Origin of the sequence: Lentzea cavernae, from assembly GCF_014653695.1 — a bacterium.
Taxonomy (GTDB): Bacteria; Actinomycetota; Actinomycetes; order Mycobacteriales; family Pseudonocardiaceae; genus Lentzea; species Lentzea cavernae.
Window position 1 is genome coordinate 569,192 of record NZ_BNAR01000001.1, and the last position, 458,308, is coordinate 1,027,499.

A 458,308-nucleotide genomic window follows, 5' to 3' on the forward strand; every position below is an offset into this window, starting at 1 on the left:
GTGGTGTCCTGGCCCACCGTCGGACTCCCGTTCCCGGTCTTGCACCCGGCCGTGCCGCCGGAGACTCTGCGCACCATCGTGGAGCAGGTGCCGGGCGCGCCGGTGCTGAACCGGCTCACAGGTGCGGTCTGCGGGATCCAGACCTCGGCCGGGCCGGTCTTCGTGCCGGAGCTCGACCTTCCGGTGGATCAGCGGTGGCTGGACCTGTTGAGCCCCTCGCAACTGGCGGCGGGCGGCTGGCGGCACCTGTCGCCGGACCTGCGGGAGTACCTGAGGGCAGTGCGGGAACAGGGGAACGAGCACGAGTACCGGTTCGACGGTCACTCCGCACCTGACCTGCGGTCAGTCTTCCTCACCCGCTGGGTGACTCCAGAGTCTGAGAGCAGCGGCACAGAGCCACCGGAACGCGTCAACGCCGAGGAACTGCTGACCGCCTCCAACGGTGCGCAGGTCTTGGGCGAGGCGGGAATGGGCAAGACCAGCCTGGTCCGCTACTTCGCCGCGGTCAGCGCTGAGGCGTGGCTCAACCGCGGCGCCGGGCGGGCGGTGCCGGTGCCGGTCACGGCCAAGGCACTCGCCCGCGAGGGAGGTCTGCCCGACCTGCTCGCTCGCGGCGTCCGGTCGACCACGCTCGCCGAGCAGCGACTGGTGGACCTGTTCGGCGACGCGCCTCTTCCCGGCGTGCCGTGGCTGGTTCTGGTGGACGGGTTGGACGAGCTGATCGATACCGCAGCCCAGTACGACTTCGTCCGCGAGATCAACCGCTACCGCAGGGACGAGCGCTACCGGTTCGTACTTACCAGCCGGCACTTCGGTTTTGGATGGTTCGATCAGCGCACTTACCCGACATACGTCCTGTCCCGGTTCGGGCATCAGGATCTGCGGCAGTTCATCTCGACCTGGTTCCGCGAAGAGGAACGCTCTGACGATGAGGCAGCCGAGCTGTTCAGCCGGTTGCGCAGCACGGAGTTGTACGAGTTGGCACGCGTGCCGCTCATCGCGACCATGTTGTGCGTCCTGTCGTGTGCGGGCGTGGCCGCTGAACTGCCGAGTGACCAGACCGAGTTGTACGAGCGGTATGTGCACTGGCAGTTGCAGAAGATCGAATACAGCGACGTGCGCGCCAAGCTGCTCCGGTGGCAGGCCCGCGCAGGCGCGTCTGCCGAGCAGGCCGCGGACGCCCTCCTCGGCAAGCTCCGGCCCATTTTGCAGGAGTTGGCGCACGCGTCGCTCGACGACGACGGCACCGGCCTGCTCGACCTCGCGACCGCTCGTTGTCCCGGCCTGGCACCGAACGCCGTTCGCGAAGCGCTACTCGCGAGCGGCCTCGTGGTGTCCGGCGGGCGAGACCTGGCGTTCCGGCACGAGACGATCCGGGAGTTCTTGGCCGCCTGCCACCTGCTCGCCGCCACGGCGAGACCAAAGCAGCTGCTCGCGCCCCGGTTGTCGCGGCGGGAGTGGCCAGATCTCAAGGTAAAGCTCTTCCTGGCAGCCATGGTGGCCAAGGACACGGATCTGAGCGGAACCCTCCGCCGGGCGATGTGGCTGCCCTACCGCCGCAACCACATGGAGTTCATCGTCGGGCTGGTACTGCACGGCGTTCCGATCGGTGCACGGCTTCGGGCCGACCTCGTACGACTGCTGACCGCGGAGGTGCGGTCGACGTGGTCCACCGACGACGTCTGGCGCCGGTACGTCGACTGGCTGCGGCAAATCGACCAAGACGCCACCACCTGGCTGCTGCGCGACCTGGTGGAGCAGTCGAACGCCGTCGACGAGTTCCGGCGGTTCGGCGCCGTCGTTCACCTCATCGAGTTCGACGCGCGCGCCAACGAGGCGACCCTGCTCGCATACCTGCGGTCCCCGCGGACCGCCATGATCGCCTTCAACAGCGTGCGCGACCTGCTCGCCGAGGTCGACCCCGAGCTGGGGCTCCGCATCTTCAGCGATCTGGCCACCACCGCCGCGAGCGGCCGGTTGCGCAGCCACGCCGCGATGGTCGTGTCCCAGGAGGACCAGACAACCGGGTCGCGCCTGCTGGCAGACCTCGCGCGGAACCTCGAGGAGCCGGACGCGATCAGGCAGGAGGCGATCGAGTACCTCGACGACCGCGGCAGCGATCTCGGACTCCCACTATGGTGTGATTTCGTGCTCACGGCGCGCGCGAAGCCGAGTCGCGCTCACGCCGCGAACGTCTGCTTCCAGCGTGACAGCGAGGCGACCGCCCGCTTCTTCACCGCCCGGCTGCACGACAGCACAACTCCGACGCTCAAGTTCGAAATCGCACAGGTCCTGGTGCAGAGGGAACTCGAGGATCCGGTCGTCCTCTTCGACCTCGCCGACGCGGGCCTGCCCGTTGAGGACCGGCTGCACCTCGCAATGCAGTTCGGGCCGCAACACCGGGACCGAGCCACGGCGATGCTGATCTCCCTGCTGTCCGAATCAGCCGCTCGCAACCAGGTGCTGGAGATCATCAAAGCTCTGCAGGAGCTGAGTCCCGAGCGCGCGGTGAAAGCAAGTCGAGACGTGGCGATGGACTACAGATACCGGCCGAGCGTTCGGCTCAGCGCGGCCGAGGAACTGCCCAAGGGCATGCAACTGGGAGTGTACGAGCAACTGGCGATGATCCGGTCGTTCAGCGAGGACGTCCGGATGAAGGTGGCCAAGAACGCGTTCCGCATCGAAGCCGCTGTGGGGCTCAGAATCTACGAACAGCTCGTCCACACGGCACCGGACGACGCAGCCAAGTCACGGATCGCGGTCGAAGCCAAGCGGGTGACCGGGGCGCAGGGGACACGATTCCTCCAAGCCCTGCCGGCCAGCGCGCAGTTCGACCTGGTCCCGCAGCTCAACCGCTCGGACGCCATCCGGTTGTTGCACCGGCTCGCGGCGAGTGGCCCGACGGCTCAGCGGATGAACGCGGCCAGGAAGCTGGTCTCGGTCGGCGGGAAGTGGGAGGCGGCCAGGGCGTACCAGAGGATCGCCGACTCCCGCGGCATGTCCAGCACCACGCGGAAGGACGCGCAGACGGAAGCGAACCGTCTCAGCGGAAAGTGACTCGGCTCTCGAACTGAAGCGCCGGCCGCCAAGAGCGAGTGGGTCTCCAAACGTGCGGGTCAGGCCTGTAATCGGTGGTGCCCTCCCAGGTGGGCATTTCGAACCCCTGCGGGTGTCCGTGACCGCGGCGAGCCCCGCGACAGTCGCCGTGCCGCCGTCGGGAGTAATAGCGTGATGAAGACAAAAACTGGGAACGGCCCGGACCACGTCGATTGCTCCATGCGCAATGACCTGGGGGCTCCGGTGATTGGCCTATCAGTTCCACGAACAGTAATTCCTGATGGCAGCAGACGGGTGAATCTTCTCGACAGCGATTCTGGCGGCCTTGGACAGTTCCATTGTGCGAGGTTCCCTGCAGCCACTCACCACATGCATTCCGTTCCCACCACGCACAGCGAACGGCATGCCCGAAAGGAACGTTCCATGCACGACGATGATGAGCCGGTAGGCCGCGTTCTCGGCCGACGGCAGGCGCTGATCCTGCTCGGCGCGGCAGGCGCGACACTCACGGTCGCGGGATCTCCCGTGGCCGGCGCCACCCCGACCACCGAGGGCCCCGAGGTCTGCGCACCGGCGCTGAACTGCGTGGTCAAGCCGGAGCAGATGGAAGGTCCTTACTTCGTCGACAGGATGCTCAACCGGTCCGACATCCGAACCGACCCGGCCACCGGTAGGCCGTCGCCTGGAACGGCGCTGACGCTCAACTTCACCGTCCAGTCGGTCCGCCCAGGACAGTGCGCACCCCTGCCCAACGCCGTAGTGGACATCTGGCAGTGCGACGCGCTCGGGCTCTACTCGGACATCCCGTCACAGGGAAGTTCCGGTCGCCGTTTCCTGCGCGGCTACCAGAACGCCAATGCGGAAGGAAAGGCCCAGTTCATCACCATCCTGCCGGGCTGGTACACCGGCAGAACCCTCCACATCCACATCAAGATCCGGACAACCGGCACCAACGGCCGTCCGTACGAGTTCACGTCGCAGCTGTACTTCACAACCGCGTTCGGCGCGGCCTACCTCCGGGCCCAGCCGTACGCGCGCAAAGGCCCCGCGGACACCACCAACGACAGGGACTCCATCTACCTGAGAGGTGGTGCCCAGATGCTGCTGAACCCAACCAGCACCGGGGCCGGCTACAGCGCGGACTTCGCGATCGGTCTCGATCTGTCCAACACCCAGGTCGGCCGCCCCGACTGATCGGGACGTCCGCTCAATGATCGGCGCCCCTGCGGGAACTGCTGCGGCGCCGATCGTTCGGCCGTTGTGCTGAGCGAAGACGGCCTCCGTCGTGCTTGACGTACCGCTCGGGAATCTGCGGCCGAAACAACATCAGCCGGATTTCCCACTTCGTGCTCCCAGAGTCATCGACGCTGTCTGGAGTGAGGCTGGTTCGCGCGATCAGCGGCATGAGAGTGCGTTAGACAGCCAGAGCCGTGCACGGCCCCGTTTCGGCTACGGTTGGTTGTTTTCGGCTGCGTCGAGAGCGTCAGTCAGACAGGCACCGCGCAAAAGGGCGAGGGTGCTGCGGGTGGGGCATGTCGCCCAGCCGCGGGGCCTCGGTTCGCCTCAGGTCCAGTGTGCGGGGTGCGCGTGGCGATCCCGGCACCCAGGGCAGGCCGGTCATCAGCGCATCGCCGGCCCTGGGCTGGGGTGGTCGGTCGTGGCGTCGCCGAACCGCAGGGCCGGGAGGATTCCGTCAGTCACGGGCACCCCCACCGTGCGGGCTGTCGGCTGAATCCGGGTTGTGTTCCGTGTGGCTCGTAGGTGGGCATGCGGGCCGTCGAGACGACGTAGTTACGGGATCGGTCCCGGATGGGGTGTTCGCGCAGCAACATCAAGGCCTACCCGGAGATCGTCCTGCAGGACGGCACCGAGGTGAAGGACTACACCGCCCGCGAGGTCGACGGCACCGAGCGCGCGCAGTGGTGGGAGCGGGCCGTCGCGGCCTTCCCGAACTACGCCGAGTACCAGGAGAAGACCGACCGGGAGATCCCGGTGTTCGTGCTCGACCCCAGGTAGTCCTCACCACCCCAAGGCAGCCATCACCACCGCAGGGGAAGCGCGGCGAGGTAGTCGCTGAGCTTCCCCGCGATCAGCCGGTGGTCGTGCGCCGAGAAGTGCCAGTCGCAGCCCAGCCGGTCGAGCGCCGGGTCGTCGTGGTTCCAGTGGACGACCCGGCGGTCACCGCGCTCCTGCACGACCTGGCGGGCGGCGTCGGCGAACCTGCCGGAGGCCTCGGGTACGCCCACCACGATCGTCGTGCGCGGGCCGTAGCGGGTGCGCAGCTTGTCGAGGAATCCCTGGTACGCGGTCTTGTACGCGCTGACCAGGTCTTCGGGGGTGGCCCACGGCTCACCGGGGTTGAGCGGGGTGGAGAAGTCGTTGGTGCCCAGCCCGACGACGACCACCTGGGGCCGCCACCCGGCAGGCACGCGCCACACGTCGCCGTCCACGTTCAGCAACGCCCTGTCGTAGTAGGTGCGGTAGCTGGTGCCGGTGGAGTGACCGTTGTAGTTGCGCACCATGCCCAGCCCGGAGAACGCGTTGACCTGGTAGTCCGCGTTCAGCGCACGGGCGGTGAGCGCCCCGAAGCTCAGGTCGGTGTTGGTGTTGCGGGTGACTCCGCCGTTCGCGGAGCAGTCGCGGGTGGTCGAGAGGTTGCCGTAGCCCGCGGTCAGGGAGTCGCCGATGAACTCGATCTGCCGGGCGCGCGGCACGGGTTTGGCGAGCACGGCACCGCCGTCCGCGGCCACGAACCCGCCGAACTGCCCTGCGGCCCAAGGACTCTCGGTGCGTTTGACCAGGCGCACGCGGTGTGTGGTGTCGCTCAGGCCCCGCACCCAGTGCGTGGTGCGGCCGGGCATGACGAGCGTCGCCGCGGTCGTGCCGTCGACCTGCACGTCGTAGTCGTTCACCGAGTCGTCGAGGACGATCCCGATCCCGGTGCCCCGGAAGCGGCCCTCGAAGTAGACGCCGGGCCAGGTGTACTGGCCGGAGGCGGTGACGCGGCCCGCCGTGTGCGCCTGGGAGGCGACGCCCGCTGTCGCCGGCGCGACCGTCACGGTCAGCGCCAGCACGGCGACGAGAACTGCTGTCCTGCGTGATCCGTTCATGAATCCTCGCAATCCGTCGAGTACTCGAACCAGTCGAAGAGGACCGTGCCCCGTGCGGCGTACATGCCGATGACGCGGCCGGTGAAGCCGCCGGCCACCTCGGTGGACAGGTACTTGCCGTCGAGCGCGGCGAGGGCCGTGAAGGTGCCGCCGGGTTCCTCGACGCCGAACGTCAGCGTGTCAGGCCCGGAACGCGCGTCAAGCGGCGTCTGGTCCTCCTGCACGCGCACCGCCAGGACGAGCGGTCCGCCCGGTGCGGGACGGGAGGCGACGACGCTGCTCAGCGGGCCGATGCGGGCGAGGACGCGCACCTCGCCGGACGCCACCTCGATCTCGTAGTGGTGGTCCTCGTCCAACCGGACCGCGAGACCACCGCTGCCGTCCGCCGGGTCCATCAGCGTGCGGACGACGCAGGACAGGTGCTGCTGGCGCCTGCCCACGAACGCGACGGCGGGATCGTCCATTCCGGACCCGCGGGCGTGCAACGTGAGCCAGCCGGGGCGTTCGCCGGTCGTGGGGCGGGTGCGCGGGGAGATCCAGCACGGCGCGAGCTCGTCAAGGTCGAAGTCGTCGCGCTCGGACACGGCGTGTGCGGGGCCGGGCACGAGGTCGCCGACGACCGGCCACCCGTCGACCCAGGTCACGGGTGCCAGGAAGGTCTCGCGGCCGAGCACGTGCCAGCCGGGGGTGCCTCCCCTCGGCCGGACACCGAGCAGCACCATCCACCACGCCCCGTCCGGTGCCTGCACCAGATCGGCGTGACCGGTGTTCTGCACGGGCTCGTCGGTGCCCCGGTGCGACAGGACCGGGTTGGCGGGGCAGGGCTCGAACGGGCCGGTGGGCGAGGTGCCGCGGGCGATCGAGACGGCGTGGCCCCGTTCGGTGCCGCCTTCGGCGATCAGCAGGTACCAGTGGTCGCCGATCCGGTGCAGGTGCGGTGCCTCCGGGGCCTTCGCGCCGGGTGTGCCCGACCAGAGCCGTTGAGGCGCACCGAACGTCTCGCCGGTGACGGGGTCGATCTGGTACTGGTGCACGCCCGCGACCGTGCACCAGCAGTTGCCTTCGTCGTCCCACGCGAGGTCGGGGTCGATGCCGTGCACGTCCGGCAGCGGCACGGGATCCGACCACGGCCCGGCCGGATCGGTGGCGGTGAGCACCACGTTCCCGCCGCCGTGGCTCACACTCGTGACGACCAGCCAGAACCGGCCGTCGTGGAAGCGGAGCGTCGGCGCGTAGATCCCCGCGGACGACGGTGTCGCGGCGGTCAGCGACAGCTGGCCCGGCCGGTCCAGCGCGTTGCCGATTTGCTTCCACCGCACCAGGTCCCGGCTGTGGAAGACCGGGATGCCGGGGAAGTACTCGAAGCTGGAGCACACCAGGTAGTAGTCGTCGCCGACGCGGCACACGCTCGGGTCCGGGTGCATCCCCGGGAGCACGGGGTTCATCGTTCCTCCCGCAGCACAACGCATCCGCCGGCCGGGAGTTCCGCGACGGTTCCGCCCGTGAGCAGGTCGTGGCCGCGCAACGGCACCGGTTCGGCGCGGTGGTTGAGGACGAAGTGCCAGCGGCACTCCTCGCTCTCGCGCGTCACGGCTTCGACGCCGCTCGGCAGGCCCGGAAGCACGGGGCCGGCACCGGCGACGTCCAGCAGTTCGGCGACCAGAGCCTTGTAGTCCACGGGATCGAGGCGGGTCGAGAGGTACCAGGCCGTGCCCTTCCTCGTCAGCGCGGGCGAACCGGCGAGCATGCCGTGGGTGTACACGGCGACCGTCTTGGCGCCTTCTGTCCGCACCGACTCGCTCCACGCCGTGGCGTGCGACCCGTCCGACAACGTGATCCGCTCTCCGCTGCGCAAAGGCCGGTACTCCTCGACCCGGATGCCGAGCGCCTCGCGCAGCGGTGCCGCCGGGTAGCCGCCGAGGCGCGCGTGCAGGCGGCCGTCGGCGACTCCGCTGAAGTGCTGCACCAGCAACGTCCCGCCGTCCGCGGCGTACCGGCGGAGGTTCTCCGCGCCCGCGTCGGTCAGCAGGTGCAGTGCCGGGGCCAGCACGACCCGGTAGTGGCTCAGGTCCGCCTCCGGGTGGGCGAAGTCGGCCACGACGCCGGCGTCCCAGACCGCTCGGTGCGCGGCGCGCAGCGCGGAGTGGTAGCCGAGGTCGGCCGACGGCAGGCCGTCCGAGTTCAACGCCCACCAGGCGTCGGAGTCGTGCAGCACGGCCACCTGCGCCGGCACGACCGACCCGGCCACCTCCGCCAGCCGGGCGACGGCCGCGCCGGTCTCGCGCACCTCGCGGAAGACGCGGCTGTCCGGTCCGGCGTGCGGGACCATCCCCGAGTGCCACTGCTCGGCACCGGCCTTCGACTGCCGCCACTGGAAGAACAGCGCTCCCTCCGACCCTCGTGCGATGTGGCCGAGCGAATGGCGCAGCACCTCCCCCGGTTCCTTGGCCAGCACGCGATCACCCGCGTACACGGTGCTGGTGCCCTGTTCCATCAGCAACCAGGGCCTGCCCGCCGCGAACGAACGGGCGCGGTCGGCGGCGAACGCGACGTCCGCGGCCGCGTCGAGACCGGGCGCGTCCGGGTAGTGGTCGATCGCCACGACGTCGACTTCGCGGCCGAGCGCCCACAGGTCGACGTTCTGGTAGCCGGGCATCATGAGGTTGGTCGTCACCGGGCGGTCGCTGTGCGCCCGGATCGCGTCGCGCTGCTCGAGGTAGGCGGCGATCACCTCGTCGGAGAAGAACCGGCTGAAGTCCAGTCCCTGCCCGGGGTTGCGGTGCCACTGGGTCGCGCGGGGCGGCAGGACCTGGTCCCACGCCGTGTACCGCTGGCTCCAGAACGCCGTCCCCCACGCCTCGTTGAGCGCGTCGAGCGAGCCGTGCCGGGCCTGCAGCCAGACGCGGAACGCGGCGGCGGTGTGCTCGCACCAGCACAGCGTCGCGTACTCGTTGTGCACGTGCCACAACGCGACCGCCGGATGGTGGCCGTAGCGTTCCGCGAGAGCCGAGGCGATGGCGCGAGCAGCCGTGCGGTAGGCGGGGGCGGTGAGGCAGTAGGTGTCACGACTGCCGTGGACGAGCCTGGTGCCGTCGGGGGTGACCGGCAGGGCGTCGGGGTGCGCGAGCGTGAACCACGGCGGCGGCGACGCGGTCGGGGTGGCGAGGTCGACGTGCACACCGTTGGCGTGCAAGCGGTCGAGGTGCGCGTCGAGCCAGGCGAAGTCGTAGCGGCCTTCCTCGGGTTCGAGCAGCGCCCAGGAGAAGACACCGACCGTGGCGAGGTTGACCCCGGCCTCCCGCATCAGCGCGTCGTCCTCCTTCCACACCTCCTCGTCCCACTGCTCGGGGTTGTAGTCACCGCCGAAGGCCAGCGCTCCCAACCGTTCCGTGATCACGACTCCCTCACCGGCAGCCGGGCGTCGTCGCGCAGGAACAACGGGATGCGCTCGATCGGCGCGGCGACCGTCACGGCCCGCCCGCCCTCGTGCTCGTCACCGGTCCACGCGTCGGTCCACCGCGCACCGGCGGGCAACCAGACCTCGCGCTCGCGGGCGCCCGCCTCCGTCACCGGGGCGACGAGCAGGTCCGGGCCGAGCAGGAACGCGTCCTCGACCCGCCACGCCTCCGGGTCGTCCGGGAACTCGAGGAACACCGGCCGCATCGGCGGCAGACCGGTCTCGGAGGCCGTGCGCATCTGCTCCATCACGTAGGGGCGCAACCGTTCCCGGAGGTGCAGGTGTGCGGCGAGGATCTCGTAAGCCTCTTCACCGTAGGACCAGACCTCGTTGGGCAGTCCGGTCATCCCGGGCTCGAGCACCTGCTCGGCGCCGCGGAAACCGTGCAGGCGGAACAAGGGGCAGAACGTGCCGTACTGGAACCAGCGCACGAGGACCTCGCGGTAGGCGGGGTCGCCGGGATCGCCGCCGTGGAAACCGCCGATGTCCGTCGTCCACCAGGGGATGCCGGACAGCATCACGTTGAGCCCGGCCTTGATCTGCGCCCGCAGCGTGGCGAAGTCCGTGCCGATGTCACCGGACCACAGGGCGGCGCCGTACCGCTGCGCGCCCGCCCACGAGGAGCGGTTGAGCGAGATGACCTCGGTCTCCCCCGCCGCGCGGAGTCCGTCGTGGACGGTGCGGGCGTTCTCGCGCGGGTAGAGGTTGCCGACCTCCAGACCGGGACCGGCGTGGTAGCGCAGGTTGTACTGGTGGCCGGGCTTGAGCTCGGGTTCACCGGCGTCCAGCCAGAACACCTTGATGCCGAGGTCGTGGTAGTTGCGGCGCAGGCGTTCCCAGACGTACTCGCGCGCCTCGGGGTTCGTGGTGTCGTAGAAGGCGACCTGCGCGGAGTAGGCGCCGAGCCCCTTGTCCGGCCAGTCGGCGTGGGCCATCGGGCCGAACTCGGTGCCGACGAACAGGCCCTGGTTCAGCATCGGGTGGTAGTTCTCACTGGCGGGGCTCACCGACGGCCAGACCGACACCATCAGCTTGACGCCCATGTCGTCGAGCTCGCGGACCATCGCCGCGGGATCGGGCCACTCGGCGGGGTCGAATCGCCAGTCGCCCAGGTGGGTCCAGTGGAAGAAGTCGCAGACGATGACGGACAACGGCAGCCCGCGCCGCTTGTGCTCGCGGGCGACCTCCAACAGCTCGTCCTGGGTGCGGTAGCGCAGCTTGCACTGCCAGAAACCCGACGCCCACTCGGGAAGCTCCGGCGAGTGGCCCGTGACGGCGGCGTAGCGGCGCAGCACGTCGGCCGGGGTGCCCGCCGTGATCCAGTAGTCGATCTGACGGGCGCTGTCGGCCACCCAGCGGGTGCCGGTCTCGGCCAGCTCGACCCTGCCGACGGCGGGCGAGTTCCACAGCAGCCCGTAGCCGCGGTCGGAGATCAGCAGCGGGATGGTGACCTCGGCGTTGCGCTGCACCAGGTCGAGGACCGCGCCCTTCTGGTCCAGCAGGCCGTGGGTGTGCTGGCCCAGGCCGTAGAGCCGTTCCCCCTGGTACGCACGGAAACGCTGCTCCAGCCGGTGGTGGCCGTTGCCGGTGGCGGTGGCGAGACGCGGTCCCGGCCACCAGAAGTGCGCGGGCTCCTCGGCCAGCAGTTCGGTGCCGTCCCCGGTCCTGCCGAACGTCAGCGTGCCCGCGGACGAGGGCAGGTCCGGTGTCAGCCCAGCGGTGCCCGCGTCGATCCGCACGGTCAGCCCGCCGGTCACGAGCGTCGCGTGGTCCTCGGCGACCTTGATCTGCACCTGGCTGTCAGGTGGCACGTCGAGCAGGGCGCCGGGGAGGTCGTCGAGCAACGGGCCCGCGGGGGTGGCGCGGACGCGGACGGCGTCGGGCCCCCAGGCCTCGACGCGCAGCGTCTCACCCCTGGCACGCCATTCCAGCGCGGTACCGAGGTCTCGGAAGTACGGGGACATGCGGGACTCCTCGGGTCAGTGCGGGGCGGGTCAGTGCGGTGAGGGTCGGTTCGGGGCGGGTCCGGTGCTGTCGCGCACGGTCAGGGCGGGGGTGAGCAGGACCCGGTCGTCCGCCGGGCGGCCGCCGTCGTTCGCCACCGCCAGCCGGTGCACGATCTGCTCGACGGCGACCCGGCCGAGGTCCTGCGCCGACCCGGTCACCGCCGTGAGCCTCGGCGCGAACTGCTCGGCGAGCTGGTCCTGGCAGAGCGCGACGACGGAGACGTCCTCGGGGACGGTCCGCCCGCTGGTGCGCAGCAGGCTGAGCAACGGGCCGATCGCGCCCTCGTTCTGCACCACGAAACCGGTGGTGCCGGGACGGTCCGCGAGGACGCGGGCGAGCGTGCCGGCCGTGCTCTCGTAGGTGCCCTCGCAGGTGCGATGCAGGAAGCGCAGGCCGCGCTCCTCCGCACGGCCGCGGAAGCCCGCGATCGTGCGCTCGGCGTACCCCGCGTGCCGGTGGTAGACGCCCGAGCCGTAGCCGATGAACGCGATCTCGCGGTGCCCGAGGTCGGCGAGGTGATCGGCGCACAACGCCCCGGCCGCCGCGAAGTCGTGGTCCACACAGGACAGTTCGCGGCCGTCGTCGGCCAGTCCGATGAGCGCGGCCTGGGTTCCCTGTGCCCGCAGCACCGGGATGCGTTCGTCGTCCAGCTCGACGTCCATCAGCACCACGCCGTCCGCGAGGCCGCTGGCGGCGATCCTGCGGACCCCGTCCGGTCCCTCGTCGTTGGTGATCAGCAGGACGTCGTAGCCGTGCCGGCGGGCCGCCGTGGTCACCGCGATGGCGATCTCCATCATCACCGGCACGTAGACGTCCGTGCGCAACGGCACCATCAACGCGATGATGTGCGACCGCCGGGCGGCCAGCGACCGCGCCCCGGCGTGCGGGTGGTACCCGAGCTCCCGCACGGAGCTCTGCACCCGCAGCCGGGTCTGCTCCGAGATCGCGCGCTTGCCGCTGAGCACGTAGCTGACCGTGCTGGACGACACGCCCGCGTGCCTCGCGACGTCGGCGATGGTCACCACGGCGTCAGCCCTTGATCGCGCCGGTCAGGACGCCCGTGCGGAAGTGCTTCTGCACGAACGGGTAGACGACGAGCAGCGGCACGAGCGTCAGCACCACCACGGCCATCTGCAACGACAGCGGCGCGGTCTGCGAGAGCGCGTCGCCGAAGCCCTGGTTGACCGAGCCCGGCATCCCGTTGCCCCGGCTGACGTAGGTGTAGAGCACGTACTGCAACGGCCACTTCTCGCTTTCCGTCGGCATGTACACCAACACGTTGAAGAACGAGTTCCAGTAGCCGACGCCGTAGAAGAGGGCCATCACCGCGGTGACGGCGCGCGACGTCGGCAGCACGATCGACCAGAGGATCCGCCACTCCCCCGCGCCGTCGATCCGCGCGGCCTCGACCAGGTCGGCCGAGGTGCTCGAGTAGAACGCCCGCAGGATCAGGATGTTGAACACCGACACCGCGCTCGGCAGGATCAGCGCCCACCACTGGCCGTACCCGCCGAGCCCGGTGACGACGAGGAACGTCGGGATCAGGCCGCCGTTGACGAACATCGTGATGATGAGCAACGTCAACAGGAAGCGGTGACCGAACGAGCGCGACCGGGACAGGCCGTAGGCGCACAGCACCGACACGACCATCGACACGAGCGTGCCGACCGCCGTGATCCCGAAGCTCACCAGCAACGCGGTGCGCACGGTCGAGTCCTCGAGCATCACGCGGTAGGCGTCGAAGGTCAGGCCGTCGGGCCAGAGCACGAGACCACCGGCGCGGTTGACGGCGCCCTGGGTGGACAGGCTGGTCACGACGATGATCCACAGCGGCACCAGCACCACCAGCAGCACCCCGCCGAGGGTCACGCCCTTGGCGGCCTCCCCCGCGGCGGTCGGCGGTTCCTCCCACGGCGGTCGCGCGTGCCGCCGCTTCCGCCGGAACGCCTGCGGCGCGACAGTCTTCTCGTCTTCGCCCGTGCGGACGACGGTGAGTGTCATTTGCGGTACAACCCGTCTTCACCGAAGGCGTGCGCGAGCTTGTTCGCACCCCAGATGAGCAGCAGGGAGATGACGCCCTTGAACAGGCCCGCGGCCGCGCCGTAGCTGTAGTCGTTGGTGGCGATGCCGAAGTAGAACGAGAACGTGTCGAGCACGTCCGCCGTGTCGTGGCCGACGGCGTCCCGCTGGATCAGGAACTGCTCGAAGCCGACGGTCAGCGAGTTCCCCAGGCGCAGCACCAGCAGCAGCACGATCACACCGCGCAGCCCGGGCAGCGTGATGTGCCACAGCCGCCTCCACCGGCCGGCGCCGTCCGCCGCGGCCGCCTCGTAGAGGTCGGTGTTGATGGCGGCGAGCGCGGCCAGGAACACGATGATCCCCCAGCCCGCCTCCTTCCAGACGAGCTGCGAGGTGACCAGGAGCGCGAAGGTGTCCGGGTTCGTCATGACGGCCCAGGTGCCGATGTCGTTGGCGCGCAGGAACTGGTTGAGCGCGCCGGCGCCGCCGAGCATCTGCTGGAAGATCGTGACCGCCAGCACCCACGAGAAGAAGTGCGGCAGGTAGACGACGGACTGGACGAAGTTGCGCACCCGTTCGCTCAGCACGGTGTTGAGCAGCAACGCCAACGCGATCGGCACCGGGAAGAACAGCACCAGCTGCACGAAGCTCAGGTACAGCGTGTTGCGCACCGCGCCCCAGAACAGCGGGTCACCGAACAGCCGCTCGAACTGGTACAGGCCCGCCCACGGGCTGCCCGAGACACCGGACAGCGGGTCGTACTCCTGGAAGGCCGTGACGAGCCCGAACAACGGCACGTAGTTGAACAGCAGCAACAGGACGACGGCGGGCACCGTCATCAGCAGCAGCGAGCGGTCGCGCCGCAGCCTCACCCGCCAGTTCCGCCGCGCCGGGCGCAGCGCGCTGGTCACTGGCCCGTGCCGTACTTCTGCAGCACGTTGTCGGTCATCCACTGGATCAGCCGGTCCCCGCCACCGCTGCCCTTCCAGGTCGCGACGGCGTCCTTGACCTCCTGCACCTTCTTCTTGCCCCGGTAGCAGTCCTTGATCGTGTCCGTGACGGCCTGCGCGGCCTCGGCGGTGGCCTGCGCCTGCGGCATGCTGACGTTCATGCCCCAGAAGACGGGCTTCGCGAGCGCCTTGGCGTTCGCGGCCTGCCAGGCGGCGAGATCCCGGGTGACGCCCTGCGCGGTCTGGTTGCTGATCACCTGGGCCGGTGAGGCGAGGAACGGGTAGGTCTGCGCCTGGACCTCCTTGCGGCCCGCGTCGGTGGGCGTCGGCACACCGCCCGAGGTGGTGAAGTGCGTGCCCTCGACACCGAAGTTGACCGCGGTGTACTCGGCGGAGCCGAAGGGCGCGGCCAGGTAGTTGGCGACGGCCAGGAGCTCCTCGATCTGCTCCGGCTTCAGGCTCGCGTTGAGGTAGCTGACGATGCTGGTGGCCGGCCCCATGTCGACGCGCGGCGCGCTCTTGCCGTCGGCGGCGAAGAAGTCGAACGCGCCGCGCCGGTAGTTCGGGTTCGCCGCCACGCCGTTCTGGTGGTCGGCGAGGTTCCACGCGCCCGTGCCGCCGCCCGCGATCAGCACCTTGCCCGCGTAGAACCGGGTGGTGCCCGCCTGGTCGCCCGCGAGCGCGTCGGGGTGCACGTACCCGGCCGTGGCGAGGCGGTGGTGCCAGTCGAGGGCCTCGTAGAACTGGTCGGTCTCGTAGAGGTGGACGAGCTTCCCGTTGTCCACCTTCCACTTCAGCGGAGCGCCGAAGGCCGTGTACAGGTAGGTGTAGACGTCGTCGAACGCCCAGACGCCGGCTTTGGCGTCGGTCAGCTCCTTGCCCAGGTTCATCAGGTCCTCGGCGGACCTCACCTGGTCCGCGGTGATGCCCTTGGCCTCGAGGACGTCACGCCGGTAGAACGTCGTGCCGGCGACCACGAAACCCGAGGAGAAGCTGGGGATCCCGTAGAGCTTGTCGCCCCAGGCACCCGCCCGCCAGGCGGCGGTCGGGATGGCCGCGAGGTTGGGGTACTTCTTCACGTTGTCACCGGACAGGAACGGCGTGAGGTCCGCGAGCTGGTTGCCGACCAGGCCGCCGGTGTTGAAGTTCGGGTTCCACCAGGACGGCAGGTTGATCCAGTCCGGCAGCCTCTTCGCCGCGGTCATCGTCGAGACGATCGTGTTGTAGGTGTTGCCGTCGGCCGGCTTCATCTCCAGCTCGACGCCCAGGGCCTTGTTCATGGCCTGGTAGAAGGCGTTGTCGGCGGGCGGGATGGTGCCCCACAGCGGCACGACCGCGGAGTACTTGCCGCCCCTGCCCGGTATCGCCGGCACGGTGGCGACGCGGTTCGCCGGGTAGCTCAGGAAGCCGGGATCGGTGAGGACGTCCGGGCCGCCCGCCACGGACGGGATGTCCGGCTTGATCGAGGTGAGCGGCACGTGGGCGGGCAGGACGGCCTTCAGCCCCGCCTCGGAGTTCACCCCGGCCCGCTGCGCCGCGCTGCCGCCGCACGCGGACAGCAGCGGTCCCGCCGCGACGAGCCCCGCGGCGGCGATGGAGGCGTTCAGGAAGCTTCTGCGGTTCAACTCGATGCCCATGGCGGAACCGATCCTTCGTCGTCGAAGTGTCGAAGCGCTTAAACAGATGTCGGCGAGGCTAGTGATGCAGGTCTCGTCAGACAAGGCCGTTGACAGCAGAAACCTGGTCGTGCCAACGTCGAAACGCTTCGCTTCCAGCGCCGACCCGAGGGGTGACCACGTGGGTACCGAGTCCGTCCCCGTCGTTGATCGGCTGCCTTTCCGCGATCCGGCGCTGCCGACGCGCAAGCGCATCGACGACCTGCTCGCGCGGCTCACGCCCGACGAACGGCTCGCGATGCTGCACCAGTACTCGCCGGCGGTGCCGCGGCTCGGCCTCGGCGCGTTCCGCACCGGGACGGAGGCGCTGCACGGCGTCGCCTGGCTCGGCCCGGCCACGGTCTTCCCGCAGGCGGTCGGCCTCGGCGCGACCTGGGACGAGGAGCTCGTGCGCCGCGTCGCCGAGGCCACGTCGATCGAGCTGCGGGCGTTCCACCACCACCGCCCGCCCCCCGTCGGCACGGGCGCGACGAGCCTGCAGGCCTGGGCGCCGGTGCTGAACCTGCTGCGCGACCCGCGCTGGGGCCGCAACGAGGAGGGCTACTCCGAGGACCCGGTGCACACCGCGCGACTCGGCACGGCGTTCTGCCGGGGACTCGCGGGCGAGCACCACCGGTTCCTGCGCACCGCCCCGGTGCTCAAGCACTTCCTGGCCTACAACAACGAGAACGACCGTTGCGTCACCTCGTCCGGACTGCGCCCGCGGGTGCTGCAGGAGTACGACCTCGCCGCTTTCCGCCCGGTCGTGGCCTCCGGTGCCGTCACCGGCGCGATGGCCGCCTACAACCTCGTCAACGGGCGGCCGTGCCACGTCACCCCGCTCATCGAGACCGAGCTGCGCCGCTGGACCGACCAGGAGCTCTTCGTCGTCAGCGACGCCGAGGCACCCTCCAACCTGGTCGACCCCGAGCACTACTTCGAAGACCACGCCGAGTCGCACGCCGCCGCGCTCAGGGCGGGCATCGACAGCTTCACCGACCACGGGCAGGACAGCGCGACGCCGGTCGGCAGGCTGCGGGAGGCGCTCGACCGCGGGCTGATCGACCAGTCCGATGTGGACCGCGCGGTGCGCAGGCAGCTGAAGATCCGCTTCCGGCTCGGCGAGTTCGACCCCGAACTCGACCCCTACGCGACCATCGGACCGGAGGTCGTCGACTGCCCCGAACACCGGGCGCTCGCGCTGAGGGCGGCGACCGAGTCGGTGGTGTTGTTGCGCAACAACGGGCTTCTCCCGTTGCGGTCGAGGAGGATCGCGCTGATCGGCCCGCTCGCGGACGCGGTGTGCGAGGACTGGTACAGCGGCACCCTGCCGTACGAGGTCTCTGTCGCGGATGGACTCGGTGTGGCCGTTGTGGACGGATCCGACCGGGTGGCGCTGCGCTCGCGCACCAGCGGGGAGTTGCTGGGCAAGACGGCGTTCGACGTCCACGACTGGGGCGACGGCGTGCTGACGTTGCGGTCCGCGGAGACCGGCCGGTACCTGAGCCTGCACGACACCTCGCTGGCCGCGGACCAGGAGCTGATCAAGAGCTGGGAGGTCCGCGAGACGTTCCGGCTGGTGCCCGCCGGGGATTCGGTGCTGCTGCAGAACGTGCTGACGGGCCGGTACGCCGTCGTCGACCCGGTCACCGGCAGGGTGGGCGTCACGGCAGAGACCGCGGACGCCGCCGAGCACTGGGAACGGGAACTGCTGCGGGACGGCACCGCGGAGGCGCTCGCGGCCGCCGCGTCGGCCGACGTCGCGGTGGTCGTCCTGGGCAACCACCCGCTCATCCACGGCCGCGAGACCGAGGACCGCGAGGGCATCGCGCTGCCGTCCTCCCAGGACGCTCTGCTGCGCGCGGTCGCCGGAGTTCGCGAGGACACCGTTCTCGTCGTGATGAGCAGCTACCCCTACGCCGTCGACTGGGCGGACGAGCACCTTCCCGCCGTGGTGTGGACGTCGCACGGCGGGCAGGAGACGGGCACCGCGCTCGCCGCCGTCCTGCTCGGCGAGGCCGACCCCGGCGGACGGCTGCCGCAGACCTGGTACCGCGGCGGCGACGCGCTGCCGCACCCGCTCGACTACGACGTCATCAAGGCGGGCTGGACCTACCAATACCACCGGGCCGCGCCGCTCTACCCGTTCGGACACGGGCTCTCCTACGCGGAGTTCGCCTTCCGCGACTTGGTCCTGTCCTCCGGCACCCTCACGCCGAACAGCGCGGTGGACGTCTCGGTGACCCTGGCGAACACCGGCACGCGGGCGGGCAGCGAGGTCGTCCAGCTCTACGTCCGCGCCTTGAACGCCCGCTACGAGGCACCGCTGGTGCGGCTCGCCGACTTCCGCAAGGTCGCGCTCGCCCCCGGCGAGGTCCGGGTGCTGCACTTCCGCGTGGCGACCGGTCAGCTCGCGCACTGGGACGTCGCGACCGGGGCGTTCACCACCGATCCGGGCGACTACGAGCTGCTCGTCGCCCGTTCCGCGCAGGACGTCGTGCTCACGGCCCCGCTCACCGTCGCCGGACCGGCACCCGTCCCGCGCGACGGTGCCGACCGGCGGCTCCTGGCCGTCGACTTCGACGACCACGACGGCGCGACGATCACCGACGCCACCCGCGCCAGCGGTGACGCGATCACACCCGCCGGTGCTGCCGCCACGCTGTGCTTCCGCACCGTCGACCTCTGCGGCGCGGTCTCGGTGGACGTCGAAGTCGCTTGCGCCACAAGCGATCCCGGTGGCCGGGTCGAGTTCTGGTCGGGATCGGCACCGCTGGCGGAGATCCCCGTTCCGGCCACCGGTGACCGCTACTCCTGGACCACCGTGACGGCAGCGCTGCCCGCGCCGCTGGAAGGTGTGCACGACCTGCGGGTGGTGCTGCACGGTGATGTCCGGCTCGCCGCCTTCACGTTCACCACGGCCGGCTGATCAGTCCTTCGTCACCCGCAGCAGTGGTTCCCGCGTGCGCACGCCGGTGCGGCTGGCGAGCTTGGGCGGCAGCAACGTCAACGCCGGTGGCTGGTGGCCGTTCAGCTTGGCCACCAGCAGGTCGACCGCGCGCCTGCCCAGCACCTCGACCGGCAGCTGGACCGAGGTGAGCCGCAACCGCTCGGCGAGCTCGTCCGGGCAGATCGCGACCACCGCGACGTCGTCGGGCACCCGCCTGCCCTCGGCCCGCAGGCAGTCGACGACCTTGCCGAGCACCGCCTCGTTCTGCACGACGAGCGCCGACATCCGCGGCAGTTCCCGCAACAGCGTGGTGACGACGGCGAGCACGGACTCCTGCCGTTGTTCGGCGGGCAGCGCGGTCGACGTGACGCCCCGGCGCATGGCCGCGGCGCTGAACCCGGCGAGGGTTCGTTGCGCGAAACCGGTGTTGCGCTCGTAGACGACGCTCGGCGCGCCGAGGAACCCGATGCTGCGGTGCCCCAGTTCGGCCAGGTGGTCGACGCAGCGCGCGCCGGCCGCCTCGAAGTCCAGGTCGACGCAGGTGAGGCCCTTGACCGCGGCGGGGTGGCCGAGGAGCACGGACGGACTGCCCAGCTGCCGCAGCACCGGCACCCGCTCGTCGTCGAGTTCCACGTCCATCACCAGGAACCCGTCCACCCTGCCGCCCTCCGCGAGCGCGCGCAGTCCCGCCGCGCCCTGGTCCGCGGTCACCAGCAGCACGTCCATGTCGTGTGCGCGGGCGGCCGTGACGACGGCGGTCACGAACCGCATGACGACCGGCAGGTGCACGCCCTCCCGCAACGGCAGAACCAGCGCCAGCACGTTGGTCCTGCTCCTCGCCGCCGCCGGCAGACCGCTCTGCGGCCGGTACCCGAGCAGCTGGATGCTCTCCCGCACCCGCACGCGGGTGTGCGCCGAAACCGGGCGTTTGCCCGTCAGCACGTACGAAACAGTGCTGGGAGCGACCCCCGCATGCTTCGCCACGTCCACCATGGTGACCACGCCGACACCTCCGGACCGCGCCGAATCGAAGCGCTTCGATCGGCCTCAGAATGTGACACGGGCGAAACTGGCCCGTCAAGGAATCGCGCCCCGTTCGACTGTTTCGACCACGGGCTCGTCGATGGCGGCCAGCGGGTTCGACGTCGTGCCGCGCACCCCGCACTACGATGATCGCCACCACCCACGAGCAGGAGACGGGCATGATCACGATCAAGGAGGTCGCCCGTCACGCCGGCGTGTCGATCAGCACGGTCTCCTACGTGCTCAGCGGGAAGCGCAGCATCTCCGAGGAGACCAAGCGCCGCGTCGAGCAGAGCATCGCCGCCCTCGGCTACCACCCGAACGCCGGTGCCCGCGCTCTCGCCTCGAACCGCTCGCGCGTGCTCGGTCTCGTCGTGCCGCTGCACTCCGACCAGAACCTGCCCGTCGTCATGCAGTTCGTGTCGTCGATCGTGGCCTCGGCCCGCGACCACGACTACGACGTGCTGCTGCTGACCAAGGAGGCGGGTCCCGGCGAGGCCCACCGGGTGATCGCCAGGTCCATGGCGGACGCGATCATCGTGATGGACGTGGAGAGCGCCGACCCGCGGGTGCCCGAACTGCGCACCGTCGACGCGCCGGTGGTCCTGCTGGGCATGCCCGACGACCACGAGGGCCTGAGCTGCGTCGACCTCGACTTCGCCGCCGCGGGACGGCGGATGGTCGGGCACCTCGCCGACCTCGGGCACCGGTCGATCGCGCTGATCGGCTCACCGCCCGCGGTGTACGAGCGCGGCACGAGCTACGCCGCCCGCCTGCTGGCCGGGTTCCAGCGCGAGAGCACGAGGCGGGACCTGACCGCCACGGTGCACTCGTGCGCCCCCGGTTACGACTCGGTCGCCGCCTGCCTCGACGACGTGCTGCACGCAGGTCACGGCATCACCGGCCTGGTCGTGCACAACGAGGCGGTCCTCGGCCAGCTCCTGCTCGAACTGCGGCGGCGCTCGCTGGACGTGCCGGCCGACCTGTCGGTGATCGCGCTGTGCCCCGACGACGTGGCGGTGAGCCTGCCCGTGCGGCTCACGTCGATCTCCGTGCCGGCGCAGGAGCTGGGGGCCATCGCCGTGGAGATGGTGGTGACGCGGCTCGCGCAGGACCACGCGCCGGAGGTCAGGCTGCTCCAGCCCCGCCTCACCGAGCGCGGCAGCACGTCCGCCCGCTGACGCGACTCTTCTCAAAGGACGTTCGCGTCACCCGGTCCACTGAGGACCACCGCCGCTCTCCGTTCGGTCCTAAACGGACTCGTTCGGACCTGATGTTGCTCCGAACGGACTTGTCCCAGGCGTGACGCAGCGACGTAGGGTGATCAGATCACGCGGTCTTCCAGCGAATTCCCGGTGAGTTCGGGGGAATCAGTCGCCGTGTGTGACCAGGCGCGCACGAGGAGACGAATCAGGATGAACATCGAAACGGCGTTGAAAGAGGCGATGAACATCGCCGGTGCGGTGGGGGCCGCGCTCGTCGACTACGACAGCGGGATGTCGCTCGGCACGATCGGCGGTGGCGACTGGCTGAACCTGGAGGTCGCCGCGGCCGGCAACACCGAGGTCGTGCGGTCCAAGCAGCGCGTGATGTCGGCGCTCAAGCTGAACGACGAGATCGAGGACATCCTGATCACCCTGCACCGCCAGTACCACCTGATCCGCCTGCTGACGCCGAGCGCGCGGGGCGAGTCGAAGCTGTTCCTCTACCTGGTGCTGGACCGGGAACGGGCCAACCTCGCGCTGGCGAGGCACAGCCTCAGGGCCATCGAAGCCGACCTGACGGTGTGACCTGGATGGGCGAGTTCTCCCTTCACACGGCGACAAGTGCGGACGCGCTGCCCCTGCGCAGGCGCGGATCGGCGGCACCGGAGGCCGTGCCGTCCGCGGCGCGGCCCGCTCAGGGCTCCAACGCGAGATTGATGACCGAGGCGCTGCGCGAGGTCCACGCCGACTTCGACTCGGTCTCGATCAACGGCGTGCTGGTCGCGACGCGGGACGGCCTGGTGCTGTGCGGTGTCACGCGCGGCATCGAGGACGACGGGGTCGCGGCGATGGCGGCGGCGGCGGCCGGGCTCGCGACGCAGTTCACCTCCCAGGCCGGTGTCGGCAGTCCCCGGGCGGTGTTCTTCGAGGGCGACTCCGGTCAGGTCGGGGTGTTCGGGGTCGACGCCGACACGCTGCTGGTCGTGCTCGGCGAGCGCGACACCACCATGGGCATGTTCAACGTCGTCGCCAAGCAGGCGCTGGCGAAGCTGCAGCAGGCGGTCGCCGCTCGCCGGTGACGACCGGACTTCGACGGTGGAGGTGGCCCCGCGCCCGAGGTCACCTCCACCGGAGCGGTCAGTCCTTCAGACCGCGGTAGGTGAAACTGCCGAAGTCGGCCCAGGACGTGCTCGGCGCACCGTCACTGGTCGCGTACAGTCCGATGTGGACACCGGTGAACCCGCCCGCGGCCTGGGTGCTGAGCATCCGGCCGTCAAACGGGTCCCCCAGCGGCTGCCAGTCCTCCGCACCGGAGGCGACGAGTGCCCGGTGTTCCTGGCCGGTGGCCTCGAAGCACAGCCGCACCACGCCCTGCGCCACCCGCGTCCGCGCCAGCACGTCCTCCCGTCCGGCGGCACGGCGCACGAGCGCGACCTCGCGGCCGGCGCCGAGCAGGAGCCGGACGTGGTGGTCGTCGTTCTGCAGCAGCACGAGTCCCGCCGCCTCGGTCGGTCCGGCCGGCGTGAAGTCGAGGTCGCAGGACGCGTGGAAGCTCTGGTGCTGCTGGCGACGCAGGACGGCGCTCGGCGTGACCGGTTCGGCGATCGACTCCGGGCGCACCCGCAGCCGGAGGTGGCCGGGGCGGTCCGTCACCGACCAGAACACCTCATCCGGCGTGCGCAGGAACATCCACGCCGGGTCGAACGAGTCGAAGTCGTCGGTCGGACCGGTCTCCGGCCAGGGGTGGGCGGGCAGGCCGGGAACGTCGTACGCCGGCTCGACGCGGCCGGTGCCGGGGCTGAACACCGGGCCGCCCGCCTCCCACGTCACCGGCACGAGGAACGTCTCGCGGCCGAGGTTGTAGACGTAACCGCCGTACGGCCTGGTGGCGAGCAGCACGGCGAACCACTGGCCGTGCTGCGTGCGCACGAGGTCCGCGTGACCGGTCGCCGCGATCGGGTGGTCGCGGCCGAGGTGGCGGTGGGTCAGCACCGGGTTGAGCAGGGAGCCGCGATAGGGACCCGTGACCGAGTCCGCCGCCGCCACTACCACCGAGTGCTCGAAGTCGGTGCCGCCCTCCGCGCACAGCAACAGGTAGCGTTCGTCCACTTTGTACAGATGTGGTGCTTCGAGCCAGACGGAGTCGTGCGACGTGCCGCTCCACAGCACGTGCTCGTCACCGATGAGCTCCAGCTTCTCGGGGTCGAACTCGCGCAGGTACACCTCGGTCTGCCCGGGACGGCCGCCCGGCACCTCGCGGGTCGCCGTCCACCACGCCCGGCCGTCGTCGTCGAAGAACAGCGACGGGTCGAACCCGTCCGCCTCCGGCAGCCACCGCGGCTCCGACCACGCACCGGCCGGATCCTCGGCGGTCACGACGAAGTTGCCGCTCTTCTCCAGGCCGTCGACCAGCGTGCACACCACGTAGAACACGCCGTCGTGGTGGCGGATCGTCGGCGCGTACAGGCCGCCGGACGCCCGCACCCCCCGCAACGGCAGCTGGGAGGGCCGGTCCAGCACGTGGCCGAGCAGCCGCCAGTGCACGAGGTCCCGGCTGTGGTGGATCGGCAGACCCGGGAAGTACTCGAACGTCGAGGTGACCAGGTAGTAGTCCGATCCCGCCCGGCACACCGACGGATCGGGGTGCGAGCCGGGCAGGACCGGGTTCTCGAACTGTGCCAAGTGGACGCTCCCGCTAGGGGTTGAGCCGGGCGTACGCGGGCTTCGGCCTCAGGTTCTCGTCGAACAGGCAGGCCGCGCCCTCACCGGGGAACACGTCCGGCACCCACGAGTGCCGGTCGGTGAAGCCCCAGGTGGTGAACTCGACGCACTTGCGCACGGCGTGGCAGGCGTCCCACACCTGGCCGAAGTAGCTCGCCTGCGCGTCCAGCTTCTCGGGCGTGACGGGCAACGGGATCCGCACGTCGGCCTCGGTGATCGCGACGTCCAGGCCGAGCGCGGCGAACCGGGCGATGTTCTCCTTCATGCCCGACGGGAACCCGTACATCAGCGAGAGGTGCCCCTGGATGCCGACGCCGTGGATCGGAACGCCCTGCCGCTTCAGCGACTTCACCAGCTCGTACGTCGCGTCGCTCTTGGGGTTGAGACCCTCGATGTTGTAGTCGTTGATGTACAGCTTGGCCTTCGGGTCGGCGGCGTGCGCCCAGCGGAACGCGTCGGCGATGTAGCGGTCGCCGAGCTTCTCCTGGAACACCGTCGGCCTGCGCGTGCCGTCCTCGTTGAACGCCTCGTTGACGACGTCCCACGCCCGGATCTTGCCGCGGTACCGGCCCGCCTCTGTCTTGATGTGGTCCTTGACGACACCGCGCAGCTCGGCGGCCTCGAGCCCGGCCACCCAGTCGGGCAGCTGGCTGTGCCACACCAGGGTGTGACCGCGGACGGTCTTGCCGGTCTTCTTGGCGTACTGGACGATCGCGTCCGCGCCGGACCAGTCGTACTGGCCGCGGACGGCTTCGACGACGCCCCACTTCATCTCGTTCTCGGGCGTGACGCTGTCGAACTCGCGCGTCAGCACCTTCTTGTAGTCCGCTTCGGCGTTCAGGTGCTGGACGGCCACCGCGCTGCCCACGTACCTGTTCGTGCTGTTCTTCAAGGGTCCTGCGGCGGAAGCGGGAACTGTCTGCGTCAGCAGCAACAGCGCGGCGATGCCGGCCGTCAATCGGGTGCGCACGATTCACTCCTTTGTGAAGTCAGCCCTTCACCGAACCGGTGAGGCCTCCGACCATGCGGCGTTCGGCGAGCACGAAGAACGTGAGCGCGGGGATCATGGACAGCGCGGTGAAGGCGAGGATCTTCGCGGTGTCCTGGCTGTGCTCGGACTGGAACATCGCCACGCCGAGCGGGAGCGTGAAGTTGGTGGAGTCGTTGAAGACCAGCAACGGCAACAGGTAGAAGTTCCAGCTGGTGACGAACGCGAGCACCGACACCGTGATCAGCGCCGGGCGCGAGAGCGGCAGCAGGATCCGCCAGAAGAACCCGAGCTTGGCGGCGCCGTCGAGCAACGCCGCGTCCTCCAGCTCGCCGGGGATGGCGTTCATGAACGGCCGCAGGATCACGATCGTGACGGGCAGCGAGAACGCGGCCTCCGGGATCGCGACGCCGAGCGGGTTCTCCAGCAGTCCCAGCTGGCGCAGCCACAGGTACAGCGGCAGCGTCGCCACGCCGAGCGGGAACAGCAGCCCGAGCGTGAAGAACGCGTAGAACGCCTCGCGGCCCTTGAACGCGTAGCGGGACAACGCGAACGCCGCCATCGCGCCGAGCACGACCGCCAGCGTCGTCGCGATCACGGCGATCAGCGCGCTGTTGCCGAGCAGCCGCCAGAACTGCGGCGAGCCCACCACCTCGGCGTAGTTGCTCCACACGAACGGGCCCGGCAGGCCCGCCGGCGAGGAGTTGATCTGCGCAGTGGTCCGGAAACCGCCCAGCACCACGAACAGCAGCGGTACCACCGTCATCCCGATGACGGCGAACGCGGCCAGGTAGCCGACGGTGTTGCGACGTGCCATCTCAGCGCACTCCCGTCAACGCGCCGGCGGTGTCGCGACGCAGGGCGAACCGTTGGTAGAACAACGCGAACACGAAGCAGATGACGAAGAGGATCACCGCGACCGCGCTGCCGAACCCGAACTCGTACCGCTTGAACCCGTGGTCGAACAGGTAGGTCGCCATCGTCGAGGACGCGTCGGCGGGACCGCCGAGCGTCATGATCCAGACCAGGTCGAACAGCTGCAGCGACCCGATCACCGACAGGAACACCCAGATCCTGATCGTCGGTCCCAGCAACGGGAGCACGACGTGCCGGGTGGTCTGCCAGGCGCCCGCGCCGTCCAGCGCGGCCGCCTCCCGCAGCTCGGGCGGAACGCCCTGCAGGCCTGCCAGCAGCAGGATCACGCCGAACCCGATGTACTTCCACGTGATCACCACGAAGAGCGTGTAGAGCACGACCGACGGGTCGGCGAGCCACAGCTTCACGACCCCGCCGAGACCGACGCCGCGCAGGATCTCGTCGACGAAACCGCCCGGCTGCAACATGAGCAGCCAGATCACCGCGGTCACGGCCTCGGACAGCACGTACGGCGCGAAGACCACCATGCGCAGGACGCTCCGGCCGCGCAGCTTCCGGTTGAGCAGCAACGCGAGGCCGATGCTCAGGGGCAGCTGCACGACGATGGACAGCGTGGCGATGATCAAGTTGTGCCCGATGGCGCCCTGGAAGACGTCACCGGAGAAGGCGTCGACGTAGTTGTCGAGGCCGACGAAGTCCGTGAGCGGGCCGAAGCCGTTCCACGAGTAGAGGCTGTAGTACGCGGCCACGCCGATCGGCACGAGCACGAACCCCACGAACAACAGCAGAGCCGGTGTCAGAAGGAACGCGAGTTCGAGGCGGGTGCGGACTCTGGACCGCCGCCGGGTGCCCCCGGCCGCTGGCGCGTGCGGCACGGGGGCGGTCGGCGGCCGCGTGGTGATCGCGGCACTCATCATTTGTTCCCGGCTGCTGCTTCGCTCACCGACTTGACGATGGTGTCGGGCCCGCCCTGCCCCGCGAAGAAGTTCGCGATGGCGTCGTTGAGGGCCTGGCCGACCTTGGTCGGGAAGGCGGTGTCGAAGTAGAGCTGCACGTGCGACGCCTTGGTCATGTTCGCGGCGATCACCTTGTGCGGCTCGCTCTTGAGCGCTGCCACGCCGGCAGGGGTCACCGGCAGACCGGAGTTGGTCTCGGCGAGGATCTTCTGGACGTCGTCGCCGACCAGGTGGCCCAGGAACTCGGCGCACGCGGTGGCCGCGCGAGTGGTGCAGGAGAACCCGTCACCGCCGCCGACCATCACGCTCGGATCGCCCTGTCCGCCCGGCACGCTCGGGAACGGGAACCAGCCGATCTTCGAGCCGATCTCCTTGTCCTCGGTGAGCGCCTGCATGACGTCGGGGTTCCAGTCGCCCTGCAGCTCCATGGCCGCCTTGCCGTTGGCCACCAGGCCCGCCGAGCTGCCCGCCCCCTGCTGAGCGGGCGTCCCGACGAACCCGTCCTGGAACGGTTTCGTGTCCAGGAAGCTCTTGAGGTTCTCGCCCGCCTTCAGGAAGCACGGGTCGGTGAGCTCGGTCTTCTCGACCGCCTTCTTCAGCGTGTCGACCGAGCACTGGCGCACCGCGAAGTACGCCCAGTAGAACGCGTCGGGCCAGCGGTCCTTGCCACCGATCGCGATCGGTGTCACGCCCGCGGTCTTCAACTTGGCGACGGCCGCGTTCAGCTCGTCCAGGGTGGTCGGCGGCGTGGTGATGCCCGCGCCGGCGAACACGTCCTTGCGGTACCAGAACCCGACCGCGTGCATCAGGTACGGCGCGCCGTACTGCTTGCCGCCGACCTTCCAGCCGTCGGCGTTCTTGGCCAGCGGGCCGATCCAGCCGGACGAGGCCTGGGTGATGTCCGCGATCTTGCCGGACTTCAGCTGGTCGGCGAGCGCACCGCCACCCCACTGCTGGAACAGGTCCGGCGGGGTGTTGCCCTGCAGGGCGAGCGGCACCTTGGTCTGGAACTGCTCGTTCTGCAGCGGTTCGATCGTGAACGAGGTGTTCGGGTGGGTCTTGTGGAAGTCGTCGGCGATCTGCTGCCACTTCGACTTCATCGGCTCGGTGGTCCGGTTGTGCCACCACGTGAGGGTCACGGGGCCTTCGGTGGAGGCGTCTGAGGCGCCACCACTACTGCACCCGGCCAGCACCATCGCCGCGGCGGCGAAGAGAGCAAGGGGCTTTCTGGAACGCATTGGGGTCCACTCCTGACGACGTCGGCCGAGTTGGACTGCCTGTGTTGGGGCCAGAGACTCTCGCGGAAACCGGTCTCGTGTCAATCGTTGTCGATAACGTTTTACACGGCTAGCCTGACCCGGTGCCCCCACGCTCTCGCGTCACGATCAAGGACGTCGCCGCTCAGGCCGGCGTCTCGGTAGCCACCGTGTCCAAGGTCCTCAACAACCGCTACGGCGTCTCCGCCGACACGTTCGCGCGGGTCACCGCCGTGATCAAGGACCTGGGGTACGAGGCGAGCCTCGTCGCTCAGAGCCTGCGCAACCACCGCACCAACGTCATCGGCATCCTCGTCGCCGACATCGAGCCGTTCAGCACCGAACTGCTCAAGGGCGCGGCGGACGCGATCCGCGGCACCGGGTTCGAACTGGTCGTGTACTCGGCAGGGGGTCGCACGGGCGATCCCCAGGGCTGGGAGCAGCGGTACCTCACGCGGCTGAGCGGCACTCTCGTCGACGGCGCCGTGCTGGTCACGCCGGCCGTCGACCTCGAAGGCCTGCCCGGAACCCCCGTCGTGGCCGTCGACCCGCACACCGGGCGCGCGGCGCTGCCCACGGTCGACTCCGACAACCTGCACGGCGGCCGGCTGGCCACCGAGCACCTGCTCGAGCTCGGCCACCGCAGGATCGCGATGCTGACCGGCCGCGAGGACCTGAAGTCCGCGCAGCAGCGCGAAACCGGCTACCGCGGAGCACTCGCCAGCGCCGGTGTCACGGTCGACGAGAACCTGGTCCGCCGCGGTGACTACGACGCGGACGTGGCCGCCGCGTCGGCCCGCGACCTGCTGACCGGGCCCGACCGCCCGACCGCGATCTTCGCCGCCAACGACACCACCGCCATCGCTGCCATCGAGGCCGCCCTCGAGCTCGGCCTGCGCGTGCCGGAGGACCTCTCGGTGGTCGGCTTCGACAACATCCCAGAGTCCGCGCTGTGCACTCCGCCGCTCACCACGGTGGAACAGCCGATCCGCGAGATGGGCCACCGCGCACTCGAGTTGCTGGTGCGGCTCATCAACGGCGACGAGCCCGCCGACACCCACATCACCCTGGGCACCGACCTGGTCGTCCGGCAGTCGACCCGCCCACTGACCTCGTGAGGTTGTTCTCGTGACGACAGAAGCCACCACGCCGGAAGAGGTCTGGCGCGACCCGCACGCACCTGTGGCCGACCGTGTGCGCGACCTCGTCGCCCGCATGACGCCGCAGGAGAAGATCGCGCAGCTGCAGGGGATCTGGGCCGGCATCGACGCCGCCGGCGAGATGGCCCCGCACCAGCACGAGTTCGCCGTGGCACCGCAGGACTTCGACGAGCTGACCCGCCACGGCATCGGCCAGCTCACCCGCGTCTTCGGCACCCGCCCGATCGCACCGGAGGTCGGCGCGCGCACGCTCGCCCGCACCCAGCGGCAGATCATCGAGGCGAGCCGCTTCGGGATTCCCGCCGTGGCGCACGAGGAGTGCCTGACCGGGCTGGCCGCGTGGCAGGCGACGGTGTACCCGTCCCCGCTGTGCTGGGGCGCCACCTTCGAACCGGACCTGGTGCGGCGCATGGCCGCGCGGATCGGCGATTCGATGCGCCGCCTCGGGATCCACCAGGGCCTGGCCCCCGTCCTCGACGTCACGCGCGACCTGCGGTGGGGCCGGGTCGAGGAGACCATCGGAGAGGACCCGCACCTCGTCGGCACGACCGGCGCGGCCTACGTCGAGGGTCTCGAGTCGGCGGGGATCGTGGCCACGCTCAAGCACTTCGCCGGCTACTCCGCCTCCCGCGCCGGGCGCAACCACGCCCCGGTGTCGATGGGGCCGCGCGAGTTCGCCGACGTGGTCCTGCCGCCGTTCGAGATGGCGCTGAAGGCCGGTGCCAGGTCGGTGATGAACTCCTACGCCGACAACGACGGCGTCCCCGCGGCCGCGGACCCGACGCTGCTCACCGACCGGCTGCGCGACGAGTACGGCTTCACCGGCACGGTGGTCGCCGACTACTTCTCGGTGGCGTTCCTGCACAAGCTGCACGCGGTCGCCGCCGGTCGCGAGGACGCGGCCGCACAGGCCCTGTCTGCCGGGATCGACGTCGAACTGCCCACTGTGGACTGCTTCGGCGAACCCCTGCTCGAAGGGCTCTACTTCAACCGGGTGGACGTCGCGGTCGTCGACAGGGCGCTGACCCGCGTGCTGACGCAGAAGATCGAGCTGGGACTGCTCGACCCGGACTACTCCCCCGCGCCCGACGCGAACCTCGACCTGGACGACGCGGAGTCCCGCGACCTCGCCCGCGAGGTGGCCGAGCGCTCGATCGTGTTGCTGCACAACGACGGCGTGCTGCCGCTGGCCGGCAGGCGACTGGCCGTCCTGGGGCCGCGGGCCGACGAGCCCGGCGCGATGATGGGCTGCTACTCGTTCCCGCTGCACGTCGGTGTGCACCACCCGGACGTCGAGATGGGCGTCGAGGTCACCACGGTGCTGGAGGCGTTGCGCGAGGACCACGACGTGGTGTTCGCGCGCGGATGTCCCGTGGTCGGCGGGACCGACGACGAGATCGCCGAGGCCGTCGAGGCCGCGCGGCAGGCGGACGTCTGCGTCGTCGTGCTGGGCGACAAGGCGGGGTTGTTCGGCAACGGCACGTCCGGCGAGGGCTGCGACGTCGCGGACCTGAAGCTGCCCGGCCGGCAGGAGGAACTGCTGGAGGCGGTGCTCGGCACCGGCATGCCGGTGGTGCTCGTGCTGCTGTCGGGCCGGCCCTACGACCTGTCCCGGCAGGCCGACCGGCTCGCCGCCGTCGTGTGCGGTTTCTACCCCGGCCAGGAAGGCGGGGCCGCGCTCGCGGCCGTGCTCGGCGGACGCGTCAACCCGTCCGGCAGGCTCCCGGTCAGCTTCCCGGGCGCCGGTTCGAGCCAGCCCTCGACCTATCTGAGCCCCCAGCTCGGCAGGCGCACCGAGGTCAGCACCGTCGACCCGACGCCGTTGTACCCGTTCGGGCACGGGCTTTCCTACGCGCCCGCCACGTGGGTGACGGCGGGGTGCGAGGAGCGCGAGTGGCCGACCGACGGCGACTGCCGGGTGCACGTGGTCGTGCGCAACGACATGGAGATCCCGACCGCCGAGGTCGTCCAGATCTACCTGCACGACCCGGTCGCGGAGGTCGCCCGGCCCGTCCGGCAGCTCATCGGCGCGGTGAAGGTCGACCTCGCCCCCGGCGAGACCCGCACCGTCACCGCGCGGCTGCACGCGGACCTCACCTCCTACACCGGTCGCGCCGGCCACCGCCAGGTCGACCCCGGCGACGTCGAGCTGCACGTCGGCACGTCCAGCGCGAACATCCACACCGCGCTGAAGCTCACGCTGACCGGGCCCGCCCGGCGGGTCGGGTTCGGCCGCACGACGACACCGGAGTTCACCACGAGTCCTTGACGGCTCTCCCGCCGCCCGCCCGGTAACGTCCACTGCGGACGGACCTGGGCGGGCGGAGGGTGTTGCGGTGCTGGAGATCAGCGGACTGACGTGGGCGGCGACGATCGGGGTGATCGTCGCGCTGCTGGCGGTCGACCTGGTGCTGGCGGCGTGGCGGCCGCACCGGATCGGCTTCCGCGAGGCCAGTCTCTGGTCGGTGTTCTACATCCTCGTCGCCGTCGGCTTCGGCGTGTGGTTCATGAGCACCTACGGCGGCGGGTTCGGCGCGGAGTACTTCGCCGGCTACATCGTCGAGAAGAGCCTGTCGGTCGACAACCTCTTCGTCTTCGTGATCATCATGACGACGTTCCTGGTGCCGGAGGAGCACCAGCACAAGGTGCTGACGTTCGGCATCGTGCTGGCGCTGATCATGCGCGGCATCTTCATCGCCGTCGGCGCGACGCTGTTGTCGTTGTTCTCGTTCATGTTCCTGCTGTTCGGCCTGCTGCTGATCTTCACGGCCGTGCAGCTGTTCCGGCACCGCGACGAGGACCCCGACGTCGAGAACAACGTCGTCGTCAAGACCGCGCGCAAGCTCCTGCCCGTCACGGACGACTACGTCGGCGGCAAGATCTTCACGAAGGTCGACGGCAAGAGGCTCGCCACTCCCCTGTTCGTCGTGCTGGTCGCGATCGGCGGCGTCGACCTGCTCTTCGCGCTCGACTCGATCCCCGCGGTGTTCGGCGTGACCGAGGAGCCCTACATCGTCTTCACCGCCAACGCGTTCGCGCTGCTCGGCCTGCGCGCGTTGTTCTTCCTCGTCAAGGGCCTGCTCGACCGGCTGGTCTACCTCTCGGCCGGGCTCGCGGTCATCCTCGCGTTCATCGGCGTGAAGCTGATCCTGCACTGGGCCCACGTGGACATCTCGGAGAGCGTGCCCGAGGTGCCGACGCCGCTCAGCCTCATCGTGATCATCGCGATCCTGGTCGTCGTCACGGTCGCCAGCCTGATCAAGACCCGCAACGACCCCGCGGCCAAGGCGCACCCCGGCTCGTTGCGCGGGCACCGCGACGAGGAGAAGAAGTAACGGTCAGCCGTGGCCGTGCTTGCCCTTGCCCGGGTTGGCCTTCCCAGGACCGGCCTTCGCGGGTCCGGCCTTGTCCTTGCCGGGCTCGCCCTTGCCGCTGTTGTCCTCGACCGGTCGCACCACGGCCTGCGGAGCCCTGTCCACGGCCTGGACCTGCGGCGGCGCGTCGGCGGGAGTGGTCACCTGCGCCACGACGGGCGTGGGGACGAACTCCCCCGTGCGCGACGGGGTCTGCGTCGAAGCGGGTGCGGTGGTCTCCGGCTGGTCCGCCCCCGTCGCGGTGACGCTGTTCCACGCGCTGAGCCCGGTGCCGATGGCCGAGATCAGCACCACGGCGGACGCGGCCGCGAGCAGTCCGCGGGAACGGGGCTTGGGGACGAGCACGGTCGGCGCGTCGGTCACGGGCGTGCGCAGGGCCTCGGCGCACTCCGCGGCGGACGGGCGGCGGGGCACGCTCAGCGCCGTCATCCTCGACAGCAACCGGACCAGGTCGAACGGCAGGTCGCGCGGCACCGCGGGCGGGCGGTGCAGCCGGGCGACGGCGGCCTCGACCTCCGCGCCCTCGTACTCCCGGCGCCCGGTCAGGCACTCCAGCAGCACCAGGCCCAGCGCGTAGACGTCCACCGCCGCGGTGATCTCCTCACCGCGCACCTGCTCCGGAGAGAGGTAGGCGGCCGTCCCGACGACGTGGCCGGTCCGGGTGAGGCAGGCGTCGTCCGCCATCCGCACGAGGCCGAAGTCGGCGAGGCGCGGGAGGCCGTCGTCGTCGAGGAGGATGTTGGACGGCTTGACGTCGCGGTGCACGAAGCCGCGGGCGTGGACGTGGGCCAGCGCGTCGGCCAGTGCCGCACCGATCCGGCGCACGTCCACGACGGCCATCGGCCCGTTCGAGACGCGGTCGCGCAGGGTCTTGCCCTCGATCAGCTCCAGCACCAGGTACGGCGTCTCCCCGCCAGGATCGGCGTCGTACACCTTGACCAGGCCGGGGTGGGACATCCCCGCGAGCGCGCAGATCTCGTTCTCGATGCGGCGCGAGTCCGAGAGGTCGTCGCCCGGCCGGAACAGCTTGACCGCGACGTCGCGCGCCAGCAACACGTCCGTGGCCCGGCGCACCTCAGCGACACCGCCGGTGCCGAGCACCTCGCCCAGCCGGTACCGGTCGGCGAGCAGAACACTGTCCGACGGCATGAGCAAGGCCTTTCCGTTCGGGCTCGGGACAACCTGTGGGTGCCCACCGGACGGGTGATCCAATCGTGGAGCCTGATCCACCTCGGGTCACCCTGCTGCCCGCATCGGTCGTTTCGCGCCGCCCGGCCGGTCTGAGCAGGACAGATGTAGGACCATCGAGAGAGGACCGTGCGCAGATCGCACCTCGCCGTGCTTGCAGGTGCCCCGGCTGCACGGACCTGTCGTGCGCGAACGGTCCGGGCCGTCACACGAACGTGCCCGCACACGCGGAATGGATTCGCACGACGATCAATGGCCCCTCGCAGCGTTGAACTCCTCGTGGCTAATGTCGGCTTGCGGCCGCATTCCGCTCTTCCACGAGAACGAGGTGAAGAATCGTGCGTGCAATTTCTGCGTTCGTGCTGACCGCGGCGGCGATACTGGCCACCGCATTGCCGGCTTCGGCCGCGCAGGTCGAAGCGGCGGTGGCGGTCCAGCCGCAGGCACGGCTGGAGGCGCGCGGTGCCGCTGTGGTCGTGCCGACGCAGGTGATGTGCCAGAACGGCGCCACCGGGTCGTTGTGGGTGCAGGTCACGCAGAACGTGCGCGGCGAGCTCGCGGTCGGTGACAAGTACACGCCGAGCGTTCCGTGCACCGGCGAACTGCACAAGGTGGACGTGACCGTGGTGTCGCGCACGAAAGCGTTCCGGCAGGGGGTCGCGTTCACTTCCGCCTCGCTGAACGCCTACCTCCCGCCGGACAGTTCCGGCATTGCCGAGGACAACAGGGAAATGCGAATCGTCCGGTAGTCAATTCCGCCGTTTGACCGCGGTGGAAGCGCGGACCACGAGCTCCGGCTGGAACTTCACGTGCCGGTGCTCGTGGTCCGGCTCGTTCTCCGCGAGCAGGAGCTGGGCGGCGGTGCGGCCGAGCTGCTCGCGCGGCTGGCGCACCGACGTCAGCGGCACGGCGGCGGCCGCGGCGAACTCGATGTCGTCGTAGCCGACCACGGCCAGGTCGTCCGGCACGCGCAGGCCCTGCTGCGTCATCGACTGCAGCAGGCCGAGCGCGACCAGGTCGTTGCCGCAGAACGCGGCGGTGGGCCGGCGCGAGGCGGGCAGGCCGACGAGCCTCTCCCCCGCGCCCCGGCCCTCCGCCACCTGCAGGCTCTTCGTCTCCAGGAACGTCAGTGCCTCGGGCGGCAGACCGGCGTTCGCCACCGCCTTCACCGCGCCCTCGCGGCGGTCGCGCACCTGCTGGATGGACAGCGGACCGCCGATCATCGCGATGCGGGTGTGGCCGTTCTCGATCAGGTGCGTCACCGCGAGCTCACCGCCGAGCACGTCGTCCACGGCCACCGAGCAGTGCGCGCCGTCCGTCGCCTCGCGGTCGACCAGCACGACGGGCGTGCCGCGTTCGGCGAGCTGCGCGCTCTCGGCGTCGACCGGGGTGATCAGGATGCCCTCGACGCGCTGCTCGTGCAGCAGCTCCAGGTACTCGCGTTCGCGGCCGCCGTCCGAGGCGCTGTTGCAGAGGAACAGGGCGAGGCCCGCCTCCCGTGCCGCGTCCTCGACACCGCGTGCCACGTCCGTGAAGAACGGGTTCGCCGCGTCGAGCACGACGTAGGCGAGCACCCGGCTGCGGCCCGCCCGCAGCTGGCGCGCGGACTCGTTGCGCACGAAGCCGAGTTCCTCGATCGCGGCCAGGACCCGTTGGCGCGTGGCGGGAGCGACGACGTCGGGCCGGTTCAGCACGTTCGAGACGGTCGCGTTGGACACGCCGGCGTGCTGCGCGACGTCGCGGATGCCCACTGACGGCTTCACCGGCGGCTCCTTTGTTGAAACGTGACAACGAATCGTACCCCGCAAGTCTTGACATGGTGACGCAGCGCACCCAGAGTGCTCGTAACTCAGGCGTTAAAACGTTTCAACATCGAGGAGACGGACGTGGACCGACCTCCGGTGGTGGCACTGGACGAGGTGAGCAAGTCCTTCGGCGCCGTCCGCGCGTTGTCCGGGGTGTCGCTGCGACTGCTGCCCGGCGAGGCCCACGCGCTGCTCGGGGAGAACGGCGCCGGCAAGTCGACGCTGATCAAGACGCTCGCCGGGGTCCACCGCCCGGACGCGGGCCAGGTGCTCCTCGACGAGGTGCCGCAGCGGTTCTCCGGTCCCGCCGACGCCCTGGCCGCGGGCATCGCGATCATCTACCAGGAACCCACGCTGTTCGGCGACCTGTCGGTGGCCGAGAACGTGTTCATGGGCCGTCAGCCGCTCGGGTTCGGCCGCCGCATCGACGTCGCCTCGATGCACGCCCGCACCTCGGAGTTGTTCTCCCGCCTGGGAGTGCGGCTCGACCCGGCCCGTCCCGCACGCGGACTGTCCATTGCGGACCAGCAACTCGTGGAGATCGCCAAGGCGCTGTCGTTCGACGCCCGCGTGATCGTCATGGACGAGCCGACCGCCGCCCTGTCCGCGCACGAGGTGCGACGGCTTTTCGGTGTGGTGCAGGCGTTGCGTGCGCAGGACGCGGCCGTGCTGTTCGTCTCGCACCGGTTGAACGAGGTCTTCGAACTGTGTCAGCGCGCCACGGTGTTGCGCGACGGCGAGTTCGTCTGGTCCGGCCCGCTGGACGACGAGACACCGGACTCGTTGGTGCGCAGGATGGTCGGCCGTGAACTCTCGCAGCTCTTCCCCAAGGAGGACACGACCGCGGGCGAGGTGTTGCTGTCCGTGCAACGACTCACCCGTGAAGGCGTGTTCACCGACGTGTCGTTCGACGTCCGCGCGGGCGAGATCGTGGCTCTGTCAGGACTTGTGGGTGCCGGACGCAGCGAGGTCGCGCGAGCCGTGTTCGGCATCGACCGCCCGGACGGCGGATTCGCCTCCGTGCGGGGCAAGCGGCTGAAGCACGGCTCCCCCACCGCCGCGATGGCCGCGGGCATCGGCTTCGTGCCGGAGGACCGCCGCCAGCAGGGACTGGTGATGGACGCGTCGATCGAACGCAACACCGCGCTCGCCTCACTGGGCCGGCTGTCGAAGTTCGGATTGTTGCGGCGCAGTTCGGAACGCGCCCTGGCGCAGGACTGGGCGGTGCGGCTGCGGCTCAAGTTCTCGCGGCTGAGCGACCCCGTCGGCGTGCTGTCCGGCGGCAACCAGCAGAAGGTCGTGCTGGCGAAGTGGCTGGCGCGCAAGCCGTCCGTGCTCATCGTCGACGAACCGACGCGCGGCATCGACGTCGGCACGAAGGCCGAGGTGCACCGGCTGCTGTCGGAGCTGGCCGGGCAGGGCGTGGCGGTGCTGATGATCTCGTCGGAGCTGCCGGAGGTGCTCGGCATGGCCGACCGCGTCCTGGTGATGCACGAAGGGCGGCTGGTGCGGGAACTGTCCCGCGCCGAGGCGACCGAGGAACGGGTGGCCCTGGCCGCCGCGGGACAGGTGGACTCATGACCGCTGTGACGTCCTCCCGCCGCACCGCCGCCCGCCGCCTCTCCACCCGCGTCGGCCGGGTCCGCGAACTCGGCATCGTCGTGGCCCTCGCCCTGGTCGTCATCCCCACGGCGATCGTCAACCCGCGGTTCATCCAGCCCCAAAGCCTCCGCGACCTGCTCCTCAACGCCTCGATCGTCGCCCTTCTCGCGGTGGGTCAGACGCTCGTCGTCGTCACCCGCAACGTCGACCTGTCCGTCGGCTCGGTCCTGGGCCTGTCCGCGTTCCTCACCGCCCAGCACTTCGCCGACAACCCCGGCACACCGCTCGTGCTGGGCATCGGCTTCGGCGTCGCCGTCGGACTGGCGTGCGGACTGCTCAACGGCCTGCTGGTGGCGCTGGGCAACGTTCCCAGCCTCGTGGTCACGCTCGGCACGCTGTACGTGTTCCGCGGTGTCGACTTCGCGCTCGCACAGGGCAAGCAGGTCAACGCCTCCAACCTCCCCGACGCCCTGCTGGACCTCGGCAGCGCCCGCGTCCTCGGCGTCCCGGTCCTCGTGCTGATCACCCTCGTCGTCATCGTGGTGGCGGCCGTCTACCTGAAGTCGTACCGGTCCGGCCGCGAGCTGTACGCGATCGGCTCGAACCCGGAGGCCGCGACCCTCGCGGGCATCCCGGTCGCGAAGCGGACGCTGACCACGTTCGTCCTCTCCGGACTGGTCGCCGGTCTGGCCGGTGCGCTGTGGGTGGCCCGGTACGGCACGGTCGACGCGGCCGCGGGCACCGGGCTCGAACTCCAGGTCGTCGCGGCGGTCGTCGTCGGCGGCGTCGCGATCTTCGGTGGTTCCGGCACGGTGACCGGTGCCGCTCTCGGCGCGCTGCTGCTCGGCACGATCACGAGTTGCCTGGTGGTGCTGCAGATCCCCGCGTTCTGGCAGCAGGCGATCGCGGGCGCGTTGCTGCTCAGCGCGATCACCGTCGACCGGCTCCTCGCACTGCGACTGGCGAAAGCGCTGCGCACCTCCGAAGGGACCAGCCATGCGTAACCTCCTGCGGTGGGAGACCGCGCTGGTGTTCCTGCTGGTCGTCGTCGCGCTGACCGGCCAGGTCAGCACGGACGGCTCGTTCCTGTCCGGCGGCAACCTCTTCTACCTCGGCCTCGACATCGGCGAGATCGCGCTGATCGCCCTGCCGCTCACCCTCGTGATCGTGGCGGGCGAGATCGACCTGTCCGTCGCGTCGGTGCTCGGCCTGTCCAGCGCGTTGATCGGCTGGCTGTGGAACGCCGGGTGGTCGCTCGAGACGATCATCCCGACCGTCATCGTGGCCGGCGCGGTGTGCGGGGCGGTCAACGGGCTGCTGGTCACGCGCCTGGGACTGCCCTCGCTGGCCGTCACCATCGGCACCTTGGCGCTCTACCGGGGTCTCGCGCTGGTCGTCCTGGGCGACACCGCGGTCGCCGACTTCCCGGCGAGCTACACGTCGTTCGGCACGACCCCGGTGCCCGGCACGGACATCCCGTACCCCATCGTGCTGGCCGCCGTGCTCGCCGTGCTGTTCGGTGTCGCGCTGCACGCCAGTTCGTTCGGCCGGTCCGTCTACGCGATCGGCGCCAACGAGGAGGGTGCGCGCTTCTCCGGCATTCGGGTCAAGCGCGTGAAGCTCTCGCTGTTCGTGCTCGCCGGAGCCGTGGCCGCGATCGCCGGCATCGTCTACACGTTCCGCTTCTCGAGCGCCCGCGCGGACAACGGCCTCGGGCTCGAACTGGCCGTCGTCGCCGCCGTGCTGCTCGGCGGTGTGTCCATCTTCGGCGGCAAGGGCACGTTGTTCGGCGTGCTCGCGGGCGTGCTGCTGCTGGGCGGCCTGCGCAACCTCCTGATCCTGCAGGACACCTCGACCGAGGTCCTCACCATCGTCACCGGCCTGCTCCTGCTGGTGAGCGTGCTCGCCCCGTCCGTCACCCGTCGCGTCGCAAGTCTCAGAAAGGCAGCGCCATGAACACACGCTTAGCGCTCACCCTGGTGATGTCCGGGGTCCTCGCGCTCACCGCCTGCGGTGGTGGCACCACGAAGGACAGCGCCGGTGACCAGACCGGCGGCGCCACGAACGCCGCGAAGGGCGACCCGAACGCGGCGCTCAAGGAAGGTCTGAAGATCACCTTCCTGCCCAAGCAGGTCAACAACCCGTACTTCACGGTGGCTCAGAAGGGTGCTGAGCAGGCGGGCACGGCGATCAAGGCCGAGGTCAAGCCGACCGGGCCGTCCGACGCCGCGGCGAGTTCGCAGGTCACCTACATCAACACCGCCGCGCAGCAGAAACAGGACGCGCTGGTGATCTCGGCGAACGACGCCAACGCCGTCGCGCCGGCGTTGAAGAGCGCCCGGCAGCAGGGTCTGAAGGTCGTCACGTTCGACTCGGACGCCGCTCCGGACGCGCGGGACGTGTTCATCAACCAGGCCACGTCGAACGAGATCGCGGCCGGCCAGGTGAAGCTGATCAGCGAGGCGGTCGGCGGGTCCGGTGAGATCGCGATCCTGTCCGCGACTCCCAACGCCACCAACCAGAACGCGTGGATCGAGGTCATGAAGACCGAGCTCGCGAAGCCCGAGTACTCGGGCCTCAAACTCGTGGAGACCGCGTACGGCAACGACGACGACCAGACGTCGTTCCAGAAGACCCAGGGCCTCCTGCAGGCGCACCCGAACCTCAAGGGCATCATCTCGCCGACCACCGTCGGTGTCGCGGCCGCCGCCCGGTACCTCAGCTCGTCCGAGTACAAGGGCAAGGTCCAGCTGACCGGTCTCGGCACGCCGAACCAGATGCGCAAGTTCGTGCAGGACGACACCGTGAAGTCGTTCGCGCTGTGGGACCCGAGCAAGCTCGGCTACCTCGCCACCTACACCGCGGCCGCGCTCGCGTCCGGGCAGATCACCGGTGCGGAGGGCGAGAAGTACAAGGCCGGTGAGCTCGGCGACTACACGATCGGCGCCAAGGGCGAGGTCGTGCTCGGCCCGCCGACGGTGTTCACCAAGGACAACATCGACAAGTTCGACTTCTGACGTGCGCGTCTGCTTCACCTTGCGGGTCCGCCCCGATCGTCTCGACGAGTACCGGGCGCGGCACCGCGAGGTGTGGCCGGAGATGCGGGCCGCCCTCAGCGACGCGGGATGGCGCAACTACAGCCTCTTCCTCGCCGGGGACGGTCTGCTCATCGGCTACCTCGAGTGCGACGACTTCGACGCGGCGCTCGCCGAGATGGCGCGCACCGAGGTGAACGCGCGGTGGCAGGACGAGATGGCGGAGTTCTTCGTCGGCGACGGCAACGCCGACGAGCGGATGACGCCGCTCGACGAGGTCTTCCACCTCGACTGAGTTTGTGGGGAGAACAATGAGTGTCAAGGACGCGTTGCGCGAGCAGCGGATCGAGACGCCGTCGTGGGCGTACGGCAACTCCGGCACCCGGTTCAAGGTGTTCGCGCAGCAGGGAGTTCCGCGCACGCCGTACGAGAAGATCGACGACGCCGCGGTCGTGCACCGCCTCACCGGCGTCGCGCCGACCGTCGCGTTGCACATCCCGTGGGACAAGGTCGACGACTACGGCAAGCTGGCGGAGTACGCACGGGATCGCGGTGTCGCGCTCGGGGCCATCAACTCCAACGTGTTCCAGGACGACGACTACAAGCTCGGCAGCGTCTGCCACCCGGACGCGGCGGTGCGGCGCAAGGCCCTCGGGCACCTGCTCGAGTGCGTGGACATCATGGACGCCACGGGGTCGCGCGATCTGAAGCTGTGGTTCGCGGACGGCCTGAACTACCCCGGCCAGGACAACATCCGGGAGCGGCAGGACCGGCTCGCCGAGGCGTTGCGGGAGACGTACTCGCGGCTCGGCGCGGACCAGCGGATGTTGCTGGAGTACAAGCTCTTCGAGCCCGCGTTCTACGTGACCGACGTGCCGGACTGGGGCACGGCGTTCGCGCACTGCCAGCAGCTGGGCGACCGGGCGCAGGTCGTGATCGACACCGGGCACCACGCCCCCGGCACGAACATCGAGTTCATCGTGTCGTTCCTGCTGCGGGCCGGGAAGCTCGGCGCGTTCGACTTCAACTCGCGCTTCTACGCCGACGACGACCTGATGGTCGGGGCGGCCGACCCGTTCCAGCTGTTCCGGATCATGCACGAGATCGTGCTCGCCGACGCGCTCAAGCCGGCGGCCGGCATCGCGTTCATGCTCGACCAGTGCCACAACCTGGAACCGAAGATCCCGGCGATCATCCGGTCGGTGCTCAACGTCCAGGAGGCCACGGCGAAGGCCCTCCTGGTCGACCAGGAGGCGTTGTCCGCCGCCCAGCAGGCCGGTGACGTGCTGGAGGCCAACGCCGCGTTGATGGACGCCTACAACACCGACGTGCGGCCGCTTCTGCGCGAGCTGCGCGAGGACATGGGGCTCGACCCCGACCCGATGGCCGCGTACCGGCGGTCCGGGTACGCCGAGCAGATCGTCCGCGAACGAGTCGGTGGCGAGGCCGCCGGGTGGGGTGCGTGATGGAGCAGGTCGAAGCGCTGCTGGGCCGGAGCAACCGGCTCGGCGCCGATCCGCGCAACACCAACTACGCGGGTGGCAACACCTCGGCCAAGGGGGCCGTGACCGACCCCGTCACCGGACAGCCCGTGGACCTGATGTGGGTCAAGGGATCCGGTGGGGACCTGGGCACCCTGCGGGAGTCCGGGCTGGCCGTCCTGCGGCTCGACCGGCTGCGCGCGCTCACCGGGGTCTACCCGGGAGTGGAGCACGAGGACGAGATGGTCGCCGCGTTCGACTTCTGCCTGCACGGCAAGGGAGGCGCGGCACCGTCGATCGACACGGCCATGCACGGTCTCGTGGACGCGGCGCACGTCGACCACCTGCACCCGGACGCCGGCATCGCGTTCGCGACGGCCGCCGACGGTGAGGCGCTGGTCAAGGCGTGCTTCGGCGACCGCGTGGCGTGGGTGCCGTGGCGGCGGCCCGGTTTCCAGCTGGGACTGGACATCGCGGCGATCAGGCGCGACCACCCGCAGGCGATCGGCGTGGTCCTGGGCGGGCACGGCATCACCGCGTGGGGCGCGACGAGCGAGGAGTGCGAGGCCCACTCGCTGGAGATCATCAAGACCGCCCAGCGCTACCTCGACGACAACGGCCGCGCCGAGCCGTTCGGCCCGGTGGTGCACGAAGCGCTGTCGTCGGAGGATCGACGGCTCCGGGCTGCCGAGCTGGCGCCGGTGATCCGCGGCCTGGCCTCGACGGACAGCCCGCAGGTCGGTCACTTCACCGACTCCGGGGTGGTGCTGGACTTCCTGTCTCGGGAACGGCATCCCGAACTGGCCGCGCTCGGCACGTCGTGCCCCGACCACTTCCTGCGTACCAAGGTCCGCCCGCTGGTGGTCGACCTGCCTCCGAGTGCGCCCCTGGAAGACGTCGTGGAGCGCTTGGCGCAGCTGCACGCCGCCTACCGCGAGGACTACCGGGCTTACTACGAGCGGCACGCCGAGCCGGACAGCCCGCCGATGCGCGGAGCGGACCCGGCCGTCGTGCTGGTGCCGGGCGTCGGCATGTTCAGCTTCGGCCGCGACAAGCAGACCGCGCGGGTCGCCGGAGAGTTCTACGTGAACGCGATCAACGTGATGCGGGGGGCCGAATCGGTCTCGCGGTACGCGCCGATCGAGGAGCGCGAGAAGTTCCGCATCGAGTACTGGGCGCTCGAGGAGGCCAAGCTGCGGCGAATGCCGAAGCCCAAGCCGCTCGCCACCCGCGTCGCGCTCGTCACCGGCGGCGGATCGGGCATCGGCAGGGCCGTGGCCGTCCGACTGGCTGCGGAGGGCGCGTGCGTCGTGGTCGCCGACCGCGACGGTGACGCGGCACGTGAGGTCGCCGCGCAGATCGGTTCCGCAGACGTGGCCGTGGCGGTGACCGTCGACGTCACCGACGCTTCCGGCATCGCCGAGGCGTTCCGCGCGGCGTCGCTCGCGTTCGGCGGCGTGGACCTCGTCGTCAACAACGCGGGCCTGTCGATCTCCAAGCCTCTCGCGGAGACCACCGAGGCCGACTGGGACCTGCAGCACGACGTGATGGCCAAGGGCTCGTTCCTGGTGTCGCAGCAGGCGGCCAAGGTCATGCGCGCACAGGGCATGGGCGGCGACGTCGTCTACATCTCCAGCAAGAACGCGGTGTTCGCCGGCCCGAACAACGTGGCGTACGGGGCGGCCAAGGCCGACCAGGCGCACCAGGTGCGGTTGCTGGCAGCTGAACTCGGCGAGGACGGCATCCGCGTCAACGGCATCAACCCCGACGGCGTGGTCCGCGGCTCCGGCATCTTCGCCGGCGGCTGGGGAGCACAGCGCGCCGCCGTCTACGGCGTGCCCGAGGAGGAACTCGGCGCGTTCTACGCCCAGCGCACCCTGCTCAAGCGCGAGGTGCTGCCCGAACACGTGGCCGCCGCGGTGTTCGCGCTGACAGCAGGCGACCTGTCGCTCACGACCGGCCTGCACGTGCCCGTCGACGCGGGCGTAGCAGCGGCCTTCCTGCGATGACAGCGGTCGCGGCGGTCGACCTCGGTGCGTCCAGCGGCCGGGTGGTGCGCGGGGTCGTCACCGACGGCGGCGTGCACGTCGAGGAGGTGCACCGGTTCGCCAACGGACCGGTGCACGTGGGCGACCGGCTGCACTGGGACGTCCGCCGGCTCCACCGGGAGGTGCTGACCGGGCTGGGGCTCGCCGGTGAGATCGCCGGCATCGGCATCGACAGCTGGGCGGTCGACTACGGCCTGCTCGACGCCTCGGGCGAACTGCTCGCCGATCCCGTGCACTACCGCGACTCCCGCACCGACGGCATCAAGCCCGCCGACGGGCTCTACGAGGTCAACGGGCTGCAGTTCCAGCCGTTCAACACCATGTTCCAGCTCATGGCCGAACCGCTGCTCCCCCAGGCCTCCCAGCTCCTGCTCATCCCGGACCTGATCTCCTACTGGCTCACCGGCGAGCGCGGCGCCGAGTACACCAACGCGACCACGACCGGGCTGATCGACGTCCGAACAGGACAGTGGTCGCCCGAGCTCACCCGTGACCTGCCGGGCATTCTGCCCGCGCTGCGCCACCCCGGTGATCCGGCCGGTGTCTTCGGGGGTGTTCCCGTCACGGCCGTCGGCTCGCACGACACCGCGTCCGCCGTGGTCGCCGTGCCTGCCTCGTCCGAGCACTTCGCCTACATCTCCTGCGGCACCTGGTCTTTGGTGGGTGTCGAGCTGGACTCCCCGGTGGTGACCGAGGAGAGCAGGGCCGCCAACTTCACCAACGAGGGCGGTGTCGACGGCACGATCCGCTACCTCCGCAACGTGATGGGCCTGTGGTTGTTGCAGGAATGCCTGCGAACGTGGAACGCCGACCTGGGACCGCTGCTGCGGGAGGCCGCTACAGCCACGGGATCGGTCTTCGACCCCAACGACCCGGTGTTCCTCCCGCCCGGCGACATGCCCGCCCGGATCGAGCGGTGGTGCGGGAAGAGCATGTCCAGGCCGGAGATCGTGCGGTCCGTCCTGGACAGTCTCGCGTTCGCCCACCGTGACGCCATCGCGGACGCACAACGGTTGTCGGGCAAGGAAGTCGACGTCGTGCACGTGGTCGGCGGCGGTTCGCACAACGAGTTGTTGTGCCAGCTCACCGCCGACGCGTGCGGTCTGCCCGTGGTGGCGGGGCCGGCGGAGGCCACGGCGTTGGGGAACGTTCTGGTGCAGGCACGTGCGGCGGGCGCGGTGCACGGCACGCTGGCGGACCTGAGGAAGCTGGTCCGGCAGTCGCAGCCGCTGCGGCGCTACTCGCCCCGCTGAACCCTCGGCTGGATCTGCCCGGCGCGGGCAGCCCGGCGCAGCATCAGCACGGTGGCCGCCGAGCAGACCAGTAGCGCCAGCAAGCTGGCCTCCGGGCCGAACGTCCCGCCGGTGAGCACCGTCGGACCGGACAGGGTGGTGCGCAGCAGTCCGTCGGGCACGTCGTTCGACCCGGACACCGCGATGCCGAAGAGGCCGGCGTGGGTGAAGTTCCAGGCGAAGTGCAGCCCGATCGGGAACCACAGCGACCTGGTCAGCACGTACGCCGCGGCCAGCATCGCGCCGCCGGTGAGCCCGATCGCGAGCGCTCCCCACAGCGTGGCGTTGACGTTGACCAGGTGCGTCGCGCCGAACAGCAACGAGGACAGGACCAGCGAGATCACCGTTCCGGCCCGCTCCTCCAGGATGCGGAAGAGCACACCGCGGAACAGAACCTCCTCCATGGTCGCAACGCTCAACATCATCCCGACGAGCCCCAGGGCACCGAAGAAGGAGTTCCACGACAGCGCGTCCAGGCCGCCGAACACCGCGATCAGCAGCATCATGGCGCAGAACAGCCCGAAGCCGAGCAACGCGCCCCTGCTCAGCCCCGGCCACCGGTCCCGCGCCGCGAGCTCCGGCACGTCGTCCCGCTCCTCGACCTTCCGCGAGAGCCGGCGGTAACAGGCGATCCCCGCGACGGCGAGTCCGACGCCGACGGGCAGTGCCAGCAGGGGAACCGGCGCGACGAGGGTGTCGATGCCGACCACCGCCAGCATCACCGCGAACAGCGAGACGAAGAGGACCGGGAACCTGAACCGGCGCAACGACCTGACGGGGGAACGGCTGTCCTCGGGGCTTGGCTTCATGTCTCCGGCTTCCTGAGTCGTTTGCGGGGCAACGCAAACGCTAGACATCAGGTCAGCCGGGCGAATCCCACCGGAGAGGACGTTCGCGGGTAGCTCTCACGGGGGACAGCGTCACCGCTCCCCCGCCGGCATGGCCACCAGGCTCACCACCCGGCGCGTGCGCCCGTCCCCCGGCTCACCACCGGCCCGGGCGGTGACCGCCGCACGCAGTTCGGCCAGCAGCTCCTCGTGCTCCTGATCCGTCAGCCACAGCGCGGCCTGCTGGTACGTCACACCATCCGCTGCGGGATCGGCCGGTTCCCGTTCCAGGTACTGACCGAAGTCCGCCAGCAGGCCACCGGTGAACGCGGTGAAGGCGTTGCGGTGGTCGTCCGGTGTCATGGCGGCGCGGTCGGCCTCGCCCAGCTCGACGCGGTCGCGGCGCAGCCGGTAGGTGCGTTCCATGATGCCCCGCACCCGCTTCTCCTCCAGCACCTCGAGGACTCCCGCGTCGGCGAGCACGGCGACGTGCCGGTACATCGTGGCCGGGGCGATCTCGGGCAGGCGCTGGCGCAGTTGCGTGGTCGTGCTGGGGCGCCCGTCCAGCATCGCCTGGACGACGCGCATCCGGACGGGGTGCAGCAGGAGGTCCGAGGTCGCCATGTCCCCACGATCTCATCAGTGATACTGTTCTCAAAACTGATAACGGAAGGACCGGCCATGAACGGCACCACCCACGCGGGCCACGACGTCGAGATCACCCTGGACTCCGGCGGCCACACCCTGCACGGCACCCTCACCCTTCCGCCAGGGCCGGGTCCGCACCCGGCGGCGCTGTGCTTACCCGGCTCGGGCAAGGTCGACCGCGACTCCAACGCCGGGCGGGTGCGGATGGACCTGGGCGTTCCACTGGCGCAAGCCCTTGCGCGGCAGGGCATCGCGTCGTTGCGGTACGACCGGCGCGGGGTGGGCGCCTCCCCCGGCGACTGGCGTGCCGCGGGGTTCCTGGACAACCGCGCCGACGCGGCCCTGGCACTGCGCACGCTCCGGGCGCGGCCGGAGATCCGGCCGGACGCGGTCGGCGTGCTCGGGCACAGCGAAGGTGCCGTCCACGCCATGGGGCTCGGTGCCCACGAACGTCCCGCGGCCGTGGTGCTGCTCGCCGGGTACGCGCGTACCGGCAAAGAAGCCCTTCTGTGGCAGGCAGGACGGGTCGCGGGCACGCTGCCGCGGCCGATCCGCCCGTTGCTGCCCCTCCTCGGCCGGATCGGCCTGAGGCAGCTCGCCGCGCTGGAGGCCACCACCACCGACGTGGCCAGGGTCGGCGGGGCGCGGGTCAACGCCCGGTGGTGGCGTGAGCAGCTGGCGTACGACCCCCGCGCCGACCTGTCCGGCATCACCGCGCCGGTCCTCGCGATCACCGGCGACAAGGACCTCCAGGTCGACCCCGGTGACCTGGATGTCGTCGCGTCACTCGTGCCCGGCGCCGAGATCCGGCTCGTGCCCGACCTGACCCACGTCCTGCGGCGCGACGCCAAGGCGCCCGCGCTGACGTCCTACAGCCGGTTGTTGCGTCAGCCGGTGGACTCCGAGCTGCTCGCCGAGGTCGCGCTCTGGCTGGCTCAACGGCTTCGCTGACGTCAGGAGGCCGCGATCGCGGTCGCGCTGCCGTTGAACTTCCACCGCCCGTGCGGCACCTTCACCACACCGGCGCCCGGCACGTGCACCTCGGCGGTGGCGCCCACCGGCACCTCGACGGTCAGCTTCACCACGCCGTCGACCTTGGCCCACGCCACGCTGATCCGCCCGCGCACGCTCTCGAACTCGAAACTGGCCCACGACAGGGCACCGGTGACCGGCCGGACCGTGAACGTCCGGTAGCCCGCGTCGCCCGGTCGCAACCCGGTGACGTGCTCGTACAGCCACTGCACGAGGGTTCCCTTGAAGTAGTGGTTGCGCGAACGGGTGCCGGTGTCCCACATCTCCCACATGGTGTCGGCGCCGTTCGAGAACCAGTGGCCCCAGCTCGGGTACGACCGCTCGGTCGCCATGGCGTGGGCGGCGTCGGCGTGGCCGTTGTCGCTCAACGCCTGCAGCAGCACGCTGGCGCCGAGGCAGCCGACGTCGACGTGGTTGCCGTTGGCCCTGACCTCGGCGGCCAGCTTGTCGGCCACGGTCTGGACCGACCCGGCCGGCACCATGCCGAACGCCAGCGGGATCGCGTTGGACGTCTGCCGGTAGCCGGTGTCGCGCGCGGTGCGGTAGTAGCCGTCGAGGAACGTCTTGTTGAACGTTGCCAACAGCTCGGCCGCGACCTGGCGGTAGCGCGGTACCGGCTTGCCGATCACGTCGCCGAGTTCGGCGGTGTGCAGCAGCGCGCGGTAGAGGTACGCGGTCGCGGTGAGCCGGGTGTCCTCGGGCGGGATGCCGCCGGAGTCCGGCGGCAGGAAGTCGCCGAGCGCGGTGACGGCGAGGCCGTCGCGCAGCCTGCCGATCTCCCAGTCCAGGTACCGGGTGAGCACCGGCCAGTGTTGTGCGGGCAGGCGGTCGTCACCGTAGGTGCGGTACATCTCCCGCAGCACGAACGGGTACACGGTCGTCCACTCGGGAGCCGGTGCCAGCTCGCGGTAGCCCCAGCCGCCGCTCGGCACGATCACCGGGAGCTGGCCCGCGGTGTCCTGGCTGTCCGCGAGGTCGCCGAGCCACTTGGTGAAGAACTTCGCCATGCCGAACTCGGCGAGCATCGACGGCGCGCCGACCTGCGCGTCGCCCGTCCAGCCGTTCTTCTCGTAGGTCGGGGTGTCGGTGGGGATGCCGTGCAGGTTGTTCGCGACCGTGCGGCGCATCGCGGCGTCGTACTGCTCGAACAACGGCTCGGAGCAGCGGAACGTGCTGACCTTCGGCACGTCCGAGTGCACCAGGCGGCCGACGAGCTTCGGGGCGGCGCTCAGGCCGGTCACCTCGACGTAGCGGAAGCCCTTGTAGGAGAACTTCGGCTCCCACGTCTCCTCCCCGCCGGCGCAGACGTACTCGTCGAGCTGGATTCGGCCGCCGCTGACGTGGCCGTTCTCCATGCGAACGCTGCCATCGGAGTTCAGCGTCTCGCCGTGCTTGAGCCGCACCACCGTGCCCGCGGGCGCGTTCACCGCGAGCTGCGTCCAGCCCGACATCGTGCGGCCCATGTCGGCGACGAACACGCCCGGCCGGAGAACGCTCACAGCCGGCGTGACCGACTCGATCACGCGGATCGGTTCGTGCTCCTGGGCTTTCAGCGCGCCCTTCGGGGCGGGCCTGGCCGTGGTGCGGTGCCACGAGCTGTCGTCGAAGCCCGGCCTCGTCCAGTCGCGCGGCGCGAGGCGGGCGTCGTAGGTCTCGCCGGTGTACTGCGAGTTCGAGATCGTCGGGCCGTCGGTGAGGCGCCACTGCTCGTCGGACGCGATGGTGGTCCGCGTGCCGTCGGGGTGGTCGATCTCCAGCTGTGCCAGCAGTTTGGGCTCGTCGTGCCACGGCGGGCGCTCCCACCGCCACACGTTCGGCGTCTTCATCCCGTAGAAGCCGCGGCCCAGCGTCACGCCGATCGCGTTGCGGCCGCCGCGGACCAGGCTCGTGACGTCGTGCGTCGCGTAGAGGACGGTGTTGTCGTAGTCGGTGAAACCGGGGTCGAGCACGCGGTCGCCGACGCGGCGGCCGTTGATCTCGGTCTCGTGGTAGGCGAGGCCGCTGACGTACAGCCGGGCGCGCTTCACCGGTTTGGTGAGCGCGAACTCCCTGCGCAGCAACGGCGCGGGCTGCTCCTTCACCGTGACGTTCGCGCCCCACGGGCCCTGGCCGTACGGGTCGAGCACGGTCGCCGGAGCCCACGCCGAGTCGTCGAAGTCCGGCGTCTGCCAGCCGGGCTGCTCGGTCTCGGAGACCTTCCAGCCGGGACCGGTGACGAGCTCGCGCTGACCATCTGGCAGGTCCACTAGCAGCCTCAGCAGGAGTCCGGCGGGGCCGGCCGACCTGTTGGTGGCGCGGGCGGCCACCACGATCCGCCTGCCCGCCAGGCGGGTCACGTCGGCGCGTTGCCCGACCTTCCAGATGTCGACCTGTTCGGAGACGTGCACGACCTCGGACCCGTTGACGTACAACGTGAAATCGTCGTCCGCGGTCGCGACGAGCCTGGCGCGCACGGCGTCCGCGGGCAGGTCGAGCGAGGCGCGGAACCACCGGCTCTCGACCGGTGTCGTGGCGGACCAGATCCACCGGGCACCGGTGAAGTCGATCGCCGTGTCCGCGGCGCCGATCCACCGCGCCTGCCACGGCGTGCCGAGCAGCGCCGTCTCCCACCAGCCTGTCGTGCTCCACGCCGACGGCCGGTTCGCCCCGTCCCACACCCGGACGCGCCAGTGGTAGCGGGTGCGGGGCTCGAGCTCCTCGCCGCCGAACGCGATCCCCGTGGTGCGGTCCGAGCCGACCTTGCCGGACTGCCACACGTCCGCGCGGCCGGGCGCGGTGCCGACCTCGACCTGGTAGGCGGTCTGCCGGGCGCCGGTACCGCCCGCCTCCAGCACCCAGCCGAGCCGGGGTGCGGTGACGTCCGTGCCCAGCAGGGTCTCCGCGTACTCGACGGTCGTGCGCGCGACGCGCATGCCGCCGGCCTTCTCCTGCGGTCCGGCGTGCGCCACCCCGATCGGGAGCGCCGTCGCGGACAGCCCGACGGCCGATGTCCTGAGGAACTCACGTCTGCGCACGTCGTCTCCACCTTCGTCGCTGGATGAAACGTTTCAATCGCGGCGGCGGGGCCCAGCGTGGTGCGGTGCGCGGAGGCGTGTCAAGGCAGACGACAACAGGCTGTCCGCAATCGGACAGCCTGTTGAATCGTTTAAATGTCAACCGATGGTGCAGGTGCTCCCGTTCAGCGTGAACGACGACGGCGCCGGGTTGGACCCGCTGAACGTGCCGTTGAACCCGATGTTCGTCGACGCGTTCGGCGCCAGGGTGCCGTTCCAGCTCAGGTTGATCGCGGTGACGGCCGCCCCGGACTGGGCGAACGTCGCGCCCCACCCCGGCAGGGTCACCTTCTGGCCGTTCGCGTAGCTGAAGGCCAGCGTCCAGCCGTTGAGCGCGCTGGTGCCCGTGTTGGTGATGGTGACGCTCGCCGTGAAGCCGTTGCCACCGCCCCAGTTCTGGCCGGAGTACCCGACCTTGCAGGCGCCGGTGCCGCCACCCGCGCCGGTCGTCGCCGACACGATGCCGGAACTCGCCGACACGTTGCCGGCGGCGTCCTTCGCCCGCACCTGGTAGCGGTAGGTGGTCGACGGGGTCAGGCCGCTGTCGGAGAACGAGTTCGACGCCGCCGAGCCGACGGTCGTGAACGAGCCGCTGCCCACGGCGCGCAGCACGTCGTACCCGGTGACACCGACGTTGTCCGTCGAGGCCGTCCAGCTCAGCGCCAGGCCGGTCGACGTCACGCCCGAGGCCGTCGGGGTGCCCGGCGTGGAGGGCGCCTGGGTGTCCACCGGACCACCGCCGCCGTAGATGGTGGCCTCCTTCGAAGTCTGCCGGACACCGTTGGCACCGTTGAGGAAGCGCTCACCCCACGACGTCAGGCTCGCCGGGTTGAACGAATTCACCATGTCGAGGTAGCCAACGTCGCTGCTGTTGCCGCTCCACGACCAGCCGAGGTACCCGAGGCCGCGCGACTGCGCCTGGGCCATGATCGTGTCCTCGTCCGGGTCGCCGTCGCTGTGGTTGTGCCCGAACTCCCCCACCACCAGCGGCAGGCCCGCGGTGCGGAACGCGTCGAAGTACGCGTTGACCTTGTCCGCGGTGTTGTAGACGCCGTACATGTGGATGGAGAACACCGTGTTGCGCTGCGGATCGGCGCTGAGCACCGAGGCCGCGTTGTCGCGCATGATGTTGCCCCAGTCCTGGCCCCACATCGGGGCGTCGGCCATCAGCAGGTGCTGCAGCCCCGCGCCGCGCAGGCGGCTGATCGCGCTGCTCGTGGCGCTCGCCCACGTGGCGCTCACCTGGGCGTTGTTGCCGAACGGCTCGTTGCCCAGGTTGATGACGACGTAGTTCTCCTGGCCCTTCAACGCACTCGCCACGCTGATCCAGTAGGAAGCCGCCTGGTCGAGGGTCGCGGCCCCGCTCTGCTCGCCGTACCCCGTGGTGTCGTGCACCTCCAGCACGCAGATCAGCTTGGACTGCTTGCACAGCGAGATGACGCTCGACACCTCGGACGCCGGAGTCGGTCCCCAGCGCTGACCGCTGCCGAGCACGACGCGCACGGTGTTGGCGCCGAAGGACTTGATGTCCGCGAACGCTCGCGTCTGCGACTGGTACCAGACGTGCGCGTGGTTCACCCCGCGCATCACGAACGGCGTGCCGTTGGCCTCGACGACCCGAGTGCCGTCGACGCGCAGGCCCACCGCGGCCGGTTGCGAGCCCAGGGCCGTGACGACGGCCGGGTACCAGCGGCTCTCGATCTTCTGGATGCCGGTGGTGCCGGTCGGGTGCACGCCGTCGGTCGTGTCGGCCGCGGTGTCGAACCCGGTCCACTGGTCCACCACGGTGATCGGTGACGCCGTGGTGCTGTTGGCCCGCGCCCAGCCGGGGATCGCGGCGTTGAGGTCGACGACCCGTTGCGCGCAGGCAGAGCAGTTGGCGGGGGTCATCGGGATGATCTGCGCCACGACCAGCTTGATCGCCGGGTTGCTCGCCCGCATCTGGCCGAGCATCGTGGTGTAGGCGTTCAGGATCGTGCTCGCGGGGATGTTGTTCCACACGTCGTTGGTGCCGAGGTGCATCAGGACGACGTCGGGCCGTGCCGACGACAGCCAGCCGGGCAGCTGGTTGTCCCGCACGATGTTCGTGGCCAGGATGCCGCCATGGCCCTCGTTCTCGCCGTCGTAGGCGAAACCGCAGCCGGGCGCGGACAGGGAACCGACGAAGTCGACGCTGTGCCCGGTGTCCTGCAGGTGCTTCGCCAGCAACGCCCGCCAGCACCCCGGCGAGCCGGTGATGGAGTCGCCGAGCGTCATTATCCGCGTGGGTGCGGCGTTCGCCGCGGTGGGAGCGATGACCACGCAGGCCGCCAGCAGCAGGCCGGTCACCACCGCTCGAAGAAATCGCAAGGTCACGACGACCTCCTGGGAAAGGTTCGGCTGGACATTCTGGGAGCGCTCCCAGAATCGGACCCTAACCAGCCGATGACCCGACGACACCGCCGACTGGCCCACCGCTCTCGGCTGTCCGGTGCGGACAACCGGCTGACGTCGGAATGTCCTGCCGGACAAGCCTCACACGTTCGCGCGGGCGTCGACGGACCGTTCGACCCGTTCGACACCTCAACGTCGAACGTTCGATGGGAAAACGCTTTCCACACTGCGCGGCAATAACTCTTGCGCGACACGGCACCGTCGGGTCATCGTAGCCGCGTGGATCTGCGACGAAGCGTTCTGCTCCCGTTGGTCGTCATCGTCCTCCTCGCCGGGCAGCCGCCTGCCTCCGCGCGGCCGCGGGCCGAACGCCTCCACCGGGGACTCGTCGCGGTCACGACGAGCGACGGCGCGTACCTGAGCTGGCGGTTGCTCGGCCACGAGGCCACCGGCGCGACCCCGACCGGCCTCAAGGGCCCCGACTTCGCGGTCTACCGCGACGGGAAGCGCATCGCGACCGTCACCGACAGCACCACGTACGCCGATCCGGCCCCGACACCCGGCGCGCGGTACCAGGTGGCGCCGGTCGTGCGCGGTGTGCCGCTGGGCCGGAGCGGGGTGGCGACGGCCTGGGCGGCGAACCACCACGACCTCCCGCTCAGCAAGCCCGCGGACGGCGTGACACCTGCCGGCGAGAGCTACACCTACTCCGCCAACGACGTCAGCGTCGGCGACGTGGACGGTGACGGCCGGTACGAGTACGTCGTGAAGTGGGATCCCAGCAACTCCAAGGACGTGTCGCAGGTCGGCTACACCGGACCGGTGTACCTCGACACGTACCGCTTCGACGGCACGCTGCTGCACCGGATCGACCTCGGCGTGAACATCAGGGCGGGCGCGCACTACACCCAGTTCCTGGTCCACGACTTCGACGGTGACGGCCGGGCCGAGCTGATGACGAAGACCGCGCCGGGCACCCGTGACGGGCGCGCCCGGTACGTCACCATGCCGCGCGAGGACGTTCGTGCGGGCTACGCGCACACCGACGACTACCGGCTCAGCGCCGAGGGCTATCGCGAGCACCTGATCAGCGTGTTCCGCGGCTGGCACGCCCATCCCGAGGTCGTCGCGGGGAGGTGGCCCGCGACGCTGGAGCAGGCACTCGGCCTGGAGCCGCGGTACGCCTACCCGCTGTCCGAAGTGGACGCGAGCGCGCTGGTGAACCACTTCGTCGACGTCTACGCGCCCTCCCGCAGCGCCAACAACCGGCTGCGCCAGTTCGCCGGGTTCATCGTCGACGGTCCCGAGTACCTGACGGTGTTCGACGGCGCGACGGGACGCGAGCTGCAGACCGTGCGCTACGAACCGGGGCGCACCGACGACGGGCTGATGTGGGGCGACTACGCCATGAGCCGCATCGAGCCGGGCAACCGGGTGGACCGGTTCCTCTCCGGAGTGGCCTACCTGGACGGACAACACCCCAGCGCGATCTTCGCCCGCGGCTACTACACCCGCTCGACGGTCGCCGCGTACGACTGGAACGGCCGCAGGCTCACGAAGAGGTGGCTCGCCGACAGCGGCTGGGTGCCGATGACCAACCCGTTCCGCGACACCCCGCACGGCCGTGACGGCACCAGCCCGACCCACGCGAAGCTCACCACGCAGGGCGCGCACTCGTTGAGCGTGGCCGACGTCGACGGCGACGGCCGGCAGGAGATCGTCTACGGCGGCGCCACACTCGACGACGACGGATCGCTGAAGTACAGCTCCACCGGTGTGCTGCCACCGGGCAGCGCTGATCCCGGCGCCACGGCCAGGATCGGCCACGGCGACGCCCTGCACGTCACGGACGTCGACCCGGACCGTCCCGGCCTCGAGATCCACATGGTGCACGAGGGAGCGCGCTCGGCCCCGTTCGGCTACACGCTGCGGGACGCGCGGACCGGCGAGGTTCTCTACGGCGCCTACTCCGGCCTGGACACCGGCCGCGGCATGATCGGCGACGTCCGGCCGGACGTGCGCGGCCTCGAGACGTGGGCGTCCATGCCGAGCGGATCGGATTCCGCGGGCATCTGGAGCGCGGACGGCCGCCAGCTCGAGACCCGTTCCCCCGGCACGAACGCGAGCATCCGCTGGGCGGGCGACCTGACCACGCAGATCGTCAACGGCGCCCAGGACGTGACGCCGACCGTCGACGACTGGCGGCGGGGCACGCTGCTCACGGCCACCGGCACGCGCACCAACAACGGCACCAAGGGAAATCCGTCCCTGGTGGCCGACGTCCTCGGCGACTGGCGCGAGGAACTGGTGGTGCGCACGCAGGACAGCTCCGCGCTGCGCTTCTACCTCAGCACCGAGCCGACCAGGCACAAGATGTACACGCTCATGCACGACCGCCAGTACCGCGTCGAGGTCGCCCGCCAGCAGACCACCTACAACCAGCCGTCCTACCCGGGCTTCTACCTCGCCTCGGACACCGACTGGTCGCGCGTGCCCCTGCCGTCACGCCGCTGAGTCGTGTGAAGATCGCACGGACCGCCCGAGTGAGGAGACCGCGTGCCCGTCGTCGACATGTCCGAGGAAGACCTGCTCCTGCACCGCGTCACGACGCCGGAACCGGACGACCTCGACGAGTGGTGGGCGGCCCGCCTCGCCGAGACCACCGCCGCCGCGACCCCCGCGGTGCTGACGCCGCACGAGCCGGACCTCTACCGGCCGCTGTCGGTCTACGACGTGGAGTTCTCCGGCGCCCACGGCCACCGCGTGCGCGGCTGGTACCTGCGGCCGGCGGGCGACGAGCCGCTGCCCGTGGTCGTGACGTACATCGGCTACGGCGGCGGCCGCGGCCTGCCGGCCCAGCACACCCTGCTGCCGAGCCTGGGTTACGCGAACTTCGTGATGGACAGCAGGGCCCAGGGCGGCCGGTGGTCCGTCGGCGCCACCGCCGACGCGGGCGCCGGAACGGGTCCCGAGCACCCCGGCGTGATGACCAGGGGCATCTCCAGCCCGGAGGGTTACTACTACACCCGGCTGTTCCTGGACGCCGCACGAGCGGTGGACGTCGCCGCCGGCCTGCCCGGCGTCGACCCCGGCCGCATCGGCGTGACCGGGGGCAGCCAGGGTGGCGCCCTAGCGCTGGCAGCGGCGGCGCTGCGGCCGGAGCAGGTGAAGGTCTGCCACTCCGACGTGCCGTTCCTCTGCGACCTGCACCGCGCGATCCGCATCGGCGGCACCCCGCCGTACACGGAGATCAGCGACTTCCTGGCGCAGCAGGACGCGCTCGTGCCCGCCGCGCTGAACACGTTGCGGTACGTCGACTGCGCGTTGCTGGCCAGGCGCATCACCGCGCCGACGCTGTTCAGCGTCGGGCTGATGGACGAGACGTGCCCACCGTCCACCGTGTACGCCGCGTACCACGAGGTCCGCGCGCCCAAGGAGATCACGGTGTCGCCGTTCGGCAAGCACACCACGCCCACCAGCCACGTCGAGACGCAACTGCGCCACTTCCGCCAGTACCTCTAGCGCGGTGACCACGATCTTCACCGCGGTTCCCGACGCTCAGCAGGGCACCTCGCGGTGTCGGCCCCACGCCCCCATACGTCCAGTATGAGGACGTGGGGCCGACACCACGATGCACCCGTCTGACCGCCGGGAAACGCGGCAAAGGTTCGCGGTCACCGCGCTAAGGAGTCGCGAAACTCGCGTGCGGCGGCTGGTTGTAGGCGGTGTTCTGGAACGCCACGGCCAGCCGGTACTGCCGGTCCTGCAGCAGCGACACCCGCCGGATGTCCGTCGGTTCGGTGGTCGAGTAGATCCGCAACGCCCGGTTGTCCGAGGTCCGCCAGATGACCTCCTCGCGCCAGTCGCCGTAGATGTCCGCGGACAGCGCCGGAGTGGACTTGGTGCCGTTGTTGGACGCCACGCCGGAGCCGGTGAGCAGCCGCGTGTCACCGTTGGGGCCGTACTTGTCGATCGTGGTGCCGTTCAGCAGCTCGCGCTGGGCGTCGCCGTCCCACCAGATCACGAAGTTCGTCGAGCCAGGCTTGCGCGCGTTCACCTGGGCGCCCGTGGTGGCGCTGCGCAGGCCGCCCACCGACGACGACCACGCCTCGGCGCCGGGGTTGCCGGCCCAGATGTCGGCGGCCACTCCTCTGCCGTTGTCGCAGCCGCACGACGGCGCGCTCCAGATGATCTGACCGGTCCGCGCGTCGCCCATCCAGTGCGTGAGGTCGGTGGTGGACTCCGACGGCTTGAAGACCTCGAGGCCCGCGCGGGACGGGATGAAGTCGCCGACGTGCAGCGCGTCGCCGTGGCGGGTGCCGTTCTGCCACAGGCCGCGGCCGTTGTCGTCGATCGCCATCGAGCCGTAGACGATCTCGTCGCGGCCGTCGGCGTCCACGTCGGCCACCGAGAGCTGGTGGTTGCCCTTGCCCTCCCAGGCCGAGCGGTTGGACTGGGTGGCGGAGTCGAACGTCCACCGCTGCGTGAGCTGTCCGTTGCGGAAGTCCCACACCGAGATCACGCTGCGGGTGTAGTACCCGCGCGCCATGACGATGCTCGGACGGGAACCGTCCACATAGGCCGTCCCCGCCAGGAACCTGTCGACGCGGTTGCCGTAGTTGTCACCCCACGACGACACGGTTCCGCGCGGGGGCACGTAGTTCTCCGTGTCGAGCACCGCGCCGTCGGTGCCGCGGAACACCGACAGGTACTCGGGTCCCGCCAGGACGTACCCGCTGCTGTTGCGGTGGTCGGCGTTCGCGGTGCCGATCACCTGCCCGGTGCCCGACCGCGTGCCGTCGGCGGTCTTGACAGCGACCTCGGCGCGGCCGTCACCGTCGTAGTCGAACACCTGGAACTGCGTGTAGTGCGCGCCGGCCCGGATGTTGCGGCCGAGGTCGATCCGCCACAACCTGGTGCCGTTGAGCTTGTACGCGTCCAGGTACACGTTGCCCGTGTAGCCGGACTGGGAGTTGTCCTTGGCGTTGGTGGGATCCCACTTGAGCACCAGGTCCTGCTCGCCGTCACCGTCGAGGTCGCCGACCGACACGTCGTTCGCCACGTAGGTGTACGCCTCGCCCGACGGGGTCGTGCCGCCGGAGGGGATCTGCAGGGGAACGTCCCTGCTCGTCGCGAGGGTGCCGACGGACCGCGTGGCCGCCGCCGGTTCCACGCCTCCGGACACCGGTCGCACCGAGTAGGACGCGGTCGCCGGGGCGCCCTCGTCGAGGAAGCTGGTGGCCGTCGTCAGCGGAGCGCGGTTGACCCGCGCGCCGTCGCGGTAGACGTTGAACGCCACGTCCGCCGCGTCCGAGCCGAGCAGCCGCCACGACACGAAGTTGCCGTTGCCGTGCACCGACCGGGTGCTGACGAGCCCGCGTTCCGGTGGTTCGTCCGCCAGGGCCGGGACACCGCTCGCGAGCAGAGCCGCCGCGAGCAACACAGACACTGAATTGAAACGTTTCATACGAAGAACGCTAGCGTCGAACGGGTCGAATGCCGCCCCAGCGAATTCTTTCGACTCGAATTCGATCAGTAGGCGTCGAGCCGGCCGCACATGCCGAACCGTTGCGGACCTTCCGCCTGCTTCACGTGGACGTCCGCCTCGTCGAGATGCCCGATGTCGCCTTCCCGCAACCGGTTCAGGTGCTCACCGGTGCGTTCGGCCGACGCCAGCGCTCCTCCCCGCCACCGCTTCTCCCAGGCGTCCAACGCATCCCGCTTCAACCGTGCCGCGGCGCGGTAGAAGTCCTCCAGCCCATCGGGGTGCCGCCGCAGTTCCAGGAAGCCTTCGAGAGCGAGATCTCTGCGCTGCCGAGCGGATTCCTCGTCCGAGGCCTGCGCGCGCGACTGGTAGAGGCCGTCGTCGGCCAGCACCTCGGCGGGGAAGGTGAAGACGGCGTCACCCGCCTCGGGCAGGCCGCTGTTCTGCATCACGACGATGATCCGCAGGTCGCCGTCGTTGACCAGGCGGTGGATCGTGCCGGGTGTGAACCAGGCGACGGTGCCCTCGCGCAGCGGGGTCTCGGTGAACCCGCGCCGGGTCAGGGTCTGGACGCTGCCCTGCCCGGCGATCACGTAGTAGCACTCCGAGCAGGCCAGGTGGACGTGCGGCGAGCCACCGCAGACCCCGTCCACCGACGGCCAGTCGTACACGCGCAGGCCGGAGATGCCGACCCCGCCGGGGAACGGCGCTACCACGGATGTTCCTCCACATAGGATTCCAGTTGGTCTCTGGACCACTCGCCGTTGCCGACGACGAGCCGGTAGCGCAGGGTCAACGACTCCCCTGCGGGCAGTTCCACCGTGTCGTGGAAGGCGAAAGAGGGGTTGACCGCGGCGAACGGGGTGCTGCGCACGAACCAGTGCGTGCCCTTGTTGTCCGGTTGGTCCAGGAACAGCAGGGTCGACGAGCGGTCCACTTCGTCGTGGTGACCGGTGAACGCGAGCCACCGCGCGGCCTTCCCCATCATCTCCTGCCCCGAGCCCCCGTCCGCGGCCAGGACGGTACCGTCGGTGAACGACCTCGGGCCGCGCCAGAAGAACCCGGTGTACCCCGCGAGCTCACGCCCGTTGGTCGTCGGGCTGCCGAAGACCAGCGGCTCCGCGCGCAGGTTCGTCAGGACCGTCGAGAACTCCAGCGTCCACGAGTCGTCCCCGACGTCCCGCACGGTGAGCGACCGCGTCTCGCCCACCCAGCGCTCGCCCGCCTCGGTGAACCAGGACAGCCGCTCGCCGATCCGGGTCCCGTCGACCTCGAACTCCTCGTGCCGCATGGTGCCGACGTTCGGCAGCACCACGTACCCCTGGTCCCGCACGTACGTCACGCCGCCCCAGAAGTTCTGCCCCGACACGTCGGTCGCCGTCATCTGCACGCCCTTGTGCCAGCGGTGGTCGTGCGGGCGGAAGGCCGTGACGACGTCACCGGCGAGCGAGCGCACCGGGTGCAGGTAGGGCTTCGGCCCCTCGAACGCGGGTGTGGACGGCCGGTGGACGTACCGGAAGAGCTCGACATCACCCGCGGACACGGCGAGCGAGTCGTCTTGCCGCGTGATCACCGGGCGTTCCCCCACGGGGCACCGATCCCTTCCATCGAGGCGTAGAACGGGCTGTCCGGGCCGATCTGACCCGCCTTGACGACGGTTCCGGTGAACGCGGAGGCGTACAGGGCCGCGATGAACTCCATGGTGTTCCTCGTGTCCTCGAGGGACACCGGGGGCACTGAGCCGTCGTCGAGCGCGTCCAGGAACGCCGCCACCTGGCACCGGTGTCCGCTCACGATCCCGGAGCGCTCCTCCCGCCAGCGCAGGACGACGTCCTCGTGACCGGGTGCGGGCGTGACCGTCCAATGCGCGTCCGTGTAGCCGTAGAGGTGCTCGACCTCGACCGTCGCCCGCTCGAAGTCGAACCGCAGTTCCGAGGTCTCCCGTGGGGACAACAGAGAGTTCACCACCGAGGCGACCGTGCCGTCGGCGAAGGTCACCAGCGCCATCGAGACGTCCTCGGTCTGCACGTCCCGCGCCTGCCGGACGGCCACGGCCCGGATCTCCTGCCACGGCCCCAGGACCGACAGCAGCAGGTCGAACTGGTGGATGCCGTGGCCCATCGTCGGCCCGCCGCCCTCGCTCTCCCAGGTCCCCCGCCACGGCACGTCGAAGTAGGCGTCGCCGCGGTACCAGAGCGTGTCGCACTTCGCGACGAACGACCGCCCGAACACCCCCTCGGAGGCCAGGCGCCGCAACCGGACCGCGGCGGGCCCGAAGCGGTGCTGGAACACCGTCGCGACGCGGCCGGTCGAGCCGCGCTCGGCCGCGATCAGCGCGTCGACCTCGCTCAACGACAACGCGGGCGGCTTCTCCACCAGCACGTCGACGTTCGCGGCGAGGCACTCGAGTGCGATCGGGACGTGATGGCGCGGTGGTGTGCACACGTGCACGAAGTCCAGTTCCTCCGCCTCCAGCAAGGCGGCGGAAGTGGGGTGCGCGCGCGGCACACCCCACTCCTTGGCGAACGCCGAGGCGCGATCGGCGTCCACGTCCACCACCGCCACCAGTTCGACGCGGTCGGCGGCCGTGCGCAGCGCCTCGGCGTGCGCCGCCGCGATCGCGCCCGTGCCGACGATGGCCGCGCGCCTCACTTCGCGGCGTCCACTTCGGACTGGACTTCCTTGATGAACGACGCGGCGGCCGCGTCCGGGGTGGTCCGGCCGAACAGCACGTCCTCGGTGTGCCGCTTGAGGATCGTGTCGAGCGTGCTGGCGCCGTTCGGGGTGATCCTGGGCGGGTCGCTGACCGGAACGGTGTCGAGGTACTCCTTGGCGGCCTTGTCGGTGTCCTTGAGCTGCCCGGCGATCGCCTCGCGGATCTTCTGGTTGGCGGGCACACCGCGTTCGGTCAGCAGGACCTTGGCCGCCTCCTCGTCGTTGGCGAGGAAGCTCACGAACGCCGCGGCCTCGGCCGGGTACTTCGAGCGCGCCGACACCGACCAAAACATCGACGGCTTGTAGTAGGCGCCGGGCGACGCGCCCTGGGTCTCCCCCGGCAGCCGCAGGAGCTTCAGCTTAGCGCCACTGGCCGCGGTGAGCGCGGTGAGCTGGGTGTTCCACCACAGGCCGAACGCGGCGGTGCCGGTCGCGGTGGCGGACTGGTTCAGCCCGGCGGAGGCCTTCTCGATCGTGACCGACGGCGAGGCCGCGACACCCGACTTCGACAGGTCCAGGATGTACTGCCAGTAGTCGCGCGCGATCTCCTGCGGCAGCACGACCTTGGCGTCGGCGTCGAAGATCGCCTTGCCCTGCTGCCGCGCCCGGATGCTCAGGCCGGCCGCGTCGTTGATTCCCGGCGACTGCACGCCGAACACCTGGCCGCCACCGGCCTTGGACACCTGGTCGCCGATCGCCTTCAGGTCGTCCCACGACCACTTCGTGTCGTCGGGCACGGGGATGTTGTACTTCGCCAGCAGGTCGAGGTTGACCATGATCGAGTACATGCCGAGGCCCACCGGCAGCCCGTACTGCTTGCCGGCGATCGCACCGGTCGCGAGCGCCTTCTGGTCGAAGTTCGCGGTGTCGAGGTGCTTCTTGGCCTCGTTCAGGTCGAGCAACGCGCCGCGCTCGGCGTAGGAGGCGATGTAGAGCTCGTCCATCTGCATGACGTCCGGCGCGTCGTTGGCCGCCATGGTCGTGGCGAGGCTGTCCCAGTAGCCGTTCCACTCCTTGAACTCGCCCTTGACGGTGATGTTCGGGTGCTTGCGCTGGAACATCTCGATGACCTGCTGGGTCCGCTTGTGCCGGTCGTCGGCGCCCCACCAGGTGAAGCGCAGCGTGACCTTCTCCGTCGTCAGGTCGCCACCCGCGTCGGAACCGGACCCGCACGCCACCAGGGACGCGGTCAGCGACAGCAGCACCGCCCAGACGGCACCGCGGCGAACACCTCTGCTCATGAGCTGTCCTTTCGGCTACTTGCCCCCGGTCGTGGCGATCCCCTTGACGAGGTACCGCTGACCGATCAGGAAGGCGAGGAAGATCGGGAGGAGCGACACCACGCTCATCGCGAACTGCGAGCCCCACGACGTGGCGACCGTCGAGTCGACGAACGAGCGCAGGGCGACGGGGACCGTGTACATGTCCGGGTCCGTCAGGTAGATCAGCTGGCTGAAGAAGTCGTTCCACGTCCAGATGAACGTGAAGATCGTGGTGGTCGCGAGCGCGGGCGTCATGAGCGGCAGGATGATCCGCAGGAAGATGCGCGGGTGCCCGCAACCGTCGATGCGCGCCGCCTCGTCGAGCTCCCGGGGCAGCCCGCGGATGAACTGCACCATCAGGAACACGAAGAACGCGTCGGTGGCGAGGATCTTCGGCACGATCAGCGGCAGGAACGTGTTGACCCAGCCGATGTTCGAGAACAGCACGTACTGCGGCACGATGATCACGTGGATCGGCAGCATGATCGTGCCGAGCATGATCCCGAACCACCAGCGCTTGCCCGTGAACTGCAGCCGCGCGAACGCGTAGGCCGCCATGGAGCACGAGACGAGGTTGCCGACGATGCAGCCGAGCACCAGCACCGCCGAGTTCAGCAGGTAGGTGCCGAACGACGGCGTCAGCGCGTTCCAGCCCTCGGTGTAGTTCTCGGTCTGCAGGCCGTCGAGGATCAGCCCGGAGCTGCGGAAGATCTCGTCGCCCGGCCGCAGCGAGCTCGCGACCATCCACAGCACCGGGTACAGCATCACGAACCCGATGAGGACCAGGCCGACGTGTTTGGCCGGGACGATCAGCCTTCTAGTCGTCATAGAACACCCAGAACCTGGCCGCCCAGAAGTTGATCGCGGTGAACGCCGCGATGATCAGCAGCAGGAACCACGCCAGCGCCGACGCGTAACCCATGTCGAACCGGCTGAAACCCTGCTGGTACAGGTAGAGCGTGTAGAACATCGTCGAGTCGGACGGTCCGCCCGTGCCACCGGAGACCACGAACGCCTGCGTGAACGACTGGAACGCGTGGATGATCTGCAGCACCAGGTTGAAGAACAGGATCGGCGAGAGCAACGGCAACGTGATCCGCCGGAACCGCGCCCACCTGCTCGCCCCGTCAATCGCGGCGGCCTCGTAGTAGACCTCCGGGATCTGCCGCAGCCCGGCCAGAAAGATGATCATCGGCGAGCCGAACGTCCACACGTTCAGCACGATCAGCGTCGACAGCGCCGTGTCCGGGTCGGAGATCCACCCCCGCCCCTCCACGCCGAAGAACCCCAGCACCCGGTTCACCAGCCCGTCGGTGCCGAAGACCTGCGTCCACAGCACCGCGATCGCCACGCTCGACCCGAGCAGCGACGGCAGGTAGAACGCCGACCGGTAGAACGCGAGCCCGCGCAACCCCCGGTTCAGCAGGATGGCCACCCCCAGCGCGCACGCCAGCTGCAGCGGCACGGACACGAGCACGTAGGTGAATGTCACGCGCAACGCGTTGTGCAGGCGCGAGTCGCTCAGGATGCGGGCGAAGTTGTCGAACCCGATGAGCTTCGGCGGCTGGATCAGGTTGTACTTGGTGAAGCCCAGGGCGAAGGACGCGAGCACCGGGCCGACCGTGATGAGGAGCAGTCCGGCGAACCAGGGCGCCAGGAACCAGAACGCGGCCCGGTTGTCGCCTTTGCGCACCTGAGCGCCGCCTTTGCGCAGCTGGCGCAGTTCGTCTAACGCGCTCATCGACCCCCGGCCCCGTCGCTGGAAAACGCTTTCCGGAGTCTGCATCGGTGCACCACGAGCGTCAAGCAGGACTGTCGATCGTTGTCGAATACCGTCGAACGCGAGAGTCGAATGAGGCGGGGGTGTTCGACTGAGGTCCTTTGTGGAGGGCGGCTGGGGCTGGCTTCGGGCGCGGGGCGTCGCGCCTGTCAGGCGGACGCGAGGGGCGCCTGTTTCACAGCAGAAGGGCGGCGAGCGGTGGCGGTCGCGGCGTCTCGGTCCTTCGCACCACGCAGCGGCGCCGTTCGCGGTGTCTCCGGCCTCACGAACCCGAGAACCACCGCGGACAGCAGAAGGGCGGCGGCCCCGGGCAGGGGGCCACCGCCCTTCCTCGTGCGACGAACCCTTACGCGTACGGGTTGCGCCCGGACAACCCGCCCACCTTGCACGGGCCGTCCGCCGCGTCACGGCAGACGACCACGCCCATGTAGGTGATCGAGTCGCCGCTGATCGACCACGTCAGGTCGTTGTACGCGGTGTGGTCCTCCTTGTCGCAGCCGGAGTAGTCGTACCGGCGCGTCGGCGTCGTGTCCGGAACCAGCGAGCCGTTGTAGAACAGGAAGTACGCGTACACCGGCTTGGCGTCGCAGCCCCAGTCGGACACGAGCAGGTCGATGTTCCTCACCGAGCTGCGGCCGGCCCAGTCGAACGTCGCCCCGGCGTAGCCGTAGCTCGGCCCGGAGTAGATGAACTCCTGCGCGGCGGCGCTGGCCGAGGGCGCCTGGACGACGACGGCCGAGAGCGCTACCACGGCGGCGGCCGCGACGCGGCCGGCGATCTTGCTGAACGAAACCATGGCGGCAGTTAACAGCGCTCCCCCGCAGTTGGAGTAGCTATTGCGCGACAGCGCAAAGCCTCAGCGGACGAGCTGCTGGAACACCGGCGGTTCCTCCGCCGCCAGGTCTTCCGGCAGCCGCAGCCCTTGCCGCCGTGGCACCAGTTCCGACTGCAGGACGATCGCCGCGGCGCCGATCGCGGGCGCCGACGCGGCCGAGGGCGAGAGGCGCACGGAGATCGGGTGGGCGTCGCGGGCGATGAACGCGCTGTCGAGCTCGGCGCGCAGCACGGGGAGGTAGACCGAGCCCGCGATCGCGAAGCTCGGGCCGGTGAGCACCAGCACCTCCAGGTCCAGCACGTTCGCGAGGGTGCGGGCCGCGGCGGCGACGTAGCGGGCGGAGCGTTCCAGCAACGCGACCGCGCGGGTGTTGCCCTGCCGGGCGGCCCTGCTGATCGCCGCGAAGTCCGCCGCCACCGGGGTGGCCGCGCGGGTGCGGCCGCCCACCAGGCCCGCGGCCCGGCTGAGGGATCGGTCCGCCCGTGCCTGTTCGACGACGGCGGCGGGGCCGGCCAGCATCTCCAGGCAGCCGCGGGCGCCGCACCAGCAGCGCGGGCCGTCGAGGTCGAGGCAGGTGTGGCCGATCTCGCCGGTGTGGCCGCTCGGGCCGCGGTAGGTCGTGCCGCCGAGCACGATGCCCGCGCCGATGCCGGTGCCCATGAACAGCGCCGCGAACGTGGAGGTGGCGCCGACGCCGCCGGACCAGTGCTCTCCTATCGCCGCCGCGGTCGCGTCGTGGTCGAGCACGACGGGCAGCGCCGTGGCGCGTTCGAGCGCGCGGCCGAACTCGTGGTGCTCCGACGGGCGCGCGGCGACCAGTCCGAGGCCCAGGATTCGATCGCGTTCGACGCCCACGCTGTCGATGAGCGCGTCGACCTCGCGGGCCACCCTCGCGACCACGGCCGCCTGCTCGTCGGCACCGGCGCCGGCGCGCGAGATCCTGGCGACGACCGCGCCGCCGAGGTTGGTCAGCACGTAGGTGATGCGCGCGTCGTCGAGGTGCACGCCGACGGCGTAGCGGGCGAAGTGGTTGAGCTGCAGCATCACCCGGCGCTTGCCACCGGTCGACTCGGCGTGCCCGGTCTCGGCGACCAGGCCCTCGTCGATCAGGCCGCGCACCACCGTGGAGATCGTTCCCCCGGTCAGGCCGGTGGCGTTGACCAGGCCGACGCGGCTGATCATGCCCGCCGCCCTGACCAGGTCCAGCACGGCCGCCCTGGTGCTGGCGTGGGTCACCCGCGCCGGTCCGCTCACTGCACTCCTCCGTCGAACGACGAACTTGGCCCGTCGACAAGTTCGGGATCAGTAAAGCATCCCGAGGCGTTGACTTTCTTTGTTTAGTAACTGAAGAATCCTCGCCGCGCACCACCCAGCGTCGGGAGGATCAACGATGTTCCTGCACAAGCGGCTCTTACTGATCGGTCTCTCGGTGGTCGTCGCGGCCACGACCGCCTGCTCCAGCTCGGGCGGCGCGGCCAGGGCCCGCGACACGCTCGTCGTCTACACCGGGCAGGCCGGCGACTACCAGCTGAACTTCAACCCGTACGCCCCCACCCAGATCGAGGGGCCGGGCACGATCTACGAACCCCTGTTCTTCTACAACATCGCGAAGGACGGGCCGCCGAAGCCGATGCTCGGCACCGAGTTCGGCTGGAACGCGGACGGCACCGAGCTGTCCGTGACGCTCCGGGACGGCGTGACCTGGTCCGACGGCGAGAAGTTCACCGCCGAGGACGTGAAGTTCACGCTCGACATGGTCGCGAAGACCCCCGCCGTCAACAAGACGGGCTTCAAGGGCACGACCACCGCGGTCGACGACACGCACGTCGTCGTCAAGTTCCCCGAACCGTCCTACATGGACGGACCGCAGGTGCTGGGCCAGCTGTGGATCGTGCCCGAGCACGTCTGGAAGAACTACGCCACACCCGCGACCGAGGTGAACGCGACCCCCGTCGGCACCGGCCCGTTCCAGCTCGGCGAGTTCAAGGCGCAGTCGTTCACCCTCAAGGCGAACCCGAAGTACTGGGGCGGTGAGCCCGCGCTCAAGCAGGTCCGCTACCTGTCGCTGTCCGGCAACCAGGCGGGCGTCGACGCGCTCAAGGCCGGGTCGATCGACTGGCAGACCGGCCCGGTCCCGGACATCAAGGACGTCGAGAAGAACTACCCCGGCTACAAGGTGATCACGCTGCCGCTCAACCAGGTCGCGCTGTTCACCTGCTCCAACGCGCAGCTCGGCTGCCAGGGCGCGCAGACGGATCCCGCCGTGCGCCAGGCGATCTACCACGGCATGAACCGCACGCAGATCAACTCGCTGGCGTTCCAGAACACCGCGAGCGAGATGTCCCCCGGCTACACCCTCCAGCCGCGCGACGCGTCGCTGATCTCGGGCAAGCTCGCCGACCGCATGGCGCCGATGAACGCCGACACCGCCGAGTCCGACAAGATCCTCACCGCCGCCGGGTACGCCAAGGGCGCGGACGGCATCTACGCCAAGGACGGCAAGCCGCTGGCGCTGTCCGTGAAGGTGGTCGCCGGCTGGACCGACTACATCACCGCGCTGGAGACGCTGGCCCAGCAGCTGCTCAAGATCGGCATCAAGATCACGCCCCAGCAGCTGTCGTGGAACGAGTGGGCGGACGCGCGCGGCCGCGGCCAGTTCGAGCTGCTCATCGACTCGGTGGAGCAGGGCCCGGCGCCGGACCCGTACTACACCTACAGCTACTTCTTCTCGACCGCGACGACCGCGCCCGTCGGGCAGGCCGCGAACCCGAACTTCTCCCGGTACAGCAACGCGACCGTGGACGCGGCACTGGCCGAGCTCAAGAAGACCGACAAGGGCGACCCGTCGCGGCAGCAGCACTACGACGCCATCCAGGTCGAGCTCGAGAAGTCCATGCCGTACATCCCCATGCTGACCGGCGGTGTCCCGACCGAGTACAACGACAAGGCGTTCACCGGCTGGCCGACGAAGGACGACCTCTACGCGTTCCCCGCCGTGTGGAAGCGGCCGGACGCCTCGCAGGTGTACGCCAAGCTCAAGCCCGCCGGGTCCTGACGATGGGCTACCACCTGCGCAAGGTCGCCTTCTACCTGGCGGCGCTGTGGGCGGCGGTGACGCTGAACTTCGTCATCCCGCGGCTGTTGCCGGGCAACCCGGTGGACATCCTGATGGCCAAGCTCCAGCAGCGCGGCGGCTCCGTCGACCCCGCCGCCCGCCAGGCCTACGAGACGCTGCTCGGCACGGGCGGGCGCGAGTCGTTCGCCGTGGAGTACCTCGCGTACCTGGGCAACCTGGCGCGCGGCGACCTCGGGGTGTCGGTCAGCGCCTTCCCGGCGAAGGTCTCCGACGTGATCGGCGACTCGCTGCCGTGGACGGTCGTGCTGGTCGGGCTCGCGACGCTGATCTCGTTCGTGCTCGGCGTGGGACTCGGCGCGCTCGTGGGCTGGAAGCGCGGCACCTGGCTCGACTCGCTGGTGCCCGCGACCACCATGTTGTCCGCGGTGCCGTACTTCTGGCTGGCGCTCATCCTCGTCGCGCTGCTCTCGTCGGGCCTGGGCTGGTTCCCGCTCAACGGCGGCTACGACGTGGTCCTGGACCCGGGCTGGAGTCCGGAGTTCCTCGGCTCGGCGCTCTACCACGGCACGTTGCCGGCGCTGACGATCGTCATCTCCTCGGTCGGCGGTTGGCTGCTCGGGATGCGCAACATGATGGTCTCGGCCATGTCCGAGGACTACGTGCTGACCGCGCGCGCCAAGGGCCTGACCGGCAGCAGGGTCATGGTCCGGTACGCGGCCCGCAACGCCGTGCTGCCGTCCGTGGCCGGGTTCGCGATCTCACTGGGCTTCGTGGTCTCCGGGTCGATCGTCACCGAGCAGGTGTTCTCCTACCCCGGCATCGGCTCGAAGCTGCTGCAGGCCGTGCAGAACAACGACTACGCGCTGATGCAGGGGATCTTCCTGGTGATCACGATCGCGGTGCTCGGCGCGAACCTGCTCGTCGACCTGCTGTACGGGTTGATCGACGCCCGCACGAGGGATCGGAGCACGGTGTCATGACGAAGAAGCTCACCGCTGGCCTCGCACTGGCCGGGCTCATCGTCCTGTTCGGACTGATCGGCCCCCTGCTCACCGGCGATCCGGCCACGATCAGGGACATCGGCCTCACCTCCCCCGGCGGCGACCACCTGCTGGGCACCACGATCACCGGCCAGGACGTGCTCGCCCAGCTCACCCACGCCACCCGCGGGTCGCTGTGGATCGGCCTGCTCGTCGGCGTCATGGCGACCGTGCTGTCCGGTGTCTTCGGCATCGTCGGCGCGTACGCCGGCGGGGTCGTCGACGAGGTGTTCTCGTTGTTCTCCAACGTCATGCTGGTGATCCCCGGGCTACCGCTGGTCATCGTGGTCGCCGGGTTCGTGCCCGCCGACCAGCGCGGCACGTGGACGATCTCGCTGGTGCTCGCGATCACCGGGTGGGCCGCGGCGGCACGGGTGCTGCGCGCGCAAACGCTGTCGTTGCGCAACAGGGACTACGTGGCCGCGGCACGGGTCTCCGGCGAGAAGACCTGGCGGGTGATCTGCGTGGAGATCCTGCCGAACCTGCTGCCGATCCTCGCCTCCCAGTTCGTGTTCGCCGTCGTGCTGGCGATCCTGAGCGAGGCGGGCCTGTCGTTCCTCGGACTCGGGGCGGCCGACTCCTCGACGCTCGGCACGATGCTCTACTACGCGCAGAACGGGTTCGCGCTGCAACGGGAAGCGTGGTGGTGGTTCGTCCCGCCGGGGTTGATCATCGCGGTGTTCGGCGGTGCTCTCTCGCTCATCAACTTCAGCATCGACGAGATCATCAACCCCGAGTTGCGCAACAAGGTCAAGCGCAGGCGCGACGTCGTGGCCACCACGCCCGTGGTGGCTCCCGCGGACGACGCCGTGCTGACGGTCAGCGACCTCAACGTCGTCTACCGCAGCGCCACACCCGTGCACGCCGTCAAGGACGTGTCGCTGACGTTGCGGCGGGGCGAGATCCTCGGTCTGGCCGGGGAATCGGGCTGCGGCAAGACCACGCTCGCCTACGCGATCAACCGACTGCACCGGCCACCGGCGGAGGTCACCTCCGGGTCCGTCGTCTTCGACGGTGCCGACGTGCTGGCGCTGAGCCCGGAGGAGCTCCGCGAGTTCCGGTGGGTGAAGCTGTCCATGGTGTTCCAGGGCGCCATGAACTCGCTGAACCCGGTCACCCCGATCCGCGCGCAGCTGCAGGACGTCCTGCGCACGCACCGGCCGTCGATGTCCTCTTCGGACCGCGAGGACCGGTGCGCGGAGGTGCTGCGGCTCGTCGGCGTCGACCCGGCGAGGCTCGGCTCGTTCCCGCACGAGCTGTCCGGTGGCATGCGGCAGCGCGTCATGATCGCCATGGCGTTGCTGCTCGAACCGCAGGTCATGATCATGGACGAGCCCACCACCGCGCTCGACGTGCTGGTGCAGCGGGAGATCCTGAACGAGATCAAGCGGTTGCGCGACGAGCTGCGGTTCGCGGTCGTGTTCATCACGCACGACCTGCCGCTGCTGCTGGAGCTGAGCGACAGCATCGCCGTGATGCGCGACGGCGAGGTGGTCGAGTACGCCTCGGCCGAGGAGATCTACCTGCGGCCGCAGCACCCGTACACGCGTCAGCTGCTGGCGTCGTTCCCGAGCCTGACCGGCGAGCGAGGAGCCCTGATCCGATGACCGCGCTCGAAGTCCGCGACCTCACCAAGACGTTCCACCGGCACCGCGCCGTCGACGGCGTCTCGTTCACGCTCACCGCCGGCCGGACCGTCGCACTCGTCGGCGCCTCCGGCTCGGGGAAGTCGACGGTCGCCAGGATGATCGCCCGCCTGGTCCGCCCGACGTCCGGGACGATCTCCCTGACCTCGGACGGCGCACCGGTGCCTCAGCGCGCCTACCGGGACCACGTGCAGATGATCTTCCAGGACCCGTTCGCGTCGCTCAACCCGTTCCACACCGTCGAACACCACCTCGCCAGGCCGTTGCAACTGCACGGGCGGTCCCGCGACGAGGTGCCCCACCTGCTCGAACGCGTCAGTCTCACGCCGGACCTCGCCCGCAGGCGGCCGCACGAGCTGTCCGGCGGGCAGCGGCAACGGGTCGCGATCGCCCGCGCGCTCGCACCGGGCGCCAAGGTGATCGTCGCGGACGAACCGGTGTCCATGCTGGACGTCTCGATCCGCCTGGGCGTGCTCAAGCTGCTCGACCGCCTGCAACGCGAGGAGGACCTCGCCGTCCTCTACATCACGCACGACCTGGCCACCGCCCGGCACTTCTCCGACGAGGTCCTCGTGATGCACCAGGGCCGCATCGTCGAACGCGGGCCGAGCGACGACGTGCTCCTGCGCCCGGAAGACCCGTACACCCGCCGCCTGGCCGCCGCCGCGCCCAACCCCGACACCCGTTTCCGCCTGGGAGGTTCGTCTTGATCCGGCAGTTCCTGCACGACGGCTGGCAGCTGACCGCGACCACCAACGAGGTGCCGGACAACGTCCGGGGCAGGACCGTGCCCGCGGCCGTGCCCGGCAGCACGCACCTCGACCTGCTCGCGTCCGGGCTGATCACCGACCCGTTCCTCGACCGGGCGGAGGAGGAGCTGACCTGGATGCACCGCGCGGACTGGCGCTACGGCACCACGTTCCTCGCCGCCGCCGTGGCGTCCGGCCAGCGGGCCGACCTCGTCTTCGACGGCCTGGACACCATCGCCGCCGTGGAGCTGAACGGCGCGGTGCTCGGGCACACCGCGAACATGCACCGCGGGTACCGCTTCGACGTCCGCGAGCTCCTGGTGGACGGCGCCAACGACCTGACGGTGTCGTTCTCGTCGGCGCTGACCCACGCGGAGAAGGTCGAGGCCGCGCTGGGCCGGCGCGAGCACGTCAACGCGCACCCGTTCAACATGGTCCGCAAGATGGCGTGCAGCTTCGGCTGGGACTGGGGACCGGACCTGCAGACCGCGGGGATCTGGCGGCCCGTGCGGCTGGAGCGCTGGCACACCGCCCGCCTCGCGCGGGTCCGTCCGATCGTGACGGTCGCCGCGGACGGCACCGGCCAGGTGGAGCTGCACGTCGACCTCGAGTGGGCGGCGGACGCGGATCTCACGCTGCAGATCACCGTGGGCGCGCACAAGCGCACCGTCGCGGTCCCGCCCGGCCAGCGGACCGTGGTCGCCCGCGTGGACGTGCCCGGCGCCGATCTCTGGTGGCCCGCCGGGTACGGCGACCAGCCGCTCTACAACCTGGACGTCGTGCTGCTCAGGGAGTCCGAGCGGCTCGACGCCACCGCGAAGCGGATCGGGTTCCGCACGATCACCGTCGACACGACCCCCGACGAGCACGGCACCCCGTTCACCGTGGTCGTCAACGACACGCCCCTCTTCGTCAAGGGCGCCAACTGGATCCCCGACGACCACTTCCTCACCCGGATCACCCGCGACCGGCTGGTGCGGCGCGTCGACCAGGCCGTGGGGGCGCACGTCAACCTCCTGCGGGTGTGGGGAGGCGGGATCTACGAGTCCGACGACTTCTACGACGTCTGCGACGAACGCGGTGTGCTGGTGTGGCAGGACTTCCCGCTCGCGTGCGCCGCGTACCCGGAGGAGGAGCCGGTGCGCGGCGAGCTGGAGGCCGAGGCACGGGAGAACGTCGCACGCCTGATGTCCCACCCGTCGCTTGCCTTGTGGAACGGGAGCAACGAGAACGTGTGGGGGTTCGCCGACTGGGGCTGGCCCGAGCAGCTCGGCGGGCGCACGTGGGGTCTCGGCTACTACGACGAGCTGCTGCCGTCGATCGTGGCCGAGCTCGACCCGACTCGGTTCTACTGCCCCAGCAGCCCGTACAGCCCCGTCGAAGGCGTGCACCCCAACGACGAGGCCCACGGCACGCGCCACGACTGGCAGGTCTGGAACGAGGTCGACTACCAGCACTACCGCGATCACGTGCCGCGGTTCTGCTCGGAGTTCGGGTTCCAGGGCCCGCCGGCGTGGTCCACGCTCACGCGCTGGATCCACGACCGGCCGCTGACCTCGGAGTCGCCGAGCTTCCTGCTGCACCAGAAGGCGGAGGACGGCAACGGCAAGCTCGTGCGCGGACTGGCAGGACATCTGCCCGTGCCCGACCGGTTCGAGGACTGGCACTGGGCGACGCAGCTCAACCAGGCACGCGCGGTGAGCTTCGGCATCGAGCACTTCCGCTCGTGGTGGCCGCGCACGGCCGGGGCGATCGTCTGGCAGCTCAACGACTGCTGGCCCGTCACGTCCTGGGCGGCGATCGACGGCGAGGAACGGCTCAAGCCGCTCTGGTACGGGCTGCGGCACGCGTTCGCGCCCCGGCTGCTGACCTTCCAGCCGCGCGGCGACCGGACGGTGCTCATCGCCGTCAACGACCACGACGAGCCGTGGGACGCGCACCTGACCCTCGACCGGCAGACGTTCCGGGGTGTCACGCTGCACCTGACTAGACTGCGCCGGACGGTGCCGCCCCGCTCGGTCCTCGCCGTGGACCTGGAGGAGGCGTTGCTGCGACCGGCGAACGAGGACGCGGAGGTGGTGGTGGCGACGACCGCCGAAGCCCGCGCGATCCTGCGGTTCCGGGAGGACGTCGAGCTGGCCTACGACCCGCGACCCCTTGCCGCGCAGGCGGAAGCGGTGCGCGGCGGGTACGAGGTCGAGGTGCGCGCCGGCTCGTTCGCCCGTGACGTGGCGGTGCTGGCCGACAGGGTCGCCCCGGACGCGGTCGTGGACGACTCGCTCGTGCCGATGCTGGCCGGGGAGGCGCGCGTGTTCCACGTCCGCACGGACGCCGTCGTCGATCCCGCGGCCTTCACCGGCCCGCTGGTCCTGCGCTGTGCCAACGACCTCCGCGCGGTGCCCGATGTCCGCTGAGCCGACGGGCGCCGTCGGACTGGTGCTCGCCCGTCCCGCGCGCCTGCTCGGGGTCGAGCCGTTCTTCATGGAGTTCATCGCGGGCATCGAGGAACGGCTGGCCGAGCGCGACCTGTCCGTGCTGCTGCACGTCGTGGCGGACCACGATGCCGAGATCGCCGCCTACCGCCGGTGGGCGCACCGCGGCCTGGTCGACGCCGTCGTGGTCGTCAACCCGGTCGCGGACGACCCGCGCCCCGCCGTGCTCACGGAGATCGCGCTGCCCGCGGTCGTCGTCGGCGACGTCCCCGGCCTGCCCTCGGTCCGCACCGACCACGCGGGCCCGGTCACCGAGGCGCTCGGGCACCTGCTCGAGCTGGGGCACCGGCGGATCGCCAGGGTCACCGGCCCGTCGGCGCTGCTGCACACGCGGGCCCGCACGGACGCGTTGCTCGCCGGGTGCGCGGCGGCCGGGGTGGACCCGGTGCTCGTCGAGGGCGACTACTCCGAGGAGGCGGGCGCCAAGCTCACCACCGCACTCCTGACCGGGCCGGAACCGCCCACGGCGATCCTCTACGACAACGACGTGATGGCGGTCGCCGGACTCGCCGCGGCCGCCGAGCTCGGGGTCGCGGTGCCGGACCGGCTGAGCCTGGTCGCGTGGGACGACTCGACGTTGTGCCGGCTCGCCTCCCCCGCTCTCACGACGATGAGCGTCGACGTGCACCAGTTCGGCGTGTCGGTGGCGGAGTCGGTGCTGGAGCGGATCAGCGGCGGGCCGGTCGAGGCGCGCTGGTCGCCGACGGCGAGGTTTGTACCGCGTGGGACGACGGCGGCCGCGTCCTCTTAGATGGCCGGGTGGCCTTTGACGCGGATGCCCGCTCGATCGTCCTGCGCCGCTACTGGCAGCACGTCATCGAGTTCGCCCTGCTGTGCGTCGCCGCCGTCCTGAGCATGGTCCTCGGCGTGCTGCTGTCGGTGCTGCTGATCAAGCTCGGCGCGCCGAGGGAGTCGTTCACGGTGACGCCGGCGGTGGTGGTCGTCGCCGTGTCGTTGCTCGGGGTGGTGTGGGCGGAGATCTGGTACCCCTACCGGCACGGCGGCTCGACACCGGCGATGCGGTGGCTCGGGCTGAAGATCACCACGCTGCGCGGCGGCGAGCCGTCCTTGCGCGACTACTTCGTGCGGTGGCTGCTGATGGCCGTGGACGGACTGCTGCTGGGCGTGGTCGGTGCCGTGCTGATCGCCGTGACGCCGCGCAACCAGAGGCTCGGGGACATGGTCGCGGGCACGGTGGTGCGGCGCGTCACCTGAGCAGTCCGTTGCGCCACGCCCAGATCGCGATCTCGGTGCGGTTGCGCGCGCCGATCTTGCCCCCGGCGTTGGTGACGTGCGACTTCACCGTGGACAGCGAGATGGTGAGGTGCTCGGCGATCTCGGCGTTGGTCAGGCCCCGGGCCACCGCCAGCACGACGTCCAGTTCACGGCCGGTCAGCGGGGTGCCCGCGCCGCGGTCGCCCCCGGCGGTGAAGTGGGCCAGCAGCCGGACCGTCACGGCGGGCGAGACCAGTGCCTCTCCCCTGACCGCCGCGTGCACCGCCTCCACCAGCAACCGCGGCCGGGCGTCCTTCACCAGGAACCCGCAGGCACCGGCGAGCAGCGCGGCGTAGACGTTCGCGTCGACGTCGTAGGTGGTGACGACCAGCACCCGCAACGGGTCCTCGACGCCCGGTCCCGCCAGCAGTTCGGTCGCGCGCAGGCCGTCGAGCTTCGGCATGCGGATGTCCATCAGCGTCACGTCCGGGCGGAGCTGCCGGGCCAGCCGCACCGCCGCCTCGCCGTCGGCGGCCTCGCTGATCACCTCGATGCCCGGTTCGGCGTCGAGGACCAGCCGGAAGCCGGTGCGCACGAGGGTCTGGTCGTCGGCGATCAGCACGCGGATCGTCATCAGATCCCCCTCGGCAGGTCGTCGAAGTCGTCCGGGATGCGGGCGGTCACCCGCCAGCCGCCGTCCCCGTGCGGGCCCGCGGTGAGCGCCCCTCCCAGTGCGGCCACCCGTTCGGTCATGCCGATCAGGCCGTGCCCGTCCTCACCGGGCTCGCCCGGCGGCACGCCGTCGTTGTCGACCTCCAGCACCAGTTCCCCCTCCTCGGACCGCGCCGCGACCCGCACGACCGCAGCGCGCGAGTGGCGCCGGGCGTTCGTCAGCGCCTCCATCAGCACCCTGTGCAGCGCGACGGAGACCTGTGGTGGCAGGGGAAGTGCTTCGACTTCGGCAGCGACGTGCACCGACGCGTCCCCTGCCGCCGCTCGCACCACGTCGCCCAGCACGAGGCTCGGGGACGGCAGCGGGTCGTCGCTGCGCAGCACGCCCACGAGTCCGCGCGTGGCGGTCAGGGCCTCGGCCGCAGCCTGTTCGATCTCGTCGTAGACCTCGGCCGGGTCCTGGGACGGCACCGCCTGGGCCGCGCGGGTCCGCACCACGATGCCGGTGACGTGGTGCGCCACCAGGTCGTGGAGGTCGCGGGCGAGCTGCAGCCGGTCCTCGTTGCGGACGCGGTCCAGTTCGCGGCGGTGCCGGGCGTCGGCGTCGCGCAGGATCAGGCCCAGTGCCATCGCGGCGCCCCAGGCCAGTGCGGCGACGACCGGGAACAGCGAGTCGAGGCCGTACCGCACGATCGGGGCGAGCACGACGGTGACGCAGGCGGCGATGGCGAGCACCGCCGCCCGCGCCGGAGGGAGCCGGCGGCATCCGGCGGCGGCCAGCAACAGCACCGCCAGCACCTCCGTCACCGGCGGCCGCACGGGAACCCGTTCCACGAGCCCCGCGGCCGCTGTCCCGGCGAGCGAGAGCGCGATCACCGCGCCCGCCAGCAGTTCGACCCTGCGGGGGAACCGGCGCCGCAGCACGGCGAGGACCGCGGTCGCCTCGCCCGCGTACGGCACGACCACCGACAGCAGCGGTCCCAGCACGCCCCGAGGGGGTTCCCCGCCGGCCGAGAGCACCGCGTCCACGACCACCGCCACGACGAGCGCGGCGACCTCGGCCACGAACACGCTCCGCCGCGCCGGCGTTCCCCCTGCGGTCACACCGGCATTCTCGCCCCCGTCCCGGCGGACGATTACCCCGCCCTCTTGACGGTCTCGAAGTAGGTGTTGGACGCGGGCAGGTAGCTCGCCACCACCGCCAGCGCCGCCACCAGCGCGCCCCCGTACGCCGGAAGCGTCGCCGACCCCTCGCCGACGAACAGCGACGCCACCTGGAACACCGTGAACACGGTCAGCAGCACCCTGGCCCAGTTGCGTCCCGACCGGAGCTTGAACGCGAGCCACAGCTGCACCAGCGCGATCACCAGGGCGAAGCTCGCGAAGGTCACCTGGGTGATGGTGGCCGCGCTCTGCAACTGCTCCTCGGTCATCGTGGTCCCCGACGCCCTCAGCGCCTCGACGAGGTCGTCGTGCGTGCCCACCAAGACGCCCACGGAGGTCGCCGCGAAAACGCACGACACGAGAAATCCGGTGAACGCCGCGATGATGGTGCTCGGCGGCGTGGTCCTGCCCGTTGCGGTAGTCATGATCACGACCGTAGGACGCCGCTGAAGTGGTTGCAGCACAACGAGTTGCGATCTAGTACTTTCGGACGAGAGCCCGGTTGCGGCGGTGTGGCACGACCGCCAGCATGCCGGGCCCGTCCGTCGCGTCAGCGGGTCAGGGCGACGCGGGTGAAGTCGACCGGGACGTCCAGGGCGACGTTGATGTAGTTGGTGAACACGTTCAGCGCCACGTGCGCCACCGTCTCGACGATCTCCTCCTGGCTCAGGCCGGCGTCACGCGCGGCCTGGACGTCGGAGTCGGCGATCTGGCCGCGCTTCTCGACCAGGGTGGTGGCCAGCGCCAGCACGGCCGCGGTGCGCGGGTCGTCGGACTTGCCGCCCTGGGCGTTCGCCATCTCCTCGGCGGTGGCGCCCGCCTTCTTGCCGAGCATGGTGTGCGCGGAAAGGCAGTAGTCGCAGCGGTTCTGGTCGGCGACGGCCACGGCGATCATCTCACCGAGCTTGGCTCCGAGCGCGCCCTTGCCCAGTGCGCCGAACTGCGCCCACATGCTGTTCAGCGCTGCGGGCGAGTTGGCGACGGCCTTGAACATGTTGGGCACGATGCCGAAGGCGCCCTTGATCTGCGCGAGGGTCTCGGCGCGCTCGTCGGTGACCTGGTCGGGGTTGGTGAGTTCGACGCGGGACATGGTGGTTCTCCTCCTGGTGTGAAGTGGGGGTGGATCAGGTGCAGGTGCCGTCGACGGAGCAGACTCCGGGCGGCGCGCCGCCGTCGAGCAACCTGGTGACGGCCGAGGCGAGCGACATGTCGTCGACCTGGCCGAGTTTCTGGGCGCGCAGCGCGCCGTCGCGGTCGATGAGGACCGTGGTGGGCGTGCCCTGCATGCGGTAACGGCTGAAGGTGACCGGCGCCGGGTGCGTGCCGTTCGGCGCGTCGACGCCGACGGGGAACGGGATGCGGTACTCGTGCAGGAACGCCTCGAGGCTCGTCGGCGTCATGGCCTGGTGGTGTTCGAACACGGTGTGCAGGCCGATGACGGCCACTTCGTCGCCGAAGAGCCGGGACAGCCGCACGGCCTGTGGGAGAGCGTGGCTCACGCAACCGGGGCAGAGCATCTGAAACGCCTCGAGCACGACCACGCGGCCGCGCAACCGGGCGAGGTCGAGCGGCTCGCTGTTGAACCACTCGGTCGTCTCCCAGGGCGGCGCCGGTGCGAGCAGCCCGCTCGACGGGGACAGCAGGAGGCTCACCGCCGTCACCAGCCCCGGCCGGCGTAGGGCTGCGACCAGAGCGCGACCTGCAGGGTGACGGCCTTGAACCACGCCTGGAACATGGCGTCGACCTGCTCGTCGTCGTGACCACCCGCGGCGAGGAACGGCTTGATCGTCGCGGTGATCGGGTAGATGAACGCGATGATGTGGCGCAACGGGATGTGCGACACGGAATCGGCGTGGTCGGTCTGGTTCTTCTTCGGCTCGGTGTGCCGCAGCGCGATCTCCTGCTGGTAGGCGAGCCAGCGCTCGTCGTACGGGCGGGTGCAGGTGTCGATGATCCAGCGCGCGAACCGGGCCCTCACCCGCGCCAGGTAGTCGTCGATCGGCGTGCCGTCCGGCGTGGAGAAGTAGGCCACGAGGTGCGGGTGGGAGCCGACGAACCCGTACCAGACGTCGAGCACCTGGTCGATCTGTCCACTGAGGACCTCACCGGCCAGTCGCAACGCCTGCTCGTCCGCCGGTCCGAAGAGGACGCTGGCCTTCAGCAGGTCGAGGTCCGCCGCGGTGACCGGCGAGGGCGCGAGACCGGGGTCGTCGTGGGTGTAGCCGGGGACGGGATCGGGAGACGTCATGTCGCTTCCTTCGTGATGTCGAAGCTCCGCGGTGGGATGAGCACAGCTTGCCACAAACTAGGTAGGAGTCCTACCAACTTCTGCCGACAGGTGATCCAGGTCTCAACGGGGAATGCACGTACCATCGCCGTGGAAAGTCCTACAGGCGAGGCGGAACGCATGACTGACACCGACGGCACGGCCGGGCTCGACCGGCGGCTGGCCGACGCGCTCGAGCGGCTCGGGCACGGCATGCGTTCACTGGCGCAGCGCACCGCACGGGAGCACGGGCTGTCGCCGCTGCAACAGCAGGTGGTGCTGGCACTGGCCAAGCACACGCAGGCCCGCGGCGAGGTGGCCGCGCTCGCCGCGGAGTTCGACGTCTCCACCCCGACGATGTCCGACGCGGTGACGGCGTTGGAGCGCAAGGAACTCGTGGTCCGCTCCCCCGGCACGGACGGGCGGCGCCGGACGCTGGCGCTGACCGGCACCGGCGAGGAGGTCGCACGTGGACTGTCCTCCTGGGACGATCCACTGACGACCGCACTGGCGGGGATTTCCGAGCAGGACAAGGCCGTCGCACTGCACACGCTCCTGCGCGCGATCGCGGACCTGCAGCGCGCGGGCGTGGTGAGCGTGACGCGCATGTGCACGACATGCCGGTTCTTCGGCCGCGACGAGCACCCCGAACCGGACGCACCGCACCACTGCCACCTGCTGCACATCCCGTTGCCGTTGACGGGCCTGCGCACCGACTGCCCGGAGCACGAACCGGTGGACGCGCCGGCCCGGCGCAAGCGCGGCTGAGGCTCAGCCCTTCAGGCGCGCGGCCTGGTCCTGCTGGGCCTGTGCCGAAGTCTGGTTCACCAGGAGCCGCGGTCGAGGTGGTTCTTGGCGGCGCGGCCGGATGGCCCGCGCACCGACTGCCCGGGAACACGAGCCAGCGGACACGCCAGCCCGGCGCAAGCGCGGCTGAGACTCAGCCCTTCAAGCGCGCGGCCTGACCCTCCCGGCCTGCGCCGAAGTCTGGTCCCACACGAACCGGCGGACGCGCCGGACCGCGTCCGAAGGTCCGAGACTCAGCCTCCCAAACGCGCGGCCTGGTCCTCCAGATCGCCGTCGACCCTCCGCCGCAACAACTTCGCCCAGGACTCGGGCAACACGTACGCGTGCCGGAGCAGCCGGCGCACGGCGATCTCGTCGCCGCGGTCGACGTTGAGCACGCGGTGCACCTCGGCCGCGGTGATCCCGTGCGACGGCCTGGTCGTGAGCTCCAGGGCGTCGCCCGCCGCGAGGCTTCCCGGCTGCAGCACCCGGCAGTAGAACCCCGTGCGGCCGGTGCTCTGCGTGCGCACCGCCATGTCCTTGATGCCGTGGTGCGCGGCGAGCTTGTAGCAGGGCCGGCGCGGCTGGGTGACCTGCAGCAGCACGGACCCGACCGAGTAGACCGAGCCGAGCACGACGTCGCTCTCCAGCAGGCCGGACGTGGTGAGGTTCTCGCCGAACGCGGGTGTCGCCAGTTCGCCGACCTCCTGCGCCCAGGCCGCGTAGTGCTCGCCCGGGTAGAGCAGGACCGCCTTGTCGGGCCCGCCGTGGTTCTCGCGGTCGCCCTGCTCGTCGCCCGCCAGTCCGGGCGCGCCCACCTCGACCGGTCCGGACACGGGCCTCTTCGCGATGGCCGAGCTCACCGGACGGCCTCGCCAGGGCAACACCCGCGCCGCACCGGTGGACACGACCGACACGTGTGGACCGCTCATGGACGACCTCGTTCCTGGAACCGTTCTTGTCTTCGGGGCGCCCAGCATGCCACAGTGTAGCTAGGAGTCCTAACTACCTGGAGTGCACGTGTCCGCAGAAGACCCGGTCACAGCCCTGCGCGGAGCCTCGCTGAGGGTCACGAAGCAACGGATCGCTGTGCTGGCCGCCCTCGGGCGTCACCCGCACGCCGACGCCGACCACCTGGTCCGGGCCGTCCGCGAGGAACTCGGATCCGTCTCGACGCAGGCCGTCTACGACGTGCTGACGGCGTTGTCGGAGGCACTGCTGGTGCGGCGGATCGAGACGGGGCCGCGGGCCCTGTTCGAACTGCGCGCCCACGCCCACGACCACGTGCTGTGCCGGGAGTGCGGTGCGCTGGCCGACGTCGAGCCGGGCGGCACGACTCCCCCGGCGCTCCCGCAGGCGCACGGGTTCCGCGTCGACGAGACCGAGGTCCTGCACCGGGGGCTGTGCCCCTCGTGCCGGCCCGGCGAACAGATCCCCTGAACGGAGAAGGTCCACCTGATGTCGTTCGAAGACAACACCAACCCCCTCACCACGGCCGCCGGCGCCCCGGTGGCCGACAACCAGAACAGCCTGACCGCCGGAGCGCGCGGGCCTGTGCTGCTGCAGGACCTGTGGCTGCTGGAGAAGCTCGCCCACTTCGACCGCGAGGTCATCCCCGAGCGCAGGATGCACGCCAAGGGCTCCGGCGCGTTCGGCACGTTCACCGTCACCGGTGACCTCACGCCCTACACGAGCGCCGCGTTGTTCAGCGAGATCGGCAACCAGTGCGAGATGTTCGTGCGGTTCTCCACGGTGGCGGGCGAGCGCGGCGCGGCCGACGCCGAACGCGACATCCGCGGCTTCGCGACCCGGTTCTACACCAGCGAGGGCAACTGGGACGTGGTCGGCAACAACACGCCGGTCTTCTTCTTCCGCGACCCGCTGAAGTTCCCCGACCTGGCGCGCGCCGTGAAGCGCGACCCGAGGACCAACCTGCGGAACCCGGAGAACAACTGGGGCTTCTGGACGAACCTGCCCGAGGCGCTGCACCAGGTGACGATCGTCATGAGCGACAGGGGGATCCCGCGCTCGTACCGGCACATGCACGGGTTCGGCTCCCACACCTACAGCATGATCAACGCCGAGGGCGTCCGGCACTGGGTCAAGTTCCACTTCCGCACGCAGCAGGGCATCGAGAACCTCACCGACGAGCAGGCGGGCCAGCTCATCGGCCGCGACCGCGAGTCGCACCAGCGCGACCTCTTCGACGCCATCGAGCGCGGTGACTTCCCGGCCTGGAAGCTCTACGTGCAGGTGATGCCGGAGGCCGACGCCGCCGACTACCGCTTCCACCCGTTCGACCTCACGAAGGTGTGGAGCAAGAAGGACTACCCGCTGATCGAGGCGGGCGAGATGCGCCTGGACCGCAACCCCGGCAACTACTTCGCCGACGTCGAGCAGGCCGCGTTCACGCCGGCCAACGTCGTCCCCGGCATCTCGCTGAGCCCCGACAAGATGTTGCAGGGCAGGCTGTTCTCCTACGGCGACGCCGCCCGGTACCGGCTGGGCGTCAACCACCACCAGATCCCGGTGAACCACCCGAACGGCGCGCGGCTCGTGAACACCTACCACCGCGACGGCGCCATGAGGGTCGACGGCAACCAGGGCGGGGTGCCCGGCATCGAGCCGAACAACTTCGGCCGCTGGGCCGAGCAACCGGCCTACGCCGAGCCGGGTCAGGCCGTCGGCGCGGTGGCCGACCGGTTCGACTTCCGCGAGGACGACTCGAACTACTACGAGCAGCCGGGAGACCTCTTCCGGCTGATGACCGGCGAGCAGCAGCAGGCGTTGTTCGACAACACCGCGCGGGCCATCAAGGGCGCCCGCAGGGAGACCGTCGAGAAGCACGTCTCGAACTGCGCCAAGGCCGATCCGGCGTACGGCGAGGGCGTGCGCAAGGCCTGTGAGGTGATCGGCGCGTTGTGACGTGGCGGCGCGTGCTCCGGCGGCCACCGGAGCACGCGCCTGCCTCCTAACCGAAGTTCACGTCACTGCACCACATGTACGTCTGGTCGGTGTGCGATGCCTGCCAGATCGTGAACACCACGTGGTGGCCCCGGTAGGCGCCCGACGTCTGGACGTTGAACCTGATGTCCTTGGCCGGGGCGAACCTGCCGGTCTGCGCGACCTGGTCCAGGTTGCCCCAGCCCAGGCGTTGGGTCTTCGGGTCGAACCCGTTCTTGCTGACGTAGACCCGCAGGTAGTCGGCTCCGTGACTGGCCTGGTCGTACAGGTGCATCTCGAAACTGCTGCCCAGGTTGGTGGTCTTCCACTGGCCCGGGGTGTTGAGGGAGTTGTTGCGCGCCAGGCCGTTGCTGCACAGCTGGCCGTCCGGAGTGGACCCCTGGAAGTTGCCGCGCAGGCCGTCCCGCAACGCGCTCATCCAGTTCCACATGGTGTCGGAGTTGGCCTGGAAAGCCTGGTAGCACATGGGATCCTGCTGCTGCATGGCCGGATTCGTGTGCTGGCTCCCCCACGTCTGCCAGCACTGGTAGGCGCGCGTGGCCGGGCCGACGATCGTGCCGTGGGCCGAGGCCGTGGGCGTCCACAGGAACGTGCAGACGAGCGCGCCGACGATCACGGCGATGAGGCCGCGCCGTCTGGCGAACGACCCGAAGGTGCTGCGTGTGCGCATGATGAGCCTCCGTTTCGATGGTCGAGCGGCGGCGGATTCGGGGAGCGCTCCCAGATCATTCACGCTAGCCGTGACTCTTCGAGATCACAAGGACACGCGGAGTGATAGCGAGGCCGGACGCGGCCCTCCGGACAGCTCGGACCGGCACTGTCCTGCGGTTCTTCCCGCCGAGAGGACGTTCTCAGATCCCCGCCGCGAGGTGTCGAACGTGTCGAACGGAATCGGCCTGCCATCAAGCGAACCGCGCGGGACGCACTTAGCGTGGGGTCATGTCCCTGATCTTCTCCAGCGTCGTGGACGCTCCCGTCGACGAGGTGTTCGCCTGGCACGCGCGGCCGGGCGCCATCCACCGGCTCACCCCGCCGTGGCAGCCCGTCGGCGTCGTGCGCGAGGCGGACACCCTCGACGGTGGCCGCGCGGTGCTGGGGTTGCCGCTGGGACTGCGCTGGGGTGCCAAGCACACCGGCTTCGCGCCACCGCACCGGTTCGTCGACGAGCTGGACTCCGCGCCGCTGAGCTGGGCGCTGAAGTGGCGGCACAGCCACGAGTTCGCCGCGGAGGGCGACGGGACGCGGATGACCGACCACGTGGAGACGCCGGTCCCCGGTGCGCTGCTGCGGTCGATGTTCGCCTATCGGCACCGCCAGCTCGCCGCCGACCTGGCCGCCCAGGCGTCCGCGCGGAAGGCGGGCGACCGGCCGATCACGGTGGCGATCACCGGCGCCGGCGGGTTCGTGGGAACGGCCCTGTGGTCGTTCCTGAGCACCGCCGGGCATCAGATCGTGAAGCTGGTCCGCCACTCCCCCGGTGGTCCTGGTGAACGGCGCTGGGACCCCGACCGCCCGGCACCCGACCTGCTGTCCGGTGTGGACGCTGTCGTGCACCTCGCCGGCGCGTCGATCGCGGGCAGGTTCACCGACGCGCACCGGCGGGCCGTCCGGTCCTCCCGGATCGGCCCGACCAGGGCGCTCGCCGACCTGGCCGCGGCCAGTGGCGTGCCGGTGTTCGTCAGCGCGTCCGCGATCGGCTTCTACGGCGCCGACCGGGGCGACGAGGAGCTCACCGAGGACAGCGAACGCGGTGAGGGCTTCCTCGCGGACGTCGTCGCCGACTGGGAGGCCGCCACCGCACCGGCCGCGGCGGCCGGCGTGCGGGTGGTCACCGTGCGCACCGGACTGGTGCAGTCACCCGACGGCGGCACGTTGCGGCTCTTCCACCCGCTGTTCGCCGCGGGGCTGGGCGGGAGGCTCGGCGACGGCCGGATGTGGCAGTCGTGGATCGGGATGGACGACCTGGTCGACGTCTACCACCGCGCGCTCTACGACAACTCGCTTCACGGACCGGTCAACGCCGTCGCCCCGCACGCCGTGCGCAACAGCGACTACGCCGCCACGCTCGCGAAGGTGCTGCGACGGCCCGCGCTGCTGCCGGTGCCGTCGTTCGGGCCGCGGCTCCTGCTGGGCGAGCAGGGCGCCCGCGAACTGGCCGGGGCGAGCCAGCTCGTCAGGCCCGCCGTGCTGACCGGGGCCGGGCACGCGTTCCGGCACCCGGACCTGGAGTCCGCACTGCGCCACGTGCTCGGGCGTTAGGCGGAGCGGGCGCGCACGAAGACCTCGTCCGCGCCCAGCCTGGTGAACAGGTCCTGGTTGGCCGAGTCGCGGACCGCCGCGACCACGGTCGCCGCCGGGGTGAGGCCGCGCACGACCATGGTGATCAGCAGGCCGTCCAGGTCGTCGGGCACGGCGACGACGACCCGTGACGCGAACTGCGCCTCCGCCTGTCGCAGCGCGCACATGTCCCGCCCGTCGCCCCGCACGACCCCGGCGCCGTTGGCGAGCGCGCCGATCAGCGCGACCTCGTCGAGGTCCAGCACCACGACCTCAGCGTGCTCGCGGTCGGGCGGGAGGTGCCTCAGGACGTCCAGAGCCGCGTCCCCGTACCCCACCACCACCGTGAGCCCGATCATCGTGGCTCCTTTCTGGTTGACTCGGCGGCTTCGCCGACCTGTCGAAGGGGATGCCCAGTGCGGCTGGAGTTGAACAGCTTCATCGACCCGGACCTCGCGCAACACGTCGAGGAGGCCCGGTCCGAGAACGCGAGGAGAGGCGTCCGGCGAGGTCCTGCCGGCCCCGAGGAACTGCGGGAACTCCGCGCCGCGTTCACGCCTTCGGAGAACTCCACGCCGGTCGAGTCCGGCGGCAGGCGGGCGCACGTCAGGATCTTCCGGCCGGAGGGCCCGCCGCGCGGCGTCTACCTGCACTTCCCCGGCGGCGGCTTCTACCTGGGCGCGCCGGTGCAGGACGACGAGCGCCACCAGCGGCTCGCGGACGCGCTCGGCATCGCGGTCGTGAGCGTCGACTACCGGCTCGCCCCGGAACACCCCTGGCCGGCCGCGCCCGACGACGCGGAGACCGCCGCGCGCTGGTTGATCGAGCACGCCGAGGAGCAGTTCGGCACGGCGAAGCTCGCCATCGGCGGGTTCTCGGCGGGCTCCACCCTCGCCGTGACGACGTTGCTCAGGCTGCGCGACCACCCGTTCACCGGCGCGGTGCTCCAGGCCGGCACGTACGACCTGAGCGGGCAGACCCCCGCGGGCCGGTTGATCGCCGGCGAGTACTTCATCGAGCTCTACGCGGGGCAGGCGCCGGACAGGACGAACCCGGACATCTCCCCCGTCTACGGCGACCAGCGCGGCCTGCCACCGCTGTTGGTGGTCGTCGGCGCGCTGGACGTCGTGCTGGAGGACAACCTGGCCATGGCGGCCCGCGTCCTCGCGGCGGGCGGCGAGGTGGACCTCAGGATCTACCCCGAGTCGCAGCACGGTTTCACCAACCGCCGCACCGAGATGGCCCAGGAGGCACGCCTGCACATCGAGCGGTGGCTCGCGGAACGCCTCTCCTAGACTTCCGTCACCCGAGAGATCAACTGAGGTGGCGACATGAAGCTGGGCGATGTCACGCGGACCACTCTGGCCTGCGTCCGGATCTTCAACGGCGCGCTGGGCCTCCTCGCCGCCGACAGGATGGCGAAGAGCCTCGGCGACGAACTGGGCGACGACAAGCGGTTCGTCTACCCGGCGCGCATGTTCGGCATCCGCACGCTCGTCCTCGGCGTCGACCTGCTGACGTTGAAGAGCAGTGACGCGAACGCCGGCAGGGTGCTGCGCCAGGCCGTTCTCATCCACGCCACCGACACCGCCGCCGCCGTCTACGCGGGCAGGCGCGGCGAGCTGCCGGCCAGGGCGGCGAGGCTCACCACGATCATCTCCGCCGTCAACACCGGGCTGGCCGTCGTGTCCCTGATCGCCGCCGGGAAGGACAGCCGGGGCTGACCACCGCGGGAGGGCTGGAGGCGCCGGTCGACATGACCTGCACCTCCAGCTTCGGCCGGACGCGCCGCCGTCCTCTCAGATGCTCTTGATCGAACCCGCGTGCACGGCCCAGTTCGACCCGATGGCGCTGGGCATCGTCGGCGACGCCAGCAGCACCACCGCGCGGGCGATCTCGTCCGGGTCGATCAGGTCACCGGTGAGCAGTCCGGTCTGCTCGGGCAGCGCCGCCAGCAGGTCGCCGTGCGCGATGCCCATGTTCGCCGCGACGCCCGCCATGTACCCGTCCGGGCCCACCAGCAGGTCGGTGCGCGTGCCACCAGGGGTCACGGCGTTCACGCGGACACCCTTGCGGCCGACCGCTTCGGCGAGCCCGCGGGTGAAGGCGTTCAGCGCCGCCTTGGCCGACGCGTAGGGCAACGGCGAGGTGTGCGGGTCGCGGGCGCTGCTGGAGCTGATGTTCACCACCGCACCTCTGGCCTCGACCAGCGCGGGAAGCGCGGCGCGAGTGGTGCGCACCGCACTGCTCAGGTTCAACGCGAACACGTTCGCCCAGGTGTCGTCGTCTCCGCTCAAGGGATCCTCGAAGATCCCGTCCGGCACCTCACCACCGCCGGCGTTGTTGACCAGCACGTCGAGCCGCGGGTCCACCGCCAGCGCCGCCTCGACCACCTCGCGCGGACCGTCCGAAGTGGACAGGTCGGCCGAGATGAAGTGCGCGCCGGTCTCCTTGAGCTCAGCGGTGTTGCGGCGCGCGGTCGCGATGACGGACGCGCCCTCGGCGACGAACGTTCGGACGATGGCAAGTCCGATGCCCTTGCTCGCCCCGGTGACGAGTACGCGCTTGCCTTCGAGTTGCAGGTCCACGGGTTGTTCCTCTCCACGTCGTCTCTCCTCTTAAGTGATACACATCTGTCGCAGATACCGCAACAGATGCGACAGCCATGTATCATTTACGGGTGGCGGAGACGACAGGGCGACGACTGCGGGCAGACGCAGAGCACAACACCGCGCTCATCCTCGTGGCCGCGGAGAAGGTGCTGGCGGACGATCCGTCGGCATCTCTGGAACGCATCGGCGAGGCGGCAGGCCTGACCAGGGCCACCGTCCACCGCCGCTTCAGCTCGCGCTCCGCGCTGCTGGAGGCCCTGACCGAGCAGCTCAACCAGCGGTACCTCACCGCACTGGAACAGGCGCGAGCGGACCTGGGCCGCCCGCTGGTGGCGTTCCGGCGGTTGACCGATGTGGTGTTCGAGCTCAAGGCCAGTCACCGGTTCGCGATGGAGCTGTCCGATGAGCAGCACGGTTGCCAGTCGGGCCTGAGCCCCGAAGTGGCCGCCGGGCTGGAGCAGGTCTTCGCCTGCATGAGAGAAGCCGGGGAGATCACCGCCACCGGCGCGGACTGGTGCCGCCACGTCTACCTCGCGGTGCTGCACCAGGTCCACCAGCTGCCCGAGGACGCTCCGGATCTGGTCGCATGTGGATCGTCACGAGCCGATCTGGTGGTCCGGACGGTGGTCGGCGCTCTCGGAGGCGTGCCTCGTCGACCTTGACCGCAACCCCAGCGGGTTCGTCTCGGCAGAGCTGTGACACCGCAGGCGTTCCGCCCCGATCTTGTCCATTGTGGAGCGGGATGGCCCCCTTCGCGCCCGGTAGCATCGCGACCATGTCCTCGGCCAACCCCCTCGGTGAGTTCCTCCGCGCGAACCGGGCCCGGCTGGACCCCGCCGACGCGGGGCTGCCCGGCGCCGGCGGCAGCCGCCGGGTCACGGGGCTGCGCCGGGAGGAGGTGGCGGTGCTCGCCGGCGTGAGCGCCGACTACTACGCCCGCCTCGAGCAAGGTCGGGAGCGCAATCCGTCGGCGCAGGTACTGGCAGCCATCGGACAGGCGTTGCGGCTGAGCGCGGACGGGAGGGAACACCTCTTCCGGCTCGCCGGGCTCACCCCCCGGATGGGACCGGACAGCGCGCGCGACCTCGTCCACCCCTCGCTGTTGCACCTGCTCGAGTCGTTTCCCGCCTCGGCGGCCTACGTTCTCGGTCCCTCGTTCGACGTGCTGGCGGCGAACACCCTCGCGACCGCGCTGCTGTCCCCGTTCGGCGACATGCGGAACATGGTGCGGATCCTGTTCACCCATCCCGAGGCCCGCACCGTGTTCGTCGACTGGCCCGCCGTCGTGCGCGCCACCGTGTACGCGCTGCGGCTGAACGCCGGCCGGTTCCCGCAGGACGGGGAGATCAGCGCACTCGTCGACGGGTTGTCCGAGTCCTCTCCGGAGTTCCGAGCACTGTGGAACGACCAGTCCGTCGGCGGTCTCACCCGTGCGTTCAAGGTGTTCGTCCACCCCGGCGCGGGACGGGTCGAACTGACCTACCAGACCTTCGACGTGCACGACGCGCCCGGTCAGCAGCTGCTCGTCGGCACGGCCGAACCCGGTAGCCGCAGTGCCGAGGCGTTGTCCTACCTGGCTTCTCTGCAGCCCGCGTCCCCTCCCGGCGGCCGCTGACGCCCGGTCTCCGAGGGTGGGTGTGCCACACCTGGGCTACGGCGTCCTTCTTCGTGTGCGCTCTGACGAGTTGACTCGTTCTCGTCGGTCACGTCGAGGGAATGAGTTCTATGAAGATCGTTGTCATCACCGGTGGGAGTCGGGGCCTGGGCGCCGCCGCGGCGCGAGCGTGTGCGAACCGGGGCATGGGCGTCGTCTTGACGTACAAGGCGAATCCCGAGTCGGCGGCCCGCGTGGTCGACGACATCGCCGGGGGTGGCGGCACCGCTGTCGCGCTGCCCCTGGACGTCTCCGACGTGTCGTCGTTCGGTGGGTTCCGCGAGGCGGTTCAGGTCGCGGTGCGCGAGAAGTGGGGGCGGGAGGGGATCGACGGGCTGGTGAACAACGCCGGGTACGGGGTGTACACCCCGATCGCGTCCGTGTCGGAGGAGGTGTTCGACGCACTGTTCGCCGTGCACCTGAAGGGACCGTTCTTCCTCACGCAGGCACTGCTTCCGCTGATCGCGGACGGCGGTGCCGTGGTGAACATGACGAGTGCGACCTCACGGGTGGCGACGCCGGGAGTGGCCCCCTACGCGAGTTTCAAGGGAGGCCTCGAGGTGCTGACCCGGTACATGGCCAAGGAGTTCGGCGAGCGGAGGATCCGGGCGAACGCGATCGCGCCGGGCGCCATCCGCACGGAGCTCGGCGGTGGGCTGACGCCGGAGTTCGAGGCGGCACTGGCGGCCCAGACTGCCCTGGGACGTGTCGGTGAGCCCGAGGAGGTCGGCTCGGTGGTCGCCACCCTGCTGTCGGACGACGGGGGCTGGATCAACGCCCAGACCATCGAGGTCGCCGGTGGGTACAGCATCTGAGCTGTCATCGGCGATGCCGGCCGGACCAGTTCGGAGGCGCGGCACGCAGCCCGGGGACGCGCCGGCGGGCTCCCCTGGGGACCAGGGACACTCACGGGCGCGAACGACACCCTGGCACGGGAAGTCTGGCTCCTGCACACAGCACCACGAGGAGCGGACGACATGCCCACGATCACCCTGACCCAGCAGACCACCGCGACGCCCGAGCAGTTCGTCGCCGGACTCACCGACTTCGGCCCCGGCCGCGCCGGGCTCTTCCCCAACAGCGCCGACGCCGACCTGCGGGTGCACGACCGCGGTGACACGTTCGCCGACGTCACCGAGGGCTCGGGCGGCATCTGGGAACGCCTGCACTACGACTGGTCGGACCTCAGCCGCGTCGTGCTCACCACGGTCGACTCCAACGTGTGGGGCGGGCGTTCCGGCCACACATACACGTTCACGAAGCAGGCCGACGGGACGACGCTCGTGCGAGCGGAAGTGGTGCGGGAGGGCAAGAACCTCAAGGGCAAGCTGCTCGGCCTCTCGCTCGGCCTGCTCGGCAAGAAGGTGCTCGGCGGCGCGCTGGAGAAGACCGTGCGGGCCATCGAGACCAGGGGTTAGGTAAGGGTGCCCTGGGTCAACGGGCCGGGCGGCGGCTAACGTAGCCCGTCGTGAGCATGGTCGTGGAGCAACGCGGGCCCGAACCCGCACCGGCGCCGGAGGGCCCGCACCGCAGGCGGCGCCTCGGGCTGGCGGGCCTGCTGGTGTTGCTGGCCGCGGCGTCGGTGTTGTCCCTGGTGGTCGGCGCGCGGTCGCTCACCCCGGCCGAGGTGTGGCAGGGGTTGTTCGGCGATCCCGGCGGCGACCAGCGGCTCGTCGAGATCACGCTGATCGTGCAGACGCTGCGGGTGCCGCGGACCGTGCTCGCCGTCGTGGCGGGCATCGGGCTCGGCGTCGCGGGCGCGTTGATCCAGGGCCACACCCGCAACCCCATCGCCGACACCGGACTGCTCGGCGTCAACTCCGGGGCGTCGTTCGCGGTGGTGCTGTCGGTCTACCTGTTCGGGCTGTCGAGCCCGTTGCAGTACATGTGGTTCGCGTTCCTCGGCGCCGCCGTGGCGGGCGTGCTGGTGTTCGGGCTGTCGAGCCTCGGCCGCGGCGCGGGCAACCCGCTGACCCTCGCGCTCGCCGGGCAGGGCGTCACCGTGTTCCTGGCCGCGATGACGACGGCGGTCGCTCTCGGCAGCACCCAGGCGCTCGACGTGCTGCGGTTCTGGAACGCGGGCTCGGTGCAGGGCGTCGGGTTCGACGTGATCTGGCCCGCGGCGGTCTTCATCGGCGTCGGCGTCTTCCTGGCCCTGCTCAACCTCCCGGCGATCAACCTGCTCAACCTCGGTGACGACGTCGCGCGCGGTCTCGGCGTGAACATCGCGGCGAACCGCACCATCGGCGTCGTGGCCATCACGCTGCTCGCGGGCGCGGCCACGGCGGCGTGCGGGCCCATCGCGTTCCTCGGCCTGATGGTCGCGCACGTCGCGCGGTGGTTCACCGGACCGGACTACCGCTGGCTCGTGCCGTACGCGGGGCTGCTCGGCGCGGCCGTGCTGCTGCTCGGCGACATCGCGGGCCGGCTCGTCGCACGGCCCGCCGAACTGCAGGCGGGCATCGTCATCGCTCTCATCGGCGCCCCGTTCTTCGCGGTGCTGGTCTGGCTCGGGAAGTTCAGGCAGGCATGATCGAGACACCCGAAATGCACCGCGGCGTCCGCGTCGGCGGCTGGTCCTGGGTGTGGCGCCCGTGGATCGTGCTCGTCACCGTCGTGCTGACCGCGCTGACGTTCCTGATCTTCTCCGTGTCGATCGCCATCGGCGACTTCACCATCGAGCTCCCCGCCGTGTTCAGGACGCTGATCGGCCAGGGCGAGCGGGTCGACGAGTTCGTGATCATGGACCTGCGGATGCCGCGCGCCCTCGTCGGTCTCATCGCCGGCGTCGCGCTCGGGATCTCCGGCGCGCTGACCCAGTCGATCGCGCGCAACCCCCTCGCGAGCCCCGACGTCCTCGGCATCACCGGCGGCGCCAGCGCCACGGCGGTCTTCGTCGTGACGGCGAGCGGCGGCACGGCGATCGCGAACTCGATCGGCCTGTCCACGGCCGCGCTCGCCGGCGGCCTGCTGACCGGGTTCCTCGTGTACTTCATGGCGTGGAAGAAGGGCATCGACGGCTTCCGCCTGATCCTCATCGGCGTCTCGGTCAGCGCCGTGACGCAGGCGCTCACGACGTGGCTGCTGGTCCTCGCGGACCTCCGCGACGTCGCCCGCGCCCAGCGGTGGCTCGTCGGGTCGCTCGACTCGCGGTCGTGGTCCGAGGTGTGGGCGTCGGTCTGGATCATGGCCGCGCTGGTCCTCGTCGTGCTGGTGGCCGCCTTCCAGATGAGGCCCATGCACTTCGGTGACGACGTGGCCGCCGGTCTCGGCGTCCGCTACTCGGCCGTGCGCGCGATCTTGCTGCTGTGCGCGGTGCTGCTGGCCGGTGTCGCGGTCTCGGCCGCCGGGCCGGTGCCGTTCGTGGCGCTGGTCGCGCCGCAGATCACCATGCGGCTGATGCGCACGCCCGTGCCGCCGCTGATCGCCTCCGGGCTCTTCGGGGCGTTGCTGTTGATCGGCTCGGACCTGATCGCGCGGACGGTGCTGCCCAACGACCTGCCCGTCGGCATCGTGACGGCGATCATCGGCGGGCCGTTCCTCGTCTACCTGCTCGTGCGGGCGAACCTGAAGCGCGCTGCCTGAGGCCGGCCTTCGTCAGCGGCGTTCGGGCCGAGCACTCGCCGCCGCGCCTGCGCGTCAACGCACGAGTCCGGTTGCGTTGACGCACGGGGGACGGCGGGCCGCTCGGCACCACGATCACGCTCGCCCACCGGCCCCCATCGCCTCAACCTGAAGCGCGCTGCCTGAGGCCAGCCTTCGTTAAGTAAGGTTGCCCTATGACCGCGCTGCGCAACGATGCCGCCCGACTGGGGGCCGAGGGCGTCACGGTCGGGTACGCCGACAGGGTCGTGCTCGACAACCTCGACGTCGCCATCCCCACCGGGGTGATCACCACGGTCATCGGCCCCAACGGCTGCGGCAAGTCGACGTTGCTGCGCACGCTGTCGCGGTTGCTCAAACCGCGCCAGGGCACGGTGCTGCTCGACGGCCACGACATCGCGCGGCTCAGGACCAAGGACGTGGCGAAGCGGATGGGGCTGCTGCCGCAGACGCCGATCGCGCCGGAGGGCCTGACGGTCGCCGACCTGGTGGCGCGGGGGCGGCACCCGCACCAGAGCTGGGTGCGGCAGTGGTCCAGCGACGACGCGGACGTGGTCGCCAAGGCGTTGCGCATGACCGGTGTCGCCGATCTGGCGCACCGGCCCGTCGACTCGCTCTCGGGCGGTCAGCGGCAGCGGGTGTGGATCTCCATGACGCTCGCGCAGGGCACCGACCTGCTGTTGCTGGACGAGCCGACGACGTACCTCGACCTCGCGCACGCGATCGACGTGATCGACCTGGTCGACGACCTGCACGAGAGCGGCTGCACGATCGTGATGGTCCTGCACGACCTGAACCTGGCGGTGCGCTACAGCGACAACCTGATCGTGATGAAGTCCGGGGCGATCGTGGCGCAGGGTCATCCGAGCGACGTGATCACGAGCGACCTGCTGCTGGACACGTTCGGGCTGCAGGCGAAGGTCATCGACGACCCCGTGAGCGAGCGGCCGCTGATCGTGCCGATCGGCCGGACCCACGTGGTATCGAAGAGTGACCAAGACCTTGGTTAGCCTGCCCTAACTGGGTGATAAGGTTCGGCTGTCCTAAATTTCCCCCGCCGCGTGGGCAGCGAAGAAGAGGTGCCGAATGGGCCAGAGAACGACCATGACCTGGAAGCGGCTGACCGCCGTGGCAGCAGCCGCACTGGTCGGTGCCAGCGTCCTCGCCGGGTGCGGTTCTTCCACGCCTGAAACGACTCCCGGCGCGGACAACGCCGCCGGCGGCACGTTCCCGACCAAGGTCGAGCACTTCTTCGGCACGACGGAGGTCAAGGAGGCGCCCAAGCGCGTCGTCTCCCTCGGCTACACCGACGACCAGACGCTGCTCGCGCTCGGTGTCGTCCCGGTCGGCATGGTCGACCAGTACCCGAACCCGGAGGGCACCAAGCCCGACATCAACACCCAGTGGGCCTGGGTGAAGGACAAGTGGGGTTCGACCACTCCCGAGGTCATCATGCGCAACGGTGACACCGAGCCCAACTACGAGAAGATCGCGCAGCTGCGCCCCGACCTGATCGTCGCGGTCTACTCCGAGGCCGACCAGGCCTGGTACGACAAGCTGACCAAGATCGCACCGGTGGTCGGCCGCACCAAGGAGGAGAAGGAGCCCTTCAGCGCCAAGTGGCAGGACAACGCGCTGCAGATCGCCAAGGCGGTCGGCAAGGGTGACGAGGGCGCGAAGCTGATCAAGGGCATCGACGACAAGATGGCCGAGGCCAAGAAGGCCAACCCGGACTTCGCGAACCAGACCGCCACCGTGACCACGTGGTACAAGGACGCGGTCTCGCCGTTCGCCACGACCGACGTGCGCGGCCAGCTCGTCAGCGGCATCGGCTTCAAGGGCAACACGAAGGTCGACGAGATCGCGGCCGGCAAGTTCTTCACCTCGCTGTCCCCCGAGCGCGTCGACGTGATCAACACCGACCGCATCTTCGTCATCGCCGACAAGGCGGACCAGGACTCGCTGAAGAACTTCCAGCTGTTCGCGAACCTGCCCGCCGTCAAGGCCGGCAAGGTCTCCTGGGTGCTCGACAGCGAGGGCCCGGCGGTCGGCGCCGCGATCTCGCAGGCCACCCTCGCGTCCCTGCCGTACGCGATCGACGAACTGGTGAAGTCGGCCAAGTCCGCCGGCTGATCACGCACAACTCCAGCGAAAGGCCTCCCCTCGTGACCACGAGTCTCACCGGCGCGCCCGCGAAGATCCTGCGCACGGCGTCCGGGCGGGAGGCCTCCCGCTGGCTGCTCGACCACTGCCGCTCCGCCCCCGCCCTGCCGATCGCCACCGTGCTGGCGACGGTGGTGGGGGCGGTGCTGCAGATCGTCCCGGTCTTCCTGCTGGGCACCGTCGTGGACGGGATCACGCAGGGCCGCGACGCGTCGATCCTCTGGACCATCGGCATCGCGACCGTCGTCTCGGCACTGGCCGGCGCGGCCATGACCGCGGTGTCGACCTACCTCGTCGGCCGCGTGGGCGCGGAAATGCTGGCGCGTCTGAGGGAAGGCGCCGTCCGCGCGGTGCTCGGGATGCCGAGCGCGCGGATCGAGGAGGTCGGCCGAGGCGACGTGCTCTCGCGCGTCGGTGACGACGTCGCCGTCATCTCCAAGGGTTTTCGCACGGCCATCCCGACGATCTTCTCGGCGGTCGTGCTGGTCGTGATCGCGACCGCGGGCATGTTCGGCCTCGACTGGCGGCTCGGTCTCGCGGGCGCGTGCGCGCTGCCCGCCTACTGGCTGGCGCTGCGCTGGTACCTGCCGCGCTCACAACCGCTCTACCGCGCCCGTTCCGAAGCGCAGGCCGACCGCGCGCAGGCGTTGATCAGCGGCCTCGACGGCATCGAGACCGTTCGCGCCTACCGCCTGGAGAACGCGTTCCGGGACAAGGTGACCGCGGAGTCGTGGCGGGTGCGCAACATCGGCATCGACGTCTTCCGGTTCTTCGGCCGGTTCATCGGCCGGGAGAACCGCGCCGAGTTCATCGGCCTCGGGCTGATCATCGTCGTCGGCTACTTCCTGGTGAGCAACGGGGAGTCGTCGCTGGGCCAGGTCTCCGTCGCGGCACTGCTGTTCCACAAGCTGTTCGTGCCGCTCGGCCTGATCATGGCGTTCTTCGACGAGGCGCAGAAGTCGGGCGCCGGCCTGACGCGCCTGGTGGGCGTGCTCACCGAATCCGACGGCGACGAGCTCGTGCGCAGCGCGGTGGCCGTCGACGCTGACGCACGACCACTTCCGGTCTCGGTGCGCGGGCTTTCCTTCCGCTACCCCGAATCCGAGTACGACGTGCTGCGGGACATCGACCTGGAGATCCCCGCCGGCACCTCGCTCGCGCTGGTGGGCGCGACGGGTGCGGGCAAGACGACGCTGGCGGCACTGGTCGCGGGCACCGGCACCCCACTGACCGGATCGGTGCACATCGGTTCGTCGGACCTCGCGGAGCTGGACGAGGCGGGCGCCCGCGCTCTGGTGAGCATCCTGACCCAGGAGGCCCACGTCTTCGCCGGTCCCCTGGCCGAGGACCTGCGGCTCGCGGCACCGGACGCGACCGACGACGAGCTGATGGACGCGCTGCGGACCGTGGGCGCGGAGAAGTGGGTCGAGGCGTTGCCGTCCGGGCTGCGGACCGACGTCGGCGAGGGCGGCGAACGCCTCGACGTGACCAAGATCGCCCAGATCGCGCTGGCCCGCCTGGTGCTCGGCCGCTCCCCCGTCGTCGTGCTGGACGAGTCGACGGCCGAGGCGGGCAGTCAGGGCGCCGCCGCGCTGGAACGGGCCGCGCTCGCCGCGTGCAGGGGCCGCACGACCCTGCTGGTGGCGCACCGGCTGACCCAGGCCATCGCCGCCGACCGGATCGCCGTCCTCGACGCGGGCCGTGTGCTGGAACAGGGAACGCACGAGGAGCTCGTGGCGCGTGACGGGCGTTACGCGGCACTTTGGGCCGCTTGGCGATTCGGATCGACAACTACTTAGGTTAGGCTACCTTCACCGAGAGTGAAGGGATGGCTGAGTCGTCAATGGAACAGATGGCCGACCGTGACGTACTTCTTTCGACCGCCCGGATCGCCTCCGTTCGGCGCCGTGCCGGTGAGTACCCGCAGCGGACCATCGCCGTGGCGAGCGCCGTCGCACTGCACCACTGGGCGGACCCCTCCCTCGTGGTCGAAGGGTTCGACCTCACGCCCTCGACGCTGTTCACCGACCTGCTCGTCTGGGCGGACAAGGGCCAGAACTCCGCTGTGGCCGAACGGCCCGGCGGCTGGTCCGTTCCCGTTCCCGGCGGCGTCGACCCGGCCGAGGCGCAACGGGTGCTCGACGACCTGGCCGAGTTCCCGAACCGCGCGCTCGGCACGCTGACCCCGCAGACCGCGCAGCAGCGGCTCGCGGAGCTGACCCGCTGGAACGACAACGAGTTCGCGCGCGAGCGGCCGGGCATCGTGGAGCTGTTCCGCGAGCAGGCCCGGCAACGCCCGGACGCCGTCGCGATCAACGACGGCGACCGCGCCGTCACCTACGGCGAGGCGCTGTCCCGTTCCAACCAGCTCGCCCGCCACCTGATCGACCGCGGCGTCACCGCGGAACAGGTGGTCGGGATCTCGCTCCCCCGCTCGGCCGAGATGGTCGTCAGCCTGCTCGCCGTGCTGCAGGCCGGGGCCGCGTTCGTGCCGCTCGACCCGCAGTGGCCGGCGTCGCGCCGCGAGTCCGTGATCACCGACGCACAGGTCGTGCTGGTCCTCGGCTCCGGCCAGGAGGGCGAGCCCGCGGCCGTCGCGGTCGACCTCTCCGAGTGGGACTTCTCGGAGTACTCGGGCGATCCCACCGACGTCACCATCAGCGGCGCGCAGCTCGCGTACGTCATGTTCACGTCCGGCTCGACCGGCCGCCCCAAGGGCGCGATGATCCGGCACGAGGCGATCAGCGAACGCCTGCAGTGGCAGGTGGACCAGATCCTCCACTTCGGACACTCCGACGCGTCGCTGTTCAAGGCGCCGCTGTCGTTCGACATCTCCATCAACGAGATCTTCCTGCCCCTGGTGTGCGGCGGGCGGACCGTCGTCGTGCGGTCCGGCGGCGAGCGCGACCCGCACCACCTGCTGCACACGATCGACCGCCACCGCGTGACGTTCGTGTACCTGGTGTCGTCGATGCTGGACGTGCTGCTGAACATCGCGGGCGACGGCGAGCTGGCCAGCCTGCGGCACGTGTGGTGCGGCGGCGAGGTGCTGACGCCCGAGCTGTACGACCGGTTCCGCACGCGGCTCGACATCCCGATGTACCACGGCTACGGCCCGGCCGAAGCCACGATCGGCGTCTCGCACGTGATCTACCGCGGTGAGGCCGAGCGCCTGTCGACGTCGATCGGCAAGGCCAACCCGAACACCGACCTCTACGTGCTCGACGACACGCTGCGGCCGTGCCCGGTCGGCGTCGGCGGTGAGCTGTACATCGGCGGTTTCCTGCTGGGGCGCGGTTATGTGAACGCCCCTGGCCTGACGGCGTCGCGGTTCGTCGCGAACCCGTTCGCCACCGACGGTTCGCGCCTCTACCGCACCGGTGACCTGGCCCGGTTCGCGCCGGACGGGTCGCTCGACTTCCTCGGCCGCGTCGACAACCAGGTCAAGATCCGCGGCATGCGGCTGGAGCTCGAGGACGTCGAGCTCGCGCTGGCCGAGCACCCGCGGGTGCGCCACACCTGTGTCGTGGTGCGGAAGAACTCGGCGGGCGGCAACTACCTCGTCGGCTACGTCGTGCCGTCGGACGAGAGCCTGACCGCGGACGTCGTGAAGCAGTGGGCGACCGAGAACCTCGTCGAGTACATGGTGCCGGCGCACGTCGTGGTGATGAGCGAGTTCCCGTTGACGCCCAACGGGAAGCTCGACCGCCGCGCACTGCCGGAGCCCGTCGTCGAGACCGGTCCGGTGACGGCCGCGGCCAACGACGCGGAGGCCGTGATCTGCGCCGCCGTCGCGTCCGTGCTGCGGGTCGAGCAGGTCGGCGCCGACCAGGACTTCTTCGAACTGGGCGGGGACAGCATCCTGGCGATCTCGCTGCTGTCCGCGTTGCGGGCGGAGGGCGTGTTCGTCACCGCCACCCAGATCTTCGTGAACCGCACCCCGCGTGCTCTGGCCGCCGTCGCCTCCCGTGACGGCGCCTCGGCGGTCGACCGCGACGACGTCGCGACCGGTCCGGTGGCGGGCCTGCCGATCGTGCAGTGGCTCGGCGAGACCACGGACGCGATCGACGGGTTCGTGCAGTCGGTCGTGCTCAACACGCCTGCCGATCTCACCGCGGACGCTCTGACGCAGATCCTCGACGCCGTGGTCGCGCGGCACGACATGTTGCGCGCCAAGCTGGTCCGCGGCGAGCGCTGGTCGTTCGACATCCCCTCGGACGGGAAGGCGTTGTGGGACGAGAGCGATGCTTCTCTGGAGGAGTGCGTCGCGGCGGCGACCGCGGGGCTGGACCCGGACGCGGGCGTCATGCTGCGTGCCGTGTGGCGTTCCGGGGCGCGGCAGCTCGTGATCGTGATCCACCACGTGGTGATCGACGGCGTCTCGTGGCGCATCCTGTTCGACGACCTCGCCCAGGCGTGGCAGCAAGTCTCCTCCGGTGCCGCCGTGGAGTTACGACCGGTGGGAACGTCGTTCCGGCGCTGGACGCAGCTGCTGGAGCAGGCGGACTTCTCGGCTGACCGCCCGTTCTACCAGCGTGCGCTGCCCGGTGTGGACCAGCTGCTCGGCCGACGCGAGCTGACCGACGCCGACGTCGTCGCGAACGAACGGGTTCGCACCGTGACGGTCGGTTCCCGCGCCACCGCCGCATTGTTGGGTGACGTACCGGCGTTGTTCCACGCCAAGGTCAATGACGTGCTGCTGACCGGTCTTGCCGTCGCTCTCGCCCGCTGGCGGCGCGACAACGGCCAGGACCAGACGTTCGCGCACGTCGAGCTGGAGGGTCACGGCCGTGAGGGCCGGTTCGTGCCGCTCGACCCGGACCTGTCGCGCACGGTCGGCTGGTTCACGACGCTGTTCCCGGTGACGGTCGACCCGGTCGACGTCGACGACTTGGCGTCGGCGTTGAAGCGGGTCAAGGAAGATCTCGCCGGCGTGCCGAGCAACGGCGTCTCGTACGGCGCGATGAGGTACCTGGGGCAGGAGAGCTTCGACACCTCCCGGCCGCAGGTGCTGTTCAACTACCTCGGCCGGTTCGCCGGGGGCACGACCGGGGACTGGCAGCTCGCGGAGAACGCCGGTCAGCTCGGCGAGAAGCGCGACCCGGCGATGCGGCTGCCGCGCGCCCTGGAGTTCAACGCCTCCGCCGAACCCGGTGCGGACGGCGAGCTGGAGCTCGTCACCGTCCTCTCGTGGCCGTCGGGCGTGTTCACCGACGAGGACACCGCGAGGATCGGCGAGTACTTCGTGGCCGCGCTGGAAGGTCTGGCGCAGCTCACGACGGGTGGCCACTCCCCCAGCGACTTCCCCCTGCTGCCGCTGACGCAGGACGACGTCGACGCGCTGGACTCCGCGGCGTTGCGGGACGTCCTGCCGCTGACGCCGTTGCAGGAGGGTCTGTACTTCCACTCGGTCTTCGACGACGAGTCCGCTCACCGGTACGTCGAGCAGCAGCTGCTCACGCTGACCGGCGCCGTCGACGCCAAACGGCTCGAAGCGGCGGCGGCACGGGTGCTGGAGCTCTTCCCGAACCTCGCGGCGCGGTTCACGAGCCTGTCCGACGGCCGTGTCGTGTCGGTGCTGGAGTCGGGTGTCCGGCCCGTGTTCGCCACGGTGAACGGCCAGGGCATGACCGACGAGGAGATCCGCGAGCTCGCCGAGCGGGACCGCGTCGCCGGGTTCGACCTCTCCAGCGGCCCGCTGATGCGCTTCACGCTGGTCCTCACCGCGCCACAGCGCTATGTCCTGGTGCAGACCGTGCACCACATCATCGCCGACGGCTGGTCGGTGCCGCCGATGTTGCGCGCGTTGCTGGCCGAGTACGACGCACCGGGTTCGGTGCACGTGCGGGGCAGTTACGCCGACTACGTGCGGTGGCTCGTCGAGAGTGACGCGAACGAGAGCGACCGCGTCTGGGCACGGGAGCTCGACGGTCTGGCAGGGCCCTCGATCACCGTTCCCGGCCACTCGCCGTCGGAGCGGTTCGCCGACATGATCCTCGACGCACCGTCCGATGTGGACGAACGCGTGCGCGCCGCCGGGGTGTCGCTCAGCGTCGCCGTGCACAGCGCGTGGGCCGTGACGCTCGGCGGGATCCTGGACAGCCAGGACGTCGTGTTCGGCTCGACGGTCTCCGGCCGCGACGCCGACGTGCCCGGCATCGACGAGCTCGTCGGTCTGTTCATCAACACCATCCCGGTGCGCGCCAGGTGGTCCGGCGACACGTCGGCGCGGGAGCTGCTGGACGCGATGCGCGAGCACCAGACCGCCGTGCTGCCGCACCAGCACGTGTCGCTCACCAGGATCGGCCGGCTCGCGAACGCCGGGTCGTTGTTCGACACGCTCGTGGTCTTCGACGTCGCCACGGACGTCACCTCGTTGCGCAGCGACTCGTTCGGCATCGCCGACGTCGTGAACGAGGGCGCGCCGCACTACCCGTTGACGCTGGTGGTCGAGCGCGGGCACGACGGCTCGCTCAAGTTCAACCTCGTGCACGACACCGTGGTGATCCGCGCCGAGGGCGCGCGCCGCATCGTGCGGAAGTTCTCCGACGCGCTCACCGCCCTGCTGGCCGGTGAGCGCGTTCCGCAGCCGAGGACCAGCGACCCCGCTGCCGTCGAGGAAGCGACGCTCGCCGAGCTGTTCGACGCAGCCGCAGCCCGGACGCCGCAGTCCCGCGCCGTCACCCTGTGCCGGCTGGACGGCAGCTCGGAAACCCTGTCGTACCAGGAGCTTGCCGACGCGAAGAACAAGCTGGCGCGCACGCTCGCGAACGCCGGCGTGCGGCCGCACCAGCGGGTCGCGGTCGCCGTTCCCCGTTCGCTGGACCAGGTCATCGCGCTCGTCGCGGTCGTGTCGGCCGGTGGCGCGTACGTGCCGCTGGACGTCGCGTACCCGGACGAGCGGCTCGAGTACCTGCTCTCCGACACCGCGCCGCAGGTCGTGCTGGTCGCTCCCGAACAGCGCGAGCGCTTCGAGGCGATCTCGGCCCGGATCGGTTCCACCGCCAGGGTTCTCACGATCGGCGACGAGGTGCCGGGCGACGGCGTGATCACCACGGCGAGCTGGCACCACCCGGCGTACGTGATCTACACGTCCGGGTCGACCGGCAAGCCCAAGGGCGCGGTCGTGGCGCACCGCGGCGTCGTGACGTTGCTGGCGAACGTCCAGCCGGACATGGTCATCGGGCCGGACGACGTCCTGACGCAGTTCCACTCGTTCTCGTTCGACTTCGCGGTCCTGGAGCTGTGGGGCTCGCTGACCAACGGCGCCGAGCTGCTGGTGCCCGACCACGGCCTGACCCGGTCGCCGGTCGACTTCCACCAGGTGGTCCGCGACCGCGGCGTCACCGTGATGAGCCAGACCCCGTCGGCGTTCTACCAGTTCATCGAAGCCGACAAGCACAGCGACCCGATCACGTCGGTGCGCCGGATCGTCATCGGCGGCGAGGCGCTGGAGCTCGGCCGGTTGCGCGAGTGGGTCCAGCGCTACGGCACCCAGGTGCCGGACATGATCAACATCTACGGCCCGACCGAGTCCACCGTGTACACCACGCGGCACGTGCTCGACGACGCCGACTTCGCACCGGGCCGCGCCGACGTCTGCCCGATCGGCCCGCCGGTGCCCGGTCAGCGGACCTACGTCCTCGACGACGGCCTGCGGCCCGTCGGACCGGGCGTGGCCGGCACGCTCTACCTGGCGGGCCACCAGCTCTCGCTCGGGTACTCGAACCGGCCGGAGCTGACCGCGAGCAGGTTCGTCGCCGACCCGTTCGCGGGCGACGGGTCCCGGATGTACCACACCGGTGACCTGGCGAAGTGGAACCTCGACGGCGAGATCGAGTTCATCGGCCGCGCCGACGGCCAGATCCAGCTGCGGGGCTTCCGCATCGAGCTCGGCGAGGTCGAGGCCGCCGTCCGCGAGGTCGCCGGTGTCGTCGACGTGGCCGTGACCGTGGCGGACACCGCCGACCACCTCGTCGCGCACGTCGTGGGCACGCCGTCCACCGACATCACCGCGGCGCTCTCGGGGAAGCTGCCCTCGCACATGGTGCCGCAGCGGGTCATCCCGCTGGAGAAGCTGCCGATGACCGTCAACGGCAAGCTGGACCGCGCCGCGCTGGAGGCACGCGCCCGCCAGGACGACGCACCTCTCGCCGAGGCGAGCGGCTCGGCGCTGGACTCGCTCGTCGGGATCTTCCGCGACGCCCTGCCGGTGTCCGACGTGGACGCCGACACGGACTACTTCGTGGCCGGTGGCGACAGCATCATGGCGATCGGCGTGGTGAACCGGGCACGAGCGCTCGGCTTCTCGATCTCGCCGCGGGACATGTTCCTGTACAAGACCCCGCGGGCGCTCGCGGAGCAGTTCGCCACGCGGCAGCCGGTCGTGCAGGCGGCCCCGGTCGTCGAGGAGGCGCCGGACGGCCCGGTCGTGCCGACGCCGATCGTGTTGAGGCAGCGGGAACTCGGCGGGTCGCTCGACCTGTTCGCACAGGCCAGGCAGCTCGGCTGCGCGAGCCTCGCCGACGCGCGGCGAGCGGCCGGCGCGGTCGTCTCCGCGCACGCCGCGCTGCGGTTGCGCCTGAACACCGACCAGGGCGTGTGGTCGTTGCGGACCGAACCGGCGGGTGAGGTCGACGTCGTCGTGTCCGCGGACGACCCGCAGGCGGCAGCGGAGGAGGCGGCACGCAGGCTCGACGCCGAAGCCGGTGTCATGGCGGCGTTCACGTGGCTGGAGGACAGCCGGACGCTCGTCGTCGTGGTGCACCACTTCGCCGTGGACGCGGTGTCGTGGCTGATCCTGCTCGAAGACCTCGCCGCCGCGATGCGCGGGGAGGACCTCGCGCCGGCGACGACGTCGTTCGCCACGTACGCCGAGACGCTGACGCTGGACGCCCAGTCCGGCGGCGACCTGCGCCGGTGGATCGAGACCCTCGACGCCCCGGTGCTCACACCGCAGATCGGTGAGCGGCGCGAGGTCACCGTCACGCTGGCCGCCGACATCACCGCCGAGGTCGTGCAGACCGCGCCGTCCGCGCTGGGCGCCGGGCTGACCGAACTGCTGCTCGGCGCGCTGCGGACGGCGCTGACCGACATCCAGAGCACCCCGACGGACCTGGTGGTGGAGCTGGAGAGGCACGGCCGCGTGCCCGCTGCCGGGCACCACGACTACACCCGCACGGTCGGCTGGTTCACCGCGATCGCGCCGGTGAGGCTCAGCCCCTCCAGCGATCCGGTCGCGGCCGCGCTGGAGGTCGTCGCGCGGCAGCCGGACGAGGTGGCGCACGTCGGCTTCGGCCAGCTGCGGTACCTCAACCCGCAGACGGCGCCGGTGCTGGCCGCGTTGCCGCGCCCGCAGGTGCTGTTCAACTACCTCGGCCGCGGCAGCGAGTCGCAGGCTTTGCACGTCGATCCCGAGAACCGGCCGAGCCCGTACGCGGTCGAGGTCAACTCGTGGGTCGACACGTCCACCGGCAGCCTGCGCGCCACGTTCGCGCTGACCGAGGACGTGTCGGACGAGATCGGCGCCCGGTGGCTGCTGGCGCTCGAACGGATCGCGGACGCCTCGGCGACCGTGCGCCGCACCGCGCCGGTGTCCCCGCTGCAGCGGGGCCTGTACTTCCAGGCCGAGCTGGCCGGGAAGTCCGGTCAGTACGTGGCGCAGAGCTTCTTCACGTTCGACCGCCGCCTCGACCCCGGCGCCCTGGGCAAGGCGCTCGAGCACGTGATCGCACGGCACCCCGTCGTGGGCGCGGGCTTCGAGTCCGACGAGAACGGGTCCCCGGTGCAGGTGCTCGGGTCCGCCGGCCGGGTGCCGGTGCGGACCGTGGACGTGCTGAACTCCGACACCGTCGAGGCGTTGCGGGTCGAGGACCGCGCCACGGGCTTCGACCTGACCGCGCCGCCGCTCGTGCGACTGACCGTGCTGCGGCTGCCGGACGGCACGGACACGTTGCTGTTCACCAACCACCTGCTGCTGTGGGACGGCTGGTCGCGCGCGATCGTGCTGGACGAGATGTTCGGCGCCTACCAGGCGTTCCTGGCGGGCGAGCCGGTCGACTCGACGCCGGCCGCGCCGAGCTACGAGAGCTACACCCGTGCGCTGGCCGGGAAGGACGTCGAGGCGGCGCGGCGGTTCTGGGCGGACTACCTCTCCGGCCTGTCCGGTCCGACGCTCCTCGGCGACCAGTCCACTTCGGACTCGCTGCCGACCAAGATCGTGCGGACGTTGCCGGTCGAGACCTCGAACAGGGTCCGGGAGGCCGCGCGCCGGCACGGCGTCACGCTGAACTCGGTGGTCACCGGCGCGCTCGGGCTGGTGCTCGGTCGCGAGACCGGCCGGGGCGACGCGGTGTTCGGCGTGACGGTGTCCGGTCGTGAGCAGGAGGGCACCGAGGGCATCGTCGGCGTTCTGCTCAACACCGTGCCGATGCGGGTGAACGCCCGGCCGCACGACTCCGTCGGCGAGTTCCTGGCCGGTGTCCAGGCCTCGCGGGTCGCGACGATGGAGCACGAGCACTTCGGGCTCGGTGAGATCCAGCGCGCCAGCGGTCACGACCAGCTGTTCGACAGCCTGTTCGTGCTGCAGAACTTCCTGGACGACGACACGTTCACCGAGTTCAACACCCGCAACGGGATCACGGGCCACGAGTCGGAGGACTCGACGCACTACCCGTTCACGTGGGTCGTGACGCCGGGCGAGGAGCTCACGGTCAAGGTCGAGTACCGGCCGGAGGTCACCGATCCCGCGTTCGCCCAGCGGTTGTTCGACTCCTACCTCCAGGTGCTCGACGAGCTCGCCGGCGCCGAAGGCCTCGTCGGCTCGATCGCTTCCGGTCCGACGCCGGAGCTCAACCCCGCCAACGACTTCGGCGACCTGACCGTGGTCGACCTGTTCGACCAGGCCGCCGACCGCAACCCGGATCGGGTCGCGCTGGTCGCGCACGGCGCGACGATGACGTTCGCGGAGCTCAGGGACCGCAGCCGCCACCTCGCGGGAGTCCTGGCGGGCAACGGGATCGGCGTGGAGACGTCGGTCGCCATCGCCGTGCCGCGCTCGCTCGACTGGGTCGTGGCGCTGTTCGGGATCCTGCGCTGCGGCGCGGCGTACGTGCCACTGGAGCTGGACCACCCGGACGAGCGGATCGCCGCGATCATCGACGACGCACAGCCGGCGTTGGTGGTCACGACCAGCGTGGTGGCGCCGCGGATCCAGGGCACCACGTTCAAGCTCGACGAGCCGTGGCCGGACGCCGAACCGGTGGTCACGTTCGCCCCCGGCGACCCGGACAGGCTCAAGCACGCGGCCTACACGATCTACACCTCCGGTTCGACCGGCAAGCCCAAGGGCGTCGTGACCGAGTACGCCGGTCTGACGAACATGCTGGTCAACCACCAGCGCCGGATCTTCGAGCCGGTGCTGGCCGAGCACGGGCACCGGACGTTCCGGATCGCGCACACGGTGTCGTTCGCGTTCGACATGTCGTGGGAGGAGCTGCTCTGGCTCGCCGACGGCCACGAGGTGCACATCTGCGACGAGGAACTGCGCCGCGACGCGACGGGACTGGTCGAGTACTGCCTCGGGCACGAGATCGACGTCATCAACGTGACGCCGACCTACGCGCAGCAGCTGGTGGCCGAGGGACTGCTGGCCGCAGAGCACAAGCCCGCGCTGGTGCTCCTGGGCGGTGAGGCCGTCACGCCGACGTTGTGGCAGCAGCTCGCGGACACCCCGGGCACCATCGGCTACAACCTCTACGGGCCGACGGAGTACACGATCAACACGCTGGGCGTCGGCACGTTCGACTGCGTCGACCCGGTGGTCGGCGTGGCGATCGACAACACCGACGTCTACGTGCTCGACCCGTGGCTGCGGCACGTGCCGGACGGCGTCGCCGGCGAGCTGTACGTGTCTGGAGTGGGCATCGCGCGGGGTTACCTCGGGCAGCCGGGGCAGTCCGCGGAACGGTTCGTGGCGTGCCCGTGGGTGCCCGGTGAGCGGATGTACCGGACCGGTGACCTGGTGATCCGGCGCCCCGACGGCAACCTGCTCTACCTGGGCCGCACGGACAAGCAGGTCAAGATCCGCGGCCACCGCGTGGAGCTGGGCGAGGTCGAGGCGCGGTTCGCCGCCCACGACGGCGTGCGGTTCGTCGCGGCCGTCGCGCAGGCGGACCCACAGGTCGACGGCGCGTACCGGCTCGCGGCCTACCTGGTCCTCGCGGACGGCGCCGACATCCCGTCGATCGCGGCGGAGGTCGGTGCGGGCCTGCCGGACTACCTGCGGCCCTCGCACTACGCCGCCGTGGACGCGATTCCGCTCACGGTCAACGGCAAGGCGGACACGTCGGCCTTGCCCGAGGCGCGTCCGCTCGGCACGCTGATGACCAAGGTCTCCGACCGGGAGCTGACCGAGACCGAGACGGTCGTCCGCGAGATGTTCGCGGAGGCGCTCGATCTCGACGAGGACGAGGTGGGCATGACGAACGGCTTCACCGACCTGGGCGGGCACTCGATGCTCGCGGTGCGGCTCATCGGCCTGCTCCGCCGCGAGTTCGGTCCCGTCGTCACGATTCGCGACCTGCTGTCCCTCTCCACCCCCGAAGCGATTGCGCGCCACGTTGACGAACACTGAAGTCCGCACCGGCAGGGAGATCCTCCGCCTCGCCCTGCGCCGCAACCGCGGAGCCATGACGGCCGGCACCCTGCTCATGGGGTGCTACCAGGCCGCCGAGACCGCCGTGCCGATCCTGCTCGGCGTGATCGTCGAGTACGCGCTGCGCGGCGGGCAGCTGAGCTCGCTGGGGCTCGCGCTGCTCGCGCTCGGCCTCGTGATGGCCACCGTCTCGTACTCGTGGCGGTTCGGCATGCGGATCCTGCAGAAGGCGAACACGACCGAGGCGCACCGGTGGCGGGTCGAGGTCGCCGACCGCGGCCTGCAACCGGTGGGGCGCGAGGTCGACCTGAAGTCCGGCGAGGTGCTCACCATCGCCACCGAGGACGCCGACCAGACCGCGGACATCATCGAGGTGGTGCCGCTGCTGATCAGCTCGCTGGTCTCGGTGGTGATCACCGGTGTCGTGCTGGCGGTGATCAGCGTTCCGCTCGGTGTGCTGGTGTTCGCCGGCACCGCCACGATCCTGAGCGTGCTGAGCGTGATGTCGCGGCGGATCGGCACGAACACCCAGGTGCAGCAGGCGAAGGTCGCGCGGGCCGGGGCGAAGGTGTCCGACCTGATCGCGGGACTGCGGCCGTTGCACGGCTTCGGCGGCAGCTACGCCGCCTTCCAGGCCTACCGCAAGGTCAGCACCGAGGCGAAGCAGCAGTCGATCGTCGTCGCGCGGGTGAACGGCGTCTACGCCGGGCTGGGGCTGGCGCTCAACTCCGTGCTGGCGGCGGCGGTGACGTTGTGGGCGGGCCTGCTGACGTTCCGCGGCGAGATCACCATCGGTGAGCTCGTCGTGGTGGTCGGCCTGGCGCAGTTCCTGATCGAGCCGCTGAAGCTGTTCTCGGAGATGCCCAAGTACGTGATGATCGCGCGGGCCTCCGCCGACCGGATGGCGTTGATCCTCGCGGCGCCGCCCCGCATGACGCCCGGCGTCGAGGAACCCGGTCCGGAGAGCGGGCTCGAGGTCTCGGGCGTGACCCACGGGTCGTTGCGGGACTTGACGTTCGCGGTGGAGCCCGGTGAGTTCGTGGCGATCGCGGTCTACCAGCCGCAGGCGGCGGCCGAGCTCGCGTCGCTGCTGTCCGTCGACGTGCCACCGGATTCCTACTCGGGTGTCGTGCGGGTGGGCAAGCGGGACGTCGCGTCTCTGACGATCGAGAGCGTCCGCACGCACCTGCTGGTCAACCCCTCGCACCACGAGGTGTTCGCGGGGACGTTGCGGGAGAACGTGGATCCGGCCGGTACCAGCACGTTGGTGGACGAGGCCGTGTCCGCCGCGATGCTGACCGACGTCGTGGCACTGCACTCCGACGGCCTGGACTACGCGGTGCGCGACCGCGGCGCGAACCTGTCCGGCGGGCAGCGGCAGCGGTTGTCGCTGGCACGCGCATTGGCCGCGAACCCGGAGATCCTGGTGCTGCACGACCCGACCACGGCCGTCGACGCGGTGACCGAGCAGCTCATCGCCCGCAACATCACCGCGTTGCGGCGCGGACGCACGACGGTCGTGATCACCAGCAGCCCGGCGTTGCTCGACGTGGCCGACCGGGTGATCGTGCTCGACGGCGGCGCGGTGACCTCCGAGGGCACGCACCGGGACCTGCTCGGCCGCGACTCCTCCTACCAGCTGGCGGTGGCCCGATGACCAGGTTCGAGTGGCGTGGAGGCCCGGCCTCGGTCCGGTTCGAGGACGTGCTGGACCCGGTCGAGCTGCGGCACGAGGGCGGCGACCTCTGGGCCGCCGAGGTCGAGGTGCCGCCCCGGTTGCGCGTGACGTACCACTTCGCTTCCGACGGCGAGGAGCACGCCGATCCGTCGAACCCGGCCGGGGCGGGACCGAACCGGTCGATCTTCGCGACGCCGGACCTGGAGCCGCAGCCGCACTGGCCCGTCGTCGGGCCGGACGAGGTGCTGGACGTCCCGTCGCTGCGCATCCGGTGGAACGGGGCGTTGGGGCGCAAGACAGTTCGCGTGCACAAGGGCGGCGAACCGGTCGTGCTGCTGCTCGACGGTGACGACTGGATGTACGCGCATCCTCTGACGACCGCGTTCGAGTCGGCGGTGAAGAGCGGCGAGATGCCCGCCGCCACGCTCGTCTTCCTTCCCACGCCCCGTGATCGCGGCGCCGAGTACAGCTCGCCCGAGCTGTGGCAGGCGATCCGCGACGAGCTGCTGCCGTTGCTCGCGGAGAACGGCGTGACGGTCGACCTGTCGCGGTTCGTGGTGGCGGGCCAGAGCCTCGGCGGGCTCAGCGCTTTCCGGGCGGCACTGGACTTCCCGGACCTGGTGACGCGGGTGGCGTGCCAGTCGGGTTCGTTCTGGTGGAAGCACGACCTGCCGGAGCACGGGCTGTCGCTCGACGGCCCTGCCGGCGGGGACACGGCCGAACGCCTGAGTGCTCTTCCGGACCTGTCCGGCCTGCGCGTGGCGTTCGACGTCGGCGAGCACGAGCCGCGGATGCACCGGCACTGCTCGGCGGTGGAAGAGTTCGCCGCACGGGCGGGTGCGACCGTGCGGACCTGCCGGTCCCCCTCCGGGCACGACCGGGTGGGATGGCGGCACGCGCTAGTGCGCGACGTCGCTTGGCTGCTCGGTTAGCTGCCAGCTGGCCAGGAGGCGCAGGTTCTGCTCGGACGCCGAACCCGGCTCGACGGTGTGCAGCGCGAGCGACATCTCCGGGTCGGCGTCCACCGTCAGCGACTCGTAGGCGAACGTGATGTCGCCGACCACCGGGTGGTGCAGCGTCTTCGAGCCGTGCGCGTGCTGGTAGACGTCGTTGTCCGCCCACCAGCGGCGGAAGTCGGTGTCCCGGACGGACAGTTCCCCGACCAGCGCGGCCAGCCGCGGGTCGTGCGGGCGCCGTCCGGCGTACACGTGCAGGGCGGCGACGGCGAGGCGGGCGTTGCCCTCCCAGTCGTCGTAGAGCTCGCGGGCCGCCGGGTCGAGGAAGATGAAGCGGATCATGTTCCGCTCGTGCGGCGGTGCGGCGTCGAAGTCCTTGTACAGCGCGCGGGCCAGGGCGTTCGTGCCCAGCACGTCGGTGCGGCGGCCCAGCAGCATCGCCGGGACGTCGGAGATCGAGTCCAGGACCCTGCGCAGACCCGGCCGGAGGCGTTGTGGTGGCATCGCCTGGGTCTTGCGCGTCGGTTTGGCCACTGTGTACAGATGAGCGCGCTCGGTCTCGTTGAGGCGCAACGCTCTCGCCAACGCGTCCAGAACGGACTCGGAGACGTTGACGTTCCTCCCCCGTTCCAGCCGCACGTAGTAGTCGACGCTCACGCCGGCGAGCTGCGCGACCTCTTCGCGGCGCAGGCCCGGCACACGGCGACCGCCCGGGAACACGGGCAGCCCGGCTTCCTCGGGCGTGACCTTCGCCCGGCGTGAGCGGAGGAACTCGCGCAGTTCGGTGTTCACGTCCTCAGGGTAGGGCGGTTCGCCCGGCCGTGCGGGGTACTGGCAGGTCCTGTCACGCGCCCCTCCCCACGGGTTCTGTGGGAGGCATGGAATACAGGGTTCTGGGCACGACCGGCATCACGGTCAGCGAGTTCGCGCTCGGCGCGATGATGTTCGGCAGCTACTCGAACGGCGACCACGACGAGTCGGTCAAGATGATCCACTCCGCGCTCGACGCGGGCGTCAACTTCATCGACACGGCGGACGTGTACTCGCAGGGCGAGTCGGAGGTGATCGTCGGCAAGGCGATCAAGGGCCGCCGCGACGACGTGGTGGTCGCGACGAAGTTCTACTTCCCGATGGGCGACGACCCCAACCGCGGCGGGGGTTCGGCGCGGTGGATCAAGCGGGCCGTCGAGGACAGCCTGCGCCGCCTGGACACCGACCACATCGACCTCTACCAGATGCACCGCCCCGATCAGAACACCGACATCGACGACTCGCTGGGGGCGCTCTCCGACCTCGTTCGCGCCGGCAAGGTGCGCACGATCGGCTCGTCGACGTTCCCCGCGAGCGAGATCGTCGAGGCGCAGTGGGTCGCCGAGAAGCGCGGCCACCAGCGGTTCCGCACCGAGCAGCCGCAGTACTCCCTGCTGGTGCGCGGGATCGAGGCCGACGTGCTGCCCACGTTGCAACGGCACGGCATGGGCGCGCTGACGTGGAGCCCGCTGTCCGGCGGCTGGCTGTCCGGCCGGGCCGACCCGACCGCGAGCAGCGCACTGCGCGCCTCGTGGGGCGGGATGTACGACATGTCCGATCCCGCCAACCAGGCGAAGCTCGCCGCCGTCGAGAAGTTCGCCGCGCTCGCCGCCGAGACCGGCCTCTCGCTGCCGACCCTCGCGACGGCGTTCGTGCTCGCGCATCCCGGCGTGACGTCGGTGATCCTCGGCGGCAGCAAGCCCCACCACCTGACCGACCTGTTCGCGAACGCGGGCGTGCGGTTGAACGAGGACGTGCTGGACAGGATCGACGAGATCGTCCCGCCCGGCACCAACGTGCGGCAGAACGACGCGTTCGCGACGACGCCCTCCGTGCAGGACAAGCGGTTGCGGCGGCGCTGACGCTTCCGCGCGGCGATCAGCGAGCCGATCCGGCAGGCTGTGCGGCATGCCAACACCTCCGGTGATCTCGGTGATGCTGATCGTTCCGGACGCCGACGCGGCGGTCGCCTGGTACAGGGCCGCGCTGGGCGCCACGGAGCTGTGGAACCTCGGCGGTGTCGCAGGTCTGGAGATCGGCGGGGCGCCGTTCTTCGTCCACCAGGTCACCCCCGGCAACGCGGCGGAGTCCAGCCCCGATGGCGTCACCAGCGTCCGGGTCGAACTGTTCGCCGACGACCCGGACGGCATCGTCGCCCGCGCCGTTGCGGCGGGAGCCACCGGTTCCGCGGTCGTGGACCACGAGATGCCGTGGGGCACGCACCGGCAGGGCGGCTTCACCGATCCGTTCGGCCACAGGTGGTCCGTGGGCGACCGGTCACCCCTGGGCTGACTGGAGCGGCCACACCTCGACGACTCCGTGCGCCACCGCGCACGGAGTCCCCGCCACCATCCGGACGGCCTCCTCCAGCGACTCGGCCTCGACGATCGCGAACCCCGCGATCGGCAGGGCGGAGGTCATGAACGCTCCCTCCTGCACCTCCGTTCCGGTGCCGCCGGGGTTGCGCACCCGCACGGGCGTCCCCGCGACACCCATCTCCACCCCGGCCGCCAGCAGACGTGCGTCGTGGGCGTGCGCCTCGTCGCGGACGGCCTGGTCCGTGCGGTCGTAGCCCTCGCGGTCGCCGTAGCCGATCGTCACGAACTTCATCGTCGAACCTCCTCGTTCCGGACTCTTCAGCCATACCGACCCGGGACGCGCCCGAAACTCATCGGTCCGTTCATTTAGAGTTCACCTGCCGCTTGCCACGCACCACCGGGAAAACCCGTCGAAGTGACGAAGGATCCAGTCCTCGACGGGGTTTCGCAGCAGAGGTGGACAGTGAAGAGAACGCTCGGCATCGGCCTGGCGGTGGTGCTCCTGGTGGGTGTGGTGACCGCGATCGTCCTGGGACAGGGCGGCGAACCGGCCCGGCTCCAGACCGTGCGCGGCGTGATCGGCTCGGAGAAGCTCGCCTTCTTCGCCGACCAGCGCGTCAAGGACGTGTTCGCGAAGCACGGACTCGTGGTCGAGACCGACCCGGCCGGGTCGCGGCAGATCGCGACCGCCACCGACCTGGACTCGTACGACTTCGCGTTCCCCTCCTCGGCGCCCGCCGCCGAGAAGATCCAGCGCGACCGCAAGGCCGCGCGCACGTACGCGCCGTTCTCGTCACCGATGGTGGTCGCCACGTTCGACCCGATCGCCGACCTGCTGACGAAGGCCGGCGTCGTGAAGCCGGGGCCGGGCTACCAGACGTTCGACGTGCAGGCGTACCTGGAGCTCGCGGCCAAGGGCACGCGGTGGGACCAGCTGCCGGGCAACACCTCCTACCCCGCGCGCAAGAACCTGCTCGTCACCACGACCGACCCGCGCGACTCGAACTCGGCGGCGATGTACCTGGCGATCACGTCGTTCGTCGCCAACGGCGGTGTGGTGTCGTCGGCCGACGCCGAGGCTCGCGTGTTGCCTGCGGTGTCGAAGTTGTTCCTGGACCAGGGGTACACGCAGAGCAGCACCGAGGGGCCGTTCGAGGACTACCTGTCCGCGGGCATGGGCAAGACGCCGCTGGTGCTCGCCTACGAGGCCCAGTTCGTGGACAGGGTGGTGCGGGGCGACTCCTCGATCCGCCCGGACATGAAGCTGCTCTACCCGGCGCCGACCGTGCTGTCCAAGCACACGCTCGTTCCGTTGCGCCCCAACGGTGACCGCGTCGGAGAGCTCTTGCAGGGTGACGCCGAACTGGGAAAGCTCGCGGCGACGTTCGGGTTCCGCACCTCCGACCCCCAGCACTTCGCCACCGTCGTGAAGGAGAAGAACCTGACCGTGCCGCAGACGATCGTGGACGTGGTCGAACCGCCCGCGCACGAGACCCTCGAGCGGATGCTCGAGGCCATCGCGAAGCAGTACTGACCATGACCGACTTCGTCCTGACGCCACCGGACCCCGTCGAGCCCGTCCCGGTCGACCGCGCCGCCGGACTGATCCCCGTCGACGACAGGGCTCTCCTGTCCTCCCGCGCCGAGGAGTTCGTCTCCGCGCTGAGCGCCGCCGACCCGCAGTCGCCCGACTTCAGCCGCATCGTGGACGAGGCGCTGGTGCTCGGCGAGGCCGAGATGCGCGTCGCGGCCCAGATCGCGGGCCGCATGCTGGACCGCACCCTGGCAGCCGTCTCCTCGCCTCTCGACGTCTCGACCAGCCTCGCGGACCTGCGGCGGTCGGTGCGCGAACTCGACCCGCAGGACCTCGGCAAGCTCACCGGACGCAAGATCCTGGGCCTGTTCCCCGGCGGCAACGCGGCACGCGGCCTGCTGGCCCGCCTGCGCGCCGCCGACGAGCCGGTCAACCGGATCGTGCTGAAGCTCCGCTCCGGCCAGGACGCGCTGAAGCGCGACAACGCCGCCATCAAGGGCGAGCGCCAGCGCCTGTGGGACCTGATGACCAAGCTGTCCCAGGACGCCGCCCTGGCCGCCGAGATGGACGAGGCCGTCGAACGCCAGGTGGCGATCCTCGACCTCGCCGAACCCGCCCGCGCCCAGGCCCTGCGCGCCGACGTCCTCTTCGGCCTGCGCCAGCGGCACCAGGACCTCCTGACCCAGCTCGCCGTGTGCGCGCAGGGCTACATGGCACTGGACGTGGTGCGCCGCAACAACGACGAACTGATCAAGGGCGTCGAACGCGCCGTCACCACGACCGTCACGGCCCTGCGGATCGGTGTGGCCGTCGCCGCGGCCCTGGCAGGACAACGCGAGGTGATCGACCAGGTCGACGCCGTGCGCGGCCTCACCGACTCGATCCTCCGGTCCAACGCGGCGCTCATGTCGTTGCAGGGCCAGGACATCCAGCGCATCGCCTCCACCCCGGCCGTCGGCATCGAGGCGGTGCGCACCTCGTTCGACCAGATCTACGCGGCCATCGACGCGATCGACACGTTCAAGGCTCGGGCGGCGGACTCCATGTCGAGCACGGTGTCGGCGCTGGACACCGAGATCCGGCGGGCGCACGAGCACCTGAGCCGGGTGCGGGAGACCGGGGACCGACCGTGATCCACCCACGCACTCGTGCGTCTGCGGTCCGGAGCGTGCGCGCCGCGGGCCGCATGCCCGCGCCCACCACCTCCCACGTGCTCAGCACGCCCTCCCTGCTGCCGGCCAAGCCCGCAACAACCACACGGCGGCACCAAAACCCGCACCGCCGGCGTCCCCGGCTCCTCAGCCACGCGCCCGCGCGGACCACCCGCGCCTCCACGTGCAGCGCGCCCTCCAGACCCGTCTCCTCTCCAAGGAGCCCCGCATGATCCGCCGCCTCCTCCCCGCAGCCGCCGCCCTGGCGCTGCTGGCAGGCTGTTCCGACTCCCCCGACCCGGCCAGACCGGTGGGCGACCCCACCCCGGGCACCCTCCGCGTCCTGGCGGGCAGCGAACTGGCCGACCTCCAGCCGATCCTCGACGAAGCCGCCAACGCCACCGGCGTCAGCGTGAAGTTCGACTTCACCGGCACCATCGAAGGCGCCGAGAAGGTGGCGAGCGGTGAAGCCGAGCAGGGCTTCGACGCCGTCTGGTTCTCCTCCAACCGCTACCTCGAACTGGTGCCGGACGCCCAGAAACGGCTCGGCACCCCCACCAAGGTCATGTCCTCCCCGGTCGTGCTGGGTCTGCCCGCGGCAAAGGTCACAGAATTGGGCTGGGACAGCAAACGCGTCGGCTGGGCGGAGATCGCCGAAGCGGCCGGGGCGCAGAAGTTCACCTACGGCATGACCGACCCGTCCGCATCCAACTCCGGGTTCTCGGCGCTGGTCGGTGTCGCGGCCGCGCTGTCCGGGTCGGGCTCGGCGCTGGACGCGGCGAAGGTGAACGCGGTCGCGCCGCAGCTCAAGCAGTTCTTCTCCGCCCAGAAGCTGTCGGCGGGCTCGTCGGGCTGGCTGACGGAGGCGTTCCAGCGCAGGGCCAGGGGTGAGGATCCCGGCGCCCGAGTGGACGGTCTGATCAACTACGAGTCGGTCCTGCTGTCCTCGCCCGAGCCGTTGACCCTGGTCTACCCGAGCGACGGCGTGGTGACCGCGGACTACCCCCTGACGCTGCTGACGTCGGCGTCGGGTGAAGCCCGCGAGGCGCACCAGAAGCTCTCCGAGCACCTGAAGAGCCCGGACGTCCAGCGCAAGATCATGGAGACCACGCACCGGCGGCCCGTCGTGCCGCAGGTGCAGCTGGACGGGAAGTTCGCGGCCAAGGACCTGGTCGAACTCCCGTTCCCCGGCAGCCAGTCCGCTGTGGACGGTCTGATCACCACGTACTTCGACCAGTTGCGGCGCCCGTCCCGCACGCTCTACGTGCTCGACACGTCCGGCTCGATGCAGGGCGACCGCATCGACGGCCTGCGGCAGGCCGTGACGGGGCTGACCGGCGCCGACCAGTCGCTGGCCGGCAGGTTCAGCCGGTTCCACGGGCGTGAGCAGGTGACGTTGCTGCCGTTCAGCAGCAGCGCGCGGCCGGCGTTGAAGTACGAGGTGCCGCAGGACGATCCGCAGCCGGTTCTGGACCAGATCCGCACGACCGCCACGAACCTCGACGCGTCCGGTGGCACGGCGATCTACAGCAGTCTGCGCGGCGGGTACGACGTGTTGCGCCAGCAGATCGACGCCGACCCCGACCGGTTCACGTCCATCGTGCTGATGACCGACGGCGAGAACACGGGCAGCGAGGACGTCACCGACTTCCAGCTGTTCCACCAGGGCCTGCCGCAGGACCTCAAGGGCATCCCGATCTTCCCGGTGCTGTTCGGCGAGAGCGCGACCGCCGAGATGGAGCAGGTGGCGAAGATGAGCGGTGGCAAGGTGTTCGACGCCCGCAGCCGTTCGCTGTCGGCCGCCTTCAAGGAGATCCGTGGCTATCAGTAGGTATCTCGCCTCCTGGAAGAACCTGGCCGGGTGCACGGGCGGGTTGATCGGTCTCGGGCTGCACTTCGCCGGACTCGCCGGTTCCTACTGGGTCCTGGTCGTCCTCGGCCTCTACGGCGCCGGGGCCCTGATCGCGCCGCCCGAGCGCATCACCCTGGTGACCGACCCGGAGGAGGAAGCCGGCGCGCTGCGGTCCGAACTGGACGCGCTGGTGCAGAGGGTGCAGGGCCTGAAGGTGCCGGGAGAGGCGAAGATCGGGGAGATCGCCGAGGTGCTGCGCGGCATGCTCGACCGGCCGCGCGAGCTGCGCGCCGATCCGGACGCCCTGCACGCCGTCACCCGGCTCGTCGGCACCGACCTGCCGCTGTCCGTGCAGACCTACCTGAACCTGCCGTGGTGGTACGCCGCCGCACGGGGCTCCGGCGCGGAACTGGTGCGGCAGCTCGACTTGCTGCACGCCGACGCGACGAGAACCGCGGAACGGTTCCACGCGGCCGACGCGCAACGGCAGGCCGACCACACCCGCTACCTGGAAGACCGCGGGTGAGAAGTCAGGCGGAGTACCCGAGAGCGGCCGACAGGTCGCGCGCGGCACCCGACACGATCCGCCCCAGCTTGTCGAGCTGCCCGCCGATCCGCTCCTTCGGCGCCGAGACGTTCAACGCCGCCACGACCCGGGACGTGAAGTCGTGCACCGGGGCCGAGGCCGCGACCACTCCCCGTTCCAGCTCCTCGTCCGAGGTCGCGTAACCGCGTTCCCGCACCCGCAGCAGCTCGGCGGTCAGCGACTCCAGGTCCGTGATCGAGTTCGGCCTCGGTGACGGCTGTTCCAGCACCGCGAACGTCGAGTCGGCCCGCTCCCCCGCCTCCAGCACGCCCTCGTCGTGGCCGTGCTCGGCGTACCAGACGGCGAGCGAGCCCGCGTCCCAGTCGCTCAGCAACGCGCGGCCGGACGGGGTGCGCCACGCGGCGGTCGTCACGCCCTCCCACCCGGTGGTGTGGAAGCGGTTCGGGCTCAGCTCGCTCATCAACGTCAGCACGTTCCCGCCGCGCAGCACGCACAGGTGCGCGGTCTCCCTGGTCACCTGCGCCAGGTGCTTGAGGCGGCCGCGGGCGTTCCACGCCAGGGCGCCCTCGGACGTCCGGGCGGCCAGCGCGTAGAGCCGTGATCCCAGGCGGTAGGCCTGCGTGTCCGGGTCGCGGTCGACGAGCCCGCTTTCGGCCAGCGTCGCCAACGTCCGCGACACGACCGTCTTGTCCCTGCCGACGAGGGCCGCGATGCGGACGACACCGAGGCCGCCGGACTGCACGGCTTCGGGCCGGCCGAGCGCCTCCAGCACTTCGATGTCGCGCGCCAGGCCAGCGGAGTTGCGTCGAGATCCCTGCATGGAGCGGCACCCTACGAGGGACGTTGCCATATTGCCAACAGCAGTTGTGCATAAGACCACGCCAAATCTACCGTTCCCGGCCATCGGCACCGACGCCGAAAGGAGGCCCCTTGTCCGGTTCTCTCGACGTGTTCCTGGCCCGCCGCTGGGAAGATCTCGTCACGCTGACGCTGCAACACCTCGCCGTGGTGGCCCTGAGCCTCGCCATCGCCACCGTTCTCGGAGTTCTGCTCGGTCTGCTGGTGTGGGACAGGAACGTCCCGCGCTCGGCGGTGCTCACCGCCGCCGGCATCGCGATCACCATCCCGTCGCTGGCGCTGCTCGCGCTGCTCAGCCCGGTGCTCGGGCTCGGGTGGGCGCCCACGGTGGTGTCGCTGGTCTTCTACTCGCTGCTGCCGATCGTGCGGAACACCGTCGTCGGACTGCGCGAGGTGCCCGCCCACCTCGTCGAGTCGGCGCGCGGCATGGGCATGACCCCGGTGAGGACGCTGCTGAGCATCCAGCTGCCGCTCGCCTGGCCGGTCATCGTCACCGGCATCCGGGTCGCGGCGCAGCTCACCGTCGGCATCGCGGCGATCGCGGCCTACGTCGCGGGCCCCGGTCTCGGCCTCTACATCTTCAAGGGCCTGTCCTCGCTCGGCTCGGTGAACGCGCTCAACTTCACGCTCACCGGCACGATCTGCGTCGTGCTGCTGGCCCTCGTCATCGACGGCGCCTTCGTCCTGATCGCCCGCTACAGCACCTCGAGGGGTCTCCGTGTCTGAGCCTGGAGTCGGCATCGAACTGAGCCACGTCACCAAGCGGTACGCGGGCCAGCAGCAGTCCGCGGTCGAGGACTTCTCGTTGAGCGTCGACCCCGGCGAGCTGGTCATGTTCGTCGGCCCCTCGGGCTGCGGCAAGACCACGACGATGAAGATGATCAACCGCATCATCGAGCCGTCGAGCGGGTCGATCACGATCGACGGCCAGGACGTGCTCTCGCTGAACCCGAACGAACTGCGCCGCCACATCGGGTACGTGATCCAGCAGATCGGCCTGTTCCCGCACATGACCATCGCGGAGAACATCGCGACCGTGCCGAAGCTCCTGGGCTGGTCCAAGGAGCGCACGAGCAGCCGCGTCGACGAGTTGCTGCAGACCGTGCAGCTCGACCCGAAGACGTTCGCCCACCGCTACCCCAAGCAGCTCTCGGGCGGCCAGCAGCAACGGGTCGGCGTGGCCCGCGCCCTGGCCGCCGACCCGCCCGTGATGCTGATGGACGAGCCGTTCGGCGCCACCGACCCGATCACGCGCCAGAAGCTGCAGGCCGAGTTCCTCAAGCTGCAGGCCGACATCGGCAAGACGATCATCTTCGTCACGCACGACTTCGACGAGGCCGTCCGGCTCGGCGACCGCATCGCGGTGCTGAGCGAACGCAGCCAGATCGAGCAGTTCGACACGCCCGCGAACATCCTCGCCACCCCGGCCAACGACTACGTGTCGAGCTTCATCGGCCACGGCGCCGGCCTGATGCGCCTCGCCCTGATCCCGATTTCCGACGTCGAGCTCGACGCACCCGACGCGAACGCACCGGCCGTCGACGCGGACGCCTCACTGCGGGACGCACTGGACCTGCTGGTGGTCACGGGCGCGGAGCGGGTCAACGTGTCGGGTGCGAACGGGTCGCTGACCCACGCCAGGATCTCGGCCGCGTTGAACAGGGCCAAGCAGCCGGTGGAGGCGTCATGACCGTCCACACCGGACAACGGCAGGGGCTGGGGCTCAAGCGGTTCGGGACACCGCTGGCGGTCGTGGTCGTGCTCGCGGCGTTGTTCGCCTGGCTCGGCACCCTCACCCTCGACTCCATCGAGCAGCGCACGCTCAACGCGAGCTACCTGCTCGACCGCACGAGGGAGCACCTCGTCCTGACCGTGGTCTCGTCCGCGCTCGTGGCCCTCCTCGCCATCCCGGCGGGCATCGCCGCGTACCGGGTCCGCTCCAAGGCGGTCCGCGCGTTCGTCATCGGGCTCGGCAACATCGGCCAGGCGACGCCCGCGGTCGGTGTGGTGATCCTGCTGGCGATCGTGTGGCAGACGGGCTTCTACACCGCGCTGATCTCGCTCGTCGCCTACTGCTTCCTGCCCGTGCTGCGCAACACCCTGACCGGCCTCGAACAGGTCGACCACGCGACCCGCGAGGCCGCCAGGGGCATGGGCATGACCCCGCGCCAGGTCCTGTGGCGCATCGAGCTCCCGCTGGCCTCACCGGTGATCCTGGCCGGGCTGCGGACGGCTCTCGTGTTCTCCGTCGGTGTCGCGACCATCGCGACGTTCATCAACGCAGGCGGTCTCGGCGACATGATCGTCAACGGCCTGAAGCTCCAGCGCTACCCCGTGATCGTCGTCGGCGCCGTGCTCGTCGCCTCGATCGCCGTCCTCATCGACTGGGCCGCCGGTCTCGTCGAGGACCTCGTCCGCCCCCGCGGTCTGTAACCACACCCTCCTCCGCCAAAAGGACCCTCCATGTACAAGCGCGCCCTCATCGGCGTGCTGGCCCTCGGGCTGGCCGCCTGTTCGAGTTCCCCGTCCGCCGACACCGCCGCGAAGACCAGCGACCTCCAGGGCCTGCAGGGCCAGATCGGCTCGAAGGACTTCGCCGAGCAGTACATCCTCGCCCACCTGACCACCAAGCTGCTCAACGCCCACGGCGCGACGCTGGAGGCCAACACCAAGCTGGTCGGATCCGCGAACGTGCGGCAGGCGTTGGAGAACAAGCAGTTCCTGGGCTACTGGGAGTACACCGGCACGTCCTGGATCACCTACAACAAGCAGACGCAGCCGATCAAGACCGAGCAGGAGCAGTTCGACGCGGTGAAGAAGGCCGACGAGGCCAAGAACATCGCGTGGGTCGCGCCCGCGCCGTTCAACAACACCTACACCTTCGCGATCCGCAACGAGAAGGCGAAGGAACTGAACGTCACGAAGATGAGCGACATCGCCAAGCTGCCCGCGAACGAGCGGACGTTCTGCATCGAGAGCGAGTTCTCCACCCGTGACGACGGCTGGCCCGGCGTCTCGACGACCTACGGCTTCGACGCGCCCAAGGACAACGTGAAGCTGCTCGACACCGGCGTCATCTACACCGCCACCAAGGACGGCAAGGACTGCAACTTCGGCGAGGTGTTCGCGACCGACGGCCGCATCGCCGCGCTCGGCCTGACCGTGCTGCAGGACGACAAGGCGTTCTTCCCGATCTACCAGGGCGGCTTCACGCTGCAGGCCGACGTGCTCAAGAGCCACCCGAAGATCGCGGACGTGCTCAAGCCCATGGCGGACAAGCTGACCACGGAAGAGATGCAGAAGCTCAACGCCAAGGTCGACGTCGACGGGGACGAGCCGGACGAGGTCGCGCAGGAGTGGCTGACCGCGCAGGGGCTGATCTGATCATGCAGATCGGAGAGAGCTTCGTCGGCGACGGCGTCAACGCCGCCCACGTCAACACCGTGCTCGGCCACCGCGACGGACCGGCCGGCACCGCCTGGGCCACCGCGCTGGCCACCCCTTCTGAGGGGCACGTCCCGTTCGTCGCCGTGCTGCGGCCTTCGCTGCCGGTCAAGCCGATGACGTTGTTCGTCACCAAGGCCGCGCCCGCTTCCGACGACCACGGACTGCTGATCTGGGGTCCCGCCCAGGCCGGTGTGGCCGCCGGGGTCGCCGACGCGGTGGCCGAGGGCAGCATCGCGGAGCCCGACACCTCGACGCACGTGCTGATCGCGGCGGTCTGGGTCAACCCCGGCGCCGACGACGCGGACACCGTGTACCGCAACAACCGCGAGGCCACGCGCACCGCGCTGGCCAACGGCGCCAAGGACCTGCCCGCCGTCTCGGACGTGCTGGCGGCGAGGGGAACGCCCCGCAACCCCTTCTACACGCCGCCCGAGGAGTCCGAGCACCCCTTCCCCCACGCACCCCAGGAGCACGCGTGAGCACTCCCACCGTCGGTTTCATCGGACTCGGCAGCATGGGTTCCGGCATGACCCGGAACCTGCGGAAGGCCGGGTTCTCGTTGGTGGTCAACGACATCCGCCGCGAGTTGGCGGACGAACTGGTCGCCGGCGGCGCCAAGTGGGCGGACACGCCCGCCGAGGTCGCCGCCGGCAGCGACCTCGTGATCACCATGCTGCCCACGCCGAAGCACGTCCACGAGGTCATGAACGGCCAGGCGGGCGTGCTCGCCGGGATGGTCCCGACCGGAACGTGGATCGACATGTCCACCTCGGTGCCCGAGGTCGCGGACGAGATCCGCAAGCGCAACCCCGGCCTGCACGTGCTGGACGCGCCGGTCAGCGGCATGTCGGTGGGCGCGGCGAACGGCACGTTGCAGATCTTCATCGGCGGTGACACCGATGACGTGAACCGCCTGCGACCGGTGTTTGACGCCATGGGCGACCGGGAACGCATCCTGCACGTCGGCGTGCACGGTGCGGGCTACACCGTGAAGCTGATGCTGAACCAACTGTGGTTCTCGCACCTGGTCGCCACGGCCGAGGTGCTGGCGATCGGCGTCAAGGCGGGTGTGGAGCTGGGTGTGCTGCGCAACGCTCTGGTCAACAGCCCGGCCCGGAGCAACTTCGTCGAGCACGACGTGCTGTCCGTCCTGGAGCACGGCGACTACGACGAGGGTTTCGCGATCGCGCTGGCCTGCAAGGACCTGGGTCTGTCGACCGATCTCGCGGCGTCCGTCGGGGTGCCGGCCGAGCTGTCCGCGCTGGTCGAGCAGATCTTCCGCCGCGCCCGCGCCTCGTACGGCGACAAGGCCGGCGAGATGACCCCGGTGAAGCTCTACGAGGACCTCATCGGGGTCGACCTGAGGCTGTGAGGGGACAAGCCATGCTCACCAAGTTGTACATCGACGGCAAGTGGCTCGATTCGAGTGACGGCCGCACGTTCGAGGTGCTCGATCCGTCCACAGAGGAGGTTCTGGCTGCTGTGGCGGAAGCCACCCCTCGGGACGGGAGGAAAGCGCTCGACGCCGCCGTCGCCGCCCAGTCCGCGTGGGGCAAGACCGCGCCGCGGGTGCGCGCCGAGATCCTGCGCAAGGCCTTCGAGCTGGTGACCGCGCGGACCGAGGAGTTCGCGAAGCTCATCACCTCGGAGATGGGCAAGCCGCTCGCCGAGTCGCGGGCCGAGGTCGCGTACGGCGCGGAGTTCCTGCGGTGGTTCTCGGAGGAGGCGCCGCGGATCTCCGGCCGGTTCACGACAGCACCGGACGGCAAGAACCGCCTGGTCACGGTCAAGCGGCCGGTCGGTCCGTGCCTGTTCGTGACGCCGTGGAACTTCCCGCTGGCCATGGCGACCCGCAAGATCGCCCCGGCCATCGCGGCGGGCTGCACGATGGTGCTCAAGCCCGCCGAGCTCACGCCGCTGACGGCGTTGCTGTTCGCCGAGGTGCTGACCGAGGCCGGACTGCCGGCAGGCGTGCTGAACGTGATCACCACGACCGATCCGGGCGCGGTCACCGGCCCGTTGCTGACCGACCCGCGGCTGCGCAAGCTGTCGTTCACCGGGTCGACCGCGGTGGGCAAGAAGCTCATCGCGCAGTCCGCCGACCAGGTGCTGCGGGTGTCCATGGAACTGGGCGGCAACGCGCCGTTCCTGGTCTTCGAGGACGCCGACGTGGACGCGGCCGCCGACGGCGCGGTGCTGGCCAAGCTGCGCAACGGTGGCGAGGCGTGTGTTGCCGCGAACCGGTTCCTGGTTCACCGCTCGGTCGCCGCGGAGTTCACGGCGAAGCTCGCCGAGCGCATGAAGAACTACCCGCTCGGCCCGCTGGTCGACGCCAAGACCAGGGCGAAGGTCACCGAACTGGTGGACGACGCACTGGACCGCGGCGCCGAGGTCGCGTTGGGCGGGGCCGCGTTGGAGGGCAAGGGCTTCTTCTTCGAGGCGACCGTGCTCACCGGCGTGTCCGCCGACGCCCGGTTGCTCAGCGAGGAGATCTTCGGGCCGGTCGCGCCGATCGTCACCTTCGAGACCGAGGAGGAGGCCGTCCGGCTGGCCAACTCCACCGAGTACGGCCTGGTTTGCTTCGCCTACACCCGTGACCTCAACCGGGGTCTGCGGCTCGCGGAGTCCCTGGAGACCGGGATGCTCGGCCTCAACACGGGAATCGTGTCGAACCCCGCCGCGCCGTTCGGCGGCGTCAAGCACTCGGGCATCGGCCGCGAAGGCGGCGCCGAGGGCATCGAGGAGTACCTCGAGACCACGTACGTGGCCGTATCTGACCCGTTCGGGAGCAACTGATGGACTTCGGGTTGGACCTGTTCTCCCTCAAGGGGAAGAACGCGATCGTCACCGGTGGCAACACGGGGCTGGGCCAGGCGTTCGCGCTCGGCCTGGCCGCCGCCGGGGCGGACGTGTTCGTGCCGAGCCTCGTCTCCGACGACGGTGAGACGCAGAAACTGGTCGAGGCGCAGGGACAGCGGTTCGCGGAGATGACCGCGGACATCACGGAGCCGGGCGCCTGCGCGTCCGTTGTGGACGCTTGTTTCGACCAGCTCGGCTCGGTGGACATCGTCGTCAACTCGGCCGGCATCAGCCTGCTCGACGACGTGGAGAGCTTCGACCGCGCCAAGTGGGACCCGATGATCGCGGTCAACCTGACCGCGGCCTTCGAGCTGTCCCACGAGGCGACCAGGTACATGATCCCGCAGCGGTCCGGGAAGATCATCAACATCGCGTCGCTGTTCTCGTTCCTCGGCGGCCGCCAGTCCCCCGCCTACGCCGCGACCAAGCACGGCATCGCCGGGTTCACCAAGGCCTACTGCGACGAACTGGCGCAGCACAACATCCAGGTCAACGCGCTGGCACCCGGCTACTTCGCCACGAAGATCACCGAGGCCACCCGGTCGGACCCCGAGACCAACCAGCGCGTGATCGACCACATCCCGGCCGGTCGCTGGGGTGACCCGGCCGACCTCATGGGCGCGCTGGTGTTCCTCTCCGGCCGCGCCTCCGACTACGTCAACGGCCACACGCTCGTGGTCGACGGCGGTTACCTCGTTCGCTGACTCCCCTCGAAGGCAGAGCCATGTTTCCTGCACCGCCGCCCTCCGTTCCCTCCGCCTCCGACCTGAGCCGCGAGCAGATCGTCGCCGGGCTCGTCGACCTGCTCGGCGCGGCGAAGGTCGACACCGACGAACACGAACTGCGGGACGCGAGCGTCGACAGGTTCCGCAAGTACACCGCCGTGCACGGCATCTTCACCGGCCCTATCCCGGCCGCGATCGTCAGGCCGGGCAGCACCGACGAGGTGTCCGAGGTGCTGGCGTTCGCCAACGAGCACCGGATCAACGTCGTCCCGCGCACCGGCCGCACCGCGACCGAGGGTGGGCTGGAGACGCTGGTGGAGGACACCGTCGTGCTCGACGGCTCCACAATGGACGCCATCGTCCGCATCGACCCGGTCAACATGATGGTCACCGCGCAGTGCGGTGTTCCGTTGCAGCAGCTGGAGGACGCGCTGCGCGAGCGGGGCCTGACGACCGGCCACTCGCCGCAGTCCAAGCCGCTCGCGCAGATGGGAGGACTCGTCGCCACGCGGTCGATCGGCCAGTTCTCCACGCTGTACGGCGGGATCGAGGACATGGTCGTCGGCCTGGAGGCGGTGTTCCCGGACGGCACGGTCAGCCGGATCAAGAACGTCCCGCGCCGCGCCGCCGGCCCGGACATCCGGCACGTCGTGATCGGCAACGAGGGCGCGCTGTGCGTGATCACCGAGGTCACCGTGAAGCTCTTCAAGCACCAGCCCGAGCACAACCACCACTTCGGCTTCCTCACCGACGACTTCGGTGACGCCGTCGAGCGGCTGCGCACGTTGATCACCGACGGCTACCGGCCCAGCGTCTGCCGCGTCTACTCCCCCGAGGACGCGAACCAGCACTTCAGCCACTTCTCGGACGGCAAGAACGTCGTCGTGCTCGTCGCGGAGGGCCCGGAGGGCATCGCCAGGGCCACCGCCGAGGCGATCGAGAAGACGTTCGCGGGCACCGAGGCCGTGGACCCGAAGCTGATCGCCGAGTGGTTCGACAACCTCAACTGGGGCCAGGACAAGATCGACGCCGAGAAGCGCGCGATGCTGGAGACCCAGCACCTCGGGTACACCACCGAGGTCTCCGTCGACTGGTCGAACGTCACGCCGCTCTACGACGCGATCATGACCCGCGTGCGCGACGAGTTCCCGCGCTTCGCCGACCTCACGATGCTCGGCGCGCACTCCTCGCACAGCTACCAGACCGGCACGAACCTGTACTTCGTCTACGACTACGACATCACCTGCGAGCCGGAGCAGGAGATCACCGAGTACCACATCCCGCTCAACGCGATCATCGTCGAGGAGTCGCTGCGGCTGGGCGGATCGATGGTGCACCACCACGGCATCGGCAAGTACCGCACGCCGTGGACGCGCGACGAGCACGGCAGCGCGTACCAGATGCTGGAGGTGCTCAAGCGCGGGTTCGACCCGAACGGGATCATGAACGCCGGCACGATCTTCCCGGTGTCATGAGCTACCTGATCGCGATCGACAACGGCTCGCAGAGCACGAAGGTGTCGATCGTCGACGAGGTCGGCAGGGTGCACGCCTCGGCCCAGCGCGCGCTGCGGCCGTACGCGCACCCGGAGCCCGGCCAGGTCGTGCACCCCGGCGACGACGTGTGGGACTCGATCGCCGAGGCCTGCACCGAGGCCATGCAACGGTTCACCGGCGCGCCGGGCGAGATCGCGGGCGTCGGGCTGTGCACGATCCGGTTCTGCCGCGCGCTGGTGGGCGAGGACGGGCTCGCGGAACCGTTGCTGAGCTGGATGGACGACAGGCTCGCGCAGCCCCAGTGGGACGACCCGGCGGTCCGGTACGTGACGACCTCCTCCGGGTACGTGACGCTCCGCCTCACCGGCGAGCGCCGGGACACGGCCGGCAACTACGAGGGCATGTGGCCGATCGACCACGAGACCTGGCGGTGGCCGGAGTCCTCCCCCGCCTACGCCGACACCGGGATGCGGCGCGAGCAGCTGTTCGACCTCGTCGACCCCGGCGCGCTGCTGGGCACCGTCACCGCCGAGGCCTCCGAAGCGACCGGTCTGCCCGCCGGGCTGCCGGTGTACGCGACGTCGAACGACAAGGCCGTCGAGGCGCTGGGCAGCGGTCTGGGCGACGAGCTGCTGGTCTCGCTCGGCACCTACATCGCCGCGATGACCACCGGCTCGGACCACGTCGTGGACGCGGAGGGCCGCTTCTGGTCGAACTTCGGCTCCGTGCCGGGGAAGTACCTGTACGAGAGCAACGGGATCCGCCGCGGCATGTGGACGGTCAGCTGGTACCGCCAGCTCGTCGACTCCGACCTGGGCGAGCTCGAAGCCGGTGCGGCGGCCGTCGAACCGGGCTGCGGCGGGCTCATGACGGTGCTCGACTGGCTGGCGCCGGGCGACCACCCGTACCGGCGCGGCGCGTTGCTCGGGTTCGACGGCTCGCAGGGCCGCTACCACGTCTACCGGTCGATCCTAGAGGGCATAGCGCTGACCATGCGCCGGCACGGCGAGTCGATGGCGGGCGCCCTGGGTCGCGAGTTCCCGGAGCTGATCGTCTCGGGTGGCGGGTCGCGCTCGGACCTGATGATGCAGATCTTCGCCGACGTGTTCGGACGACCGGTGCGGCGGACGAGGATGAGCGACGCCGCGGGTCTCGGTGCCGCGATCTGCGCGGCGGTCGGCAGCGGCGTGCACCCCGACTGGGACAGCGCGGTCAAGGCGATGGTCACCACGGCCGACGTCTTCACACCTTCGCCCGCGAGCGGAACGTACGCGTCGATCGCCCAGGACCACGCGAGAATCACCGCATTCACCGATCCGCTCTTCGTATCCCTGCACCGCACACCCGGTCCTTAAATGCGTGTCGACCGCGTACGTGGCGGTCCCCGGTCTCCGCTAGGTTCTGCCGGGACTTGGCGGAGGAAGTGCATTCGAGGATGAAGTGGTGCTGCCGGAATCGGCGTTCGACAGGGCGAGAAGGGGAGCCGGTCAGCTCTTCGCGGTCACCAGGCCCGCGGGAGCCGAACGGACGCGGTACCTGATCCAGGCGGCGGAACTGGCCCGGACGCACGGGTTCGCCGTAACCTGGGTCGGATGTCGCGCGGACGCACCGGCTTTCTGGCCGTGGCAGGCGATCCTCGCCGGACTGGGCGGGGACGCGTCGGTGCTGGACGCCGATCCCGGGGCGTCCGCCAGGAAAGTGCTCGAAGTCCTCGCCGCGGCGCCGGCGTTGGTCCTGATCGACGACGCCGACCTGGCCGGCGAGGAGACGCTTCAGCTCACCCGCGCCGTGGCCGCGAGCGTGCACCACCTCCCCGTCGTCCTCGTGGTCGTCACCTCCGGCACCCGACTCGTCGACCAGGCGCACGCCGCGCTGGCCGAGGGCCGGATCACCGACGCACGGGACCTGCTCGACCAGGCGGCGCGCGAGGGCGATCCGGAGGCCGCGCTCGGGCTGCCCGGCATGTGGGTCAACAAGTTCCGCGGCCGGACCGATCGCGCGCTGGCCATCGCCCGGTTGCGCGACGCCCTGGCGACGAACCCCGCGGAACCCCTGCGCACCCGGCTGGCCGTGCGGCTCGAAGCCGAGCACGCCTACGACCGGCGGGAGACCGAGTGCGTGCTGCAAGCGTTGGAACAGGCCAGGAACTGCGGTGACCAGCTGACCCTGGCCGAGGCCCTGTCCCTGGCGCACCACGCGTTGTGGTCCCCGGAGCACACCGCCGCCCGGCTCGCGCTGACCGGGGAGCTGATCGCGGTGGCGTCGGCCGCGGGGCTGGAACTGCTGGCGCTCAGCGGTCTGTGCCGGCGCACGATGGACCTGTTCTGCCTGGGCGACCCGCACGCGGAACGGTCGCAGGTCGAGCTGGCCCGGCGGGCGTCCGGCCATCCGGGAGTGCTGTTCTTCCACGCCGCCATGGACGTCATGCGGACGATCCGGGCGGGACGGTTCGCCGAGGCCGAGGAGAAGGCGTCGGCGTGCCTGCGGCTCGGGCTCGGCGCGGGTGACGTCGACGCGGAGACGTTCCACAGCTCGCACCTGTTCGCGATCCGCTGGCTGCAGGGGCGCGGCGGCGAACTGGTCGACCTGGCCGAGCAGGTCACGCACTCCCCCACGTTGCCGGACCTGGAGTTCAGCTTCGAGGCCGCGCACGCGTTACTGGCACTCGAGGCGGGGCAACGGGATCGGGCTCGGTCGGCGTTGCACCGGTTGACGATCAACGGGCTCACCGCGGTCCCGCTGTCCAGCACCTGGATCACCTGCATGTTCTGCGTGGTGCACGTGGCCGCGGCGCTCGGCGAGGCGGAGATCGCGCGCGAGGCCTACGGCCTGCTCGAACCGTTCGCCTCGCAGCCCGTGGTCCCGGCCACCGCGATCGTCTGCTTCGGCTCGACCGAGCTGCTGCTGGGCATCGCCGCGACGACGTTCGGCGACGAGGACCTCGCGACCGGGCACCTGGAACGCGCGGTCACCACGAACATCCGGCTGGGCAACAGACCCATGACCGCCTACGCCCGCGCGACCCTCGCGCGGACCGCGGGCGGCGAGACCGGCAGGGAGCTGTTCGAGGTGGCCATCGCCGACGCCACCGAGATGGGCATGACCGCACGCGCGGTGGCGTGGGCCCGCGAGCGCGACGGGCTGGCCGGCCGGATCTCCATCCGGCGCGAGAGCGCGTGGTGGATCGTTTCCCGCCACGGCAAGGAGATCCGCGTCGAGGATCTCGTGGGCATGCGGTACCTGGCCCGGCTCGTGGCCGATCCCGGGGTCGAGATCGCCGCGCTGGAACTCGTCGGCGGCGAGGACAGCGGCAACCAGCCGGTGCTGGACCTCGTCGCCCGCGCCGCGTACCTGACGCGGATCCGCGACCTCCGTGCGCGCATCGACGACGACCCGTCGCCCAGGCTGGAGGCCGAGCTGGAGGAGTTGCTCAGCCACCTGGAACGCGAGACCGGCATGGGCGGGCGCGGCAGGAACTTCGCCGGTCCGGCCGAACGTGCCAGGACGGCCGTGCGCAAGGCCATCCGGCGCGCCATCGACGCGATCGCCGTGACGGAGCCGTCCGCGGCGGACGCCCTGCGCGACGCGGTGACGACGGGCTACCGCTGCTCGTACCAGCCCGTCGGATCTTGACCACCGCACGGCAGCCGCCTGGCCACCGCCGGTCCGCACCCTGGGTGCACGGGGGGCGCCGAGGGGGCGCCCGAGGGGTACGAGGAGACCGATGGACAAGGAGAGAGCACTGCCGCTGTTCAAGCGGTTCGGCGCGATGATGCTCGTCGCGTTCGGAATCCTGGCCATGACGACGGGGGTCGCCCAGGCCAAGCAGACGTGCGGTTCCGGCAGCCTGCACGTCATCTGCTTCTCGATCGACAAGGTCGGCGGCGACGCCTACGCCGTCCACGTGGGCATCGACATCAGCATGTCGCAGGGCGACGCACAGCTGATCATCGACCAGCCGGGGGACCCGGTCGACGCGTGGGCGATGGGCGACGACTGGTTCGACAACGCGGAGTTCCGGATCCCGCTCACCTGGGTCGCCGCAGGCCCTGACGGCCTGAGCGCCGAGTTCGACATCACCGTGCCGGGCGTGGCCCTCGACGAGGACCCGGACGGCGGCGACGAGCTGTACGCCCGCGTGCGCCTGTTCGACCAGCGCACCTCGACGAGGACCTTCACGTCGGGCGTGCTCCGCAGCCCCTTCTAGACAGCTTCTTCCAGTCAGGGGACACCGGCCGCAGCTCGCACCCCCCAGGGCGAGCTGTGGTCGTGTGCCCGGCCGATGCCCGTGAGAGGGAGGAGCATCGGCCGGGTGGCACGACCGGCACCGCGACTCGAACCCCCGACACGGGTCGCGGTGCACCCCTACCCGGCAAGCACCGCGGCTTCCCTGCGCCGCAACGCGTACCCGGGCTCCAGGCCGAACTCCTCCACGAGCAGCGCGCGCACCCGCCGGTACGTCCGCAGGGCGTCACCGGTCCTGCCCGCCCGGTGCTGGGCCTCCATCAGCAGGTCCCACAACGACTCCCGCAACGGGTAGAGCGCGACCAGCCGTTCCAGCTGCCCGATCGCCTCGGCGTACCGGCCGCCGAGGCACAGCGCCGCCGCGTGGTTCTCCTCCGCGAACGCCAGCGCCTCCCGCAGCCGCACGATCTCCGCCCCCGCCCAGCCCTCGACGGGGCAGTCCGCCAGCGGATCCCCGCGGTGCAGCGCGAGTGCCTCCGCGTACCTGCCGCACCGCAGGTGCTCGTCGAACTCCTCGACGTCGACGACGACCTGCGTGACGTCGAGCAGGTAGCCGGGTCCGCGCGTCAGCACCACCCCGTCGGCACCGGCCAGTTCCAGCGCCCTGCGGACCTTGGCCACGTGCCCCTGCAGCGTCTTGGTCCCCGTCGGCGGCACGTCCTCGCCCCACAGGCCGTCGACGAGCGCCGATCTCGACACAAGACGGCCGGTTCTCAGGGCCAGCAACGCGAACACGGCCCGCCGCCGCGCCCCGGTGAAGTGCACCGGCCCGTCCGGTCCGCGCACTTCCAGCGGCCCGAGCAGCCGCACCTCGATCTTCATCACCATTCCCCTCCCCGTGGACACGAACAAAGGCGTGCCACGGGTGTGCCATACCGCGTCACATCACCAGGAGATAACCGGGCGATAACGGCAAGGTATACCGACCGACCACACGGTCGGTGCTTCTGGTGTGCTCACGGGCATGGACATCGACAAGGCGATCGCGCGCCTGGACCTGGCTCAGAAGGTCCGGCTGCTGACGGGTTCCGCGCTCTTCGCCCTGCACGAGGAACCGGAGATCGGGCTGGCGTCGCTGAAGCTGTCCGACGGCCCGACCGGTGTCCGTGGCGCCGAGCTGCGGGGCGGCACGATCGCGTGCGTGCTGCCGAACGCCACGTTGCTCGCCCAGCACTGGGACACGGCACTGGCCCGCGAGGTCGGCGAGGTGCTCGCCGACGAGGCCGCGGCCCAGCGGGTGCACGTCGTGCTCGGCCCGACGATCAACCTGCACCGCACGGCGCTGGGCGGCCGGCTGTTCGAGGCCTACAGCGAGGATCCGCTGCTCACGGCCAAGATCGCGGCCGCCTACGTGCGCGGCCTGCAGGACAAGGGCATCGCCGCGACGCCGAAGCACTACGTGGCGAACGAGTCCGAGACGCAGCGCCGCACGGCGAGCATGGTGCTGGACGAGAAGACGTTGCGCGAGGTCTACCTGCTGCCGTTCGAGATCGTGGTCGAGGACTCGGCTCCCTGGGCGATCATGGCCGCCTACAACAACGTCAACGGCGTCCCCGCGACCGAGCACACCGAACTCGTCGAGGGCGTGCTGAGGTCCGAGTGGGGGTTCGACGGCCTGGTCATGTCCGACTGGTTCGCCACGAAGTCCACGGCCGCCAGCGCGAACGGCGGTCTCGACCTGGCCATGCCCGGTCCCGGCGGACCGTGGGAGGACAAGCTGGTCGCGGCCGTGCGGGCGGGCGAGGTCGCCGAGTCCACGATCGACGACCACCTCGCCCGGCTGCTGCTCCTCGCGTCGCGGACCGGGGCGTTCGGCGAGCAGCGCTCGTGGCCGCGGGACCTCCCCGCATCTGACAGCCCGGTCCGCCGCGAGCAGCTGCGGAGGTTCGCCGCGGGTGGCATGACCGTGCTGAAGAACTCCGGCGTCCTGCCGTTGCAGGACTCGAAGGTCGCGCTGATCGGCCGCCACGCCCTCGACACCGTGGCGCAGGGCGGTGGTTCGGCCGGCGTGCGGCCGCCGCACGTGATCAGCATCGCCGACGGCCTGACCTCGCAGCGCGGCGACTCGGTGTCCGTTGTGGACGGTGTGGAGGTCCGGCTCCGGTACGCCGCTCCCGGCGCCGGGGTGCTGAAGGACATCCGCGCCACGACGTACGACGCGGACGGCGAGGTGCTCGCGACGCGCGACATGGAGATCGCCGAGCTCGCGGCGTACGGCGGATGGGCGCAGGGCGCCGCGTCGATCGAGGTGTCCGGCGAGGTCGTGCTGGACGAGCCGGCGCGGATGCTGATCGGTGTGCGCGGGTTCGGCGACTGGACGATCGACGTCGGCGGCCGGCAGCACGCCACGCTCCTGGCCTGGGCGAACGGCATCGTCGAGGAAGCGCTGCTCAAGCCGCCGCACTGGACGGCCGAGGTCCTGCTGTCACCCGGCGACCGGATCACGGCCCGCGTCCGCGAGGCCAGCGCGCTGGTCGGCCTGATCACCCAGCCCGTCCCCCGCTCCCCCGCCGACGTGATCGGCGCCGCGGTGCGGGCCGCGCGCGAGGCGGACGTGGCGGTCGTGGTCGTCGGCCTCACCGAGGAGCAGGAGACCGAGGGCTTCGACAAGACCACGCTCGCGTTGCCCGGTGAGCAGGACGCGCTGGTCGCGGCCGTGGCAGCGGCCGCGAAACGGACGGTCGTCGTGGTCAACGCCGCCACGCCGGTGCTCATGCCGTGGCTCTCGCAGGTGGACGCCGTGCTGTGGGCCGGGCTGCCCGGCCAGGAGGCCGGCGATGCCGTCGCCGCCGCGCTGCTCGGCCACGTCGAACCGGCCGGGCGCCTGGTCACGACGTTCCCGCGCGCCGACTCCGAGGCGTTGAACCTGGTTCCGTCCGACGGCGAGCTCGTCTACTCCGAAGGGACCGCGATCGGCTATCGCAGCGCGACCGATCCGCTGTTCTGGTTCGGCCACGGACTTGGTTACACGACCTGGGAGTACGGCGCAGCTGAGGTGTCCACTGTGGACGGCGTGGTCGGCTCAGTGTCGGTGGAGATCACCAACACCGGCGAGCGGTCCGGCCGGGAGGTCGTGCAGGTCTACCTGCGACCGGCGGACGAGCCTGTTCGCCTGGCCGGGTTCGCCACCGCCGACGTCGAGCCAGGTAGGACCGTGCGGGTGGAGGTGCCGTGCGACCCGCGGGTGCAACGGGTGTGGGCGGACGGCTGGCAGCCGCTGACCGGCGGCGAGGTGCTGATCGCCCGCGGGCTCGGCGACGTCCGCGTTACCCTGCCCGCTGATCAGGAGTGAGGTGACGCAGTGTCGGTCCCGCCCAGGTACCGGGCCAAGTCGCGGGTGGACGTCTCCGGTGAGGAGTCCAGGGCCAAGGCGGTGGCGGTCGCGACCGAACTGTTCGCGCTGACGGGTTTCAAGGGGACGTCGGTCGCGGCGGTGGCGGCGAGGACCGGGCTCTCGCAGTCCGGTCTGCTGCACCACTTCCCCAGCAAGGCCGCGCTGCTGACGGCCGTGCTGGAGGAACGCGACAGGCAGGACGGCGACTTCCTGGCCGGGAGCGCCGGCCCTCCGCTGGGCTGGGCGGCGTTCGACGCGCTGGCCGCATTGGTGGCGCGCAACTCGACACGGCCACATCTCGTCGGCCTGTTCGTGCGGCTGGCCGCGGAGGCGACCGAACCCGCGCATCCGGCGCACGCGTGGGTGCACGAGCACTACAGCGGACTGCGGCGGTGGCTGACCGAGGCCGTCCACTCGGGTCAGGAACAGGGAGAGATCGCGGAGGACGCACCGGTGGACTCACTGGCGCGCATGACGATCGCGGTGATCGACGGACTGCAGCAGCAGTGGCTGCTCCATCCGGACGCGATGTCGATGACGGCCGAGTTCGAGGCTTTCGCCGCGACCGTGCGCGCCCGCTGGGCGCGCTGACTCCCCCCAACCGCAAGGTGGTGGCCCGGTTCAGTCTGGGGGACCCGCCCGGGCCACCGGTCTTGCGGTAGTTGGCCGACGTGCGCGGTGACTTTCACACGCCGGCCGGGTTCTGGGGGAACCGGACCCGGCAACTGCGCCGACCCCCACTCCCAGGAGCTTTCGGGCCCGGCGGCGCAGGTACCGGATCTGGACACAAAGATGACAGGGGGCGTGCACAGATTTCGCCCAGGCAGCGCACAGACCCCCGAGAAGTGCGCGAGGATGGTGGTCGCACCCAACGCCTGGATCATCGAGGAGCGATCGACCCGTGGAGTTCCTGTTGCTCGGCTCGCTGGCGGTACGGCGGTCGGGCACACTGCTGGAGCTGGGCGGACCCAGGCAGCGCGCGGTGCTCACCATGCTGTTGCTGCACGCGAACGAGGCGGTCAGCGTCCCACAGCTGACGGAGGCGGTCTGGGACTCGCCGCCGGTGTCGCCCGAGTCGAACCTGCGCACGTACGTCGCCGGGTTGCGCAAGGTCCTCGGCGACCGGCTGGTCACCCGTCCCGGCCACGGCTACCAGCTCACGGTCGAACCCGGCGAGCTCGACCTCGAGGCGTTCGACCAGCTGGTCCGCGAGGGTGAGAACGCTCTCACGGACAACGACGCCGAAGCGGCGGCCGCGTTCTTCGCCCAGGCCCTGGCCCGGTGGCACGGCATTCCCACCGCCGAGCTGAACGCGGGGCCGTTGCTGCGCGCCGAGTTCACCCGGATCCAGGAACGCAGGCTCACGGCCGTCGAGAGGCACGCCAGGGCGTCGATCGAGCTCGGCCGGTTCGACGACGTGATCGACCGGCTGCGGCGGGAGTCGGCGCTGCACCCGTTGCGCGAGGAGCTCTGGGCGCAGCTGATGCTGGCGCTGGACCGCTCCGGCCGCCGCGGCGAGGCGCTGGAGGCCTACGCGACGGCACGTGAGCACGTGGTCGAGCAGGTGGGCGTCGAACCGGGCGCGCGGTTGCGCCAGTTGCAGCAGGTGATCCTCGAGAGCCGGGTGCCCTCGCCCGCGGCCCTGAACGCGCACCGCCAGCTGCCGATGGACATCGCCGAGTTCACCGGGCGCGAGGCCGAACTGCGGCGGCTGTGCGAACCGGGGCCGCAGACCACCGTCGTGATCTCCGCGATCGAGGGCATGGCCGGGGTCGGCAAGACGAAGCTGGCGGTCCGCGCGGCCCACCGGCTCGTTCAGCGTTTCCCCGACGTGCAACTGTGGGCCGATCTGCACGGCTTCGACGCCGACGAGCTGCCCGCGGAACCGTCCGCGGTGCTCGAGGGCTTCCTGCGCCTGCTGGGGGTGCCCGGCGCGCAGATCCCCGAGTCGCTGGACGAACGGGCCGCGCTCTACCGCGACCGGCTGACGGGCAAGCGCGCGCTGGTGCTGCTCGACAACGCCGCCGGTGAGGACCAGGTGCGCCCGCTGCTGCCGGGCAGCGCCACCTGCATGGTGCTGATCACCAGCCGCCGCACGCTGCTGCAGCTCGACGGCGTGAAGTCCGTCTTCCTGGACGTCTTCACGCCCGCCGAGGCCCTGGCGCTGCTGTCCCGGATCGCCGGTGAGGACCGCGTGCAGGCCGATCGCGAGGCCGCGGAACGCATCGCGGACCTGTGCGGGCACCTGCCGATCGCCGTGGCGCTGGCCGCCAAACGGCTCGCTCGTCGTCCACAGTGGACGCCGAGCGACCTGGTGGCGCAGCTGGAACGGGGAGGCGGTCTCGGTGTGCGGGGCGTGTTCGACCTCTCGTACCAGGCGTTGCCCGACAACCAGAGGCGTCTGTTTCGCCTCCTCGGACTCCACCCGGGAGAGGACGTCACCGCCGAGTCCGCCGCCGCCCTCGCCGGGCTGACCGCGCACGAGGCGGGCGACCTGCTGGAGACGTTGCTCGACGAACACCTGCTGCAGCAGCACACCCCCGGCCGCTACAGCCTGCACGACCTGTTGCGCGCGTACGCCGTCGAACAGGTCATGGCCGCAGAACCGCCGCCCGCCCGCGCCCTGGCACGGCGCCGGGTGCTCGACTGGTACGTGCACACGTCGTGGCAGAGCGCGCAACAGCTGAACCCCCAGCGCAAGCTGGAGATCGCGACGCCGGACCCGGCCGTGCACCCGCGCGCGTTCGCCGACAGGGACGCCGCTCTGCGGTGGTGCGACACCGAACGCGCGAACCTCGTCGCGGCGGTGCGCGACGCCGCCGAGCACGACCTGCCGGAGCACTCGTGGAGCCTCGCCCAGTGCCTGTGGGACTTCTTCAACCTGCGCAAGCACTGGGCGGACTGGCTCGACACGCACGGCGTCGCACTGGCCGCCGCACGATCGGTCGGTCACCGCGACGCCGAGGGCCGGATGCTGATCACCCTGGGCATCGCGCTGCGCGAGGTCCGGCGGCACGACGAGGCGATCGAGCTGACCCAGCAGGCTCTCGCGATCTTCCGCGCGACCGGGGACAGGTCCCGCCAGGAGCCCGCCCTGAACAACCTCGGCGTCGCGTACATGGTGCTGGCCAGGGTCGACGAGGCCCTGGCGTGCTACGAGCAGTCCGCCGAGATCGCCCGCGAGCTCGGCAACGCGCACACCGAGGCGGTGCTCCTCAACAACATCGGCCTCCTGCACGCCGACGCGGGCCGGTTCGACGTCGCGCTGGCCCGGTACCTGCGGGCGCTGGAGATCCGGCAGGAGATCAAGGACCCGTACAGCGAGGCCATCCTGCTCAACAACATCGGCGAGGTGTACCGGGGGCTGCTCGACTTCCCCGAGGCCGTGTCCCACGTCGACCGGGCGCTGGAGACGTTCCGGGCGATCGGCGACCTCTACGGGCAGGCGGAGTCGCTCGACAACCTCGGGCTGGCACTGGACGGTCTCGGCGACCGCCGCGGTGCGGAGAAGTGCTGGCTGGAGTCGGTGACGTTGTTCGAGGAACTGGGCGAGCCGAAGGCCGACGAGGTCCGGGGGCGCCTCTAGCGGGCGCCCCCGGCGATCAGATCTCCACCGACTCCAGCAGGACGTCCACGGTCGGCTCGATCGCCGCGGCCGCCCGCGCGTCCCGGAACCGGCGCTCGATCCCCAGGTCCCGCCGGAACGCCGCGTCCCCGCACACCTTCATCGCGAGGTCCGTCACCGCGACCGCCGCCTCGGTCGCGGTGACCGCCAGCAGCCGCACCCGGTCCAGGCACCGTTCCGGATGCCACGTCACCGCGGACACCGTGTCGTTGAACAGGATCCTGAGCGCGTCGGTCCGCAACCGCATGCGGGCCAGGTCGGACCGCGTGCGCGGATCACCGCCACCGAGGTGGCCGATCGCCGCCGCCAGCGAGCCCTCCATCAGCCCCAGCGACACCGCGGCCCCGAGCACCATGAACCACGGGAACGCGAGCTCCTCCGACCACAGCCGGTTCGACGCCGGCACCCGCACCGGATCCGCCTCCACGCACGTGGCCACGGTCCCCCGCAGGCCCATCCCGGCGTGGTCGGCCGGCACCAGCAGACCTGGGGCCTCGGCGGGAACGAGCCACAGCGCCGAACCGCACGACCAGACGTAGCTGTCCGCCTCCCCGGCCGCGATCACCCAGCTCTTGCGCGCCCGCACCTGCACCACGTCACCGTGCGTCGACACCTCACCGGCCGAACCGAAGGCCGCGAGCGTCGACAGGTGCCGGCCGGCCGCGATCTCGCTGCGCAGCCAGTGCGGGCCGGAGCGATCGAGCACCGCGGCGGCCGAGTAGTGCGACCGCAGCACCGAGGCCGTCGCGCCGCACACCCTCGCGACCTGCTCGACCACCCGTCCGGCCGACCTGACGTCCTGGCCTCCCCCGCCGACCGTGCGGGAGATCGTCATCCCCAGCAACCCCCGCGCGCCCAGGGCGTTCAGGGCGGCGCGCGGGAACCTGGAGTGCTGGTCGACGTCGGCGGCGTTGGGCGCCACCACGTTCTGCACGATGCGGAGCAGGTCCGCCCGGTACGTCACGTGGGCGGGTAGAGCGAGTAGGAGGGGAAGTTGCCGTACGGGCGTTCGCCGGGCGGGCCCTCCGTCACGGCGTGGACCAGCAACGAGCCTCCCACGAACGCTCCGCGCCACGAGGCGCCGCGCCCGCCGAACACCTCGTCCCGGTCACCCCGCGACCGGGGCTTGTTGATGCCGACCTTGAACGCCTGGACGTCCTCGCTGAGCCTTCGCGCCGTGGCCTCGTCGTCACAGGCCAGAGACGCGACCAGGGCGCCGTTCGAGGCGTTCATCGCGGCCACCAACTCGGCCTCGGTGTCCACCAGGACGATCGTGTCGACCGGCCCGAACGGTTCGGCGTGGTGCAGCACGGACGAGCGCGGCGGGTCGAGGATCGCGACCGGCGCGAGGTAGGCCGCGGTCTGCTGGCCCGGCAGGAACCGGCCGGAGTCCGCCGTTCCCCGGTACAGCGGCACACCGCCGGCCCTGATCGCCTCGTCCACGACGTCGCCGAGCTCCTTGGCCTTCGCGTCGTTGATCAACGGTCCGAAGTCGAGCTCCGGCAGGTCGTCGCCGGGCGAGGCGACGGCGAGCGGGTGGCCGAACTTCACGTCGCGCACCGCGGGCAGGTAGACGCTCAGGAACTTGTCGAACAACGACCTCTGCACGACGTAACGCGGATAGGCGGTGCAGCGCTGCTTGCCGTAGTCGAACGCCTTGCGGATCTGCGTGCCGAGCACGTCCCAGGAGTCGGTCTCCCAGACGCCCCAGCAGTTCAGGCCCTCCTGCTCCAGGACGTGGCGGCGGTTCGAGTCGACCAGGCGCGTCGCGATCGAACTGCCGACGTCACGACCGCCCACGAAGGACACGCAGCCCAGGAACGACGACCCGACCAGCACCGGCGCGAGCTCGCTCCCGCTTCCGGACACCAGCGTCAGCGGCAGCCCCGACCGCACGGCCAGCGCGGTCGCGAGCGTCAGGCAGCTCACGCCACCATCGGTCGGCGCCTTGGCGATGACGGCGTTGCCCGCCAACGCCTGCACCAGCATCGCGTGCATCAGCACGCTCATCGGGTAGTTCCACGAGGCGATGTTGCTGACCGGGCCGTTCAGCGGCGCACGGCCCGCCAGCATGGAGTCGATCTCCTCGACGTACCAGCGCACGCCCTCGATGCAGCGGTCGACGTCGGCCGTCGCGAGCCGCCACGGCTTGCCGATCTCCCACACCAGCAGCAACGACAGCAGGTCGCGGTGCTCGGTCAGGGCGTCCAGCGCCTCCGACACGCGGGCCTTGCGTTCCGCGAGGGGCACGTGGCCCCACTCGATGTGCTGGTCGACGGCCGCGACCACCGCCCGTCCCGCGACGTCGAAGTCGAGGAAGGGCGGGCCCGCGATGGTGGTGCCGTCGACCGGCGTGGTGGCGGGCACCGGTTCACCGGACCGGCTCCACTGGCCGGCGAAGTGGTTGAGCAGCCGATCTTCGTGGAACGCCTCGGGTGCGATCGCCACGCACTGCGAGTAGACCTCGTCCCACGAGGTGCCGGGCTTGAGGATCAACGACATCGGAGCGCCCTCCCTGTCGAGCGGGATTGACCGCGCGTGGTCAGCGGTTCTGCACGTGCTGCCAGCCGAACCGGCCCTTGATGCACAGGTTTCCGTGCGTGACGGTGCTTTCGTGCGGAGACGTGACCTTCACGATCTCGTTGTCCTGCACGTGCAGGGTGAGGTTGCACCCGACGCCGCAGAACGTGCAGATGGTCGTGGTCTGCGTCTGGGCCTCTTCGTCCCAGGTCCCGTCTTCGCGCTTGTCGTGCTCGCGCTTGAAGCTCAGCGCACCGGTCGGACAGACCTCGATGCAGTTGCCGCAGTACACGCAAGCGCTTTCGGGCAGCGGCGTGGAGAACTCCGTGGAGATCCGCGAGTCGAAGCCGCGGCCGGCCACCGAGATCGCGAACGTGTTCTGCCACTGGTCGCCGCACGCGTCCACGCACTTGTAACACAGGATGCACTTGCTCAGATCGCGGACGTACAGCGGATTGTCCACTTTGGCCGGTTGCCGCACGGTGGCGGCCGTCTGGCCGTCCGGCTCCTCGTGCTCGCCGGGCCGGCGGTCGTCCCGGTCGGCCGACGGCGGTGCCGGCGGACCGAAGCGGGAGGGGTCGGCACCGCACGCGGACATCCACTCGTCCACGTGCGGCGTGGTGGAGAGGTCCGTGGCGGACCCGAGAAGTTCCAGCACGAGCTTGCGGCTGTGCTTCGTGCGTTCGGACTCCGTGTGCACGACCATGCCCGGCTCGACCTTGCGCGAGCACGACGGCACGAGTGTGCGCGCCCCCTCGACCTCGACCATGCAGACGCGGCAAGCGTTTGCGGGTTTCAGGGTGTCGCCGTAGCAGAGCGTCGGGATCGACTTTCCCCTGGCAGCACAGGCGTCCAGGATCGTCGCACCCTCGGGCACGCGCACGGACTCGCCGTCGAGGGTCATCTCGACCAGTCGCTTCGGAAGGCCGATCTCGACGATGGTCATGACGTCGCCTCCGTTGCGTAACCCAGCCGGTCGAGGGCCGATTCGATGGCGTTCCAGGCCGTCTGGCCCAGACCGCAGATGGACGAGTCGCGCATGACCTGCCCGACTTCCCGCAACAGCTGGAGATCCTCCGCGCTGGTGCTCAGCGGGCGCTTGCCCACCAGCCGGGCCATCGCCTCCTCCTGGCGCACGGTGCCGATCCGGCACGGCACGCACTGCCCGCACGACTCGTCGCGGAAGAACGCGGCGATGCGCAACAGGAAGCTGCCCAGGTCGGCCGTGTCGTCGAGCACCAGCACGACACCGGACCCGAGCGTGGTGTTCGCCGCCCGCGCGTCCTCCATGGTGAGCGGCAGGTCGAGCTCGTCCGGGCGGACGAACCCGCCTGCCGCCCCGCCGAGCAGTACCGCTCGCAGCTCCCGTCCTGGCGGCACGCCACCCGCCAGGTCGAGGAGTTCCCCGAGCGTGGTGCCGAACGGCACCTCGTACACGCCCGGACGACTGACGTTGCCCGACAGGCAGAAGAGCTTCGGGCCGGCGGAACCGGGGGTGCCGATGCGGGTGTAGGCCTCGCACCCCTCCGTGAGGATCACCGGCACGTTGACCAGCGTCTCCACGTTGTTGACCACGGTCGGTTTGCCGAAGAGCCCCGACTCCACCGGGAACGGCGGCTTCGACCGGGGTTCTCCGCGAAAGCCCTCGATCGAGTTGAAGATCGCCGTTTCCTCGCCGCAGATGTAGGCACCCGCGCCGCGCCGGATCTCGATCTCGAACGAGAAACCCTCGTGGCCCATGATGTCGTCGCCGAGGTAGTTCCGCTCACGAGCGCGGGCTATCGCGTTGCGCAGCAGGTGCAGTGCCCGCGGGTACTCGCCGCGCAGGTAGAGGTAGCCGCGCGAGCAGCCGGCCGCGAACCCGGCGATCGTCATCGACTCGATCACCGCGTACGGGTCGCCCTCCATCAGCAGCCGGTCCTTGAACGTGCCGGGCTCGCTCTCGTCCGCGTTGCAGACGAGGTAGTGCGGTCGCACGGGTTGGCGGGCGGTCGCGTCCCACTTGCGTCCTGTCGGGAACGCCGCACCGCCGCGGCCCATCAGCTTGGCGTCGGTGACCTCGCGAATCACCCCGGACGGTCCCAGCAGGAGAGCCGTCCGCAACGCCGCGTAGCCGCCCGTCGCCCGGTAGTCGTCGAGCGACTCCGGGTCGACGACACCAACCCGTTTGAGCAGCCGCAGGCCGGCCGCACCGGCCTGCGGCACCTCCGCGCGCCCACCGTCCACATGAGAGGGACCGGCGGCCGCCACCGCGATCACCTCGTCGGCGGTGGTGGGCGCCAGGAGTTGTTCGGTCGCCACCTCCCCCGCCTCGAACGCGAGCGCGACCGGAGCCTTCTCGCACACCCCGAGGCACGGGCTGCGCAACCACCCGCTCTTCGCACCGGCCGGGCCGAGCTCGCCGGTCAGCCTGTCGCACAACGACTTCGCGCCGTTGACCTGGCAGGCCAGGTCGACGCAGACGTGCACGACCTTCGCCGGCCGTTCGGAGAGCGAGAACAGCGAGTAGAAGCTCGCCACCCCGTAAGCCTCGGCCAGCGGGACGTGTAGGACGCGGCAGATGTGGTTCAGCGCGCCCTGGCTGATCCAGCCGACCCTGTCGTTGACCGCGTGCAGGGCGGGCAGCAGCTGGTCCCGCCCCATCCCGGTGAACAGGTCCACGACGACGCGTTCGGCCTCGGATGGTTCGACGTCGAGCAGTTTGAGATCCACTCAGCCCACCTTCACCGGAAGCTTCTCGATGCGGATTGCCGCGGCCTTGTACTCCGCCGTGCCGGCGATCGGGCAGGTCGCCTCGATCGTGAGCACGTTGACGTCGATCTCGTCCGGGAAGTGGAACGTCATGAACACCAGGCCCGGTGTCAGTCCGTCGTCGATCCGCACCGGCGCCTGGATCTGCCCGCGCCTGCTCGTGATCGCCACCTCCTCACCGGCCTGGACCCCGAGCATCGCGGCGTCCTCGGGACAGAGGTCGAGCGTCTCGCCGATGCGCAACGGCGACTCGAAACCGTGGGACTGCACACCGGTGTTGTAGGAGTCGAGCCGCCGCCCGGTCGTGAGCCGGAACGGGAAGTCCTCGGTCAGCTCGTCAACGGGCGGGCTGTGCGGCACCGGCGAGAACGTGGCGGGCATGCCGCGCTTGACCGGGTCGTCCTCCCAGAGCCTGCCGTGCAGGAAGCTGGGTTCGAGGGAGTCCTCGCTCGGGCACGGCCACTGGATGCCGCCGAGCTTCTCGAGCCGGTCGTAGGTCATGCCGGTGTGGATCGGCGACAGACCGCGCAGCTCGTCCCAGACGTCCTGGCCGGTCTTGTGCTGCCAGTCCGCGCCGAGCCTGACCGCGATCTCACCCATGATCTCGATGTCGTCGCGCGCACCCTCGGGCGGGGTCAGCGCCTTGCGGACCCGCTGGACCCGGCGCTCGCTGTTGGTGAACGTGCCGTCGGTCTCGCACCACGCCGCGGCCGCGGGCAGCACGACGTGGGCGAGCTGCGCGGTCTTGGTGAGGAAGATGTCCTGCACCACGACGTGGTCCAGATTGGACAGTCGCTTGATCGTGTGCTCGCAGTCGGCCTCGGACTGCACCGGGTTCTCGCCGATGATGTACACGGTGGTCATGTCACCGCGTTCCATCGCCTCCAGCATCTGGGTGAGGTTCCACCCCTTGGCGGCCTTGAAGTTCGAGCCCCACGCGTCGTTGAACTTCTTGGCGACGCTCGGGTCCGTGATGTCCTGGAAGCCGGGCAGCCGGTCGGGGATGGCGCCCATGTCGCCGCCGCCCTGCACGTTGTTCTGCCCGCGCAACGGGTTGAGCCCCGCGCCGTACCGCCCGACCTGCCCGGTCAGCAGCGACAGGTTGATCAGGCTCAGCACGTTGTTGGTGCCGTTGTGGTGCTCGGTGATGCCGAGCGTCCAGCTGAGCTGCCCGCGGTCCGCCTTGGCGTAGGCGTGCGCGAGCTCGCGGATCAGCTCGGCCGGCACCCCGGTCTCCAGCTCCGCGACCGGCAACGTCCACGGTTCGACGGCCTTCACGAACTCACTGAAGCCCTCGGTCGCGCGTTCGACGAACGACATGTTCGTCAGGTTCGACGCGATGATCTCCCGCGCGATGGCGTGCGCCAATGGGATGTCCGTGCCGACCTTGAGCCGCAACCACCTGTGCGCCCACTTGCCGGTGCTGGTCAGCCGCGGGTCGACGACGTAGAGCTTCGCGCCCCTGTTGACGGCCTTGAGCACGTGCTGGAAGAAGATCGGGTGCGCCTCCCGCGCGTTCGACCCCCACAGGACGATCAGGTCGGCGTCCTCGATCTCCTGGTAGGAGGAGGTTCCGCCACCGCTGCCGAACACCTTCGCAAGCCCTGCGACGCTCGGCGCGTGACAGGTGCGGTTGCAGCTGTCGACGTTGTTCGTCCCGATCACGGCCCTGGTGAACTTCTGGGCCATGTAGTTCATCTCGTTGGTGGCCCGCGCACAGGAGAACATGCCGAACGCGTCCGGGCCCCCGTTGGCCACGTTCCTGCGGAAGCCCTCTGCTGCCTTGTCGAGCGCCTCGTCCCAGGTGGCCGGCCGCAGGACTCCCGCGTCGCGCACCAGGGGCTGGGTCAGCCGCACGTAGGGCTCGGTCTTCTTCCGCCTGCTCATGGTCTGCACCTCCTGACGTCCATACTGTATGCAATCTTAGGTATGCGCTAGCCCCAGATGCGGTTCTGTTGCGCAACTGCCCGAGATCGCCCCAGCGGGTCAGGGCTGCGTGATGATCGCTTCCACCGAGCGGAGGGTGGCCTCGCGGACGGCCTGGCTGTGCGCCGCGTCCGGTAGCGCACGCGCGATCGAGACCGCCCCGACGATGGCCGCGACCACGGCCCACGCCCGGCGTTTCCGCTCCTCGGAGTCCCCCGGCATGGCAGGGGCGAGCAGTGCCACCAGGCGGGAGATCCGCAGCTGGTACACCGCCCGAACCGGGTCGCCGGCTCGCGCGACGTCCGCGGTCAGCGCCAGCATCACGCACCCGTCGGCGACGGCCTCGACGTGCCCGTCGCCCAGGTAGGAGTAGAGGAACTCGACGAGCAGGCGCCGCCGTTCCTCCGGCTCGACGCCGTCGAGGATCCCGAACTCCGCGCCGACCTGCTCGCGGATCACCTGCTCCAGAACGGCTTCCTTGCTCCCGAAGTGGGAGTAGATCGCACCGGAGGTGACCCCGGCCGCGGCGGCGAGGCCGTCCACGCCGACACCGTGGAAGCCCTTCTCCTTCATCCGGCGTGCCGCGGCGGCCAGGATCGCGGCCCTGGCCTGCTCCTTGTGGTCCTTCGCGTACCGCACGCAAAACTCCCGACTTGACTTCCGGTAGGTCCATGATCATAGGATCACGCTCGTTACATAGCGATCGTTATTCTATGCATTCGCGAGGGAACCATGTCTGCAAACACCGCTGTCACGCGCACCGTCGACGTCGACGGCACCCCGTTCGCCTACCGCGAGACCGGCCTCACCGAAGGGGTGCCGCTGGTGCTCCTGCACCACTTCACCGCGGTCCTCGACGACTGGGACCCCGCCGTGGTCGACGGCCTGGCGGGGCGGCACCGCGTCGTCCTGGTCGACCTGCGCGGCGTGGGCGGCTCGGGCGGCACCACCCCGGACACCGTGGAGGCCATGGCCACCGACCTCGCCGCGTTCGTGCGCGCGCTGGGCTTCGACCAGGTCGACCTGCTCGGGGTGTCGATGGGCGGCATGATCGCGCAGGTTCTCGCCCAGCGGGAACCCGGTCTGGTGCGCCGGATGGTCCTCGCCGGCACCTCACCCGCGGGCGACGAGGGCCCCGCCAACGCGCTGGCGTTGCTGCAGAACGCACTCCAGCAGTCGGCCGCCGAGGGCAAGCACCCGAAGCACGTGCTGTTCTTCTCCCCCACCGCCTCGAGCCAGGGCGCCGCCGACGCGTTCCTCGCACGGCTCAACGAGCGGACCGAGGACCGCGACGCCGAGGTGACCAACGAGACCATCGGCGCTCAGGCGGCGGCGCTCGCGAACTGGGAGCTGAAGAGCTCGCCCGAGGGCCTCGCGAACGTCCGTCAGCCGGTGCTGGTCGTCAACGGGGACAACGACGTCATGACTCCGACGATCAGCTCGTTCAACCTCGCGCGGTACCTGCCGAACGCCCAGCTGAGCATCTACCCGGACGCCGGGCACGGCGCGTTGTTCCAGCACCACGAGCTGTTCGTCGAGCAGGCGCTGGAGTTCCTCAACGCGTGAGTCCTTAAGCGTGCGGTACGCGGCGATCGTCCAGCAGTGCGAACGCGTCCGACACCTCGCACAGGAACGCGGTGTCACCGTCCAGGTCCGGCGCTCCCGCACCGGGCTCCACCCTGGCGGGCGCCGCGCCCCGCGCCCTGATGGCGGCGGCGACCACCGCGGCCTCGACCTCCGCCGGGCTCGCGGCCCTGCCGCGCGCGGCGTCCGCGACGTCGGCGTCGCGGCACGGCTGGAGGTCGAGCAGGCCGTCGCGGATCTCGATCACGCGCCGGTACAGGCGCATGCGCATGTTCCACCAGCCGACGCGCGGGTTGAGCGCGATCCGCGGGTCCGCGTCGGCCAGCGCCCTCCAGAGCGGTTCGAGCCGGGTGTACCGCCGGTACCGCCGCAGCCAGGCCGCCACGGCCGGGACGGCGGCACCGGCGAGGACGACGACGTGGGCGGCGTTGGGCAGCACCGCGCTCATCCAGAAGCTCCACCCCAGCGGGTATCCGAACTCGAAGCGGCTCGACGCGATGCGCACGACCCTGTTCACCAGGTACACCAGGGCCATCGCCGCGCCGGTCGCGATCAGGCGCAGCCCGAGCCGCAGCGCCCGGTCGGAGGTGGTGCGGGAGTAGCGCAGGCCGAGCCGGATCACGTTGCCGAACGCGGGCGCGAGTGTGAGCAGGTACGCCACCCAGTACTCGAAGACCCACCGCGCCTGGGGAAGCAGGCTCGGTTTCAGCGCGAAGAACAGGCACATCACCCCGAACATGCCCGCCGTCCACCACGTGCTCCACCTGCTGCGCCGCAAGCCGTTGAGGTGAGCGAGGAGGTCGTGCGCCGACCACGCGACGAGCACCATCCCCGCGTGCCCGAGCAACCGGGCCAGGGTGCTCGACCCGGTCAGGTGCCCCACCGCGACCTGTCCCGCCGGGGTGAGCACCGTCAGCGACACGGCGAGCCCGAGGAACAGCCGCCGGATCGCGTCCTGGCCGTCGCGCCAGCTGAACACCATCAGCCACGCGACGGCGGGCGGCGCGTACCGCAACAGGAGCTCACCCATGGAAGCCGTCGAACGCGGCGCGGAGGCGGTCGGCCAGCGTGGTGCCGGTGTGCACGCGCTGGCGGATGAGCGTCGCGAGCATCTCCGCCTCGCGTTCCTCCTCCGTGGAGTACCCGGCACGCCCGAGCACGCGCCGGACCAGCGCGGGGTCGAGGCTGGGCAGCAGGAGCTCCGCCAGTTCGGTGAGGCTCGCGGACGCCGGGTAGTGGTCGCACAGCACGTGGCCCAGCTCGTGCAGCACGATGTGTTCCTGGTGGAACGGCGCGGTCTCCTCCTCGAAGAAGATCATGTCCGCCGTGTCGGTGGCGATCCAGAGGCCGCAGACGCCGGTGAGCCCGGCGACGGGCACGAGGTGGATCGGCCGCCCCCGGCGTTCGGCGATGCGGTCCGCGAACGACCTCACGTCGAACGGGACCGGGACGTCCAGACCGCGCAGGAGCTTGCGCAGCCTCCGGGCGCTCACCTCGAGCCGTCCTCCCGGGGCAGGCCTTCGAGCTCTCTCACCCGCTCGACCATGTCGGCGATGGTGGCGAGGCTCTTGTCCGACAGGCCCCTGGCCCGCAGGGCGAGCTGACGCACGGGCGCGTCCCTCAGCGCATTGAGCAACGTGAGCTCCGCGTCGATGCGCGCCGCCTCGTCCGCGTCGAAGAAGTACGCGGGCGGCACGCCGAAGAAGCTCGCCAGCGCCTCGACGTGACGCTTCGTCGGGTTGTCCCGCACGCCCTTGCGCAGCTGCCACAGGTAGGTGGCGGAGATCGTCGGGCCGCCCTTGGCCCTGATCGCCTCGGCGACCTCCTCGAAGGTGTACTCACCGCCGTCATCCGCACGCACCGTGCGGAACAGGTGGTCGACCCGCGCCGCGAGCACCCCTTCGTCCTCAGCCATGGCGACATCCTAGCGATCTGCCCATGAACTGAGATGCAGGGAACGGAGCTTTCGTCCACACACCAGTTGACAGCCGCTGGACATCTCAGTTTACTTCTTTTGGCACCCCATGAACTGGGGCAAATGGAGGGGGAATCCATGCTGAGAAGGACGCTTGCCGCCGTCGGTACGGCCGCACTGCTGTTCACGACGCTCTTCGCCGGGTCCGCGGGGGCGGCCGGCACACCGGAGGAGGTGGTCGAAGCCCTGCCGGTCACCAGCCAGGAGGTGCCCGGCCCCGCCGAGGGGGTGTCCGGTCAGGCAGCGGCTTTGCCGTTCAACTTCACCTTCGAGATGTGCTGCTCGATGGACTCGCGCCAGTTCACGCCGCCGGGGCGCGAGAACAGGGGCAAGGCCTGCGTGACCCTGCGCGGCACCTGGAGCGACGATCCGAAGTGGAAGGGCAAGATCGTCAAGGTGATCATGTGGGACGAGGACGGCATCGACGGCAAGAAGGGGCCCACGGTCGACTTCAAGCTCGACGGCACGTACTACAAGTACTGCTGGACCGGCCTCACCGTCGCTCACCCGCACCACTTCGAGATCCTGAAGCCGTGGGGGCCCGCTCAGCTGAGGGGTGACGGCAAGGCCACCGGCAGCTGACGCTGGGGGAAAGGGGGGCGGGGGGCCGGTGGACGACGCACCGTCCCCCCGTTTTTCGGCTCAGGACACCAGCGACGTGCGCGACAGCAGGTCGATCGCCGCGTAGACGTGCCGCAACGTGGGCGCCGGCACGCGGGTCAGCGAGGCGATCTCCACCACCGCGGCGATGATCGCGTCGATCTCCAGCCGCTTGCCGGCCTCGAGGTCCTGCAGCATCGACGTCTTGTGGTGCCCGACGCGGCGGGCACCGTCGATGCGCTTGTCGATGGAGATCTGCGGGTCGCAGCCCGCGGCCCGCGCGATGGTCAGGGTCTCCGCCATCATCTGGGCCACGAGGTCGCGGCTGTCGTCGTGGTCGCAGATCTCCACCATGGTCGCGCGGGTCAGCGCGCTCAGCGGGTTGAACGCCACGTTGCCCATGAGCTTGATCCAGATGTCCTCGCGGACGTCTTTCTCCACCGGGCACTTCAACCCGCCCGCGACCATCGCCTCGCTCAGCGCGACGCACCGCGGGGAAATCGACCGGTCGGGCTCGCCGATCGAGAACCGCGTGCCCTCCAGGTGCCGGATCACGCCCGGCGACTCGATCTCCGTCGAGCAGTAGACGACGCAGCCGATCGCCCGTTCCATGGGCAGCACGGCGGTGACGGACCCGCCGGGGTCCACGGCCTCGATCCGCCGGCCTTCAAGGGGATGGCCGGTCATGCCGTGGAAGTACCACCAGGGGATCCCGTTCTGCGCCGCGATCACCGCGGTGTCCGGGCCCGTCAACGGCGCCAGCAGGTCGGCTGACGACGCGTACGAGTACGCCTTCAGACCTAGGAAGACGTAGTCGACCTCCCCCACCTCGGCGGGGTCGGAGGTCGCGTGTGGACGCGCGGTGAAATCACCGCGAGGGCTCAGCACCCGCACGCCGTGCTCGCGCATCGCGGCGAGATGGGCTCCGCGTGCGATCAGATGTACTTCCACGCCCGCACGATGCAACGCCGCACCGACGTAGGCACCGATCGCCCCGGCTCCGAGAACAGCGATCTTCATAGCACGCCCCGCTCGCTCAAGATTGCATACAGTATACGGACAACACGCCCAGTTCTCCAGAAGTGCTTTTTGCATACGAAAAGCTGTATTCTGTCCGGCATGACCTCTTCGCCCAGTGGCCGCAGGGCGCCCCGCGGCTCACTCAGTGCCGCGGCGACCCGCCGGGTCGAGCGGCCCGCACCGCTGCGCCAGGCCGTGTACGACGCCCTGCTCGAGCTCATCGTCAACCGCACCCTCGCCCCCGGCCAGCACCTGGTCGAGGCCGAGCTGGCCGAGTACCTGGGCGTGAGCAGGCAGCCTGTGCGCGAGGCCCTGCAGCGCCTGCAGACCGACGGCTGGGTCGACCTGCGCCCAGCCCAGGGCGCCTTCGTGCACACCCCGACCGAGGAGGAGGCCGACCAGTTGCTCGCCGTGCGCAGCGTGCTGGAGACCTACTCCGCCAAGCTCGCGGCCGAACACGCCACCGCGTCCGACGTGAAGCTTCTCAGGAAGCTGCAGAAGGCCGGCGAGGAGGCTCTGGTCAGCGCGAACGTCGAGCGCCTGGTCAAGGCGAACGCCGACCTGCACGCGGCCGTCGCGACGATCGGCCGCAACAAGGTCCTGTCCGAGATGATCGGACTCGTCGACCGCCGGGTGCGCTGGTACTACACCCCGATCGCCCGCCCGCGCAGCCGCGACTCGTGGAACGAGCACGCCGAGCTGGTCGCGGCCATCGCCGACGGCGACGCCGAGCGGGCCGGGCAGGTCATGCACGACCACGCGGAGCAGACCCGCCAGACCTACCACGACCGCAAGACGTCCGAGAGCTCCACGGACAGCGACTGATCCATCGTCGTCAGATCACCCAAAACGGTCATTTGGTACCGTACAGGTGATCCGCGACACGATGGCGGCCGATTGCATACAAAACGCAGTATGCTGAATCGCGTCAGGGACGGGGTCGACGAGGACCCGCAGGAGGATCCCCGCTGAGTGCCCGGGAAACGGGTACCCGGTGGACATGACCCCGGCCGCAGCCCTGACCTTCCCGCGGCACAGCGCCTCTCAGGCTCCTGCGCGCCCCGGGAACCGCCATCGAGGGTGAAAGAAGGAAAGCCATGTCCCGCTTCAAGGACTTCGCACGCTCGCTGACCCAGCCGCGCGGTGGTTCCTCCGCTGACGGCCGCGCACTGGGCCTCGGACTGTCCACCGCGCTGACGGAACAGCGCAAGGACGCCGAGGCCCAGGCGGCCGTGGCCAGGACGCTCCGCCCCGGTTTCGAGGGCAAGGACGCCGAAGGCCACACGATTCACGGCTGAGAGTCCTTCACAGGAGCGTCTTCATCGCTCCTGCGCGCACTCTCGGCGTCCTCCACGGCGGACCGCGCTGCCCGCCGTGAGGTGTGCAGGCTCCACACCGTCGTGACGGCGAGCGTCGCGACGATGACCCCGAGGGACACCACGATCGGGATCTCCGGAGCCCACGAGACACCGTGGTGGTGCATCGCTTCGAAGATGAGCTTGAACCCGATGAACGCGAGCACCACCGCGAGGCCCTTGCTCAGGTGCACCAGGCGATCCAGGAGACCGCCCACCAGGAAGAAGAGCTGGCGCAGGCCCATCAACGCGAAGGCGTTGGCGGTCAGCACCAGGTACGGCTCCTTGGTGAGCCCGAAGATCGCCGGGATGGAGTCCACCGCGAACAACAGGTCCGTGGTGCCGACCGCGACCATGACGATCAGCATCGGCGTCACGACGCGCTTGCCGTCGACGCGCGTGGTCAACGCGGCACCGTGGTAGACCGTGGTGGCCGGCAGGAACCTCTTGACCGCACGCAGAGCGGCGTTCTCCGGGACGTCGGCCTCCTCGGCCTCGTCCTGCTTCAGCAGCTTCCACGCGGTGAAGATCAGGAAGGCGCCGAAGAAGTAGAACAGCCAGTCGAAACGCGCGATCGCCTGTGCTCCCAGGGCGATGAACACGGCTCGCAGCAGCAGGGCCAGGACGATGCCGACGATGAGCACCTTCTGCCGGTACTCCCTCGGCACCGCGAACCTGGCCATGATGATCACGAACACGAACAGGTTGTCGACGCTGAGCGAATACTCGGTGATCCAGCCGGCGAAGAACTCACCGCCGTGGCCGGGCCCGGCGAACACCGTGACGCCGAGTCCGAACAGGACGGCCAGGCCGACGTAGAAGAGCACCCAGCAAAGAGATTCGCGGAACGACGGTTCGTGCGGTTTGCGGACCACCAGGTAGAAGTCGAACGCGATGATGGCGGCGATCCCGCCCATCGTCGCGACCCACACCCAGACGGGAAGATCCAACATCCTTGGCTCCTTCGGCGGAAGGTCAGCGGGAGGCGGTGGCGCGCAGGCGCATCGCGATGCGCTCGTGCAGCCACAGGAAACCGATGGCCCAGCCGAGGCTCACGATCCCTTGGTAGGCGAGGAAACCCGCCAGGTCGGCGGGCAGCCGAACCTGACCGGTGAGCACGACGCTCACAGTGGTCTCGTGGATCAGCCTGGCCAGTGGGAACGCCACGAGCCAGTAGAGGGCGACGGGAGCGAACCGCCCGGCCGGGAGCCGGCCCGCCGCCACCAGCAGGCTGAAGCCGCCGCCGAACGCGCCCAGCGGCAGGCCGAGCGCCACGGTGGTGACCAGCGCCCACCCGAGCGGCTGGCCGACGAGCGCGGCCAGCCCTCCCGCGATGAGCCCCGCCGCGAGCCCGACGAACGCACCGGGCACCGCTTCTCTGAGAAAGCCTTCGCGGATCTGCATCTCAGCCCACCACCACTCCGAACTTGATGAGGCTGAAGAACAGCATGCCCAGGTAGAACACCGCTCCGAAGCCGATGATGATGTTCGTGACCAGCTTGGGGCGGATGGGTTTGGGCAGCATCCGGTTGTTCACCAGCAGGAGCACCACGCAGTAGGCGCCCATGGCGAACGTCGACAGGAAAGCGAGCACGTCGAGGATCGCGCCCGGTCCGTCAGCCGGTCCGAACAGCAGGATCAGGATGCCGAAGGTGATGACACCCCAGAGGAACCCCGCGTAGAGGTGCGACATGCGGAACTTCTTGGCGCCCTTGACGAAGTGGTACGTCATGTCCGCCTGGCCGCGGGAGAACGAGTCGAACAGGCCCAGCGTGGCGTTCAGGCCGATCAGCGCGATGAACCCGAGGAACACCCCGCCGAGCACCGGACCGCCCGCCGACGCGAAGGCGTCCGACATGGCGTTGAGCGCCGCCTCGCGTTCACCGGACTCGATGAGCGCCTTGACGTCCGGCGACGTCCGCGAGGCCGACTGCGCGAGGACCGTGAAAGAAACCGTGACGAGCATGGTGATGCCCCAGAAGAGCAGCAGGGCGTCGAACGTGACCCAGCGCCGCCAGCCCTTCCACTTCGCGAGCTCCGCCTTGTCGTCGGTGTCGAACATGAAGCCCCGGCTGGGCATCTTCTCCTCTTCGCCCGCGTGCCGCAGCCCGCGGACCTTCGGGATGTGCGCGCCCATGCCGGCACCGCTGTCGCGCAGGTGCAGCGTGTACCACATCTGCTGCATGCCGGACGGGCCGGCGAACGCGATCGAGCCGACGATGATCGGGAACCACTCCGGTGACATGGCCTGCGCCGGGAAGTACCCGAACTGGAACATGCCGGACACCGTGCTGGTCAGGTCTCCCCACGTGCCGACCATCGCCGCCACCACCGCGGTGCTGACGACGAGTAGTCCGATGAGGATGGACAGCAGGTTCTCGAGCAGGTTGTAGATGACCTTGGCGAGGCTGAACAGCACCCCGACCAGGATCAGGCCCACGCAGGCCGACACCGTCCAGGGTATGCCGGTGATCTTTTCCAGAGCCGCCGCTCCGGCTGAGAGGTGGCCTGGCCAGATGTAGACGAGCATGGCCACCACGAAGAAGAACCACATGATCGGTTTGAACACGCGTGCGGCGCCGAAGAAGATGCTCTCCCCCGTCGCCATCGCGTACCGCGCCATCTCGAGCATGACGACGGCCTGCAGCGTCACGCCGATCAGGAAGAGCCACCTGATGTCCGGTCCGAAGACCAGCACCAGGCGGGGCCACATGTAGGACTCGCCCATGCCCACGCCAAGAGCCACCAGGAACACCGTGGGACCGAGCAGGTGGATCGACGGTGGTGCGTCGGGGAGTTTCCTGATGGGCATCGCTTCCAGCTTGCCCGCGGGCCAGACACGCTCCTCGCCCGATGCCTTGGCACCGTCGGGGGGCGAGCTGGTTTCCGTGCGAGCGGCCAGATTTGGATCATCCACGGTTAACAACCTCCAGAGGACCGGCTGTCTTCGTTGACCTCCCTGGCGGGTTCGCGACCGTGGGCGTGTTCACGGTCGCGGACGGGCCATCTCTCCTGGTGGGGTGATCACCAACCTTCGTCACGTCCTTCACCGCTCAGACGGGTGCATCGCGGTGCCGGCCCCCGCCCGTCATGTCGGGCACGTGGGGGCGGGGGCCGGTGCCGCGAGGCGTCCCGCTGAGTGGCGAAAGCCGTGGTGAAGCTTGTGATCACCCCACCTCATGCCGGAAAGGTCGTTGGCCTCTTCCAAGGCCAACGACCACTCACGACTCAGTTACAGCAAGCCGGCAGCACGGGCCCACCGGTACTTCGCGCCCAGTACTGCGACAGGCTTCTCCGTCGTGTACGGATACGCAACCACTCCGTTGCGGTACAGGTACTCGCTGGCCTCCTCGACCTGGACGTCACCTGCAAGGGAAGCGACGACAGGTTTGTGGATCCCGTTCGCCCGGTACTCCTCCACGACGTCGACCACGAGCTTCGCGAACACCATCGGTGGCGTGACGATGGTGTGCCAGTAGCCCAGGATCAGCGAGTGGATGCGCTCGTCGGCGAGACCGAGCGCGATGGTGTTCCGGTACGTCGAAGGCGGTTCCCCGCCGGTGATGTCGACCGGGTTGCCCGCCGCGCCGAAGGGCGGGATGAACTTCCGGAACGCCGCGTCCAGGTCGTCCGGGATGCTCATGAGCGACAACCCGTTGTCCACACAGGCGTCCGAGAGCAGCACTCCCGAACCGCCGGCGCCGGTGATGATGACGACGTTCTCGCCCTTCGGCGTGGCCAGCAACGGGATTCCGCGCGCGTACTCCAGCAGGTCGTTCAGGCCGGGTGCGCGGATCACGCCGCTCTGCTTGAGGATGTCGTCGTAGACCCGGTCGTTGCCCGCGAGCGCACCGGTGTGCGAGCTCGCGGCCTTGGCGCCCTGGTCCGTCCGTCCCGCCTTGAGGACCACGACCGGTTTCTTCTCCGACACCCGTTTGGCGGTTTCGGCGAAGGACCGGCCGTCCTTGAGGTCCTCCAGGTGCATCGCGACGAGCTGGGTGTTCGGGTCGGACTCGAAGAACGTCAGCAGGTCGTCCTCGTCGATGTCGGCCTTGTTGCCCACACCCACGATGGACGAGACGCCCATGCCCGCAGAACGGCTGAATCCGAGGATCGCCATGCCGATTCCGCCACTTTGCGACGTGAGGGCCACTCCGCCCTTGACGTCGTACGGCGTGCAGAACGTCGCCGAGAGGTTCTCCGGCGTGTAGTAGTAGCCGTAGATGTTCGGGCCGAGGATGCGGACTCCGTGCTTGCGCGCGATCGCCACGATCTCGTTCTGCAGCTCGATGTTGCCCGTCTCGCCGAAGCCGGACGGGATCATGATCGCGCCGCCGACGCCCTTCTTGCCGACCTCCTCGAGAGCGGCCGGCACGAACTTCGCCGGGATGGCGAACACGGCGACGTCGATGTCTCCCGGTACGTCGACGATGCTCGCGAACGCCTTGCGGTCGAGGATCTCGTCCGCCTTGGGGTTGATCGGGTAGATCTCACCCTGGTAGCCGCCGTTGACGAGGTTCTTCATCACCGAGTTGCCGATCTTGCCCTCTTCGTTCGAGGCGCCGATCACGGCCACGGCGGACGGCTTCATGATCCGGTTCATCGAGGCGAGGATCTCGTCCTGCGTGAACCGGTGCGGTTCCTTGGCGGCGTTCTCGTCCACCAGGATGCGGACGTCGACCGCGGTGGCCCCCTGTGGTGTCGCCAGCACGGGGTTGAGGTCGACCTCTGCGAGCTGCGGAAAGTCCGTGACCAGATCAGACACGCGGTGGATCAGGTCGGCGAGCTTGCCCGCGTCAACGCCCTGCGCGCCGCGGACGCCTTTCAGGATCTCGGCGGCCGCGATGCCGTTCACCATCGACAGGGCTTCGGACGCGCTGGTGGGTGCCAGCCGGAAGGTGACGTCCTTGAGCACTTCCACCAGGATGCCGCCGAGCCCGAACGCGACGATCTTGCCGAACGTCTCGTCGGTGGTGGCGCCCACGATGACCTCGTGGACCTCTTTCCCGGTCGGCAGCTGCTGCTGGACCTGGACGCCGGTCACGTCCGCGTCCGCCTTGTAGTTCCTGGCGTTGTGGATGATCGTGCGGTAGCCCTCGGCGACCTCACTCGCCGACTTGAGGCCCACGAGCACGCCGCCGGCCTCGGTCTTGTGCAGGATGTCCGGTGAGACGATCTTGAGCACGACCGGGTAGCCGATCTCCTCGGCGAACGCGACGGCGCCCTCCGACGACTTCGCCAGCGCCTCGGCCGGGGTCGCGATCCCGTAGGCGTCGCAGACCCGCTTGCCCTCCGGTGCGGTGAGGGAGGATCGTCCCTCCGCCCGCACCTTCGCGAGTACGTTCTCGACCGCGGCGCGGTCGTAGCCGTTGTCCGGCATGGGTTTCTTCTCCCTAAAGGATTAGATGACGCCGGCGGCGCGCAGCCCCGCGAGGCGGTCCGCGCTGTAGCCGAGAGCTCCGAGGACCTCGTCGTTGTGCTCACCGAGCAGCGGCGGGCGCTGGATCTCGACGGCGCTGTCGGAGAGCTTGAGGGGGTTGCCGACCGTCTTGAACGTGCCGCGCTCGGGGTGGTCGACCTCGACGACGGTGCCGAGTTCGGCCAGCGTCTCGTCCTCGATGATCTCCTTGGTGGAGAGGATGGGTCCGCACGGGATGTTGTGGGCGTTGAGCTTGTCCATCACCTCCCACTTGGTGTGCTTCTCCGTCCACTCCTCGATCAGCGCGAACGCCTTGTCCAGCTTGGAGAGCCTGACCTCGGGCGTGGCCCAGGCCGGGTCCTCGGCGAGCTCCGGCCTGCCGATCAGCTCGGTCAGCGGGGCCCAGCCGACGGGCTGGATGATCACGTAGATGTAGTCGTTGGGGCCGCCGGGGGCACAGCGCACCGCCCAGCCGGGCTGGCCACCACCGGATGCGTTGCCGGAGCGGGGCACCTCGTCTCCGAACTGCTCGTTCGGGTACTCCCCCAGCGGCCCGTGGGTGAGGCGTTGCTGATCGCGCAGCTTCACCCGGCACAGGTTCAGGACGGCGTCCTGCATCGCGACCTGGACGCGCTGCCCGCGCCCGGTGTTGGTCCGTTGGTACAGCGCGGCCAGGATCGCGGCCACCAGGTGGATTCCGGTGCCCGAGTCGCCGATCTGCGCGCCGGTGGCGAGCGGCGGACCCTCCTCGAACCCGGTGGTGCTCATCGAGCCGCCCATGGCCTGCGCGATCACCTCGTACGCCTTGAAGTCGGCGTAGCGGCCGGGCCCGAAGCCCTTGATCGACGCGTAGACGAGCCTGTCGTTGAGCTCCTGCAGCTTCTCCCACGGGTAGCCGAACCGCTCGACGACACCGGGGCCGAAGTTCTCGACGAGGACGTCGACGTCACCGACGAGCTTCTCGAAGACCTCTTTGCCCTCGGCGGACTTCATGTTGAGGGTGATGCTCCGCTTGTTGCAGTTGAGCATCGTGAAGTAGAGACTGTCCACTTCGGGCAGATCGCGGAGCTGGCCGCGGGTGATGTCGCCCTTGCCGGGGGTCTCCAGCTTGATGACGTCCGCGCCCAGCCAGGCGAGCAGCTGGGTCGACGACGGTCCGGACTGCACGTGCGTCATGTCGAGGACTTTGACGCCCTCCAGTGCCTTGGCCATGTCATCTCACCTACTTGTACATCGTCTGGTTCATGGTTCCGGGCGCGTACACGTCGGGGTCGATCCACACGTTGATCAGCGAGGGCTTGCCCGACTCGCGGGCGCGCTGGAGAGCGGGCGCGATGTCCTTGGGGTCGCGCACCTCCTCGCCGTAGCCGCCGAGCATCTTGGCGAACTGGTCGTACTTGACGTCGCCGAGCGTGTTGCCGACGCGCTCGCGCTCCAGCCCGTACTTGGCGGCCTGGCCGTAGCGGATCTGGTTCATCGACGAGTTGTTGCCGACGATGCCGACGAAGGGCAGGTCGTAGCGCACCAGCGTCTCGAAGTCCCAGCCGGTGAGGCTGAACGCGCCGTCGCCGAACAGGGCCACGACCTCCTTGTCCGGCCTGGCCAGTTTCGCGGCCAGCACGAACGGGATGCCGACCCCGAGCGTCCCGAGTGGACCGGGGTCCATCCAGTGTCCCGGCGACTTCGGCTGCACGACCTGGCCGGAGAACGTGACCACGTCGCCGCCGTCGCCGATGTAGATCGAGTCCTCGGTGAGGAAGTCGTTGATCTCGCTCACCAGCCGGTACGGGTGGATGGGCACGTCCTCGGAGCGCAGGTGCTCCAGGCGCTTGAGCCGGGCCTTCTCCTCGACGGCCTGCAGTTCCTCCAGCCACACCTTGCGGCCCATGGCGCCGTTGTCCTCGCGGCCCGACGCGGCCTGCGTGACGGCGGACAGGACCAGGTCGGCGTCCCCGACGATGCCGAGGTCGACGTCGCGGTTCTTGCCGACGGTGCGGTAGTCGAGGTCGATCTGGACGACCGTCGCGTTCGCGGAAAGCCTTCGGCCGTAACCCATCCGGAAGTCGAACGGGGTTCCGACGATCACGATGACGTCGGCGTTGTCGAAGGCGTAGCGGCGCGAGAGCTGGAAGTGGTGCGCGTCGCCGGGAGGCAGGGTGCCGCGGCCGGCGCCGTTCATGTAGGCGGGGACGTTGAGGGTGCGGACGAGGTCGATCGCGGAGTCCGTTGCCCGCGTCGTCCACACCTGGCTGCCCAGCAGGATCGCGGGCTTGCGGGCGTTGACGAGCAGGTCCGCGAGCTTCTCGATGTCCGCCGGGTCACCGAGAGCACGCGTGGACGCGCGGTAGTGGCCCGCCTCCGGTACTCGTGCGGTGCTCACCGGCACCTTGGCATCCAGGACGTCCCGCGGGATCTCGAGGAACGACGGGCCGGGCGCGCCGGCGTTGGCCTCGCGGAACGCCATCGACACCATGTCCGCGATGCGGGCGGTGTGCGGGACGTTCGCCGCGAACTTGGTGATCGGCGTCATCATGTCGACGTGCGGGAGGTCCTGCAGCGAGCCCATCTTGTGCTGGCTCAACGCACCCTGGCCGCCGATCAGCAGCATCGGGCTCTCCGCGCGGAACGCGTTCGCGACACCGGTGACGGCGTCGGTGGTACCCGGCCCCGCGGTCACGACGGCGCACCCCGGCTTGCCGGTGATCCGCGCGTAACCGTCGGCCGCGTGCGCCGCGACCTGTTCGTGCCGGACGTCGATGACGGCGATGCCCTCGTCCACGCAGCCGTCGTAGATGTCGATGATGTGCCCGCCGCACAGCGTGAAGATGGTGTCGACGCCCTCGGCTTTGAGCGCCTTGGCCACCAGGTGGCCTCCAGAAATCGACTCCGGCTCCGCGGAACTCGTCATCGGCGATCAGCTCCCCTTTGGCGCTTCGACTGTAGATTGCATACCGTATGAGGTAGGCATATCGTTACTCCGCTACCAACCGGATGTCCATAGATGGCCGCAAGTTTTCGGCGAGAGGACGTAGACGGTGGATCTTTTCGAACACGAGGCGCGGGACCTCTTCGAGCGGTACGGGGTGCCCGTTCCGCGTGGTTTCGTGGCGGGCACTCCTGAGTCCGCGCGCGAGGCCGCCTCCAAGCTCGGCGGCACTGTCGTCGTGAAGGCTCAGGTCAAGACCGGCGGGCGGGGCAAGGCCGGCGGCATCAAGCTCGCTTCGTCGCCCGACGAAGCTTTTGCCGCTGCCACGGCGATCCTGGGCATGGACATCAAGGGCCACACCGTGCACCAGGTCCTGGTCACCGAGGCGAGCGAGATCGCCGAGGAGTACTACCTGTCGTTCCTGCTCGATCGCGCCGGCAGAACGTTCATCGGCATGGCGTCGGCCACCGGTGGCATGGAGATCGAGGAGATGGCGGACTCCATCACCCGGATGCCCGCTTCGGCCTTCGACGCAGCCGCGGTGTTCGGGCCGGAGATCGCCGCGGAGATCAACGAGGTCGCTTCCGCCCTGTGGAAGGTCTTCGTCTCCGAGGACGCGACCCTGGTCGAGGTGAACCCGTTGGCGCGCACGAAGGACGGCAGGATCATCGCGCTGGACGGCAAGGTGACGCTGGACGACAACGCCTCGTTCCGGCACTCTCGTCCTTCGAACGCGGCGGAGGGCGACCCGCTGGAGGTGCGGGCGGCGGAGAAGGGTCTCAACTACGTCAAGCTCGACGGCACCGTCGGTGTCATCGGCAACGGCGCGGGACTCGTCATGTCCACATTGGACGTCGTGGCGCTGGCCGGTGCCGCGCCCGCGAACTTCCTCGACATCGGCGGCGGCGCCTCGGCCCAGGTGATGGCCGACGGCCTCGACGTCATCCTCTCGGACCCGTCGGTCCGCAGCGTGTTCGTGAACGTGTTCGGCGGCATCACCGCGTGCGACGCGGTGGCCAACGGAATCGTGCAGGCCCTGGGGATTCTGGGCGACCGCGCCGACAAGCCGCTGGTCGTCCGCCTCGACGGCAACAACGCCGCCGCGGGCCACCGGATCCTCGACGAGGCACGACACCCGCTGATCACCGTGGCGCACACGATGGACGACGCGGCGGGCCGTGCCGCCGCCCTCGCCGGCAAGGAGTCCTGATGGCGATCTTCCTCGACGAGAACAGCCTTGTGATCGTGCAGGGCATGACCGGGTCTGAGGGTGCCAAGCACACCCGCCGGATGCTCGCGGCCGGCACGCAGGTCGTGGGCGGCGTGAACGCCCGCAAGGCCGGGACGTCCGTGGACTTCGACGACGTGACGCTGCCGGTGTTCGGCACGGTCGCCGAGGCGATGGACGCGACCGGCGCGAACGTGTCGGTGCTCTTCGTCCCGCCCGCGTTCACCGGCGACGCGGTGATCGAGGCGATCGACGCGGAGATCGGCCTGGCCGTGGTGATCACGGAAGGCGTCCCGGTCCACGACACGGCACGGTTCTGGGCACACGCGCAGGGCCGTTCCACCCGGATCATCGGACCGAACTGCCCCGGCATCATCAGCCCCGGCAAGTCCAACGCGGGCATCATTCCCGCGGACATCACCAAACCCGGCTCGATCGGTCTGGTTTCGAAGTCGGGAACGCTGACGTACCAGCTGATGCACGAGCTGAAGGACTTCGGCTTCACCACGTGCGTCGGCATCGGCGGCGACCCGATCGTCGGCACCACGCACATCGACGCCATCGAGGCGTTCGAGGCGGACCCCGAGACCGAGCTGATCGTGATGATCGGCGAGATCGGCGGTGACGCGGAGGAACGGGCGGCGGAGTTCGTGCGGGACAACGTGACCAAGCCCGTGGTCGGGTACGTCGCCGGCTTCACCGCGCCCGAGGGCAGAACGATGGGCCACGCGGGCGCCATCGTCTCGGGGTCCTCGGGCACGGCGGAGGCCAAGAAGCTGGCCATGGAGGCGGTCGGGATCAGGGTCGGCAAGACGCCGTCCGAGACCGCCTCGCTGGCCAGGGCGGTCCTGACCGGCTAACTCGCCACGGCCTGTGCGGAGGGGAGCTCGGCAGAGCCTCCCTCCGCCTTGTCCCCGATCACCGACATGGCCTGCTCCACGATCTTCAGCACGGCCTGCGCGCCCTCGACCAGTGTGATCAGGTTCTCGCCGCTGGCCAGCAGCTCACCGAGCTCGGCGGCGATCTGACCACCGCACTCGACGGCGATCTGCACGCACTGCGGGATCGCCACGGCGATGCTCTGCCCGAACGTCGCGGCCGCCGCCGCGATCGCCTGGGTCATGATCGGCACGATCCTGCCGACCGCCTCGGTGATCAGACGCGTCACCTCGGCGACGACCTGCGCTACCACCTCACCGGCCTTGATCAGCGCGGTGGCGTTGGTCAGCGCCGTCTCGGCGACGGACAGCACGCCGTCGACGAGTTCCTTGCCGGTCTTGGCGTACTCGGCCGCGCTGTCCCCGGTCCAGCTGTCGGTCTCACTGCCTGCTTTCTCGCCGTACTCGCCGGCCAGCGCGGTCGCGGCCTTGCTCGCGTTCTGGAACTCCCCGGCGCCCTGCTGGACGCCGTCCGGGTCGCCCCTGAGCTGGTTCAGCGGCTCGTCCAGGAACGAGATCATCGGCGTGAGGAAGCCGACGCCCGCGCTGTCCAGTGCCTGCAACGGTTTCCCGTTCGAGCTGAGTTCGCTCATCGGCGCCTTCGGCGTTCGCGCCAGGTCCGGCGACAGCCACTCGCCGTTCGTGATGGCGTTCGTCGTGACGCGGAGTTCGGCGAGCAACGCGGCGGTCATCGGCCTGCTCCCGTGATGTCACCGGCGTTGCGCTCGTCGGTGCGCTGGTAGTTCTCGGCGGTCCTGCGCACGCCCTCGCCCACTTTGTCCAATGTGGACGCCATGCGGGCGAACGCGCCCGTCGTCTCCCCCATCGGGCCGCTCAGTCCGGTGGTGAGGAACTGGGCGAACGAGCCGAGCGACTCCTGCCCGAGCCGGTCGGGCATCCGCGTGCCGGTCTCCGACAGGCGGTCGGCGTACCCGCTCACCGTCGCGGCGTGCCGGCGCAACTGCTCGTGGTCCGCGGTCAGGCTCATCGCACGGCCTCCGGCAGGTGCCGCGTGATCTGGTGCAGGGCGTCGCTCTCGCCCAGGTAGTCCGCCATCACCTCGGTCATCCGCGCGCTCGCCAGCCGTTGCGCCTCCCGCGCGGTGCCGACGATCAGCACCGCGAGCGCGTCGACGTCGAGCTTGCGCGCCGCCGGTGTCAGCGCGACATCGCCGAGCACACCGCCCGCGTTCACCGTCACGGTGACCTCACCGCGCGGCGAGGTCGCCGTGGCGCCCACCTCCGCCAGGCTCGCACTCGCCGACCGCGCGCTGTACGCGACCCGTTCAAGGCGTTCCTGGTAGTCCGCCAGCCACTGTGCTGGATCCACTTCGTCCCCCTCCTCTAGGCTCGCGCGACGGCGGCGAGCTCACCGATCACGCGGACCAGGTCGTGGTGCCGCATCGGGTTGACGCTCACCCAGCCGTCCGCTCCGACGTCGACCCTGACCCGTCCGCCCGCACTGTCCAACCAGGACACTTCCTGCCGCTGCCCGCCCCTGACCACGCCCGCCTGCCCCTGCCCGGTGACCTCCAGGTCGAGCCCGGCGCCGGGCGGCAACGTGATCGGCATGAGCTGCGCGGCCCTGACCTCCGGGACCAGCGCCACGAGCTCGTCACCCAGGGCCTCCGCCCCGACGTGCGCCACCCGGACCGTGCTCCCGGACTGCGTGCACACCAGCGCGTCACCGCCCCGGACCATCGCGACCGCACCCGCGCCCGGCACGACGAGGTCGACCACGGCCGTGTGCTCGTGCAGCGCGCCGACCAGCTCGGCGGCCATGCCGACCGGCCCGTGGGACGCCGCCAGCCCCCGCGCCTCGAGCCCGTGCCCCGCCTCGGCGAGCAGGCTCGCGCGTTCGTCCGCTGTAGTCCCGAACGACGGCACCCTCAACGGAAACGGCCACCGCACCCCGGCGTGCGTGGCGAGCAGGTCCATCTCGACCAGGTCGAAGGCGATCACCGGACCACCCTGCGCGCCTGCTCGGCATCGGTCTCGGCGTACGTGGACCTGATCTCCGCCAGCACCCGCCGGAACTCCCGAACCTCGCGCTCAGCGGCCCCCACCTCGCCCGCGAACCCCGCCCCGGCTTCCTGGAGCCTTTGCGACAGGTCTCGGGCGGGCGGCGCCGTGCCGAGCAACGGCTGCCGCCCGGCCAACCTCCCCGCCGCCGCCACCAGCTCCCCGGTCAGGTCGGCCAGCCGCGCGAGGGTCCGCACCCTGTCCTGCACCAGGTCCGGCGCGACCTCGTAGCCGTTCACACTTCCTCCCCGATGACCGCCGGAGACACCCGCTCGTCCACCGCGAACAGACCGTGGTCGAGCGTCGGCATCTGGTTCTCGTGCTGCTGCTCCTCGTCCTTGCGCGCCCCTGCCGCCGGAGGTGCGCCCATGGCGTTGTTCTGGGCGGACGGCCGGGCCTCGGCGGTGAGGGTGCCGGTCACGGCGATCCCGCCGGTCTGGCCGAACACCACGCCGGCACGCATGCCCGGCGTGACCTGCTGGCTGACCGGGGTGGTCGCGGTCACCGGACCACGTGCGGATCCACCCACGAGCTGCCGCCAGGGCACTCCGCCCGAACTGGGCGTCCTGACCTGCGACACGGGCGCGGCGCCCGGTGTGTTCGCGGCCTGCGGGACGCCGCCGCGGGCGTCGTCGACGAGGCGGCCGCTGCCGTTGAGGCTGGACTCGTAGGTCTGCATCGCCCGCACCGCCTGGGCCTTCTGGTCGTCGGCGGAGGCGGCACCGAAGTAGAAGAAGAAGCCGGAGGTCGCGCCCGCGGGCATGGCGGGTGCGGTCGGCAGGGTGAACGGGGCTGGGGCGCTCGGCAGCGCGAAGGGCGCGTTGGGCAGCGCGAACGACGCTGGAGCGCCGGGCAGCGCGAACGGCGCGGGCGCACTCGACAGCACCGATGGTGCCGGCGCGCCGGGCAGCGTGAACGACGCCGGAGCACCCGGCATCTCGACCGACGCAGGCGTGGTGGACGAGGCCGACCTCTCCGGAGCATCCGGCAGCACGAACGGCGCCGGTGCACTCGGGGACACGGCAGGAACCGACCTCACCGGCGCCCCTGGCATCTCCGCGAACCCTGACCCCACCGGCATTTCCGCGAGTCCTGGCACCACTGACCCCGCTAGTACCTCGGGCACACCCGCGAACTCGGGCACCACCATCCCCGTCGGCACCCCGGCGGGTTCCCGCACCACCGGCCCTACCGGCACGCCCGCGAGCTCAGGCACCCCGGCGAGTTCCCGCACCACCGGCTCCGCCGGGATCCCCGCGAACCCCGGCACCACCGGCCCGACCGGCACCCCCTCGAACCCCGGCACCCCAGCCAGCCCCGGCACCCCCGCCCCCAGCCCCGGTGGCGGCGGCATCGCCGCCCGAGCCGAAGCCAGCGCGTCCGCCGAGTCCTGCGCCGCTTTCTGCCCCGCCGCCGCGAACCCGCTGAGCCTCTCCACCCGCTCCGCCAACGCCCCCAGCCGCGCCGCGGCCTCCTCCGCCGCGGCGCCGGACCACCCGTCGAGCAGCGCGGCCCGTTGCTCCCTGAGCACCGCGGCGTGCGCGTCCAGCGCGGCGCGGTGGCGTGTCCACTCGTCGGCGACGGTGCTCACGTCCGCGACATCGGCGTCCTGCCACAGCATGCGGTGCAGTTCCTCGTGGCTGTACGCCTCCCAGTTGATGTCCTGCATCACTGGAACTCCCTCCCTCGTCCCCGGCGAACGATCACAGCGGGGTGGGGCGGGGGAACAGGCCAGGCGACCGGCCACGTGTGGCCGGTGGTCCTGATCAGCGCGAACGGGCGAGGTGCTCCTGCAGGCGGGCGTGCCGGAACTGGTAGACGGCGCCGGCCCGGCGCAGCACGCCGCGGCGGTAGGCGTCGTCGAGGAACGCCGGCAGGCGCCACGGCAGCTTGCCGGTCAGGGGCAGCCAGACGCGGGCGAACACCACCCACTGGCCCCAGGCGGTCAGGCTCAGCACGTAGGCGAGTCCGCCGCCGATGCCGCCGACCAGGCCGAGCGCGAAGGCCGTCGTCGGGCTCCACAGCACCTCGAAGCGCAGCGCGGTCAGGCCGCTGGCGACGATTCCGGTGGCGCCGATGACGAACACCGCGAACACCGGCACCATCATCCCGACGAGGCCGAGCACGGCGCGCCGGTTCGCCTCCCGCAGCCCGTCGGGGCTGCCCGCCGAGCGCACGTCCAGCGGTGCCTCCAGTGCGGCGACCACGGCGAAGACCAGGCCGGCGCCGAGGCCGAACACCAGGCCGAACACGACCACGTCGACCAGCACGCCCGCTGTCATCACGACGCCGGGTGTCGCCAGCCAGTACGCCAGCGCGCGCACCAGCCCGTAGGCGGCTCCGACCGCTCCGCCGAACGCCACCCCGAGCAGGCCCCGCGACCACACCCGCCGATCGGCCCTGCCGCGCAGCCGCAGCCGGGTCCGCACGGGTTCGAGCGGTGTCCTGCGCACCGCGAACCGGTGTGCGAGCCCGAAGAGCAGACCGGTGACGAGCCCGATCATCACGGCGAACAGCACGCCCCTGGTGATCAGCCCGCCGATGAGCACGGCCTCCAGGACGAGGTCGGCGAACCCGACCACGACCCCCACGGCGAGCCCGGTCACCGTCGACGACGTGCCGAAGCGCCACCACGCCACGTCGTGCATCCCGAGCCTGGTCACGTGGTCGGCGAGATGGCCGAGCCACGGTCGCACACGGTCGGTGTCCGACCCGTATACAGCCGGTATGAAGCTGCTGAGCAGGTGTCGTTCGATCTCGTCGGGCTCGTGCAGGCCCAGCAACGCCGCCGGGTCGTGGTCGGGGGTGTCGCTGTAGATCCGCCGGGCGAGCGCCACCATCAACGGCGTCGTCAGCACCTGGGCGAGCGGGCCGCCGCACCGCACCTCGTCCAGCACGGGCTTCCAGACGTTGCCGGCCGGTCCGGTCTTGCGCGTGGTGCGCGGCAGGTAGTCCGCCAGGTCGTCGCACGTCAGGTCCGCGAGCACCACGGCGGCTGCGGACGTCAGCACATCCGTGCCCTCGACCGCGTCGCGGTACTCGTCCACACGGCTCGTGAGCAGCAACGGCAGAGTGGTGGTGTTCAACGCGTTGAGCGCTGCCCGGTGCAGTCCCGCGGCGATCTCGTCGAAGCCGTCCAGCACGGGCAACACCCGCTGCGAGTCGACCAGCGCCGCCGCCAGCGTGCCGCCGCCGGGGCCTGGAGCCGCGAGGAACGGGTGGTCGTGCGTGAGCTGCTCGGCGAGCCAGTCGCGCAGCCCGGCCCGTCCGGGATGCCACGCGCCGAGGCCGAAGATCACCGGCACGGGGTCGGCCGGGTTGTGCGCGCCGAGCAGGTCCAGCACGAACCGAGTGGTCAGCACCGTCTTGCCCGACCCGGCGCGCCCCAGCACGACCAGCCGCCGCGACCCGACCCTGCGGTACACCTCGACGACCTGGTCGAGCCGGCCGTCGAGCGCGGCCTCGCCGCCGATGTTGGTCCGGCTGTCCGTCAACGCCGCGGGCGCCGCCTCCCACCGCACGGGCAGCGGCACCGGGTCGTGGACCTGCCGCTGTTCCTCCTCGCGCCGCCACCGTGCCTCGATCGCGACCTTCAGGGTCTCCACGGTCTCGAGCAGCGGGTCGAACCGCGCCGGTTCCAGGACCGGCGGTTCGTCGCGACCGGCGGCGGAGAACAACTCGACGCGCTCGGCACCGGTGAGTTCCAGGGCGTCGGCCAACGCGCGCACGGTGCCCATGCGCGGATCGGTCCGTTCGCCTGTCTCCAGCCCACGCACTGTGCGGGTGCCCACGGCAGCGCGGTGAGCCAGCGCTTCCTGGCTCAAGCCGGCCCGCTGCCGCCATTGACGCAGCAGTAAGCCGAACTGGCTCGCCACAACCGCCCCCTCGTCCGGATGACCGGTGATCAAGAGGGTACCGAGACGGCCGTGTCTCGTGGCCGTTTCCGCCCACCTGGAGGAAGATCGCGGCTGTGCTGACCGAGTGGCTCCACGCCGTTCCACCGCTCCTGGTCTACGTCGTCGTGGGCGTGGTGGTCGGCGTCGAGAGCATGGGGATCCCGCTGCCGGGCGAGGTCGTGCTGGTCGCGGCGGCGCTCATGGCCTCGCACCACGACGGCGTCTCACCGGTGTGGGTCGGCGTCGCCGCGTCCGCCGGGGCGATCATCGGCGACAGCGCCGGGTACGCGCTGGGCAAGCGCTTCGGGCCGCGGATCTTCAGCTGGGCGGGTGAGAAGTTCCCGAGCCACTTCAGCCAGGACAAGGTCGGACGCGCCCAGGCGCTGTTCGAGCGCCACGGCGCCTGGGCGGTCTTCTTCGGCCGGTTCGTGGCGCTGCTGCGGATCCTGTCCGGACCGCTCGCCGCCACGATGGGCATGCACTACGGGAAGTTCCTGCTGGCCAACGCCGCGGGCGGCATCGCGTGGGCCGGCGGCACGACGGCGGCCGTCTACTTCGTCGGAGAGGCCGCCGAGCACTACCTCGCGGAGTTCTCGTGGACAGCGCTCGTTGTCGTGCTGGTGGCGGTGATCGCGTTCAGCGTCCGAGCCCGGCTCCGCCGTTCACCCCGATGACCTGAGCGGTGACGTGCCCCGCCTCGGGCGAGGTCAGGAACGTGATCACCGCGGCGACGTCCGCCGGGGTGCCCGCGCGGCCGTTCGCCGGGGCGCCGACGAGCTTCTTGCGCCGTTCCTCGGAGAGCGTGCCGCCGAAGAACTCGGTGTCCTCGACGACACCGGGCGACACGACGTTGACCGTGATCCCCCTCGCCCCCACCGCGAACGCGAGGTCGGCCGTCCACGCCTCGACCGCCGACTTGGCCGCGCCGTAGGCCCCCGAACCCCGCCTGCCCGCGATCGAGCCGATCGTCACCACGCGGGCGTTGTCGGCCAGGCGGGGCTCCAGCGCGGTCGTCACGAGCACCGCGCTGATCACGTTCGACTCGTAGTTCGCGAGCCACAAGTTTCGCACGTCGGTCAGGTTCTCCGGCGCGGGCAGGCGGCGGGTCATGTTGCCGCCCGCGTTGTTGACCAGGACGTCCACTGAGGACGGCAGGTCGTTCAGCGCCGCCTCGACGGCCTCCGGATCGGCCGCGTCGAACACCACAGCCCGCGCGCCGACCTCCTCGGCCGCCGCCTTCAGCACGTCCTCCCTGCGTCCGGTGATCACCACCTCCAGGCCCTGCTCGACGAGCCGGGCCGCCACTGCCTTGCCGATGCCCGTGCCGCCGCCCGTCACCACTGCTGTACGCGTCATGCGATCTTTGATAACAGCGGAATACCCGCAGGTCGATCGGCCTGTCAGCCCATCGGGGTTCACGTCTGTGACTAGGCTGCTCAGACCCGACTCCACTGGGGAGAACCGCATGGAAACTCACGTTCTCGAGACAGACGGCGCCGCCATCACGTACGACGTGAGCGGCGAGGGCCGGCCGTTGATGATGATCGGCCAGCCCATGGACGCCAGCGGCTTCACGGCCCTGCGCGCCCAGTTCCCCGACCGCTTGGTGATCACCTACGACCCGCGCGGCATCGGCAGGAGCACCCGCTCGGACGGCCGCACCGACAACACGCCGCAGACCCAGGCGGCCGACGTGCACGCGGTGATCGAGGCCGTGGGCGGTCCGGTCGACCTGTTCGCTTCCAGCGGCGGCGCGGTCACCGCGCTCGAACTGGTGGCGGCCTACCCGGCCGACGTCGTCACCCTCGTGGCGCACGAGCCGCCGCTGATCGACGTGCTGCCCGACGCGGCGGCGGCCCGCAAGGCCCGCGACGCGTTCATGGACGCGTACCAGGCCAATGGCTGGGGCGCGGGCATGGCGGCGTTCATGCAGATGAGCTCGTACCAGGGCGAGTACACCGACGAGTACTTCGCGCTGCCGCTGCCGGACCCGGCGCAGTTCGGGATGCCGTCCGAGGACGACGGCAAGCGCGACGACCCGTTGCTCGGGAACTCCTCGCTGGCCATCACCGACTACCAGCCGCGGGTGCAGGACCTGGCCGCCGCGCCCACCCGCGTCGTGCTCGCCGTGGGCGAGGAGACCGGCGACGCGTTCACCGCGCGCACGGCTCGCTACACCGCGAAGCTGCTCGGCCAGGAGGCCGTCGTGTTCCCCAGCCACCACGGCGGGTTCATCGGCGGCGAGTTCGGTTACGCGGGCAAGCCCGAGGAGTTCGCGGTCAAGCTCCGCGAAGTGCTCGGCTGAGGATTGCGGCGGCCTTCACCGCGCCGTCGGCGACAGCGGCACGATCCGGTCGAGGTTTCCACCGGATCGTGTCGCTGGAGGCCACCCGGTCGACGGCCGCGTGTCGCCGACCTGAACGGATCATCGCAGGAAGGCCTCGACCACCTCGGCCACGCGCCGTCCGCTGGCGAAGTCCGCGAGGTCACGCGGGTGCTCGCCGCGCACGGCCTGCGCGAACAACGTGAGCCGCGAGTAGTCCGACCCGGTCTGCTCCAGCGGCACGCGCTCCCACGGGCCGCCGTCCGAAGTGGACAGCAGAGCCCACTGGTCGAGGCGCAGCGACCGTTCGGTGCCCCAGGCGGTCCACTCGTAGACCTCGGGCCCGGCCAGTCCGGAGAACGCCGACACGTGCACCGGCACACCGCCGCCCCGCAGCACACCGCGTGCCGCCACCTCGGCCGCACCGGGTTCGGGGAAGTCCGACGACACGGACTCGACGGTGAGCGGGCCGAGCACCCGGTCGGTCAGGTAGACGAAGTGCGACAGCACCTCGCGCACGAACCCGCCCTGCTCGGACCGCGACAGCCAGGCCGCCTCCGCCTGGAACGCCCTGGGCCAGCGCGGGAACTGCAACCGGATCTCGATCCCCCGCAACGCGCCCAGCTCGGCCAGCCGCCGCTCGATCTCGATCGTCGCCACCATGTCCGACAACGCGAAGTTCACCGCGTTCGGGCGGCCGGTGGCGGCGTCGGCCATCGCACGGGCCTCGTCGAGGTCGACGGCCAGCGGCTTCTCGCAGAACACCGCCTTGCCCGCCTCGAAGGCCTTCAGCACGAGCCCGGCGTGCGACGCGGGTGGCGTCGAGACGTACACGGCGTCCACATCGGACAGCACGTCGTCCAGCGAGGTGACGACGGGGACTTCGAGCGCGCGGGGTGCGACGTCGACGCCCGCGACCACGGTGAAGCCGGGATGTGACCTCGCCGCCGTCAGCATCCGGGTGCCCATGGCTCCCAGGCCGACGACGGCGAGGCGAATCGGATCAGCGATCATGCGCCCTATTCTGCAGGTGCCCAGGCCTTCGACAGCTTCACCCGTCCACCGGTCTGCAGCAGCGAGCCGGTGTAGAGCCGCGACGCGACCAGCAGGATCGCCACGACGGTGACCGCGAGGATGGCGAGTGAGAGCAGTGCCTCCCACGCCGCGGCCTGCTGGGCGAACAACCGCACCGGCATCGCGACGCCGGCCGTGAACGGCACGAACGACATCACCTTGAGCACGGCCGGGTTCTCGTAGAAGAACTGCACGCCGAAGTACGGGCCCATCACCGCGATCATGACCAGGCCCATCGTCGAGCCGAGGTCCTCCTGGCGGCTGACGAGCGCGCCCGCGACCGCCCACATCGACGAGATCAGCACGAACCCGAACATCAGGAACGGGATGAACCAGCCCAGCGCGGGCGCGACCACCCCCAGCAGTTCGCCGAGACCCGCGACGCGCAACGCGATCGGCGCCGCGAGCGCCAGCACCACGACCTGGCCGAGCGTGAGGATCGTGTGCCCGAGGATCTTGCCCGCGAGCAGCGCCCGCACCGGCACGGTCGACACGAGGATCTCCACGATCCGCGTCTGCTTCTCGGTCACGGTGCTCTGCGCGATGGCCGCGCCGCCCATGCCGAACATGAGGAACACCAACCCGAACACGATCACCGTGACGGACCGCTGACCGGAGGTCACCGCCGAGGCGTCCAGCAGTTCCACCGGAGGCGACTCGACGAGCTGGCGGATCACGCTGTTCGGCGGGTCGTTGAGCGCGAGGACCTTGATCCCGGCGCCGTCCGGCACGATCGCCGCCTCGACGTCGTCGGCCCTGACCAGGTCGGCGGCTTCCTGCACGCTGCCGACCTCGCGCACGTCGAGCGCCTTGCCCTGCACCGCCTGCGAGGCGGAGCCGACGACGGCGACCTTCGGGTCGTCACCGCCGAAGACCGTCGGCAGCACGGTGAGCGCGAACAACCCGACGACGGTGAAGAGGAAGCCGATCCAGAAGCCCTTGGTGCCGACCAGGGTCTTCATCTCGCGTTCGGCGACGAGCCACGTCGCCTGGCTGAAGGACGCGCGGGCCATGTCAGATCACTTCCTTGAAGATCTCGTCCAGCGTGGGCACGACCGGCGTGAAGGAGCGGACCTCGCCGCGGTCCAGCGCCGCCCTGAGCACCTGCTGGGGTGCCGACTCGAACACGGCGCGCGGCCCGTCGAGGTCCAGGATCGTCACGCCGGGCACGTCGCGGACCCAGCCCGCGTCCTGCTCGACGACGATCTCGTAGCGCTCGCCCGCGTGCCTGGTGCGCAGGTCCTCGCGCGACCCGTTCGCCACGATCCGTCCCTTTGAGATGATCACGACGTCGTCGCAGAGCCGTTCCACGATCGCGAGCTGGTGGCTCGAGAACAGCACGGGAACGCCGTTGGCGGCGCGCTTGCGCAGCACGTCCAGCACGGTCTCGACGGCGATCGGGTCGAGGCCGGAGAACGGCTCGTCGAGGATCAGCACGTCCGGGTCGTGCACCAGTGCGGCCGCGATCTGCACGCGCTGCTGGTTGCCGAGCGAGAGCTCCTCGAGCCGGTCGCCCGCGCGCCCGGTGAGCTCCAGGTCCTCCAGCAGCTCCTCGGTGTTGCGCTGCGCGGTCTCGCGGTCGACGCCGTGCAACCGCGCCAGCCACGTGATCTGGTCGCGCACCTTCATCTTCGGGTAGAGCCCGCGCTCCTCCGGCATGTAACCGAAGTCCGGCCGGTTGTCCGGCCGGACCTCGGCTCCCTTCCAGCTCACCGCACCCCCGTGCGCGGCGAGCACCCCGAGCACGATGCGCATCGTGGTGGTCTTGCCCGACCCGTTGGCGCCCAGGAAGCCCGTCATGCGGCCGGGCCGCACGTCGAAGCTCACCTCGTCGAGCACCTTGTGATCGCCGAAGCTCCGGCTGATCCCCCTGACAGTCAACATGGGAGGAACAGTAGGTCGGCGCGTTCAAGATCGCGTCCGCCGCGCGGCATCATCCTCGCGGAGGACCCCTTACGGGCTAACGTGCCCGCATGACGACCTTCCGGCTGGCCGCCTACGCCGTGGCGATCGAGAACGACCGCGTGCTGCTCGTCCGTTCCGTGTCAGCGTTCGACGAGGGCCACTGGTCGTTGCCCGGCGGCGCGGTGGAGCACGGCGAGGACCCGTTCGACGCGGTGGTGCGGGAGGTCGCCGAGGAGACCGGCTGCGTCGCGGAGGTCGAACGCCTGCTGGGCGTGGACTCCCGGGTCGTCCTCGCGGAGGAACGGCACATGCCCGAGAAGGGGCCGCACCAGAACGTCGGCGTCTTCTACGGCGTCCGGATCACCGGCGAACCGCGGCCGGAGCCGAACGGCGCGACCGCCGATCCTGTGTGGACACCGCTCGCCGGGGTCGCCGGACTGCGCCGCGCCTCGCTGGTCGACGTCGGGCTCGCGCTCGCCCTGGGAACGCCGCCGACCGGGCACGTCGCCGCGGTTCCGGTCGGCGGCCTGGTCGTTCACTGACGAACGCCGGCCGCGACCCCCAGCCGGTGGCCTCCCGTGTAGACGTTCATCGACGTCCCGCGCAGGAACCCGACGAGCGTCACGCCCATCTCCTCCGCGAGGTCCGCGGCCAGCGACGAGGGCGCGGAGACCGCGGTGAGCACCGGAATCCCGGCCATGACCGCCTTCTGCACCAGCTCGAACGACGCCCGCCCGCTCACCTGCAGCACGGTGCTCCTGAGCGGCAGCCGGCCGTTGCGGGTGGCCCAGCCGACGACCTTGTCGACCGCGTTGTGCCGGCCGACGTCCTCGCGCAGGCACAGCAGGTTCCCCCGGTCGTCGAACAACCCGGCGGCGTGCAGACCGCCGGTGCGGTCGAAGACCCGTTGCGCGGCACGGAGTTTCGTCGGGAACTCGGTGATCGTCCTCGGGTCGAGCCGGATCGGGTCGTCCGCCACCTGCCAGGTCGCGACGGTGCGCACGGCGTCCAGGCTCGCCTTGCCGCACAGCCCGCACGACGAGGTGGTGTAGAAGTTCCGCTCGATCGACGGGTCCGGCGGCGCGACGCCGTCCGCGAGCCCGACGTCGAGCACGTTGTAGGTGTTGCTGCCATCGGCCGTGGCGCCCGCGCAGTAGCGGATGGACGTGATGTCCGACGGCGCGCGCACCACTCCCTCGCTGACGAGGAATCCCGCGGCGAGGTCGAAGTCGTCACCCGGCGTGCGCATGGTCACGGCGAGGGACTTGCCCCGCACGCGGATCTCCAGCGGTTCCTCGGCCGCCAGCGTGTCCGGTCGCACGGTGACCGCGTCGTCCACCAGCCGCACCACGCGCCGCCTGCTCGTCACCCGTCCCATGAGCACCCTCCCTGCAGATCGCGACGCACTCGTCGAGCAGGCGCCGCAACACCTCGTCCCCGGACATCGCCCTGACTGCCTTGGCCACGACCCAGCCGCGCGGCCACCACCTCGGCGCGTCGATCCCGGCCCTTCGCGTGCAATGGGCCATCAGGCGTTCGGCGGACGCCTTGCGCGTCCCGATCACCTTGGTGGCGAACGGAAGCAACCGCCGCCGTCCCTCCTCTGTGGACTGGTCGTTCACGCAACGGGCCACGCACGCCAGCACCGGGTGCACGCACGCGGGCCGGTCCGACCACACCTCGCCCGCGAGCACGGACGTCAGCTCCATCAGGCAACAGCCGTCCGCCGGCGTCCGGTGCCAGCCCCTCGAGAGCCGCGGCACGCGGCTCACAGACGCGGCCTTCCCGGCTGGGACAGGTGTGCCGTGAGCACCGCGCCCGCCAGGCCGAGCACGCCCGCCGCGATGAACGCGAACGCCGGTCCTTGCGAAGCGAGGACGACCGCGGCGATCAGCGCGCCTGCGGCCTTGGCGGTGTACAGGACGCCGAAGTTCCGCGCGCCGTGCGTCTCGCCGAAGTACTCCCGGGTGACGCCGACCAGCAACGAGTAGCAGCAGCCGGTGCCGAGACCGGCGAGGGTGGCTCCGATGAGCAGGCCGGGAACGTTCTGGGAGTACAGCAGCACGAACTGCGCCAGCCCGCCGGTCGCCAGCGTCCAGACCAGGGCCCTGCGGCGGCCGACCCTGTCGGAGATCCACCCGACCAGCACGCGCCCGGTGCCCGTCGCCGCGGCCAGCGTGGCGAGTGCGACGACCCCGAGCACCCGGTCTCCCACGAACAACGGCAGGTACGCCAGGTCGTAGAGGGACACGGCCGCCGCGAACGCGACACCGCCGTACAGCCACCAGAACGTGCCGCACCGCATGGCTTCGTGCGTCCGGAACTCCTTGAGCGCCGACCTGTTCGGCACCCGAGCCCGGTCGAGCGCCCACTCGCGCGGCGGGACGTGCGGCGGCCACCAGTGTTCGGGCGGGTCCTTCATCAACGACCCCGCCACCGCCACGATCGCCGCGATCGCGATCCCGGCCTGCACGAGGAACCCGCCACCGAAGAAGAACCCGGCCGCCAGCACGAACGGCACCGACCCGTACGCGAACGCCCCGCTGACGAACGCGACCTTCCCCGTCACCCGCTCCGGGTACCAGCGGACGACCACGCCGAGGCACGTCGCGTAGACCAGGCCCGCGCCGATGCCGCCGAGCACGGCGTACCCGACGAGCTGGTCCTGCCCCAGCGTCACGAGTCCCGCGCCGCACAGGACAGCGCCGATCCACAGGGCGCCGGTGGACGTGAGTCTCCCCTGCTCGCGCAGCCACGCGGCCGGGAACGCCGTCCCCGCCTGGCACACGGTCCACAGAGCCAGTGCCCAGAACAGCTCCGGCACGCTCCACCGGTCCTGCAACTGCGGGATCAGCGCCCCGAACCCGTACTGCCCGATGCCGGCCGCGAGCATCGCGGCCCACGCGGCCCACAGCACCGTGCGGCGCGAGCGCCCCGACGCCTCGACGTCGGTCTCCCCCACCCGGTAGAGCCTGCCGACGTGATCACGGACGTAAGTCGCGACTGGCATGCCCTTCACCCCGTCCTGAGGATTGCATACAGTATTCGGTAGGCTATACCACGGGAGCCCTGATGAACATGCCCTGGAAGCTGGCCCGCCAGACAGCGCGGGAGGCCGCCAAGCCGCTGGACGCGGTCGAACTGCCCCTGCCCGACGCCCTGGGCCTCGCACTCGCCGGCGGCGTGCGGGCCCTCGCGAGCCAACCGACCTGCGACACCTCGGCGATGGACGGGTACGCGGTGGCCGGCCCCGGACCGTGGACGGTGGTGGGGCGGGTCGCGGCCGGAGATCCGGTGCCCGCGGCGGTTCTGAGGTCCGGGGAGGCCTTCGCGGTGGCGACGGGGGCGCCGGTGCCGGCCGGGTCCGGGTCGGTGATCCCGGTGGAGCTCTGCGCCGTCGACGGCGTGACGCTGTGGAACGCCCGATCGGACGCGGACACCCACCCAGGTCACCACACCCGTCGGCCGGGCGCGGACACCCGCCCTGGTCACCACGCCCGCCGGCCGTCCAGCGCCCACCAGCCGCCGACCGGCAAGCACATCCGCCGCGCGGGCGAGGACTGGTCGGCGGGCGAGGAGCTCGTGCCCGCCGGTTCGCCCGTCTCCCCCGCCGTCCTCGGCCTCGCCGCCGCGGCCGGCCACGACACCCTCCTGGTCCACCGCCGCCCGCGGGTGTCCGTGATCGTCACCGGTGACGAACTGCTCCACGCCGGTCCGCCCCGCCCCGGCAGGGTCCGCGACGCCATCGGCCCGATGCTCCCCGGCCTGCTGACCGGCGCCGACCTCCTCGGCACCGCCCACCTGCGCGACGACCCGTCCGCCCTGGCCGACGCCCTGTCCGTCGACGCGGCCGACGTCCTCGTCACGTGCGGCGCGACGTCGGTGGGCCGGGCCGACCACCTGCGCCGCGTGCTGTCCGATCTCGACGCCGAGGTCCTCGTCAGCGGTGTCGCCTGTCGCCCCGGTCACCCGATGCTGCTCGCCGTCCTGCCCGACGGCCGGTGCGTGGCAGGGCTGCCGGGCAACCCGTTCGCCGCGCACGCCGCCGTGCTGACGCTCCTGCAGCCGCTGCTCGGCACCCTCGGCGGCCACACCGCCCGTCCGCCGGTCACCGCCTGGCTCCCGGACGTCGGCGCCCACCGCACGGACACCCGTCTGGTGCCGGTCACCAGGTCCGGCGGCCTGGCCGTGCCGGTCGGGCACGACCGTCCGGGGTCGCTGTGGGGTGCGGCGCTCGCCGACGCCCTCGCGGTCGTCCCGCCCGGTCACCGCGCCGGCGAGGTGGAGGTGCTGACGTGAGCGGGGGTCAGGCGGGCCGGCAGCCGGTGTAGCCCTCCGCCAGGAACCTCGATCCCGCCTCCGACCCGACGACCGACCGCAGCTCGCCGAGCTGCCTGCGGACGTCGAACTCCGTCGCGGCCGGGAGGGCGTGCAGCATCGTGGTCATCCAGTACGAGAAGTGCTGCGCCCTCCACACCCGGTCCAGCGCGCGCGGCCCGTACTCGTCCAGCACCTCGTGGTCGTTCTTGGCCAGCGCGCGCTCGATGACCTCGGCGAGCACCCGGACGTCCTGCAGCGCCAGGTTCAGGCCCTTCGCACCGGTCGGCGGCACCGTGTGCGCGGCGTCGCCGGCGAGCAGGAGGTTGGCGTGGCGCATGGGTTCCGCGACGAACGACCGGAAGCGCAGCACGGTCTTCTCCGTGATCGGCCCCTCGTTCAGGGTGAAGCCGTCGGGGCCTGCGACTCGCGCCTGCAGCTCTTCCCAGATCCGGTCGTCGGACCACTGGGCGGCGTCGGTCTCCGGCGAGCACTGGAAGTACATGCGCTGGTGCGTCTCGGTGCGCTGGCTGATCAACGCGAACCCGCGCGGCGAGTGCGCGTAGACCAGTTCGGGGGCGCTGCGCGGGGCCTCGGTGATGATGCCGAACCAGGCGAACGGGTACTCGCGGTAGCTGTGCGTGCGCAGGGCTTCCGGGATCTCGGCGCGGCAGATCGAGCGCGAGCCGTCCGCGCCGACGACCAGGTCGCAGCGCAGTTCCTGCTTCACGCCCTCGCCGTCGACGAACCGGATCACGGGCCCGGTGATGTCGACGGACGTGTCGCTGACGCCGAACCGCACGTCGCCGCCATCGCGTTCACGGGCGTTCGCGAGGTCCACGAACACGTCGGTCTGCGGGTAGAGCCAGACCGACTCCCCCACCAGCGCCCGGAAGTCGACGCGATGGCTCTCGCCGCCGAACCGCAGGTCGATGCCCTCGTGCGGATGCCCGTCGCGCAGCACGCGGTCGGAGACCCCGGTGTCGACCAGCAGGCGCGCGCTGTCGGCTTCCAGGATGCCGGCGCGGACCGTGTTCTCGATCTCCAGCCGCGTTCGGTTGTCGATGACCACGCTGTCGATCCCGTTGAGGGACAACAGGTGCGAGAGCATCAGCCCGGCCGGTCCGGCGCCGACGATGCCGACCTGGGTGCGCGTCATGACTGCTCCTTCAGAACCTGCCGTGCAACGGAGAAGGCGTGGTTGGCCGCCGGGACCCCGCAGTAGATGGCGCTCTGCAGGATCACCTCGCCGATCTCGTCCTGGCTCAGGCCGTTGCGCACGGCCGCCGCGACGTGCAGCTTCAGCTCGTCCCAGTGCCCGAGCGCGATCAACGCCGTGAGCGTGATCGCGCTGCGCGTCCGCCGGTCGAGCCCGGGCCGCGTCCAGACCTCACCCCACGCGTACTTGGTGATGAGCTCCTGGAAGTCGCGCGTGAACTCGTCCGGCGCCGCCCTGTCCACATGGGCGTCGCCGAGCACCTCACGCCGAACCTTCATGCCGTCGTCGTAGGACACCACATCTCCTCAAGCACCTCGATCAACGTCCGCGCCACCTCTTCAGCGCCCCGTCCACGAACACCTCGGCCGCCCCGAGGTACGAGCCGGGATCGTCGCCACCGCCGCGCTCCGCCAGCAGGTCTGCGGCGGCCTCGCGGGCCCGGCGCGCCATCACGTCCGCGTGCACCTCGAGCCCCTCCACCAGCTCCGCGGCCTGCGAAGCGGCCACCACGGCCACCTCCAGCAGCGCCCGCAGAGCCGGCCACTCCGCGTGCCAGGCCCCGTCCGGCCGCTCGTCCACCGCCCGCGCCGCGCACAGGTGCAGCTGCGCCCCCAGACCGGGAGCCTGCAGCGCCGCGCTGTTCACCAGCACCGACAGCACCGGGTTCCGCTTGTGCGGCATGGTCGAGGACCCACCCCGCCCCGCCACGAACCCCTCGCTGATCTCACCGATCTCCGGCCGCCCCAGCGTCAGCAGGTCCGCGGCCATCACCCCGAGCGCGTCACAGGTGCGCACGAGCGAATCGCCAACGCGCGTGATCGGCGCACGGTAGGTGTGCCAGGGCATCCCCGGCCACACCAGCCCCAAGTGCTCCGCGAAAGCCGTCGCCGAGGCGACCGGGTCCGACACACGCGAGAGGGTTCCGGCCGCACCGCCGCACTGCACCGGCAGGTCTCGGGCCACGACCTCCAGCTCGTCCACCGCGTCCAGCACGCCTGTCAGCCACCGCGCGGCCTTGAGCCCGAACGTGATCGGCACGGCGTGCTGCGTCAGCGTCCGCCCCGCCATGACGCTGGACCGGTGCTCGTCCGCGAGCCCGGCCAGCGCCGCGGCCACACGTCCGAGGTCCGCCGAGACCCGTTCCACCGCGTCGCGTGCCAGCAGCACGAAGGCGGTGTCGAGCACGTCCTGACTGGTGAGTCCGGTGTGGACGGAGACGGACACCCTGGAGCGCAACGCGGAGACCAGCGGCAGCACCGGGTTGCCCGCCGCCTCCACCTCGACCGGGTCCAGCGACGGGACCCAGTCGCCCAGCTCGAGGGACGACCCGAGCACGCGAGCCCAGGCGACCTCCACCCGGAGCATCGCCCGCACCAGCGCGGCGTCGTCGAGGAGGCCGGTGGCGCGATGAGAACCAGGGCGCACGATCACGTCCGCGGGAACGTGAAGAACGGCGTCTCGGACGGCCCCTGCAGGTGGATGTCGAACCGCAGCCGGCCGTCGTCCTCGCGCGTGGCGACCAGCCCGTCCACGGCGTCGGCGGTGCCGGGCAGGTAGATGCGCGTGAACAGCCGGTCGAGCAACCCGCGCGCGAACACCGTCACGGCGAAGAACGGCAGCCCGGGTTCGATGGTGCTGAACCAGTAGTGCCCGGCGCCGTCGGTGCACGAGCGGCCCCAGCCGGTGAACCCGGCGCCCCGCCGCCGCAGCGATCCGCCCTCGCGCGGCACGACACCGGAGGCGTCGGCCTGGCGGATCTCGATCATCGCGTCCGGCACCGGGACGCCCGCGCCGTCGTGGACGTAACCGTGCAGCACAACGGATCCGGCCGAGCCGAACGGCACGAGTTCGGAGTCGCCGGGGAACGCCAGGGCGTGGTGGAAGAACGGGCCGACGGTCTGGCCGGGCGTCGCTTCAGTCATCGGACGGCTCCAGGTAGGTCGCGTGGCTGCCGGTCAGCACGATGTCCCAGCGGTAGCCGAGCAGCCACTCGTGCTCGGACTGGGAGTGGTCGTAAGCGGCGATGAGGCGCGCCAACGCCGCGGGGTCGCTGATCGACTGCGCGATGGGGTCCAGCGCCAGCAGCTGGTCGCCGGGGAAGTACATCTGCGTGATCAGCCGCTGGGTGAAGTCCGTGCCGAACAACGAGAAGTGGATGTGCGCGGGCCGCCAGGCGTTGTGGTGGTTGCGCCACGGGTAGGGGCCCGGCTTGATCGACGTGAACGAGTACCGGCCGTCGTCGTCGGTCAGGCAGCGGCCGACGCCGGTGAAGTGCGGGTCGAGCGGCGCCGGGTGCTGGTCGCCCTGGTGCGAGTACCGGCCCGCGGCGTTGGCCTGCCAGATCTCGACGAGCTGCCGGCGCACCGGGCGGCCGTCGCCGTCGAGCACGCGACCGTGCACGCGGATGCGTTCGCCGATCGGATCACCACCGCGCTGCAGGGTCAGGTCCGCTTCCACGGCGGCGACGTCGGAGTGGCCGAACACGGGCGCGACCAGCTCGGCGCCCTCCGGGTCGACGTGCAGCGGTTCCTTCGTCGGGTGGCGCAACGTCGTGCTGCGGTAGGGCGGGAAGTCCAGCAGCGGCGCACCCTTCGGTGAGTCGGCCTGGATCTTCGCGATCTCGTCGCTGATCTCGTGCTGGCTGGTCGTCACGTGACCAGACGCTAGGCAACCGCCCTCACGGAGTCGACAGCTTCTTTCCACTGACCGGAAGCCCGCCGCAACTTGACGCCTTCTAGACGACCGCTCATATTGGAAGGATGCCCAGGGCAAGTGTGCGAGAGCAGATCGTCGACGCCGCGTTCGAGCAGTTCCACCGGCACGGCTACAACGCGTGCGGCGTCAAGCTGATCACCGACAGCGCCGGCGTGCCCAAGGGTTCGTTCTACAACCACTTCGAGAGCAAGGAAGCGCTCGCTCTCGTCGTGATGGACCGCTACGGCGAGACGCGGCACCTGGACGAGCTCCGCACCCCGGACACTCCCCCGCTCACCCGGCTGCGCAACCACTTCGACGCGCTCGCGCGGGACATCGTCGAGTTCGGCTACGAACGCGGCTGCGTCTACGGCAACTTCAGCACCGAGGCCGCCGACCACATCCCCGCGATCCGCGACGGGGTCAGGGCCGCCTTCGACCTCTGGGCGGCGGCGATCACCGCCACCCTCCGCGAGGCACAGGAGGACGGGACGCTGACGAACGCCCAAAGCCCCGAGACCCTGGCCAGGTTCCTGCTCAACGCCTGGGAGGGCGCCATCGTCGGCGAGCGGGCAGCCAAGGACGGGTCGTCGTTCGCGGCGTTCTTCACGATCGCCTTCGAGGTCGTCCTGCACTGAGACGCAGCTCAACCCCCACCACCCCGGATCGTCCTTGACGAGCTTAAGACGACCGGTCATATTGAATGCATGAGCGACATCCAACCGCGGTTCCGCACCATCGACGGCCTGTCGATCCGCTACGCCGTGAGCGGCGGCACCACACCGGCCGCACTCCTGCTCAGCCCGTGGCCCGAGAGCATCTACGCCTACGACCAGACCTGGGCGGAGCTGGCCGCGCACGCGAGCCTGGTCGCGGTCGACCTGCCCGGCTTCGGGCACTCCGAGCTGCGCGAAGACCTGTTGTCCCCCAGCAGGATGGGCGAGTTCGTCGTGCGCCTCGCCGACGAGTTCGACCTCGACCGGCCCCACGTCGTCGGTCCCGACATCGGCACCAGCGCGGCGCTGTTCGCCGCCGCGCACTCCCCCGACCGGTTCCGCAGCCTCGTGATCGGCAGCGGCGGCGCGCTCTCACCGACCGACCTCGGCACCCCGCTGCACGAGTGGGTGCACGACGAGGATCTCGCGCCCTACAGGGCGTTGGGGCCCAAGGACGTCGTGAACTTCGCCATGAACGCCATCGAGGGCTACGAACTGCCGGACCTGGTGCGGCAGGACTACCTCGCCGCGTACCAGGGCCAGCGGTTCGTCGAGCAGATGGCGTACGTCCGCGCGTACCCGGCCGAACTGAGGAAGCTGGACGAACTCCTCCCGGGCATCACCACGCCCGTGCAGCTCATCAACGGCGAACGCGACTCCGTGGTGCCGGTCTCCAACGTCGAGCACCTGCACGGACGGCTGCCGAACAGCAGGCTGGACGTCGTGGACGCGGGGCACTTCGTGTGGGAGGAGAACGCCGCCGAGTACGCCCGCATCGTCACCACGTGGTGGCAGAACAACTAGCCCGTCGTGCAGGCCGCTCCGTTCAGACTGAACGACGTGGGCGGGGAACTGGGCGCCGTCGCAGAACCGTTGAAACCGAACGACACCGAGCCTTCCGCGACGATCAGCGCGTTGTAGTCGGCGTTGGTCACGCTCACGTTCACCCCGGACTGGGACGCCGTGCCGTTCCACAGCTGCGCCACGCTCTCGCCCTCGGCGAACCGCCAGCGCACCGTCCAGCCCTCGACCAGCGCGCCGCTGACGTTGCGCACGGTCACCTCGGCCTGGAACGCGCCGGCCCACTGGTTGGTGATCCGGTAGACCACGACGCAGGAGGGCGGAGGCGGTGCGGTGGTCGTGGGAGGCGGAGTCGAGGTGGAACAGTCGCCCTGTGCCCACAGGCCGAGTTTCGCCTGTGACGCCTTGGTTTCCGCCTCGACCAGCGGTCCGCCGTCGCCACCGGCGGCGCGCAGGACACCGCTGCGGACGGCGAGCAGCGCGTAGTCGGTGCCGTCCGGGAGCATCAGCGAGACCTCGCCGGGCGTGATGCTGCTCACCCGGACTTCCTTCTCCAACAACGTCTTCGTGGCGAAGTCGACGGCCGCGGCGGCCGCGCACGACGCCGGTTCGGCCAGCAGGGAGATGCGGGCGCGCGTGCCGTCGGCGAGCTCGACGGTGCGGGCGTCCACCACGGTCCGCACCTTTGTGGACTGCCCTTGCTCCGCTGTGGACGGAGGAGGGGTCTGTGACGCGGGGAGGGGCCTGCCGTCCTGCGAGGCCGTGCACCCGGCCACGAACAAGGTCAACAGCACCAGGAAGTGCTTGCGCGGTGCCATTGGACAAATCTATCGCCGGAGGCAGCGTCCGCAATCGGCTGTTCGGAGTTGATCAATTCGGCTTTCGGAGTCAATCGATCAAGCAGCGCGCGGCGGCGCCGGGTGTGCGAGCGTGGGGAGACCACAGTTGCGCGGATGGTTCCCTGCCGTTCATCAGCTCGTGGTGATCAACAGAAAGGATCAGGACGTTCCTCGTCCCCTGCCGATGGAGGTCTGAAGTGCACACCCTGCAACCGCACTGGACTCGTCGCCTGCTCGCCGCTCTCGCCGTCGTCGCGTCGGTGCTCGGCGTCACCACCGTCGTCGCGCCCGCCGCCGACGCCGCCGTCTACAACTCCTGCACGCAGTCGCGCTGTTCCGCGGCCCGTTCCGCGAACTCCACCTGGTCGTCGAAGGGCTACCCGGGCACCCGCGGCTGGAACAGCTGGCCCGGCGGCCAGTGCAACTTCGCCGGTGGCGTGCACCAGAACCGCGAGGGCCAGCTGCCGGCCGGCCACCGCTACCTGGAGTTCGACGTCTACCCGCGTGCCTGCAACGCTTCCCGGGACGCGTACCGGATCATCGTCGACCGCACCGACGGCACGGTCTACTTCTCCCCCGACCACTACGCGAACTTCTACCGCCTCTGACGCCTAACGGGCGCTGCGGTCGAGCCACGACCGCAGCGCCCACCAGGTGTGCAGCGTCGTCAGCACGTGCGACCGCCCCGCGTCCGGGTTCTCGCCGAGGTCGGCGCCGGTCAGCTCCACGAGCCGGTCGAGCCGGTACCGCACGGTGTTCGCGTGGATGTGCAACGCCGAGGCCGTCGCGCTGAGCCGGCCGCCGTTGTCCAGGTAGCACAAGGCCGTCACCACCATCTCGTGGTGGAACGAGCTCTTCGGGTCGAGCTGGCCGAGCAGCGAGTCCGCGAGCGTGCCCGCCAGCGCCGGGAACGCCGCGAGAGCGGTCTCACCGGCGAGGTCCGTCAGGAGCCGCACACCGCAGGCGGCTCCCGCGGCCGCCAGTGCCTGCGTGCACATCGAGTACGTGCCCCGCAACGACTTCAGCGCGGTCGCGGGCGACACCACGAGCAGGTCGTCCGACCACGGGGGCGGCGCGTGCGTGAGCCCCGCGAGCCGCCCCTCGACCAGCCCGTACACACCGCCCGACGTGTGCAGCCGTTGCTCCAGCGTCCGCGCGTGGCTCGGGTCGGTCACCCCGGACACCACGCAGTGGTAACGACCGTCGGGACGCAGACCGGCACGCGCCAGCTCGGCGGTGTCCGGGAAGTCGCCCGAGACCAGCAACCGCCGCAGCACCTGGGCGTTCAGGTCGCGTGCCGTGCGGGACAGCTGGAGCTCCGCGGTGTGGTAGCCGCTGATGATGTGCCGCTCGACCGCGCCGACGTAGTGGTCCAGGTCGATCATGAAGTCCAGGATCGTGCCGTCGTCGACCCCCAGCGACCGCGCGAGCTGCACCGCCGCCCTGATCAACTCGGTGCGCCCGGCGTGCACCCCGCGCAGCAACCCCGCCATGGACACGCCCTGCGCGGCGCGGTCGGACCCCAGCGACAACGCGGCGGAGAAGTCGCCGTCGTCGGGCGAGCCGCCGCGTTCGAGGTGCGCGATCCCCTCGGACAGCAGGAACGCGATGTGCCTGCGGTTCTCCTCGGCGGGCAGCCGGGCCACCTCCGGGGAGTTGCCGCGGGCGGCGTCGACGACCCGTTCGACCACCTTGTCGTCGGCGGCGACGGCTTCGAGCACCTGGCGGACCATCGCGGACATCCCCGGCACAGCGCCTCCGCACGCACACGTTGTGTGACGGCCACAACACAGCCGTCGCCGTTTGGTGGCGGGACCCTATGCCCCGCTCTCCGGTTACTGGTTAGTTGCTTTACGCGAGAGTAATTCGCGTTGGCACCACCCTTCAACGAGGAAGGCCCTGGGATGTCAGACCGGAACATCAGCCGCCGCAACCTCCTGGCCGCGAGCGGCGCCATCGGTGCGATCGCCGCGAGCGGGACCCTGGGGCAGGCGGTCGCCGGAGCGGCGCCGCGCGTCGACGCGGACGTGATCGTCATCGGGCACGGCCTCGCCGGTCTCGTGGCGACCTCCGAACTGGCCGCGGCGGGCCGCAAGGTCCTGCTGCTGGACCAGGAACCCGAGGCCAGCCTGGGCGGACAGGCGTTCTGGTCGCTCGGCGGCCTCTTCCTCGTCAACTCGCAGGAGCAGCGCACCGCGGGCATCAAGGACTCCCTCGAACTGGCCCGTGCCGACTGGTTCAACACCGCCGGGTTCGACCGCGGCGTGAACGACCCCCTGGGTGAGGATCATTGGGCCGCCAAGTGGGCCGAGGCGTACCTGAACTTCGCCGCCGGGGAGAAGCGCGACTGGCTCTACGGGCTCGGCGTGCGCTGGGTGCCGATCGTCGGCTGGGCGGAACGCGGCGGGCAGCTCGCCGACGGTCCCGGCAACTCGGTGCCCCGCTTCCACATGACGCTCGGCACCGGCCCCGGCGTGATGGAGCCGTTCGAGAAGAAGGTGCGCGACGCCGTCCGCGACGGCAAGGTCACCTTCAAGTTCCGGCACCAGGTCGACGGCCTGATCACGTCCAACGGCGCCGTCACCGGTGTGCGCGGCAGCCTCCTGGAGGCCAGCAGCGCGGCGCGCGGCACCCCCAGCTCCCGCAAGAAGGTCGGCGACTTCGAGCTGTACGCGCCGATGGTCGTCGTCACCTCGGGTGGCATCGGCGCCAACAAGGACCTGGTGCGCCGCAACTGGCCCGCCCGCCTCGGCCCGGCCCCGCAGCGGCTCGTCACCGGCGTCCCCGCCCACGTCGACGGCCGGATGCTGGCGATCACGGAACTGGCCGGCGGGCGGCTGGTCAACCGCGACCGCATGTGGCACTACACCGAGGGCATGATCAACCACACGCCGATCTGGCCCGACCACGGCATCCGCGTGCTCGCCGCCCCGTCGTCGCTGTGGCTCGACGCGCGCGGCAAGCGCTTCCCCAACCCCGGCATCCCGTCGCTGGACACGCTCGGCACGCTGGAGCTGATCGGCAAGTCCGGATACGACTACTCGTGGTTCGTCCTCAACAAGAAGATCATCGACAAGGAGTTCGTGCTCTCCGGCTCGGAGCAGAACCCGGAGATCACCGCCAAGAACCTCATCGCCTACCTCGCCATGCGCCTGCTGAACAGCACGCCGCCGCCGGTGAAGGCGTTCATGGACAAGGGCGTCGACTTCGTCATCAAGAACAACCTGCCGGACCTCGTTGCCGGGATGAACGCGCTGACCGGGCAGAACCTGATCAACCTCGATGACCTGCGCCGGCAGATCACGATCCGCGACCAGCAGACCGAGAACCCGTTCTCCAAGGACGTGCAGGTCATGGGGATCCGCAACTCCCTGGCCTACAGCGGCGACAGCCTCGCCCGCACGGTCGGCCTTCACAAGCTCCTCGACTCCGGCTCCGGCCCGTTGATCGCGATCAGGATGAACATCCTGACCCGCAAGACGCTGGGCGGCCTGCAGACCGACCTGACGGGCCGCGTGCTCGGCTCGAACGGCCAGCCGATCCGCGGCCTGTACGCGGCGGGCGAGGTGGCCGGGTTCGGCGGTGGCGGCGTGCACGGCTACCGCGCGCTGGAGGGCACGTTCCTCGGCGGCTGCCTGTTCTCCGGCCGCGCCGCCGGCCGTGGCGCGGCCGCCGAAAGCGCCTAGCGCTCAGGATCCCGGGGTCTGCGGTCTCCCCTGTTGACCGCAGGCCCCGCACCACGTGCTCGTCGTCCCCCACCTAGACGTCGATGTGCGCGCCCATGATCACCGTGCGCTCCTTGGGCAACCCGAAGTGCTCGGCCGCGTCCGCCGTGATGTAGGACGTGGCCACGAACAACCGCTTCCGCCAGCCCGCCATCGTCCGCTTCGGCCCGCGCTGCAGCTCGATCTTCGACAGGAAGTACCGCGCCTGCGCGAGGTCCAGCCCGCCCTCGGTCTTCCCCGGGTCCAGCAACGCCAGCGCGGCGGGCACGTCCGGCGTCTCCACGTACCCGAAACGGGCGCACACGTGGATGATGCCGTCGTCGGTGTACCCGAGCTCGTCGACCTCGATCCGCCGCTCCGCCGGCACCCGAGGCACCGGCTCGGTCTCGATCGACACGATCACGACCCGCTCGTGCAGCACGTGGTTGTGCTCGACGTTCGCCCGCATCGCCAGCGGCGCGGTCTCCTTGCCGCGGTTGAGGAACACCGCGCACCCCGGCACTCGCGTCAGCCGCTGCTCGTGCAGCTCCGCGACGAACTCCCGCAACGACCCCTCCGCCTCGCGCCGGGCCTTCGTGACGATCGACCGCCCTCGCTGCCACGTGGTCATCACCGTGAACGCGGTCAACCCGATCAACAACGGCAACCAGGCCCCGTGCAACAACTTCGTCAGGTTCGCGGCGAGGAACAACAGGTCCACGCCCAGCAGGAACACGCACCCGAGCCCGATCGCCCAGGCGGGCGCCCCGAACTTCCACCGCGCGATGAACAGGAACAACGTCGTGGTGATCGTGATCGTCCCGGTGACCGCCATCCCGAACGCGAACGCCAGCGCCGCGGAAGTCCGGAACGCGAACACCAGCGTCAGCACCGACACCAGCAGCACCCAGTTGATCCACGGCACGTAGATCTGCCCGATGGTCGACTCGGACGTGTGCGCGATCCGCAACCGGGGCAGGTACCCGAGCTGCGCGGCCTGCGACGCCACCGAGTACGCCCCGGTGATCACGGCCTGCGAGGCGATCACCGTGGCCGCCGTGGCCAGCACCACCATCGGCCACCGCCCCCATTCGGGCACCAGCAGGAAGAACGGCCCGCTGATGTTCGCCTGGTCCTCGAGGATCAACGCGCCCTGCCCCATGTAGCTGAGCACGCACGCCGGGAACACGAGGAACAGCCACCCGCGGGCGATCGCGGGGCGCCCGAAGTGCCCCATGTCCGCGTACAGCGCCTCGGCACCGGTGACGGCCAGCACCACGGCCGCCAACGCGAAGAACGCGATGCCGAAGTTCCCGAACAGGAAACTGAACGCGTAGGTGGGCGACAACGCCATCAGGATCTCCGGGTGACTCGCGATCCCCCCGATCCCGGCCACCCCGATCACCGCGAACCACAGGATCATCACCGGCCCGAAGAACCGCCCGACGACCCCGCTGCCCCGCTTCTGCACGAGGAACAACCCGATGATGATCACGGCGGTGATCGGCACCACGAACCGCTCGAGCTCCGGCTCGACGACCTTCAGCCCCTCCACCGCCGACAGCACGGAGATGGCGGGCGTGATCATGCTGTCGCCGAAGAACAACGCGGCCCCGAAGATCCCCAGCGCGGCCAGCGTGGCGGCGGCCTTGCGCCCCTGCTTCGCCTTCCACCGCCGCAACAGGGTGATGAGGGCCATGATCCCGCCCTCGCCGTCGTTGTGGACGCGCATCGCCAGCAACACGTACGTCACGGTCACGACGATCATCACCGACCAGAAGATCAGCGACACGACCCCGTACACGTTGTCCACGCTCACCGGGACCGGGTGCGGATCAGCCGGGTTGAACACCGTCTGGATCGTGTAGATGGGGCTGGTTCCGATGTCCCCGAACACGACGCCGAGCGCCCCGACCACCACAGCCAGCCGCACCGTGTCCCGCGCGAGCTTCTGCCGCGACGGCGCCTCGGAAACCTGCTGTTCAGCCACGAGCACTCCCTAGACCGCCTGGTGCCCGCAAGATAACCGCGCACCCCACCCGTCGCAGAGCACTTCCGGGTGATCTTTACGCGTTCCTGACGGCCTGGGGAGTGTCCGAACCGGACGACTAGCCGGGGATCGTGAACTCGCCCTGGTTCAGGGTGCGCGGGTGGAAGTAGCCCGCCTGGACCTCCGCCGGGGTGTTGTTGCCCCGCAGGTGTTCCGACCACACCATGAAGTAGCTCCAGCGGGTCTGGCCGTTGAGCAGCGCCGCGTTCGGCACCTTGCCGGTCTCGGCCAGCGCGACGGGCTTGCCGTTCGCGATGGTCTGGATCTGCTGGTAGTCGCCGGAGGTGGGAAGACCCTTGTACCAGACGTCGAGCGACACCACGTCCACGTACTGCGTGCCGGGGTAGTAGGAGGCCCAGCCGCCCGCGGGGTTGTCCTGGACGTTCCACACCCAGATCAGGTTGTCGAGCCCCTGGGCGACCAGGTGGTCGCGGGTGATGCGGTAGAGCTTCGCGCCGCCGTCGGGTCCCGGCCGGTTGCCCCACCAGTTCCAGGCCTCGTTCATCTCGTGCAACGGGCGGAACAGCACCGGCACACCCGCGTCCTTGAGCTGCCGCAGGTACGGCACCACCTCGTCGAGGCGGCGCTTCCACGCGGTGTTGAGCGCCGTGCCGTTGGTGACGACCTGGGTGAACTGGCTCTGGCTGATCTGCGTCTTCACCCCGCCGTCGAACTGGCAGGTGCTGCCGCCGGTCGGCGTGCACACGTGCCACGTCAGGGAGACCAGGGAGCCGTTGGCCCACTCCGTCTTCGCCTGGTCGACCACGCGCTGCCGGTTGGCCACGTCCTCGGGCCGGAACATGAGGTCGCCGCCCCACAGCCCGGGGTACTGGCCCGTGATGTCCTTGACCTGCTGGGTGTACTGGCCGGGGTTGCTCGCCGGCTCCTTGTTGTGCTGCCCCGACACGACGTACCTGCCGGTGATCGAGTTCAGGTAGTTGATCACGTTCTGCCGCGACGACCTCGGGAACGCCTGCGCCTGCGGTGACACCGCGACCAGGACGCCCAGGAAGGTCAGGACCGCGGCCAGCGCCGCGCCGTACCGATGAAGCGGGGTGTGTCGCACTCGCTCCTCCTCGTGGAACCCGCTCTTCGCTGAGCGGGACTACGCGTCGGCTGCGGCGGCAAGCCGTTGTCTACTAAAACGCTTAACCTATGTCGCTGCCCGAAGATAGACAGGCCTGAGCGCGCTGTCCATAGAACGTTTGAGTTCCGATCGACCGGACCGGTTCAGACGCGGGGCGGGGCGGTCGACGCGCGCGGCACCAGGCTTGGAGCGTGCACCAGGCGCTCCACCGGAGGCCGGTTCGTCATGACGCCGAACAGCGCCTCCGCGGCCTGCGCGCCGAACGAGAAGACGTCGTGCCGCATGGCCGACAGGGTCGGCCTGGTGAGCTGGCACAGCTGCGAGTCGTCCCACGCGAGCAGGGACAGGTCCCCCGGCACCGACAGACCGAACTCCGCCGCCACCCCCAGCGCCGCGACCGCCATGACGTCGTTGTCGAACACGATCGCGGTCGGCCGGTCCGGCGACAGCAACAACGTGCGACAGGCCCGGCTCCCCTGGTCCGCCGAGAAGTCCGCCACCACCGTGCGCGCCTCCAGACCGAGATCGCGCGCCACCTCGGTGAACGCCGCCGTCCGGATCACGCTGTGCCCCAGCTCCGGCGGACCGCTGACACGCGCGACGCGCCGATGCCCCAGCGCGGCGAGGTAGCGCACGGCCTCGGTGATCGCCTCCGCGTCCTCGGTCCACACCGAGGTGAAGGGACCTGCCAGGCTCGGGTGCCCGACCACCACGGCGGGCAGGCCGAGCTCCGCCAGCGCGGGAATGCGCGGGTCGTCCACGTGCAGATCCACCAGGATGCTGCCGTTGACCCGCCCGCCCTGCCACCACTCGCGGTGGACCTCGATCTCCTCGTCCCCGTCCACCAGGCGCAACAGCAACGAACACGACCGCCGCACCAGCACGCTCTCGATACCCGAGATGAACTCCATGTAGAACGGCTCCAGCCCCAGCAACCGGGCCGGCCGGGCGATCACGAGCCCGACGGTGTGCAGGCCGCCCCCGGACAACGAGGCCGCGGCGAGGTTGGGCCGCCACCCCAGCTCGCGCGCGACGGCGAGGATGCGCTCCTTCGTCGAGGCCGACACCCCCGGCCGGTCGTGCAGGGCGATCGAGACGGCGGCGGTGGACACCCCGGCCCGCGCGGCGACGTCCTTGATGGTCACCCTGCGCTCGCTTGGGACGGAGTCGGTCACGGCCGCGAGTTTACTGGTGAAACGTTTGAGCTGTTGCGCGAGAAGGAGATGTCGGCGGTCGGGTGATCGTTGTGCGTGGTTGTGCGGGCGGCCGGTGGTGATGCGCCCGACGCGGGGGTGGCGGCGGTGGTGATTTAGTTGACACTGAAGCGATAGGTCAGATCAGCGGCGCGCGACACAGGGGCGCGGCGCAAAGCAGCGCGGTGCGGTGTGAACCGACGCAGCGCGGCGCGAAGCGGGTGCAGCGCGAGCCCGGCGCGAAGCGGTCTAGAACGCGGGGCAGTGCGAGCCAGTGCGGCGCTGGACGGGGTCAGTGCGGCACGGAGCGGTCCGGCGCGAGGCGAAACGATCCAGTGTCCTGCGAGGCGGTCCGGCGCGTCGCAAAGCGGAGATCAGGTGCGCCTGCCTTTGACATACCCATACCCCCCTAGGGTATAAATGACGGCAGAGCCCACCGCACCCCCGGGATGACCACCCGGCCGCGCGGTGGCCGGAGAAGGAGCGAGACATGCACGGCTACGCCGACACGAAGGACGCCCACCTGCGCCGCCTCCGCCGCATCGAGGGGCAGGTCCGCGGACTGCAGCGGATGATCACCGAGGACGAGTACTGCATCGACGTGCTCACCCAGATCTCCGCGGCCACCAGGGCGTTGCAGGCGGTCTCACTGGGGCTGCTCGACGAGCACCTCAAACACTGCGTGAGCCAGGCCGTCACCGAGGGCGGCGCCACAGCCGACGCGAAGATCGCGGAGGCGAGCGACGCGATCGCACGCCTGGTTCGCTCCTAACCCGCCAGGAGAAGACGATGAGCAAGTCCGTCCACGCCGTCGAGACCGGATCGGCGGCCCGATGAAGACCGCGCACAAGGTCGGGCTCTACGCCGCTGCCTTGGCGGTGGTCTTCGGCGGCACCTGGGCAGCGGGCGCCGCGACAGGGACACAACAACCCGCAGCGCCCGACACACACGCCGGGGACGCACACGGTGGACACGAGTCCGCGCCGTCGAAGCTCCCACCAGGACTGTCCGTTTCGGACAACGGCTACACGTTGCGTCTGAAGGAACAGGAGCCGCTCACCTTCCACGTCGAAGGGCCGGACGGGAAGCCGGTCACGAAGTTCTCCGTGGAGCACGAGAAGCGGCTGCACCTGATCGCGGTCCGCCGGGACGGGTCGCACTTCCAGCACGTGCACCCGCAGATGGCCCCGGACGGCACCTGGACGACGCCCCTGGCCCTGCCGAACGCCGGCAGCTACCGGGTCTTCGCCGACTTCAAGCCGGAGGACGGCCCCAAGACCACCCTGGGCGCCGACGTCCACACACCAGGCGACTACAGGCCGCAGAACCACATCGACAGCCGCACGTTCACGGTCGACGGGTACGAGGTAACCCTCCACGGTGACCTGAACGCGAACACCGCATCAACCGTGACGGTGACCATCACCAAGGACGGCAGGCCGGTGACGGACCTGCAGGACTACCTGGGGGCCAAGGGCCACTTGGTGGCGCTGCGGTCGGACGACCTGGCGTACCTGCACGTGCACCCCGAGGAGAGCGCCCAGGTGAAGTTCGCCGTGGAGGTGCCGACGGCCGGGAAGTACCGGCTGTTCCTGGACTTCCAGCACAACAACAAGGTGCGCACCGCGGAGTTCACGCTCACGACGCACGAGGAGGGCGGTCATGGCCACTGACACCATCGAGCTCTCGATCGGCGGCATGACCTGCGCCTCGTGCGCGGCCCGGATCGAGCGCAAGCTCAACAAGCTGGACGGCGTGGAGGCCTCGGTCAACTACGCGACCGAGAAGGCCCGCGTCAGCTACGCGGGTGACCTCACCCCCGCCGACCTGGTGAAGGTCGTCGAGGACACGGGGTACACCGCAGAACTCCCCGCCGCCACAACCGAACAGCCCGAGCACGACCCGACGCGAACGCTGCGGCAGCGGCTGATCACGTCGGCCGTCCTCTCGACACCGGTGGTCGCGTTCGCGATGGTCCCGGCGCTGCAGTTCACCTACTGGCAGTGGCTGTCGCTCGCGCTGGCAGGGCCGGTCGTCACGTATGCCGCGTGGCCGTTCCACAAGGCGGCGTGGACGAATCTGAGGCACGGCGCCGCCACGATGGACACGCTGATCTCGCTCGGTGTCGGGTCGGCGTTCCTGTGGTCGCTGTACGCGCTGTTCCTGGGCACGGCGGGCACTCCGGGCATGACGCACGGGTTCACGTTCACCATCGAGCGGACGTCCGGCACCGGCAACATCTACCTCGAGGTCGCGGCGGGCGTCACGACGTTCATCCTGGCCGGCCGGTACTTCGAGGCGCGGTCGAAGCGGCGCGCGGGAGCGGCCCTCACGGCGTTGCTCGAGCTCGGCGCGAAGGACGTCGCGGTCATCAGGGACGGCCGTGAGGTGCGCATCCCGACGGACGAGCTCGTGCCGGGCGACCGGTTCGTCGTGCGGCCGGGCGAGAAGATCGCCACGGACGGCGTCGTCCGGGAGGGCGGCTCCGCGGTCGACGCGAGCATGCTCACGGGCGAGTCGGTGCCGGTCGAGGTGCGGCCCGGCGACCCGGTGGCCGGCGCGACGGTCAACGCGGGCGGGCGGCTCGTCGTCGAGGCGACGCGGATCGGGTCGGACACGCAGCTCGCGCAGATGGCGAGGCTGGTCGAACAGGCGCAGAACGGCAAGGCCGAGGTGCAGCGCCTCGCGGACCGGATCTCCGCCGTGTTCGTGCCGATCGTGATCGCTCTCGCCGTGGGCACGCTGGGCTTCTGGCTCGGCACCGGCGGCGGTGCGGGGGCGGCGTTCACGGCCGCGGTGGCGGTGCTGATCATCGCCTGCCCGTGCGCGCTGGGCCTCGCGACGCCGACCGCGTTGCTCGTCGGCACGGGCCGGGGCGCCCAGCTCGGCATCCTGATCAAGGGGCCGGAGGTGCTGGAGTCCACGCGCCGCGTCGACACCGTGGTGCTCGACAAGACCGGCACCGTCACGACGGGTCGCATGAGCCTGGTGAGCGTTCACACCGCCGAGGGCGAGACCGAGGACGAGGTGCTGGAGCTCGCCGGTGCGCTGGAGGCCGCGTCCGAACACCCGATCGCGAGGGCGATCGTCGCGGCGGCCGGTGAGGTCCCGCAGGTCGAGGACTTCCAGAACGTCGAGGGCCTGGGCGTGCAGGGCGTGGTGAACGCTCACGCCGTGCTCGTCGGCCGGGAACGCCTGCTCGACGACTGGAGCGTGCAGCTCGGCGAGGACCTGCGGGAGGCCAAGGAGGCGGCGGAACGGCAGGGCCGCACGGCGGTGCTGGTCGCGTGGGACGGCAAGGCCCGTGGCGTGCTGGTCGTCGCGGACACGGTCAAGCCCACGTCGAAGGAGGCGGTCGAGGGCCTTCGCAGGCTCGGGTTGCGTCCCGTGCTGCTGACCGGCGACAACAGGGCGGCGGCGGAAGCGGTGGCGGCCGAGGTCGGCATCACCGAGGTCGTCGCGGAAGTGCTGCCGGCGGACAAGGTCGACGTCGTGAAGCGCCTGCAGGACGAGGGGCGCGTCGTGGCGATGGCCGGCGACGGGGTGAACGACGCCGCCGCGCTCGCCCAGGCCGACCTGGGCCTCGCCATGGGCACCGGCACGGACGTCGCGATCGAGGCGAGCGACCTCACGCTGGTGCGCGGCGACCTGCGGGCCGCCGTGGACGCGATCAGGCTGGCGCGGCGCACGCTCACCACGATCAAGGGCAACCTGTTCTGGGCGTTCGCGTACAACGTCGCGGCGCTGCCGCTGGCGGCGCTCGGCCTGCTCAACCCCATGATCGCGGGCGGGGCGATGGCGTTGTCGTCGGTGTTCGTGGTGAGCAACAGCCTGCGTTTGCGCGCCTTCCGCTGACGAGGACGACCGAGAAGGCAACAGGGCCCACACGGCCGGTTTCGTAGCCTCGGCACATCAGCTTCCGATGAACAGGAGTGGATGTGCCGAGGTTCGCCCTGGTCATGGCCGCGGCGGTCACGCTGCTGACCGCGTGCTCCTCGACGCCGCCCGCGCCGGTCCCCGTGCCCGCGAGCAGCAGTGCCCCGCCACCGGCCGAGCAGGTCCACCTGTCGATCGGCGACTCCTACGCGACCGGCTTCGGGCCGGGCGGCACCACCGAGAGCTTCGCCCAGATCGTCGCCAAGGAGTCCGGGCTCAAGCTCGTCAACCTCGCCTGCAACGGCGCCACGTCCGCCGACCTGGCCACCCGGCCCGCCTGCGGGCCCGACGCGGGCGGCAAGACCCAGCTGGACGCCGCGGTGGAGGTGCTGCGCGGCGGGAAGACAGCTCTCGTCACGGTGGTGATCGGCGGCAACGACCTGACGCCGTGCGCGCTGGTGCAGGACCCGCTCGACTGCGCGACCAGGACCGTCGCCGGCATCCAGACCAACGTCGCCGGCACGCTCACCGAGCTGCGGGAGGTCGCGCCGGACGTCAAGATCGTCGGCCTGACCTACCCGGACGTGTTCCTCGGCGCCTGGGTGAACCCGTCGTTCCCCAACGGCAAGAACCTCGCCCGGCAGTCGGTCACGATGTTCCAGGACTTCAACACCAGGATCGCGGCCCAGTACGACAGGTTCGGCGCGAAGTTCGCCGACGTCACGACCGCGACCGGCGGTTACGGCGCGCTGACCGAGCTGACCCAGGACCCGAAGTACGGCCAGATCCCGGCCTCGGTGGCGAAGGTGTGCACGCTCACCCACTTCTGCGACCGCACCGACGTGCATCCGACGCCCGCCGGTCACCAGGTGATCGCGGAGGCCGTCACCGCCGCGAGTCGCTGAACTCCGCCCGGACAGTCGTCCCCTCCCCCGCGACGGACCGCACGGTCAGGCGCCCGCCGACCGCCGCCACGCGGTCGTCCAGCCCGCGCAACCCGGAACCGGTGACGTCGGCACCGCCAGCACCGTCGTCGCTCACCTCGACCGTGACGAGGTCGTCCACGCGCTCGACCTCGATCCGCACCTCACGGGCCTGGGCGTGCTTGGCGGCGTTCGTGAGCGCCTCCGCGACCACGAAGTAGCAGGTGCGTTCCGCGACGGGCGAGAGTCGCCCGTCCAGGACACCGGCGAGCACGGCGGGGACAGCCGACCGCTCGGCCAGGGACAGCAGCGCGGGGCCGAGCCCGGCGTCGGTCAGCAGCACCGGATAGATGCCGCGGGCCAGCTCGCGCAGGTCGTCCAGCGCCCTGGCCAGCTCCTCGCGGGCGGCGGTGAGCAGCTCGGGCGAGTTCTCGGCCAGCCGCAACGTGAGCAGCACCGACACCAGCCGCTGCTGCGCGCCGTCGTGCAGGTCGCGTTCGACCTGGCGGCGGGCCTCGTCCGCGGCCTCGACGATGCGGCGCGCCCGCAGTTCGTTCTGCACGGCCAGAGCCGCGCTCGCCGCGACGGCGCGCACGAACGCCGGGTCCAGCGCCGGGTCGTGCACGAGCGCCGCCAGCCGCGTCCCGCCTGCCTCGAGGTAGGTGACACCACGGGACGTCGGCGCCACCTCGCCGTACACGACCTCCAGCGACGGGTCGTGCAGCGTGCGCGCCAGCACCGACCGCAGGTCGCCGGGCAGCCCGGCGCCGAGCGAGACCGCCAGGTCCCCGACCGCCGACCGGTCGAGGCGTGCCCGCACCAGCCCGTACAGCAGCGCGAGCGGCCACCCGACCAGCACGACCTCGGTGGACCACTGCAACGGCACCTGCACCGCGGCCGGCAACCCGAGCAACGCGGCCACGTACGTGACGACGAGGGTGAGCACGATCGCCGCGCCACCCCACACCACCGGTGCGAGATCGCGCCGGGCAACGTTCCCCGAACGCAGCCAGCGCGTGATCATGCGCGCCAGCAACGCCACGAGCAGCACGATCCCGCCGGTCAGCACCACCACGGCGACGACCGGAACGCCGGGCGACGGCACCTCGCGGATCACCACGACGTTCTGCGGGCCGTCGAACGGCGTGAGCAGCAGGTAGCCGACGTTGACCGGGACCGTGAGCAGGTAGGCGACGCCCACGACCACGCGCTGCCAGCGGCTGGTCATCCGCCCGGTCGGATACGTGACCAGCAGGTGCCCGAGCACCGCCAGGTACAGCGTCTTCGTCGCGACGCCGAGCGCGTAGGCCCAGTCGGCCTCGACGGCGCCCGTCAGCCGCACGAACCACGCCAGCCCGACCGCGATCATCAGCTGCCCGGCGGAGCTGTCGGGCCGCCGGTCCGCGGCCTCGATCCCGGCGCCGATGAACGCGAGACCCACCGCGAGGTTCAGCACGACGGCCGGCACCGAGACCTCGTAACCGCCCCAGACCAGCGCGGCCAGCGCGAGAAACCCGGTGCCCAGCCAGAGGACCCTCATCGGCGCAGGTGGGCGAGCACGGCCAGCACCCGCCGGTTGTCGTCGGACCCCTGCCGCAGCCCGAGCTTCGTGAACACCGACCGCACGTACGCCTCGACCGTCTTGGGGCTGAGGAACAACCGCTCGCAGATCCCCTGGTTCGACCGCCCCTCGGCCATCAGGGCGAGCACCTCGCGTTCCCGTTCCGACAACGACTCCAGCGGATCGCCGGCCCGCCGCCTGCCGACCAGCGTCGCCACCACGCCGGGGTCGATCACGAGCCCACCGGCGGCCACCCGCCGCACCGCGTCGGCCAGTTCCGCGAGGTCGGCGACGCGGTCCTTGAGCAGGTACCCGGCTCCTCGGGCGTCCGAGTCGAGCAGCCGCAACGCGTAGTGCGGCTCGACGTGCGCGGACAGGACGAGGATCCCGATCTCCGGGTGCGTCCCGCGGATCTCCCGCGCGGCGTCGAGCCCCTCGGTGGTGAAGCCGGGCGGCATCCGGATGTCCACCACGACGACGTCCGGCGGGTCGGCGTGCACCAGGGCCAGGAGCCCGGCCGCGTCACCGACCTTCGCCACCACGTCGAATCCCGCGTCCGTGAGCAACCGCGCCACGCCTTCGCGGAACAACGCGGAGTCGTCAGCTACTGCTACGCGCATGCGCTGATGCAACCACGTGTCCCGCCTGCCGGCGGCGCCACACGACGACCAGGACCACGTTGACCACCGTCAAACCGGCGACGGCGGGCCACAGGTGCTGCACGGCGCCCGTCGTGTCGCTCACGACGAACGTCCACGCGATCTTGAACAGGCCGCCGCCGTTGATCGCGACCAGCGCCCACGGCAGCGAACGCCGCCACAGCGCCGCGGCGAGACCGCCGAACGTCAACGGGACGAGCAGCCCGGCCGCGAGCTTCACGGGCGTCCACTCCCCCAGCAGGTACTCGCGTTCGGCCGCGAGCATCTCGATCGCCCCGGCGGTCGGGTGCTCGGGCGCGGGGAACCACGCCATGCTCGTCGCGAGCGCCACCAGCGTCGCCGCCAGTCCCCACCAGCTGCGCTTGTAGCTGAAGTACGCGAACGGCAGCAGGAACAACGGCCTGACGTACCAGCTGAGCTCGTTGTGGTGCCGTGCCCACGCCCACGCGCCGAGCTCGTTCAGCCACTCCACCATCTTCTTGCTCCTTTCCGGATGGCTCTAGAGTTCGCGCTCACGAAGATCACGACCACGAGGCTGTCCCGCGAACCGGAGCAGGGTTTTCCCCGTATTACCCGAAAGACCCTGTTGATCAGCTCGCGCCTCTGACAGGCTCTGGATCCGTTGCCGCAACGAGGAAGAGTGCTTGATGACCGTGCTCCCCCACACGACCGACGCCCTGCACCGGATCAGCGACGCCGTCGACGGCTTGTTACGCGCCGAGAGGGAGCTCAACCTCGCTGACCCGTCCGCGCACATGCAGGTCGGTGGCCGGCTGCACGCGCTCGGCGTGCAGATCCACGGCGGCGTGCTCGCGGGAATCCCGGAGGAGGACATCGCCGCGATCGTCCAGCCCGCGCGGTCGGCGCTCGCGCGTTCCCCCTTCATGCGCGACGAGAACGAGTGGGCGCGCGGCTACCCCAGCGACTTCCAGCTGGTCGAGCACGTCCTCGCGAAGACGAACAAGGCGGCGCCGGGCACGCTCGGCTGGCACGTCGAGACGCACCTGCAGGGCGTGGCGATCACGAACCAGCTCCGCAACCGGGTGATGCACCAGACCCGGCTGATCGGCGACACCCTGACGGCCCAGCGCAACGGGCCCCGCTCGGTGCTGGTGATCGCCGCCGGCGCCGCCCCGGACCTGCGGCAGATCCCGCCCGGCATCGTGCGGCCCGGCGACAGGTTCGTGCTCACCGACGTCGACCCGGACGCCCTGGAGCTCGCGCAGCAGCGGCTCGGGCCGCTCAACGAGTTCACCACCGCGGTCAGCGGCAACGTGTTCCGCGCCATCCCGAAGCTCGCCGAGCTCGGTCCGTACGACCTGGTGCTGGTCGGCGGCCTCTACGAGTACCTCAACGACCGCGCGGCCGCACGGCTGACCGAGGCCGTGCTGACCAGGCTCTGCCGTCCCGGCGGCCTGTTCCACTTCTCCAGCCTGACCGGCGGGAACCCGTTCCGGTGGGCGCTGGAGTACCTGATGGAGTGGCAGGTGATCGAGCGCGACGAGGCCGCCGTGCGCGCGTTGCTGCCGGGTTGCGACGTGTCGGTGAGCTTCGACCAGACCGGGCTGGCCCTGCTCGCGCACGTCCGCACCAGGCGGTAGGCGCGTCAGCTCAGGCCGTGGGCGATCCGGGTCACGAAGGCCGCCAGCCGGTCCGGCGTGAACCGCTCCGGATCGGTGAGCACCAGCCGGCCCGACATCTCCGCCAGCGCGAGCATCGCGTGGCCGAGCAGGGCCGGGTCGAGATCGGGCAGGCGGCCGAGCTCCTCCAGGCCCAGCGCGGCCAGGTCCTCGATCTGCGCCAGGACACCGGCGCGGACGAGTTCGACCTGCTCGCGGAACTCGGCCGGGGTGCCCTCGGGCGGCAGGAGCACGAGGCGCCAGCGGTCGGGGGCCTCCACGACGGCGTTCACGAACACCCGGACGGCGTCGGCGAACGCGTCGTCCGGGGCCCTGGTCGCGAAGTCGGTGGGCAGGGCGGCGGCGACCTGCTCGGTGGCGCGGACCGCCTCGCGTTCGAGCAGGGCGCTGATGAGCTCGCCGCGGTTCGCGAACAGGTCGTAGAGCACCGGTTTGGTGACTTCGGCCTGTTTGGCGACGGATTCCATCGTCACGCTGCCGAAGCCGGCCGGGATCAGGCTCAGGGCGGCGTCCAGCAACTGCTCGCGGCGCTGCTCGGGCGGCAGGCGGCGGGCGTACTTCCGACGCGTTGTGCTCACGGGGCCATATTGCTACGGTGGCGTAGCTTTCACAAAGCTACGGGCGCGTAGCAATGGGCGCCGTGAGGTCGCGGAGGTACTGCGATGGAGCCGGACAACCTCGTTCTGCAGCCCCGTGACGTGCGGTTCGACTGGTCGGCGCTGCCGATGCACTGGGTCCCGGACGAGCCGGTGGCCACGCACGTCATGAACGTCCTGCACCTGCTGCTGCCCGAGGGCGAGCGGTGGTTCGTGCGGACGTTCCAGCAGGCCGTGCCGCTGATCTCCGACGACACGCTGCGCGAGGACGTGCTCGGGTTCATCGGGCAGGAGGCCGTGCACGCCGAGGCCCACAGCGAGGTGCTCGACCACCTGCTCGCCAACGGGCTGGACCCGCGGCCGTTCACCCGGCAGATGGAGCACGTGTTCGGCCGGATCCTCGGTCCCCGGGCCGGGCTGACCGCGTCGCAGGCCCGCGAGCAATTGATCGAACGGGTCGCGATCGTCGCCGCCGTCGAGCACTTCACGGCGTACCTGGGCGACTGGATGCTCAACGCGGACGCGTTGGACCGCGCGGGCATCCACCCGGTCATGCTGGACCTGTTGCGCTGGCACGCGGCCGAGGAGGTCGAGCACCGCAGCGTCGCGTACGACCTGATGTGCCACCTCGACCGCCGGTACGTGCGGAGGGCGCGCACCATGCTGCTGGTCGCGCCGGTGCTCTTCTGGCTCTGGGTGCGCGGGGCGCGGTTCATGGTGCGCGCGGACAAGTCGACGAAAGCGCGGCTGACCTGGCGCGAGACCATGCGGGCGGGACGGCGCGGGCTGCTGCCCCGGCTGTCGGAGATCTTCCGGGCGTTCCTGCGGTACTTCCACCCTGCGTACCACCCGAAGCAGGAAGGCTCGACGTCCCAGGCGATCGCCTACCTGGCGTCCTCGCCCGCGGCTCGCGAGGCGCACTGATGCTGGGCACACAGATTCTGGACGGCCTCACGCGGTTCGGCTCCCTCTACGACGCCGCCGTCACCCGGTTCGGCGGGCGGGCACGACCGGGCGCGGCACGGGATGCGTTGTGGCTCGACGTCGTCGAACGCGCACAGGTGGCGGACGGCGTGGTGAGCCTCCGCTTCGGAGGCCCGGCGCTGCCCGCCTGGCAGCCGGGCTGTCACGTAGACCTGCACCTGCCGTCCGGGCTGCGCCGCCAGTACTCGCTGTGCGGTGATCCGGGCGAGGACACCTACCGGATCGCCGTGCGCGAGGTCGCCACCGGCTCCCGCGAGGTGCAGGCGTTGCGGGTGGGCGACCGGATCCAGGTCCGCGGGCCGCGCAACGCCTTCCCGTTCGCGGGCCTCGGACCTGTCGTGTTCGTGGCCGGCGGCATCGGGATCACGCCGATCCTGCCGATGGTGCACGCGGCCGCCCGGCAGGACCTCGACTGGCGGCTCGTGTACTGCGGGCGCTCCACGGCGGCGATGCCGTTCCTGGACGAACTGCCCCTCGGCCGCGTCGACGTGCGGATCGGCCGGGGTGAGCCGCTGCTCGCCGGCGCCTCGCCCGGCGGCGCGGTGTACTGCTGCGGTCCGGCGACGATGCTCGACCAGGTGCGGGCCGAGTTCTCGTCGCGGTGGCTTCACTTCGAGCGCTTCAGCCCGCCGCCGATCGTGGACGGGCGCCCGTTCACGGTGGAACTGCGCCGCAGCGGGGTATCACTGGAGGTGCCCGCCGACCGGTCGGCGCTGGACGTGATCTCCGACGTCCGGCCGTCGGTCGCCTACTCGTGCCGGCAGGGGTTCTGCGGCACGTGCGACGTCGGCGGCGTGCGGATCTGCGTGGACAGGCCCACGGGCGATCGACTGGTCTTGGAGGAGCTGTGAAGGTGCGTTCCGGAGAAGTCGAGCTGGCCGTGCAGGTGCGCGGCACGTCCGGACCCGTGGTGGTGCTGGTGCACGGGTACCCGGACACGCACGAGGTCTGGGACCGCGTGGCCGCGTTGCTGGAAAAGGACTTCCGGGTCGTCACCTACGACGTGCGCGGCGCGGGCGAGTCCTCCGCTCCGTCCACTGAGGACGGTTACCGGCTCGCACTGCTGGCGGAGGACCTGTTCGCGGTGATCGACGCGGTCAGCCCGGACGAACCGGTGCACCTCGTGGGCCACGACTGGGGGTCGATCCAGTCGTGGGAGGCCGTGACGACACCCGGCGCGCGGATCGCCACGTTCACCTCGATCTCCGGACCGTGCCTCGACCACATGGGCCACTGGTCGCGCAAGCGCCTGTCGATCGCCCACCTCAAGCAGTTCTTCCGCTCCTGGTACATCGGCGCGTTCCACCTGCCGGTGCTCGCGCCGTTGTTCTGGCGGCTCTACCTCGGCCCGCGCTGGGGCGGTGTCCTCGAACGCCTCGAGGGCGTGAAGGTGAAGCCCGCGCGCACGATCACGTCGGACGCGGTGCGCGGGATCTCGTTGTACCGGGCCAACATCCGGCAGGTCATGCGCTCACCGCGGCAGCGGGTCGCGCCCATGCCCGTGCAGGTCGTCCAGCCGACCCGCGACCGCTACGTCCGCACCGAACCCCTCGACCTCGAACGCTGGGTGCCGTCGCTGCGGCGGCGCAGGATCGCGGCCGGGCACTGGGCGCCGCTGAGCCACCCGGAGCCGCTCGCCCGGATGATCGGCGAGTTCGTCGCGGACTCCACCGCCCAGCGCGAGCTCGTCGTGATCACGGGTGGTGGCAGCGGCATCGGCCGGGCCACCGCGGTGGCGTTCGCCGGCACCGGCGCTCGGGTCGTGGTGTCCGATGTGGACATCGAGTCCGCCAGGGAGACCGCGGAGATGACCGGTGGTCACGCCTACGAGGTCGACGTGCGCTCCGAAGAGGCGGTGCGGGCCTGGGCGCGGCAGGTCGCGGACGAGCACGGCGTGCCGGACGTCGTCGTGAACAACGCCGGCATCGCCCACTCCGGGTCGTTCCTGTCGACGTCCACCGAGCAGTGGCAACGGGTGCTGGACGTCAACCTGTGGGGCGTCGTGCACGGCTGCCGGGCGTTCGGCGAGCTGATGGTCGACCGCGGCGAGGGCGGCCACATCGTGAACCTGTCCTCGGTGGCGGCCTACCTGCCGTCGAAGATCCTCTCCGCCTACGCCACCAGCAAGGCCGCGGTGTTCATGCTCTCCGACTGCCTGCGGGCGGAGCTCGCGCCGCACGCCATCGGCGTCAGCGCCATCTGTCCTGGGCTCGTGCACACGAACATCACCGCGACCGCGACGTTCTCCGGTGTCAGCTCCGAGGAGGAACGCCGCAAGCAGGACCGCGCGACGCGGATCTACGCCCGGCGCGGCTTCGGCCCCGAGGGCGTGGCGCGCGAGATCGTGCGCGCGGTGAGGACCGGCCGGCCGGTGGTGCCGGTGACGGTCGAGGCCAAGGCGGCCTGGCTCGCCGACCGGGTCGCACCCGGTTTGCTGCGCTCGTTCGCCAAGCTGGACCCGTCCTGACGGCATGACGTGGAACGTCGACGAGCTCGCGACCGGCACACCGGTCGGCCCGCGAGCTCGTGCGCGCGTTCACATCGCTAGACGTCGGCGAGTTCTCCACCGAAGGCGGCCGCCAGCCGCAGCCACGGCGCGGCCTCCTCGGACCGGCCCTGCCGCTCCAGCGTCCGCCCGAGCAGCAGGTGGGCGTAGTGCTCGACCGGGTCGCGGTCCACGACCACGCGGAGCTGCGCCTCGGCCTTGCCCAGCTGCGCCGAGTGGTAGTAGGCGCGGGCCAGCAGCAGGCTGAGGTCCGTCTGGAACGGCACCTCGGCGGCGACGTCGGCGAGCAGTTCCGCGGCCTTGATGTAGTCGCGGGACTCGAACAGCAGCTGCGCGCGCTCCCACTTGTCCGCGGGAGTCTCGACGTAGTCGCTGTCGAACAGGTGCCTCACCGTCACCCAGCGGTCTGCCGCCACCTCACCGTTGGGCTGGTAGGCGTTGAAACCCGTGCTGTCGTGCACCGAGAATTCGTTGTTCATCGAACCTCCCTTCCGGCGCGTACAACGCCGTCCAGAGACAGGTATTCCCACGTGTGGTCCTGCCAGATCAGCCGCGACCGCTCGTGCGGGTACACCGTCACCGAGTCCTCGGCGTCGAAGACCCGCGTCAGGCGGTCCGCGGAGTAGGCGGGCCAGCCCGGGTCGCCGTCTGCGGCGAACCCGGTCCACGCCGCCCTCATGCGTGCGGACACCTCGTGCGCCTCGGGCGTGATCTCGCCCAGCACCGCGGCCGCCTGCCCGCGGTCGATGGTGCCGAACACCAGTGGAACGTCGATGCCGTGGCACGCGCGGAAGACCTCGGTCGGCGCCCAGGCCACCTCGTAGACGTGCGCCCGGCCACCGCCCGCGACCTGCGCCTCGGCGAGGTGCAGCGACGGCATGCGGAACAGCCAGTCCGAGCAGACGAGTTCGAACAGCTCCTCCGGTTCCAGGACCGGGTACGCGAGGCCGGGCGCGAAGATCTCCAGTGCGGCCGACGCCTGCTCCGCCGTGACGGTGCCGACGAGGCCCTCCAGCACGGACAACAGTCGTTGTTCGTCGCGCGTGTGCCCGGCGATCAGCTCGACGTCGCGTGCCGCGCCCGACTTGAGGGCCTCCCACGGCGTCACGGGGAGGACGTCGCCGTCGACCACGGGCGCGAACGGGATGCGCTTGTGCGCGGCCTGACCCCAGCGGGTGATCTCGTGCATCCTGGCCATGACCTCGTCGCCCGCCGCCGGCAGGAGTTCGGGGTCCACAGTGGACAGGTCGGCGACGGTCGGCCGCAGTCCCAGTTCGGCCGCGCACTCGGCGGCGATGTCCGCGGCCAGCTCCGGCGTGAAGAACACACCGGGGACGCTGCTCGCGATCGCGCGGTGGAACAGCCCCTTCGCGCGCGGCATGGCGAGCAACGCCGCCACCGAACCCCCACCGGCCGACTGCCCGAACACCGTCACGCGCCCCGGATCCCCGCCGAACGCGCGGATGTTGCCGCGCACCCACTCCAGCGCCGCGACCTGGTCCAGCAGCCCGCGGTTGGCCGGAGCGCCCTCGATCCGCGCGAACCCCTCGATGCCGACGCGGTAGTTGAACGTCACGACCACGACGCCGCCGGACGTGAGCCGCGTGCCGTCGTACTCGGGCAGACCGGACATGCCGACCGTGTAGGCGCCGCCCTGGATCCACACCATCACCGGCAGGTCGCCGGCCAGGTCCGGCGACCAGACGTTCAGCGTCAGCCAGTCGTCGCCGGCCGATCCGATGCCGTCCATGCCGAACACGCCCGCCTGCGGTGGAGGCGGCCCGAACTCCAGCGCGTCCCGGACGCCCTCCCACTTCTCCACCGGTTGCGGTGCCAAGAAACGCCGAGGTCCGACGGGCGGCGCGGCGAACGGGATGCCGCGGAACACCGCCGTCCCCGACTCCGCAGCGCCACGAACCGTTCCCCCGGTGACCCGAACCTCGACCATCCGCGGATCGTGGCCCCAACGCCCGCGGAAAGCGAGGGAATTACCGCGCGCTCACGCCGTGACGACGACCTTCGCCTGGGCGTGCCGCGACTCCACGTGGCGGATCGCGTCCGGGGCGTCGGTCAGCGGATACGTCCGCTCGATCACCGGCACCAGCTTCCCCGACTCGGCCAGCTCCCGCAGCGCGGCCAGGTTCTCCTTGCTGGGCTTGGCCTCCAGCACCACGAGCCGCTGGCGGGAGAACGAGGCGAGCAGCTTGCCCTGGATGATCAGCCTGTACGGGCCGAACAGCACGCCGCCGGTGAAGCTGCCGCCGCCGGAGAGCACCAGGGTGCCGTCCGGGGTGAGCAACGCGCGCAACTCCGCCATGGACCTGTTCCCCACCAGGTCGAACACGACGTCGTAGATCTGCCCGGAGCGGGTGAAGTCCGTCGTCCGGTAGTCGAAGACGTGGTCGGCGCCGACCGAGCGGACCTGCTCGACGTTGCGCGTGCTGCACACGCCGGTCACGACGGCCTTGCGCGCCTTGGCGATCTGCACCGCCATCAGCCCGACCCCGCCGGACGCGCCGTTGATCAGCACCTTCTGCCCGGCCTGCACCTCGCGCAGGCCCGTCCACGCGGTGTTGCCCGCCAGCGGAAGCGTCGCCGCCTGCTCGAACGTGAGGTTGGACGGCTTGTGCGCCACCAGGTGCACGGGCACCCGGACGTACTCGGCGAAGGCCCCCTCGACCTCGCCGAACACCTCGTCCCCGACCTGCACCATGCCGCTCACGCCGGGCCCGACCTCCTCGACCACGCCCGCGAAGTCCCTCCCCCGGATCCGCGTCTTCGGGCCCTTCCACCCCAGGAACAGCCGCGCGAAGTACGGGTCGCCGCGCATGACGTGCCAGTCGGCGGCGTTGACCGACGACGCCCGCACCCGCACCAGCACCTCGCCCGCCGCCGGCACGGGCCGTTCGACCTCCCGCAGCTGCAACACGTCCGCGGAGCCGTATCTGTCCTGGACGATGGCCTTCATCGGGTCCTCCCTCTCTTGCGGAGGAAGGTAAGGCGCGGCAACGCCCTGACACATCAGGGACGTTCCCTAGGGTGGCCACCCGATGTCATCCGACATCATCCGGCGGGCGAACTCCTCGGCGTCCGCGAAGTCCTTCGCGTACCCGGTCAGGCGTTCGGAGCGGAAGTCGTCCGTCGGCGGGTCGGGATCCTCGTCCTCGTCCTCGTGCGGCTGGACGTGGGTGAGGAACGCGACGAGCTCGGGCCGTCCCGTCCTGACCAGCTCCTGGCGCCGCTCCGGGGGGAAGCCGCAGGACGGGCGTGAGCCGTGGTAGCCGTCGATCACCCCGAGGTACAGCGAGTCCAGGTTCGGGAAGGACTCCCGCCGCACCACCTCGGCGGGCACCGGAACGCTGTCGCGGCGGTGGTGCGCGGTCCACACGTCCTGTTCGAGGTCCAGTTCCAGGAGCCGTTGCGCCGCACGGGATCGGGCGAGGTCGATCAGGCCGTCGTCGCCGATCACGTTGTCGTGCAGGGTCAACTCCCAGAGCTGGGACAGCACCGGCCACGCGGCGAGCGCACGTGCGCCGTCGGAGTCGATGTTGTTGTACGACAACGAGAGGCTCTCCAGGTGCGGAGCTTCCGGCGGCAGGGACGTCATGTCGCCGAGAGCGCAGTCGTCCAGGTTCACCGAGCGCAGCGTGCGCCACGCGGGCATGGACGGCAGAACGGTCAGCGGATTTCCTGACACGTCCAGGGATTCCAGCGGAAGCTGAAGGACCTCTTCGAGGCCCGCGGCGGTGAGACCGGTGGCCGAGAGGTTGAGGGATTTCAGGCGAGCCGACCGTGCCACGGCCCGCGCGCCCGCGTCCCCGATCGGCTGCACGTCCGATCGGCTGTAGTGCGGCGAACCACCGGCACTGCCGCTGAGGTCGAGGTGGTCGAGCACGGGCATGTGCGCGGCGAGCAGCTCGCGCACCCCGTCCGGACCGAGGTGGTTGCCACTGAGGTCGAGGTGCCGCAGCCTCGGGTACTCCGCGGCGAACGCGGACGCCACCCGGTCGGTGGCGACGAGGTTCGTCAGCGCGATCTTCTCGATGATCGCGGGGTCGGTGGCACCGAGCACGCGGGCGATGGTGTCGTCGCCGACGGGCAGCGCCGCCAGGGACAGTTCGGTGAGCTGCCCGAGCACACCGCTGGCCGCGATCGCCTCCGCCCCTCGCGCGCCGAGCCCTTCGCGGCCCATGCCCATCGTGGTGCCGTGCACGGTGAGGCTGCGCAGGTTCGTGAGTTCCGCGCGGGAGAAGAACTCCTCGCACGCGAGGTCGTCGGCTTCGATGACGTTGCCGAAGTAGGGCGCCCACAACGGTTGTCTTCCGTCCTTGCCGCAGCGGAACCCGATCCCGAGCCGGTCCAGCGCCGAGAGTCCCTCGCAGGCGGCCAGGTCACGTGCCTCGCCGGCGTTCTGCACGAGCACGTCGACGGACCGCAGACCGGGCGCGAGGCCGTTCCGCAGCAGGTGGATCAGGTCGGGGGCGAGCAGGCCGGCGTGCCGCAGCCGGGTCGGCCGTTCTATGCGCAACGACGGAACCTTGAAGTGCCACAAGCTGTCCCACACCCGCACGACGGTGAGCGATTCGAGCCGTGTGACTGCCTCGCTCGCCGCGAACCGGGAAACCGCCTTCGCGTCGAACTCCGACAGACCGGCGAACTCGACGGAGCGCAGGTGCTCCCAGTGGTCCGCCGTCTCCGCGAGTGCCGTCACCTGGTCGTGGTCGTACCAGGCGAGCCGCAGGTCGCTCACCGCGCGCACTTCGGGACAGGCCCGGGGATCCGGCAGCAGCAGCTCACGCATCCCGTCGCGGGCGGTGCGCAGGTCGAGCGAGCGGACGAGGGGCCACACGGGTCTGGTGAACCCCGACTCCAGCGCGGCGATCCACGAGTAGGGCGCCTGCCGGGTCTCGTCGGGCCAGCCTGCCAGCTGTTCCCCGCACCACGGCAGGAGGTCCTCGCCGGACCTCGTCACCGCAGCACAAAGCGCGCGGAACGCCAGGGTGCCCGGCGTTCCGCGCAGCGCTCTTGCCACTTCGTCGTTCATCCGCGCGAACCTACTGCGGAAGCTGCTCGCCCGTCTGCTCCTTGACCAAGTACTCGGCGTACCAGTCGGGCCAGTTCTCGTCGAACTCGCCGCCGTTGCGCGCCTCGTGCTCGCCGTGGGCCGCGGCGGCCCTGCGCAGCGCCGCCGCCAGGTCGGTGATCGACGCGTACGTCGTGTCCGCGTCGACACGGCCGGGCAGGCGGGTCGTGACCTCCTGCAGCACCCACGTGTTGCCGTCCGGGTCGGCGAACTCCGCGCGGGTGACGTAGCTGCGGCGCTCGGGGTCGGCGCCCTCGACGGGTCCGTCCGGGGTCGGGTGGTAGAGCGGGCCGACCTTGATCCCCGCTGCCAGCAGCGCCGCGTGGGTCTCCACGACGTCGGAGACGATCAGGAAGTGCTTGCCCGAACCGGGTTCCGCGGTCGTGATGCCCTCACCGAAGTGGATGGACGCGTCGGAACCGTGCGGGGTGAACTGCACGACCCACGGCGGTGTGACGTCCTGGCGCCAGCCGAGCGTGCTGTAGAACTCCTTGGCGCGCTCCACGTCCGTCACGGGGATGACGGTGACTTCGAGCTTCATGTCGATCTGGTCGAGCTTCACTTCGCTACTTCCTTCGCGAGATCGCGGAGTGCGTTGAGGAACGCCTCCGAAAAGGTGGGAAAGGGCTGGATGACGTCGAGCAGCACGGACAGCGGGACCTTCGCGCGGATCGCGACGGTGGCCTGCTGCAACCACTCGCCCGCCTCCGGGCCGACGGCGTGGGCTCCGGTGAGGACTTCACCGTCGGACACGAGCGTCAGGAATCCGGGCTTCGTGGCGTAGTCACGGGTGTAGGTGGCCGTGCGGGCGACACCGGACAGGTGGGCGGTCGCGGTGTACTTCCCTTCTGCCGCACCGACCGCGGCGACCTGCGGATCGGTGAACACGACCCGTGGCACGGCGTCGTAGTTGACCTTCGCCGTCCCGCCGAGGATGTTCGCGGCGGCGACCCGGCCCTGGTACTTGCCGACGTGCGTCAGGTTCCACTGGCCCGTGACGTCGCCGACCGCCCAGACGCCGTCGGTCACGTTCATCCGCTCGTCGGTGACGAGTCCGCGCGGATTCGGTTCGACCCCCACGGTTTCGAGGCCGATGCCGTCGACACGGGGACGCCTGCCAGTGGCGACGAGCAGCTTGTCGCCGCGCAACTGGGTGCCGTCCGGGAAGTCGAGGACGTACTCGCCGTTCTCGAACGACGCCTTGCTGGCGTGCGCCCCGAGGTGCAGCTCGACCCCGGCCGCGGCCAACGCCTCGGTGAGCGCGCGGCCGGCCGCCTCCGGTTCGCGGGGCAGCACCCGGTCCGACCCGTCGACCAGCGCGACCGACGAACCGAGGTGCGTGAACGCCTGGGCCATCTCGACACCCGTCGGGCCGCCGCCGAGGATCAGCAACCGGCGCGGGATCTCCTCGACGCCGGTGGCCTCGCGGTTCGTCCACACGTCCAGGTCGCTCAGCCCGGGAACCGGCGGGATGAACGCCGACGAGCCGGTGGCGATCACGACGTGGTCGGCCGTGTAGGTCCGGTCGCCGACCGCGACGGTGTGGGGCCCGGCGATCTTGCCGTCACCGCGCAACACGTCGATCCCGGCGCCCTCGGCCCACTTCTGACCGCCGGCGTCGTCGTAGGACGACACCATGAAGTCGCGGTACGCGAGCACGGCCTGGGCGTCGATCTCGCCGGTGACCGCCTCACGGGCGCCCGGCACCTCCCGGGCCGCTGCCACGGCCTCACCGGCGCGCAGCAGCGTCTTCGAGGGGATGCAGGCGTAGAAGGAGCACTCCCCGCCGAGCAACTCGCGCTCGACCACCGCCACCCGCAGCCCGCCCTCGGCGACGGCCGCGGCGAAGTGCTCACCGGGCGACCCGCCGCCGATGACGATCACGTCGTAGTCGCGTGCCATCACACACGACCCGGAAGGCGCGTCGTGACCTCCTGCAGCACCCAGCCGTTGCCGTCCGGGTCGCTGAACGAGGCGAACGAGCCGTAGCTGGCGCGGGCGGGATCCGCTCCCGCGACCCGGCCGGCCGTGCCCGCGTGGTGGAAGACACCGGTCTTGTCGTGGAAGACCTCGCTGACCTGCACCCCGCGGGCGAGGAGGTCGTCACGGGCGGCCTCGATGTCGTCGACGATCAGGTGCATGCCCTCGGCGCTGCCCGGCGCGGCGTTCGAGACACCGGTGCCGAAGATGATCGAGGCGGGCGAGCCGGTCGGGGTGAACTGGACCAGGCGGTAGCCCTCGTCGTCGGCGAACTCGGCGTCGAAGCGCCAGCCGAGGACCTTGTAGAAGTGCACCGCCCTGTCGACGTCGCTGACCGGGATGACGGTCACCTCGAACTTGTAGTCCATCGGGTTCATCTCCTTCGTTCGTTGATGACATGAGACTGCTCCCGCAAGGGGCCCCTTCGAACCCGTGGAACACCCTGGTGAGTCCCTGGCCCCGGTGCGGTGACCGCGATCGTCGTCACGTCCTTCACCGCTCAGCAGGGCACCTCGCGGTGTCGGCCCCCGCCCCCCATACGCCCGGTATGGGGGGCGGGGGCCGGCACCGCGATGCACCCGTCTGATGGGCGAAGGACGTGACGACGGTCAGCGGTCACCGCACTAGGCTCAAGCCCGTGTCGGACGAAGGTCTGCTCGGCAGACGCACTGAGGGCGAAGCGCTGGAACGACTGCTCACGCAGGCGCGGTCCGGCGCAGGTCAGGTGCTCGTCCTGCGCGGTGAGGCCGGGATCGGCAAGACCGCGCTGCTCGACCAGGTGTCGACGCGGGCCTCGGGTTTCCGCGTGGCGCGGGCCGCGGGCGTCGAGTCCGAGAGCGCGTTCCCCTACGCGGGGCTGCACCAGCTGTGCGTGCCGTTCCTCGACCGGCTGGACCGGCTGCCGGCGCCGCAGCGCGAGGCGCTCGGCACCGCGTTCGGGATGGCGGCCGGGCCCCGGCCCACGCGGTTCATGGTCGGGCTGGCGGTGCTCACGCTGCTCGCCGAGGTGGCCGACGAGCAGCCGCTGGTGTGCCTCGTGGACGACGCGCAGTGGCTCGACTCGATGTCGTCGGCGGTGCTGGGGTTCGTGGCCCGCCGGCTGCTCGCCGAGCGGATCGCGCTGGTCTTCGTGCTGCGCGAGACCAACGACTACCTCGACGGGCTGCCCGAGCTGTTCGTGCGCGGCCTGGACGACGGCGACGCCCGCGCGTTGCTCGAGTCCGTGATCAAGGGGCCGGTGGACGGCCGGGTGCGCGACCGGATCGTCGCCGAGGCGCGGGGCAACCCGCTGGCGCTGCTCGAGCTGCCCCGCGCGTGGACGGTCGCCGAGCTCGCGGACGGGCTGGACGCCGAGCCGCTGACCAGCCGCATCGAGGCCGGGTTCGCCCGGCAGATCGCGCCGCTGCCCGCCGACACCCGGCTGCTGATGCTGACCGCCGCCGCCGAACCCCTCGGTGACGCGACCCTGCTGTGGCAGGCGGCCGGTCTGCTCGGGCTGGGCGCCGATCCGGCTGCCGCCGCCCTGGGCACCGGGCTGATCGAGTTCGGCGCCCGCGTCCGGTTCCGGCACCCGCTGGTGCGCTCGGCCGTGTACCGGTCGGCGTCCGCCGTCGACCGGCTGCGCGTGCACCGGGCGCTCGCCGACGTGACCGATCCGGCCATCGACCCGGACCGTCGTGCGTGGCACCGGGCGCAGGGCACGGCGGCGCCGGACGAGGAGGTCGCGGCCGGTCTGGAGAACACGGCCGGTCGTGCGCAGGCGCGGGGCGGGCTGCTGGCCGCGGCCGCGTTCCTCGAACAGGCCGCCGTGCTCACGCCCGAACCCGGCCGCCGGGCCGCCCGGGAGCTCGCCGCCGCGCGGGCCAAGCGCGACGCGGGCGCGCTGGACGCCTCGTTGCGGCTGTTGTCCGCGGTCGAGGCGGGGCCGCCGGACGAGCGCCGCAGTGCCCAGGTCGAGCACCTGCGCGGGCACATCGCGTTCGACCGGCGCCGGGTCGCCGACGCCGCCCCGCTGCTGTTCAGCGCGGCCCGCAGGCTCGCGCCGTCCGACCCCGAGCTGGCCCGCGAGACGCACCTGGAAGCCCTCTCGGCGGCGATCTGGGCCGGCACGCCGCTGGCCGACGCCGCCCGCACCGCTCCCCCGGCCCGCACCCCGGCCTGTGCGCTGGACCTGGTGCTCGACGCGCTGACGACGCGCATCACCTCGGGGTACGCGCAGGCCGTGCCGCTGATGACGCGCGCGCTGGACGAGTTGCGCGCGTTCAAGGTCGGCGCGGAGGACGTCAGCCGCGCGCCGTGGCTGTTCGGCAACCGCGCGGGCGGGATCGTCGCGACGGAGATGTGGGACTTCGACACGCGCCGCGCGTTCGCCCAGCAGCAGGTCCGCATGGCGCGTGACGCCGGAGCGCTGGTGCAGCTGCAGTTCGCGCTGAACTTCCTGGCGGACAACGAACTCCTCGCCGGCGAACCCGCCGCCGCGCAGGCGTTGATCGAGGAGGACCAGCGCATCTCCGAGGTCACCGGCACCCCGCCGGTCGGTTACGCGGTGCTGCTGCAGGCCGCCTACCGCGGCGAGGACGTGGCCACCAGGGCGAGGGCGGAAGCGGTGGCGGCCGGGCAGGGCCGGCTGGCCGTGATCGCCGACTGGACCGCCGCGATCCTCCACAACGGACTGGGCCGCCACGACCTGGCCCGCGACGCGGCGCTGCGCGTGCCCGACTCGCTGGTCTACAGCTGCCTGATCACGTCCGAACTGGCCGAGGCCGCCTCCCGCACCGGCGACACCGCCCTCGTTTCCCAGGCCCTGCAACGGTCCTCGGACTGGGTCGACACGCCCTGGTCGCTGGGCGTCAAAGCCAGGCTGCGGGCGCTGAACGGCGACCCGGCCGCGTTCGCCGAGTCGATCTCGCACTTCGAACAGACGGCGTTGCGCGGTGAACTGGGCCGTGCCCACCTGCTGCACGGCGAGTGGCTGCGCCGCGAAGGTCAGCGCGTCGAGGCCCGCGAACACCTCCGCACGGCGCACGAAACCCTTGTGGCGTCAGGAATGCCGACGTTCGCCGAACGCGCGTTCCGCGAACTGCAGGCGACCGGCGAGACGGCCCGCAAACGCACCGCCGAGCCCACCGACGAGCTGACCGCGCAGGAGTACCAGATCGCGCGGCTGGCGCGCGAGGGCTACTCGAACCCCGAGATCGGCACGCGGTTGTTCATCAGCCCGCGGACCGTGGAATGGCATCTGCGCAAGGTGTTCGGGAAGGTGGGCGTGACCTCGCGCCGCCAGTTGCGCGACGCGAGGTTCTAGCAGCCGAGACGGTCAGCTGACAGTCCACTTGTAGGCACGGCCTCCGGCCGACCCGACGATCACACCGGCGTTGTTGATGTCGAGCGTGGTGACGCTGTCCGCGCCCTCGGGAAAGCCGAGCGCGAGCTCCTCGCCGTCCTTGGTCCAGCGGTACGGGTGCTGCTTGTCCGCGACGTAGGTGAACCCGACCGCCACACCGTCGTCGTTGATGCTCTTCGGCTCGATGTTCGGGCCGTACTTGTTCATCGACCCGTCCGCGTTCCAGCGGACGCCGAAGGTCCCCTCGCCGTTCGCGAACCTGCCGGTGCCGACGACGTCACCGTGCCGGTTCACCGCCTGCGCGGTGGTCGGTTCGCCGTCGGACATCCTGGGCAGCTTGGTCACGCTGCTGTCCGGGTTCCAGCGCACCGCCAGCTGTTCCATCCCCGGGCCGGAGACGAAACCGCTCACGTACCCGTTCGACGAGGCGCCCGTCACCCTGCCCCAGGTGGCTCCCGCCGGGAGCTTCATGCTGGTGAGGACACCGTTCGGCAGCCAGCGCACCGGGATCTGGCGGCCGTCGGTGGCACCGAGGGCGGAGCCGAAGGTCGCGCCGCCGTCGTTGATCGCGAACGCGTGCGCGTACGAGTACCCGAACGGCACGCTGAGCAGTACGTACGACCCGTCCGGGTTGAAGCGGATGGGCTTGGTGGCACCGCCTGGCAGGGACGTGAAGCCGACGGCGGCACCGTGGTTGTTGACGGAGGTGAGATAGGTGTGCGCGCCGGCGGGCCCGACCAGCTCGGACGCGCCTGCACCGTCGAACTTGACCGCGTGGTTGCGGCCGTCGCCGTAGTCGGCCCCCACCGCGACGCCGGAGTCGTTGATCGACGTCACGGAGGTCTCGGTCGCGGACGGCAGGCCACCGAGATCCGTGATCGTCGTGGTCGAGCGTGCCGATGCCGACGCCGAGACGGCGACGGTGGCCAGAAGCGCAGCGGACAGCGCTAAGGAGAGTCTTCGACTCATTTCAGTCCCCCAAGGTTCGTGAGCCGTGCAGTGGCCACGATATAGAGGGGAAGATCGCGTTGACCAGAGAAGGCGCGGGGAGTGCGGCCGCACTCCCCGCCGCCCGCGGATCAGTTGCCGGCGTCGAGCCACGCCTGCAGGCTGGTCGGCTGCAGCTGCGCGCCCGAGTTCGGCACCAGCTGCTTGCCGGTCAGGAGCGTGCCGAAGTACTTGGCCTGCGGATCGCTCACGACCGCGCGCTCGTCCTTGCGGTGCGCCAGAACCGTGCGGATCCAACCGTCCATTGTGAACTCTTCGGGCCCGCCGATCTCCAGCACGCCGTTCACCGGCGCGGTCGCGGCGGTCCTGCCGACCACCGCGGCGACGTCGGAGGCCGCGATCGGCTGGACGCCACCGTGCGGGAGGTGCACTGCGCCGTCCAGCTCCGCGGAGTTCGCGATGGCACCCGCGAACTCGAAGAACTGGGTGGCGCGGATGATCGAGTACGTGAGGCCCGACTCCCGGATGAGCTTCTCCTGCGCCACCTTCGCGCGCAGGTAGCCGGACTCGGGCAGCTCGTCCGTGCCGACGATCGACAGCGCGACGTAGTGGCCGACGCCCGCCTCTTCGGCGGCCTCGGTCAGGTTGGTGGTGGCCGTCGTGAAGAAGTTCATGACGTCGTCGTCGGCGAACGACGGCGAGTTCGACACGTCGACCAGCACGTCGGCGCCCTGCAGCACCTCCTTGACGCCCTCTCCGGTCAGCGTGTTCACGCCGCTGTTGGGGGACGCGGGCACGGCGTCGTGGCCGTGCTCCCCGAGCCGCTTCACGACCTGGCTGCCGATCAAGCCGGTGCCACCGATGACAACGATCCTCATGGGGTCCATCCCTCTCTCGTGGGTGTTCACGAGCTAAGACAGGACAGACCCTGAAGTTGTGACAGCCCTACTGGAACGCGGCCAGCTTCTCGGGGTTGACCAGCCACAACACCTGGTCGATGCCGTCTCCGGACGCCGTCACGGTGATCACCGCGTAGGTGCCGTCGTCCTTGCGCAGCCGCACCGCGCTGAGCCCGTTCGCCTCGACGAACGCCGTCTCCGCGCCGGCCCAGAACGACGGCGCCCACCCCGAGATGATCTTGGCGAGGGAGGCCGCGCCGAACAGCGGGCGACCGGCCGCGCGGATGGCGCCGTTGCTGTCGGAGTAGCTCACGACGTCCTGCGCGAACAGCTTCTCGAGCGCCGCCAGGTCACCGGCCTGCGCGGCCGCCACGAACGCCTCCAGCAGCTTGCGCTGGTCCGCTCGTTCGACGGGCACGCGCCGTTCGTCCGCGAGGTGCTTGCGCGCCCGGCTGACCAGCTGCCGCGTGGCGACCTCGCTGGTCTGCACGATCTCGGCGATCTCGCGGTACGGGTAGTCGAACGCCTCGCGCAGCACGTACGCGGCCCGCTCGGTCGGGGTCAGCTTCTCCAGCAGCATCAGCACGGCGAGCTCCAGCACCGCGCCCTGCTCGGCGCCGACCTGCGGGTCCGCGGACGTGTCCACCGGTTCGGGCAGCCACGGCCCGACGTAGGTCTCGCGGCGGGCCCGCGCGGTCTGCGACTCGTTGATCGCGAGCCGGGTGATGGCGGTGGCCAGGTACGCCTCGGGGTTGAGCACGGCCGCGCGGTCCGCGAGCTGCCAGCGCAGCCACACCTCCTGCACCAGGTCCTCGGCGTCGGCCACGCTGCCGGTCATGCGGTACGCGATGCCGAACAGCCTCGGCCGGGCCGCCGCGAACGCCGACTCGGCCGCCTCCAGCTGCTGCGACATCAGCCACCCCTCTCGTCACGGCAACGTTAGCGCCGATCGGAGAGGGGCGTGATGTGGCGCCTCACACGGGTGCTACTCGCAGCTCCAGCGCAGCGGGCCGGAGCCCGACTTGCTGAACAGGCTGTCGTCGGCACCCACCACGAACAGCTCGGACACGCCGGAAACGCCGTCGGGCAGCGGGAGCTCGGCCTCGAACGCCGTGTCGCGCCAGACCGCGGCCTTGCCCGTCAGCGACGACCGCTGACCGGTGATCAGCCCGCCCGCGTTGATGGCGTACGCGGACCCGCCGCCGTCGATGGGCGCCACCGCACCGGTGCTGTCCCACAGCACGGCCTGCGCGTTCGGCCACGAGCTGAGCTCGTGACCGACGACCTTGCCGCCGCGGATCGCCTGGACGAACTGGCGCTTGCCCCGGTGCTCCAACGGCAACACGACACCGTTGCGCCACACGTGTCCCCCGTTGCCGGTCGGGTCGCGGAACAGCACCGCGCCGTCGTCGTCCAGGTCCTGCGGGAACCCGACGGACCACTCGATGACCTGGGGCCCGGCCGCGAGCGTCGGCCACAGCAGCGTCACGCTCTCGCCCGTGGCGATCCTCGTGCCGCTGCCGAGCACGTCACCGCGCGAGTTGATGGACATGGCGTTGCTGGTGCGGTAACCGGCCGGAGCGACGAGCTCGGAGATCGTGCCCGCTCCCTGGTGGCCACCCGCGTACTGCAGCGCGGTCCACCGGCTCTCGGCCGGGAGGTAGCCGTTCACCAGCACGGTTCCGGCCGAGTTCTCGTCCGCGACCTGGAGCCACTGCAGGTGCGCGAACTCCGGGACGACTCTGGGTTTCCCGTCTGTCCAGAGCACCACGTCGTTCGTGTTGGCGCCGGGCCGCAACGAGGTGCCCGCGTAGTTGCCGTGGCTGTCCGTGCCCTTGACGTCGGTCGACCGGTCCTCGTAGCCGAACGGCGCGGGAACCTTCGACACCTCCCAGTCGCACGGGGCCGGACCGGAGGACGCGACCGCGGCCGGTGCTGTGAAAGCCGTGCACGCCAAGCCAATGGCAGCGGCAAGCGCAAATCCACGAATCATTGATTCCCCCAGAATCACGTAGACGATGCCTTTACTCATACACCAAACCCGGGTGCACAAGACACCTTTCGCGCTCAGACTGAGGAGATGATCACCGAACGTCCCAGCCCGCCGCTGCGGGCGGGCGAACGCGAGACCCTGCGCGCGTTCCTCGACTTCCACCGCGCCACCCTCGCGTTGAAGTGCGACGGCCTGACCGACGACGACCTGCGCCGCCGCTCCATGCCCCCGTCCGCGCTGCAGCTGCTCGGTCTCGTCCGGCACATGGCCGAAGTGGAGCGCACTTGGTTCCGCAAGGTCATCAACGGCGAGGACATCCCTCTCGTGTGGTCGGACGCCAACGACTACCAGGTCGCCTACGACGCCTCGGAATCCACTCGCTCCGGGGCGTTCGGGGCGTGGCAGGCCGAGGTCGAGCACTCGCGCCGGATCGAGCGGGAGGCCGAGTCGCTGGACGTGACGGGCTACCAGCCGCGCTGGGGTGAGCACGTGTCGTTGCGGCTGGTCATGAACCACCTCTGCCACGAGTACGCGCGGCACAACGGCCACGCGGACTTCCTGCGCGAGGGCATCGACGGCGTCACCGGAGCGTGAGGGAGATCCATCCTCCACACAGGACGGTCAGCGTGCTGCCGCCGGGTTCGCGGCGGCAGCATGGCATCGATCGGGTCGCAGCGGGTATTCCGGGTCGAGGTGGCACCTGATCGGGCCCGTGCTCGTGAACGAGGAGCCACCTGCGCCACGACCTGCACCTGCCGGTCGGCCCCCAAGGCCGGCACGGCCTTCACCAGGAGGTGACCGTGCTCTTCCACGTGCGGATGGACGTTTCCCCGCCCCACGACCTGGACCCGCAGCGACGTGCCGAGTTGGTGCGCGCCGAGAAGGACCGGGCGCTGGAGCTGCAGAAGATGGGCGTGTGGCTGCACCTGTGGCAGGTCGTCGGACAGTACGGCAGCATCAGCGTCTTCGACGTGCCCACCCACGACGAGCTGCACGCGTTCCTCTCGTCGTTACCGCTGTGGGAGTTCACGCGGGTCGAGGTGACGCCGCTGGCGACCCACCCCTCCGATGTGGCGGCTCAGCCGTGACGGCGCCGAAAGCCCGCTGACGAGCCGATTTACCGCCGGCCAACCGGCCAGTGCCACCGTCGGGTCCTGCGCTACCTCGCGGGGGTGGCGCAAGACCTTTGATCTCGCGGAGCTGGCGGAAGCCGGGGTTCCACCGGCTACCGGGGCACCACGGCGTCGAGGGGTCGCCAGCTCCGCGGCCGGCTCACCCGCTCGTCGAAGCCCGGTGGTGCAGCGCAGCGGTGATCTTCCAGCTGAACTGCGCGCCGCCGAGGTGCCGCACGCACTGGCCGAACGGGCACCACCGGCCGCCGGCGTCCACGTTGAAGCTCTGGACGTTCACGCCCACGACCGCGCCCCCGCTGATCCGGGGCCCGCCGCTCGACCCGCCTCCCATGTCGCACGGCACGCCCCAGACGTTCTCCGGTGCCAGATCCGGGTGGCCGGGGTTGAGCACGGGCGTGCCCCAGCACTGTGCGAGCCGCTGACCGGTGAACTCGGGCCTGCCCTGGTGCCCTGCCTGCCCGGCCGCACGCGGATAGCCGTACTCCCGCGCGAACCGGTCCGCGGGCCTGCCGAAGGCGATGTCCTCGCTCACCCGCGACGGCTTGTCGAGCACGAGGAACGCCTGGTCGAACTCGGTCTGCTGGTCGTCGGCGATCCAGGTCCGGTGCACGACCGCCTGGCGCACCACGAACTCGCCGAACGGCCGGGCGCCGTCGCGGAACCCCGGCACGAACAGCATCTTGCTGTGCCACTTCGGGTCCTGGCCGATCAGGTTCGCCGTGTGGACGCAGTGCCCGGCGGTCACCGCCGTGCGCTTGTTGGCGCTCACGACGACCGTCGCCGTGCAGCTCGAGTCCTCGCCGTCGCGGTCGACGAAGAACAGGCGGCCGATGGTCCGGCTGATCGGTCCCGGGGCACCGGTCGCGTCGTCGACCGGCGGCGTTCCGGGTGGGGCGGACGGTCCGGCCGGCATCGCGGCGACGCGGTCCGGTGTCCAGTAGGACGCCACGCCGTTCGTGTCGAGGTCGTGCACGACCACGTCGGTGCCGGGAGGAGAGGCCGCCGCCACTCCCGGCACGCCGAGGAGCAGCAACGCGACCACGCTGAGCATTCGCATGCAGCCGACCGTGGCAGTGAGTTGTGAGGATCCTGTTCGGATGGAGTCCTCATCCCGTGCGGCGGCCGCGCGAGTGGCTATGTTGCGACGCATGGGCATGTGCGTGCTGGTGGCCGAGGACAACGTGATGCAGGCCGACATGCTCGGCAGGTACCTGCGCCAGGAGGGCTACCGGGTGCGGATCGTCCACGACGGATCGGCCGCGCTCGACGAGATCCGCCGCGACCGGCCCGACCTGCTCGTCCTCGACGTGATGATGCCGGAGCTGGACGGGCTGGAGGTCGTGCGCAGGTTGCGCAACGAGTCGGACGTCCCGGTCCTCATGCTCACCGCGAGGTCCACAGAGGACGATCTGCTGCACGGGCTCGACCTCGGCGCCGACGACTACGTCACCAAGCCCTACAGCCCGCGCGAGCTGATGGCGCGCGTGCGGACGTTGCTCAGGCGGGTCCAGCGGCCGGCCGCGACCGGCATCGTGCTCGGGGACCTCACCGTCGACCCCGACCGCCACGAGGTGCGGGTGCGCGGCGAGCTGGCCGAGTGCACGGCGTCGGAGTTCCGGATCCTGCACACCATGGCGGCGAGCCCCGGCCGGGTGTTCACCCGCGCGCAGCTGCTCAGCGCGGTGCACGGGCTGGACGGGTACATCACCTCCCGCACCATCGACGCGCACGTCATGAACCTGCGCAAGAAGATCGAGGTCCAGCCGCGCAGGCCCGCGCACCTGCTGACCGTGCACGGCGTCGGCTACAAGCTGGTGGACGGCTCCGGTGCATAGCGTTCTGGCGCGCCTGCTGGCCGCGTCCGCGCTCGTCGCGCTCTTCTCGATCACCGCGACCGCCTGGCTCGCCGCCCAGAGCACGTCCACGTCGATCAGGCAGGAGCTCGGGAACGCGCTCGCCGGGGACGCGGCCACCTACCGGGACCTGATCACGTTCGCCGTCGAGCACCGCGCCTGGGACGGCGTCGCGCTGCCGCCGGGCAGGAGCCGCCTGATCCTCACCACGGCCGACCGCCGGGTCATCGCCGACAGCGGCACGAACCTCGACCCGGCCCAGCTGCCGGCCGTGCCGTCCGCGGTCGTAGACCCGCTGGAGCTCGACCTCGCCCAGGTCCCCGGCTCCCCCGCCGACCGGATCGACCCGAGGATCACCGGCCCGTTCCAGCTCACCGAGCGCGAGAAGGCGGGTCTGACCCATGACGCGGACATCTTCCGTTCGCGCTGCCGCGGCGCGTCGGAGGCCGCCCAGCTGGAGACGGCGGCCACGGCCTGGGGCCGCCCGATCGTGAACGTGGACAGGACGATCCCCGCCCCGGCCGCCCCGGCCTGCGCCGAGGTCCAGGACCGGTTGACCACGCTCACACCGGGCGAGTCCGCGGCGTTCAACGACCTGGGCCTGCGGGTCGGCGACTGCCTGCGGCAGCGCGGCCTGCCCGCCGAGCAGCTCACGATGAACGCGTCCTGGCAGCCCGTCGCCTCCAACGCCGAGTGCCTGGCGAGCGCGCGCCGCGCCCAGCTGCGGCCCTACGTCGCGCCGCCCGCGCTCCTGTTCGTCACCGACGCCGCCGGCAAGACCACCGCGGCGACCGTCGTGCGGTTCGACGTCGGCCGGATCGTGCTGGTCGCCGCCGTCGTGCTGGTCCTGACCGTCGGTGTCAGCGTGGTGGTCGCGCTGCGGATGACCAGGCCGTTGCGCTCGCTCACAGCGGCCGCCGAGCGGTTGCGGCACGGTGACGACGCCCAGGTCGACATCCGGTCGCGCAGCGAGATCGGCCAGCTCGCGCGGGCGTTCAACGACATGGCCGCGCACCGGGCCCGCACCGACGCCCAGCGCAAGGCCATGACCAGCGACATCTCCCACGAACTGCGCAACCCGCTCGGCACGATCCGCAGCTGGCTCGAGGGCGCGCGCGACGGCGTGGTGGAGCTGGACCGCACGACGCTCACGTCGTTGCTCGACGAGGCCCTGGTGCTGCAGCGCCTCATCGACGACCTGCAGGACCTCGCGCTGGCCGACGCGGGCGAGCTGCGGCTGCACCCCGAGACCGTCGACCTGCGGGAGCTGTTCGACCAGCTCGTCGTCGCGCATCCCGGGCTGGTCGCGGAGGGCGGCGGGGTGGTGACCGCGGACCCGGTGCGGCTGCGGCAGGTCCTCACGAACCTCGTCTCGAACGCCTTCCGCTACACGCCTGCCGACGGCACGGTGCGCCTGGAGGCCCAGGACGGGCGGATCACGGTGAGCGACACCGGGTCCGGCATCGCCGCCGAGGACCTGCCGCACGTGTTCGACCGGTTCTGGCGCGCGGACCGCTCCCGCACCCGCGACACCGGGGGCAGCGGACTCGGACTCGCGATCGTGCACGCGATCGTGAGCGCTCACCGCTGCACAGTCGCCGTGGAGAGCGAGGTCGGGCGCGGGACGACGTTCACGATCACGTTCCCGGCACGCTGAGCGCACATCCTCCTCACAACCGCCCGGCAGCATCGCCGCCATGAAACCCAGGCTGGTGATCGGCGCCGCCGTGCTGCTGCTTTCGGCGTGCAGCCAGGCCGCGCCGCCGTCCTCGAACGTGGCGTCCCTGCAGTCCTCCGGCGCCGTCGCGCCCTCCTCCGGCACCGCTGCTCCGGCCGGCGACCAACCGCGGCTGCGCATGGACATGACCGACGAGGAGAAGCAGCGGTTGTACGACGCTCACACCGCGTGCCTCGCCGAGAAGGACCCGAACGCCACGGGCACGGGAGCAGGCCCGGCCGGGCGCCGGCAGTACAACGACGAGGCGTGGAGGCTCTGCGCGAAGACGTGGCCGCTGCCGCCGTGGGAGATGGACTCCTCCAACCCGACCTTCGCGGACAACTGGCACCGGAACGTCAAGTGCCTCAACAGCCGCGGCATGAAGGTCATCGAGACCGAGCCCGGTAGCTGGACCTACGACGGCGAGCAGACCCTGCCGCACGAGCAGCGCGCCACGATCGAGAAGGAGTGCGAGCAGGAAGTCTTCGGCGGAGGACGCCGGTGAAGCGGTGGCTCGTCGCCGGCGTCGCGGTCCTGGTGCTGGCAGCCGGGGTGTCGGCGCTCACCTGGACCCGCCGTGCTCCCGCCCAGACCGCGCAACCTCCCGCGCCCCGGACGGTCGCCGTGGTGAAGACCGACCTGACCGACGTCCGCGAGTTCAAGGCAACACTCGGTTTCGGCGCCTCGCAGGAGGTGACGGGGCGACGGCCGGGCACGCTCACCTGGCTCCCGGCACCCGGCGCGACCGTCGGCCGCGGCACCGCCCTGTACAAAGTGGACAACCGTCCCGTGTGGTCGTTCTTCGGCGACACCCCGTTGTGGCGCAAGCTCGACAAGGCCGGTACCAAGGGCCCGGACGTGAAGATCGTGAAGGACAACCTGGGCGCGCTGGGCTACAAGCTCGGTGGCGCCCCCGACGAACTCACCCAGGCCACGATCGACGCCGTCAAGCGGTGGCAGAAGGCCGAGAAGGTCGAGGAGAGCGGCGCCGTCGACCCCGGTGACGTCGTCGTGCTGCCCGGCGAGGTGCGCGTCGAGGCGGTCGTGGCGACGCTGTCGGCGCCCGGTGAGGGCCCGCTGATGCGCGTGACCGCGACGGGCAAGGCCGTCGACGCCTCGATCGACGCGCGGCAGGCGGAAGTGTTCAAGAAGGACCTGAAGGTCACCGTCGTGCTGCCGAACGGCACCGAGACCACCGGGACCGTGCGGTCGGTGAGCACCGAGGTGAAGTCCGTGAAGAACCCCGCCGGCGAGGAGACCCCGGAGGTCGCCGTGGACATCGGCCTCGACACCGAGGCGGGCTCGTTCGACTCGGGCCCGGTGCGGATCCGCCTGACGAGCACCGCGCGGCAGGGCGTCCTTGCCGTGCCGGTGACCGCGCTGCTCGCGTTGCGCGAGGGCGGTTATGCCGTCCAGACCGGGGAAGGCGCGCTCGTCGCGGTGAAGACCGGCCTGTTCGCGGGCGGGCTGGTCGAGATCAGCGGCGGTGGCGTCCGCGAGGGCCTGCAGGTGGTGACGACGTCATGACACCGGTTCTCCAGGTCGTGGACGCCGTCAAGGAGTACGCGGGCGGCGTGCGCGCTCTCGACGGCGTCTCCCTGACCCTGCACGAAGGCGAGGCCGTCGCGATCGTCGGCCCCTCGGGTTCGGGCAAGTCGACGCTGCTCAACCTCCTCGGCACCCTGGACCGCCCGTCGAGCGGCACGGTGGTGCTGGACGGGCACGACATCACCACCCTGTCCGACCGGCGGCTCTCGGCGTTGCGCGGGCGGCGGATCGGCTTCGTGTTCCAGCAGTTCCACCTCACCGACGGCCTCACCGCCGTCGACAACGTGGCCACCGGCCTGCTCTACGCGGGCGTCCGCCGCAAGTGGCGGACCGCGATGGCGACCGAGGCGCTCACCCGCGTGGGCCTCGGCCACCGGCTCCGGCACCGCCCGCACGAACTGTCCGGCGGCGAACGCCAGCGCGTGGCCATCGCACGCGCCGTGGTGAACCGGCCTGCCCTGGTGCTGGCCGACGAACCGACCGGCGCCCTGGACACGGCCACCGGCCGCGCGGTGCTCGACCTGCTGCTCGACCTGAACCGGGACGGCACGACCCTCGCGGTGATCACGCACGACCGCGAGGTGGCGGCCCGGCTGCCGCGCCGGGTGGAGATCCGGGACGGCCGCATCCGTTCGGAGGTGGCGGTGTGAGCGCCGAACGCCGGCCCCGCGGCGACGTCAAGCCGACCCGCCTCAGCCCGGCCGACCTCCTGCTGCTCGGCCTGACCCCACTGCGCACCAGGCCCATGCGGGCCGTGCTGTCCGCGCTCGGCATCTCCATCGGCATCGCCACCCTGGTCGTCGTCACCGGCATCCCGGCGTCGAGCCGCGCCGCGTTGATGGAGGAGTTCGCCGCCCTGGGCACGAACCTCCTGCGCGCCGAGGCGGCGACCGGCACCGACGACGAACCCGCCTCCCTGCCACCGGAGTCCGTCGCGATGGTCGACCGCATCGGCCCGACCGGCGACGTCAGCGCGGTCGCGAACACGCACGCCGTGGTCCGCCGCTCCGACCGCGTCCCGGACTCGGAGACGTCCGGCCTGACCGTGCTGGCCGCGAAGCTGAACCTCCTGCAGACGCTCAACGGCCGCGTGCGAGCGGGCGTGTTCCTCAACGAGACCACCGAGAGGTTCCCCACCGTCGTGCTGGGCGACGTCGCCGCGACCCGGCTCGGCATCACCGCCCCGGACGCGCAGGTGAGGATCAACGACACGTGGTTCACGGTGATCGGGATCCTCGCCCCGCTGCCGCTCGCGCCGGAGGTCGAGCGGTCGGCCCTGGTCGGCTGGGAGTCGGCGAAGGGCCTCGGTTTCGACGAACGGCCCACCGTGCTCTACCTCAGGGCCGACGAACCGGCGATCGACGACGTGCGGGCCGTGCTGCCGCAGACGATCCACCCGCAACAGCCGGCGCAGGTGCGGGTCAGCCGCCCGTCCGACGCCCTCACGGCCAAGCGCCTCACCGAGAACACCTTCTCGGCGTTGATGCTGGGGCTGGCGGGCGTGGCGTTGCTGGTCGGCGGGATCGGGGTCGCGAACACGATGGTGATCTCCGTGCTGGAACGCAAGCGCGAGATCGGGCTGCGCCGGGCACTGGGCGCTCACCGCGGCCAGGTCAGGACCCAGTTCCTCACCGAGTCGGTCGTGCTGTGCCTGCTGGGTGGCGTCGCGGGTGTGCTGCTGGGGCTGACGGGCACGGCCGGGTACGCGTACGCGCACAACTGGCCCGCGGTGATCCCGGTGGAGATGGTCCTGGCCGGACTCGGCGCGGCCGTCGTGACCGGTGTGGTCGCGGGTGTCTACCCTGCCGTGCGGGCGTCGCGGCTCACGCCGACGGAGGCGCTCGCCGCGCCGTGAGCGCCCTCCCCCGGGCCGCGTCTATCCTGGCGGGGCCATGAACCGGGGGAAGAACGCGCAGCGCTTCAGGTCCGTGCGCGGCCTGGGGCTCGTGGCGTCCGTCCTCATCGGGCTCGTGGCCCTCGGCAACGTCGCCGAGGCCGCGGCCGACTGGCTGACCTACACGACCATCCGCGACTACCGCGCCCACGACACCACGCCGGCCGAGCTCGCCACGCACTACACGGTCAGGGTTCTCACCAACTGGCCGCCGGCGGTCATCACGGCCGCGGCGATCACCGCGTTCATCATGTGGCTGCACAACGCCCGCATCAACGCCGGGCACCTCGTCCCCGCGGGCGAGCGCCTCCGCGACCCCGTGTGGGTCTGGTTGAGCTGGTGCGTACCCGTCGTGAACCTCTGGTTTCCCAAGGTGGTCGTCGACGACGTCTGGCGCGCCAGCGATCCGCGGCTGCGGGACGTGCCCCTGGAGGAACGGCCGTCCCCAGCCACGACCACGAGGTGGTGGACCGCGTTCGTGCTCATGTGGCTGCTCGACCTCGTGCACGTCCAGTCCTTCCAGGACGGCGACATCTCGAACGGGTGGTACGCGTTCGCGGCCGTCCAGACGACGATCTGCGCGGCCGTCGGCATCGTCGCCGCGGTCCTCGCGGCGCGGGTGGTGCGACAGATCTCGTCCTTCCAGAGCACCCCTTAGGCCGTCCGTCCTCTTCGGACTGCACGACCTCCGGGTTACCATCACCCCCATGCCAGACGTCGGCGTCCTCTCCGCACACCTGCTCTCGGGCTTCCAGAAGGAGCTCTTCGCCCGTCTGGCCGAGGCGGGCCACGAGCACCTGCGCCCGCGTCACGGCGCCGTCATGGCCTACATCGCCACCACGGGCACGCGCGCGAGCGAGCTGTCCGAGCGTTCCGGCCAGCACAAGCAGGTCGTCAGCACGCTGGTCGACGAGCTCGAACGCCTCGGCTACGTCACCCGGCAGCCCGACCCGGCGGACCGGCGGGCGAAACTGGTCGTGCCCACCGACCTGGGTCGTGACCAGATGGTCCAGGCGAAGCGGATCATCTCCGACATCGAGGCCAGGCTCGCCGAACTGGTGGGGCGCGAGCGGTTCAGCGAGTTCAAGGCCGTCTTCGAGGAGATCACGCGCCGCCACTAGCCGATCACGATCTCCTCGCGGTGCGCGGTGAGGAACTCCTTCAGCGTCAGCCACCCCGGCACGAGCTCGCGGGTCCGCGCGGTGCCGCGGCGCGGCAGGATGTGCGTGTCGAACTCCGCGTAGTACTGGAACATGTTGCCCAGGTCCTCCGCCGCCGGGAAGCCGAGCGCGCGGAAGTCGTTGTGGGACATGGGGTCGTACGCGACCTCCTCGCCCAGGACCTCGCTGAAGGCCTCGGCGACCTCCTCGCCGGTGAGGTGCTCGGCGCCCAGCCCGATCGTCTGGCCGATGGTCTCCGACGGGTGCTTGAGGATGCTCACGACCGCCTTGCCGATGTCCTCGGCCGCGATGCCGGAGATCCTGCTCTCCCCCATCGGCAACGACAGCGCCAGCGTGCCGTCCGCGCGCCGATGCGGCGCGGAGCCGCTCAGCAAGTTGTTCCAGTAGAACGACATCCGCACGTACGTCGTCGGTAGCCCCGCCTGTGCGAACAACGCGTCCGCCTCGCCGCCCTTCACGTCGAAGTGCGGCACCTTGTACTTCCCCTCGAGCGTGGGCATCCGGTCGTCGTCGAGCGAGATCGCCTCGCGGGTGTCCTCCAGCGTCGACCACACCACGTGCCGCAGGCCTTGCGCCGCGGCCACCAGGTTGCGGACCTCCTCGACCTCCTTCGCCGGCGACATGTGGGTGAAGTACGGCGTGACCAGGTACGCCCCGTACGCGCCGTCGAACCCCTTCCGCAGGCTGTCCACGTCGTACAGGTCGGCCGCGACGACCTCCGCGCCCAGTGCGGCCAGCTTCGCGGCCGCTGCCGACTCGGGGTTGCGGGCGAGCGCGCGCACCGCGAACTCCCCGTCGGCCAGCAGCGCCCTCGCCACCGACCCGCCCTGCTCGCCGGTCGCACCCACCACGGCAATGATCTTCTTCTCGCTCATGCCCTCCACCATATAGTCATAAATCTTGACTATCAAGCTGGATGACTACCTCGATCGAGTGGCATCGGCCACGATCAGCTGATTTACCGGTGGCCAACCGGCACGGCGCAGGCTCCGGCCAAACGAGGAGGAGCACCTGATGCGCAAGATCCTGGCCGCGGGAGCCGTGGTGGCAGCCGCTCTGAGCACGACGGCCGGCATCGCCCAGGCCGAGTCCAGCCCGACCTGTTCCAGCGTGACGCAGATCGGGTCGACGGCCTACGCCACGAGCGGCGGCACGACCGTCGCGTCGGTCAAGCAGTTCAAGGGGTGCGGGAAGAACTTCTCGTACGTCTACGTGTGGGACTCGTGGATCTCCAGCCACAGCAGGGACTTCACGCTCCGCACGTACGTCCAGACGCGCCCGAACAACAGCAACGGCTACAAGACGGGTGCGCGGGGGCAGCAGGAGCTGTGGTCCGGCGGCGCGGACACGCTCGACCAGTGCACGCGCGCGCACGGTGAGGTCGACGGGAGCAGCTACTTCACGTTCGCCAAGACCAGCGAGCGCTGCTAGCTCGACGCGAACTCCGCCAGCCCGCCGGCCACCAGGACGGTGGCGGTGGAGCGCCCGGCCGGACTGTGCCGGTCGGGCCCGTGCTCCGGCAGCCGCGTCTTGTTCACGCGCACACTCGTGTCGTAGGCCCGGACGTGCTGAGGGCACTCACAACCGCCGGCGAGCGGCACGGTGCACGCGAACCCCGTGCGCAGCCGCTCGACGTCGGAGGCGGAGAGGATCGAGGACCAGACCATGACCTCGTCCTCCTCGCCGAACACCACGAAGCCGTCGTAGCTGAACGCCCGCAACTCACCGACCGAGCACGCGGCGCAGAACAGCACGCGCGTGTAGTCGTGACTGCGCTCGTACGGCCCGGCCTCGTGGACGTTGACCACGAACTCCTGCTGTCCCGAGCAGATCAGGCAGAGGTCCGACCAGGTCCTCATCTCCGCATGCCGATCAGCAGCGCCAGCGCCGCCGTGAGCGCGATGAGACCGCCCACCACCAGCTGGTTGAGCCAAACGGCCGCAGCGCCACCGTCCGCTCGCAGCAGCGCCACGACGACCAACCACAGCGCCAGCCCGATCGTCACGTGCCGGATGAACGGCACGTCCAGCGGCGCCATCGCCCGCACCATGCCGAGCAGCATGATCACGACGGCCAGTCCCATGGACACCCAGTACGGCCGGAAAGCGTGCAGCGACGCGTCGAAGTGCAGGACCGGCGGTGCGGCGATCAGCCACACGCCCGCCAGGAAGGCGGCGACACCGGCCCTGCTCTCGACAGTTCGTCCGTGTACATCCCCCACACGGGTAATTCTGGCCTCTACAGGCCCGTGTGGGAACACCCTCTATTCGTTCCGGTACGCCTTCATGTTGCGGAGCAGCAGATAGGTGTCCTGGAGCTGCGCGGAGTCGTTGATGCTCCGGTAGATGCCCCACTTCGGATGTGCCTGGTCACCGCCCAGCCACGTGTCGAAACCGGACCGCGACGCGGTGACGACCGTCCTGCCGGCGTCCTTCAGCGTGAAGCGCAGGCTGCCGGAGTCGGCGACCTTGATCTCGATCTCCACGTCGATCCACCTGGTGCGCAACGGGGCCAGCGGTGTGCTGCCGAGCTTCGCCTGTCCCGCGCCGAACAGTCGCATCTCGACGGTCTCGGTGGAACCGGAGCGGAACAACGACATGGTGACCACGGGCGAGTCGACGCCGGTGTGCTTGACCTGGAAGATGTGAGTGAAGCTGGTGGTGCCCTTCAACGACGCCGGGATGTACATCTGGTAGGTGAACCGCCAGGTCTCACCCTTCTTCATGTCGTGCCGGGTGCTGCCGGTCTGAATGGCGCGCACCTCGTTGCGCTGCCGGTCGGCACCGTCCCGGTCGGCCTTGTGCATCACGAACCGGTACTGGTCGCTCTCGGCGAAGACGTGCGTCGCCGACGGGTGCGAGTCCGAGCGGTCGTCCTCGATGCCGGCGAACGCCTTCAGCCCGGCCACACCGGGGTTCGGAGCCCACTTCTGCACGAACGCCATCGCACCCACGTCGGCCGATGCCACACCCGCGGCCAGTGGCGTGGCCGCGACGGCGAGAGCGCCTCGCAGTGCGGTGCGGCGGTTGAACAACTCCATCGGTGTTCCTCCTCGAACCAGGGATTCGAGGCAGCGGTGGGCACACGATGCCACATTTGTGGAGATGTGGTGCAGATCCGGTGAAGGTGTCGCCGGAAGCGGAAACCGGCCCGGTCGCCCGTCCTACCGTCGGACGGCATGGACACCGTGGACGTGCTCGTCGTCGGCGCCGGGCTGGCCGGCCTCACCACCGCGCGCCTGCTCGCGGAGGCGGGGCTCGACGTGGCCGTGTGCGAACGCAGGACGAGCCTCGAGACCGGCATCCGCACGACCGGCATCTTCGTCCGGCGCACCCTGGACGACTACGCGCTGCCCCACCTCGGCCCGGCGGTCCGGCGCGTGCTGCTCTACCCGCCGTCGCTGGAGAAACCGGTGGAGCTCGTGAGCGCGCGCGACGAGTTCCGGGTCGGCGACATGGAGGGCATCTACGCCTCCGCGGTGCGGGACGCCGAACGGGCGGGCGCGCAGGTCAGCCTGAACTCGAGCTATCCGGCCAAGTCCACGAGAGCGCGGTTCACCATCGGCGCGGACGGCGCCCGGTCCACGGTCGCGAAGAACCTCGGCCTCGACGTCAACCGGCAGCTGATCACCGGCATCGAGGAGGTCTACCCGGTCAGGACCGGTTCGGTGCCGACCTTCCACTGCGTGGTCGACCCCCGGCTCGCGCCCGGCTACATCGCCTGGGTCATCGACGACGGCGAGCACGCGCACGTCGGGCTGGCGGGGAGGGCCGACCGGTTCACCGCGCCGCTCCCCCAGCTGCTGCAACGCTTCCGCGACAGCTTCCCGGCCCCCGACCCCACCGGGCCGGTGAAACGGCGGGGCGGGCCGATCCCGGTCGGCGGACTGCTCCGCAGGATCGTGTCACCGCAAGGGCTGCTGGTCGGGGACGCGGCGGGCGCGGTCTCGCCGCTCACGGCGGGCGGGCTCGACCCGTGCATGCGGATGCCCGAGCTCGCGGCCTCGGTCACGTTCGACTACCTGCGCAGCGGCAACAGGTACGTGCTGGAGCACTACGACGGCGCGGCGATGAGGCGCCGGTACCTGCTGCGGTCCCAGTTGCGCCGCGGGCTGTCGCTGGTCCGCGGACCGGGCCTCGCCGAGGTGGCGTTCGCGTTGCTGCGCACGCCACCCGGCAAGGCCGCGGCCAGGCGGATCCTCTTCGACTAGGACGTGCCTCAGGCGGTCAGGAGCGTCAACCCGTACGTGCGAAGGATCTCGTTGACGGGCTGGAACCAGGTGCGGCCACCGCTGGAGCAGTTGCCGTACCCGCCGGACGTCACGCCCTGCGCCTGGTCACCGGTGATGAACGACCCACCGGAGTCGCCACCTTCGGCGCACACGCTCGTCCCGACCATCTCGTAGACCGCGCCCTGCTGGTAGTTCACGGTCTCGTTGCGGCCCTGGATCACACCGCAGTGCCAGTGCGTGGTCGAGCCCGAGCGGCACACCGAGGTGCCGGGCGGGGCCTCCCACGACCCGCGCACCAGCGCGTCGCTCGTCTGGCCCCAGCCGAGCACGACCGGGACGTTCCACCAGCCGCCGCCGGTGCGTACCCAGCCGTAGTCGTTGGTGGGGAACGACGATCCGACGAACTCGCCCTGCCACGACCGGTCCCAGCCGTAGACGTTCCAGGCACCGACGTTGCAGTGGCCGGCGGTGACGTAACCGCCGTGCACCGAGAACCCGATCGAGCACCGGACGTTGCCCGTGTAGAACGGGTCGCCGCCGACGGTGCCGGCCGCGAACGTCTGCGGCTTCTGAACGCCCGCGGTGTTCACGACGACGTCCTTCGGCAGCGCCGAGAGGTCGGCACCCGGCAGGGCGTCGACCACGACGGCGCCGCGCTGGACGTCGACCCGCCACCCGGCGACGTCCTTCGGCACCGCCCCGGCCTTCGACAGGCCGTCGATGCCGGACTTCACCGCGTTCAGGGACGCGAGTGTCTTCGTGCGCAGCACCGGTTCGGCGCCGGCCGCTCTGACGGCGTCGGCCTTCGCCGGGTCGGTGACGGCCACCTTGAGCTTGCCGTCGGCGTACCAGCTGCCGCCGTACGCGCCGGCGGCTGCCTGCTCGGCGGCCGGCGCGATCTTCAGCGCCACCTTCTCCTGGCGGATCCTCATCAGCGCTTCGGCCTGGGTGATGCCGAAGTCGCGGCTCATCGCGTCGACGACCTCGGCAGAGGCCGTCGCGGCAGGGATGGTGATCGTGCTCAGCACGACCGCGGACACGGAAACCATTCGTAGCAGCATGATGTCTCCTACGGGGTCCAGGGCGAGCTGACGGCCCAGCTCACGTCCTGGTTGTACGAGGCAGGGTTGTCGTACGTGTGCGCGCCGCCGTTCGAGGCGACCCAGACCTCCTCCTGGTAGTGCCGGATGCTGGTGCCGAGCTCGTTGATCGACTCCAGTCGCACGCCACCGGTGCCCTGCTGCGCGCAGAAAGTGGCGTCGCGGCGGAACACGTCGGTGTTGTCGTTGCCGCCGAGCCGGACGCGGAAGTCCGCGTGCCGCAGGTACTGCCCGGGGATGTTGCGGGACTCGAACGAGTAGCACGTCGGGTCGGCGAACCCGCGCCGCACCACGAACGTCGCGTCGGCCTTCGTCAGCGCGTCGCTCGTGCCGCTCACGACGTCCGTGCGCGCCAACGACTCCCGGTGCCGCAGGTAGCGGTCCGTGAAGCCGGGCGAGGTCACCCGGAACGAGCGGGCCTGGTCCAGCGGCAGTTCCGCGCCGCTGCGCCACAGGCCCGTGCCGATCGCCCACGTGCTGTCCGCGGAGAACGAGTTCGCGGTGTCCCAGGGGTTCGGGCCACCGGAGCGTGCCAGGTACACGCCCTCGTTGAAGTGCCGCACGAACGAACCGCGCACGTTGTACGACTCCAGCGCGGTGCCGCCAGAGCCTTCCCGCGCGCAGAACGTGGCATCCGCCGCGATCGTGCCGTTGTTCACGTCGGTGCGGATGCGTCCGTTGCTGTGCCTGAGGAACTGGCCGGGGAAGTTCCGCGACTCGAACGACAGGCAGGCGGAGTCGGCCAGTCCGGGACGCGGGTGGAACGTCGCGTCCAGCTTGGCCAGGTCCGTGCTGATCACGTCGGTCCTGGCCAGCGACTCCTGATGGCGCAGGTACCGGTTGGTGTAGCCGGAGGTGGTGACGCGCAACGACACCACGTCGTCAGGGCTGACGGCCGTACCGCGGGCGACGGCGAGAACTCCGAGGTTCACCGCCCGCACCCTCGACTCGGTCATCTTCAGGATGCGCCGGTCGTAGGTGTAGAAGCCGTTGACCTCGTTCTCGACGTCGTACGGCTCGGTGTAGACCATCGCGGAGAGCCCGCGGGTGTGGATGAGCCGCTGGACCTGCTTGATGACCTCCTCGTACCGCTTGGTCAGCGACTGCTCGTCCGGGTACAGCGCGCCGTAGGCGAACCCCGCGCCCGGCTGGTACTCGTGGCCCACGATCCTGCGGCCGAGACCACCGAACTCGCCGAGCATCGCGACGCGGTTGGCGTCGGGCTGCCGGGTGTTGGCCGAGATCTGGTAGTGGTGGTCGTCGATGATGTCGCCGTTGCCGGGGTCGGGGTCCGAGACGCAGCAGTTGGACCCCGAGTTGTGGTTGATCAAGCGGGTGTTGTCGATGGAGCGGACCAGGTTCACGATCCGCCCGGCGTCGTACTCGCCCCAGCCCTCGTTGAACGGCACCCACTGCACGATCGACGTGATGCCCTTGAGCTGGTCGATCATCCGGCGCAGCTCGGACTCGAAGTTGGCGTGCGAGTTCGGCACCTCGTCGATCGCGTCGACCGAGGGCATGTCCTGCCAGACCATCAGGCCTAGCCGGTCCGCGTGGTAGAACCAGCGCGCCGGTTCGACCTTGATGTGCTTGCGGACCATGTTGAAGCCCAGTGCCTTCTGGCGTTCGAGGTCCCAGCGCAGCGCCTCGTCGGTCGGCGCGGTGTAGAGGCCGTCCGGCCAGTAGCCCTGGTCGAGCGTGCCGCTCTGGAAGACGAACTTCCCGTTCAGCAACGGCCGCATGACACCGCCGACCATCGCCTTGCCCAGCGAGCGCATGCCGAAGTAGCCGGTGACCGAGTCACCGCCCCCGAGCGTCACGCGCAGGTCGTAGAGGAACGGGTCGTCCGGTGACCACAGCCGGGCGTTCGGCACCGGCACCCGCAACGAGGTGCCGGTCGTGCCGGTCTGCCGGCCGACGACCTGCCCGCCGCTGATCACCTCTGCCGTGACCGACTGGCCGGCGGTGCCCTGCACGACCAGGTCGAGCGCGCCCGCGCCGACGTTCGGCGTGGTGTCGAGACGCGTGATGTTCGCCGCTCGCACGGGTTCCAGCCACACCGTCTGCCAGATGCCGGAGGAGGCGGTGTAGAAGATCCCGCTGGGCGTGCGGCGCTGCTTGCCGATCGGGTAACGGCTGCCGTCGACCGGCGAGTGCACGCCGACGACGATCTCGTTCGCGCCGGAGATCAGCGCGGACGTGATGTCGAACGAGAACGCGTCGAAGCCGCCGGTGTGCGTGCCGACCTGCCTGCCGTTGACCCAGACCCTCGTCTCCCAGGTCACCGCGCCGAAGTTCAGCTTGACCTGGCGACCGTTCCAGGAGGACGGAACGGTGAAGGTGCGGCGGTAGAACATGTTGTCCTCGTGCCGCTTGATCCCCGACAGGGCGGACTCGATCGGGTACGGCACGAGGACGCCTTCGGCCAGTGGCCTGCCGATCGGCGGGTTGTTCAGGTTCGCCGCACCCGCGAACTCCCAGACGCCGTTGAGGTTCTGCCATTCAGGGCGCTGCAGCTGCGGACGCGGGTACTCGGGCAGGGCGTTCGACGGCGAGACCTGGGAGGTCCAGGGCGTCGCGAGCGGAGGGGTCTTGGGGACCCACTCCGCCGCGTGCGCTGTCGGTGTCAGGAAGGTTGCTGTGATCAGGATCGAGACCAATACGCCCAGGACGCGTCTGGTCATGGCTCTCCTATCTTCGCAATATCCGTTGTAGGACAACGACGATGAGAAGGAACACGCCGCTGACCACTGACTGGTAGTTGCTGTCGAGAGTGCCGATCTGGTTGATGACGTTCTGGATGACCTTGATCAGGCCCACGCCGATCACGGTGCCGAGGACGGTTCCCATGCCACCGGTCAGCAGGGTTCCGCCGATGACGACGACCGCGATGGCGTCCAGTTCGAGGCCCACACCGATGACCGTGACGCCCGACTGCAGATAAGCGGCGGTCAGGGCGCCGGCGAGACCCGCCAGCGTGCCGCTCATCGTGTAGACGAGCACCTTGGTCTTCGCCACGGGGACGCCCAGCAGGACCGCCGACTGCTCGGCGCCCCCGGTGGCGAACACGTTCTGGCCGAAGTTGGTGCGGTTGAGGACCATGCCGCCGAGGACGGCGAGCACGGCGGCGACGAAGATCGGGTAGCCGAAGCCGAAAACCGTGCCGCGGCCCAGTTCGACGAACGCGCTGTCCGCCGGGATCTGGTAGGTGTTCGCGCCCTCGTCGGTGATCACCAGCAGCAGGCCGCGGGCGAACAGCAGCGAGGCGAGCGTGACGATGAACGGCGCCATGTTCGTGCGGGCGATCAGCAGGCCGTTGATCAGCCCGATCAGCCCGCACACCACGAGCGGCAGCGCCAGCGCCACTAGGAACCCGTACTGCGAGCCCCAGGCCGCGAGCACGCCTCCCAGGGCGTAGACCGAGCCGACGGACAGGTCGATGCCGCCCGTGATGATCACGAACGTCATGCCGATCGCGATCACCGCGAGGAACGAGCCCTGCAGGGCGAGGTCGCGCAGGTTGTCGAGGCTGCCGAAGCGCGGGAACACCAGCCACGACACCGCGACCATCAGCACGAGCGCGACGGCGGCCCCCTGGCGTTGCAGGACCTTCGTCCTGGCGGCCATGGTCGGTGTCGCCTTGGTCAGGGTGGCGGTCATCGGCGCTCCCGTGCCACGTACACGGCGGCGATGATGATCGCGGCCTGGATCATCTGCGCGATCGAGTCCGGCAGGTTGTGCTTGATCAGGGTGGCCCTGACGAGCTGCATCAGGATCACGCCGAACACCGTGCCGAGCACGCGGACCTTGCCGCCGGTCAGCGGGGTCCCGCCGACGACCACCGCGGTGATCGCGGACAGTTCCATCAGCAGGCCCATGTCGGCCGGGTCGCTCGCGGCGAGCCGCGAGGTGGCGAGGACGCCGGCGATCGCCGCGAGCACGCCCGTGATCGCGTAGACGCCGATCAGCACCCGGTTGACCGGGAGCCCCGCCAGTGTCGCGGCCTTGCGGTTGCCGCCGATCGCGACGAGCTGGCGGCCGAACGTGGTGCGGTTCGTGAGGCCCGCGATCACGAGCGCCAGCAGGCCCGCGATCAGCACGCTGACCGGGATGCCGGCGACGTCGCCGGTGCCGAGCGCGAGGAACGTCTCGTCGTGCAGCTGCACGAGCTGGCCGTCCGCGATGACCAGCGCCAGGCCCCGTCCGCCGACCAGCAGCGCGAGCGTGGCGACGATCGGCTGGATGCCGACCCTGGCGACGAGGAACCCGTTGAACGCCCCCGCCAGCAAGCCGACGACGAGCGCCATCGTGATCGCGACGAGCGGGCCCGCGCCGAGGTAGAGCGGGATGATCGCGGCGGCGAGCGCCATGACCGCGCCGACGCTCAGGTCCACGCCCTCGGTGCCGATCACCAGCGCCATGCCGAGCGCGACGATCAGCACCGGCGCGGCCTGGACGAGCTGGGTCGTGAAGTTGCCCAGTGTCAGGAAGTTGGCCGTGAACAGGGCGTTGAACAGCAGCAGGACGCCGACGGCGACATAGACACCGTTGTCCTGCAACCACCGCGTTCTGGCGGCCGCGGAGCCGACGGCCGTCTTAGTGGGTGCTTGCGTGGTCTGAGTCATCCGTCACCTCCGCCGCGATCGCCTTGAGCACGTGCTCACGGGTGAGCTGGTCCCCTTCCAACTCGCCGGCGACCGACCCGTCGCGCAGCACGACGAGCCGGTCGGCACCGTCGAGCAGCTCGTCCAGCTCGGAGCTGATCAGCAGCACCGCCAGGCCCTCCCGCGCGAGTTCGTCGATCAGCGCCTGCACCTCGGCCTTGGCGCCGACGTCGATGCCGCGCGTCGGTTCGTCGAGGAGCAGGATCCGGGGCTCGGTGCAGAGCCACCTGGCGAGCAGCACCTTCTGCTGGTTGCCGCCGGAGAGCTCCGCGACCTTCTGCTCCGGGCTGGACACCTTGATGCGCAGCCGTTTGATGAACGTGTCCACGATCCGGTCCTGTTTGGACCGGCTGGTCACACCGAACCGGCTGAGGCGCGGCAGCGCGGCCAGCACGATGTTCTCGCGCACGGACAGGTTCGGGATGATTCCCTCGGTCTTGCGGTCCTCCGCGAGCATGCTGATGCCCGCCCTGGTCGCCGCCTTCACGGTGCGCGGCACCGGTGTGCCCGCGACGAGCACCGTGCCGCCGTCGATCGGGAGCGCGCCGATGATCGCCTTCGCGGTCTCCGTGCGCCCCGATCCGAGCAGGCCGGCGAGGCCGACGACCTCGCCGGGCCGGATCGCGACGCTGACGCCGTTGATGCGCGGCTTGCTCGTCAGACCGGTCGCCTCGAGCACCGGTTCGGCGTCGGCGTGGTGGTCCTCGCCGAACGCCGTGGTGCCGTGGTTCTCGATCTCCTTGACCGACCTGCCGAGCATCAGCGAGACCAGCTCGATGCGCGGAAGTTCTTTGAGAGGACCACTGTGCACGTTCACACCGTCCCGCAGCACCGTGACGGTGTCGCAGATCCGGTACAGCTCGTCCATGCGGTGGCTGACGTAGATGATCGCGATCCCCTCCTCGTGCAGCTTCTGCACGACACCGAGCAGCGTCTCGACCTCGCGCGGCTCCAGCGACGACGTGGGCTCGTCCATGATCACGACGTCCGCCTCCGCCGCGACGGCCCGCGCGAGCGCGACCATCTGCTGCTCACCGACCGCGAGCGTCCCGAGCGGGCTGCTCACGTCCGCCGTGATGCCGTAGCCGCGCAGGAGCTCCGCGGCGTCGGCGTCCCGGCGGGCGCGGTCGATCAGGCCGAACCTGTTCCGCGGCTCGCGGCCTAGGAACAGGTTCGCGGAGACGCTCATCAGCGGAACGAGGTTCACCTCCTGGTAGATCGTGGAGATGTGCCCGTCGCGGGTGATGCGACCGGCATCCGGGGTGTGGATGCCGGTCAGCACCTTGATCAGCGTCGACTTGCCGGCGCCGTTCTCCCCCACCAGCGCGTGGATCTCCCCGCGCTGGAGGGTGAAGTCGACGTCGCGCAGCGCCTGGACGCCGGCGAACGTCTTGGTGACGCCGGCGACCTCGATCACCGGAGAAGAAGGGATCTCAGTAGGCATTGGCGAGCTTCTGCGCGGCGTTCGTCGAGTCGTACTCGTCGTCGGAGATCACGATGGTGTTCGGGATCTCGTCGCCCTTGCCGAACTTCTCCAGCGTGTCGAACGCGAGCGGGCCGAAGCGCGGGTTGGACTCGACGACACCGGTGTAGCTGCCGTCCACCAGGAGCTGCACGGCGTTGCGCGTGCCGTCGACGGACACGATCTTGACGTCCTTGCCGGGCTGCTTGCCCGCGGCCTTGAGCGCGGTGACGGCGCCGACGCCCATCTCGTCGTTCTCGGCGTAGACGGCGGTGATGTCGGGGTTGCTCTGGATGAGCTGCTCCATCACGGCCTGGCCCTTGGACCTGTCGAACTCACCCGTCTGCTCCGCGACGACGGTGAGGCCCGGCGTGCCGGCGATGCCGTCCTTGAAGCCCTTGGTGCGGTCGACCGTCACGTTGTTGCCCGACGCGCCGAGCAGGATCGCGATCTTACCGGTGCCACCGGTCGCCTTGATCATCTGCTGGGCGGCGCGCTTGCCCTGCTCGACGAAGTCGGAGCCGATGAACGTCAGGTAGTCCGTGCAGGGCTGCGACGACACCTTGCGGTCGATCGTCACGACCGGCACCTGCTTGGCCTTGGCCGCGTCGAACGCGGGCTGCAGGCCGTCGGAGTTGAGCGGCGCCACGATGAGCAGCTTCGCCCCGCGGTCGATCAACGACTTGATGTCGCTGATCTGCTTGTTCAGGTCGCTCTGGGCGTTCGTGTAGAGCAGTTCGGCACCGCGCTTCGCGGCCTCGTCCCTGATCGACTGGGTCTCCGCGGTGCGGAACGGGTTGGCCTCCTTCTCCGACTGGGAGAAGCCGACCACGGCACCCTTGAGGTCGATCTGGGGGTACCCGGTCTTGCTCCGCGCACAGCCGGGACCAGCGCTTTGGTTCTGCGCGGCAGACGCGGCAGGCCCTTCACTGGTCGCGGTCGTCGGGGTTTCTCTGCTGGTGCATCCCGTCACGAGCAAGGCTGCGACGGCGATTAGCAGGATGCGAGACATCGTTGGCTCCTACACACGGGGCTGTACGTGGACGCGCTGTGTGGCGTTAGATTTGCATCGTTGTTCCAACGATGTAAAGACCCGAGACCGTCCCGGTATTTTTCCCGGTACTTTTTGTGGAGGCTCTGTTGGCCACGCTCAAGGACGTCGCCCGCCTGGCGGGCGTGTCGGTCAAGACCGTGTCGAACGTGGTCAACGGCTACTCGTTCGTGAAACCGGACAACCGCCGCCGCGTCGAGGAGGCCCTGGAGGCGACCGGCTACCGCCCCAACCTAGGAGCCCGCAACCTGCGCCGCGGCCGCACCGGCTTCATCGCCCTGGTCCTGCCCGAGCTCTCCATCCCCTACTTCGCCGAACTGGCCGGCCTCGTCATCGCCGCCGCCCAGGAACACGAGTGGAACGTGCTCATCGAGCAGACCTTCGGCACCCTCGCCGGCGAACGCTCCGCGCTGGCCGCTTTGGGTCCGCACCTGGTCGACGCCGCGATCCTGAGCCCGGAAGCCCTCCAGGTCGATGACTTCCAGTTGCCCGTGCCCGCCGTCCTGCTGGGCGAGCACGCCGTCGACGTTCCGATCTCCCGCGTGGGTATCGACAACGTGGCCGCCGCCCAGTCCGCCGTCCGGCACCTGATCTCACTGGGCCATCAGCGGATCGCCGCGATCGGTGCCCACCCCCATCGAGGCACCGCCGCTCTGCGCCTGGAGGGGTACCGGTTGGCTTTGGCGGAGGCTTCTTTGCCGTTCGTGGATGAGCTTGTGGTGCCTGCGTTGAACTACCACCGTGCTGATGGTGCCGCCGCCATGAGGTCGTTGCTGGACCTGCGCACGCCGCCGGATGCTGTGTTCTGCTTCAACGACTTGCTCGCCATCGGTGCGATGCGGGCTGCTGCTGAGCGTCTTGTGCGGGTGCCGTCCGATCTGGCTGTGGTCGGCTTTGACAACAACGAGGAAAGCGTTTACAGCTCTCCGTCACTGACGTCTGTTGCGCCGGACAAGGCTGCTATCGCCCGGGCTGCGGTTGATCTGCTGCATCGGCGGGTGGAGTCCGGGGAGTCGCTGGAGAACGTGGAGACGCCGTTTTCGTTGCAGGTCAGGGAAAGTACTGTGGCGCGGTGATGTTCGGGTCGGATCACATCGTGTTCAAGGGGTAGGAGTTCCCTTGGGCCAGCGCGGTGGACGATGGAGATCGCGGACTACGGGCGCACGAAGGCGTCGTAGGCTCGCTGGTCGAACAGCACGAACCTGATCACTCCGGCTGAGGCGTCCTCGACAGCCTCGTGGGCGATCCGAGCGGCGTCTTCCACAAGCCACCGGTAGATCCCGGTGGAAATCGCCGGAAACGCGATGGTCTGGGCGCCGAGCTCGGCCGCCACCCGCAGGGACTTGCGGTAGCAGTCGGCCAGGAGGGTGGAACGGTCCTCGGTGGCCAACCAGACAGCGCGATCGGCAGAGCTGACGAGGTTCAAGATCGTGGCGACGCGAGAGGCCCCGCCCACCCAGGGGGCAGGCCACCGACCCCGACCTCCTCACAACTTATCGCCGAACCAGCGTTGTCAAGGCGTCGCTCGGCGATCTGTGGACAACTCGGGGGTCCTCGTGCGATGCGGTCGAGTTGTCCACAGATCTGCGTCGTAGGGGCTTGACACGGTGGTCGCGCGGCTAAAGTCGTTGCTGGGTGGAGTGGTGGTAAGCCCCCAGGGTGGGCGGGGCCTCGCAGCGGGGCCTCGCAGCGATCACGCCAACGGGCAAGTGCTCACATCGGCCGGCCGAGGCAGAGTCGCCGACCGAGGCGGCTGAACCCCGTCCAACCACCGCTCCAAAGCCACGAACGCCGCCCGATGACAAGGCGCAAGGGGCCGCAACCGATCCGGATGCGCATCCACCAGCCCGTCCACGTGCGTGCCCTGCTCCACCCGGTAGTACCGGTGCAACCGATCAGGCGTCATCCCCGCGTACACATCCGAGTCCTGACCGATCGGCAGCAACACGTCATAAGTCCCGTGCACAGTCAGCAGGGGCCGCTTCACCTTCCCGGTCAATGAAACCCGGGACACCGCAGGCCCCGCCACCCGCCGTCGAGCCGCATACGAGTAGTCCGCATCGCAAGAAGGCGTGCCAGAAGCGCAGAACGGCACACCGGCATCGAGCTCACCGTCGAACGAAGGATCGAACTCCTCGCGGTAGATGCGCTGCGTCAGATCCCAGTAGTAGCGGTAGTGGTAGTCCCACAGGAATTCCGTCCCGGCAGGAAAACCGGCCGCGACCATCTCCGCGTGCGCGCCGGGTTCGCCCGCCAGGTAGCGGGGGTAGGCGCGCAGGACGGGCGGGAGGAAGGTGAGCGGGTTCGGGCCGGAGGCGGTCCAGAGGGTGCCTTCCCAGTCGACGCCGCCGTCGTAGAGGTGCGGGCGGTTCTCCAGTTGCCAGCGGACGAGGTAGCCGCCGTTGGAGATGCCGGTGGCGATGGTTCGGCGTGGGGTGCGACCGTAGCGTTGGGAGACAACGGACTTGGCTGCGATGGTCAGTTGTGTGAAGCGGTGGTTCCACTCCTCCATCGCGCGGCCGTCGCGGTAGAACTGCGCACCGGTGTTGCCCTTGTCGGTGGCGGCGAAGGCGTAGCCGCGGGAGAGGACCCAGTCGGAGATGGCTCGGTCGTTGGCGTATTGCTCGCGCACGCCCGGTGAGCCGGTCACCACGAGGCCGCCGTTCCAGCGGTCGGGGAGCCTCACGACGAACTGGGAGTCGTGCCCGCTGTTGTTGGTGTTGGTGCGGGAGGTGTCCGGGAAGTAGCCGTCGATCTGGATTCCCGGTACCGGGCCGGGGACGGGCAGGGCGGCGCTCGTCAGGCCCGCCCAGTCGGCCGGGTCGGTGTGGCCGGTGGTGACCAGGCCCGTCGTCGTCAGGTCGGCCAGCCTCGCCGACTCCTGGTGTTCGGCGCCGGGGACCGTCGTCGCGGAGGTCGGCGGGGTCAGCGCCAGTACAAGCACCAGCGGAAGCAACATAGCTGGTCAAGCTAGTTGTGGTGGCTCCTCCGCGACATGGTTGCCTCCCACACAAGACTTGCCTTGAACGTGGTGAAGCCGAACAGGTCCAGCACTCTGCGGACCTGGGGCTGGACGTCGTGCAGGGACAGCGACTTGCCGTTGTGGTGGGCGGCGCAGAGCAGGACCAGCAGGGTGCGCAGGCCGCCGGCGGACAGGAACGTCACCTCGGCCAGGTCGATCGACACGCGTTCGCTGGTGGTGTCGTTGATGCCGGGCAGCACGGCGGCGAAGAGCAGGTCGCAGGTCGTCATGTCCATCTCGCCACGGCACGTGGCGACGAAGCGGGTGCCGGAGCGTTGCGTCCGCACGGCGAACGGGCTGGTCTCACAGGCGGTCATGAACCACTTCACCGCACGCCGAGGCCCGGACGATAGCAGCGGAAGCGAAGGCACGAACGGGAAAACGAACTCAGTGCGAGCGCAGGGTCTGCGACGGGGTGACGCCGTAGGTGGCGCGGTACTGGGCGGCGAAGACGCTGGGGCGGGCGTAGCCCCACCTGGCCGCTGTCTCGGTGACAGAACCCTTGCCCGCCTTCAGGTCGTCGTGGGCGCAGGACAGTCGCACGGCACGGAGGTAAGCCATGGGTGTCGTGTTGAGGTGACGGCGGAAGGCGAGTTGCAACGCGCGGATGGACACGCGTGCGGCGCGTGCGATGTCGGCGGCGGAGACGTCCGTCGCGGCGTTGTCCTCGATGAACGCGACCGCACGGCGCAGGCTTCGAGGGTGCGCGTCGCGCCGGTCGGCCGACGTCGACATGTCGAGCGTGGTGTTCGGAAAGGCCGCGAGGGTGGTGGACACCAGCAGGCGCGTCGCGTTCGCCATCACCAGAGGGCTGTCGCCGAACTGGGGCAGCACCTCGTCGCGCAGGTGCACGCACGTGGACCACCACGTCCTCGCGGCCTGCGGCGAGAGCGGCCGGAATCCGGTGAAGCGGGCGCCGTCGGCCACCTCGTCGATCACCGGCTGGGTCAGCGTGACCGTCGAGAGCCGCGGGTCGCGGATCGCGCCGACGAACGGGCTGTCCGGCGGGGCGCTCAGGAACGCCTCACCGGGCATCCAGAAGCGGTCTTCCCCACCAGAACCGTAGTAGACCATTCCGGTGCTCGTGTGCCCGAACACGTAGTTGTGCATGGGATCGACGGTGACTTCGAGACCGATGCGCCCGTGCAGTTCGTCGAACCGCACCTGTCCGTTCACCTGCGACGCCATCCACACGTGGGGATGCTTGATGCCGCCGTTGAGGCGCATTTGGCCATAGACCGCGCTCAACATCTCGTTGGCCGCGTCCAAGTCATTCAGCTCGACGACCTGCTCCACGTGCAGCACGATCCTCGTCCGTCTCGCGGGTGTCCATCGCCAAGACGGTTGCTTCCGCTGCGCCGATGGGCGGGGCGGAAGCAACCGTCGGTGAACCTAGGCCCGGACGAGCGAGGCCAGAGCCGTCTGACCCTCGACGTTCGGGTGGAACACGGCCTCCGGCCCCTCTTGGCCCGGTGCCAGCGCGTCGAACCCGCGCAGGAACGGGGTGCCCGACTCGCACAGCGCGTGGCCGTCGAACGTGCCGGGGCGGGAGAACGGGCTGGCGAACGTGGCGTTGACGCCGCTGTGGCGCGCCTTGGCCACGGCGGAGCGCAGGGTGGCGTCGATGCCGTCGGCCACCTTGTTGCCCTCACTGCGTTCGGCGGTGGTGAGAATGCCTTCACCGCAGATCGGGTCGAGCGGGACACCCGCCGGGTTGTCCGAAGTGGACACCTGACGGCCGTAGCCCACGACGACGACCCGCGCGTGCGGGCTGCGCTTGCGGATCTCGGTGAGCAGACCCGTGACGTTGGTGCCCATCTGCGGCAGCCTGGCCAGGATCGCCTCGGTCGGAGCACCCGTGCAGTCGGCCTGGACGCAGATGCCGCCGTACGTCGCGTAATCGATGTCGTTGGTGCCCACGGTGAGCAGCACCAGGTTCGTGCCGCGCTCCAAGGCGTCCAGCTGGGCCGGGCGGTCTTTGAACGGCTGTGCGAGGTCCGCGGTGGCCGCGCCGCTGCAGCTCACGTTGGTGAACGAGCCCAGCCTGCCTGCCTCGCGCAGGCGAGCGGCCACCTGCTCGCCGTAGGAGTTGCCGCTGCGCCAGCAGTTGCCGGCGGTTCCGTCCTGATAGGACCCCGCGCCGGTGCCGGAGGCGTACGAGTCGCCGAGCACCACGAGCGAGGTGGAACCGGTCGCGTTCGCCGCGGGAGCGACCCCCAACGCGACCAGAAGTGCTGATAGGACAACGATGTATCTTTTCATCGGACCCCCGGTGTGGAATGACGTTCCGCCGCCATCGTGCCCGAACCACCGGGTCGTGCGCCGCCAAACGAGACGCGGTCGCCACCACGACCTCGGGGGTTCTCCTCAGAGGGCCGTGGAATCGGCACCCGCGGACCCGCCGGTCACGACCTCCGCGATCTCCGCGAGCAACGCCGTCTTGCGGTCGTTGGGCAGGAACGAGGCCAGCACGGCGTTCTCGGCCAGCCTCGCGACCTCCGCAGGCCCGAGGCCGCACGCGGTGGACACCGCCAGGTACTCGCCCTCCAGGGTGGCGCCGAAGAACGGCGGGTCGTCGGTGTTCACCGTGACCACGACCCCCGCGGCGAGCATCTGCCGCACCGGATGCGTCTCGACGGACGCCACCTGCCGGGTGCGGACGTTGGACGTGGGGCACACCTCCAGCGGGATGCCCTTGAGCACCAGGTGTTCCACGAGGGCCGGGTCCCGCAGGCAGCTCGTGCCGTGGCCGATCCGCTCGGCGCGCAGGTCCCGGACCGCCGACCAGATGGTCTCCGGTCCGGTGGTCTCGCCCGCGTGCGGGACGCTGTGCAGTCCCGCATCCCTCGCGGCGTCGAAGAAAGGGGCGAACTGGGCGCGGGCCACGCCGGCCTCGGGGCCGCCCAGTCCGAAGGAGACGAGGCCGCCGGGGCGTTCGGACAGGCAGAACGCCAGCGTCTCCCTGCCGGCCGCCAGTCCTTTCTCGCCGGGGATGTCGAAACACCAGGCGAGTTCGACGCCCAGGGCCGCGGCGGCGGCACGGCCGGAGTCGAGGCCCGCGAGCAGGTCGTCAGCGGACATGCCGTCCGCCAGGTGGTTGTACGGCGTCACCGTGACCTCGGCGTACCGGACGTTCTGCCGCGCCAGTTCGCGGGCGAGGCCGACGACGAGGGTGTGGACGTCGTCGCGACCCTTCAGCATCGACTGGACCGCCCAGAACACCTCGAGGAAGTGGTCGAAGTCCCGGAACGCGTAGAAGCGCTCCAGTTCCGCGCGCTCGGCCGGCACGCCGGACTCCGGGTGGCGGCGGGCGAGTTCCAGGACGGTGTCGAGGCCTGCCGAGCCGACGAGGTGGACGTGCAGCTCGACCTTGGGCAGGGTGTGGATGAACGAACGCATGGCGAAGCTCCCCGGTGTGACGCGAAGGTGAGAGGTGTGGCGGAGGAGCGCGACGACTCAGGGAGCGAGGTCGCCGCGTTCGGTGTCAGCGCCGTAAAGCGGCAGCTTGAAGTCCGGCACGCCCTCAAGCTAGCAGCACCGGGTGAAACGCGGTGGCGGCATTTTCGCTTGCGTTGCAGGCTGTAGGACGTGACCGGTGAGGACGTGCTCGAGATCTTGGCCGCGCTCGAAGAGTTCGACGTCCGCATCGGCGGGGGCTGGGGCGTCGACGCGCTGGTGGGCACGCAGACCCGCCCGCACGGCGACCTGGACCTCATGCACCGCGAAGAGCAGGAACCGCGGGTCCTCGAAGCGCTGACAGCGCTCGGGTTCACCGAGACGCTCTCGTGGCGCCCGGTCCGGTTCGTGCTCAGCGATCCCGCGGGACGTGAGATCGACCTGCACCCGTTGCGCTACGCCGAGGACGGCAGTGCCGAGCAGTCCTCGCTGACGCCCGGCGAGCCGTTCCACTACCCCGCCTCGTGCTTCGTCACGGGCACGGTCCTGGGCACGAAGGTGCGTTGTCTGTCCGTCGAGCAGCAGCTGTTCTTCCACCAGGGCTACGAGCCGCGTGAGCAGGACGTTCACGACCTGGCCCTGCTGCGCGGAAAACTCGGTGGCCACGGGGTCTAGCGTCGGAGTCGTGAAGGGATTCGACCCGAGTTTCAGTCCTGCGGCAGCGAAGACCTACGACGACGAACCCCGTGGCGACGAGGCCGAGACCGTCCGCTTCCTCGCGGCGTTCGGCACGAACGCGCTCGAGTTCGCGATCGGCACCGGCCGTGTCGCATTGCCGCTCGTGGAGAGCGGCGTCGCGGTCGACGGCATCGAGCTGTCACCGCACATGGTCGCGCGCCTGCGCGAGAAACCCGGTGGCGCGGACGTGGACGTGACCATGGGAGACATGTCCCAGGCCGGCACCGGCCGGACGTACGACCTGGTGTACCTGGTCTACAACACGATCACGAACCTGCTCACCCAGGACGACCAGGTCCGCTGCTTCGAGAACGCGGCGCGCCACCTCACCCCGGACGGCGTGTTCGTCGTCGAGTGCGGCCTGCCGAGCTGGGTGGCGCGGCCACGCCACAACTACGTCGACGTCGAGGCCGTGGAGGTGGACCACGTCCGGCTCGACGTCAACCGGTACGACCCGGCCACCCAGATCCTCGACGAGAACCACGTGCACATCGGCGAGGACGGCATCCGGTTCGGCCCCATCAAGACCCGGCAGGCCTACCCCAGCGAGTTCGACCTCATGGCGCGGATCGCGGGGCTGCGGCTGCGCGAGCGGCACGGCGGGTGGAACGGCGAGCCGTTCACCGCAGACAGCAAGCGGCACGTGAGCGTGTACGAGATCAGGAGTTGAACGACTCCATCGCCTCGGCCTTGATCTGTTCGAACTGGGCGGCCATCGCCTCGGACAGGGCCTGGGCGCCGGACAGCGGGCGCACCATGACGGTGAACTCGTCGATCAGCCCGTTCTCGTCGAGGTGCAGGAAGTCGCAGCCCTGGACCTCCTTGCCGTTCACCTCGGTCCGGAACACCAGAGCGTGGTTCTGACCGTCGATGATCTCGCGCTCGTAGCGGAAGTTCTCGAACACCCGCATGACACCGCGCAGGATCGCCGCGGTGAGGGGCTTGCCGGGGTACGGCGCGAACGCGACGGGGCTGGTGAACACGACGTTGTCGGCCAGGCACGCCGCCATGGCCTCGGTGTCGCGTGCCTCGACTGCCTTGCGGAATGCGTTCACGGCACGTCCTCACATACTCAACTTGTTGACTAGGTGGACGCACCGTAACCTGCTGCTATGTCGCTGCGCAACGCCGTGATGGCCGCCCTGCTCGACGGGGAGTCCTCCGGGTACGACCTGGCCAAGGTGTTCGACGCGTCCGTGGCGAACTTCTGGATCTGCACGCCGCAGCAGCTCTACCGCGAGCTCGACAGGATGGAGGCGGACGGGCTGATCTCCGCCAGGACGGTCGAGCAGGAACGCAGGCCGACCAAGCGGCTCTTCGCCCTGACCCCCGAGGGGCGCGAGGAGCTGACGAGGTTCACGGCCGCGCGGCACAAGCCCACCGCGATCCGGGACGAGCTGCTGGTCGCGGTGCTGGCGGCGGACTCGGGTGACGTCGAGGCGGTGAAGGCCTCGATCCGGGAGCGCAAGCAGTGGGCCGAGGCGAAGGTCGAGCGCTACGAACGCCTGCGGGCCAAGCTGCTCGACGGCCTGCCGGAAGAGGAGTTCCTCGCCACGGCCGAGCGGGTCGGGCCGTACCTGACGTTGTTGCGCGGCTTGTCGTTCGAGCGGGACAACGCGCGGTGGTGTGCGCGGAGCCTCACCGTGCTGGAGCGGCGTGGTGCGCGGCTCGACGCGGCCAAGTGAGGTTGAATCGTTTCCATGAACGGCATTTCGCTCTTGCAGGAGGCACTCAGCGGGCCCGCGGCAGAGGCGCGCAACCGGTTCGCGGGGCGGCTCAACGGTTACCTCGACGGGTCCGACGTCGTGCACGCCGTGCGGTTGCAGGGCTGGCTCGGCCTGGAGGTGCCCGGCCCCGGCTGCCACGTCGGCACGGGCAGCTGGGACTTCACCCGCTTCAAGGCGACGACCTCACCGGTGACGTGCGGGCGCTGCCGTTCCGCCGGACTGCTCACGAGCTCGTTCACCGGCGGCCCGCACCAGCAGACGCTGGACCTCGAGGGCATCTAGAGCGCGGCGCGGTTGCGCAGCCCCATCCCGGTCAGCGCGGACATGCCGAGGCGCTCGTAGTACGGCCGCAGCGCGTCGTCACACGTCAGGTCCACCGAGTACAGGTGCGCGGCCTCGGCCACGATCCGCCGCATCAGCTCGGTGCCGATGCCCTGGCCCTGGAACGACGGCCGCACCTCCAGCCACGGGATGAACGCCGTCAGCACGCCGTCGCTGATCATGTTCACGAAGCCGGCGACCTCGCCGCCGGACCGGGCGATCACGGCGCGGTAGCTCCCGCGCAGCACGGCGAGGTGCTGGGCGGGCGACGGCGGCACGGGCCAGCCGACGAAGAACCCGGTGAGATCGGCCTCGGTCAGGCCACTGAGATCGGTGCTGTACGAGATCACCTCCGCATTCAACCAACTTCCCGCGATGCGCGCGAAATCTTTTGGTCACAACGAATCGATGTCCACACAGACCCCGGACCCGTTCTGTCCACAGTGGACAACCCTTGCGTGATCTGGACATTTACGGCATATTTACGGGCAGGTGAGCCGGGAAGTCTGGTCGGCCCGCACGTCACACCAGGTGGCGGCGGAAAGCTGACGAGGGGTGCCCAGATGACGCTCATCCCCCACGCCATCCCCCTGATCAACGATCCCCAGGTCGTGCACGCGCTGGCATCGCGCTGGCGCCGCACCAGGACGTTGCTGCTCCTCTCCGCCGGTGTGCTGCCCGTCGCGATCGGCATCGTCTGCGTCGTGCTCGCCGGGATGACCTCGGCCGGTCAGCAGGTCATGCCGTGGTGGTCGGCGATTCCCGCCGTCGCCGCGGCGGCGTGCGCGTGGGCGTTGCTGACGTGGTTGCGCCGCAACGGGTTGAGCGACCCGCACTCGTGGCTGCCCGCCACCACCCTGATGACCGGCGCCCAGCTCGTGCTCGGCGTGCTGCCCGGCTCGGGCATCGCGCTGCGGCTCAGCCCCGGCGCGGCGATCGCGGTGAAGGCGTTGTGCGCGGCCGGGGTGCTCGGCGCGGGCTCCGCGACCGCGCTCGCCCGGCTGGCCCACCGCTCACTGCTCTCCTCGCCCGTCCTCGAACTCGGCTCGACGGCGTTCCCGCTGGTGCTGGCCGACCGCGGCACCCGCCTGGTGATCGGCACCGACCGCGTCGACTGGACCACGCGGCACGGTTCCCGCGTCGACGCCGGGGTCTCGTTCGCGCGCCTGCTCCGGGTCACGGCCCACGCGCACGCGATCGCCCTGCACACCGCGTCCGGCTCGTGGACGGTCCCGGTGTCCGACCCCGCGGCCACACAGGCGTTGCTGCGCCGCCGGATCGCGTGGTGGGAGGAGCGCCGCGACGCCGCCGCCGAACGCGAGCAGCGCCGCTACCTCGACCTGGTCACGCTGCTCGCGGCGGTCAGCGGTGAGGCCACGCGCGGCGGCATCAGCGTCACCGTCGACTCGAACGGGCTCACGACCGGCATCACGCTGAGCCCCGAGGTCCGCGAACTCGAACCGGAGGTGCTCGCGGCGCAGCTGATGGCGTGCGTGCAGAAGGCACGGGCGAACGCGCGCAAGCAGGTGCAGGACCTCGTGATCGAACACTCCGACGACTACATCGTGAAAGCCAGCCACTAGTGGCTGTATCAAGGTCCATGTTCGCGACAGCCGGGCCCGACGCGGCCCCTGGCGGCACGGCCGGACGGCCCACGTACAACACCGGTACGCGGGCCGTCCGGCCGCACCGCCAGGAACCACCTCAGGCGCGGCTCTCATCGAACGGGACCTCGATACAGCCACTAGTCGGTTGTCGCACCCCCATCGCCCTGCCTACGTTCGCCCTGGAGAACTTCGGGAGATGGGGGACGACTTGCGCAGACGTGACTTCTTCGCAGCGGCGGCCGGGGTGGCCGCTGTCGTGGCCAATCCGGCGAGCGCGCTCGCGGCCAACGAGCAGAGGCCGGGCGCCTCGCACCTGCCGAACCTCGACCTCGGCGACTTCCCCGTCTTGGCAAGGGTTCGGGCCCGCCGGGCGCTGGAGCACCTGAAGGTGCTGAGCGACAAGATCGGGCCGCGCATCGGCGGCACCGCGTCCGAGCATCGGGCGCGCGACTACCTCGTCCGTGAGCTCAAGGCGTTGCGGTACCAGGTGACGACGCAGCCGTTCACCGTGCCGGACAAGTACCTCGCCGAGGTCAACGGCAAGTGGCAGGCGGGCGCGTCCCGCTTCGGCAAGCTCGGCGTCGCCGTCAAGGCCCCGTTCGTCGAGGTAGTCGACGGCCAGCTGCCGGACCTGACCGGCAAGATCGCGTTCTACGTCAACGCCCCCGCCGGTTCCGCGCCCACGCACGCGGCGGTCGAACGCGGTGCGGTGGCGGTCGTCCTCGGCCGGATCTCCGCCACGGCGAGCAAGTCGAGCGCGTTCTCCCCCACCCTCGACCGCGACGTCGCCGTGCCGGTGATCGGTCTGGCCCAAGTGCACACCGAGAAGCTGCGGGCCCAGGGCACGGGCGAGCTGACGATCAACACCGTCCACCACCCGAACCTGACCTCCTACAACGTGATCGCGGACCGGCCGGGGACGTTCCCGTGGCGCGACAACGGGGTCGTGATGGTCACCGCGCACTACGACACCGTGCCGGGTTCGCCGGGCGCCAACGACGACGGCAGCGGCACGGTGCTGTGCCTGGAGCTGGCGCGGGTTCTGCGCCACCTGCCGACGCACAAGGCGTTGCGGTTCGCGCTGTGGGGCTCCGAGGAACAGGGCCTGCTCGGGTCGCGGCACTACGTCTCGCAGCTCCCGCCCGAGGAGATCGCGCGGATCAAGGGCGTGTTCCAGAACGACATGGTCGCCACGAGCCACGACCCGGCGACGGCGTACTGGCTGTTGTCCGTGGACGGCGCCGACAACGCGACGACGGCCGGTGTGCGCGCGGCGGCGCAACGGCTCGGCTACGACCCGAGGGTGCACGGACCGGTGGCGCGCGGGTCGAGCGACCACGTGCCGTTTCACGAGAAGGGCATGGCGTCGGCGAACTTCAGCTGGCGCGGTGAGGGCGGACCGGCACAGCTGGAGCCGATCTACCACACGCCGGAGGACACGATCCGCGACAACATCAGCCTGGAACGGCTGCAGGTGTCGCTGGAGCTGATCGGGGCGGCGGCGTACCGGCTCGCCACCCAGCGCTAGGAGGTCGGCACCACGACGCGGGCGCGGTCGGCGCGTTGCGCGTCCGGCCCCCGCAGCCACGCGGCGAACTCGTCCGCCGGCAGCGGTTTGCTCAGGCAGTACCCCTGCACGATGTCGCAGCCCAGGGCGGCGAGGACGGCCCACGTCTCCTCGTCCTCGACGCCCTCGGCCACGACCTCCAGCTCCAGGTTGTGCGCGAGCCCCAGCAACGAGCGGGTGATCGCGCCGCTGGACGAGTCCGTGCGCATGTTCGTGGTGAACGAGCGGTCGATCTTCATCTCGTGCACCGGCATCGTGCGCAGGTAGGCGATGGACGAGTAGCCGGTGCCGAAGTCGTCGATCGACAGCCGCACGCCCAGGTCCCGCAACCGCGTCAGCACGTCGCTCGCGCGGTGCGGGTCGGCGATGATCGCGCTTTCGGTGATCTCCAGGGTCAGCACCCGCGCCGGCCGGCCGTGGTGCTCCAGCAGCGCGGCGACCTGCTCGGGGAACGTCCTGTCGTGCAGGCACTGCGCGCCGACGTTGACCGAGACCGGCACCTCCCAGCCGCTGAGGTGCCAGGCGTGGCACTGGGCCAGCGCGTGGTCGAGCACGTACTGCGTGAGCGGCTCGATCAGGCCGGTCTCCTCGGCGGCCGGGATGAACCTGTCCGGGCCGAGCAGGCCGAGGCGCGGGTGCTGCCAGCGGCACAGGACCTCGGCGCCGCAGACCGTGCCGGTGCGCAGGTCGGCCTTCGGCTGGTAGTGCAGGACGAGCTCGGCCTGGTCGATGGCGCGGCGCAGGTCGCTGATCACGGTGAGCTGGGCGGCGCCGTGCCGGTCGAGGCCCGGTTCGTAGACCGACGTGCCGAGCCGGGCGCGCTTGGCCGCGTACATGGCGATGTCCGCGTGCTTGAGCAGTTCGTGCGCGTCGGCGGAGTCGGTCGGGTACAGCGCGACGCCGATGCTGCAGCCCACGTCGACGGAGAGCCCGTCCAGGTCGACCGATTCGGCCAGTGCGCGGTGCACGCGTTCGGCGACGATCAGGGCGTTCGCGGACGTGCTCACCGACGGCAGCAGGACCGCGAACTCGTCGCCGCCCAGCCTGGCGACCGTGTCGATGCCGCGCACGGCCCCCGTCAGGCGGTTGGCGACGAGCTGCAGCAGCTTGTCTCCGAACGCGTGCCCGAGGGTGTCGTTGATCGGCTTGAAGCGGTTGAGGTCGATCAGGAACAGGCCGAGCGGGTCGCCGGTCTGGTTGCTGCGGCGGATGGCCTGCTCGGTGTGCTGGGTGAGCAGCGTGCGGTTGGCGAGGCCGGTCAACGCGTCGTGCATCGCCTCGTGCTCGCTCTTGGCCGCCTGGCGGAGGATCTTGCGGCGGTGGCCGAGCAGGACCACGCCGCACAGCCCCACGAGTCCGAGGTCGACGGCGAACGCGATGAGCGCGGCGAGGCGCAGGTTGCCGTTGCGCTGTTCCGCGGCACGCAGGTGGTCCGTGGTCTCCAGGCGTTTGAGCTGCACGACCGTGGAGAGCTGCTTGCGCAACGACACCAGCGTGAGCTCGGCCTGGTAGGCGTTCTGCAACGACGCGGTGGTCTCGCCCCGGTCGCCGGCCGCGACCGTCTCGCGCAGCAGACCGCTGTAGTCGCCGTAGAGGTCGCTGACGATGGTGGCGGCGCGGACGTCGGCGGGACCGCCGTGGTCGCGCAGCCAGCGCAGGGTCTCGTCGGCCACGCCGGTGGCGTTCGCGACGGGCTGGCGCATCACCTTCGTCCCGGACCTGACGTAGTCGGTGAGGGCGTGGTCGGCGACGTCGACGTTCTGGACGACGAGACCCCAGCGGTCGCTGATCTCGTTGAGCTCGTGCAGGTGCGTGGCGGCTTGCTGCATGCTGAGGCTCGTCCACAGCGCGAGGCCCGCCAGCGCGGCGAGACCGACAGTCAGGCTGACGACCGTCGTCTGCACGGTGGTGCGGGTCTCGACCCAGTTGGACAGCATCTATTGGCGCCTCACGTGGACATCGCTTTCCTGCGAAGGGACTATTGGTACGCAGCCAAAGGATTCCACGCAAGCCGACACAGCGGTCCGATGTGCACTAGCCTTGGCCGCTTTCCCGGATCGACTGATGGGTCTTCTCCATGGTTCGCGCTGTCCGTGCCTTCCTGCCTGCGGTTTTGCTCGCGGTGGCGGGGGTGAGCGGATGCGGGGCTGCCAAGACGTCCGATGACCCGCCCACAATCGGGTTCCTCGCGCAGAACAACAGCCGCGACTTCTCCAAGGAGATGAGCGAGGGTTTCCGCGCCGGCGTGTCGATCGCGGGCGGGGTCAGGGCCGAGATCACCGGACCGGACACGCACGACGGTCTCAAGCAGGTCGAACTGCTGAAGGACCTCGCCACGCGGGCCAAGGCGGGCATCGGCGTGTCGGCGGTCGCGCCGGAGATCGTGGCGGAGCCGATGGCCCAGGTCATCGGGGAGGGCATCCCGGTGATGGCGGTCGCCGGCGGCCAAGTCGCGCCGGGCAGCGGCGTCAAGCTCATGATCGAGAACGACGGCTTCGAGCTCGGCACGCTCCTCGCGGACGCGGCGGCCGACCGGTTGCCGGCGGACACCACGGGCAAGATCGTGATCGGCAGCAACTCCCCCGCCATGCCCGCGCTCGACCAGCGGGTGCTGGGGATGCGGGCCCGTCTCGCGGAACGGCTGCCGAAGCTGCAGGTCATCGGCCCGCTCGACACCGGCCGCGACCTCACGACGAACCTCGCGACCTGGCAGCGGCTCGCCGACGCGAACCCGGACGCCCTCGCGCTGCTGGGCGCCGGTGACGTGGACGCGATCAACCTCGCGGCCGTGCACGCGGAGAAGAACGCGAAGTGGCTGGCAGCGGCGTTCAGCATCGACCCGAAGGCGTTGCAGGGCGTCAAGGAGGGCCACCTGTTCGCGACGATCTCCGCCGAGCACTTCCTCAAGGGCGCGGTGGCCGGGTGGATGCTCGCGCAGCACGCCAAGAGCGGCAGGGCCCTGCCCGAGGGCTGGTTCGTGGCGCCCGGTCTGCTGGTGCAGGCCTCCAACGTGGACGAGATCATCGGCCGCCAGGCGAGCGAGGCCACCCGGCTGGAGGCCGCGCGGCCTCAGATCGACGCCCTCACCACGAACTCGATGAAGTACCTGCGGCCACTGGACCAGGCGCGCTGAGCTGGGTGAGCATGGCGGCACCCCTGCCTTTGGAGGCCGCATGATCAACCGACGGACCCTCACCAAATCCCTCGGCGTGGCACTGGCCGCGACCGCCACCGGTGGTGTCGCGAGCGCCGACACGACCTCGGACACACGCCGGAACCGGTACCTGATCCGCAACGGCGCCGTGGTCACCGCGGATCCCGCGCTGGGGGTCTTACCGCGCGCGGACGTCCTGGTCGACGACGGCAGGATCGTCGCGGTCGGGCGTGAGGTGACCGCGCGGGGCGCCAAGGTCGTCGACGCCTCGGACATGATCGTCATGCCCGGTTTCGTCAACACCCACTTCCACATGTGGAGCGCGCTGGGCCGCAACTTCGTGGCCGACGGCTTCCCGTACTTCGCGGCGAAGCGGGCGACCTCCACGCTGTACTCGGCCGAGGACGTCTACCGCAGCGTGCTGCTCGGGCTCGCGGAACTGGCGAACGCGGGCGTGACCACCGTGCACAACTGGTCGAACAACACCCGCTCCCCCGCGCACGCCGACGCGGAACTCCGTGCGCACCGCGACGGTCTGCTGCGCGCACGGTTCTCCTACGGCCACGTCGACCAGATGTCGCGGGACGCGCCGATGGACTTCACCGACGTGGATCGCGTGCGGCAGCAGTACTTCGCGGGCGGCACGGCGTTCGACGGGCTGGTGCACCTCGGTGTGGCCGTGCGCGGTCTGTCGCAGAGCGCCGAGCCCGCGTTCTTCGCGGACATGGACGCCGTGGTGGGCCGCGGTCTGCCGGTCGCGATCCACGCGGGCCAGGCACCGCCCCGGATCGTGGACGCGGCGGACTACGAACGGCGGGGCTGGCTCGGGCCCAGGACGTTGCTGTGCCACTACGTCACGGCTTCCGACAGCGACATGGAGATCATGGCGCGGACCGGCACACCGCTGTCCTGGTCCCCGCACTCGGAGTTCCGGCTCGGGACCGCCGGCGATCCGCGGGACGCGCTGCTGCGGTTCCGCAGGGCCGGGGTGCCGGTGTCGCTGTCGTCGGACGCCACCTCCATCGCGCCGTCGGACATGTTCGAGGCGATGAGGCTCGTCTGGAACACCGGGATCCCCTGGGCCGGCACGCCTTCCGCCGGCCTGCCCGAGGTCGGGTTCCGCGACGTGCTGCAGATGGCGACCCTGAACGGCGCCCGCGCGCTCGGCCTCGGCGACGTCACCGGGTCGATCACCGCCGGCAAGCGCGCGGACGTGATCCTCGTGCGCGCCAACGACATCAACCTCGCGCCGGGCGGGTTGTTCGAGACAACACTCGTGCAGGCGGCGACCGCGGCCAACGTCGACACGGTCTTCTCCGACGGCCGGATCGTCAAGCGCGGCGGCCGCCTGGTGGCCTACGACGTCGACCGGATCGTGCGGGACGCGCGGACCTCCTCGCTGCGCATCCGCACGTCCGCAGGCGGGATCCTCACGCCCCCGAGCTGATGTCGAGCACGGCCTCGGTGAACGCCGCCGGGGCCTCCTGCGGCACGTTGTGCCCGATGCCGTCGAGGATCCGGTGCTCGTAGCGGCCGCTGAACTGCTTGCGGTACGCCATTCCGTCCTTGTTGGGTCCGTCGAAGTCGCTGGCGATCGTGATGGTGGGGACGCTGATCACCGGCTTGGCCTGCAGCCTGCGCTCGAGCCCGTCGTAGCGGTGCTCGCCCTGCGCGAGCCGCAGGCGCCAGCGGTAGTTGTGGACGACGATCGCGACGTGGTCGGGGTTCTTCCAGGCCGCGGCGCTCTGGGCGTAGGTGGCCTCGTCGAAGTTCCACTGCGGCGAGGCCAGCTTCCAGATGAGCTTGTTGAACTCGTAGGAGTTCTGCTCGTAGCCCTTCACCCCGCGCTCCGTCGCGAAGTAGTACTGGTACCACCAGCCGAGTTCGGCCTGCGGTGACAGCGGTTCCTGGTTCTGCGCCAGGTTGACCACCAGGTACCCGCTCACCGACACGAGAGCCGTGACCCGTTCCGGCCACAGCGCCGCGGTGATGCAGGCGGTCCGCGCGCCCCAGTCGAACCCGGCCACGGTCGCCTTGCGGATCTTCAGCGCGTCCATGAACGCGATGACGTCGGCGGCGATGGCGGACTGCTGGCCGTTGCGCTGGGTGTGCGCGTGCAGGAACCGGGTCGGGCCGTAGCCGCGCAGGTACGGGATGAGCACCCGGTGCCCCTTCGCCGCCAGGGCCGGTGCCACGTCGACGAAGCTGTGGACGTCGTACGGCCAGCCGTGCAGCAGGATCGTGACGGGACCGTCCGCCGGGCCGATCTCCACGTAGCCGACGTCCAGCAGGCCGGCCCTGACCTGCTTGACCGGGCCCCAGGCCGGCTGGGAGGCGTGGGCGGTCGCGGTGACGAGGGGTGCCGCGAGGCCGGCCACGGCCAGCGCCTGGGAGAACTGTCGCCTGCTGATCATGGGGCTGACGCTAGGGGTGCCGCGGCCGGGCTCGCGAGCGTCAGGTGACGGTGCCGGGATACGTCACCACGTCCCGGCACCGCTAGTCCGCCAACGCCTGCCGCAGCTCCGCACGTGCCGTGACCCCCAGCTTGGGGAAGATCCGGTGCAGGTGCGTGCTCACCGTCCGGTGCGACAGGTGCAGCCGCTCCCCGATCTCCTTGTTGGTGAGCCCGTCCGCGGCCATCCGCGCGATCGTCAGCTCGTGCTCGGTCAGCTCGCCACCACCGCCCCGCGACTCACCGGACGCCCGCAGTTCCTCGCGGGCCCGGTCCGCCCAGCACCCGGTGCCGAACGCCTCGAACGCCTCCGCCGCCGCCTTGAGGTGCGGCCTGGCCTGGGCCGCCCGGCGCTGACGGCGCAACCACGAGCCGAACGCCAGCTGCACACGCGCGCGGTCCCAGGGCGAGTTCCGGGCGTCGAGGGCCGCTTCGTACACCGCCTCGGCTTCGTCGTCCTGCGCCAGCAGGGCCCGCGCGTACCGCAGGCCGGCGGCCAGGGCGGGTGAGGCCGTGGCGGTGTCCAGTTCCTCCACGATCTTGCGCGCCTCGTCGGTGTGGCCGCCGCGGGTGGCGGACTCCACCAGTTCGGGCAGCACGTAGCGGCGCAGGGCCAGTTGGTAGGCGGGGTCGGCGGGATCGTGGACGCGGCGGACGGCGGCGAACGCGTCGGCGTAGCGGCCCTCGCCCAGCGCGGCGAGCGACCTGGCCAGCTGCACGGTCGCCAGGACGGGGCGTGCGCCTGCGGCCAGGCCGATGCGTTCGGCGGTGGCGGCTCGCTCGGACGCGGTCTCGTGGTCGCCGCGCAGGGCCGCGATCTCGGCCTGCACGGCGATCGCCAGTCCGTGCATGTACGGCTGACCGGTCTCCTCGGCGAGGTGGGCGGCCTCGGCGGCGACGGGCTCCGCGGCGGCGATGTCACCGAGGCGGGTGCGGCTCCAGGCCTCGACGGCCAGGGCTCGGGCCAGGAGTCCGAACCGGCCCTGCGCGCGGAATCCCCGCTGTGCGGCGAGGGAGAACCGCACGGAGTCGGCGAACGCGCCCACCTGCAGGGCGGCGCTGCCGAGCAGGCGGAGCGTGGCCGGGTCGTCGTCGTGGACCGCGCTCAGCCCGGCCACCACCGCGTCGCCCTGCTGCACCGGGCACACGTAGGCCGTCATCGCGAGCATGCGCGGGTCGCCGGGGTCGATCGGCAGCCTGCGGGAGACCGCCGCGATCCGCTCCCGGACGGCCGGTCCCGGTTCCACCCAGAAGCAGCGCATCGCGACGCTCCAGAAGATCCGCATCCCGAGCTCGACGTCGCCGCCGGCCACCACGGATTCGGCCAGTCCGACCAGTTCGCCCGCGCCCGCCACGCCCACTCCGTCGTCGAACGTCGTGGGCAGCCACGTCACGAGCGCACGCTCCCGGACCGTGAGGTCGAGGCCGCGCACGTCCAGGAGGATCCTCTCGACGTCCTCGCGCCGCCCGGCCTCAGCCGCCAGTTCGGCCGCTCGCAGCAACCGCCGGGCGCGCTGGTCACCGTCGCCCAGGAGCGCGGATCGTTCCAACGCGCTCACCGCGGCGGACGCACCACCGCGCAGCAACGCCCGGTCGGCCGTCTTCTCCAGCAGGCAGGCCACGTTCTCGTCAGGCCCGGTCGCGGCGCCCGCGAGGTGCCAGGCACGCCGGTCGGGGTGGTCCGTCACGAAGGCGAGGCGGCGGTGCGCCTCCTGGCGTTCCACCACGCCCGCCGCGCCGACGATCGCCGACCTGATCAACGGGTGCCGGAAGGCGCCGTCCCGGTCGACCAGCCTGGCCTCCACGGCGGGCGCGAGGTCCGCCTCGGGAGCGCCGCCGAGGGCCAGCACGAGCAACGCCGAGCGCACGTCGGCGGGCAGCGCGGCGGCACGGGCGGCGAAGGTCTCCTCCAGGGAGGTGCCGCCGAACGGGAGTTCGGTGAGCGCCAACGGGTTCCCGGCCGCCTGGGCGAGCACCCGCGAGCGGCGTTCCCCGTCCAGGCCGGGCGCCACCGCGTCGAGAAGCGCGAGAGCGTCGTCCGAGGCCAAAGGCTCCAACGACAGTGCCGGCACGCCCGCGAACACGGGCGTCCGTGCCGTCGCGACCAGCACACCGCCGGTGAGCCTGCGCGCCACGAAACCGAGGACGTCCTGGCTCTCGCGGTCCAGCCAGTGCGCGTCGTCGACCAGCACGACGGCCCGCGCCGCGTCCAGCACCTCCAGCGCGGCGAGCTCGACCAGGTGCACCGGGGGCACGGGACCGTCGGAGAGTCCGAACACGACGTCCAGCGCCGCGCGCCGCACACCGGACGAAGTGGACAGGAACGGGTGCAACACCTGGTGCAGCCCGGCGTGCGGCAGCCCGGCCTCGGCCTCGACGCCGACGACCAGGTGACCGTCGAGGCAGGACAGCAGCGCCGACTTGCCGGCACCCGGCTCGCCGACGACCTGCAGCGCGCCGCCCGACTCCGCCAGCGCGGCCAGCCGTTCCCGTTCCCGATCCCGTCCGACCAGCGACACCCGCCCGACACCCCGTTCGTTGATCCGTTCGGACCAGGGTGTCAGAAAGTCCAGACCGCGCGCTCGCCCGGCCCCACGACCAGCGTGGACGTGCCGAGCCGCTCGACGTGCCGCGTCACCGGGCGGTTCAGCTCGAACTCGGCCCGCCGGAGCCCCGTGAGCCCGATCGGCACCTCCTCGAACCGGATCGTGGTGCCACCGCACGCCGCCACGACCGAGTCCCCCTCGGTCCGCGGCGCGCACCCTCCCGCGCGCAGCAGCGGCACGGTGTGCGCGAGGTCGGTGGCCGTGACGGCGACGTGGACGAAAGTGACGTCGCGCATCAGCTTGTCCGCGTACACGTCCGGCAGGTACCGCTCGCGTGTGACGTCGCCGGGGAACTTCGCGGGTCCCGCCCCGCCGCGCGGGTCGTCGAGGTACTCGTCGCGGTACTCCATGGCCCAGGCGCCGAACCTCTCGTACTCCTCGACCAGGAGCACCGCGTCGAACCACGGCACGGGTCTGCCGTCGCCGAAGTCGCGGGTCTGCAGGAAGTCGATCGGCTGCACGCCCGCGTCGCGCAACCGGGTCTTGAGCTCCTCGACGTCCCCGTCGCGCTCGGTCGAGAGCCCGAGGCCCGCGGAACCCGGCTCACCGTCCCGGCCCGGCACGTCACCCTGCCCGAAGATCTCCAGGTAGGTCTCGCGGCCGCGCAGGTAGCGCCCCGTCCAGACCTTGCCGTCCGCACCGCTCGTGGTGCGCACCTCGAAGTCCGCGAACTCCCCGACGTAACCCGAGTGCTCGATCGCGTCCGCCGTGGCGCGGTCGAGCGTGCCCCAGGCGTGGTTGTAGTACAGCAACTGCCGCCCGCCCATGGGTCCGATCGTAGGACGAACACCCTCGAGCGGAACTCGAGTGGAACGAAGGAGACCTCATGTCCGCCGCGGCGAGCCCGGGCCGTGCCGGCGCATCGCGTCCCAGGCGGGCGAGGAGGCGCCGGCCGCTTCCAACGCAAGCGCGCTGATCTCCGGATCCACCACCGGCACCGGGGGCCGGCCCGACAGCCACGCGGCCGTGCGCTCCGCCAGGGCGGGCAGCCGGGGGTCGTCCGGCGCGAAGCCGAAGGCCTCGTCGTGGGCGAGGTAGATCCGCCGGAACTCGGGGTCGGCCAGCGACTCCACCTTGTCCGCGAGCCACGCGGCGGCCTCGCCGGGTGCGACGGCCTGCATCAGCACCCAGACCTCGCGTTCCACCCGAACACCCCGCTCGCTGACCCCGAGCTCCCGCAACAGGTCCAGCATGGTGACGACCTCGGGCGTCACGAACAACGCGCTGCCGGCCCGCAACCGCACCACCCGGTCCCGCGCGAGCCGGATCTCCTCCTCGCGGCGGCGCAACGCCTCGTCGATCTCGGTGATCGCCGCGGCGAACTCGTCCTCCCCCGCCACGAGGAGGTCCTTCACGCGGGCGAGCGGCACCCCGGCCCCGGCGAGAGTGCGGATCTTGACCAGGTCGACGGCGTCCTGGGCGGTGTAGCGCCGGTAGCCGGAGTGGTCGCGCTCGGGCTCCGCCAGCAACCCCACCTTGTGGTAGTGCCGCACCGCCTTGATCGTGACGCCCGCGTACCGGGCGAGCTGGCCGATCGTGATCACAGCGGCATCATCGCACCCGGCCGAACATCCGTCCGGCGAGATCGACTCCGATGATCGCGCCGGCCGCGTCCCGCGTGAAGAACCCGCGCTGCCCGGCGAAGGCACCGGACGTGATCATGTACTCGTCGCGCGGCAGCAGCCCCACCGGGAACGGCGCGTGGTCGGCCGGCAGGTCCACCTCCGCGGACTCCCGGATCTCCGGCCGGATCAGCACTTCCAGCACCAGCCCCGAACCGGTGTCGTCGATGGTCATCACCATCGCGTCGTTCTCGTACCCGCCCGCGACCTCCGAGGCCGCCGAAGCGTTGTACTGCAACGGCTCCGGGTCGCGGTCCAGCACGCCGAGGAAGTCCTCCAGCGCCGCCCGCACCACCGCCTGGTTGAACGGGATTCCGTCCGGACCCTGGTTCGCGACCGACACCACCGCGAAGTTCCGCGACGGCACGATCAGCATCTCCGCGAACTGCCCGTTGGACGAACCGCCGTGCCCGATCGCCTGCACGCCGTCGATCTCGCGCAGGAACCAGCTGACGCCGATCGCGTCGCCGAGGTTGCTGCCGCGCAACACCGCCGTGGGCCGCCGCATCTCCTCGAGTCCGTTGTCGCCCAGGTGGAACCGCGCCCACCGCAGCACGTCCGCGACGGACGCCGCGATGCCGCCTCCAGGGTTGTTGGCACGCCAGTGCCGCCACGGCCGGGCGACCTCGCCCTTCTCGTGCCCCACCGCGAACCGGCGCGTCATCACCGCGTCCCGGTCGAAGTGCGTGTCGCCCAGTCCGAGCGGTTCCAGCAGCAACGTCGTGATCGCCTGCTCGTAGGTCTGCCCGGTGACGTTCTCGATGATCCGCCCCGCCAGGTTGAACCCGGACTGGCTGTACGACGGGCGCTCCCCGACCGCCGCGACCAGCTTCAGACCGGCGAGCCCGTCCACGTGGCGGGCCAGCGCGTCGTCGCCCTCACCGCTGTCGCTCATCGTGCCCCAGTCGAGCCCGGACGTGTGGTTCAGCAGCTGCCGCACGGTGAACGAGCGGTCGTCCGCCAGCCGCAGCTCCGGCACGTGCTCGCGCACCGGGGAGTCCAGGGACATCCGGCCCTGCGCCACCAGGCGCATGATCGCCGTGGCGGTGTAGGTCTTGGTGACCGAACCGAGCAGGAACAGCGTGTCCTCGTTGACCGGCAACGGGTTCTCGAGACTGGTCACGCCGTGGCAGTGGAAGTGCTCCCGCCCGTCGTGGAAGACGCCGACGGCGGCTCCGGGGATGTCGAAGCGAGCAGCGGTCTCGGCGATGAAGTCGTTGTCCATGCCGCAGAGCCTCCAACCCTGACCCAGGGTCAAGGTCAACCCCGCAACGTCCACAAGCTGTCCACTATTTCCGTTAACACACCTCTCGGAGCATTCGATGTGGAGACCGTGCGCCGAATCTTCCTGAGCTACCGGATCAAGGACAGCGTCCACGCGACGGCGGCGATCGCCGGCCGGCTCGCCCAGCACTACGGGCAGGACAACGTGTTCCGGGACAGGGACTCGCTGCCGCTGGGGTCCGTCTACCCGCGGCGGATCCGGCGCGAACTGGAACGCTCCGACGTGGTGCTCGCCGTGATCGGCCCGTCGTGGCTGACCATCCGCGACAAGAACGACGTGCGCTGCCTGGACGACGAACGCGACTGGGTGCGGACGGAGCTGCGGATGGCGTTCCAGCGGGAGATGCCGGTGGTGCCGGTGCTGCTCGACGGCACCCCGCTGCCCGACCCCGCGCTGCTTCCGAATGACATCGCGCTGCTCAGCCTCTCCATGTACTGGCAGGTGAGGCACCGGACGTTCGAGTCCGACGTGCGCGGCCTGATCGCGAACCTGGAGGGCGGCGACCACGCCCCGCCCGCTCCTCCGGCCGCGGCCACGTCAGGACCGGTGCAGCACAACACCGCGACCCACGGCGGCAACGTCTACGCGAACCAGGGCGGCGCCTTCACCATCAACCAGAACCCCGGGGACCGCCGATGACCTACCCGAACGGCCCGCAGCAGGGGCCGCAGCAGCACAACATCGCGAGCTACGGCGGCAACGTCTTCGCGAACCAGGGCAAGAAGATGACCGTGCGGCAGGACAACCGCACCATCATCCACGCGCGGATGCGCACGTTCACCGGCTGGGCCGCCCTGGTGATGATCGCCGCGGACGTGGCCTTCTTCGTCTACGGCGCCTCGGCGTACACCGGGAACGAGGGCAGTTCCGCCGACCTCGTCAGGGCGGTCACCTACCTGGTGATGCTCGCCGTGACGATCAGCCTGGTCCGCCGGTGGTTCCGCCAACGCCTGTGACAGCGGTGTTCCCGTCCCCGGAGCACGCGCCCCAGGGACGGGAACACCCGGCTACGGCACCCAGTGGTTGCCGGTCACCGTGATCATCACCTGCAGCTGGATGCTCGCGGAGAAGTAGCTGCCGCCGTCGATCGGCGTTCGCAGCATCTTGTTCCACAACGCGTCCAGCCACGCTTGGCTGCCGGGATCGGTCGCGGCCACGACCGCGAACGGCGCGAAGAACGCGGCGGCGCTGCCACCGGAGATCTGCGTGCCGTTGAGCTGGTAGCCCATGGCGATGTTGTCCGGGTTGCCGCCCGTCTTGGACTTGACCCACGTGTTGAGCTTGCGGGCCGCGTTCAGCGACGAGGAGTCGCCACTGGTCACCGCGTCCGCGCCGATGCGCCACGGCACGCGGCAGGCGTTCCAGTAGTACTTGCCGTCGTTCACGCTCTCCAGCACCTGCCCGGCCGGCGGGCGCGGCGAGGAGTTCGTGTTCTCCACGAAGTCCGGCAGCAGACCGGTGCCCGGGGCGAAGTTCTGCTGCAGCGTGGAGATCAGGTTCTGGTGCGCGGTGCGGATCGTGTCCCACGCCCCGTCCCCCGTCGCCTTCCGGAACGCCCGGAAGTGGTCGGCCATCCAGTCCGACGACCGCGAGAGGTAGTAGTACTGGTCGCCCGCGCTGGACCAGTCGCCCAGCTTGAGCAGGTTGGTCTGCGGGTTGACCTCGCTGGCCTTGATCGCGTTGACGTGCCGGATCGCCAGCTGCTTGTAGTCGTACGTGCCCGTGCTGCCCCACTGCCTGTCGGCGAGCAGCAGCCCGTAGGCCACGTCCATGTCGCCGTCCGTGGCGCCGTCACCGCCGTTGACGCTGCGGCAGTTCACGTCCTGCTCGGCCGCGAGCAGGTCCGGGTTGATCGACGACGGGTGGTCGATCTTCCACTTCACCAGCCCGTCGAAGATCTTGCGGGCGTCCGGGTCGGCGCCCGCCATCGTGGCGACGACGACCATGCCGTAGCCCTGCGCCTCGGCCACGTACGGGTGGTCGGCGTCGGGCGAGATCACCTGGTACCAGCCGTTGCCGCAGTTCTGCCGGACGAACGCGGACTTCCAGCGCTGGTAGTAGTCGACCACTGCCGCGTCCACAGTGGACGTGCTGCCCGACGGGCGCAGAACGCCCGACGCGTACGGGGTCTTCCGGCTGCCGAACGCGTAGCCGAGACCGTTCGACGGCGGGGTGGTCGTCGTGGTCGTGGTCGGCGGAGCACCGCCCACCACGCCGTAGACCTCGAGCTCCCACAGGGAGTAGCCCCACTCGGTGCCGCGGGCCGTGCCGAGGACCCGCACGTACCGGCCGGAACCGGACACGGTGAGGTCGTCGACGCCACCGTCACCGGCGCTCGTCGAGAACACGTCCGTCCACGCCGAGTCGTCGGGGGAGGTCTGCACGCGGTAACCCCTGGCGTACGCGGCCTCCCAGTTGAGACGCACCCGGCTGACCGAGTGCGCCGAACCGAGGTCGACGCGGATCCACTCCTGGTCGCGCCCCTCCAGCGAGGCCCACCTGGTCGTCGTGCTGCCGTCGACGGCCTTCGCCGCCTCCAGCCCGGCACCCTCGACCGAGGACGCCGTCACCCCCTTGCCCTGCGAGACCAGGGGATCCGCGGCCGTCGCGCTGGTCGTCCCCGCCACCAGGAGACCCAACACGAGTCCGGCCGCGCTCACCGCAGCCAACGCCGATCGTCTGTCCACGACCACCTCCAACCAATGGTTAACAAACCTGCCTAAAAGGGCAGGCGTGACCATAGGCTGGACGGTCAACTCCGGACAAGAGGTACGAACCACTTGTCCGGTCGACATCCGGTGACCAGCGCTAGTTCCAGACCTTTCCCACCGCCTCGGCGACGGACGCGGCCTGCGCCCGTCCTGCCTCGGCGGCGGGCTTGCGCCGGGCCGGGTCCAGCAGGTTCGTGCCGATGGACTCCAGGGCGGCGCCGTCCGGACTGATCACGATCGACGGCACGCCGAGCTTCGCGGCCTGCGCGCCCGGCGTCGCAGCAGGGCTGGCCGACCGCGTCAACGGCGCGATGACCACGACTCGGTCGTACCCGGCCGCGAGGTCGACGTTCGCCACGGACCGCATGCCGCCGTCCATGTACCGGTTGCCGTTGATGCTGACCGGCGGCCACACCAGCGGCACGGCGCAGCTCGACGCGACCGCCTTCACCAGCGGCACCCCGCTGTCGCGGTCGAACGCCACGAACTTCCCGGTCGCGGTGTCCACGGCGGTGACCTTGAGCAGGCGCTCCGGCCAGTCCTTCGTGGACAACCGGCTGTCGAACACCGCGAGCCGCGACTCCTCGGAGGGTGTGCTGGCCTTCAGCGCGGCGCGCCCGAGGCGGGCCCGCTTCGCCGCCGGGGTTCCCGGCATCACGTAGGAAAGCGCGTACCTGACGAGCATCCACGGGGTCAGCCGGGCCGGGATCTCCCCGTCCGGCGGCAGGAGCTGGCCCGCGTAGAGGCCCGCCAGCTCGGCGCCTCCCGCCAGCTCCGCGGCCACCACCGATCCCGCGGACGTCCCGACGAACAGGTCGGCGTCGGTCAGGTCGACGCCCTGTTCGGACAGTCCGTGCAGAATTCCGGTCTCCCAGGCGATTCCGGTGACACCACCGCCACCCAGCACCAACGCGCGTTTTCCGGTCACGGCACCATCCTATGGAGTGGGACGGGTTCCTGGTCCATGGTCGAAGTTGGTAGCCTTGTACGCGAAACCGAGAAGCGCTGCAACGGGCTCGCACGCCTGCCACGCTCGGATTCGTTCCACCACGAACAAAGGGCGCTTCCGACTTTTCGGGAGCGCGCGTGAGTGGACTCAAGTCCCTTCTGGACCAGCGGATCGCTGTGCTGGACGGCGCCTGGGGCACGATGTTCCAGCAGGCGAAGCTCTCCCCCGCCGACTACTACGGCGACGAGTACGCAGGCCACGAGCCCGACGTCGCAGGCGACCCGGACCTGCTCAACCTCACCCGCCCCGACCTGGTGCTGGACGTGCACCGGCAGTACCTGGCGGCGGGCGCGGACATCACGACCACCAACACGTTCACCGCCACGTCGATCGGCCAGGCCGACTACGGGCTCGAGAGCCGCGTCCGCGAGATGAACCTCGCCGGAGCGCGCCTCGCCCGCCAGGCCGCCGACGAGTTCGGCGGCCGGTTCGTCGCCGGTTCCGTCGGTCCCCTCAACGTCACCCTCAGCCTGTCGCCCAAGGTCGAGGACCCCGCCTACCGCGCGGTCACGTTCGAGCAGGTCAAGGCCTCCTACGCGGAGCAGATCGCGGCTCTGCACGAGGGCGGCGTCGACCTGCTGCTGATCGAGACGATCTTCGACACCCTGAACTGCAAGGCCGCCATCGCCGCGGCCCGCGAGGTGGCGCCCGACCTGCCGCTGTGGATCTCGGTGACGATCGTCGACCTGTCCGGCCGCACGCTGTCGGGCCAGACCGTCGAGGCGTTCTGGGACTCGATCGCGCACGCCGAGCCGCTGGTCGTGGGCGTGAACTGCTCGCTGGGCGCCGAGGAGATGCGCCCGCACGTCGCCGACCTGGCGCGGCTCGCGAACACCTACGTCGCCTGCCACCCCAACGCCGGTCTGCCCAACGCGTTCGGCGGCTACGACCAGACGCCCGACGAGACCGCCGCCCTGCTGCAGGACTTCGCGGGCAAGGGCATCGTCAACGTCGTCGGCGGCTGCTGTGGCACCTCCCCCGCGCACGTCAAGGCCATCGCGGACGCGGTCAGGGGCATCGAGACGCGCGCCGTCGTCCAGCCCCGGCACACCACCCGCTACAGCGGCCTGGAGACGTTCGAGATCGGCCCCGACACCGGGTTCGTGATGATCGGTGAGCGCACCAACGTCACCGGCTCCGCCAAGTTCCGCAGGCTGATCGAGTCCGACGACCACAACGCCGCGCTCACCGTGGCGCTGGACCAGGTGCGCGGCGGCGCGAACCTGCTCGACGTCAACATGGACGCCGACCTGCTCGACGGCGAGCAGGCGATGACGACGTTCCTGAACCTGATCGCGACCGAGCCGGAGATCGCCCGCATCCCGGTGATGATCGACAGCTCCCGCTGGACCGTGCTCGAGGCCGGTCTGCGGTGCGTGCAGGGCAAGGGCGTGGTCAACTCGATCAGCCTCAAGGAGGGCGAGGAGCCGTTCCTGCGGCAGGCCCGCACGATCCGCGACTACGGCGCCGGTGTCGTCGTGATGGCGTTCGACGAGCAGGGCCAGGCCGACACGACCGACCGCAAGGTCGAGATCTGCGGCCGCGCCTACGACCTGCTCACGCGGAAGGCCGGGTTCCCGGCCGAGGACATCATCTTCGACCCGAACGTCCTCGCGGTCGCGACCGGCATCGAGGAGCACAACGGCTACGCCAAGGCGTTCATCGACGCCCTGCCGCGGATCAAGGAGCGATGTCCCGGGGTCCGCATCAGCGGTGGCATCTCGAACCTGTCGTTCTCCTTCCGCGGCAACGACGTCGTCCGCGAGGCCATGCACTCGGCGTTCCTGTTCCACGCCGTCAGGGCGGGTCTGGACATGGGCATCGTCAACGCCGGTCAGCTCGTCGTCTACCAGGACATCAAGGCCGACCTGCTGGAACTGGTCGAGGACGTCATCTTCAACCGCCGCGAGGACGCGACGGACCGGCTCGTCGCGCACGCCGAGACCGTCAAGGGCCCCGGCCAGAAGCGCGTCGTCGACCTGTCGTGGCGCGAGGCCCCGGTCGGCAAGCGCCTGGAGCACGCGATCCTGCACGGCGTCGTCGACTTCATCGAGGACGACACCGAGGAGGCCCGCCAGGCCCTCCCCCGGCCCCTCGACGTCATCGAGGGCCCGCTGATGGACGGCATGAAGGTCGTCGGCGACCTGTTCGGCGCGGGCAAGATGTTCCTGCCCCAGGTCGTGAAGAGCGCCCGCGTGATGAAGCGCGCGGTCGCGTACCTGGAGCCGTTCATGGACGCCGAGCCGAAGGCCACGGCCGGCGGCAACGGCAAGGTCGTGCTCGCGACGGTCAAGGGCGACGTCCACGACATCGGCAAGAACATCGTCGGCGTCGTGCTGGGCTGCAACAACTACGAGGTGATCGACCTCGGTGTGATGGTGCCGGCCGCGAAGATCCTCGACACCGCGATCAAGGAGCACGCCGACGTCATCGGCCTGTCGGGCCTGATCACGCCGTCCCTGGACGAGATGGTCTCGGTCGCCGAGGAGATGCAGCGGCGCGGCATGAAGCTGCCGTTGCTGATCGGCGGGGCGACGACCTCCCGGCAGCACACCGCCGTGAAGATCGCCCCGGTCTTCGACGAGCCGGTCATCCACGTCCTCGACGCGTCCCGGGTCGTCGGCGTCGTCTCCGACCTGCTCGACGACCGGCGCGCGCACGAGCTGAACCGCACGAACCGCGCCGAGCAGGCCCGGCTGCGCGAACAGCACGAGAACCGCAAGTCCGTGCCTTTGCTGGAGCTGGAGGCCGCGCGGGCGAATTCGGAAAAGGTCGACTTCTCCGAATTGCCGGCGCCCGCATTCACCGGAACTCGCATGATGACGCCTTCTCTCGGTGAACTGCGCGAGTTCATCGACTGGACGTTCCTGTTCCTCGCCTGGGAACTGAAAGGCAAGTTCCCCGCGATCCTGGACCAGCCGGTCGCGCGCGAACTCTACGACGACGCGACCACGTTGCTCGACGAAATCGTCGCCGGTGAGCTGTTCGAGGCAAAGGGCGTCTACGGATACTGGCCCGCGCATTCCGACGGCGACGACATCCTGCTCGACAACGGCGTGCGAATCCCGATGCTGCGCCAGCAGACCAAGAAGCCGCTGTCACGCCCGAACCGCTGCCTCTCCGACTACGTGGCGCCGCAGGGCGACCACCTCGGCGGTTTCGCGGTGACGATCCTGGGCGCCGAGAAGCTGGCAGCGAAGTACGAGGCGCAGAACGACGACTACCGCGCCATCATGGTGAAGGCGCTGGCGGACAGGCTCGCCGAGGCGTTCGCCGAGTGGATCCACCTGCGGGCGCGGCGCGACTGGTTCGAGCCGGACGCGCAGCCGGAACTGGCCGACCTGCACGCCGAGAAGTTCCGCGGCATCCGGCCGGCGCTGGGTTATCCGGCCTGCCCCGACCACACGGTGAAGCGCGAACTGTTCGACCTGCTGGGCGCGGAGGAAATCGGGATCGCGCTCACTGAATCGTTTGCGATGAACCCGGCGGCGAGTGTGAGCGGCCTGATCTTCCAGCACCCCGAGGCGAAGTACTTCACCGTCGGTCGACTGGGCCGCGACCAGGTGCAGGACTACGCGACCCGGTACGGCAAGCCGCTCGCGGAAGTCGAGCAGTGGTTGCGCCCGAACCTCGGTTACGAACCCGCCTGACACCTCTCGGCGTGAAAGCGCTTGCCGATACCGGTGGCCCTCATCCCGGTTTGGCACCAAGCGATGTAGCATCGGCCGCTCTGGAGATCAATCACCCGTGCAGGTCGAGCGAGCCCGAGGTCATCCATGCGAGGTGCGGCACTCGCGCTGGGTCTGGTGCTGCTGGCGGGCTGCGGTGGTGCCGCGCAGTCCGGGGCGCTGCCGCACGTCGGTTTCGTGGTCAAGCGCACGGGTGGCTCCTTCGCGCAGGAGATGACGAGCGGCTTCCACGAGGGCGTCGGCCGTGTCGGCGGGGTCAGCGCGACCGTGACGGGCCCGCCGGGGCAGGACGGGCACAAGGAAGTCGAGTTGTTCCGGGATTTGACGCTGGCCGCGAAAGGCGGAATCGCGGTGGCGACCTCCGAGCCCGCTCTGATGGCGCCGTCCATCGGTGAGGCGCTCTCCCAGCACGTGGCCGTCATCGGGGTGGACATGCGGCTCACCGCGAGTTCCGGGGTGAAACTCCACATCGGTAACGACAACTACGAACTGGGCGAAAAGCTGGCTGACGAGTTGATGCGCCGATTGCCGCCGGACGCGACCGGAACGGTCGTGCTGGGAAACACAGCTCCGGGACTCGCCGGGTTCGACGACCGGGCGGACGGAATCCGGGGGCGATTCACCGAAAAGCTACCGGGGGTAGTGGTGCTGGGGCCGTTCGACACGCAACGTGACGACGCTGCGAATCGCGACGCGTGGAGAAGACTCGTCGCCGCGAATCCGAACGCCCTCGCGTTCGTTGGTACGGGCGACTGCGACGGGGTCAACCTCGCCGCGCTGAGGACCGAGAAGTCGGCGAGGTGGCTGGTGGGCGGTTTCGGGGTCGACCCGAGAACGTTGCAGGCGGTGCGGGACGGCGCGATGGTCGCGACGGTCTCGCCCGAGCACTACCTCAAGGGCGCCGTGGCCGGCTGGCTGCTCGCGCGGCACGCCAGGGGCGGTGCGGCGCTGCCGGAGGGCTGGGTCGAGACGCCGGGGCTCACGGTGACCACCGCGAACCTCGACCGCGTCCTGCACCGGCAGGAGTCGGAGAAGGCCCGCAAGGAGTTCTTCCAGCCTCAGATCGACAGCTTCGTCGAAGATCCGGCGAGCTGGGTGCGACCGTTGGAGCAGGCACGGTGAGCTTTTGGGAGGGCCGCGCCACCGCACGGGTGGCGACGGTCGGGCTGACGTTCGGGCTGCTGGTCCTGGCGGGACTGGCGCTGTGGAACAGCATCAACGCGCAGGCCACGACAGCGCACGTGCGGCAGGTCAACGACACCGGCGAGCGGTGGGCCCGCGTGCTGGAGCACATCAACGTCGCCGACAACGCCCTGCGCGACCTGCAGGTGGCGCGGACCGAGCAGACCGTCCAGCCGCTGGAGAACTCCATCGGCTCCGCGCGAGCCGAGCTCGAGGCGCTGCGCACCGGCGGCACGCCATCCGACGCCGCCGTGGCCTCGCGGTTGCTGCCGCTGTACGACCAGACCACGGAGATCCTGCGCAAGGTGGTGGCGGGCACCGACCCGCTGCAGGTGGACCAGGCGGACCTGGCGCACTCGTCGCTGCGGCGCCAGATCACCGCGACGATCGGGGCCAAGCGCCTCGACAGCACCGACTACCTGCGCGCGGCCGACGAGCGCAACGCCCGGCTGCGGATCGCGCAGATCGTGGTCGTCGTGCTGGACGCGGCCTTCGTGGCGTTGTTCGGCATGGTGCTGCTCGGCCAGCGGCGCATGATCCTGCGCCAGGCGGCCAAGAACGAGCACGAGGCGCACCACGACGCCCTGACCGGTCTCGCGAACCGCACGCTGCTCGCGCGGCGGATGGAACAGGCCGTCGAGAAGGCGCGCAAGAAGGACGAGCCGCTGGCGTTGCTGATCGTGGACCTCGACAGGTTCAAGGAGGTCAACGACTCCCTCGGGCACCACACCGGCGACCTGCTGCTGCGCCAGGTGGCCAACCGCCTGTCGTGGGCCGTGCGCGACACGGACCTGGTGGCACGCCTGGGAGGCGACGAGTTCGCCGTGCTGCTGCCCGGCGTCGGTTCGGCGGAGAACGCGAGCATGGTCGCGGAGAAGATCCTGCAGGCGCTGGCCATGCCGGTGACGCTGGAGGGCCTGGAGCTCGAGATAGCGGGCAGCGTCGGCGTGGCGCTGTGCCCGTCGGACTCAGGTGACGGCCACGAACTGCTGCGGCACGCGGACATCGCGATGTACGCGGCCAAGCGCGAGAAATCCGGCGTGGCCGTGTATGACGCACGCCTGCACGAACGCGGCGCCGCCCACCTGACCGCCGTGACGGAGCTGCGGCACGCGATCGACCGCGGCGAGCTGTTCCTGCACTACCAGCCCAAGGCCCTGGCCGACACGGGCGCGGTGTGCGGTGTCGAGGCGCTGGCCCGCTGGCAGCACCCGACGCGCGGTCTGGTGCGCCCGGACGAGTTCATCCCGATCGCCGAGGAGAACGGCCTCATCGAGCCGCTGACCCGGTACGTGATCGACGCGGCGCTGCGCCAGTGCCGCACGTGGTCGGACGCGGGCTGGGAGGTGCCGGTGTCGGTGAACGTGGGCGCGGCCTGCCTGCACCACACCGAGTTCCCCGGCGACGTGGCCGACCTGATCAAGCGCCACGGCCTGCCCGCGCGCCTGCTGACGCTGGAGATCACCGAGTCCGCGATCATCTCGGACCCGGACCGCGCGGTGGAGGTGCTGCGCGGCCTGACGGAGCTGGGCGTGCGGTTGTCCATCGACGACTTCGGCACCGGGTACTCGTCGATCTCCTACCTGCGCAGCATGCGCGTGCACGAGATGAAGCTCGACCGGTCGTTCGTCACGCACATGTGCACCGACGCGGGCGATTCGGCGATCGTGCACGCGCTGGTGGCCCTGGCCCGCAACTTCGGGCTGCAGGCCGTCGCGGAGGGCGTGGAGGACCAGGACACCTGGACGGCGCTGGCCGAGGCCGGGTGCGACGTGGTGCAGGGGTACTTCCTCAGCGAGCCGTTGCCCGCTGAGGAGATCGTCGCCTGGCTCGGGGACCGGGCGGCCGCTCACGCGTAGCTGTCGGTGTCCCGCCACTGGTTGATGAACGGCTGCATGAAGTCGACCATGGCGGGCAGCTGGTCCGCGACCGACAGGTAGGCGATCACCCGGATCGCGCCGACCGCGTTGACGAACCGGAGCACCTCCCGGTCGAGCTCGCGCAGGCCGTTGGCGCGGGCGCCCCGGTTGTAGGCGGCCTCGTACTCGAGCCCGAGGCCGGCGAGGTCCCACTCGACCGGGCCGTACGTGATCAGCTCGAAGTCGGAGAAGAGCGGGCCGTCCGTGCTCGCGAAGATGTTCGCGGGCGGCGAGTCGCCGTGGATCGGCTGCAGGCCGATGCCGGGAAACCTCGCCTCGAACGCGGCCCGCGAGCTGACGAGCGGTTCCAGGACCTCCCACTCGGCCCGTGCCCGCCGGAGGTCCTCCGCGGTGACGATGTCCAGGCCCTCCAGCCTTTCCAGGCCCTCGCGGACGAACCGGGGTTCCGCCGAGGACAGGAAGTCCAGCTCGCCGGGGTAGTCCCGCAGCGCCCTGTGCAGGTCGGCTGCGAGCTCGGAGTTCTTGACGTAGTCCGGTTCCGCGCTCTTGTCCTCGTCGGTGAACGGCCAGAACGTGATGGAGAAACCGTCCCGCTGCACGGGTTCGCGCTTCACCAACGGGCTGGGCGGGATCACCGGGGTGCCCTGCTCGTGCAGCCACTGAGCCACGTCGAGTTCCTGCTGCTGGCGCCTGGCCAGCGATTCGAGCGTCGTGGTGTGCGGCAGGACGGTCGGGATCCGCGCCACGACCGGCGAGGGCGCGAGGTGCACGACGACGGAGAACAGTTCGTAGAGGACCTCGCCCCCGGTGATCTCCAGGCCGAGTTCGCGACCCGCTGCCACGGCGGCCTGAGCGGCCGCTTCGGTGCGGTGGGCGATGTCTTCAGGGGTCGCGAAGGCTGTCATGGCGCGATCGTGTCACGACGACTCGGGCGATCGCAGATCATTTACGGTGGGTCCATGGCCGACCGCCACCTGATCGACGCCCACGTGCTGCTCGTCCGCGACGGCGAGGTGCTGCTCAGCCGCCGCCGTGATCCCGACCCCCGGTTCGACGGCCTGTGGCACCTGCCGTCCGGCAAGCTCGACGCCGGTGAGTCCGTGCTCGACGCGGCCGCGCGCGAGGCCCTCGAGGAGGTCGGCGTGGTGATCGACCGCGAGGCTCTGCGGCACGTGTACACGGTGCATGCCAACGGGTTCGGCGTGGAGCCGCGGCTCGGGCTGTACTTCGAGGCACGGCGCTGGAGCGGCGAGCCCGTGAACCGCGAGCCGGAGAAGTGCTCGGAGCTGCGGTGGTTCGCGGTGGCGGCCCTGCCGGAGGACATGATCACCTACTCCGCCGCCGGGATCACCGGTTACCTCTCCGGAGAGACGTTCGGCGTGCTCGGCTGGGGCTGAACGAGCCCGTCCAGCAGGAGGGTGACGACGCCGTCGGCCTCCGCTCGCCAATCAGGACGGTCGTGGGCCGCGCTGATGCCGTGCAGCGCCATCATGACGGCGCCGGCGCTCACGTCGCCCCGGACCGTGCCGTCCCGCACCGCGGCGGCCACCAGGGCGGTGACGGCCTGCTCCAGCGCTTCGCCGCCCTCGGCGAGCGCGGCGGTGGAGGTGGCCATGAGGGTCGCGAGCGTCCGCGCCAGGCCCTGGTGCGCGTCCAGGTGGTCGACCATGCCGCGGAGGAAGGTCGCGAGGGCCTCGTGGGCGGGCAACGCGTCCCGCAGCCGGCGGGCCCGGTCGCACAGTGCGGCGACTTCCTCGTGGTAGACCGCCTCGGCCAGCGCCTCCCTGGTCGGGAAGTGGCGGTACAGCGTGCCCGTGCCCACCCCGGCCAGCCGGGCGAAGTCGTCGAAGCGCAGGTCGAAGAACTCCCCGGCGTCGCAGACCTCCCTGGCCTTGGCCAGCAGGGCCTGGCGGTTGCGCTGGGCGTCCGCCCGCAGCGGCTTGTCGCTCCCTCTCGTTGACAAACGGAATCTACCTCCATATTTTCGGAAGTGGAGATTGTCTCCACTTTCATCGTAACCCACGAGGTGGACCGTGAAGATCCTCATGTTCGGCCGCGGCGTGATCGCCACCGCGTACGGCTGGGCGCTCGAACGAGCTGGGCACGACGTCGAGTTCTACGTCCGGCCCGGCCGCGCGGCGGAGTACGGGGACACGACGAGCCTCGACCTGATCGACGCACGGCGGCGCCCGTGGGGGCAGCGCGTCGTCGAGGAGTGGCCGGTGCGCCTGCGCGAGGACCTGCCGCCGGACCACGACTTCGACCTCATCGTGCTGAGCGTGTCGCACCACCGCCTGACGGAGGCCGCGGCCTTCCTGGCACCCCGCGCCGGCGGGGCCACGGTGCTGGTGTTCGGCAACATATGGGCCGAGCCGCTGGACGCGATCGGCGCGCTGCCCGTCGACCGGGTCGCGTGGGGTTTTCCCCAGGTGGGCGGCGGTTTCGGCAAGGACGGCGTGCTGCGCGCGACGATGATGCGGCCGGTCCTCTTCGGCACCGTCGGCCCGCTGACCGACCGGGAGCGGGCCGTGCGCCGGGTGTTCGGCGAGGCCGGGTTCCGGATCAAGGAGGAGCCGGACTTCCGCGGCTGGCTGCTGACCCACTTCGTGTCGGACGCCGGCCTGCACTCGCAGGGCCTGAGGCTGGGCTCCCTGGCCGATCTGGCCGGACGGACGCGCGACCTGCGCGAGGCGCTGCTCGCCGTCCGCGAGCTCTTGCCGCTTCTGGAGGCAAGGGGTGTCGACCTGCGCCGCCGCGCGCTGGCGTTCCGCGCGCCGACCTTCTTGACGGCTCCCCTGATGGCCTTGCTGACCGCTCATTTCGAGCCCGCGCGCGTGAACTTCGCGGCGCACGACGACCCGTCGGCCGAGGAGCCGAAGGCGATCTGCCGGGACGCGCTGGCGGAAGCCCGCCGACTGGGCGTTGTGGCGCCGAGGCTGGAGGCGGCGGAACCGAGCTTCGCGACGCACGCCTGACGGCGGGTTACCGTGAACGGATGGCACTCGTGCACCCGCCCGGCCTGACCAGGTTCCGGACGCACGACCTGCCCGGCGCGCGCAGGCTGGCCGGGTGGGAGGAGCACAACGCCCGCGCCCTGGTGGGACTGCGCGTCGAGGCGTCCAGGCCGTTCGAGGGCGCCGAGGTCAACCTGGCGCTGCCGCGCCTGCAGGTGGCGCGGGTGAGCGGGTCTCCGCACGCCGTTGAACGCGACGTCCGGCAGATCGCCGAGCACCCGGCCGACGGCGTGGTCGTCTACTTCATGCTCGCCGGTGAGAGCCGCTTCGAGCACCGGGGCGGCCGTGAGCTGGTCGTCCCCGGCCAGGCGCTCGTGCTGGACGGCGACCAGCCGTTCCGGCGCGAGTTCTCCGGCGGCCTCACCGAACTGGTGCTGAAAGCGCCGCGCCGCGGGCCTGTTCAGCCTCGGGTGTTCGACTTCCGGGCCGACGCGCACGCACGGGCGTTGGTGACGGCGTTGTCGGGTGCGTTGCGCGGCCCGGCCGACTGGGACGGTCTGGAGCAGACCGCCACCGACCTGCTCGGCACGTTGCTCGGCGGCACCCGCACACCGGCCGCCGACCTGGCGGCCGCCCACGCCTTCATCACCGCGCACCTGCACGAGCAGGAGCTGTGCGCGCAGCGGATCGCCGCCGCCGTCGGCTACTCGGAACGCCACCTCTCCCGGCTGTTCGCGAGGTCCGGGCAGAGCGTGCCGCAGGCGATCCTGAACGCCCGGCTCGACGCCGCCCGGCTGAGGCTGGCCGAGCCGATCTCCCTGGCCGAGGTGGCCGCGCGGACGGGGTTCGTCTCGCAGGCGCACTTCTCCCGCACGTACCGGGCGCGGTTCGGCGTGACGCCGCGGCAGGACCGGGCGGCGCTGCGGTCCTGAGTTTTTGCCTGTTTCCGCCACGTGCGGAGAGCGCGGCCTCCTGGACGGGACCGGGCTGTCAGCGTTCTCGCCATGGTGACATTCGTCGAGACCGATGTGGTGATCATCGGATCGGGCCCGGCCGGGGCCTCCGCAGCGCTGTTCCTGTCCACACTGGGCGTTCCGAACATCATGATCACCAAGTACCGGTGGACGGCGAACACCCCTCGCGCTCACATCACCAACCAGCGCACGATGGAGATCCTCCGCGACGTCGGCGTCGAGGACCAGGTGCTCGCCGACGCCACACCGCACCACCTGATCGGCGACACGGTGTTCTGCACCGCGATCACCGGCGAGGAGATCGGCCGCATCCTCACGTGGGGCACGCACCCCGCCCGCCACGCCGACCACGTGCTCGCGTCGCCGTCGCTCAACTGCGACATCCCGCAGACATACCTGGAGCCGATCCTCGTCCGCAACGCCACCGAGCGTGGCACGCGAACGCAGTTCAGCACCGAGTACTTGGGCCACGAGCAGGATTCCGAGGGCGTCACCGTGCGGGTGCTCGACCGGCTGACCGGCAATGAGTACACGATCCGGGCGAAGTACCTGATCGGCGCGGACGGCGCGCGGTCCGCCGTGGCCGCCGACATCGGCCTGCCGTACGAGGGGCAGATGGACGTCGCCGGGTCCATGAACATCACGTTCAAGGCCGACCTCTCCGAGCTCTGCCGGCACCGCCCTTCGGTGCTGTACTGGGTGATCCAGCCCGGCGCGAACGTCGGCGGGATCGGCGCCGGTCTCGTGCGGATGGTCCGGCCGTGGAACGAGTGGCTGATCGTCTGGGGCTTCGACCTGTCGCAGGGCGTGCCCGAGGTGACCGAGCAGGACGCGCTGCAGATCGTGCGCAACCTCGTCGGCGACCCGGGGCTCGACGCCGAGATCACCGGGATCTCGTTGTGGGGCAACAACGAGCAGTACGCGACGCGGTTGCACAGCGGACGGGTGTTCTGCGCCGGCGACGCCGTGCACAAGCACCCGCCGAGCAACGGCCTCGGCTCCAACACGTCGATCCAGGACTCGTACAACCTGGCGTGGAAGCTCGCTCTCGTCCTCAGTGGACAGGCGGGCGCCGATCTCCTGGAGACCTATTCCGACGAACGCGCTCCTGTGGCGCGGCAGATCGTGACGCGGGCCAACAAGTCGGCTCGGGAGTTCGGCGCGTTGTTCGAGGCGCTCGGACTCGACGCGTCGCAGTCCGCCGCCGAGATGGACGCGCGGATCGAGGAGCACAAGGACAGCAGCCTCGCGGGTGCGGCCAAGCGCGCGGCCGTGCGGGAGGCGATGGAGCTGAAGAACTACGAGTTCAACGCACACGGCGTCGAGATGGGTCAGTCGTACGTCTCCAGCGCGGTTGTGGCCGACGGCACCGAGAAGCCCTCGCCGTCGCGTGATCCCGAGCTGTACTACGAGCCGTCGACCTGGCCGGGAGTACGGCTGCCGCACGCGTGGGTCGGCGACAGCAGGAGCAAGCTCTCCACCCACGACCTCGTGCCGTACGGGCAGTTCACGTTGCTGACGGGCATCACCGGTGAGGCGTGGGCCGACGCGGCGTTGAAGGTGGTCGACCGGCTCGGCATCCCGCTGCGGGCCGTCGTCGTCGGTCCCGGTCGCGAGGTCACCGACCTGTACTTCGACTGGTCGCGACTGTCCGGTGTGGACGAGGACGGCGCGGTGCTGGTGCGGCCGGACAAGCACGTCGCCTGGCGTGCCGCCTCCGCGGTGCAGGACCCGGAAGCGGAGCTCCTGTCCGTCCTGACCGCTGTGCTGAGCCGGGAGGAGAGCGCGTGACCTGGCAGTTCGAGCACGTCACGCTCGGCCAACGGGTGCGGTTCGGCACCGGCACGGCGGCGGACGACCTGGCCGCGGAGGTCGCGCGGCTGGGTGCGAGGCGGGTGCTGGTGATCTCCGCGGAGGCCGTCGCCGCCGAGGTGACGGCGAAGATCGACGTCGCCGCGCTCTGCACGGACGTGGCACCGCACGTGCCGGTGGAGAACGCCGAACGTGCACGTGCGCTGGCCGTGGAATCCGGTGCGGACCTGCTGGTGAGCGTTGGAGGCGGCTCCACCACGGGGTTGGCGAAGGCGATCGCGCTGACCACCGGGCTGCCGATCGTCGCCGTGCCCACCACGTACGCCGGTTCGGAGGCGACCAACGTGTGGGGCCTGACCGAGGCCGCGCGCAAGACCACCGGCTCGGATGACCGCGTGCTGCCCGTGACCGTCGTCTACGACACCACCCTGACCGCGTCGTTGCCCCGGGATCTCGCGATCGCTTCGGGCTGCAACGCGCTGGCCCACTGCGTCGACTCGATGTGGGCGCCCCGCACCGATCCGATCAACCAGGCGCTGGCCCTGGAGGGGATGCGGGCGCTCAGTCGCGGCCTTCGCACGCCCGGCGACCGCGAGCAGATGCTGTACGGCGCCTATCTGGCCGCCGTGGCGTTCGCGTCGGCGGGATCGGGGCTGCACCACAAGATCTGCCACGTTCTGGGCGGCGCTTACAACCTCCCGCACGCCGAGACGCACACGGCGGTCCTGCCGCACGTGCTGGCGTTCAACGGCCCTGCCGTTCCCGAAGCCGCCGCCAGGATCGAGGAGGCGTTGGGCGGCGGTCTGATCGACCTGTACGACGAGGTGGGCGCTTCGCACGTGCTGCGAGGCGTGCCGGACGTCCGGGAGGCGGCGCGGCTCGTGCTGCCGTCCGTTCCCCCGTCGAACCCCCGCGAGGTCACCGAGGACGACCTGATCTCCCTGCTCACCGCCGCCCAGAACCCGAGTGGAGCATCATGACCACCGCCCAGCAGCGAGTCGAAGAGCGCCTCACCGAGGAGGTGCTCGCGTCGTTCGCGCGCACCCCGGACCCGCGGCTCAAGGAGCTCGTGGAGGCGCTCACCCGGCACCTGCACGCGTTCATCCGCGAGACGCGCCTGACCGAGGCCGAATGGACGCGGGCCATCGAGTTCCTGACCGCCGTCGGCCACATCACCGACGACAGGCGGCAGGAGTTCATCCTGCTCTCCGACGTGCTCGGCGCGTCGATGCAGACCATCGCGGTCAACAACGAGGCCTACGGGAACGCCACGGAGGCAACGGTCTTCGGCCCGTTCTTCGTGGAGGAGTCACCACTGGTGGGGTTGGGTGGTGACATCGCCGGTGGCGCCTCTGGAACCCCTTGCTGGGTCGAGGGAACCGTCCGCGACACGGCGGGCGACCCGGTGCCCGGCGCGCGGATCGAGGTGTGGGAGGCGGACGAGGACGGCTTCTACGACGTGCAGTACGCCGACTCCCGGGTGGCGGGCCGGGGCCACCTGTTCTCCGGTGAGGACGGCTCGTTCTCCTTCTGGTGCACGACACCGACCCCGTACCCGATCCCGCACGACGGCCCGGTCGGCGCGTTGCTCGACGCCGTGGGCCGCTCCCCCGTGCGTGCCGCCCACCTGCACTTCATGGTCTCAGCCCAGGACTTCCGCACGCTCGTGACTCACATCTTCGTGGAGGGCGATCCGCAACTGGAGATCGGCGACTCGGTGTTCGGGGTCAAGGAGTCGCTGGTCAAGCGGTTCGAGGAACAGCCGCCCGCCTCGGCGACGCCGGACGGGAGGGCGCTGGGCGACAAGCCGTGGGCGCGCTCCCGTTTCGACGTCGTGCTGGCGCCCGCTCAGTGATCGCAGCAGACGCGCTCGGCCCACTCCGGTTCGTGCCACCAGTGCTTGTTCTCGGCGGACGGCAACGGGTCGAGCGCGGCTGACGTGGTCAGCACCTGGGACTGCTGGTAGGGCTCGAGCAGCTCCGGGACGCTGTGGAGCCGTCCGGCCACCATGACCTGCTTGACGTTGGCCGCGGCCTTGATGTCGGCCAACGGGTTTCCCTCCACGAACGCGATGTCCGCCGGCGCACCGGGCTTGATCGCGCCGAGCGGCAGCCCGAGCCACTTCGCCGGGTTGCGGGTCGCGGTGATGAGCGCTTCCCTTGGCGTGAAACCGTATTCGACGAGTGCGCGCAGGTTCTGGTGGGTGGCGGTGGCGGGGCTGTCGAGCGGCGCGTCGGTGCCGGTGATGACGAACCCGCCGCCCCGGTGGACCTTCAGCGCGAACTCGACCCAGCCCCGCAGCACGGCACGCGACGACGTGCCCGCCGGGGTGCCCTGGGCGTTGGCGTCGGCCAGGTTCCGCTCGTACTCCCACGGCGGGTAGAGCACGCGAGTGCGTTCGTCGGTGGCCAGCGACTTGTCGTTGTCGTACAAGGCCCGCGACTGGAACAGCGTGGGCGTCATCGACATGCCGGAGGCGGTGAAGATCGCCACCACGTCCTGGTAGGCCTTGCCCTGGCGGGTGATCGTGTGGGAGTAGCCGAGGCGGTTGGTGGCGCCGACGTGCTCCTGGCCGTCCATGCCGAGGTTCGCGGCCGGGTAGTGGTAGTGGCTCGACAGCGGGACCCGGGACCGTTGCACGGCAGCGCGTTGCAGCTCGACGGGCAGGCGCACGTACGTCTTGATCATGTCGTAGCCGAGCTCGTGGGCGCGCCGCAGTTCGAGGTCGAGCTGCGCCTTGCTGAGCGTCGGGCGCATGAAGTTGTAGTAGACGCGCGAACCGTCGACGGCCTCGCCGGTCGCGTAGAACCGCGGCCCGGTCAGGGTTCCCGCCGCCAGCGCCTCCCTGGTCTCGACCATCTGGTAGACCGGGTCACCGGGCGAGCGCACGGTCGTGATGCCGTACGCGAGCCAGACGTTGCCCTGCCGCGCACCCCACTGGCGGCCGCGCAGGTGCCAGTGGTTGTGGGCGTCGATCAGGCCGGGGATGGCGGTGAGGTGCGACGCGTCGACGTCGGCCCTGCCCCGGTGCGGCCGGACCTCCTTGACACTGCCGCCTTCCACGACGATGTCGACGTCCCGCTTGAGCTCGTGCGCCTCGCCGTCCCAGTAGGCTCCGACGTGGATCACCTTGCGCTCCGGCGCTTTCGGCTTGCGCCAGGTCAGTCCGTGGCGAATGGTCGTGACCCTGCCGTCCAGAGTGGACTTCCTTATGCGCCCGTTGTTCAGGTACACCAACGAATCGTTGCCGTGCCACGCCAGGGAGTCCGTTACCTCGTTCGTCACCTTGCGCGGCTCGCCCTGGAACACACCCTTGCCGTCGACCGGCACGACCCAAGCGACGCTCTCGACGACGAACGCGATCTTCGTGCCGTCCGGCGACCACACGGGCCCGTCGTCACCGCGGGTGGCGATCGACCGGAACGGCAACGGCTCGGTGTACTTCAGCTCACCACCGACCAGATCCACGTTCAGGATCTGGCTCGTGCCCTCGCGGAACCGCCGCGAGAACGGCTTCACAGCGGCGAGCGCGACCGTGTTCCCGTCCTTCGACCACGTCGGGCGCCCGGGCTGGAACAGCGTGGGCGTGACCTGCCTGCGCGCCTGCCGGTCCGTGATCCACACCTGACCGTCCTGGTCCAGGTAGGCCACCTTCGTGCCGTCCGGCGAGAACCGCGGCGTGATCTGCGCGTGCGGCGCCGGCGCGTACAACTCGTCTTCGTCCGTCTCGAGGTCCCGGACCCACAACTGCGCGACACCACTGCGGTCGCTCGCGTAGACGATCTTCCGACCGTCGGGCGAGAAGTCGGGATCCGAGTCGAAGTACCTGCCGTCCGTGAGCTTCGTGGCCTTGCCCCCACTCAGCACGTACAGCGCGTTCAACGCCCGGAACGCGATCTTCCCGTCCCCCGACACGACCGGACTGGCGATGCCCTTGACCGGCCCACCGGTGAGGTTCCTCGTCCGGTGCGGCCTGCGCCGCGTGCGCACCGGAACCGTCGCCTCGAACGGAACGTCCTTCACAACCCCGTTCTCGTCGCGGCTGCGAATCCTGCCGTCAGCCGTGTAGAGAACGCTGCCGTCGGACCAGATCGGCGCGAACCCGAACACGTCCTCCCCGCTCACCACCGCCGTCGTCCCCAGTACCAACTCGGCCAGCCCAGGCCGCATCCGCGTGTAACTGGGCTGCCCACCGGGCCCGAACGCCGCCCCGAACACCTGCGTCCCCGCCGGCGCCGTGACAAGCCTCTCGCGCACGCCATCGAGCGTGACCGTGTCGACCGACGCGTTGCCCACGGTGAAGATCACCCGCGTGCCGTCCGCAGACCACTGCGGCGCCGCAGCCTCGTCCGGCACCCCGGTGAGCTGCGTGATCTCGCCGGTAGCCACCTCCAGCACGTGCACGCCGTAGCTGCCGGCCCGATCACTGACGAACGCGATCAACTCGCCGTCCGGCGAGAACGCGGGCTCCCTGTGGTCGTACTTCCCCGACGTCAGCTGCCTGAGGCCGCTGCCGTCCCGCTCGATCACGTGGAGGTGGAAGTTGCCGTCCCTATAGGACTGAAACACGATCCGCCCACCCGGCCCGAACGACGGCAACGTCGCGTCCTGCAGCTCATCGGTGAGCTTGCGCGCCACCCCACCGCCCGCGGGTAAGACCCAGATCGCGGTGACGAGGTCGATGGCGAGCCACTTGCCGTCCCGCGACCGCGACACCGAGATGTTGGTGCCCTGCGTCAGCTTCACGCGCTCACCGGACTCCGCCTGGGCGGCGCCTCCGATCGTGAGCGTGGACGCGGCGGTGGCGACGGCGGCGGCCTGGCTGGTGCGGGTCAGAAGTTCGCGGCGCGACAGTTCCATGGCGGCACACTCCCCAGTGTCGATCCCCTTGGGATCCACCCTGGCACCGGTTGTGGGCCGCGCCATCGGCCATTCGGCCCTGCACTCACCTGGTGGGACGGTGGAGGTGGCGGGGTTGCGCGCACGGCTGGGGGTTCACGCGTGCTGCGGCGTGCGCGCATGGCGGGGTTGCGCACACGACCGCGCTTTCGGTTGTGCTGGGCCGTGCGCGCATGGCCGGGCTCACGGCTGTGCGCGAGCATGCGCGCACCGTCGAGCTCACGCGGGGGTCGCGCACACAACCGGGCTCTCGGTTGCGCCGGACCGTGCGCGCATAGCCGGACTCACGGCTGTGCGCGAGCGTGCGCGCACCGTCGGGCTCACGCGGGGGTCGCGCACACAACCGCGCTCTCGTTGCGCCGGGCCGCGCGCATAGCCGGGCTCACGGCTGTACGCAAGCGTGCGCGCACCGTCGGGCTCACGCGGGCGGCCAAGTTTGCGCGCATGGCCAGCCTTACACCCGTGTCCAAGCGTGCGCGCACGTCTGCGTGCATACGCACGACAACGGACTCACGCAGGTCTGCGGCCTTGTGCGCGCGAGCGAACTCACGCACAGCCCGCTGGCGGGCGGTGTGCTGGCGAGCGCGCACGCGGGCCCGCGACCAACCCGCCCAGCCCACCCACCTACAGCCCCACTCACCTACAGCGCGAGCGCACCCTCGATCCGCGCCACCATCGCGTCCTCGGAGTCCACCACCACACCATCGGCCTCAGCCACCTCACGGCAGATGGCCAGCACAGCCCGAGGAAAATCCGCAGCATCCTCCGGCGCCTTCGCCGTCAGCGTCTTCACAGACGACCGCAGGGCCTCCAGCACCACCGGCTCGATCTCCTCATCGGTCCCAGCCGGCACCGAGGGACGAGCCCCACCCAGAACCAACCGCAGATCAGGCGACAGATAGGACAGCGCACGCAACCCGGCGAACCGCTCCTCCAGCACCGGACCGGGGTCGGCGTGGGATACCAGCAGCATCGCGCCGTACACGGCGGTGCGCAGCGTGCGGCTCTCCTCGTCGGTGTAGAAGATCATGTGGCCCACTCTAGGTCGTCAGGTCAGCCGGGACTTCCGGTGTCTTAGAAGACTCTCCAACGCGCGCATGGTTGCGTCCCGAACTGGGGAAACGCCTGTGACGGAGGTCTACCGGGCGACAAGCGAACAAACTGGATGGTTTGTGCGTTGAGATGGGTTACAAGACCACTGCCAGGAGGATGCACGCATGACGACCACCGCTGCCCGGCCCCGCGTCACGGTTCGGCGGGTGGTGTTCACGCTCGTCCTCTTCACCGTGACGACGCTGCTGTTCTGGGTGCCGTTCGAGGGGCTCTTCGCGGCGAGCGCGGAGTGGCCGGCGCCGGTGCGGCCGGTTGCCGCCGTCGTGTTCGTGGCCGCGGCCATCGCGATGATCGTGCTGTTCACGCAGCGCGGTAGTGATCGGGCCGCGCGGATCTCGCAGTTCCTGCTCGGGTTCGTGTGGATCGCGTTCGCGTGGACGCTGATCTCGGACGTGGTGCGGCTCGGGATGGCGGTGGCCGGTGTGGAGAACCCGTTCCGGTCTCGGTTCATCGCCGTGCTGCTCGCGGTCCTCATCGTCACCGTGACGGTGTACGGCGTGTACGAAGCGATGCGCGTGCCTCGGATCAAGCGCCAGGACGTGACGATTCCGCGGCTCGACCCCGCGTTCGACGGGCTGACGGTCGCGGTCATCACCGACACGCACTACGGCGCCATCAACCGGGCCAAGTGGTCGCGGGGCATGGTCGAGGCGGTCAACGGGCTCGGTGCGGACGTCGCCGTGCACGTGGGTGACATCGCGGACGGCACGGCCGACCAGCGTCTGGAGCAGGCCACGCCGCTCGGGGACGTGAACACGCCGCACCGCTTCTACATCACCGGCAACCACGAGTACTACTCCAACGCGCAGGGCTGGATCGACCTCATGACCCGCCTCGGCTGGAAGGCGCTGCACAACGACCACGTGGCGCTGGAGCGCGGTGGGGCGAAGCTGGTGTTCGCGGGCATCGACGACATCACCGCCGACCACTCCGGCGAGCCCGGCCACGCCGCGGACCTCGCGGCCGCGCTGCGCGGCGCGGACTCCGGCGCGCCGGTGGTGCTGCTCGCGCACCAGCCCTCGGAGATCAAGAAGGCCGTCGGCGCGGGGGTGGACCTGCAGTTGTCCGGGCACACGCACGGCGGGCAGATCTGGCCGTTCCACTACCTGGTGCGGTTGCAGCAGCCGGTGGTCGCGGGCCTGTCGCGGCACGGCGACCGCACCCAGCTCTACACCAGCCGCGGTTCCGGTTTCTGGGGCCCGCCGATGCGCGTGTTCGCGCCGAGCGAGATCACGCTGCTCACGCTCAAAGCGAGCTGAGGTGCCCGCTGTCGTTGAACCTGACCAGCCGGGGTGACTCGCCGGTCGTGTAGCGGATGACCGTGAGCGCCGCGTTGTCGTGGTTCAGCGTCAGCCACCGCTCGGGCGGGGCGTCCAGCGCGTCCCGCACGAGCCAGCTGATCAGGAACGCGTGCGTCACGACCAGCACCGGGCCGTCGCCGGGACGGGCGAACCGCGTCTCGGCCTCGTGCGCGAGCGCCGGTCCGCGGGTGCGTTCCGACTCGGGGAACCGGTCGAAGAACTCGTCGTGGTCGGGGACGAAGTGCGGCACGAAGTCGTCCGCCGCCGCCTCGGCCCGCTGGGGCACGCGCAGCACGCCGGCGATGATCGACGCGGTCTCGGCCGCCCGCGGCAGCGGGCCGTGGTGCACGGCCGCGAAACCGATGCCCCGCAACCGTTCCGCGAGCGCCTCGGCCTGCTTGCGGCCGCGCGCGGTCAGCCGGGCCCCGTCCTTCGTCGCTTCACCGTGCCGAACCAGGTGGAGATCTCTCGTCACGCCGTGCAGTCTGCCTTGACCGCTCCGGCGGCGTGATGGGCGTAGGTCGGTCCGGATCCGTTCCAGTCCTGACCTCGGCTGAGGAGCTGGACGGTCAGGTTTCCGCTGGCCTTGAACTTCCCGGCGCTCACCCACTGGCCGCGCTTGTCGACCTGCTTGATCGCGAACGACGCCATCGGGGTGCCGCCGACGCCGTTGCGGTCGAACACGTAGTACACGGTCGGGTTACCCCCGACCTGTTCGAGGCTGCCGTTCGGGACGAACACGGACACGTCGCACGTGCCGGTGACCGAGAACGTCCACATGCCGTAGGCCGAGGAGTCGTCGCGGCGGGCGTCGCCCGACATCGGGATCGACACGAAAGACGTGCCGCACCTGCCGTCACCGTGGTCGACCCAGCCCTTGCGGCCGTCGCGGTACGAGCCGACGCTGGTGTAGCCGCCGCAACCGGGGCCCGTCGTGAACGACTTGGCGCCGCCGGGTGCCCTTGCCGTGTCGCCGGCGGGCGGGGGCACGGCGTTCTGCGTGCTCGTGGGCATCAGGCCCAGGGCGGACGAGGCGAGCGTCGGGTCCTGGCTGGTCGACGCGGACTCCTCCGGCAGCTCCTCGGGCGGGGTGATCAGGCCGGGGACGTAGCTGTGCGAGGGCTGCGCGACGTCCGTGCCGCCGGTGCCGGGACCGCCGTCGAACGTCACGACCGCGATCGTCGCCAGCACCATCAGCGCGGCGATAGCCGCGATGGCGGCGGCGCGCGGCTTGAACGGACCGCCCGGCGGCTTCTCCTCCCGCACCGGCTGTTCCCCGGCGGCGGCCCAGCGGGCGGCTCCCCTGGCGCGGGCAGCCTCCATCAACGCCGGGTCGGGCGCCAGGTGGCGCTCGGTCGGTGGTTCGTCGGGAAACTGGGTCGGCACGGAGCGCAGTGTGCCAGGGACACAGGGCCACTCGAACGTGTGGTTCTTTCACGAACGGGTTGTTTGACGTCAATGGACCGCACGCCGTGACGGCCGTTAGCCCATTTCGTCCACGCACGGTCACACCAGGTGGAGCAGACGGACGCTCATAACTGACTCGTGAGTCAGGCTAAGCACCGTCCCGCACCTGCGCGCACCAACGATGAGAGCGTGAACAACCGGATCTTGTCCCGGTCGCCGTGTCACAGGATGGGAACACCTGCGCCACACGTTGATCTCATAGCACTTCAGGGCGGCGAAACCGGTTCAGGAGAAGGCGTCGATCGACGCAAGATCTGAAGCGAAGACGACCTGGAGCAGAACGACTTCCGCCTCCGGTCGCCGTTCACCGGAGCGGTAGCCAAGCCCTCCCGGTCCGCTTAGGGTGCCCGCCATGCCCTCAGCCAGACAGGCCGTCGTGCTGCTTGCCGCCCTCGTGGCGGGTTGCGGCACGGCGGTCCCCGGTTCCCCCGTCGCGGCACCGCAGCCTCCGCCGCCACCCCGGACGTCGACGTCCCAGACCGTCACGATCGTGACGACGACCCCGCCGGGCAGCAGCACCGCTCCCCCGCCTCCCGCCGCCGCGAGGTTCGGCAACCCGGCCGGCACTGCCGCGGTACCGGCGGAGGCCGCCGCCGAGGACACCTCGAAGCCCACTCGCGTGATCGGCACCGGCACCCCCGCGACCTGCACGTCGCAGGCCGTCGCCGACGCGGTCGCCGCCGGTGGAGTCGTCACCTTCGACTGCGGCGCGCAGCCGCACACCATCCCGATGGCCGCGACCGCGAAGGTCCGCACGAGGGTCGTCCTCGACGGCGGGGGCCGCGTCACGCTGAGCGGCCAGGGCCGGCGCCGGGTGCTCGACCAGAACGGGCCGCGGCTGGTGGTCCAGAACATCACCCTCGCCGACGGCAACTCGACCGGCGACACGGCCGACGGCGGAGGCGGCGGCGCGATCATCGTGCGCGGCGGTCAGCTCAAGGTCGTGAACACCCGCTTCGCGAACAACAGGTGCGACGCCGAAGGCCCCGACCTCGGCGGTGCCGCGATCCGCGTGACCTCCCGCGCCGACAGGACGCCCGTCCACGTCACCGGCAGCACGTTCGAGGGCGGCGTGTGTTCCAACGGCGGTGCGGTGAGCAGCATCGGGGCGTCGTGGGTCGTGCTCAACAGCCTGATGAAGAACAACAGGGCCATCGGCCGCGGCGCCAACCCGGCGCGCGCGGGCACGCCGGGCGGCGGCAGCGGTGGCGCGATCTACAACGACGGCAACACGTTCACGCTGCGCGTCGCCGGTTCGGTGATCGAGGACAACCAGGCGGCCGAGGGCGGTGGCGCGGTGTTCTTCGTCAGCAACGACAGGTCTGGCTCGATGTCGGTCGAGGGCTCCACGCTGCACCGCAACCCGAGCCTCGGTTTCGAGACCGTCAAGGGGATCTTCTACCTCGGCACCGGGGAGAAGCCGGAGGTCACCGCCTCGACGGTGCGGTGAGCCTGCCCGCGGCCAGCAGCAGCGCGAGCCCGCACACGCACATCGCCAGGCTGAAGCCGTAGACCCAGCGGAAGCCGAGCCCCTGCGAGACGCCGAGCAACGCGCCCGCGACCATGCTGCCGACGATCTGGGTGTTGCTGAACATCGTGGTGGCGTGGCCGGGCCTGCCGGGGTCGAGGCTCTGGAAGTACGTGATGCCCACGCCCATGATCAACGAGATGACGGTGGCGTGCAGCAGCTGCGCGGCCATCACCTGCCAGATGGACTCGGTGAACACCATCAACCCGTGGTAGCTCAACGAGATCGCCGCGCCGATGAGCACGAGCCTGTGCTGCGACATCCGGTTCGCGAGCGACCCGAACCACAGCATCATCGGGATCTCCAGCGCCGCGCACAGGCCCATCGCGAGCCCGGCGTCGCCCGCGGTGCCGCCGAGCTCGGTCGTCACGAACAACGGCAGGCCGCTCACCGAGAGCGCCACGGCTCCCTGCAGGAACAGGAACGCGGCGGAGACGACCGTCATGCCGCCGCGTGCCGGACCGGCCGCTTCTTCTTCCTCGGCCTCGTCTTCCGCCTGAGCGGGCGGCACCGGGAGCGTGAGCGCGAGGACCGCGACACCGAGTTGCAGGACGGCGGTGGAGGCGAACAGACCGATCCAGCCCGTCTTCGCGACGAGCAACGCGGCCACCGGCGGTCCGGCGACCCACGCGACCGAGAGCAGCGTGCGCAGGACGCTGACGACCATCGACGGCCCTCGGGAGACCTGACGCCCGTACGCGAAGAGCTGCGGCAGCAACGACGACGTGATCGCGATGAACACCACGGACGTGCCGAGCAGGAACCAGTAGTCGCGCAGCACGGCGAACAGGCCGTAGCCGATCGCCCCGGCGACACCGCCCGCCGCGAGCATGTACCGGCGCTGCACCCGCCCGTCCGAGAGCCTGCCCATGACCGTGCTGGCGACCACCGACGCGATCGGGCTCGCGATCAGGAAGAAGCCGAGCTGGAACGGCGAGACCTTGATCTCTTGGGTGAGGAACAGCGAGCCGAACGGCAGCGCGAACGCCATCGACACGCCGGACACGACGCTGATGACGGAGAGTTGGAGGAAAGTACGGGACAGGAGCGGCGAGGATGTTCTCTCGCTGAGTGCCGTCACCCCGCAATGGTGCTGGTTGATCCGCGAATCAGGAAACCAGTTATCCCATTATGCGGGCAACATCTCACACAACGACGACAGCACCGTCGCGGCGGTGATCTGCACCACCCCTGAGCAGGCCTGATTCGGTCATTTCGACCACCTGGCACCCACCGAAGAACATGTTCGGCGCGCGGAACCGGGTGACCGGCAATTCACTTTCCGGTCGAATTCCCGGTTCTACGTGGAGGTGGTCCCCGCTCAAGTGCATCCGGGGCGCATCGACCGCATCCTGGGCCGGCATTCCGCGGTCCAGGACGTTCACGAGCACCTGCAGGATCGCGCCGCAGATCCGGCTCGACCCGGCGCTGCCGAGCACCAGTTCGGTCCGGCCGTCGTGCGTCACCGCGGTCGGCGCCATCATCGACGGCAGCCGGTCGCCGGGCGCGTGGCTGAAGAACCCGTCGGGCGACAGGTCCTCCTCCCCCATCATGTTGTTCAGGTGCACCCCGGCGATCGAGATCCCCGATCCCGCGCCGTTCGTGGTCGTGACGCTGCACGCGGTGCCGTCCGCGTCGAGCACGGAGATGTGCGTGGTGGAGCCGAGGCGGTTCAGGTGCGTCTTCGGGGTGGCGAGCGCGCGGATCAGGTCCTGCTGCGAGGGGTTGTCCGGCAACGCTTCCAGCATCTGCGTGAGCAACGCGCCGCCCGCCGCGGGCGGCGGGTTCGTGTGGATGTCACGGCCGCGATGCCGCACGTGCAACGGTTCGCGCCGGACGGCTTCGTACGCTTCGAGGTCGGCTCGGGTGAGGTCGCCGCCCCTGCTCCCGATCCAGTCGGTGACCGCCGCCGCGATGTCGCCGGTGTAGAACGGCTGCGCGCCGTCGCGGCCCAGACGTTCCAGGGCCTCGGCGAGTTCGGGCTGGACGAGGAGTTCGCCTTCCTCCAACGCGCTGAGGCGCGCGCTGCGGGCGAGCGGCAGCAGCAACGACGTCACGTAGGCCTGGTACCGGTTCACCCGGTGGCCTTCACGGGCGTGCGTCACCGCCGCGGCGACGAGCTCGTCCAGTGGCGCCCGGCCGTAGGCGGCGGCCTTCGCGGCTCCGGCGGGCATCCCGTACGCGGCGACCGAGGACGGTCCCACGTGGAACTCCTGCTGCGCGTCGCCGAAGTGGACGGTGATGGGGTCGAGCGGGGCGCGGTCTCCCGTCCGCCCACGGCCCGGGGCCACGGCCGAGAAGTCCAGCAGCACAGGGGTTTCCCCGGCCGGCGCGATCAGCATGTACCCGGCCGACCCGAGCCCGGTCAGCAACGGCTCGGTGACGCACGACGTGAGCATCGCCGCGACGGCCGCGTCCACGGCGTTGCCACCGGCGCGCAGCATCGCCGCGCCCGCCTGTGCGGTGAGCGGGTGGCCCGCCGCGATCGCGCCTCGCACCGTCGACCTCCATGAAGGGAAGGCGAACAACGGTAGACCTCCGCGTGCCGGGCGAGCCACCCGGCCCACTCCGGGGTACTCGGGTGGGTTGTGAGGTTGGAAGCCGGGGCAAAACGGGTAATTCGACAACCATGGAGTGGATCACTCGGCTGATGGAGGCGCTGGGCTCGCCCGGCGCGGGCATCGCGGTCGCACTGGAGAACGTGTTCCCGCCGATCCCGAGCGAGGTGATCCTGCCCCTGGCCGGGTTCACCGCGGGCCAGGGCAAGATCTCGCTGGTCGCCGCGATCCTGTGGACCACGGCCGGGTCGGTCGTCGGCGCGCTCGTGCTCTACGGGCTGGGCACGTGGCTCGGTCTCGAACGGCTGCGCAAGGTCGCCGACAAGATCCCGTTCGTCACCGCGTCCGATGTGGACAAGGCCGACGAGTGGTTCGACAAGCACGGCAACAAGGCCGTGTTCATCGGCCGGATGGTGCCGGTCGTGCGGAGCCTGATCTCGATCCCCGCCGGGGTGTCCGGGATGCCGATCGTGAAGTTCACGCTCTACACCGCGGCGGGCAGCCTGCTGTGGAACTCCGCGCTGATCCTCGCCGGGTACGCGCTCGGCGACAACTACGAGCTCGTCGACCGCTACCTGGGCTGGGTCTCGATCGTGGTGCTGGCCGCGCTGGCCATCGCCATCGTCTGGTTCGTGGTCTCCCGCGTCAAAGCACGCCGTTCGTAGAGCACCGACGCCACGGCGATCGCCAGACCGGCCAGCGACAGCGCCACACCGACCCACGCCGTCGAGGTGTAGCCCCAGCCCGCCGCGATGGCGAGGCCGCCGAGCCACGCGCCCGCGCCGTTCGCGACGTTGAGCGACGAGTGGTTGGACGAGGCCGCGAGCGACGGCGCGTCCGGGGAGGCGTCCATCAGCCTGATCTGCAGGGCCGCCGCGAGGATCTGGATGGTGAAGCCCAGCAGGAACAGGAAGGCGAACAGGAGCACCGGGACGCTCGCGGTGAGCCCCAGCAGCACCAGGATCACGCAGACGGCGATCAGGCCGCCGAACACCGATCCCATTGAGGACCGGTCCACGAACCGGCCGCCGAACGTCGCGCCGAGCGTCATGCCGAGGCCGAACACCGCGAGGATCCACGGCACCGCGCTCTGCGGCAGCCCGGCGACCTCGGTGGTCAGCGGGGCGACGTAGGAGTAGACGGCGAACATGCCGCCGAAGCCGATCATGCCGGTGAAGATCGCGAACCACACCGTCGGGCGGCCGAACGCGCGGACCTCGCCCTTCATCGACGCGCCCTCGACCTTCGGCACGCGCGGCACCCACGCCGCGATGGCCAGCGCGGTGATCACGGCGATCACCGCGACCGCCAGGTACGCCGTGCGCCACCCGATCTGCTGCCCTGCCGCCGTGGCGAGCGGTACGCCCACGAGGTTCGCCACGGTCAGACCGACCATCACGCGCGCCACAGCCGTGCCACGCCGTTCGGGAGCGACGAGCGTGGCGGCGACGACGGCCGCGATGCCGAAGAACGCGCCGTGCGGCAGCCCTGCCACGAACCGGGCGAGGAGCAGGAGGCCCTTGTCCTGGGCGGCGGCCGACAGACCGTTGCCCAGGGCGACCGCGAGCATCAGGCCGATCAGCATGCCCTTGCGCGGCAGCTTGGCGCCGAGCACGGCGATCAGCGGCGCGCCGACGACGACACCGGCGGCGTAGAGGCTGATCGCGTTGCCGGCCTCGTAGTCGGGGATGCCGAAGGTCTCCGCGATCTGGGGCAGCAGGCCCATGGTCGCGAACTCGGTCGTACCGATGCCGAACCCGCCGAGCGCGAGAGCGGTCATGGCGCGGGTGGTGTTCAAGGCTTCCTCGTGGCTGGTGGTAGCAGGAGCACTGGTGCCGCGACGGCGGTCTTGCCCCGCGTTCGGCGATCGGACAGGTGCGTCGTGGTGCTGGTTCCGCGTCCACGGCCTGGTCGGCCGCGGGCGTGGGCCGGTGCCGGGATGCCCCCGCCGAGCGAGGGGTCGCGGCGCTAGTTAGCTAGTGGAACCATTTTACGGTCTTTCTGACGCGCTTCAGAAGCCCCTGCGCCGGTGCCGCTGCTCACACGCCGGTCGAGCAGGATCGACACGACCGCCACCACCAGGCCGCCGACCGCCAGCAGCGCTCCGATCCAGTTCGGCGAGGTGTAGCCAAGGCCGCGCTCGATCGCGAGACCGCCGAGCCACGCGCCACCGGCGTTGCCGAGGTTGAACGCCGCGATGTTCGCCGCGCTCGCCAGCGCGGGCGCGCCCTGCGCGGTCTGCATGACCCGAATCTGCAACGGCGGCACCGTCGCGAACCCCGCCGCGCCGAACAGCACGATCGTGATGGCGGCGAGCACGGGCGAGTGCGCGGTGAACACGAACGCCGTCAGCACGGCGGCCAGTGAGATCAGGATGACGACGACGCTCTTCATCACCGACCGGTCCCCCGCCTTGCCGCCGAGCAGGTTGCCCGCGAACAGGCCGACGCCGAACAGCACCAGCAACCACGTCACGGCACCGGACGAGAAGCCCGCGACCTCGGTCATCATCGGCGCAATGTAGGTGAACGACGCGAACACGCCCGCGAAGCCGAACGCGGTCATCAGCAGCGCGAGCCACACCTGCGGGTTGCGGAACACGGCGAGTTCGCCGCGGAGGTCGCCCTGCCGCGCTTCCTGACGCGGCACCAGGAACACGATGCCGAGCAGGCCGATCACCCCGAGCGCCGTCACGGCCCAGAACGTCGAACGCCAGCCCAGCGCCTGGCCGAGGGCCGTGCCCATCGGCACGCCCAGAACGTTCGCCACGGTCAGACCGGTGAACATCAACGCAATGGCGCTCGCCCTGCGTTGCGGCGCGACGAGATCAGCGGCGACGACCGAGCCGATGCCGAAGAACGCGCCGTGGGCCAGTGCCGCGACCACGCGTCCGGTCATCAACAGGCCGTAGGTGTCCGCGAGCGCGGAGACCAGGTTGCCGGCGATGAACAGCACCATCAGTCCGAGGAGCATCTTCTTGCGCGGCAGGCGTCCGCCGAGCACGGTCAGCAACGGCGCGCCGACCACGACACCGAGCGCGTAACCGGAGATCAGCAGACCCGCGCTCGGGATCGAGACGCCGAGGTCACCCGCCACCTCGGGCAGCAGGCCCATGATCACGAACTCGGTCGTGCCGATGGCGAAGGCGCTGATCGCGAGGGCGAGCAGAGCGACAGGCATGTCACACAGTCCTTGAAGTCGTAGGTTGTCCGCGTGAGCAATAGTTGCACACGCGGGCAATTGCAGACGACTTCTGTATCGGTGAAGCGCGTCACGCCCCCTGCGCACGGCAAAGGCCGGCCCCGACTCGCGGGACCGGCCTTCCGGCGGTTTCAGATGCGCGGCACGTCCACCAGCGTGCGGCCGTTGAGCGGCTGCGTCGCACGGGCGTTGCCCGCGGTGAACAGCCCCTTGAACCGCGCGATCGTCGCGGCCGTCACGTGCTGCTCGCCGGTGAGGTACCACTCGACGCCCTCGGTGAACGGCGCCGTGGTGAGCGAGCCGGTGTAGTGCAGCGTGTGGTGACCCGAGGGCAGCAACCGGTTGAGGTCGATGGGCTCGACGTCGACCGGAGCGCCGCACTCGGGCGAGAGCCTCGCCAGCACGTCGTCCACGACGGAGTGCGAGCCGACGACCAGCGGAACGCCGACCACCAGCAGCTTGCCGGCGGCGCTGCGGTGCACGAGGTGCATCTCGAGCGGGGTGTTCCGGCCGCCGAACTGGTGCTCGGACGGCGTGTGGAAGTGGAACTGCACGAGGTCGTATCTCGTACCGGCGACGGTGACGTGGCCCGCTCCGGGCTCGACCTCCGCCTCCTCCGTCTCCTCGTGACCGCGGGTCGTGCAGCCGTTGTCCTGGTCGGCGTCCTTGCGGATGTACTTCAACTCCAGGGCGGAGCGCCCGTAGGACACGTCGAGCTTCGGCGCGTGCGGGTCGAACCGGATCGCGTTCGGCGTGACGTTGACGGGGCTTTGCTTCGGTGTCGCCGACTCCGCCGGGCCACCCGCGAAGAAAGCCGCGGTGAGCACGAGCGGAAGAACAGCCGGAAGGGACCGCTTGAGGTTCATGGCGTTACTTTTCACCCGATCGGGTGAAATGGGGAAGTGGAGTGTGGTCGCGCTCTCAGCGACCACCTTTATTCCCCGCGAACCACCCAGCACGCCGCTGGACTGATTCAGCGCCGCAACGTGCTCCGATGCAGGTCAGCCAACTGCAAATCACTGGCGAAAAGCGGTTTTCCACCCAGATTCGTTGACTGCGCAAATTCGAATTGAGACGCATCGAATCGAGCGCGGTAATTGAAGAACGAAAGCGTTCTTGATCACCATTGTCCGGTTTGCTTTGATTTGCCGAATTTGCCTGAAGTGAGTCCATCGACGAAGCGTGTCCGGCAGGATGAACCGATGGTCACCGTCGCCGACATCCGTGCGGTAGCACTGACGCTGCCGCGCACCACCGAGCACCTCATCCGCGACCGCGTGAAGTTCCGCGTGGGCCAGATCGTCTACGCCGCCCTCTCCCGCGACGAGACGGTGCTGGGCTTCGGCTACCCGCGCGAGGAACGGGAGGCGCTCGTCGCGAGCGACCCCGTCAAGTTCGCGTTCCCCAGCACGTCCGACATGCGCTTCCAGTGGGTGCACGCCTCGATGGCCGAACTGGACGTCGAGGAGATGACCGAGCTCGTCATCGGCGCCTGGGTCCTGTGCGTGCCCAAGAAGGTCATCCGCGAGCACCTCGGCGAGGACTACATTTAGCCAACACTGAAGCTATCGAGCACATCATCCCGCTGGTGTGAGAACGGTGCGGTCGAAGGGCCCGCCGTGGGCTGCCGCGTGGGCGACGGCGTCGTTGACCTCCTCCAGGGCGAACCGGGTGATGCGTTCGGGAGCCAGGTCCAGGGCTCCCGTCGCAACGAGCCGGATCATGCCGGTGTTCGCCGTGCGCGGGTACATCCACTGCCCGCGCACGGTCACCGAGTTGCGCATGATCCACGGGTAGGGCAGTGCCAGGTCGTCGCCGCCGAGCATGCCGACGCCGCCCATCAGCACGACGCGCCCGTGTTCGCGCACCGTCATGGCGGCCGCACGGGCCACCGAACTCGGCGCCTGGGGCGGCAGGAGGTCGAGCACCAGGTCGACGGGACCGCTGGCGGCCATCGCGGAGCGGTCGGCGTCCTCGTCCCCGGTGAGCTCGACAGGGCTCACCCGTGCGCCGAACCGGTCGGCCAGCAGGTCGAGGACGGCCCGGTTGCGTCCCGGGGTCACCACGTGCCCGGCGCCCATCGCGAGCGCGACGGCCACCGCGCTGCTGCCGAGGTTGCCGGTCGCCCCGCTGACCAGCACCGTCTCCCCTGCCTCGAGCCGCCCGGCCAGCAGCCCGCCGTACGGGATGGTGTGCACACCGAGGGCGGACCAGCGCGCGGGATCGGCCCCGGCGGGCAGGCGATGGGCGTTCTCGGTGGGCACCCGCACGAGTTCGGCGAACGTCCCGTCGTGCAGGTACCGGGCCAGCCGCGCGCCGCCCTCGCCCCGGGAGCTCCAGCCCTGCAACGTGATGTCGGGCGTCAGGGCGTCGTCGCGGGCGCGGACCGTCGAGTCGCACCACACCAGGTCGCCCGCCCGCAGCCTGGTCGCGTCGGGTCCCGCGCTCACCACCCGGCCGATGCCGCCGACGCCGGGCACGACCGGTGGTTCCAGCGGGTAGCGCCGTTCCCCGCTGAACACCTCGGCGGCGTACGGCGGCACGCAGGTCGCCAGGACCTCGACCAGCACCTCACCTCCGCCGGCCTCCGGGTCGGGCACGTCGTCCACCACGAGCGGGGAGCCGAACGCCGTCAATGTCGCTGCACGCATGGGAAAGCCCTTCTGTCGTTCCCCGCCACGCTAGGCACGGCGGGGGCATGCGGGAAGCGAAGATCCGGCATCTCTGGTATGCCTGGTCGGCATGGACCTGTCGAGTGCGAGCCTCCGGGTGCTCTGCCAGATCGCCGAGTCGGGCAGCTTCACCGCGGCCGCCGCACAGCTGGGCTACACGCAGTCCGCGGTCTCGCGCCAGGCGATCGCACTGGAACGCAGCGCCGGCGCCACCCTGTTCGAACGCCGGACCGACGGGGTCCGCCTCACCCCGCCCGGGCTGACGCTGCTGCGCCACGCCCGGACGATCCTCGAGTCGGTGGACGCGGCCGGACGTGACCTGACCGGTGAGGCGCCCCGCACGGAACTGGTGCGCCTGGGACTGGTCCCGAGCGCCGGACCGGTGGTCCTGCCCGCCGCGCTCGCCCGGCTCGCGAGGACGGCGCCCCGGGTGCAGGTCAACACCCGCGAGGGCACCACGCCCGGCCTGGTCCGGGCGTTGCGCGGCGGCTCGATCGACCTCGCCGTGCTCACGTCGCGCCCGCCCCACCGGCCACCGGACGGCGAATCGCCGCGCCTGCACCTCACGACGGTCGAGGACGTCGAGCTCCTCGTGGCGGCTTCGGCCACCGGGGTGTTCGCGGGCCGCACGTCCGTGCACGCCGACGAACTCGTCGACGTGCCCTGGATCGCCAGTCCCTCGTCGAGCGCCGAGCCGTTGCTCGGGGTCTGGCCGGGCCTGCCGGGGCGAGCCCGCGTCGTGCACAGCGCACGGGACTGGCTGACGAAGCTGCACCTGGTCGCCGTCGACTGCGGCGTCACGACGGTCCCGGAGGGCTTCGCGCAGGTCGCGCCTCCCGGCCTGGTGTTCCTGCGGGTCGAGGGCGCACCGCCCGAGATCCGCCGCGTTCTCGTGGCGCGGCTGCCCGGCACCGCCACGCCACCGGTCACCGCGGTCACCCGGGCGATCGCCTCAACCCGCCTGTGACGCCTCGGCGCACAGACAGCTCACGCCCGGCGCGATCCACTCCTGTCCCGTCCACTCCGGATGCCGCTCGACCAGCACCGCCCGCACCTCGGCCACGATCTCGTCCAGCTCCATCGCGGAGTCGCGCCGGCGCCACGTCTCGTCCCGCAACTCCCCCAGGTAGTCCCGAACCCCTTGCAGCACCGCGATGTCGCCCACGGACCCGTGTCCCGGCACCACGATCCGGGGCTGAGCGGCGATCAGCCCGTCCATCACGCCGATCCACGCCAGGCCGGAGACGTCGGTGTCGTGCGGCGGCAACCACGGGAAGATCGCGAACTGCCCGGTCTCGGCCAGGTCGCCGGTGAACAGCACGCCCGCGTCCGGCACCTCCACCACCTGGTCGCCCAGCGTGTGCCCGCGCCCGGTCGGCCGCAGCAGCACGGTCCGGCCGCCGAGGTCGAGCGCGTGGACGTCGTCGAACACGAGGTCCGGCGCCGGCACCTCGACGCCGGCCAGCCGTTCGGCGACCGCCCCGCCGAAGCCGCGGAACATCTCCAGGTAGCCGGTTCCCTTGCGGCGCAGGTCGTCCGCCTGCGCCCGGTTCACCAGGTAGGAGTCCTCGAACACCGACGCGCCGAACGCGTGCTCGGGGTGGAAGTGCGTCGTCGTCAGGTGCACCCGCCGCCCGCGGGCCACCTCCTCGGCGAACTTCCGGACGTCCGACGCGTTGGCGAGGCCGAGTCCCGTGTCCACCACGAGAACCGCGTCCGTGCCGCCGATGATCCCGATGTTGGGCACCAGGCCGACGTGCTCGTTGGGGATCACCAGCACGTCCGGGGCGACCTCGACGGCGCCGGAGAGCTGGACTGCGGGGTCTGGGAGGTTCATGCTCCCCACTCCACCCGCGGGCGGCTCACGCGTCCAAGACCGTCTGCGCAAGCCCGATACCGCGCGAGTATCGTGCCTGATCATGGAGCTGCGGACCCTGCGCTACTTCGTTGCGGTCGCCGAGGAGCTGCACTTCGGCCGTGCCGCGCGGCGACTGCACCTGAGCCAGCCGCCGCTGAGCCGGGCGATCAAGCAGCTCGAGAACGAGCTGGGCACCACCCTGCTGCACCGCTCCCCCGCCGGCGTCGCGCTGACCGGCGCGGGCCACGTCCTGCTGGCCGAGGCGAAGGCCCTGCTCGAGCACGCCGACCGCATCCGCGCGAAGCTCGCGCGCACGACGATCACCGTCGGCATGCTCGGCGACCACGCCACCGGGCTGGCCGAGGCGTTCCGGCGCAAACGCCCGGACGTCGAGATCCGCGTCCGCGAGACCGACCTGACCGACCCGACCTGCGGACTGCGGACCGGCCAGGTCGACGTGGCCCTGACGCGCGGCCCGTTCGACGAGAGCGGCCTGAAGACCCTGGTCCTGCGCCAAGATCCCGTCGGCGCGGTCCTGCGGCCGGACGACCCGCTGGCCGCTCGCGAGCGGATCACCACCGAGGACCTGGCGGGCCGCGACTGGTTCCAGTTCCCGGACGGCACGGACGAGATCTGGCGGAACTACTGGAACGGCGGCAAACCCCGCAGCGGCCCGACCGTCCGCGCGGTCCAGGAGTGCGTGCAGTCCGTGCTGTGGAACGGTTCCGTCGGCCTGGCCCCGCTCGGCCACGACCTCGGTGAACTCGTCGTGGTGCCGCTGGCCGACATGGCGCCGAGCCCTGTCGTGATCGCGTGGGTCGAGGACGACCCGCTCACCCGTGACTTCGTGCAGGCCGCGGCTCAGGCGTACCGGCTCACGGTCACCGCGTAGTCGCCGCCCTCGAAGGGTTTCCGGTCCCAGGTCGCGAACCGCTCGACCAGCGCGAGCCCGGCCTCGGCGCAGTGCCGGTCGTAGTCCTCGACCGTGTAGCCGCGGTTCACGCTGAACCCGGCGACCAGGACGTTCCCGACGTGCCTGGCGACGCCCGCGACGAGCGCGCCCTGCGTGCCGGGCGGGGTGAACAGCGGCACGTTGCCCGCCATCACGACGACGTCGAACTTCCGTCCCAGGTCGAGCTCCGCCAGGTCGGACCGCACCCACGTGATGTCCGGCGCCTGCTCACGCGCGTACGCCAGCATCGACTCGTCGAGGTCGGCCCCGACCACCTCGATGCCGTGCCGCGCGAGCTCGATCCCGACCCGCCCGGTGCCGCACCCGGCGTCCAGCACCGAGGCCGGCCCGAACGCGCGCACGAAGGTCGCCTCCCCGTGCACGTCCACCCCGGACTCGGCGAGCGAGTCGAACCTCCGCTGGTACTCAGCCCCGTTCCACACGCCCCCAGCATAGAACCGAAGATCGGCGGATACCGGACGCGTGAGAGCGCTGCCAAGGTCGAAGGCATGACGCGCTTTCTGCTGGCAGTGGCGTTGCTCGTGGCCGCGGCCTCTCCCGCACAGGCCGCACCACCGAGATGGGTGGGCACGTGGGCGGCCGCGCCGTCCTCCGCGGTCCCCGGCACCGACAACGGCTATCCGAACTTCACGATCCGCAACATCGTGCACGTCAGCGCGGGCGGCAAGGAGATCCGCGTCCGGCTCTCCAACGCGTTCGGCCGCACCCCTGTGCTGTTCAGCCAGGTCACCGTGGCCCGCGCGGCCGGCCCGGACACTCCCCTGGCGCTGCCCGGCACCGTGCGCACGCTGACGTTCGGCGGCTCCCAGGCGATCATCGCCGCGCCCGGCGCCGACGTGGTCAGCGACGGCGTGGCCCTGACCGTTCCCGCCGACTCCGACCTGCTGGTGAGCGTCTACACGCCCGAACCCGGCGGCCCGGTCACGCACCACGGCCTGGCCATGCAGAACTCGTACTTCACCCGCGACGGCAACCACACCACCGACGAGTCCGCCGCCGCCTTCCGCGAACGCACCACGAACTGGCACTACGTCTCGGGCGTCGACGTGCGCTCGTCGACGTTGCAGGGCAGCGTGGTGGCGCTCGGCGACTCGATCACCGACGGCGCCAACTCGACGTGGGGCGCGAACCTGCGCTGGCCGGACCAGCTCGCAGACCGCGTCAACACCCGCCTCGGCGTCCTGAACGCGGGCATCAGCGGCAACCGCCTCCTGCTCGACGGCGGCGGGGCCGGCGTCAACGCCCAGGCCAGGCTGAACCGCGACGTCCTCACCCAGTCCGGCGTCCGCACGGTGATCGTGTTCGAGGGCATCAACGACATCCAGCAGACCCCGCACGAGACCGACCCGGCCAAGATCATCGCCGCCCTGAAGCAGATCGCCTCCCGGTCGCACGACCGCGGACTGCGGGTCGTCGGCGCGACGATCACACCGTTCAAGGGCTGGAACAGCTACACCGAGGAACTGGAGCAGGTCCGCCAAGCCGTGAACTCGTTCATCCGCACCAGCCGCGACTTCGACGCCGTGGTGGACTTCGACCAGGTCATCCGCGACCCGTCCGACCCGCAGCGGATCCGCCCCGACTACGACCAGGGCGACCACCTGCACCCCGGCGACAAGGGCTTCGAGGCGATGGCCAAGGCGGTGCGCCTGGCCGTCCTCTGACACCCGATCGAGCGTCGCGCGTTTGCGGGACCCCTGCCCCCGGCTATTCGATGGAGATCAACACCGAACGGACAAGGGGTCCACGCATGCGTCTCACGATCCTCGCCGCCGCGCTCGCGCTCGGCGCCACGGCCTGCGGAGGGTCCGATCCCGCGCCCCAGGACCAGGCGGCGTCCACCACCGGCACGTCCACGGCGAGCACGGCGTCGAGCGTCGCCGACAAGCAGCAGCCCGCGGTGAAGGCCGAACTGACCATGCAGGGCAAGCCCGGCCTCGGCCTGCTCACCGCGACGAACCAGGGCAGCGCGCCGATCACGTTCCAGGGCTGGCCGAAGCTCGCTTTCACCAACCCCGCGAACGAGCCCGCCGCCATCCCGGTCGAGCAGAAGCTCGTGCCGGGCGAGGGCCCGTCGATCACCCTGCAGCCCGGCCAGACCGCGTTCGCCGGCGTGCAGCTCGACGTCGATGACGACACGAACTCGTTCGCCATCAACGAGATGACCGCCGAGCTGCCGGGCATGGTGCCGGTGAAGGTGACGTTCATCGGGACGGACGGCCAGCCGATCGCGGACCTGACCAAGCTCAAGGTGAGCGAGGCGAAGGTCGGGACGATGCAGCCGGCCGCCCAGGGCGTCACCGTGTTCGACTAGCCCAGCGGTGCTGGAGGGTCACCTCCCACGGGTGGACGGCCCGGTCGAGGAACATCAGGCCGTCCATCCGGCAGGTGCACGGGTTGTTCTCGCGGGTGTTCTGCGGGTAGCTGCCGCCGATCTTGTACCCGCGCGGGTCGGTGGCCGAGGCGAGGTCGGGTTCCGGGTCGCCTTCGAGCTTCCACGGGTCGCCGGCGGCGACGTACCTGCCCTCCAACGGCTTTCCGTCGCGATAGAGGGCCATCGCGCCGGTGTCGAAGTCGAACGTGGCCGCGAGGAACACCCACTCGTTCTGCGGCAACAGCTTCTGCCACTGCTCGGTCGCCGCGAACGTCTGCGAGTCGCCGCCGTCGAGCCGCCGGGCCAGGGCGACGAGCTTCAGCTCGCCGTCGACCTGGATCAGTTCCAGCAGGGCGCGCACGGCGTGGCCGTTGGAGTCGCCGGTCAGGACGCCGGCCAGGCCGATCGCGCCGTAGAGGTCGTCCGGGTCGGGTGTGTTCGAGTTCGGGGCCGGGTTCTGGCCCGACATCTTCACCCAGCCCATGATCGACGTCTGGCGTGCGCCGTTGAACGCCTTCAGCGTCGGCACGCCGGTTTCGCTGTACAGGCCCGCCTTCCAGTCGTCGTTGCCCGCGGTGGCGGGGTTGATCTGCCCCAGTTGCAAGGCGTTCCGGCTGAACGCTCCGTCGCGCACGCGCATGCCGGCGCCGCCGTTGATCAGCTGCAGGGGTGTTCCCGAGCGGCCCCTGTCTTGTTCGAGGGCGTTGTCGCCGCGTACGGGGTGTTCGAAGTCGTAGTAGGACACGAGGTTGCGCGTCAGGGAGGGGAGCACCGGGCCGAAGGTGGCCTGGGCCGGTGCTGCCAGTCCCACGCCGAACAGCGCGACGAGACCCAGGACGGCCGCCCTCATCGGATGCCCTGGCCCTGCACGCGCAGGTCGCGGAGCCTGCCGATGTTGTCGAACGAGCCGAAGCCCACGCGGCCCGAGGTGAACGTCCTGTCCACGGCGGTCATCACCGGGTGCGGCGATCCGTCCACGTAGACGGCGATCTCGCCGGAGTCGGTGCAGTGCTTGACCCGCACGCGGTGCCATGCCGTGTCGGTGACGGCAGGGGGTGCGCCAACGGAGCGCACGGCGTCCCACTGGTGGTCGAGGCGCAGGCGGTCGGCGTTGTTCACGACGAAGATGCCGTTGTGCGGGTAGATCTTGTTGTCCGACGAGAGGTGCGCGTAGTAGAACTCGGTGTCGGAGCGGTGGCCGAACACGATGATCACGTCCCGGTTGGACTCCGCGACGGGGGTGTCCAGCCGCACGGAGGCGTCGACCTGCACCGTGCCGAACGCCGGTCCCTTGCGCAGCACCGCGTACTCGAACGGGCGGCGCGGGCCTGGGCGGGCCGCGCCGGGTTCGGCGAGCACGACCTCGCGGCCGGGGAACTGCCACAGCGCCGGTGTCACCGGTTGCCAGGAACCCGCGTTGCCCGCTCCCGCGACGAAGTCGTGGCCGGAGCGGCAGGAGGCGAAGGTGCGGGCGCCCGTGACCTTCCAGATCTTGCCGTTCGCCTTGGCCAGCACGTAGAGCTCGCCCTCGGCGTCCTGGCCGAAGCGCAGGTCGACGCGGTTCGGGTCGCCGACCAGGTCCTTCATGGTCGTCAACTGGCCGTGGGCGTAGACCATCAGCTCGCCCGTCACGGCCATCGGGCGGCCGGCGCGCATCTCGCGTTCGTCGGCGACGTAGAGCAGTCCTTTGACGCCCTCGCCGTAGATGTACTTGCCGCGCAACGAAGGGATCTTCGTGCCGCGGTAGACGAAGCCGCCCATCAGCGCGTTGCCGCTGTCCGCGCAGGGGCGCTGGGCGGAGGTGCGGTTGTGGTCGAAGGCCGTCACCGGGTAGGTGAAGCCGTACTTCGCGTCGTCGGCGGGCAGCGGGAACACGCCGCACGACGGGTCTCCGCGCCGGTACTCCCAGATGCCCTCGCGTTCGCTCCAGCCCAGGTTGGCGCCCTTGCGGACCTCGTACACCGCGTCCACGGCCTTCTCACCGATGTGCCCGAGGAACATCCGGCGCGTCACCGGGTCCCAGCTGAAGCGGTACGGGTCGCGCATGCCGTACGAGTAGATCTCCCCCAGCGCGCCCGCCCTGCTCACGAACGGGTTCGAGCGAGGGACGCCGTACCGGCCGTTCACGCCGTTCGTGCCGGCGGGGTCGATGCGCAGGATCTTGCCCTGGGGCAGCGAGAGGTCCTGCGGCACGGTCGTCGAGAAGCCGATGCCGCCGTCACCGGAGGCGATGTAGAGCAGGTGGTGGTCCTCGTCCCACCGGCGCGCGGTCGGGTTGAAGCCGATCTCCTGGAAGCCGTGGATGAACGACGCGAAGCCCACCCGCAGCACCTCGCGGTGGGTGCCGGCGAAGACGTCCGCACGCGGGTCGGAGGCCGTCCACTCGGTGATCACGCCGTGCACCTCGGTGGTGCCGGGTGAGGGCAGGTCCGGCTTCTTGGTCGTCAGCGCGGACCCGGTCTCGGTGTGCACGGTGTAGAACTTGCCGTTGCGCCGGAAGTCCGGGTGGAACGCGGCGAACCCGAAGCCGCTGCCCAGGCCGCGGTGGGTGTGGAAGTCGGGACCGACCGCCGCGCCCAGGTCGAGGAACGCGTGCTGGACGCCGTCGTCGAGCAGGTAGAGCCTGCCGTTCATGTCGGGCACGAACATCCGGCCGGAGCCGTCCGGTACCTCGCCGAGGTAGTTGATCCTGTTGTAGCGCACCAGTCTGGTGTCGGTCGGCGGTGGCACGGGCTGCGACTTCGGCAACTGCGCGACCTCGGTCAGCTCCAGGCCGACACCGGACGGGCCCGGTGTCGGCAGCGGGTCGGCGATCGGCACGTCGGCCTGCGCCGACGCGTTGGGCACGAACAACGCGGAGAGCACCAAGGTTGCGACGGCCAAACGGGACAAGCGTCGGTACATCCCCACCACCCTGTGGGCCAGGCCGTGCGCCTGCACGGCGACGGAAAGCGCTTTCCAACGCGGCGGAACTCGGACGCTACCCAGCTAATAAAGTCGTTACAACCCTTGCCGCGCAATCAGTCCTGTCCTGTCACCGCTCCCAGAAGATCGCGGATGCGTGCGGTCGCCGACGCGAACTCCGGACGGGCCATCGTCGCGGAGTAGTCCCTGGTGCCCGGCAGGTCGACCTCGATGACCTCGTGCACCACGGCGGGACGCCGCGTCAGCACGATCACCCGGTTCGCGAGGTACACCGACTCCGCGATCGAGTGCGTCACCAGCAGCACCGTCGTGCCGGTCTCCTGCCACACCCGGTGCAGCTCGACGTTCATCTGCTCGCGCGTCAACGCGTCCAGCGCGCCGAACGGCTCGTCCATCAGCAGCACGCGTGGCCGGTGCAGCAACGCACGGCACAAGGCCACGCGTTGCTGCATGCCACCGGACAGCTCGTGCGGCAGCGCGTTCTCGAAACCTGACAGCCCGGTCATCTCGATGAGCTCGTCGGCCCGTTTGCCCGCCTCGGCCGCGTTCATGCCGCGCATCTCGGCCTGCAGCAGGATGTTCCTGCGCGCGGACCGCCACTCCAGCAGTGCGGCCCGCTGGAAGACGAACCCGATGTCGTGGCGCGGCCCGCGCACCTGCTCGCCCAGCAACGTCACCGAACCCGACGACGGTGTCAGCAAGCCGGACACCAGCTTCAGCAACGTCGACTTGCCGCAGCCGGAAGGCCCGACGATGGACACGAACTCGCCCGGCGCGACGTCGAGCGAGACCTGCTGGATCGCCGTCACCTCCGCGCGCTTCGACCGGAAGCGCACGGACACGTCGTCGATCGAGACCGCAGAGGTGGTCAAGGTGCCGGTCATCCCTTGGGTGCCACGCTTTCTTCCCAGTAAGCCGAAGGCTCGGAGGCTTCCTTGATGATGCCGGTCTTCTGGAAGGTGTCGATGGTCCTCTTCCAGTCGTCGGCGGTGTTGACACCCGGCGCCTTGTCCTTCGTGGCGTCGGTGTGCAGCAACGTCAGCGTCGTCCTGAACTGCTCCAGCACGACGGTGGGCGACGGCAGCTGCTCCGCGGCGCCCTTCATCGACTCGGCCGCGGCCTCCGGGGCCTTCTCCGCCTCCGCCCACGCCTCCTGCGTCGCCGCGACCATCTTCTTCACGAGCTCGGGGTCCTTCTGCAGCATGCTCTTCGACGTCAGCAGGCCGTTGCTGAAGTAGTTCAGCCCGAACTCGGAGAACCGCAGGTACCCCACGTCCTTGCCGGACTTCTCCTTGATCGTCGGCCCCTGGTCGGACGCGAACCCGAGCAGCACGTCGGTGCGGTTGGAGATGACCGCGGCCATCTTGCCCGCCGGGTCGATGTTCTGGATCGAGACGTCGGACTCCTGCATGCCGTTCTGCTTCAGGAAGGCCGGGAACGTCTTCGTCAGCGCGTCCCCCGCCGTCGTGGCGACGGACTTGCCCTTCAGGTCCTCCGGCTTCTTGATGTTCTTGTCGGAGAAGAACTGCACGGACGCCGGTGTGGTCTGCAGGAACACCCCGATGCTCTTGGCCGGCACGCCCTGCTCGACGGCCGTGGCGAGCGCGGAGGTGTCGGCCCAGCCGAAGTCCGTCTGGCCGGCGCCGGTCGCCGTGACGGTCTTGCCGGACCCCTGACCCGCCTGGATCTTCAGCTTGATGCCGTGCTTGTCGTAGATGCCCTGCTTGACCCCGTAGTAGAACGGCGCGTGCTCGCCGTACGGGTACCAGTTGAGGGTCAGCGTGACCTCCTTCGCCTCACCGCCGGACCCGGACGTCGTGCCGCCGCCCCCACCGCAGGCGGCGACCACCAGCAACGCGGGGACAAGACCAGCGAGCAGCTTCTTCATCATCAGCCTTTCGCGAGAAGGGTTGTGACGGCGGCGCCGCGCCTGCTGGCGTGCCACGGCAGCATCAGCTTTTCGGCGAGGTCGAGCAGGAGGAAGAGCAGGACGCCCACGACGGAGATGACGATCAGGCCGGCGAAGAGCATCGGCGTGTCCATGTTGCCGTTGGCCTGCAGGATCACGTATCCGAGACCTTCGTTGGAGCCGACGAACTCGCCGACCACGGCACCGGTGACGGCGAGCGTGACCGCGACCTTCAGACCCGCGAACAGGTGCGGCAGCGCGGCCGGGAAGCGGATCTTCACGAACGTCTTGACCGGGCCGCCGCCCATCGTCGCGGCGAGTTCGAGCATCTCGGTGTCGACGGACTTGAGACCGGTGACCGTGGAGATGACCACGGGGAAGAACGCCATCAGCACGGCCACGATCACCTTGGGCTCGAGGCCGAAACCGAGCCACACCACGAACAGCGGAGCGATGGCGATCTTCGGGATGACCTGCGCGAACAGCAGGATCGGGTAGGCCGTGCTCTCGATCGTCCGCGAGTAGACCATCGCGACGGCCACCAGCACGCCGAGCACGCCCGCGATGACGAACCCGAGGACGGTCTCGTAGGTGGTCACCCAGGTGTGGCCCCACAGGTAGGACCACTTGTCGGCGAGCAGGCCGAAGGTCTTGGCCGGTGACGGCACGAGGTAGGCCTCGACCAGGCCGGTGGCGGTGATGAGGTGCCAGATCGCGAGGCAGGCGGCGAGCAGTGCGGCCGGACGCCACGACCGCTCCACGACGCCTCGCCACCGGTCCGCCTGAACCTTGTCCATCGGGCTCCCTGAGGTCGGAAAGCGCTTTCCAGTACGCTATGTCCGGTCCTCACACCGGTCAAGGTGAAGGGTCGGAAGAGACGACTGAATCGATTTTCCGATTAGCAGCCATTAGGTTCAGGTGGAGCTGTAGGTGTTGCCCGCGTGGTCACGGCCGCGCGCGAGGTAGATCCTGTGGTCGCCGGACTTCAGGAACCGGACGGTCGTCGGCATGTACCGCATGGTGTAGCCGCACCGGCGTGACGTGCTGCGGTTCGGTGGCGAACCGTGGACCAGCATCGCCGAGTGCACGCTGCACGCGCCGCGATCCAGTTCCACGTCGACGGCACGGGACTCGTCGACCGCCGTCTCCTGGTTGAAGAACGAGTCGGCGGTGCCGGTGTGCTCGGCGGCCGCGCGGTGGCTGCCCGGGATCACGCGCAGGCAGCCGTTCTCGACGGTCGACGGGTCGATGGCCAGCCACACGGTGATCGCGTCCGAGGCGGGCGAGATGGTGTCACGCCAGAAGTGCGCGTCCTGGTGCCACGGCACGGGTTTGCCGTCGCCGGCGGGCTTGCAGATGAAGTGCGACGAGAACAACGCGATGTCCGGGCCGATCAAGGACTCGACCAGGTCGAGCACGTCCGGGTCGAGCAGCCACTCGAACAGCGCCGGGTCTGTCAGGTGCGGCACGTCCATGTGCTCGGGCCGCTGCCCCGGCGGCAGGGCGGCCAGCTTGGCCTCGAAGTGCGCGGCCAGCGCCTCGAACCGGGCGGGCGCCAGCACTCCGGAGTGCGTCTCGTAGCCGTCGGTCTGGAACATCGTCACCTCACGAGTAGGCCGGTCTCCTTGTCGTAGCGCAGAACGCGTGCGGGCGGGGCGTCCACGGTCACGGTCGTGCCGACGGCGGGTTCGTCGTCCTCCGGCACGATGTAACCGATCTGCTCGTCCCCGCAGTCGAGCGTCACCAGCGAGGTCACGCCGAGGTTCTCCACAATGGACACCTCGCCGGTGAACAACCCCTCGGCGGCGGGCGACAGGTACTCCGGCCGCACGCCGACGATCTCGGCACCGCGCGGCACCAGGTTCATGGGCGTCGAGCCGATGAAGTTCGCGACGAACGTGTCGGCGGGCCGCTGGAACACCTCGCGCGGGGTGCCGAGCTGCCGGATCCGGCCCGCGTCCATCACCGCGATGCGGTCGGCCAGTGCCAGCGCCTCGGCCTGGTCGTGGGTGACGAACACCGTCGTCAACGCCAGTTCCCGTTGCAGCTTCTTGAGGAACGTCCGCGCTTCCAGCCGAAGCCGGGCGTCCAGGTTGGACAGCGGTTCGTCCAGCAGCAGCACCTCGGCCGACGCGGCGACCGCGCGGGCGAGCGCCGCCCGTTGCTGCTGACCGCCCGAGAGCTGACCGGGCCGTCGGTCCAGCAACTCCCCCAGGCTCAGCCCGGCGGCGGTGCGCGCGGCCGTCTCCTGCTGCACGGACTTCGCGGCGCCCCGCACCCGCAACGGGTAGGCGATGTTCTCCGACACCGTCATGTGCGGGAACAACGCGTAGTCCTGGAACACCATGGCCACCCGCCGGTCGCCGGGCTGCAGCCTCGTGACGTCGCGGTCCCCGATCGCCACGGCCCCGTCGGAGGCGGCCTCCAGGCCCGCGATCGTGCGCAGCAGCGTGGTCTTGCCGCACCCGGACGGCCCGAGCAGGGCGAACAGCTCGCCGTCGGCGATCTCGAGGTCCAGCTCGTCCACCGCCCGCACTCCGCCCGGGTACACCGTGGACAGACCCTCGACAGTGATACCCGCCATCAGCTCTTGATGCCTCCGTGGAATCGGAACCCGTACCGCTTGTTCACGAACAGGTACAGCACGACCACCGGGATCGAGTACAGCAGCGAGAACACCGGGATCACCGTCAGGTTGGCGCTGCCGCCCTCGTCGTACAGGGTGCGCAGCAGCACCGCCGCCGGCTGCTGGCCGACGTCGCGCATCAGCAGGAACGGCAGCAGGAAGTTGCCCCAGGCGTTGACGAACGCCCACACGAAGATCGTCGCGACACCGGGCCGCGCGACCGGCAGCACGACGTGGCTCAGCACCTGGCGCGGAGAGGCCCCGAACACCCGTGCCGACTCCTCGTACGAGCGCGGCACGGCGTCCATGAAGTCCTTCAGGATGAAGATGGCCGCGGGCAGCATGCCGCCCGCGATCACCAGCGCCGTGCCGAACTGCGAGTTGATCAGCCCGAGCTGCAGCATCATCACGAAGATCGGCACCATCGCGGCCGTGCCGGTGACAACACTGGAAAGCAGCAACAACAGGTACAGCAACAAATCCCGGCCAGGAATCCTCACGCGCGACAGGGCGTACGCCGCCAGCGCGGCCAGCACCGTCGTGACCACCGTCGCGATCACGCACAGCACCAACGAGTTCAGCAACGACGTCAGTGCGTACGGGTGGTCGAAGGTCGCCACGACGTTGCGCCACGTCCAGTCCGGCCACCGCAGTCCCAGACCTGGCTTCGAGTCGAACGGCGCGGAGGCCAGCCACAGCATCGGCACCGCGAAGAACGCCAGCACCAGCGTGATCAGCACGTAGAAGCCGATCCGCCGCACGATCCACAGAGGACTCATGCCCGCCTCCGCAGGAGCCTGAGGTACACCAGGGCGATGACGAGGTTGCCCACCAGCAACAGCATCGACATGGCGGACGCGTACCCGAGCCGACCACCTTCCAGCGCCTGCCGGTAGATCAGCACCGGCAGCACCTCGGACTGGTGGTTCGGCCCGCCGGCGGTCAGCAGGAACGGCGTGAAGTCGTTGGCCGTCCACAGGCTGATCAGCAACGTGTTCGTCAGGACGTGCCCGCGGATGTGCGGGAACACCACGTCCCGCACGGTCTGCCACCCCGACGCGCCCATCAGCCGCGCGGTCTCCAGCTGCGACGGCGGCACCGCGGCCAGGGCCGAGGTGTAGAGCAGCATCGAGAACGCCGTGCCGCGCCAGACGTTGAAGATGATCAGGCTCGTCATCGGGTACTGCACCAGCCACGCGGTCTGCGGCGACCCGAGCAGCATGCCCAGCGTGCCCGTGTCCCGGCTCAGCACCGCGAACCACAGGTAGGCCACCACCGTGCTCGGCAGGATCCACGAGAGCAGCACCAGGCCCTCGACGGTCCGCCGCAGCCCCGGCCGCACCGTCCGCAGCAGCCACGCGAGCCCGAACCCGAGCACGTTCTGCCCGATCACCGCCGACCCGAGCACGAACAACGCCGTGAGCCACAACGAGTTCGTGAACAACGGGTCGCGCGCGGCCTCGACGACGTTGTCCAGCCCGACGACCTGGGGGTTGGCCGCCGCGGCACCGGTGAGCTGGTAGTTCGTGATGCCGATGTAGAGCGTCCACAGCGCCGGGAAGACCAGGAACACGCCGATCAGCAGGAGCGCCGGGGCGACGAACCCGACCGCGCGCCGGACGCCCAGTCCGGAGCTGTCCAGTCCGGAGCTAGCCAACGTTGCCCTCGCCGACGGCCTTCACCAGCGCCGCGCGATAGGCCGTCGCCACCTCGTCCGGGCTCCTGCCCGCCACGACGTCCGCCGTGGCCTGCTGCAACGCCGCTGAGACCTTGGGGTAGTCGGCGAGCCCTGGCCGGTACCGGGTGATCGGCAGGACCTTCTCCGCGATGAACGTCAGCATCGGGTCGCCCTGGAGGACCTCGTCGTTGACGTCCTGCCGTTGCGTCAGCTGCGCCGTGCCTGCCAGCGACTCCTTGACGGCCTCTGCGGAGTTGAGGAACTGCATGAACTCCCACGCCTGCTTGGGGTACTGGGTGTTCGGGTTGATCACCCGCACGCCACCGCCGGACATGCTGACGAAGTCCTGTCCGCCGACACCCGCGCCGGACTGCTTCGCCGGGATCAGCGCCCACCCGACGGCGGCGTCGCGGTCGGCCATCTTCGCCACGCCGTTCTTCGGCTCCACGACCGAACGCCAGAAGTAGTCGCTCTCCAGCAGGACGCCGATCCTGTTCTCGCTGAACAGCTGGAACGACCGGTCGCGCCCCTTGGCCTCCTGCTGCAGCACGGGATCACCGAGGCCGCCGCCGTAGACCTTCTGGTAGAGCCCCAGAACGTCCTTCAGCTGCGCCGAATCCCCTTGCCACTTCCCGTTGTCGTAGATCGGCCTGCCGGTGCCGGCCAACGCGGGCAGCACGCCCTGCATGGTCGTCGCCTCGCCCATCGCGGCACCGGCGTTGAGCTGGATCGGCGTCACGCCCGGCAGCGCCTTGAGCTTCGTCCCCGCGTCGAGCACGTCCTGCCAACTGCGGGGTTGCCAGTCCGCGGGCAACCCGGCCTGCGCGAACAGCTTCTTGTTGAAGAACAGCACGCGCCCGTCGGTGCCCATCGGCACGCCGTACCGCTTGCCGTCGAACTCGCCGAGTCCCTGCACGGCCTTCGGGATCTTCTCCCAGCCGTCCCAGTCGGTGTTCCCGACGACGTCACCGAGCGGTTTGATCTGCCCTGCCTGCGCGAACTCGCCGAGCCAGATGCCGTCGATCTCGATGATGTCGCCGCCACCGCCGGTCTTCAGGTCCAGCGCGACCTTGGTCTTGAAGTCCTCGTCACCGGCGCCGTTCTGCTCGAACTTGATCGTCGCGGTGACGCCTTTGGCCTTCTGCAGTTCGGTGAATCTCGGGATCACCCAGTTCTGCAGCCAGTTCGCGCCGCGCGAGTTCTTCCCGCCGACCGCCGAGTTGGCGACGATCGTCAGGGTGATCTCCTTGGCGTCGGCGTTGCGCGCCTGATCACCGCTCTGCGTCTGCCCCAGACATCCCGCCAGCAGCCCGCAGACCGCCAGCAGACCGAACACCGTTGTTCGCCGCATCCACCCAACCTGGCACTGGATCACCGCGGCCACAAGGTCTGGCCGGACCGGCCAGACCCGCCGGCGGTCGTCAGCGCACCTGTTCGGCCTTGAACTGCATCCGCGGCGCGGCGTAGAACTCCTGCGCCTGCACGAGCCTCAACTCGCGCTCACCGGAGCGGTAGGTGAGGTCGATCAGGTCGAAGACGCTCGACGCGGTGCGCTCCAGCGCCACCGCCGCGTCCTTCGTCTGCACGTAGTGGGCCGTGAACAGCGCCGCCGTGACGTCACCGGACCCGTTCGCCTTGAACGGCAGGTGCGGGGTGCTGACCAGCCACGCCCCGGCGGGGTCCGCGACGAGCATCTCGATCGTGCCCTCGTCGCGGTCCGGCCGCTCGACGCTCGTGACGAGCACGGTCGACGGGCCCATCGCGCGGGCGAGGTCGACGGAGGCGAGCGTCGAGGAGATGTCGGCCGGCTCGGTGCCGGTCAGGAACCCCAGCTCGAACTGGTTCGGGGTGATGATGTCGGCGACCGGGACGACCTTGTCGCGCAGCAGCACGGGGATCTCCGGCGCGACGAAGCAGCCGGACTTGGCGTTGCCCATGACCGGGTCGCACGCGTAGAGCGCATCCGGGTTCGCGGCCTTCACGCGGGCCACGGCGTCGATGATCACGTCACCGATGCCCACCCCGCCCTGGTAGCCGGACAGCACGGCGTCGACCTGGGGGAAGACCCCGCGCTCCTCCACGCCGAGCAGGATGTCGGCCACGTCGGACGGCGGGAGCAGCGGACCCCGCCAGGCGCCGTACCCGGTGTGGTTGGAGAAGGCCACGGTGGGGATCGGGACGACCTCGACGCCGATGCGCTGCAGCGGGAACACGGCCGCGGAGTTCCCGACGTGGCCATGGGCGACGACGGACTGGATGGACAGAACCTTCATCCGACCAGCCTAATAGTCTGAACGGGTGGCCGATCGACGCGCAGTCCTGAAATCCCTCGCCCTGCTCCCGCTCGCCGGTTGTGCGGCCCCGCGGGCGACCGAGCCGGTCAGCACGGTCAGCCCGCCGACGACCACGAGCGCCGCCCCCGTCAGCCACGACGCCCTGCTCGAGCTGGAGAAGAAGTTCGGCGCACGGCTGGGCGTCTACGCGATGAGCGACAACGGCAGCACGATCGAGCACCGGGCCGACGAGCGGTTCGCGTTCTGCTCGACGTTCAAGGGCCTGGTCACGGCCGCCGTCCTGCACCGCAACCCGATGGCGCGCCTCGACACCGTCGTCACCTACACCGACGCCGACCTGATGAAGAGCTCCACGATCACGAGGCAGAACGTCCGCACGGGCATGAAGCTGCGCGACCTGTGCGACGCCGCGGTCCGCCACAGCGACGGCACCGCGGGCAACCTGCTGCTCGCGAACGTCGGCGGCCCCGCGGAGCTCACCAGGTACCTGCGCGAACTCGGCGACACCGAGACCCGGATGGACCGGATCGAGCCGGACCTCACCTCGGCCGTGCCCGGCGACCCGCGCGACACCGCCACCCCGCGCTCGCTCGGCACCGACTACCGGCGGCTCGTGCTCGGCGACGCCCTCGAACCCGAGAAGCGAGACTTCCTGCGAGACCTGCTGGAACGCTCGGTCACCGGCGCGAAGCGCGTCCGGGCCGGTGTTCCGCAGGGCAGCAGGGTCGCGAGCAAGACGGGCACCGGCTCCTACGGCACGGTCAACGACATCGCCGTCGTGTGGCCGCCGACCGGCGGCCCGCTCCTGATCGCGGTGATGTCCAGCAAGGCGTCCGCGGACGCCGAGTACGACGAGGCCCTCGTCGCCGAAGCCGCCGCCTACGTCGTCAAGACCCTCATCTGACGGACGACACGTCCGCCCACACGGTCTTGCAGTCGGGGAACCGGTTGTGCCCCCACACCTGCGCCAGGCCGTTGACCAGCAACAAGCCTCTCTGGCGACGCCCGAGGAACCCGATCCGCCCGAGTTGCGGGAAACGGCCGGGGGTCCCGTCGTCGACCTCCACCCGGACCACCTCGCGCTCGGGGAGGCGGAAGATGCGGGCACGGCGTTGTGGGGCGGCGTGGTGGTAGGCGTTGCTCACGAGTTCCGTGGCCACGACCATCACGTCGACCACCACGTTCTCGTGCAGTCCCCGCAGCAGCCGGCGCACCTCCGCCCGCACGTCGGCGAGTGGCAGCGCACCTTCCGGTAGGACGAGGTCCACTCGTTCGCTGGACCGTCCTGCAATACCCATCAGCATCTCCCCGCGCCCTGTTGTTTCAAGGCAGGAGGTTCCATACCCCGGGGCGCGCATGTCGAAACTTCACGAATTACCGTCACGACGTTCTCGGCAGGTCCGCCCAGACCACAGTGCCGCCATGAGCCCTGTCCACACCCCAGCGATCGGACAGCCGGGCCACCAGGACCAGGCCGTACCCCCGCTGCGGGCGGGAGACCTTGCGCAACGGCGGATGGGCGCGGGCGTCGTGCGCGATCTCGACGCGGATCTTCTTGAGCTCCACGACGACGCGCAGGAACGACGGCTCCGACGTGTACCGGTACGCGTTGCTGACCAGTTCGTTGACCACCAGCAGCACGTCGGCCACCGCGTCGGTGTCCTCGCCCATCAGCTCCAGGCGCACCCAGCGCCGGACGGCCGCGAGTGACGGCCGTTGCCTGCCCAGTGGCAGATCCGCCGCCTCGCCCGTCCTCGCTGTCTGGTCGCGAGCCAAACCGCTCCTCGGTCAGATGATCAGTTCGGGCGCGGGTTACCCGGGTGCATCTACACCCAAACCATCCCATCCGTTCATCAAGTTCTTCTACGCTCACTGCTCCGCCGCAACCGCAGGGAGACCGCGTGCCCAGATCTTTGACGCCGCTGCTGGTCGCTGTGCTGGTCATCTGCTCGGTGCACCAGGTGCTGACCTCGGTGACCGCTCCCGTCGTCACCGCGCTCTCGTTCACGCCGACCCAGTTGGGGCTGGTGTTCACGATCGCCTCCGTGACGATCGCGTTGTCAGGCCCGTTGTGGGGACTGCTGGTCGACGCCGCCGGACCCCGGCCCGTGCTGCTGGCCGGCCTCTGCCTGTGCGTGGCGGGCCCCGCCGGTTTCGCCGCCGCGGTGACGTTCGGCATCGACGAGACCCTGACGCCGGACGTGGCATTCCTGCTGGTGCTGTTGTTCCGCAGCGTCCTGTTCTCCGCGGGGCTCGCCTCGGTGCTGGTCGTGGCGCTCGCCGTGGCTGGCCTCTCGACCAGCGGTGAGACCGCGCGCACCCGTGCCGTCAGCTTCGTCGGGGCGGCGCAGGGCCTCGCCGTGCTGCTCGGGCCGGTGCTCGGCGGCGCACTCGCGGTCGCGTCGCTGGCGCTGCCCCTGTACGTGGCCCCGGCGCTCGCGCTGCTGCTCGCGTTCCTGGGCATGTCGCTCTTCCAGGCCCCCGCGGAGCAGCACGAACCGGTGCGGGTCCGTCCGCTGGAGCTGCTGCCCGTCTTCGGCGCCGGGTTCTTCGCGTACCTGTCGCTCGCGCTCCTGCAGGCCGTCGTCCTCTACTTCGCCACCGACAGGCTGGACGAGCGCGTCGGCTCGGGGTCCGTCGAGGGCCTGCTGTTCGCGTCCGGCATCGGGCTCCTGCTGACGCAGGGCCTGCTCGTGCCGTTGCTGAAGTGGTCTCCGACCCGGCTGATGACGGTCGGCGGGCCGGTCGCGCTGGCCGGGTGCGCGCTCGTGGCCGTCGCGCCGTCCTCCGCACTCATGGCTCTGGCGTTCCTGGTCGTGTCGGTGGGCGGCGGTCTCGCGATCACCGGGTTCGGCGCGGCGGCCTCGCTCGGTGTGGGGCCGCGGCACCAGGGCGTGGTGGCCGGGCTGGTCACCGGCGTGAGCGGGCTGGCGTTCCTCGGCGGGCCGGTCCTCGGCGCGCTGCTCTACGAGGCGGCGCCGATCCTGCCGGTGCTCGCCGCCGGGGCGGCCGCGCTGGTCGCGACCGGGCTGGCGTTCGTCCCGGCCCTGTTCCGGTCCGAACCGAGTCTGCCGCACTGATCGACGAACCCACTACGCTGCGCACGTGACGCGTTACTTCAGCGCGCTCGTGCTGGCCCTGCTCACCGCGACGGCCTTCGTCGTCCCCGCGCAGGCCCACGCCGAGCTCAAGAGCAGCAACCCGGCGTCCGGCGCGACCCTTCCCGCCCCACCCGAGCAGGTCGAGCTGGTGTTCAGCGAGTCGATCAGCCTGCCGGACGGTGACGCGATCACCATCACGGGAGCGGACGGGGCCAAGGTGCCGGTCACGCAGGCGGCGGCCGTCGACAGCACGATCACCGCGAAGCTCGACGCCTCCGCGGCCAAGTCCGGGGTGCACACCGTCGACTGGGCGGCCAAGTCCGCGGACGGCGACACCGTCACCGGCAAGTTCACGTTCACGATGACCGTCGCGGCGCGGACCACCTCGGCCACCGCCCCGTCGTCGGTGACGATGAGCGCGCCGGTGTCCGGCGCTCCCCCGGCCGCCGCGCCGGAGGAGTCAGGTGGCGTGCCGATCTGGGTGTGGCTCCTGGTCGCGCTCGTGGTGGTCGTCGGCGTGATCCTGCTGGTGCGCCGCCGCAAGCCCGAGACGCCGTAGCCGCTCGCGCAGCAGTTCGCGCTCCGCCGGGTGTTCGGCCCGGTCGAGCGCGGCCCGCAGCGCGGCCGCCGGGTCCTCGCCGAGCCGGTGCAGCAGGTCCGCCCTGACGGCGTGGAACAGGTGGTAGCGGTCGAGGTCGAGAGCGTCGACCTCGCGCAGGGCGGCCCTCGGCCCTGCCGTCTCCGCGATCGCGACCGCCCGGTGCAGGGCCACGACGGGGCTCGGCGCGATCGCCATCAGCTGGTCGTAGAGGGCGACGACCTGGCGCCAGTCGGTCGGCGGGTCGCTGTGCACGGCGTTGATCGCGGCCTGGACCTGGTAGGGGCCCGGCCGGTTCCAGCGCAGGCAGCGGCGCACCAGGTCCTGGCCCTCCCGGACGAGTTCGGCGTTCCACAGCGCCCTGTCCTGGTCCCGCAGCAGGACGATCCCGCCGTCGCGCAGCCGTGCCTCCCGGCGTGACGCGACGAGCAGCATCAACGCGAGCAGCCCCCACACCTCGGGCTCGTCGGGCATGAGCTCCGCGAGCACCCGGCCGAGCCGGATCGCCTCGTCCGCGAGGTCCGCCTTGTCGAGCCAGCCCTCGTTGAAGATCAGGTAGACGACGGCGAGGACGGCCTCGAGCCGCGCGGGCAGGTCGGCGTCGCGCGGCACCCGGTACGGGACGCGGGCCGCGCGGATCTTGCCCTTCGCGCGCACGATCCGTTGCGCCATCGTGGTTTCCGGCACCAGGAACGCCCTGGCGATCTCCGCCGTGCTCAGACCGCCGAGCAGTTTCAGCGTCAGCGCGACCTGCGACTGCCTCGCCAGCGACGGGTGGCAGCAGGTGAAGATCAGCCGCAACCGGTCGTCGGCCACGTCCCCCACCTCCCGCGCTTCCCGTTCGTGCTCCAGCAGCGCCGCCTGCGCGTGTTTCTCCTGACCCTTGGCCTCGCGGCGGAACCTGTCGATCGCGCGGTTGCGGGCGGTGGTGATGATCCAGCCCGCCGGCGCCGGGGGGACGCCCTCGACCGGCCACCGCCGCACGGCCGTGGTGAAGGCGTCCTGCACCGCCTCCTCGGCGAGGTCGATGTCCCCGAGCAGGCGGGTCAGGACCGACACCGCACGGCCGTACTCGGCCCGGAAGACCTCCTCGATCATCAGGTCGCGATCGGCCTGACCTCGATCGACAGCGGACTGAGCACGGCCGCGAGCCGGCGGCCCCACTCGAGCGCCTCGTCGAGGTCCTCGGCCTGGACGACGGTGAAACCGCCGATGTGCTCCTTGCCCTCGGCGAACGGCCCGTCGGTCATCAGCACGTCGCCGCCCTGCGCCCTGAGCACGGTCGCGGTCGACGGCGGGTGCAGGCCGACGGCGAACACCCAGGCGCCCGAGGCCTGCATCTCCTCGTTCAGCGCGCCGAGGTCCGCCATGATCGGGCCGAGCACCTCGGGCGGCGGTGGATCGCCGTCGGGCTGGTAGATGCTGAGCAGGTACTGCTGCTTCATGGTGGGCTCCTTTCGCCCTTTGCACGAACGCGGGTGGCCCGTTTCGACAACTGTGGCGACATGATCCCGTTGATCCTCCCGCTCGACGACCCGTGAGCCGCTCTCGCGGCGGCCGGGGGCGAGGGCGCGTCGCCGGCGAGGCTCGCGCGGGCTGGCCTGCCGGTGCCGGACGGGTTCCACCTCACGACCCGCGCCTGCCGCGAGCGGTCGATGGAAGGCCTGGTGGAGGCGTTCCGCGCGCTCGGCGGGCCGGTGGCGGTGCGGCCGAGATGGCCGTGGTGGTCCAGCGGATGGTGCCCGCGGAGGTGTCCGGGGTGCTGTTCACGGCGGACCCGGCGACCGGGTCCGCCGTGCCGGTCGTGAACGCGGTGCGCGGGCTCGGCGAGGCGCTCGTGAGCGGGAAGGCGGACTCGGCCGACCTGCTGTCCGGTGACCAGAGGGCGGCGCTGGTCGCGCTGGACGAGCGGTGCGGTGAACCCACCACCCGTCCGCCGTCGGGTGGTGGGTCCGGTCCCGGAAGTCAGTTGTGCGCGAGCACGGCCTGCATCGAGACGAGCTGCCGCCGCATGCGTTCGCGCACCAGGTCGATCACCTCGGTGACCGTGTGGCCTTCCGCGTACGCCTGCACCTCGACCCACTTGAGGTCGAGCCGGGCGTGCGCGTGGATCATGGTCTTGTCCGAGGTCAGGTTGACCCACGCGAAGTCGACGTGGTCCGGCGCGTACCGGTCCAGCGAGGCGATCCGCGCGGACGCGTAGTCCCTGGCCTGCTCGGGAATGGCCTCCGCGAGCGAGACCTGGATGTAGTCCATCGGCACCTGCCTCCTCAGGGACGCGCGGCAGCGCCACGCGCCTGGGCCGACGGTACGGACCGGGCCGCGTCGCCGAAGCGGGCATTGGTCCCGACAGCGCGGGGACTTCGTCCCGACATCAGGTCTTGGGAGTCAGGGAGGAGACCCTCTCGTCGAGGTCCTCCTCCGTGGGCGCGCCGGTCAGCAGTTCCACCGAGCCGTCGGTGCGCACGAACGCGAACGTCGGCTGCGCGGTGACGCCGAACCGCTTCCACACCGAGCCGTCGAGGTCCGCCAGGTGCGGGAACCCGGTCATCCGGTGGTCGCTCACGAACTTCTTCATCGCGTCGAGCTGGTCCTCCGCCGCGACACCGACGAACTGCACCTTCCGGTGCCGTTCGGCGATCTTCGCGACCGTCTCCGCCTCGGCGTTGCAGGACGGGCACCACGGCGTCCAGAACCAGAGCACGGCGGGCTGGCCGACGAGCTTGTCACCGCGGAACTCCGCCCCGTCCAGCGTCGTGGCAGTGAACTGGAACTTCTCCGGCGTCGGCGCCTTCTCCGCGCAGCCGGCCAGCAACAGGATCCCCAGCAGCAGTCCGAGGACGCGCACAGGCCCTCACCTCCCGTCAGGGCGTACGGCCTTGCGCCTCCTCCGGTTCAGCCACCAGGCGCCGGCGACCGCGAGCACTCCGAGGAAGGGCCACGGCCCGAGCGCCGCCACGATCTGCACGAGCGTGTTCTGGAACCGCCCGGCTGCTCGGACGACCGGATCGATCGCGCTGCCGCCGGTGAGGAACAACCGCAGCTCGTAGACCCCGTAGTACGTCACGTACGCGCCCACGGCCACGAGGACGACACCGCCGATGCGACCGACATGCGGCAGGAGTGTGCGGACGCGCGGTGCGAGCAAGGAACCCGCAACGGCCAGCACGGTGACGACGAGTCCCATGCCGAGCGCGTAGGCGAGGAACGCCATCGCGCCCGTCTGCAGTGACGCACCCACGACAGCGAGGAACGGTCCGACCGCGCACGAGAGAGAGGCGATGGCGAACGCGATGCCGTAGCCGTACATGGACCACAGGCTCTTCGGTGCCGCCCGGAGCTTCGGCAGCCGGACGTACAGGTCCTTGCCGAGCACCAGGAGCACGCCGACGACGACCATCACGAGCCCGATCACGACGGTCACGAACGGCAGATAACGCTTGAGCGCGGCGGCGACGGGACTGACCAGAATTCCGAATGCGCCGAAGAAAGTGACGAATCCGGCTGTCATCACCAAACCGGACATAAAGGCCCTCGCGGGACTGTCCCGCGCCACGAGCGCCAAATAGGCGGGCAGCATCGCGAATCCGCACGGGTTGACCGTGGCCACCATTCCCGCGACGACCGCGAGTGCGAGCTCGTTCACGACGCTGAGGCTAGAGTTGCGATGTGCCGGTCGAACAGTGGCTCGAAGCCATCCCACCCCTGCTCGTGTACGCGATCGTCGGCCTGGTGATCGGCTTCGAATCCCTCGGAATCCCCCTGCCGGGCGAGATCGTGCTGGTCACGGCGTCGTTGCTGGCATCGCAGCACGACGAGCTCAGCCCGTTGTGGATCGGCGTGTGGGCGACCGCGGGCGCCATCATCGGCGACAACTTCGGTTACCTGATCGGACGGCGCGGCGGACCGCGGCTGTTCGCGTGGATGGGCCGGAAATTCCCCAAGCACTTCGGCGAAACACAGCTGGACCACGCCCGCCGCGTGTTCCAGAAACGCGGTGCGTGGGCCGTGTTCTTCGGCCGGTTCGTGGCACTGCTGCGCATTCTCGCCGGACCGCTCGCCGGGTCGATGCACATGAGTTACGGCAAGTTCCTGGTGGCGAACGCTTTGGGCGGCATCGTCTGGGCGGGCGGCACGACCGCGGCCGTGTACTACCTCGGCGTGGTGGCCGAGAAGTGGTTGAAGGGCTTCTCCTACGCGGGACTGGCGATCGCCGTGGTGTTCGGTGTCGCCGGGATCTTCATCGTGAAGCGGCGGCTCGCGAAGGCGGCCGAGAAGGCCGAGGAAGAAGAGCCCGCGAACGAGGTCACGCCGGCGGTGTGAGCCCGCCGGCACGCCGCTAGCCCTTCGGCTGCGCCACGACGAGCACCGGCGTTCCGGAGACCTCGAGCGCGTCGCCCACGCGGACCGGACGGCCGGTGCCGTCGAGGCCGCGCACCTCCTCGGCGTTCGGCGGGAACGACGTCGTCGCGGTGCCTTCGTGCGTCCAGCGGATCGTGAGCAGCCGCCCGTCGTCCGCGGTGAACTGACACTGCCAGACGTTGGCGGGCAGGCCGATGGCGAGCCCCTGACCGCACGACCTCGTCGTGGCTCGGATGAGCCACCGTTGGAGCTCCTCCACCGCGAGCGCGGCACGGGTGGGCGGACTGCCGACGGCCTGCAGCGCGAGGGGCAGGCGATCGCTGCCCCAGTTGTAGAAGTAGGTGCGTTCGAGGCCGAACTCCGAGCCGTAGATCGCCACCAGGTAGAAGCGCGTGGCGTAGTCGACCGCGCGTTGCTCGTCCAGCTGCTCTTCGCGCACGTACTCGTAGGTGACACCGGTGTTCCACAGGCGCGGGTGGACGCCGGCGTCGTGCAGCACGCCGTCGATCTGCCGCAGCAGGCCGACCATGGTCTCCGGCGGGTCGGCCGCCTGCCGCTGGTGCAGGTTGAGGCCCGCGACGTCGCAGTGGTCGTAACCGCGCAACTCGGCGAACCGGCGCAGCACGGCGCGGCCCTCGTCGGTCCACGACCTGGCCATCGACGGGCACACCACGTCCGCCCGCGGGTCGGCGTCCTTCACGGCGCGCCCGGCCAGCTTCGTCATCTCGACCAGGGTCTCCGTGGAACCGGAGAAGTAGCGCTCGTCGTTGGCGTGGACCCACACCTCGTACGCGTCGATGCGACCCTTGTAGCGGTTCGCGACGGCGCTGACGAACCGCGCCCACACGGCCAGGTCGTCGGGCGGCGCGCTGCGGGAACCGTCGCCGTACGGCGCTTTCGGCCCGTTCGGGGCGGCCCACGCCGGCGTGCCGCCGAACACCAGCGTCTTCGGCAGGCCCGCTTTCTCCGCACCGGCGACGAGCCGGTCGAGGACGGTCCACTCGTAGGCGCCGGGCTGCGGCTGCAGCCTCGCCCACCGCGTGCCGCTGTCCCAGAACCTCAGACCGCCGACCTGGAACGACGGCATCACCCCGCTCGACGAGGACGCCGTCACGCCGAACAGCGACGGCGCCAGCGGCCGTTCGCGCTGCCACGACGGCCCGGCGACCCGCTGCTGCGCGGGCGCGGTGCCGACGTCCGCCCCGCTGGCCGCCAGCGACGCGAGGACGAGCACCAGGACGAGCCCCGCGGCCACCGCGGAAAAGGCGCGCGAACGGGGACGCCTGCGGGATTCCGGCGCCTGTTGCACGATTTCCGGAACAACGACCTGACCGGTCGCCGCCCTCCATTGCGCCAGCAGTTCGACCAGTTCCTCGTCGCCCGCCGAACACGCCGCGGCGATTCCGACCACGGTCTGGTAATCCGGCGGAACAGTCGCCCCCGAGCAATACCTGTGCAGTGTCGAACTGCTGATGTGCGACTTTCTTCCCAGTTCCGCATAGCTCAGCCCGCTGCGCTGCTTGAGCGCCGCCAGATGGGCCGCGAGCTCTCCCCTGCCTTCCGGCACACCTACCGCCCTCCCCAAGCCTTCGGTGTCGCGGGCCAGTATGGCAGCCGTCCCACGCGCGGAGATATCGCCTGGTCAGCACGTGTCAGACCATGTCGGGACGGTGGCGTGTTGCCCGGTTGCGGCACACGTCGGCATTGTTGCCCTGGCCGCACTCGGGGGATTTCGCACGAATCATTTCCCGGTGCCGATGTGTTCATCGCGGGCGCCGGAACGGCCGAAGCGGATCTACTGCTCTGGAGGACTCCGTTGTCGCCGTTCGAAGTGACGCTTCTCCGACTCGCCAAGTCGGTGGTGGTCGCGGCGTTGGTGCTCACCGCGGCACCGGTGGTCGCCACCGCGGCACCGCAGGCCGAGTCGTTGTACTGGATCAGGTTCGCGGACAACTTCGCCCGATGCCTGGACTCCAACGCCGGCGGCGACGTGTACACCCACAGCTGCCAGGACAGGAACGACCACCAGAAGTGGGACAACTACACCCCCGGCAAGTTCAGGAACAAGAAGACCGGCCTGTGCCTCGCCGGTGGGAAGTCGTCGGTGTTCACCACCTCCTGCACGGTCAACGCGACCGACTGGAGGACGTCGTCCGCGACGAAGAAGCGCTTCACCAACGTGTCGACCGGTCTGTGCCTGCACAACCAGGGCGGCCACGGACAAGCTGTCGGACTGCGGGCCTGCCAGTCGGGGACCGCGTACTGGACCACGACGAAGCTCAGGAGCTGACCGGCCGGCGGGGGCCCGGCGAGCACGACGCGCCGTAGCGGCCATGCCCCGGCCGCACGCCGTCATGAACGCGTGGAGCCAGGATGAGCCTTGGGGGTGTTCATCCTGGCTTCACGCGTGCTCGCCGTCCGGACAGAAGCACGCGATCGCCGCCGGGCGGACGACCGCGCGGAGGAACCGGTTCCCCTCCCGGTCCACGTCACGCAGAGCGACCGCCGTCCTGATCCAGAACCGGACGCCGCGCACGGATCGATGCCGCTCAGAACCCCTGACACAGCCGCGAAAGCGATCAAGGAACACCCGGACTCCGTTGCCGGGCAAAGCTCAACGCCGATCATTCACCTGACCGATCTGTCGGACACGTCTTGTGGTGCGCCGATTACGCGCGGTATGGTCTAGACCTTCAATCGCCGCCGCGATGTAACGGGAGTACGCACACATCAAGGCAAAGGAACTCACATGAAGATTGGACGCAGGGTTGCGGCCGCCATGGCCGGCGTTCTCGCTGCACCGGTGATCGTCGTGGCTCTCCCGACCGGCACGGCGTTCGCACACGGGTACATCTCCTCACCTCCCAGCCGCCAGGCGCAGTGCGCCAACGGCACGGTGAAGGACTGCGGCGCGATCCAGTGGGAGCCGCAGTCGGTCGAGGGCCCGAAGGGCCTGCAGAGCTGTCACGCCAACCTGTCGCACTTCTCCGTGCTGAGCAACGACAGCAAGGGCTGGCGGGTCACCGGCACCAGCCGCACGGTGACGTTCAACTGGGTGTTCACCGCGCGGCACCGCACGGCGGACTACGTCTACTACGTGGACGGCCGCAAGGTCGCGACGTTCAGCGGCAACAACCAGCAGCCGCCGGCCACGGTGCAGCACAGCGTCAACGTGGGCTCCGCCGGCAAGCACAAGGTCCTGGCCGTGTGGAACATCGGCGACACCGCCAACGCGTTCTACTCCTGCATCGACATCAACGCGAGCTGATCACTGACCGCGTGGGATCCCCTTCCTCTCACGCAGCAGCTCCTCGACGTCGAACGGCATGAGGTTCAAAGGCGGTCCGGACAACGGTTTCCGCAGTGCGTCGAGGATCTCCGCGTTCATCTCACCGATGATCGCGCGCGCCTCGTCGTCGGTCCTGGCCGCCAGGGCACGTGCCCTGGCGGTCTCGGCCTGCTTGCGCAGGACCAGGGAAGGGGGCAACCCTGTCGTGCCCTCTTCCTCCCTGACCTTCCTCCTGATCCACCAGTCCTCGTCGTGCGGCCCGCCCGCGCCGGGCAACGGTTTTCCGGCGCTCGGCAGATTGTCGAACTCACCTCGTTCCTGGGCCTCGCGGATCTGCTTGTCGATCCACGACTCGAAGCCCATTCCCGCTGGTTTCCGTTGTGTCACGGGGAGAACCTCCTGACCGCGGTCCCGATCGCCTCCGCGAAGGCGGGGCTGCCCTTGTGGCCACTGTCGTCCACGAGGGTCAGCTCGGCGTCCGGCCACGCCTGTGCGAGCGCGTGGGCCGTGTCCGCCGGGCAGCTCATGTCACGGCGGCCGTGGATCAGCGTGGCCGGGATGCCGGCGAGCTCGCCCGCACCGCCCAGCAGGTCGTCCACGAAGCCGTGGTTCGCGTAGTAGTGCGCGATGATCCGCACGAGCGCGATCACGTCGGCGGAGGCCCTGCCGGCGAAGACGTCGGGTTTGCCGAAGTTCTCCAGCGACAGCACCGCGTCCTCCCAGCGGCACCATTCGAGCGCGGCCTGTTCCCGCACGGCCGGGTCCGGGCTCTCCATCAGGTCCGCGTACGCCCGCACGACGTCCGGCGCGCCGCCCGCGTGGGCGCTGAACCGGGCCCAGGCTTCCGGGAAGAACCGGGAAACGCCCTTGTAGAGCCAGTCCACCTCGCGCTGCGACGACAGCGTGACGGCGATGAGGATCATCTCCGAGACGCGCCCTGGGTGCCGTTGCGCGTAGGCGACCGCGAGCGTGGTGCCCCAGGAACCGCCGTACAGCAACCACTTCTCGATGCCGAGGTGCTCGCGGAGCTTCTCCATGTCGGCGATCAGGTGCTCGGTCGTGTTGACGCCCATGTCCGCGGCCGGGTCGCTCGCGTGCGGGGTGCTCAGGCCGCAGCCGCGCTGGTGGAAGATCACGATGCGGAACTTCTCGGCGTCGAGCGACTTCCGCGCGCCCCCGGCCGGGGCGCCGGGACCTCCGTGCAGGAACACGGCGGGCTTGCCGGCGGGGTTGCCGACGGTCTCCCAGTAGACCTGGTTGCCGTCGCCGACGTCGAGCACGCCGTGCGCGTAGGGCTCCATGACCCCGAGCCTAGCGACCCGCACCGACAGCGGCTTCCAGGTCGGTCTGCGGGACGCCGGACATGGCTTCCCACAACAGAAAACGGCCCGTGCGGTGCTGAGCACGCGCAACGGGCCGCTTTCTGGGGCAGCGTCAGGACCGGGCTACTTCGCCAGCACCTGGTCCAGCTGGTCGGCCAGCTTGGTCATGATCCCGGCGTATGAGGAGTAGCTCAGCGGGGCGACCGCGTTCCACTCCACGAACCGGCCGGCCTGCACGGCGGGCAGCCCCTGGAAGACCGGGTGGCCCTCCTTCATCTTCTCCGGGCTGAGCACGTGCTGGCGCGTGTCCCACATGATCACGTGCTCCTTGTACGTGCCGGAGTTCTCCCACGACAGCGACTGGAAGTAACCGCCGCCCTCGGTATCGGGCTTGTCCGGCGTGAGCAGCGGCAGGCCGAGCTCCTCGACGTACCAGTCGAGGTCGGGGTTGCGGGCGGGGACGGCCACGTAGAAGAGCTTCGGGTCCGCGCCGATCACCTGGATCTTCTGGTTCGCGTCCGTCATCTTCTTGCCGATGGCCTTGAGCCTGTCGGCGGCCTTGGTGAACGCCTCCTCGTCGGACTTCACCTTCGCGGCGCCGACGTCGGCGCCCAGCGACTGGGCGAGGTCCTTGAAGCGCTTGATGCCGTCCGGCAGCTGGATCTTCGACTGGCCGATGCCGACGGTCGGGGCGATCTTGGAGACCTTCTCCTCGAACTCGGCGGTGAGGTGCCAGAGCCCGGAGACCTCGGGGTAGTAGCCGGCGACGACCAGGTCGGCGTTCAGCGCGGCGAACTTCTCGAAGTCGATCTCGCCGTAACCGGGACCGGTGACGTCGGTGACCTTGCTCGGGTCGATGCTGCCGGCCTCGGGGTCGGTCGTGCCGTCCGCGCGCTTGAGCGGGCCGAACGTGCCGACGACGTTGATGCCGTAGTCCTTGAGGGCACCCGCGGCGGACACCTGCGCGACGACGCGCTCCGGCCTCTTCTCCGCGGTGACCTCCTTACCGCGATCGTCCTTGAAGGACCACTGGCCACTTCCCTGCTCCGTGGGAGCGTTTCCACCGCACCCGGCCACAAGGCCGAGCAGCAGAACCGCGGCGACTGTCCTGCGCACCTGTCCACCTCCTGATTTAGGCTTGCCTAACCTATCAAGAGACTCCGCGAACCCGTAATTCGGCGCCTGTGTCGATTTCGGACCCGCCCGTTCGACGTCCCTTCAGAAGCAGGTTCCGGATCGGAGGGTCGCCATGATCGCCACGCTCATCGCCACACTCGTCGAGGAGGACCACGCGGAGGACGACGGCGTCCTGGCGCCCGACGACCGCCTGACCTGCCACGTGCACGGGAGGTGGATCCACCAGTGCGTCTCGTCGCCCGTGCACGTCAACCCGGTCACACGGCACCGCTGGTGCCGCGGCTGCGACTCGGCGCTCGGCGTCGTGGTCGACGAGGTCGCCCGTGACGTCGCGATGCGCTGCCCCCGCTGCGGGCGCGGCGGCAGCGCCGCCACCACCCGCCTGATCGCCGCGTGCCGGGCCTCGCTCGAAGCGCACCGGGCCGCCTGATCGAGGCCTCACACCTTCCGGTGATGCCCGCACCCGATGGGGTGAGAACGTCCAATTCGGCCCGCAGCGGTCACTAGGTTGCACAGCGTGTTCAAGTCTTCACGCATCGCGACCACCGTTCTCGCCGCCGCCGGCGCCGCCCTCGCCGCGGCCTCCCCCGCCGCGGCCGACAACGACTCGAACTTCGGCGGCGGCGTGAACGCGGCGAACAACTGGGCCTTCTCGGCGGCCGACGTGTGCCTCCAGGAGGTCGCTGTCGTGCCCGTTCTCGGCGACTACGTGAGCGACCACGTGAACAACTGCTCCAACGGCAACGTGATCGACCACTCCGGGAAGTGAACCCGATCGGCTGTTAGGCCGTACGCCTCCTCAGAAGCGTTTCCGACTCCTGAGGAGGCCGCGTGCCCGGCCGACGTGCTGCAAGGACCACCGCTTTCGCCGCCGTGCTCGCCGCGACCGTGGTGTCGATGCCCTCGGCGCATGCACAGCCCGCCGACGACGCGCTCAAGGTCTACACGGACCTGACGCGGGAGGCCGAGAAGCTCAGCCAGGACCACCTCAAGGCGCAGGGCGACCTGTCGAAGGCGAACGAGATCGTGGTCGCCGCCACCGAGGCGGAGAAGAAGGCGCTGGCCGAGTCGGAGCAGTTCCGGGGTCAGGTCGACGTGCTGACCGAGGCGACCTTCGAGGGCGCCCGGTTCAACAACATCTCGGCGTTGCTGACCTCGACGTCCCAGCAGGACTTCCTGGAGCGGATGCAGGCGATGAACATCATCGCCTCCGACCAGAACGAGGCGGTCGCCCGGCTGGACGCCACGCTGAGCGCGGCGACGAAGGCCCGGTCCGACGCCGCCACCGCCGCGTCCGCCGCGGAGAAGTTCGCCGCGGACGTCTCCACCCGCAAGGTCGCCATGGACCAGCAGGTGACGACCGCGCGTTCGAAGTACCAGTCGCTGTCCGCTCCGCAGAAGCAGACGCTGGCGGCTCCCACGCCCAAGATCACCGTGAACGCGCCCGCCGGCGCGGCCGGCGTGGCGCTGACCTTCGCGCTGGGCGAGCAGGGCAAGCCGTACGTCTTCGGCTCGAACGGCCCGAACTCCTGGGACTGCTCGTCGCTCATGCAGGCCGCCTACCGCGCCGCCGGGGTGTCGATCCCGCGCGTCACCTACGACCAGGCGAAGGTCGGCCGCGGCGTCGGCCGCGGTGAGATCGCGCCGGGCGACCTCATCATCTACTACTCAGGTCAGTCGCACGTGGCCATGGCCGTGGACGGCACCCGCGCGGTGCACGCGTCCACCGAGGGCGTGCCGGTGAAGATCGCGAACATCGACTCGATCGGGCCCATTTCGGTGATCCGCCGGGTCGTGGGGTGACGCGTCTCTCCTACCCTGCGATAAACCGACGTGAGCGACTGTGAGAGCGTGCCTGCAGGTGAACCGCTGGCATTCGGTGCTGGACGAGGACAAGGTCATTCCGTAACCTGTCCGAGACCTTCGGCCCAGCAGTTAACCCACTCGGGGCACATGCCAAGGTTGTCGCCTCACGCGGAGTAGTTCTCGCGCAGCGACTGCCAGGAAAAAGGAGGACCCGCGACGTGGTGTCGCAACCCTCACGCCGCACCGTGCGTGGAGCGATCGTGGCGGCAGCTGTCGTCGCGGCAGCACTGCCCACGGCCCCGGCCGCCAACGCACAACCGAACGCCGCGGACGCTCTCAAGAAGTACAACGAGCTGTCCGAGCAGGCGTCCAAGCTCAACCAGGACCACCTCAAGGCCCAGGACGACCTGAAGGCCAAGCAGGGTGAGCTGGACAAGGCCAAGGGCGACCTGGCCAACGCGCAGAAGGCAGAGGAAGAGCTCCGCGGGCAGGTCGACCTCCTCACCGAGGCCACCAACTCCGGCGCGAACTTCAGCCAGATCTCCGCGCTGCTGGTGAGCGACTCGCAGCAGGACTTCCTCAACCGCATGTCGGCCATCAACATCCTCGCGGCCGACAACGCCGAGGCGCTCGGGAAGCTGACCGACGCCGTGAACTCGGCCGACGCGGCGACGAAGTCGGCCAACGACGCCACCGAGGCGTCGAAGAAGCTGCTGGCCGAGATGGACCAGAAGAAGGCCGATCTCGACAAGCAGCTCACCGAGGCGCAGAACCAGTACCGGTCGCTCAGCAACACGGTGAAGAACCAGCTGGCCGCGTCCGGTGACATGTCGAACATCTCGGTCCCGGCGGGTGCCGCGGGCCAGGCGCTCTCGTTCGCGCTCGCGCAGCGCGGCAAGCCGTACGTGTACGGCTCGAACGGTCCGAACTCCTGGGACTGCTCCTCGCTGATCCAGGCCGCGTACCGCTCGGCGAACGTGTCGATCGGCCGCACCAGCTACGCCCAGGCGGCCGCCGGCCGCTCGGTCGGTCGCGGTGAGGTCAAGGCGGGCGACATCATCGTCTACTACTCGAGCCAGTCCCACGTGGCGATGGCGGTGGACGGCATTCGCGCCGTGCACGCCTCGACCGAGGGTGTGCCGGTGAAGATCGCCGACATCGACTCGATCGGCCCGATCTCCGTGATCCGCCGCATCGAAGGCTGATCTCGTTCTTCTCGGGAAGCGCCTCCTGCCTCCGGGCAGGGGGCGCTTTTCACTCCCTCGGGTGCACGTGCGCCGGCTGATCTGCGAAGCGCGCGTGCGGTGACTAAGTTCCGCTTCGGGCGCCGCCGATCCGGGCGGTCGTCATCGTTCGAAGTGGAGCTTTGAGTGGACACCTTGCAAGCCGGCCAGGAACTCACCCGCGGTCAGCAGCTGACCAGCGCCAACGGCTACATGCTGACGCTGCAGTCCGACGGGAACCTGGTGCTCTCGGAGGACTCCGGCACGGTGTGGGCCAGCGGCACCGACGGCAAGGGCGCCGTGCGCGCCGCGCTGCAGCCCGACGGCAACTTCGTGCTCTACACGAGCGAGGAGAACGCCGTCTGGTCCACCGGCACCCAGGGCAACGAGGGCTCGCGCCTCGTCCTGCAGGACGACAGGAACCTGGTCGTCTTCGCCGGCGACGGCAGCGCCAAGTGGGCCACCAACACCAACACCGACTCCCCGCAGCCGACCCCCGAGGCGGCGGCCGCACCGGAACCGGCGCCGGCTCCGGTCGAGGAGGCACCGGCCGCTCCGGCCGCGCGCACCCACACCGTCGAGAGCGGCGAGTCGCTGTGGGCGATCGCCGAGCGCTTCTACGGCGACGGCAACCGCTACGGCGAGATCGCCTCCGCCAACGGGATCTCGAACCCGGACCTGATCCACCCCGGTCAGGTGCTGACCATTCCCTGATCACGGGGGTTGCACGAAACGGGCCGGACCCCTCTCTCGCGGAGGGGGTCCGGCCCGTTTCGCGTCAGCCGTCACCGGCTGCCAGAAGAATGGCGCGGATCAGCTCGGCTGGTCCTGGCGCGCGATCGCGAAGGCCGGGTTGCCCTCGTCGTCCTGGCGCACGTCGAGGACCTTGTCGTCCAGGTACTGGGCGGCCGCCGGTTCCATGATGACCTTGGCGCCCGCGGGGGCGGCCACCACCTCGTCGCCGTCGACGACCTCGCTGAGCGACAGCTCCAGCGCGGCCTGGCTGTCCTCCTCGGTGGCCAGGGCGAAACGCAGGCCGATGTCGTCGGTGGTGCCCTCTGACTGTGACGTCAGCTCGTTGATGACCTCGGCAGCCATCGGCGTCACTTCCAGCATGTCGGCCCCTTACATCGGAAACAAGAAACTCGTTCCGTGTTCCCGACGTGGGCCGTTCTCAACCACCGCTCACCGAAGTCGCAGCCAGATCGCCCTTTGGGGTGCCGCGAACACTCCACTTCGGTCGGGCGGCCGCCGCTGCTCACGTGGGGGCGCGATGCGCCCTGCAAGGGACCTCGTCCTTGCCAGTTCGCGTCGCTCCGCTGTCGTGCGGCACGGCGCGCCGTCTTGCTCAGCCGGCCCACTCGGCCAGCCGTCCCACTGGGCCACTGGTCAGGCGACACGGCACCCCATTCAGCCCGCCTGCAGCCGCCACGCGACCTGGCAGGCCAACCACTCGGCCGCCAGCCCACTCGGCCGCCGGCCCGCTCGGTCAGCGGCCCACTCGGTCAGCGGGCACCGCCGTCACGCCACGCGGTGCGCCGGCCGCGACACCTCGTTCCGCACGTGCCCGCAAGCCGTGCACACCCGAGGCACCGGCACGAGCTCGGCGACCAGCTTCCACGAGTCGGCGAACGACGGCACCTCCTGCCCCGGCACGAGCAGGCTGTCGAGCACCTCCTGGCGGCGGCGGCCCTTCTCGCGGCTGCGCGCCACCGGGTCGCGGCGGTGGGCGAGGGCGCGCGTCTCGGCGCGGGCCCGCTGGCCCTCCTGCGTGAGGCCCCTGCCGCGCCTGGGGGCGTGCAGGGCCGCGTTGCGGCGGTTCACGCGGTACCACTCGCCCAGGGTGACGCCCTTGAGCGGTGGGCTGGCGAGGCCTGCCCCGTCAGCCGTCCAGGTGCGCAGGCGGGCGCGCAGGAACTCGTGGGCCACCTGCGCCCGTGAGCGGGGGCGGCCCTGGCGGGTGCCGTCGGGCAAGGTGTCGACGGCGACGAGCAGGGCGTCGACGCTCCAGCCCGCCTTGAACCACGGCTCGAGCAGGCGCCGGACCCAGCGGCGGTCGGCGTCCGGCCAGGAGGCGCGCACGCACAGGGACTCGACGGCGACGTCCACGTCGGCGTCGGTGGACGGCACCACGCGGCCTGGCCAGCGGTTGGGTTCGATCTGCATCGGGAACTGACCTCCTCTTAGCACGCACACGAACACCTGTTCGACATGCTGCCACGGGGGTCTGACAAAAAATGAACCTCCAGGCCCTGACCTGGTGAAACTCACCCGTTCAGCAGAGCGTGAACCCGTCACCCGGACGTCGCGCGCACAGCCCGCACCTCACCGCTAACCTGCGGAAATGAGCCACCACGAGCCTCACGACGAGGTCACCGGCGATCGGATGAACTGGCTTCGCGCGGGGGTCCTCGGCGCCAACGACGGCATCGTGTCGACCGCCAGCCTGGTGGTGGGCGTCGCCGGCGCCACGACGGACCGTGCCCAGATCCTCGTCGCGGGTCTCGCCGGGCTCTTCGCGGGCGCGATGTCGATGGCCAGCGGTGAGTACGTGTCGGTCAGCAGCCAGCGCGACGCCGAACGCGCCCTGCTCGCCAGGGAGCGCCGGGAGCTGCGGGACATGCCCGAGGAGGAGCTCCAGGAGCTCGCCGAGATCTACGAGGGCAAGGGGCTCGACGAGAAGACGGCGGAGGAGGTCGCCCGGCAGCTCACCGAGCACGACGCCCTGGGCGCGCACGCCGAGGCCGAGCTGCACATCGACCCGGACGAGCTGACGAACCCGTGGGGTGCCGCGATCGCGAGCTTCGTCTCGTTCACGATCGGCGCGCTCCTCCCCCTCGCCGCGATCGCGTTCACGCCTGTCGGCCTGCGCGTGCCGGTCACGGTCGCCACCGCCGTCCTCACCCTGGCGCTCACCGGTTTCCTCAGCGCGAAGCTGAGCGGCGCGGGCCGGCGCCGGGCGGTCGTCCGCAACGTCGCGGGCGGCCTGATCGCCATGGGCGTCACCTATGCGATCGGTTCGCTCGTGGGTCAAAGCATCGGATAGCGCCGAAGTGGGTATTGCCGTGGACATGAGTGAAGAACGCGGCGCATACGTCCCCGAGGACCTGGACTTCGAGGGCCTCGACGAGGACAACCTGCAGAAGGACCCGCTCGAGGAGGGCATGGACCCGCCGGAGGGCTGGTCCGGGGCCACGAAGTACGGGATGACGGAGTACGAGCAGGCCCACCCGCGACCGCTCGAGGAACGTCTCGAAGAAGAACGCAGCGATGTCGGCGAGACGGGTGCATGATCGCAACATGAGCCTCGGCATCCCGGAGAAGATCACGGCGTTGCTGTTCGACCTCGACGGCGTGCTCACGAGCACGGCCGTGCTGCACCGGCAGGCGTGGCGGCAGACGTTCGAAGCCATGGGCCAGCCGTTCAGCGAGCAGGACTACCTGGCGTACGTGGACGGAAAACCGCGCTACGACGGTGTTCGCAGCTTCCTCACGTCGCGCGGCCTCGCGCCGTCGGAGGACGAGGTCCGCCGCATCGGCGATCAGAAGAACGACCTGGTGAACACGATCATCGACGAGCAGGGCATCACGCCGTACGACGGTTCGGTGCGCTACCTGAAGGCCGCGCGGGAGGCGGGCATGCCGATCGGCGTCGTCACGTCGTCGGCCAACGCCATGCGCGTGCTGCGCGCGGGCAACCTGCTGGACTACGTCGACGCGTTGGTGGACGGCAACGTCATCGTCGCGTCGAACCTGCGGGGCAAACCGGCGCCCGACTCGTTCGTGGAGGGCGCGAGAAGACTGAAGACGGCACCCGAGAACGCCGCGGTCTACGAGGACGCGCTCGCGGGTGTGAAGGCGGGCCACGACGGAGGCTTCGGTTTCGTCGTCGGTGTCGACCGCGGCCACCAGCGCGACGCCCTCAAGGCGGGCGGCGCGGACGTGGTCGTCGACGAGCTCGACGAGCTCCTGTCATGAGCTACGCCGTCGAACCCTGGCAGCTGCGCTGGCAGGGCCTCTCAGTGGGCAACCTGCACCAGACCGAGTCGACGTTCGCGCTGGCCAACGGCCACATCGGCATGCGCGGCACGCTGGACGAGGGCGAGCCGCGCGGTCTGCCCGGCACGTATCTCAACGGCTTTTACGAGGAGCACCAGCTGCCGTACGGCGAGGGCGGCTACGGCTACCCCGAGGCGGGTCAGACCGTCGTCAACGTCACGGACGGCAAGATCATCCGGTTGCTGGTCGAGGACGAGCCGCTGGACATGCGCTACGGCAACGCGATCGAGCACGAGCGCACGCTCGACTTCCGCACCGGGACGTTGCGCCGGCGCACGGTCTGGGAGTCGCCGACGGGGCGTCGTGTGACGGTGCGCAGCGAACGGCTCGTGTCGTTCTCCCAGCGCGCGGTCGCGGCGATCCGCTACGAGGTGGAGCCCGAGGACGACCTGCAGCTCGTCGTCCAGTCGGACCTGCTGGCCAACGAGCCGACCAAGAGCCGCAGCAACGACCCCCGCGTCGCCGCCGCGCTGGACTCGCCGCTGGTCAACGACTTCACGATGGCCGAGAAGTCGCGGGCCGTGCTGTGCCACCACACCAAGGACTCCGGGCTGCGCATGGCCGCAGCGATGGACCACGAGGTCGAGGTCACGCCCTCCGACCACGAACTGCACGACGAGCCGCGCACCGAGATCCGCGCGGAGGACGACCTGGCCCGCTTCACCGCGGCCGTCGACGTGCCCGCGGGCGGGCGCCTGCGGCTCACGAAGTACCTCGCCTACGGCTGGTCGGGCCAGCGTTCGACGCCGGCGCTGCGGGCCCAGGTCGAGGCCGCGCTGGCGGGCGCCTGCCAGACCGGCTGGGACGGGCTGGTCAAGGAACAGCGGGCCTTCCTGGACAACTTCTGGGAGGTCGCCGACATCGAGATCGAGGGCGACGACGAGCTGCAGCAGGCGATCCGGTTCGCGTTGTTCCACATCCTGCAGGCCGGGGCGCGCGGGGAGACCCGTGCCATCCCGGGCAAGGGACTCACCGGACCGGGCTACGACGGCCACGCGTTCTGGGACACCGAGATGTTCGTGCTCCCGGTGCTCACCTACACGCTGCCCGACGCCGCCCGCGACGCGCTGCGGTGGCGTCACTCCACATTGGACAAGGCCCGCGAACGCGCGAAGGTGCTGGGGCTCAAGGGCGCCGCGTTCCCGTGGCGTTCGATCAACGGTGCCGAGTGCAGCGCGTACTGGCCTGCGGGCACGGCCGCGTTCCACGTCTCGGGCGACGTCGCGTACGCCGTCCAGCAGTACCTCAACGCCACGAACGACGAGGACTTCGACCGCGACGAAGCCACGGAGATCCTCGTGGAGACGGCACGGTTGTGGACCTCGCTCGGCCACCACGACCCGCACGACGGGTTCCGCATCGACGGCGTGACAGGCCCGGACGAGTACTCGGCGATCGTCGACAACAACGTCTACACGAACCTGATCGCGCAGCAGAACCTGTGGGCCGCCGCGGACGCCGCGGAGCGCAACCCGTGTGACGTCTCGGAGGAGGAGATCGCGACCTGGCGCAGGGCGGCGGACGCGATGTCGGTCCCGTACGACGAGATGCTGCAGGTGCACCCGCAGGCGGACAACTTCACGAAGCACGCGGAGTGGGACTTCGAGAACACCCCGGAGGACAAGTACCCGCTGCTGCTGCACTTCCCGTACTTCGACCTCTACCGCAAGCAGGTCATCAAGCAGGCCGACCTGGTGCTCGCGATGCACGTGCGCGGTGACGCGTTCACCGACGAGGAGAAGGCCCGCAACTTCGCCTACTACGAGGCACGCACCGTGCGGGACTCGTCGTTGTCCGCGGGCACCCAGGCCGTTCTGGCGGCCGAGGTCGGGCACCTCGGGCTGGCGTACGACTACCTCGTCGAGGCGGCGTTCACCGATCTCCACGACCTGCACGAGAACGTCACCAACGGTCTGCACATGGCGTCGCTGGCGGGCGCGTGGACGGCGCTGGTGGCCGGGTTCGGCGGGATGCGCGACCACGGTGGCGAGCTGACGTTCGCACCGCGGCTGCCGGAGCAGCTGACGCGGTTCTCGTTCCGGATGTCCTTCCGGGGCACCAGGATCGCCGTGGAGGTGCGGGACGGTGAGGCCACCTACCGGATCGTGGACGGCACGGAGCTCACCACCCGGCACCACGGCGAGCAGATCACGATCACGGCGGAGGAGCCGGTGACGGTGCCCATCCCGAAGGCTCCCGACCTCGAGCGACCGAAGTCGCCGTACGGCCGGGAGCCTCGCAGGCACCAGTCGGGCTCGGTCTAGCTGAGCTGGGAGACCTGGTAGTGCGCGATCAGGTCTCCCTTCACCAGCACGCTCAGGTACAGGTTGCGCGTCGGCCGGTCGGTGAACGAGAAATCGACGTTCAGATAGCCGAGAACGAGATCATCGGCCAGTCGGCGCGTTTCCAGGACCTTGTACTCGGCTTTCATGCCGAGCGGCTGGGAATCGTAGTAGGCGGCGATGGCGGCCTTTCCCACCCCGTACGGGTGAAGGCCCTGGAAAATGGCGTCCTCGGTGAAGTTCGCGGCCACGCCCTCGGGGTCGTGGTTGTCCACGGCGGTCTTCCACCGGTCCATGACGTTCTCGATGACCATGTCAGTGCCCCGCGCTCTGGCCGCCGTCGACGTGCAGGATCTCGCCCGTGACGAAGCCGGCCTGTTCCAGGAAGGTGATCGCGTCGACCACCTCGGAGATCTCACCGATGCGGCCGACGGGGTGCAACCCGGCGAGCGCCTCATGGGTCTCCGGGGCGTGCATCGGCGTCTTGATGATGCCGAGCGCGACCGTGTTGAAGCGGATGTTCCGCGCCGCGTACTCGACCGCGAGCGACCTGGTGACGGCGTTCAGACCGCCCTTGGTCAGCGACGCGAGGGCCGACGGCACGGCCGACAGCGCGTGGTCGACCAGGGTCGTGGACACGTTCACCACGTGACCGGACCCGTCCATGGCCGCGACGGCGCTGCGGGTGATGTCGAAGAACCCGACGAGGTTGGTGCCGATGACGTTGGCGAAGTCCTCGTCGGTGTACTCGGTGAACGGCTTGGCGACGAAGACGCCGGCGTTGTTCACGAGCGAGTCGACCCGGCCGAACCGCGCCAGCGCCTCCCGCACGACCCTCGCGCCCTCACCGGGCTTCGAGAGGTCGGCGCGGATCGCGAGCACCTCCGGGTCGTCGGAGGGCTGAACGGAACGCGAGACCGCGACAACCGAATAGCCGAGCTTGCGATAAGCGGGAACGAGTGCCTCGCCGATTCCCTGCGACGCTCCCGTGACGATTGCCACCTTGCTGGTCATTGTCCTGCTCGCTTTCGAAGTGAGGAAGTGGAACTGACCCTCACAACGGCGACCGACCAGGATTTCATTTCGGGGAATCGCGACCCTTTTCCTCCGACGTGGGAGGCTCAGCCTCCCAGAGCACGATGGGGGTCGTCCGAGGGCAGCCACGCGCGGTCGAGCCCCAGGTCGCCGACCGTCCGCACGATGGCCTCGGCCGCGGCGATCACGTCCGGGCGCTCCTCGTCCTGCCGGCGCACGAGCGACCAGGTCCACAGCACCTCGGGGTCGACCACGGGCCGCGCCACGAGATCCGGCGGCAACGGCGTGGTCTGGCCCTTCGGCGAGTTGAGCACCGGCGTCGTGCACACCCGCACGTGGTCGAAGAACGCCGGACCGGTGATCGCGCCGTTGTGGATGCGCCGCACGCGGGCGCCGGTGTCCTTGGCGAACTCCTCGGCGTAGTCGTTCCACGACTGCCACGACGTGACGTCGTCGTCCACCAGCACCGCGATGTCCCCGGCCTTGACGGGACTCGTGTCCGTGCCGACGGCCACCGCGTAGAGCCGGTCGGCGCCGACGAGCCGCACGGTCAGCCCCATCTGCTCCGCGTCCGCCTTGCGGATCCAGCACACCGCGAGGTCGAGGCTCCCGTCCGCCACCCGCGCCGCCTGCTGGTGCGACGGCACCACCCAGGCGTCCACGTAGATCTGCGCGACCCCGGCCGTGCGCGCGGTGAGGTCCGGCGGCAGCCAGTTCACGTACCCGATCCGCACCGGCCGCGACCCGGACAGCTGCCGTGCGTGCCGTTGCAGCTCATCAGCCCGTTCGAGCAACGCCCGCACCTCAGGCACCAACGCGGCACCGGCGGAGGTGAGCGCGACGGTGCGGCGGTCCCGGGCGAACAACGGCACGCCCAAGTCCCGTTCGAGCGCCTTGATCTGCTGGGACAACGACGGCCCCGCGATCAGCAGGCGCGCCGCGGCCCGGCCGAAGTGCAGCTCTTCGGCGACCGCGAGGAAGTACCGGAGTTGACGCAGTTCCACGCCCCGCATCCTAGGAGGCCCGGCCTCCCACGCAGGAGAAAGCCGGTCGTGGCGCCCGCCGCGCCCCCGGTCGCACGATGAGGCCATGAGAGAGTTCATCGTCGAGATCACCACCACCATCCCGGACGGCACACCCCAGTCCGAAGTGGACTCACGCCGCGCGGCCGAAGCGGTGCGGGCCAAGGAACTCACCACAACCGGCAACTTGGTCCGACTGTGGCGCCCCATCGGCGAGATGCGCAGCATCGGCCTGTGGCGCGCCGACGACGAGGCCGACCTCCACGCCCACGTGCTCGGCACACTCCCGTTGTCGCTGTGGATGAAGTTCGACGTCACGGCCGTACAACCCCACCCGAACGACCCCGGCCGGCTGTGAGCGCTCGGGCAGCAGCGGCCCTCGCGGCGGCCATGGGCGTAGGACGGTTCGTCTACACCCCGATCTTGCCGCTCATGACCGCCCAAGCGGGCCTGTCGCTCTCCTCCGCCGCATCGCTCGCCACCGCCAACTACCTGGGCTACTTCGTCGGCGCCCTGGCCACGGTCGTGCGCGCGCCTTCTCGGGCTGCCAACCGCGTCGCGCTCGTGCTGCTCGTGGCGACGCTCGCCGGGATGCCGCTCACGCACGGCATGGCCGCATGGTTCGTGCTGCGGCTGCTGGCCGGGGTGGCGAGTGCGGTGGTGTTCGTGGCCGCTGTGAACTCGCGGCCCGGGTGGGGGATGAGCGGGGTCGGGGTGGGGATCGCGTTGTCCGGGGTGCTGGTGCTGGTGTGGGGGCAGTGGCAGGCGGCGTGGTGGGTGTCGGCGGGGCTGGCTGCGCTGTTGGCGGTGTGGGCTTGGGCGTTGGAGCCGGATGTGCGCGGTGCGGACGCGCGTGGCGTGGACACGGCCGCAGAGGCGCAGCCGGACGCCTCGGAACTGTCAGACCTGCCTGAGACGATAGGAGTGGGGGCTCGACTCCCCCTGGGGGCCGGTGAGTCGGGATCGATCCAGGATCCACGCGAGGGCGGCTCCCCCCGGCAAACAGCACGCCCAAGCCAGCCCGCCCGGCAAACAACACGCGCAAGCCGCTCCACCCGACGCGCGTTCGCCTTCCTCTTCGCCGCCTACACCCTCGAAGGCGTCGGCTACATCATCGCCGCCACCTTCCTCGTCGCCGCCATCAGCGGCCCCCTCGGCGGCAGCGCGTGGATCCTCGTCGGCCTCTCCGCCGCCCTCTCCCCCATCCTGATCAAACCAAGCCGCAACGCCCTCCCAGCCGCACTGGCCGTCCAGGCGATCGGCATCGCCCTCCCAGCCGCCATAGCCGGATCAGCCCTCATCGGCACCATCCTCTTCGGCGGCACCTTCATCGGCGTCGCCGCCACAGCTCTCAAGCAAGGCACCGACCTCGGCTTCCCCAGAGCAGCCGCCACCCTGACCGCCGGTTACTCGGCAGGCCAGGTCCTCGGCCCCCTCCTGGCCACCCCGTTGCTGCACAACGGCTACAACCACGCCCTCCTGCTGGCCGCGGCGATCGTCGCGCTGGCAGCCGTCACAGCTCCAGCACCACCTTCACGTCGTCGGCTCGCGTCTCGAACGCCTCGGAGAAGTCCTCCAGCGGCACCCGCCGAGTGATCATCGCCGACAGCCAGGCGTCGTCCGCCCGGTCCAGCACCGCGGAGGCCTCCCGGTAGTGCCGCACGTTCGAGTTGACCGTGCCGAACGCGATCCCGTTGCGCAGCACCAGATCGAGGTTGATCTGCCCGATGTCGGCGGGGATCACCTCGGTGGACGGCACTCCGGTCAGGCACACCAGGTCCCGGCCGAGCAGGCGGGCGACGAGCGACGGTGCGCCGGTCGCCTCGATCACGACCGGACAATCGGGCAAAGTCCGGTGGTAGGTGGCGCCGAGCGACTCGACCAGCGCGGGCTTCGGGCCGGAAGAGGCCAGGTCGAACACGTGCACGTCGAGGCCGCGTTGCACCCCGATCAGCGCCGCGAGCAGCCCGATCGGGCCCGCGCCCGTCACCAGCACGCTCTCGAACGGGTACAAAGCCAACGCGTCGAGCCGTTCCCACGCTTTGACGACCACAGATGTCGGCTCGACCAATACACCGGTGGAGGAACTCACCGAGACGGCGTAGGAGGCGGGGACCGTCCACAGTGTCGAGCCGTAGCCGTCGAGGCCCGTGATGCCGCGCTCGGTGTACTTGCCGTTGCGGCACATGTCGAACTCGCCGCGCGCGCACGCCACGCACGGCACCGGGTCGGGTCTGCGGACGACGCCGGCCACCAGTGAACCAGGTTCGAACCCCGGGCCGCTGATCACGCGTCCGAGTGACTCGTGGCCGATCACCAGGGTGCCGCCGACGCCGAACTCGCCGCGCACTATTTCGCGGTCGGTTCCGCAGATGCCGACCGCGAGGCCTTCCACGAGCAAATCGCCTGGTCCGGGCACTGGGTCGGGTAGATCGACCAATGCCAGCGATCCGGCCCGTGCGAGATCCACAGTGAGTGCGCGCATGAAGACCATTCTTGACACATCAACACCTTCACGCTGAGTATGAGAGCGCTCTCACGAACCCTGTCTTCAGTGAGGAGATAGTCGATGCGCAAGCTCCTGCTGCTCGCGACATCGGCCCTACTTGGGCTGACAACGATGTCCGCACCGGTGCAAGCGGCTCCACCGAGCCAGCTCCCTCTCACCGTCACGAACAACTCGGGGCGCGGCGACGCGGTCCACCTCTACATCACCGGGATCTACAACGGCCGGCTCGGCTACGTGAACGGCAACGGCCAGTTCACGGCGTGGTCCGGTGGGGGCATCCCGCCCGTTCCGGCACCGGACTTCTCGATCCCCGGCCCGGCCAACGGCGCCAGCAAGACCGTGCAGATCCCGCTCAACCTGGCCGGCGGCCGGATCTACATGGCCTTCCGGGACAAGCTGAAGTTCAGCCTCGTGCCCGGCGGTCTCGTGCAGCCGGCCCCGTGGGCGGGCGGCGACCCGAACCGCGACATCCTGTTCGACTGGAGCGAGTTCAGCTACGACGGCGGCGGTCTGTGGCTCAACAGCTCCCAGGTGGACATGTTCGCGGTCCCGCACGCGGTCGAGGCGACGTCGCAGGGCGGTGCCACGAAGCGCGCTGGCCAGCTGGTCGCGAACGGGCGCAACCGCGTCTTCGACCAGCACCAGCAGCTCGGCGGTGACTGGGCGAAGCTCGCGTACACGCGTTCCGACGGCACGCGGCTGCGCGTGCTGAACCCGAGCAAGGGGCTCGACGCGGGCCTGTTCTCCAACTCGTACTTCCAGAGCTACGTCAACAGCGTCTGGTCGACGTACCAGAACACGCCGCTGACCGTCGTGCCGTACCAGGCGGAGCCGAACCGCAAGTTCACCGGCCGCGTCAGCGGTGGGGTCATGCGGTTCACGAACACCTCCGGCCAGCAGGTCGCGGAGTTCCAGCAGCCGTCCACCCGGGACGTGCTCAACTGCGACGGGCGGCTCGCGGCGCCGAACAACGAGCTCGGCGCGATCTCGCGGTCGCTGTGCGCGGCGCTCAACCGGTCGACGCTCGGCTTCATCCACACCCAGCCGACGTACAAGGCGAGTGAGTTCTACACCCGCGCGACCACGAACCACTTCTCGAAGATCGTGCACGCCAACATGGCCGACGGCAGGGCTTACGGCTTCGCCTTCGACGACGTCGGCGGCTTCGAGTCACTTGTCCACGAACCGAACCCGCGTTCGGCAAAAATCACGCTGACCGGATTCTAAACCGAAACAATCTTGCTTTTGATCGACTTTCACTCCACTGTGTGAGGGCCGTCGCCGCGGCTCTCACACAGTGGAGTCGTTGTGTGCGTACGGGTCCTGCTGGTCGAAGACGACGAGCGAATCCGGCAGGCTTTGAGCCTCGCCTTGTCCGACGAGGGTTTCACGGTTGACGAGGCGGGTTCGGGTGAAGTGGCGTTGCACCGTTTGGAGACGGAATCGTTCGACGTGGTGCTGATCGACCTGACGTTGCCCGGAATGGACGGCCTGGAGGTCGTGCGGACCCTGCGAGGGCGCGGTGACCTGCCGATAATCGTGGTGACGGCGCGAACGGACGCCCGTGACGTGATCGCCGGGCTGGAGGCGGGAGCGGACGACTACGTCACGAAACCGTTGATGGCGAGCGTTCTCGCGGCACGGGTCCGCGCGTTGTTGCGCCGGCGCGGGCCGGGCGGCGACGCCGTTCGGATCGGCGCGCTGGAAATCCGTCCGCAGGAAGGTCTTGTGCACCGTGCGGGGCAACGCGTTCATCTCACCAGGACGGAATTCCGGCTGTTGCTGGAACTCGCTGGTGCGTGCGGGCGAATCGTCACGCGGGAGCAGTTGCTGCAAAAGGTTTGGGGATATGACTACTTCGGTGACACCCGCCTGCTGGACGTGCACATAAGAAGACTCCGTCGCAAGATCGAGGCGAACCCGGACGACCCGGAGCTGGTGCTCACCGTGCGCGGCACCGGGTACCGGATCCGCTCGTGAGACTCACGCTGCGCCGCCGGGTCACCCTGTCGTTCGGCCTCGGCCTGCTGGCCGTCACGAGCGTGCTGGCCTTCGCGACCTGGAACCTCGCCTCCGGCTCCATGCTGCGGCAACGGGAGGCGAGCGCGACGCGGCAGGCCGAGGTCAACGTGCGGCTGGTCGAGAGGTCGCTCGGCTCACCTGGCCTGGGCGAGTTGCTGACCGGCCTCGTCACCGGACCCGACTCGGCGATCCTCGTGCTGGGCCCGGCGGGCCCGGTGACGGCGGGCCGCGAGGTCGAGCCGTCGCAGCTGCCGGACGGTCTGGTGGAGCACTCGCCGGGCAGCGAGCGGATCACCGTGGACGGGCTGCCGATGCTGGCCGTCGCACGGCCCGTGGCGGGCGGCGCCGTCTACGTCGAGCTGTTCGGGTTGCAGCAGCTCGACCGGACCTCCTGCTTGCTCAGCGCGGTGCTGATCGCCGGCACGATCGGTTCGGCACTGCTCGGGGCGGCGCTGGGGTCGTGGACGTCGAAGCGGGCGCTGAAACCGTTGACGGAGCTGAGCTCCGCGGCGGGCAGGATCGCCGGTGGTGATCTCCACGCCCGGCTGCCCGACCAGGCCGACCCGGATCTCGCCGCGCTGGCGGCGAAGTTCAACTCGACGGCCCAAGCGCTGCAACGACGAGCGTTGCGCGACGCCCGGTTCGCGTCGGACGTGTCGCACGAGCTGCGGTCGCCGTTGATGACGATGGTGAACGCGGGCGAGGTGCTGCGCCGCCGTCGCGCACACCTGCCCGGCACGGCGGGAACGGCGCTGGAGCTGCTGACCTCGGAGGTCGACAGGTTCGCGCGGATGGTCGCCGACCTGCTGGAGATCTCCCGGGCCGACCAGACCGACGACCCGCGGCCGGAGGAGATCGCGCTGGACGCCCTGGTGCGCAACGTGATCGCGACCCGTGCGCCGGTGGCGCTGGAGCTGGAGCCCGCCGTCGTGCTGGGTGACCGGCGACGGCTGGACCGGGTGCTGGCGAACATGCTGGACAACGCCGAGCGGCACGCGGGCGGGGCGGTGCTGGTGGCCGTGAGGGTCGCCGGCTGCCGCGTGCGGCTGGAGGTGGAGGACGCCGGGCCGGGTGTGCCGGAACGGCTGCGGGAGGAGATCTTCGAACGATTCTCGCGCGGCCGGGGTGACGGCACGGGCAGCGGGCTGGGGCTCGCGCTGGTCCGCGAGCACGTGCGGCGGCTGGGCGGCCGGGTGTGGGTGGAGGACCGCTCCCCCGGCGGATCGCGTTTCGTGGTGGAGATGGTCTTACGGAGTTCTGACGGCTAGCCGTGTGGCAGCGCCGGTCGGCGTGCGCGGCCCTACGGTCGGTCCATGCGAGTACTGATCACCGGCGGAGCCGGGTTCATCGGGTCGCACGTCGCGGACGAGCTGACCTCGCAGGGCCACGAATGCGTGGTGTTCGACGCGTTGCTGCCCGAGGCGCACGGCGCTGTTCCTCCGCTGGAACACGAACTTGTCGTCGGTGACGTGACGGACGCCGGCGCGTTGCGGCCTTTGCTGTCCACTGTGGACGCGGTGTGCCATCAGGCGGCGATGGTCGGGCACGGCGTGGACCCGTTCGACGCGCCCTCCTACGCCCGGCACAACGACCTGGGCACGGCGGTGCTGCTGGCCGAGATGCACCGGGCCGGGGTGTCGCGGCTGGTGCTGGCGTCGTCGATGGTCGTCTACGGCGAGGGGCGTTACCGGTGTCTCTCGCACGGGATCGTGCGGGCCGAACGGACAGCGGCCGACGTCGAGCGCGGACTCTACGAACCGCGCTGCTTCTGCGGCGACTTCGTGGTGTCCGAACTCGTTCCCGAGGACGCGCCACTGGAGCCGCGCAGCACCTACGCGGCCACCAAGCTCGCACAGGAGCACCTCGCGGTGGCGTGGGCAAGACAGACCGGCGGAAGCGTGTGGGCCTTGCGGTACCACAACGTCTACGGTCCGCGGATGCCGCGCGACACCCCGTACGCCGGGGTGGCGTCGATCTTCCGGTCGGCCCTGCGGAACGGTGTGGCACCCCGCGTGATGGAGGACGGCAGGCAGCGGCGGGACTTCGTGCACGTCACGGACGTCGCGCGGGCGAACGTGCTGGCGCTCGCCTCCCCGCGTCCCGGCTTCGAGGCGGTGAACGTCTGCTCCGGCACCCCGCACACGATCGGCGACCTGGCGTCCGCCCTGGCCGACGCGTGCGACGGGCCGGCGCCGCAGATCGTGGGCGGTGCCCGGCCGGGCGACGTCCGGCACGTCGTGGCGTCGCCCGCGAAGGCGTTGGAGGTGCTGGGTTTCGAGGCCCGGGTCGGCTTCGAGGACGGTGTGCGCGAGTTCGCCTCTGCCTCGCAGCGGGAGCCCGTCACCAGTTCGTGAGCACGAGGTGGTTCACCGCCAGGGCCGTGATCGCTTGGGCGGTGAGCCACCTCCTGTGGTGGCCGAGCCTCGCGGTGCCGACCAGGAGCCACACCGCGAACGGCAGCCAGATCCGTTCGGTCTCGGCCTTGCTCAGACCGGACAGGTCCGCCGCCAGGACCGCGATGCCGGCCGCGACCACCCACTTGTCCTTGCGCAGCCCCTTGATGCCCGCCGGGCCGATGACCAGCGCGAGGGCGGCCAGGTTCGCCCACACCCAGTACCAGTACGGCCTGGTGTCGCCGATCCCCTGGTAGTAGCGGAGTTTCACGAGCTCGTAGCCGTCGAGCCACCAGAACCCGCTGACCGCGAACGCCCCGACGACCGCGAGCGCGCCCGCGACAGCCCAGCCGATCTTCCTGCCGACCGCGACGAGCGCGAGCGGGGCGAGCAGCACCAGGCCGTAGGACAGGAACAGGCACCACCCCAGCACGATGCCGCCGAGCAGCGGTCTCCTGGTGAGCAGGTAGATCCCGACGGCCGCGACGCCCATGAACATGCCGTCCGCCGACGCCCCCACCCACACCGCTCCCGGGAACAGCACCAGGAACGGCAGGATCGCGTTGTCGCCGACGGCCTTGGGAATGGCCACGACCGCGAGCGACCCGACCAGGACGCAGAAGATCGACGCCGCGGCTCCTCCTCCGAGCCCGATGCGGTCGAGTGCGACGAACGTGAGCAGCGCGCCCGGCGGGTGGCCGGAGACGTGCGTGGTCCACGAGTCGGGCTGGAAGTCGGGGATGCGTGCGGCGAAACCGCGGAGCATCGCGGGGACGTCGGTGATCCCGGGGACCTCGTGCAGGTACTCGTCGTCGGTGGTCAGCCTGGTGACGAACCGGTTCCAGCCGTCGATCATCGCCAGCGAGGAGGTGAACGCCGTCGCCGTCACGTAGGCGATCGGCAGCGCGAACCTGTGCCGCGCCAGCTCCGGCCCCTTGGCGACGACGAGGAATGCGATCAGGACCGCCGCGGGCGTGCCGGGACCCAGATGTGGTTGCCAGTCACCGAAGAGCGGCGCCGCCGCGGCGTGGAGAAGACCGGGGTGGGTGATGTTGACGACGACCCCGGTGATGACGGCGGCAGCGACGAGCAGGCCCGCGATGACTAGACGCACCGCGCCCAACCTAGGGGCTCGCCGCAGCCTCCGCAGACCACGCAAGACAACCGTAAGAATTCTTTCGTGCGTCACAAATCCGTAAGCACCACAACACTTTCCGATGGTCCAGGGTGGGCGGATGGATGTCGTGTTGCCCTGCCTCGACGAGGCCGCCGCACTACCCGCGGTCCTCGCCTCCCTGCCTCCCGGACACCGCGCGATCGTCGTGGACAACGGATCCGCGGACGGCTCCCCTGCCGTCGCCGCGGCCCACGGCGCGCTGGTCGTGCACGAACCCCGGCGCAGCTACGGCGCCGCCGTGCACACCGGCCTGCTCGCGGCCACCTCCGAACTCGTGGCGTTCGCCGACGCGGACGGCTCGCTCGACCTCGCCGAACTCCCTTCGATGGCACTGCTCTTGGCTGATGCCGACCTCGTGGTGGGACGGCGGCGACCTGTTCACGCGGGCGTCTGGCCGTGGCACGCACGGGCAGGCAATGCCGTGATCTCCTCTCTGTTGCGGCGCAGGGGGTTGGACGTGCACGACATCGCGCCGCTGCGGGTGTGCCGGCGCGAAGCGTTGCTGGCGCTGGACGTCCGGGATCGGGGGTTCGGCTACCCGCTGGAACTGCTGGTGCGCGCGGCCTCGGCGGGCTGGCGGGTGCGCGAGGTCGACGTGTCGTACGGGCCTCGCGCGGCGGGCACCCGTTCGAAGGTCTCGGGTTCTGTCCGCGGCACGCTGCGTGCGGTGCGGGACATGGCGGGGGTGCTGAGGTGAGGTTCTGCCTGCTGGTCATGGCCAAGTCGCCGGTGCCGGGCCAGGTGAAGACGCGCCTCTGCCCGCCGTTGAGCCCCGAGGAGGCCGCGGACGTCGCGGCGGCCTCGCTGCTCGACACCCTGGACGCCGCTCTGAACACTCCGGGCGCGGTGCCGGTGGTGGCGCTGGCCGGGGTGGTGCGGCGCGAGGACGTGCGGGACGCGTTGGCGGAGTGCGTGGTGATTCCCCAGCGCGGTGCGTCGTTCGCCGAACGGCTGGTGCACGCGCACGCCGACATCGCGCGGTTCCGGATGCCGGTGCTGCAGATCGGGATGGACACGCCCCAGGTGACGCCGGACCTGCTGGCCTCGTGCGCGTCGTTCGGCTCGTTCGGCGAGGCGGCGCTCGGGCTCGCGGTGGACGGCGGGTGGTGGGCGCTCGGGCTGCGGGACCCGCTGCGGGCCGGGGTGCTGCGGGACGTGCCGATGTCGCGGGCGGACACGGGTGCGCGGACTTTGGAGGCGTTGCACGGGATGGAGGTGCGGATGCTGCCGGTGTTGTCCGATGTGGACACGGTGGCGGACGCTCGCGCGGTGGCGGCTCAGGTGCCTGGTAGCAGGTTCGCGGCAGCGCTGCTGGACGTCGTGGCGGTGGCCCGATGATGTTCGACCAGGCACTGAAGGGCCGCCCCAGCTGGCTGGACTTCCCCGGCACCACCCCGCGCGAGCTCAGCGTCGCCCGCTGGCACGCCGACGCGGGCGGTGGCGACGACGTCCTCCTCGACGCCTGCACCGGCCCCACCCTCGACGTCGGCTGTGGTCCCGGCCGGCTCGTCGCCGCCCTGCTGGCCCGGCGGGTCCGGGCGCTCGGTGTCGACGTGTCGCCGGAGGCGGTGCGGCGCACCACCGAACGCGGCGGCATCGCGATCCGCCGTGACGTGTTCGACCTCCTGCCCGGCGAGGGTCGGTGGCGGCACGTGTTGCTCGCCGACGGCAACATCGGCATCGGCGGTGACCCGGACGCGCTGCTGCGGCGCGTCCGGCAGCTCCTCGAGCCCAGCGGAACCGTGGTCGTCGAGGTCGAGCCGCCGGGGTCGGGGCTGGCGGTCGGGCAGGCCCGCGTGCGGACGGAAGGCACCGAGGGTCAGTGGTTCCCGTGGGCGTGGAGTGACGCCGAGTCGCTCACCGCCAACGGGTTCTTCCTGCTGTGGCAGAGGGAACGTGCCGGGCGCTGGTTCGCGTGTTGGGAGAAGTTGTGAGGTTCAGGGCACCCGCGCACCACACCGGTGTGACGAGCCGGGTCGGCTTGTGGCTCGGCATCGCGTTCGGGTTGTGCTTCGTCACCGGGCTGCTCAGCCACGGCGTGCAGCACGACTGGCCGTGGCCGACGCGCCCGGTCGACCTCTACCGCGTCACGCAGGGGGTGCACGTGATCTCCGGCGTGGCGGCGATTCCGTTGCTGCTGGCCAAGTTGTGGAGCGTCTACCCGAAGTTGTTCGAGCGGCCGCTGGTGAGGTCCGTGCCGCACGCGCTGGAGCGCGGATCGATCTTCGTGCTGGTGGCGGCGTCGTTCTTCGAGCTGGCCACCGGGCTGTTCAACGCGGCGCAGAACTACCCGTGGTCGTTCTACTTCCCCACCGCGCACTACGCGGTGGCGTGGATCGTGGCTGGCGCAATGCTGGTGCACATCGCGGTCAAGATCCCTCTCATCAGGCGCTCGCTCGAGCCGGCGTCCACCGAGAAGACCGTGTTGTCCCGCAGGGCTTTCCTGCGCACCACGGCGCTGACGACCGGTGTCGCCGTCGTGGCGACGGCGGGTGTCACGGTGCCGTGGCTGCGCAAGGTGTCGGTGCTGGCGTGGCGGTCGGACGGCGATCTGCCGGTCAACCGGACGGCGAAAGCCGCCGGAATCGAGGTACCTGCCGACTGGCGCCTGAGAACGAACTCGAAGACCTACTCGCTGGACGAGCTCCGCGCCCTGCCGCAGACGACCGTCGAGCTGCCGATCGCGTGCGTCGAGGGCTGGAGCCAGAACGCGACCTGGACCGGTGTCCGCGTCTCGGAGCTGGTGGGGCGCGGGGACGTGCGGGTCGAGTCGCTGGAGGAGGACGGGCTGTACCGGGCGAGCACGCTGCCCGAGGCGTTCGCGCAGGACCCGCTGACGGTGCTGGCGTTGCGGTTGAACGGGGAGGAGCTCAGCCCGGACCACGGCTACCCGTGCCGGCTGATCGCGCCGAACCGGCCAGGGGTGCTGCAGACGAAGTGGGTCACGTCGCTGGAGGTGACGGCATGAAGGCCGTGCGGGTCGTCATCGGCCTCGCGGGGGTCGCGGCCGGTGCCTGGGGAGCCTGGTTGCTCCTCCCCCAGGTCACCGTCGAACTCCTGCTGTGGCTCGGCGGAGGTGTCGTGCTGCACGACTTCCTGATCGCACCGCTGGTCGGTGCGACCGGCCTCGTGGTCAAACGCCCGTCCATCGGCATCGGACTGACCGTCTCGGGGGTCGTCACCCTGCTGGCCGTCCCGCTGCTCTGGCGCGAGCACAGCGGCCCGGTCAACCCCGGCCTGCACGACCGCGATCACCCGTGGGGAGTCGCGGTCGCGCTGGGCGTGACCTGGGCCGCCGTGGTCCTATACGAGGTCGCGGCGCACCTTCAGAACCGTCGCCGCGCCGACGAAGAACACCACGTACCCGACTAGGAACAGGGCCGCCGTGGTGCCGCTCAGATCGGTCAGCACGCCGGGGGCGCCCGCGCCGCCCACGGCTCCGGCGAGGTTGCCCGCCGATCCGCCCGGCAGGACCTTCGTCAGCGACTCGACCGGCCCGAGCAGGGAACCCACGCCCCGCAACAGGTTCTCCGTCACGATCGCCCACATCAGCCCGAGGCCGACGGCCAGCGCGGGCCCCCTGGTGACGACGCCGAGGAACACGCCGAAGCCCGTCCACATGGCGGCGATCAGCAGAGCCGCGCCCAAGGCCTCCACGGCGGCCCAGCCGGGCAGGTTCCAGTCCCAGCCCTCCAGCGACGCGACCGCGACGGCCGCGCCGAGGTCGACCACGAACGTCAGCGCCACCAGGACCACCACGACGATCCCCAGTGCTCCCAGCGTGCCGGCCATCGCCGAGACCCGGCGGGGGCCGGCGGTCAGGGTCGTCTTCCAGGTGCCCCAGCCGTATCCGCTGCCGACCGCGAGCGCGGCGAGCACCAGGACGATGGCGCCGCCGAACATCGGCAGGCCGCGCACGACGGCCGCGCCCACGTTCTCCGGCTGCATCGAGCTGATCAGCTGCTGCTGCGAGAGGTCGCCCCTGTTGGTGCCGCCGTTCAACGCCAGGTAGTTGAACACGTAGCCGAACGTCAGCGTCATCACCAGCCAGACGCCGATCAGCACCCAGGTCGCCGGCCACTTCCACAGCCTCAGCAGCTCCGCCTTCACGCTGCCCATCACGCCGCTCCCGTCATCTCGAAGAAGACCTCTTCCAACGTCCGGCGCAGCGGCCGGACCTCCTGCACGTCCACGTCGGCGTGGACCAGGGTCCGGACCAACGCGCCCGCGTCCGTCTCGCGCACGTGCAGCACGTCACCGTGCAGCGTGCTGCCCTCGATGAGCACGTGCGCCTTCTCGATCGGGTCGGCGCGGACGAGCAGCACGGTGTCGCCGCGCAACTGCTCGACCGTGCTCTCGGCGACCAACCGGCCCCGGGAGATCACGCCCACCCGGTCGCAGATCTCCTCGACCTCGCCGAGCAGGTGGCTCGACAGCAGCACCGTCTGGCCCTGCGCGGCCAGGGCGCGCACCAGGTCGCGCATGTCGGCCATGCCCGCCGGGTCGAGGCCGTTGGTCGGCTCGTCGAGGATCAGCAGCTCGGGTTTGCCGAGCAGGGCGGCGGCGACGCCCAGCCGTTGCTTCATGCCGAGCGAGTACCGGCGGAACTTCTCCGACGCCGCGCCCACGAGGTCGACCTGCTCCAGCACGGCCTCGACGTGCGTCCCGGTCACACCGCGGCGGGCGGCGTGCACGCGCAGGTTGTCGCGGCCCGACAGGTACGGGTAGAAGCCGGGCCCCTCGATCAGAGATCCGACCTTGAGCAACGCCCTCGGGGTGCCCGGTGCCTCGCCCAGGACCTCGGCCGTGCCGCTGGTGGGCTTCACGAGGCCCAGCAGCATGCGGATCGTGGTCGTCTTGCCCGCGCCGTTGGGACCGAGGAACCCGTAGACCTCGCCCCGCCGCACGGACAGACTGACCTCGTCCACCACGGCGCGGTCGCCGTAGCGCTTCGTCAGCTTCTCCGTCGTCACGATCATGCCGACGAGCTTGTTCCCGCGGGAGCACCCAGGCGTCCGCTCTGGAGCGTCATGAAGATACGCACATCTGCGTACGTCCCCGGCCGTATGGTCGGCGGCATGCGGATCAAATGGCAGGACGTCGCCCTGACCGCGGCCCTGCTCGTCCTCGGCCTCGGCGGGACGCGGTTCGCGGCGCGCCTGCAGGGCGCGGAAGCCCTCGACGTGCCCGCGTACCTGCTCATCGCGCTGGCGGCGGCGGGCCTGCTGTTCCGCTCGGTCCGTCCGCTGTGGACGGTGGGGGTCACGACCGCCACCATCGCGGTGTACCTGGCCCTGGCCTACCCGTTCGGGCCGATCCTGATGAGCGGGGTCGCGGCGATGTACGCGGTGGCCGTGTACGCGCGCGTCGAGGTGGCCGCCGCCTGCGCCCTGGTCTACGCGCTGGCGATCCTGCCGTGGTGGAACGACTCGATCACCTCGTGGATCACCTGGTCCGCGGGCTGGATCCTGCTGCCCGTCGCGGCCGGCGTGCTGATGAGGCTGCGCAGGAAGTCCGCTGTGGACGTTCGCGAACGCGCGGTGATCTCCGAACGGCTGAGGCTCGCGCAGGAGGTCCACGACGTCGTCGGCCACGGCCTTTCAGTGATCGCCATGCAGGCCGGAGTCGCGCTCTACGTGCTGGACAGGGACCCCGCGAAGGCCAGGGCGTCGCTCGAGGCCATCCGCGACACGTCCAAGGAGGCCCTGGACGGCCTGCGGTCCGAACTGGACACCCTGCGCGGCTCGGCACCGCTCACGCCCACGATCGGCCTCGACGACGTCCCGGCGCTGGCGTCGCGAATGCGCGAGGCGGGGCTGGAGGTGTCGGTCGAGGTGCAGGACGTCGACCTGCCCGAGGGCCACCAGCTGGCCGTCTACCGGATCGTGCAGGAGTCGCTGACCAACGTCCTGCGCCACTCCTCCCCCGGCGTCACCGCGTCGGTCCGCGTCTACACCGTGCGCGGCGAACTCGTCGTGCACGTGACCGACACCGGCACGCCCAGCACGTTCACGGAAGGGCATGGCATCACGGGCATGCGTTCCCGGGCAGAGGCGCTCGGCGGCACTCTCGAGGCCGACGGATCGCACGGCTTCTCGGTGATCGCCCGGATACCGTTGCCGTCATGATTCGCGTGGTGGTGGCCGACGACCAGCCGCTCGTCCGGATGGGACTGCGGACGTTGATCGAGACCGAGGACGGCGTCCAGTTCGCCGGAGAGGCCGCCGACGGCCGCGAGGCGTTGTCGCTGATCCAGTCCACCAAGCCGGACGTGGTGTTCCTCGACATCCGCATGCCGTTGATGGACGGCCTCGAGGTCCTGCGCCGCGTGTCCGCCGACCCCGCGTGCGCCGAGGTCAAGATCGTCGTGCTCACGACGTTCGACCTCGACGAGTACGTGTTCGAGGCGCTGCGGACGGGCGCGTCCGGGTTCCTGGTGAAGGACTCCGACCCGACCGACCTGCTGCGCGCCGTGCACGTCGTGGCCGACGGCGGTTCGCTGCTCTCCCCCTCGGTCACGCGCCGGGTGATCGACCGGTTCGCGTCCGGTGCGTCGGCGAGGCCCGTGCCGCACCTCGACAAGCTGACCGAACGCGAGCGGGAGATCATGCGGCACGTGGCGTCCGGCGCGTCCAACGACGAGATCGCGGCCGTGCTGGTGATCTCGCCCGCGACGGTGCGCACGCACGTGTCGCGGGCGATGGTGAAGCTGGGCGCGCGTGATCGCGCCCAGCTGGTCGTCTTCGCCGTGCAGTCAGGCCTGACGTGACTCGAACGCGGTCTTGAGGCCCTGTGCGATCTCCGGCGGGATCGAGTCGTAGGACCGCGGCGGCTGCGGGTCGTACTCGATGCCGACCTGCACCGCCTGCGCGACCATCTCGCCGAACTCGGCCTCGACCAGCCGCAACGCCATGTCGATGCCCGCCGACACGCCCGCGCCGCTGACGACCTTGCCGTCGAACACGACCCGGTCCGTGCTCACCTCGACGCCGCGCACCTCCAGGTCCTCGCGAGCCGCCCAGTGCGTCGTGGCCTTCGAGACCAGCCCGGCCTCGGCCAGCAGCGTCGACCCGGTGCACACCGACGTCGTCCACTTCGTCGTCGGGTGGACCTCCCGCAGCCACTCGACGATTCCCCCGTCGGACTTCAGCACCTCGCGCCAGTGCCCGGAGCCCGGCACCACAACGATGTCGGTCGACTTCAGCGAGTCGAACGTGTCGGTCGGCGTGACGACCAGCCCGTTGTCGGACCTCACCGGGTCGAGCGTCGCGGCGACGAACCGCGCGGAGACCACCGGCACGCTGGCGAGCACCTCGAACGGGCCGACGAAGTCGAGCGCCGTCATGTTCGGGTAGAGCACGAACGTGGCATCCATCAGGCAACCCCAGTCGTCCGGAAGCGGGCGCGGTAGCTGCCCGGCGACACGCCGAGCACGCGCAGGAAGGCCCTCCGCAGGGTCTCGGCGGAGCCGAACCCCGACTGGCGGGCCACGAGGTCCAACGAGTCGCCCGAGCTCGCCAGCCGGTCGGCGGCGGCCTCGACGCGGGCTCGTTCGACGTACTGAGCGGGCGAGATCCCCATGCTGCGCGAGAAGACGCGGGCGAAGTGCCGCACGCTCATCATCGCCTTGCGCGCCATGACGGGCACCGTCCACTCGCGCGTCGGATCGGCGTGGATGTCGTCGAGCAACGCGCGCAACGAGCCGTCCGACACGGGTTTCGCGCGGGTGTGCACGCTGAACTGCGACTGGCCGCCCGAGCGTTGCAGGAAGACGACCAGGTACTGCGCGATCCTGCGGGCGAGCGCGGGACCGTGGTCCTGCTCGACCATGGCCAGCGCCAGGTCGATGCCCGCCGTCACCCCTGCGGACGTGGACACCTCGCCGTCGCACACGAAGATCGCGTCCGGCTCGACGTCGACGCCGCGGTTCTCCAGCTCACCGGTGAACGCCCAGTGCGTCGTCGCCTTCTTGCCCTTCAACAGCCCCGCGCCGGCCAGCACCACGGACCCGGTGCAGACACCCGCGACACGGCGCGACTTGAGCGCCAGCCGCCGCAGGTTCGTCGTGAGCACCGCGTCGGACGCAGCCTCGTCGTAACCCCAGCCGCCGACCACGAGCAGCGTGTCGATCGGACGGTCGAGCGTGCGCAGGTCGGCCCCTGCCTCGACGCGCACCCCCGCCGTCGCGGTGAACGGTCCTCCCCCGAGCGTGGCGACGGTGACCTGGTAGCGCGGCTCGCTGTAGTTCGCTGCCTCGAACACCTCGATGGGTCCCGCCAGGTCGAGCAACGCCGTGCGGTCGTAGCCGACCACCACTACTTCCCTCAGATTCCCCACACCTCCACTTTCCTCACCCCCGCCTGAGGCGGCAACGCCATATCCCCCTCGCATTCGGCCACCCCCGTAAACTGGTGCCCGATGCGCAAATTGCTCTTCCTCGCGGCGATCGGCCTGCTCACGCTCGTGCTGGTCGTGAGCGACCACGTGTTCCCGCCACCCTCCGCCCCGGACAGGGAGACCAGGACCGCGGTCGTGGCGCTCGGCGACAGCACGATGTCCGGCGAGGGCGCCGGCAGCTACGAGGCCGGGACCGACGGCGAGCCCGGCGGCAACTGGTGCCACCGCTCGCGCGAGTCCGAGATCGTCAAGACCACCGTCGAGGCCGACCAGAAGATCAACCTGGCGTGCTCGGGCGCGAACTCCGACAAGCTCCGCAACGAGCAACTGCCGCGGCTGCGCGACATCGCCGGTTCGAACCAGGTCACCGCGATCGTCGTGGCCATCGGCGCGAACGACGACCCGCGCTTCTCCGAGATCCTCAACAAGTGCTTCGAGGCGTGGAGCAAGCGCAGCGACTGCACGTCCTCGGTGGCGCCGGAGTGGTCCAAGCGCGTGCGCCGGATGGTCCCGAAGGTCGAGAACACGCTCAGCGCCATCCGCCAGACCATGCGCGACTCCGGCTACCTCGACTCCTCCTACCAACTGGTCGTGCAGTCTTACGCGGCCCCGGTCTCACCGAAGATGCCGCAGTCCCTGCAGAACCTCTCCGGCTGCCCGCTGCGCTCCGGCGACCTGGAGTGGGTCGTCGAGGAGGCCGTGCCGGAGCTGTCGAACGGCCTGCGCGCCGCCGCGGCGAAGGTGAACGCCCGCTTCCTGGACCTGTCGCGGGCCGGTGAGGGGCACGAGGCGTGCGTCGGCGGGGACGACCCGTCGTCGGAGTGGTTCACGCGGCTGTCGGTCGACTGGGACGGGTTGCGGGACGAGCGGCGCGCGTCGCACGCGTTGCAGGAGTCGTTCCACCCCAACGAGCGCGGGCACGAGCAGATCGGGCGGTGTTTGAGCGAGTTCCTGGGTTCCGGGAAGCGGGACGGGGCTTGTGTGCCGCGGTTGGACGGGTCGCTCGGGCTGTCGACGGAGGGGTAGAGCCGGCGTTCGAGGTCCTCGCGGGGTTGGCCGGGGTCGCCGGTGCGGGCGATGTCACCGCGGAACATGCCCGGGACGTCGGCCCTCACAGCAGCGCCGGCGAACCCGGCTCCACTGTGGACCAGACGTTCAGCGTGTGCGCGTCACCGAAAACGCCCGCCGGCTCGCCGTCGCGGTCCACCGGTGGGTGGAGGCGCAGCGGGCCGACGGGCGGTTCGGCGTAGCGGATGCCGATCTTCAGGCCGTCACCTGGTGCGAGACAGGCAGCACGCGCAGGTTCGCCGCCGCCCGTTCCAGCTGCGAGAGCACGCTCGGCCGCAACCCCGCGACCTCCGCGTCCGCCGCCGGTCCCGCCATCTCCTGCAGCAGCACCTGCTGCGGGTGATCGCCTTCGGCGTCGGCCACGGCCAGCACGCGGAAGGGCGTGCCGGGTGCGAAGAGCACGCGTTCCTCGGTGGCCACGGCGACTCGGTCGGCCACCTCGACGCGGCGGCCGGTGATCGACCAGATCAGGTACTCGGTGACGCCCTCGATGCGCTGCGACGGGTTCGCGACGGCGTCCAGCAGGCCGTGGTCGACCAGGACGTCGCCGCTGCGGTAGCGGCGCGGGCCCGTCGGGCCGTTGACGCCCCAGACCGCTGCCACGCCGTTGTGCACGGGTAGGCGGTTCATGCCCGAGACGATGCAGGCGACGTACGGGCGCAGGCGGCCCAGGCGTCCTGTGCGGAGCGATTCGACGACCATGTCCTCGTCCTGCGACACGCACGCCAGCAACGCCGTGAGGTCGGTGACCATGGCCTCGAACGCGGCCGGGTCCTCCTCCGCGTCCGGGCGCTGGGAGAGCAGGCGGACGACCGTTGCCGCGTGGGCGCCGTAACGCTCGCCCAGTGCGCGGCGGACCGTGTCGCGTTCCGCGTCGGAACTGCTGTGGTCCGGGGCGATCGTCTCGCGTTCGCCGTTGTCCTCCGGCGGGACCTCCCACATCGCCAGCGGTTGCAGCGGCAGTGGGCCGTCGACGCGGAACCTGATCGGGGCCGAGTCCGGGTCGTCGGACGGGAACGCGGCCTCGTCCGGGTCGTCCAGCGCGTGCGAGGTCACGGCCGCCATGGCCGGGCCGGCGCTCATGCCGGTGTAGGCGGGCTGCTCGGGTTCGGCGGGGGTGACCGGGGTGAAGAAGCCGGTGCCGCTGTCCGATTCGCGCCTCGCGTGCGCGGCACCGCCCAGGGCCGCCGCGATCTGCGCCGAGGGGACGGGCGCGGGTTCGGCCACCGGCGCGGGAGGCGGCGGGGGCGGTGCGATGACCTTGGAGTCGCAGAACACGAGCCTCAGCAGCTTGCGCACCTCGGGTTCGAGGCGTTCCACGAGAGCGGCGCCGTGCACCGCGACCGCGCCCGGCGTCGTGCGCCCCGGCGTGCCCACGGTCAGACGGGCCCACTCCGGGTCCAACGGCTGTGTGCGCACCTCTGCCGCGTTGTACGGCTCGTCCTGCTCGCGCACCCACAGGCCTGAGGGCACGACCTCGAGCACGACGCCGTCGCCGAGGGCGAACACCCCGGGCGAGACCTCGGACAGGCCCTGCACCGGCGTGCGGTAGCCCGACACGACGGGCACGGACTCGTTCGGGACGCACACGACCTCGGTGACGAACGGCCGCCACGTCTGCTGCCCGCGCGGGTCGACCGCGATGACCGCGGGCCCACCGCCGCGCACGTTGCCCACCGGCAGGCCGGTGAACATCGCGATCGGCTCGCCGATCTGGTCGGCGACGCGGCTGACGATGCCGGCGTCAACGCCGTACGGGACGAGCCGCACGCGCGAGCGGGCCGCCTGGGGCAGCGCCGTGAGCAGGCGGCACACCTCGTCGATCGGGATCGACGACTGGCCGGGGCCGCCGACGACGACGGTCAGCACGTTGTCGCGGCACGGCAGCGCCACGATCGGCCGCGAGTCCTGGGCGGCCGGGTCGAACGGCGGGTTCTGCGCGCGCAGCCAGAGACCGCTGGGGATCGGCTCGGAGATGCCGATCTCGCCCGTCGGCCACGGCGAGTTCGGGTCCATCGCCTCCCACTGCGGCACCGGGAAGCGGCGGCCGAACGGCATCGGGGACGCGTTCGGCTGGAACTTCACCCAGCTGCCGTAGCCCTGCGTGCCGACGACGAACGCGGCACCGGGCACCGTGGTCAGCACGCCGTCCGGCGCGACGACCTCGGCCTGCAGCTGCTCGGAGAGCCACTGCGCGGGAGCGGTCGGCCGCATCGACCCGGCGTGCGAGACCGCGAGCCGGACGGGCCCGCGGCCGTGCAGCGCCGTGACGACGTGCGGCCAGAAGGTGCTTTGGTCCCCGCCCGGGAAGTCGACCACGACCACGGTCCTGCCGACGTCGGCGGGAAGCGCGCGGGCGAGGCCCTGGGCGCCCTGGCTCGGGCCCTCGGGGGCGGAGACGACGAGTGTCGCCCCGACGAGGTTCGCCGCGAACGGCGTCCTCTGGGGTGCCGGCTCCGGCGGCGGCTGCGGGGCCGCTGCCGGGGGCTGCTCGGCGGGGTACAGATCCAGGTCCTGGTCCGGCGCGCTCGTGATGGTCTGCACTCCGAAACTGCTCTGCACAGAACTCTGCTGGCCAGAACTCTGCTGGATCTGTGGTTGCTGGTCGCCTTGGGCGGCGGCACGTCGGCCCAACAAGCGCCTGATCACCTCCGTGCCATCCCGGTCACTCGCCCTTTCGGTGTAATCGGGCAACGATCGTGCACGCTATCAAGACGCTGAGCGTGACTGTTACCCAGTCGGGTTATTTGATGTCATCCGATCGAGACCCACACCGCCCGCGCCCGTCCGCACACTCCGTGAGGGCCGATGATCGCGGACGCGGAGTAGGCCTTGCGTCCCTCCCTGCCAAGTTCCCACGCCAGGAGCACGTGGTCCACGCCCAGTTCGACGGGTTGCTCCACCTGAGCGACGAAGGTGCCGAGCACGAACGCCGGGCCGCCGTCGGGCGCGACGGGTTGCGCGGACGGGCAGTCGAGCGCGGCCCAGACGACCTCCGGCAGCACGCTGACCCCGTCGTTCGGCAGGACCTCGGCCGGACGCCACACCCCGGCCCACTCGGCGCGGCCGTCGAGCGGCCCGAGCAGCGCCGCGATGCCGTCCTCGCGGCCGGGACCGCACCCGAAGCACGTGGGGAACGGGTGCCTCTCGCGCCACGGCATCTTCGCGGAGGCCTTCAGGGCCTCCTCCAGCGTCGGAGCAGCGGGAACGTCGAGGTCGAGCGTCGCCGGCTCAGCCGAGGCGATCACCGTCTCGCCGTCGAGGAGCTGCCCGTCGCGCACCACCATCTCGCGGTCCAGCGGGATCGGCTTGCGCAGCCGCACGCTCACGGTCGTCGCGTCGACGTGCGCGGCCAGCAGGCCTGCCGAGTAGCCGCCGTTGCCCGAGCCGGGAGGACCGTTGAACCTGCTCGCGACGGTGACGGTGCTCATTCGAGGCCCTCCGCGTACACCCACTGGCCGTTCTCCCGGACGAACTTGCTCCGCTCGTGCACGACGCCCCCGACGTAGTGCGCCCGGAACTCGACGACGCCCTCGTTCTGGAACATCCCGCCGTTCTCCGTTGACAGAACTTCGAGCTTCAACCACCGGTCGGTCGAGTCGATCCCGGCGCTCGACGGGCGGTGCCTCGAGGCCCAGGTGCGCAGCAGGTAGTCCTCATCGGACACCGCGAAAGCGCTGTAGCGAGAACGCATCAGCTGCTCGGCCGTCGCCGCCTTGCGGGCTCCGGAGTGCAGCGCGCCACAACAGTCCACATAGGACTGACCGGTGCCACAGGGGCACAGTTTGTTGTTCACGTCCACATCATGCCTGGTGAACCCGTTAGAACCGATGCCCCACCTCATACGTACCCCTTGGCAAGACTGACTCGCGGGAGGCAGAGGAGACGGCAGTGAGTGTCGACAGCAGGACCGAGCTCGTACCGCTACGCACCTGGTTCGGGCTCCGATGGCGCGGTTACGACCGCGACGAGGTGGACGACTACGTGGCCGAGCTGGAGGCCGAGCTCCGCCTGGTCACGGCCGACCGCAACGCCTCGGAGGCCCGTGCGGACGCCCTGGCCGCCAGGCTGACGTCCGTCCAGGAGGAGAACGCCGCCCTGCAGGACGGCCTGCACCGCATCTGCCTGACCCCGATCGACCCGAAGGGCCTGCCCGAACGCCTGGCCCGCATGGTCGCCCTGGCGGACGAGGAACGCCGAGAGGTCATCAGAGACGCCCAGCTCAAGGCACTGATGATCGTGGGCGAGGCCGAGCAACGAGCCCGTCAGCTCGACGAGGAGGCGGCCGAGAAGCGCGACGGGATCCGCGAGGACTTCCGCCTCGCGATGTCGGCCCGTCGCGCCGAGGCGATGCGGGCACTGGCCGAACTGCGCAACGTGGCCCGCGACGAGGCGGAACGCATCGTCGCGGAGGCGAGGATCCAGAACCTGCACATCGAGTGACGGTGCTGACGGTGTGGGCGGCTCCCCGCCCACACCAGGTCAGGGCGTGTGCAGCTTGTCGACCTTGACGGTGAGCAGGACGCGCTGCTGAGGACCGGCGCCGAACCCTGGATAGGGCCGGCCGATGTACTTCTGGGACAGCTCGTCGATGTGTTCGCGGGCGCCGTCGGTGGTCATGGCCACGACGCTCCCCCGCAGGGCCCAGTACCGCGACGGCGCGGCGGGGTCGGCGATGCCGAGCGCGATGCGCGGATCGCGTTCGAGGTTGCGCGCCTTCTGGTGCGTGTCGACGGTGTTGATCAGCACGTGCTCGCCGTCGGTGCCCGCCCAGGTCTGGGAGATCTGCGGCGAACCGTCGGGCATGAGGGTGGTCACGAAGCACAACGCCTTGGCGTTGAGGACCTCGATCAGGTCGTCGGGCAGAGCGGTCATGGCGTGGACTTCATTTCGTCTGGTCGTTGTAGAGGTGGTCGATGACCACCTCGTCCGGCGGGTCGCCGGACAGGTCGGCGTGGCACAGGCCCGCCAGGGCCACCCGGAGAGCGCGGCGCCACAGCCCCGGGGCGAACGCGCGGGAGGCGTCCATGACGCTCCCCACCATCACGTGCGCCGCGGCGAAGTCGGCGGGGGTCGCCCCGGCCGGCAGCTGACCCGCGCGGACGGCCCGGTCGATGAGGCCGGCCACCAGCGGGGTCATCCGCTCGTGCGCCCGCCGCACCACTTCCGTGGCCTGGTTGCGACCGCGGAGCAGCTCCCCCAGCCCCCGGCTCTGCGCCTCGACCTCGAGCTGCCGCTCCAGGAACCAGGTGAGCCCGGCCCAGGCGTCCTCGTGGCGCGAGGCCTCCTCGGCGAACCCGATCACCGTGTCGATGTGCTCGCTGAACAGGGCGTCCAGCAGGTCCTGGCGCTGCGGGAAGCGGCGGTACACCGTGCCCATCCCGGTGCCGGCGGCCCGAGCGATGTCCTCGTACGGGACGTCGAGGCCCCGTGAGGCCATGAGTTCGTACGCCGTGCGCAGCAGCAGCTGGCGGTTGCGTTCGGCGTCGCGGCGCAGTGGAGGAGCCGGTTCGGTCACACCTCCAAGCCTAGATAAGTGGAAGCATTATTCCAAGTTGAAGATCTCTTCCGATTGAGGCCGCACTTGTGGCCCGCGCTCGTTCAAGGATAACGTTCCGATACGTATCGGAACGTTATTCAGGAGGACGCGGTGCGTGCAGCAGTCGTGCAGGAGTCGGGCAAGCTCGAGACCGTCGAGGTGCCCGATCCCGTGCCGGGGCCCGGTCAGGTGCTCGTCGAGGTCGAGGCGATCGGTGCGGGCTTCGTCGACGTGATGGTCAGCCGGGGCGAGTACCCGGGAGGTCCCGGCGGGCCGGGCGCGGTGCCGGGCGTGGAGGTCACCGGCAGGGTCTCGGCGGTCGGGCCGGACGCCGACGGGGACCTGGTGGGCCGGCGCGTGCTGGCCCTGACCGGCACCGGCGGGTACGCGGAACTGGCCGTCGCCGGCGCGGTCCTGCCGGTGCCGGAGGACGCCGACGCCGCCGAGGTGCTCGCGCTGGGCACGAACGCCCTCGTCGCCGAACTGGCGTTGCGCCGCGCCGGGACAGCGGCCGGGAACCGCGTGCTGGTCCGCGGCGCGGGCGGCGGAATCGGTGTGCCGGCAACGCAGTTGGCGCGCGCCGCCGGAGCCGACGTCACCGCGGTCACCTCTTCGCAGGCCCGCGGCGAACGCCTGCGGGAACTGGGCGCCACGCGGATCTTCGACCGGACCGCCGCCGCGCTCCCGGACGGGTCCTACGACGTGGTCGTCGACACCGTCGCCGGACCGGACACCGGCAAGCATCTCGGCCTGCTGCGCGACAACGGGCGGTACGTGCTGGTCGGCGCCGCCGGTGGCATGCCGGGGAACGACGTCGTCGCCGCTCTCCTGGGCGGTTTCCACCGGTCGCCGTCGCTGCTCGCGTTCAGCCTGAACTCGGTGGCCGCGCCGGAGGTCCTGCGCTCGTGGCAGGAGATCACCACCCTGTGGCAGCGGGGCGAGCTGACCCCCGTGGTCCACGACCGGCTGAAGCTCAGCGAAGCCGATCACGCCGTCGAGCTGCTGGGACGCGGCGCACCGTTCGGAAAGCTGGTGCTGCTGCCTCGTTAAGCTGGGCCGGACCGGCCAGGGAGGTGCAATGGCACGCCGACGCGACGAGCGCATCGACCACGCCGTGCTGGACGCGGTGTCCGCGCTGGTCCGCGAGGTCGGTTACCCGGCGCTGACGATGGAGGCCATCGCCGCGCGGGCGGGCACCACCAAGCCCGCCATCCGCCGCCGCTGGCAGAGCCGTCAGCAACTCGTGCTCGCGGCCATGGCGCGCGACCGCATCGGCCTGGAGGAGGTCGACACCGGCTGTCTGCGGTGCGACATCACCGGGGAGCTGGAAGCGTTGCGGGTCGGCCTGGAGGATCCCGCGTTCGGCCCCGTGATCCCCGCGCTGCTGGCCGACCTGGCAGGCGACCCGCGGCTGCACGAGGAGTTCCTCGCCGTGGTCTGGGAACCGCGGCGGCGGACGTGCCTGACCACCCTGCGCAGGGCACAGGAGCGCGGGGAGCTGGACCGGTCGGCCGACGTCGAGTTCGTCATGGACCTGTTCGCCGCCCCGGTCATCTTCCGGGCGTTGTTCCGCCACGGCCCGGCGGGCCCCGGTTTCGCGGAACTGGTCGCCGACGCGGTGCTCACCGGTGTGGGCACCGCCGGGGAGCACGGGCTCCCCGGCGGCTGCCCTGCCCGTCAGCGGCGGTAGACGCCGAGCTCGAACAGCGAGTAGCCCCAGCCGGTTCCGCGCTGGGTGGCGTGCAGCCGGACGTACCGGCCGGTCGCGGTCACGTCGATCGAGTCGACGCCGCCGTTGCCGGTCGTGGTGCCGTAGACCGATCGCCAGTTGTTCCCGTCGTCGGACACCTGGATCTCGTACGCACGGCCGAAAGCGCCTTCCCACACCAGTTGCACGTGCTGGAACGTCGTCACCGCGCCGAGGTCGACCCGGAGCCACTGCGGATCCGCCCAGTCGGTGGCCCAGCGCGAGCCCTGGTTGCCGTCCACGGCGTTGGAGGGCGGGTAGGGCGCGCCGTCGCCGACCTGCTGGTACGACGAGGCGGTCGTCGGCTTGCCCTGGGCCACGTTCACCCCGGACGGTTGCGGCGCCACGACCCGGACCGACTTCGTCTCGATGCCGATGTTGCCGCGCCCGTCCTCGGCCAGGACGTAGACCTTCCACACGCCGAGCCGGTCGGGTGCGGTGACGGTGAGCCGGTTCCCGTTGACCTGAACGGGAGCGTTCGCGAGACCACCGCTGTTGTCGATGTACTTGCTGTTGAACGCCGCCGACCACGCGATGGCGTCACCGTTGGGGTCGGACGCGGCCACGTCGATGTTCAGCTGGGCACCGGCCGCGATGGTCTGCGGCAGGGTCATCGACGTGATCACCGGTGGGGTGTTGGCGGGAGTGGCACCGCCGAAGGCCCGCTGGACCGCGTAGAACGACAGCCGCTTCTTGCCCGCGGGCGTGAGGTTGAACCAGACCGCGCCGAAGTCGTACTCGGTGCCGTAGTGGAACAACGTGCCGCCGAAGGACACTCCCCGGTGGCCGATGATGCAGTTCCACGCCTGCGTGTAGCCGTCGCGCTTCTGGACGTCGGTCGGCTCGGCCGGCACGCCGTTGGCGTCGTTGGGAACCTCCCACTCCCCCGCCGGACCGGCCTCGGTCAGGATGTACGGCTTGGTGTAGCCGCCGTCGATCCAGTCCTGCCGAACCTTGCAGACGTTGCCGTAGGAGTTCACGGAGTACAGGTCCAGATCGGGCGTGTGCGCCTTGAGGTAGACCCACGCGCCTGTCCACGCGTCGGTGTTGGTCACCGGGTGGTTGGTGTCGATCGCGTGGATCGCCTGCGCGGCCTCGTTGATGTACTTCGCGTACGCCACGCGCTGGTTCTCCAGCTCGGCGCCGGAGTAGCAGTTCTGCAGGCCGAGGATGGACTCGTTGCCGACGTTCCACATCAGGACGCCGGGGTGGTCCTTGTAGGTCGTGACCCACTGGCGGATCTGGCCGAGCATGTCGGCCTTGTAGGCGCCGTCCGTCACGTAGTTCACGCAACCGCCGGAACCGGGACCGCCGCCAGGCTGCAGCCAGAAGCCGTTGATGACACGCAGCCCGTTCGCCGCGGCCGCGTCCAGGAGCGGACGGGTCGAGGCGTCCGTGCCCCAGATGCGCACCGTGTTGACGCCCATCGACTTCAGCTCGGGCATGTACCGCGCGGCGTCGGCGGCGGGCGGGCCCCAGGTCAGGCCCTTCACCACCCACGGCTGACCGTCGACGGTGAGCTGCCAGTTGCCCTGCGACCCGGTGACGCGCACGCCGGTGCCGGGCTGCGGGTCCGAGCCCTGCTCGCCGTAGACGCGGAACTCCCACAGCGAGATGCCGTACCCGTTGGCGCGCTGGGTCGAGTGGACGCGGACGTACCGGCCGGTGCCGGTCACGTCGAAGCCCTGCCGGCCGCCGGTGCCGCCGGTGACGGAGCGGATCGGCGTCCAGGAGTCGCCGTTGTCGGAGACCTGGATCTGGAACGACGTGGCGTGGGCGGACTCCCAGTCGAGCTCCACCCGTGTCACGGTCGAGGTGGCGCCGAGGTCGACCCGCAGCCACTGCGGGTCGCTCCACGCGCTGGACCACCGGGTGCCGGGGTCACCGTCGACCGCGGCGGAGGCGGGTGTGCCTCCGCCCTCGGTGGACGACGCGGTGGCGGGTTTGCCTTGGGAGAGCAGCGAGGGCGCGGCACTGACCGTGCCCGGTACCACTGCTAGTCCCACGAGCACGGCGAGCACCGTGCCGACGGAGCGGAGGCGGAACATTGCGTCTCCTGCAGGGTCGAGTGAGGGGGTGAAATGCGGGAGAGCGCTCTCACAACCCTGGCGGCGATTGTTACGGGCACACGTCCCCCATGTCAACGAACCCCTTGACATCGTCCCGACGCGAGCGGGACGCTATTTGGGAGAGCGCTCTCCCAGCCGGTTTCCCCACGTCGGCAGGAGGACACAGTTGTCCCGAAAACTCAGCGCGCTGGCCGTCGCGGCCAGCCTCGTAGCGGCGGTGCTCGCGGTGGTGACGAGCTCGGCGCAGGCCGATGACTACGTGAGCCACCACGAGTTCCAGGCGAACTGCGCGTTCACCGCGGACCGCCCGGACGACCCGATCGTCTTCCCCGGCCTGCCCGGCGCGTCACACCTGCACACCTTCATCGGCAACCACTCCACCAACGCGAGCAGCACCAACGACTCGCTCGGGCGGGCCACCACGAACTGCGTCACGCCCGACGACAAGTCGGCGTACTGGTTCCCGTCCGTGCTCAACGGAGACCAGGTCGTGCGGCCGGACGGCAACCAGGTCGTCTACTACAAGTCCGGCATCCTGCGGTACCAGGACGTCGTGCCATTCCCGCCGGGCATGCGGTTCGTGGTCGGCAGTCCCACGGCGACGCAGGACGAGTTCCGCACCTCCCCCGGCGCCATCGAGGGCTGGGAGTGCGGCGACAGCTACAAGAACTGGGACATCCCCACCTGGTGCATGCCCGGCAGCCAGCTCACGGTCCGCTTCCAGGCGCCGAGCTGCTGGAACGGCCGTGACCTCGACTCGGCGGACCACAAGTCGCACATGGCCTACCCGGACCGCGCTTCCCTCGTCTGCCCGCCGTCGCACCCGGTCGCGGTGCCGATGATCGAGTTCAAGATGGCGTTCCCGGTGTCCGGTGACATGTCCCGCGTACGGCTCTCCAGCGGACGCGGCTACACCTGGCACTACGACTTCATGAACGCCTGGGACGCACCCACCCAGGCCGCGCTCGTGAGGCACTGCGTCAACGGCGGGCTGCAGTGCGACCCGCGCGGGTACGACCAGTACAAGCCGCACCGAGGAGCCGCGCTCGGACCGGACTACCGGTTGCCGCGGTGAAGTAGCTCTCCCGCACCCCGGGGCGCGTCCGCACGCTCCGGGGTGTTCGTCATGCCGGCGCGGACAACGTCGTCCCCTCGACGAACTCGCACTCCAGCAGCACTTGGGACTGCTTCTGCGGCAGCCGTGCCAGCAGGTGCACGGCCCGCCGTCCCGTCTCCCACCTCGGCACCCGCAGCCCGGTGAGACCCAGCAGGTCCTGTTCGGACAGGTCGAGTGCCAGCACGGACAGATCGCCCGGCACTGTCAGGTTGCGGCGGCGGGCGGCCCGGACGAGTGCCGCCGCGTCGTCGGAGTGTTCCGCGATCACGGCCGTCACGCCGATGCGCAGCAACTGGTCGAGCCAGACCGCGGGCGCGTGCAGCCCGTGCACGCCCAGAGCCGCTGTGGCGTCCTGGAACCCGTGCAGGCGCTCGATCGACGTGACACCACTCGGCAGTCCGATGTAGACGATCTGACGATGGCCGAAAGCCGCGAGGCGCGCGACGAGATCGCGCACACCCGCGGCGTGGTCGACGTCCACGTAAGGGACCTGTCTGACCGTGCTGTCCCGTCTGCCGATCGACACGAACGGGATCGCGTGATCTGCCAGGCAGGTCAGGTCGCGCTCGTCGGCGGTGCGGTCGAGCAGGACGCAGCCGCTGAGGGCCACGTCCTGGGTGTCGACGAAGTCGAGATCGGCGCACAGGAGCAGGCCGTTGCCCGTCCTGTGCACCGCGTGCCCGATGCCCGCCAGAGCGGGCGTGCTCTCACCGGGAAGGGTGTCCCGGGAGAGCACGCCGATCAGACTCACGGATAGTTCACCAGGTAACGGACCTGGTTGGCGGTGTTCGCGACGCCACCGACGCCGTTGATGACGTTGGCGATCGTGCCCACCCCGCCGAGCGAGACGGTGACCAGGTGCCGGAACCGCACACCCGACCGGTTCGGTGCCTCGAAGCCGTTGTCCGTCACGATGCTCGGATCGGCCTGGTTGAAGGCGTAGACGCCAACGCCGAACGCGTCGTGTGTGGTGACGTTGTCGGCGACCTTGTAGCCGGCCCAGCCCCGCTTGGAGCCGTTCATCCACGCGGCCTGGTTGGGCGGGTCGTACGGCAGCTCGTTCTGATACAGGTACACGCGGCCGCCGTTGCCGTTCCAGATCAGGTTGTGCTGCTGGTAGTGCTCCACGAACAACCCGTACGCGATCACGTTGTCGCCGTTGACGACGACACCGTTCTGCCCGGGGTTGGCCGTCCAGCTCACACCCTCACCGTGATCCGCGCGCCACACCCAGGTGTGGTCGATGATCGTGTTGCGGCTGTTCACCCGCATGCTGACAGTCGCCTTGCCTGCCTGCGACCCACCCACCCGCAGGTACACGTCGTGCAACGACGTGGGGTTGGAGGCGTGCGAGTTCGCGGTCGAGTCACCGATCTCCAGCAACACCGGCGAGTTCTGCACACCGGCGTCGACCAGGAACCCGGCCAGCTTCACACCGTCCACATCGGACGTCGTCAACGCGGCTTTACCTGTGGTCGGCGTCAACGTCGCCAGACCCAGACCGAGGACCACGGTGTTCGGCCTCGTGACCCTGATGGTGTCGTCGAGCTGGTGAATGCCCGGCGTGAGCAGTAGGTGCTTGCCCTGCTGCAGAGCAGCGTTGATCGTGGCGGCGGGAGTGCCCGGCTTCACGATGAAGAAGTCCGCCAAAGACACCGACGAACCCGGATTGCCGTTCTCCCAGCTCGTACCCCGCGAGTTCTGCCGCAGCGCCGGGATGAACACCCGGTACTCACCGGAGTTGTCGAAGTACAGGTACGGCTTCTCCCGCGTCACCGGCGACGTGTCGACGGTCGTGTGCGACGGGTTCGGGAAGTTGTCCACGGGGGCGCCCTGCGTGCCGGCGAACACCATGTTCCACACCGACCCCGACCAGCCGTTCACGAGGTTGCTGTTGCGCGTGAGGAACTGCTGCTGCGACCCGGAGATCACCGTTCCGTCGATCTTGCTGTCGACGATCAACCCGCCACTGGCCCAGCCGTCGTAGCCGTTCCACAGATGCGCCTGACCACGCAGGTGCATCCGCCGGTACGCCGTCGCCTGCGACACCGCCCACCGCTCGATCTGATTCGCCGGCAACGTCACCGACAAGTTCTCCGCACCACGCCAGAAGTTCTGCGTCGCATTACCCAGGTTGTTCGGGTCATTGCCCTGCTGCAACCAATCCGCCTCAACACGGATGTGCCCGTTGATGTTCACGTCGTCCGGGTACAGACCCAGACCCGCGACCTGGGTGTAGAAGCGCAGGTTCACGTCCGCGTTGTAGCTGCCCGGCTTGAACAGCACAGCGTGGCGCTGCGGCCCGAACTGGTTCGTCTTCATCTGCGCCGAGATTGAATCCAACCTCGACTGCATCTCCGACTGCGACGACCCCGGACCATATACGTACACGTTCGGCCCGAAATCCGGATTACGCGGATCAGTCGGCGTCACACCCGGCGTGTCAGGAGTGGTCGCGTAAACACCCAGCTCCCACAACGAATAGCCGTAACCGGTGCCCCTTTGCGTGCCGAGCACGCGGAGGTAGCGACCCGTCCCGGAGACGTCGAGGGACTGCGTGCCGCCCGTGCTCGTGGTGGTCGAGTAGACGTCCCGCCACGAGTTCGCGGCGGCCGTGTCCGACACCTGGACCTGGAAAGCCTTGCCGTACGCGCCCTCCCACGCCAGGGAGACACGACAGACCTGCTGACTGGACCCCAGATCCACCTGCAACCACTGCGGATCCGAGAACTGCGACGACCAGCGGCTGCCGGCGTTGCCGTCCACGGCAGCGGAAGCAGGGGTCCCACCGTTCTCCGTCGACGACGCGGTGGCGGGACGGTTGAGAGCGACGTTGGAGGTACCGCACGCGGCGGCACCGGCTTGGGAGGTGATGCTGACGGTTGTCACGAGGCACAGGGCGGTGGCCGCTAGCGCGGCCGCCCTGGTCAGGGGAGAGCTCATGATCCTGCCTGACACCTTGGGGCGCGTGAGCCCAGACGGTGACGTCCGTGGCACCGGACGTCGGGAGAGCGCTCTCCCGTAGGTTAACCCGTGGTGTCGGGCAGGTCAATCAAGCAGACGCGCGAATGACGAGTTCCGGTTCGAAGATGACCGAGATCGGCCGCTGTTCCGGGTCTTCGAGGCTCGTGATCAGCACCTCGGCCATCTTCGCGGCCATGGCCTCGACCGGCTGGCGCACGGTGGTGAGCTGCGGGCGGCAGGCCAGCGCGGGCGCGCTGTCGTCGAACCCGACCACGGCCACGTCCTGCGGAACGCGCAAACCGTGCTCCAGCAACACGTCTACGGCGCCCTGCGCCATCAGGTCGTTCGCCGCGAACACCCCGTCCACCTCGGGGTGCTCGACCAGCAGGCGCCCCATCGCGGCGTGCCCGCTGGCCGCGGTGAAGCCGCCCTCGGCCACGGGAACGTACGGGAAACCGTTGCGCGCCATGGCATCGCGGAACCCGGTGAGCCGGTCCTGGCTGGCGAGCACGTCCAGCGGCCCCGAGATCGCGCCGACGGACGTGCAGCCGAGCTCGACGAGCCTCGCCGCGGCGAGCCTGCCGCCCGCCTGGTGGTCGAGGTCGACGTAGCTGACCGGCATGGGCCGGCCGGGCCGCGCGTACAGCACGGTGGGCACACCGGCGGCCAACAGCCTCTCGGGCAACGACTCGGCGGCGTGCGTGGTCACGAGCAGAGCGCCGTCCGCGCTCCCCTGCCGCAGGAACTCGACGACGTCGACCCTGGTCCGGTCGGTGTCCGCGAGCATGAGCACCGGGTGCACGCCGCGGGTGCGCAGGAAGTCGACGACACCGGCGGTGACCCGGCCGAAGAACGGGTCCACGAAGACGTCGGACCCGCCACCGGCGCCGGAGATGACCAGCGCCACCGTGCCGGTGCGGCGGGTGACGAGCGAGCGGGCGGCGTGGTTGGGCGTGTACCCGGTCTGCTCGATCGCGTTGCGCACCGTCTCCTGGAGGTCCGGGTCGACGTTGCGCGTGCCGTTCACGACGCGGGAGACGGTCGCGCGGGACACGCCCGCGAGTCTCGCGACGTCCTCGAGCGTCGGGGTGGCCATGATCCGCTTCACCACGGCAGAAGAGCGTTCTCCCGCTCGAGGCGCAGGGGTGTGTCGCCGGCGTTCGGGCCGGCCAGCACGGTGAACGCGCCAGGCTCGGCCACCCACTCCCCGGCCCAGTGGCTGATGGCCCGCCGGGGGATCCGCACCAGCGCCTCCACCTGCTCGCCAGGCCCGGCGGTGACGGTCGTGAAGCCCGCCAGCCACCGCGGCGGCCGCGCGACGGCGCTGTCCGGCCGGGACAGGTAGACCTGCACGACCTCGCGGCCGGGACGTTCCCCGGTGTTGCGCAGCCGGACCCTGACCACGTCGCGCTCGACCCGTGCTTCCTCGTAGTCCCAGGTGGTGTAGCCGAGTCCGTGGCCGAACCAGTACGCGGGCTCGGCCCCGCTCGCGGCCCACGCCCGGTAGCCGATGTCGAGCCCTTCCCGGTACGGCAGCGTTCCCGCGACCGGCAGGAAGTCCTTCACCGGCACGTCCGTCTCGCTGTCGGGCCAGGTGGTCGGCAGCCGCCCGCCGGGTTCGGAGTCGCCGAACAGCACGTCCGCGAGCCCGTTCCCGCCCTCCTGCCCCGGGAACCAGGCGAGCAGCACGGCGGCGGCCCGCTCGCGCCACGGCAGCAGCACCGGTCCGCCGGAGTTGACCACCACGACGGTGTTCGGGTTCGCCGCGCACACCGCCCCCACCAACGTGTCCTGCTCCCCCGGCAACGCCAGGGTGTGCCGGTCACGGCCTTCGCTCTCGATGGCGTCGGTGGTGCTGACCACGACCACCGCGACGTCGCACTCCCGCGCCGCCCGCACCGCGGCGGCGAACTCGTCGCGCGCGGACGGCGGCGGGTCGGCGGCCAGCATCGACGCCATGCCGCTGTCCTCCCCCAGCTCACGACGGGCCACCAGCTCCACCTCGGCCCCCTCGGTGAGCGGCACCTCCACGACGTGGTGCGGCGGCCGGAGGTGCTTCACGGCGGGGTCGTCGGTGTCGAGGGGCTGCACGACGTCGAGCACCCGGACCCCGTCGACGTCCAGCGTCAGCCGCCCGTACCCGGCGACGGCCAGCCGCCACGGCCCCGTCCTCGTGACGCGCAGCCCGGTGCTGATCTCCAGGACCTCGGCACCGGGCACCTCCTCGGTCTCGAGGATGCGCCCGGTCAGGCGGTGCTCGCGGAACAGCACCGCGTCGTCCGCGCCGAGCACGCGCACCAGGACGGGCGCGTCCACCGGGGTCGGCCTGTCGTCGATGCGGACGCCGGGCGCGTGGACCACCTCGGTGCGCTCCGCGAGCGCGTCGAGCAGCGAGTTCTCAGCGGCCGGGTAGAGACCCGAACTGCCGCCACCCTGCACGCGCATCTCCGTGGCGCCCGGACCGATCACCGCGATGCGCAGACCCGGTGCGAGGGGAAGGATTCCGTTGTTGCCGAGCAAGACCGCGCTCGCCGACACCGCCTCGCGCAGCAGGCTCTCGTCCGCCGCCGGAGGTGCGACCGCACCCGTCCCGTCCAGCGCCCCGACCCGCGCGGCCAGCCGCAGCAACCGGAGCACCTTGTCGTCGACCGCGGCCTCCGGCACCTCCCCCGCCTCGACCGCGGCGACCAGCCGGTCGCCCCACGGCCCCCACGGCCCCGGCATCGAGAGGTCCTGCCCGGACACGGCCGACGCGGTGGTCGACCGCACCGCACCCCAGTCCGACACCACGAGCCCGTCGAACCCCCACTCGTCCTTCAGGGGACTGGTGAGCAGCGGGCTCTCCGACATCGAGTGGCCGTTCACCGCGTTGTAGGCCGACATCACCGCCCACGCGCCGGCCTCGACCGCCGCCTCGAACGGCGCCAGGTAGACCTCGCGCAGGGCGCGTTCTCCAACCTCGACGTCGTGCGTCAGGCGGTCGGTCTCGGTCTCGTTGGCGACGAAGTGCTTGGGCGTCGCCGCGACACCCCCGGCCTGCACACCGCGCACGTACGCGACCCCGAGCCGCGACGTGAGCAGCGGGTCCTCGGAGAAGCACTCGAAGTGGCGCCCGCCGTAGGGCGTGCGGTGCAGGTTCAGCACGGGCGCGAGCAGCACGTCCACGCCCTTGCGCCGTGCCTCGGCCGCCAGCAACCCGCCCAGCCTCCCGACGAGCTCCTCGTCCCACGTCGCACCGAGCGCCGACGGCGACGGCAGCGCCAGCGACGTGCGGCGTTCGTCCCAGCCGGGACCGCGCACACCCGCCGGACCGTCGGAGAACGTCATCGCGCGCAGGCCGACCGCCGGTTCGGCGCAGCTCTGCCAGACCGATCCCCCCGCCAGCAGCCGCACCTTGGCGGGCAGGTCGAGCTTGCCGACCAGGCGGGCCAGCTCGTGGTCGTCGTGCACCGGGAAACCTCCTTGGAGAGCGCTCTCCAAAGACTCGGGGTGCGGAGCGCCGCTGTCAATGCGTCGGAAGGCGTCTTCTCGACCTGAGAGCCACGTCCCTCAGCCGGGGATCCGCACCGAACGCGGGTCCGCCCCCGTCTCCAGCAACGCCGCCACCGGCAGCGTCGCCGCCCCGACCGCCACCGCGTCCGGCCCCGTCCGGCCCAGCTCGATCCGCACCTGACCGTACGGATGGCGCAACGCGTGCTCGGCCGTCGCGGCGATGATCCCGTCCAACCTCCGGGCACCCAGCGCGAGACCAGCCCACCCACCGAGCACGACGCGCTCCGGGTTGAACAGGTTCACGAGGTTGGCGATCCCGGCCCCCAGGTACCCCACGGACTCCTCCACCACCCGACGGGCAACAGCCGACCGCGACGACAGCAACTCCTCCAGCGCGGACTGCTGATCGACGGGAGGATCGTTGTGGCGCAACGCCTCCCGGTACCGGCCGAGCATCGCCTCCGCCCCCGCGTACGCCTCGAGGCAGCCGCGCACCCCGCACCGGCAGCGCCGCCCGCCGTAGACGATCGTGGTGTGGCCCCACTCCCCCGCGTTGCTGGTCGCGCCCCTGTGCACCACCCCGTCGGTCACCACCGCCACGCCGACGCCCGAGCCGACCAGCACGATCACCGCGTGACCGGCCCCGCGGCCGGCGCCGAACCACATCTCGGCCTGCCCCTGGGTCTTCGCGCCGTTCTCCACGAACAGGCGCGGCTCCACGCCGGCGGCGCGGATCATCTTCTCGAGCGGGACGGCGTCCCAGCCGATGGTCTGCGCGTGGACGACCGCGGACGTTCCGCGTTCGACCGTGCCGGGGACGCCCACACCGACGCCGAGCACCGAGGACGTCTCGACGCCCGCCTCCGCCAGGACCGAGCCGACGCCCGACGCGATCAGATCGCTGACGGCGCCGGGCTCCACCTCGACCAGCGGCAGATCCACTGTGGACAGACGCGTCATCGCGAGGTCGAAGAGCTCGACCTTGATCCCCGTCTCACCGACGTCGACCCCGATGACGTGCCCGAACGCGGGGTTGACCCGCAGCAGGACCCGCGGCCTGCCGCCGTCGGACTCGACCGAGCCGGCCTCCACCAACAGGCCCTCGTCGAGCAGTTCGCCGGTGATCGTGCTGGCGGTCGCGGCGCTCAGCCCGGTGCTCGCGCTGAGCTGCAGACGGCTCAGCGGCCCGTCGAGGAAGAGCGCCGTCAAGAGCACAGATCGGTTCTGCCTGCGGAGGTCCCGGACGGTCGCCCGTGTACGCACCATGAGCGCCGAGGTTAGTTCGCGCCTAAAAATAAGCCTCGGGTCGTGACCTCTTCGTTATTGACTTGCCCTCGATGACAGGCGTCTACTCTACGGCGACCAGAGGGCCACGACGGCCTCACCCGCGATGGCACGCGCGGTCAACCTCTCCCAGCGCTCACTTGATTCTTCTCGCTTTCGTTGGAGAACAAGGAGTTTCCATGAGAATGAGGCGTGTTTGCGCTGCCGTCGCCGCGACCGCCCTGGCGTTCACCGGCGCCTGTTCGGCCACCAACCCGGGCTCGGGCGGCAACGCCGCCGGGGTGCTGAACGTGGGTATGCCGAACGGACCGCAAACGGAGAACAACAACCCGTTCCTCAACTCGTCGGCGTCCTCGTCGCTCGGCTACCGGCGGTTGCTCTTCGAACCGCTGGCCATGGTCAACGAGGTCAAGGTGACCGACCAGCCGAAGCCTTGGCTGGCAACGAAGTTCACCTGGTCGGACAACTACCACAAGCTGCTGCTCACCATTCGTGACGGCGTGACGTGGTCCGACGGCAAGCCGCTGACCGCCGAGGACGTGGCGTACACCTTCGAGCTGCTCAAGAACAATCCCGGCCTGAACATCGAAGGTGTGCCGTACCAGGACATCTCGTTCTCCGGCAGCGAGGTCACCGTCGGCTTCCCGAAGTCGCAGTTCGTCAACCAGAAGAAGATCCTCGAGCAGTTCGTGGTGCCCAAGCACCAGTGGTCGACCTTCTCCAACCCGTCGACCGAGACGCTGAAGGACCCGATCGGCAGCGGCCCGTACACGCTGAAGTCGTTCACCCCGCAGACGGTGACGCTGTCGATCCGGGACAAGTACTGGCAGGAGCTCCCGAAGGTCAAGGAGCTGCGCTACACCTCCTACAGCGACAACAACGCGCAGACCAACGCCCTCGCCACCGGCGCGGCCGAGTGGAGCTTCACGTTCATCCCCAACTACCAGGCCGCGTACACGAGCAAGGACCCGCAGAACCACAAGCTGTGGTTTCCGCCGGTGCTCGGCGTGCACGGACTGTGGTTCAACACCAAGGCGAAGCCGTGGGACGACCCCGCGCTGCGCCGCGCCGCGAACATGGTGGTGAACCGCGACGACATCTTCATGCAGGGCGAGGCGGGCTACTTCTACCCGAAGGTCGACAACATCACCGGCATCCCCACGCCGGCCGGTGAGTCGTTCATCGCCCCGCAGTTCAAGGACAAGAAGGTGACCGTCGACGTCGAAGGTGCCAAGAAGGCGCTGACCGAGGCCGGCTACACCTTCGACGGCACCACGTTGAAGGGCAAGGACGGCGCGCCCGTCACGATCGTGCTCACCGTGCCGTCCGGGTGGTCCGACTACGTCACCGATCTGGAGATCATCAAGGACAACTTCTCCAAGATCGGCATCAACGCGACGGTGAACCTGCAGAACGCCGACGCGTGGACGAAGGCCCTCGACACCGGCGACTTCGGCGCGGCCATGCACTGGACCAACAACGGCCTGACGCTGTACGACATCTACCAGTCCATCATGGACGGTGCGCTGTACAAGCCGATCGGGACGCCCGGTGTGAACGGCAACTACGGCCGTTACGAGAACGCGGCGGCGACGAAGGCGCTGGACGACTTCGCCAACGCTCCGGACGAGTCGGTGCGCAACGCGGCCCTGCAGGAGCTGCAGAAGATCTTCGTGCAGGACATGCCGGTCATCATCACCTCCGCCGCGAACGGTGGCGGCCAGTACAGCACCAAGAACTGGACGGGCTGGCCGAGTGACCAGGACCAGTACGCGCCCGTCCAGCCCACGCTCGAAAACGCACTCGACATCGTCATGAAGCTGAGGCCTGCCTCGTGACGGCCGAGGTAGCGCCGGCGGTCTCCGGGGTGGTCTCGACAGAGATCGTCCTGGAGGCCGACGGCCTCACCAAGCACTTCCCGATCAGGACACCCCTCGCGCGCACGGCGAAGGCCGTGCGCGCGGTCGAGGGGGTGTCGCTGCAGCTGCGCCGGGGCAGCGTCACCGCGCTCGTCGGCGAGTCGGGTTCCGGCAAGTCGACGGTCGCGCGGCTGCTCGCCCAGCTCTACCCGCTGACGTCCGGCGAGATCCGGTTGCACGGCGAAAACGTCGCCGTGCAACGGGGTTGGATGCGCGGGCGGAAGTTCCGCGCGTACTGCCGCCGGGTCCAGATGATCTTCCAGGACCCGTTCGCGTCGCTCAACCCCGTGCACACCATCCGCTACCACCTGACCAGGGCGCTCACCATCCACGGCAACCGCGGCGACGACCTGGAGAAGTCGCTCGCGGACCTGCTGACCCGAGTGCACCTCACACCCGCCGAGCGGTACCTCGACCGGTACCCGCACGAGCTCTCCGGCGGGCAACGGCAGCGCGTGGCGATCGCACGGGCGCTGGCGGCGAGCCCGGAGGTGCTGCTGGCCGACGAACCGGTGTCCATGCTGGACGTCTCGATCCGGCTCGGCGTGCTGAACCTGTTGCGGGATCTGAAAGAGCGACTGCACCTTTCGATCCTGTACATCACGCACGACATCGCGTCCGCGCGGTACTTCGCGGACGAGACGGTCGTGATGTACGCGGGCCAGGTCGTCGAGGGCGGGGAAAGCGAGACCGTCACGCAGAAGCCGGCGCACCCGTACACGCAGCTGCTGATCGAGTCCGCACCAGACCCCGACCGCCCGGCGCTGGAGGAGAAGGACGGTGGGGCCGGCGAACCCCCGTCGCTGATCGAGCCACCGCCGGGCTGTCGGTTCCACCCGCGCTGCCCGTTCGTGATGGACGTCTGCCGCACGGACGTCCCACCGCGCTTCGAGCTCGGCGACGGGCACTTCGCGGCCTGCTGGCTGTACCGGGAGGAGGCGTCGTGAGCTACCTCCTCAAACGCCTCGGCTTCTACCTGCTCACCGTGTGGGCGGCCGTGACGATCAACTTCTTCGTGCCGCGGATGATCCCCGGCGACCCGGTGCAGGCGCTGATCACCAAGCAGCGCGGGCAGATGACGAGCGAGGCCGTCCGGTCGCTGTACGTCCTCTTCGGACTGGACAAGGACGAGAGCCTGGCGAGCCAGTACTTCTCCTACCTCGGCCAGCTCCTGCGCGGCGACCTCGGGATGTCGTTCACCTTCTTCCCGAGCCCGGTGGCCGACGTGATCGGCGACGGGCTGCCGTGGACCGTCGGTCTGGTCGGCATCACCACGGTGATCGGGTTCTTCCTCGGCACCGCCGCGGGCGCCCTCGTGGGCTGGCGGCGCGGCACGTGGGCGGACTCGCTGATCCCGGTCACCACGTTCGTCTCGTCGATCCCGTACTTCTGGCTGGGCCTGGTGGCGATCGCGCTGCTCACCGGTCCCGGCAGCTTCTTCCCCGCGTCGGGCGCCTACGAGATCGGCCTGGTGCCGAACTGGGACTGGCAGTTCATCGGCAGCACCGTGCAGCACGGCCTGCTGCCCGGCCTGACGATCCTGGTGTCCTCGGTCAGCGGCTGGATCCTGAGCATGCGCAACATGATGGTGACGGTGTCGTCGGACGACTACGTCACCGTCGCGCACGCCAAGGGCCTGCCCGAACGCCGGGTGATGCTCGCCTACGCCGCCCGCAACGCGTTGCTGCCCAACGTGTCCGGCTTCGCGCTGGCACTCGGGTTCATCGTCGGCGGCACCCTGCTGGTGGAGATCGTGTTCTCCTACCCCGGCCTCGGCCTGCAGCTGTTCCAGGCGGTCGGCGCCAAGGACTACCCGCTGCTGCAGGGCATCTTCCTCATCATCACGCTGTCCGTGCTGCTGGCGAACCTCCTCGCGGACGTCGCCTACCTCGCACTGGACCCGCGCACCCGCAGGGAGGGCTGATGCGCAGCAACCCCAAGGCGCTCACCGGTCTCGTGGCGCTCGGCTTCTTCGTCCTGCTCGCCGTCGTCGGTCCGTGGCTCGCGCCGTTCGACCCGTCGATGCGCAGCAACGACCTGTTGCAGCCGCCGTCGCCGTCGCACTGGTTCGGCACGACCCACCTGGGCCAGGACATCTTCAGCCAGGTCCTGGTCGGCACCCGCAGCGTCGTGTTCGTCGGCGCGGTGGCGGGCCTCGTCGCCACGGTGCTGTCGGTGCTGGTCGGCGTCTCCGCCGGGTACCTCAGCGGGTCGGCCGGCGAAGGGCTTTCCGCGCTGTCCAACGTGTTCCTGGTGATCCCGGCACTGCCGTTGATCGTCATCATCACCTCGTCGCTGCCCGAGACGAGCAACCTCACGATCGCGCTGGTGATCGGCCTGACGGCGTGGGCGTGGAACGCGCGGGTGCTGCGCGCGCAAACGTTGTCGTTGCGCCGCAGGGACTACGTGGAGGCGGCACGGGCGAACGGCGAGTCGACCTGGCGGATCATCCTGTTCGAGATCATGCCGAACCTGACCGCCGTCATCGCGTCCGGGTTCGTCGGCACGGTGCTGTTCGCGGTGATCTCCGAGATCACGCTGGCGTTCATCGGCGTGTCCGACGCGGGCGGCTGGAACTGGGGCACTGTCCTGTACTGGGCCCAGTCGCAGCAGGCCCTCACGCAGGGCGCGTGGTGGTGGTTCGTCCCGGCCGGCCTCGCGATCGCGTTGCTCGGCACGGCGCTGTCCCTGGTCAACTTCGGCATCGACGAGTACGTCAACCCGCGCCTGCGCACCCGTTCCTCGACGCGGGGCGTGCGGATGCGCGTCGGCTTCACCCCCGTGCTCGCCAAGGAGTCGTCATGAAAGAACGCATTCTCGAGGTGCGCGGGCTGAACGTCGACTACGGCATGGGACCCGAGTCCGTGCGCGCCGTCCGCGACGTCGACCTGACGCTGCACCGCGGCGAAGTCCTGGGCCTGGCAGGGGAATCCGGCAGCGGCAAGTCCACTCTGGCCTACGGCATGACCCGGCTGCTGCCCCCGCCGGGCATCGTCGCGGGCGGCGAGGTGATCTACCACCTCGACGACGGCACGACCGTCGACCTGCTGCGCATCCGCGACGCGGACCTGCGTCGGCTGCGCTGGTCGGAGATCGCCATCGTGTTCCAGGGCGCGATCAACTCGCTCAACCCGGTGCAGCGGATCTCGACCCAGCTCGTCGACGTGCTCAAGGCGCACTCGGCCTCGACCCCGCGTGCGCGCCTGGACCGGGCACGCGAACTGCTCACCCTGGTCGGCATCGCCTCGGACCGGCTGAACAGCTACCCGCACCAGCTCTCCGGCGGGATGCGGCAGCGCGTGATGATCGCGATGGCGCTCGCCCTGGAACCGCGCGTGGTGATCATGGACGAGCCGACGACCGCGCTGGACGTGGTGGTGCAGCGGCAGATCCTGCGCACGCTCGTCGACCTGCGCGAACGCCTCGGGTTCTCGGTCGTGTTCATCACGCACGACCTGTCGCTGCTGGTCGAGTTCTCGGACCGGATCGCGATCATGTACGCGGGCCAGGTCGTCGAGGAGGCGGCGTCGGCCGACCTGTACCGCACTCCCCTGCACCCCTACAGCGACGGGTTGCTGCAGTCGTTCCCGGCGTTGAAGGGCCCGAAGCGCGAGCTGTCCGGCATCGCGGGGTCGCCGCCGGACCTGCGGATGATGCCGAGCGGGTGCCCGTTCCACCCGCGGTGTGCCCGCGCCATGGACGTCTGCGGCCAGCAGACTCCGGTGCTGGGGCAGAGCAGGGCGGGTCGTTCGGTGGCCTGCTGGTTGCACCCCGTGTCGGTCGGCTGACACCGATGACGTTCCTGAGTCGCTTCACCCCCGAGCATCGCCCGCACCACGGGACGGCGGGCCCTCAGGAGGCGGCGAGGAGCGTCTCCGCCTGGTCGCGGGCGACGCGGACGGGATCGGTGAAGGTGTTGAGCCCGTTGGCGACGAGCGCTCCCTCGTGCAGCAGCATGAGGGTCTGCGCCAACTGCTCCGGGTGCGGCGCGATGTCCCGGACCAGGTCGGCGAACAGGGCGAGCATCCACTTCTTCTGCCCGATGATGATCGGGTGCGCGGGGTGCGAGGAGTCGCTGATCTCCGCGTGGGCGTTGACCATGCTGCACCCCTTGCGGCTGTGCTCGGCCGCCCAGGCGCGGGTCGCGTCGAAGACGGCCAGGACGCGGGCGCGGGGTTCCTGCACGGCGTCGAGGTGTCCGGCCAGGAACACGCGCCAGCGCTCGTCGCGGTCGGCCAGGTACTCCACGACGATCTGCTCCTTGGAGCCGAACCGGTCGTAGAGCGTCTTCTTGGTCACCCCGGCCTCCGCGGCGATCAGGTCGACGCCGACAGCGTGGATCCCGCGCTCGTAGAACAGCCTTCCCGCGGCCTCCAGGGCACGGCGTGAGGCCGGGGTCATGACAATCCGCCTGATCACACCTCCAGTATACCGATCTGTATAGTCGACCGGGTATACAGATCGGTATAGGGAGGTGTGGTGGGTGAAGTACCTGCTCTCGGCCGCTTTCGTGCTCTGCTGGAGCTCCGGGTTCATCGGGGCCAAGCTCGGGACGGGGAGCGCGTCCGCCATCACGGTCCTGATGTGGCGGTTCCTGCCGCTCGCCGTCGTCCTGCTCGCGTTCGCCGTCGTGAAGAAGTCGTGGCAGGGCCTCACGGCGCGGGACGTGGGCCGTCAGGCGTTGATCGGAGTCCTGTCGCAGAGCGGCTACGTGCTCACCGTGTACTACGCGATCCAGCTCGGCGTCTCCAGCGGCACCACGGCCCTGATCGACGGTGTGCAGCCGCTCGTCGCCGGAGCGCTGGCCGGGCCGCTGCTGCACCAGTACGTCTCACGCCGGCAGTGGCTCGGACTGTGCCTGGGCGTGGGCGGCGTCGTGATCGTCACCGGGGCCGACGCCGCGGCCACCAGCGGAGTGGCCTGGTGGGCCTACCTCATCCCGTTCGCCGGCATGGTGTCGTTGGTGGCGGCCACGTTTCTCGAAGGCCGGTCGCGGACGGAGGTCGCGCCCGCGGTGGCGATGACCACGCACTGCCTCACGAGCGCCGTCGTCTTCACCGCGCTCGCCGTGGGCACGGGCACCGCCCTCCCGCCTGCCGACCCGGCGTTCTGGGGCACGATCGCCTGGCTCGTCGTCTTCCCGACCTTCGGCGGGTACGGACTCTACTGGATCATCCTGCGCCGCGAAGGGGTCACCGAGGTGAACACGCTGATGTTCCTCATGGCTCCCGTCACGGCCGTGTGGGGCGCTTTGATGTTCGGCGAGCCGTTCGGTGTTCAGACCGCGCTGGGCCTCGCCCTCGGTCTCACGGCCGTGGTCATCGTGCAGCGCAACCACAAGTCAGTCGCCGCGCACGCGTAGGCCGTCGAACGCCACCGTCGCCACGGTGGCCGCGAGATCCGCGGCGCTGAGACCGCCCTGCGGCCGGTACCACTCGATGAGCGAGTTGACCATGCCGAACAGCAGCCTGGTCGTCATCGCCGGGTCGACGTCCGGGCGGAGATCCCCCTCGGCCGCCGCGTCGGCCACCAGGGCGGTGACGATCTGGTCGAACTCGCGGCGGCGGGCGAGCGCCTCGCGTTCGGTCTCGCTGTTGCCGCGCACGCGCAGGAGAAGCGTCACGAACGGCAGCTGCTCGACCAGGACCGTGACGCTGCCGCGGACGAGGTGTTCGAGGCGGTCTACCGCACGGCCTTCGACGGCGTCGAGCTTGGCGACCTCGGCGAACAGCCCGTCCAGCGCGCGGTCGACGGCGAGGCGCAGCAACGCCTCCTTGCCGGGAACGTGGTGGTAGATGGCGGACTTCGTGACCCCCAGGCGGTTCGCCAGGTCCTGGATGCTCGTGCCGTCGTAACCGCGCTCGTAGAACAGCTCCGCGGCGGCCATGAGCAGCGTCTCCAGGTCGTAGCCCGGGCGGCCGCGGCGCCTCGTTCCGCCGCTCTCCGTCGTGGTCATGCCGTGCAGTCTCCCAGGCCCCAGGTGCGAGCCGGTGTGCTCACCACCGGTAGAACCCCTCCCTCGTCTTGCGGCCGAGCTGCCCGGCCTCGACCTTGTCCCGCAACAGCTGTGGCGGGGTGAAGCGCGGGCCGAGTTCGCGTTCGAGGTGCTCGGCGATCGCGAGGCGCACGTCGAGACCGACGATGTCGGTGGTGCGCAACGGTCCCACCGGATGCCGGTAGCCGAGAGTCATGGCGCTGTCGATGTCCTCAGCGGACGCGACGCCCTCCTGCACCATCCGCATGGCCTCCAAGGCGATCGCGACACCCAGGCGGCTGCTCGCGAACCCCGGTGAGTCCCGCACGGTGATCGCGTGCTTTCCCAGGCCGCGCACCCATTCCTGCGCCCGCTCGACCAGCGCGGACGGGGTCCGCTCGCCCACCACGACCTCGACGAGGTCGCTCGCGGGCACGGGGTTGAAGAAGTGCAGTCCGATGAGGACGGACGGGTCGGGCAGCGCCCCTGCCAGCACGTCGATCGACAACGAGCTGGTGTTGGTGCCGATCACGGCGCCCGGTGCGGACCGCGCGATGCTCGCGAGCACGGAGTGCTTCAGCTCGACCAGTTCGGGGACGGCCTCCACCACCAGCGGCAGCCCGGACAGCAGCGCGGGGTCGGTGACCACGGTGACGGTGCCGCCGACCGCGACGCCCTTCTCGGCGGCCTTGGCGAGGCTCTTCTCCACGCGGGCACGGGCGGCGTCGGCTGCGGCGTCGGTCTCCACGACCGTGACGGTGCTCCCGGCCACCGCGAACGCGTGGGCGATGCCGGCGCCCATTCGTCCGCCGCCGTACACGCCGACAGCTGCGGGAACGGTCATCAGGAACTCCTCGCCGATTTACTGACCGAACGGTCTGTTATACAGTGGCACGCGAGAGCCGCGAAGGGCAACAGTCTCCGAAGGGAACCCCGCAAGTGACTGCACTGCTGGAGAGCTACGCCGCGGGCCGCTGGTTCCGCGCCCAGGCAGAGGGAGAACCTCTGCTCGACGCGGTGACCGGCGAGGAGGTCGCGCGGCTGTCGAGCGAGGGCCTCGACCTGCGCCAGATGACCGACCACGCCAAGCGCGTCGGTGGCCCGGCGATCCGCGAGCTGACGTTCCACCAGCGCGCCCTGCTCATCAAGGAACTCGCGAAGCACCTCAGCGCCGACAAGGACTCGTTGTACGAGCTGTCCTTCCGCACGGGTGCGACGAAGCGCGACTCGCTGGTCGACATCGACGGCGGGTTCGGCACGTTGTTCAGCTTCGCGAGCAAGGGCGTGCGCGAGCTTCCGAACGACATCGTCGTGCTCGACGGCGGACTGGAGCGCCTCGGCCGTGAGGGCACGTTCCTCGGCCAGCACGTCTACACCTCACGCCCTGGTGTGGCGGTGCAGATCAACGCCTTCAACTTCCCCGTGTGGGGCATGCTCGAAAAGCTCGCGCCCGCGTTCCTGGCGGGCCTGCCGACCATCGTGAAGCCCGCGTCGCAGACCTCGTACCTCACCGAGGCCGTGGTCCGCCGGATCATCGAGTCCGGCATCCTCCCGGAGGGTTCGCTGCAGCTGCTGTCCGGCAGCCCGCGCGGCCTCCTCGACGTGCTCGACGAGCAGGACTCGGTGGCGTTCACCGGATCCGCGCACACCGCCGGGATCCTGCGCAACCACCCGAACGTCCAGCACGGCGGCGTGCGCCTGCAGGTCGAGGCGGACTCGCTGAACTGCTCGATCCTCGGCCCCGACGTGCGACCGGACGACCCGGAGTTCGACCTGTTCGTCAAGGGTGTCGTCGCCGAGATGACCGTCAAGGCGGGCCAGAAGTGCACGGCGATCCGGCGCGCCATCGTGCCGGAGCAGATCGCCGGCGAGGTGACCGAGGCCATCGCCGCACGGCTGGCGAAGATCACCGTGGGCAACCCCGCCGACGAGAGCGTGCGGATGGGCGCGCTGGCGTCGCTCGGGCAGCGCGACGAGGTGCGCAAGGCCGTCGAGGCGCTGCGCACCTCCGCCGAGATCGTGTTCGGCGACCCGAACCAGGTGCAGCTCGTCGACGCGGACGCCGAACGCGGCGCGTTCCTGTCCCCCGTGCTGCTGCGAGCCCGTGCGGACGCCTCCGAGCCGCACGACATCGAGCCGTTCGGCCCGGTCAGCACGGTGATCACCTACCGCACCACCGCGGAGGCGGTCGAACTCGCCGCCCGCGGCAAGGGCAGCCTCGTGGGCTCGGTCGTCACGCACGACCCCGCCGTCGCACGTCAGATCGTGCTGGGCGTCGCGCCGTGGCACGGCCGGATCCTGGTGCTGGACCGCGACGACGCCAAGGAGTCCACCGGCCACGGCTCACCGCTGCCGATGCTCGTGCACGGCGGTCCCGGTCGCGCGGGCGGCGGCGAGGAGCTGGGCGGCGTGCGCGGCGTGCTGCACCACATGCAGCGCACCGCGATCCAGGCGTCACCGGACATGCTCACCGCCATCACCGGCCGGTGGACGACCGGCTCGAAGCGCCTGGCCGACGACGTGCACCCGTTCCGCAAGTCGCTGGCGGAGCTGAAGATCGGTGACTTCGTCAAGTCCGGTGAGCGCCAGGTGACGCTCGCCGACATCGACCACTTCGCCGAGTTCACCGGCGACACGTTCTACGCCCACACCGATCCCGAGGCGGCGGCCGCGAACCCGTTGTTCGGCGGGATCGTGGCGCACGGCTACCTGGTCGTGTCGCTGGCGGCCGGACTGTTCGTCGAACCGAACCCCGGTCCGGTGCTCGCGAACTTCGGCGTGGACTCGCTGCGGTTCCTGACGCCGGTGAAGGCGGGCGACACGATCGCGGTCACGTTGACGGTCAAGCAGATCACGCCGCGCACCAACGCCGAGTACGGCGAGGTGCGGTGGGACGCCGTGGTGACGAACCAGGACGGGGACCCGGTCGCCACCTACGACGTCCTCACGCTGGTGGCCAAGAACTAGCGACCACGGATGCGTCGGTGTCGCAGGGCATCCTGCGGGACATCCAGACCTGGGGCCCGCCGGTCCCGGCCGAGGGCCCGGCAGGCGGCACCGACGCAGGTGTGACGGCCGCACCTCCTGCGGGACTCTCGCCCAGGACGCGCCCCGGACCCAACGCGGGCAGACCCCACCGCGGGCTCAGCTCGGCCACTCCGGCACCTCGAAGCTCCCCGCGTACTGCGGCACGACCTGCTCGTGCCGCGGCTCTCGCGGTGCGGTGAGGGTGGGCGCGGGCGGTGTCGCCGCCGCTCTGGCGGGCGCAGCGCTCACGTACTTGGCGTAGAGCTCGTCGAAGATCGGTGTTCCGGTCATGCAGAGCATGGTGAGGAGAGGAGATCACGGATCCAGTCACAAAACTTCTAAACCGCTGGATCAGGTGACAATTCCGACGCTCACCGCGGGGGGCGGCGGTCCACGATCCGCTTCATCTTGCCCACCGAACGCTCGATCCCGCCGGGTGCGACGACCTCGACGGCGACCGTGACGCCGATGGAGTTCTTCACGAGCTTCTTGAGCTCCGCGGCGGTGTCGCCTGCCGCGGCGTCCTCGCGGTGCTCGACCACGACGGTCAGGTCGTCGAGGTTGCCTGTGCGGCTCAGCACGCACTGGAAGTGCGGCGACAGGGCGGGGACGCGCAGGATCAGCTCCTCGATCTGCGTCGGGAAGAGGTTCACGCCGCGCAGGATGATCATGTCGTCGGTGCGGCCGGTGATCTTCTCGATCCGGCGCATCGACCGCGCGGTGCCCGGCAGCAGGCGGGTCAGGTCGCGGGTGCGGTAGCGGATGATCGGCATGGCCTGCTTGGTGAGCGAGGTGAAGACGAGCTCACCCTCCTCGCCGTCGGGCAGCACCTCGCCGGTGACCGGGTCGATCACCTCCGGGTAGAAGTGGTCCTCCCAGACGTGCAGGCCGTCCTTGGTCTCCACGCACTCGCTCGCCACGCCGGGCCCGATGACCTCGGACAGCCCGTAGATGTCGACGGCGTGCATGTCGAGGCGCCGCTCCATCTCGTGGCGCATGTCGTTGGTCCACGGCTCGGCGCCGAAGATGCCGACCTTCAACGACGTCGAGCGCGGGTCGAGCCCCTGGCGCTCCATCTCGTCGATGATCGAGAGCATGTAGGACGGCGTCACCATGATGACGTCGGGCTCGAAGTCGCGGATCAGCTGGACCTGGCGCTCGGTCATGCCGCCGGACACCGGGACGACCGTGCAGCCGAGCTTCTCCGCACCCGCGTGCGCGCCCAGTCCGCCGGTGAACAGGCCGTAGCCGTAAGCGTTGTGCAGGATGTGCCCCTGGCGCCCACCGGCCGCGCGGATGCTGCGCGCCATCACGGTCGCCCACGTCTCGAGGTCGTCGCGCGTGTAGCCGACGACGGTCGGCCTGCCGGTGGTGCCCGAGGAGGCGTGGACCCGCACGACCTCCTGCCGCGGCACCGCGAACATGCCGAACGGGTAGTTGTCCCGCAGGTCGGCCTTCGTGGTGAACGGCAGCTTCGCGAGGTCCGCCAACGACTTCACGTCGTCGGGGTGCACGCCCGCCGCGTCGAGGGAGGCCCGGTGGTGCGGCACGTTGTCGTACGCGTGCCGCACCGACCACCGCAGCCGTTCGAGCTGCAACGCGCGCAGCTCGTCCACCGACGCGGTCTCGATCGGCTCCAGGTCACCCGGCTGCGGGCTCAGGTCCAGCATCGCGTCCTCCTCGGTCGCCCGTTGCCCGGCAACGGTAGCCCGGTGCTACAGGTCCGCCATCGCCGACTTCGGGTTCTCGACGCAGTCGGCGACGAACCGGAGGAAGCCTCCCGCCGTGCCGCCGTCGCAGACGCGGTGGTCGAACACCAGCGACAACTGGACGATGTGCCGCACCGCGATCTCGCCGTCGACCACCCACGGCCGGGGCAGGATCCGGCCCATGCCGAGGATCGCGACCTCGGGGTGGTTGATGATCGCGGCGCTGCCGTCGACCCCGAGCACGCCGTAGTTGTTGAGGGTGAACGAACCGGACGTGAGTTCGGCGGCGGTGGCCGTGCCCTCGCGGGCGGCGGCGGTGAGCCTGCGGATCTCGGTGTCGAGGCCGCGCATGCTCAGCCGGTGCGCGTCCTTCACCGCCGGGACGACGAGGCCGCGGTCGGTCTGCGCGGCGAGGCCGAGGTTGACGCCGTCGAGGTGGGTGATCTCGCCGCGGCCGGTGTCGACGCGGGAGTTCAGCTCGGGGAAGCGGGCGAGTCCCGCCACGACGAACCGGGCGACCATCGCCAGAACCCCCGGTGCCGCACCGGTTTCCTTCAGTTCGGCGCGGAGGTCCAGCAACGCGGTCGCGTCGACGTCCACCCACGTCGTCGCCTCGGGGATCTCGGTGCGGCTGCGGGCCAGCGTGGTGGCGACCGCCTTGCGCATGCCCGTCAACGGCACTCGGGTGCGGATCGGCAGACCCGTGCGCTGGTCCACATCGGACACCGGCGCGTTCACGACCGGTTCCGGCACGACTGGCTCGGGCACGACGACCGCGGCTTCGACGTCGCGGCGGGTGATCAGGCCGTCCGGTCCGGTGCCGGTCAGCGCGCCGAGGTCGACGCCGTTGTCCCGCGCGAGCCGGCGCACGATCGGCGACTGCACGGCGGGGCGGTCCCCGTTCGGCGACGGGGTGGAACGGGGAACGGCCTTCCTGCGGCGGCGACGGGAGGTGGTCGTCTCCGAGGTGCCGTAGCCGATCAGGACGTTGCCGGAACCGGCGCGCTCCTCCTCGACGTAGGTGTCGGCGGCGGACTGCCCGGCCTCGACCGAGATCAACGGCGATCCGACCAGGAGGGTCGCGCCCTCCTCGCCGTGCAGCCGCGCGACCACGCCGCCGAACGGCGACGGCACCTCGACCATCGCCTTGGCCGTCTCGACCTCGGCCACGGGCTCGTCCACGGCGACGGGGTCACCGGTCTTGACGAGCCACCGGACCAGCACGGCCTCGGTCAGTCCCTCACCGAGGTCGGGAAGGTCGAACACCCGGGTGCTCACGCGGCGTCCTCCCACTGCAACGTGTCGACGGCGTCGAGGATCCGGTCCACGCCGGGGAGGAAGTGGTGCTCCAGTTTCGGTGGCGGATAGGGGACGTCGAACCCGGTGACCCGGCGCACGGGCGCCTCCAGGTGGTGGAAGCAGCGCTCGCCCACCCGTGCCGCGATCTCCGACGCCACGGAGGCGAAGCCGGGTGCCTCGGCGACGACGACGGCGCGGCCGGTCTTGCGGACCTCGGCGCACACGGTCTCGTCGTCGAACGGGACGATGGAGCGCAGGTCGACCACGCCCAGGTCACGGCCCTCGGTCGCGGCCTGCTCGGCGGCGGCCAGCGCCACCGGCACGGACGGGCCGTAGGCGATCAGCGTGGCGTCCTTGCCGGGGCGCCGGACCACGGCACGGCCGATGGGCGGCACCGCCACCGACACGTCGACTTCTTCCCTGGCGAAGTAGTGCTTCTTGGGCTCCAGGAAGACCACCGGGTCCGAGCCGGCGATCGCCGCGCGCAGCAGCCCGTAGGCGTCGGCGTTGGTGGCGGGCGCGACGACGGTGAGACCGGGGGTGTGCGCGTAGTAGGCCTCGGACGAGTCGCAGTGGTGCTCGACCCCGCCGATTCCGCCCGCGTAGGGGATCCGGATGACGATCGGCAGCCGCACCTTGCCGCGGGTGCGGTTGCCGAGCTTCGCGACGTGGCTGACGATCTGCTCGAACGCGGGGTACGCGAAGGCGTCGAACTGCATCTCGACGACCGGGCGCATGCCGTTCATGGCCATGCCCACCGCCATGCCGACGATCCCGGACTCGGCCAGCGGGGTGTCGAAGACCCGGCTCTCGCCGAAGTCGCGGTGCAGGCCGTCGGTCACGCGGAAGACACCGCCCAGCTGGGCCACGTCCTCGCCGAACACCACGACGGAGTCGTCCTGCGCGATCGCGTCCCTCAGCGCGGCGTTGATCGCCTGCGCCATCGTCATCTTCTCGGCGCTCATCAGGCCTCCTCGAGGTCGAGCTCGGCCCGCAGCGCCGCGCGCTGCTCCGCCAGCTGGGGCGTGGGGGTGGAGTAGAGGTGGGCGAAGATCTCCTCGGGATCGGCGGAGGTCTCGGCGCCGACCCCGGCGCGGACCGCGGCCGCCATCTCCTCCGCGGCGGCGGTGATCTCCCGCTCGCGTTCGTCGTCGAGCGCCCCCACCGCCGTCAGGTAGGCCTTCACCCGCAGCAGCGGGTCGCGCGGCAACCAGTCGGCGACCTCGTCGTCGGCGCGGTAGCGGCTGGCGTCGTCGGCGTTGGTGTGCGACTCGATGCGGTACGTGTCGGCCTCGACCAGCGTCGGCCCCTCCCCCGCGCGGGCACGGGCCACGGCCTCGCCGAGCACCTTCTCGAGCGCCGGCAGGTCGTTGCCGTCCACGCGGAAGCCCGGCATGCCGTACCCGATCGCCTTGGCCGCGAGGGAAGGCGCGACCGACTGCCGCGCGAGCGGCACGGAGATCGCGTACTTGTTGTTCTGCACGAAGAAGACGACCGGTGCTTTGAAGACGGCGGCGAAGTTGCAGGCCTCGTGGAAGTCGCCCTCGCTCGTCGCGCCGTCACCGCACAGCGCCATCACGACCGTGTCCTCGCCCTTGAGCCGTGCCGCATGTCCGACACCGACCGCGTGCAGCAGTTGCGTGGCCAGCGGAGTGGCCTGGGGCGCGACCTTGTGCTCGTTCGGGTCGTAACCGCAGTGCCAGTCGCCGCGCAACAACGTGAGCACCTCGACCGGGTCCACCCCGCGGGCGGCGATCGCGGCCGTGTCGCGGTAGGTCGGGAACAACCAGTCGCCGTCGGAGAGCACCGACGCGCACGCGACCTGACAGGCCTCCTGCCCGCGCGAGGACGGGTACACGGCCAACCGTCCCTGACGGACCAAAGCCCCGCACTGCTCGTTCAGCCTGCGGGCGAACACGAGCTTGCGGTACCCCTCGGCCAGTGCCTCGGCGTCGGGCTTCGACGCTCCCCTGACCAGGCGCCCGGTCTCGTCCAGCAACCGGGCCGGGGTGATGGCCGCCTTGAGCTGACCGGCACTCATCCGCACCTCCGCGAGCAGTTACATCAGGCCCGCATCGTGCCTAGATGACTGGCCAAACGGCTAGATCCGCGCGAGAGTGCGAGACGATTGACTTCACGGCACGATTCAGCCGGTCCAGTCGGACCGGACCGGCACGCTTTTGACCTCGGGAGTGAGACACGTGGACGCGGAACTGGACGAGATCGACCGCCGGATCCTCAGCGAACTCGAGGCGGACGGCCGCCTGTCCGGGCGCGCGCTGGCCGAACGCGTGACGATCTCGCGCGCGAACGCCTACGCCCGCTTCGAACGCCTCGTGGCGGACGGGGTGATCACCGGCTTCACCGCGCGGGTGGACCCGGTCAAGGTCGGGCTGACCACGTCGGCCTACGTCGCGATGACGGTGCGGCAGAACAACTGGCGCGACCTGCAGGCACAGCTGCGGGCCATCCCGGAGGTGCGGCACATGGCGCTGATGGGCGGCGAGTTCGACGTGATGCTGCTCGTCAGGGCGGCGGACAACAACGCGCTGCGGCGGGTGGTGCTGGAGGAGTTGCAGACGATCCCCGGGGTGCTGTCGACCAAGACGTTCCTGATCTTCGAGGACGCGGAGAACTGACCGGGATCAGCCCAGCCAGGTCAGCAGGCTGCGCCAGGCAGGGGCCGAGAACGCGAGGACGTCGCCGCTCGCGTTCTTCGAGTCCCGCACCAGGGCGTCGTGGGCCAACGAGACCTCGACGCAGTCGCTGTCGGTCGTGCCGCCGCTGTGGCTGCTCTTACGCCAGGTCCGCTCCGCCGCCATCAGGGTCCTCTCGAAGTCCGCTGACGTAGTTCGCCAGCTTGTTCTTCGATTGTTCCTCATCCAGCGCGACGGCATCCAACCTCTCGAAGAGCTTCCTGCTCCACGCGACCGCGAGGCCGTCCTGAGCGAACACCTTGGCGAGATCGGTCTCCGTGTAGGCCAGTGGCGAGGCCTTGCCGAACTCGAACAGCGTGCACTTCGAGTGGAACGCGACGCCCCGGATGTTCGCGGGGACGATCCGCACTATGTGAGCGTTGAAGAGGAGTCGCAGGTACTGGTCCTCCATGATCCGCGCGTCGCCGACACGCATCTGCAACGCCAGTTCGTGGACGTAGAAAACGCAGTCGGGGCGGTACGGCCGCTGCCAGATGCTCTGCCTCGCCATCCGGCGCTCGACGCCCTTCTCGATGGCCTCCGACGACTCGCAGCCGGTCTCCACGAACAACGCGCGGACGTAGTCCTCGGTCTGCAAGAGGCCGGGAATCGCCAGGATCTCGTAGACCAGCATGGTCGTGGCCATCGATTCCGCCATGGCGAGCGTCCGCAGGTTGTTCGGCACCTGGGCGAAGTACAGGTCGAACGCGTGGCGGTAGCGGTTGCTGAAGTCCTGCAGGTAGTCGAGGTCCTTCCCGCACGTCGCCAGGTACTGGGCGAGGTCGATCTCGGTGGCGCGGGCCTTGCCGGTCTCGATGTTCGAGACCTTGCTCGGGTCCCACCCCAGCTGGACGGCCATCGCGCGGCCCCCGAAACTGGTGGAGTTCTCGCGCAGCCGGCGCAGTTCGTCGCCCAGGTCGCGGCTGTACGCGGTGGAGATGATCGCAGTCATGCTCTTGGACCGTAAGCGTTGAAGCAGCTCCATTGAACGGCTCGTTCGGGTGAAAACAGACGCCGCGGAGTGCGGTCCGCGTCACATCGGCTTGAAGTTGACACCGGTGTCAACGAATAGCCTCGCACTGTCCACAATTCGACGGTGCAGGAGTGATCCACGATGAGCAAGGCGTTGGGGTACAAGGCTTTCGGCGAGGCCGACGTGCAGACGTTCTTCGAGCGGCCCGACCCCGTGCCCGGTCCGGCCGAGGTCCTGATCCGCGTCGAGGCGGCGGGGGTCAACCCGCTCGACCACAAGCTGCGGTCCGGGCACGCCCCCGCTCTGAACGGCCACCTGCCCTTCCCCCAGGTGCTGGGGATGGAGGCGGCCGGAACCGTGCTCGCGGTCGGTGACGACGTGACAGGACTGGCCGTCGGCGACCGGGTCACCGGGTTCGCGCTGACCGGCGCGGGGACGTACGCGGAGACGACGGTGCTGCTCGGCACGTCCACGGCCCGCATCCCCGACGCGCTGCCGGCCACGTGGGCGGCGACCATCCCCGTCGCGGGCACCACGGCGCTCGACGTGCTCGACCAGCTCGACCTGCCGGCCGGATCCTCGTTGCTGGTCAACGGGATCGGTGGCGGCGTCGGCATCGCGCTGGCCCAGGTCGCGCTGGACAGGGGGCTGGTGGTGACGGGCACGGCCAGCACGGCGAAGCGGGAGCTCGTCACGTCGACCGGCGCGACCTTCGTCGACTACACCGAGGGCGATGTCGTGGAACGGTTGCGGGCGCATGCCCCGGACGGCTTCGACGCCGTGGTCGACAACGTCGGCGGCGACTCGCTGCGCGCATTGGCGCCGCTCGGGAAGAAGCTCGTCTCCGTCGGCGACCCGTCGGTGGCGGAGCTCGGTGGCGCGTTCGTCGAACGCCGCCTCGACCGGGCGGGCCTCGAGCGCGTCGCCGAGCTGATGGTCGCGGGGAAGCTCGACCCGCACATCACGCAGACCTATCCGCTCGATCGGGCCGACGAGGCGCTGGCGCTCGTGGAGTCCCTGCACGCCAAGGGGAAGCTCGTCATCGACCTGGGTCTGTGATCTGACGCCGGTAGCGGGTGTTGCCCTCGATCAGCTCGTCGAGCGCCGCCCTGGCCTCGACGAGCCGGTCGATGTCGGAGGTCAGCCGGGCGCGTTCCCCCTCCATGGCGGTGAATGCATCCTCGGCGATCTGGACGTCCTCGCCGCTGTCCACGCACGGCAGCAGCCGGGCGATCACCTTGCTGCCCAGGCCCGCGTCGAACAGTCGCCGGATGACCTCGACCCGCGCGACCTCGGTCGCCTCGTAGTGCCGCTGCCCACCTACAGAACGTGTGCTGTGCATGAGCCCCTGCTGCTCGTAGTACCGCAGCGAGCGGGCGCTGACCCCCGTCAACCGGGCCAGTTCACCGATCTTCATCGTCGTGGCGGAAGTCGTGGTCACGAATCCAGCGTAACCCCGTTCCGCGCGGCTATCCGCGCTGTGCCGACGCCCGGCGTTCGCGTGACGCGCGCAGGTACCCCATCACCAGCGAGTCCAGGTCCGGTTCCGCACCGGCCCAGCCCTCGGGCGCCGGTCCGGCGTCCTTGAGCAGCAGGGTGGACTGGCGCTGGGTGCGGGTCGCGCTGACGAGCTCACCTTCCACAGTGGACTCGTCGGTGACCGGGCCGACCAGGACCCGGTGGCGTGCGAGGACTTCCTCGACGTCACCGTCGACCTGGACCCTGCCCTCGTCGACCAGCAGCATGTGGTCGCACACCTCGCGCAGGTCGGCGAGCACGTGCGAGGACATGACCACGGTGGTCCCGCGGTCGGCGACCTCGGCCATGATGATCCGCAGGGTCTCCTCGCGGGCCAGCGGGTCGAGGTCGGCCAGCGGTTCGTCCAGGAGCAGCAGCCTGGGCAGCCGTCCGAGCGCCATCGCGATGGCCACCTGGGTCACCGAGCCCGCGGACAGCGTGCGGACCTTCGCGTCGTGGTCCACGCCTGCCTGCAGCGCGAGCACCTCGCGGACGCGGTCGGCTGACCAGCGGTCGTTCATGGCCGCGCCGACGCGCACCAGTTCGCGCACGGTGAGATCGCGGTAGAGCGGGCGGTTCTGCGCCAGGAACGAGACGTCCGGGTGGATGCGGCCGCGCAGCGGTGTGCCGAAGACCGACAGCTCACCGGTCGTCGGCCGGACGAGGCCTGCGGCCATGCGCAGCAGGGTGCTCTTGCCCGCGCCGTTCGCGCCGAGCAGGGCGACGACCTTGCCCTCGGGCAGGGAGAAGCTGCAGTCGCGGACCGCCCAGCGGGTGCGGTAGCGCTTGCCCACGGCGGTGGCGGTCAAAGGGGTCATGATCGTTCCTCGGCGGGGTAGTGCTCGTCGCGGACCGCGGAGTACAGGGCGTCGACGTCCTCGACGACGAGGCCGCCCTCGCGTGCGCTGCCCATCCAGCGACCGAGTTCCCTGCGCAGCGGGGCGTCGTCGCCGGCGGTCGCCTCGGTGGCCAGTGACTTCGTCACGAAGGTGCCCAGACCGCGGCGGCCCTCCACGAGGCCTTCGCGTTCCAGTTCGCGGTACGCCTTGAGCACGGTGTTGGGGTTGACGGCGGTCGCGTCCACCACCTCGCGCGCTGAGGGCAGCCGGTCGCCGGAGGTCAGCAGTCCCAGTCGCATGGCCTGTCGGACCTGGTGGACGATCTGCATGTAGGTGGAGACCCCGGAGTGCCGGTCGATCCGGAACTCGATCACGCCGGTCAGCATAGGTCCTCCGGGTCCCCACCGCGTTCAGCTCTGCCGTCGGAGCGCCCAGGTGGTGCCCGCCAGCAGCACGACCGCGAGCACGCCGAAGACAGCCACGTCGACCAGGTGCACCTGCCAGGCCCGGCTGTCCGGGATGACGTCCCAGTAGTTCTGGGCGAACCCGGACTCCCGCAGGCAGGCCAGGTAGCCCTCCTCCGTGTTCGGCGATCCCCCCGGGGTCGTCTTGCAGGCCTGGTTCAGCACCGACGCCCTGTCGGAGGGCACTGCCTGCCCGGAGGCGTCGAGCCATCCCGTCGTGAGCACCAGGCCGCTCTCCCGCTGTTCCGGGACCTCCCCGACCGCGGTCGCCCTGCGCTCGGCGAACACCGAGCCGGTCACCAGGCCGGACACCGCGAAGCGCACGACGACGAACGCGACGAGCCCCGCCGTCATCGCCGCGAGGGTGCGGCGGGTCAGCGCGCCGAGGAACGTGCCCAGAGCGAAGGCGAACAGCGCGTAGCCGAGGGGCGAGACGCCCTGGATGGCGAAGTTCACGCGGTTGAACGGACCGTTGTACAGCGGTCCCAGCGATCCGGCCGCGTCCAGCCACCACCCGACCAGGTGCTGCAGGACGACCAGCACCACCAGCGCGGGCACCAACGCGACGACCAGCTTGCTGAGCATCCACCGGGTGCGGCTCACCGACTGCGTGAAGGCCAGGACGTGGGTGCCCTGCTCCAGCTCCAGCGCGAAGAGCGGCGCGCCGATGAAGACGCCGATGAGGGCCGGCAACCCGATGATGAGCAGCTGCGCCGTCTCGAACGGCGTTGACCACGTCGTCCGGAAGGCCTTCACCGCCCCGTCGGGTGCCACGCACTGGTCGGCGGCCCGCACGCAGTGGGCGATCTGCGCGGAGTCGAGCGCGTCGATCATGTTCGACCGCAGCAGGACGATGACGCCCGCGCCGACGACCAGCGTCCCGAGGAGGGTGAGCAACTGCAGGCGCTGCAACCGCAACGAGGCCCAGATCATGCCGCCACCCCCTGCTGTGCCGCACGCATGTGGTGCAGGGCCAGCTCACCGAGCGACATGCCGTTCGCGCTGAGCCGGCTGACGTCGCCGGCCAGCAGCACCTGTCCGTCGTGGAGCAGGACGAGGTGGTCGCACACGCCTTCCAGTTCCGCCAGCACGTGCGAGGACAGCACGACGGTGATCCCGTGCGCCCGCGCCTCGGTGATCAGCGCGCCCAGCACGGTCTCGCGGGCCAGCGGGTCCAGGTCGGCCAGCGGTTCGTCGAGCAGCAGCAGGCGCGGGCGCTTGCCCAGCGCGAGCGCGAGGGCGACGCGGGTGCGCTGCCCGCCGGACAGCGTGCCGACCCTGGCGTTCATCGGCACCGCGGCCTGCTCGACCAGGTGCTCGGCGTAGCCCTGGTCCCAGGACGGGTTGGTGCGCCCGCCGAACGTCAGCGTGTCGGCCACGGTGAACTGCCTGTACAACGGCTTCTGCTGGGCCAGGTAGGACACCGCGGGGTGCAGTCCCTTGCCGGTCGGCTGGTCACCGAAGACGGTGAGCGCCCCGGTCGTGGGGCGCAGCATGCCGGTGGTCAGTCCCATCAGCGTGCTCTTGCCCGCACCGTTCGGGCCGACGAGGGCCACGACCCGGTTCGGCGGGATCACCAGCGAGGTCTCCCGCAGCGCCCACCCCCTCCGGTACTTCTTGCCCACTGCCTGGGCGAAGACCGGAAGCGCGGCCTCGGACTGCCTTGGCACGGTCACGACCGCCCTCCTTTCCGTCATCGGATGCGGCCAAGGTAGCACCTTTCACTAGTGAAATAGTGAACCAGGGTGAGCCTCGCCTCGCGCAGGCAACCTGGCGGGCGGGAACGTCCCCGCGCGCACCGAAAACCGGTGTCCCGCACCACGAAGGCGAGGGACACCGGCACGGAGTGGCTCAGCGGCCGTAGGCCTCCAGCAGCCGCAGCCACACCTCGCTGACGGTCGGGAACGACGGAACGGCGTGCCACAACCGGTCCAGCGGCACCTCCGCGACGATCGCGATGGTCGCGGCGTGCAGCAGTTCGGCGACGTCCGGGCCGACGAGGGTGAAGCCGACGATCACCTTGCGGTCCTCGTCGACGACCATGCGGGCGTGACCGCTGTAGCCCTCGGCGTGCAGGGCGGAACCGGCGGTGGCGGCGAGGTCGTAGTCGACGACCCGGACGCGCAGCCCGGCGGCCTCGGCGGCGGCCGCGGTCAGGCCCACGGCGGCGATCTCGGGCTCGGTGAAGACCACCTGCGGCACGGCGCGTTCGTCCGCCGTCGACGCGTGCCGGCCCCACGGACCGACGTCGACCGGCTCGCCCTTCGCGCGCGCCACGAGGGCGTCGCCCAGTGCGCGGGCCTGGTACTTGCCCTGGTGGGTCAGCAGAACCCTGCGGTTGACGTCGCCGATCGCGTACAGCCAGCCGTCACCGAGAGGCTCGCCGTCCTGTCCCAGCACGCGCATCGCGTCGTCGACCGAGAGCCAGGAACCCGGCTTCAGGCCGATGGAGTCGAGGCCGATGTCCTCGGTGTTCGGCGTGCGGCCGATCGCGACGAGCAGCTCGTCGGCCTCGACCTCCTCACCGGACTTGAGGGTGATGTGCACCGACCCGTCCTCGCCGCGGCGCACCGAGGCGGCCTCGGCACCGACGCGCACGGTGACACCGTTGTCCCGCAAGGCCTCCGTGACCCGCTCGCCGACGAACGGTTCCTGCAGGTGCAGCACGCCGTCACGGGCCAGCATCTCGACCGACGCACCGAGGCTCGAGAACGCGGTCGCCATCTCGGAGGCCACGACGCCGCCGCCGATGATGGCGAGCCGGCCGGGAACCTCCTTCGCCGCAACGGTTTCGCGGCTCGTCCACGGTTTCGAGGCGCGCAGGCCGTCGATGTCGGGCACCAGGGCGCCGCTGCCGGTCGCGACGACGACCCCGTGCCGAGCGGTCAGCGTCGTGACGCCGTCCTCGCCGGTCACCTCGACGACCCGGTCGGAGGTGATCCGCCCGTGGCCGCGGTACAGCGGGATGCCCGCGGACTCGAGCCAGGCGACCTGGCCGTCGTCCTTCCAGTCCGAGGCGAAGGCGTCACGGCGGCGGAGCACGGCGGCCACGTCCAGCTCGCCCGTCACCGCCTCCCGCGCGCCCGGCAGCCTCTTCACTGCCCGAAGAGCGGCAGCACTGCGCAGCAACGCCTTGGTGGGCATGCAGGCCCAGTAGGAGCACTCACCGCCGACGAGCTCCCGTTCGACAATGGCGACGCTCAGACCGCCCTGCACCACGCGGTCGGCGACGTTCTCGCCCACCGGGCCCGCGCCGATGACGACGACGTCGTAGGTTTCCGCGACCATGTCAACGCTCCTGGGAGGTGCGGCGCAGGCGCAGCGCCGAGATGAGGAAGAAGATCCCGCCGAGGACCGCGTAACCGGCCACGTTGGACAGTGAGGCGTCGGGCGCGCCCGACCCCAGCGCGAATCCCGAACCGGCGAACACGGAGATGCCGCCGCTGAGGATCATCGGCCACTGACCGCCCATCCTGCGGCGGGCGACGCCCACGGCCAGCTGGACGAGCCCGGAGATGACGGCCCAGGCGCCCCACACGAGCAGGACGGCGGGCACGCCGGAGGTACCGGCGATCGCCATGCCGACCGCGGCCGCGAGGCTGATCGCGATGTTGAGGTAGAGCCCGTACGGGAGTTCGGTGGCACGGGACGCGCGCACGTCCACCACGGCCGCGGCCACGTCGAACAGCGGGTACAGCACGATCAGGGCGATGCCGAGCGGCCCGAGTTGCCCGCCGGTGGCGAACAGCGTGCCCGCCCAGACGAGGGCGAAGGCGAACCGCAAGAAGTACAACTGGCGCAACGACTGCGCGGTTCCGCCGACAGCGGGCGAGTCGACGGGCGAGTCGACGGTGGTCATGACGTTCCTTCCAGGGGATCTAGACGAGACCGAACGTTCTATCTGTGGCCAGCATGGACGCCCTGCCGCGACCTTGTCAAGACCGAACGTTCTATCTGCTAACTTGGACACCATGGAGCACAGCGACTCGCCGGGACGGCCGTCCGCAGCGCGGTCCCGCCTGCTCGGGACGGCCACCAGGCTCTTCTACGCGGAGGGGATCCACTCCGTCGGCGTCGACCGCATCGTCGCCGAGGCGCAGGTGACGCGGGCGACCCTGTACCGGCACTTCCCCGGCAAGGAGGACCTCGTCCTCGCCTACCTCGCCGACGCCGACCGGGCCGTGCGCGGACTGGTCGACGGCGCCGTCGCCGGCGGCTCCCCCGCGGCCGACACCGTCCGGGTGATCAGCAGGGCCATCGCCCACGGCATCCGGACGGCCGACTTCCGCGGGTGCGCGTTCCTCAACGCCGTCGCGGAGTACCCCGACCCCCGGCACCCGGTGCACCAGGCCGTGGTCGAGCACCGGCAGTGGTTCCTGGAGGCCATGACGGAACTGCTCTCCCGCGTCAGGAAGACGCCCGCGGAGCCCGCCGCACGGCACTTCGTGATGCTGCGCGACGGCGCCATGGCCGCTGGCTGCCTGCACGACCCCGAACTGGTCTGCGAAACGTTCCTGCGCGGGGTCGACGGCCTGCTCCAGGCCCACGCGCAGGAACAGTCGTAGGCCGTTCTCAGCCGCGCAGGCCGAAGAAGTCGCCGAGCACCTCGGCGGTGTTGATCCGGTGACTGGTCCTGCCGACGACGCGGGGAGCGTTGCCGGGCCCCGGAACCGTGTGCCCGCCCCGGTGCACGGTGTACAGCACGACCGGAGGACGTCCGTCCACTCCGTACTCGGCGCGCTCGACCTCCGTGGGATCTCCGGCGACCCCGGCGAGGCGGGAGATCACCGGGTCCGCGGTGATGCCGTTGCGCTCGGCGAAGTACTCGGCGGTCCGGGGCGCGGACCAGCTGTCGCCGCCGACCTTGAAGAGCTTCCTCTTCCACCACGAGAACCCGCCGCCCTCGTAGGACACGATGGGGTCCTTCGTGCCGTGGATCAGCACGACCGGCAGCGGCGTGGGGTCCGGGTCCGCGGCGAGGAAGTTGTCCGGGGCGGGCATGGTCGCGGCGATCACGGCCGCGCCGGCGAGCAGGCCCGGCGCCTCGTGGACCAGCCGGATGACCATCTGGCCGCCGTTGGAGTAGCCGGCCGCGAACACCCTGCCGGGGTCGATCCGGTTCTGACCGGCGAGGGTGTCGACGACGGCGCGCGCAAAAGCCACGTCGTCGATCCCGTCCCGGCGAGCGGGGAAGTAACTGCCCCGCCGGGCGTCGTTCCAGTTGCCGCGGTGACCGTCCAGGTAGGCCACGACCGCGTCCCCCGACTCGGCGAGGGCGTCGAACATGCCGCCGGTGAAGGCGCGGTGGACGTCACCGGTCTGCCGGGACCCGTGGAAGACCAGCAGGAGCGGGCGCGGGGCGGCGGCGGCCCCGACGGTCGTGAAGGTCCGGGTCGTCCCGGCGACGTCCACGCTCTCGCGCGTCACGGTTGCGGTGGTGGACATGAGGTCACGCTCCAAAGTGGATGAGCTATCCACTTCACCCTAACACGAGCGGATAGCTCATCCGCTTAGCGCGCGAGCTCGAACGCCGGCTCCAGCGCCTCCAGGCGGGGAAGCGGAACGCCGAGCCGCCGGGCGTCGGCCAGCACGTCCCTCGCGTAGACACCGCCCAGTTCCCGGGTCATGTGGCCCGCGCGTTCCGTCTCGCGCAGGAGGAAGCCGACCATGTTGTCGCCGCTGAGAAGCCTCCTCAGGGCGAAGCCCAGCAGTCCTGCCGGGACGCGGGAGACGAGAGCCGCTCCCAGGCGCGGGGTCCCGCCCTTGGCCTTGAGCAGCGGGATCATCTCCCGCATCAGCAGGAAGACCTCCCGCGCCGCACCCCTCGACCGCAGCAGGCCGGACCGCCCGCCCACCGCCAGGCCCTGGGCGAGGAGCCCCGCGTCCAGGATGAAGTGGAACCACAGCCAGCTGCGGAAGTCCTGGTTCTCCGACACCGAGAAGCCCGTGCGCTCGAAGAGGTCGTGCACGGCCCGGTACCGCGCGCCGCGGTTCGAGTCGTCGCAGAACCCCAGGAAGACGTTCTTCACCACACCGCCGCGCAGCGTGGATCCGTCGAACCCTCCGCCACCGCCGGGAAATCCCCAGACGACCTGGTCCGCCGGCAGTGCCGAGACCACGGTCGCGGGGTCCTCCCACACGTTGCCGAACATCAGCACGGTGGCGTTGCCGACGCGTGGCGCCAGGAATGCGATCGCATCGTCCAGCTGGTCGTGGTTCACGCTCAGGACGATCAGGTCGAAGTCGGCGTCCAGGTCCTCGCGCAGGGTCGTCGGCCACCGCTCGGCGACGGCGCCGCCGCGGGACCTGCCGTCCCTGATCCGCAGGTCGACCCCGGAGGGCAGCTGCGCCGCCCGTCCCGGACGGACGTAGAACTCGACCTCGTGCCCCGCCTTGGCGAAGGCCCACCCGTAAAGCGTCGCGATCGTGCCGCGTCCGAACATGAGAATCTTCATCGACATTTCTCCGGTCTGCGAAATGGGATCACCAGGTCACCGGAAGCGCGGTCACGCCGTACACGGCACTAAGTGCGCGGAACTCGACCTCGTTCTCCGGAACGGCCAACGCCAACGCGGGAAATCGGCGGAAGAGCGCGGGAAAGGCGATGCGCATTTCGAGCCGCGCCAATGGCGCGCCGAGGCAGTGGTGCACCCCGTGGCCGAATCCGAGGTGGCCGACCTCACCGCGGCTGATGTCCAGGGTGGCGGGGTCGGTGACGAAGTCCGGATCCCGGTTGGCGGTGTGCAGACCGACGATCACGACGTCTCCGGCGCGGATGGTCTCGCCGGCGACCCCGACGTCCGCGGTGGCGTAGCGCTGCACACCGCTGGGCACGATCGACAGCCACCGCATCAGCTCCTCGACCGCGGGCTCCACGGCCTCGGGATCGTCGCGGACCGCGGCGAGCTGGTCCGGGTGGCCCAGCAGGACGAGGGTGCCCAGCGCGAGCATGTTCGCGGTCGTCTCGTGTCCGGCGACGAGGAGCAGGAAGCCGAGCCCGGCCAGCTCCGCCGTCGTCAGCTCGTCACCGTGGTCGCGCACCAACATGCCGAGCAGGTCGTCGCCCGGTTCCTCCCCGATCCTGCCCACGAGTCCGGCCAGGTACTCGTGGATCTCGCGTTGCGCCTGGTCACGCGCACTTTCCGGCAACGAGAGGTCGAGCATCGTGGCGCTGCGCTCCTTGAACTCCGCGCGGTCCTCCCACGGCACGCCGAGGAGCTCGCAGATCACCAGGGACGGCACGGGGAGTGCGAAGTCGGCGACCAGGTCGGCCCCCGGCCCCGACCGCTCCATCGCGTCGAGGTGCTCCTCGACGACGCGTTCGACGAGCGGGGCGAGGTGCCTCATCCGCCGGTGGGTGAACTGGCCGGTGAGCATCCTGCGCAGGCGGTGGTGGTCCGGCGGGTCCATGAGCAGGAGGTTGCCCGCGACCTCCCCGCCCACCGCGCCGGGCTCCGGCGGGACGTTGCTGAACCGGGCCGGGTCGGCCAGCACCGCCTTGACGTCCGCCTGGCGCGTCACCAGCCACGCCGATCCCCCGGTGAGCCACGGGACCCGCCGGACGCGGTCGCCCGTCAGCAGCTCGGCCGGTGGGGCGAACCCGTTCCTGCGCAGGAACAGCGGAACGTCCGCCGGAACCGGATCGGTGCGCGTTTCTGCCACGAAAGAACTCCTCAGGATTTCGGCGGCCCTTCCAGCCGCCCCTGAATTCGACTGTAGGGCCACAAGTGGAAACCACAGTCCACTTGCCTCGAAGTGAGAACAACGCCCGCGCGGGCGACTCACTTCACGCCACCTGGAAATCCATTCGCGGGTGAGGTTCACTGAAGAGGTGAACGCACCACCGACCGCCGGCGCGGCCCTGCGCACCGACGCGGCGCGCAACCGCAGCCGGATCGTCGAGGCGGCCCGCGACCTCTTCCGCACCCGCGGCATCGACGTCCCGCTGAGCACGGTCGCCCGGCGCGCCGGCGTGGGCGTGGCGACGCTGTTCCGCCGCTTCCCCACCCGCGACGCGCTGGTGGCCGAGGTGTTCGCCGAGCAGATGGTGCGCTGCGAGGCGGTGCTGGAGGAGGCCGTCACCGACCCGGACCCGTGGAACGGGTTCCGGCGGCTGGTCGAGTTCGCCTGCGCCGAGCAGCTGGAGGACCACGGCTTCACCGAGGCGTTCATCGCGACGTTCGCCACCGACCACGTGCAACGGCGCGAGCGCGCCGAGACGATGTTCGACGAGCTCGTGCGCCGGGCGCAGGAGTGCGGCCGCCTGCGGCAGGACTTCGTCGTCAGCGACCTGGTCATGATGCTGCTGGCCAACGGCGGCCTGCGCACCGCGCCGCCGGAGCACGCCGCCGACATGTCCCGCCGGCTCGTCGCCTACCTGCTGCACGCCTTCGGGACGGGGCCGGAGGAAGGGCCTCTTCCCCCGGCCAGTCCGCTCGGGTTGCAGCACGCCCGCGGCAAGTCCTGCGAGCCTCAGTTCCAGGCGCGGTAGTCGTCGTGCGGCAGCGGGTGGCCGACCGGGACGACGCGGGAGTTGACCGCGGTCAGGCAGCCGGGGCAGAGCAGCTGCCGGAAGACGATCTCCGCGTCGACGTACTCCGACGGGTCGTGCCAGATGTGCGGTCCCGCCTCGGTCGGCGCCGTCTCCCGGCGGGCGAGGTCGTGGACGAACGCACCCCCTTCGAGCGGCCCGATCCGCGTACTGCAGTGCACGCACACGACCGTCGAGCCCACGACCGCGAGGTTGTCGTCGAGACGCCGCGCCTCGCTCAGGTCGGCGCTGGTCACCTCGCCGGTCAGTCCTGTCACCCCCGCGTCGGTCGCGCGCCGCTGCCGCAGCGTCGCACGGGTCGCGACGGTCGCGGCGGCGTCCACCTCACCGTCCTCGTGGAGCACGACGCCGTAGACGTCCCTCGCCGCCCCGGCTGACACGCGGGCCTGCCGCACGTCCTCGCCGACGCTGTCCTCCTCGCGCAGCAACGGGTCGCCGTAGCCGCCGCCCGCCTGCCAGTGCAGGTAGAGCGCGTCACCGGGACCGAGGTCCGACTCGCCCTCGGCGGGCAGCACCTCGACCTGGCCGCCCAGGTCGTCCAGGCCGGCGGGGATCGACGTCACGCCCGCGAGCTGCGGCCCGTCGATGCCGCGCACCACGAGGTCGAGCTGGGAGTTGCCGGGGTAACCGCCGGCCAGGCCGACGTTCTGGTTCGCCACCTTGCCGTTGCCGGAGACGACCAGCGACATCCGTCCGCTCTGGTCCGGGTGCTGGACGTAGCAGACCGAACCGCTCATGCCGCCGCGCTGCCTGCCGGGTCCGCCCGAGTCCGTCTGCTCCCGGCGCCACAGGGCGAGAAGGGGGTAGAGGTACTCCGTCATCTCGACGTCGGGTGCCCGCGCGGAGGGGATGATGAGCCGGCCGCCGGTGTCGACGCCGTCGTGGTGCACCTGGGCGCCGTAGCCGCCGGCCATGACGTCGAAGATGGGCGAGACGAAGCGTTTGCTCGCTCCACCACGAACGTCCACACCGGACACGACGCAGAGGTCGGTGGTGCCGTTGCAGATCGACTGCACATCGGCGCGGTGCTCGGGTTCGGCGTCGAGCAACCGTGCGAGCACCTCGGCGACGAGGTTGCCCGCACCCCACGCCGGACCGAACGGTCCCTTGCCCACCGCGGCCGGGAAGGACGCGTTGGTGATGGTGTCCTCGTCGGTGATGATCTCGAAGCAGCGCATCAACCCGCCCGCCGCCCACGGGATGTCGCCCGCCAGCAACGGCAGCATCGTGAACACGATCCCGGCCCGCAGACCGGGGTACGGGCAGTTGATGATGCCCGTCTGCCCGGTGGTGCCGCGGAAGTCGAAGACGAGCTCGTCGGCCTCCTTGGTCATCGCGACCTTGATGGCGTGCAGGTTGCGGTCGCCGGTGCCCGACTGCTCCTGGTAGCCGACGGCGGTCCAGGTGCCGTCGGGAAGGTTCGCGAGCTTGGCCCGCAACCGGCTCTCGGCGTCGTTCATCATCCGGCGCATCACCGCCTTGACGGTGTCGGCGCCGTACTTGGTGATGAGCCGCAGCACCTGCTCGCCCGCGTTCTTGTTGGCGGCGATCTTGGCGCGCAGGTCGAGCCCGACCAGGTGCGGCAGGCGCGACCGGCGCACCCAGGCGTCGGCGATGTCGCGTTGCAGGACGCCGTCGCGCACGACCTTCATCGGCGGTGTGGGCACGGCTTCGCCGAAGACGTCCTGCGCGGACGGGCTGAACGAACCGGGGCGCGGGCCTCCGAGGTCGACCTGGTGCGCGATCGCCGTGGTCCAGCCGAACAGCTTGCCGTCGTGGAAGATCGGCGCGAGGACGGCGGCGTCGTTCTGGTGCAGCCCGCCGCCGATCCACGGGTCGTTGCACAGGAACATGTCGCCCTCGGCGATGCCGGGGTTGTCGCTGCGGTGGCGCAGGGTCCAGGTGATCGCCAGGTCCATCGACCCGATGAGGCCGATGTTGTAGGTGCCGACCTGGACCTGTTCGCCGAGCTCGTCGCAGATGGAGAAGTTGAAGTCGTTGGACTCCGTCACGACGTGCGAGCCCGACATCCGCCGCAGCGTCTCGCCCATCTCCTGGGTGATCGCCCAGAGGCGGTGCCGCACGACCTCGTAGGTCAGCGCGTCGACCTGGTCCTGGTCGTCGCCGATCTGGTGCAGCGCGAGGGAAGGGGAGATCTGCCTCAGCAGCTCCTCCCTCGGCATCGGGCGGCTGGTGAACTCGTCCGCGCCGGGGATCCTGGATGTCATGAGGGCTGTCCTCCCTGGTAGCGCAGCACGAGGTTGCCGAGGCGGTCGACGCGTCCGGTGACGCCGTCCGGGACCACGACGACCGTGGTGGGGACCTCGACGATCGCCGGGCCCCGCAACACGTGCCCCGCGCGCAGCCGGGCGTAGTCGTAGACGGGAGTGGTCGCGAAACCTCGTCGCGAGTCGAGGCAGACGTTCCGCTCGCCCGCGAGGGCCTCCGCGGGGTCCTCGCTCGCGGCCTGCGGGACCTCGGGCAGCGCGACGGGGAAACCGAGGCCCGCCTTGGCCCGCACGCGGTAGGTGATCGCCTGCACGCCTGCCTCGCGGTAGCCGGCGCCGCTGCCGTTGATGCGCTCGTACTGCTGCTCGAAGCGTTCGAGGACCTCGTCACCGGTGTCGTCGGTGAGCTCCCCGTCCGGCACGGCCGTCGCGAGTTCGGTGACCTGCATCGAATAGCGCAGGTCGACCTCCCGGTACAGCTTCACGTCGTGGAACTTGACCTTCTGCCGGTCGAGCGCGCGCCGCAGGTCGGCTTCGAGCCGGTCGAAGTGGGCCTCCAGCACCGCCCGGCCGACCGGGAACGACGACGGGTCGGACAGCTCCGCGCTCAGCGCGACGTCGGAGGCCGCGAGGCCGTAGGCGGAGAACGCCGACGCGACGGGACCGAGCGGGACGACGACCTCCCGCACGCCCAGGTCGTGGCAGTACCCGGCGCAGTGGGCGGGTCCCGCTCCGCCGAACGCGTAGGCGACGAAGTCGCGCGGGTCGTAGCCCGCCTGCACGACGGACCGGCGCAGGAGGTCGCTCGCCTGGGCGTTCTGCACCTCGTGGATCGCGATGGCGGCCTCGTCGACCGTCAGCCCGAGCGGCTCGGCCACGTGCACGCGGATCGCTTCGCGCGCCAGGTCCATCCGCAACGGCTTGCGGCCGCCGAGCAGCCCTCGTTCGCTGAGGATGCCGAGCACCAGGTTGGCGTCGGTGTTCGTGGGGCGCGTGCCGCCGTTGCCGTAACAGGCCGGTCCCGGCACGGCCTCCGCGCTCTGCGGGCCGAGGCGGAGGTTGCCGCCCGCGTCCACCGACACGAGGGCGCCGCCGCCGGAACCGATGGTGTGCACGCGGATGGTGGCCGCGTTGATCGGGAACTGGTTCACGATGGAACCGGGCGCCATGACGGGTTCGCCGTCGACGATCAGCCCGGCCAGGAACGTCGTGCCGCCGACGTCGGTGGTGATCACGTTGCGGTGCCCCAGTTGTTCGGCCAGGCGCATCCCGCCGATCACGCCACCGGACAGGACGGAGCCGATCGTGGTGATCGCGTGCTCGGGAGCGCGGTCGGCGGTGATCGTGCCGCCCTCGCTCTGCATGACCAGCAGCGGTCCCCTGAGGCCGCCCTCCTCCAGCTGCTCCTGCAACGGCAGCAGGTAGGTGCGCAGCTTCGGGCCGACCTGGGCGTTCATGATCGTGGTGGAGGTGCGGGAGAACTCGCGGATGCGCGGGCTCACCTCGCACGAGAGCGTCACGTACAGGTCCGGCGCGATCTCGTGGACCAGCTCGCGAATGCGCTGTTCGTGTGCCGGGTTCTTGAACGACCACAACAGGCAGACGGCGATCGCCTCGACGCCTTGGTCCACGAGGGACTGTGCGACGCGGCGGACCTCGTCCTCGTCCAGCGGCACCAGGACGTTGCCCGCGTGGTCGATCCGCTCGGTCACCTCGAGCGCCCGGTACTTCGGGATCAGCGGCGCGGGCTTGCGCTGCCGCAGGGTGTCCTGGATCTCGTGCGCCGACCTGCCGAGGGTGCGGCCCTCGGCGTTCATGATGTAGATCGCGTCGCGGTGGCCCTTGGTGGCGATGAGGCCGACGTCGGCGACCTCGCCCTGGACGAGGGCGTTGATCGACGCCGTCGTGCCGTGGGCGATGTAGTCGGTCTGCGCCAGGAGTTCGCCGACACCGATGCCGAGCTCGCCCGCGAGGTCCTCGATCGCTTTCATGACACCGATCTCGCGGTTCGGCGGTGTCGTCGGGGTCTTGGCCGAGACGATCCGCCCGGCTCCGTCGGACGCGACGGCGTCGGTGAACGTGCCGCCCACGTCGATGCCCAGTGCGTAAGGCATGTGCGTTCTCCTGGTTCTAGCGCTGGTGGGCGGTGACGTGTCCGGTCGCGGTGTGCAGGAGCTCGCCGGGGAGGGCGTCGGCGCCGCCCATCCAGGCGACGTGCTGGTCCGGGCGGACGAGCAGGAGTGGTGCGGGATAACGGTCCGCGGGCACCTCGCCCGGGAGGTCGGCGACGGTCAGCGGCACCCCGGTCTCCCCCGCGGCCCACACCCACGGTGCCGTGTCGGCGCGCTTGTCGGTGCGCAGCAGGGTGAAGCCGGGTCCGAGGAGGTCGAGCACCGACCTGCCGTCGTCGAGCCAGGAGTGCGGCAGCCGGAACCCCGGCTGCGCGTGGTCCTGGTAGCCGCCCATGGTGATGGCGTCCTGCTCCTGCCCGCCGATCACGAGCGGTGAGCCCGCGTAGTGGTAGCCGAAGCTGAAGCCGTCGGGCGAGTACCGGGCCGGTTCGGTGACGGCGAGCCGCTCGGCGTACTCCGCGCGTGCCCGCGCGCCCTCGTCACCGGGCAGGTGGATGTCCGGTGAGAAACCGGCGAGCGACTTGCGGGCCTTCGCCCCCACGGCCGCGGCGAACTGCTCCCCCACCGGTCTGCGCTCGAGCTCGTAGGCGGCCAGCAGCTCCGGTGGCGCCCACCCCTGGTGGACGGCCGCGAGCATCCAGCCGAGCGTCGCGGCGTCCTGGATGCCCGCGTTCATGCCGAACCCTCCCACGGGGATCCAGATGTGGGCGGCGTCGCCCGCCAGGAACACCCGGCCCTCCTGGTAGCGCTGGGCGACGAGCTGGCGCCCGGTCCAGCGGACGACGCCGAGCACCTCGTGCTCGACGGGAACACCGACGGCCTCCCGCAGCAGCTGCCCGGGATCTTCGGCCTCGGTGTCGTGGTCCGGCGGGAACGCGGCGTGGTGGAGCCACAACGCGTCCCCGTCGATGGCGATCAGCGAGGCCTGCCGGCGGCCGTGGGTCCAGTAGGTCCAGGCCCGGTCGCGCGCGGCGATCTCGCCCAGTTCCGGCGAGCGCACGAAGGTCGACACGAACTTCTGGATCGCCTCGACGCCCTCGTAGCGGATGCCCAGCTGACGGCGGACGGCGCTGTGGGCACCGTCGCAGCCGACCACGTAGGCACAACGGAGAACTCGACGCTCCCCTGTGGACTCCACGACGGCCTCGACGTGGTCGTCGTGCTGCCGCACCTCGACCAGGCTCGTGCCGCGCTCGACGGTCACCCCGGGGAGGCCGCGCGCGTGCTGTTCGAGGAGGGGCTCGAGGTACAGCTGCGAGATCCGGTGCTGGGGCTCCGGGGTGGGCCACTCGGACATGCCGGCACCGGAGAGCACCTCCTGCGCCGACGGCAGGTCGATGCGGAAGATCTCCTCACCGACGAGCGTGGTGCGGTACTGGATCGACGTCGGGTGGGCGGCCGGAAGTCCGGCGCGCCGGACGTCGTCGGCGATCCCGAGCCGGCGGAAGATCTCCATCGACCGGGCGGAGGTCGTGTTGCAGCGCGGGTTCTCGGCGCGCTGCTCCGACGCCTCGACGACGTGGCACCGCACACCGCGCCCGGCGAGGTCGATCGCGAGGGTCAGGCCGGTGGGGCCGGCGCCCACGACCAGGACATCGATGCTCGTCTGCTCGGTCATGCGCTGATGAACTCCTCTACCAGCCGGCAGAACTCGTCCGGCCGGTCGACGTGGATCCAGTGGCCCGCTCCCGCCACCACTTCGAGGCGGCCGTGCGGCAGTGCGGCGACGAGGCGTTCGGACACCTCGACCGGTGAGACCCGGTCGCGCTCCCCGTGCAGGGCGAGGACCGGGGTGGTGATCGTCGTGAGGTCGCGCGGTGGTCCGGCGTCCCGCGCGAACATCGATCGGAAGGCCTGCTCCGCACCGGGGCGCAGGGCCTGCTCCAGCCGCAGGCCCGCCAGGTCGTCCAGGAGATCGCGGTGGGCGGTCTCGTAGGCGACCAGGCGGCCGAGGGTGGTGCGCATGCTGTGCTTCGTCGGCTCGTCGTAGAACGGCACCGCGGCGGGCAGCGGTCCGGTGCCCGCGCCACCCATGACGACCGCGCGGCCGATCCGGTCCGGCGCGGCGGCCAGGAGGGCCAGCGCGGCGGCACCGCCGGCGGCGGAGTTGCCGACGAGGTCCGCCCGCTCCAGTCCCTCGCGGTCGAGCAGGGCGAGGACCTGCTGTGCGCGGGCATCCGCCCAGGCCCGCGGTCCGCGCAGGCCTGGAGACGCGGTGATCTTCGTGCCGAAGCCGAGGAGGTCGGGCGCGAGGCAGCGGAAACCGGCTTGAAGCCGGGACGTCACCGCCGCCCAGTTGCTGACGGCGTCGACACCCGGTCCTCCACCGTGGAGCAGCAGAAGTGGACGGTCGGACACCTGAAGCCTCCTCTGTGAGAACTGCACCATCACCCGCGAACCCGCCGGGCGCACGTCAAGCCGCTGCGGTCTCGACTCCGCGCCGCACCGGCGCGTTGTCCGCGCGCCCGAACCGGGTGAGCAGGAACGTCGCCGCGCCACCGATCAGCGCGGGGACCGTGAACACCAGGTACATGGAGCTCGGCTCCCAGCCGGCCTGCACGAGGTAGCCCGCGAACAACGGCGCCAGCACGGCACCGAGCCTGCTCACGGCGACCGCCATGCCCAGTGCCGTCGCGCGGGACTGCGCCGGGTAGAGCGTCGGGACGATGACGTTGATCCCGGAGATCGTGCCGTTGAGGAAGAGCCCGAGGACCACGGCGACGACCAGGGCGACCGCCAGCGTCCCGAGGGACAACGAGAACAGCACGAGCGTCAGTGCGGCGAGGACGAAGTACGCCGCGGTCAGCCTGCGTGCCTCCACTTTGGACACCAGCAGGCCGAGCAGCGCGGCACCGGTGATCCCGCCGAGGCTGAACAGGATGCCGCCGCTGATGCCCTGCTGGTTGGACATCCCCGCCTTCAGCAGCAGGGTGGGCGTCCAGGAGCTGGCGAAGTAGAACGCCGTCTGCGCCGCGGTGAACGCGACCCAGACCAGCACGGTGCGAACCGCGTTGCCGCCGCGGAACAACGACTCCAGCGCGACCTTGCGCGTCCCCGTGTCGTGCGCGGGCAGCTCGTCGACCGGCGGGCGGCCCATCGACACGAGGATCTTGTTGAACCGCTGCAACGCGTTCGGGGGACGCTTCGCGACGAGGTGGTCCATGGACTCCGGCAGGAACCGCAGTCCCACGAGGAACAGGATTCCGGTGGCCACCGCGCCGAAGACGAACACGGAACGCCAGCCCATCGAGCCGATCAGCACGCTCGTGGAGAGCCCGGCGATGACCGCGCCGATGCCGTAGCCTGTCGTGATCAGCGCGACGGCCAGGCCTTTGCGCTTGTTGTTCGCGTATTCGGAGGTGAGCACCGGCAGGCTCGCCGCCATCGTGCCCACCGCCACACCCGTGATCACCCTGGCGGCGAGGAGCTGCCCGAGGTCCTGGGTGAAGGCGGCCGCCAGCATGCCGAGCGACGCCAGCGCCAGGCTGGCCAGGGTGATCCTGCGGCGCCCGACGCGGTCGGCCAACGGCGCCAGGAAGAGCGCGCCGACCGCCATGCCGGCGAGGCCACCGCTGAGCAGCACGCCCACCGACGACGGCGACAGGCCCCACTCGCGGGTGATGGCCGGTCCGACGAAGGACGTGACCAGTAGATCGAACCCGTCGACCACGTTCATGACCAGGCAGAGGGCGACCGCCTGGACCTGAGCGCGACTCATCGGAGAATTTCTGACCTGCTCGAGAACGTTCACGGGAAACCTCGCTTCGTTGCGACGGTCGTTCAGGCCCCCGAAAGACCCGGTCCGGCACTGTGGTGCCGACCCGGAATCCACCTCTGTATGTAACGCTCACTCTACAACTTGAGGCAGGCGTTGGCCAGGGTTCACTGAGGACTGGAGGGTCGTGGTACCTGAAGAACGTTGGCCCGCCTGAAGAAACAGCTCAGACGGCGGCCGTCGCCGTGGCCTTCTTCGCGGCGGACCCGAGGCGGATCGCCGACACCAGGAAGAAGATGCCACCGAGCGCGGCGTAGCCCGCCACGGAGGTGAGCGCGGCGTCCGACTGCGAGGACATCAGGATGAACGACGTGCCGGCGCCCACGGACAGGCCGCCACTGAGGATCATGGGCCACTGACCGCCCATCTTGCGGCGGCCGACGCCGACGACGAGCTGGACGATGCCGGAGACGATGGCCCAGGCACCCCACACCTGCAGGATGCCGGGGATGCCGGACGTGGCGCTGGCGACGGCGATGCCCGCGGCCGCCAGGAGGCTGACGGCGACGTTGACGTACAGGCCCAGCACGTTCTGGGACTGCTTCGAGGCACGCGCGTCGACGACGGCGGCCCCCACGTCGAACAGCGGGTACAGCACGACGAGCGCGATGACGACCGGCCCGAGCTCGGCGCCGGTCACGCCCACCAGGACGGCCCAGACGAGCGCGAACGCGGCACGGATGAAGTACAACCGCCGCAAGGACGACGCGGCAGGACTGGTGGCAGTCACAGAACTTCCTTCGTTCGATGGTGCTTGATGTATAGAACGATCGATACACAGGAACGATAGCGACCGGCGGCGCCAGCGTCAAGACCGAACGTTCTACCTTGCTCAGTGACCGGGCCCGCCTCGACGGGCCCGCCCACGTCAGGCGACGGTCGCGTCCACGGTGACCGGGATGTTGCCGCGCGTGGCGTTGGAGTAGGGGCACATCGCGTGCGCCGCCTCCGCGAGCTCGTCCGCCACCGCTTGCTCCACACCGGACAGTTCGACGTGCAGCGCGGCGCTCAGACCGAACCCGCCCTCGGGCGTCGGCAGCACCTGCACCTCCGCGACGACGGCGGAGTCGGTGACCTCCACCTGGCGCTGCGCCGCGACGGCCTTCACCGCCGAGTGGAAGCACGAGGCCCAGCCGGCCGCGAACAGCTGCTCGGGGTTCGTCGCGCCACCGGGGCCGCCCATCTCCTTGGGAATGGCCAGGGAGATGTCGAGCAGGCCGTCGTCGGTCCTGGCCTGGCCTCCGGCCCTGCCGTCCCCGGTCGAGGTGGCGATGCCGACGTACAGAGGAGCACTCATGGCGGATCCCTTCACGATCGCGGACCACTCCGCGATACCGAACGTTCTGTCGCCTCCCATCCTGCTGGCAGAAATCCGCCGTTGTCAAGACCGAACGTTCTATCTGCTTTGCGGTAGGGTCGCCTGCCAGTTCCCCCACGAAAGGCGAACCCTTGAGCAGGAAGACGATCCGGATCGCCGCCACCGCCCTGGCGGTGGCCGGCGCGCTGTCACCGACCTCCGTCCCGGCCACGGCCGCACCCCTGACACCCGAGCTCGCGATCACCACCGGCGGCTCGTTCGGCAGGCTCGGCCCGCTGACGGACCTGGTCGTCGAGCGCCTCCTCGTGGGCGACGACGTGGCGGCGGCGAAGTTCGGCACCAGCTCGCCGATCGACGACCCGGCCCGTGAGCAGCAGGTGCTCGACCAGGTGCGGAAGCAGGCCGTGGCTCTCGGCGTGGCCCCGGACGCGGCGGCGGCGTTCTTCCGGGACCAGATCACCGCCAGCAAGGTCGTGCAGAGGGGCCTGTTCGCCCGTTGGACGGCTCACCCGGACGAGGCCCCCACCACGCGACCGGACCTGGGTCAGATCCGCACGCGGCTCGACCGGCTGACCACGGAGTTGCTCGGCCAGCTCAAGGCCACGCAGGACGTGCGCGCCCAACGGGTTCCGTGCACCGTGCAGCTCGCGCTGGCCACCGCGTCGGCGGCGGTGCTGCAGGACCTGGACGCGCTGCACCGCCAGGCCCTCGGCACGGCGGTGCGGTCCACCTGCGGCTAGCGCGCGGGTTCGGCGTCGGAGACGTGGTCGAACCCCATCTTGCGGTGGAACCGGGCACTCGGCACGGCAGTGCAGCGGCAAGGCACTGCGGCCGCACGGCAGTGCGGCGGCACGGCAGTGCGGCAGTGCGGGGGCACGGCAGTGCGGCAGTGCGGCAGTGCCGCGGCACGGCAGTGCGGCAGTGCCGCGGCACGGCAGTGCGGTCCACCCGCGACCAACGCGCCGGCTCGACATCGGACACGTCGCCGAACCCCACCTTCCAGCCAAACCAAGCACCCGACACAGCGGTGCAGCGGCGCAACCGCGCACTCCACCCCCGCGACTAACGCACCGGCTCCACATCGGACACGTGCCCGAACCCCATCTTCCGGTTGAACCACGCGCCCAGCACGGCGACGCGGCGGCGCGGCAGCGACCGGGCCGCCCACGTCTGCACCCGGTTGACCCACCGGCCGGGGTAGGAGGCGTGCCGGCCCTTCGTGAAGTCGTCGAGGGTCTGCGCGGCGATCACCTCCGGCGAGTCGGCCGAGCCGGCCATCTTCGCCGTCGTGCCGTCGAAGAAGCCCGTCGCGATGGCGCCGGGGTGGGCGGCCATCACCTTCACGCCGGTGCCGGCCAGTTCCTCGGCCAGCGCTTCGCTGAACGACAGCACGAACGCCTTCGTCGCCGCGTAGACGGCCTGGTAGGCCAGGGGCTGGAAGGCGGCCGTCGAGGAGACGTTGATGATCCCGCCGCTCCCCCGCGCGCGCATCCGGCCGCCGAGGCGGTGGGTGAGGGTCATGAGGCCGGTGACGTTGAGGTCCACGCTGGCCAGCTGCGCGTCGAACGGGCGGTCCAGGAACGGCCCGACCGAACCGGCGCCCGCGTTGTTGAGCAGCAGGTCGACCTCGATCTCCCGGCGCCGCAGCTCGTCCTCCACCCGACCGGGGCCGTCCCGGTGCGCGAGGTCCGCGGCGATCACCTCCACCCGGACGCCGTGGGCCTCGCGCAGCTGCTGCGCCAGCCCTTCCAGCGCGTCGGCCGACCGGGCGACGAGGACCAGGTCCGCTCCCCGGCTGGCCAGCTCGCGGGCGTAGGCCACGCCGAGCCCCTTCGACGCGCCGGTGATCAGCGCGGTGCTTCCCGAGAACGACATGAGCCCTCCGATTTGCTTCAAGTCTTGAAGTACTCGGCCGATGATACAAACTTCAAGGCTTGAAGCAAATCGGTAGACTGCCGCCATGGACGACGCGGAGCTGGAGCGGGCTGTTCGCCTCAACCACGAGATCTTCATGCGCACCAGCGACCTGATCGCGGGCGTCCTCGCGGAGCACGGGCTCACCCACGCGACCGCGCAGGTGCTGTGGGCGATCGACCCGGGGCAGCCCCCGGCGTCGATGAAAGCCCTGGCCGCGCAGCTGTTCTGCAACGCGTCGAACCTGACCTTCATGGCGGGCCAGCTCCTCGACCGCGGCCTGGTCGAACGCGCCGTCGACCCGGCCGACCGGCGGTCCCGCGTGCTCGTGCTGACCGAGGACGGCGCCCGCGTCCGCGCGGCGGTGATGCGCGCGACCCTCGGCCTCAGCCCGTTGTCCCGCCTCGACGCCGACCAGCTCGCGACGATCCTGGCGCTGTTCGAGACGGCACTCGCGGAGTCCACAACGGACTGAACGCGAGCCGGATCAGGCCACGGGAACCGGCGGGAGGTCGAGAAGGCTCCGGTCTCCGTCGGCGCCGTGCGCCAACGCGGCCGCCACGTCGTCGTGAGGCGTGCCGAGCCGGATCGCGCTGACCTCGTCCAGCAGCCGGTGGTGCTCCTCCCCCAACTCGACGGACAGGGCGTCCAGATAACTCTGCAGGTGAGCCGGTGTACGAGGACCGACGATCGGGATCATCGAGGTGCCCGCCCGCGCGGCGCGGTGCCGCAACCAGGCCAGCGCCACCTGGACCGGACCGGTGCCCGCCTGTTCGGCGACGGCGAGGACAGCGTCGAGCACGGCGGAGCGTTGCGCGTCGCCCTCGGTCCCCCGCGCGCTGAGGCGTCCCTGCTCGCCGCGCCGGTACTTCCCGGTCAGCAGGCCACCTGCCAGCGGGGAGTACAGGACCACGCCCAGGCCGTGGGCGGCGGCCATCGGGAGCAGCTCCCGTTCGGCGGAGCGCTCGGCCAGGCTGTACTCGGTCTGGACGCCCACCAGCGGCGGGCTTCCGCGCAGTTCCGAGGAGACCGCGGCGCCCGCGACCCGCCAGGCCGGGAAGTTCGACAGCCCGCCGTAGCGGATCTTGCCCGCGCGGACGAGGTCCTCGAAGCCCGCGAGGATCTCCGCCATCGGGGTCACGCCGTCGGGGAAGTGGGGCATGAGGACGTCGACGTGGTCGGTCTTCAGGCGCCGCAGGCTCTGCTCCAGCGAGCGGATCATGGTCTTGCGGCTGTTGCCGGTCGTGCCGGGCGGGATCCGGTCCTGCCTGCTGCCGCTGTACTTGGTGATCACCACGAAGTCGTCGCGGTCGCGGTCCAGCAGGTCGCCGAGCACCGTCTCGGCCTCGCCGCCCTGGTAAATGTTCGACACGTCGAAGGTGGTGCCGCCGGCGGCGACGAACGCCTCGAAGATCGCCTGGGCGCCCGCGACACCCGTGGCGGACGCCGCGGAGCCGAAGTTGGCCGTGCCGAGCACGTACTCCGAGACCCGCAGCCCGCTCCGCCTCCCGAAGGTCTGATAGCGCACGAAGGTCTCCCTGACAGCTCGGCGATGGGGTACGTTCGTGACGCTACTACAAAAACGAATGGTCGTTCTTTATGCCGAAGGTCACCCAGGCCCACCTCGACGCACGTCGTCAGCAGATCATCGACGCGGCCCGCGCGCGCTTCGCCGCCCACGGGTTCGCGCGGACGTCGATGCCCGACCTCGTCGAGGCGTCGGGACTGTCCACGGGAGCGATCTACCGGTACTTCAAGAGCAAGGACCAGATCGTCGTCGCCATCTGCGAGCAGGCGAGCAACGTCCTGCCCGCCGAGCTCACGGCCGAGTCGGTCCGCGGTTTCCTCGAGCACGTCCGCGCGATGGCGCGGGAGCACGACCACGCCCGGCTGGTCGCCCAGATCTACGCGGAGGCCGCCGTCTCCCCCGCGCTCGCCGACGTCGTGCGGCAGCAGCTCGACGACCTGCGCGCGTCGGTCGCCGCGCTGCTGCCCGGACGGCCGGCGGCGGAGGCGGAACGGATCGCCGAGGCGTTCGTGGCTCTGTGCAACGGTTACACACAGCAGCTCGCCGTGCGCGGGGACGTCGACCCGGGCCCGTTCGCCGCCGCGCTCACGGCGATCGTCGAGTCCTGATCAGGGTTCGATCCCCGCGACGCGCAGCCACACCGCCTGGCAGGTCTCGCACGCCTGGTCGAGCGCCTCGGGTGACACCGCTGACGCGTGGTAGAAGCTCCGCTCGACCATCCAGCACAGGGCACGCGCGAGGGCCTGCGCCCCGTCCGGTCCCTCGTGCGCGGGGACACCGGCACGCACCAGGATCTTCGTGATGGCGTCGATGAAGACGTCCGCAGTCTCCGTCCACAGTGCACTCAGCCCGGGGATGACCGGCGACTGGTCGATGGCGACGCGCATGATCAGGCCGTGCTCGTGCCAGCGGTCGCGGGTGCGCCTCATGACCGTCGCGATCGCCTCCCGCGGCGCGGCGGTATCGTCCGCCGCCGCACGGGACTTCTCCCTCAGCGCCTCGACGGTCCTCGCGAACAGGGCGACCAGCGCCTCCTGCTTGGAGTTGAAGTAGAAGTACATCGAACCGCGGGACAGGCCGGCGCGTTCGGCGATGTCGCTCGTCGTGAGCGCGTCGAAACCCTTGACCGCCAGCAGGTCCCCGAGGACCTCGAGGATCTTGAGCTCGCGCAGGTCTCCCTTGGACGGCGCGGCGGAACGCCGGCGACCTGCCCTGACGACCGGTTCGGGCATCGCCCGTCCACCTCCGCGATTCTCCGGGGTCCGCTTCCCGTTCAGGATGGCACGCGGTCAGTTGGCCGCGATCTGGTGGCCGTCCGGGAAGTCCGTGGACCGCGAGAGTTCCTGCCACGCCTCGATGTCCGCGTCCACCGCGGCCCGGCCGTTCGCCACGAGCCGCAACGCGTCCGAGCCGAGCACGAGGTGCACCGGCGGCTTCTCCGCGCCGAGCACCCGCAGCACGGCCTCGGCAGCCTTGTCCGGATCACCCAGCTGGTTGCCGCTGGCGGCCTCGCGCGCGTCGCGGATCGGCGCGAAGAGCTCGTCGTAGTCGGCGATCGACCGCTCGCTGCGGACCATCGAGCGACCGGCCCAGGCCGTGCGGAACGAGCCGGGTTCGATGACGGTCACCCGCACCCCGAGGCCCGCGACCTCCTTGGCGAGGGCCTCCATCATGCCGACCACCGCGTACTTGCTGGCGCAGTAGTAGGACAGGCCGGGCACGGACATCAGCCCGCCCATCGAGCTGACGGCGAAGACGTGCCCCGAGCGCCGCTCGCGCATGCCGGGGAGCACCGCGTGGACTGTGGCGGCGACACCGAACACGTTGGCGTCGAACTGCGCGCGCAGCTCGGCCATCGAGGACTCCTCGAACACGCCTTCGTGCCCGTAGCCGGCGTTCGCGATGAGCACGTCGATCGGTCCGACAGTCCGTTCGGCCTCCGCCACGACGGAGAAGACGGCCGCGTCGTCGGTCACGTCGAGCTGCCGCCCGTGGGCGCGTCCGGGCGCGAGGGCCTCGAAGGCCTCCAGGTCTCCTGCCCCGCGCACGGTGCCGACGACGGTGTGACCGGCCGCCAGCGCGCCGCGGGCGAAGGCCCGGCCGAGGCCGCTGCTGACGCCGGTGATCAGGAACGTTCGCTTCGTCATGCACTCGAATCTACATCGTGTCGATAAAAATCTACACAGTGTCGACTGTCTCACCGTGCGCAACGCGCTTGCCGAAACGGCGCAGCGGCGGGTAAACCTGGCGGCGTGCCCCTCACCGTCCGTCTCGCCCGTGGCCGTCGGCCGCGTGGCTGTCGCGCGCCCGCACGGCGCGTGCTCGGACGCAGGGTCCGGTACGTGATCGGCTCCGAGGCGGGCCAGGTCAACGGGATGCGATGGCGTCGTGCGCCGCGCATCGCGCGGGATCGCTGACTCCCAGACCACTCACGACACCACCCGGGACGGACGTCCCGGGTCAGGAGCACATCGCCATGGAGCACGACTTCTTCTTCCCGGCTGCCCCGGAGGGCCTCCCCGGCGCCGACGGGTACTTCGGCGCCTTCGGCGGCCGGTTCGTCCCGCAGGCGCTCGTGGCGGCGATCGACCAGGTCGCCGCCGAGTACGAACGAGCGAAGGCGGATCCCGTCTTCGTCGCCCGCTTCGAGGACCTGCTCGCCCACTACGTCGGCCGGCCCAGCGCGCTCACCGAGGTGCCGCGCTTCGCCGCGCACGCCGGCGGGGCGCGGGTCTTCCTCAAGCGCGAGGACCTCAACCACACCGGCTCGCACAAGGTGAACAACGCGCTGGGGCAAGCACTTCTGGCACAGCGGATGGGCAAGACCCGCGTCATCGCCGAGACCGGAGCCGGCTCGCACGGCGTCGCGACCGCCACCGCGTGCGCGTTGACCGGCCTCTCCTGCACCGTCTACATGGGAGAGACGGACATGCGGCGGCAGGCCGTCAACGTGGCGCGGATGGAACTCCTCGGCGCCGAGGTCGTCCCGGTGACGTCCGGGTCCCGCACCCTCAAGGACGCCATCAACGAGACGTTCCGCGACTGGGTCGCCCGCACCGGGGACACGCACTACCTGTTCGGCACGGTCGCCGGGCCGCACCCGTTTCCCGCCATGATCCGCGACTTCCAGCGCGTCATCGGCGTCGAGGCCCGCCGGCAGCTCCTCGAACGGACGGGACGGCTGCCCGACGCGGCGATCGCCTGCGTCGGCGGCGGGTCCAACGCGATCGGCCTGTTCCACGCGTTCCTCGACGACGCTCCCGTCCGGCTGATCGGGTGCGAGGCAGCCGGGCACGGCGTGCGCAGCGGCAGGCACGCGGCCTCGTTGTCGGCCGGCGAACCGGGGGTCCTGCACGGCTCCCGCTCCTACGTCCTGCAGGACGACGAGGGCCAGATCGTCGAGGCCTGGTCGATCTCGGCCGGGCTCGACTACCCCGGCGTCGGCCCGGAACACGCGCACCTGCACGAGTCCGGTCGCGCGGAGTACCGCCCGGTCACCGACGACGAGGCGATGCGGGCGTTCCGGCTGCTCGCCACGACCGAGGGCATCGTCCCCGCGATCGAGAGCGCGCACGCGCTCGCGGGTGCTCTCCAGGTCGGCGCCGAGCTCGGCCCGGACGCCCTGCTCCTCGTGAACCTCTCCGGCCGCGGCGACAAGGACCTCGACACCGCCACCGCCCACTTCGGACTGGAGGCCGCGCGATGACCGGGAACCTGCAGCTGCTCACCGACGCGCTCGCCCGCGCGAAGCAGGACGGCCGTGCCGCGCTCATCACCTACCTGCCGGCCGGTTTTCCCACGGTGGACGACGGGATCGCCGCGATTCTCGCGACCCTCGACGCCGGTGCGGACGTCGTCGAGGTCGGCCTGCCGCACAGCGATCCCGTGCTGGACGGCCCGGTCATCCAGACGGCGGACGACATCGCGTTGCGCGGCGGGGTGCGGATCGCGGACGTCCTGCGCACGGTGCGGGAGGTCCACGCGGCCACGGGCAAGCCGGTGCTGGTGATGTCGTACTGGAACCCGGTGTCGCGCTACGGCGTCGAGCGGTTCGCGCGCGAACTGGCCGAGGCCGGGGGCGCGGGCTGCGTGTTGCCGGACCTGCCGGTGGCCGAGTCCGCGCAGTGGCGCCGGCAGGCCGCGGAGCACGACCTGGCCACCGTGTTCGTGGTCGCGCCGAGCAGCACCGACGCCCACCTCGCGGACACCGTCGCGGCCGGATCCGGGTTCGTCTACGCGTCCGCGCTCATGGGCGTCACCGGGGCGCGCGCCTCGGTGGACGAGGCCGCCGCCGTCCTGACCCGCCGGTTGCGCGCGATCACCGACCTGCCGGTCTGCGTCGGCATGGGCGTCTCGGACGCGCGGCAGGCGGCCGACGTCGCCGGGTTCGCCGACGGGGTGATCGTCGGATCCGCGCTCGTCGCAACGCTCCTGGACGCGCCGGGCGGAGTCGAGGGCAGGGCGGCGCTCACGCGGCTCACCACAGGGCTGGCGGCCGGGGTGCGCGCGGGCTGAGGACCGGAGCCGGGCTCGCGCTGGTGCGAGCCCGGCCACCTGCTCTTCGTGGTAGGCCGCGCTGGCGACACGTCGTGTCCACTGAAGACCTATAGCCAATAGGTTTCTGCCTACATGATGTAGGCTGGGTGCATGCGCACTCCACTCAGCGCCTCCACCGTCATCGCCGACGCGGCGGCCCTCGCGGACGAGGCGGGGTTCGAGAAGGTGACCCTGTCCGCGGTCGCGCGACGCCTCGGCGTGCAGGCGCCCAGCCTGTACTCGCACGTCCGCGACCTGGAGGCGTTGCGCGACGGCGTGACCGCGCTCGCGCTCGGCGAACTGGCGGACCTCGTCGCGACGGCCATCGCCGGACGCTCGGGCCTGTCCGCGCTGAAGGCGTACACCGCGGCCCACCGGGCGTACGCGCGGGAGTCGCCGGGCCGCTGGCAGTCGTTGCAGCGCCGCGCGGGCGAGGCCGTCGTGCGCTCGGACGCCGCGAAGAAGATCAGCGCGCAGGCTCCCGCGGTGCTCCGGGGCTACCCGGTGCCGCAGGCCGAGCACGTGCACGCCGTGCGACTCCTGGGCAGCACGATCAACGGCTTTTTGGCTTTGGAACGCACCGGCAACTTCGACCACAGCTCCCCCGCCCCCGAGGCCTCCTGGGACAGGACCGTGGTCGCTCTCGACGCACTGCTGCGGGCCTGGCCCGTGCACTCCCGAACGGACGAATCATGATCACCACACCTCTGACCGACGCGCTCGTGCGCGGTGCCGCCGAACTGGAGGAGACCGCACGCGGCGTGCGGCCGCACCGCCTGCCGGCGTGGGTGCGCACCCGGTTCCCCGACCCCCAGCTGATGGGCGCCGAGAGCCGGCCCTCCGGTGTGCGCGTGGTGCTGGCGACCGAGGCGCGCACCGTCGAACTGGTCCTCCACCCGACCACCGTCTCCTACCGCGGCGTCTCACGCCCACGCGGCAGCGTCGACCTCGTGGTCGACGGCGAACGCCTCTCCAGCGACCAGCTCACCGGTGGCGACGACGTCGAGATCGACCTGAGCACCGGCGCCTCGCAGTTCCACGCCGGCACGGCGACCACGATCCGGTTCGAGCTCGCGGAAGGCGACAAGGTCGTCGAGATCTGGTTGCCCCACAACGAGGAAGTGGAGATCGTCGCCCTGCGCACGGACGCACCGGTGCGACCGGCCCACACCGACCGGCGTACCTGGCTGCACCACGGCAGCTCGATCAGCCACGGCTCGAACGCGACCACACCGACCCGCATCTGGCCCGCCGTCGCCGCCCGGCGCGGTGACGTCGAACTGCACAACCTCGGGTTCGGCGGCAGCGCCCTGGCCGACCACTTCGTCGCCCGCGTGATCCGCGACCGGCCGGCCGACCTGATCAGCGTGAAGCTCGGCATCAACGTGGTGAACTTCGACGTGATGCGACTCCGCGCGTTCGTGCCCGCCGTGCACGGCTTCCTGGACACGATCCGCGACGGCCACCCCAGTACCTCGCTGGTACTGGTGTCGCCGATCTTCTGCGGCACCCACGAGGACACGCCAGGCCCCGGCGAGATGCGCACGGACGAGCAGGGCAACGTCACGTTCGCCGCCACCGGCCCGCACGGCCCGGCACCCCAGCTGACCCTGCGGATCATCCGCGACGCCTTGCGGTCGCTGACCGAACGCCGTGCGGACGACCCGGACCTGCACTACCTGGACGGGACCCGGCTCTACGGGCCGCAGGACGCCGGCACGCACCCGTTGCCCGACGCGTTGCACCCGGACACGGCCACGCACGAGTTGATCGGCGAGAGGTTCGCCAAGTACGCCTTCGAGGCCGGAGGTCCGTTCGCCGCCCGGTGACCGCTACGCGTTGCCGGAGCGGTAGGTCAGCAGGCCCTCGACGCCGGCGAGGAACGTGGCGCCGACCTCCGCCGCGTCGGTCAGGCACCCGGCCGCCATCGCCCCGTCGCGGAGCATGACGAAGTGCCGGGCCGCCGCCGCGGCCGACTTCTCCTCGATCCGCGCGAACAGGTCGGTGATGGTCCCCAGGAACCACTCGCGGTGCTCGAGGACGGCCTTGAGCACGGGGTGCGCCGGGTCGGGGAACTCCGCCGCGGCGTTGAGGAAGGCGCAGCCGCGGAACCCGGCGGACTCGATGCCGGCGGCGATGCCCCTGGCCACGGCCCGCAGGGCCTCGTCCGCGGGGAGGTCGCTGCCGAGGGCCTTCTCGACCTGGTCGCGGTCCATCTGGGCGACCGTCTGGAGGTACGCGACGACAAGGTCGTCCTTGCTGGCGAAGTGCCGGTACAGGGTGGCGCGGGTGACCTTCGCCTCCGCGACGATCCGGTCGATCCCGACGGAGTGGAGGCCCTCCGCGTAGAAGATCCGGGTGGCGGTGGCGAGCAGGCGCGACCGCGCTTCGGAGACCTGACCTCGAACGTTGTGCACCATTGCATCAATGGTAGCGGACAGAACGGTCAGTCACATGGAGCCTGACCTCGGTCAGGCTCCCTCGACGCCGCGCTGCTTCGCCAGGCCGCGGATCAGGGAGAGGAACGCGTCGACCTGTGAGCTGTAGGTGATCTCGTCGAAGCTGTCGGACACGGCGAGGCCGTCCGTCAGCGCCCGGCCGAGCACCGCGAGGTGCTCCACCAGCGCCTTGTTCGCCTTGGTGGCTTTCGGCGCGAAGATCGGGGTGAGCGCGCTGACCCAGGACGCGTGGGCGTTGTCGCGGATGCGGCGCACGGTCGCCTGGACGGCCTCGGCGTCCTTCTGCGGGCCGACGGCGACGGCGACCAGGAGGCGGAGGTAGTCCGGCCGCTCGTCCAGGGACTGGCACGCCGCGGAGAACCACGCCTCCAGGCGCTCGAGCGGCGGCAGGTGGTCGAACGCGGAGGGGCTGGGGAACAGGGTGTGCAGTTCCTCGGACGTGCGCTCGAGGAGGGCCGCGAGGACGCCGAGCTTGTTCCCGAAGTGGTAGTAGATCGAGCTCGCCGGGAGTCCCGACTTCGCGCACAGGTCCGACACGGCCATGCCGTCGTAGCCCTTTTCGCCGATGAGAGCGCGGGCCGCGTTCAGGATGTCGTCGCGACTGCTCAGACCGGCGGCAGTCGCCGCGGTGCCGGGTTCCCTCACCATGAGGTCATAGTAAGTGGACCTCGGCACCGGCCTGTCAACGGACGACCGGAGTGTCGAGCCGGGAACCCCTCGGACACGGCGGAAGCCGAGCTGGACCGCTCCCCCGGACAACGTGCTCACAACCGTCCACAGTGGAACCTGCGACCGACCCCGGCCGAGACTTCCCGGACACCCTGGATACCGCCTCCCGTTGGATGTAGAGTGAGCGTTACATACACACGATGGGAACCGCACCATGACGAGCACACTGGATGTCGGAGACGCGGAACTGGCCTACGCCGACACCGGTTCGGGCCATCCGGTCGTGTGGCTGCACGGCTCCGGGCCGGGCGCCACCGGGATGAGCAACTTCGGCGGGAACCTGCCCGCGTTCCAGGACTTCCGCAACATCGTGGTCGACCTGCCGGGCTGGGGGAACTCCCCCCGGCCGGACACCGACGAGCCGCTGATCTTCCACGCGGCGGACCGGGTCGTGCGTGCGCTGGAGACCTTCGGGATCGAGCGGACCCACCTGGTCGGCAACTCCTACGGCGGCGCCGTGGCGATGCGGATCGCCATGCGGTACCCCGGGCTCGTGGACCGGATCGTCCTCATGGCGCCGGGCGGTGTCCTGCCGGCCGACGCGCCGCCGTGGCCCGTCGGGCTCGAGCACCTCTTCGGGTACATGGCCGCTGAGAAGCCGTCGCGGGACGCCATGGCGAAGTTCGTGCGCCTCATGGTCTTCGACGAGACGCTGGCGACCGAGGACCTCATCGACGAACGGTACGAGTCGAGCCTGCGCGCACACCCCGAGCTGCCGATCCCGCCGAACTTCGGCGACCTGACGCCGGACCTGCGGCTCATCGGCGCGCCGACGCTGCTCGTCTGGGGACGCGACGACCAGACCGTTCCGCTGTCCTGGGCGCCCAGGATCCTGCACGGCATCCCGAACGCGGAGCTCCGCGTCCTGCCCGACTGCCGCCACTGGGTCCAGTACGAGCGCGCGCCCGAGTTCAACCACATCGTCCGCGAGTTCCTGCAGGGCGGCATCGCCGCGACGGAGGGGTGACACGGTGGGCATCAGGAAGCTGGGTTACGTCGGCCTGAACGTGACCGACGTGGACGCGTGGACCGATCTGCTCTCGCGCACGCTCGGGGTCGGTGTCACCACCGCCAAGTCGGGCACCGACGAGATCGTCCTGGCGGAGATGGACGAGTTCAAGTACCGCGTGGCGCTGTACCCGTCCACTGTGGACTCCCCGCGCGAGATCGGGTGGATCGTCGACACCCCCGCCGAACTGGACAGGCTCACGGCGAAGCTGACCGATGCCGGTCACGCGGTCGCCGACGGGACCGAGGAGGAACGGGACCTGCGGGGTGCCACACACCTGCGCTGGTTCACCGATCCCGCGGGCTTCCGCGTCGAACTCGCGATCGGCGAGACCAAGGTCCGCGTCGGCGCCGACCGCCCGACCGGCGGCCCCGGCATCACCGGCCTCGGGCACCTCGTCCTGGCCAGCCCCGCACTCGCCGGACTCCGCGAGCTCTACGAGTCGGTGCTGGAGTTCAAGCTGACCGACTACCGCTCCCCCGGCCTGTTCTTCCTGCGCTGCAACGCGACCCACCACAGCATCGCGCTGGGGACCGCCGAGACGGCGTCGATCCACCACCTGGAGTTCGAGCACGCCTCCATCGACGACGTCGGCCGGGCCCACGACCGGGCCCAGGCCAACGACGTCCCCATCTCCATCAGCCTCGGCCGCCACATGAACGACAAGGCCCTCTCCTTCTACGTCAAGAACCCCAGCGGGTTCCACCTGGAGATCGGCTGCGGCGGCATCGAGGTCGGTGACGACTGGGTCCCCCACGACTTCGGGCGGGCCAGCGTGTGGGGACACCGCCACGCCGACGCCAACCCCTTCGCCGTGGCGAACCCCTAACCCATCACCGTTCCCGAGCTCCCGGAGTTCCTGGTGCGCCGCCGGGAGAACGCGCCCAGGTCGATCTCCAGCCCGGTGCGCGGCGCCCGGAAGCGGACGGGCGTCGCGTCGTGGTCGGCGCCGTTCTCCACGGCACCGATCAGCGCGGCCATCAACTGTCCGACGACCGGGGCGTTCTTGAACTGGTTGCCGCTCGTGCCGATCGCGACGTAGAAGCCGTCGAGGTCGGTGCGGTCGTAGATCGGGGTCCAGTCGTCGGCCACGTCGTAGACGCCCACCACACCGCGCGGCCGGTTCGGCACCGTGAGGTCCGGCAACCGCCGGGCGGCTCGCGTCACCTGCGCCTCGAACACCGCGGCCGTGGGGTGGACGTCGGCGTCGTCCGGGTCGTCGATCCACTGCAGCGGGTCGCACTCCGGTTCGGTGCCACCGACGAGCAGGCCTCCGCCCACCTCGCCGCGGAAGTAGGTGCCGAGGTCCACGTCGGCCACCGCCGGGCCCTCGTAGCCGTGCGCGACCGGCACGTGCGAGACCTCCTGCCGCATCGGGCGCACGGCGACGGTGAAGTCGGATCCCACGCCCGCCAACCGGTTCAGCGCGCCCGACCACGGACCGGCCGCGTTCACGACCACCGCGCAGGGAACGTGGCCACCGTCCGAGAGCCGCACCCCGCTCACGCGCCCACCCGACCTGTCCACGGCCGTCACGATGCTGCGGAACCGGAACTGCGCCCCGTGCGCGGTGGCCGCGGCCGCGAGGTTGACCGCGGCGAGGCCGGGATCGGAGACGTAGCCCGCGTCCGGCGTGTAGACACCGCCGAGCGACTGTTTCGAGTCCTCCCAGAACTTCTCGTCGTCGAGCCGCTTCGGCGGCCAGTAGCGGCCGGTGTCGATGCCGGGGACGCGTTCGGCCAGCGTCGCGCTGTCCCACTCCTGGTAGGGGACCCCGACCTGGTCGAACAACGGCAGCCAGGCCGTGCGCGGAGCGGCGTCGACGTCCAGCACGACCAGCCCCGTCCTGCGGAACGCGGCCAGGTCCCCGGCGTCGTGCCCGAGGTGGCCCGCCCAGTCGAGCCAGCACCAGTACGACTCCCACGCCGTCGCCACGCCGGAGAAGGTCGAGAAGTTGTACCGGACGATCGCGCTCGACGCCGACGTCGAGCCCTGCCCCGCCCCCGGCGCCCGGTCCAGCACGACCACCCGGTGTCCCGCCCGCGCCAGCTCGAGCGCGATCGACGAGCCGATCACCCCGGCCCCGATCACGACCACGTCGGTTCCCACGCGTGTCTCCCCTCCGTCAGGTGACTCCGCTGATCAGTGTCGTGGCGGGTGGTCGCCACACGCAGCCGACCGATGTCGTGCGTTCGGGCCGGCAGGGGCGACATGTGTGGTGACCCCGCCTGACCTCACCACTGCGTGGCGAGCCCCACACACCTCGAAGGCTGCCATCTCCCACCGCCATGTGTGACACTTTGTCCAGACATTGACAGTTTGTTCATAACGGAGGAGCAGGTCGTGCAAGACACCCCTGCCGGCACCAGCACCGCCGACGCGGTGTTCGCCGCGCTGGCCCCCGTGGTCGAGGGCATCGCGGCCACGTTCGGACGCAGTTGCGAGGTGGTGCTGCACGACTACCGCGACCAGGAGCGGTCCGTCGTCGCGGTCGCGGGCCAGGTCACGGGCCGGGCGGTCGGGGACGCGATGAGTGAGATCGGCCTGCGCGTCCTCGCCGCCGGTGACGACGCCCGCAACGAGGTCGGTTACGTCACGCGCGCCCAAGACGGGAAGGTGCTCAAGTGCACGACCCTGCCGTTGCGCGATGTCGACGGGACGCTGATCGGCGCGCTGTGCGTCAACATCGACGTGTCGGCGATCAACCGCGCGACCGGCGTGCTCTCGGACCTGCTCGGACTGTCCTCACCGGACGAACAGACCCCGGTCTCCACGACGAACTTCTCCGGTGACCTCGACCAGGTGGTCGAGTCCCTCGTCGAACGCGCCGAGCGGACGCACGCGGTGCCCGTGGCGGCGCTGGGGCGCGACGAGCGGCTGGTCCTCGTCCGGTCGCTGCACGAGGCCGGAGTCTTCGCGTTGCGCGGCGCGCCGGGACGCGTCGCGCAACGGCTGGGCATCTCCCGCACCGGTCTGTACAACGACCTCGCCGAGCTGAAGAAGGACACACCATGACCGACAGCCCCGCCTTCGTGAGCGAGTCCGAGTCGGCCGCGCTCGTCGACGACGACCTCGCGCTGGCCGCCGCGCACGAGGCGTTCCTGGCCACAGCGGACGGGTCGACGTTCCCGGTCGTGATCGGGAGTTCTTCGAGTCCTGGCACCAGGTTCACGCTCAAGTCGGGTTCCGCGGGCGACCTCGTGGGGGTGAAGATCGGCAGTTTCTGGCCGGACAACACCGAACTGCCCCGGCACAGCTCCACGATCGTGCTGCTCGACCCCGCCACGGGCCGATTGAGGGCCGTGGTCGAGGCGGCCGCCGCCAACGCCTACCGCACCGCCGCGGCCGACGCGCTCGCCGTGCGGGCGCTGGCACGCGAGGACTCCCGCACGTTGACCGTGATCGGCACGGGACACCAGGCCCTGCACGAGGTGCGCGCGGTCAGCCGGGTGCGGCCGGTCGAACGGGTTCTCGTCGTCGGCAGGCGCGCTGACGCCGCACGGGCGTTCGCCGCATCGGTGACCGCCGTGACCGGCCTGCCCGCGGAACCGGTCGACGCACGGACCGGGGTCGCCGCGGCGGACGTGCTCGTCACGGTCACGACCGCCCGCGAGCCCCTGTTCGACGCGAGCTGGGTCAGGCCGGGCACGCACATCTCGGCCATGGGCACCGACGGGCCGGGCAAGCAGGAGCTCCCGGTCGAGATCTACGGCCGCGCCAGGCTCTTCTGCGACCTGCCGGAGCAGTCCCGCGCCATCGGCGAGTTCCAGCACGCGCCCGCCGCCGAGCCCGTCGCACTCGGGGCCGTGCTGTCCGGCGCCGCGCGGGGCCGGACGTCGCCCGAGGACGTGACGGTGTTCGACAGCTCCGGTTTCGCCCTGCAGGACCTCACCCTCGCCGCCGCGCTGCTGCACCGCCGCGCCACCACTCCCGGAGACTCCGAATGACCACCGTGGACACCCCGGACACGCCGTTCGCCGTGGTCGACGCCACCCGGCTGGACCGCAACGCCGCACGGCTGCGCGACCACCTGCGCGGGCTCGGCGTGCCGCTGCGCCTGCACGTCAAGACGTCGAAGTCCGTCGAGGTGGCCGAGCGGGTCCACGCGGGCGGGCCCATCACGGTGTCCACCCTGGCCGAGGCCGAGCACTTCGCCGCCGCCGGCTACCGCGACGTCCTCTACGCGGTCGGCATCGACCCGCACAAACTGCCGCGCGTCGCGGCCCTGCTGCGCCGGCGCGTGACCCTCACCGTCCTGCTCGACTCCCTCGCGCAGGCCGAGGCGGTGGCCCGGTTCGCACAGCAGGAGGACCTCCGCGTGCCGGCCCTGGTCGAGATCGACTGCGACGGGCACCGAGGTGGTGTCGCGGCCGCCGACCCGGCCCTCGTCCAGATCGGCCGGGCGCTCGGCGACAACCTCGCGGGCGTGCTGACCCACGCGGGCGAGTCGTACTTCGCTTACACGCCAGAGGCTTTGCACGAATCCGCGCAGAACGAGCGGGACGTCGCGGTCGCCGCCGCCGAGGCGTTGCGCAGCGCGCGCATGAGCTGCCCGGTCGTCAGCGTCGGCTCGACCCCCACCGCGCACGCGGCGACGGACCTGTCCGGTGTCACCGAGGTCCGCGCGGGCAACTACGTCTTCTTCGACCTCGTCATGGCAGGTATCGGCGTGTGCGACATCGGCGACCTGGCCCTGTCCGTCGTCGTCACCGTGATCGGCCACCGGCACGACAAGAACTGGGTGCTCACCGACGGCGGTTGGATGGCCACCTCACGGGACAGAGGCACGCAGGCGCAGGCCGTCGACCAGGGTTACGGGCTCGTCGCCGACCTGCGCGGCGACGTGATCCCCGGGCTGCTCATGACCGGGGCGAGCCAGGAACACGGCGTGCTGAGCACCCGCAACGGCGAGCCCGTTCCGGAGCTGCCCGTCGGAACCCGCCTGCGGATCCTGCCGAACCACGCCTGCGCGACCGCCGCGCAGCACGAGCGCTACCACGTCGTCAGCGGTGCGAACCCGGCCGTCGAGGCGACCTGGTCACGCCACCGCGGCTGGTGACTTTCAGGCCGGTGGCCAGTTCCGCAGGGCGGCGTCGGCCACCCGCTGGAGCTCCTCCTGCGTGGCGCCGCCCGTCGCCTGCACGGACATGCCGTTCGAGATCGTCATGAGGTAGCGGGCGACCAGGTCCGGATCGGTGCCGGCAGGCAGGTCGCCCTCGTCGACGGCCCGCTGGAACCGCTCGCGCAGGTACTCCTGCCCCAGTGCGCGCCACGCGACCAGGGTGTCCCGGGCGACCTCCCCGGTCGACCCGGCGGCCAGCGCTCCCTGCACGCCCAGGCAGCCGGAAGGGCAGCCGGGGCGGGTGTTCGCCAGCGCCGCACCGGCCAGGAACGCCGTCGCCACTTCCCATGCGGTCGCCGCCTTCAACGCCTCGAAGACGTAGACGGCCTGAATGTCGGTGTAGCGCTGCAGCGCCTTGCGGAACAGCTCCTCCTTGTTGCCGAAGGCCGCGTACATGCTCTTGCGCGAGATGCCCATGCGCTCGGTCAGGTCGGTGAGGCTGGCGCCGTCGTAGCCCTGCTCCCAGAAGACGCGCATGGCCTTCAGGAGCGCCTCTTCGGCGTCGAACTCCCGCGGCCGACCTACCTGCGCCTTCTCCACGTCCTCATCCTACGCCTTGTGCACCGATCGGTGCACAAGTGCTACGGTCGGAATATGCACCGATCGGTGCACAACGATCTGGAGGGTGTTTCCGATGCGCAGGCTCGAAGGCAAGACCGCTGTCATCACCGGGGGCGGCACGCGGGGGATCGGCAGGGCCACGGCCGCGCGACTGGTGTCCGAGGGCGCGTTCGTGTTCATCACCGGCCGCCGCAAGAACGAGCTGGACGAGGCCGTGGAGGTCATCGGCGAGAACGTGACGGCGGTGCCGGGCGACATCACGAACCCGGACGACCTGGACCGTCTCTACGAGGCGGTCGCCGCTCGGGGCGAGGGTCTCGACGTGCTGTTCGCAAACTCGGCCACGGCCTCGTTCGCGACGATCGAGACGATCACCGCGGAGGACTTCGACCAGGTCTTCGGCGTCAACGTCAAGGGCACCCTCTTCACCGTGCAGAAGGCGATCCCGCTGCTCAACGAGGGCGCCTCGGTGATCATCAACGCCTCCACCGCCGCCGACAGGGGCACCGCGGGGTTCGGCGCCTACGCGGCGTCCAAGGCGGCGCTGCGGACGTTCACGCGTTCCTGGGCGAACGAGCTCAAGGGCCGCGGGGTCCGCGTGAACGCCATCTCGCCGGGACCGACCGACACCAACGGGATCACCGAGCTCGTGGGCGAGGAGAACGCGGTGGCCTTCCGCGCGGGTGAGGCCGCCCGCATCGCCATCGGACGGATGGGGCACGTCGACGAGGTCGCCGCCGCGGTCGCCTTCCTGGCGTCCTCCGACAGCAGCTTCATGCTCGGCGCCAACCTCTACGTCGACGGCGGCGAGAACCAGATCTGATCAGTCGGCGAAAGCGTCCACATAGGACCGGACGCACACGTCCGGAGTCGCACGGGCCGTGACGAGGTGCCCGTCGACGACCAGCGGCGGGTCGAGCGGCACGGAGACGTGCCGCTCGGACCTCTGCCCCGCGAGGACCTCGGCGGGCATCACCGTCCACGCCAGCGGGTCGCGGCCGACGTCGAACAGCAGGGTGAGCAGGTTCCCCGCGGGCGGTGCCACCGGCGCCACGGGCAATGCGGCCACGATCGCGTCGTGCAGCGGCGGGTCGACGTCACGCGCGAGCAACCGCAGGCCGTTCGGATCGAGGTCGAGCACGCTGATCACGGGTTTGCCCGCGGCGGCGTGGCCGGTGGACAGCACCGCGTGCAACGGCTCCGACCAGACGCGCTCGACGGTCAGCGCGTCGTCCGAGACCACGCCCCGAACCAGGGCCAGGTCCAGTTCCCCGTCGCGGACGGCGGCGAGACGCGCTCCCGCCGGCAGGTCGACGAGCTCCGGTTGCGCGGGCCGGTCGCCCTCGCCGAGGCGGCGCAACGCGCGGTCGACGCGTGGCGTCACGCACGACGCCACCCCGATCCGCAGCACGGCGGCGTGTTCGCCCGCCACGACCCGGACCCGCGCCGCCGCGGCCAGCGCCTCCCTGGCCGCCGCCAGCACCCGCTCCCCCGCCGGGGTGAGCCGCACCGTGCGCGAGGTGCGTTCCAGCAACCGCACGCCCAACTCGCGTTCGAGGCGGGCGACCTGCTGGCTCACGGCGGGCTGCACGATCCGCAGCCGTTCGGCGGCGCGCCCGAAGTGCAGCTCCTCCGCCACCGCGACGAAGTACCGCAAAGCCCTGAGTTCCACTCCCCAGATCTATCACGACTCGTGATCGGTGCACGTCGGAGTTGGTCGTTGATGGTGTCTCCCCGCCGGGATGGGATGGCGGTGACCTCAGGAAACGGAGACACCAGTGAACTCACCCGTCCTCGGCGTGATCGGCACCGGCATGGTCGGCGCGGGTGCCGCCCGGCGCGCGGCCGACGCCGGACTCGACGTCGTGCTCAGCAACTCACGCGGCCCGCACACGCTGACCGGCCTGGTCGCCGCGCTCGGCGGGCGTGCCCGCGCGGCCACCCCGGCCGAGACCGCGCAGGCAGCGGACGTCGTCCTCGTGGCCGTCCCCCTGTCGGCGCACGAACAGCTGCCGCGCGCCGAGCTGGCCGGCAAGACCGTGATCGACCCGACGAACTACGTTCCGGCGATGTGGCGTTCATCCTCTTTGGACAGTGACGAGCTGACGTCCAGCGAGCTGGTCCAACGCCACCTGGCCGAGTCGCGGGTCGTGAAGGCGTTGCACAACATCGGTCCCCGGCAGCTCCTCGACCTGCACCGGCCGGCGGGCGCCGCCGACCGCACCGCGCTGCCGGTGCACGCGGACGACCCGGACGCCAGGGCGGCGGTGGCCGCGCTGTTCGACGTCCTCGGTTTCGACACCGTCGACCTCGGCCCGCTCTGCGGGAGCTGGCGCAGCGAACCCAACACCCCGCTCTACGCGTTCCCCTACGTCGGCGAGCCGCCCGCCGGTCTCAGCGTTCCCGACCTGGTGGCGTGGGTGCAGGCCGCGCCGGGCGTTCCCGTGCCCGCCGCCCGCGTCACCGAACTCGCCGCGGCCGCCGTGCGCGGGCCCGCGGGCTTCCAGTTCTAGCGCCTCAGATGCCGAACAACGCCGATGCGTTGCCGGACATGAACTTCCGCCGGTCGGCGTCCGACTCGAACTCGCCGAGGAAGGCGGTGATCTGCTCCCGCGTGGGGTGCTGGAACGGGTAGTCGGTGGAGAAGATCAGGCGGTCTGCGGTGGTCACGGACAGGGCGTGCCGCAGCAGTGCGGGGGTGAACATGCCGGAGGTCGTGATGTGGAAGTTCGACCTCAGGTAGTCCGACACCGGCCGTTGCAGGCCGGCGACGCGCGCGAGGCTGTCCGCGCGGTCGACCCAGAACAGCAGCATCTCGCCCCAGTGCCCCAGCACGACCTGGAGATCGGGGTGCCGGTCGAAGGTGCCGCGCAGGATCAGCCGCAACGCCGCGAGCCCCGCGTCGAGGTGCCAGCCCCAGCCGAACGTCGCGAGGGCCAGGTCGGTCGTCGCGTCGAAACCGCGGTAGGAGGCGTCGCGCAGGGCGTCCGAGGGCAGTTGCGGGTGCAGGAACACCGGCTGCCGCAACGCCTCCGCCGCGGCGAAGAAGTCGTCGTAGACGGGATCGTCGAGGACCAGGTCGCCGGACCTGCCGTAGACCATGGTGCCCACGTGGCCCAGGTCGGCGGCGCGCTTCAGCTCGTCGGCGACCTCGTGCGGGGCGGACATCGGCAACGTCGACAGCGCGCGGAACCGGGCCGGGTGGCGGGCCACGGCCCCGGCCGCGACGTCGTTCGCGACGCGGCTGAGCCGGACCGCCTCCGGCGCGGGCAACGCCTGGGTGCCCGGCGGCGTCTGCGCGAGCACCGCCACGTCGATGCCCTGGGCGTCCATGGTGGCGATCCGGCCCTCGCCCAGGTCCTGCAGGCGTTCCCGGTGGTCGCCGAGGTCGTTGAACGCGAGGCTCTCGTCGCGCCCGGCGAGCGCGGCGGTGAGCTCCGGCAGGACCCAGTGCTCTTCGATTCCGATCAGCATCTCGTTCCCCTCAGTTCGAGCCCGCGAGCGAACCGGCGGGCTCGGGAGCGACGACATCGTTGTCCTGCTTCGTGATCAGCCGCGACGCGCAGACCGCGACGCAGGCGAGCACGGCGATGATGACCGCCATCGGCAGCGCGGAGTGCTCGCTGCCCACGCTCACGAGCGGCGAGACCGCCGCGCCGAGCCCGAACTGCGCGGCGCCCAGCACGGCCGATCCGGTGCCGGCGGCCCCGGGAACCGCGTCGAGGGCCAGCGCGGTGGCCGGGCCGAGGACGAACCCGAGCGACGAGACGGCGAAGAAGATCGGCACGATCAGCCACGCGGCGCTGATCGGCAGCAGCGCGAGGACCAGCAGCACCACGGCCGCCCCGAACAACCAGCTCGTGCCGATGGCGAGGACCCGCCGCGGCTGGCTCCGGCGCAGCAGCCGCGACGCGAGCGCGTTGCTCGTGACCAGCCCGAGCGCGTTGAGCGCGAACAGAAGGCCGTAGCCGACCGGGCTCATCCCGATGACCACCTGGTACAGGAACGGCGACGCCGAGATGTAGGCCATGAGCACGGCGAACGAGAAGACGAACGTGGCCGTCGCCGTGAAGTAGGCACGTCGGCCCAGCGCGCGGAAACCGGTCGTCCTCCCGGTGCCACGTCGTTCCCGCGGCAGCGTCTCCGGCACGACCGTGGCCGACCCGGCGAGCATCGCGACCGCCAGACCGGCCAGGACCAGCAGCACACCGCGCCACCCGATCCCGTCGACCACCAGGCTGCCGAGCAGCGGCGCGACCACCGGCGCGACCCCGCCCACGATCATCATGAGGCTGAACGCCCGCGCGGCCGCGCGTCCCGTGGCGAGGTCGGCGATGACGGCCCGGCCGATGACCATGCCGGCCGCCGCGGTCAGCCCCTGGACCAGGCGGGCGGCCAGCAGGACCTCGATCGTGGGCGCGACGGCGGCGAGCACGCTGGCGGCCACGAACACCGCCGAGCCCGCCAGCAGCGGCCCGCGCCTGCCCCACCGGTCCGAGATCGGGCCGAAGACCAACTGCCCCGCGGCCAGTCCCAGCAGGAACATCGTGAGCGTGAGCTGGATGGCCGTGTCGCTCGTCTCGAGGTCGGCGGCCATGCGCGGGAACGCGGGCAGGTAGAGGTCGATGCCGAACGGAGCCACGCTCGCCAGCAGGGCGAGCACGAGCAGCAGCGGCACGGGGATCGTGCTGCGGGAAGGCGCGTTCACCGCATCTCCTATCAAGTGATAGCTATCATCTGACAGGAAAAGTACCATGGTCCCGTGGACGAGGCCCAGAAGTCGCGGTTGTTCGAGCTCGCCGACCTCATCGCGGCGGTCGGCCGCCAGATCCACGCCTCCAAGGAGGGCGTGGTCAAGGAGTCGTGGTCGGCACTGGACATCGCGGTGATGCGATTCATCGACCGCAACCCCGGCACCTCGGCCGGCGCGGCCGCCGACGCCACGCAGCAGATCTCCAGCAATTTCAGCCGCGCGCTGCGCAACCTGGAGCGCAAGGGCTTCGTGCACCGCGAGGCCGACCAGGAGGACGCCCGCCGCGTCCGCCTCTACCCCACCGCCCGCGCCCAGGAGAACCTGCGGCGGCTGCACGACATCTGGAGCGACCTGCTCGACGGCGTCGTGTCCGATGAGGACGAGGTCGACGCCATGATCGGAACGTTGCGGCGGATGGAGACGAAGCTCGCCGAGAAGGCGCGGAAGTGGCGCGACTCACCCGAATCAGGACCGCAAAGGGCTTGAACCTGACGTCGGCGTCAAATTTTAGCGTGGAACCATGAAACTTCTGCTCGTCCTCGCCCTCCTGTGCGTCTCGGCCCCGGTGGCCTCCGCCTCGACCGGGCCCTACGCCCCCGTGAACCGCCCCGGCCCGCGGCTCTCCGTGCCGATCGCCGACCTCCAGGCCGCCGTGAAGTGCACCCCGTCGGCACACGGCTCGCACCGGGAGGTAGCCCTCTTCGTCCCCGGAACAGGCGTCGCACCCGCCGAGTCGTTCTCCTGGAACTGGTTCCGCGCCCTCGACCGGATCGGCCACCCGTACTGCTCGGTCGCGCTGCCGGGCAAGTCGGTCGGCGACGTGCAGGTCTCCGCCGAGTACGTGGTGCACGCCATCCGGCACGCCCGCGCGATCAGCCGCGGCAAGATCGCCGTCATCGGCCACAGCCAGGGCGGCGTCAGCTCCCGGTTCGCGCTGCGGTTCTGGCCCGACACGCGGGCGATGGTGGCCGACCACATCGGCCTCGCCGCGGTCAACCACGGCAGCGACCAGAACGACGCCCTGTACCCCCACGGCAACGGCCCGGCCTTCGCCCTGCAGCTCAAGAGGACGGCGAAGTTCGTCGAGGCCGCGAACTCCCGCCGGGAGACCTTCCCCGGCATCTCCTACACGTCGCTCTCGACCGTCCACGACCAGTTCGTCACCCCCGCCGGCACGACGGACCTGCGCGGGCCCGGGGTCGCCAACATCTCGCTGCAGGACGTCTGCCCGGGCAACACGAGCGACCACATCACCATCGGCACCAGCGACGCGCTCGCCCACTCCCTCACCATGAACGCCATCACGCGCCGCGGCCCGGCCGACCCGGCGGACCTCCCCGCCTCGATCTGCGCGCAGGACACCATGCCCGGCGCCGACCCGGACACCGTCACCGCGGACCTGGCGGCGTTCCTCAAGTCCGCCACCGACACCATCGCCGCCGCACCCGTCTCGGCCGCGGAACCCGCGCTGAAGCCGTACGTGTTCGCACGTCGCTAGTCTCGAAGTTCGACGATTCGGGGGGACCATGCGCATCGGTGACCTGTCGGCGCGAACAGGGGCGAGCACGCGCGCGTTGCGGTACTACGAGGAGCAGGGCCTGCTGACCAGCACCCGCAGTTCGGGAGGCCACCGCCGCTACGCGGAGGAGGACGTCGCCCGCGTGCGGTACCTGCAGCGGCTCTACCTCGCCGGGCTGAGCAGCCAGACGATCCTCACCCTGCTGCCCTGGTGCCTGAGCACGCCCACCCCCGACAACACCGACGCCGCCTTCGCCCGCATGAGCGAGGAACGGGAGAAGCTCGACGCGCACATCGCCGAGCTCTCCCGCACCCGCGAGTCACTCGACGACCTGATCGCCGGCAACCGCGCCTTCCGCGCGTCAGCCACCTGGTGACCTGGGCGGAGGCGGCAGCGGTCGTGGCTCAGCCGACGAGCCTGGCCAGCTTCGCCGGGGCGAGCACGCGGTAGCTCTCGGTCAGCAGCTCCCCGACCTCCGCCCAGTCGACGCCGGGCAGCACCTTCAGCCCGGCGACGTCGTGACCCCACGCGGCGCGGAAGAACGGCTCACCCGCGCCGAGCAGGGCGTCCAGCTCCTCCGGCCGGGCGCGGAAGGTCATGACCACCGTGGGCTCGGTGAGTTCGGCGGCGCGGCTGTAAGCACCGTCCTGCCCCGGGTGAGCCGTGAAGACGTGCAGGAAGGTGCGGTTCCGGATCCGCCACCGAGTCCCGACCCACGCCGCCTCCTCGCGACTCTCCGGGAGACCGGCGCAGATCCGGCGAAGTTCACGCAGCACCTCGGCGGGCACGTCCGCTCGGTCGGTCATGACACTCCCCCCTGCTCGACCCGGTGCCGGCGAGGACGTGTCCTCGCCGGCACCGGGTCCTAGTCCCGTTCGACCAGGTGCCCGATCACGACCGGACCGGGATGCGCGTGACCGGAGCCGTCGCGGCGCGGGTCGACCTCCGGCAGCTCCACCGGCGAACCCTTGTCGTCCGCACCGGCCGGCCTGCTGCCGATCCACGCGAGCACCAGGTGCGTCTCCCCCTTGAGGAAGCGCTGCGACCGCACACCACCCGTCGCACGGCCCTTCGCCGGGTACTCGCTGAACGGCGTGACCTTCACGCTCTGACCGGACGAGGTGACCACCATCGGCTCACCGTGCTCGTCGTCATCCGTGCGGATCGCACCGAAGAACACCACGTACGCGTCACCGCTCACGTTGATGCCCGCCATACCGCCGCCCTTGAGACCCTGCGGCCGCACCAGCTTCGCGTCGTACCGCAGCAGCGACGAGTCGGAACTGACGAACGCAAGCGTCTCACTGCCGTCGGTGAGCCACGTGCAGCCGACGATCTCGTCGCCGTCCTTGAGCGAGATGACCTCGAACTCATCGGAGCGGACCGGCCACTCCGGCACGCACACCTTGACCGTGCCGAGCTTCGTGCCGATCGCGAGACCAGGCGAGTCCTTCGGGTCGAGCGGCGCGATGCCGACGACCTTCTCCCCCTTCTCGAGCGGCACCAGCTCACTCGCCGCCATGCCACCCCGGAGACTGACCGTGCCGCTCTGCTCCGGCAACACCGGCAACGGCAGCACGTCCGTCTTGAAGGCCCGGCCGAGGTTCGTGATCAGAACGACCTGCCCCCGCGCGGTCGAGTGCACAACGGCCAGCACGGCGTCGTGCTTCACCCGCCCCGCACGCCGCTTGCCCTCCGACGCCTCCTCCGACTCCGCCGCCGTACGCGCGACAAGACCCGTGGCGCTCAGGATCACCTGACACGGGTCGTCCGCCACCTCCAGCGGCCCGGCCGGCTTCGACGCCGCCAGCACCTCCTTGAGGTCACCGTCGATCAGACTCGTGCGACGCTCACCACCGAGGTCCTTCGCCACCGCGGCCAACTCGGCCGACACCAGCTTCTTCAGCACCGACTCGTCGTCGAGGATCGTGGACAGCTCCGCGATCTCCTGGCGGAGCTTGTCCTGCTCGCTCTCCAGCTCGAGCTTGTCGAACTTCGTGAGGCGGCGCAGCGGCGTGTCGAGGATGTAGGAGGACTGGATCTCCGACAGCTTGAACTGCTTCATCAGACCGTCCTTGGCGGCCTGCGCGTTCTCGCTGCCCCGGATCAGCTTGATGACCTTGTCGATGTCGAGCAGGGCCAGGAGGAGGCCCTCAACGAGGTGCAGTCGCTCCTCACGCTTGCGACGCCGGAACTTCGTACGCCGCGTCACCACCTCGTAGCGGTGCTGCAGGAAGACCTCCAGCAACTGCTTGAGGCCCAACGTCTGCGGCTGACCGTCCACCAGCACCAGGTTGTTGATGCCGAACGACTGCTCCATCGGCGTCAACCGGTACAGATCCGCCAGCAACGCCTGCGGGTTCACCCCGACCTTGCACTCGATGACCAGCCGGATGCCGTTCTCGCGGTCCGTCAGGTCCTTCACGTCCGCGATGCCCGTGAGCCGCTTGGACTTGTTGACCTCGTCGGTGATCTTCTCGACGATCCGCTCCGAGCCCACGCCGTACGGGAGCTCGGTGACCGTGATGGCCTGGCGGCCCCTGGAGCCCTCCAGCGGGCCGATCTCGACCTTGGCGCGCATGCGCACGACGCCGCGGCCCGTTTCGTAGGCCTTCCGCACCTCGTCCAGGCCGAGCAGCAGGCCGCCTGTCGGCAGGTCGGGGCCGGGGACGAACTCCATCAGCTTGTCGAAGTCGGCGTTGGGGTGGGTGATCAGCCACCTCGCCGCGCCCACCACCTCGCGGAGGTTGTGGGGGATCATGTTCGTGGCCATGCCGACGGCGATGCCGGAGGTGCCGTTGACCAGCAGGTTCGGGAAGGCCGCCGGGAGGACCGCCGGCTCCTGCAGGGAGCCGTCGTAGTTCGGGCGGAAGTCGACCGTGTCCTCGTTCAGCTCGCCCACGAGCTGCATGGCGACCGGGGACATGCGGCACTCGGTGTATCGGCTCGCGGCCGGTCCGTCGTCTGGGGAACCAAAATTTCCATGGCCGTCGATCAACGGTTCGTTGAGGCTGAAGTCCTGGGCCAGACGAACGAGAGCGTCGTAGATCGCCGTGTCGCCGTGAGGATGAAACTTGCCCATTGTGTCCCCGACCACACGGGACGACTTCACGTACGCGTGGTTCGGCCGGTATCCCTGCTCGTGCATCGAGTAGAGGATGCGGCGGTGCACCGGCTTCAGGCCGTCGCGCGCGTCCGGCAGTGCCCGCGAGTGGATGACCGAGTACGCGTACTCCAGGTACGAGTCCTCGATCTCCGTTTTGAGCGAGTTGTCGAGCACCTTGGCGCCGGCCTTGTCGAACGCGGCTGGGTCGACCTTGGTCGTGGGTCCCTTGCGGCGTGCCATGACTTCGTAACTCCGTGGGTCTCTGTGAAGAAGGCTTAGAGGTCGATGGCCGACTGGTCGACCCTGGCGGCGGACTCGACGAGCCAGTTGCGGCGCGGCTCGACCTTCTCGCCCATCAGCAGTTCGAGGGCTTCCTCGGCGGCTTCTACGTCGGTCATGGTGATGCGGCGGACGGAGCGGGTGGAGGGGTTCATCGTGGTGTCCCACAACTCGTCCGCGTCCATCTCGCCGAGGCCCTTGAACCGCGGCACCGGGGTGACGACGCTCTTGCCCGCCTTCTCCAGCGATGCGACCTTCTGCTCCATCTGGCGCTGGGTGAAGGTGAAGTGCGTCTCGGGGTTGCGGCCGCGCGTCATGACCTTGTGGAGCGGGGGCATGGCCGCGTAGAGGCGGCCGTCCTCGATCACCGGGCGCATGTACTTGGCGAACAACGTGATCAGCAACGTGCGGATGTGGCTGCCGTCGACGTCCGCGTCGGCCATCAGGATGACGCGGCCGTAGCGCATCTGCGGGAGGTCGAAGGTGCGGCCGGTGCCGGCGCCGAGGACCTGGACGATAGAGGCGATCTCGGCGTTGCGCAGGGTGTCGGCGAGAGAGGCCTTCTGGACGTTGAGGATCTTGCCGCGCAACGGGAGCAGCGCCTGGTACTCGGAGACGCGGGCCATGCGCGCGCTGTTGTGGACGAACACACCGGCTTCGAGCGCGAAGTTGTGGTAGCCGTCGACCGTGAGGTCGTAGACGTCTTCCCGCTCCGGGAGCGCTTCGACGGAGGCGACCGAGTGGTTCACCAGTGAGGCGGCCTCGCGCAGGCGTGCGAAGTCGTCGTCGTAGTGCGCCAGGACGTTGAAGAACTTCAGGCCGGTCTTGGCGTTCGCCTTGCGGTCGAGTTCGTAGGCCAGGGCCAGCTCGAGGTTCGACGGCGTGTCCAGCAGCGGGGTCATGCGCTTGAGCGCGGCGATCCGGCGGCCTTCGACCTGCTTGGAGACTCGCTCGGCGCGCGGCGTGGAGTCCACGTAACGACGACGGCCCTCCTGGATCTTCTCCAGGTGGCTGGTCGAAGCATCCGCCATGCGCTGCTTCATGCGGGCGGAGTGTTCGCGGCCGAACTGCGGGTTGTTCTCGTGCCAGGCGATGACGGCCTCGCTCTGGCGCTGACGCTCCGCGTGGTCCGAGAACTGCTCGGTGGTGGCACGGGAACGCCACGCGAGCAGTTCTTCGTCCTGCCACTGCGCGAGGGAACGCTCACGCCACTCTTCGCGCTTGCCGGGCTGCGTGAAGAACGCCCGCACGCGCTCGGCGGCGGCCGCGCGGTGTGCCGGCTCGGCCCAGTACGCGGCCTGCCATCCGCGCATGCGCTCGGCGTAGGCGGCCTTCTCGTCGTCGCTCAGCGCCGCGTACCACTGCTGGAAGCCCTGCTCGATGCGGGCGCGGAACTCCGGGTCCTGGTTGCGCTCGGCGAGCCGGGTGAGGCAGGAGGCGCGGAACTCGGGGTTCTTCCACTGCTCGGACAGCATCGCGGACTTGAACTCGGTGCCGCCCGCGGCCAGCCATGCGCGGTAGCCCTCCTGCACGTGCTCGCCCATCATCGCGGCGTGCAGTGCCGCGTGGTCTTCCCAGGTCATGCGCTTGAGGTTGCGCGGGTCGTTGTTCCGCTTGTCCACGTCGACGTGGTGGCGGACGTTGCCGGCCTCGGTGCTGTCGAGGCCGTGGCGCAGGTTGTACGCGTCGGCGAGGTAGTGGGTGTAGACCCACTCCTGCCGGTCGTTCATCCAGACCCGCTCGTATCCCTCGAGCTTGTCGCCCTGTGCCTTCGAGGACACCGACCGGTAGAGCGGCATCAGCGAGTCGCCCGGCTGCAGGGCGTCCGCACGGCGGTAGGAGCCGTCGCGCAGGCGGAACAGGTGGTCCGGTGTGCAGCGAACAGACTCGCCGTCGTCCAGCGTGACGCGGACCAGCTGCGCGTTCGTCTTGGTCAGCCGGGGCTCGACGAGCGGCACGACGACGACGCGGCCCGCCTTGTTGGTGGCGTAGCCGAAGTGCGTGATCCCGCGGGCCCAGTCCTCGACCAGTTCGCCGAACGACAGCGACTTGCCGGACGCGAGCGAAACGCGAGTTTCTTTCACAAAACAGCCCAGCGCACTGTCGCCCTCGACGAGGAACAGCTCGGACCGGGACACCCCGGTGGTGCGGCAGTCGACGAGTTTGGCCGGCATGGCCGCGCCCTCGAGGGCGGTCTTGCGGCGGGCCGCGTCCTTCTGCTGCTTCTGGGTCAGCCGCACACGGGAGGCGTCGACGACCTTCTGCAGGACGGTCTTGGCCTCGACCTTGGTCTTGCGGTCCTCGGTCCAGGCGCGGACCTGGGCGTCGACGATGCCCTGCAGCACCTTGGTGATGCCGGCGGTGGAGAGTTCGTCCTTGGTCTGCGAGGTGAACTGCGGCTCGGGGATGCGGACGTGGATGACGGCCGTCATGCCCTCGAGCACGTCGTCGAGGGTCGGCATCTCCTCCTTGGGCTTGAGGAGGCCGCGGGTCTTGGAGATGGCGTCCTGCACGGACTTGACGACGGCGCGGTCGAAGCCGCGGCGGTGGGTGCCGCCGTGCATGTTGCGGATGGTGTTGGTGAAGCACTCGACGGTGCGTTCGTAGCCGGTGCCCCAGCGGAGGGCGACTTCGATCTCGGCCTGACGCTCCACTTTGGACCGCATCACGCCGTTCTCGTCGGCGGCGTTCTCGAAGTAGGTGCCGGAGCCGGTGATGACCAGGGTGCCGGAGACGGCCCGGTCGCCCGCCGGGGCGAGGAAGTCGACCATGTCGGTGAGGCCGTTGGGGTAGTGGAAGACCTCTTCGGAGATCGAGTCTTCCAGCGCGGTCCGCAGGACGTAGGTGACGCCGGGGACGAGGAACGCCGTGTTGCGCATCTTCTGGCGGACGACGTCCACGTCGAGCGCGGCGCCGTTCTCGAAGTAGCGGGCGTCGTACCAGTAGCGGGTGGAGGTGCCGGTGGACTCGTTGCGCTTCATCTTGCCGACGACGTTGAGGCCGGCCTGGCGGGTGAACTTCGCCTTGGGGCCGGGGCCGTCGAAGACGCCGGGGAGGCCGTGCGCGAACGACATCGAGTGGACCTTGCCGCCGCGGCGGACGGTGACGTCGTAGCGGTGCGAGAGGGCGTTGACGGCGGAGGCGCCGACGCCGTGCAGGCCGCCGGAGGTCTTGTAGCCGGAGCCGCCGAACTTGCCGCCGGCGTGCAGCTTGGTGAGCACCAGTTCCACACCGGACAGACCCGACTTGGCGTGCACGTCGGTCGGGATGCCGCGGCCGTCGTCGTCGACCTGGACGCTGCCGTCGGCGTGCAGGGTGACGATGATCCTCGTCGCGTGGCCGGCGACGCCCTCGTCTGTCGAGTTGTCGACGATCTCGCTGAAGAGGTGGTTGATGCCCCTGCTGTCGGTCGACCCGATGTACATGCCGGGCCGTTTGCGGACGGCCTCCAGACCTTCGAGGTGGGTGAGGTCGTCGGCCCCGTACAGGGTCTCTGCGGTCACGGGTACTGCTCCCTGATTGTGTGCGGACTGCCAGCAGGGTATCCGCACCCCCTGACAATTTTTCGCAGGACGCCCGTCACGGTCGTGGAAAGTGCCCTGGGTGGTGCGTCACAAAGCGCCGGCCGCGGGGTGGAACAGCCGTCCGGTGGTGGAGTACCCGCATTTCAGAGGCTGTATCGGCCGATGTGGCGGTGCCCGTCGAGGGCCCAAACGAGATGCGGCCCGCACGAGGTGTCACAACGGGTGACCGAGCGGGCGTGCGGACACGTACGCGCGGGGTCCACGCGTCCGCGCGCGACCGGCGGGCACACGGCGGAGTCCTATGTGGACGATCAGTGAGCCGCCTCCCGAGAAGGCCGATGTCCGCTTCGGCCGAACCGGACAAAGCGGTGCCCAAGACGGCCGCGAACCGGGAGCACCCGAGGTTGCGCGCGAGACCGTTCCGAGACCTTCCCGAAACGGACCCGTGAACCGCGATGAACAACGGCACGTATGCCCCGGTGTCGGAAGCGGACCGAGGGACGGAGTGATCGCGTGCGGCATGGTGTGGACTCGGGTCTCTTCCAGCAGACCGCGCACAGCCCGTCGTACTTCGAGCTGTCGCGGACGGGTGCGGGCGAGCTCGTGGACTTCTGCATCCCGTGCAACCCGTACTTCCCGACCCCGCCGATGTTCGAGGAGCTGTCGAAGAACCTCGAGGCGGTGCTGAAGTTCTACCCCAGCGACTCGTCCAAGATCGCGGCGCAGCTGAGCAGCGTGCTGGGGCTCAACCCGGCGACGATCGCGATGTCGAACGGCAGCACGGAGCTCATCACGTGGATGGACCACATGTGGGTCCACGAGAGCATCGCGATCCCCATCCCGACCTTCGGCCGCTGGACCGACCAGCCGATGGAGAGCAACAAGCGCGTCGACATGTTCCTGCTCCAGGAGAGCAACAACTTCGAGCTGGACGTCGACGAGTACATCAAGTTCATCCGCGCTCGCGGCTCCAAGGTGGCCGTGATCTGCAACCCGAACAACCCCGACGGCGGCTACCTGCCCCGCAGGGAGATCATCCGGTTCATGGACGAGCTCTCCGACCTCGACCTGATCGTGATCGACGAGTCGTTCATCGACTTCGTCGAGGTCGAGCGCGTCCCGTCGGTCGCGGCCGAGGCGTCCATCCGGCCCAACGTGGTCGTGCTGAAGAGCCTCGGCAAGAACTTCGGCCTGCACGGCATCCGGTTCGGCTACCTGGTCGCGAACCCGGGACTGGCCGGGAAGATGCGGAAGATCCTGCCGAAGTGGAACCTCAACTCGCTGGCGGAGACCGTCGTGTTCATGCTGGCCGAGCACGAGGCGGAGTACGCCGAAAGCCTGCGTCTGCTGTCACGGGACAGGTACCGGATGGGCATGGAGCTCTCGCGCATCCCCGACCTGACCGTCTACTCCTCGCAGGCCAACTTCCTGCTGGTGAAGCTCGGCGGTGGACTCGACGGCCGTGAGCTGCGCGACCACCTGCTGTCCCGGCACCAGGTCTTCATCCGCGAGTGCGGCAACAAGCTCGGCATGACCAGCAAGTTCGCCCGGCTGGTGGTGCGGCCCGAGCACGACGTCGACCGGCTCGTCGAAGGCATCCGCGACTTCACCCAGTCCAGGTGGACGAACGACCACCCGACGCATTCAAGCCATTCCAGCGAACCGTCGCTGCTCATGCACAGCGCCTGATCGACAGCGTTCGCACGCTCAGCGACCGAACCACATTCTCCGAAAGGTTGCCCAAGATGTCATCACCGCACGCCCTCAGCGGTCGGCGCGGCCAGGTGGCTGCGGCCGCGCTGGTGGCCGCCACACTGCTGAACGCGGCCATGTTCGGCGGTAACGGCGCCACGGCGTCTTCGCACCGCGAGGCTCCTCTCATCGCGGGTGACCCGGCCGTGGACAACACGGACCTGTACGCGTTCGTGAGTCCCGACCACAAGGACACCGTCACGCTGGTCGGCAACTGGTCCGGTTTCCAGGAGCCCAACGGCGGCCCGAACTTCTTCCCGTGGGCCGAGGACGCGCAGTACGACTTCAACGTCGACAGCGACGGTGACGCCAAGGCCGACGTGGTCCTGCGGTTCACGTTCGAGACCGACGACCGGCGCAAGAACGCGACGTTCCTGTACGCCAACGGTGTCGTGGACTCGCTCGACGACGAGAACCTGTTGTTCCGGCAGCGCTACGACCTGGAGGCGATCTACCAGAACGGCCAGAAGGTCAAGCTGGTCGACAACGCCCCGGTCGCGCCGTCCCCGAACGGCCCCGCGTCGATGCCGGACTTCAAGAAGCTGCGCGACCAGGCGATCGCGCAGATCGCCGGTGGCGGCAAGGTCTACGTCGGACCGTCCGAGGACGCGTTCTTCGCCGACCTGCGCGTGTTCGACCTGCTCTACGGCGGCAACCTGAGCGAGGTCGGCCAGGACACGCTGCGCGGCTACAACGTCAACACCATCGCGATCCAGCTGCCCAAGAACGCGCTGGCGCTGCGCAACGACAACCACCGCAACCCGAACATCGGCATCTGGAGCACCACGCAGCGCCGCACCCTGAAGCTCTCGCCGGGCAAGGCGGAGGCGGTCGGTGACTTCGTGCAGGTCTCGCGGCTGGGCAACCCGCTGGTGAACGAGGTCGTGGCCCCCGCGGGCCTCAAGGACGCGTTCAACGGCCTGCGCCCCGACCAGGACGCCGGTGTGAAGGAGCTCGTCGACCGGGTCGTGAACCCGGAGCTGCCCAAGCTGGTCGAGGCGATCTACAAGATCCCCGCGCCGCAGGGACAGCGCGACGACCTGGCCGAGATCTTCCTGACCGGCATCACGAAGAAGCTGGGCGCGCAGATCAACGCCGACCTGAACTCGCAGGTCGACAACAAGGACGCGGACGCCCGGAAGTTCCGCCCCAGCGAGATGCTGCGGCTGAACATGATGATCGACCCGAACCCCAACCCGAACCGCCTGGGCCTGCTCGCCGGGGACACGCAGGGCTTCCCGAACGGCCGGCGGCTGACCGACGACGTGGTGGACATCGCCGTGCAGGCGATGGAGGGCGCGGCGGCGTCGGGCAAGCTCGTCGACGCGCTCGCCACGGGTGACAAGGTAGACGCGAACGACCAGCCCTTCGAGGCGAACTTCCCGTACGTCGGCCTGCCGCGCAACGGCACGGCCGTCAACGCCTCGGGGACCACGGCCGACGTCGCGGTCAACCCGGTGGGCAAGATCGGCAACATCGACCCGATGGCCATGACGACGGCGGTCGGCTCGGCGGCCGTGTTCGGTGCCGGTTTCCTGCTGTGGCGCAAGCGCCAGCAGCACATCCGCAAGTACGGGTCGCACTCGAAGTGAAGTACCAACAGCGGCAGGCCGTCGCGGTGGTTCTCCTGGTCACCGCGGCGCTTGCCTACCTAGCCGCCTCCGGTCCTGCCGACAGCAGGGCCGGGGGCGAGCCCCCTGTTCCGGCGGTGGCGCAGCAGAACCAGATGCACAAAGTGGTCCACCAGCTGCAGAAGCGACTGCACGACGTTCCACAGGACAAGGCCTCCTGGGCCCAGCTCGGTTCGTCCTATGTGGAGCTGGCACGCGTCACGGCCGATCCCGCGTACTACGCGAAGGCCGAGGGCGCGTTGAAGAACGCGGGCGACTCGGGCCTCGCCGCCATCGGCATGGGCACGCTGGCCAACGCCCGTCACGACTTCCCCGCGGCCCGGGACTGGGCCCTGAAGGCGATCGCCGCGCTGCCGTCCTCCGCGGAGGCCCACGGCGTGCTGGCCGACGCGTTGACGCAACTCGGCGACGACGCGGGCGCGCAGGACGCGGTGCAGAAGATGCTGGACCTCAAGCCGAACACGGCGTCTTTCGCCCGCGCTTCCTTCCACTTCGAACTCCACGGCGACGTCGACGGTGCCCGCGACGCGATGCAGCGTGCGCTGAAGGCCTCCACGACGCCCGAGGAGATCGCGTTCTGCCGTTACCGGCTGGGCGAACTCGCGTTCGACCACAACCTGCTGGACGTTGCCGCTGACCACTACGAGCACGGGCTGGCGGCGAGAGGAGACGACATGACTCTCACTCAGGGCATGGCCAAGGTCGCGGCGGCACGGGGCGACGTCCCGGTGGCGCTGGACTCGTACCGCAGGCTGGTGGCCCGCGCTCCCCTGCCGCAGTACCTGCAGGAGTACGCGGAGCTGCTCGAGGCCAGCGGCCGCACCGAGGACGCCGCGAAGCAGTACGGCGTGCTCACCGAACAGCAGCGACTGATGGAGTCCCAGGGTGCTTCCGACGATCTGGCCGCGGCCCTCGTCGCCGCTGACCGAGGTGATGGCATGCAGGCACTGCGCCGTGCGGAAGCCGAGTGGAGCCGCCGGCAGAGCGTCTTCGTGGCCGACGCGATGGCCTGGGCCCTGCACGTCAACGGACGCAACGCCGAGGCCCTGAGCTACTCCGACCGCGCCGTCGCGCTGGGCTGGCAGAACGCCACGTTCTCCTACCACCGCGGCATGATCCTGGCCGCGCTCGGCCGCGTCGCCGAGGCCCAGGAGGCGCTCGTGCAGGCGCTCACGCTGAACGCGAACTTCTCCCCTCTGCAGTCCCTGAAGGCGGGCCGCAAGCTCGCGGAGCTCCGAGGCGGCCGGTGAGCCTGTCCAGTTGGGTGGTGCGGCCCGTCCTGGTGGCGGTCCTGCTGCTCGCCGGGATCTTCTTCATCAACGGCGAGGCGTCGGCCCACCCGCTGGGCAACTTCAGCGTCAACCACTACCACGGGCTGCACCTGCACCCGGACCGGATCGACCTGCGGTCCGTGGTCGACGTGGCGGAGATCCCGACGCTGCAGGAGAACCTCAAGGCCCGCGACGCGAAGCAGTGGTGCGACGAGGTGTCGCGCACCGACCGTTCCACCGTGGACGGGCGGCAGATCGCCTGGACGCTCTCCAGCTCCACCAAGACGCACCCGGTCGGCCAGGCCGACCTCCTCACGACCCGGCTGGTATGCGAGTTCACCGCCAAGGTGGAGCTCGACCGGCCGGCGAGGCTCGAGTTCTCCGACGAGTCGAACGCCGACAGGGTCGGCTGGCGTGAGATCACCGCCGCCGGCACCGGCATCAGGGTGGCCGGCTCGCAGGTGCCGACCGAGAGCATCAGCGACGAGCTGCGGACGTACCCGGAGGACCTGCTCAGCAGTCCGCTGGACGTCCGCTCGGTCGCGTTCAGCGCCGAACCCGGCAGCGGGTCCGAGCCGAGGAAGGCCTCCGGCTCCCCGATCCAGTCGTTCAGCGTCACGGCGGCCAAGCTCAACGACATCCTGGGCAGCGACGACCTCACGCCGTGGCTCGGGTTCCTGGCGTTGTTGCTGTCGTTGGTGCTTGGCGCCTCGCACGCGGCGTTGCCCGGTCACGGCAAGACGCTCATCGCCGCCTATCTGGCCGGACGTCAGGGCACGCCGAAGGACGCGTTCATCGTCGGTGCGTCGGTCACGGCCACGCACACCGGTGGTGTGCTGGTCCTCGGCCTGGTCATCAGTGCTTCCAGCGCGCTGGCCGGTGAAGAGGTGCTGCGCTGGCTCGGGCTGGTCAGCGGTGTGCTGATCGCGGTGATCGGTGTGATGCTGCTGCGCTCGGCCCTGTCCACCACCCGCGAACCCGCGCTCGCCGGAGCCTCAGCGGGACACGGCCATGGTCACGGGCACGGCCACGGACATGGGCACGGGCACGGTCATGGGCACGGCCACGGCTACAGCCGCGCGAGCCTCATCGGCATGGGCGCGGCCAACGGACTGGTCCCCTCGCCGTCCGCGCTCGTCGTCCTGCTCGGTGCGATGGCACTGGGCCGCACGTGGTTCGGCGTGCTCCTGGTGTTCGGTTACGGAATCGGCATGGCCGGCACGCTCACCGCGGTCGGTCTTCTGCTCGTGAAGGCGCGAGAACGCGTCGAGAAAATCCTGGACGGCCGTGCCACCCGCGTGCTGTCTCATTACGCACCTGTCGGCACAGCCGCGATGGTCATCGTCGTCGGCGCGTGGCTCACATTGCAGGCCGTGTAATTACACCAATGCAACTCGAAGGGCCCGGATTCCGAGGAATCCGGGCCCTTCGACTCTTTCCGCCTTACAGGTTCGCCACCACGAACGTCTTGCCCTCGGTGTTCTCGACCACGATCGACCTCACCTTGTCGGGCGAGACGCTGACCATGCCCCTCACCTTGGAACCCTCGACCCGCTGCTTCTCGGTCGTCGTCCAGGCGAAGGCCTCGGTCTTCGTGCCGTCCGTGCCCACCACGACCAGCTTGCACTTCTGCGCTGCGGGCAACCCGTCGATGTCCGCCGTCACCAGGTAGCGGTCCTGCGACGACGGCGCTATCTCCGCCACCAGCTTGATCCCGCCCGCCGTCGCCTCGCCCGAGCGAGTCGAAGCGATGCTGGTACCCGCTCCCTGGTTCTGCATGAACACCGCGGCACCCCCGAACGCGACCGCCGCGGCCACTGCCGCGGCGGCGAGGTAGCCCGGCCAGCGCCGGGCCCTGGCGTGCTGTGGTGCTGGTAGTTCCTCCACCGGCGGTGGACTGGCTCGCAGGCGTGGAGCGGCCTCCCGCTGCTGCGGGATGGCCGACTCCTGCCTGATCTGCCGCAGCGTGCGCTGCAGCACCAGGTCCGACGGCATGGGCAGGTCGTCCTCGAGCTCGTGCAGAAATGCCTCACGAGGCACGTCGTCAAGTGCTGTTCGGATCCGATGGAAGTCGGCGACCTGCGCACGGCAGGACGGACAGCCCCGAAGGTGCTGCTCCACGCCAAGACTCTCGTGCGCGTCCAGAACGCCGAGCGCGTAGCAGCCAAGGGTGACCGCGTCGTGCGCGCCAGCTGTCATACGACCTCCTCGTCGTCCCGATTCGACCCCCGCGGCGAAACGGTGTCACGAAGGAAAACGGGCAGATAGGAGTGGTCGGTTCAGCGTTCGAACGAGTTCATTCTGATATCGCATAACAATGGCATTACGTGACCGCGCAACTACGGTTCACGCCCTGCCTGAGCTGTGCTTTTCACTCGATCGGACGACTCAAGTCGTCTCACACGACTACAGGCACGTAGATCGACGAACTGACGGTCGCTCCTCGGCTTCGACGAACGCGACAAGGCCGTCGAGAACGCGCGCGAGACCGAACTCGAACTCGTCGAGCGGGCGGTCGAAGCCGCCCGAGTTCCAGATGCTGGTCATCATCGGCAGGCGGTCCGGCGTGAAGTGCTCCCACAGCGACGCGGCACTGGTCCACCAGTCCTCGTCGGACACCCCGGTCTCCCGCTCGGCCCGCACGCGGTCGGCCATCGTGCGGCCGACGCCGTCGACGAAGTGGCCGACCGCCGTCACGACCGCGACGATCTCCTCGGTCCGCAGCCCGAGATCGGCCACCACGGCGTACGCGGCGTCCTGACGGGTCATGGCCTGTGGGCCCGGCACCCGCCGCGAAGTCGTGAGCTGCAGCACCCACGGGTGCGCGCAGTACATCGTCCACACCTGCCGCGCGAAGAACTCCAGCCCGTCGCGCCACGGCCCCGCGGGCGTGTGCTCGGTCTCGCCCCACACCGCGTCGACCATGAGGTCCAGCAGTTCGGACTTGCCCGGCACGTGCCGGTAGAGCGACATCGTGGTGAAGCCCAGCGTCTCGGCGACGCGCCGCATGGTGAGCGCGTCGACCCCCTCCGCGTCGGCCACCTTGATGGCCGCCTCCACCACCCGCGACTGGCTCAGCGCCGCCTTCGGTCCCCTGGTCGGCTCCGCCGGCGGCTCCCACAGCAGCCGCACGCTCCGGTCACGATCGCTCTTCACCCAGCCCCCTTCACACATGACTTGCATGTGAATCCTAGAACCGTGTACAACGTACACCCTGTGTACAACATAAGCAGTTAGACCACGGGGGTGGATCGTGGGACACGCGGTGCTCGCGGAAGGCCTGCACAAGAGGTTCGACGGGAAGGCGGCGCTCGACGGGTTCGACCTGGCGGTACCGGCGGGAACGGTGTGCGGGCTGCTCGGCCCGAACGGCGCCGGCAAGACCACGGCGGTGCGCATCCTGGCCACGTTGCTGCGCCTGGACGGCGGCCGCGCGGAGGTCGCGGGCCACGACGTGGTGCGCGAGGCTCCGGCGGTGCGCAGGCAGGTGGCGTTGAACGGCCAGCAGTCCACGGTCGACGACGTGCTGACCGGCAGGGAGAACCTGGTCATGTGGGGGCGGCTCTACCACCTGTCCAAGCGCCAGGCCTCGCTGCGGGCGGAAGAGCTGCTGGAGCAGTTCGGGCTCGCGGACGCGGCGGACAAGCGGGCCAAGCACTACTCGGGCGGCATGCGGCGGCGCCTGGACCTGGCGTCGAGCTTCATCACGGCGCCGTCGGTGCTGTTCCTCGACGAACCGACGACCGGCCTCGACCCGCGCAACCGCGGCGAGGTGTGGCGGGAGGTGAAGAGGGTCGTCGCGGAGGGGACGACGGTCCTGCTCACCACGCAGTACCTCGACGAGGCGGACCAGCTCGCCGACCAGATCGTCGTGATGGACACGGGCAGGGTGGCGGCCCAGGGCACGCCGGACCACCTCAAGTCCAAGCTCGGCGGTGACCGGATCGAGGTGGTGGTCCGCAACTCCGACGAGCTGCCGGTCGTGGCCGGCGTGCTCGGCGAGGACGCCGAGGTCGACCACGACGCGTTCAGGGTGAGCGCGGCGGTGGTGGACCGGGTGGCGGCACTGACGCGGGTGACGTCGGCGCTCGCCGCGAAGGGGGTCGAGGCCGAGGACATCGCGCTGCGGCGGCCCACGCTCGACGACGTCTTCCTCGCCATCACCGGGCACAAGGCCGTTGCGGAGGTGCAGTCGTGAACGCGGTCAGGTACGCGGCGGTCGACTCGTGGATCGTCGCCAAGCGCGATCTGATCCACTGGGTGCGCGAGCCGGTCAGGGTGTTCGCGAACCTCGCCTACCCGATCGTCTCGGTGCTGATCTTCGGGCTGGTCTTCGGCAGCGCGATGAACGTCTTCGGCGGCGGTGACTACATCGAGTTCCTGCTGCCGGGCATGTTCGGCCAGACCATCGCGTTCGGCGTCGCCGCGACGATGATGATGGTGTCCATGGACGCCGACCGCGGCGTCACGGACCGGTTCCGCGCCTCGCCGATGTCGCAGACCGGTGTGGTTGCCGGGCGCAGCTTCGCCGACCTGGTGAACTCGTCGCTCGAGCTGCTCGTGCTGGCGCTGTGCGGTCTCGCGATGGGCTGGTCGTTCCACCACGGGCTGCTGAAGGCGCTCGTCGCGTTCGCGCTGCTGCTGTGGCTGCGGTTCGCGCTCGTGTGGATCGGCATCTACCTCGGCCTGCTGGTGAAGCCCGAGGCGGCGTCGGCGTCGTGGATGTTCCTGTTCCCGCTGACGATGTTCGCGAACACGTTCGTCTCGCCGGAGCTGATGCCGGGCTGGCTGCGGGTGGTCGCGGAGTGGAACCCGCTGTCGTCGACCGTGGCGGCGGCGCGGGAGTTGTTCGGCAACCCCGGTGTCGGCGGCGACTCGTGGGCCGCGCAGAACTCGCTGCTACTGGCCGTGCTGTGGCCGGCCGTGTTCGTGGCGATCTTCTGGCCGCTGTCGGTGGTGAAGTACCGCAACCTCAGCCGCTAGGAAGTCCGTCCGGAACTGGTCGGTGAGCCACCGCGCGAGCAGCCGCCGCCAGTTCCGGACCCTGGCGAGGTGCTCGGGCCTCAACGTCCGGTCGTCCTCCCACTCCTGCCAGTCCTCGCTCGCCAGCCAGCCGATGCAGCCCGCGATCCGGTGCACCCTGAGGAGCTCCGGGGCCGGCCGCGATCCGTACCCCGCCCAGAACGCCTGGGGCAGCACGGTTCCGTGCAGGTAGAGGTGCTCCTCGAACGCCGCGAGCTCGTCGAGCGGGTTGCCCTGGCCGGGGTTGTCCCAGTCGATCAGCGTGGCCTTTCCTTCCCCCACAATGATGTTGTGGAGGTTCACGTCGTTGTGCAGCAGACCGACGCGGTGGATCTTCTGGAACGCCAGGCCGATGCCGCGCCAGACCTCTTCGGACACCGGCAACGCGTCCGCGAGCGTCCGGCCCTCCACGTACTCGACCAGCACGTCGCCGCGGCCGTTGTGCGCGAGGACCTCCGGTGCGCCGGGCACGACGAACTTGGGCAGATCGCGCGCCACCTTCGGTTGCCGCAGCACGGCTTTGCGCCCGTCGGCCAGCGTCACGAGGTGCAGGACGTTGGTGAGCCCCTCCCCGTGCAGGGGCTCGACGCGGACGGCCGTCCGCAACAACGGGAACATGGGCCCACCTCCGGATGGCCCATGGTCTAACACGCGGCAGGTCAGGCCGCGGTGAACGCCGGCGGGCGTCCGCTCCCGTCAGACCGCGGCCTTCTTGCGCGACAACAACCGCGCCGCGACCGCCGCCGGCAGGTACATCAGCACCCCGTACACGGCAGGCGGAATCGCCATCGTCTCGTCGTTGAGCACCGTTAGCGCCAGCGTGATCGCGATGGTGGCGTTGTGGATGCCGATCTCCATCGCGCTCGCGATCGCCTGCTTGCGCTCGATGTTGAACGCCTTGGGCACGTAGTAGCCGATCAGCAGGCTGAAAATGCTCAGCAGCAACGCCACCGGGCCGAGCGTCCCGATGTTGTCGATCAGCTGCTGGTAGGCCTGCGCGATCGCCGCGATGATGACGAGCACCAGCACCACGACGGACGCGATGCGCACCGGGTCGTTCATGCGCAGCGACCAGGCCTCGAACCTGCGCCGCACCAGCATGCCGATCGCCACGGGCACCAGCACGATCGCGAAGACCTGCACGAACTTCGCCGGCTGCAACCCGACCTCGGCGCTGTCCGCCATGAAGTGCGCCATGCTCAGGCCGACCACCAGCGGCAGCGTGAACACCGCGAGCACCGAGTTGATCGCGG

General features: G+C 70.4%; 428 protein-coding genes and 1 pseudogene (2 of these 429 cut by a window edge). 201 read left to right on the forward strand and 228 right to left on the reverse strand.

Features of this window, described 5'->3' with window-relative positions; genetic code table 11:
- From IE307_RS02570 to IE307_RS02580, 3 genes are all read left to right on the forward strand, one after another.
- A protein-coding gene (locus IE307_RS02570; protein ID WP_191295790.1) for an NACHT domain-containing protein crosses the window boundary here: on the forward strand, positions 1-3,057 show its 3' portion. Its footprint begins 240 nt before the window's first position; only the last 3,057 of its 3,297 coding nucleotides appear in the window; its start codon lies off the left edge, out of view; the stop codon is at positions 3,055-3,057.
- Positions 3,058-3,480: 423 nt separating this feature from the next.
- Complete coding sequence (locus tag IE307_RS02575; protein WP_191295791.1) at positions 3,481-4,251, forward strand: dioxygenase family protein; 771 nt, start codon at positions 3,481-3,483, stop codon at positions 4,249-4,251.
- Positions 4,252-4,866: 615 nt separating this feature from the next.
- Positions 4,867-5,073: a nitroreductase/quinone reductase family protein gene (locus tag IE307_RS02580; RefSeq protein ID WP_191295792.1), complete on the forward strand. Its 207-nt coding sequence runs from the start codon at positions 4,867-4,869 to the stop codon at positions 5,071-5,073.
- A 23-nt stretch (positions 5,074-5,096) separates the two neighbouring features.
- On the opposite strand, the gene IE307_RS02585 is transcribed toward IE307_RS02580, so the two are convergent.
- Genes IE307_RS02585 through IE307_RS02620 form a run of 8 tightly spaced genes read right to left on the reverse strand, consistent with a single transcriptional unit; the run spans position 5,097 to position 16,237 of the window.
- Positions 5,097-6,167 (reverse strand): SGNH/GDSL hydrolase family protein, encoded by a 1,071-nt coding sequence (locus tag IE307_RS02585; RefSeq protein WP_191295793.1) that lies wholly within the window; start codon positions 6,165-6,167, stop codon positions 5,097-5,099.
- Positions 6,164-7,612: a glycoside hydrolase family 43 protein gene (locus IE307_RS02590; RefSeq protein ID WP_229904316.1), complete on the reverse strand. Its 1,449-nt coding sequence runs from the start codon at positions 7,610-7,612 to the stop codon at positions 6,164-6,166. The genes IE307_RS02585 and IE307_RS02590 overlap by 4 nt, the downstream gene beginning before the upstream one ends.
- Positions 7,609-9,564 (reverse strand): beta-galactosidase, encoded by a 1,956-nt coding sequence (locus IE307_RS02595; RefSeq protein WP_229904317.1) that lies wholly within the window; start codon positions 9,562-9,564, stop codon positions 7,609-7,611. The genes IE307_RS02590 and IE307_RS02595 overlap by 4 nt, the downstream gene beginning before the upstream one ends.
- The gene (locus tag IE307_RS02600) at positions 9,561-11,588 is read right to left on the reverse strand and encodes a glycoside hydrolase family 31 protein (protein WP_191295795.1); all 2,028 of its coding nucleotides are present in this window, start codon (positions 11,586-11,588) and stop codon (positions 9,561-9,563) included. The genes IE307_RS02595 and IE307_RS02600 overlap by 4 nt, the downstream gene beginning before the upstream one ends.
- A 30-nt stretch (positions 11,589-11,618) precedes the next feature.
- Positions 11,619-12,656: a LacI family DNA-binding transcriptional regulator gene (locus IE307_RS02605; protein ID WP_191295796.1), complete on the reverse strand. Its 1,038-nt coding sequence runs from the start codon at positions 12,654-12,656 to the stop codon at positions 11,619-11,621.
- A 4-nt stretch (positions 12,657-12,660) separates the two neighbouring features.
- Positions 12,661-13,632: a carbohydrate ABC transporter permease gene (locus IE307_RS02610; protein WP_191295797.1), complete on the reverse strand. Its 972-nt coding sequence runs from the start codon at positions 13,630-13,632 to the stop codon at positions 12,661-12,663.
- Positions 13,629-14,561 (reverse strand): ABC transporter permease, encoded by a 933-nt coding sequence (locus tag IE307_RS02615; protein ID WP_229904318.1) that lies wholly within the window; start codon positions 14,559-14,561, stop codon positions 13,629-13,631. Before IE307_RS02615 ends, IE307_RS02610 begins: the two co-directional genes overlap by 4 nt.
- A complete protein-coding gene (locus IE307_RS02620) occupies positions 14,558-16,237 on the reverse strand; it encodes an ABC transporter substrate-binding protein (RefSeq protein ID WP_191295798.1) in 1,680 nt (559 codons plus the stop codon). The genes IE307_RS02615 and IE307_RS02620 overlap by 4 nt, the downstream gene beginning before the upstream one ends.
- A gap of 160 nt (positions 16,238-16,397) precedes the next feature.
- On the opposite strand from IE307_RS02620, the gene IE307_RS02625 reads away from it, so the two are divergent.
- Positions 16,398-19,184, forward strand: a complete 2,787-nt coding sequence (locus IE307_RS02625) for a glycoside hydrolase family 3 protein (protein ID WP_229904319.1) — start codon at positions 16,398-16,400, stop codon at positions 19,182-19,184.
- Here IE307_RS02625 and IE307_RS02630 read toward each other — a convergent pair whose 3' ends face one another.
- Positions 19,185-20,198, reverse strand: coding sequence for a LacI family DNA-binding transcriptional regulator (locus IE307_RS02630; RefSeq protein WP_191296462.1), 1,014 nt, complete (start codon positions 20,196-20,198; stop codon positions 19,185-19,187). It lies immediately after the preceding gene.
- Positions 20,199-20,407: 209 nt separating this feature from the next.
- On the opposite strand from IE307_RS02630, the gene IE307_RS02635 reads away from it, so the two are divergent.
- The 3 genes from IE307_RS02635 to IE307_RS02645 all read left to right on the forward strand — a co-directional run bounded on the left by IE307_RS02635 (position 20,408) and on the right by IE307_RS02645 (position 22,512).
- Positions 20,408-21,409 carry a LacI family DNA-binding transcriptional regulator gene (locus IE307_RS02635; RefSeq protein WP_191296463.1) on the forward strand — a complete coding sequence of 334 codons (1,002 nt, stop codon included), beginning with the start codon at positions 20,408-20,410 and terminating at the stop codon, positions 21,407-21,409.
- Between the two features lie 234 nt (positions 21,410-21,643).
- The gene (locus IE307_RS02640) at positions 21,644-22,018 is read left to right on the forward strand and encodes a hypothetical protein (RefSeq protein WP_191295800.1); all 375 of its coding nucleotides are present in this window, start codon (positions 21,644-21,646) and stop codon (positions 22,016-22,018) included.
- Between the two features lie 5 nt (positions 22,019-22,023).
- The gene (locus IE307_RS02645; RefSeq protein ID WP_191295801.1) at positions 22,024-22,512 is read left to right on the forward strand and encodes a roadblock/LC7 domain-containing protein; all 489 of its coding nucleotides are present in this window, start codon (positions 22,024-22,026) and stop codon (positions 22,510-22,512) included.
- A 58-nt stretch (positions 22,513-22,570) separates the two neighbouring features.
- Here the strand turns inward: IE307_RS02645 and IE307_RS02650 are convergent, their stop codons facing one another.
- From IE307_RS02650 to IE307_RS02670, 5 genes are read right to left on the reverse strand one after another with little or no spacing between them, the layout of a single operon-like run.
- Positions 22,571-24,115 (reverse strand): glycoside hydrolase family 43 protein, encoded by a 1,545-nt coding sequence (locus tag IE307_RS02650; protein WP_191295802.1) that lies wholly within the window; start codon positions 24,113-24,115, stop codon positions 22,571-22,573.
- Positions 24,116-24,128: 13 nt separating this feature from the next.
- On the reverse strand, positions 24,129-25,124 hold the full coding sequence (locus tag IE307_RS02655) for an endo-1,4-beta-xylanase (protein ID WP_229904321.1): 996 nt from the start codon (positions 25,122-25,124) through the stop codon (positions 24,129-24,131).
- A gap of 19 nt (positions 25,125-25,143) precedes the next feature.
- Entirely contained in the window at positions 25,144-25,959 is an 816-nt protein-coding gene (locus IE307_RS02660) for a carbohydrate ABC transporter permease (RefSeq protein ID WP_191295803.1), read from the reverse strand.
- A 1-nt stretch (position 25,960) separates the two neighbouring features.
- On the reverse strand, positions 25,961-26,932 hold the full coding sequence (locus tag IE307_RS02665) for a carbohydrate ABC transporter permease (RefSeq protein ID WP_191295804.1): 972 nt from the start codon (positions 26,930-26,932) through the stop codon (positions 25,961-25,963).
- Positions 26,932-28,212: an ABC transporter substrate-binding protein gene (locus IE307_RS02670; RefSeq protein ID WP_191295805.1), complete on the reverse strand. Its 1,281-nt coding sequence runs from the start codon at positions 28,210-28,212 to the stop codon at positions 26,932-26,934. Before IE307_RS02670 ends, IE307_RS02665 begins: the two co-directional genes overlap by 1 nt.
- Before the next feature lie 122 nt (positions 28,213-28,334).
- Between IE307_RS02670 and IE307_RS02675 the strand changes: the two genes are divergently transcribed.
- The 3 genes from IE307_RS02675 (at position 28,335) to IE307_RS02685 (ending at position 32,725) form a co-directional block, all read left to right on the forward strand.
- Positions 28,335-29,348: a LacI family DNA-binding transcriptional regulator gene (locus tag IE307_RS02675; RefSeq protein ID WP_191295806.1), complete on the forward strand. Its 1,014-nt coding sequence runs from the start codon at positions 28,335-28,337 to the stop codon at positions 29,346-29,348.
- A 10-nt stretch (positions 29,349-29,358) separates the two neighbouring features.
- Positions 29,359-31,659, forward strand: coding sequence for a beta-xylosidase/alpha-l-arabinosidase (locus tag IE307_RS02680; protein ID WP_191295807.1), 2,301 nt, complete (start codon positions 29,359-29,361; stop codon positions 31,657-31,659).
- Between the two features lie 67 nt (positions 31,660-31,726).
- Positions 31,727-32,725, forward strand: coding sequence for a TerC/Alx family metal homeostasis membrane protein (locus tag IE307_RS02685; RefSeq protein WP_191295808.1), 999 nt, complete (start codon positions 31,727-31,729; stop codon positions 32,723-32,725).
- Between the two features lie 3 nt (positions 32,726-32,728).
- On the opposite strand, the gene IE307_RS02690 is transcribed toward IE307_RS02685, so the two are convergent.
- On the reverse strand, positions 32,729-33,913 hold the full coding sequence (locus tag IE307_RS02690; protein WP_191295809.1) for a serine/threonine-protein kinase: 1,185 nt from the start codon (positions 33,911-33,913) through the stop codon (positions 32,729-32,731).
- A 377-nt stretch (positions 33,914-34,290) separates the two neighbouring features.
- On the opposite strand from IE307_RS02690, the gene IE307_RS02695 reads away from it, so the two are divergent.
- A complete protein-coding gene (locus IE307_RS02695; protein ID WP_191295810.1) occupies positions 34,291-34,701 on the forward strand; it encodes a hypothetical protein in 411 nt (136 codons plus the stop codon).
- On the opposite strand, the gene IE307_RS02700 is transcribed toward IE307_RS02695, so the two are convergent.
- A complete protein-coding gene (locus tag IE307_RS02700; protein WP_229904322.1) occupies positions 34,702-35,715 on the reverse strand; it encodes a LacI family DNA-binding transcriptional regulator in 1,014 nt (337 codons plus the stop codon). It abuts the gene before it with no gap.
- A 108-nt stretch (positions 35,716-35,823) separates the two neighbouring features.
- Between IE307_RS02700 and IE307_RS02705 the strand changes: the two genes are divergently transcribed.
- Genes IE307_RS02705 through IE307_RS02740 form a run of 8 tightly spaced genes read left to right on the forward strand, consistent with a single transcriptional unit; the run spans position 35,824 to position 45,176 of the window.
- Positions 35,824-37,338 carry a sugar ABC transporter ATP-binding protein gene (locus IE307_RS02705; RefSeq protein ID WP_191296466.1) on the forward strand — a complete coding sequence of 505 codons (1,515 nt, stop codon included), beginning with the start codon at positions 35,824-35,826 and terminating at the stop codon, positions 37,336-37,338.
- Positions 37,335-38,363 (forward strand): ABC transporter permease, encoded by a 1,029-nt coding sequence (locus tag IE307_RS02710; protein WP_191295811.1) that lies wholly within the window; start codon positions 37,335-37,337, stop codon positions 38,361-38,363. The genes IE307_RS02705 and IE307_RS02710 overlap by 4 nt, the downstream gene beginning before the upstream one ends.
- Positions 38,356-39,315, forward strand: a complete 960-nt coding sequence (locus IE307_RS02715) for an ABC transporter permease (protein WP_191295812.1) — start codon at positions 38,356-38,358, stop codon at positions 39,313-39,315. The genes IE307_RS02710 and IE307_RS02715 overlap by 8 nt, the downstream gene beginning before the upstream one ends.
- Entirely contained in the window at positions 39,312-40,376 is a 1,065-nt protein-coding gene (rhaS, locus tag IE307_RS02720) for a rhamnose ABC transporter substrate-binding protein (protein WP_229904324.1), read from the forward strand. The genes IE307_RS02715 and rhaS overlap by 4 nt, the downstream gene beginning before the upstream one ends.
- A 1-nt stretch (position 40,377) precedes the next feature.
- On the forward strand, positions 40,378-40,689 hold the full coding sequence (locus tag IE307_RS02725; protein WP_191295813.1) for an L-rhamnose mutarotase: 312 nt from the start codon (positions 40,378-40,380) through the stop codon (positions 40,687-40,689).
- A 16-nt stretch (positions 40,690-40,705) separates the two neighbouring features.
- Positions 40,706-41,860: an L-rhamnose isomerase gene (gene rhaI / locus IE307_RS02730; protein ID WP_191295814.1), complete on the forward strand. Its 1,155-nt coding sequence runs from the start codon at positions 40,706-40,708 to the stop codon at positions 41,858-41,860.
- The gene (locus IE307_RS02735; RefSeq protein WP_229904325.1) at positions 41,860-43,884 is read left to right on the forward strand and encodes a bifunctional aldolase/short-chain dehydrogenase; all 2,025 of its coding nucleotides are present in this window, start codon (positions 41,860-41,862) and stop codon (positions 43,882-43,884) included. The genes rhaI and IE307_RS02735 overlap by 1 nt, the downstream gene beginning before the upstream one ends.
- Positions 43,881-45,176, forward strand: coding sequence for a rhamnulokinase (locus IE307_RS02740; RefSeq protein WP_191295816.1), 1,296 nt, complete (start codon positions 43,881-43,883; stop codon positions 45,174-45,176). The genes IE307_RS02735 and IE307_RS02740 overlap by 4 nt, the downstream gene beginning before the upstream one ends.
- Here the strand turns inward: IE307_RS02740 and IE307_RS02745 are convergent.
- Together IE307_RS02745 and IE307_RS02750 are read right to left on the reverse strand one after the other, a co-directional pair.
- The gene (locus tag IE307_RS02745) at positions 45,161-46,024 is read right to left on the reverse strand and encodes a CPBP family intramembrane glutamic endopeptidase (protein ID WP_191295817.1); all 864 of its coding nucleotides are present in this window, start codon (positions 46,022-46,024) and stop codon (positions 45,161-45,163) included. The two genes, IE307_RS02740 and IE307_RS02745, sit on opposite strands and share 16 nt — an antisense overlap.
- A gap of 111 nt (positions 46,025-46,135) precedes the next feature.
- Positions 46,136-46,666 (reverse strand): helix-turn-helix domain-containing protein, encoded by a 531-nt coding sequence (locus IE307_RS02750; protein ID WP_191295818.1) that lies wholly within the window; start codon positions 46,664-46,666, stop codon positions 46,136-46,138.
- A 57-nt stretch (positions 46,667-46,723) separates the two neighbouring features.
- On the opposite strand from IE307_RS02750, the gene IE307_RS02755 reads away from it, so the two are divergent.
- A complete protein-coding gene (locus IE307_RS02755) occupies positions 46,724-47,641 on the forward strand; it encodes an alpha/beta hydrolase (protein WP_191295819.1) in 918 nt (305 codons plus the stop codon).
- A gap of 2 nt (positions 47,642-47,643) precedes the next feature.
- On the opposite strand, the gene IE307_RS02760 is transcribed toward IE307_RS02755, so the two are convergent.
- Both IE307_RS02760 and IE307_RS02765 read right to left on the reverse strand, forming a co-directional pair.
- Positions 47,644-50,736 carry a family 78 glycoside hydrolase catalytic domain gene (locus IE307_RS02760; RefSeq protein ID WP_229904326.1) on the reverse strand — a complete coding sequence of 1,031 codons (3,093 nt, stop codon included), beginning with the start codon at positions 50,734-50,736 and terminating at the stop codon, positions 47,644-47,646.
- Between the two features lie 138 nt (positions 50,737-50,874).
- Positions 50,875-53,130, reverse strand: a complete 2,256-nt coding sequence (locus IE307_RS02765) for a cellulase family glycosylhydrolase (RefSeq protein WP_191295820.1) — start codon at positions 53,128-53,130, stop codon at positions 50,875-50,877.
- A 297-nt stretch (positions 53,131-53,427) separates the two neighbouring features.
- Here IE307_RS02765 and IE307_RS02770 point away from each other — a divergent pair, with 297 nt between their 5' ends.
- Both IE307_RS02770 and IE307_RS02775 read left to right on the forward strand, forming a co-directional pair.
- Positions 53,428-55,662, forward strand: coding sequence for a rhamnogalacturonan lyase (locus tag IE307_RS02770; RefSeq protein WP_229904327.1), 2,235 nt, complete (start codon positions 53,428-53,430; stop codon positions 55,660-55,662).
- A gap of 42 nt (positions 55,663-55,704) precedes the next feature.
- Positions 55,705-56,670: an acetylxylan esterase gene (locus IE307_RS02775; protein WP_191295822.1), complete on the forward strand. Its 966-nt coding sequence runs from the start codon at positions 55,705-55,707 to the stop codon at positions 56,668-56,670.
- Positions 56,671-56,830: 160 nt separating this feature from the next.
- Here the strand turns inward: IE307_RS02775 and IE307_RS02780 are convergent, their stop codons facing one another.
- The 9 genes from IE307_RS02780 to IE307_RS02820 all read right to left on the reverse strand — a co-directional run bounded on the left by IE307_RS02780 (position 56,831) and on the right by IE307_RS02820 (position 66,479).
- On the reverse strand, positions 56,831-58,597 hold the full coding sequence (locus IE307_RS02780) for a rhamnogalacturonan lyase (protein WP_229904328.1): 1,767 nt from the start codon (positions 58,595-58,597) through the stop codon (positions 56,831-56,833).
- Positions 58,598-58,680: 83 nt separating this feature from the next.
- Complete coding sequence (locus tag IE307_RS02785; protein WP_229904329.1) at positions 58,681-59,349, reverse strand: cupin domain-containing protein; 669 nt, start codon at positions 59,347-59,349, stop codon at positions 58,681-58,683.
- Positions 59,343-60,206, reverse strand: coding sequence for a DUF6807 domain-containing protein (locus IE307_RS02790; protein WP_229904330.1), 864 nt, complete (start codon positions 60,204-60,206; stop codon positions 59,343-59,345). Before IE307_RS02790 ends, IE307_RS02785 begins: the two co-directional genes overlap by 7 nt.
- Positions 60,203-61,285: a Gfo/Idh/MocA family protein gene (locus tag IE307_RS02795; protein WP_191295825.1), complete on the reverse strand. Its 1,083-nt coding sequence runs from the start codon at positions 61,283-61,285 to the stop codon at positions 60,203-60,205. Before IE307_RS02795 ends, IE307_RS02790 begins: the two co-directional genes overlap by 4 nt.
- A complete protein-coding gene (locus IE307_RS02800; RefSeq protein ID WP_191295826.1) occupies positions 61,282-62,589 on the reverse strand; it encodes an ABC transporter substrate-binding protein in 1,308 nt (435 codons plus the stop codon). Before IE307_RS02800 ends, IE307_RS02795 begins: the two co-directional genes overlap by 4 nt.
- Before the next feature lie 15 nt (positions 62,590-62,604).
- A complete protein-coding gene (locus IE307_RS02805; protein ID WP_191295827.1) occupies positions 62,605-63,438 on the reverse strand; it encodes a carbohydrate ABC transporter permease in 834 nt (277 codons plus the stop codon).
- A complete protein-coding gene (locus IE307_RS02810) occupies positions 63,428-64,351 on the reverse strand; it encodes a carbohydrate ABC transporter permease (RefSeq protein ID WP_191295828.1) in 924 nt (307 codons plus the stop codon). Before IE307_RS02810 ends, IE307_RS02805 begins: the two co-directional genes overlap by 11 nt.
- 385 nt (positions 64,352-64,736) lie before the next feature.
- Positions 64,737-65,186, reverse strand: a complete 450-nt coding sequence (locus IE307_RS02815) for a hypothetical protein (RefSeq protein ID WP_191295829.1) — start codon at positions 65,184-65,186, stop codon at positions 64,737-64,739.
- Positions 65,187-65,246: 60 nt separating this feature from the next.
- Positions 65,247-66,479: an ROK family protein gene (locus IE307_RS02820; protein ID WP_191295830.1), complete on the reverse strand. Its 1,233-nt coding sequence runs from the start codon at positions 66,477-66,479 to the stop codon at positions 65,247-65,249.
- 136 nt (positions 66,480-66,615) lie between these two features.
- Between IE307_RS02820 and IE307_RS02825 the strand changes: the two genes are divergently transcribed.
- The 7 genes from IE307_RS02825 to IE307_RS02855 are packed head-to-tail and all read left to right on the forward strand — an operon-like array spanning position 66,616 to position 75,443.
- Positions 66,616-68,280 carry an ABC transporter substrate-binding protein gene (locus tag IE307_RS02825; RefSeq protein WP_191295831.1) on the forward strand — a complete coding sequence of 555 codons (1,665 nt, stop codon included), beginning with the start codon at positions 66,616-66,618 and terminating at the stop codon, positions 68,278-68,280.
- Positions 68,281-68,282: 2 nt separating this feature from the next.
- Entirely contained in the window at positions 68,283-69,281 is a 999-nt protein-coding gene (locus tag IE307_RS02830) for an ABC transporter permease (protein ID WP_191295832.1), read from the forward strand.
- Positions 69,278-70,948: a dipeptide/oligopeptide/nickel ABC transporter permease/ATP-binding protein gene (locus tag IE307_RS02835; RefSeq protein ID WP_191295833.1), complete on the forward strand. Its 1,671-nt coding sequence runs from the start codon at positions 69,278-69,280 to the stop codon at positions 70,946-70,948. Before IE307_RS02830 ends, IE307_RS02835 begins: the two co-directional genes overlap by 4 nt.
- Complete coding sequence (locus IE307_RS02840) at positions 70,945-71,697, forward strand: ABC transporter ATP-binding protein (protein WP_191295834.1); 753 nt, start codon at positions 70,945-70,947, stop codon at positions 71,695-71,697. Before IE307_RS02835 ends, IE307_RS02840 begins: the two co-directional genes overlap by 4 nt.
- Positions 71,694-74,150: a glycoside hydrolase family 2 protein gene (locus tag IE307_RS02845; RefSeq protein ID WP_191295835.1), complete on the forward strand. Its 2,457-nt coding sequence runs from the start codon at positions 71,694-71,696 to the stop codon at positions 74,148-74,150. Before IE307_RS02840 ends, IE307_RS02845 begins: the two co-directional genes overlap by 4 nt.
- Positions 74,140-74,979, forward strand: a complete 840-nt coding sequence (locus IE307_RS02850) for a LacI family DNA-binding transcriptional regulator (RefSeq protein ID WP_191295836.1) — start codon at positions 74,140-74,142, stop codon at positions 74,977-74,979. Before IE307_RS02845 ends, IE307_RS02850 begins: the two co-directional genes overlap by 11 nt.
- An 8-nt stretch (positions 74,980-74,987) precedes the next feature.
- Positions 74,988-75,443, forward strand: coding sequence for an RDD family protein (locus tag IE307_RS02855; protein WP_191295837.1), 456 nt, complete (start codon positions 74,988-74,990; stop codon positions 75,441-75,443).
- Here the strand turns inward: IE307_RS02855 and IE307_RS02860 are convergent.
- The 6 genes from IE307_RS02860 to IE307_RS02885 form a co-directional block, all read right to left on the reverse strand.
- The gene (locus IE307_RS02860; protein ID WP_191295838.1) at positions 75,436-76,077 is read right to left on the reverse strand and encodes a response regulator; all 642 of its coding nucleotides are present in this window, start codon (positions 76,075-76,077) and stop codon (positions 75,436-75,438) included. The two genes, IE307_RS02855 and IE307_RS02860, sit on opposite strands and share 8 nt — an antisense overlap.
- Positions 76,077-77,219: a sensor histidine kinase gene (locus IE307_RS02865; RefSeq protein WP_229904331.1), complete on the reverse strand. Its 1,143-nt coding sequence runs from the start codon at positions 77,217-77,219 to the stop codon at positions 76,077-76,079. Before IE307_RS02865 ends, IE307_RS02860 begins: the two co-directional genes overlap by 1 nt.
- Positions 77,220-77,251: 32 nt before the next feature.
- Positions 77,252-77,704, reverse strand: a complete 453-nt coding sequence (locus IE307_RS02870) for a hypothetical protein (RefSeq protein ID WP_191295839.1) — start codon at positions 77,702-77,704, stop codon at positions 77,252-77,254.
- Positions 77,705-77,829: 125 nt separating this feature from the next.
- Complete coding sequence (locus IE307_RS02875) at positions 77,830-78,369, reverse strand: carboxymuconolactone decarboxylase family protein (protein ID WP_191295840.1); 540 nt, start codon at positions 78,367-78,369, stop codon at positions 77,830-77,832.
- 34 nt (positions 78,370-78,403) lie between these two features.
- A complete protein-coding gene (locus IE307_RS02880) occupies positions 78,404-78,931 on the reverse strand; it encodes a peroxiredoxin family protein (protein WP_229904332.1) in 528 nt (175 codons plus the stop codon).
- Positions 78,932-78,936: 5 nt separating this feature from the next.
- Positions 78,937-79,527, reverse strand: coding sequence for a protoglobin domain-containing protein (locus IE307_RS02885; RefSeq protein WP_191295841.1), 591 nt, complete (start codon positions 79,525-79,527; stop codon positions 78,937-78,939).
- A gap of 159 nt (positions 79,528-79,686) precedes the next feature.
- Between IE307_RS02885 and IE307_RS02890 the strand changes: the two genes are divergently transcribed.
- The gene (locus tag IE307_RS02890) at positions 79,687-80,313 is read left to right on the forward strand and encodes a MarR family winged helix-turn-helix transcriptional regulator (RefSeq protein ID WP_191295842.1); all 627 of its coding nucleotides are present in this window, start codon (positions 79,687-79,689) and stop codon (positions 80,311-80,313) included.
- A gap of 272 nt (positions 80,314-80,585) precedes the next feature.
- On the opposite strand, the gene IE307_RS02895 is transcribed toward IE307_RS02890, so the two are convergent.
- A complete protein-coding gene (locus IE307_RS02895; protein ID WP_191295843.1) occupies positions 80,586-81,263 on the reverse strand; it encodes an MOSC domain-containing protein in 678 nt (225 codons plus the stop codon).
- Positions 81,264-81,351: 88 nt separating this feature from the next.
- Between IE307_RS02895 and IE307_RS02900 the strand changes: the two genes are divergently transcribed.
- The gene (locus tag IE307_RS02900) at positions 81,352-81,771 is read left to right on the forward strand and encodes a Fur family transcriptional regulator (RefSeq protein WP_191295844.1); all 420 of its coding nucleotides are present in this window, start codon (positions 81,352-81,354) and stop codon (positions 81,769-81,771) included.
- An 18-nt stretch (positions 81,772-81,789) separates the two neighbouring features.
- A complete protein-coding gene (locus tag IE307_RS02905; protein WP_191295845.1) occupies positions 81,790-83,256 on the forward strand; it encodes a catalase in 1,467 nt (488 codons plus the stop codon).
- 46 nt (positions 83,257-83,302) lie between these two features.
- Here the strand turns inward: IE307_RS02905 and IE307_RS02910 are convergent, their stop codons facing one another.
- The gene (locus IE307_RS02910) at positions 83,303-83,965 is read right to left on the reverse strand and encodes a lytic polysaccharide monooxygenase auxiliary activity family 9 protein (RefSeq protein ID WP_191295846.1); all 663 of its coding nucleotides are present in this window, start codon (positions 83,963-83,965) and stop codon (positions 83,303-83,305) included.
- A gap of 269 nt (positions 83,966-84,234) precedes the next feature.
- Here IE307_RS02910 and IE307_RS02915 point away from each other — a divergent pair, with 269 nt between their 5' ends.
- Positions 84,235-85,554 carry a TIGR01777 family oxidoreductase gene (locus IE307_RS02915; RefSeq protein ID WP_191295847.1) on the forward strand — a complete coding sequence of 440 codons (1,320 nt, stop codon included), beginning with the start codon at positions 84,235-84,237 and terminating at the stop codon, positions 85,552-85,554.
- On the opposite strand, the gene IE307_RS02920 is transcribed toward IE307_RS02915, so the two are convergent.
- The gene (locus IE307_RS02920; RefSeq protein ID WP_191295848.1) at positions 85,551-85,931 is read right to left on the reverse strand and encodes an NAD(P)-binding protein; all 381 of its coding nucleotides are present in this window, start codon (positions 85,929-85,931) and stop codon (positions 85,551-85,553) included. The genes IE307_RS02915 and IE307_RS02920 overlap by 4 nt on opposite strands.
- Before the next feature lie 57 nt (positions 85,932-85,988).
- On the opposite strand from IE307_RS02920, the gene IE307_RS02925 reads away from it, so the two are divergent.
- Together IE307_RS02925 and IE307_RS02930 are read left to right on the forward strand one after the other, a co-directional pair.
- Entirely contained in the window at positions 85,989-86,867 is an 879-nt protein-coding gene (locus tag IE307_RS02925; RefSeq protein ID WP_191295849.1) for an alpha/beta hydrolase, read from the forward strand.
- A 36-nt stretch (positions 86,868-86,903) separates the two neighbouring features.
- Complete coding sequence (locus IE307_RS02930; RefSeq protein ID WP_191295850.1) at positions 86,904-87,296, forward strand: hypothetical protein; 393 nt, start codon at positions 86,904-86,906, stop codon at positions 87,294-87,296.
- Between the two features lie 75 nt (positions 87,297-87,371).
- Here IE307_RS02930 and IE307_RS02935 read toward each other — a convergent pair whose 3' ends face one another.
- The gene (locus IE307_RS02935; RefSeq protein WP_191295851.1) at positions 87,372-88,160 is read right to left on the reverse strand and encodes an SDR family NAD(P)-dependent oxidoreductase; all 789 of its coding nucleotides are present in this window, start codon (positions 88,158-88,160) and stop codon (positions 87,372-87,374) included.
- 92 nt (positions 88,161-88,252) lie between these two features.
- Between IE307_RS02935 and IE307_RS02940 the strand changes: the two genes are divergently transcribed.
- The 12 genes from IE307_RS02940 (at position 88,253) to IE307_RS02995 (ending at position 110,869) form a co-directional block, all read left to right on the forward strand.
- Entirely contained in the window at positions 88,253-88,846 is a 594-nt protein-coding gene (locus IE307_RS02940) for a TetR/AcrR family transcriptional regulator (RefSeq protein WP_229904333.1), read from the forward strand.
- Positions 88,847-88,959: 113 nt separating this feature from the next.
- On the forward strand, positions 88,960-89,799 hold the full coding sequence (locus IE307_RS02945; protein ID WP_191295853.1) for a helix-turn-helix transcriptional regulator: 840 nt from the start codon (positions 88,960-88,962) through the stop codon (positions 89,797-89,799).
- A gap of 110 nt (positions 89,800-89,909) precedes the next feature.
- On the forward strand, positions 89,910-90,653 hold the full coding sequence (locus IE307_RS02950) for an SDR family NAD(P)-dependent oxidoreductase (RefSeq protein WP_191295854.1): 744 nt from the start codon (positions 89,910-89,912) through the stop codon (positions 90,651-90,653).
- Between the two features lie 162 nt (positions 90,654-90,815).
- Positions 90,816-91,256 (forward strand): hypothetical protein, encoded by a 441-nt coding sequence (locus tag IE307_RS02955; RefSeq protein ID WP_191295855.1) that lies wholly within the window; start codon positions 90,816-90,818, stop codon positions 91,254-91,256.
- 56 nt (positions 91,257-91,312) lie between these two features.
- Entirely contained in the window at positions 91,313-92,371 is a 1,059-nt protein-coding gene (locus IE307_RS02960) for a FecCD family ABC transporter permease (protein ID WP_191296472.1), read from the forward strand.
- A complete protein-coding gene (locus IE307_RS02965; RefSeq protein WP_191295856.1) occupies positions 92,368-93,423 on the forward strand; it encodes a FecCD family ABC transporter permease in 1,056 nt (351 codons plus the stop codon). Before IE307_RS02960 ends, IE307_RS02965 begins: the two co-directional genes overlap by 4 nt.
- Before the next feature lie 194 nt (positions 93,424-93,617).
- Complete coding sequence (locus IE307_RS02970) at positions 93,618-94,451, forward strand: ABC transporter ATP-binding protein (protein WP_191295857.1); 834 nt, start codon at positions 93,618-93,620, stop codon at positions 94,449-94,451.
- 76 nt (positions 94,452-94,527) lie between these two features.
- Entirely contained in the window at positions 94,528-95,574 is a 1,047-nt protein-coding gene (locus tag IE307_RS02975; RefSeq protein WP_191295858.1) for an iron-siderophore ABC transporter substrate-binding protein, read from the forward strand.
- Between the two features lie 32 nt (positions 95,575-95,606).
- Entirely contained in the window at positions 95,607-97,403 is a 1,797-nt protein-coding gene (locus tag IE307_RS02980; RefSeq protein WP_191295859.1) for an ABC transporter ATP-binding protein, read from the forward strand.
- A gap of 53 nt (positions 97,404-97,456) precedes the next feature.
- Complete coding sequence (locus IE307_RS02985; RefSeq protein ID WP_229904334.1) at positions 97,457-108,238, forward strand: non-ribosomal peptide synthetase; 10,782 nt, start codon at positions 97,457-97,459, stop codon at positions 108,236-108,238.
- The gene (locus IE307_RS02990) at positions 108,225-109,916 is read left to right on the forward strand and encodes an ABC transporter ATP-binding protein (RefSeq protein WP_229904335.1); all 1,692 of its coding nucleotides are present in this window, start codon (positions 108,225-108,227) and stop codon (positions 109,914-109,916) included. Before IE307_RS02985 ends, IE307_RS02990 begins: the two co-directional genes overlap by 14 nt.
- Complete coding sequence (locus IE307_RS02995; RefSeq protein WP_191295860.1) at positions 109,913-110,869, forward strand: alpha/beta hydrolase-fold protein; 957 nt, start codon at positions 109,913-109,915, stop codon at positions 110,867-110,869. The genes IE307_RS02990 and IE307_RS02995 overlap by 4 nt, the downstream gene beginning before the upstream one ends.
- Here IE307_RS02995 and IE307_RS03000 read toward each other — a convergent pair.
- Entirely contained in the window at positions 110,837-111,685 is an 849-nt protein-coding gene (locus tag IE307_RS03000) for a helix-turn-helix transcriptional regulator (protein ID WP_191295861.1), read from the reverse strand. The genes IE307_RS02995 and IE307_RS03000 overlap by 33 nt on opposite strands.
- 86 nt (positions 111,686-111,771) lie before the next feature.
- Between IE307_RS03000 and IE307_RS03005 the strand changes: the two genes are divergently transcribed.
- Positions 111,772-112,785: an aldo/keto reductase gene (locus IE307_RS03005; protein WP_191295862.1), complete on the forward strand. Its 1,014-nt coding sequence runs from the start codon at positions 111,772-111,774 to the stop codon at positions 112,783-112,785.
- Between the two features lie 46 nt (positions 112,786-112,831).
- On the forward strand, positions 112,832-113,215 hold the full coding sequence (locus IE307_RS03010; RefSeq protein WP_191295863.1) for a VOC family protein: 384 nt from the start codon (positions 112,832-112,834) through the stop codon (positions 113,213-113,215).
- Here the strand turns inward: IE307_RS03010 and IE307_RS03015 are convergent.
- On the reverse strand, positions 113,201-113,533 hold the full coding sequence (locus IE307_RS03015; protein ID WP_191295864.1) for a YciI family protein: 333 nt from the start codon (positions 113,531-113,533) through the stop codon (positions 113,201-113,203). The genes IE307_RS03010 and IE307_RS03015 overlap by 15 nt on opposite strands.
- 171 nt (positions 113,534-113,704) lie before the next feature.
- Here IE307_RS03015 and IE307_RS03020 point away from each other — a divergent pair, with 171 nt between their 5' ends.
- The 4 genes from IE307_RS03020 to IE307_RS03035 all read left to right on the forward strand — a co-directional run bounded on the left by IE307_RS03020 (position 113,705) and on the right by IE307_RS03035 (position 118,304).
- Positions 113,705-114,775 carry a hypothetical protein gene (locus tag IE307_RS03020; RefSeq protein WP_191295865.1) on the forward strand — a complete coding sequence of 357 codons (1,071 nt, stop codon included), beginning with the start codon at positions 113,705-113,707 and terminating at the stop codon, positions 114,773-114,775.
- A 2-nt stretch (positions 114,776-114,777) separates the two neighbouring features.
- Entirely contained in the window at positions 114,778-115,908 is a 1,131-nt protein-coding gene (locus tag IE307_RS03025) for a toxic anion resistance protein (protein ID WP_191295866.1), read from the forward strand.
- A 247-nt stretch (positions 115,909-116,155) separates the two neighbouring features.
- Positions 116,156-117,757 (forward strand): VWA domain-containing protein, encoded by a 1,602-nt coding sequence (locus tag IE307_RS03030; RefSeq protein WP_229904336.1) that lies wholly within the window; start codon positions 116,156-116,158, stop codon positions 117,755-117,757.
- A complete protein-coding gene (locus tag IE307_RS03035; RefSeq protein WP_308436329.1) occupies positions 117,744-118,304 on the forward strand; it encodes a hypothetical protein in 561 nt (186 codons plus the stop codon). Before IE307_RS03030 ends, IE307_RS03035 begins: the two co-directional genes overlap by 14 nt.
- A gap of 4 nt (positions 118,305-118,308) precedes the next feature.
- Here the strand turns inward: IE307_RS03035 and IE307_RS03040 are convergent, their stop codons facing one another.
- Positions 118,309-119,145: an IclR family transcriptional regulator gene (locus tag IE307_RS03040; RefSeq protein WP_191295867.1), complete on the reverse strand. Its 837-nt coding sequence runs from the start codon at positions 119,143-119,145 to the stop codon at positions 118,309-118,311.
- A 110-nt stretch (positions 119,146-119,255) separates the two neighbouring features.
- Here IE307_RS03040 and IE307_RS03045 point away from each other — a divergent pair, with 110 nt between their 5' ends.
- The 12 genes from IE307_RS03045 (at position 119,256) to IE307_RS03100 (ending at position 131,917) form a co-directional block, all read left to right on the forward strand.
- Entirely contained in the window at positions 119,256-119,909 is a 654-nt protein-coding gene (locus IE307_RS03045) for an ABC transporter permease (protein WP_229904337.1), read from the forward strand.
- Positions 119,902-120,873, forward strand: a complete 972-nt coding sequence (locus tag IE307_RS03050; RefSeq protein ID WP_191295868.1) for an ABC transporter ATP-binding protein — start codon at positions 119,902-119,904, stop codon at positions 120,871-120,873. Before IE307_RS03045 ends, IE307_RS03050 begins: the two co-directional genes overlap by 8 nt.
- On the forward strand, positions 120,870-121,616 hold the full coding sequence (locus IE307_RS03055) for an ABC transporter permease (protein ID WP_191295869.1): 747 nt from the start codon (positions 120,870-120,872) through the stop codon (positions 121,614-121,616). The genes IE307_RS03050 and IE307_RS03055 overlap by 4 nt, the downstream gene beginning before the upstream one ends.
- Before the next feature lie 30 nt (positions 121,617-121,646).
- Complete coding sequence (locus tag IE307_RS03060) at positions 121,647-122,567, forward strand: glycine betaine ABC transporter substrate-binding protein (RefSeq protein WP_191295870.1); 921 nt, start codon at positions 121,647-121,649, stop codon at positions 122,565-122,567.
- Positions 122,568-122,569: 2 nt separating this feature from the next.
- Positions 122,570-123,109 carry a formaldehyde-activating enzyme gene (gene fae, locus IE307_RS03065; protein WP_191295871.1) on the forward strand — a complete coding sequence of 180 codons (540 nt, stop codon included), beginning with the start codon at positions 122,570-122,572 and terminating at the stop codon, positions 123,107-123,109.
- On the forward strand, positions 123,106-124,002 hold the full coding sequence (locus tag IE307_RS03070; protein ID WP_229904338.1) for an NAD(P)-dependent oxidoreductase: 897 nt from the start codon (positions 123,106-123,108) through the stop codon (positions 124,000-124,002). Before fae ends, IE307_RS03070 begins: the two co-directional genes overlap by 4 nt.
- Before the next feature lie 11 nt (positions 124,003-124,013).
- Entirely contained in the window at positions 124,014-125,426 is a 1,413-nt protein-coding gene (locus tag IE307_RS03075) for an NAD-dependent succinate-semialdehyde dehydrogenase (RefSeq protein ID WP_191295872.1), read from the forward strand.
- Positions 125,426-126,193 (forward strand): SDR family oxidoreductase, encoded by a 768-nt coding sequence (locus IE307_RS03080; protein WP_191295873.1) that lies wholly within the window; start codon positions 125,426-125,428, stop codon positions 126,191-126,193. The genes IE307_RS03075 and IE307_RS03080 overlap by 1 nt, the downstream gene beginning before the upstream one ends.
- A 20-nt stretch (positions 126,194-126,213) precedes the next feature.
- On the forward strand, positions 126,214-127,689 hold the full coding sequence (locus IE307_RS03085) for an FAD-binding oxidoreductase (RefSeq protein ID WP_191295874.1): 1,476 nt from the start codon (positions 126,214-126,216) through the stop codon (positions 127,687-127,689).
- Positions 127,686-129,065, forward strand: a complete 1,380-nt coding sequence (locus IE307_RS03090) for an FGGY-family carbohydrate kinase (protein ID WP_191295875.1) — start codon at positions 127,686-127,688, stop codon at positions 129,063-129,065. Before IE307_RS03085 ends, IE307_RS03090 begins: the two co-directional genes overlap by 4 nt.
- 88 nt (positions 129,066-129,153) lie before the next feature.
- Entirely contained in the window at positions 129,154-131,343 is a 2,190-nt protein-coding gene (locus tag IE307_RS03095) for a hypothetical protein (protein WP_191295876.1), read from the forward strand.
- Positions 131,344-131,434: 91 nt separating this feature from the next.
- Positions 131,435-131,917, forward strand: a complete 483-nt coding sequence (locus IE307_RS03100; RefSeq protein WP_191295877.1) for a hypothetical protein — start codon at positions 131,435-131,437, stop codon at positions 131,915-131,917.
- 158 nt (positions 131,918-132,075) lie between these two features.
- Here the strand turns inward: IE307_RS03100 and IE307_RS03105 are convergent, their stop codons facing one another.
- A complete protein-coding gene (locus IE307_RS03105; protein WP_191295878.1) occupies positions 132,076-132,777 on the reverse strand; it encodes an AfsR/SARP family transcriptional regulator in 702 nt (233 codons plus the stop codon).
- A 142-nt stretch (positions 132,778-132,919) separates the two neighbouring features.
- Here IE307_RS03105 and IE307_RS03110 point away from each other — a divergent pair, with 142 nt between their 5' ends.
- The 3 genes from IE307_RS03110 to IE307_RS03120 all read left to right on the forward strand — a co-directional run bounded on the left by IE307_RS03110 (position 132,920) and on the right by IE307_RS03120 (position 138,875).
- Positions 132,920-135,247, forward strand: a complete 2,328-nt coding sequence (locus IE307_RS03110) for a glycoside hydrolase family 3 protein (protein ID WP_191295879.1) — start codon at positions 132,920-132,922, stop codon at positions 135,245-135,247.
- Positions 135,248-135,256: 9 nt separating this feature from the next.
- On the forward strand, positions 135,257-135,880 hold the full coding sequence (locus tag IE307_RS03115) for a TetR/AcrR family transcriptional regulator (protein WP_191295880.1): 624 nt from the start codon (positions 135,257-135,259) through the stop codon (positions 135,878-135,880).
- Positions 135,881-136,190: 310 nt separating this feature from the next.
- Positions 136,191-138,875 carry an AfsR/SARP family transcriptional regulator gene (locus tag IE307_RS03120; protein WP_191295881.1) on the forward strand — a complete coding sequence of 895 codons (2,685 nt, stop codon included), beginning with the start codon at positions 136,191-136,193 and terminating at the stop codon, positions 138,873-138,875.
- 16 nt (positions 138,876-138,891) lie between these two features.
- Here IE307_RS03120 and IE307_RS03125 read toward each other — a convergent pair whose 3' ends face one another.
- The 6 genes from IE307_RS03125 to IE307_RS03150 form a co-directional block, all read right to left on the reverse strand.
- Positions 138,892-139,878, reverse strand: coding sequence for an acyl-CoA dehydrogenase family protein (locus IE307_RS03125; RefSeq protein WP_191295882.1), 987 nt, complete (start codon positions 139,876-139,878; stop codon positions 138,892-138,894).
- On the reverse strand, positions 139,875-141,416 hold the full coding sequence (locus IE307_RS03130) for an aldehyde dehydrogenase family protein (RefSeq protein WP_191295883.1): 1,542 nt from the start codon (positions 141,414-141,416) through the stop codon (positions 139,875-139,877). The genes IE307_RS03125 and IE307_RS03130 overlap by 4 nt, the downstream gene beginning before the upstream one ends.
- A gap of 40 nt (positions 141,417-141,456) precedes the next feature.
- Positions 141,457-142,380 carry a 2Fe-2S iron-sulfur cluster-binding protein gene (locus IE307_RS03135; RefSeq protein WP_191295884.1) on the reverse strand — a complete coding sequence of 308 codons (924 nt, stop codon included), beginning with the start codon at positions 142,378-142,380 and terminating at the stop codon, positions 141,457-141,459.
- Positions 142,377-144,146, reverse strand: coding sequence for an NAD(P)H-dependent oxidoreductase subunit E (locus IE307_RS03140; RefSeq protein ID WP_191295885.1), 1,770 nt, complete (start codon positions 144,144-144,146; stop codon positions 142,377-142,379). Before IE307_RS03140 ends, IE307_RS03135 begins: the two co-directional genes overlap by 4 nt.
- Positions 144,147-146,072: a molybdopterin oxidoreductase family protein gene (locus IE307_RS03145; protein WP_191295886.1), complete on the reverse strand. Its 1,926-nt coding sequence runs from the start codon at positions 146,070-146,072 to the stop codon at positions 144,147-144,149. It abuts the gene before it with no gap.
- A gap of 99 nt (positions 146,073-146,171) precedes the next feature.
- Positions 146,172-146,750 (reverse strand): TetR/AcrR family transcriptional regulator, encoded by a 579-nt coding sequence (locus IE307_RS03150; RefSeq protein WP_191295887.1) that lies wholly within the window; start codon positions 146,748-146,750, stop codon positions 146,172-146,174.
- A gap of 93 nt (positions 146,751-146,843) precedes the next feature.
- Here IE307_RS03150 and IE307_RS03155 point away from each other — a divergent pair, with 93 nt between their 5' ends.
- Positions 146,844-147,677 (forward strand): alpha/beta fold hydrolase, encoded by an 834-nt coding sequence (locus IE307_RS03155; protein ID WP_191295888.1) that lies wholly within the window; start codon positions 146,844-146,846, stop codon positions 147,675-147,677.
- 4 nt (positions 147,678-147,681) lie between these two features.
- Here IE307_RS03155 and IE307_RS03160 read toward each other — a convergent pair whose 3' ends face one another.
- From IE307_RS03160 to IE307_RS03170, 3 genes are read right to left on the reverse strand one after another with little or no spacing between them, the layout of a single operon-like run.
- Positions 147,682-148,725, reverse strand: a complete 1,044-nt coding sequence (locus IE307_RS03160; protein WP_191295889.1) for an MAB_1171c family putative transporter — start codon at positions 148,723-148,725, stop codon at positions 147,682-147,684.
- Entirely contained in the window at positions 148,718-149,188 is a 471-nt protein-coding gene (locus tag IE307_RS03165) for a hypothetical protein (RefSeq protein ID WP_191295890.1), read from the reverse strand. The genes IE307_RS03160 and IE307_RS03165 overlap by 8 nt, the downstream gene beginning before the upstream one ends.
- The gene (locus tag IE307_RS03170; RefSeq protein ID WP_191295891.1) at positions 149,185-149,610 is read right to left on the reverse strand and encodes a helix-turn-helix domain-containing protein; all 426 of its coding nucleotides are present in this window, start codon (positions 149,608-149,610) and stop codon (positions 149,185-149,187) included. The genes IE307_RS03165 and IE307_RS03170 overlap by 4 nt, the downstream gene beginning before the upstream one ends.
- 138 nt (positions 149,611-149,748) lie before the next feature.
- Here IE307_RS03170 and IE307_RS03175 point away from each other — a divergent pair, with 138 nt between their 5' ends.
- Positions 149,749-150,252, forward strand: a complete 504-nt coding sequence (locus IE307_RS03175; protein ID WP_191295892.1) for a hypothetical protein — start codon at positions 149,749-149,751, stop codon at positions 150,250-150,252.
- A 60-nt stretch (positions 150,253-150,312) separates the two neighbouring features.
- On the opposite strand, the gene IE307_RS03180 is transcribed toward IE307_RS03175, so the two are convergent.
- Complete coding sequence (locus IE307_RS03180) at positions 150,313-151,290, reverse strand: 2-dehydropantoate 2-reductase (RefSeq protein ID WP_191295893.1); 978 nt, start codon at positions 151,288-151,290, stop codon at positions 150,313-150,315.
- 99 nt (positions 151,291-151,389) lie between these two features.
- On the opposite strand from IE307_RS03180, the gene IE307_RS03185 reads away from it, so the two are divergent.
- Together IE307_RS03185 and IE307_RS03190 are read left to right on the forward strand one after the other, a co-directional pair.
- A complete protein-coding gene (locus IE307_RS03185; protein WP_191295894.1) occupies positions 151,390-152,115 on the forward strand; it encodes a GntR family transcriptional regulator in 726 nt (241 codons plus the stop codon).
- Positions 152,116-152,387: 272 nt separating this feature from the next.
- Positions 152,388-152,588, forward strand: a complete 201-nt coding sequence (locus IE307_RS03190) for a hypothetical protein (protein WP_191295895.1) — start codon at positions 152,388-152,390, stop codon at positions 152,586-152,588.
- On the opposite strand, the gene IE307_RS03195 is transcribed toward IE307_RS03190, so the two are convergent.
- From IE307_RS03195 to IE307_RS03220, 6 genes are all read right to left on the reverse strand, one after another.
- Entirely contained in the window at positions 152,579-153,595 is a 1,017-nt protein-coding gene (locus IE307_RS03195) for a TerC family protein (RefSeq protein ID WP_191296478.1), read from the reverse strand. The two genes, IE307_RS03190 and IE307_RS03195, sit on opposite strands and share 10 nt — an antisense overlap.
- A 25-nt stretch (positions 153,596-153,620) precedes the next feature.
- On the reverse strand, positions 153,621-154,049 hold the full coding sequence (locus tag IE307_RS03200; protein ID WP_191295896.1) for a hypothetical protein: 429 nt from the start codon (positions 154,047-154,049) through the stop codon (positions 153,621-153,623).
- A gap of 1 nt (position 154,050) precedes the next feature.
- On the reverse strand, positions 154,051-155,457 hold the full coding sequence (locus IE307_RS03205) for an Nramp family divalent metal transporter (RefSeq protein WP_229904339.1): 1,407 nt from the start codon (positions 155,455-155,457) through the stop codon (positions 154,051-154,053).
- A gap of 420 nt (positions 155,458-155,877) precedes the next feature.
- Entirely contained in the window at positions 155,878-158,025 is a 2,148-nt protein-coding gene (locus tag IE307_RS03210) for an acetate--CoA ligase family protein (protein ID WP_191295897.1), read from the reverse strand.
- A gap of 21 nt (positions 158,026-158,046) precedes the next feature.
- Positions 158,047-159,276, reverse strand: coding sequence for a formyl-CoA transferase (gene frc, locus IE307_RS03215; protein WP_191295898.1), 1,230 nt, complete (start codon positions 159,274-159,276; stop codon positions 158,047-158,049).
- 10 nt (positions 159,277-159,286) lie between these two features.
- The gene (locus IE307_RS03220) at positions 159,287-160,972 is read right to left on the reverse strand and encodes a thiamine pyrophosphate-binding protein (protein ID WP_191295899.1); all 1,686 of its coding nucleotides are present in this window, start codon (positions 160,970-160,972) and stop codon (positions 159,287-159,289) included.
- Between the two features lie 127 nt (positions 160,973-161,099).
- Here IE307_RS03220 and sucC point away from each other — a divergent pair, with 127 nt between their 5' ends.
- Together sucC and sucD are read left to right on the forward strand one after the other, a co-directional pair.
- A complete protein-coding gene (gene sucC / locus IE307_RS03225; protein WP_191295900.1) occupies positions 161,100-162,200 on the forward strand; it encodes an ADP-forming succinate--CoA ligase subunit beta in 1,101 nt (366 codons plus the stop codon).
- A complete protein-coding gene (gene sucD, locus IE307_RS03230; RefSeq protein WP_191295901.1) occupies positions 162,200-163,078 on the forward strand; it encodes a succinate--CoA ligase subunit alpha in 879 nt (292 codons plus the stop codon). The genes sucC and sucD overlap by 1 nt, the downstream gene beginning before the upstream one ends.
- On the opposite strand, the gene IE307_RS03235 is transcribed toward sucD, so the two are convergent.
- From IE307_RS03235 to IE307_RS03265, 7 genes are all read right to left on the reverse strand, one after another.
- Positions 163,075-163,848 carry a hypothetical protein gene (locus IE307_RS03235; protein WP_191295902.1) on the reverse strand — a complete coding sequence of 258 codons (774 nt, stop codon included), beginning with the start codon at positions 163,846-163,848 and terminating at the stop codon, positions 163,075-163,077. The genes sucD and IE307_RS03235 overlap by 4 nt on opposite strands.
- Positions 163,845-164,144: a type VII secretion target gene (locus tag IE307_RS03240; protein ID WP_191295903.1), complete on the reverse strand. Its 300-nt coding sequence runs from the start codon at positions 164,142-164,144 to the stop codon at positions 163,845-163,847. The genes IE307_RS03235 and IE307_RS03240 overlap by 4 nt, the downstream gene beginning before the upstream one ends.
- Positions 164,141-164,485, reverse strand: a complete 345-nt coding sequence (locus tag IE307_RS03245; RefSeq protein ID WP_191295904.1) for a YbaB/EbfC family nucleoid-associated protein — start codon at positions 164,483-164,485, stop codon at positions 164,141-164,143. The genes IE307_RS03240 and IE307_RS03245 overlap by 4 nt, the downstream gene beginning before the upstream one ends.
- A 14-nt stretch (positions 164,486-164,499) precedes the next feature.
- Complete coding sequence (locus tag IE307_RS03250; protein ID WP_308436330.1) at positions 164,500-165,117, reverse strand: ESX secretion-associated protein EspG; 618 nt, start codon at positions 165,115-165,117, stop codon at positions 164,500-164,502.
- Complete coding sequence (locus IE307_RS03255; RefSeq protein WP_191295905.1) at positions 165,114-165,416, reverse strand: hypothetical protein; 303 nt, start codon at positions 165,414-165,416, stop codon at positions 165,114-165,116. The genes IE307_RS03250 and IE307_RS03255 overlap by 4 nt, the downstream gene beginning before the upstream one ends.
- Complete coding sequence (locus IE307_RS03260) at positions 165,413-166,846, reverse strand: hypothetical protein (RefSeq protein WP_191295906.1); 1,434 nt, start codon at positions 166,844-166,846, stop codon at positions 165,413-165,415. Before IE307_RS03260 ends, IE307_RS03255 begins: the two co-directional genes overlap by 4 nt.
- Before the next feature lie 97 nt (positions 166,847-166,943).
- On the reverse strand, positions 166,944-169,052 hold the full coding sequence (locus IE307_RS03265) for a helix-turn-helix domain-containing protein (protein ID WP_191295907.1): 2,109 nt from the start codon (positions 169,050-169,052) through the stop codon (positions 166,944-166,946).
- Positions 169,053-169,147: 95 nt separating this feature from the next.
- On the opposite strand from IE307_RS03265, the gene IE307_RS03270 reads away from it, so the two are divergent.
- Positions 169,148-169,747: a DedA family protein gene (locus tag IE307_RS03270; protein WP_229904340.1), complete on the forward strand. Its 600-nt coding sequence runs from the start codon at positions 169,148-169,150 to the stop codon at positions 169,745-169,747.
- On the opposite strand, the gene IE307_RS03275 is transcribed toward IE307_RS03270, so the two are convergent.
- Complete coding sequence (locus tag IE307_RS03275; RefSeq protein WP_191295908.1) at positions 169,710-170,429, reverse strand: SDR family NAD(P)-dependent oxidoreductase; 720 nt, start codon at positions 170,427-170,429, stop codon at positions 169,710-169,712. The two genes, IE307_RS03270 and IE307_RS03275, sit on opposite strands and share 38 nt — an antisense overlap.
- A gap of 109 nt (positions 170,430-170,538) precedes the next feature.
- Here IE307_RS03275 and IE307_RS03280 point away from each other — a divergent pair, with 109 nt between their 5' ends.
- Positions 170,539-171,378, forward strand: coding sequence for an alpha/beta fold hydrolase (locus IE307_RS03280; protein ID WP_191295909.1), 840 nt, complete (start codon positions 170,539-170,541; stop codon positions 171,376-171,378).
- A gap of 120 nt (positions 171,379-171,498) precedes the next feature.
- Here IE307_RS03280 and IE307_RS03285 read toward each other — a convergent pair whose 3' ends face one another.
- Genes IE307_RS03285 through IE307_RS03295 form a run of 3 tightly spaced genes read right to left on the reverse strand, consistent with a single transcriptional unit; the run spans position 171,499 to position 174,354 of the window.
- Complete coding sequence (locus tag IE307_RS03285; RefSeq protein ID WP_191295910.1) at positions 171,499-172,410, reverse strand: Gfo/Idh/MocA family protein; 912 nt, start codon at positions 172,408-172,410, stop codon at positions 171,499-171,501.
- 5 nt (positions 172,411-172,415) lie between these two features.
- Positions 172,416-173,483 carry an ABC transporter permease gene (locus IE307_RS03290; RefSeq protein ID WP_191295911.1) on the reverse strand — a complete coding sequence of 356 codons (1,068 nt, stop codon included), beginning with the start codon at positions 173,481-173,483 and terminating at the stop codon, positions 172,416-172,418.
- Position 173,484: 1 nt separating this feature from the next.
- Positions 173,485-174,354: an ABC transporter ATP-binding protein gene (locus IE307_RS03295; RefSeq protein ID WP_191295912.1), complete on the reverse strand. Its 870-nt coding sequence runs from the start codon at positions 174,352-174,354 to the stop codon at positions 173,485-173,487.
- Between the two features lie 89 nt (positions 174,355-174,443).
- Between IE307_RS03295 and IE307_RS03300 the strand changes: the two genes are divergently transcribed.
- On the forward strand, positions 174,444-174,917 hold the full coding sequence (locus IE307_RS03300) for an NUDIX hydrolase (RefSeq protein ID WP_191295913.1): 474 nt from the start codon (positions 174,444-174,446) through the stop codon (positions 174,915-174,917).
- Here the strand turns inward: IE307_RS03300 and fdhD are convergent.
- A complete protein-coding gene (gene fdhD / locus IE307_RS03305) occupies positions 174,911-175,753 on the reverse strand; it encodes a formate dehydrogenase accessory sulfurtransferase FdhD (protein ID WP_191295914.1) in 843 nt (280 codons plus the stop codon). The genes IE307_RS03300 and fdhD overlap by 7 nt on opposite strands.
- Positions 175,754-176,143: 390 nt before the next feature.
- Entirely contained in the window at positions 176,144-177,385 is a 1,242-nt protein-coding gene (locus tag IE307_RS03310) for an MFS transporter (protein WP_191295915.1), read from the reverse strand.
- A gap of 62 nt (positions 177,386-177,447) precedes the next feature.
- Here IE307_RS03310 and IE307_RS03315 point away from each other — a divergent pair, with 62 nt between their 5' ends.
- On the forward strand, positions 177,448-178,674 hold the full coding sequence (locus IE307_RS03315) for a molybdopterin molybdotransferase MoeA (protein WP_191295916.1): 1,227 nt from the start codon (positions 177,448-177,450) through the stop codon (positions 178,672-178,674).
- 7 nt (positions 178,675-178,681) lie between these two features.
- Here the strand turns inward: IE307_RS03315 and IE307_RS03320 are convergent, their stop codons facing one another.
- From IE307_RS03320 to pcaH, 5 genes are read right to left on the reverse strand one after another with little or no spacing between them, the layout of a single operon-like run.
- Positions 178,682-179,851 carry a 4-hydroxybenzoate 3-monooxygenase gene (locus IE307_RS03320; RefSeq protein ID WP_191295917.1) on the reverse strand — a complete coding sequence of 390 codons (1,170 nt, stop codon included), beginning with the start codon at positions 179,849-179,851 and terminating at the stop codon, positions 178,682-178,684.
- On the reverse strand, positions 179,848-180,189 hold the full coding sequence (gene pcaC, locus IE307_RS03325; RefSeq protein ID WP_191296482.1) for a 4-carboxymuconolactone decarboxylase: 342 nt from the start codon (positions 180,187-180,189) through the stop codon (positions 179,848-179,850). The genes IE307_RS03320 and pcaC overlap by 4 nt, the downstream gene beginning before the upstream one ends.
- 40 nt (positions 180,190-180,229) lie before the next feature.
- A complete protein-coding gene (locus IE307_RS03330; RefSeq protein ID WP_229904341.1) occupies positions 180,230-181,336 on the reverse strand; it encodes a lyase family protein in 1,107 nt (368 codons plus the stop codon).
- 2 nt (positions 181,337-181,338) lie between these two features.
- Positions 181,339-181,833: a dioxygenase family protein gene (locus tag IE307_RS03335; RefSeq protein WP_191295918.1), complete on the reverse strand. Its 495-nt coding sequence runs from the start codon at positions 181,831-181,833 to the stop codon at positions 181,339-181,341.
- Complete coding sequence (pcaH, locus tag IE307_RS03340) at positions 181,826-182,563, reverse strand: protocatechuate 3,4-dioxygenase subunit beta (RefSeq protein ID WP_191295919.1); 738 nt, start codon at positions 182,561-182,563, stop codon at positions 181,826-181,828. The genes IE307_RS03335 and pcaH overlap by 8 nt, the downstream gene beginning before the upstream one ends.
- Before the next feature lie 107 nt (positions 182,564-182,670).
- Here pcaH and IE307_RS03345 point away from each other — a divergent pair, with 107 nt between their 5' ends.
- Complete coding sequence (locus IE307_RS03345; RefSeq protein ID WP_191295920.1) at positions 182,671-183,243, forward strand: TetR/AcrR family transcriptional regulator; 573 nt, start codon at positions 182,671-182,673, stop codon at positions 183,241-183,243.
- Between the two features lie 69 nt (positions 183,244-183,312).
- On the forward strand, positions 183,313-184,125 hold the full coding sequence (locus tag IE307_RS03350) for an alpha/beta fold hydrolase (RefSeq protein WP_191295921.1): 813 nt from the start codon (positions 183,313-183,315) through the stop codon (positions 184,123-184,125).
- Here IE307_RS03350 and IE307_RS03355 read toward each other — a convergent pair.
- Positions 184,122-184,940 (reverse strand): cellulose binding domain-containing protein, encoded by an 819-nt coding sequence (locus tag IE307_RS03355; protein WP_191295922.1) that lies wholly within the window; start codon positions 184,938-184,940, stop codon positions 184,122-184,124. The genes IE307_RS03350 and IE307_RS03355 overlap by 4 nt on opposite strands.
- Positions 184,941-185,158: 218 nt before the next feature.
- On the opposite strand from IE307_RS03355, the gene IE307_RS03360 reads away from it, so the two are divergent.
- Complete coding sequence (locus tag IE307_RS03360; RefSeq protein WP_191295923.1) at positions 185,159-185,569, forward strand: ribonuclease domain-containing protein; 411 nt, start codon at positions 185,159-185,161, stop codon at positions 185,567-185,569.
- Between the two features lie 3 nt (positions 185,570-185,572).
- On the opposite strand, the gene IE307_RS03365 is transcribed toward IE307_RS03360, so the two are convergent.
- The gene (locus IE307_RS03365) at positions 185,573-186,703 is read right to left on the reverse strand and encodes a PucR family transcriptional regulator (RefSeq protein WP_229904442.1); all 1,131 of its coding nucleotides are present in this window, start codon (positions 186,701-186,703) and stop codon (positions 185,573-185,575) included.
- 162 nt (positions 186,704-186,865) lie between these two features.
- Between IE307_RS03365 and IE307_RS03370 the strand changes: the two genes are divergently transcribed.
- Entirely contained in the window at positions 186,866-188,647 is a 1,782-nt protein-coding gene (locus IE307_RS03370) for an FAD-binding dehydrogenase (protein ID WP_191295925.1), read from the forward strand.
- 73 nt (positions 188,648-188,720) lie between these two features.
- On the opposite strand, the gene IE307_RS03375 is transcribed toward IE307_RS03370, so the two are convergent.
- From IE307_RS03375 to IE307_RS03385, 3 genes are all read right to left on the reverse strand, one after another.
- Positions 188,721-190,655, reverse strand: a complete 1,935-nt coding sequence (locus tag IE307_RS03375) for a potassium transporter Kup (protein ID WP_229904342.1) — start codon at positions 190,653-190,655, stop codon at positions 188,721-188,723.
- A 118-nt stretch (positions 190,656-190,773) separates the two neighbouring features.
- Entirely contained in the window at positions 190,774-191,781 is a 1,008-nt protein-coding gene (locus tag IE307_RS03380; protein ID WP_229904343.1) for a glycosyl hydrolase, read from the reverse strand.
- Positions 191,782-191,945: 164 nt separating this feature from the next.
- On the reverse strand, positions 191,946-192,977 hold the full coding sequence (locus IE307_RS03385) for a LacI family DNA-binding transcriptional regulator (protein WP_191295926.1): 1,032 nt from the start codon (positions 192,975-192,977) through the stop codon (positions 191,946-191,948).
- A 508-nt stretch (positions 192,978-193,485) separates the two neighbouring features.
- Between IE307_RS03385 and IE307_RS03390 the strand changes: the two genes are divergently transcribed.
- The 4 genes from IE307_RS03390 (at position 193,486) to IE307_RS03405 (ending at position 197,776) form a co-directional block, all read left to right on the forward strand.
- A complete protein-coding gene (locus IE307_RS03390; protein WP_191295927.1) occupies positions 193,486-193,767 on the forward strand; it encodes a metal-sensitive transcriptional regulator in 282 nt (93 codons plus the stop codon).
- Positions 193,768-193,828: 61 nt separating this feature from the next.
- Complete coding sequence (locus IE307_RS03395; RefSeq protein ID WP_191295928.1) at positions 193,829-194,668, forward strand: DUF8832 domain-containing protein; 840 nt, start codon at positions 193,829-193,831, stop codon at positions 194,666-194,668.
- Positions 194,658-196,850: a heavy metal translocating P-type ATPase gene (locus IE307_RS03400; RefSeq protein WP_191295929.1), complete on the forward strand. Its 2,193-nt coding sequence runs from the start codon at positions 194,658-194,660 to the stop codon at positions 196,848-196,850. The genes IE307_RS03395 and IE307_RS03400 overlap by 11 nt, the downstream gene beginning before the upstream one ends.
- An 83-nt stretch (positions 196,851-196,933) precedes the next feature.
- On the forward strand, positions 196,934-197,776 hold the full coding sequence (locus tag IE307_RS03405; RefSeq protein ID WP_191295930.1) for an SGNH/GDSL hydrolase family protein: 843 nt from the start codon (positions 196,934-196,936) through the stop codon (positions 197,774-197,776).
- On the opposite strand, the gene IE307_RS03410 is transcribed toward IE307_RS03405, so the two are convergent.
- Genes IE307_RS03410 through IE307_RS03420 form a run of 3 tightly spaced genes read right to left on the reverse strand, consistent with a single transcriptional unit; the run spans position 197,757 to position 200,489 of the window.
- Entirely contained in the window at positions 197,757-199,334 is a 1,578-nt protein-coding gene (locus IE307_RS03410; protein WP_191295931.1) for a sensor histidine kinase, read from the reverse strand. The genes IE307_RS03405 and IE307_RS03410 overlap by 20 nt on opposite strands.
- Positions 199,331-199,975: a response regulator transcription factor gene (locus tag IE307_RS03415; RefSeq protein ID WP_191295932.1), complete on the reverse strand. Its 645-nt coding sequence runs from the start codon at positions 199,973-199,975 to the stop codon at positions 199,331-199,333. The genes IE307_RS03410 and IE307_RS03415 overlap by 4 nt, the downstream gene beginning before the upstream one ends.
- Positions 199,956-200,489 (reverse strand): hypothetical protein, encoded by a 534-nt coding sequence (locus IE307_RS03420; protein ID WP_191295933.1) that lies wholly within the window; start codon positions 200,487-200,489, stop codon positions 199,956-199,958. The genes IE307_RS03415 and IE307_RS03420 overlap by 20 nt, the downstream gene beginning before the upstream one ends.
- A 172-nt stretch (positions 200,490-200,661) precedes the next feature.
- On the opposite strand from IE307_RS03420, the gene IE307_RS03425 reads away from it, so the two are divergent.
- The gene (locus IE307_RS03425) at positions 200,662-201,615 is read left to right on the forward strand and encodes a class I SAM-dependent methyltransferase (protein ID WP_191295934.1); all 954 of its coding nucleotides are present in this window, start codon (positions 200,662-200,664) and stop codon (positions 201,613-201,615) included.
- 5 nt (positions 201,616-201,620) lie between these two features.
- Here the strand turns inward: IE307_RS03425 and IE307_RS03430 are convergent, their stop codons facing one another.
- The gene (locus IE307_RS03430; RefSeq protein WP_191295935.1) at positions 201,621-202,232 is read right to left on the reverse strand and encodes a TetR/AcrR family transcriptional regulator; all 612 of its coding nucleotides are present in this window, start codon (positions 202,230-202,232) and stop codon (positions 201,621-201,623) included.
- A gap of 84 nt (positions 202,233-202,316) precedes the next feature.
- Here IE307_RS03430 and IE307_RS03435 point away from each other — a divergent pair, with 84 nt between their 5' ends.
- Genes IE307_RS03435 through IE307_RS03445 form a run of 3 tightly spaced genes read left to right on the forward strand, consistent with a single transcriptional unit; the run spans position 202,317 to position 205,701 of the window.
- Positions 202,317-203,174: a metal-dependent hydrolase gene (locus IE307_RS03435; RefSeq protein ID WP_191295936.1), complete on the forward strand. Its 858-nt coding sequence runs from the start codon at positions 202,317-202,319 to the stop codon at positions 203,172-203,174.
- Positions 203,174-204,085: a PDR/VanB family oxidoreductase gene (locus IE307_RS03440; RefSeq protein WP_191295937.1), complete on the forward strand. Its 912-nt coding sequence runs from the start codon at positions 203,174-203,176 to the stop codon at positions 204,083-204,085. The genes IE307_RS03435 and IE307_RS03440 overlap by 1 nt, the downstream gene beginning before the upstream one ends.
- A 2-nt stretch (positions 204,086-204,087) precedes the next feature.
- On the forward strand, positions 204,088-205,701 hold the full coding sequence (locus tag IE307_RS03445; RefSeq protein WP_229904344.1) for an SDR family oxidoreductase: 1,614 nt from the start codon (positions 204,088-204,090) through the stop codon (positions 205,699-205,701).
- Between the two features lie 77 nt (positions 205,702-205,778).
- Here IE307_RS03445 and IE307_RS03450 read toward each other — a convergent pair whose 3' ends face one another.
- From IE307_RS03450 to IE307_RS03480, 7 genes are all read right to left on the reverse strand, one after another.
- Positions 205,779-206,219, reverse strand: a complete 441-nt coding sequence (locus IE307_RS03450) for a tetratricopeptide repeat protein (RefSeq protein ID WP_191295938.1) — start codon at positions 206,217-206,219, stop codon at positions 205,779-205,781.
- The gene (locus IE307_RS03455; protein ID WP_191295939.1) at positions 206,216-207,688 is read right to left on the reverse strand and encodes a carboxylesterase/lipase family protein; all 1,473 of its coding nucleotides are present in this window, start codon (positions 207,686-207,688) and stop codon (positions 206,216-206,218) included. Before IE307_RS03455 ends, IE307_RS03450 begins: the two co-directional genes overlap by 4 nt.
- A 51-nt stretch (positions 207,689-207,739) precedes the next feature.
- Positions 207,740-208,708, reverse strand: coding sequence for an NAD(P)-dependent alcohol dehydrogenase (locus IE307_RS03460; protein WP_191295940.1), 969 nt, complete (start codon positions 208,706-208,708; stop codon positions 207,740-207,742).
- A gap of 66 nt (positions 208,709-208,774) precedes the next feature.
- The gene (locus IE307_RS03465) at positions 208,775-210,784 is read right to left on the reverse strand and encodes a leucine-rich repeat domain-containing protein (protein WP_191295941.1); all 2,010 of its coding nucleotides are present in this window, start codon (positions 210,782-210,784) and stop codon (positions 208,775-208,777) included.
- Between the two features lie 10 nt (positions 210,785-210,794).
- Positions 210,795-211,385, reverse strand: coding sequence for a VOC family protein (locus IE307_RS03470; RefSeq protein WP_229904345.1), 591 nt, complete (start codon positions 211,383-211,385; stop codon positions 210,795-210,797).
- A complete protein-coding gene (locus IE307_RS03475) occupies positions 211,382-212,725 on the reverse strand; it encodes a dihydrolipoyl dehydrogenase family protein (RefSeq protein WP_229904346.1) in 1,344 nt (447 codons plus the stop codon). Before IE307_RS03475 ends, IE307_RS03470 begins: the two co-directional genes overlap by 4 nt.
- Complete coding sequence (locus IE307_RS03480; RefSeq protein WP_191295943.1) at positions 212,725-213,171, reverse strand: VOC family protein; 447 nt, start codon at positions 213,169-213,171, stop codon at positions 212,725-212,727. The genes IE307_RS03475 and IE307_RS03480 overlap by 1 nt, the downstream gene beginning before the upstream one ends.
- 269 nt (positions 213,172-213,440) lie before the next feature.
- Between IE307_RS03480 and IE307_RS03485 the strand changes: the two genes are divergently transcribed.
- On the forward strand, positions 213,441-216,107 hold the full coding sequence (locus IE307_RS03485; protein ID WP_191295944.1) for a helix-turn-helix transcriptional regulator: 2,667 nt from the start codon (positions 213,441-213,443) through the stop codon (positions 216,105-216,107).
- A 12-nt stretch (positions 216,108-216,119) separates the two neighbouring features.
- On the opposite strand, the gene IE307_RS03490 is transcribed toward IE307_RS03485, so the two are convergent.
- From IE307_RS03490 to IE307_RS03505, 4 genes are all read right to left on the reverse strand, one after another.
- A complete protein-coding gene (locus IE307_RS03490) occupies positions 216,120-217,115 on the reverse strand; it encodes a hypothetical protein (protein WP_191295945.1) in 996 nt (331 codons plus the stop codon).
- A gap of 110 nt (positions 217,116-217,225) precedes the next feature.
- Complete coding sequence (locus IE307_RS03495) at positions 217,226-217,972, reverse strand: SDR family oxidoreductase (protein WP_191295946.1); 747 nt, start codon at positions 217,970-217,972, stop codon at positions 217,226-217,228.
- 67 nt (positions 217,973-218,039) lie between these two features.
- A complete protein-coding gene (locus tag IE307_RS03500) occupies positions 218,040-218,906 on the reverse strand; it encodes an RNA polymerase sigma-70 factor (RefSeq protein WP_191295947.1) in 867 nt (288 codons plus the stop codon).
- A 72-nt stretch (positions 218,907-218,978) separates the two neighbouring features.
- The gene (locus IE307_RS03505; RefSeq protein ID WP_191295948.1) at positions 218,979-219,881 is read right to left on the reverse strand and encodes a hypothetical protein; all 903 of its coding nucleotides are present in this window, start codon (positions 219,879-219,881) and stop codon (positions 218,979-218,981) included.
- Between the two features lie 192 nt (positions 219,882-220,073).
- Here IE307_RS03505 and IE307_RS03510 point away from each other — a divergent pair, with 192 nt between their 5' ends.
- Entirely contained in the window at positions 220,074-220,580 is a 507-nt protein-coding gene (locus IE307_RS03510; protein WP_191295949.1) for a DinB family protein, read from the forward strand.
- Between the two features lie 206 nt (positions 220,581-220,786).
- Positions 220,787-221,074: a muconolactone Delta-isomerase gene (locus tag IE307_RS03515; protein WP_191295950.1), complete on the forward strand. Its 288-nt coding sequence runs from the start codon at positions 220,787-220,789 to the stop codon at positions 221,072-221,074.
- Between the two features lie 184 nt (positions 221,075-221,258).
- On the opposite strand, the gene IE307_RS03520 is transcribed toward IE307_RS03515, so the two are convergent.
- Positions 221,259-222,176: a trypsin-like serine peptidase gene (locus IE307_RS03520; protein WP_191295951.1), complete on the reverse strand. Its 918-nt coding sequence runs from the start codon at positions 222,174-222,176 to the stop codon at positions 221,259-221,261.
- 97 nt (positions 222,177-222,273) lie between these two features.
- Between IE307_RS03520 and IE307_RS03525 the strand changes: the two genes are divergently transcribed.
- From IE307_RS03525 to IE307_RS03560, 8 genes are read left to right on the forward strand one after another with little or no spacing between them, the layout of a single operon-like run.
- Positions 222,274-222,954 carry a response regulator transcription factor gene (locus IE307_RS03525; RefSeq protein ID WP_191296488.1) on the forward strand — a complete coding sequence of 227 codons (681 nt, stop codon included), beginning with the start codon at positions 222,274-222,276 and terminating at the stop codon, positions 222,952-222,954.
- Positions 222,947-224,629, forward strand: coding sequence for a sensor histidine kinase (locus IE307_RS03530; RefSeq protein ID WP_191295952.1), 1,683 nt, complete (start codon positions 222,947-222,949; stop codon positions 224,627-224,629). Before IE307_RS03525 ends, IE307_RS03530 begins: the two co-directional genes overlap by 8 nt.
- Positions 224,630-224,669: 40 nt before the next feature.
- Positions 224,670-225,194 (forward strand): hypothetical protein, encoded by a 525-nt coding sequence (locus tag IE307_RS03535; RefSeq protein ID WP_191295953.1) that lies wholly within the window; start codon positions 224,670-224,672, stop codon positions 225,192-225,194.
- The gene (locus IE307_RS03540; RefSeq protein ID WP_191295954.1) at positions 225,191-226,216 is read left to right on the forward strand and encodes a peptidoglycan-binding protein; all 1,026 of its coding nucleotides are present in this window, start codon (positions 225,191-225,193) and stop codon (positions 226,214-226,216) included. Before IE307_RS03535 ends, IE307_RS03540 begins: the two co-directional genes overlap by 4 nt.
- Positions 226,213-226,887, forward strand: a complete 675-nt coding sequence (locus tag IE307_RS03545; RefSeq protein ID WP_191295955.1) for an ABC transporter ATP-binding protein — start codon at positions 226,213-226,215, stop codon at positions 226,885-226,887. Before IE307_RS03540 ends, IE307_RS03545 begins: the two co-directional genes overlap by 4 nt.
- Positions 226,884-228,092: an ABC transporter permease gene (locus IE307_RS03550; protein WP_229904347.1), complete on the forward strand. Its 1,209-nt coding sequence runs from the start codon at positions 226,884-226,886 to the stop codon at positions 228,090-228,092. Before IE307_RS03545 ends, IE307_RS03550 begins: the two co-directional genes overlap by 4 nt.
- Positions 228,093-228,129: 37 nt before the next feature.
- Positions 228,130-228,789, forward strand: a complete 660-nt coding sequence (locus IE307_RS03555; RefSeq protein ID WP_191295956.1) for a DUF4328 domain-containing protein — start codon at positions 228,130-228,132, stop codon at positions 228,787-228,789.
- A gap of 49 nt (positions 228,790-228,838) precedes the next feature.
- A complete protein-coding gene (locus IE307_RS03560; RefSeq protein WP_191295957.1) occupies positions 228,839-229,252 on the forward strand; it encodes a MarR family winged helix-turn-helix transcriptional regulator in 414 nt (137 codons plus the stop codon).
- On the opposite strand, the gene IE307_RS03565 is transcribed toward IE307_RS03560, so the two are convergent.
- The gene (locus IE307_RS03565) at positions 229,249-230,187 is read right to left on the reverse strand and encodes an NmrA/HSCARG family protein (RefSeq protein ID WP_191295958.1); all 939 of its coding nucleotides are present in this window, start codon (positions 230,185-230,187) and stop codon (positions 229,249-229,251) included. The two genes, IE307_RS03560 and IE307_RS03565, sit on opposite strands and share 4 nt — an antisense overlap.
- Positions 230,188-230,326: 139 nt before the next feature.
- On the opposite strand from IE307_RS03565, the gene IE307_RS03570 reads away from it, so the two are divergent.
- On the forward strand, positions 230,327-230,743 hold the full coding sequence (locus tag IE307_RS03570; protein ID WP_191295959.1) for a hypothetical protein: 417 nt from the start codon (positions 230,327-230,329) through the stop codon (positions 230,741-230,743).
- Here IE307_RS03570 and IE307_RS03575 read toward each other — a convergent pair.
- The 3 genes from IE307_RS03575 to IE307_RS03585 are packed head-to-tail and all read right to left on the reverse strand — an operon-like array spanning position 230,740 to position 232,352.
- On the reverse strand, positions 230,740-231,171 hold the full coding sequence (locus IE307_RS03575) for a hypothetical protein (RefSeq protein ID WP_191295960.1): 432 nt from the start codon (positions 231,169-231,171) through the stop codon (positions 230,740-230,742). The genes IE307_RS03570 and IE307_RS03575 overlap by 4 nt on opposite strands.
- The gene (locus IE307_RS03580) at positions 231,168-231,533 is read right to left on the reverse strand and encodes an SPW repeat domain-containing protein (protein WP_191295961.1); all 366 of its coding nucleotides are present in this window, start codon (positions 231,531-231,533) and stop codon (positions 231,168-231,170) included. Before IE307_RS03580 ends, IE307_RS03575 begins: the two co-directional genes overlap by 4 nt.
- A gap of 42 nt (positions 231,534-231,575) precedes the next feature.
- Positions 231,576-232,352, reverse strand: a complete 777-nt coding sequence (locus IE307_RS03585) for a heparin lyase I family protein (protein ID WP_191295962.1) — start codon at positions 232,350-232,352, stop codon at positions 231,576-231,578.
- Positions 232,353-232,490: 138 nt separating this feature from the next.
- Here IE307_RS03585 and IE307_RS03590 point away from each other — a divergent pair, with 138 nt between their 5' ends.
- Positions 232,491-233,522, forward strand: coding sequence for an FAD-dependent oxidoreductase (locus tag IE307_RS03590; RefSeq protein ID WP_191295963.1), 1,032 nt, complete (start codon positions 232,491-232,493; stop codon positions 233,520-233,522).
- A gap of 8 nt (positions 233,523-233,530) precedes the next feature.
- Here IE307_RS03590 and IE307_RS03595 read toward each other — a convergent pair whose 3' ends face one another.
- The 6 genes from IE307_RS03595 to IE307_RS03620 are packed head-to-tail and all read right to left on the reverse strand — an operon-like array spanning position 233,531 to position 241,781.
- On the reverse strand, positions 233,531-234,604 hold the full coding sequence (locus tag IE307_RS03595) for a S1 family peptidase (protein WP_191295964.1): 1,074 nt from the start codon (positions 234,602-234,604) through the stop codon (positions 233,531-233,533).
- A gap of 8 nt (positions 234,605-234,612) precedes the next feature.
- Positions 234,613-237,327, reverse strand: coding sequence for an AbfB domain-containing protein (locus tag IE307_RS03600; protein WP_191295965.1), 2,715 nt, complete (start codon positions 237,325-237,327; stop codon positions 234,613-234,615).
- A 7-nt stretch (positions 237,328-237,334) separates the two neighbouring features.
- Complete coding sequence (locus IE307_RS03605; protein WP_191295966.1) at positions 237,335-238,303, reverse strand: ABC transporter permease; 969 nt, start codon at positions 238,301-238,303, stop codon at positions 237,335-237,337.
- Positions 238,300-239,268: an ABC transporter permease gene (locus IE307_RS03610; RefSeq protein WP_191295967.1), complete on the reverse strand. Its 969-nt coding sequence runs from the start codon at positions 239,266-239,268 to the stop codon at positions 238,300-238,302. The genes IE307_RS03605 and IE307_RS03610 overlap by 4 nt, the downstream gene beginning before the upstream one ends.
- Positions 239,240-240,751 (reverse strand): sugar ABC transporter ATP-binding protein, encoded by a 1,512-nt coding sequence (locus IE307_RS03615; protein WP_191295968.1) that lies wholly within the window; start codon positions 240,749-240,751, stop codon positions 239,240-239,242. The genes IE307_RS03610 and IE307_RS03615 overlap by 29 nt, the downstream gene beginning before the upstream one ends.
- Entirely contained in the window at positions 240,741-241,781 is a 1,041-nt protein-coding gene (locus IE307_RS03620; protein WP_191295969.1) for an ABC transporter substrate-binding protein, read from the reverse strand. The genes IE307_RS03615 and IE307_RS03620 overlap by 11 nt, the downstream gene beginning before the upstream one ends.
- Positions 241,782-241,906: 125 nt before the next feature.
- On the opposite strand from IE307_RS03620, the gene IE307_RS03625 reads away from it, so the two are divergent.
- Positions 241,907-242,896, forward strand: coding sequence for a LacI family DNA-binding transcriptional regulator (locus IE307_RS03625; protein ID WP_191296490.1), 990 nt, complete (start codon positions 241,907-241,909; stop codon positions 242,894-242,896).
- 77 nt (positions 242,897-242,973) lie between these two features.
- Here IE307_RS03625 and IE307_RS03630 read toward each other — a convergent pair whose 3' ends face one another.
- From IE307_RS03630 to add, 6 genes are all read right to left on the reverse strand, one after another.
- Positions 242,974-243,210 carry a macro domain-containing protein gene (locus IE307_RS03630; protein WP_373305932.1) on the reverse strand — a complete coding sequence of 79 codons (237 nt, stop codon included), beginning with the start codon at positions 243,208-243,210 and terminating at the stop codon, positions 242,974-242,976.
- Between the two features lie 303 nt (positions 243,211-243,513).
- Positions 243,514-244,779 (reverse strand): tannase/feruloyl esterase family alpha/beta hydrolase, encoded by a 1,266-nt coding sequence (locus IE307_RS03635; RefSeq protein ID WP_191295971.1) that lies wholly within the window; start codon positions 244,777-244,779, stop codon positions 243,514-243,516.
- Positions 244,780-244,790: 11 nt separating this feature from the next.
- On the reverse strand, positions 244,791-245,159 hold the full coding sequence (locus IE307_RS03640) for an STAS domain-containing protein (RefSeq protein ID WP_191295972.1): 369 nt from the start codon (positions 245,157-245,159) through the stop codon (positions 244,791-244,793).
- 70 nt (positions 245,160-245,229) lie between these two features.
- On the reverse strand, positions 245,230-246,147 hold the full coding sequence (locus IE307_RS03645) for a helix-turn-helix transcriptional regulator (RefSeq protein WP_191295973.1): 918 nt from the start codon (positions 246,145-246,147) through the stop codon (positions 245,230-245,232).
- Positions 246,148-246,234: 87 nt separating this feature from the next.
- Positions 246,235-247,104: an SGNH/GDSL hydrolase family protein gene (locus IE307_RS03650; protein ID WP_191295974.1), complete on the reverse strand. Its 870-nt coding sequence runs from the start codon at positions 247,102-247,104 to the stop codon at positions 246,235-246,237.
- A 105-nt stretch (positions 247,105-247,209) separates the two neighbouring features.
- Positions 247,210-248,241 carry an adenosine deaminase gene (gene add / locus IE307_RS03655; RefSeq protein WP_191295975.1) on the reverse strand — a complete coding sequence of 344 codons (1,032 nt, stop codon included), beginning with the start codon at positions 248,239-248,241 and terminating at the stop codon, positions 247,210-247,212.
- Positions 248,242-248,430: 189 nt separating this feature from the next.
- On the opposite strand from add, the gene IE307_RS03660 reads away from it, so the two are divergent.
- Both IE307_RS03660 and IE307_RS03665 read left to right on the forward strand, forming a co-directional pair.
- Positions 248,431-248,913, forward strand: coding sequence for a nucleotidyltransferase domain-containing protein (locus tag IE307_RS03660; RefSeq protein ID WP_191295976.1), 483 nt, complete (start codon positions 248,431-248,433; stop codon positions 248,911-248,913).
- A gap of 10 nt (positions 248,914-248,923) precedes the next feature.
- Positions 248,924-249,646 (forward strand): class I SAM-dependent DNA methyltransferase, encoded by a 723-nt coding sequence (locus IE307_RS03665; protein ID WP_191295977.1) that lies wholly within the window; start codon positions 248,924-248,926, stop codon positions 249,644-249,646.
- Here the strand turns inward: IE307_RS03665 and IE307_RS03670 are convergent.
- Complete coding sequence (locus IE307_RS03670; RefSeq protein WP_191295978.1) at positions 249,636-250,031, reverse strand: nuclear transport factor 2 family protein; 396 nt, start codon at positions 250,029-250,031, stop codon at positions 249,636-249,638. The genes IE307_RS03665 and IE307_RS03670 overlap by 11 nt on opposite strands.
- Positions 250,032-250,088: 57 nt before the next feature.
- On the opposite strand from IE307_RS03670, the gene IE307_RS03675 reads away from it, so the two are divergent.
- Positions 250,089-250,661 (forward strand): PadR family transcriptional regulator, encoded by a 573-nt coding sequence (locus IE307_RS03675; protein ID WP_191295979.1) that lies wholly within the window; start codon positions 250,089-250,091, stop codon positions 250,659-250,661.
- Between the two features lie 15 nt (positions 250,662-250,676).
- Positions 250,677-250,985: a hypothetical protein gene (locus IE307_RS03680; protein ID WP_191295980.1), complete on the forward strand. Its 309-nt coding sequence runs from the start codon at positions 250,677-250,679 to the stop codon at positions 250,983-250,985.
- On the opposite strand, the gene IE307_RS03685 is transcribed toward IE307_RS03680, so the two are convergent.
- On the reverse strand, positions 250,982-251,374 hold the full coding sequence (locus tag IE307_RS03685) for a GNAT family N-acetyltransferase (RefSeq protein WP_191295981.1): 393 nt from the start codon (positions 251,372-251,374) through the stop codon (positions 250,982-250,984). The genes IE307_RS03680 and IE307_RS03685 overlap by 4 nt on opposite strands.
- 213 nt (positions 251,375-251,587) lie before the next feature.
- On the opposite strand from IE307_RS03685, the gene IE307_RS03690 reads away from it, so the two are divergent.
- Positions 251,588-252,607: a YbaB/EbfC family nucleoid-associated protein gene (locus IE307_RS03690; RefSeq protein ID WP_191295982.1), complete on the forward strand. Its 1,020-nt coding sequence runs from the start codon at positions 251,588-251,590 to the stop codon at positions 252,605-252,607.
- 220 nt (positions 252,608-252,827) lie between these two features.
- Positions 252,828-254,159: a M28 family peptidase gene (locus IE307_RS03695; protein ID WP_191295983.1), complete on the forward strand. Its 1,332-nt coding sequence runs from the start codon at positions 252,828-252,830 to the stop codon at positions 254,157-254,159.
- Here the strand turns inward: IE307_RS03695 and IE307_RS03700 are convergent.
- Positions 254,156-256,135 carry a putative bifunctional diguanylate cyclase/phosphodiesterase gene (locus IE307_RS03700; protein WP_191295984.1) on the reverse strand — a complete coding sequence of 660 codons (1,980 nt, stop codon included), beginning with the start codon at positions 256,133-256,135 and terminating at the stop codon, positions 254,156-254,158. The two genes, IE307_RS03695 and IE307_RS03700, sit on opposite strands and share 4 nt — an antisense overlap.
- Before the next feature lie 194 nt (positions 256,136-256,329).
- Between IE307_RS03700 and IE307_RS03705 the strand changes: the two genes are divergently transcribed.
- A complete protein-coding gene (locus tag IE307_RS03705) occupies positions 256,330-257,331 on the forward strand; it encodes a sugar ABC transporter substrate-binding protein (RefSeq protein ID WP_191295985.1) in 1,002 nt (333 codons plus the stop codon).
- A gap of 40 nt (positions 257,332-257,371) precedes the next feature.
- Entirely contained in the window at positions 257,372-258,799 is a 1,428-nt protein-coding gene (locus tag IE307_RS03710; RefSeq protein ID WP_191295986.1) for an amidohydrolase family protein, read from the forward strand.
- On the opposite strand, the gene IE307_RS03715 is transcribed toward IE307_RS03710, so the two are convergent.
- From IE307_RS03715 to IE307_RS03735, 5 genes are all read right to left on the reverse strand, one after another.
- Positions 258,783-259,766, reverse strand: coding sequence for an alpha/beta fold hydrolase (locus IE307_RS03715; protein WP_191295987.1), 984 nt, complete (start codon positions 259,764-259,766; stop codon positions 258,783-258,785). The two genes, IE307_RS03710 and IE307_RS03715, sit on opposite strands and share 17 nt — an antisense overlap.
- Before the next feature lie 82 nt (positions 259,767-259,848).
- Positions 259,849-262,323: a helix-turn-helix transcriptional regulator gene (locus IE307_RS03720; RefSeq protein WP_191295988.1), complete on the reverse strand. Its 2,475-nt coding sequence runs from the start codon at positions 262,321-262,323 to the stop codon at positions 259,849-259,851.
- Between the two features lie 41 nt (positions 262,324-262,364).
- On the reverse strand, positions 262,365-263,177 hold the full coding sequence (locus IE307_RS03725; RefSeq protein WP_191295989.1) for a DUF5829 family protein: 813 nt from the start codon (positions 263,175-263,177) through the stop codon (positions 262,365-262,367).
- Positions 263,178-263,234: 57 nt separating this feature from the next.
- Positions 263,235-263,954 (reverse strand): MerR family transcriptional regulator, encoded by a 720-nt coding sequence (locus IE307_RS03730; protein ID WP_191295990.1) that lies wholly within the window; start codon positions 263,952-263,954, stop codon positions 263,235-263,237.
- Between the two features lie 7 nt (positions 263,955-263,961).
- The gene (locus tag IE307_RS03735) at positions 263,962-265,257 is read right to left on the reverse strand and encodes a serine hydrolase domain-containing protein (protein WP_191295991.1); all 1,296 of its coding nucleotides are present in this window, start codon (positions 265,255-265,257) and stop codon (positions 263,962-263,964) included.
- Positions 265,258-265,365: 108 nt separating this feature from the next.
- Here IE307_RS03735 and IE307_RS03740 point away from each other — a divergent pair, with 108 nt between their 5' ends.
- Together IE307_RS03740 and IE307_RS03745 are read left to right on the forward strand one after the other, a co-directional pair.
- Positions 265,366-265,956, forward strand: coding sequence for a toll/interleukin-1 receptor domain-containing protein (locus tag IE307_RS03740; RefSeq protein WP_191295992.1), 591 nt, complete (start codon positions 265,366-265,368; stop codon positions 265,954-265,956).
- On the forward strand, positions 265,953-266,273 hold the full coding sequence (locus IE307_RS03745; protein ID WP_191295993.1) for a hypothetical protein: 321 nt from the start codon (positions 265,953-265,955) through the stop codon (positions 266,271-266,273). Before IE307_RS03740 ends, IE307_RS03745 begins: the two co-directional genes overlap by 4 nt.
- A 51-nt stretch (positions 266,274-266,324) precedes the next feature.
- Here IE307_RS03745 and IE307_RS03750 read toward each other — a convergent pair whose 3' ends face one another.
- Complete coding sequence (locus tag IE307_RS03750) at positions 266,325-268,004, reverse strand: glycosyl hydrolase family 8 (RefSeq protein WP_229904348.1); 1,680 nt, start codon at positions 268,002-268,004, stop codon at positions 266,325-266,327.
- A gap of 121 nt (positions 268,005-268,125) precedes the next feature.
- The gene (locus IE307_RS03755) at positions 268,126-268,956 is read right to left on the reverse strand and encodes a patatin-like phospholipase family protein (protein ID WP_191295995.1); all 831 of its coding nucleotides are present in this window, start codon (positions 268,954-268,956) and stop codon (positions 268,126-268,128) included.
- 158 nt (positions 268,957-269,114) lie between these two features.
- On the opposite strand from IE307_RS03755, the gene metH reads away from it, so the two are divergent.
- The 3 genes from metH (at position 269,115) to IE307_RS03770 (ending at position 275,767) form a co-directional block, all read left to right on the forward strand.
- The gene (metH, locus tag IE307_RS03760) at positions 269,115-272,687 is read left to right on the forward strand and encodes a methionine synthase (RefSeq protein WP_191295996.1); all 3,573 of its coding nucleotides are present in this window, start codon (positions 269,115-269,117) and stop codon (positions 272,685-272,687) included.
- A gap of 126 nt (positions 272,688-272,813) precedes the next feature.
- Positions 272,814-273,848: a sugar ABC transporter substrate-binding protein gene (locus IE307_RS03765; protein WP_191295997.1), complete on the forward strand. Its 1,035-nt coding sequence runs from the start codon at positions 272,814-272,816 to the stop codon at positions 273,846-273,848.
- A complete protein-coding gene (locus IE307_RS03770) occupies positions 273,845-275,767 on the forward strand; it encodes a putative bifunctional diguanylate cyclase/phosphodiesterase (RefSeq protein WP_191295998.1) in 1,923 nt (640 codons plus the stop codon). Before IE307_RS03765 ends, IE307_RS03770 begins: the two co-directional genes overlap by 4 nt.
- Here the strand turns inward: IE307_RS03770 and IE307_RS03775 are convergent.
- On the reverse strand, positions 275,758-276,693 hold the full coding sequence (locus IE307_RS03775; RefSeq protein ID WP_191295999.1) for a phosphotransferase: 936 nt from the start codon (positions 276,691-276,693) through the stop codon (positions 275,758-275,760). The genes IE307_RS03770 and IE307_RS03775 overlap by 10 nt on opposite strands.
- Positions 276,694-276,747: 54 nt before the next feature.
- Here IE307_RS03775 and IE307_RS03780 point away from each other — a divergent pair, with 54 nt between their 5' ends.
- Positions 276,748-277,185, forward strand: coding sequence for an NUDIX hydrolase (locus tag IE307_RS03780; RefSeq protein ID WP_191296000.1), 438 nt, complete (start codon positions 276,748-276,750; stop codon positions 277,183-277,185).
- On the opposite strand, the gene IE307_RS03785 is transcribed toward IE307_RS03780, so the two are convergent.
- Entirely contained in the window at positions 277,143-277,751 is a 609-nt protein-coding gene (locus tag IE307_RS03785; protein ID WP_229904349.1) for a TetR/AcrR family transcriptional regulator, read from the reverse strand. The two genes, IE307_RS03780 and IE307_RS03785, sit on opposite strands and share 43 nt — an antisense overlap.
- A gap of 70 nt (positions 277,752-277,821) precedes the next feature.
- Here IE307_RS03785 and IE307_RS03790 point away from each other — a divergent pair, with 70 nt between their 5' ends.
- From IE307_RS03790 to IE307_RS03810, 5 genes are all read left to right on the forward strand, one after another.
- Positions 277,822-278,763 carry a ketopantoate reductase family protein gene (locus IE307_RS03790; protein ID WP_191296002.1) on the forward strand — a complete coding sequence of 314 codons (942 nt, stop codon included), beginning with the start codon at positions 277,822-277,824 and terminating at the stop codon, positions 278,761-278,763.
- 20 nt (positions 278,764-278,783) lie between these two features.
- The gene (locus IE307_RS03795; protein ID WP_191296003.1) at positions 278,784-279,674 is read left to right on the forward strand and encodes an AraC family transcriptional regulator; all 891 of its coding nucleotides are present in this window, start codon (positions 278,784-278,786) and stop codon (positions 279,672-279,674) included.
- 72 nt (positions 279,675-279,746) lie between these two features.
- A complete protein-coding gene (locus tag IE307_RS03800) occupies positions 279,747-281,507 on the forward strand; it encodes an FAD-dependent oxidoreductase (RefSeq protein ID WP_191296004.1) in 1,761 nt (586 codons plus the stop codon).
- Entirely contained in the window at positions 281,504-282,508 is a 1,005-nt protein-coding gene (locus tag IE307_RS03805) for a maleylacetate reductase (RefSeq protein ID WP_191296005.1), read from the forward strand. The genes IE307_RS03800 and IE307_RS03805 overlap by 4 nt, the downstream gene beginning before the upstream one ends.
- Positions 282,505-283,383, forward strand: a complete 879-nt coding sequence (locus tag IE307_RS03810; RefSeq protein WP_191296006.1) for a hydroxyquinol 1,2-dioxygenase — start codon at positions 282,505-282,507, stop codon at positions 283,381-283,383. Before IE307_RS03805 ends, IE307_RS03810 begins: the two co-directional genes overlap by 4 nt.
- Here the strand turns inward: IE307_RS03810 and IE307_RS03815 are convergent.
- Both IE307_RS03815 and IE307_RS03820 read right to left on the reverse strand, forming a co-directional pair.
- Entirely contained in the window at positions 283,377-286,388 is a 3,012-nt protein-coding gene (locus IE307_RS03815) for an amidohydrolase family protein (protein ID WP_191296007.1), read from the reverse strand. The two genes, IE307_RS03810 and IE307_RS03815, sit on opposite strands and share 7 nt — an antisense overlap.
- 679 nt (positions 286,389-287,067) lie before the next feature.
- Positions 287,068-287,457: a hypothetical protein gene (locus IE307_RS03820; protein WP_191296008.1), complete on the reverse strand. Its 390-nt coding sequence runs from the start codon at positions 287,455-287,457 to the stop codon at positions 287,068-287,070.
- Positions 287,458-287,644: 187 nt separating this feature from the next.
- Between IE307_RS03820 and IE307_RS03825 the strand changes: the two genes are divergently transcribed.
- A complete protein-coding gene (locus IE307_RS03825; protein ID WP_191296009.1) occupies positions 287,645-288,799 on the forward strand; it encodes a metallophosphoesterase in 1,155 nt (384 codons plus the stop codon).
- On the opposite strand, the gene IE307_RS03830 is transcribed toward IE307_RS03825, so the two are convergent.
- On the reverse strand, positions 288,786-289,316 hold the full coding sequence (locus IE307_RS03830) for a histidine phosphatase family protein (RefSeq protein WP_229904350.1): 531 nt from the start codon (positions 289,314-289,316) through the stop codon (positions 288,786-288,788). The genes IE307_RS03825 and IE307_RS03830 overlap by 14 nt on opposite strands.
- The gene (locus IE307_RS03835) at positions 289,313-290,227 is read right to left on the reverse strand and encodes a hypothetical protein (protein WP_191296010.1); all 915 of its coding nucleotides are present in this window, start codon (positions 290,225-290,227) and stop codon (positions 289,313-289,315) included. The genes IE307_RS03830 and IE307_RS03835 overlap by 4 nt, the downstream gene beginning before the upstream one ends.
- A gap of 433 nt (positions 290,228-290,660) precedes the next feature.
- On the opposite strand from IE307_RS03835, the gene IE307_RS03840 reads away from it, so the two are divergent.
- Complete coding sequence (locus tag IE307_RS03840) at positions 290,661-291,758, forward strand: hypothetical protein (protein WP_191296011.1); 1,098 nt, start codon at positions 290,661-290,663, stop codon at positions 291,756-291,758.
- Here the strand turns inward: IE307_RS03840 and IE307_RS03845 are convergent.
- Entirely contained in the window at positions 291,736-292,917 is a 1,182-nt protein-coding gene (locus tag IE307_RS03845; RefSeq protein ID WP_229904351.1) for an MFS transporter, read from the reverse strand. The genes IE307_RS03840 and IE307_RS03845 overlap by 23 nt on opposite strands.
- A 64-nt stretch (positions 292,918-292,981) precedes the next feature.
- Complete coding sequence (locus IE307_RS03850; protein ID WP_229904352.1) at positions 292,982-294,334, reverse strand: gamma-glutamyltransferase; 1,353 nt, start codon at positions 294,332-294,334, stop codon at positions 292,982-292,984.
- A gap of 131 nt (positions 294,335-294,465) precedes the next feature.
- Here IE307_RS03850 and IE307_RS03855 point away from each other — a divergent pair, with 131 nt between their 5' ends.
- On the forward strand, positions 294,466-295,059 hold the full coding sequence (locus IE307_RS03855; protein WP_191296012.1) for a DedA family protein: 594 nt from the start codon (positions 294,466-294,468) through the stop codon (positions 295,057-295,059).
- Here IE307_RS03855 and IE307_RS03860 read toward each other — a convergent pair.
- The 4 genes from IE307_RS03860 to IE307_RS03875 form a co-directional block, all read right to left on the reverse strand.
- Entirely contained in the window at positions 294,966-296,174 is a 1,209-nt protein-coding gene (locus tag IE307_RS03860) for an MFS transporter (RefSeq protein WP_191296494.1), read from the reverse strand. The two genes, IE307_RS03855 and IE307_RS03860, sit on opposite strands and share 94 nt — an antisense overlap.
- Positions 296,175-296,362: 188 nt before the next feature.
- Positions 296,363-297,574 carry an MFS transporter gene (locus tag IE307_RS03865; protein ID WP_191296013.1) on the reverse strand — a complete coding sequence of 404 codons (1,212 nt, stop codon included), beginning with the start codon at positions 297,572-297,574 and terminating at the stop codon, positions 296,363-296,365.
- A 152-nt stretch (positions 297,575-297,726) separates the two neighbouring features.
- Positions 297,727-298,461: a carbonic anhydrase family protein gene (locus tag IE307_RS03870; RefSeq protein ID WP_191296014.1), complete on the reverse strand. Its 735-nt coding sequence runs from the start codon at positions 298,459-298,461 to the stop codon at positions 297,727-297,729.
- A 55-nt stretch (positions 298,462-298,516) separates the two neighbouring features.
- A complete protein-coding gene (locus tag IE307_RS03875) occupies positions 298,517-298,768 on the reverse strand; it encodes a hypothetical protein (RefSeq protein ID WP_191296015.1) in 252 nt (83 codons plus the stop codon).
- A 29-nt stretch (positions 298,769-298,797) separates the two neighbouring features.
- Here IE307_RS03875 and IE307_RS03880 point away from each other — a divergent pair, with 29 nt between their 5' ends.
- Positions 298,798-299,148: an MmcQ/YjbR family DNA-binding protein gene (locus IE307_RS03880; protein WP_191296016.1), complete on the forward strand. Its 351-nt coding sequence runs from the start codon at positions 298,798-298,800 to the stop codon at positions 299,146-299,148.
- A 24-nt stretch (positions 299,149-299,172) separates the two neighbouring features.
- Here IE307_RS03880 and IE307_RS03885 read toward each other — a convergent pair whose 3' ends face one another.
- The gene (locus IE307_RS03885) at positions 299,173-300,246 is read right to left on the reverse strand and encodes an alcohol dehydrogenase catalytic domain-containing protein (RefSeq protein WP_191296017.1); all 1,074 of its coding nucleotides are present in this window, start codon (positions 300,244-300,246) and stop codon (positions 299,173-299,175) included.
- 91 nt (positions 300,247-300,337) lie between these two features.
- Here IE307_RS03885 and IE307_RS03890 point away from each other — a divergent pair, with 91 nt between their 5' ends.
- On the forward strand, positions 300,338-301,234 hold the full coding sequence (locus IE307_RS03890; protein ID WP_191296018.1) for a LysR family transcriptional regulator: 897 nt from the start codon (positions 300,338-300,340) through the stop codon (positions 301,232-301,234).
- On the opposite strand, the gene IE307_RS03895 is transcribed toward IE307_RS03890, so the two are convergent.
- Complete coding sequence (locus tag IE307_RS03895; RefSeq protein WP_191296019.1) at positions 301,220-302,104, reverse strand: MBL fold metallo-hydrolase; 885 nt, start codon at positions 302,102-302,104, stop codon at positions 301,220-301,222. The two genes, IE307_RS03890 and IE307_RS03895, sit on opposite strands and share 15 nt — an antisense overlap.
- A gap of 82 nt (positions 302,105-302,186) precedes the next feature.
- Between IE307_RS03895 and IE307_RS03900 the strand changes: the two genes are divergently transcribed.
- The gene (locus tag IE307_RS03900) at positions 302,187-303,017 is read left to right on the forward strand and encodes a LysR family transcriptional regulator (protein WP_191296020.1); all 831 of its coding nucleotides are present in this window, start codon (positions 302,187-302,189) and stop codon (positions 303,015-303,017) included.
- On the opposite strand, the gene IE307_RS03905 is transcribed toward IE307_RS03900, so the two are convergent.
- Positions 302,987-303,520, reverse strand: a complete 534-nt coding sequence (locus IE307_RS03905; RefSeq protein ID WP_191296021.1) for a class I SAM-dependent DNA methyltransferase — start codon at positions 303,518-303,520, stop codon at positions 302,987-302,989. The genes IE307_RS03900 and IE307_RS03905 overlap by 31 nt on opposite strands.
- Before the next feature lie 66 nt (positions 303,521-303,586).
- Between IE307_RS03905 and IE307_RS03910 the strand changes: the two genes are divergently transcribed.
- Both IE307_RS03910 and IE307_RS03915 read left to right on the forward strand, forming a co-directional pair.
- A complete protein-coding gene (locus tag IE307_RS03910; protein ID WP_191296022.1) occupies positions 303,587-304,762 on the forward strand; it encodes an SGNH/GDSL hydrolase family protein in 1,176 nt (391 codons plus the stop codon).
- An 86-nt stretch (positions 304,763-304,848) separates the two neighbouring features.
- Positions 304,849-305,412: a DUF4232 domain-containing protein gene (locus IE307_RS03915; RefSeq protein ID WP_191296023.1), complete on the forward strand. Its 564-nt coding sequence runs from the start codon at positions 304,849-304,851 to the stop codon at positions 305,410-305,412.
- Here the strand turns inward: IE307_RS03915 and IE307_RS03920 are convergent.
- The 11 genes from IE307_RS03920 to pdxY all read right to left on the reverse strand — a co-directional run bounded on the left by IE307_RS03920 (position 305,396) and on the right by pdxY (position 316,883).
- The gene (locus tag IE307_RS03920) at positions 305,396-306,322 is read right to left on the reverse strand and encodes a LamG-like jellyroll fold domain-containing protein (RefSeq protein ID WP_191296024.1); all 927 of its coding nucleotides are present in this window, start codon (positions 306,320-306,322) and stop codon (positions 305,396-305,398) included. The genes IE307_RS03915 and IE307_RS03920 overlap by 17 nt on opposite strands.
- Positions 306,319-308,376: a PQQ-dependent sugar dehydrogenase gene (locus IE307_RS03925; protein WP_191296025.1), complete on the reverse strand. Its 2,058-nt coding sequence runs from the start codon at positions 308,374-308,376 to the stop codon at positions 306,319-306,321. Before IE307_RS03925 ends, IE307_RS03920 begins: the two co-directional genes overlap by 4 nt.
- A gap of 116 nt (positions 308,377-308,492) precedes the next feature.
- Positions 308,493-309,281, reverse strand: a complete 789-nt coding sequence (locus IE307_RS03930) for an ABC transporter ATP-binding protein (RefSeq protein WP_191296026.1) — start codon at positions 309,279-309,281, stop codon at positions 308,493-308,495.
- Positions 309,278-310,285, reverse strand: a complete 1,008-nt coding sequence (locus IE307_RS03935; protein WP_229904354.1) for an ABC transporter substrate-binding protein — start codon at positions 310,283-310,285, stop codon at positions 309,278-309,280. Before IE307_RS03935 ends, IE307_RS03930 begins: the two co-directional genes overlap by 4 nt.
- Before the next feature lie 2 nt (positions 310,286-310,287).
- A complete protein-coding gene (locus IE307_RS03940) occupies positions 310,288-311,103 on the reverse strand; it encodes an ABC transporter permease (protein ID WP_191296027.1) in 816 nt (271 codons plus the stop codon).
- A 117-nt stretch (positions 311,104-311,220) separates the two neighbouring features.
- Complete coding sequence (locus IE307_RS03945) at positions 311,221-311,904, reverse strand: phytanoyl-CoA dioxygenase family protein (RefSeq protein WP_191296028.1); 684 nt, start codon at positions 311,902-311,904, stop codon at positions 311,221-311,223.
- A 2-nt stretch (positions 311,905-311,906) separates the two neighbouring features.
- Positions 311,907-312,890, reverse strand: coding sequence for an ABC transporter ATP-binding protein (locus IE307_RS03950; RefSeq protein ID WP_191296029.1), 984 nt, complete (start codon positions 312,888-312,890; stop codon positions 311,907-311,909).
- Entirely contained in the window at positions 312,890-313,711 is an 822-nt protein-coding gene (locus IE307_RS03955; protein ID WP_191296030.1) for a carbohydrate ABC transporter permease, read from the reverse strand. The genes IE307_RS03950 and IE307_RS03955 overlap by 1 nt, the downstream gene beginning before the upstream one ends.
- Positions 313,708-314,589: a carbohydrate ABC transporter permease gene (locus IE307_RS03960; protein ID WP_191296031.1), complete on the reverse strand. Its 882-nt coding sequence runs from the start codon at positions 314,587-314,589 to the stop codon at positions 313,708-313,710. The genes IE307_RS03955 and IE307_RS03960 overlap by 4 nt, the downstream gene beginning before the upstream one ends.
- Positions 314,582-315,961: an extracellular solute-binding protein gene (locus tag IE307_RS03965; RefSeq protein ID WP_191296032.1), complete on the reverse strand. Its 1,380-nt coding sequence runs from the start codon at positions 315,959-315,961 to the stop codon at positions 314,582-314,584. Before IE307_RS03965 ends, IE307_RS03960 begins: the two co-directional genes overlap by 8 nt.
- A 70-nt stretch (positions 315,962-316,031) precedes the next feature.
- A complete protein-coding gene (gene pdxY / locus IE307_RS03970) occupies positions 316,032-316,883 on the reverse strand; it encodes a pyridoxal kinase PdxY (protein WP_191296033.1) in 852 nt (283 codons plus the stop codon).
- A 25-nt stretch (positions 316,884-316,908) separates the two neighbouring features.
- Between pdxY and bla the strand changes: the two genes are divergently transcribed.
- Entirely contained in the window at positions 316,909-317,808 is a 900-nt protein-coding gene (gene bla, locus IE307_RS03975; protein WP_191296034.1) for a class A beta-lactamase, read from the forward strand.
- Here bla and IE307_RS03980 read toward each other — a convergent pair.
- Positions 317,801-318,202, reverse strand: coding sequence for an ATP-binding protein (locus IE307_RS03980; RefSeq protein WP_191296035.1), 402 nt, complete (start codon positions 318,200-318,202; stop codon positions 317,801-317,803). The two genes, bla and IE307_RS03980, sit on opposite strands and share 8 nt — an antisense overlap.
- An 82-nt stretch (positions 318,203-318,284) precedes the next feature.
- The gene (locus IE307_RS03985; protein WP_191296036.1) at positions 318,285-318,680 is read right to left on the reverse strand and encodes an ATP-binding protein; all 396 of its coding nucleotides are present in this window, start codon (positions 318,678-318,680) and stop codon (positions 318,285-318,287) included.
- A 125-nt stretch (positions 318,681-318,805) separates the two neighbouring features.
- Between IE307_RS03985 and IE307_RS03990 the strand changes: the two genes are divergently transcribed.
- Together IE307_RS03990 and IE307_RS03995 are read left to right on the forward strand one after the other, a co-directional pair.
- On the forward strand, positions 318,806-319,984 hold the full coding sequence (locus IE307_RS03990; RefSeq protein WP_191296037.1) for an MFS transporter: 1,179 nt from the start codon (positions 318,806-318,808) through the stop codon (positions 319,982-319,984).
- Between the two features lie 25 nt (positions 319,985-320,009).
- Positions 320,010-320,564, forward strand: a complete 555-nt coding sequence (locus IE307_RS03995; protein WP_191296038.1) for a copper resistance CopC family protein — start codon at positions 320,010-320,012, stop codon at positions 320,562-320,564.
- Here IE307_RS03995 and IE307_RS04000 read toward each other — a convergent pair.
- Together IE307_RS04000 and IE307_RS04005 are read right to left on the reverse strand one after the other, a co-directional pair.
- A complete protein-coding gene (locus IE307_RS04000; RefSeq protein ID WP_191296039.1) occupies positions 320,466-321,701 on the reverse strand; it encodes an RNA polymerase sigma factor in 1,236 nt (411 codons plus the stop codon). The genes IE307_RS03995 and IE307_RS04000 overlap by 99 nt on opposite strands.
- The gene (locus tag IE307_RS04005) at positions 321,701-322,048 is read right to left on the reverse strand and encodes a YciI family protein (RefSeq protein ID WP_191296040.1); all 348 of its coding nucleotides are present in this window, start codon (positions 322,046-322,048) and stop codon (positions 321,701-321,703) included. Before IE307_RS04005 ends, IE307_RS04000 begins: the two co-directional genes overlap by 1 nt.
- 290 nt (positions 322,049-322,338) lie before the next feature.
- Here IE307_RS04005 and IE307_RS47405 point away from each other — a divergent pair.
- Positions 322,339-322,407 (forward strand): annotated as a pseudogene (locus IE307_RS47405) (hypothetical protein); the annotation flags it as partial.
- A 161-nt stretch (positions 322,408-322,568) separates the two neighbouring features.
- Here IE307_RS47405 and IE307_RS46550 read toward each other — a convergent pair.
- The 3 genes from IE307_RS46550 to IE307_RS04020 all read right to left on the reverse strand — a co-directional run bounded on the left by IE307_RS46550 (position 322,569) and on the right by IE307_RS04020 (position 324,249).
- Complete coding sequence (locus IE307_RS46550) at positions 322,569-322,859, reverse strand: HPF/RaiA family ribosome-associated protein (RefSeq protein ID WP_229904450.1); 291 nt, start codon at positions 322,857-322,859, stop codon at positions 322,569-322,571.
- A gap of 118 nt (positions 322,860-322,977) precedes the next feature.
- The gene (locus IE307_RS04015) at positions 322,978-323,451 is read right to left on the reverse strand and encodes a redoxin domain-containing protein (RefSeq protein ID WP_191296042.1); all 474 of its coding nucleotides are present in this window, start codon (positions 323,449-323,451) and stop codon (positions 322,978-322,980) included.
- A 6-nt stretch (positions 323,452-323,457) separates the two neighbouring features.
- The gene (locus IE307_RS04020; protein ID WP_229904355.1) at positions 323,458-324,249 is read right to left on the reverse strand and encodes a cytochrome c biogenesis CcdA family protein; all 792 of its coding nucleotides are present in this window, start codon (positions 324,247-324,249) and stop codon (positions 323,458-323,460) included.
- Positions 324,250-324,272: 23 nt separating this feature from the next.
- Here IE307_RS04020 and IE307_RS04025 point away from each other — a divergent pair, with 23 nt between their 5' ends.
- Positions 324,273-324,926 (forward strand): DedA family protein, encoded by a 654-nt coding sequence (locus tag IE307_RS04025; protein ID WP_191296043.1) that lies wholly within the window; start codon positions 324,273-324,275, stop codon positions 324,924-324,926.
- A 16-nt stretch (positions 324,927-324,942) separates the two neighbouring features.
- On the opposite strand, the gene IE307_RS04030 is transcribed toward IE307_RS04025, so the two are convergent.
- Positions 324,943-326,532 carry a helix-turn-helix domain-containing protein gene (locus tag IE307_RS04030; protein ID WP_191296044.1) on the reverse strand — a complete coding sequence of 530 codons (1,590 nt, stop codon included), beginning with the start codon at positions 326,530-326,532 and terminating at the stop codon, positions 324,943-324,945.
- Positions 326,533-326,796: 264 nt separating this feature from the next.
- Here IE307_RS04030 and IE307_RS04035 point away from each other — a divergent pair, with 264 nt between their 5' ends.
- The 3 genes from IE307_RS04035 to IE307_RS04045 all read left to right on the forward strand — a co-directional run bounded on the left by IE307_RS04035 (position 326,797) and on the right by IE307_RS04045 (position 328,233).
- A complete protein-coding gene (locus IE307_RS04035; protein ID WP_191296045.1) occupies positions 326,797-327,255 on the forward strand; it encodes an RICIN domain-containing protein in 459 nt (152 codons plus the stop codon).
- Between the two features lie 90 nt (positions 327,256-327,345).
- Positions 327,346-327,654: a hypothetical protein gene (locus IE307_RS04040; protein WP_191296046.1), complete on the forward strand. Its 309-nt coding sequence runs from the start codon at positions 327,346-327,348 to the stop codon at positions 327,652-327,654.
- 60 nt (positions 327,655-327,714) lie between these two features.
- On the forward strand, positions 327,715-328,233 hold the full coding sequence (locus tag IE307_RS04045) for a lytic polysaccharide monooxygenase auxiliary activity family 9 protein (RefSeq protein WP_191296047.1): 519 nt from the start codon (positions 327,715-327,717) through the stop codon (positions 328,231-328,233).
- On the opposite strand, the gene IE307_RS04050 is transcribed toward IE307_RS04045, so the two are convergent.
- The 3 genes from IE307_RS04050 to IE307_RS04060 form a co-directional block, all read right to left on the reverse strand.
- Positions 328,234-328,641, reverse strand: coding sequence for a DnaJ family domain-containing protein (locus IE307_RS04050; protein WP_191296048.1), 408 nt, complete (start codon positions 328,639-328,641; stop codon positions 328,234-328,236).
- Entirely contained in the window at positions 328,638-329,555 is a 918-nt protein-coding gene (gene pip / locus IE307_RS04055) for a prolyl aminopeptidase (RefSeq protein ID WP_191296049.1), read from the reverse strand. The genes IE307_RS04050 and pip overlap by 4 nt, the downstream gene beginning before the upstream one ends.
- A gap of 144 nt (positions 329,556-329,699) precedes the next feature.
- The gene (locus IE307_RS04060) at positions 329,700-330,692 is read right to left on the reverse strand and encodes an ABC transporter substrate-binding protein (RefSeq protein WP_191296050.1); all 993 of its coding nucleotides are present in this window, start codon (positions 330,690-330,692) and stop codon (positions 329,700-329,702) included.
- A gap of 133 nt (positions 330,693-330,825) precedes the next feature.
- On the opposite strand from IE307_RS04060, the gene IE307_RS04065 reads away from it, so the two are divergent.
- The 5 genes from IE307_RS04065 (at position 330,826) to IE307_RS04085 (ending at position 334,456) form a co-directional block, all read left to right on the forward strand.
- On the forward strand, positions 330,826-331,143 hold the full coding sequence (locus IE307_RS04065) for a hypothetical protein (RefSeq protein ID WP_191296051.1): 318 nt from the start codon (positions 330,826-330,828) through the stop codon (positions 331,141-331,143).
- Between the two features lie 87 nt (positions 331,144-331,230).
- On the forward strand, positions 331,231-331,482 hold the full coding sequence (locus IE307_RS04070; RefSeq protein ID WP_229904357.1) for a hypothetical protein: 252 nt from the start codon (positions 331,231-331,233) through the stop codon (positions 331,480-331,482).
- A 62-nt stretch (positions 331,483-331,544) separates the two neighbouring features.
- Positions 331,545-332,516, forward strand: a complete 972-nt coding sequence (locus IE307_RS04075; protein ID WP_229904358.1) for a C40 family peptidase — start codon at positions 331,545-331,547, stop codon at positions 332,514-332,516.
- Positions 332,517-332,779: 263 nt separating this feature from the next.
- Entirely contained in the window at positions 332,780-333,724 is a 945-nt protein-coding gene (locus tag IE307_RS04080) for a C40 family peptidase (protein ID WP_229904359.1), read from the forward strand.
- A 165-nt stretch (positions 333,725-333,889) separates the two neighbouring features.
- The gene (locus IE307_RS04085; RefSeq protein WP_229904360.1) at positions 333,890-334,456 is read left to right on the forward strand and encodes a LysM peptidoglycan-binding domain-containing protein; all 567 of its coding nucleotides are present in this window, start codon (positions 333,890-333,892) and stop codon (positions 334,454-334,456) included.
- A 99-nt stretch (positions 334,457-334,555) separates the two neighbouring features.
- On the opposite strand, the gene IE307_RS04090 is transcribed toward IE307_RS04085, so the two are convergent.
- Together IE307_RS04090 and IE307_RS04095 are read right to left on the reverse strand one after the other, a co-directional pair.
- A complete protein-coding gene (locus IE307_RS04090) occupies positions 334,556-334,858 on the reverse strand; it encodes an iron-sulfur cluster biosynthesis protein (protein WP_191296053.1) in 303 nt (100 codons plus the stop codon).
- A 405-nt stretch (positions 334,859-335,263) separates the two neighbouring features.
- Complete coding sequence (locus IE307_RS04095; RefSeq protein ID WP_191296054.1) at positions 335,264-335,908, reverse strand: hypothetical protein; 645 nt, start codon at positions 335,906-335,908, stop codon at positions 335,264-335,266.
- A 178-nt stretch (positions 335,909-336,086) separates the two neighbouring features.
- Here IE307_RS04095 and IE307_RS04100 point away from each other — a divergent pair, with 178 nt between their 5' ends.
- Genes IE307_RS04100 through IE307_RS04115 form a run of 4 tightly spaced genes read left to right on the forward strand, consistent with a single transcriptional unit; the run spans position 336,087 to position 340,065 of the window.
- A complete protein-coding gene (locus tag IE307_RS04100; protein WP_191296055.1) occupies positions 336,087-336,788 on the forward strand; it encodes a VIT1/CCC1 transporter family protein in 702 nt (233 codons plus the stop codon).
- A 25-nt stretch (positions 336,789-336,813) separates the two neighbouring features.
- Positions 336,814-337,035: a hypothetical protein gene (locus tag IE307_RS04105; RefSeq protein WP_191296056.1), complete on the forward strand. Its 222-nt coding sequence runs from the start codon at positions 336,814-336,816 to the stop codon at positions 337,033-337,035.
- A 7-nt stretch (positions 337,036-337,042) separates the two neighbouring features.
- Positions 337,043-337,720: an HAD family hydrolase gene (locus IE307_RS04110; RefSeq protein WP_191296057.1), complete on the forward strand. Its 678-nt coding sequence runs from the start codon at positions 337,043-337,045 to the stop codon at positions 337,718-337,720.
- A complete protein-coding gene (locus IE307_RS04115) occupies positions 337,717-340,065 on the forward strand; it encodes a glycoside hydrolase family 65 protein (RefSeq protein WP_191296058.1) in 2,349 nt (782 codons plus the stop codon). The genes IE307_RS04110 and IE307_RS04115 overlap by 4 nt, the downstream gene beginning before the upstream one ends.
- On the opposite strand, the gene IE307_RS04120 is transcribed toward IE307_RS04115, so the two are convergent.
- The 3 genes from IE307_RS04120 to IE307_RS04130 all read right to left on the reverse strand — a co-directional run bounded on the left by IE307_RS04120 (position 340,062) and on the right by IE307_RS04130 (position 342,131).
- Positions 340,062-340,397, reverse strand: a complete 336-nt coding sequence (locus tag IE307_RS04120) for an SgcJ/EcaC family oxidoreductase (RefSeq protein ID WP_191296059.1) — start codon at positions 340,395-340,397, stop codon at positions 340,062-340,064. The two genes, IE307_RS04115 and IE307_RS04120, sit on opposite strands and share 4 nt — an antisense overlap.
- 1 nt (position 340,398) lies before the next feature.
- Positions 340,399-341,097, reverse strand: coding sequence for an SDR family NAD(P)-dependent oxidoreductase (locus IE307_RS04125; RefSeq protein ID WP_191296060.1), 699 nt, complete (start codon positions 341,095-341,097; stop codon positions 340,399-340,401).
- 107 nt (positions 341,098-341,204) lie between these two features.
- Positions 341,205-342,131 carry a LysR family transcriptional regulator gene (locus IE307_RS04130; RefSeq protein ID WP_444543457.1) on the reverse strand — a complete coding sequence of 309 codons (927 nt, stop codon included), beginning with the start codon at positions 342,129-342,131 and terminating at the stop codon, positions 341,205-341,207.
- A 76-nt stretch (positions 342,132-342,207) separates the two neighbouring features.
- On the opposite strand from IE307_RS04130, the gene IE307_RS04135 reads away from it, so the two are divergent.
- Complete coding sequence (locus IE307_RS04135; RefSeq protein WP_191296062.1) at positions 342,208-342,498, forward strand: muconolactone Delta-isomerase family protein; 291 nt, start codon at positions 342,208-342,210, stop codon at positions 342,496-342,498.
- Complete coding sequence (locus IE307_RS04140) at positions 342,495-343,736, forward strand: YbfB/YjiJ family MFS transporter (RefSeq protein ID WP_229904361.1); 1,242 nt, start codon at positions 342,495-342,497, stop codon at positions 343,734-343,736. Before IE307_RS04135 ends, IE307_RS04140 begins: the two co-directional genes overlap by 4 nt.
- Here the strand turns inward: IE307_RS04140 and IE307_RS04145 are convergent.
- Complete coding sequence (locus IE307_RS04145) at positions 343,654-344,625, reverse strand: alcohol dehydrogenase catalytic domain-containing protein (protein ID WP_191296063.1); 972 nt, start codon at positions 344,623-344,625, stop codon at positions 343,654-343,656. The two genes, IE307_RS04140 and IE307_RS04145, sit on opposite strands and share 83 nt — an antisense overlap.
- A gap of 84 nt (positions 344,626-344,709) precedes the next feature.
- Here IE307_RS04145 and IE307_RS04150 point away from each other — a divergent pair, with 84 nt between their 5' ends.
- The 4 genes from IE307_RS04150 to IE307_RS04165 all read left to right on the forward strand — a co-directional run bounded on the left by IE307_RS04150 (position 344,710) and on the right by IE307_RS04165 (position 349,025).
- Positions 344,710-345,876 carry a beta-1,3-glucanase family protein gene (locus IE307_RS04150; protein ID WP_191296064.1) on the forward strand — a complete coding sequence of 389 codons (1,167 nt, stop codon included), beginning with the start codon at positions 344,710-344,712 and terminating at the stop codon, positions 345,874-345,876.
- A gap of 81 nt (positions 345,877-345,957) precedes the next feature.
- The gene (locus IE307_RS04155) at positions 345,958-346,629 is read left to right on the forward strand and encodes a response regulator transcription factor (RefSeq protein ID WP_191296065.1); all 672 of its coding nucleotides are present in this window, start codon (positions 345,958-345,960) and stop codon (positions 346,627-346,629) included.
- A complete protein-coding gene (locus IE307_RS04160; RefSeq protein ID WP_191296066.1) occupies positions 346,626-347,939 on the forward strand; it encodes a sensor histidine kinase in 1,314 nt (437 codons plus the stop codon). Before IE307_RS04155 ends, IE307_RS04160 begins: the two co-directional genes overlap by 4 nt.
- 45 nt (positions 347,940-347,984) lie before the next feature.
- The gene (locus IE307_RS04165; protein ID WP_191296067.1) at positions 347,985-349,025 is read left to right on the forward strand and encodes an NAD-dependent epimerase/dehydratase family protein; all 1,041 of its coding nucleotides are present in this window, start codon (positions 347,985-347,987) and stop codon (positions 349,023-349,025) included.
- On the opposite strand, the gene IE307_RS04170 is transcribed toward IE307_RS04165, so the two are convergent.
- Positions 349,012-350,178, reverse strand: coding sequence for a hypothetical protein (locus IE307_RS04170; RefSeq protein ID WP_229904362.1), 1,167 nt, complete (start codon positions 350,176-350,178; stop codon positions 349,012-349,014). The two genes, IE307_RS04165 and IE307_RS04170, sit on opposite strands and share 14 nt — an antisense overlap.
- 121 nt (positions 350,179-350,299) lie before the next feature.
- Between IE307_RS04170 and IE307_RS04175 the strand changes: the two genes are divergently transcribed.
- From IE307_RS04175 to IE307_RS04195, 5 genes are read left to right on the forward strand one after another with little or no spacing between them, the layout of a single operon-like run.
- Positions 350,300-350,938 carry a glycosyltransferase family 2 protein gene (locus IE307_RS04175; protein ID WP_191296068.1) on the forward strand — a complete coding sequence of 213 codons (639 nt, stop codon included), beginning with the start codon at positions 350,300-350,302 and terminating at the stop codon, positions 350,936-350,938.
- Positions 350,939-350,955: 17 nt separating this feature from the next.
- Positions 350,956-351,579, forward strand: a complete 624-nt coding sequence (locus IE307_RS04180) for a TIGR04282 family arsenosugar biosynthesis glycosyltransferase (protein ID WP_191296502.1) — start codon at positions 350,956-350,958, stop codon at positions 351,577-351,579.
- Positions 351,576-352,175, forward strand: a complete 600-nt coding sequence (locus IE307_RS04185) for a methyltransferase domain-containing protein (protein WP_191296069.1) — start codon at positions 351,576-351,578, stop codon at positions 352,173-352,175. The genes IE307_RS04180 and IE307_RS04185 overlap by 4 nt, the downstream gene beginning before the upstream one ends.
- Entirely contained in the window at positions 352,172-353,209 is a 1,038-nt protein-coding gene (locus tag IE307_RS04190; RefSeq protein ID WP_229904364.1) for a molybdopterin-dependent oxidoreductase, read from the forward strand. Before IE307_RS04185 ends, IE307_RS04190 begins: the two co-directional genes overlap by 4 nt.
- Positions 353,206-353,613 (forward strand): hypothetical protein, encoded by a 408-nt coding sequence (locus IE307_RS04195; RefSeq protein WP_191296071.1) that lies wholly within the window; start codon positions 353,206-353,208, stop codon positions 353,611-353,613. The genes IE307_RS04190 and IE307_RS04195 overlap by 4 nt, the downstream gene beginning before the upstream one ends.
- On the opposite strand, the gene IE307_RS04200 is transcribed toward IE307_RS04195, so the two are convergent.
- Positions 353,545-354,360 carry an ABC transporter permease subunit gene (locus IE307_RS04200; protein WP_191296072.1) on the reverse strand — a complete coding sequence of 272 codons (816 nt, stop codon included), beginning with the start codon at positions 354,358-354,360 and terminating at the stop codon, positions 353,545-353,547. The genes IE307_RS04195 and IE307_RS04200 overlap by 69 nt on opposite strands.
- Positions 354,360-355,220: an ABC transporter ATP-binding protein gene (locus IE307_RS04205; protein ID WP_191296073.1), complete on the reverse strand. Its 861-nt coding sequence runs from the start codon at positions 355,218-355,220 to the stop codon at positions 354,360-354,362. Before IE307_RS04205 ends, IE307_RS04200 begins: the two co-directional genes overlap by 1 nt.
- 99 nt (positions 355,221-355,319) lie before the next feature.
- On the opposite strand from IE307_RS04205, the gene IE307_RS04210 reads away from it, so the two are divergent.
- Positions 355,320-356,369: a sensor histidine kinase gene (locus IE307_RS04210; protein ID WP_191296074.1), complete on the forward strand. Its 1,050-nt coding sequence runs from the start codon at positions 355,320-355,322 to the stop codon at positions 356,367-356,369.
- Complete coding sequence (locus IE307_RS04215) at positions 356,366-357,010, forward strand: response regulator (RefSeq protein WP_191296075.1); 645 nt, start codon at positions 356,366-356,368, stop codon at positions 357,008-357,010. The genes IE307_RS04210 and IE307_RS04215 overlap by 4 nt, the downstream gene beginning before the upstream one ends.
- Here the strand turns inward: IE307_RS04215 and IE307_RS04220 are convergent.
- Positions 356,996-357,616, reverse strand: coding sequence for a DJ-1/PfpI family protein (locus IE307_RS04220; RefSeq protein ID WP_191296076.1), 621 nt, complete (start codon positions 357,614-357,616; stop codon positions 356,996-356,998). The two genes, IE307_RS04215 and IE307_RS04220, sit on opposite strands and share 15 nt — an antisense overlap.
- Positions 357,616-358,578 carry a GlxA family transcriptional regulator gene (locus IE307_RS04225; protein ID WP_229904365.1) on the reverse strand — a complete coding sequence of 321 codons (963 nt, stop codon included), beginning with the start codon at positions 358,576-358,578 and terminating at the stop codon, positions 357,616-357,618. Before IE307_RS04225 ends, IE307_RS04220 begins: the two co-directional genes overlap by 1 nt.
- Positions 358,579-358,659: 81 nt before the next feature.
- Here IE307_RS04225 and IE307_RS04230 point away from each other — a divergent pair, with 81 nt between their 5' ends.
- Complete coding sequence (locus tag IE307_RS04230) at positions 358,660-359,664, forward strand: GDSL-type esterase/lipase family protein (protein ID WP_191296078.1); 1,005 nt, start codon at positions 358,660-358,662, stop codon at positions 359,662-359,664.
- 237 nt (positions 359,665-359,901) lie between these two features.
- Here the strand turns inward: IE307_RS04230 and IE307_RS04235 are convergent, their stop codons facing one another.
- The 3 genes from IE307_RS04235 to IE307_RS04245 all read right to left on the reverse strand — a co-directional run bounded on the left by IE307_RS04235 (position 359,902) and on the right by IE307_RS04245 (position 363,502).
- Positions 359,902-362,250, reverse strand: a complete 2,349-nt coding sequence (locus IE307_RS04235; protein ID WP_191296079.1) for a hypothetical protein — start codon at positions 362,248-362,250, stop codon at positions 359,902-359,904.
- Positions 362,251-362,459: 209 nt separating this feature from the next.
- On the reverse strand, positions 362,460-363,137 hold the full coding sequence (locus IE307_RS04240; RefSeq protein WP_191296080.1) for a hypothetical protein: 678 nt from the start codon (positions 363,135-363,137) through the stop codon (positions 362,460-362,462).
- Positions 363,134-363,502, reverse strand: coding sequence for a YchJ family protein (locus tag IE307_RS04245; protein WP_229904366.1), 369 nt, complete (start codon positions 363,500-363,502; stop codon positions 363,134-363,136). The genes IE307_RS04240 and IE307_RS04245 overlap by 4 nt, the downstream gene beginning before the upstream one ends.
- Before the next feature lie 95 nt (positions 363,503-363,597).
- Here IE307_RS04245 and IE307_RS04250 point away from each other — a divergent pair, with 95 nt between their 5' ends.
- Positions 363,598-364,149 (forward strand): DivIVA domain-containing protein, encoded by a 552-nt coding sequence (locus IE307_RS04250; protein WP_191296082.1) that lies wholly within the window; start codon positions 363,598-363,600, stop codon positions 364,147-364,149.
- Positions 364,150-364,188: 39 nt separating this feature from the next.
- Here the strand turns inward: IE307_RS04250 and IE307_RS04255 are convergent, their stop codons facing one another.
- Both IE307_RS04255 and IE307_RS04260 read right to left on the reverse strand, forming a co-directional pair.
- Positions 364,189-364,581, reverse strand: coding sequence for a TIGR03618 family F420-dependent PPOX class oxidoreductase (locus IE307_RS04255; protein ID WP_191296083.1), 393 nt, complete (start codon positions 364,579-364,581; stop codon positions 364,189-364,191).
- Positions 364,582-364,591: 10 nt separating this feature from the next.
- Entirely contained in the window at positions 364,592-365,224 is a 633-nt protein-coding gene (locus IE307_RS04260) for a TetR/AcrR family transcriptional regulator (protein ID WP_229904367.1), read from the reverse strand.
- 132 nt (positions 365,225-365,356) lie between these two features.
- Between IE307_RS04260 and IE307_RS04265 the strand changes: the two genes are divergently transcribed.
- Both IE307_RS04265 and IE307_RS04270 read left to right on the forward strand, forming a co-directional pair.
- Positions 365,357-366,295, forward strand: a complete 939-nt coding sequence (locus IE307_RS04265; protein WP_229904368.1) for a quinone oxidoreductase family protein — start codon at positions 365,357-365,359, stop codon at positions 366,293-366,295.
- 28 nt (positions 366,296-366,323) lie between these two features.
- Positions 366,324-366,935, forward strand: coding sequence for a TetR/AcrR family transcriptional regulator (locus IE307_RS04270; protein WP_191296084.1), 612 nt, complete (start codon positions 366,324-366,326; stop codon positions 366,933-366,935).
- On the opposite strand, the gene IE307_RS04275 is transcribed toward IE307_RS04270, so the two are convergent.
- Positions 366,923-369,040: a discoidin domain-containing protein gene (locus tag IE307_RS04275; protein ID WP_191296085.1), complete on the reverse strand. Its 2,118-nt coding sequence runs from the start codon at positions 369,038-369,040 to the stop codon at positions 366,923-366,925. The two genes, IE307_RS04270 and IE307_RS04275, sit on opposite strands and share 13 nt — an antisense overlap.
- A gap of 187 nt (positions 369,041-369,227) precedes the next feature.
- Between IE307_RS04275 and IE307_RS04280 the strand changes: the two genes are divergently transcribed.
- A complete protein-coding gene (locus IE307_RS04280) occupies positions 369,228-370,136 on the forward strand; it encodes a DUF1996 domain-containing protein (RefSeq protein WP_191296086.1) in 909 nt (302 codons plus the stop codon).
- A 49-nt stretch (positions 370,137-370,185) separates the two neighbouring features.
- Here the strand turns inward: IE307_RS04280 and IE307_RS04285 are convergent, their stop codons facing one another.
- The 5 genes from IE307_RS04285 to IE307_RS04305 form a co-directional block, all read right to left on the reverse strand.
- Positions 370,186-370,929 (reverse strand): substrate-binding domain-containing protein, encoded by a 744-nt coding sequence (locus tag IE307_RS04285; RefSeq protein ID WP_191296087.1) that lies wholly within the window; start codon positions 370,927-370,929, stop codon positions 370,186-370,188.
- Positions 370,926-373,121: a discoidin domain-containing protein gene (locus tag IE307_RS04290; protein ID WP_191296088.1), complete on the reverse strand. Its 2,196-nt coding sequence runs from the start codon at positions 373,119-373,121 to the stop codon at positions 370,926-370,928. The genes IE307_RS04285 and IE307_RS04290 overlap by 4 nt, the downstream gene beginning before the upstream one ends.
- A 109-nt stretch (positions 373,122-373,230) precedes the next feature.
- Positions 373,231-374,238 carry a LacI family DNA-binding transcriptional regulator gene (locus IE307_RS04295; RefSeq protein ID WP_191296089.1) on the reverse strand — a complete coding sequence of 336 codons (1,008 nt, stop codon included), beginning with the start codon at positions 374,236-374,238 and terminating at the stop codon, positions 373,231-373,233.
- Between the two features lie 8 nt (positions 374,239-374,246).
- Positions 374,247-376,592: a glycoside hydrolase family 3 C-terminal domain-containing protein gene (locus tag IE307_RS04300; RefSeq protein ID WP_191296090.1), complete on the reverse strand. Its 2,346-nt coding sequence runs from the start codon at positions 376,590-376,592 to the stop codon at positions 374,247-374,249.
- Between the two features lie 99 nt (positions 376,593-376,691).
- The gene (locus IE307_RS04305; protein ID WP_191296091.1) at positions 376,692-377,900 is read right to left on the reverse strand and encodes an ROK family protein; all 1,209 of its coding nucleotides are present in this window, start codon (positions 377,898-377,900) and stop codon (positions 376,692-376,694) included.
- Between the two features lie 203 nt (positions 377,901-378,103).
- Between IE307_RS04305 and IE307_RS04310 the strand changes: the two genes are divergently transcribed.
- Genes IE307_RS04310 through IE307_RS04330 form a run of 5 tightly spaced genes read left to right on the forward strand, consistent with a single transcriptional unit; the run spans position 378,104 to position 383,625 of the window.
- A complete protein-coding gene (locus IE307_RS04310) occupies positions 378,104-379,756 on the forward strand; it encodes an ABC transporter substrate-binding protein (RefSeq protein WP_229904369.1) in 1,653 nt (550 codons plus the stop codon).
- Positions 379,753-380,784: an ABC transporter ATP-binding protein gene (locus IE307_RS47570; RefSeq protein WP_191296093.1), complete on the forward strand. Its 1,032-nt coding sequence runs from the start codon at positions 379,753-379,755 to the stop codon at positions 380,782-380,784. The genes IE307_RS04310 and IE307_RS47570 overlap by 4 nt, the downstream gene beginning before the upstream one ends.
- Complete coding sequence (locus IE307_RS04320; protein WP_191296094.1) at positions 380,781-381,761, forward strand: ABC transporter permease; 981 nt, start codon at positions 380,781-380,783, stop codon at positions 381,759-381,761. Before IE307_RS47570 ends, IE307_RS04320 begins: the two co-directional genes overlap by 4 nt.
- Positions 381,761-382,642: an ABC transporter permease gene (locus IE307_RS04325; RefSeq protein WP_191296095.1), complete on the forward strand. Its 882-nt coding sequence runs from the start codon at positions 381,761-381,763 to the stop codon at positions 382,640-382,642. The genes IE307_RS04320 and IE307_RS04325 overlap by 1 nt, the downstream gene beginning before the upstream one ends.
- Positions 382,639-383,625 (forward strand): ABC transporter ATP-binding protein, encoded by a 987-nt coding sequence (locus IE307_RS04330; protein ID WP_191296096.1) that lies wholly within the window; start codon positions 382,639-382,641, stop codon positions 383,623-383,625. The genes IE307_RS04325 and IE307_RS04330 overlap by 4 nt, the downstream gene beginning before the upstream one ends.
- A gap of 64 nt (positions 383,626-383,689) precedes the next feature.
- Here the strand turns inward: IE307_RS04330 and IE307_RS04335 are convergent, their stop codons facing one another.
- On the reverse strand, positions 383,690-384,256 hold the full coding sequence (locus IE307_RS04335; RefSeq protein WP_229904370.1) for a TetR/AcrR family transcriptional regulator: 567 nt from the start codon (positions 384,254-384,256) through the stop codon (positions 383,690-383,692).
- A gap of 64 nt (positions 384,257-384,320) precedes the next feature.
- Here IE307_RS04335 and IE307_RS04340 point away from each other — a divergent pair, with 64 nt between their 5' ends.
- Complete coding sequence (locus IE307_RS04340) at positions 384,321-385,199, forward strand: DMT family transporter (RefSeq protein ID WP_191296097.1); 879 nt, start codon at positions 384,321-384,323, stop codon at positions 385,197-385,199.
- Here the strand turns inward: IE307_RS04340 and IE307_RS04345 are convergent.
- Together IE307_RS04345 and IE307_RS04350 are read right to left on the reverse strand one after the other, a co-directional pair.
- Entirely contained in the window at positions 385,179-385,793 is a 615-nt protein-coding gene (locus tag IE307_RS04345; RefSeq protein WP_191296098.1) for a TetR/AcrR family transcriptional regulator, read from the reverse strand. The two genes, IE307_RS04340 and IE307_RS04345, sit on opposite strands and share 21 nt — an antisense overlap.
- A 40-nt stretch (positions 385,794-385,833) precedes the next feature.
- Entirely contained in the window at positions 385,834-386,655 is an 822-nt protein-coding gene (locus IE307_RS04350; RefSeq protein WP_191296099.1) for a 3-hydroxyacyl-CoA dehydrogenase family protein, read from the reverse strand.
- Positions 386,656-386,750: 95 nt separating this feature from the next.
- On the opposite strand from IE307_RS04350, the gene paaZ reads away from it, so the two are divergent.
- On the forward strand, positions 386,751-388,778 hold the full coding sequence (paaZ, locus tag IE307_RS04355) for a phenylacetic acid degradation bifunctional protein PaaZ (protein ID WP_191296100.1): 2,028 nt from the start codon (positions 386,751-386,753) through the stop codon (positions 388,776-388,778).
- Between the two features lie 177 nt (positions 388,779-388,955).
- Here the strand turns inward: paaZ and IE307_RS04360 are convergent, their stop codons facing one another.
- The 5 genes from IE307_RS04360 to pdhA form a co-directional block, all read right to left on the reverse strand.
- The gene (locus tag IE307_RS04360) at positions 388,956-389,129 is read right to left on the reverse strand and encodes a hypothetical protein (RefSeq protein ID WP_191296101.1); all 174 of its coding nucleotides are present in this window, start codon (positions 389,127-389,129) and stop codon (positions 388,956-388,958) included.
- 80 nt (positions 389,130-389,209) lie between these two features.
- Positions 389,210-390,508, reverse strand: a complete 1,299-nt coding sequence (gene paaK / locus IE307_RS04365) for a phenylacetate--CoA ligase PaaK (RefSeq protein ID WP_191296102.1) — start codon at positions 390,506-390,508, stop codon at positions 389,210-389,212.
- 45 nt (positions 390,509-390,553) lie between these two features.
- Complete coding sequence (locus tag IE307_RS04370) at positions 390,554-391,825, reverse strand: dihydrolipoamide acetyltransferase family protein (protein ID WP_191296103.1); 1,272 nt, start codon at positions 391,823-391,825, stop codon at positions 390,554-390,556.
- On the reverse strand, positions 391,822-392,811 hold the full coding sequence (locus tag IE307_RS04375; protein ID WP_191296104.1) for an alpha-ketoacid dehydrogenase subunit beta: 990 nt from the start codon (positions 392,809-392,811) through the stop codon (positions 391,822-391,824). Before IE307_RS04375 ends, IE307_RS04370 begins: the two co-directional genes overlap by 4 nt.
- Positions 392,811-393,887, reverse strand: coding sequence for a pyruvate dehydrogenase (acetyl-transferring) E1 component subunit alpha (pdhA, locus tag IE307_RS04380; protein ID WP_191296105.1), 1,077 nt, complete (start codon positions 393,885-393,887; stop codon positions 392,811-392,813). Before pdhA ends, IE307_RS04375 begins: the two co-directional genes overlap by 1 nt.
- Positions 393,888-394,047: 160 nt before the next feature.
- Between pdhA and IE307_RS04385 the strand changes: the two genes are divergently transcribed.
- The gene (locus IE307_RS04385; RefSeq protein WP_191296106.1) at positions 394,048-394,485 is read left to right on the forward strand and encodes an Lrp/AsnC family transcriptional regulator; all 438 of its coding nucleotides are present in this window, start codon (positions 394,048-394,050) and stop codon (positions 394,483-394,485) included.
- Positions 394,486-394,491: 6 nt separating this feature from the next.
- Here IE307_RS04385 and IE307_RS04390 read toward each other — a convergent pair whose 3' ends face one another.
- Positions 394,492-394,668, reverse strand: a complete 177-nt coding sequence (locus IE307_RS04390) for a DUF397 domain-containing protein (protein ID WP_191296107.1) — start codon at positions 394,666-394,668, stop codon at positions 394,492-394,494.
- Entirely contained in the window at positions 394,643-395,494 is an 852-nt protein-coding gene (locus tag IE307_RS04395; RefSeq protein WP_191296108.1) for a helix-turn-helix domain-containing protein, read from the reverse strand. The genes IE307_RS04390 and IE307_RS04395 overlap by 26 nt, the downstream gene beginning before the upstream one ends.
- A 162-nt stretch (positions 395,495-395,656) precedes the next feature.
- Between IE307_RS04395 and IE307_RS04400 the strand changes: the two genes are divergently transcribed.
- A complete protein-coding gene (locus IE307_RS04400; protein ID WP_191296109.1) occupies positions 395,657-396,574 on the forward strand; it encodes an NADP-dependent oxidoreductase in 918 nt (305 codons plus the stop codon).
- On the opposite strand, the gene IE307_RS04405 is transcribed toward IE307_RS04400, so the two are convergent.
- The 7 genes from IE307_RS04405 to IE307_RS04435 form a co-directional block, all read right to left on the reverse strand.
- On the reverse strand, positions 396,555-396,956 hold the full coding sequence (locus IE307_RS04405) for a MerR family transcriptional regulator (RefSeq protein WP_308436331.1): 402 nt from the start codon (positions 396,954-396,956) through the stop codon (positions 396,555-396,557). The genes IE307_RS04400 and IE307_RS04405 overlap by 20 nt on opposite strands.
- Positions 396,957-396,984: 28 nt before the next feature.
- Positions 396,985-397,851 carry an ATP-binding cassette domain-containing protein gene (locus tag IE307_RS04410; RefSeq protein WP_191296110.1) on the reverse strand — a complete coding sequence of 289 codons (867 nt, stop codon included), beginning with the start codon at positions 397,849-397,851 and terminating at the stop codon, positions 396,985-396,987.
- Positions 397,848-398,246 carry a GntR family transcriptional regulator gene (locus tag IE307_RS04415; protein WP_229904371.1) on the reverse strand — a complete coding sequence of 133 codons (399 nt, stop codon included), beginning with the start codon at positions 398,244-398,246 and terminating at the stop codon, positions 397,848-397,850. The genes IE307_RS04410 and IE307_RS04415 overlap by 4 nt, the downstream gene beginning before the upstream one ends.
- A 36-nt stretch (positions 398,247-398,282) precedes the next feature.
- Positions 398,283-399,269, reverse strand: coding sequence for an ABC-2 membrane transporter-related protein (locus IE307_RS04420; RefSeq protein WP_191296112.1), 987 nt, complete (start codon positions 399,267-399,269; stop codon positions 398,283-398,285).
- Positions 399,266-400,012 carry an ABC transporter ATP-binding protein gene (locus IE307_RS04425; RefSeq protein ID WP_229904372.1) on the reverse strand — a complete coding sequence of 249 codons (747 nt, stop codon included), beginning with the start codon at positions 400,010-400,012 and terminating at the stop codon, positions 399,266-399,268. The genes IE307_RS04420 and IE307_RS04425 overlap by 4 nt, the downstream gene beginning before the upstream one ends.
- A gap of 175 nt (positions 400,013-400,187) precedes the next feature.
- Positions 400,188-401,624, reverse strand: a complete 1,437-nt coding sequence (locus tag IE307_RS04430; RefSeq protein WP_191296114.1) for a dihydrolipoyl dehydrogenase family protein — start codon at positions 401,622-401,624, stop codon at positions 400,188-400,190.
- Position 401,625: 1 nt separating this feature from the next.
- Positions 401,626-402,195 carry a hypothetical protein gene (locus tag IE307_RS04435; RefSeq protein WP_191296115.1) on the reverse strand — a complete coding sequence of 190 codons (570 nt, stop codon included), beginning with the start codon at positions 402,193-402,195 and terminating at the stop codon, positions 401,626-401,628.
- 112 nt (positions 402,196-402,307) lie between these two features.
- On the opposite strand from IE307_RS04435, the gene IE307_RS04440 reads away from it, so the two are divergent.
- Positions 402,308-402,901, forward strand: coding sequence for a TetR/AcrR family transcriptional regulator (locus IE307_RS04440; RefSeq protein WP_191296116.1), 594 nt, complete (start codon positions 402,308-402,310; stop codon positions 402,899-402,901).
- Between the two features lie 7 nt (positions 402,902-402,908).
- Here IE307_RS04440 and IE307_RS04445 read toward each other — a convergent pair whose 3' ends face one another.
- The 3 genes from IE307_RS04445 to IE307_RS04455 form a co-directional block, all read right to left on the reverse strand.
- Complete coding sequence (locus tag IE307_RS04445; protein ID WP_191296117.1) at positions 402,909-403,781, reverse strand: CE1 family esterase; 873 nt, start codon at positions 403,779-403,781, stop codon at positions 402,909-402,911.
- A 65-nt stretch (positions 403,782-403,846) separates the two neighbouring features.
- Positions 403,847-404,791 (reverse strand): ketopantoate reductase family protein, encoded by a 945-nt coding sequence (locus IE307_RS04450; RefSeq protein ID WP_191296118.1) that lies wholly within the window; start codon positions 404,789-404,791, stop codon positions 403,847-403,849.
- A 28-nt stretch (positions 404,792-404,819) separates the two neighbouring features.
- Positions 404,820-405,998 (reverse strand): cytochrome P450, encoded by a 1,179-nt coding sequence (locus IE307_RS04455; protein WP_229904373.1) that lies wholly within the window; start codon positions 405,996-405,998, stop codon positions 404,820-404,822.
- Between the two features lie 169 nt (positions 405,999-406,167).
- On the opposite strand from IE307_RS04455, the gene IE307_RS04460 reads away from it, so the two are divergent.
- Positions 406,168-406,827 (forward strand): TetR/AcrR family transcriptional regulator, encoded by a 660-nt coding sequence (locus IE307_RS04460; protein ID WP_229904374.1) that lies wholly within the window; start codon positions 406,168-406,170, stop codon positions 406,825-406,827.
- Here IE307_RS04460 and IE307_RS04465 read toward each other — a convergent pair.
- The 7 genes from IE307_RS04465 to IE307_RS04495 form a co-directional block, all read right to left on the reverse strand.
- A complete protein-coding gene (locus IE307_RS04465; RefSeq protein ID WP_191296120.1) occupies positions 406,809-409,115 on the reverse strand; it encodes a hydantoinase B/oxoprolinase family protein in 2,307 nt (768 codons plus the stop codon). The two genes, IE307_RS04460 and IE307_RS04465, sit on opposite strands and share 19 nt — an antisense overlap.
- Positions 409,112-411,229: a hydantoinase/oxoprolinase family protein gene (locus IE307_RS04470; protein WP_191296121.1), complete on the reverse strand. Its 2,118-nt coding sequence runs from the start codon at positions 411,227-411,229 to the stop codon at positions 409,112-409,114. Before IE307_RS04470 ends, IE307_RS04465 begins: the two co-directional genes overlap by 4 nt.
- A 16-nt stretch (positions 411,230-411,245) precedes the next feature.
- Positions 411,246-412,865 (reverse strand): FAD-dependent monooxygenase, encoded by a 1,620-nt coding sequence (locus IE307_RS04475; protein WP_191296122.1) that lies wholly within the window; start codon positions 412,863-412,865, stop codon positions 411,246-411,248.
- Entirely contained in the window at positions 412,862-413,605 is a 744-nt protein-coding gene (locus IE307_RS04480; RefSeq protein ID WP_229904375.1) for an alpha/beta fold hydrolase, read from the reverse strand. Before IE307_RS04480 ends, IE307_RS04475 begins: the two co-directional genes overlap by 4 nt.
- 55 nt (positions 413,606-413,660) lie before the next feature.
- The gene (locus IE307_RS04485; protein WP_229904376.1) at positions 413,661-414,965 is read right to left on the reverse strand and encodes an MFS transporter; all 1,305 of its coding nucleotides are present in this window, start codon (positions 414,963-414,965) and stop codon (positions 413,661-413,663) included.
- Positions 414,966-415,188: 223 nt separating this feature from the next.
- Complete coding sequence (locus tag IE307_RS04490) at positions 415,189-415,752, reverse strand: hypothetical protein (RefSeq protein ID WP_191296125.1); 564 nt, start codon at positions 415,750-415,752, stop codon at positions 415,189-415,191.
- Between the two features lie 138 nt (positions 415,753-415,890).
- Entirely contained in the window at positions 415,891-416,319 is a 429-nt protein-coding gene (locus tag IE307_RS04495) for an organic hydroperoxide resistance protein (RefSeq protein ID WP_191296126.1), read from the reverse strand.
- A 152-nt stretch (positions 416,320-416,471) separates the two neighbouring features.
- On the opposite strand from IE307_RS04495, the gene IE307_RS04500 reads away from it, so the two are divergent.
- Positions 416,472-417,080, forward strand: coding sequence for a chorismate mutase (locus tag IE307_RS04500; RefSeq protein WP_191296127.1), 609 nt, complete (start codon positions 416,472-416,474; stop codon positions 417,078-417,080).
- Between the two features lie 322 nt (positions 417,081-417,402).
- Here the strand turns inward: IE307_RS04500 and IE307_RS04505 are convergent, their stop codons facing one another.
- Positions 417,403-418,215 carry an SDR family NAD(P)-dependent oxidoreductase gene (locus tag IE307_RS04505; RefSeq protein WP_191296128.1) on the reverse strand — a complete coding sequence of 271 codons (813 nt, stop codon included), beginning with the start codon at positions 418,213-418,215 and terminating at the stop codon, positions 417,403-417,405.
- An 85-nt stretch (positions 418,216-418,300) separates the two neighbouring features.
- Between IE307_RS04505 and IE307_RS04510 the strand changes: the two genes are divergently transcribed.
- On the forward strand, positions 418,301-418,729 hold the full coding sequence (locus IE307_RS04510; RefSeq protein WP_191296129.1) for a MarR family winged helix-turn-helix transcriptional regulator: 429 nt from the start codon (positions 418,301-418,303) through the stop codon (positions 418,727-418,729).
- Between the two features lie 12 nt (positions 418,730-418,741).
- On the opposite strand, the gene IE307_RS04515 is transcribed toward IE307_RS04510, so the two are convergent.
- Entirely contained in the window at positions 418,742-419,782 is a 1,041-nt protein-coding gene (locus IE307_RS04515; RefSeq protein WP_191296130.1) for an aldo/keto reductase, read from the reverse strand.
- A 71-nt stretch (positions 419,783-419,853) separates the two neighbouring features.
- Here IE307_RS04515 and IE307_RS04520 point away from each other — a divergent pair, with 71 nt between their 5' ends.
- Positions 419,854-420,390 carry a TetR/AcrR family transcriptional regulator gene (locus IE307_RS04520; RefSeq protein ID WP_191296131.1) on the forward strand — a complete coding sequence of 179 codons (537 nt, stop codon included), beginning with the start codon at positions 419,854-419,856 and terminating at the stop codon, positions 420,388-420,390.
- Here the strand turns inward: IE307_RS04520 and IE307_RS04525 are convergent, their stop codons facing one another.
- Together IE307_RS04525 and IE307_RS04530 are read right to left on the reverse strand one after the other, a co-directional pair.
- A complete protein-coding gene (locus tag IE307_RS04525; protein ID WP_191296132.1) occupies positions 420,391-421,014 on the reverse strand; it encodes a TetR/AcrR family transcriptional regulator in 624 nt (207 codons plus the stop codon).
- A gap of 57 nt (positions 421,015-421,071) precedes the next feature.
- Positions 421,072-421,929 carry an oxidoreductase gene (locus tag IE307_RS04530; RefSeq protein ID WP_191296133.1) on the reverse strand — a complete coding sequence of 286 codons (858 nt, stop codon included), beginning with the start codon at positions 421,927-421,929 and terminating at the stop codon, positions 421,072-421,074.
- Between the two features lie 105 nt (positions 421,930-422,034).
- On the opposite strand from IE307_RS04530, the gene trpM reads away from it, so the two are divergent.
- From trpM to IE307_RS04550, 5 genes are all read left to right on the forward strand, one after another.
- Complete coding sequence (trpM, locus tag IE307_RS47575) at positions 422,035-422,199, forward strand: tryptophan biosynthesis modulator TrpM (protein WP_373305937.1); 165 nt, start codon at positions 422,035-422,037, stop codon at positions 422,197-422,199.
- 59 nt (positions 422,200-422,258) lie between these two features.
- Positions 422,259-423,488 (forward strand): tryptophan synthase subunit beta, encoded by a 1,230-nt coding sequence (gene trpB, locus IE307_RS04535; protein WP_191296134.1) that lies wholly within the window; start codon positions 422,259-422,261, stop codon positions 423,486-423,488.
- An 8-nt stretch (positions 423,489-423,496) separates the two neighbouring features.
- Complete coding sequence (gene trpA / locus IE307_RS04540; RefSeq protein WP_373305953.1) at positions 423,497-424,297, forward strand: tryptophan synthase subunit alpha; 801 nt, start codon at positions 423,497-423,499, stop codon at positions 424,295-424,297.
- Positions 424,298-424,429: 132 nt separating this feature from the next.
- Positions 424,430-425,014 (forward strand): TetR/AcrR family transcriptional regulator, encoded by a 585-nt coding sequence (locus IE307_RS04545; RefSeq protein WP_191296136.1) that lies wholly within the window; start codon positions 424,430-424,432, stop codon positions 425,012-425,014.
- Complete coding sequence (locus tag IE307_RS04550) at positions 425,011-426,147, forward strand: GDSL-type esterase/lipase family protein (RefSeq protein ID WP_191296137.1); 1,137 nt, start codon at positions 425,011-425,013, stop codon at positions 426,145-426,147. Before IE307_RS04545 ends, IE307_RS04550 begins: the two co-directional genes overlap by 4 nt.
- Positions 426,148-426,150: 3 nt before the next feature.
- On the opposite strand, the gene IE307_RS04555 is transcribed toward IE307_RS04550, so the two are convergent.
- Together IE307_RS04555 and IE307_RS04560 are read right to left on the reverse strand one after the other, a co-directional pair.
- Complete coding sequence (locus IE307_RS04555; RefSeq protein WP_191296138.1) at positions 426,151-426,738, reverse strand: TetR/AcrR family transcriptional regulator; 588 nt, start codon at positions 426,736-426,738, stop codon at positions 426,151-426,153.
- Positions 426,739-426,789: 51 nt separating this feature from the next.
- Complete coding sequence (locus IE307_RS04560) at positions 426,790-427,425, reverse strand: TetR/AcrR family transcriptional regulator (RefSeq protein WP_191296139.1); 636 nt, start codon at positions 427,423-427,425, stop codon at positions 426,790-426,792.
- 235 nt (positions 427,426-427,660) lie between these two features.
- Here IE307_RS04560 and IE307_RS04565 point away from each other — a divergent pair, with 235 nt between their 5' ends.
- The gene (locus IE307_RS04565; protein ID WP_191296140.1) at positions 427,661-428,473 is read left to right on the forward strand and encodes an alpha/beta fold hydrolase; all 813 of its coding nucleotides are present in this window, start codon (positions 427,661-427,663) and stop codon (positions 428,471-428,473) included.
- Positions 428,474-428,477: 4 nt separating this feature from the next.
- Positions 428,478-429,344 carry a VOC family protein gene (locus tag IE307_RS04570; RefSeq protein WP_191296141.1) on the forward strand — a complete coding sequence of 289 codons (867 nt, stop codon included), beginning with the start codon at positions 428,478-428,480 and terminating at the stop codon, positions 429,342-429,344.
- Here IE307_RS04570 and IE307_RS04575 read toward each other — a convergent pair.
- Positions 429,341-430,624, reverse strand: a complete 1,284-nt coding sequence (locus IE307_RS04575) for an NAD(P)/FAD-dependent oxidoreductase (protein WP_191296142.1) — start codon at positions 430,622-430,624, stop codon at positions 429,341-429,343. The genes IE307_RS04570 and IE307_RS04575 overlap by 4 nt on opposite strands.
- Before the next feature lie 234 nt (positions 430,625-430,858).
- Here IE307_RS04575 and IE307_RS04580 point away from each other — a divergent pair, with 234 nt between their 5' ends.
- From IE307_RS04580 to IE307_RS04590, 3 genes are read left to right on the forward strand one after another with little or no spacing between them, the layout of a single operon-like run.
- Entirely contained in the window at positions 430,859-431,530 is a 672-nt protein-coding gene (locus IE307_RS04580; RefSeq protein ID WP_191296143.1) for a helix-turn-helix transcriptional regulator, read from the forward strand.
- Positions 431,527-432,462, forward strand: a complete 936-nt coding sequence (locus IE307_RS04585; RefSeq protein WP_191296144.1) for an ornithine cyclodeaminase family protein — start codon at positions 431,527-431,529, stop codon at positions 432,460-432,462. Before IE307_RS04580 ends, IE307_RS04585 begins: the two co-directional genes overlap by 4 nt.
- Positions 432,459-433,574 carry an alanine racemase gene (locus IE307_RS04590; RefSeq protein WP_191296145.1) on the forward strand — a complete coding sequence of 372 codons (1,116 nt, stop codon included), beginning with the start codon at positions 432,459-432,461 and terminating at the stop codon, positions 433,572-433,574. Before IE307_RS04585 ends, IE307_RS04590 begins: the two co-directional genes overlap by 4 nt.
- A 3-nt stretch (positions 433,575-433,577) precedes the next feature.
- Here IE307_RS04590 and IE307_RS04595 read toward each other — a convergent pair whose 3' ends face one another.
- Complete coding sequence (locus tag IE307_RS04595; RefSeq protein ID WP_229904377.1) at positions 433,578-434,177, reverse strand: TetR/AcrR family transcriptional regulator; 600 nt, start codon at positions 434,175-434,177, stop codon at positions 433,578-433,580.
- Between the two features lie 94 nt (positions 434,178-434,271).
- On the opposite strand from IE307_RS04595, the gene IE307_RS04600 reads away from it, so the two are divergent.
- Entirely contained in the window at positions 434,272-435,021 is a 750-nt protein-coding gene (locus IE307_RS04600) for an SDR family NAD(P)-dependent oxidoreductase (RefSeq protein ID WP_191296146.1), read from the forward strand.
- Here the strand turns inward: IE307_RS04600 and IE307_RS04605 are convergent, their stop codons facing one another.
- On the reverse strand, positions 435,022-435,870 hold the full coding sequence (locus tag IE307_RS04605; RefSeq protein ID WP_191296147.1) for a LysR family transcriptional regulator: 849 nt from the start codon (positions 435,868-435,870) through the stop codon (positions 435,022-435,024). It lies immediately after the preceding gene.
- A 106-nt stretch (positions 435,871-435,976) separates the two neighbouring features.
- Here IE307_RS04605 and IE307_RS04610 point away from each other — a divergent pair, with 106 nt between their 5' ends.
- On the forward strand, positions 435,977-436,711 hold the full coding sequence (locus tag IE307_RS04610) for an NADPH-dependent F420 reductase (protein ID WP_191296148.1): 735 nt from the start codon (positions 435,977-435,979) through the stop codon (positions 436,709-436,711).
- Between the two features lie 4 nt (positions 436,712-436,715).
- Here IE307_RS04610 and IE307_RS04615 read toward each other — a convergent pair whose 3' ends face one another.
- Together IE307_RS04615 and IE307_RS04620 are read right to left on the reverse strand one after the other, a co-directional pair.
- On the reverse strand, positions 436,716-437,672 hold the full coding sequence (locus IE307_RS04615; RefSeq protein ID WP_191296149.1) for an amidohydrolase family protein: 957 nt from the start codon (positions 437,670-437,672) through the stop codon (positions 436,716-436,718).
- Between the two features lie 10 nt (positions 437,673-437,682).
- Positions 437,683-438,906, reverse strand: coding sequence for a multidrug effflux MFS transporter (locus IE307_RS04620; protein WP_229904378.1), 1,224 nt, complete (start codon positions 438,904-438,906; stop codon positions 437,683-437,685).
- 54 nt (positions 438,907-438,960) lie between these two features.
- On the opposite strand from IE307_RS04620, the gene IE307_RS04625 reads away from it, so the two are divergent.
- The 3 genes from IE307_RS04625 to IE307_RS04635 are packed head-to-tail and all read left to right on the forward strand — an operon-like array spanning position 438,961 to position 440,846.
- Positions 438,961-439,437, forward strand: a complete 477-nt coding sequence (locus IE307_RS04625; RefSeq protein ID WP_191296151.1) for a MarR family winged helix-turn-helix transcriptional regulator — start codon at positions 438,961-438,963, stop codon at positions 439,435-439,437.
- Between the two features lie 34 nt (positions 439,438-439,471).
- Positions 439,472-440,449, forward strand: a complete 978-nt coding sequence (locus IE307_RS04630; protein ID WP_191296152.1) for an esterase/lipase family protein — start codon at positions 439,472-439,474, stop codon at positions 440,447-440,449.
- 28 nt (positions 440,450-440,477) lie between these two features.
- A complete protein-coding gene (locus tag IE307_RS04635; RefSeq protein WP_191296153.1) occupies positions 440,478-440,846 on the forward strand; it encodes a MerR family transcriptional regulator in 369 nt (122 codons plus the stop codon).
- A gap of 28 nt (positions 440,847-440,874) precedes the next feature.
- Here IE307_RS04635 and IE307_RS04640 read toward each other — a convergent pair whose 3' ends face one another.
- Genes IE307_RS04640 through IE307_RS04650 form a run of 3 tightly spaced genes read right to left on the reverse strand, consistent with a single transcriptional unit; the run spans position 440,875 to position 447,358 of the window.
- Complete coding sequence (locus IE307_RS04640; protein WP_191296154.1) at positions 440,875-441,276, reverse strand: MmcQ/YjbR family DNA-binding protein; 402 nt, start codon at positions 441,274-441,276, stop codon at positions 440,875-440,877.
- 59 nt (positions 441,277-441,335) lie between these two features.
- Entirely contained in the window at positions 441,336-443,816 is a 2,481-nt protein-coding gene (locus IE307_RS04645; RefSeq protein ID WP_191296155.1) for a DNA gyrase/topoisomerase IV subunit A, read from the reverse strand.
- A 35-nt stretch (positions 443,817-443,851) separates the two neighbouring features.
- Positions 443,852-447,358: an ATP-binding protein gene (locus IE307_RS04650; RefSeq protein ID WP_191296156.1), complete on the reverse strand. Its 3,507-nt coding sequence runs from the start codon at positions 447,356-447,358 to the stop codon at positions 443,852-443,854.
- Between the two features lie 534 nt (positions 447,359-447,892).
- Here IE307_RS04650 and IE307_RS04655 point away from each other — a divergent pair.
- From IE307_RS04655 to IE307_RS04670, 4 genes are read left to right on the forward strand one after another with little or no spacing between them, the layout of a single operon-like run.
- Positions 447,893-449,068: a pyridoxal phosphate-dependent aminotransferase gene (locus tag IE307_RS04655; RefSeq protein ID WP_229904379.1), complete on the forward strand. Its 1,176-nt coding sequence runs from the start codon at positions 447,893-447,895 to the stop codon at positions 449,066-449,068.
- Positions 449,069-449,124: 56 nt separating this feature from the next.
- Complete coding sequence (locus tag IE307_RS04660) at positions 449,125-450,723, forward strand: DUF4331 domain-containing protein (protein WP_191296158.1); 1,599 nt, start codon at positions 449,125-449,127, stop codon at positions 450,721-450,723.
- Complete coding sequence (locus IE307_RS04665; RefSeq protein ID WP_229904380.1) at positions 450,720-452,012, forward strand: tetratricopeptide repeat protein; 1,293 nt, start codon at positions 450,720-450,722, stop codon at positions 452,010-452,012. The genes IE307_RS04660 and IE307_RS04665 overlap by 4 nt, the downstream gene beginning before the upstream one ends.
- Positions 452,009-453,412: a nickel/cobalt transporter gene (locus IE307_RS04670; RefSeq protein ID WP_229904381.1), complete on the forward strand. Its 1,404-nt coding sequence runs from the start codon at positions 452,009-452,011 to the stop codon at positions 453,410-453,412. Before IE307_RS04665 ends, IE307_RS04670 begins: the two co-directional genes overlap by 4 nt.
- 64 nt (positions 453,413-453,476) lie before the next feature.
- Here IE307_RS04670 and IE307_RS04675 read toward each other — a convergent pair whose 3' ends face one another.
- Together IE307_RS04675 and IE307_RS04680 are read right to left on the reverse strand one after the other, a co-directional pair.
- Entirely contained in the window at positions 453,477-454,232 is a 756-nt protein-coding gene (locus IE307_RS04675; protein WP_191296159.1) for an anti-sigma factor family protein, read from the reverse strand.
- 207 nt (positions 454,233-454,439) lie between these two features.
- Positions 454,440-455,189 (reverse strand): TetR/AcrR family transcriptional regulator, encoded by a 750-nt coding sequence (locus tag IE307_RS04680; protein ID WP_191296160.1) that lies wholly within the window; start codon positions 455,187-455,189, stop codon positions 454,440-454,442.
- A gap of 94 nt (positions 455,190-455,283) precedes the next feature.
- Here IE307_RS04680 and IE307_RS04685 point away from each other — a divergent pair, with 94 nt between their 5' ends.
- Positions 455,284-456,231 carry an ATP-binding cassette domain-containing protein gene (locus IE307_RS04685; protein WP_191296510.1) on the forward strand — a complete coding sequence of 316 codons (948 nt, stop codon included), beginning with the start codon at positions 455,284-455,286 and terminating at the stop codon, positions 456,229-456,231.
- A complete protein-coding gene (locus tag IE307_RS04690) occupies positions 456,228-457,016 on the forward strand; it encodes an ABC transporter permease (RefSeq protein ID WP_191296161.1) in 789 nt (262 codons plus the stop codon). The genes IE307_RS04685 and IE307_RS04690 overlap by 4 nt, the downstream gene beginning before the upstream one ends.
- Here IE307_RS04690 and IE307_RS04695 read toward each other — a convergent pair.
- Positions 456,933-457,673: a lipopolysaccharide kinase InaA family protein gene (locus IE307_RS04695; protein WP_191296162.1), complete on the reverse strand. Its 741-nt coding sequence runs from the start codon at positions 457,671-457,673 to the stop codon at positions 456,933-456,935. The two genes, IE307_RS04690 and IE307_RS04695, sit on opposite strands and share 84 nt — an antisense overlap.
- Before the next feature lie 78 nt (positions 457,674-457,751).
- Positions 457,752-458,308, reverse strand: partial view of a bile acid:sodium symporter family protein gene (locus tag IE307_RS04700; protein ID WP_229904382.1) — the 3' portion only. Its footprint extends 298 nt past the window's final position; only the last 557 of its 855 coding nucleotides appear in the window; its start codon lies off the right edge, out of view; its stop codon occupies positions 457,752-457,754.

Bases quoted from the DNA above. Each gene is read 5' to 3' on its own strand.
- pcaC (WP_191296482.1), bottom strand. From the start codon at position 180,189: ATGAAGGTTCGGCGTGAGGTGCTCGGCGACGCCCATGTGGACAGGGCG.
- IE307_RS04005 (WP_191296040.1), bottom strand. From the start codon at position 322,048: ATGAAGCAGCAGTACCTGCTCAGCATCTACCAGCCCGACGGCGATCCA.
- IE307_RS04185 (WP_191296069.1), top strand. From the start codon at position 351,576: ATGATGTTCGACCAGGCACTGAAGGGCCGCCCCAGCTGGCTGGACTTC.
- IE307_RS03085 (WP_191295874.1), top strand. From the start codon at position 126,214: ATGTTTCCTGCACCGCCGCCCTCCGTTCCCTCCGCCTCCGACCTGAGC.
- IE307_RS04165 (WP_191296067.1), top strand. From the start codon at position 347,985: ATGCGAGTACTGATCACCGGCGGAGCCGGGTTCATCGGGTCGCACGTC.
- IE307_RS04510 (WP_191296129.1), top strand. From the start codon at position 418,301: ATGGACGACGCGGAGCTGGAGCGGGCTGTTCGCCTCAACCACGAGATC.
- IE307_RS04630 (WP_191296152.1), top strand. From the start codon at position 439,472: ATGAAACTTCTGCTCGTCCTCGCCCTCCTGTGCGTCTCGGCCCCGGTG.
- IE307_RS04520 (WP_191296131.1), top strand. From the start codon at position 419,854: ATGCCGAAGGTCACCCAGGCCCACCTCGACGCACGTCGTCAGCAGATC.
- IE307_RS03415 (WP_191295932.1), bottom strand. From the start codon at position 199,975: ATGCGCGTAGCAGTAGCTGACGACTCCGCGTTGTTCCGCGAAGGCGTG.
- IE307_RS03980 (WP_191296035.1), bottom strand. From the start codon at position 318,202: ATGGGTATTGCAGGACGGTCCAGCGAACGAGTGGACCTCGTCCTACCG.
- IE307_RS03180 (WP_191295893.1), bottom strand. From the start codon at position 151,290: ATGAAGATCGCTGTTCTCGGAGCCGGGGCGATCGGTGCCTACGTCGGT.
- IE307_RS02970 (WP_191295857.1), top strand. From the start codon at position 93,618: ATGACCGCGCTGCGCAACGATGCCGCCCGACTGGGGGCCGAGGGCGTC.
- IE307_RS03400 (WP_191295929.1), top strand. From the start codon at position 194,658: ATGGCCACTGACACCATCGAGCTCTCGATCGGCGGCATGACCTGCGCC.
- IE307_RS03595 (WP_191295964.1), bottom strand. From the start codon at position 234,604: ATGCTGCTACGAATGGTTTCCGTGTCCGCGGTCGTGCTGAGCACGATC.
- IE307_RS04390 (WP_191296107.1), bottom strand. From the start codon at position 394,668: ATGGCGGCGGAGCGGACCTGGCGTAAGAGCAGCCACAGCGGCGGCACG.
- IE307_RS04000 (WP_191296039.1), bottom strand. From the start codon at position 321,701: ATGATCGAGGAGGTCTTCCGGGCCGAGTACGGCCGTGCGGTGTCGGTC.
- IE307_RS03055 (WP_191295869.1), top strand. From the start codon at position 120,870: ATGACCGTCCACACCGGACAACGGCAGGGGCTGGGGCTCAAGCGGTTC.
- IE307_RS02740 (WP_191295816.1), top strand. From the start codon at position 43,881: ATGACAGCGGTCGCGGCGGTCGACCTCGGTGCGTCCAGCGGCCGGGTG.
- IE307_RS03765 (WP_191295997.1), top strand. From the start codon at position 272,814: ATGCGAGGTGCGGCACTCGCGCTGGGTCTGGTGCTGCTGGCGGGCTGC.
- IE307_RS02960 (WP_191296472.1), top strand. From the start codon at position 91,313: ATGGTCGTGGAGCAACGCGGGCCCGAACCCGCACCGGCGCCGGAGGGC.
- sucD (WP_191295901.1), top strand. From the start codon at position 162,200: ATGGCGATCTTCCTCGACGAGAACAGCCTTGTGATCGTGCAGGGCATG.
- IE307_RS03310 (WP_191295915.1), bottom strand. From the start codon at position 177,385: ATGCCAGTCGCGACTTACGTCCGTGATCACGTCGGCAGGCTCTACCGG.
- IE307_RS04195 (WP_191296071.1), top strand. From the start codon at position 353,206: ATGAAGGCCGTGCGGGTCGTCATCGGCCTCGCGGGGGTCGCGGCCGGT.
- IE307_RS03725 (WP_191295989.1), bottom strand. From the start codon at position 263,177: ATGGGCGGGCGGCAGTTGCTGTACTACAACCACGCCTGGGGCACGCTC.
- IE307_RS03495 (WP_191295946.1), bottom strand. From the start codon at position 217,972: ATGAGGATCGTTGTCATCGGTGGCACCGGCTTGATCGGCAGCCAGGTC.
- IE307_RS03275 (WP_191295908.1), bottom strand. From the start codon at position 170,429: ATGACGCGTACAGCAGTGGTGACGGGCGGCGGCACGGGCATCGGCAAG.
- IE307_RS04200 (WP_191296072.1), bottom strand. From the start codon at position 354,360: ATGGGCAGCGTGAAGGCGGAGCTGCTGAGGCTGTGGAAGTGGCCGGCG.
- IE307_RS02950 (WP_191295854.1), top strand. From the start codon at position 89,910: ATGAAGATCGTTGTCATCACCGGTGGGAGTCGGGGCCTGGGCGCCGCC.
- IE307_RS04150 (WP_191296064.1), top strand. From the start codon at position 344,710: ATGCGCAAGCTCCTGCTGCTCGCGACATCGGCCCTACTTGGGCTGACA.
- IE307_RS02800 (WP_191295826.1), bottom strand. From the start codon at position 62,589: ATGAGCAGAGGTGTTCGCCGCGGTGCCGTCTGGGCGGTGCTGCTGTCG.
- IE307_RS03605 (WP_191295966.1), bottom strand. From the start codon at position 238,303: ATGACCGCCACCCTGACCAAGGCGACACCGACCATGGCCGCCAGGACG.
- IE307_RS02930 (WP_191295850.1), top strand. From the start codon at position 86,904: ATGAAGCTGGGCGATGTCACGCGGACCACTCTGGCCTGCGTCCGGATC.
- IE307_RS02955 (WP_191295855.1), top strand. From the start codon at position 90,816: ATGCCCACGATCACCCTGACCCAGCAGACCACCGCGACGCCCGAGCAG.
- IE307_RS03795 (WP_191296003.1), top strand. From the start codon at position 278,784: ATGGCACTCGTGCACCCGCCCGGCCTGACCAGGTTCCGGACGCACGAC.
- IE307_RS03155 (WP_191295888.1), top strand. From the start codon at position 146,844: ATGTCTGCAAACACCGCTGTCACGCGCACCGTCGACGTCGACGGCACC.
- IE307_RS04110 (WP_191296057.1), top strand. From the start codon at position 337,043: ATGAGCCTCGGCATCCCGGAGAAGATCACGGCGTTGCTGTTCGACCTC.
- IE307_RS03390 (WP_191295927.1), top strand. From the start codon at position 193,486: ATGCACGGCTACGCCGACACGAAGGACGCCCACCTGCGCCGCCTCCGC.
- frc (WP_191295898.1), bottom strand. From the start codon at position 159,276: ATGGCCAAGGCACTGGAGGGCGTCAAAGTCCTCGACATGACGCACGTG.
- IE307_RS03545 (WP_191295955.1), top strand. From the start codon at position 226,213: ATGACACCGGTTCTCCAGGTCGTGGACGCCGTCAAGGAGTACGCGGGC.
- IE307_RS03075 (WP_191295872.1), top strand. From the start codon at position 124,014: ATGCTCACCAAGTTGTACATCGACGGCAAGTGGCTCGATTCGAGTGAC.
- IE307_RS03590 (WP_191295963.1), top strand. From the start codon at position 232,491: ATGGACACCGTGGACGTGCTCGTCGTCGGCGCCGGGCTGGCCGGCCTC.
- IE307_RS03490 (WP_191295945.1), bottom strand. From the start codon at position 217,115: ATGAGTCGAAGACTCTCCTTAGCGCTGTCCGCTGCGCTTCTGGCCACC.
- IE307_RS03935 (WP_229904354.1), bottom strand. From the start codon at position 310,285: ATGAAGAAGCTGCTCGCTGGTCTTGTCCCCGCGTTGCTGGTGGTCGCC.
- IE307_RS02690 (WP_191295809.1), bottom strand. From the start codon at position 33,913: ATGCCGTCGGACAGTGTTCTGCTCGCCGACCGGTACCGGCTGGGCGAG.
- IE307_RS03480 (WP_191295943.1), bottom strand. From the start codon at position 213,171: ATGGACTACAAGTTCGAGGTGACCGTCATCCCGGTCAGCGACGTCGAC.
- IE307_RS02575 (WP_191295791.1), top strand. From the start codon at position 3,481: ATGCACGACGATGATGAGCCGGTAGGCCGCGTTCTCGGCCGACGGCAG.
- rhaS (WP_229904324.1), top strand. From the start codon at position 39,312: ATGAACACACGCTTAGCGCTCACCCTGGTGATGTCCGGGGTCCTCGCG.
- IE307_RS04640 (WP_191296154.1), bottom strand. From the start codon at position 441,276: ATGACCGACCGAGCGGACGTGCCCGCCGAGGTGCTGCGTGAACTTCGC.
- IE307_RS03940 (WP_191296027.1), bottom strand. From the start codon at position 311,103: ATGGACAAGGTTCAGGCGGACCGGTGGCGAGGCGTCGTGGAGCGGTCG.
- IE307_RS03880 (WP_191296016.1), top strand. From the start codon at position 298,798: ATGGTCACCGTCGCCGACATCCGTGCGGTAGCACTGACGCTGCCGCGC.
- IE307_RS02835 (WP_191295833.1), top strand. From the start codon at position 69,278: ATGACGAAGAAGCTCACCGCTGGCCTCGCACTGGCCGGGCTCATCGTC.
- IE307_RS04120 (WP_191296059.1), bottom strand. From the start codon at position 340,397: ATGGTCATCGAGAACGTCATGGACCGGTGGAAGACCGCCGTGGACAAC.
- IE307_RS04495 (WP_191296126.1), bottom strand. From the start codon at position 416,319: ATGAGTGCTCCTCTGTACGTCGGCATCGCCACCTCGACCGGGGACGGC.
- IE307_RS04660 (WP_191296158.1), top strand. From the start codon at position 449,125: ATGTCATCACCGCACGCCCTCAGCGGTCGGCGCGGCCAGGTGGCTGCG.
- IE307_RS03190 (WP_191295895.1), top strand. From the start codon at position 152,388: ATGTCCCGCTTCAAGGACTTCGCACGCTCGCTGACCCAGCCGCGCGGT.
- IE307_RS03145 (WP_191295886.1), bottom strand. From the start codon at position 146,072: ATGAGCAGGCGGAAGAAGACCGAGCCCTACGTGCGGCTGACCCAGCCC.
- IE307_RS03510 (WP_191295949.1), top strand. From the start codon at position 220,074: ATGATCACCGAACGTCCCAGCCCGCCGCTGCGGGCGGGCGAACGCGAG.
- IE307_RS02895 (WP_191295843.1), bottom strand. From the start codon at position 81,263: ATGAGCGGTCCACACGTGTCGGTCGTGTCCACCGGTGCGGCGCGGGTG.
- IE307_RS02840 (WP_191295834.1), top strand. From the start codon at position 70,945: ATGACCGCGCTCGAAGTCCGCGACCTCACCAAGACGTTCCACCGGCAC.
- IE307_RS02870 (WP_191295839.1), bottom strand. From the start codon at position 77,704: ATGACTACCGCAACGGGCAGGACCACGCCGCCGAGCACCATCATCGCG.
- IE307_RS04525 (WP_191296132.1), bottom strand. From the start codon at position 421,014: ATGCCCGAACCGGTCGTCAGGGCAGGTCGCCGGCGTTCCGCCGCGCCG.
- IE307_RS04175 (WP_191296068.1), top strand. From the start codon at position 350,300: ATGGATGTCGTGTTGCCCTGCCTCGACGAGGCCGCCGCACTACCCGCG.
- IE307_RS03895 (WP_191296019.1), bottom strand. From the start codon at position 302,104: ATGAACCTCCCAGACCCCGCAGTCCAGCTCTCCGGCGCCGTCGAGGTC.
- IE307_RS03205 (WP_229904339.1), bottom strand. From the start codon at position 155,457: ATGCCCATCAGGAAACTCCCCGACGCACCACCGTCGATCCACCTGCTC.
- IE307_RS03100 (WP_191295877.1), top strand. From the start codon at position 131,435: ATGGACAAGGAGAGAGCACTGCCGCTGTTCAAGCGGTTCGGCGCGATG.
- IE307_RS04410 (WP_191296110.1), bottom strand. From the start codon at position 397,851: ATGACCCCTTTGACCGCCACCGCCGTGGGCAAGCGCTACCGCACCCGC.
- IE307_RS02590 (WP_229904316.1), bottom strand. From the start codon at position 7,612: ATGAACCCCGTGCTCCCGGGGATGCACCCGGACCCGAGCGTGTGCCGC.
- IE307_RS04330 (WP_191296096.1), top strand. From the start codon at position 382,639: ATGAAAGAACGCATTCTCGAGGTGCGCGGGCTGAACGTCGACTACGGC.
- IE307_RS03855 (WP_191296012.1), top strand. From the start codon at position 294,466: ATGGAGTGGATCACTCGGCTGATGGAGGCGCTGGGCTCGCCCGGCGCG.
- IE307_RS04565 (WP_191296140.1), top strand. From the start codon at position 427,661: ATGACGAGCACACTGGATGTCGGAGACGCGGAACTGGCCTACGCCGAC.
- IE307_RS03040 (WP_191295867.1), bottom strand. From the start codon at position 119,145: ATGCAGGGATCTCGACGCAACTCCGCTGGCCTGGCGCGCGACATCGAA.
- IE307_RS02660 (WP_191295803.1), bottom strand. From the start codon at position 25,959: ATGGCACGTCGCAACACCGTCGGCTACCTGGCCGCGTTCGCCGTCATC.
- IE307_RS03810 (WP_191296006.1), top strand. From the start codon at position 282,505: ATGACCACCGCCCAGCAGCGAGTCGAAGAGCGCCTCACCGAGGAGGTG.
- IE307_RS03335 (WP_191295918.1), bottom strand. From the start codon at position 181,833: ATGACTGAAGCGACGCCCGGCCAGACCGTCGGCCCGTTCTTCCACCAC.
- IE307_RS03425 (WP_191295934.1), top strand. From the start codon at position 200,662: ATGACCGTGCTCCCCCACACGACCGACGCCCTGCACCGGATCAGCGAC.
- IE307_RS04100 (WP_191296055.1), top strand. From the start codon at position 336,087: ATGAGCCACCACGAGCCTCACGACGAGGTCACCGGCGATCGGATGAAC.
- IE307_RS03570 (WP_191295959.1), top strand. From the start codon at position 230,327: ATGCGCAAGATCCTGGCCGCGGGAGCCGTGGTGGCAGCCGCTCTGAGC.
- IE307_RS03920 (WP_191296024.1), bottom strand. From the start codon at position 306,322: ATGAGGGCGGCCGTCCTGGGTCTCGTCGCGCTGTTCGGCGTGGGACTG.
- IE307_RS04600 (WP_191296146.1), top strand. From the start codon at position 434,272: ATGCGCAGGCTCGAAGGCAAGACCGCTGTCATCACCGGGGGCGGCACG.
- IE307_RS03945 (WP_191296028.1), bottom strand. From the start codon at position 311,904: ATGTTCCAGACCGACGGCTACGAGACGCACTCCGGAGTGCTGGCGCCC.
- add (WP_191295975.1), bottom strand. From the start codon at position 248,241: ATGCGTTCGTTCATCCACACCCTGCCCAAGGTCGAGCTGCACGTCCAC.
- IE307_RS03025 (WP_191295866.1), top strand. From the start codon at position 114,778: ATGACCGACTTCGTCCTGACGCCACCGGACCCCGTCGAGCCCGTCCCG.
- IE307_RS04635 (WP_191296153.1), top strand. From the start codon at position 440,478: ATGCGCATCGGTGACCTGTCGGCGCGAACAGGGGCGAGCACGCGCGCG.
- IE307_RS02825 (WP_191295831.1), top strand. From the start codon at position 66,616: ATGTTCCTGCACAAGCGGCTCTTACTGATCGGTCTCTCGGTGGTCGTC.
- IE307_RS02710 (WP_191295811.1), top strand. From the start codon at position 37,335: ATGACCGCTGTGACGTCCTCCCGCCGCACCGCCGCCCGCCGCCTCTCC.
- IE307_RS03005 (WP_191295862.1), top strand. From the start codon at position 111,772: ATGGAATACAGGGTTCTGGGCACGACCGGCATCACGGTCAGCGAGTTC.
- IE307_RS02920 (WP_191295848.1), bottom strand. From the start codon at position 85,931: ATGATCGGGCTCACGGTGGTGGTGGGGTACGGGGACGCGGCTCTGGAC.
- IE307_RS04465 (WP_191296120.1), bottom strand. From the start codon at position 409,115: ATGACATCCAGGATCCCCGGCGCGGACGAGTTCACCAGCCGCCCGATG.
- IE307_RS02755 (WP_191295819.1), top strand. From the start codon at position 46,724: ATGAACGGCACCACCCACGCGGGCCACGACGTCGAGATCACCCTGGAC.
- IE307_RS03240 (WP_191295903.1), bottom strand. From the start codon at position 164,144: ATGAGCCTGACCGCGGACCACGAGCAGTTGCGCCGGCACGCCGCGACG.
- IE307_RS03840 (WP_191296011.1), top strand. From the start codon at position 290,661: ATGCCCTCAGCCAGACAGGCCGTCGTGCTGCTTGCCGCCCTCGTGGCG.
- IE307_RS04095 (WP_191296054.1), bottom strand. From the start codon at position 335,908: ATGCAGATCGAACCCAACCGCTGGCCAGGCCGCGTGGTGCCGTCCACC.
- IE307_RS04135 (WP_191296062.1), top strand. From the start codon at position 342,208: ATGAGAGAGTTCATCGTCGAGATCACCACCACCATCCCGGACGGCACA.
- IE307_RS03690 (WP_191295982.1), top strand. From the start codon at position 251,588: ATGACGCTCATCCCCCACGCCATCCCCCTGATCAACGATCCCCAGGTC.
- IE307_RS02640 (WP_191295800.1), top strand. From the start codon at position 21,644: ATGAACATCGAAACGGCGTTGAAAGAGGCGATGAACATCGCCGGTGCG.
- IE307_RS03525 (WP_191296488.1), top strand. From the start codon at position 222,274: ATGTGCGTGCTGGTGGCCGAGGACAACGTGATGCAGGCCGACATGCTC.
- IE307_RS03565 (WP_191295958.1), bottom strand. From the start codon at position 230,187: ATGAGCGAGAAGAAGATCATTGCCGTGGTGGGTGCGACCGGCGAGCAG.
- IE307_RS04435 (WP_191296115.1), bottom strand. From the start codon at position 402,195: ATGACCACCGTCGACTCGCCCGTCGACTCGCCCGCTGTCGGCGGAACC.
- IE307_RS03365 (WP_229904442.1), bottom strand. From the start codon at position 186,703: ATGTCCGCGATGGTCCGCCAGGTGCTCGAAGCCGTCGCCGCCGACGAC.
- IE307_RS04560 (WP_191296139.1), bottom strand. From the start codon at position 427,425: ATGGTGAGGGAACCCGGCACCGCGGCGACTGCCGCCGGTCTGAGCAGT.
- IE307_RS04240 (WP_191296080.1), bottom strand. From the start codon at position 363,137: ATGAGCACCGTCACCGTCGCGAGCAGGTTCAACGGTCCTCCCGGCTCG.
- IE307_RS02975 (WP_191295858.1), top strand. From the start codon at position 94,528: ATGGGCCAGAGAACGACCATGACCTGGAAGCGGCTGACCGCCGTGGCA.
- IE307_RS02815 (WP_191295829.1), bottom strand. From the start codon at position 65,186: ATGGTTTCGTTCAGCAAGATCGCCGGCCGCGTCGCGGCCGCCGCCGTG.
- IE307_RS03315 (WP_191295916.1), top strand. From the start codon at position 177,448: ATGAACATGCCCTGGAAGCTGGCCCGCCAGACAGCGCGGGAGGCCGCC.
- IE307_RS04545 (WP_191296136.1), top strand. From the start codon at position 424,430: ATGCGCACTCCACTCAGCGCCTCCACCGTCATCGCCGACGCGGCGGCC.
- rhaI (WP_191295814.1), top strand. From the start codon at position 40,706: ATGAGTGTCAAGGACGCGTTGCGCGAGCAGCGGATCGAGACGCCGTCG.
- IE307_RS03210 (WP_191295897.1), bottom strand. From the start codon at position 158,025: ATGCCGGACAACGGCTACGACCGCGCCGCGGTCGAGAACGTACTCGCG.
- IE307_RS03060 (WP_191295870.1), top strand. From the start codon at position 121,647: ATGTACAAGCGCGCCCTCATCGGCGTGCTGGCCCTCGGGCTGGCCGCC.
- IE307_RS03465 (WP_191295941.1), bottom strand. From the start codon at position 210,784: ATGAACGACGAAGTGGCAAGAGCGCTGCGCGGAACGCCGGGCACCCTG.
- IE307_RS04475 (WP_191296122.1), bottom strand. From the start codon at position 412,865: ATGACCGAGCAGACGAGCATCGATGTCCTGGTCGTGGGCGCCGGCCCC.
- IE307_RS02745 (WP_191295817.1), bottom strand. From the start codon at position 46,024: ATGAAGCCAAGCCCCGAGGACAGCCGTTCCCCCGTCAGGTCGTTGCGC.
- IE307_RS03410 (WP_191295931.1), bottom strand. From the start codon at position 199,334: ATGAGGGTCCTCTGGCTGGGCACCGGGTTTCTCGCGCTGGCCGCGCTG.
- IE307_RS04275 (WP_191296085.1), bottom strand. From the start codon at position 369,040: ATGTTCCGCCTCCGCTCCGTCGGCACGGTGCTCGCCGTGCTCGTGGGA.
- IE307_RS02670 (WP_191295805.1), bottom strand. From the start codon at position 28,212: ATGCGTTCCAGAAAGCCCCTTGCTCTCTTCGCCGCCGCGGCGATGGTG.
- IE307_RS03675 (WP_191295979.1), top strand. From the start codon at position 250,089: ATGTCGCTGCGCAACGCCGTGATGGCCGCCCTGCTCGACGGGGAGTCC.
- IE307_RS03130 (WP_191295883.1), bottom strand. From the start codon at position 141,416: ATGTCGTTGATCCTCAAGCCCGGCACCTCGTGGGACGAGGTCTACTCG.
- IE307_RS03775 (WP_191295999.1), bottom strand. From the start codon at position 276,693: ATGACAGCCTTCGCGACCCCTGAAGACATCGCCCACCGCACCGAAGCG.
- IE307_RS02810 (WP_191295828.1), bottom strand. From the start codon at position 64,351: ATGAGCGCGTTAGACGAACTGCGCCAGCTGCGCAAAGGCGGCGCTCAG.
- IE307_RS04350 (WP_191296099.1), bottom strand. From the start codon at position 386,655: ATGACCGTTCCCGCAGCTGTCGGCGTGTACGGCGGCGGACGAATGGGC.
- IE307_RS03965 (WP_191296032.1), bottom strand. From the start codon at position 315,961: ATGCGGCGAACAACGGTGTTCGGTCTGCTGGCGGTCTGCGGGCTGCTG.
- IE307_RS03700 (WP_191295984.1), bottom strand. From the start codon at position 256,135: ATGCTGTCCAACTGGGTCGAGACCCGCACCACCGTGCAGACGACGGTC.
- IE307_RS02635 (WP_191296463.1), top strand. From the start codon at position 20,408: ATGATCACGATCAAGGAGGTCGCCCGTCACGCCGGCGTGTCGATCAGC.
- IE307_RS03885 (WP_191296017.1), bottom strand. From the start codon at position 300,246: ATGCGTGCAGCGACATTGACGGCGTTCGGCTCCCCGCTCGTGGTGGAC.
- IE307_RS04445 (WP_191296117.1), bottom strand. From the start codon at position 403,781: ATGTCCACCACCGCAACCGTGACGCGCGAGAGCGTGGACGTCGCCGGG.
- IE307_RS04395 (WP_191296108.1), bottom strand. From the start codon at position 395,494: ATGACTGCGATCATCTCCACCGCGTACAGCCGCGACCTGGGCGACGAA.
- IE307_RS03915 (WP_191296023.1), top strand. From the start codon at position 304,849: ATGCGTCTCACGATCCTCGCCGCCGCGCTCGCGCTCGGCGCCACGGCC.
- IE307_RS04230 (WP_191296078.1), top strand. From the start codon at position 358,660: ATGCGCAAATTGCTCTTCCTCGCGGCGATCGGCCTGCTCACGCTCGTG.
- IE307_RS03710 (WP_191295986.1), top strand. From the start codon at position 257,372: ATGATCAACCGACGGACCCTCACCAAATCCCTCGGCGTGGCACTGGCC.
- IE307_RS03620 (WP_191295969.1), bottom strand. From the start codon at position 241,781: ATGTCTCGCATCCTGCTAATCGCCGTCGCAGCCTTGCTCGTGACGGGA.
- IE307_RS04585 (WP_191296144.1), top strand. From the start codon at position 431,527: ATGACCGACAGCCCCGCCTTCGTGAGCGAGTCCGAGTCGGCCGCGCTC.
- IE307_RS03135 (WP_191295884.1), bottom strand. From the start codon at position 142,380: ATGACCATCGTCGAGATCGGCCTTCCGAAGCGACTGGTCGAGATGACC.
- IE307_RS03535 (WP_191295953.1), top strand. From the start codon at position 224,670: ATGAAACCCAGGCTGGTGATCGGCGCCGCCGTGCTGCTGCTTTCGGCG.
- IE307_RS04305 (WP_191296091.1), bottom strand. From the start codon at position 377,900: ATGGTGCGTACACGGGCGACCGTCCGGGACCTCCGCAGGCAGAACCGA.
- IE307_RS03440 (WP_191295937.1), top strand. From the start codon at position 203,174: ATGCTGGGCACACAGATTCTGGACGGCCTCACGCGGTTCGGCTCCCTC.
- IE307_RS02985 (WP_229904334.1), top strand. From the start codon at position 97,457: ATGGCCGACCGTGACGTACTTCTTTCGACCGCCCGGATCGCCTCCGTT.
- IE307_RS03955 (WP_191296030.1), bottom strand. From the start codon at position 313,711: ATGAGTCCTCTGTGGATCGTGCGGCGGATCGGCTTCTACGTGCTGATC.
- IE307_RS03930 (WP_191296026.1), bottom strand. From the start codon at position 309,281: ATGACCGGCACCTTGACCACCTCTGCGGTCTCGATCGACGACGTGTCC.
- IE307_RS03080 (WP_191295873.1), top strand. From the start codon at position 125,426: ATGGACTTCGGGTTGGACCTGTTCTCCCTCAAGGGGAAGAACGCGATC.
- trpB (WP_191296134.1), top strand. From the start codon at position 422,259: ATGGAGCACGACTTCTTCTTCCCGGCTGCCCCGGAGGGCCTCCCCGGC.
- IE307_RS03615 (WP_191295968.1), bottom strand. From the start codon at position 240,751: ATGCCTACTGAGATCCCTTCTTCTCCGGTGATCGAGGTCGCCGGCGTC.
- IE307_RS04485 (WP_229904376.1), bottom strand. From the start codon at position 414,965: ATGAGTCGCGCTCAGGTCCAGGCGGTCGCCCTCTGCCTGGTCATGAAC.
- IE307_RS03735 (WP_191295991.1), bottom strand. From the start codon at position 265,257: ATGGACAACGACTTCATCGCCGAGACCGCTGCTCGCTTCGACATCCCC.
- IE307_RS03815 (WP_191296007.1), bottom strand. From the start codon at position 286,388: ATGGAACTGTCGCGCCGCGAACTTCTGACCCGCACCAGCCAGGCCGCC.
- fdhD (WP_191295914.1), bottom strand. From the start codon at position 175,753: ATGGGACGGGTGACGAGCAGGCGGCGCGTGGTGCGGCTGGTGGACGAC.
- IE307_RS03860 (WP_191296494.1), bottom strand. From the start codon at position 296,174: ATGACCGCTCTCGCGCTCGGCGGGTTCGGCATCGGTACGACCGAGTTC.
- IE307_RS04255 (WP_191296083.1), bottom strand. From the start codon at position 364,581: ATGACCGCTCTGCCCGACGACCTGATCGAGGTCCTCAACGCCAAGGCG.
- IE307_RS04295 (WP_191296089.1), bottom strand. From the start codon at position 374,238: ATGGCCACCCCGACGCTCGAGGACGTCGCGAGACTCGCGGGCGTGTCC.
- IE307_RS04045 (WP_191296047.1), top strand. From the start codon at position 327,715: ATGAAGATTGGACGCAGGGTTGCGGCCGCCATGGCCGGCGTTCTCGCT.
- IE307_RS03345 (WP_191295920.1), top strand. From the start codon at position 182,671: ATGCCCAGGGCAAGTGTGCGAGAGCAGATCGTCGACGCCGCGTTCGAG.
- IE307_RS03585 (WP_191295962.1), bottom strand. From the start codon at position 232,352: ATGGAGTTGTTCAACCGCCGCACCGCACTGCGAGGCGCTCTCGCCGTC.
- pdxY (WP_191296033.1), bottom strand. From the start codon at position 316,883: ATGAAGGTTCTGTCCATCCAGTCCGTCGTCGCCCATGGCCACGTCGGG.
- IE307_RS02630 (WP_191296462.1), bottom strand. From the start codon at position 20,198: ATGGTGGACGTGGCGAAGCATGCGGGGGTCGCTCCCAGCACTGTTTCG.
- IE307_RS03370 (WP_191295925.1), top strand. From the start codon at position 186,866: ATGTCAGACCGGAACATCAGCCGCCGCAACCTCCTGGCCGCGAGCGGC.
- IE307_RS03160 (WP_191295889.1), bottom strand. From the start codon at position 148,725: ATGGGTGAGCTCCTGTTGCGGTACGCGCCGCCCGCCGTCGCGTGGCTG.
- IE307_RS03110 (WP_191295879.1), top strand. From the start codon at position 132,920: ATGGACATCGACAAGGCGATCGCGCGCCTGGACCTGGCTCAGAAGGTC.
- IE307_RS03220 (WP_191295899.1), bottom strand. From the start codon at position 160,972: ATGACGAGTTCCGCGGAGCCGGAGTCGATTTCTGGAGGCCACCTGGTG.
- IE307_RS03105 (WP_191295878.1), bottom strand. From the start codon at position 132,777: ATGAAGATCGAGGTGCGGCTGCTCGGGCCGCTGGAAGTGCGCGGACCG.
- fae (WP_191295871.1), top strand. From the start codon at position 122,570: ATGCAGATCGGAGAGAGCTTCGTCGGCGACGGCGTCAACGCCGCCCAC.
- IE307_RS03450 (WP_191295938.1), bottom strand. From the start codon at position 206,219: ATGAACAACGAATTCTCGGTGCACGACAGCACGGGTTTCAACGCCTAC.
- IE307_RS04555 (WP_191296138.1), bottom strand. From the start codon at position 426,738: ATGGTGCACAACGTTCGAGGTCAGGTCTCCGAAGCGCGGTCGCGCCTG.
- IE307_RS03320 (WP_191295917.1), bottom strand. From the start codon at position 179,851: ATGACGCGCACCCAGGTCGGCATCGTCGGCGCCGGACCGGCCGGGCTG.
- IE307_RS03285 (WP_191295910.1), bottom strand. From the start codon at position 172,410: ATGATCGCTGATCCGATTCGCCTCGCCGTCGTCGGCCTGGGAGCCATG.
- IE307_RS03015 (WP_191295864.1), bottom strand. From the start codon at position 113,533: ATGAAGTTCGTGACGATCGGCTACGGCGACCGCGAGGGCTACGACCGC.
- pdhA (WP_191296105.1), bottom strand. From the start codon at position 393,887: ATGAGTGCCGGTCAGCTCAAGGCGGCCATCACCCCGGCCCGGTTGCTG.
- IE307_RS03295 (WP_191295912.1), bottom strand. From the start codon at position 174,354: ATGTTGACTGTCAGGGGGATCAGCCGGAGCTTCGGCGATCACAAGGTG.
- IE307_RS03520 (WP_191295951.1), bottom strand. From the start codon at position 222,176: ATGCGAATGCTCAGCGTGGTCGCGTTGCTGCTCCTCGGCGTGCCGGGA.
- IE307_RS02995 (WP_191295860.1), top strand. From the start codon at position 109,913: ATGACCAGGTTCGAGTGGCGTGGAGGCCCGGCCTCGGTCCGGTTCGAG.
- IE307_RS03030 (WP_229904336.1), top strand. From the start codon at position 116,156: ATGATCCGCCGCCTCCTCCCCGCAGCCGCCGCCCTGGCGCTGCTGGCA.
- IE307_RS04530 (WP_191296133.1), bottom strand. From the start codon at position 421,929: ATGACGAAGCGAACGTTCCTGATCACCGGCGTCAGCAGCGGCCTCGGC.
- IE307_RS04205 (WP_191296073.1), bottom strand. From the start codon at position 355,220: ATGATCGTGACGACGGAGAAGCTGACGAAGCGCTACGGCGACCGCGCC.
- IE307_RS04130 (WP_444543457.1), bottom strand. From the start codon at position 342,131: ATGCGGGGCGTGGAACTGCGTCAACTCCGGTACTTCCTCGCGGTCGCC.
- pip (WP_191296049.1), bottom strand. From the start codon at position 329,555: ATGGAGCCCTACGCGCACGGCGTGCTCGACGTCGGCGACGGCAACCAG.
- IE307_RS04310 (WP_229904369.1), top strand. From the start codon at position 378,104: ATGAGGCGTGTTTGCGCTGCCGTCGCCGCGACCGCCCTGGCGTTCACC.
- IE307_RS04450 (WP_191296118.1), bottom strand. From the start codon at position 404,791: ATGAAGATTCTCATGTTCGGACGCGGCACGATCGCGACGCTTTACGGG.
- IE307_RS03355 (WP_191295922.1), bottom strand. From the start codon at position 184,940: ATGGCACCGCGCAAGCACTTCCTGGTGCTGTTGACCTTGTTCGTGGCC.
- IE307_RS04470 (WP_191296121.1), bottom strand. From the start codon at position 411,229: ATGCCTTACGCACTGGGCATCGACGTGGGCGGCACGTTCACCGACGCC.
- IE307_RS04270 (WP_191296084.1), top strand. From the start codon at position 366,324: ATGGCACGCCGACGCGACGAGCGCATCGACCACGCCGTGCTGGACGCG.
- IE307_RS03455 (WP_191295939.1), bottom strand. From the start codon at position 207,688: ATGGTCGAGGTTCGGGTCACCGGGGGAACGGTTCGTGGCGCTGCGGAG.
- IE307_RS02945 (WP_191295853.1), top strand. From the start codon at position 88,960: ATGTCCTCGGCCAACCCCCTCGGTGAGTTCCTCCGCGCGAACCGGGCC.
- IE307_RS03925 (WP_191296025.1), bottom strand. From the start codon at position 308,376: ATGTACCGACGCTTGTCCCGTTTGGCCGTCGCAACCTTGGTGCTCTCC.
- IE307_RS03280 (WP_191295909.1), top strand. From the start codon at position 170,539: ATGGAAACTCACGTTCTCGAGACAGACGGCGCCGCCATCACGTACGAC.
- IE307_RS02645 (WP_191295801.1), top strand. From the start codon at position 22,024: ATGGGCGAGTTCTCCCTTCACACGGCGACAAGTGCGGACGCGCTGCCC.
- IE307_RS03890 (WP_191296018.1), top strand. From the start codon at position 300,338: ATGGACCTGTCGAGTGCGAGCCTCCGGGTGCTCTGCCAGATCGCCGAG.
- IE307_RS04360 (WP_191296101.1), bottom strand. From the start codon at position 389,129: ATGACCGGAACACCGATCTTCGACGAGCTCTACGCCAAGTACGTGAGC.
- IE307_RS04440 (WP_191296116.1), top strand. From the start codon at position 402,308: ATGGAGCACAGCGACTCGCCGGGACGGCCGTCCGCAGCGCGGTCCCGC.
- IE307_RS04590 (WP_191296145.1), top strand. From the start codon at position 432,459: ATGACCACCGTGGACACCCCGGACACGCCGTTCGCCGTGGTCGACGCC.
- IE307_RS04645 (WP_191296155.1), bottom strand. From the start codon at position 443,816: ATGGCACGCCGCAAGGGACCCACGACCAAGGTCGACCCAGCCGCGTTC.
- IE307_RS03575 (WP_191295960.1), bottom strand. From the start codon at position 231,171: ATGAGGACCTGGTCGGACCTCTGCCTGATCTGCTCGGGACAGCAGGAG.
- IE307_RS03610 (WP_191295967.1), bottom strand. From the start codon at position 239,268: ATGACTCAGACCACGCAAGCACCCACTAAGACGGCCGTCGGCTCCGCG.
- IE307_RS04430 (WP_191296114.1), bottom strand. From the start codon at position 401,624: ATGGTCGCGGAAACCTACGACGTCGTCGTCATCGGCGCGGGCCCGGTG.
- IE307_RS03395 (WP_191295928.1), top strand. From the start codon at position 193,829: ATGAAGACCGCGCACAAGGTCGGGCTCTACGCCGCTGCCTTGGCGGTG.
- IE307_RS02915 (WP_191295847.1), top strand. From the start codon at position 84,235: ATGTCCCTGATCTTCTCCAGCGTCGTGGACGCTCCCGTCGACGAGGTG.
- IE307_RS02890 (WP_191295842.1), top strand. From the start codon at position 79,687: ATGACTGACACCGACGGCACGGCCGGGCTCGACCGGCGGCTGGCCGAC.
- IE307_RS03010 (WP_191295863.1), top strand. From the start codon at position 112,832: ATGCCAACACCTCCGGTGATCTCGGTGATGCTGATCGTTCCGGACGCC.
- IE307_RS04210 (WP_191296074.1), top strand. From the start codon at position 355,320: ATGCGGATCAAATGGCAGGACGTCGCCCTGACCGCGGCCCTGCTCGTC.
- IE307_RS04505 (WP_191296128.1), bottom strand. From the start codon at position 418,215: ATGTCGTTCTCGGGAAGCACCGCGCTGATCACCGGCGCGTCGAAGGGG.
- IE307_RS03900 (WP_191296020.1), top strand. From the start codon at position 302,187: ATGGAGCTGCGGACCCTGCGCTACTTCGTTGCGGTCGCCGAGGAGCTG.
- IE307_RS03600 (WP_191295965.1), bottom strand. From the start codon at position 237,327: ATGACCAGACGCGTCCTGGGCGTATTGGTCTCGATCCTGATCACAGCA.
- IE307_RS02965 (WP_191295856.1), top strand. From the start codon at position 92,368: ATGATCGAGACACCCGAAATGCACCGCGGCGTCCGCGTCGGCGGCTGG.
- IE307_RS03170 (WP_191295891.1), bottom strand. From the start codon at position 149,610: ATGGCTGAGGACGAAGGGGTGCTCGCGGCGCGGGTCGACCACCTGTTC.
- IE307_RS03475 (WP_229904346.1), bottom strand. From the start codon at position 212,725: ATGGCACGCGACTACGACGTGATCGTCATCGGCGGCGGGTCGCCCGGT.
- IE307_RS03460 (WP_191295940.1), bottom strand. From the start codon at position 208,708: ATGAAGGCCATCGTCCAGGACAGATACGGCTCCGCGGACGTGTTGCAG.
- IE307_RS02910 (WP_191295846.1), bottom strand. From the start codon at position 83,965: ATGCGCACACGCAGCACCTTCGGGTCGTTCGCCAGACGGCGCGGCCTC.
- IE307_RS03300 (WP_191295913.1), top strand. From the start codon at position 174,444: ATGACGACCTTCCGGCTGGCCGCCTACGCCGTGGCGATCGAGAACGAC.
- IE307_RS03555 (WP_191295956.1), top strand. From the start codon at position 228,130: ATGAACCGGGGGAAGAACGCGCAGCGCTTCAGGTCCGTGCGCGGCCTG.
- IE307_RS04375 (WP_191296104.1), bottom strand. From the start codon at position 392,811: ATGAGCGCCGAGAAGATGACGATGGCGCAGGCGATCAACGCCGCGCTG.
- IE307_RS03950 (WP_191296029.1), bottom strand. From the start codon at position 312,890: ATGGCGGGTATCACTGTCGAGGGTCTGTCCACGGTGTACCCGGGCGGA.
- IE307_RS03560 (WP_191295957.1), top strand. From the start codon at position 228,839: ATGCCAGACGTCGGCGTCCTCTCCGCACACCTGCTCTCGGGCTTCCAG.
- IE307_RS03640 (WP_191295972.1), bottom strand. From the start codon at position 245,159: ATGACCGCCTGTGAGACCAGCCCGTTCGCCGTGCGGACGCAACGCTCC.
- IE307_RS04105 (WP_191296056.1), top strand. From the start codon at position 336,814: ATGAGTGAAGAACGCGGCGCATACGTCCCCGAGGACCTGGACTTCGAG.
- IE307_RS04115 (WP_191296058.1), top strand. From the start codon at position 337,717: ATGAGCTACGCCGTCGAACCCTGGCAGCTGCGCTGGCAGGGCCTCTCA.
- IE307_RS03650 (WP_191295974.1), bottom strand. From the start codon at position 247,104: ATGAAAAGATACATCGTTGTCCTATCAGCACTTCTGGTCGCGTTGGGG.
- IE307_RS04125 (WP_191296060.1), bottom strand. From the start codon at position 341,097: ATGACCAGCAAGGTGGCAATCGTCACGGGAGCGTCGCAGGGAATCGGC.
- IE307_RS02585 (WP_191295793.1), bottom strand. From the start codon at position 6,167: ATGAACGGATCACGCAGGACAGCAGTTCTCGTCGCCGTGCTGGCGCTG.
- IE307_RS02875 (WP_191295840.1), bottom strand. From the start codon at position 78,369: ATGTCCCGCGTCGAACTCACCAACCCCGACCAGGTCACCGACGAGCGC.
- IE307_RS04145 (WP_191296063.1), bottom strand. From the start codon at position 344,625: ATGCGCGCACTCACTGTGGATCTCGCACGGGCCGGATCGCTGGCATTG.
- IE307_RS02620 (WP_191295798.1), bottom strand. From the start codon at position 16,237: ATGGGCATCGAGTTGAACCGCAGAAGCTTCCTGAACGCCTCCATCGCC.
- IE307_RS03825 (WP_191296009.1), top strand. From the start codon at position 287,645: ATGACGACCACCGCTGCCCGGCCCCGCGTCACGGTTCGGCGGGTGGTG.
- IE307_RS46550 (WP_229904450.1), bottom strand. From the start codon at position 322,859: ATGGACTACATCCAGGTCTCGCTCGCGGAGGCCATTCCCGAGCAGGCC.
- IE307_RS02735 (WP_229904325.1), top strand. From the start codon at position 41,860: ATGGAGCAGGTCGAAGCGCTGCTGGGCCGGAGCAACCGGCTCGGCGCC.
- IE307_RS02715 (WP_191295812.1), top strand. From the start codon at position 38,356: ATGCGTAACCTCCTGCGGTGGGAGACCGCGCTGGTGTTCCTGCTGGTC.
- IE307_RS04695 (WP_191296162.1), bottom strand. From the start codon at position 457,673: ATGTTCCCGTTGTTGCGGACGGCCGTCCGCGTCGAGCCCCTGCACGGG.
- IE307_RS03870 (WP_191296014.1), bottom strand. From the start codon at position 298,461: ATGAACCTCAAGCGGTCCCTTCCGGCTGTTCTTCCGCTCGTGCTCACC.
- IE307_RS03200 (WP_191295896.1), bottom strand. From the start codon at position 154,049: ATGCAGATCCGCGAAGGCTTTCTCAGAGAAGCGGTGCCCGGTGCGTTC.
- IE307_RS03695 (WP_191295983.1), top strand. From the start codon at position 252,828: ATGGGGGACGACTTGCGCAGACGTGACTTCTTCGCAGCGGCGGCCGGG.
- IE307_RS02850 (WP_191295836.1), top strand. From the start codon at position 74,140: ATGTCCGCTGAGCCGACGGGCGCCGTCGGACTGGTGCTCGCCCGTCCC.
- IE307_RS03435 (WP_191295936.1), top strand. From the start codon at position 202,317: ATGGAGCCGGACAACCTCGTTCTGCAGCCCCGTGACGTGCGGTTCGAC.
- IE307_RS04325 (WP_191296095.1), top strand. From the start codon at position 381,761: ATGCGCAGCAACCCCAAGGCGCTCACCGGTCTCGTGGCGCTCGGCTTC.
- IE307_RS03715 (WP_191295987.1), bottom strand. From the start codon at position 259,766: ATGATCAGCAGGCGACAGTTCTCCCAGGCGCTGGCCGTGGCCGGCCTC.
- IE307_RS02580 (WP_191295792.1), top strand. From the start codon at position 4,867: ATGGGGTGTTCGCGCAGCAACATCAAGGCCTACCCGGAGATCGTCCTG.
- IE307_RS03865 (WP_191296013.1), bottom strand. From the start codon at position 297,574: ATGCCTGTCGCTCTGCTCGCCCTCGCGATCAGCGCCTTCGCCATCGGC.
- IE307_RS03800 (WP_191296004.1), top strand. From the start codon at position 279,747: ATGGTGACATTCGTCGAGACCGATGTGGTGATCATCGGATCGGGCCCG.
- IE307_RS03260 (WP_191295906.1), bottom strand. From the start codon at position 166,846: ATGCAGGACATCAACTGGGAGGCGTACAGCCACGAGGAACTGCACCGC.
- IE307_RS03635 (WP_191295971.1), bottom strand. From the start codon at position 244,779: ATGTTGCTTCCGCTGGTGCTTGTACTGGCGCTGACCCCGCCGACCTCC.
- IE307_RS04220 (WP_191296076.1), bottom strand. From the start codon at position 357,616: ATGGATGCCACGTTCGTGCTCTACCCGAACATGACGGCGCTCGACTTC.
- IE307_RS03090 (WP_191295875.1), top strand. From the start codon at position 127,686: ATGAGCTACCTGATCGCGATCGACAACGGCTCGCAGAGCACGAAGGTG.
- IE307_RS03910 (WP_191296022.1), top strand. From the start codon at position 303,587: ATGACGCGCTTTCTGCTGGCAGTGGCGTTGCTCGTGGCCGCGGCCTCT.
- IE307_RS03875 (WP_191296015.1), bottom strand. From the start codon at position 298,768: ATGGACTCACTTCAGGCAAATTCGGCAAATCAAAGCAAACCGGACAAT.
- IE307_RS04065 (WP_191296051.1), top strand. From the start codon at position 330,826: ATGATCGCCACGCTCATCGCCACACTCGTCGAGGAGGACCACGCGGAG.
- IE307_RS02885 (WP_191295841.1), bottom strand. From the start codon at position 79,527: ATGACGTCTCCCGATCCCGTCCCCGGCTACACCCACGACGACCCCGGT.
- IE307_RS04290 (WP_191296088.1), bottom strand. From the start codon at position 373,121: ATGAGCTCTCCCCTGACCAGGGCGGCCGCGCTAGCGGCCACCGCCCTG.
- IE307_RS02860 (WP_191295838.1), bottom strand. From the start codon at position 76,077: ATGACGATCCGCGTGCTGATCGCCGACGACCAGACCCTCGTGCGCACC.
- IE307_RS03350 (WP_191295921.1), top strand. From the start codon at position 183,313: ATGAGCGACATCCAACCGCGGTTCCGCACCATCGACGGCCTGTCGATC.
- IE307_RS04345 (WP_191296098.1), bottom strand. From the start codon at position 385,793: ATGACCACGACGGAGAGCGGCGGAACGAGGCGCCGCGGCCGCCCGGGC.
- IE307_RS02665 (WP_191295804.1), bottom strand. From the start codon at position 26,932: ATGAGTGCCGCGATCACCACGCGGCCGCCGACCGCCCCCGTGCCGCAC.
- paaK (WP_191296102.1), bottom strand. From the start codon at position 390,508: ATGCTGGACCTGAGCCCGCAGCCGGGTGACCTGGAGCCGATCGAGACC.
- IE307_RS02600 (WP_191295795.1), bottom strand. From the start codon at position 11,588: ATGTCCCCGTACTTCCGAGACCTCGGTACCGCGCTGGAATGGCGTGCC.
- IE307_RS04180 (WP_191296502.1), top strand. From the start codon at position 350,956: ATGGCCAAGTCGCCGGTGCCGGGCCAGGTGAAGACGCGCCTCTGCCCG.
- IE307_RS03185 (WP_191295894.1), top strand. From the start codon at position 151,390: ATGACCTCTTCGCCCAGTGGCCGCAGGGCGCCCCGCGGCTCACTCAGT.
- IE307_RS03820 (WP_191296008.1), bottom strand. From the start codon at position 287,457: ATGATCTTCTACACCGACGAGGAGAGCCGCACGCTGCGCACCGCCGTG.
- IE307_RS04550 (WP_191296137.1), top strand. From the start codon at position 425,011: ATGATCACCACACCTCTGACCGACGCGCTCGTGCGCGGTGCCGCCGAA.
- IE307_RS04090 (WP_191296053.1), bottom strand. From the start codon at position 334,858: ATGCTGGAAGTGACGCCGATGGCTGCCGAGGTCATCAACGAGCTGACG.
- IE307_RS02805 (WP_191295827.1), bottom strand. From the start codon at position 63,438: ATGACGACTAGAAGGCTGATCGTCCCGGCCAAACACGTCGGCCTGGTC.
- IE307_RS02905 (WP_191295845.1), top strand. From the start codon at position 81,790: ATGTCGTTCGAAGACAACACCAACCCCCTCACCACGGCCGCCGGCGCC.
- IE307_RS02610 (WP_191295797.1), bottom strand. From the start codon at position 13,632: ATGACACTCACCGTCGTCCGCACGGGCGAAGACGAGAAGACTGTCGCG.
- IE307_RS03420 (WP_191295933.1), bottom strand. From the start codon at position 200,489: ATGGTGGAGTGGCTGAACGAGCTCGGCGCGTGGGCGTGGGCACGGCAC.
- IE307_RS04215 (WP_191296075.1), top strand. From the start codon at position 356,366: ATGATTCGCGTGGTGGTGGCCGACGACCAGCCGCTCGTCCGGATGGGA.
- IE307_RS03500 (WP_191295947.1), bottom strand. From the start codon at position 218,906: ATGTCGCAGCAGCTGGAGGCGGCCGAGTCGGCGTTCGCGGCGGCCCGG.
- IE307_RS04615 (WP_191296149.1), bottom strand. From the start codon at position 437,672: ATGCTGATCGGAATCGAAGAGCACTGGGTCCTGCCGGAGCTCACCGCC.
- IE307_RS04675 (WP_191296159.1), bottom strand. From the start codon at position 454,232: ATGACAGCTGGCGCGCACGACGCGGTCACCCTTGGCTGCTACGCGCTC.
- IE307_RS03175 (WP_191295892.1), top strand. From the start codon at position 149,749: ATGCTGAGAAGGACGCTTGCCGCCGTCGGTACGGCCGCACTGCTGTTC.
- IE307_RS02750 (WP_191295818.1), bottom strand. From the start codon at position 46,666: ATGGCGACCTCGGACCTCCTGCTGCACCCCGTCCGGATGCGCGTCGTC.
- IE307_RS02830 (WP_191295832.1), top strand. From the start codon at position 68,283: ATGGGCTACCACCTGCGCAAGGTCGCCTTCTACCTGGCGGCGCTGTGG.
- IE307_RS03745 (WP_191295993.1), top strand. From the start codon at position 265,953: ATGACCTACCCGAACGGCCCGCAGCAGGGGCCGCAGCAGCACAACATC.
- IE307_RS03680 (WP_191295980.1), top strand. From the start codon at position 250,677: ATGAACGGCATTTCGCTCTTGCAGGAGGCACTCAGCGGGCCCGCGGCA.
- IE307_RS04420 (WP_191296112.1), bottom strand. From the start codon at position 399,269: ATGATCTGGGCCTCGTTGCGGTTGCAGCGCCTGCAGTTGCTCACCCTC.
- IE307_RS03780 (WP_191296000.1), top strand. From the start codon at position 276,748: ATGGCCGACCGCCACCTGATCGACGCCCACGTGCTGCTCGTCCGCGAC.
- IE307_RS03290 (WP_191295911.1), bottom strand. From the start codon at position 173,483: ATGGCCCGCGCGTCCTTCAGCCAGGCGACGTGGCTCGTCGCCGAACGC.
- IE307_RS04400 (WP_191296109.1), top strand. From the start codon at position 395,657: ATGAGCAAGGCGTTGGGGTACAAGGCTTTCGGCGAGGCCGACGTGCAG.
- IE307_RS03235 (WP_191295902.1), bottom strand. From the start codon at position 163,848: ATGACCGCCGCGTTGCTCGCCGAACTCCGCGTCACGACGAACGCCATC.